Origin of the sequence: Lysinibacillus sp. FSL H8-0500, from assembly GCF_038051955.1 — a bacterium.
GTDB lineage: Bacteria > Bacillota > Bacilli > Bacillales_A > Planococcaceae > Lysinibacillus > Lysinibacillus macroides.
The window spans coordinates 2,847,374-3,308,746 of the sequence record NZ_CP150292.1 but is presented as its reverse complement, the minus strand read 5'-3'; the positions used below and the strand labels follow the sequence as shown (position 1 = coordinate 3,308,746).

General features: G+C 37.2%; 419 protein-coding genes, 1 other RNA gene, 10 pseudogenes, 4 riboswitches and 6 other annotated features (2 of these 440 only partly in view). Of the genes and pseudogenes, 330 read left to right on the top strand and 100 right to left on the bottom strand.

The genetic code is table 11. From position 1 onward, the window contains the following. Together MHB44_RS15780 and MHB44_RS15775 are read right to left on the bottom strand one after the other, a co-directional pair. Positions 1-761: the 5' portion of a DUF2785 domain-containing protein gene (locus MHB44_RS15780; protein ID WP_341299953.1), read on the bottom strand. It extends 82 nt beyond the left edge of the window; the window shows 761 of its 843 coding nt (coding positions 1-761); it begins with the start codon at positions 759-761; its stop codon lies off the left edge, out of view. A gap of 387 nt (positions 762-1,148) precedes the next feature. After that, complete coding sequence (locus MHB44_RS15775; RefSeq protein ID WP_341299952.1) at positions 1,149-1,613, bottom strand: hypothetical protein; 465 nt, start codon at positions 1,611-1,613, stop codon at positions 1,149-1,151. Between the two features lie 335 nt (positions 1,614-1,948). Here MHB44_RS15775 and MHB44_RS15770 point away from each other — a divergent pair, with 335 nt between their 5' ends. The 15 genes from MHB44_RS15770 to hemL all read left to right on the top strand — a co-directional run bounded on the left by MHB44_RS15770 (position 1,949) and on the right by hemL (position 22,789). Next, the gene (locus MHB44_RS15770; protein WP_341299951.1) at positions 1,949-2,938 is read left to right on the top strand and encodes a tetratricopeptide repeat protein; all 990 of its coding nucleotides are present in this window, start codon (positions 1,949-1,951) and stop codon (positions 2,936-2,938) included. Between the two features lie 112 nt (positions 2,939-3,050). Then, the gene (gene tig / locus MHB44_RS15765; protein WP_341299950.1) at positions 3,051-4,340 is read left to right on the top strand and encodes a trigger factor; all 1,290 of its coding nucleotides are present in this window, start codon (positions 3,051-3,053) and stop codon (positions 4,338-4,340) included. Positions 4,341-4,960: 620 nt separating this feature from the next. Further along, positions 4,961-6,232: an ATP-dependent protease ATP-binding subunit ClpX gene (gene clpX / locus MHB44_RS15760; protein ID WP_341299949.1), complete on the top strand. Its 1,272-nt coding sequence runs from the start codon at positions 4,961-4,963 to the stop codon at positions 6,230-6,232. Positions 6,233-6,462: 230 nt separating this feature from the next. Then, complete coding sequence (gene lon / locus MHB44_RS15755; RefSeq protein WP_341299948.1) at positions 6,463-8,787, top strand: endopeptidase La; 2,325 nt, start codon at positions 6,463-6,465, stop codon at positions 8,785-8,787. Positions 8,788-8,791: 4 nt separating this feature from the next. After that, positions 8,792-9,373, top strand: coding sequence for a ribosome biogenesis GTP-binding protein YihA/YsxC (gene yihA / locus MHB44_RS15750; protein WP_341299947.1), 582 nt, complete (start codon positions 8,792-8,794; stop codon positions 9,371-9,373). Positions 9,374-9,514: 141 nt separating this feature from the next. Beyond that, positions 9,515-9,688, top strand: coding sequence for a YjfB family protein (locus MHB44_RS15745; RefSeq protein WP_083448605.1), 174 nt, complete (start codon positions 9,515-9,517; stop codon positions 9,686-9,688). A gap of 243 nt (positions 9,689-9,931) precedes the next feature. Further along, on the top strand, positions 9,932-11,590 hold the full coding sequence (locus MHB44_RS15740) for a hypothetical protein (protein WP_341299946.1): 1,659 nt from the start codon (positions 9,932-9,934) through the stop codon (positions 11,588-11,590). A gap of 183 nt (positions 11,591-11,773) precedes the next feature. Next, positions 11,774-13,228 carry an S-layer homology domain-containing protein gene (locus MHB44_RS15735; RefSeq protein WP_341299945.1) on the top strand — a complete coding sequence of 485 codons (1,455 nt, stop codon included), beginning with the start codon at positions 11,774-11,776 and terminating at the stop codon, positions 13,226-13,228. A 17-nt stretch (positions 13,229-13,245) separates the two neighbouring features. Continuing rightward, positions 13,246-16,164 (top strand): VWA domain-containing protein, encoded by a 2,919-nt coding sequence (locus MHB44_RS15730; protein ID WP_341299944.1) that lies wholly within the window; start codon positions 13,246-13,248, stop codon positions 16,162-16,164. Positions 16,165-16,453: 289 nt separating this feature from the next. After that, positions 16,454-17,821 carry a glutamyl-tRNA reductase gene (gene hemA, locus MHB44_RS15725; protein WP_053996339.1) on the top strand — a complete coding sequence of 456 codons (1,368 nt, stop codon included), beginning with the start codon at positions 16,454-16,456 and terminating at the stop codon, positions 17,819-17,821. A gap of 168 nt (positions 17,822-17,989) precedes the next feature. Then, positions 17,990-18,817, top strand: a complete 828-nt coding sequence (ccsA, locus tag MHB44_RS15720; RefSeq protein WP_053996338.1) for a cytochrome c biogenesis protein CcsA — start codon at positions 17,990-17,992, stop codon at positions 18,815-18,817. 18 nt (positions 18,818-18,835) lie between these two features. Then, positions 18,836-19,768: a hydroxymethylbilane synthase gene (gene hemC, locus MHB44_RS15715; RefSeq protein WP_341299943.1), complete on the top strand. Its 933-nt coding sequence runs from the start codon at positions 18,836-18,838 to the stop codon at positions 19,766-19,768. Beyond that, positions 19,758-20,519, top strand: coding sequence for a uroporphyrinogen-III synthase (locus tag MHB44_RS15710; RefSeq protein ID WP_341299942.1), 762 nt, complete (start codon positions 19,758-19,760; stop codon positions 20,517-20,519). The genes hemC and MHB44_RS15710 overlap by 11 nt, the downstream gene beginning before the upstream one ends. Next, positions 20,516-21,496 carry a porphobilinogen synthase gene (gene hemB, locus MHB44_RS15705; protein WP_341299941.1) on the top strand — a complete coding sequence of 327 codons (981 nt, stop codon included), beginning with the start codon at positions 20,516-20,518 and terminating at the stop codon, positions 21,494-21,496. Before MHB44_RS15710 ends, hemB begins: the two co-directional genes overlap by 4 nt. Further along, on the top strand, positions 21,497-22,789 hold the full coding sequence (hemL, locus tag MHB44_RS15700; protein WP_341299940.1) for a glutamate-1-semialdehyde 2,1-aminomutase: 1,293 nt from the start codon (positions 21,497-21,499) through the stop codon (positions 22,787-22,789). It begins immediately after the preceding gene. 268 nt (positions 22,790-23,057) lie between these two features. Here hemL and MHB44_RS15695 read toward each other — a convergent pair whose 3' ends face one another. The 8 genes from MHB44_RS15695 to purB form a co-directional block, all read right to left on the bottom strand. Then, the gene (locus MHB44_RS15695) at positions 23,058-24,641 is read right to left on the bottom strand and encodes a copper amine oxidase N-terminal domain-containing protein (RefSeq protein WP_341299939.1); all 1,584 of its coding nucleotides are present in this window, start codon (positions 24,639-24,641) and stop codon (positions 23,058-23,060) included. 375 nt (positions 24,642-25,016) lie between these two features. Continuing rightward, positions 25,017-26,312: an MmgE/PrpD family protein gene (locus tag MHB44_RS15690; protein ID WP_341299938.1), complete on the bottom strand. Its 1,296-nt coding sequence runs from the start codon at positions 26,310-26,312 to the stop codon at positions 25,017-25,019. Then, complete coding sequence (locus MHB44_RS15685) at positions 26,303-27,454, bottom strand: amidohydrolase (protein ID WP_341299937.1); 1,152 nt, start codon at positions 27,452-27,454, stop codon at positions 26,303-26,305. Before MHB44_RS15685 ends, MHB44_RS15690 begins: the two co-directional genes overlap by 10 nt. Continuing rightward, positions 27,451-28,206: an amino acid ABC transporter ATP-binding protein gene (locus MHB44_RS15680; RefSeq protein ID WP_341299936.1), complete on the bottom strand. Its 756-nt coding sequence runs from the start codon at positions 28,204-28,206 to the stop codon at positions 27,451-27,453. Before MHB44_RS15680 ends, MHB44_RS15685 begins: the two co-directional genes overlap by 4 nt. A 12-nt stretch (positions 28,207-28,218) precedes the next feature. After that, the gene (locus MHB44_RS15675; protein ID WP_341302985.1) at positions 28,219-28,890 is read right to left on the bottom strand and encodes an amino acid ABC transporter permease; all 672 of its coding nucleotides are present in this window, start codon (positions 28,888-28,890) and stop codon (positions 28,219-28,221) included. 33 nt (positions 28,891-28,923) lie between these two features. Next, positions 28,924-29,733: an amino acid ABC transporter substrate-binding protein gene (locus MHB44_RS15670; RefSeq protein ID WP_341299935.1), complete on the bottom strand. Its 810-nt coding sequence runs from the start codon at positions 29,731-29,733 to the stop codon at positions 28,924-28,926. Between the two features lie 3 nt (positions 29,734-29,736). Next, entirely contained in the window at positions 29,737-30,231 is a 495-nt protein-coding gene (locus tag MHB44_RS15665; RefSeq protein ID WP_341299934.1) for a GNAT family N-acetyltransferase, read from the bottom strand. Further along, a complete protein-coding gene (gene purB / locus MHB44_RS15660) occupies positions 30,231-31,595 on the bottom strand; it encodes an adenylosuccinate lyase (protein ID WP_341299933.1) in 1,365 nt (454 codons plus the stop codon). The genes MHB44_RS15665 and purB overlap by 1 nt, the downstream gene beginning before the upstream one ends. Before the next feature lie 549 nt (positions 31,596-32,144). Between purB and MHB44_RS15655 the strand changes: the two genes are divergently transcribed. From MHB44_RS15655 to MHB44_RS15630, 6 genes are all read left to right on the top strand, one after another. Continuing rightward, positions 32,145-32,591: an SRPBCC family protein gene (locus MHB44_RS15655; protein ID WP_053996326.1), complete on the top strand. Its 447-nt coding sequence runs from the start codon at positions 32,145-32,147 to the stop codon at positions 32,589-32,591. A 161-nt stretch (positions 32,592-32,752) separates the two neighbouring features. After that, a complete protein-coding gene (locus MHB44_RS15650) occupies positions 32,753-33,379 on the top strand; it encodes a valyl-tRNA synthetase (protein ID WP_341299932.1) in 627 nt (208 codons plus the stop codon). 261 nt (positions 33,380-33,640) lie between these two features. Next, positions 33,641-33,882 (top strand) — a binding site (T-box leader). 81 nt (positions 33,883-33,963) lie between these two features. After that, positions 33,964-36,609, top strand: a complete 2,646-nt coding sequence (locus MHB44_RS15645) for a valine--tRNA ligase (RefSeq protein ID WP_341299931.1) — start codon at positions 33,964-33,966, stop codon at positions 36,607-36,609. 247 nt (positions 36,610-36,856) lie between these two features. Then, positions 36,857-37,258, top strand: a complete 402-nt coding sequence (locus MHB44_RS15640) for a hypothetical protein (protein ID WP_053996323.1) — start codon at positions 36,857-36,859, stop codon at positions 37,256-37,258. A 130-nt stretch (positions 37,259-37,388) separates the two neighbouring features. After that, on the top strand, positions 37,389-38,681 hold the full coding sequence (locus MHB44_RS15635; protein ID WP_341299930.1) for a folylpolyglutamate synthase/dihydrofolate synthase family protein: 1,293 nt from the start codon (positions 37,389-37,391) through the stop codon (positions 38,679-38,681). Beyond that, positions 38,678-39,937 (top strand): folylpolyglutamate synthase/dihydrofolate synthase family protein, encoded by a 1,260-nt coding sequence (locus MHB44_RS15630; protein WP_341299929.1) that lies wholly within the window; start codon positions 38,678-38,680, stop codon positions 39,935-39,937. The genes MHB44_RS15635 and MHB44_RS15630 overlap by 4 nt, the downstream gene beginning before the upstream one ends. A 646-nt stretch (positions 39,938-40,583) precedes the next feature. On the opposite strand, the gene MHB44_RS15625 is transcribed toward MHB44_RS15630, so the two are convergent. Then, positions 40,584-41,441: a hypothetical protein gene (locus tag MHB44_RS15625; protein WP_341299928.1), complete on the bottom strand. Its 858-nt coding sequence runs from the start codon at positions 41,439-41,441 to the stop codon at positions 40,584-40,586. Between the two features lie 344 nt (positions 41,442-41,785). Here MHB44_RS15625 and MHB44_RS15620 point away from each other — a divergent pair, with 344 nt between their 5' ends. The 16 genes and pseudogenes from MHB44_RS15620 (at position 41,786) to MHB44_RS15545 (ending at position 53,815) form a co-directional block, all read left to right on the top strand. Further along, a complete protein-coding gene (locus MHB44_RS15620) occupies positions 41,786-42,430 on the top strand; it encodes a hypothetical protein (protein WP_341299927.1) in 645 nt (214 codons plus the stop codon). Between the two features lie 87 nt (positions 42,431-42,517). Beyond that, positions 42,518-43,111, top strand: coding sequence for a Maf family protein (locus MHB44_RS15615; RefSeq protein WP_341299926.1), 594 nt, complete (start codon positions 42,518-42,520; stop codon positions 43,109-43,111). 33 nt (positions 43,112-43,144) lie between these two features. Next, positions 43,145-43,678, top strand: a pseudogene (radC, locus tag MHB44_RS15610) (DNA repair protein RadC); the annotation flags it as partial. 568 nt (positions 43,679-44,246) lie between these two features. Continuing rightward, on the top strand, positions 44,247-46,130 hold the full coding sequence (locus MHB44_RS15605; protein WP_341299925.1) for a reverse transcriptase domain-containing protein: 1,884 nt from the start codon (positions 44,247-44,249) through the stop codon (positions 46,128-46,130). Positions 46,131-46,212: 82 nt separating this feature from the next. Continuing rightward, positions 46,213-46,350, top strand: a pseudogene (locus tag MHB44_RS15600) (JAB domain-containing protein); the annotation flags it as partial. Positions 46,351-46,837: 487 nt separating this feature from the next. Next, the gene (locus MHB44_RS15595; RefSeq protein WP_053996316.1) at positions 46,838-47,857 is read left to right on the top strand and encodes a rod shape-determining protein; all 1,020 of its coding nucleotides are present in this window, start codon (positions 46,838-46,840) and stop codon (positions 47,855-47,857) included. A 13-nt stretch (positions 47,858-47,870) separates the two neighbouring features. Further along, positions 47,871-48,788, top strand: coding sequence for a rod shape-determining protein MreC (mreC, locus tag MHB44_RS15590; protein WP_341299924.1), 918 nt, complete (start codon positions 47,871-47,873; stop codon positions 48,786-48,788). Next, entirely contained in the window at positions 48,788-49,312 is a 525-nt protein-coding gene (gene mreD / locus MHB44_RS15585; RefSeq protein WP_053996314.1) for a rod shape-determining protein MreD, read from the top strand. The genes mreC and mreD overlap by 1 nt, the downstream gene beginning before the upstream one ends. Before the next feature lie 27 nt (positions 49,313-49,339). Continuing rightward, positions 49,340-50,008, top strand: coding sequence for a septum site-determining protein MinC (minC, locus tag MHB44_RS15580; RefSeq protein WP_341299923.1), 669 nt, complete (start codon positions 49,340-49,342; stop codon positions 50,006-50,008). A gap of 1 nt (position 50,009) precedes the next feature. Further along, complete coding sequence (gene minD / locus MHB44_RS15575; protein ID WP_341299922.1) at positions 50,010-50,807, top strand: septum site-determining protein MinD; 798 nt, start codon at positions 50,010-50,012, stop codon at positions 50,805-50,807. Positions 50,808-50,930: 123 nt separating this feature from the next. Beyond that, the gene (locus MHB44_RS15570) at positions 50,931-51,485 is read left to right on the top strand and encodes a peptidoglycan DD-metalloendopeptidase family protein (RefSeq protein ID WP_341299921.1); all 555 of its coding nucleotides are present in this window, start codon (positions 50,931-50,933) and stop codon (positions 51,483-51,485) included. Further along, on the top strand, positions 51,475-52,086 hold the full coding sequence (locus tag MHB44_RS15565) for a stage IV sporulation protein FB (protein ID WP_341299920.1): 612 nt from the start codon (positions 51,475-51,477) through the stop codon (positions 52,084-52,086). Before MHB44_RS15570 ends, MHB44_RS15565 begins: the two co-directional genes overlap by 11 nt. A gap of 45 nt (positions 52,087-52,131) precedes the next feature. After that, positions 52,132-52,209 (top strand) — a sequence feature (ribosomal protein L21 leader region). Positions 52,210-52,223: 14 nt separating this feature from the next. Then, a complete protein-coding gene (gene rplU, locus MHB44_RS15560) occupies positions 52,224-52,532 on the top strand; it encodes a 50S ribosomal protein L21 (protein WP_053996309.1) in 309 nt (102 codons plus the stop codon). A gap of 16 nt (positions 52,533-52,548) precedes the next feature. Continuing rightward, positions 52,549-52,887 (top strand): ribosomal-processing cysteine protease Prp, encoded by a 339-nt coding sequence (locus MHB44_RS15555; RefSeq protein WP_341299919.1) that lies wholly within the window; start codon positions 52,549-52,551, stop codon positions 52,885-52,887. Positions 52,888-52,900: 13 nt separating this feature from the next. Then, positions 52,901-53,200, top strand: coding sequence for a 50S ribosomal protein L27 (gene rpmA, locus MHB44_RS15550; protein WP_053996307.1), 300 nt, complete (start codon positions 52,901-52,903; stop codon positions 53,198-53,200). 93 nt (positions 53,201-53,293) lie between these two features. Beyond that, positions 53,294-53,815: a DUF4303 domain-containing protein gene (locus MHB44_RS15545; protein WP_341299918.1), complete on the top strand. Its 522-nt coding sequence runs from the start codon at positions 53,294-53,296 to the stop codon at positions 53,813-53,815. Positions 53,816-53,866: 51 nt separating this feature from the next. Here MHB44_RS15545 and MHB44_RS15540 read toward each other — a convergent pair whose 3' ends face one another. The 6 genes from MHB44_RS15540 to nikA form a co-directional block, all read right to left on the bottom strand. Continuing rightward, the gene (locus tag MHB44_RS15540; protein ID WP_341299917.1) at positions 53,867-55,168 is read right to left on the bottom strand and encodes an MATE family efflux transporter; all 1,302 of its coding nucleotides are present in this window, start codon (positions 55,166-55,168) and stop codon (positions 53,867-53,869) included. Between the two features lie 33 nt (positions 55,169-55,201). Beyond that, a complete protein-coding gene (locus tag MHB44_RS15535; protein WP_341299916.1) occupies positions 55,202-55,960 on the bottom strand; it encodes a dipeptide/oligopeptide/nickel ABC transporter ATP-binding protein in 759 nt (252 codons plus the stop codon). 6 nt (positions 55,961-55,966) lie between these two features. After that, positions 55,967-56,773, bottom strand: coding sequence for an ABC transporter ATP-binding protein (locus MHB44_RS15530; RefSeq protein WP_341299915.1), 807 nt, complete (start codon positions 56,771-56,773; stop codon positions 55,967-55,969). Between the two features lie 5 nt (positions 56,774-56,778). Next, on the bottom strand, positions 56,779-57,615 hold the full coding sequence (gene opp1C / locus MHB44_RS15525; RefSeq protein ID WP_341299914.1) for a nickel/cobalt ABC transporter permease: 837 nt from the start codon (positions 57,613-57,615) through the stop codon (positions 56,779-56,781). A gap of 2 nt (positions 57,616-57,617) precedes the next feature. Continuing rightward, entirely contained in the window at positions 57,618-58,547 is a 930-nt protein-coding gene (gene opp1B, locus MHB44_RS15520) for a nickel/cobalt ABC transporter permease (RefSeq protein ID WP_341299913.1), read from the bottom strand. 86 nt (positions 58,548-58,633) lie between these two features. Further along, positions 58,634-60,229, bottom strand: a complete 1,596-nt coding sequence (nikA, locus tag MHB44_RS15515; RefSeq protein ID WP_341299912.1) for a nickel ABC transporter substrate-binding protein — start codon at positions 60,227-60,229, stop codon at positions 58,634-58,636. A 148-nt stretch (positions 60,230-60,377) separates the two neighbouring features. Then, a riboswitch (cobalamin riboswitch) is annotated at positions 60,378-60,561 on the bottom strand. A gap of 176 nt (positions 60,562-60,737) precedes the next feature. Here nikA and MHB44_RS15510 point away from each other — a divergent pair. From MHB44_RS15510 to MHB44_RS15490, 5 genes are all read left to right on the top strand, one after another. Beyond that, positions 60,738-61,265 (top strand): Spo0B domain-containing protein, encoded by a 528-nt coding sequence (locus MHB44_RS15510; RefSeq protein ID WP_053996304.1) that lies wholly within the window; start codon positions 60,738-60,740, stop codon positions 61,263-61,265. A gap of 5 nt (positions 61,266-61,270) precedes the next feature. Then, entirely contained in the window at positions 61,271-62,560 is a 1,290-nt protein-coding gene (gene obgE / locus MHB44_RS15505; protein ID WP_053996303.1) for a GTPase ObgE, read from the top strand. A gap of 24 nt (positions 62,561-62,584) precedes the next feature. Then, positions 62,585-63,040 (top strand): ACT domain-containing protein, encoded by a 456-nt coding sequence (locus tag MHB44_RS15500; RefSeq protein ID WP_053996302.1) that lies wholly within the window; start codon positions 62,585-62,587, stop codon positions 63,038-63,040. Positions 63,041-63,224: 184 nt separating this feature from the next. Beyond that, the gene (pheA, locus tag MHB44_RS15495; RefSeq protein ID WP_053996301.1) at positions 63,225-64,103 is read left to right on the top strand and encodes a prephenate dehydratase; all 879 of its coding nucleotides are present in this window, start codon (positions 63,225-63,227) and stop codon (positions 64,101-64,103) included. Between the two features lie 21 nt (positions 64,104-64,124). Further along, positions 64,125-64,517, top strand: a complete 393-nt coding sequence (locus MHB44_RS15490) for a thiol-disulfide oxidoreductase DCC family protein (protein ID WP_053996300.1) — start codon at positions 64,125-64,127, stop codon at positions 64,515-64,517. A 98-nt stretch (positions 64,518-64,615) separates the two neighbouring features. On the opposite strand, the gene MHB44_RS15485 is transcribed toward MHB44_RS15490, so the two are convergent. Next, positions 64,616-65,155 carry a transcription repressor NadR gene (locus MHB44_RS15485; protein WP_053996299.1) on the bottom strand — a complete coding sequence of 180 codons (540 nt, stop codon included), beginning with the start codon at positions 65,153-65,155 and terminating at the stop codon, positions 64,616-64,618. A gap of 141 nt (positions 65,156-65,296) precedes the next feature. Here MHB44_RS15485 and MHB44_RS15480 point away from each other — a divergent pair, with 141 nt between their 5' ends. The 8 genes from MHB44_RS15480 (at position 65,297) to MHB44_RS15445 (ending at position 72,814) form a co-directional block, all read left to right on the top strand. Beyond that, a complete protein-coding gene (locus MHB44_RS15480; protein ID WP_337988274.1) occupies positions 65,297-66,439 on the top strand; it encodes a LysM domain-containing protein in 1,143 nt (380 codons plus the stop codon). Then, the gene (locus tag MHB44_RS15475; RefSeq protein WP_327037044.1) at positions 66,429-67,307 is read left to right on the top strand and encodes a phosphotransferase; all 879 of its coding nucleotides are present in this window, start codon (positions 66,429-66,431) and stop codon (positions 67,305-67,307) included. The genes MHB44_RS15480 and MHB44_RS15475 overlap by 11 nt, the downstream gene beginning before the upstream one ends. Before the next feature lie 107 nt (positions 67,308-67,414). Further along, positions 67,415-68,035, top strand: coding sequence for a Holliday junction branch migration protein RuvA (ruvA, locus tag MHB44_RS15470; RefSeq protein WP_341299911.1), 621 nt, complete (start codon positions 67,415-67,417; stop codon positions 68,033-68,035). An 18-nt stretch (positions 68,036-68,053) separates the two neighbouring features. Further along, the gene (ruvB, locus tag MHB44_RS15465; RefSeq protein ID WP_341299910.1) at positions 68,054-69,058 is read left to right on the top strand and encodes a Holliday junction branch migration DNA helicase RuvB; all 1,005 of its coding nucleotides are present in this window, start codon (positions 68,054-68,056) and stop codon (positions 69,056-69,058) included. A gap of 17 nt (positions 69,059-69,075) precedes the next feature. After that, complete coding sequence (gene queA / locus MHB44_RS15460; protein WP_341299909.1) at positions 69,076-70,116, top strand: tRNA preQ1(34) S-adenosylmethionine ribosyltransferase-isomerase QueA; 1,041 nt, start codon at positions 69,076-69,078, stop codon at positions 70,114-70,116. Positions 70,117-70,251: 135 nt separating this feature from the next. Beyond that, a complete protein-coding gene (gene tgt, locus MHB44_RS15455) occupies positions 70,252-71,397 on the top strand; it encodes a tRNA guanosine(34) transglycosylase Tgt (RefSeq protein WP_341299908.1) in 1,146 nt (381 codons plus the stop codon). A 330-nt stretch (positions 71,398-71,727) separates the two neighbouring features. Then, complete coding sequence (gene yajC / locus MHB44_RS15450; RefSeq protein ID WP_341299907.1) at positions 71,728-72,000, top strand: preprotein translocase subunit YajC; 273 nt, start codon at positions 71,728-71,730, stop codon at positions 71,998-72,000. A gap of 178 nt (positions 72,001-72,178) precedes the next feature. Then, positions 72,179-72,814: a DUF421 domain-containing protein gene (locus tag MHB44_RS15445; protein ID WP_341299906.1), complete on the top strand. Its 636-nt coding sequence runs from the start codon at positions 72,179-72,181 to the stop codon at positions 72,812-72,814. On the opposite strand, the gene MHB44_RS15440 is transcribed toward MHB44_RS15445, so the two are convergent. After that, positions 72,811-74,328 (bottom strand): oligosaccharide flippase family protein, encoded by a 1,518-nt coding sequence (locus MHB44_RS15440; protein WP_341299905.1) that lies wholly within the window; start codon positions 74,326-74,328, stop codon positions 72,811-72,813. The two genes, MHB44_RS15445 and MHB44_RS15440, sit on opposite strands and share 4 nt — an antisense overlap. Positions 74,329-74,421: 93 nt before the next feature. Here MHB44_RS15440 and MHB44_RS15435 point away from each other — a divergent pair, with 93 nt between their 5' ends. From MHB44_RS15435 to MHB44_RS15425, 3 genes are all read left to right on the top strand, one after another. Then, positions 74,422-74,733: a post-transcriptional regulator gene (locus MHB44_RS15435; protein ID WP_341299904.1), complete on the top strand. Its 312-nt coding sequence runs from the start codon at positions 74,422-74,424 to the stop codon at positions 74,731-74,733. A gap of 483 nt (positions 74,734-75,216) precedes the next feature. Then, on the top strand, positions 75,217-77,484 hold the full coding sequence (gene secDF, locus MHB44_RS15430) for a protein translocase subunit SecDF (RefSeq protein ID WP_341299903.1): 2,268 nt from the start codon (positions 75,217-75,219) through the stop codon (positions 77,482-77,484). 258 nt (positions 77,485-77,742) lie between these two features. Beyond that, the gene (locus tag MHB44_RS15425; protein WP_341299902.1) at positions 77,743-78,660 is read left to right on the top strand and encodes a DMT family transporter; all 918 of its coding nucleotides are present in this window, start codon (positions 77,743-77,745) and stop codon (positions 78,658-78,660) included. A gap of 57 nt (positions 78,661-78,717) precedes the next feature. On the opposite strand, the gene MHB44_RS15420 is transcribed toward MHB44_RS15425, so the two are convergent. After that, a complete protein-coding gene (locus MHB44_RS15420; RefSeq protein WP_341299901.1) occupies positions 78,718-80,406 on the bottom strand; it encodes a methyl-accepting chemotaxis protein in 1,689 nt (562 codons plus the stop codon). A gap of 347 nt (positions 80,407-80,753) precedes the next feature. Then, positions 80,754-80,994 (top strand) — a binding site (T-box leader). Positions 80,995-81,159: 165 nt separating this feature from the next. Between MHB44_RS15420 and MHB44_RS15415 the strand changes: the two genes are divergently transcribed. The 8 genes from MHB44_RS15415 (at position 81,160) to MHB44_RS15380 (ending at position 90,013) form a co-directional block, all read left to right on the top strand. Continuing rightward, positions 81,160-82,530 carry a chorismate-binding protein gene (locus MHB44_RS15415; RefSeq protein ID WP_341299900.1) on the top strand — a complete coding sequence of 457 codons (1,371 nt, stop codon included), beginning with the start codon at positions 81,160-81,162 and terminating at the stop codon, positions 82,528-82,530. Next, the gene (gene trpD, locus MHB44_RS15410) at positions 82,527-83,558 is read left to right on the top strand and encodes an anthranilate phosphoribosyltransferase (protein ID WP_341299899.1); all 1,032 of its coding nucleotides are present in this window, start codon (positions 82,527-82,529) and stop codon (positions 83,556-83,558) included. The genes MHB44_RS15415 and trpD overlap by 4 nt, the downstream gene beginning before the upstream one ends. Beyond that, positions 83,555-84,346: an indole-3-glycerol phosphate synthase TrpC gene (gene trpC / locus MHB44_RS15405; protein ID WP_341299898.1), complete on the top strand. Its 792-nt coding sequence runs from the start codon at positions 83,555-83,557 to the stop codon at positions 84,344-84,346. Before trpD ends, trpC begins: the two co-directional genes overlap by 4 nt. Continuing rightward, positions 84,343-84,972, top strand: a complete 630-nt coding sequence (locus tag MHB44_RS15400) for a phosphoribosylanthranilate isomerase (RefSeq protein ID WP_341299897.1) — start codon at positions 84,343-84,345, stop codon at positions 84,970-84,972. Before trpC ends, MHB44_RS15400 begins: the two co-directional genes overlap by 4 nt. Continuing rightward, entirely contained in the window at positions 84,956-86,161 is a 1,206-nt protein-coding gene (gene trpB / locus MHB44_RS15395; protein WP_341299896.1) for a tryptophan synthase subunit beta, read from the top strand. The genes MHB44_RS15400 and trpB overlap by 17 nt, the downstream gene beginning before the upstream one ends. Beyond that, complete coding sequence (trpA, locus tag MHB44_RS15390) at positions 86,158-86,949, top strand: tryptophan synthase subunit alpha (protein ID WP_341299895.1); 792 nt, start codon at positions 86,158-86,160, stop codon at positions 86,947-86,949. Before trpB ends, trpA begins: the two co-directional genes overlap by 4 nt. Before the next feature lie 198 nt (positions 86,950-87,147). Next, positions 87,148-89,469, top strand: a complete 2,322-nt coding sequence (gene recJ / locus MHB44_RS15385; RefSeq protein ID WP_341299894.1) for a single-stranded-DNA-specific exonuclease RecJ — start codon at positions 87,148-87,150, stop codon at positions 89,467-89,469. Between the two features lie 31 nt (positions 89,470-89,500). After that, positions 89,501-90,013, top strand: coding sequence for an adenine phosphoribosyltransferase (locus MHB44_RS15380; RefSeq protein ID WP_341299893.1), 513 nt, complete (start codon positions 89,501-89,503; stop codon positions 90,011-90,013). Between the two features lie 53 nt (positions 90,014-90,066). On the opposite strand, the gene MHB44_RS15375 is transcribed toward MHB44_RS15380, so the two are convergent. Continuing rightward, positions 90,067-90,522 (bottom strand): MarR family winged helix-turn-helix transcriptional regulator, encoded by a 456-nt coding sequence (locus tag MHB44_RS15375; protein ID WP_341299892.1) that lies wholly within the window; start codon positions 90,520-90,522, stop codon positions 90,067-90,069. Positions 90,523-90,668: 146 nt separating this feature from the next. Here MHB44_RS15375 and MHB44_RS15370 point away from each other — a divergent pair, with 146 nt between their 5' ends. From MHB44_RS15370 to MHB44_RS15340, 7 genes and pseudogenes are all read left to right on the top strand, one after another. Further along, positions 90,669-91,916: an MFS transporter gene (locus MHB44_RS15370; protein WP_341299891.1), complete on the top strand. Its 1,248-nt coding sequence runs from the start codon at positions 90,669-90,671 to the stop codon at positions 91,914-91,916. 102 nt (positions 91,917-92,018) lie between these two features. Then, the gene (locus MHB44_RS15365; protein WP_341299890.1) at positions 92,019-93,110 is read left to right on the top strand and encodes a carbohydrate kinase; all 1,092 of its coding nucleotides are present in this window, start codon (positions 92,019-92,021) and stop codon (positions 93,108-93,110) included. A gap of 4 nt (positions 93,111-93,114) precedes the next feature. After that, positions 93,115-94,029 carry a pseudouridine-5'-phosphate glycosidase gene (locus MHB44_RS15360; RefSeq protein ID WP_341299889.1) on the top strand — a complete coding sequence of 305 codons (915 nt, stop codon included), beginning with the start codon at positions 93,115-93,117 and terminating at the stop codon, positions 94,027-94,029. 205 nt (positions 94,030-94,234) lie between these two features. Then, positions 94,235-96,430, top strand: a complete 2,196-nt coding sequence (locus MHB44_RS15355) for a bifunctional (p)ppGpp synthetase/guanosine-3',5'-bis(diphosphate) 3'-pyrophosphohydrolase (RefSeq protein ID WP_341299888.1) — start codon at positions 94,235-94,237, stop codon at positions 96,428-96,430. A gap of 36 nt (positions 96,431-96,466) precedes the next feature. Beyond that, the gene (gene dtd / locus MHB44_RS15350; RefSeq protein WP_341299887.1) at positions 96,467-96,907 is read left to right on the top strand and encodes a D-aminoacyl-tRNA deacylase; all 441 of its coding nucleotides are present in this window, start codon (positions 96,467-96,469) and stop codon (positions 96,905-96,907) included. A 71-nt stretch (positions 96,908-96,978) separates the two neighbouring features. Beyond that, a complete protein-coding gene (locus MHB44_RS15345) occupies positions 96,979-97,194 on the top strand; it encodes a DUF2642 domain-containing protein (protein ID WP_341299886.1) in 216 nt (71 codons plus the stop codon). A 230-nt stretch (positions 97,195-97,424) separates the two neighbouring features. Next, a pseudogene (locus MHB44_RS15340) lies at positions 97,425-98,831 on the top strand (AbgT family transporter). Between the two features lie 137 nt (positions 98,832-98,968). Here MHB44_RS15340 and MHB44_RS15335 read toward each other — a convergent pair. Then, positions 98,969-100,546, bottom strand: a complete 1,578-nt coding sequence (locus MHB44_RS15335) for an N-acetylmuramoyl-L-alanine amidase (RefSeq protein WP_341299885.1) — start codon at positions 100,544-100,546, stop codon at positions 98,969-98,971. A 164-nt stretch (positions 100,547-100,710) separates the two neighbouring features. Continuing rightward, positions 100,711-100,954: a binding site (T-box leader), on the top strand. 52 nt (positions 100,955-101,006) lie between these two features. Here MHB44_RS15335 and MHB44_RS15330 point away from each other — a divergent pair. From MHB44_RS15330 to MHB44_RS15280, 11 genes are all read left to right on the top strand, one after another. Further along, positions 101,007-101,276, top strand: coding sequence for a hypothetical protein (locus MHB44_RS15330; protein WP_341299884.1), 270 nt, complete (start codon positions 101,007-101,009; stop codon positions 101,274-101,276). A 24-nt stretch (positions 101,277-101,300) separates the two neighbouring features. Further along, positions 101,301-102,563, top strand: coding sequence for a histidine--tRNA ligase (hisS, locus tag MHB44_RS15325; protein WP_341299883.1), 1,263 nt, complete (start codon positions 101,301-101,303; stop codon positions 102,561-102,563). A gap of 43 nt (positions 102,564-102,606) precedes the next feature. Continuing rightward, positions 102,607-104,376 carry an aspartate--tRNA ligase gene (aspS, locus tag MHB44_RS15320; protein WP_341299882.1) on the top strand — a complete coding sequence of 590 codons (1,770 nt, stop codon included), beginning with the start codon at positions 102,607-102,609 and terminating at the stop codon, positions 104,374-104,376. Positions 104,377-104,514: 138 nt separating this feature from the next. Next, positions 104,515-104,713: non-coding RNA, 6S RNA (gene ssrS, locus MHB44_RS15315), on the top strand. 291 nt (positions 104,714-105,004) lie between these two features. After that, entirely contained in the window at positions 105,005-105,727 is a 723-nt protein-coding gene (locus MHB44_RS15310) for a GntR family transcriptional regulator (protein WP_341299881.1), read from the top strand. 4 nt (positions 105,728-105,731) lie between these two features. Then, entirely contained in the window at positions 105,732-106,451 is a 720-nt protein-coding gene (locus MHB44_RS15305; RefSeq protein WP_341299880.1) for an SIS domain-containing protein, read from the top strand. Positions 106,452-106,468: 17 nt separating this feature from the next. Continuing rightward, on the top strand, positions 106,469-106,741 hold the full coding sequence (locus MHB44_RS15300; RefSeq protein ID WP_341299879.1) for an HPr family phosphocarrier protein: 273 nt from the start codon (positions 106,469-106,471) through the stop codon (positions 106,739-106,741). A 175-nt stretch (positions 106,742-106,916) separates the two neighbouring features. After that, entirely contained in the window at positions 106,917-107,678 is a 762-nt protein-coding gene (locus MHB44_RS15295) for a tRNA threonylcarbamoyladenosine dehydratase (protein ID WP_341299878.1), read from the top strand. 90 nt (positions 107,679-107,768) lie between these two features. Beyond that, on the top strand, positions 107,769-108,155 hold the full coding sequence (locus MHB44_RS15290; RefSeq protein ID WP_341299877.1) for a hypothetical protein: 387 nt from the start codon (positions 107,769-107,771) through the stop codon (positions 108,153-108,155). Between the two features lie 209 nt (positions 108,156-108,364). Continuing rightward, positions 108,365-108,883, top strand: a complete 519-nt coding sequence (locus MHB44_RS15285) for a hypothetical protein (RefSeq protein ID WP_341299876.1) — start codon at positions 108,365-108,367, stop codon at positions 108,881-108,883. A 232-nt stretch (positions 108,884-109,115) separates the two neighbouring features. Beyond that, on the top strand, positions 109,116-109,832 hold the full coding sequence (locus tag MHB44_RS15280) for a hypothetical protein (RefSeq protein WP_341299875.1): 717 nt from the start codon (positions 109,116-109,118) through the stop codon (positions 109,830-109,832). Between the two features lie 41 nt (positions 109,833-109,873). On the opposite strand, the gene MHB44_RS15275 is transcribed toward MHB44_RS15280, so the two are convergent. Continuing rightward, complete coding sequence (locus tag MHB44_RS15275) at positions 109,874-111,163, bottom strand: replication-associated recombination protein A (RefSeq protein ID WP_341299874.1); 1,290 nt, start codon at positions 111,161-111,163, stop codon at positions 109,874-109,876. A gap of 181 nt (positions 111,164-111,344) precedes the next feature. On the opposite strand from MHB44_RS15275, the gene MHB44_RS15270 reads away from it, so the two are divergent. From MHB44_RS15270 to MHB44_RS15250, 5 genes are all read left to right on the top strand, one after another. Further along, positions 111,345-111,764, top strand: coding sequence for an Rrf2 family transcriptional regulator (locus MHB44_RS15270; RefSeq protein WP_053996725.1), 420 nt, complete (start codon positions 111,345-111,347; stop codon positions 111,762-111,764). 94 nt (positions 111,765-111,858) lie between these two features. Continuing rightward, on the top strand, positions 111,859-113,007 hold the full coding sequence (locus MHB44_RS15265) for a cysteine desulfurase family protein (protein ID WP_341299873.1): 1,149 nt from the start codon (positions 111,859-111,861) through the stop codon (positions 113,005-113,007). A gap of 44 nt (positions 113,008-113,051) precedes the next feature. Further along, complete coding sequence (gene mnmA / locus MHB44_RS15260) at positions 113,052-114,176, top strand: tRNA 2-thiouridine(34) synthase MnmA (RefSeq protein ID WP_341299872.1); 1,125 nt, start codon at positions 113,052-113,054, stop codon at positions 114,174-114,176. A 73-nt stretch (positions 114,177-114,249) separates the two neighbouring features. Beyond that, the gene (locus tag MHB44_RS15255) at positions 114,250-114,909 is read left to right on the top strand and encodes a tetratricopeptide repeat protein (RefSeq protein ID WP_341299871.1); all 660 of its coding nucleotides are present in this window, start codon (positions 114,250-114,252) and stop codon (positions 114,907-114,909) included. Positions 114,910-115,098: 189 nt separating this feature from the next. Continuing rightward, entirely contained in the window at positions 115,099-116,541 is a 1,443-nt protein-coding gene (locus tag MHB44_RS15250; RefSeq protein ID WP_341299870.1) for a DHA2 family efflux MFS transporter permease subunit, read from the top strand. Between the two features lie 94 nt (positions 116,542-116,635). On the opposite strand, the gene MHB44_RS15245 is transcribed toward MHB44_RS15250, so the two are convergent. The 3 genes from MHB44_RS15245 to hisA form a co-directional block, all read right to left on the bottom strand. Continuing rightward, on the bottom strand, positions 116,636-117,355 hold the full coding sequence (locus MHB44_RS15245; RefSeq protein WP_341299869.1) for a GTP pyrophosphokinase family protein: 720 nt from the start codon (positions 117,353-117,355) through the stop codon (positions 116,636-116,638). A 193-nt stretch (positions 117,356-117,548) separates the two neighbouring features. Then, positions 117,549-117,836 (bottom strand): hypothetical protein, encoded by a 288-nt coding sequence (locus MHB44_RS15240; protein ID WP_053996252.1) that lies wholly within the window; start codon positions 117,834-117,836, stop codon positions 117,549-117,551. After that, positions 117,833-118,600: a phosphoribosylformimino-5-aminoimidazole carboxamide ribotide isomerase gene (gene hisA, locus MHB44_RS15235; protein ID WP_341299868.1), complete on the bottom strand. Its 768-nt coding sequence runs from the start codon at positions 118,598-118,600 to the stop codon at positions 117,833-117,835. The genes MHB44_RS15240 and hisA overlap by 4 nt, the downstream gene beginning before the upstream one ends. Positions 118,601-118,868: 268 nt before the next feature. Here hisA and MHB44_RS15230 point away from each other — a divergent pair, with 268 nt between their 5' ends. The 15 genes from MHB44_RS15230 to mtnN all read left to right on the top strand — a co-directional run bounded on the left by MHB44_RS15230 (position 118,869) and on the right by mtnN (position 135,462). Next, positions 118,869-121,301: an ATP-dependent RecD-like DNA helicase gene (locus MHB44_RS15230; RefSeq protein ID WP_341299867.1), complete on the top strand. Its 2,433-nt coding sequence runs from the start codon at positions 118,869-118,871 to the stop codon at positions 121,299-121,301. A gap of 131 nt (positions 121,302-121,432) precedes the next feature. Then, positions 121,433-122,869 (top strand): 4-hydroxyphenylacetate 3-monooxygenase, oxygenase component, encoded by a 1,437-nt coding sequence (gene hpaB, locus MHB44_RS15225; protein ID WP_341299866.1) that lies wholly within the window; start codon positions 121,433-121,435, stop codon positions 122,867-122,869. A 498-nt stretch (positions 122,870-123,367) separates the two neighbouring features. Beyond that, positions 123,368-123,583 (top strand) — a binding site (T-box leader). Positions 123,584-123,649: 66 nt separating this feature from the next. Continuing rightward, complete coding sequence (gene alaS, locus MHB44_RS15220; protein ID WP_341299865.1) at positions 123,650-126,310, top strand: alanine--tRNA ligase; 2,661 nt, start codon at positions 123,650-123,652, stop codon at positions 126,308-126,310. An 88-nt stretch (positions 126,311-126,398) separates the two neighbouring features. After that, positions 126,399-126,665, top strand: coding sequence for an IreB family regulatory phosphoprotein (locus MHB44_RS15215; protein WP_004226839.1), 267 nt, complete (start codon positions 126,399-126,401; stop codon positions 126,663-126,665). Positions 126,666-126,667: 2 nt separating this feature from the next. Continuing rightward, positions 126,668-127,084 (top strand): Holliday junction resolvase RuvX, encoded by a 417-nt coding sequence (ruvX, locus tag MHB44_RS15210; RefSeq protein WP_025114357.1) that lies wholly within the window; start codon positions 126,668-126,670, stop codon positions 127,082-127,084. 18 nt (positions 127,085-127,102) lie between these two features. After that, a complete protein-coding gene (locus MHB44_RS15205) occupies positions 127,103-127,411 on the top strand; it encodes a DUF1292 domain-containing protein (protein WP_341299864.1) in 309 nt (102 codons plus the stop codon). A 248-nt stretch (positions 127,412-127,659) separates the two neighbouring features. Then, entirely contained in the window at positions 127,660-128,187 is a 528-nt protein-coding gene (locus MHB44_RS15200; RefSeq protein ID WP_341299863.1) for a DUF1292 domain-containing protein, read from the top strand. A gap of 151 nt (positions 128,188-128,338) precedes the next feature. Next, a complete protein-coding gene (gene mltG / locus MHB44_RS15195; protein ID WP_341299862.1) occupies positions 128,339-129,466 on the top strand; it encodes an endolytic transglycosylase MltG in 1,128 nt (375 codons plus the stop codon). Positions 129,467-129,731: 265 nt separating this feature from the next. Further along, positions 129,732-130,364, top strand: a complete 633-nt coding sequence (locus tag MHB44_RS15190; RefSeq protein ID WP_341299861.1) for an O-methyltransferase — start codon at positions 129,732-129,734, stop codon at positions 130,362-130,364. A gap of 5 nt (positions 130,365-130,369) precedes the next feature. Further along, positions 130,370-131,302 (top strand): peptidase U32 family protein, encoded by a 933-nt coding sequence (locus MHB44_RS15185; RefSeq protein ID WP_341299860.1) that lies wholly within the window; start codon positions 130,370-130,372, stop codon positions 131,300-131,302. A 13-nt stretch (positions 131,303-131,315) separates the two neighbouring features. Then, positions 131,316-132,596, top strand: a complete 1,281-nt coding sequence (locus MHB44_RS15180) for a U32 family peptidase (protein WP_341299859.1) — start codon at positions 131,316-131,318, stop codon at positions 132,594-132,596. Beyond that, a complete protein-coding gene (gene udk / locus MHB44_RS15175; RefSeq protein WP_341299858.1) occupies positions 132,597-133,235 on the top strand; it encodes a uridine kinase in 639 nt (212 codons plus the stop codon). Positions 133,236-133,410: 175 nt separating this feature from the next. Next, positions 133,411-133,899 carry a transcription elongation factor GreA gene (greA, locus tag MHB44_RS15170; protein ID WP_053996239.1) on the top strand — a complete coding sequence of 163 codons (489 nt, stop codon included), beginning with the start codon at positions 133,411-133,413 and terminating at the stop codon, positions 133,897-133,899. A gap of 151 nt (positions 133,900-134,050) precedes the next feature. After that, positions 134,051-134,710, top strand: a complete 660-nt coding sequence (locus tag MHB44_RS15165) for a YrrS family protein (RefSeq protein ID WP_341299857.1) — start codon at positions 134,051-134,053, stop codon at positions 134,708-134,710. Positions 134,711-134,769: 59 nt separating this feature from the next. After that, entirely contained in the window at positions 134,770-135,462 is a 693-nt protein-coding gene (gene mtnN / locus MHB44_RS15160; RefSeq protein WP_341299856.1) for a 5'-methylthioadenosine/S-adenosylhomocysteine nucleosidase, read from the top strand. 254 nt (positions 135,463-135,716) lie between these two features. On the opposite strand, the gene sigK is transcribed toward mtnN, so the two are convergent. Both sigK and pssA read right to left on the bottom strand, forming a co-directional pair. Further along, positions 135,717-136,424 (bottom strand): RNA polymerase sporulation sigma factor SigK, encoded by a 708-nt coding sequence (gene sigK / locus MHB44_RS15155; RefSeq protein WP_341299855.1) that lies wholly within the window; start codon positions 136,422-136,424, stop codon positions 135,717-135,719. A gap of 86 nt (positions 136,425-136,510) precedes the next feature. Continuing rightward, on the bottom strand, positions 136,511-137,011 hold the full coding sequence (gene pssA / locus MHB44_RS15150) for a CDP-diacylglycerol--serine O-phosphatidyltransferase (RefSeq protein WP_341302984.1): 501 nt from the start codon (positions 137,009-137,011) through the stop codon (positions 136,511-136,513). A gap of 135 nt (positions 137,012-137,146) precedes the next feature. On the opposite strand from pssA, the gene MHB44_RS15145 reads away from it, so the two are divergent. From MHB44_RS15145 to MHB44_RS15090, 12 genes are all read left to right on the top strand, one after another. Then, entirely contained in the window at positions 137,147-137,929 is a 783-nt protein-coding gene (locus tag MHB44_RS15145; protein ID WP_341299854.1) for a phosphatidylserine decarboxylase, read from the top strand. A gap of 36 nt (positions 137,930-137,965) precedes the next feature. Next, positions 137,966-138,487 (top strand): YqeG family HAD IIIA-type phosphatase, encoded by a 522-nt coding sequence (locus tag MHB44_RS15140; RefSeq protein ID WP_341299853.1) that lies wholly within the window; start codon positions 137,966-137,968, stop codon positions 138,485-138,487. Continuing rightward, positions 138,484-139,587: a ribosome biogenesis GTPase YqeH gene (gene yqeH, locus MHB44_RS15135; protein WP_341299852.1), complete on the top strand. Its 1,104-nt coding sequence runs from the start codon at positions 138,484-138,486 to the stop codon at positions 139,585-139,587. Before MHB44_RS15140 ends, yqeH begins: the two co-directional genes overlap by 4 nt. Before the next feature lie 19 nt (positions 139,588-139,606). Continuing rightward, a complete protein-coding gene (gene aroE / locus MHB44_RS15130) occupies positions 139,607-140,437 on the top strand; it encodes a shikimate dehydrogenase (RefSeq protein ID WP_341299851.1) in 831 nt (276 codons plus the stop codon). A 5-nt stretch (positions 140,438-140,442) separates the two neighbouring features. Next, entirely contained in the window at positions 140,443-140,745 is a 303-nt protein-coding gene (gene yhbY / locus MHB44_RS15125) for a ribosome assembly RNA-binding protein YhbY (RefSeq protein WP_341299850.1), read from the top strand. Between the two features lie 9 nt (positions 140,746-140,754). Continuing rightward, positions 140,755-141,345 (top strand): nicotinate-nucleotide adenylyltransferase, encoded by a 591-nt coding sequence (locus MHB44_RS15120; protein WP_341299849.1) that lies wholly within the window; start codon positions 140,755-140,757, stop codon positions 141,343-141,345. After that, a complete protein-coding gene (gene yqeK / locus MHB44_RS15115; RefSeq protein WP_341299848.1) occupies positions 141,314-141,886 on the top strand; it encodes a bis(5'-nucleosyl)-tetraphosphatase (symmetrical) YqeK in 573 nt (190 codons plus the stop codon). The genes MHB44_RS15120 and yqeK overlap by 32 nt, the downstream gene beginning before the upstream one ends. Next, complete coding sequence (gene rsfS / locus MHB44_RS15110; RefSeq protein ID WP_053996228.1) at positions 141,883-142,227, top strand: ribosome silencing factor; 345 nt, start codon at positions 141,883-141,885, stop codon at positions 142,225-142,227. Before yqeK ends, rsfS begins: the two co-directional genes overlap by 4 nt. Further along, positions 142,228-142,968 carry a class I SAM-dependent methyltransferase gene (locus MHB44_RS15105; protein ID WP_341299847.1) on the top strand — a complete coding sequence of 247 codons (741 nt, stop codon included), beginning with the start codon at positions 142,228-142,230 and terminating at the stop codon, positions 142,966-142,968. Between the two features lie 251 nt (positions 142,969-143,219). Continuing rightward, complete coding sequence (locus tag MHB44_RS15100) at positions 143,220-143,867, top strand: helix-hairpin-helix domain-containing protein (RefSeq protein WP_341299846.1); 648 nt, start codon at positions 143,220-143,222, stop codon at positions 143,865-143,867. A gap of 100 nt (positions 143,868-143,967) precedes the next feature. Further along, positions 143,968-144,543, top strand: coding sequence for a ComE operon protein 2 (locus MHB44_RS15095; protein WP_053996225.1), 576 nt, complete (start codon positions 143,968-143,970; stop codon positions 144,541-144,543). Beyond that, positions 144,521-146,827, top strand: a complete 2,307-nt coding sequence (locus MHB44_RS15090; protein ID WP_341299845.1) for a DNA internalization-related competence protein ComEC/Rec2 — start codon at positions 144,521-144,523, stop codon at positions 146,825-146,827. Before MHB44_RS15095 ends, MHB44_RS15090 begins: the two co-directional genes overlap by 23 nt. A 32-nt stretch (positions 146,828-146,859) precedes the next feature. Here MHB44_RS15090 and MHB44_RS15085 read toward each other — a convergent pair whose 3' ends face one another. Next, a complete protein-coding gene (locus tag MHB44_RS15085) occupies positions 146,860-146,997 on the bottom strand; it encodes a YqzM family protein (RefSeq protein WP_341299844.1) in 138 nt (45 codons plus the stop codon). A gap of 165 nt (positions 146,998-147,162) precedes the next feature. On the opposite strand from MHB44_RS15085, the gene holA reads away from it, so the two are divergent. Further along, entirely contained in the window at positions 147,163-148,173 is a 1,011-nt protein-coding gene (gene holA / locus MHB44_RS15080) for a DNA polymerase III subunit delta (RefSeq protein WP_341299843.1), read from the top strand. Positions 148,174-148,230: 57 nt separating this feature from the next. Here the strand turns inward: holA and rpsT are convergent, their stop codons facing one another. Then, on the bottom strand, positions 148,231-148,479 hold the full coding sequence (gene rpsT, locus MHB44_RS15075) for a 30S ribosomal protein S20 (RefSeq protein WP_053996223.1): 249 nt from the start codon (positions 148,477-148,479) through the stop codon (positions 148,231-148,233). A 163-nt stretch (positions 148,480-148,642) separates the two neighbouring features. Here rpsT and gpr point away from each other — a divergent pair, with 163 nt between their 5' ends. The 10 genes from gpr to lepA all read left to right on the top strand — a co-directional run bounded on the left by gpr (position 148,643) and on the right by lepA (position 163,754). Further along, positions 148,643-149,659: a GPR endopeptidase gene (gene gpr, locus MHB44_RS15070; RefSeq protein WP_341299842.1), complete on the top strand. Its 1,017-nt coding sequence runs from the start codon at positions 148,643-148,645 to the stop codon at positions 149,657-149,659. 97 nt (positions 149,660-149,756) lie between these two features. Beyond that, the gene (spoIIP, locus tag MHB44_RS15065; protein ID WP_341299841.1) at positions 149,757-150,599 is read left to right on the top strand and encodes a stage II sporulation protein P; all 843 of its coding nucleotides are present in this window, start codon (positions 149,757-149,759) and stop codon (positions 150,597-150,599) included. A 272-nt stretch (positions 150,600-150,871) separates the two neighbouring features. Beyond that, positions 150,872-151,073: riboswitch (cobalamin riboswitch) on the top strand. A gap of 174 nt (positions 151,074-151,247) precedes the next feature. Beyond that, positions 151,248-151,973 carry a DUF4430 domain-containing protein gene (locus MHB44_RS15060; protein ID WP_341299840.1) on the top strand — a complete coding sequence of 242 codons (726 nt, stop codon included), beginning with the start codon at positions 151,248-151,250 and terminating at the stop codon, positions 151,971-151,973. A 77-nt stretch (positions 151,974-152,050) separates the two neighbouring features. Further along, entirely contained in the window at positions 152,051-156,010 is a 3,960-nt protein-coding gene (locus tag MHB44_RS15055; protein ID WP_341299839.1) for an S-layer homology domain-containing protein, read from the top strand. A gap of 66 nt (positions 156,011-156,076) precedes the next feature. Then, positions 156,077-157,609: an S-layer homology domain-containing protein gene (locus tag MHB44_RS15050; RefSeq protein ID WP_341299838.1), complete on the top strand. Its 1,533-nt coding sequence runs from the start codon at positions 156,077-156,079 to the stop codon at positions 157,607-157,609. Position 157,610: 1 nt separating this feature from the next. Continuing rightward, positions 157,611-158,459, top strand: coding sequence for a DUF4430 domain-containing protein (locus tag MHB44_RS15045; protein ID WP_341299837.1), 849 nt, complete (start codon positions 157,611-157,613; stop codon positions 158,457-158,459). Continuing rightward, positions 158,459-159,340, top strand: a complete 882-nt coding sequence (locus MHB44_RS15040) for an energy-coupling factor transporter transmembrane component T (protein ID WP_341299836.1) — start codon at positions 158,459-158,461, stop codon at positions 159,338-159,340. Before MHB44_RS15045 ends, MHB44_RS15040 begins: the two co-directional genes overlap by 1 nt. Further along, positions 159,313-160,959 (top strand): ABC transporter ATP-binding protein, encoded by a 1,647-nt coding sequence (locus MHB44_RS15035; protein ID WP_053996215.1) that lies wholly within the window; start codon positions 159,313-159,315, stop codon positions 160,957-160,959. The genes MHB44_RS15040 and MHB44_RS15035 overlap by 28 nt, the downstream gene beginning before the upstream one ends. Continuing rightward, on the top strand, positions 160,938-161,633 hold the full coding sequence (locus tag MHB44_RS15030) for an ECF transporter S component (protein WP_340806582.1): 696 nt from the start codon (positions 160,938-160,940) through the stop codon (positions 161,631-161,633). Before MHB44_RS15035 ends, MHB44_RS15030 begins: the two co-directional genes overlap by 22 nt. A gap of 294 nt (positions 161,634-161,927) precedes the next feature. Further along, positions 161,928-163,754 carry a translation elongation factor 4 gene (gene lepA / locus MHB44_RS15025; protein WP_341299835.1) on the top strand — a complete coding sequence of 609 codons (1,827 nt, stop codon included), beginning with the start codon at positions 161,928-161,930 and terminating at the stop codon, positions 163,752-163,754. 127 nt (positions 163,755-163,881) lie between these two features. Here lepA and MHB44_RS15020 read toward each other — a convergent pair whose 3' ends face one another. From MHB44_RS15020 to MHB44_RS15010, 3 genes are read right to left on the bottom strand one after another with little or no spacing between them, the layout of a single operon-like run. Beyond that, a complete protein-coding gene (locus MHB44_RS15020; RefSeq protein ID WP_341302983.1) occupies positions 163,882-164,226 on the bottom strand; it encodes a tyrosine-type recombinase/integrase in 345 nt (114 codons plus the stop codon). A 20-nt stretch (positions 164,227-164,246) separates the two neighbouring features. Continuing rightward, on the bottom strand, positions 164,247-164,915 hold the full coding sequence (locus MHB44_RS15015; protein WP_341299834.1) for a Fic family protein: 669 nt from the start codon (positions 164,913-164,915) through the stop codon (positions 164,247-164,249). A 44-nt stretch (positions 164,916-164,959) separates the two neighbouring features. Beyond that, positions 164,960-165,466: a helix-turn-helix transcriptional regulator gene (locus MHB44_RS15010; protein WP_341299833.1), complete on the bottom strand. Its 507-nt coding sequence runs from the start codon at positions 165,464-165,466 to the stop codon at positions 164,960-164,962. 804 nt (positions 165,467-166,270) lie between these two features. Here MHB44_RS15010 and MHB44_RS15005 point away from each other — a divergent pair. Then, positions 166,271-167,263 carry a hypothetical protein gene (locus MHB44_RS15005; protein ID WP_053996211.1) on the top strand — a complete coding sequence of 331 codons (993 nt, stop codon included), beginning with the start codon at positions 166,271-166,273 and terminating at the stop codon, positions 167,261-167,263. Between the two features lie 548 nt (positions 167,264-167,811). Here the strand turns inward: MHB44_RS15005 and MHB44_RS15000 are convergent. Next, positions 167,812-167,946 (bottom strand): hypothetical protein, encoded by a 135-nt coding sequence (locus MHB44_RS15000; protein WP_341299832.1) that lies wholly within the window; start codon positions 167,944-167,946, stop codon positions 167,812-167,814. Between the two features lie 518 nt (positions 167,947-168,464). After that, positions 168,465-169,007, bottom strand: a complete 543-nt coding sequence (locus MHB44_RS14995; RefSeq protein WP_341299831.1) for a GNAT family N-acetyltransferase — start codon at positions 169,005-169,007, stop codon at positions 168,465-168,467. 160 nt (positions 169,008-169,167) lie between these two features. Between MHB44_RS14995 and MHB44_RS14990 the strand changes: the two genes are divergently transcribed. From MHB44_RS14990 to MHB44_RS14975, 4 genes are all read left to right on the top strand, one after another. Next, on the top strand, positions 169,168-169,503 hold the full coding sequence (locus MHB44_RS14990; protein ID WP_341299830.1) for a GNAT family N-acetyltransferase: 336 nt from the start codon (positions 169,168-169,170) through the stop codon (positions 169,501-169,503). Between the two features lie 82 nt (positions 169,504-169,585). After that, positions 169,586-170,578: a zinc-dependent alcohol dehydrogenase family protein gene (locus MHB44_RS14985; protein ID WP_341299829.1), complete on the top strand. Its 993-nt coding sequence runs from the start codon at positions 169,586-169,588 to the stop codon at positions 170,576-170,578. Positions 170,579-170,590: 12 nt separating this feature from the next. Beyond that, positions 170,591-171,502 carry a DUF1835 domain-containing protein gene (locus tag MHB44_RS14980; RefSeq protein WP_341299828.1) on the top strand — a complete coding sequence of 304 codons (912 nt, stop codon included), beginning with the start codon at positions 170,591-170,593 and terminating at the stop codon, positions 171,500-171,502. A gap of 127 nt (positions 171,503-171,629) precedes the next feature. Further along, positions 171,630-172,055, top strand: coding sequence for a GatB/YqeY domain-containing protein (locus tag MHB44_RS14975; protein ID WP_341299827.1), 426 nt, complete (start codon positions 171,630-171,632; stop codon positions 172,053-172,055). Positions 172,056-172,161: 106 nt separating this feature from the next. Here the strand turns inward: MHB44_RS14975 and MHB44_RS14970 are convergent, their stop codons facing one another. From MHB44_RS14970 to MHB44_RS14960, 3 genes are all read right to left on the bottom strand, one after another. After that, entirely contained in the window at positions 172,162-173,859 is a 1,698-nt protein-coding gene (locus MHB44_RS14970; protein WP_341299826.1) for a HAMP domain-containing methyl-accepting chemotaxis protein, read from the bottom strand. Beyond that, positions 173,846-175,486 carry a pyridoxal-dependent decarboxylase gene (locus MHB44_RS14965; RefSeq protein ID WP_341299825.1) on the bottom strand — a complete coding sequence of 547 codons (1,641 nt, stop codon included), beginning with the start codon at positions 175,484-175,486 and terminating at the stop codon, positions 173,846-173,848. The genes MHB44_RS14970 and MHB44_RS14965 overlap by 14 nt, the downstream gene beginning before the upstream one ends. A gap of 299 nt (positions 175,487-175,785) precedes the next feature. Next, on the bottom strand, positions 175,786-176,490 hold the full coding sequence (locus MHB44_RS14960) for a polysaccharide deacetylase family protein (protein ID WP_341299824.1): 705 nt from the start codon (positions 176,488-176,490) through the stop codon (positions 175,786-175,788). A gap of 167 nt (positions 176,491-176,657) precedes the next feature. Here MHB44_RS14960 and MHB44_RS14955 point away from each other — a divergent pair, with 167 nt between their 5' ends. From MHB44_RS14955 to MHB44_RS14905, 11 genes are all read left to right on the top strand, one after another. Next, a complete protein-coding gene (locus MHB44_RS14955; protein ID WP_341299823.1) occupies positions 176,658-177,848 on the top strand; it encodes an oligoribonuclease in 1,191 nt (396 codons plus the stop codon). Between the two features lie 121 nt (positions 177,849-177,969). After that, the gene (locus MHB44_RS14950) at positions 177,970-178,821 is read left to right on the top strand and encodes a DUF4179 domain-containing protein (protein WP_341299822.1); all 852 of its coding nucleotides are present in this window, start codon (positions 177,970-177,972) and stop codon (positions 178,819-178,821) included. A 171-nt stretch (positions 178,822-178,992) separates the two neighbouring features. Then, a complete protein-coding gene (gene hemW, locus MHB44_RS14945) occupies positions 178,993-180,138 on the top strand; it encodes a radical SAM family heme chaperone HemW (RefSeq protein WP_341299821.1) in 1,146 nt (381 codons plus the stop codon). Between the two features lie 89 nt (positions 180,139-180,227). Next, positions 180,228-181,259, top strand: a complete 1,032-nt coding sequence (gene hrcA / locus MHB44_RS14940) for a heat-inducible transcriptional repressor HrcA (RefSeq protein ID WP_341299820.1) — start codon at positions 180,228-180,230, stop codon at positions 181,257-181,259. Positions 181,260-181,273: 14 nt separating this feature from the next. Further along, positions 181,274-181,855 (top strand): nucleotide exchange factor GrpE, encoded by a 582-nt coding sequence (grpE, locus tag MHB44_RS14935; RefSeq protein ID WP_341299819.1) that lies wholly within the window; start codon positions 181,274-181,276, stop codon positions 181,853-181,855. Between the two features lie 75 nt (positions 181,856-181,930). Continuing rightward, positions 181,931-183,766 carry a molecular chaperone DnaK gene (gene dnaK, locus MHB44_RS14930; RefSeq protein WP_341299818.1) on the top strand — a complete coding sequence of 612 codons (1,836 nt, stop codon included), beginning with the start codon at positions 181,931-181,933 and terminating at the stop codon, positions 183,764-183,766. Positions 183,767-183,980: 214 nt separating this feature from the next. Beyond that, positions 183,981-185,102 (top strand): molecular chaperone DnaJ, encoded by a 1,122-nt coding sequence (dnaJ, locus tag MHB44_RS14925; protein ID WP_053996197.1) that lies wholly within the window; start codon positions 183,981-183,983, stop codon positions 185,100-185,102. Positions 185,103-185,123: 21 nt separating this feature from the next. Beyond that, a complete protein-coding gene (prmA, locus tag MHB44_RS14920; RefSeq protein ID WP_341299817.1) occupies positions 185,124-186,065 on the top strand; it encodes a 50S ribosomal protein L11 methyltransferase in 942 nt (313 codons plus the stop codon). Positions 186,066-186,584: 519 nt separating this feature from the next. Next, complete coding sequence (locus tag MHB44_RS14915; protein ID WP_341299816.1) at positions 186,585-187,379, top strand: hypothetical protein; 795 nt, start codon at positions 186,585-186,587, stop codon at positions 187,377-187,379. A gap of 273 nt (positions 187,380-187,652) precedes the next feature. Then, positions 187,653-188,369, top strand: a complete 717-nt coding sequence (locus tag MHB44_RS14910) for a hypothetical protein (protein ID WP_341299815.1) — start codon at positions 187,653-187,655, stop codon at positions 188,367-188,369. 328 nt (positions 188,370-188,697) lie between these two features. Then, positions 188,698-189,435 carry a 16S rRNA (uracil(1498)-N(3))-methyltransferase gene (locus MHB44_RS14905; protein WP_341299814.1) on the top strand — a complete coding sequence of 246 codons (738 nt, stop codon included), beginning with the start codon at positions 188,698-188,700 and terminating at the stop codon, positions 189,433-189,435. A 90-nt stretch (positions 189,436-189,525) separates the two neighbouring features. Here the strand turns inward: MHB44_RS14905 and MHB44_RS14900 are convergent, their stop codons facing one another. The 5 genes from MHB44_RS14900 to mtaB form a co-directional block, all read right to left on the bottom strand. Then, positions 189,526-190,095: a manganese catalase family protein gene (locus tag MHB44_RS14900; RefSeq protein ID WP_341299813.1), complete on the bottom strand. Its 570-nt coding sequence runs from the start codon at positions 190,093-190,095 to the stop codon at positions 189,526-189,528. A gap of 24 nt (positions 190,096-190,119) precedes the next feature. After that, positions 190,120-190,386, bottom strand: a complete 267-nt coding sequence (locus MHB44_RS14895; RefSeq protein ID WP_053996190.1) for a spore coat protein CotJB — start codon at positions 190,384-190,386, stop codon at positions 190,120-190,122. Beyond that, the gene (locus MHB44_RS14890; protein ID WP_341299812.1) at positions 190,379-190,606 is read right to left on the bottom strand and encodes a spore coat associated protein CotJA; all 228 of its coding nucleotides are present in this window, start codon (positions 190,604-190,606) and stop codon (positions 190,379-190,381) included. The genes MHB44_RS14895 and MHB44_RS14890 overlap by 8 nt, the downstream gene beginning before the upstream one ends. A 142-nt stretch (positions 190,607-190,748) precedes the next feature. After that, complete coding sequence (gene deoC / locus MHB44_RS14885; protein WP_341299811.1) at positions 190,749-191,420, bottom strand: deoxyribose-phosphate aldolase; 672 nt, start codon at positions 191,418-191,420, stop codon at positions 190,749-190,751. 140 nt (positions 191,421-191,560) lie between these two features. Beyond that, positions 191,561-192,907: a tRNA (N(6)-L-threonylcarbamoyladenosine(37)-C(2))-methylthiotransferase MtaB gene (gene mtaB, locus MHB44_RS14880; protein WP_341299810.1), complete on the bottom strand. Its 1,347-nt coding sequence runs from the start codon at positions 192,905-192,907 to the stop codon at positions 191,561-191,563. 386 nt (positions 192,908-193,293) lie between these two features. Between mtaB and rpsU the strand changes: the two genes are divergently transcribed. From rpsU to MHB44_RS14810, 14 genes are all read left to right on the top strand, one after another. Beyond that, complete coding sequence (gene rpsU / locus MHB44_RS14875; RefSeq protein ID WP_004227078.1) at positions 193,294-193,467, top strand: 30S ribosomal protein S21; 174 nt, start codon at positions 193,294-193,296, stop codon at positions 193,465-193,467. A 290-nt stretch (positions 193,468-193,757) separates the two neighbouring features. After that, entirely contained in the window at positions 193,758-195,086 is a 1,329-nt protein-coding gene (locus MHB44_RS14870; protein WP_341299809.1) for a nodulation protein NfeD, read from the top strand. A gap of 3 nt (positions 195,087-195,089) precedes the next feature. Next, positions 195,090-196,094, top strand: coding sequence for a flotillin-like protein FloA (floA, locus tag MHB44_RS14865; protein WP_341299808.1), 1,005 nt, complete (start codon positions 195,090-195,092; stop codon positions 196,092-196,094). A gap of 25 nt (positions 196,095-196,119) precedes the next feature. After that, entirely contained in the window at positions 196,120-196,590 is a 471-nt protein-coding gene (locus MHB44_RS14860; protein WP_341299807.1) for a hypothetical protein, read from the top strand. A gap of 55 nt (positions 196,591-196,645) precedes the next feature. After that, the gene (locus tag MHB44_RS14855) at positions 196,646-196,894 is read left to right on the top strand and encodes a hypothetical protein (protein ID WP_341299806.1); all 249 of its coding nucleotides are present in this window, start codon (positions 196,646-196,648) and stop codon (positions 196,892-196,894) included. Between the two features lies 1 nt (position 196,895). Continuing rightward, on the top strand, positions 196,896-198,008 hold the full coding sequence (locus MHB44_RS14850) for a sporulation protein YqfD (RefSeq protein WP_341299805.1): 1,113 nt from the start codon (positions 196,896-196,898) through the stop codon (positions 198,006-198,008). A 2-nt stretch (positions 198,009-198,010) separates the two neighbouring features. Next, positions 198,011-198,967 (top strand): PhoH family protein, encoded by a 957-nt coding sequence (locus tag MHB44_RS14845; RefSeq protein ID WP_341299804.1) that lies wholly within the window; start codon positions 198,011-198,013, stop codon positions 198,965-198,967. A 383-nt stretch (positions 198,968-199,350) separates the two neighbouring features. Continuing rightward, positions 199,351-201,471: an HD family phosphohydrolase gene (locus tag MHB44_RS14840; RefSeq protein WP_341299803.1), complete on the top strand. Its 2,121-nt coding sequence runs from the start codon at positions 199,351-199,353 to the stop codon at positions 201,469-201,471. A gap of 8 nt (positions 201,472-201,479) precedes the next feature. Next, a complete protein-coding gene (gene ybeY / locus MHB44_RS14835) occupies positions 201,480-201,953 on the top strand; it encodes an rRNA maturation RNase YbeY (RefSeq protein WP_341299802.1) in 474 nt (157 codons plus the stop codon). Then, the gene (locus tag MHB44_RS14830) at positions 201,954-202,304 is read left to right on the top strand and encodes a diacylglycerol kinase family protein (protein ID WP_341299801.1); all 351 of its coding nucleotides are present in this window, start codon (positions 201,954-201,956) and stop codon (positions 202,302-202,304) included. A 47-nt stretch (positions 202,305-202,351) separates the two neighbouring features. Beyond that, on the top strand, positions 202,352-202,765 hold the full coding sequence (locus tag MHB44_RS14825) for a cytidine deaminase (protein ID WP_341299800.1): 414 nt from the start codon (positions 202,352-202,354) through the stop codon (positions 202,763-202,765). Next, positions 202,752-203,669 carry a GTPase Era gene (gene era, locus MHB44_RS14820; RefSeq protein ID WP_341299799.1) on the top strand — a complete coding sequence of 306 codons (918 nt, stop codon included), beginning with the start codon at positions 202,752-202,754 and terminating at the stop codon, positions 203,667-203,669. The genes MHB44_RS14825 and era overlap by 14 nt, the downstream gene beginning before the upstream one ends. A 78-nt stretch (positions 203,670-203,747) precedes the next feature. Next, positions 203,748-204,542 carry a DNA repair protein RecO gene (recO, locus tag MHB44_RS14815; RefSeq protein WP_341299798.1) on the top strand — a complete coding sequence of 265 codons (795 nt, stop codon included), beginning with the start codon at positions 203,748-203,750 and terminating at the stop codon, positions 204,540-204,542. Between the two features lie 712 nt (positions 204,543-205,254). Next, complete coding sequence (locus MHB44_RS14810) at positions 205,255-206,973, top strand: HD domain-containing phosphohydrolase (RefSeq protein ID WP_341299797.1); 1,719 nt, start codon at positions 205,255-205,257, stop codon at positions 206,971-206,973. Positions 206,974-207,027: 54 nt separating this feature from the next. Here MHB44_RS14810 and MHB44_RS14805 read toward each other — a convergent pair whose 3' ends face one another. Beyond that, the gene (locus MHB44_RS14805) at positions 207,028-208,413 is read right to left on the bottom strand and encodes a glycine--tRNA ligase (RefSeq protein ID WP_341299796.1); all 1,386 of its coding nucleotides are present in this window, start codon (positions 208,411-208,413) and stop codon (positions 207,028-207,030) included. A 377-nt stretch (positions 208,414-208,790) separates the two neighbouring features. On the opposite strand from MHB44_RS14805, the gene MHB44_RS14800 reads away from it, so the two are divergent. The 11 genes from MHB44_RS14800 to MHB44_RS14750 all read left to right on the top strand — a co-directional run bounded on the left by MHB44_RS14800 (position 208,791) and on the right by MHB44_RS14750 (position 218,219). Next, entirely contained in the window at positions 208,791-209,429 is a 639-nt protein-coding gene (locus MHB44_RS14800; RefSeq protein WP_053996173.1) for a helix-turn-helix transcriptional regulator, read from the top strand. Between the two features lie 11 nt (positions 209,430-209,440). Further along, the gene (locus tag MHB44_RS14795; RefSeq protein ID WP_341299795.1) at positions 209,441-210,253 is read left to right on the top strand and encodes a pyruvate, water dikinase regulatory protein; all 813 of its coding nucleotides are present in this window, start codon (positions 209,441-209,443) and stop codon (positions 210,251-210,253) included. Positions 210,254-210,461: 208 nt separating this feature from the next. Further along, complete coding sequence (gene dnaG, locus MHB44_RS14790) at positions 210,462-212,294, top strand: DNA primase (RefSeq protein ID WP_341299794.1); 1,833 nt, start codon at positions 210,462-210,464, stop codon at positions 212,292-212,294. A 32-nt stretch (positions 212,295-212,326) separates the two neighbouring features. Next, positions 212,327-213,454 carry an RNA polymerase sigma factor RpoD gene (gene rpoD / locus MHB44_RS14785; protein WP_341299793.1) on the top strand — a complete coding sequence of 376 codons (1,128 nt, stop codon included), beginning with the start codon at positions 212,327-212,329 and terminating at the stop codon, positions 213,452-213,454. A 236-nt stretch (positions 213,455-213,690) separates the two neighbouring features. Then, positions 213,691-214,257, top strand: a complete 567-nt coding sequence (locus tag MHB44_RS14780) for a hypothetical protein (protein WP_341299792.1) — start codon at positions 213,691-213,693, stop codon at positions 214,255-214,257. A gap of 246 nt (positions 214,258-214,503) precedes the next feature. Further along, entirely contained in the window at positions 214,504-214,860 is a 357-nt protein-coding gene (gene cccA / locus MHB44_RS14775) for a cytochrome c550 (RefSeq protein ID WP_341299791.1), read from the top strand. A gap of 170 nt (positions 214,861-215,030) precedes the next feature. Continuing rightward, positions 215,031-215,723, top strand: coding sequence for a tRNA (adenine(22)-N(1))-methyltransferase TrmK (locus tag MHB44_RS14770; protein ID WP_341299790.1), 693 nt, complete (start codon positions 215,031-215,033; stop codon positions 215,721-215,723). A gap of 1 nt (position 215,724) precedes the next feature. After that, complete coding sequence (locus tag MHB44_RS14765) at positions 215,725-216,846, top strand: Nif3-like dinuclear metal center hexameric protein (RefSeq protein WP_341299789.1); 1,122 nt, start codon at positions 215,725-215,727, stop codon at positions 216,844-216,846. A 15-nt stretch (positions 216,847-216,861) separates the two neighbouring features. Continuing rightward, positions 216,862-217,086, top strand: a complete 225-nt coding sequence (locus MHB44_RS14760; RefSeq protein ID WP_341299788.1) for a hypothetical protein — start codon at positions 216,862-216,864, stop codon at positions 217,084-217,086. A gap of 81 nt (positions 217,087-217,167) precedes the next feature. Continuing rightward, a complete protein-coding gene (locus MHB44_RS14755; RefSeq protein WP_341299787.1) occupies positions 217,168-217,416 on the top strand; it encodes a DUF2164 domain-containing protein in 249 nt (82 codons plus the stop codon). Between the two features lie 185 nt (positions 217,417-217,601). Continuing rightward, positions 217,602-218,219 (top strand): hypothetical protein, encoded by a 618-nt coding sequence (locus tag MHB44_RS14750; RefSeq protein WP_341299786.1) that lies wholly within the window; start codon positions 217,602-217,604, stop codon positions 218,217-218,219. Positions 218,220-218,460: 241 nt separating this feature from the next. On the opposite strand, the gene MHB44_RS14745 is transcribed toward MHB44_RS14750, so the two are convergent. Beyond that, positions 218,461-219,726, bottom strand: coding sequence for a dicarboxylate/amino acid:cation symporter (locus MHB44_RS14745; protein ID WP_341299785.1), 1,266 nt, complete (start codon positions 219,724-219,726; stop codon positions 218,461-218,463). A gap of 253 nt (positions 219,727-219,979) precedes the next feature. Further along, positions 219,980-221,035 (bottom strand): TRAP transporter substrate-binding protein, encoded by a 1,056-nt coding sequence (locus MHB44_RS14740; RefSeq protein WP_341299784.1) that lies wholly within the window; start codon positions 221,033-221,035, stop codon positions 219,980-219,982. 151 nt (positions 221,036-221,186) lie between these two features. Here MHB44_RS14740 and MHB44_RS14735 point away from each other — a divergent pair, with 151 nt between their 5' ends. Together MHB44_RS14735 and MHB44_RS14730 are read left to right on the top strand one after the other, a co-directional pair. Continuing rightward, positions 221,187-222,728 carry a sensor histidine kinase gene (locus MHB44_RS14735; protein ID WP_341302982.1) on the top strand — a complete coding sequence of 514 codons (1,542 nt, stop codon included), beginning with the start codon at positions 221,187-221,189 and terminating at the stop codon, positions 222,726-222,728. 18 nt (positions 222,729-222,746) lie between these two features. Then, entirely contained in the window at positions 222,747-223,448 is a 702-nt protein-coding gene (locus tag MHB44_RS14730; protein ID WP_341299783.1) for a response regulator, read from the top strand. Positions 223,449-223,493: 45 nt separating this feature from the next. Here the strand turns inward: MHB44_RS14730 and MHB44_RS14725 are convergent, their stop codons facing one another. The 3 genes from MHB44_RS14725 to MHB44_RS14715 form a co-directional block, all read right to left on the bottom strand. Further along, positions 223,494-224,462, bottom strand: coding sequence for a 4-hydroxy-3-methylbut-2-enyl diphosphate reductase (locus MHB44_RS14725; protein WP_341299782.1), 969 nt, complete (start codon positions 224,460-224,462; stop codon positions 223,494-223,496). Between the two features lie 73 nt (positions 224,463-224,535). Then, on the bottom strand, positions 224,536-225,039 hold the full coding sequence (gene vrrA, locus MHB44_RS14720) for a VrrA/YqfQ family protein (RefSeq protein ID WP_341299781.1): 504 nt from the start codon (positions 225,037-225,039) through the stop codon (positions 224,536-224,538). 154 nt (positions 225,040-225,193) lie between these two features. Further along, positions 225,194-226,249, bottom strand: a complete 1,056-nt coding sequence (locus MHB44_RS14715; RefSeq protein ID WP_341299780.1) for a 2,3-butanediol dehydrogenase — start codon at positions 226,247-226,249, stop codon at positions 225,194-225,196. Positions 226,250-226,527: 278 nt separating this feature from the next. Here MHB44_RS14715 and MHB44_RS14710 point away from each other — a divergent pair, with 278 nt between their 5' ends. Then, a complete protein-coding gene (locus MHB44_RS14710) occupies positions 226,528-227,829 on the top strand; it encodes a DEAD/DEAH box helicase (RefSeq protein ID WP_341299779.1) in 1,302 nt (433 codons plus the stop codon). Positions 227,830-227,841: 12 nt separating this feature from the next. Then, on the top strand, positions 227,842-228,735 hold the full coding sequence (locus MHB44_RS14705; RefSeq protein ID WP_341299778.1) for a deoxyribonuclease IV: 894 nt from the start codon (positions 227,842-227,844) through the stop codon (positions 228,733-228,735). 41 nt (positions 228,736-228,776) lie between these two features. Here the strand turns inward: MHB44_RS14705 and MHB44_RS14700 are convergent, their stop codons facing one another. After that, entirely contained in the window at positions 228,777-229,013 is a 237-nt protein-coding gene (locus MHB44_RS14700; RefSeq protein ID WP_341299777.1) for an endonuclease IV, read from the bottom strand. A 129-nt stretch (positions 229,014-229,142) separates the two neighbouring features. Here MHB44_RS14700 and MHB44_RS14695 point away from each other — a divergent pair, with 129 nt between their 5' ends. From MHB44_RS14695 to MHB44_RS14685, 3 genes are read left to right on the top strand one after another with little or no spacing between them, the layout of a single operon-like run. Continuing rightward, positions 229,143-229,889 (top strand): metal ABC transporter ATP-binding protein, encoded by a 747-nt coding sequence (locus MHB44_RS14695; RefSeq protein ID WP_341299776.1) that lies wholly within the window; start codon positions 229,143-229,145, stop codon positions 229,887-229,889. A gap of 14 nt (positions 229,890-229,903) precedes the next feature. Next, positions 229,904-230,767 carry a metal ABC transporter permease gene (locus tag MHB44_RS14690; protein WP_341299775.1) on the top strand — a complete coding sequence of 288 codons (864 nt, stop codon included), beginning with the start codon at positions 229,904-229,906 and terminating at the stop codon, positions 230,765-230,767. Beyond that, positions 230,764-231,192: a Fur family transcriptional regulator gene (locus MHB44_RS14685; protein WP_341299774.1), complete on the top strand. Its 429-nt coding sequence runs from the start codon at positions 230,764-230,766 to the stop codon at positions 231,190-231,192. The genes MHB44_RS14690 and MHB44_RS14685 overlap by 4 nt, the downstream gene beginning before the upstream one ends. 167 nt (positions 231,193-231,359) lie before the next feature. On the opposite strand, the gene MHB44_RS14680 is transcribed toward MHB44_RS14685, so the two are convergent. Continuing rightward, on the bottom strand, positions 231,360-231,704 hold the full coding sequence (locus tag MHB44_RS14680) for a hypothetical protein (RefSeq protein ID WP_341299773.1): 345 nt from the start codon (positions 231,702-231,704) through the stop codon (positions 231,360-231,362). A 237-nt stretch (positions 231,705-231,941) separates the two neighbouring features. Next, complete coding sequence (gene serC / locus MHB44_RS14675; RefSeq protein ID WP_341299772.1) at positions 231,942-233,033, bottom strand: 3-phosphoserine/phosphohydroxythreonine transaminase; 1,092 nt, start codon at positions 233,031-233,033, stop codon at positions 231,942-231,944. Between the two features lie 321 nt (positions 233,034-233,354). Between serC and MHB44_RS14670 the strand changes: the two genes are divergently transcribed. Further along, complete coding sequence (locus MHB44_RS14670; protein ID WP_341299771.1) at positions 233,355-233,891, top strand: isochorismatase family protein; 537 nt, start codon at positions 233,355-233,357, stop codon at positions 233,889-233,891. Between the two features lie 47 nt (positions 233,892-233,938). Here MHB44_RS14670 and MHB44_RS14665 read toward each other — a convergent pair whose 3' ends face one another. Beyond that, positions 233,939-234,472 carry a site-specific integrase gene (locus MHB44_RS14665; protein ID WP_341299770.1) on the bottom strand — a complete coding sequence of 178 codons (534 nt, stop codon included), beginning with the start codon at positions 234,470-234,472 and terminating at the stop codon, positions 233,939-233,941. A 128-nt stretch (positions 234,473-234,600) separates the two neighbouring features. Here MHB44_RS14665 and MHB44_RS14660 point away from each other — a divergent pair, with 128 nt between their 5' ends. Continuing rightward, positions 234,601-234,819, top strand: a complete 219-nt coding sequence (locus tag MHB44_RS14660) for a hypothetical protein (RefSeq protein ID WP_341299769.1) — start codon at positions 234,601-234,603, stop codon at positions 234,817-234,819. A 77-nt stretch (positions 234,820-234,896) separates the two neighbouring features. On the opposite strand, the pseudogene MHB44_RS14655 reads toward MHB44_RS14660, so the two are convergent. The 5 genes and pseudogenes from MHB44_RS14655 to MHB44_RS14635 form a co-directional block, all read right to left on the bottom strand. Then, positions 234,897-235,316: pseudogene (locus MHB44_RS14655) on the bottom strand (IS3 family transposase); the annotation flags it as partial. Between the two features lie 209 nt (positions 235,317-235,525). Next, complete coding sequence (locus MHB44_RS14650) at positions 235,526-235,735, bottom strand: transposase (RefSeq protein WP_341299768.1); 210 nt, start codon at positions 235,733-235,735, stop codon at positions 235,526-235,528. 112 nt (positions 235,736-235,847) lie between these two features. Beyond that, positions 235,848-236,288 (bottom strand): transposase, encoded by a 441-nt coding sequence (locus tag MHB44_RS14645; protein ID WP_341299767.1) that lies wholly within the window; start codon positions 236,286-236,288, stop codon positions 235,848-235,850. A gap of 292 nt (positions 236,289-236,580) precedes the next feature. Beyond that, entirely contained in the window at positions 236,581-237,156 is a 576-nt protein-coding gene (locus MHB44_RS14640) for a Uma2 family endonuclease (RefSeq protein WP_341299766.1), read from the bottom strand. A gap of 165 nt (positions 237,157-237,321) precedes the next feature. After that, positions 237,322-238,445: pseudogene (locus tag MHB44_RS14635) on the bottom strand (IS3 family transposase). A 385-nt stretch (positions 238,446-238,830) separates the two neighbouring features. On the opposite strand from MHB44_RS14635, the pseudogene MHB44_RS14630 reads away from it, so the two are divergent. Continuing rightward, positions 238,831-239,214 (top strand): annotated as a pseudogene (locus tag MHB44_RS14630) (transposase); the annotation flags it as partial. A gap of 195 nt (positions 239,215-239,409) precedes the next feature. On the opposite strand, the gene MHB44_RS14625 reads toward MHB44_RS14630, so the two are convergent. Beyond that, on the bottom strand, positions 239,410-239,967 hold the full coding sequence (locus MHB44_RS14625; RefSeq protein ID WP_341299765.1) for a hypothetical protein: 558 nt from the start codon (positions 239,965-239,967) through the stop codon (positions 239,410-239,412). 394 nt (positions 239,968-240,361) lie between these two features. Here MHB44_RS14625 and MHB44_RS14620 point away from each other — a divergent pair, with 394 nt between their 5' ends. The 3 genes and pseudogenes from MHB44_RS14620 to MHB44_RS14610 all read left to right on the top strand — a co-directional run. Further along, a complete protein-coding gene (locus MHB44_RS14620) occupies positions 240,362-240,568 on the top strand; it encodes a hypothetical protein (protein WP_341299764.1) in 207 nt (68 codons plus the stop codon). A 514-nt stretch (positions 240,569-241,082) separates the two neighbouring features. Further along, positions 241,083-241,457, top strand: a complete 375-nt coding sequence (locus tag MHB44_RS14615) for a kelch repeat-containing protein (protein WP_341299763.1) — start codon at positions 241,083-241,085, stop codon at positions 241,455-241,457. Between the two features lie 737 nt (positions 241,458-242,194). Further along, a pseudogene (locus tag MHB44_RS14610) lies at positions 242,195-242,402 on the top strand (transposase); the annotation flags it as partial. 136 nt (positions 242,403-242,538) lie between these two features. Here MHB44_RS14610 and MHB44_RS14605 read toward each other — a convergent pair. Next, a complete protein-coding gene (locus MHB44_RS14605; RefSeq protein ID WP_341299762.1) occupies positions 242,539-243,099 on the bottom strand; it encodes a hypothetical protein in 561 nt (186 codons plus the stop codon). A 1,931-nt stretch (positions 243,100-245,030) separates the two neighbouring features. Between MHB44_RS14605 and MHB44_RS14600 the strand changes: the two genes are divergently transcribed. The 5 genes from MHB44_RS14600 to MHB44_RS14580 are packed head-to-tail and all read left to right on the top strand — an operon-like array spanning position 245,031 to position 251,473. Next, complete coding sequence (locus tag MHB44_RS14600) at positions 245,031-245,912, top strand: hypothetical protein (protein WP_341299761.1); 882 nt, start codon at positions 245,031-245,033, stop codon at positions 245,910-245,912. Next, positions 245,887-246,744, top strand: coding sequence for a diguanylate cyclase (locus MHB44_RS14595; protein ID WP_341299760.1), 858 nt, complete (start codon positions 245,887-245,889; stop codon positions 246,742-246,744). Before MHB44_RS14600 ends, MHB44_RS14595 begins: the two co-directional genes overlap by 26 nt. Then, positions 246,734-248,167, top strand: coding sequence for a DUF2334 domain-containing protein (locus MHB44_RS14590; protein ID WP_341299759.1), 1,434 nt, complete (start codon positions 246,734-246,736; stop codon positions 248,165-248,167). The genes MHB44_RS14595 and MHB44_RS14590 overlap by 11 nt, the downstream gene beginning before the upstream one ends. Next, a complete protein-coding gene (locus tag MHB44_RS14585) occupies positions 248,160-249,434 on the top strand; it encodes a glycosyltransferase (protein WP_341299758.1) in 1,275 nt (424 codons plus the stop codon). Before MHB44_RS14590 ends, MHB44_RS14585 begins: the two co-directional genes overlap by 8 nt. Further along, positions 249,431-251,473, top strand: a complete 2,043-nt coding sequence (locus MHB44_RS14580; protein WP_341299757.1) for a cellulose biosynthesis cyclic di-GMP-binding regulatory protein BcsB — start codon at positions 249,431-249,433, stop codon at positions 251,471-251,473. Before MHB44_RS14585 ends, MHB44_RS14580 begins: the two co-directional genes overlap by 4 nt. A 36-nt stretch (positions 251,474-251,509) precedes the next feature. Here MHB44_RS14580 and MHB44_RS14575 read toward each other — a convergent pair whose 3' ends face one another. Together MHB44_RS14575 and MHB44_RS14570 are read right to left on the bottom strand one after the other, a co-directional pair. Next, a complete protein-coding gene (locus MHB44_RS14575; RefSeq protein WP_341299756.1) occupies positions 251,510-252,010 on the bottom strand; it encodes a PCYCGC motif-containing (lipo)protein in 501 nt (166 codons plus the stop codon). Positions 252,011-252,090: 80 nt separating this feature from the next. Next, positions 252,091-254,391, bottom strand: coding sequence for a YhgE/Pip domain-containing protein (locus MHB44_RS14570; protein WP_341299755.1), 2,301 nt, complete (start codon positions 254,389-254,391; stop codon positions 252,091-252,093). 195 nt (positions 254,392-254,586) lie between these two features. Here MHB44_RS14570 and MHB44_RS14565 point away from each other — a divergent pair, with 195 nt between their 5' ends. The 5 genes from MHB44_RS14565 to cyoE all read left to right on the top strand — a co-directional run bounded on the left by MHB44_RS14565 (position 254,587) and on the right by cyoE (position 258,486). Then, positions 254,587-255,066, top strand: coding sequence for a thioredoxin family protein (locus MHB44_RS14565; protein ID WP_341299754.1), 480 nt, complete (start codon positions 254,587-254,589; stop codon positions 255,064-255,066). A 101-nt stretch (positions 255,067-255,167) separates the two neighbouring features. Further along, on the top strand, positions 255,168-255,869 hold the full coding sequence (locus MHB44_RS14560; RefSeq protein ID WP_341299753.1) for an O-linked GlcNAc transferase: 702 nt from the start codon (positions 255,168-255,170) through the stop codon (positions 255,867-255,869). A gap of 130 nt (positions 255,870-255,999) precedes the next feature. Next, positions 256,000-256,557 carry a hypothetical protein gene (locus tag MHB44_RS14555; protein ID WP_341299752.1) on the top strand — a complete coding sequence of 186 codons (558 nt, stop codon included), beginning with the start codon at positions 256,000-256,002 and terminating at the stop codon, positions 256,555-256,557. A 29-nt stretch (positions 256,558-256,586) separates the two neighbouring features. Next, a complete protein-coding gene (locus tag MHB44_RS14550) occupies positions 256,587-257,240 on the top strand; it encodes an esterase (protein ID WP_341299751.1) in 654 nt (217 codons plus the stop codon). Between the two features lie 295 nt (positions 257,241-257,535). Continuing rightward, the gene (gene cyoE / locus MHB44_RS14545) at positions 257,536-258,486 is read left to right on the top strand and encodes a heme o synthase (protein ID WP_341299750.1); all 951 of its coding nucleotides are present in this window, start codon (positions 257,536-257,538) and stop codon (positions 258,484-258,486) included. Between the two features lie 20 nt (positions 258,487-258,506). Here the strand turns inward: cyoE and MHB44_RS14540 are convergent, their stop codons facing one another. The 6 genes from MHB44_RS14540 to MHB44_RS14515 form a co-directional block, all read right to left on the bottom strand. Then, entirely contained in the window at positions 258,507-259,241 is a 735-nt protein-coding gene (locus MHB44_RS14540) for a metallophosphoesterase (protein WP_341299749.1), read from the bottom strand. A gap of 178 nt (positions 259,242-259,419) precedes the next feature. Further along, positions 259,420-259,869, bottom strand: coding sequence for a helix-turn-helix domain-containing protein (locus MHB44_RS14535; RefSeq protein ID WP_341299748.1), 450 nt, complete (start codon positions 259,867-259,869; stop codon positions 259,420-259,422). Positions 259,870-260,006: 137 nt separating this feature from the next. Then, complete coding sequence (locus MHB44_RS14530) at positions 260,007-260,411, bottom strand: hypothetical protein (protein WP_053996125.1); 405 nt, start codon at positions 260,409-260,411, stop codon at positions 260,007-260,009. Positions 260,412-260,527: 116 nt separating this feature from the next. Continuing rightward, on the bottom strand, positions 260,528-261,862 hold the full coding sequence (locus MHB44_RS14525; protein ID WP_341299747.1) for a hemolysin family protein: 1,335 nt from the start codon (positions 261,860-261,862) through the stop codon (positions 260,528-260,530). A 32-nt stretch (positions 261,863-261,894) separates the two neighbouring features. Then, on the bottom strand, positions 261,895-262,278 hold the full coding sequence (locus MHB44_RS14520) for a MerR family transcriptional regulator (RefSeq protein ID WP_341302981.1): 384 nt from the start codon (positions 262,276-262,278) through the stop codon (positions 261,895-261,897). Positions 262,279-262,433: 155 nt separating this feature from the next. Next, a complete protein-coding gene (locus MHB44_RS14515) occupies positions 262,434-262,919 on the bottom strand; it encodes a hypothetical protein (RefSeq protein WP_341302980.1) in 486 nt (161 codons plus the stop codon). 199 nt (positions 262,920-263,118) lie between these two features. On the opposite strand from MHB44_RS14515, the gene MHB44_RS14510 reads away from it, so the two are divergent. The 3 genes from MHB44_RS14510 to MHB44_RS14500 all read left to right on the top strand — a co-directional run bounded on the left by MHB44_RS14510 (position 263,119) and on the right by MHB44_RS14500 (position 267,703). Beyond that, entirely contained in the window at positions 263,119-263,247 is a 129-nt protein-coding gene (locus MHB44_RS14510; protein WP_341299746.1) for a hypothetical protein, read from the top strand. Positions 263,248-263,403: 156 nt separating this feature from the next. After that, positions 263,404-265,491, top strand: coding sequence for a methyl-accepting chemotaxis protein (locus MHB44_RS14505; RefSeq protein ID WP_341299745.1), 2,088 nt, complete (start codon positions 263,404-263,406; stop codon positions 265,489-265,491). A gap of 124 nt (positions 265,492-265,615) precedes the next feature. Then, complete coding sequence (locus MHB44_RS14500; protein ID WP_341299744.1) at positions 265,616-267,703, top strand: methyl-accepting chemotaxis protein; 2,088 nt, start codon at positions 265,616-265,618, stop codon at positions 267,701-267,703. 139 nt (positions 267,704-267,842) lie between these two features. On the opposite strand, the gene MHB44_RS14495 is transcribed toward MHB44_RS14500, so the two are convergent. The 4 genes from MHB44_RS14495 to MHB44_RS14480 form a co-directional block, all read right to left on the bottom strand. Beyond that, positions 267,843-268,415, bottom strand: a complete 573-nt coding sequence (locus MHB44_RS14495; RefSeq protein WP_341299743.1) for a hypothetical protein — start codon at positions 268,413-268,415, stop codon at positions 267,843-267,845. A gap of 13 nt (positions 268,416-268,428) precedes the next feature. After that, on the bottom strand, positions 268,429-269,544 hold the full coding sequence (gene ispG, locus MHB44_RS14490; RefSeq protein ID WP_341299742.1) for a flavodoxin-dependent (E)-4-hydroxy-3-methylbut-2-enyl-diphosphate synthase: 1,116 nt from the start codon (positions 269,542-269,544) through the stop codon (positions 268,429-268,431). Positions 269,545-269,640: 96 nt separating this feature from the next. Continuing rightward, complete coding sequence (locus tag MHB44_RS14485) at positions 269,641-269,982, bottom strand: hypothetical protein (protein WP_053996117.1); 342 nt, start codon at positions 269,980-269,982, stop codon at positions 269,641-269,643. 52 nt (positions 269,983-270,034) lie between these two features. Then, positions 270,035-270,553, bottom strand: coding sequence for a DUF1189 family protein (locus MHB44_RS14480; protein ID WP_053996116.1), 519 nt, complete (start codon positions 270,551-270,553; stop codon positions 270,035-270,037). 173 nt (positions 270,554-270,726) lie between these two features. Here MHB44_RS14480 and MHB44_RS14475 point away from each other — a divergent pair, with 173 nt between their 5' ends. The 6 genes from MHB44_RS14475 (at position 270,727) to MHB44_RS14450 (ending at position 276,544) form a co-directional block, all read left to right on the top strand. After that, a complete protein-coding gene (locus tag MHB44_RS14475; RefSeq protein ID WP_341299741.1) occupies positions 270,727-272,358 on the top strand; it encodes a Na/Pi cotransporter family protein in 1,632 nt (543 codons plus the stop codon). A gap of 69 nt (positions 272,359-272,427) precedes the next feature. Then, the gene (locus MHB44_RS14470) at positions 272,428-272,907 is read left to right on the top strand and encodes a DUF456 domain-containing protein (RefSeq protein WP_053996115.1); all 480 of its coding nucleotides are present in this window, start codon (positions 272,428-272,430) and stop codon (positions 272,905-272,907) included. A gap of 161 nt (positions 272,908-273,068) precedes the next feature. Further along, positions 273,069-273,674 (top strand): superoxide dismutase, encoded by a 606-nt coding sequence (locus MHB44_RS14465; protein WP_053996114.1) that lies wholly within the window; start codon positions 273,069-273,071, stop codon positions 273,672-273,674. A gap of 725 nt (positions 273,675-274,399) precedes the next feature. After that, the gene (locus MHB44_RS14460; protein ID WP_341299740.1) at positions 274,400-275,002 is read left to right on the top strand and encodes a hypothetical protein; all 603 of its coding nucleotides are present in this window, start codon (positions 274,400-274,402) and stop codon (positions 275,000-275,002) included. A gap of 21 nt (positions 275,003-275,023) precedes the next feature. Further along, positions 275,024-276,184 carry a hypothetical protein gene (locus MHB44_RS14455; protein ID WP_341299739.1) on the top strand — a complete coding sequence of 387 codons (1,161 nt, stop codon included), beginning with the start codon at positions 275,024-275,026 and terminating at the stop codon, positions 276,182-276,184. A 9-nt stretch (positions 276,185-276,193) separates the two neighbouring features. Continuing rightward, positions 276,194-276,544 carry a hypothetical protein gene (locus tag MHB44_RS14450; RefSeq protein ID WP_341299738.1) on the top strand — a complete coding sequence of 117 codons (351 nt, stop codon included), beginning with the start codon at positions 276,194-276,196 and terminating at the stop codon, positions 276,542-276,544. Between the two features lie 90 nt (positions 276,545-276,634). On the opposite strand, the gene MHB44_RS14445 is transcribed toward MHB44_RS14450, so the two are convergent. From MHB44_RS14445 to MHB44_RS14435, 3 genes are all read right to left on the bottom strand, one after another. Beyond that, on the bottom strand, positions 276,635-277,327 hold the full coding sequence (locus tag MHB44_RS14445; RefSeq protein WP_341299737.1) for a hypothetical protein: 693 nt from the start codon (positions 277,325-277,327) through the stop codon (positions 276,635-276,637). Between the two features lie 112 nt (positions 277,328-277,439). Next, positions 277,440-278,039 (bottom strand): helix-turn-helix transcriptional regulator, encoded by a 600-nt coding sequence (locus tag MHB44_RS14440; RefSeq protein ID WP_341299736.1) that lies wholly within the window; start codon positions 278,037-278,039, stop codon positions 277,440-277,442. A gap of 131 nt (positions 278,040-278,170) precedes the next feature. Then, complete coding sequence (locus MHB44_RS14435) at positions 278,171-279,376, bottom strand: hypothetical protein (protein ID WP_341299735.1); 1,206 nt, start codon at positions 279,374-279,376, stop codon at positions 278,171-278,173. A 113-nt stretch (positions 279,377-279,489) separates the two neighbouring features. On the opposite strand from MHB44_RS14435, the gene MHB44_RS14430 reads away from it, so the two are divergent. The 3 genes from MHB44_RS14430 to MHB44_RS14420 are packed head-to-tail and all read left to right on the top strand — an operon-like array spanning position 279,490 to position 281,832. Then, positions 279,490-280,311: a hypothetical protein gene (locus MHB44_RS14430; protein ID WP_341299734.1), complete on the top strand. Its 822-nt coding sequence runs from the start codon at positions 279,490-279,492 to the stop codon at positions 280,309-280,311. Between the two features lie 14 nt (positions 280,312-280,325). Further along, positions 280,326-280,517, top strand: a complete 192-nt coding sequence (locus MHB44_RS14425) for a hypothetical protein (protein ID WP_341299733.1) — start codon at positions 280,326-280,328, stop codon at positions 280,515-280,517. Continuing rightward, positions 280,507-281,832: a hypothetical protein gene (locus MHB44_RS14420; RefSeq protein ID WP_341299732.1), complete on the top strand. Its 1,326-nt coding sequence runs from the start codon at positions 280,507-280,509 to the stop codon at positions 281,830-281,832. Before MHB44_RS14425 ends, MHB44_RS14420 begins: the two co-directional genes overlap by 11 nt. Before the next feature lie 235 nt (positions 281,833-282,067). Here the strand turns inward: MHB44_RS14420 and MHB44_RS14415 are convergent, their stop codons facing one another. Next, positions 282,068-282,619, bottom strand: coding sequence for a hypothetical protein (locus tag MHB44_RS14415; protein WP_341299731.1), 552 nt, complete (start codon positions 282,617-282,619; stop codon positions 282,068-282,070). 681 nt (positions 282,620-283,300) lie between these two features. On the opposite strand from MHB44_RS14415, the gene MHB44_RS14410 reads away from it, so the two are divergent. From MHB44_RS14410 to MHB44_RS14345, 14 genes are all read left to right on the top strand, one after another. Beyond that, positions 283,301-285,265, top strand: a complete 1,965-nt coding sequence (locus MHB44_RS14410; RefSeq protein ID WP_341299730.1) for a DEAD/DEAH box helicase — start codon at positions 283,301-283,303, stop codon at positions 285,263-285,265. A gap of 109 nt (positions 285,266-285,374) precedes the next feature. Then, positions 285,375-286,850 (top strand): hypothetical protein, encoded by a 1,476-nt coding sequence (locus tag MHB44_RS14405; RefSeq protein ID WP_341299729.1) that lies wholly within the window; start codon positions 285,375-285,377, stop codon positions 286,848-286,850. Between the two features lie 134 nt (positions 286,851-286,984). After that, positions 286,985-287,416: a helix-turn-helix transcriptional regulator gene (locus MHB44_RS14400; protein ID WP_341299728.1), complete on the top strand. Its 432-nt coding sequence runs from the start codon at positions 286,985-286,987 to the stop codon at positions 287,414-287,416. A gap of 356 nt (positions 287,417-287,772) precedes the next feature. Then, on the top strand, positions 287,773-288,861 hold the full coding sequence (locus tag MHB44_RS14395) for a hypothetical protein (protein ID WP_341299727.1): 1,089 nt from the start codon (positions 287,773-287,775) through the stop codon (positions 288,859-288,861). Positions 288,862-289,087: 226 nt separating this feature from the next. After that, the gene (locus tag MHB44_RS14390; protein WP_341302979.1) at positions 289,088-289,315 is read left to right on the top strand and encodes a TIGR04540 family protein; all 228 of its coding nucleotides are present in this window, start codon (positions 289,088-289,090) and stop codon (positions 289,313-289,315) included. A gap of 34 nt (positions 289,316-289,349) precedes the next feature. Continuing rightward, positions 289,350-289,946: a DUF1819 family protein gene (locus MHB44_RS14385; protein WP_341299726.1), complete on the top strand. Its 597-nt coding sequence runs from the start codon at positions 289,350-289,352 to the stop codon at positions 289,944-289,946. 4 nt (positions 289,947-289,950) lie between these two features. After that, positions 289,951-290,517 carry a DUF1788 domain-containing protein gene (locus MHB44_RS14380; RefSeq protein ID WP_341299725.1) on the top strand — a complete coding sequence of 189 codons (567 nt, stop codon included), beginning with the start codon at positions 289,951-289,953 and terminating at the stop codon, positions 290,515-290,517. A gap of 202 nt (positions 290,518-290,719) precedes the next feature. Then, the gene (gene brxC / locus MHB44_RS14375; protein ID WP_341299724.1) at positions 290,720-294,298 is read left to right on the top strand and encodes a BREX system P-loop protein BrxC; all 3,579 of its coding nucleotides are present in this window, start codon (positions 290,720-290,722) and stop codon (positions 294,296-294,298) included. An 11-nt stretch (positions 294,299-294,309) separates the two neighbouring features. Next, positions 294,310-297,843: a BREX-1 system adenine-specific DNA-methyltransferase PglX gene (pglX, locus tag MHB44_RS14370; RefSeq protein WP_341299723.1), complete on the top strand. Its 3,534-nt coding sequence runs from the start codon at positions 294,310-294,312 to the stop codon at positions 297,841-297,843. An 80-nt stretch (positions 297,844-297,923) separates the two neighbouring features. Further along, positions 297,924-298,424, top strand: coding sequence for a hypothetical protein (locus MHB44_RS14365; protein ID WP_341299722.1), 501 nt, complete (start codon positions 297,924-297,926; stop codon positions 298,422-298,424). Positions 298,425-298,946: 522 nt separating this feature from the next. After that, complete coding sequence (locus MHB44_RS14360) at positions 298,947-299,912, top strand: DUF3800 domain-containing protein (protein ID WP_341299721.1); 966 nt, start codon at positions 298,947-298,949, stop codon at positions 299,910-299,912. 22 nt (positions 299,913-299,934) lie between these two features. Next, positions 299,935-302,493, top strand: a complete 2,559-nt coding sequence (gene pglZ, locus MHB44_RS14355; protein ID WP_341299720.1) for a BREX-1 system phosphatase PglZ type A — start codon at positions 299,935-299,937, stop codon at positions 302,491-302,493. Positions 302,494-302,511: 18 nt separating this feature from the next. Beyond that, complete coding sequence (brxL, locus tag MHB44_RS14350) at positions 302,512-304,566, top strand: protease Lon-related BREX system protein BrxL (protein ID WP_341299719.1); 2,055 nt, start codon at positions 302,512-302,514, stop codon at positions 304,564-304,566. A gap of 70 nt (positions 304,567-304,636) precedes the next feature. Next, entirely contained in the window at positions 304,637-304,858 is a 222-nt protein-coding gene (locus tag MHB44_RS14345; protein ID WP_341299718.1) for a hypothetical protein, read from the top strand. Positions 304,859-305,300: 442 nt separating this feature from the next. Here the strand turns inward: MHB44_RS14345 and MHB44_RS14340 are convergent, their stop codons facing one another. Continuing rightward, positions 305,301-305,495 carry a hypothetical protein gene (locus MHB44_RS14340; protein ID WP_341299717.1) on the bottom strand — a complete coding sequence of 65 codons (195 nt, stop codon included), beginning with the start codon at positions 305,493-305,495 and terminating at the stop codon, positions 305,301-305,303. Positions 305,496-305,578: 83 nt separating this feature from the next. Further along, positions 305,579-306,559: a ParM/StbA family protein gene (locus tag MHB44_RS14335; protein ID WP_341299716.1), complete on the bottom strand. Its 981-nt coding sequence runs from the start codon at positions 306,557-306,559 to the stop codon at positions 305,579-305,581. Between the two features lie 331 nt (positions 306,560-306,890). Between MHB44_RS14335 and MHB44_RS14330 the strand changes: the two genes are divergently transcribed. The 6 genes from MHB44_RS14330 to MHB44_RS14305 all read left to right on the top strand — a co-directional run bounded on the left by MHB44_RS14330 (position 306,891) and on the right by MHB44_RS14305 (position 313,669). After that, the gene (locus MHB44_RS14330; RefSeq protein WP_341299715.1) at positions 306,891-308,750 is read left to right on the top strand and encodes a DEAD/DEAH box helicase family protein; all 1,860 of its coding nucleotides are present in this window, start codon (positions 306,891-306,893) and stop codon (positions 308,748-308,750) included. Between the two features lie 1,649 nt (positions 308,751-310,399). Beyond that, on the top strand, positions 310,400-311,248 hold the full coding sequence (locus MHB44_RS14325; protein ID WP_341299714.1) for a hypothetical protein: 849 nt from the start codon (positions 310,400-310,402) through the stop codon (positions 311,246-311,248). 19 nt (positions 311,249-311,267) lie between these two features. Then, positions 311,268-311,663 (top strand): four helix bundle protein, encoded by a 396-nt coding sequence (locus tag MHB44_RS14320; protein WP_341299713.1) that lies wholly within the window; start codon positions 311,268-311,270, stop codon positions 311,661-311,663. After that, complete coding sequence (locus MHB44_RS14315; protein WP_341299712.1) at positions 311,663-312,016, top strand: hypothetical protein; 354 nt, start codon at positions 311,663-311,665, stop codon at positions 312,014-312,016. The genes MHB44_RS14320 and MHB44_RS14315 overlap by 1 nt, the downstream gene beginning before the upstream one ends. Positions 312,017-312,097: 81 nt before the next feature. Next, the gene (locus MHB44_RS14310) at positions 312,098-312,922 is read left to right on the top strand and encodes a DUF5677 domain-containing protein (RefSeq protein ID WP_341299711.1); all 825 of its coding nucleotides are present in this window, start codon (positions 312,098-312,100) and stop codon (positions 312,920-312,922) included. A 174-nt stretch (positions 312,923-313,096) separates the two neighbouring features. Continuing rightward, positions 313,097-313,669, top strand: coding sequence for a recombinase family protein (locus MHB44_RS14305; protein ID WP_341299710.1), 573 nt, complete (start codon positions 313,097-313,099; stop codon positions 313,667-313,669). A 131-nt stretch (positions 313,670-313,800) separates the two neighbouring features. Here the strand turns inward: MHB44_RS14305 and MHB44_RS14300 are convergent, their stop codons facing one another. Further along, positions 313,801-314,469: a hypothetical protein gene (locus MHB44_RS14300; RefSeq protein ID WP_341299709.1), complete on the bottom strand. Its 669-nt coding sequence runs from the start codon at positions 314,467-314,469 to the stop codon at positions 313,801-313,803. Between the two features lie 100 nt (positions 314,470-314,569). Here MHB44_RS14300 and MHB44_RS14295 point away from each other — a divergent pair, with 100 nt between their 5' ends. The 10 genes from MHB44_RS14295 (at position 314,570) to MHB44_RS14250 (ending at position 329,205) form a co-directional block, all read left to right on the top strand. Further along, a complete protein-coding gene (locus MHB44_RS14295) occupies positions 314,570-315,409 on the top strand; it encodes a TnsA endonuclease C-terminal domain-containing protein (RefSeq protein WP_341299708.1) in 840 nt (279 codons plus the stop codon). Beyond that, complete coding sequence (locus MHB44_RS14290; protein WP_341299707.1) at positions 315,393-317,477, top strand: Mu transposase C-terminal domain-containing protein; 2,085 nt, start codon at positions 315,393-315,395, stop codon at positions 317,475-317,477. The genes MHB44_RS14295 and MHB44_RS14290 overlap by 17 nt, the downstream gene beginning before the upstream one ends. Beyond that, entirely contained in the window at positions 317,461-319,056 is a 1,596-nt protein-coding gene (locus MHB44_RS14285; protein ID WP_341299706.1) for an AAA family ATPase, read from the top strand. The genes MHB44_RS14290 and MHB44_RS14285 overlap by 17 nt, the downstream gene beginning before the upstream one ends. Further along, a complete protein-coding gene (locus tag MHB44_RS14280) occupies positions 319,053-320,579 on the top strand; it encodes a TnsD family Tn7-like transposition protein (RefSeq protein WP_341299705.1) in 1,527 nt (508 codons plus the stop codon). The genes MHB44_RS14285 and MHB44_RS14280 overlap by 4 nt, the downstream gene beginning before the upstream one ends. Positions 320,580-320,737: 158 nt before the next feature. Next, the gene (locus tag MHB44_RS14275) at positions 320,738-321,418 is read left to right on the top strand and encodes a hypothetical protein (RefSeq protein WP_341299704.1); all 681 of its coding nucleotides are present in this window, start codon (positions 320,738-320,740) and stop codon (positions 321,416-321,418) included. A 28-nt stretch (positions 321,419-321,446) separates the two neighbouring features. Then, positions 321,447-322,580 carry an XRE family transcriptional regulator gene (locus tag MHB44_RS14270; protein ID WP_341299703.1) on the top strand — a complete coding sequence of 378 codons (1,134 nt, stop codon included), beginning with the start codon at positions 321,447-321,449 and terminating at the stop codon, positions 322,578-322,580. A gap of 74 nt (positions 322,581-322,654) precedes the next feature. After that, positions 322,655-323,443 carry a nucleotidyltransferase domain-containing protein gene (locus MHB44_RS14265; protein WP_341299702.1) on the top strand — a complete coding sequence of 263 codons (789 nt, stop codon included), beginning with the start codon at positions 322,655-322,657 and terminating at the stop codon, positions 323,441-323,443. Between the two features lie 16 nt (positions 323,444-323,459). After that, the gene (locus tag MHB44_RS14260; RefSeq protein ID WP_341299701.1) at positions 323,460-324,227 is read left to right on the top strand and encodes a hypothetical protein; all 768 of its coding nucleotides are present in this window, start codon (positions 323,460-323,462) and stop codon (positions 324,225-324,227) included. Positions 324,228-325,051: 824 nt separating this feature from the next. Further along, positions 325,052-327,256: a penicillin-binding protein 2 gene (locus MHB44_RS14255; RefSeq protein WP_341299700.1), complete on the top strand. Its 2,205-nt coding sequence runs from the start codon at positions 325,052-325,054 to the stop codon at positions 327,254-327,256. A 215-nt stretch (positions 327,257-327,471) separates the two neighbouring features. Beyond that, positions 327,472-329,205, top strand: coding sequence for a methyl-accepting chemotaxis protein (locus tag MHB44_RS14250; RefSeq protein WP_341299699.1), 1,734 nt, complete (start codon positions 327,472-327,474; stop codon positions 329,203-329,205). Positions 329,206-329,291: 86 nt separating this feature from the next. On the opposite strand, the gene MHB44_RS14245 is transcribed toward MHB44_RS14250, so the two are convergent. Then, positions 329,292-329,483, bottom strand: coding sequence for a hypothetical protein (locus MHB44_RS14245; RefSeq protein WP_341302978.1), 192 nt, complete (start codon positions 329,481-329,483; stop codon positions 329,292-329,294). Between the two features lie 232 nt (positions 329,484-329,715). On the opposite strand from MHB44_RS14245, the gene MHB44_RS14240 reads away from it, so the two are divergent. From MHB44_RS14240 to MHB44_RS14200, 9 genes are all read left to right on the top strand, one after another. Further along, positions 329,716-330,690: a PstS family phosphate ABC transporter substrate-binding protein gene (locus MHB44_RS14240; RefSeq protein WP_341299698.1), complete on the top strand. Its 975-nt coding sequence runs from the start codon at positions 329,716-329,718 to the stop codon at positions 330,688-330,690. Between the two features lie 64 nt (positions 330,691-330,754). Then, entirely contained in the window at positions 330,755-331,702 is a 948-nt protein-coding gene (gene pstC, locus MHB44_RS14235) for a phosphate ABC transporter permease subunit PstC (protein ID WP_341299697.1), read from the top strand. A 1-nt stretch (position 331,703) separates the two neighbouring features. Beyond that, the gene (pstA, locus tag MHB44_RS14230; protein WP_341299696.1) at positions 331,704-332,582 is read left to right on the top strand and encodes a phosphate ABC transporter permease PstA; all 879 of its coding nucleotides are present in this window, start codon (positions 331,704-331,706) and stop codon (positions 332,580-332,582) included. A gap of 12 nt (positions 332,583-332,594) precedes the next feature. After that, positions 332,595-333,428: a phosphate ABC transporter ATP-binding protein PstB gene (gene pstB / locus MHB44_RS14225; protein WP_341299695.1), complete on the top strand. Its 834-nt coding sequence runs from the start codon at positions 332,595-332,597 to the stop codon at positions 333,426-333,428. A gap of 14 nt (positions 333,429-333,442) precedes the next feature. Beyond that, positions 333,443-334,102 carry a phosphate signaling complex protein PhoU gene (phoU, locus tag MHB44_RS14220; protein WP_341299694.1) on the top strand — a complete coding sequence of 220 codons (660 nt, stop codon included), beginning with the start codon at positions 333,443-333,445 and terminating at the stop codon, positions 334,100-334,102. A gap of 181 nt (positions 334,103-334,283) precedes the next feature. Beyond that, positions 334,284-335,156, top strand: coding sequence for a hypothetical protein (locus MHB44_RS14215; RefSeq protein ID WP_341299693.1), 873 nt, complete (start codon positions 334,284-334,286; stop codon positions 335,154-335,156). Positions 335,157-335,231: 75 nt separating this feature from the next. Next, positions 335,232-336,302 carry a mechanosensitive ion channel family protein gene (locus tag MHB44_RS14210; protein ID WP_341299692.1) on the top strand — a complete coding sequence of 357 codons (1,071 nt, stop codon included), beginning with the start codon at positions 335,232-335,234 and terminating at the stop codon, positions 336,300-336,302. A 39-nt stretch (positions 336,303-336,341) separates the two neighbouring features. After that, positions 336,342-336,552: a binding site (T-box leader), on the top strand. A gap of 63 nt (positions 336,553-336,615) precedes the next feature. Next, positions 336,616-338,001, top strand: coding sequence for an anthranilate synthase component I (gene trpE, locus MHB44_RS14205; protein ID WP_341299691.1), 1,386 nt, complete (start codon positions 336,616-336,618; stop codon positions 337,999-338,001). Further along, positions 337,998-338,570 (top strand): aminodeoxychorismate/anthranilate synthase component II, encoded by a 573-nt coding sequence (locus MHB44_RS14200; RefSeq protein WP_341299690.1) that lies wholly within the window; start codon positions 337,998-338,000, stop codon positions 338,568-338,570. The genes trpE and MHB44_RS14200 overlap by 4 nt, the downstream gene beginning before the upstream one ends. Positions 338,571-338,690: 120 nt before the next feature. Here the strand turns inward: MHB44_RS14200 and MHB44_RS14195 are convergent, their stop codons facing one another. Together MHB44_RS14195 and MHB44_RS14190 are read right to left on the bottom strand one after the other, a co-directional pair. Beyond that, positions 338,691-339,167, bottom strand: a complete 477-nt coding sequence (locus MHB44_RS14195) for a hypothetical protein (protein ID WP_341299689.1) — start codon at positions 339,165-339,167, stop codon at positions 338,691-338,693. A 3-nt stretch (positions 339,168-339,170) separates the two neighbouring features. Continuing rightward, a complete protein-coding gene (locus MHB44_RS14190) occupies positions 339,171-339,614 on the bottom strand; it encodes a hypothetical protein (RefSeq protein ID WP_341299688.1) in 444 nt (147 codons plus the stop codon). Between the two features lie 159 nt (positions 339,615-339,773). On the opposite strand from MHB44_RS14190, the gene rpmG reads away from it, so the two are divergent. From rpmG to MHB44_RS14170, 4 genes are all read left to right on the top strand, one after another. Beyond that, positions 339,774-339,923, top strand: coding sequence for a 50S ribosomal protein L33 (rpmG, locus tag MHB44_RS14185; protein WP_008408521.1), 150 nt, complete (start codon positions 339,774-339,776; stop codon positions 339,921-339,923). A gap of 108 nt (positions 339,924-340,031) precedes the next feature. Beyond that, entirely contained in the window at positions 340,032-340,625 is a 594-nt protein-coding gene (locus MHB44_RS14180) for a 5-formyltetrahydrofolate cyclo-ligase (RefSeq protein WP_341299687.1), read from the top strand. After that, positions 340,618-340,827 carry a YqgQ family protein gene (locus MHB44_RS14175; RefSeq protein ID WP_053994382.1) on the top strand — a complete coding sequence of 70 codons (210 nt, stop codon included), beginning with the start codon at positions 340,618-340,620 and terminating at the stop codon, positions 340,825-340,827. The genes MHB44_RS14180 and MHB44_RS14175 overlap by 8 nt, the downstream gene beginning before the upstream one ends. A 466-nt stretch (positions 340,828-341,293) precedes the next feature. After that, a complete protein-coding gene (locus MHB44_RS14170) occupies positions 341,294-343,192 on the top strand; it encodes an LTA synthase family protein (protein WP_341299686.1) in 1,899 nt (632 codons plus the stop codon). 168 nt (positions 343,193-343,360) lie between these two features. On the opposite strand, the gene MHB44_RS14165 is transcribed toward MHB44_RS14170, so the two are convergent. Next, the gene (locus tag MHB44_RS14165) at positions 343,361-343,540 is read right to left on the bottom strand and encodes a DUF2759 domain-containing protein (RefSeq protein WP_053994384.1); all 180 of its coding nucleotides are present in this window, start codon (positions 343,538-343,540) and stop codon (positions 343,361-343,363) included. A gap of 169 nt (positions 343,541-343,709) precedes the next feature. Between MHB44_RS14165 and MHB44_RS14160 the strand changes: the two genes are divergently transcribed. From MHB44_RS14160 to yidC, 3 genes are all read left to right on the top strand, one after another. Further along, positions 343,710-344,354, top strand: a complete 645-nt coding sequence (locus tag MHB44_RS14160) for an MBL fold metallo-hydrolase (protein ID WP_341299685.1) — start codon at positions 343,710-343,712, stop codon at positions 344,352-344,354. A 65-nt stretch (positions 344,355-344,419) separates the two neighbouring features. Next, the gene (locus tag MHB44_RS14155; RefSeq protein WP_341299684.1) at positions 344,420-344,680 is read left to right on the top strand and encodes a hypothetical protein; all 261 of its coding nucleotides are present in this window, start codon (positions 344,420-344,422) and stop codon (positions 344,678-344,680) included. A 30-nt stretch (positions 344,681-344,710) separates the two neighbouring features. After that, entirely contained in the window at positions 344,711-345,361 is a 651-nt protein-coding gene (gene yidC, locus MHB44_RS14150) for a membrane protein insertase YidC (protein WP_341299683.1), read from the top strand. A 107-nt stretch (positions 345,362-345,468) separates the two neighbouring features. Here yidC and MHB44_RS14145 read toward each other — a convergent pair whose 3' ends face one another. Next, positions 345,469-345,711, bottom strand: a complete 243-nt coding sequence (locus tag MHB44_RS14145) for a DUF2626 family protein (RefSeq protein WP_024361272.1) — start codon at positions 345,709-345,711, stop codon at positions 345,469-345,471. Between the two features lie 118 nt (positions 345,712-345,829). Further along, the gene (locus MHB44_RS14140) at positions 345,830-346,540 is read right to left on the bottom strand and encodes a helix-turn-helix domain-containing protein (protein WP_341299682.1); all 711 of its coding nucleotides are present in this window, start codon (positions 346,538-346,540) and stop codon (positions 345,830-345,832) included. Positions 346,541-346,600: 60 nt separating this feature from the next. On the opposite strand from MHB44_RS14140, the gene MHB44_RS14135 reads away from it, so the two are divergent. The 5 genes from MHB44_RS14135 (at position 346,601) to MHB44_RS14115 (ending at position 352,161) form a co-directional block, all read left to right on the top strand. Next, entirely contained in the window at positions 346,601-346,864 is a 264-nt protein-coding gene (locus MHB44_RS14135) for a hypothetical protein (RefSeq protein ID WP_341299681.1), read from the top strand. Between the two features lie 120 nt (positions 346,865-346,984). Beyond that, positions 346,985-347,683: a response regulator transcription factor gene (locus tag MHB44_RS14130; protein ID WP_341299680.1), complete on the top strand. Its 699-nt coding sequence runs from the start codon at positions 346,985-346,987 to the stop codon at positions 347,681-347,683. Then, a complete protein-coding gene (locus MHB44_RS14125) occupies positions 347,674-348,939 on the top strand; it encodes a HAMP domain-containing sensor histidine kinase (RefSeq protein WP_341299679.1) in 1,266 nt (421 codons plus the stop codon). Before MHB44_RS14130 ends, MHB44_RS14125 begins: the two co-directional genes overlap by 10 nt. 119 nt (positions 348,940-349,058) lie before the next feature. Continuing rightward, positions 349,059-349,820 carry an ABC transporter ATP-binding protein gene (locus MHB44_RS14120; RefSeq protein WP_341299678.1) on the top strand — a complete coding sequence of 254 codons (762 nt, stop codon included), beginning with the start codon at positions 349,059-349,061 and terminating at the stop codon, positions 349,818-349,820. A 1-nt stretch (position 349,821) separates the two neighbouring features. Further along, on the top strand, positions 349,822-352,161 hold the full coding sequence (locus MHB44_RS14115; protein ID WP_341299677.1) for an FtsX-like permease family protein: 2,340 nt from the start codon (positions 349,822-349,824) through the stop codon (positions 352,159-352,161). Between the two features lie 206 nt (positions 352,162-352,367). Here the strand turns inward: MHB44_RS14115 and MHB44_RS14110 are convergent, their stop codons facing one another. Beyond that, complete coding sequence (locus MHB44_RS14110) at positions 352,368-352,838, bottom strand: peptide-methionine (S)-S-oxide reductase (RefSeq protein ID WP_341299676.1); 471 nt, start codon at positions 352,836-352,838, stop codon at positions 352,368-352,370. A 339-nt stretch (positions 352,839-353,177) separates the two neighbouring features. On the opposite strand from MHB44_RS14110, the gene MHB44_RS14105 reads away from it, so the two are divergent. The 16 genes from MHB44_RS14105 (at position 353,178) to MHB44_RS14030 (ending at position 369,868) form a co-directional block, all read left to right on the top strand. Next, positions 353,178-353,630, top strand: a complete 453-nt coding sequence (locus MHB44_RS14105; RefSeq protein WP_341299675.1) for a VOC family protein — start codon at positions 353,178-353,180, stop codon at positions 353,628-353,630. 368 nt (positions 353,631-353,998) lie between these two features. Beyond that, positions 353,999-355,018 (top strand): competence type IV pilus ATPase ComGA, encoded by a 1,020-nt coding sequence (gene comGA, locus MHB44_RS14100; RefSeq protein WP_341299674.1) that lies wholly within the window; start codon positions 353,999-354,001, stop codon positions 355,016-355,018. Further along, positions 354,996-356,069, top strand: coding sequence for a competence type IV pilus assembly protein ComGB (comGB, locus tag MHB44_RS14095; protein WP_341299673.1), 1,074 nt, complete (start codon positions 354,996-354,998; stop codon positions 356,067-356,069). Before comGA ends, comGB begins: the two co-directional genes overlap by 23 nt. Before the next feature lie 9 nt (positions 356,070-356,078). Next, positions 356,079-356,417 (top strand): competence type IV pilus major pilin ComGC, encoded by a 339-nt coding sequence (gene comGC, locus MHB44_RS14090; protein ID WP_341299672.1) that lies wholly within the window; start codon positions 356,079-356,081, stop codon positions 356,415-356,417. Next, positions 356,417-356,857, top strand: coding sequence for a competence type IV pilus minor pilin ComGD (gene comGD / locus MHB44_RS14085; protein WP_341299671.1), 441 nt, complete (start codon positions 356,417-356,419; stop codon positions 356,855-356,857). The genes comGC and comGD overlap by 1 nt, the downstream gene beginning before the upstream one ends. Further along, positions 356,850-357,170: a type II secretion system protein gene (locus tag MHB44_RS14080; RefSeq protein WP_341299670.1), complete on the top strand. Its 321-nt coding sequence runs from the start codon at positions 356,850-356,852 to the stop codon at positions 357,168-357,170. Before comGD ends, MHB44_RS14080 begins: the two co-directional genes overlap by 8 nt. After that, positions 357,163-357,588 (top strand): competence type IV pilus minor pilin ComGF, encoded by a 426-nt coding sequence (gene comGF, locus MHB44_RS14075; RefSeq protein WP_341299669.1) that lies wholly within the window; start codon positions 357,163-357,165, stop codon positions 357,586-357,588. Before MHB44_RS14080 ends, comGF begins: the two co-directional genes overlap by 8 nt. Continuing rightward, complete coding sequence (locus MHB44_RS14070; RefSeq protein ID WP_341299668.1) at positions 357,566-357,766, top strand: hypothetical protein; 201 nt, start codon at positions 357,566-357,568, stop codon at positions 357,764-357,766. The genes comGF and MHB44_RS14070 overlap by 23 nt, the downstream gene beginning before the upstream one ends. A 20-nt stretch (positions 357,767-357,786) precedes the next feature. Further along, positions 357,787-358,302 (top strand): shikimate kinase, encoded by a 516-nt coding sequence (locus tag MHB44_RS14065; protein WP_053994402.1) that lies wholly within the window; start codon positions 357,787-357,789, stop codon positions 358,300-358,302. 145 nt (positions 358,303-358,447) lie between these two features. Continuing rightward, a riboswitch (glycine riboswitch) is annotated at positions 358,448-358,540 on the top strand. A 222-nt stretch (positions 358,541-358,762) separates the two neighbouring features. Continuing rightward, positions 358,763-359,866 carry a glycine cleavage system aminomethyltransferase GcvT gene (gcvT, locus tag MHB44_RS14060; RefSeq protein ID WP_341299667.1) on the top strand — a complete coding sequence of 368 codons (1,104 nt, stop codon included), beginning with the start codon at positions 358,763-358,765 and terminating at the stop codon, positions 359,864-359,866. 25 nt (positions 359,867-359,891) lie between these two features. Continuing rightward, the gene (gene gcvPA / locus MHB44_RS14055; RefSeq protein ID WP_341299666.1) at positions 359,892-361,238 is read left to right on the top strand and encodes an aminomethyl-transferring glycine dehydrogenase subunit GcvPA; all 1,347 of its coding nucleotides are present in this window, start codon (positions 359,892-359,894) and stop codon (positions 361,236-361,238) included. Continuing rightward, complete coding sequence (gene gcvPB / locus MHB44_RS14050) at positions 361,231-362,694, top strand: aminomethyl-transferring glycine dehydrogenase subunit GcvPB (RefSeq protein ID WP_341299665.1); 1,464 nt, start codon at positions 361,231-361,233, stop codon at positions 362,692-362,694. The genes gcvPA and gcvPB overlap by 8 nt, the downstream gene beginning before the upstream one ends. A 215-nt stretch (positions 362,695-362,909) precedes the next feature. After that, positions 362,910-363,866 carry an ADP-ribosylglycohydrolase family protein gene (locus MHB44_RS14045; protein ID WP_341299664.1) on the top strand — a complete coding sequence of 319 codons (957 nt, stop codon included), beginning with the start codon at positions 362,910-362,912 and terminating at the stop codon, positions 363,864-363,866. 407 nt (positions 363,867-364,273) lie between these two features. Continuing rightward, positions 364,274-364,432 (top strand): competence pheromone ComX, encoded by a 159-nt coding sequence (comX, locus tag MHB44_RS14040; RefSeq protein ID WP_053994407.1) that lies wholly within the window; start codon positions 364,274-364,276, stop codon positions 364,430-364,432. Continuing rightward, on the top strand, positions 364,419-366,758 hold the full coding sequence (locus MHB44_RS14035; RefSeq protein WP_341302977.1) for an ATP-binding protein: 2,340 nt from the start codon (positions 364,419-364,421) through the stop codon (positions 366,756-366,758). Before comX ends, MHB44_RS14035 begins: the two co-directional genes overlap by 14 nt. Positions 366,759-366,994: 236 nt before the next feature. Beyond that, a complete protein-coding gene (locus tag MHB44_RS14030; protein WP_341299663.1) occupies positions 366,995-369,868 on the top strand; it encodes a hypothetical protein in 2,874 nt (957 codons plus the stop codon). Between the two features lie 62 nt (positions 369,869-369,930). Here MHB44_RS14030 and MHB44_RS14025 read toward each other — a convergent pair whose 3' ends face one another. Both MHB44_RS14025 and MHB44_RS14020 read right to left on the bottom strand, forming a co-directional pair. Further along, the gene (locus MHB44_RS14025) at positions 369,931-370,656 is read right to left on the bottom strand and encodes a MerR family transcriptional regulator (RefSeq protein WP_341299662.1); all 726 of its coding nucleotides are present in this window, start codon (positions 370,654-370,656) and stop codon (positions 369,931-369,933) included. A gap of 116 nt (positions 370,657-370,772) precedes the next feature. Continuing rightward, positions 370,773-372,110 (bottom strand): amino acid permease, encoded by a 1,338-nt coding sequence (locus MHB44_RS14020; RefSeq protein ID WP_341299661.1) that lies wholly within the window; start codon positions 372,108-372,110, stop codon positions 370,773-370,775. A gap of 153 nt (positions 372,111-372,263) precedes the next feature. Next, a riboswitch (glycine riboswitch) is annotated at positions 372,264-372,340 on the bottom strand. Positions 372,341-372,613: 273 nt separating this feature from the next. Between MHB44_RS14020 and MHB44_RS14015 the strand changes: the two genes are divergently transcribed. Continuing rightward, positions 372,614-373,528, top strand: a complete 915-nt coding sequence (locus tag MHB44_RS14015) for a tetratricopeptide repeat protein (protein ID WP_341299660.1) — start codon at positions 372,614-372,616, stop codon at positions 373,526-373,528. Positions 373,529-373,624: 96 nt separating this feature from the next. Here MHB44_RS14015 and MHB44_RS14010 read toward each other — a convergent pair whose 3' ends face one another. Continuing rightward, positions 373,625-374,011 (bottom strand): rhodanese-like domain-containing protein, encoded by a 387-nt coding sequence (locus tag MHB44_RS14010; protein ID WP_341299659.1) that lies wholly within the window; start codon positions 374,009-374,011, stop codon positions 373,625-373,627. Positions 374,012-374,181: 170 nt separating this feature from the next. On the opposite strand from MHB44_RS14010, the gene MHB44_RS14005 reads away from it, so the two are divergent. From MHB44_RS14005 to MHB44_RS13945, 13 genes and pseudogenes are all read left to right on the top strand, one after another. Beyond that, positions 374,182-375,012: a biotin/lipoate A/B protein ligase family protein gene (locus MHB44_RS14005; protein ID WP_341299658.1), complete on the top strand. Its 831-nt coding sequence runs from the start codon at positions 374,182-374,184 to the stop codon at positions 375,010-375,012. 186 nt (positions 375,013-375,198) lie between these two features. After that, positions 375,199-375,996, top strand: a pseudogene (locus tag MHB44_RS14000) (ribonucleotide reductase N-terminal alpha domain-containing protein); the annotation flags it as partial. Between the two features lie 92 nt (positions 375,997-376,088). Beyond that, positions 376,089-376,970 carry a DUF559 domain-containing protein gene (locus MHB44_RS13995; protein ID WP_053994414.1) on the top strand — a complete coding sequence of 294 codons (882 nt, stop codon included), beginning with the start codon at positions 376,089-376,091 and terminating at the stop codon, positions 376,968-376,970. A gap of 229 nt (positions 376,971-377,199) precedes the next feature. Beyond that, positions 377,200-377,853: pseudogene (locus MHB44_RS13990) on the top strand (hypothetical protein); the annotation flags it as partial. A gap of 244 nt (positions 377,854-378,097) precedes the next feature. Further along, a pseudogene (locus tag MHB44_RS13985) lies at positions 378,098-379,225 on the top strand (ribonucleotide-diphosphate reductase subunit alpha); the annotation flags it as partial. Positions 379,226-379,373: 148 nt separating this feature from the next. Continuing rightward, positions 379,374-380,213, top strand: a complete 840-nt coding sequence (locus MHB44_RS13980) for a TnsA endonuclease N-terminal domain-containing protein (RefSeq protein ID WP_341299657.1) — start codon at positions 379,374-379,376, stop codon at positions 380,211-380,213. After that, positions 380,210-382,366, top strand: coding sequence for a Mu transposase C-terminal domain-containing protein (locus tag MHB44_RS13975; RefSeq protein WP_341299656.1), 2,157 nt, complete (start codon positions 380,210-380,212; stop codon positions 382,364-382,366). The genes MHB44_RS13980 and MHB44_RS13975 overlap by 4 nt, the downstream gene beginning before the upstream one ends. Continuing rightward, positions 382,341-384,032 carry an ATP-binding protein gene (locus MHB44_RS13970; protein WP_341299655.1) on the top strand — a complete coding sequence of 564 codons (1,692 nt, stop codon included), beginning with the start codon at positions 382,341-382,343 and terminating at the stop codon, positions 384,030-384,032. Before MHB44_RS13975 ends, MHB44_RS13970 begins: the two co-directional genes overlap by 26 nt. A gap of 24 nt (positions 384,033-384,056) precedes the next feature. Beyond that, entirely contained in the window at positions 384,057-386,075 is a 2,019-nt protein-coding gene (locus tag MHB44_RS13965) for a TnsD family Tn7-like transposition protein (protein WP_341299654.1), read from the top strand. A gap of 384 nt (positions 386,076-386,459) precedes the next feature. After that, the gene (locus tag MHB44_RS13960) at positions 386,460-387,563 is read left to right on the top strand and encodes an IS110 family transposase (RefSeq protein WP_341299653.1); all 1,104 of its coding nucleotides are present in this window, start codon (positions 386,460-386,462) and stop codon (positions 387,561-387,563) included. A gap of 610 nt (positions 387,564-388,173) precedes the next feature. After that, positions 388,174-389,694, top strand: a complete 1,521-nt coding sequence (locus MHB44_RS13955) for a hypothetical protein (RefSeq protein ID WP_341299652.1) — start codon at positions 388,174-388,176, stop codon at positions 389,692-389,694. Further along, the gene (locus tag MHB44_RS13950) at positions 389,684-390,973 is read left to right on the top strand and encodes a DUF262 domain-containing protein (RefSeq protein ID WP_341299651.1); all 1,290 of its coding nucleotides are present in this window, start codon (positions 389,684-389,686) and stop codon (positions 390,971-390,973) included. The genes MHB44_RS13955 and MHB44_RS13950 overlap by 11 nt, the downstream gene beginning before the upstream one ends. Further along, complete coding sequence (locus MHB44_RS13945) at positions 390,973-392,952, top strand: DUF262 domain-containing protein (protein WP_341299650.1); 1,980 nt, start codon at positions 390,973-390,975, stop codon at positions 392,950-392,952. Before MHB44_RS13950 ends, MHB44_RS13945 begins: the two co-directional genes overlap by 1 nt. Positions 392,953-393,052: 100 nt before the next feature. Here the strand turns inward: MHB44_RS13945 and MHB44_RS13940 are convergent, their stop codons facing one another. Next, on the bottom strand, positions 393,053-393,403 hold the full coding sequence (locus MHB44_RS13940) for a helix-turn-helix transcriptional regulator (protein ID WP_333719900.1): 351 nt from the start codon (positions 393,401-393,403) through the stop codon (positions 393,053-393,055). A gap of 150 nt (positions 393,404-393,553) precedes the next feature. Between MHB44_RS13940 and MHB44_RS13935 the strand changes: the two genes are divergently transcribed. The 11 genes from MHB44_RS13935 (at position 393,554) to MHB44_RS13885 (ending at position 411,175) form a co-directional block, all read left to right on the top strand. Beyond that, on the top strand, positions 393,554-394,549 hold the full coding sequence (locus MHB44_RS13935) for a DGQHR domain-containing protein (RefSeq protein ID WP_341299649.1): 996 nt from the start codon (positions 393,554-393,556) through the stop codon (positions 394,547-394,549). 60 nt (positions 394,550-394,609) lie between these two features. Beyond that, positions 394,610-396,610 carry a TnsD family Tn7-like transposition protein gene (locus tag MHB44_RS13930; RefSeq protein WP_341299648.1) on the top strand — a complete coding sequence of 667 codons (2,001 nt, stop codon included), beginning with the start codon at positions 394,610-394,612 and terminating at the stop codon, positions 396,608-396,610. Positions 396,611-396,822: 212 nt separating this feature from the next. Further along, positions 396,823-397,680 carry a DUF4238 domain-containing protein gene (locus MHB44_RS13925; RefSeq protein ID WP_341299647.1) on the top strand — a complete coding sequence of 286 codons (858 nt, stop codon included), beginning with the start codon at positions 396,823-396,825 and terminating at the stop codon, positions 397,678-397,680. A gap of 324 nt (positions 397,681-398,004) precedes the next feature. Next, the gene (locus MHB44_RS13920; protein ID WP_341299646.1) at positions 398,005-399,324 is read left to right on the top strand and encodes an SIR2 family protein; all 1,320 of its coding nucleotides are present in this window, start codon (positions 398,005-398,007) and stop codon (positions 399,322-399,324) included. Beyond that, positions 399,305-399,799: a hypothetical protein gene (locus tag MHB44_RS13915; RefSeq protein WP_341299645.1), complete on the top strand. Its 495-nt coding sequence runs from the start codon at positions 399,305-399,307 to the stop codon at positions 399,797-399,799. Before MHB44_RS13920 ends, MHB44_RS13915 begins: the two co-directional genes overlap by 20 nt. Before the next feature lies 1 nt (position 399,800). After that, the gene (locus MHB44_RS13910; protein WP_341299644.1) at positions 399,801-401,738 is read left to right on the top strand and encodes a hypothetical protein; all 1,938 of its coding nucleotides are present in this window, start codon (positions 399,801-399,803) and stop codon (positions 401,736-401,738) included. A gap of 191 nt (positions 401,739-401,929) precedes the next feature. Next, the gene (locus tag MHB44_RS13905; RefSeq protein WP_229387042.1) at positions 401,930-402,538 is read left to right on the top strand and encodes a hypothetical protein; all 609 of its coding nucleotides are present in this window, start codon (positions 401,930-401,932) and stop codon (positions 402,536-402,538) included. Positions 402,539-403,159: 621 nt separating this feature from the next. Continuing rightward, positions 403,160-404,704: an LA2681 family HEPN domain-containing protein gene (locus MHB44_RS13900; RefSeq protein WP_341299643.1), complete on the top strand. Its 1,545-nt coding sequence runs from the start codon at positions 403,160-403,162 to the stop codon at positions 404,702-404,704. A gap of 52 nt (positions 404,705-404,756) precedes the next feature. Then, the gene (locus MHB44_RS13895) at positions 404,757-408,896 is read left to right on the top strand and encodes a hypothetical protein (RefSeq protein WP_341299642.1); all 4,140 of its coding nucleotides are present in this window, start codon (positions 404,757-404,759) and stop codon (positions 408,894-408,896) included. Between the two features lie 425 nt (positions 408,897-409,321). Next, positions 409,322-410,692 carry a hypothetical protein gene (locus MHB44_RS13890; protein ID WP_341299641.1) on the top strand — a complete coding sequence of 457 codons (1,371 nt, stop codon included), beginning with the start codon at positions 409,322-409,324 and terminating at the stop codon, positions 410,690-410,692. Between the two features lie 111 nt (positions 410,693-410,803). Next, positions 410,804-411,175, top strand: coding sequence for a hypothetical protein (locus MHB44_RS13885; RefSeq protein WP_341299640.1), 372 nt, complete (start codon positions 410,804-410,806; stop codon positions 411,173-411,175). Positions 411,176-411,934: 759 nt separating this feature from the next. On the opposite strand, the gene MHB44_RS13880 is transcribed toward MHB44_RS13885, so the two are convergent. The 3 genes from MHB44_RS13880 to MHB44_RS13870 form a co-directional block, all read right to left on the bottom strand. After that, complete coding sequence (locus tag MHB44_RS13880) at positions 411,935-412,582, bottom strand: M23 family peptidase (RefSeq protein ID WP_341299639.1); 648 nt, start codon at positions 412,580-412,582, stop codon at positions 411,935-411,937. Positions 412,583-412,709: 127 nt separating this feature from the next. After that, on the bottom strand, positions 412,710-413,027 hold the full coding sequence (locus tag MHB44_RS13875; protein WP_341299638.1) for a CopG family transcriptional regulator: 318 nt from the start codon (positions 413,025-413,027) through the stop codon (positions 412,710-412,712). A gap of 100 nt (positions 413,028-413,127) precedes the next feature. Continuing rightward, the gene (locus MHB44_RS13870) at positions 413,128-414,036 is read right to left on the bottom strand and encodes a YafY family protein (protein WP_341299637.1); all 909 of its coding nucleotides are present in this window, start codon (positions 414,034-414,036) and stop codon (positions 413,128-413,130) included. A 76-nt stretch (positions 414,037-414,112) separates the two neighbouring features. Here MHB44_RS13870 and MHB44_RS13865 point away from each other — a divergent pair, with 76 nt between their 5' ends. The 3 genes from MHB44_RS13865 to MHB44_RS13855 all read left to right on the top strand — a co-directional run bounded on the left by MHB44_RS13865 (position 414,113) and on the right by MHB44_RS13855 (position 416,921). Next, positions 414,113-414,568, top strand: a complete 456-nt coding sequence (locus MHB44_RS13865; protein WP_341299636.1) for a VOC family protein — start codon at positions 414,113-414,115, stop codon at positions 414,566-414,568. Positions 414,569-415,251: 683 nt separating this feature from the next. Then, complete coding sequence (locus MHB44_RS13860; RefSeq protein WP_341299635.1) at positions 415,252-415,923, top strand: serine/threonine protein kinase; 672 nt, start codon at positions 415,252-415,254, stop codon at positions 415,921-415,923. Between the two features lie 542 nt (positions 415,924-416,465). Continuing rightward, positions 416,466-416,921 carry a DUF4362 domain-containing protein gene (locus MHB44_RS13855; RefSeq protein WP_341299634.1) on the top strand — a complete coding sequence of 152 codons (456 nt, stop codon included), beginning with the start codon at positions 416,466-416,468 and terminating at the stop codon, positions 416,919-416,921. 270 nt (positions 416,922-417,191) lie between these two features. Here the strand turns inward: MHB44_RS13855 and MHB44_RS13850 are convergent, their stop codons facing one another. From MHB44_RS13850 to MHB44_RS13840, 3 genes are all read right to left on the bottom strand, one after another. After that, the gene (locus MHB44_RS13850; protein ID WP_341299633.1) at positions 417,192-418,370 is read right to left on the bottom strand and encodes an iron-containing alcohol dehydrogenase; all 1,179 of its coding nucleotides are present in this window, start codon (positions 418,368-418,370) and stop codon (positions 417,192-417,194) included. A gap of 13 nt (positions 418,371-418,383) precedes the next feature. After that, positions 418,384-419,805 carry an aldehyde dehydrogenase family protein gene (locus tag MHB44_RS13845; protein WP_341299632.1) on the bottom strand — a complete coding sequence of 474 codons (1,422 nt, stop codon included), beginning with the start codon at positions 419,803-419,805 and terminating at the stop codon, positions 418,384-418,386. Positions 419,806-419,928: 123 nt separating this feature from the next. Further along, entirely contained in the window at positions 419,929-420,936 is a 1,008-nt protein-coding gene (locus MHB44_RS13840) for a LacI family DNA-binding transcriptional regulator (protein ID WP_053994421.1), read from the bottom strand. A 273-nt stretch (positions 420,937-421,209) separates the two neighbouring features. Here MHB44_RS13840 and MHB44_RS13835 point away from each other — a divergent pair, with 273 nt between their 5' ends. Genes MHB44_RS13835 through MHB44_RS13805 form a run of 7 tightly spaced genes read left to right on the top strand, consistent with a single transcriptional unit; the run spans position 421,210 to position 428,598 of the window. After that, on the top strand, positions 421,210-422,844 hold the full coding sequence (locus MHB44_RS13835) for an AMP-binding protein (RefSeq protein ID WP_341302976.1): 1,635 nt from the start codon (positions 421,210-421,212) through the stop codon (positions 422,842-422,844). Then, complete coding sequence (locus tag MHB44_RS13830) at positions 422,837-423,631, top strand: enoyl-CoA hydratase (protein ID WP_341302975.1); 795 nt, start codon at positions 422,837-422,839, stop codon at positions 423,629-423,631. Before MHB44_RS13835 ends, MHB44_RS13830 begins: the two co-directional genes overlap by 8 nt. Before the next feature lie 43 nt (positions 423,632-423,674). After that, positions 423,675-424,973, top strand: coding sequence for a GntP family permease (locus MHB44_RS13825; RefSeq protein ID WP_341299631.1), 1,299 nt, complete (start codon positions 423,675-423,677; stop codon positions 424,971-424,973). Positions 424,974-425,018: 45 nt separating this feature from the next. Next, positions 425,019-425,429: a thioesterase family protein gene (locus MHB44_RS13820; RefSeq protein WP_341299630.1), complete on the top strand. Its 411-nt coding sequence runs from the start codon at positions 425,019-425,021 to the stop codon at positions 425,427-425,429. After that, positions 425,426-426,619, top strand: a complete 1,194-nt coding sequence (locus MHB44_RS13815) for an acetyl-CoA C-acetyltransferase (RefSeq protein ID WP_341299629.1) — start codon at positions 425,426-425,428, stop codon at positions 426,617-426,619. Before MHB44_RS13820 ends, MHB44_RS13815 begins: the two co-directional genes overlap by 4 nt. Positions 426,620-426,630: 11 nt before the next feature. Next, on the top strand, positions 426,631-427,473 hold the full coding sequence (locus MHB44_RS13810) for a 3-hydroxyacyl-CoA dehydrogenase NAD-binding domain-containing protein (RefSeq protein WP_341299628.1): 843 nt from the start codon (positions 426,631-426,633) through the stop codon (positions 427,471-427,473). 27 nt (positions 427,474-427,500) lie between these two features. Continuing rightward, a complete protein-coding gene (locus MHB44_RS13805) occupies positions 427,501-428,598 on the top strand; it encodes an acyl-CoA dehydrogenase family protein (protein ID WP_341299627.1) in 1,098 nt (365 codons plus the stop codon). A 59-nt stretch (positions 428,599-428,657) separates the two neighbouring features. Here MHB44_RS13805 and MHB44_RS13800 read toward each other — a convergent pair whose 3' ends face one another. Further along, positions 428,658-429,629: a DUF1385 domain-containing protein gene (locus MHB44_RS13800; RefSeq protein WP_341299626.1), complete on the bottom strand. Its 972-nt coding sequence runs from the start codon at positions 429,627-429,629 to the stop codon at positions 428,658-428,660. A 112-nt stretch (positions 429,630-429,741) separates the two neighbouring features. Between MHB44_RS13800 and MHB44_RS13795 the strand changes: the two genes are divergently transcribed. The 18 genes from MHB44_RS13795 to MHB44_RS13710 all read left to right on the top strand — a co-directional run bounded on the left by MHB44_RS13795 (position 429,742) and on the right by MHB44_RS13710 (position 444,955). Then, positions 429,742-430,158 (top strand): hypothetical protein, encoded by a 417-nt coding sequence (locus MHB44_RS13795; protein WP_341299625.1) that lies wholly within the window; start codon positions 429,742-429,744, stop codon positions 430,156-430,158. 73 nt (positions 430,159-430,231) lie between these two features. Next, positions 430,232-430,666 (top strand): type II 3-dehydroquinate dehydratase, encoded by a 435-nt coding sequence (gene aroQ / locus MHB44_RS13790; RefSeq protein WP_341299624.1) that lies wholly within the window; start codon positions 430,232-430,234, stop codon positions 430,664-430,666. 2 nt (positions 430,667-430,668) lie between these two features. Further along, a complete protein-coding gene (locus tag MHB44_RS13785) occupies positions 430,669-431,730 on the top strand; it encodes a Xaa-Pro peptidase family protein (protein WP_341299623.1) in 1,062 nt (353 codons plus the stop codon). A 17-nt stretch (positions 431,731-431,747) separates the two neighbouring features. Then, on the top strand, positions 431,748-432,305 hold the full coding sequence (efp, locus tag MHB44_RS13780; protein WP_341299622.1) for an elongation factor P: 558 nt from the start codon (positions 431,748-431,750) through the stop codon (positions 432,303-432,305). A gap of 205 nt (positions 432,306-432,510) precedes the next feature. Further along, positions 432,511-433,518 (top strand): nitronate monooxygenase, encoded by a 1,008-nt coding sequence (locus MHB44_RS13775; protein ID WP_341299621.1) that lies wholly within the window; start codon positions 432,511-432,513, stop codon positions 433,516-433,518. Between the two features lie 236 nt (positions 433,519-433,754). Beyond that, on the top strand, positions 433,755-433,964 hold the full coding sequence (locus tag MHB44_RS13770) for a hypothetical protein (protein ID WP_012295089.1): 210 nt from the start codon (positions 433,755-433,757) through the stop codon (positions 433,962-433,964). Between the two features lie 5 nt (positions 433,965-433,969). Then, positions 433,970-434,347: a hypothetical protein gene (locus MHB44_RS13765; protein WP_341299620.1), complete on the top strand. Its 378-nt coding sequence runs from the start codon at positions 433,970-433,972 to the stop codon at positions 434,345-434,347. A gap of 12 nt (positions 434,348-434,359) precedes the next feature. Then, a complete protein-coding gene (locus tag MHB44_RS13760) occupies positions 434,360-435,271 on the top strand; it encodes a stage III sporulation protein AE (protein WP_341299619.1) in 912 nt (303 codons plus the stop codon). A gap of 1 nt (position 435,272) precedes the next feature. Continuing rightward, positions 435,273-435,416, top strand: a complete 144-nt coding sequence (locus MHB44_RS13755; protein WP_341299618.1) for a hypothetical protein — start codon at positions 435,273-435,275, stop codon at positions 435,414-435,416. Positions 435,417-435,538: 122 nt separating this feature from the next. Then, positions 435,539-435,898: a hypothetical protein gene (locus MHB44_RS13750; RefSeq protein WP_341299617.1), complete on the top strand. Its 360-nt coding sequence runs from the start codon at positions 435,539-435,541 to the stop codon at positions 435,896-435,898. Further along, a complete protein-coding gene (locus MHB44_RS13745) occupies positions 435,899-436,453 on the top strand; it encodes a SpoIIIAH-like family protein (protein ID WP_053994436.1) in 555 nt (184 codons plus the stop codon). A 207-nt stretch (positions 436,454-436,660) separates the two neighbouring features. Next, positions 436,661-437,155 carry an acetyl-CoA carboxylase biotin carboxyl carrier protein gene (gene accB, locus MHB44_RS13740; RefSeq protein ID WP_341299616.1) on the top strand — a complete coding sequence of 165 codons (495 nt, stop codon included), beginning with the start codon at positions 436,661-436,663 and terminating at the stop codon, positions 437,153-437,155. 14 nt (positions 437,156-437,169) lie between these two features. Beyond that, the gene (gene accC / locus MHB44_RS13735) at positions 437,170-438,537 is read left to right on the top strand and encodes an acetyl-CoA carboxylase biotin carboxylase subunit (protein WP_341299615.1); all 1,368 of its coding nucleotides are present in this window, start codon (positions 437,170-437,172) and stop codon (positions 438,535-438,537) included. Positions 438,538-438,616: 79 nt separating this feature from the next. Continuing rightward, positions 438,617-439,306 (top strand): hypothetical protein, encoded by a 690-nt coding sequence (locus tag MHB44_RS13730; protein WP_341299614.1) that lies wholly within the window; start codon positions 438,617-438,619, stop codon positions 439,304-439,306. A gap of 157 nt (positions 439,307-439,463) precedes the next feature. Beyond that, positions 439,464-440,966, top strand: a complete 1,503-nt coding sequence (locus MHB44_RS13725) for an SH3 domain-containing protein (RefSeq protein WP_341299613.1) — start codon at positions 439,464-439,466, stop codon at positions 440,964-440,966. Positions 440,967-441,554: 588 nt separating this feature from the next. Next, positions 441,555-441,686, top strand: a complete 132-nt coding sequence (locus tag MHB44_RS13720; protein ID WP_341299612.1) for a hypothetical protein — start codon at positions 441,555-441,557, stop codon at positions 441,684-441,686. A gap of 630 nt (positions 441,687-442,316) precedes the next feature. Continuing rightward, complete coding sequence (locus MHB44_RS13715; RefSeq protein WP_341299611.1) at positions 442,317-443,555, top strand: flagellin; 1,239 nt, start codon at positions 442,317-442,319, stop codon at positions 443,553-443,555. Positions 443,556-444,151: 596 nt separating this feature from the next. Continuing rightward, entirely contained in the window at positions 444,152-444,955 is an 804-nt protein-coding gene (locus MHB44_RS13710) for a nucleotidyltransferase (RefSeq protein ID WP_341299610.1), read from the top strand. Between the two features lie 198 nt (positions 444,956-445,153). Here the strand turns inward: MHB44_RS13710 and MHB44_RS13705 are convergent, their stop codons facing one another. Together MHB44_RS13705 and MHB44_RS13700 are read right to left on the bottom strand one after the other, a co-directional pair. Further along, entirely contained in the window at positions 445,154-445,768 is a 615-nt protein-coding gene (locus tag MHB44_RS13705; RefSeq protein ID WP_341299609.1) for a hypothetical protein, read from the bottom strand. Between the two features lie 11 nt (positions 445,769-445,779). Next, the gene (locus MHB44_RS13700) at positions 445,780-447,984 is read right to left on the bottom strand and encodes a hypothetical protein (RefSeq protein WP_341299608.1); all 2,205 of its coding nucleotides are present in this window, start codon (positions 447,982-447,984) and stop codon (positions 445,780-445,782) included. A 278-nt stretch (positions 447,985-448,262) separates the two neighbouring features. Between MHB44_RS13700 and MHB44_RS13695 the strand changes: the two genes are divergently transcribed. Continuing rightward, on the top strand, positions 448,263-448,676 hold the full coding sequence (locus MHB44_RS13695; RefSeq protein WP_053994443.1) for an Asp23/Gls24 family envelope stress response protein: 414 nt from the start codon (positions 448,263-448,265) through the stop codon (positions 448,674-448,676). Between the two features lie 49 nt (positions 448,677-448,725). Here MHB44_RS13695 and MHB44_RS13690 read toward each other — a convergent pair whose 3' ends face one another. Continuing rightward, positions 448,726-449,895: an MFS transporter gene (locus MHB44_RS13690; RefSeq protein WP_341299607.1), complete on the bottom strand. Its 1,170-nt coding sequence runs from the start codon at positions 449,893-449,895 to the stop codon at positions 448,726-448,728. 512 nt (positions 449,896-450,407) lie between these two features. On the opposite strand from MHB44_RS13690, the gene nusB reads away from it, so the two are divergent. The 11 genes from nusB to MHB44_RS13635 form a co-directional block, all read left to right on the top strand. Next, positions 450,408-450,791 (top strand): transcription antitermination factor NusB, encoded by a 384-nt coding sequence (nusB, locus tag MHB44_RS13685; RefSeq protein ID WP_053994444.1) that lies wholly within the window; start codon positions 450,408-450,410, stop codon positions 450,789-450,791. 31 nt (positions 450,792-450,822) lie between these two features. Then, positions 450,823-451,677 carry a bifunctional methylenetetrahydrofolate dehydrogenase/methenyltetrahydrofolate cyclohydrolase FolD gene (gene folD, locus MHB44_RS13680; RefSeq protein ID WP_341299606.1) on the top strand — a complete coding sequence of 285 codons (855 nt, stop codon included), beginning with the start codon at positions 450,823-450,825 and terminating at the stop codon, positions 451,675-451,677. A 126-nt stretch (positions 451,678-451,803) separates the two neighbouring features. Beyond that, complete coding sequence (locus tag MHB44_RS13675; RefSeq protein ID WP_341299605.1) at positions 451,804-452,619, top strand: undecaprenyl-diphosphate phosphatase; 816 nt, start codon at positions 451,804-451,806, stop codon at positions 452,617-452,619. Positions 452,620-452,832: 213 nt separating this feature from the next. After that, positions 452,833-454,191 carry an exodeoxyribonuclease VII large subunit gene (gene xseA / locus MHB44_RS13670; RefSeq protein WP_341299604.1) on the top strand — a complete coding sequence of 453 codons (1,359 nt, stop codon included), beginning with the start codon at positions 452,833-452,835 and terminating at the stop codon, positions 454,189-454,191. Beyond that, positions 454,188-454,421, top strand: coding sequence for an exodeoxyribonuclease VII small subunit (locus MHB44_RS13665; protein ID WP_341299603.1), 234 nt, complete (start codon positions 454,188-454,190; stop codon positions 454,419-454,421). Before xseA ends, MHB44_RS13665 begins: the two co-directional genes overlap by 4 nt. 3 nt (positions 454,422-454,424) lie before the next feature. Next, positions 454,425-455,306, top strand: coding sequence for a polyprenyl synthetase family protein (locus MHB44_RS13660; RefSeq protein ID WP_341299602.1), 882 nt, complete (start codon positions 454,425-454,427; stop codon positions 455,304-455,306). 164 nt (positions 455,307-455,470) lie between these two features. Continuing rightward, positions 455,471-457,372: a 1-deoxy-D-xylulose-5-phosphate synthase gene (dxs, locus tag MHB44_RS13655; RefSeq protein ID WP_341299601.1), complete on the top strand. Its 1,902-nt coding sequence runs from the start codon at positions 455,471-455,473 to the stop codon at positions 457,370-457,372. Continuing rightward, positions 457,372-458,190, top strand: coding sequence for a TlyA family RNA methyltransferase (locus MHB44_RS13650; RefSeq protein WP_341299600.1), 819 nt, complete (start codon positions 457,372-457,374; stop codon positions 458,188-458,190). Before dxs ends, MHB44_RS13650 begins: the two co-directional genes overlap by 1 nt. Before the next feature lie 100 nt (positions 458,191-458,290). Further along, positions 458,291-458,740, top strand: coding sequence for a transcriptional regulator ArgR (gene argR, locus MHB44_RS13645; protein ID WP_053994451.1), 450 nt, complete (start codon positions 458,291-458,293; stop codon positions 458,738-458,740). A gap of 34 nt (positions 458,741-458,774) precedes the next feature. Beyond that, a complete protein-coding gene (gene recN / locus MHB44_RS13640; RefSeq protein WP_341299599.1) occupies positions 458,775-460,466 on the top strand; it encodes a DNA repair protein RecN in 1,692 nt (563 codons plus the stop codon). Positions 460,467-460,588: 122 nt separating this feature from the next. Next, positions 460,589-461,373 carry the 5' portion of a SpoIVB peptidase S55 domain-containing protein gene (locus tag MHB44_RS13635; RefSeq protein WP_341299598.1) on the top strand. 163 nt of this gene lie beyond the right edge of the window, so 785 of the gene's 948 nt are visible here — the first part of the coding sequence; it begins with the start codon at positions 460,589-460,591; its stop codon lies beyond the right edge, outside the window.

Sequence of the window (461,373 nt, the reverse complement as noted above, 5' to 3'; positions counted from 1 at the left end):
GAAAAATACAAGGTTTTCATAAAATTTAATGTACAAGTACGTCCGCTAAAAAAGCTTTCATTATAGCCTTGTGTCATTAAGTGTATTTCAAATTTATCAAAAGCCTGTTCAACAAATTCAATAAGGGCTTCCTCAGAATAATGTTGATCCAATAATGCCTCCACGATATTGACAAAACGTTCCTCTTCATCATTGGTATAAACAATGTCTTTCCAAGTGACAAGCTTTAATGCATGTAAGATGGAGGGGGCGTATTGTAAGTCGAATTTAGGATGTTTAATCATTGTTGCTGCTAAATCTGCACCATGTGCAATGCTATGAGCCCATCCTTTGTTCTGTACATAACCTCTTGTATCTTGCTCTAATAGTAAATAGCGCCCAATTTTTTTAAAGAAAGTTTGCAAGTCATCATCATGTAAAACAAGCAATTCAGTATCCTTTGCAAGAAGACCAGCAGCCAGAAGAGCAGAGAAGGAACGAGTAAAAACGCTATCTGTGCCGTTTTCACCTATTTGTAAATACAAGAAATTCTCGCTTGTTGCTGTTTGAAATAAATATTGCAGCTGCTGTGTGCTTAATAAATTATCACTTAGTAAATCAATAAATGAACGATAAATAGAATGATCACGTAATTCAGCATCGACAGAGCCAATATGCGCCAGCATTTCTTGTAATAGCCATTCACCCTGCTGTAGCATAAAGGTTTGCCGTTCAGAGAGTGTCATGGTAGAAAAGTTTTGTAATGCTTCTTGAATATTCATGTTTTGATAAGCCCCTATCTTTTAATTTGTACGATCCCTATTATAGCTTGATTTGATGCTGCAAACATGCTAGAGATTCATACAGTGTAATGACTTGCTTTCCAGAAACGTTAGAAAGTTGCTATGATAGAAACGCAATAAAATGGCAAGGCTTAAAATAAATAATAAAAAGACATACCTATTTAAAAGTATGTCTCAGCGTAGCGATAAACTAAATTTTTATCATCTTTTACATTTAACGTTAGTTTCTCGCGATTAAATATTCTTCTTAATCCTTGAAACCTTAAAAAAAGATTGTGTGGAGAGCAATGTAAAATAATAGACAAAGTTGAAACATTGGCTTTGTCTACAGCCTGAAACATACCCATTTAAAAGTATGACTTCATCTTATAATAGGGATGCTGATTTTATACCGATTGGCCATTCCGTATAGGTGTGTTGGTTTGTCTTTAATTCAACAAGAATATTGGCATTTTTTATAGCATCAATTAGCCACTCGCCATAGTGCTGATCTGGCTGGGGGTGCTGTAAAATTTGTTGCATATCTTTTTTATCGAGATGTAGCAGCTTGTAGTTACATTCGATGCTTACTTTTTGAGGAATAATTGACAGTGATTCATAGGGATGCCCAAGTGAAATGGCATCAGGGATAAATCCTTGGATACGTAAAATATGGGTGTAGGCTTCTCTGGTGTGTACATCAACTTTTGTGCGTGTTAAAAATTCAAACTCTAACGGACTATCTTGAAGAGGTCCGTTTGCTGTAGCAAATGACATGACTTTGATTGATCGTTCTTGAAATGCAGATGAGATACAATGATCAAATTCAGTGATTGTATCCAGTAATCGCATGTAGTCCACTCCTTGTGATAAACTTGATTTTCTTGTTGCAGAGAGTTTGTGAATGATGAAAAAATTTAGACTATTCTAAGTATAATACAATTTATGACAAAATATGAATACAAAAGCAATGTTTTTTTAGTGAATAACTTTAAAATGATGACTATTATATTTTATGTGATAAGAAAGAGCTACAATACTTCGCTAGAGAAGGAGCCCACACATAGTGTAGGAAAAGGGATTGAAGTTAAGCTTGTGGAAGGCCCTTACGTATTAATAGAAATCATTGTTTCAAAATTTGCTTATGGCGAGTAAATAATAAAAATAGTGGTAAAGAGGTGAGCGACATGACAAAACGGAAGCATGACGTCATTAAACATAACAATATTGTTGTTTTTCCAGGCACTGTTCAAGCTTTACTACGTGAAGGACATAAATTTGCTGAGAATCATCAATATGACAAGGCGATCGCAAATTTTGAAAGGGCATTTATGTATGAAATGGGTGATGAGTTTGCTCTTAGTGCCTATGCCTTTGCTCTATATGAATTAAAAGACTATGATAAAGCTAAAAATGTGTGTGAACAGTTGCTTGCTATGGGCACGACTCTGTATGTAGAAGTGATGGAATTATATATTACCGTATGTATGCAGTTAAAGGAATACAATCAAGTGGAAACATTGATTACAACGCTTCTCGAAGAAAATGTGTTGCCAAATGATCAGATCGAGAAATTTGAACGCTTGAAAAATTTAAATAGGGAAGTGTCTAACAATCTTGCAAAAAAGGAGGAGGCACAATATTTGATAGAGACCCAAGAATATGAACTATCACAATTTTGTGCACTTACACCAAATGAGCAATCCATGCGTTTACAACGTTTGATGGATACAAATGTAAGGCAATTGAAGGTAGCATTAAAGGCTATTATTGAGTGTTCCACAGTTCATCCCTTTGTGCAGAGTCTAGCTGTAATTTTACTAGTGGAACAAGAAGTAGCAATTGATGTGACTGTATCAAAATTTAATCAAACAAAAACCGTTAATCCTGCTCATCTCGCATTACCTAATCAGCTACCACAGTATAAAAAAATAAAAAATATTGTTGAAAATAAATTAGAACAAGACCCATCGACCCTGGAAATGGTACAATATTTAATGGCGAAGCATGCTATTGTGACATATCCGTTTGAATGGCAGCCATTTGAAGCCGAGGATGTTGCCTACAGCTATATTGATTTTGTCTTGTCGATGTTAGGAAATGTGCAAGAAATGGACGATGAAATTAGCGGATTTTTACAAATGTTAGAAAAGCTAACAGAACTACATTCGCTATGAAAAAAGTTGAAACTACACACATCTATGTTATACTAAAATGGTTGTCAAAATCGTAGTTACGAATGAATTGTCTAACATTTAAACTTGATTATTTATTTGGAGGTATTTATACATGTCAGCAAAATGGGAAAAACAAGAAGGTAATATTGGTACTCTTACAGTTGAAGTACCTGCTGCAGAAGTAGACGCAGCAATGGACCAAGCGTTCAAAAAAGTTGTAAAACAAATTAATGTACCAGGTTTCCGTAAAGGTAAAATGCCTCGTAAAATGTTTGAACAACGCTTTGGTATTGAATCTCTATACCAAGATGCACTAGAAATCATCGTTCCTGATTCTTATGCAAAAGCAATTGATGAAGCAGGAATTATGCCAGTTGATTATCCAGAAATCGCTGGTACAGAAAACTTTGTGCATGGTCAAGATTTCACATTTACTGCACAAGTAACAGTAAAACCAGAACCAAAACTTGGTGAATACAAAGGTTTAGAAGTGGCAAAGCTTCCAGTAGAAACAACAGATGAAGAAGTAGAAGCGCAAATTCAAGAGCAATTAGCTCGTAAGGCAGAGCTTGAAATTAAAGAAGACGAAGCAATCGTAGAAGGCGATACAGCAGTAATCGACTTTGAAGGTTTCGTAGGTGAAGAAGCTTTTGAAGGTGGCAAAGGTGAAGACTACCCACTAGAAATCGGTTCAGGTTCTTTCATCCCTGGCTTTGAAGAGCAACTTGTAGGCGTGAAAGCTGGCGAGTCTAAAGATGTTGTTGTCACATTCCCAGAAGAATACCATGCAGCTGAATTAGCTGGTAAAGAAGCTACTTTCAAAGTAACAGTGAAAGAAGTTAAAACAAAAGTTCTTCCCGAATTAGATGATGAATTTGCAAAAGAATTAGACCCAGAAGTTGAAAGCGTTGAAGCTTTACGCGCTAAAATTAAAGAACAAACTGCTGCTCAAAAAGCAACAGAATCAGATGCAGCTCTTCGCGATGAGCTAGTAGAAAAGGCAGCAGATAATGCTGAATTTGACGTACCAGCAGGTATGATTAACTCAGAAACAGACCGCATGCTACAAGAATTTGCTCAACGTCTACAAATGCAAGGTATGAATTTAGATCTTTACTATCAATTCTCAGGTCAATCTGAGGAAGATTTACGTGGCCAAATGAAAGAAGAAGCTGAAAGTCGTGTACGTGTATCGTTAACACTTGAAGCGATTGCAGAGGCTGAAAAAATTGAAGCAACTGAAGCTGATATTGAAGCGGAATTAGAAAAAATGACTGCTCAATTTAATATGACAAAAGAGCAAATTACTGATGCTTTAGGTGGTACAGCTGTATTAGAAAATGACATTAAAATTCAAAAAACAGTTGAATTTTTAGTAGAAAACGCTAAAATTACTGAATAAGATTTTATGGAACTTGATAGTTAATAGAAGACAAGGTACGGCATTTAACCGTGCCTTGTTTTATCACATAGACTGATCAATCAGTCCCCATCTATTTACTTTACACTTCACTTTATACATAGTATTGTTAATTTTTACACGATGTGAAATTTAGCTTCATTCAACAAAATTTTTCTCTAAATGCAATAAGCCTAGGCGAATAAATGTAGTAGATTTTAAAGGAAAGCTATGTAGCTGAACGAGATGTCAGTCGTTTTAAGCCATCTTGTCTCATAAGTGTCAGTAGTGAAGAGCCGTAACATTTGAACATAGTAAAGTCGCGAAGCAAACGGATTCCGAAAAAAACATACTGCAAATAGTAAAGGAATGCTAAATGAGTAAATGAATTGCTCATATTTCCAGAAAGAGCTTGTTATGCTAGTGTGAGACTCTTTCAGAAAAACTTCATTCATTTGGTGAGAATAGATATATTGTTCAAAATTTGTTCATCGTGAGATAATGGAAGTAAAAAACATGATCAATTACCTGCATAAATGCAATGACATAAATCATGTAGACAATTTATTTGATAAAGGTTCAATAATCTTGTAAGATTGTTGCTTGAATAGGGGTGAAACATATTGTTCAAATTTAATGATGAAAAAGGCAATTTAAAATGTTCATTCTGTGGAAAGCCACAGGAACAAGTACGCAAATTAGTGGCAGGTCCTGGTGTTTATATTTGTGATGAATGTATCGAGCTTTGTTCAGAAATCGTTGTAGAGGAACTAGGTGTGGAGGAGGAAATTGAATTCCAAGATATTCCAAAACCGAAAGAGATTCTAACGATTTTAGATGAATATGTTATTGGACAGGAGCGCGCTAAAAAGGCATTAGCTGTAGCGGTGTACAATCACTACAAGCGCATCAATACAAATAGTAAAATTGATGATGTAGAACTGGCAAAATCGAACATTGTGTTAATCGGCCCAACTGGTAGCGGTAAAACTTTATTAGCTCAAACATTAGCACGTATATTAAATGTTCCATTTGCCATTGCAGATGCTACTTCTCTAACTGAAGCTGGTTATGTTGGTGAGGACGTTGAAAATATTTTATTAAAATTAATTCAATCAGCCGATTATGATATCGAGCGTGCTGAAAAGGGCATTATCTATATTGATGAAATCGATAAGGTTGCTCGTAAATCAGAAAATCCATCAATTACACGGGATGTTTCTGGTGAAGGTGTGCAACAAGCCCTTCTTAAAATTCTTGAAGGAACAGTAGCAAGTGTTCCACCACAGGGAGGACGTAAACATCCTCATCAAGAGTTTTTACAAATCGATACAACCAATATTCTATTTATTGTTGGTGGAGCGTTTGATGGTATTGAATCGATTATTAAACGTCGCCAAGGTGAAAAAGTAATTGGTTTCGGTTCAGATCCAAGTAAAGCAAATATTGAAGAAGGTTCTATCATGGCCAAGCTGATTCCTGAGGATTTATTGAAATTTGGTTTAATTCCAGAGTTCATTGGTCGATTACCTGTACTTGCTAGCCTTGAACAATTAAATGAATCAGCACTTGTACAAATTTTAACAGAGCCAAAAAATGCATTGGCTAAGCAATATCAAAAAATGCTTGAACTAGATGGTGTTGAGCTTGAGTTTGATGAAGATGCACTTGTTGCTATTGCAAAGGAAGCAATTGAACGTAAAACAGGTGCGCGTGGTCTTCGTTCAATTATTGAGTCAACAATGCTTGATGTAATGTATGAATTGCCTTCTCGTGAAGACGTAAAAAGATGTATCATTACAGCAAAAACAATTACGGATAAAGAAAAACCGAAATTGCTTCTTGAAGATGGCACTGTGCTCGATGAAGATAGCGACACAAAAACTTCAGCATAACGAACAGACGTAACTGTCTATGGTTATAAGATAGAGAGTAATTAGCTGACTTCGGTTGTGCAATGTTCGCACATATCGACGGTCAGCTTTTTATTCATTCTTACATAATGCCAATTGTAAAGAGAAGAAATTTTTGGCTCGTTTGATTAACTAGTGTGAATCAGTTTTTTAGACACATACTAGTAGCGCGGGATATGAACATAAAAATTTTGACGGAGGTGAATGCCCGCATGGTAACTATACAAAAAACAACAAATGTACCATTATTGCCTTTACGTGGGCTTTTAGTATACCCATCGATGGTGTTACATATTGATGTGGGTAGAAATCGGTCTGTAGCAGCGCTAGAGCAGGCCATGTTAGAGGACCAAATGATTTTATTGGTGACACAAAAAGAAATGCATGATGAACAGCCAGAAGAGCAGGATTTATATTCAATTGGGACAATGGCCTATGTAAAGCAAATGCTAAAATTACCAAATGGTACGTTGCGGATTTTAGTAGAGGGACTTGCGCGTGCAACATGGACAAATTATCGTGTACTTGAGAAGTATACCGTTGTGGATGTTGATATTAAAGAAGAGTCAACGAACAAAGACGTAGAAACACAAGCCTTAATGCGTACATTGTTAACATATTTTGAAAAGTATGCAAAGTCCTCCAATAAAATTACAAATGAAACGATCAGTACGGTAGTAGATATTGAGGAGCCAGGGCGTTTAGCAGATATTATTGCCTCTCATTTGCCTTTTAAGATTGCGGATAAGCAAGAGGTACTGGAAATGCTTAGCGTAAAAAAGCGACTTGATCATTTAATTATTCGTTTACATGATGAACAAGAAGTATTGGATCTTGAAAAAAAGATTAGTTCCAAAGTCAAGCAATCGATGGAGCGTACACAGAAGGAATATTATTTACGCGAACAAATGAAGGCCATTCAAACAGAGCTTGGAGACCGTGAAGGGAAAACAGGTGAGGTAGCAGAATTACGACAACGCATCGATGAAGTTGGCATGCCTGATTCCATAAAAGAAGTGGCTCTTAAAGAATTGGATAGATATGAAAAAATACCAGCTGCTAGTGCCGAGAGCGGGGTTATTCGAAATTATATTGATTGGCTAATCTCCCTCCCATGGACAAAGGCAACAGAGGATCGTATGAATATCGCTTATGCGGAGAAGATTTTGGACCGCGATCATGATGGTTTAGAGAAAGTAAAAGAGCGTGTTCTTGAATATTTAGCGGTGCGTCAGCTTAAAAATTCACTAAGAGGACCTATACTATGCTTAGCGGGACCGCCTGGAGTAGGTAAAACCTCATTAGCTCGCTCGATTGCAGAGAGCTTAGATCGGAATTTTGTCCGCATTTCATTAGGCGGTGTACGTGATGAATCAGAAATTCGCGGCCATCGTCGCACCTATGTAGGAGCAATGCCAGGACGTATTATTCAAGGTATGAAAAAAGCAGGCACGATTAATCCTGTATTTTTATTAGATGAAATTGATAAAATGTCTAATGACTTTAGAGGGGACCCTGCAGCAGCAATGCTGGAAGTTTTAGACCCTGCACAAAACAATACATTTAGCGATCATTATATTGAGGAGTCCTATGATTTATCCAATGTCTTGTTTATAGCAACTGCGAATGATTTAAGCACAATTCCAGGACCATTATTAGACCGTATGGAAGTAATTTCAATTGCGGGTTATACAGAAATTGAAAAAGCGCAAATTACAAATAATCATTTAATACCGAAGCAGTTGAAAGAGCATGGCTTGAAAAAAACGCAAGTGATCATTAAGGACGAAGCAGTGATTGATATTATACGCTATTATACACGTGAGGCTGGGGTTCGAAGTTTAGAACGTCAAGTTGCTACACTTTGCCGTAAAATTGCTAAAATTATTGTCTCAGGTGAAAAAAAACGTGTAACGGTTAACTCCAAGTCCTTACAACAGCTACTTGGCAAGCACCGTTTCCGTTATGGGCAGGCAGAGAAGGAAAATCAAGTAGGGGTTGCTACTGGGCTGGCTTATACAACAGTTGGCGGAGACACATTACAAATTGAAGTATCCTTAACCCCAGGGAAAGGCAAATTACAGCTTACTGGTAAGCTTGGTGAAGTGATGAAGGAATCTGCTCAAACGGCTTTATCCTATGTGCGTACCAAAATGGATAAGCTAAATGTCGATGCAGAATACTTCGAAACGCATGATATCCATATTCACGTGCCAGAAGGGGCTGTACCAAAAGATGGACCTTCTGCTGGCATTACAATGGCGACAGCAATTACTTCAGCCATTTTACATCGCCCCATTCGTCGTGAAGTTGGGATGACTGGTGAAATTACATTACGTGGCCGAGTATTACCAATTGGAGGCTTGAAAGAAAAAACATTGAGTGCTCATCGTGCAGGCTTAACGACAATTATTTGTCCAAAGGATAATGAACGGGATTTAGAAGATATTCCGGATAGCGTACGTGAGCAGCTTACATTTAAACTAGTGTCATCGGCTGATGAAGTGTTAGCCTATGCACTGGATGGAGGTTTTTAGAAAAATGAAAGTCCATAATGTCGAAATGGTCATTAGTGCAGTAAGACCAGACCAATACCCAGAAGATGGACTGCCAGAATTTGCATTAGCAGGTCGTTCAAATGTAGGAAAATCCTCCTTTATTAATCGAATGATCGGACGTAAAGCGTTAGCACGTATTTCTTCTAAGCCTGGCAAAACACAAACGCTTAATTTTTATAAAATCGAAGAGCAATTGTTTTTTGTCGATGTTCCAGGCTATGGCTATGCCAAGGTTTCAAAGTCTGAGCGTGAGGCGTGGGGGAAAATGATTGAGCGCTATTTAACAGGTCGCCATGAATTAAAGGCGGTTGTACAAATTATTGATTTACGTCATCCCCCTACAGCAGATGACCGCATGATGTATGATTTTTTAAAGCATTACAATATTCCTTGCATTGTTATTGCAACAAAGGCAGATAAAATCCCAAAAGGTAAATGGGATAAACATAAAAAAATTATCAAGGAAACATTAGATATGGCAAAAGGTGATCCACTTATCGTGTTTTCTTCAGAAACAGGTCTTGGCTTTGAAGAAGCTTGGCGAATCATTGAAAATAAAATGTAACAGATAAACATCTATTGCGTCTAAATAATTAGGACAGTAGATGTTTTTTTCTGTTTTCCCACGATTCAGAGTAGAAAATCCGGAAAAGTGCTTGATGAATAAAGGATTTGTCCGATAAATTACATAGGAGGTGGACTATAAATGGATATCGCAGCTTTATCAATGGCAATGAATCAAGCAACACTTATGCAAAATGTTTCGTTAGCGGTTACAAAACAGGTGATGGAAACGCAGCAGCAGACAACGGAACAGCTTGTTGAAATGCTAGATGCTCCACATCCAACAGCTGGACATACAATTGATATTCAAGTATAAAGCTCTCTAACTTTATAGAGTGGTATGTAGGCTATTGGCAATCTATAGAGGCGTAAGTTTTAGGGTTGACTAGCGCGTGTCAGTGTGACTTTTAACTTATTTAGCCATATTCAGAGAAGCCCACTGACAGAGCGGAAGTCAATCTCTTCTGACGATGACCATGCTACTCGAAATGAGATCTTTTCCAATGAAAAAAATACCAATGATACGATATAATAATAATTTATAAGGAGGCATGATTCTTTGAAAAAATACTCATACATAGTCATGATAATGTTATTGTTAATGATAGGCTTTTCCTTTAGCCAACCTGCAAAGGCTGCCCAATTGGTGACGGGAACCTTTGTAGATGTAACCTATACAGAACAGACAAATCCAGATGGTACAGTAGAACAAATACTGAGTAAGGTAACGTTACAAAATGCAAGTGGGCGAACAGTGACGTTCAATATTAATAAAAACACTCGCTTATTTATTAATAATACGTCCACAACAATTGAAGGCTTTAAAATGGGTATGGCGATTGAGGCAGAGGTATCTTTAAGAACGGTGGTTGAACTGCGTGGTACGTCCAGTGCTACAACTGAACCACGTCTTCCATCTGTTGAGAGCAATGCTAAAAAAATGACGGGTGTTGTAACAAGTATTGACCCAAATGGCTTATTTATTATGGTAAAGCCCGATATTGGGGATGAAACAAGCTATTATCTAAACAAAGATACAAACTTTCAAAAGGGCTCTTCAGCAACAGATATAAGTGCTCTTTATGTTGGGGACCGAGTGAAATTAAACTTTAAAAATAGTAATACCTCTGTTGTGACAAAGGTAGAGATTAGTGAGACAGGGACACTCGTAGAAAACTTATATAAAGGTGAAATCCAATCGGTTAATCCTAATACCAATAAATTAACTGTGAAAAACCAACATGCCTTTGTGAACTGGCAATTTGGCTCACAGGTAACTGCTGATCTTTCTACAATGACTTTTGCATCAAAAGCACCAATATATGTGGGCAATACAAAGGTCGATAAAGGGAATCTTAAAAATTATGTTGGTAGTGAAGTTTACTATGCTACTGTCAAACAATTTGGAAAAGAAGTAATTGAAAAAATTGTTGTCTTAAAAAATAGTGAACGCTCCTATTATGAGCCGATGCTAGCTGTAGATACAGAGTATCAACTATTGAAGCTAAAATCCGCAGGCACAATGTACTTCCATGATGGCACAATTTTAATTCGTAATGGACGTTTAATTGAGCCTACAGGGTTGATGGCGTATGGTACGGCTTTTGTTATTACAGATGGTGCCGCTCGTGATCATTATGCACAGGTGGTACAAGTAACAAGTGACAGCTTTATGTCACCCAACCTTGCTGGCCATGACTTGTATTATGGACGCCTATCACAGGCTGATGGCTACTTAATTGAAATTGATGATGCAATGAAAATTGAATCGAATGTTTTCAAGAAAACAGAGACTACTATCCTATCAGTAAGCAATACGACAAAGGCAAAGGTTGATGATGGTAATAAAACATATACGGTTATGCCAGATATTGAGCTTTATTTATCAGAAGGAGACTATGGTTACTTTTATGTGAAGGATGGCCATGTACAAGCGCTTCATATTTTAGATAATGCGAAGCCTGTTGCACCATTAATGCTAGCAGGTAAGCTGCAATCCGTGAAATCTACTTATCCTGCTGTGATTAATGTGAAGAGTGTAAGCCAATGGCAAGATGGCCGCTGGTATGAAGCTGGTGAAATGATTGATATGAATATTGATCAGGCAACACTCATAAAGGCAGGTAAAGTTATTCAGCCATCTGACTTACAGCCATCTGATCGATTAGTTGTATTATCAGATCGCTTTGTAAAAGGTCATGTTATTTTAGTCGACTAAGGAAAGAAGATATAAAAATCTGCGAGTCCAGTGCGAATAGTATAGATAAAGAAGCAATGTATTTATGAGTCAAGCAAATGTTAGATGAAATAACTACATGGCAATTACTTTCGAGGGACGAGCAGATTTTTTTATGACCAAACTTTATGATGCACTCATGCATAGTGAAAGAAGGAGAAGAGAATGCAAAAAAAATTATCCAAAATACTGCTAGTAGCGCTTGCATTTTTTGTTATAGGCGCCACTATTCCATTTCATATATCTGCCGCTTCATTAGAGACAACAGGTGCTGTAAAAAATGAATATACATATGAGGAAGCTGTTTTCCTATCAGGGAAGCCCGTCATTTTTAAAGGTACTAGTAAGGAACTTAAAATTTCTCAAAAGGAGTCAAAGGGGAAATTAACGGAAACTTACAATATGAAATTAACAGGCAGCAATGGTGCGTCATTAACTCGAAATATTGCTTATGAGTCCGATATTGTTGATTATGCAGTGCTTGGTCAAAAAACATCGAATGGCGAAGTAAAAAAATATACAGAAAAAATTACGATTGATGGTGTTACTTATACATTAGTGGATTATCAATTCTCTCAAGGAACGGTAACAGACAATCGCGCAGCCTCTGATTATTACTCAGGAAATGTTATTTCGAGAAAGACATATACCTATGAGACAGGAAGAGGAAGAGATGCTGCACAACATACAGTGACGATCGAAACAGATAGTCGTCATGCAGGTTACGAAAATTTTTGGGGTGCTACAGAAACACAAATTACAGAATCTGTTTACTCCTATAGTGATGGTAAGACAAGCCATGTTAAAAATCGCTTATCCACAAGTAAATCTCGTGTCTTAAATTACGAGGAAAATCTCGGTAGTTTAGGCAGCTTTGAAGGTGGATATGCAGTTATCAGTGACAAGGATGTTATTTCCGAATACACATATGATTTGGCTTCAGGTCAAAAAGGAACACTTGATTTAGAGACAGAATATATGCCGAAGCTTGAACGTCTTATTATTCCGAAATTCCGTGATTTAAATAATCATTATGCCAAGGACGCCATTGAAAAGCTTTATTCATTAGGTATTTACGAGGATGCCAGTAACTTCTTCTCACCGAATACACCAATGAAACGTGTTGATTTTACAGTGGCAATTGGGAAAGCGGTTGATTTACGTGTGGTGATAGAAGAGACAAAGAAATCTAAAAAAGCACCAGCTACAAGTGTCTTTAAAGACTTGAAGCGTTCGATGAAAGATTATGGCTATATTGAATCAGCTTTGAACAAAGGTGTAATTAAAGGCGTATCGGCTGATTACTTTATGCCCGATGCTGCCATTACAAGAGCGCAGGCTGCTACTATTTTTGTACGTGCTTTAGGGCTTGAAAATCGAGCGCCAGAGCCAGGCTATTTAACGAAGTTTGTAGATAATACTCAAATTCCAAACTATGCGAGAGACGGTATTTATATCGCAAATGAGCTTGGTTTAATGATTGGTGATGCTACGGGTCGTTTTAATCCAAGTAAACCACTAACACGTGCAGAGGCGTCAGCTGTTCTTGAGCGATTCTTAAAATATTTAGAAGATGATTTAAAACAAAACTATCGTGATGACATATTATTCTTTAACTAAGGAAAGGACTGAACTGAATGGTATATGTAAAAAAAGCACTGTTCTCTTTGTTGTGCTTGTTACTCATTTTAACAGTTGCAACACCTACTATTACGCAAGCGGCGACAACCATTAGAGATGTGCCGACAAGCAATACGAATTATAAGGCAATTTCATGGGCGGTAGATAATGATTTGATGTCCTTAAATAGTGCCAATAACTTTTTACCAGATGAACAAGTAACAGATCGTGAGCTTGTTCTTATGTTTGCAAAGCTAGATCGTAATTATGCATTATCTTATCTCGATAGCGTGGCTTATAATTTTTATAGTGATTTTTATGTACCATTTAACGGTACACATGTAAATGCTAATCGTACAAAAGCTGTCACACGTGGTCAATTTGCACGTATTTACGCAGCCTTTAAAGGATTAGATTTAGATGAACCACAGGCTGTACAATATTTATATACGAATGATTTATCGATAAATCCTACAAAAACATTTGCTAGTTTTAACCCATCTACAGCATTAACACGCAGTGATGTTGCTATGTTTTTATATCGAGCTGTTCAAAATGGCTCCTTTGCTTTACAAGGGCTAAAGCAAAGTGTTGCTGGTCGTGATAATGCTAGTATTACATTGCCACATGGTTTCATGGGTTCAAGCAGTACTGATTTTGAGGAGCCAACGAATAATACGAATGATTTTACAGGACCAGAATATGTTAATAATGCCTTACAAAGTATTGTCGTTGAAAAACCTGATTTAATTGCGAACGATGTTGATTCAACGCTTATTACAGTTTCTTTAAAGGCTTGTAATGGTGATCCAATTACGGACGATAAATCTTATACATTCCGTGTTACATCCTCTTATGGGGCAAAAATCGTGGATACTTCAGGGGAAGCTGTTCGAAATGTACAATCGGATGGTTCAACAGTTTCAGCCATTGTAATTGCACCTGCTTTAACAAAATCAGTACGTGATACTATTTCTTTTGAGCTAGTTAATAATACAGAACCTGCTTTAAAATGTCTTGTTGGCGAGAAATTAAACGCACAAGTTCGTTATTCACCGCAACCAGAATTGCGCATTGATTATCAAGTATACGATCCTGCTAATACGGACGATGATAATGGCAGTGTGACGCCTCCGTATACACCGTACGAAGATTTACCAGAGTTCTTTACAGAAAATATAATTGATGTCTATGGACCAGTACCGTTAGATCCTGATGAGGACGAAAAGCGATTTAGTATTGGGCAACAAACAAATGTGACAGATGCTTTAGGAAATGTTCAAAATATGTATTTACGTTATGGTGGAACAGATCCGAAGTATCCAGCATTAGGGTATGAGGATGCAATTTTGCAATTTGAAAACTATGATATTTCTGTGTATTTATTTGAAAAAATCTTGAATCATCGTATAGACGAATCTGTTACAACGCCTGCGAAGACAGAAATTATGTATATGATTTCTGATGATGGCCGTCCTATTTATCGTATTCAAGGAATCGATGATGCGATTGCTTCACAGGTTGAAAATATCAATCCCGTTGGTTCGATTATTCAACTAATGAGCCATATGCCTGAGGAAAAAGATTTAACACTTGAGCACTATGATAGTGTTATAAAAATTTATGCAATCCTCACAAATCTAAGTAATTATGATCGTACTGTGCTACTAAAATATCAGGGCGGGAAGTTACTTGGACAAGTAGAAGCCTATAAAAAGCGTGTAGATGCGCTGAAGGAAAGTGCGGATGCTGCATCGAGGCCGTCTGGTAAAGATCGTTATACAAAAGTAATGGTGACGCTAGTACGTCCAGGTGGAGAGCCAGTTACAGATTATCAAGGAACAGTTAAAATTAAATTTGATGGTGTAGAGAAAACAGCGTCATTTGTGACAAATACATCTGACCCATTAAATCATACAGGCAATCCAGGTACGGCTGTAGCATACTTTGACTCTGTAATTTATGGAAAATCTAAGGTAGAGGCTGTGCTTGTTAATCCAATAGACCCTCGCTATACAACCATATTAGAGGGTTTAAAGGATAAAAAAGTATCAAAGGAAATATTTACAAATCCATACTTTAGTAAAAATTCTTGTACGTTAACAACAGAAGTGGCTTATGTAGTGGATTACTCCTCCTCTATGAAAGCAGCTGATCCAGCAAACTACCGTGGAAAGAAAATGATTGAATTTATTAATCAGTTAAAGGCTAAACATAATATTGTAGTCGAAACCAATACAACAGCTACTGTACTTGGAGAAGGTACAACAGAAGATGTACTGAAAAAAGATCTTTATCAAGCATCGAAAGAAAAAGGTGCAACTGATATTTTATCAGGCATCGACATAGCACTGACAAAATTCTCCAATGACACGAGAACATCCAAGGCTATTGTTGTTGTTTCTGATGGTAAGACAAGTAAATCAAAAATGACGAAGATTATCAATGAAGCGAAAAAGCAAAATGTAAAAATTTACACAGTAAGTATGGGGAAAAAATCGCAAGTCAATGATGCTACATTAATACAGTTAGCAACAGCAACAGATGGTGCTTACTTCCATGCGCTTGATAATTTACAATTGCATCAGGTGTTCCAAAAGTTAATTGATGTGATTTTATGTAAAACATCATCATCAAGTTGTATTAATCCTGAAGATTTATTTGAAGAAGCTGTCGTGTCATTGCGTAAAGGCTATATTACAATGAGTGCTCGTATTGATGGGAATTGCGCAAATGTTGATAAAATGAATGTACGCTTTAAATCGGTTAGTGGTGATGTACAATTTGATCTGCAAAAACGTAGTGATAATGTTTATATGTTAACGAAAACTGTTCAAACAATGCAGGACTTTAAAGTCAATAATGAAATAGAGTTTGTAGCATACGATAAAGCTGGCAATATTATTGCACTAAAAACAGTAACAATTACAAATTAATCGAGAAAAACTGCCTCCTTTGATGGGGCAGTTTTTTATTGCTAAAAAGAGTGCATTAGCAGCAAATAGTGGGGAAATTTCTATTATGCTAATAGTTGGGATGCGCCGAAATTTTTGAAAAATTTTTTCATTTGAAACGGGATGTATAATTTGCTACACTTAGTTTATAATAATTCTAATGTAGATAATAAAGAGTAGTTCTTCATGACATGTTCACAAATTGTAGGTGAACTCTTGTCGAACTATGTTATAATGAGACTTATGAATTAGAACGTGTGAGGTGTTATTCATGCATACCATTGTAGTAGGCTTGAATTATAAAACAGCGCCTGTTGAAATACGTGAGAAGCTATCGTTCATCGAGAGTGAGCTACCACAGGCAATGGAAGCGCTGCAAAAGCAAAAAAGTATTTTAGAAAATGTGATTGTTTCGACATGTAATCGTACAGAAATATATGCTGTTGTAGACCAATTGCATACTGGACGTCATTTTGTGAAACAATTTTTAGCCAACTGGTTTGATTTGCCTGTGGAGACATTTTCTTCATATTTAACGATTCGTGAAGAAGATGAGGCAATCGAACATTTATTTAAAGTGACAGCTGGAATCGATTCAATGGTTCTTGGGGAAACACAGATTTTAGGGCAAGTAAAAAAAAGTTTTTTAAATGGACAAGAGATTGGCACAACAGGAACGGTATACAATCAGCTATTTAAACAAGCCGTAACATTTGCTAAGCGTGCACATAATGAAACGGCTATTGGCGAGAATGCGGTATCCGTTTCCTATGCTGCTGTAGAATTAGCAAAGAAAATTTTTGGCTCATTGCAACGCAAGCATGTAGCGATTTTAGGTGCAGGGAAAATGGGGGAGCTTGCGATCGAGAACCTTTATGGTAGTGGTGTAGGGAAAGTTACTGTCATTAACCGTACATTTGAAAAAGCAGAAAGCTTAGCGGCTAAATTCCATGGTGAAGCTAAATCCATGAAGGAATTGCAATGCTCTTTGTTAGAAGCAGATATTTTAATTACCTCTACAGGTGCTACAGATTATGTGATTGATTATGAGCTGATGCAATTTGTAGAACGCTTACGAAAAGGCAGACCATTATTTATGGTGGATATTGCTGTTCCGCGTGATATTGATCCACGGGTAGGCGACCTAGCAAATGTTTTCTTATATGATATCGATGATTTGCAAGGAATTGTTGAAGCAAATTTAGCGGAGCGTGAACGTGCTGCTGCTGATATTACAGAGATGATTGGCAAAGAAGTTATACAATTTAAAGATTGGATAGCTACTCTTGGTGTTGTGCCAGTGATCTCAGCTTTACGTAAAAAAGCAAGTCGTATCCAAGAAGAAACGATGATGAGTATTGAAAATAAAATGCCAGATTTAACGGAACGTGAACGTAAAATTTTAAGTAAACACACAAAATCAATTATTAACCAATTGTTAAAAGAGCCGATCCTCCAAGCGAAGGAAATGGCCAATGCACCAAAAGCAAATGAACAGTTACGTTTATTCCAGCAAATTTTTGGTATAGAAGCTGCTGTGGAAGCTGAAGTTCAAGAGATGACAAAGCAAGAGCTTGAGCGTAAAGAACGACGCTCGCAAGCAACTCAAGCCTCTGCTGAACCAAAATATTCTTTCTAATATGTGTAAATAGAGGTTGCTTTACGTGGATATTTTGCGCGATTAGATTCTCTACTGATATTACATGAGGCGTTTTCGTATCTGTATGGTAAACTAAAGATACGAAAACGTTTTTTACTGTCTAAACTATTGTAGCTTCACAATTTCACAATAAAGAAGGGATGTCTATTGGCTGATTTGACCATGACGAGGCTTTATGAAGTGATGATCGTCCTGTATGCGATCAGTCTAGTTTTTTACTTTACTGATTACTTTTATAAACAAGTGCGAGCAAGGCGTATCGCTTTTTGGCTTGTTTCATTCGTATGGATGATTCAAAGCGCCATTATTATTTTAACGTCTGTGGAAACAAAGCGTTTTCCGATTTTATCTTTATCCGAGGGGATTCTCTTCTATTCCTGGCTGCTTGTAACGTTATCCATTATCCTTCATTGTATTGCAAGAGTGGATTTACCAGTGTTTATTATTAATATACTAGGCTTTTTATTTGCTAGTATTTTTACATTTATGCCTAAACGCCCTACAGGAGCTGTCGGAGAGACACTTATTTCGGAACTGCTTTTTATTCATATATCATTTGCGATCCTATCGTATGCAGCATTTACATTAACATTTGTTTTTGCTATTTTGTATCTTATTTTGTATCGTTTGCTGAAAAAGAAAAAGTGGTCACATTTATGGACAAGGCTGCCATCCTTACAGCAGACGAGTAGCTGGATGAATATTTCATTTTTCATTGGGATTCCGATGTTATTTATAAGTTTAATATTAGGGTTTGAATGGGCATTATTAACATTAGAGAGTCTTTCGATTTTCGATGCGAAGATCATAGGGTCTTTCATTATCTTAATGTTGTATTGCTTTATCTTATATGTGAATCGCAAAAACAAGCTAACAGGCACGACGTATGCGTGGGTACATATTTACGCTTATTTATTAGTCGTTACGAATTTTTTCCTTGGAAGCAGTTTATCGCGATTCCATTTATGGTATTAAAAGAAAGGTTGGAGACTGTTGAGAAAAATTATTGTAGGTTCTAGGAGAAGTAAGTTAGCACTAACGCAAACAAATTGGTTTATTAATGAATTAAAGGCAGCGGGTGCCCCATTTGAATTTGAAGTGAAAGAAATTGTCACAAAAGGCGATCAAATTTTAGATGTACAGCTATCGAAAGTAGGCGGAAAAGGGCTGTTTGTGAAAGAAATTGAACAAGCACTTTATAATAAAGAAATTGATTTTGCTGTTCACTCTATGAAGGACATGCCTGCTGTCTTGCCAGATGGGTTAGTGATTGGCTGTATTCCTCCTCGTGAAGATGCGCGTGATGCATTTATTTCGAATGGTCATGTGAAATTTGCTGATTTACCTGCTGGTGCGGTTGTGGGAACAAGCTCATTACGTCGTAGTGCCCAGCTATTAACGGTGCGTCCTGACCTTGAAATTAAGTGGATTCGTGGAAATGTTGATACACGTTTAGCGAAGCTTAAAACAGAAGAATATGATGCGATTATTTTAGCGGCAGCAGGGTTAAAACGACTTGGCTGGAGTGAGGATGTCGTGACTGAGTTTTTACCTGTGGAAGATTGTTTACCAGCAGTAGCGCAAGGCTCTCTTGGCATTGAGTGCCGCGCCGATGATGCGGAGCTATTAGCCGAATTAGCAAAGCTTACAGATGCAGCAACATGGCAAGAGGCACATGCGGAACGTGCATTTTTAGCAGCAATGGATGGTGGCTGCCAAGTACCGATTGCTGGTTATGCCACTACAAATAATGAAGAAATTACACTTACTGGCCTTGTTGCCGCACCTGATGCCTCTGTGGTGTATAAGGAAACAGTTGTAGGAACAGATGCACAAAAGATTGGAGAGGAGCTTGCTGCTATTTTAACAGAGCAAGGTGCTTTCGATTTAATTCAACGTGTAAAGGCAGAGCAAGATGCACAGTAATTTACCGTTAAAGGGTAAAACATTACTTTTAACAGGTACAGCTAAGACAGCGTCCATTATAGACGATATCACAGCGTTAGGTGGCTATGCAGTTATGGCTCCTTTAATTGAAACTTGTGAGCGCATAAATAGCGATGATACTGAGTATATAAGGCTTGCACGTCAAATGGATTGGTTGATTTTTACGAGTCAAAATGCTGTGGATGCCTTTGCTAGTAAGATGCAGCAACATCAAGTAAGTGTGCAAGATTTTCAAGGGAACATTGCTTCTATTGGAACGAAAACGACGACAGCATTAGAACAGCTAGGGTTTCAAGTAAGCTTTATGCCCTCCATATTTAGTGCTGATATTTTCGTCAAAGAATTTCCAAGTATAGCAGGCCATCAGCCAAGATGTCTGTTTATTCGAGGGGAAAAGGCGAAAAGTACGCTGAAGGATGGTCTGCCCTTTGAATTAAAGGAGTGGACAGTTTATGAAACGGTGGAACGACATGATCAAACATCGATCATTGTCAATTGCATTCAGCAACATCAGGATGTCACAGTGATTTTTGCTAGTCCTTCAGCTGTTGATGTGTACGCAAAGGATGTAGTGCCATATGTTAGCTGGCAAGCAACTCGTATTGCAGCCATTGGTCATATTACCGAGGCAGCTCTTCAACAATATGGTGCAACTGTGGAAATTATGCCAAGTGTTTATACAATGCAGGCAGTCATCGAGGAAATTATGAAAGTAGGGGACAAATCATGACAAAACTACAATTTCAAAGACATCGTCGTTTGCGTGTCAATGCAACGATGCGATCAATGGTAAAGGAAACATACTTACATAAAGAGGACCTGATCTATCCTATTTTTGTAATTGAAGGCGACAATATTAAAAATGAAGTACAGTCAATGCCTGGCGTTTTTCAATTTTCATTGGATAAACTAGAAACAGAGATTGATGAGGTTGTAGCTTTAGGTATTCCAGCGGTTATTTTATTTGGCTTACCTGCTGAAAAAGATGCAGTGGGAACTGGTGCGTTTCATGATCATGGCATTGTGCAAGAAGCCACTCGACTTATCAAGGCACGTCATCCTGAGTTATTAGTTATCGCGGATACATGTCTATGTGAATTTACAGATCATGGACATTGCGGCTTAATTGAGGGTGATCAAATTTTAAATGACCCTTCATTGGATGTTTTAGCCCATACAGCGATATCACAAGCAAAGGCTGGCGCAGATATTATTGCCCCATCTAATATGATGGATGGCTTTGTGACAGCAATCCGTGCTGGCCTAGATGAAGCAGGCTTTGAACATATTCCTATCATGTCTTATGCAGTCAAATATGCTTCTAGTTACTATGGTCCATTCCGAGATGCTGCGGATGGCGCACCGCAATTTGGTGATCGTAAATCCTATCAAATGGACCCATCGAACCGTTTAGAAGCATTCCGTGAGGCGGAATCAGATATTGAAGAGGGCGCGGATTTCTTAATTGTTAAGCCTGCTCTTAGCTATTTAGATATTATTCGGGATATGAAAAATAACTATCCATTACCGCTTGTTGCGTATAATGTTTCAGGTGAATATGCAATGATTAAAGCGGCTGCTATCAACGGTTGGATTGAAGAGAAAAAAGTTGTGCTTGAAACATTATTAGGCATGAAACGCGCAGGCGCTGATTTAATCATTACGTATCATGCAAAAGATGTTGCACGCTGGTTGGAGGAGAAATAAATGACGCGATCTTACGAAAAATCAAAACAAGCCTATGCTGAAGCTGTGCAGTTAATGCCAGGTGGTGTTAATAGTCCAGTACGTGCATTCAAATCAGTTAATATGGACCCGATTTTTATGGAATCTGGCCATGGTGCGATTATTAAAGATATTGATGGCAATGAATATATTGATTATGTATTGTCTTGGGGTCCATTGATTTTAGGACATACACATCCAGAGGTAGTGAAAGCCATTGCTGACACAGCTGCGAAGGGCTCTTCCTTTGGTGCTCCAAGCTATACAGAAAATCGTTTAGCCCAATTAGTATTAGAGCGTCTACCAGGTATGGAAATGATTCGCTTTGTCTCCTCAGGAACAGAGGCTACGATGTCTGCATTGCGTGTAGCTCGTGGGGTTACAGGGCGTGATAAGATTTTAAAGTTCGAAGGGTCTTATCATGGTCATGGTGACTCATTATTAATTAAAGCAGGTTCTGGTGTTGCCACATTAGGTCTACCTGATAGCCCTGGTGTGCCAGCAGATATCGCTCGCAATACATTGACAGTTGCCTATAATGATTTAGAAGGGGCAAAAGTGATTTTCGAAAAATTTGGCGCAGAGCTAGCAGCAGTCATTGTGGAGCCAGTTGCAGGAAATATGGGCGTTGTACCACCACAGCCAGGTTTCCTAGAAGGCTTACGTGCCCTTACATCTGAGCACGGTGCGTTATTAATCTTTGATGAGGTCATGACAGGCTTCCGCGTAGATTATGGCTGTGCACAACAGTATTTTGGCGTAACACCTGATATGACAACGTTAGGAAAAGTGATTGGCGGCGGTCTTCCTGTAGGGGCGTTTGCCGGAACAAAAGAAATTATGGAGCAGGTCGCACCAGCAGGCCCTATTTATCAAGCAGGCACATTATCAGGTAATCCATTAGCGATGACAGCAGGCTATGAAACGTTATCACGCTTAGATCATAGCACATATGACTACTTTAAAAAGCTAGGCGATCAGCTAGAAACAGGTTTCCGTGAAGCGGCAACGAAATATAATATCCCACATACGGTTAATCGTGCAGGCTCAATGATTGGCTTCTTCTTCACAAACGAGGATGTCGTGGATTTTGCATCAGCCAAAACATCTGATTTACAATTATTCGCGGAATACTTCCGTTTGATGGCAGAGGAAGGTATATTCCTACCTCCATCTCAATTTGAAGGTTTATTTATTTCAACAGCCCATACAGAAGAGCATATTGCCCGAACGGTAGAGGCGTTCCATAAGGTGTTTGCGCAATTAGCGAGATAAAAGGATAAGGAAATATGTTCTTTTAATGAAGTAATATATTTCACAATGAAAATGTAAACTGATTATCACTTCTTATCAGCCGATCAGAAGAGAAATAGGGGTTGTGCAAAAAGTAAAGACCTTTTTGCACAACCTTCCTTTTAGTAGTAAGAATATGCTAAGTATACTTGTTCCTGCTGTGATCACAATAAATGGACATCCATCCTTAACAATAAAAAAGCCACCTAAGATAAGGTGACTTAATTAAGCTATCTCGCCATTTTATTTCTTATTCCTCAAGAAAATAAAATCCCATTGTATAGTTAAAATTGTATCCATCCCAATCAGCAAATTTATAATTCTGCCATTCATAATTTGAACGTGTAACTAGGTCCATTCTGAGATTTGGATATCTGTACCAACTATCGTGAAAGCTACCCTGTATTTTTTTATTCGGGTATACATATTCCATTACAGCGTATATTTCCTTTTGAAAATTCTTTAATATGGATATTGTCTCCATTAATTTATTCTCATCTATATAGAGATCTTTAGTGTCACCACGTTGATATCTGTCAATCGTGTATAAGAAACTTCGTACATAATCTCCATATTTAGTATAGACTGTATACATATCCAATGAACCATCAAAATACATTAAATGATAGGAAAGATTTAAGCTTCCCATAGGAGTAGTGATACTACTATAGTATTGTGTTAAAAAGTTTTCAACTTCAGCTAAACTAGCACCTTGCTGTATAGGGTAAGTTTTATCTTCAGCACTATTCCAAAATTGCGTATTTCCTGGTTTAGGTTCAATGCTATGCTCAAATTGTGTATTCTCTGGTTTAGGTCCAATGTTAGGCTCAAATTGCGTATTTTCTGGTTTAGGCCCAATGTTAGGCTCAAATTGAATATTTTCTGGTTTAGCTTCAATGTTATTGTCAACTTTTTCATTTTCTAATTTGTGCTCGTTTGTTACTTCACCTTGCCACTTCGCTTTAAATTGCTTCAAAAAGCCATTTTCCATCATATAAAATTCTATTTCTTCAATTTTTACATCTTTATCAAAAAGCCACTGGTAATAGCCATCTCTTGTTTCACCTGGATAAATATAGCCGTTTGATTCAAAATGATGGCTATATCCAGACATATTTACTTCATCCTCATACAGAGCATTATTCAATTTAAACTGTAAACCACCAGGTTGTTGTAATGGCTTTGTAGATTTATTTGTGACAGAGAGATAAACTTTAAATCCCTTATTTATGCGGTGTACATATTCTATATCCTTAACTGTCACCTCGATTTGTTCATCTGCAAACGTTTCCCCTAGACTTAAAATAGGCTGTTCTTTTTTCTCTGTTTTTGGTGATTTAGGCTTTTGGGTTTCCTTATTACTTGACTGTTCTGTGATTATATATGAATCTTCTGTAACTATGTTTAAGTCTTCTGTAATTGTTATCCTTTGACTTATTGGATCCCATTGAACATTTGCCCCTAATGATTCACTAATAAATCTTAAAGGTACAAGTGTTTGTCCGCTATTGGCTTGGGCTGGAACTGATAATGTTACTGTATTGCCATTGATCTTTGCATTTGTCGACCCTATTTTTAGTGCTATACTTACATTCCCTTTTGAAGCATAAACAGTTTTATTTTCTCGATTCCATGTGACTTCTGCGCCAAGTTCCTCAAAAATCCCTCTTAACGGTACAAGTGTAACACCATGTTCAATGAGTGCTTGATGACTAAACCATTGTTTCTCATCGTTTATGTAAATTGATATACCTGAGGATGCATTAACACTGTTATTTCCTGATCCGATTAATAAACAAAACAACAATAGAATGATAATTCTTAGTTTTCCCAATCGATTCCCTCCTAGTAAAATAGTAATATGTTATTATTTTACTAGAAATATATTGCTTTGTAATTAAAATATGCTTAAAAAAATGAAAAAAGCGTATTATTTTTTAAATAATGGAATGCTGCATTTTATATGTTGTGAAACAATGAACTTTGCGTTCGGTCTCGTTGATGCTTTAGAGTAAATAATAAAGGATTTGATTTATATGAAGGAGGAAGTGGCTTGAAAAGAGACATGGTAAAAGTGATAGCTATTTTTGGCGTAGGCACACTTGCAATTTTATCGGTTTCTTTTTTCTGTCATTATTTTTATAAATAAACAAGAAAGAGCTGGGCAAAAATTTTTTCTGCCTAGCCCTTATTCTAGCCTGTTAAATGATTAAATAAGTTGTAAGAGTGAAGAAACCTTTGAGCTATTTAATGCCCGGATAGTGGCAATAATAGTATCAGCTTGCTCTGTGGCTGAAGTGAGCTTGTTCTCTAATTCTATTGTTGTTAATGGATTAGAGGGGGCTCCCTTTGGATTGATTCCTCTAGCAGATAATTGTGTGCCATTTTTTAAGCGAATATCTATTTGTGTATACTTCGATACGGCTTCAAGGTCATTTGAGCGTCTTACTTTTTTCATATATTGTTGCACTGTGTCATCAATCGGCTCTGGTAGGAAGGAAGCTAGATGTAAAGGTCTGTTTGCTAAAATTAATGACACGATATATTCAATGCTAAAACGACCTTCTTCCCCCGTTTTGGGTTCGCGAATAACAAGTGCTGCATCGCTATAATGAGAGAAGGTAATATGAATGTCTTCAATTTCCTCGACAGCAAGTGGGCCAATTTGTTGTGCTGCATCAATGCCAAAATAAGACCCTGAGCAGCAAGGATAAAGCTTAAACCATAGTCCTGGTGACGAAATGCGCCAAGTTGCAGATGTTACATCCAGTAATAATGCCTCTGCTTTTTTCGGTGTATTTTCACCATATAAAGATAAAAAGCCAATATATCCTTCTAAGCTATTGTCATTGACATGCATACCTACTTGTGCAAAGCGAATTGCTTCAATGGCATGTTTGGCGGCAATACCTGCATGTAAAGGTTTTGTTTCTGTACCAAAATGAATTCGCATTCCGCTCGCCATAGTTGTGGCAAAGCCGATTGTACGACATGTGTCATGCACTGTTAAGCCGATTAAATAAGCGCCTGCAATAGCTGCACCAACAATACCAATCGTTGAGGTATTATGCCAGCCCTTTTCGTAGTGAACATTGGAGAGGGAGAGGGCAAGCTTGGCCATCGCCTCTACACCAATGGCATAGGCTTGGATAAAGCGTATACCTGTTGTATCTTCATCACATAAAGCAAATAATGTCGGTAGTAAAACTGCACTTGGATGCCCTCGTAATTCATGATGTACATCATCAAAGTCTAGTACATGTGCCATAAAGCCGTTAATTAAAGCAGCCAGCTCGGGTGTTGTATAAATCGGGTGTCCAATGACCTTGCTTGTCCCTCCACAGGCGAGCTGTAATAATTTATGTACGCCTGCATCCTCTTTGCCACAGTGTGTAACAGCGACAAAATCAATGAGTCCACGCTTGGCATCTTCAATTGCCGCAATATCTAAAGGCTTTAAAAATAGTTGGTGAACAAAGCGCCTTGTAATATGGTTTACTGCCATTGATCTAACACGCTCACCGCAAGATTTGCAAAATAAGTGGCAGCCACAGGTATCGCATCTTCGTTTAAGCGATATTGTGGATGATGCCAGCCGAACGGTCCATCTACACCTACCCATACAAAATATCCGGGAATACGCTCTTGATAAAAAGCGAAATCTTCACCAGCAGGCACCATATCAGCTTCAACTGCTTGATGACCACTGATGCGAGCAGCCTCCTGTAATACTTCTGTAAAACGTGCATCATTATAGACAGTTGGTAAATAAGGGAACCATCTGAAATCAGCTGTTGCGCCATAGCTTGCAGCGATGCCTTCTGCCAATGCTTTCATACGCTGTGGAATAGTAGCGCGTGATGTGGCTTGGAATGTACGTACAGTACCCTCTAGCTCCGCTTTTTCTGGAATCACATTCCATGTATTGCCTGCTTGTAATTTTGTTACAGATAAAACGGAATTATCGAAGGAAGAGATATTACGGCTAACAATGGATTGGAATGCGGTAACAATTTGACTGCTAATGACGATAGGGTCTACCGTGCTTTCAGGAATACCTGCATGTCCGCCAGTACCGATAATATCTAATTCAAAACGATCAACACTTGCCATTAATGGACCTGCTTTAATACCAATTGTACCAACCGGTAAATCAGGCTTGTTATGCATGCCAAAAATAGCTTCCACACCTTCTAAGACGCCCGCCTTTGCTACATACTCTGCGCCTTGTGCAGTTTCTTCAGAGGGCTGGAAAATAAAGCGTACAGTGCCTTTTAATAAATGGCGCTGTTGTTGTAATAAAATAGCTGTTCCTATAATAGAGGACGTATGAAAATCATGACCACAGGCATGCATGACACCTGCATTTTTTGAACGAAATGGCTCATCTGTTTGTTCTTCAATTGGCAGGGCGTCAATATCTGCACGGATTGCAATCGTTGGCCCTTGCTGCTCGCCACGCACTTCTGCAATTACACCAACGCTAAGCGGATACGTCAAAATTGTGATACCGTGTTGCTGTAACCAATTGGTAATGCGTTTTGTTGTTTCAAATTCTTGCATGGAGAGTTCAGGATACGCATGTAATTCGCGTCGATAGGCAATTAACTGTTGCTGTAAGGCATCTGTTATCGTAATAGATGTCATAAAATGTTATCCTCACTTTCTGAAGTAATTTGTCGAATAAATTTTTTCGTGCGCTCCTGCTGTGCATTTGTAAAAAACTCCTTGGCAGGTCCTTGTTCCACGATATGACCATCCGCCATAAAAATGATATGATCGGCGACTTCTCGTGCAAAATCCATCTCATGTGTCACAATAATCATTGTTATCTTTTGCTCTGCTAATTTTTTAATGACATGTAATACTTCTTGCACTAGCTCTGGGTCAAGGGAAGAAGTGGGCTCATCAAATAAAATAACATGTGGCTTTTGTGCAAGTGCGCGTGCAATACTAACACGCTGCTGTTGCCCACCGGACATTGTGACAGGGTAATTATCACGCTTTGCCTCTAAGCCGACCTCGCTTAAAAGCTGCATACCAATTTTATTGGCTTCCGCTTTCGGGGTTTTTTTCACCACAATTAATGATTCTGTAACATTTTCTAATGCTGTTTTATTTTTATATAAATTATAGTTTTGGAACACCATAGCTGTTTTGGAACGTAGGTGTTGAATATCCTTTTTCGCTGGCTTTGCGGCATCTAAACGTGCATCATCAATTTCGATGATGCCTTGTTGGGGCTGCTCTAAATAATTTAAGCAGCGGATCAGTGTCGATTTTCCAGAGCCAGAAGGACCGATAATTGCTAACACTTCGCCTTGCTTAATTTCAAAGCTAATGCCTTTTAAGACATCTAATGCACCAAAGCTTTTTACTAAATTTGTTACTTTTAACATCAATCGTCACCTCTATGTTTTATATGGGCGATCTAAATATTTCTCGATCAGCTTTTGCACATAGGTATAGACAACGATAATTGCCCAATACACTAATGCTACGGTTAAATAGGCTTCAAAATAACGGAAGGAGTTAGAGGCTTGCATTTTTGCCTCTGCAAAAATTTCGACTACACCAAGTGTAAAAGCAAGGGATGTTTCTTTAATTAAGCTAATAAACGTATTACCCGTACCTGGTAGAGCGTTGCGCAAAGCTTGTGGCAAAATAATACGACGATACGCTTGGAATTTTGTCATACCTCCTGCAAGACAGGCTTCTAGCTGTCCTTTTTCAACAGAAGCGAAGGCTGCACGGAAAATTTCAGCTAAAAAGGCAGCCTGCTTAAAGCCTAAACCGATAATAGCGGCAGTAACAGCATCTAGCTTTGTAAAAACAGGAAACAGTTGCGGTAAACCATAGTAAATTAAAAATAGTTGGACGAGCATTGGAATTGCTCGGAAGAAAGAAATATAGACATTCGCTGCGTAAATTAAAATTTTGAAGTTTGTTTTATATACCAGAGCTAAAGCTAAACCAATAGCTACGGCAATAATCATTGCGATTATTGCCATAAATAATGTGATTGGAATGTACTTTAAAATGGCAGGGAGAACTTCAATCATATAAGAAAAATCTAAGTTCATATCCATCTGACGCCTTTCTGTACAAAATAATGATTATTCAACTTTAACAGTGATATCTTCGCCACCGTAATATTTTTCAGATAGCTTTTTTAATGTACCATCTTCACGTAATTTTTGAATTTCTGTATTAATGGCTGCAATCAATTCCTCATTATCAGCTGTTTTACGGAATGGGAAGGCAACATCCTCATAGACAAATGGTTCGCCAACGAATTTTAATGGTAAATCACTTTTTTGAATTTCTGCCAATAAAGAAGCTTTAGCATTGACATAGCCATCTACACGTTTATTAATTGCTTCTAATTGTGCACCATCGCGATTTTCATATGTGCGAATCGTAATTTCTCCATTTTTATCGAAATTCTCTAAGTTTTTCACATTGTTTGAGCCAAGTACACCTGATACTGTTTTGCCTTTTAAATCATCCAGTGTGTTAATATCTGCATTATCTTTATGTGTAACAATTGTCACCCCTGCATAAGAATAAGCGTCAGAGAAAGCATATTTTTCTTTACGTTCATCCGTTACAGCAACAGCATTGGCAATTGTATCGATTTTATCAGCCTCTAATTGTCCCATAAGGCCACTAAAATCCGAGTTCACCCATTCTACAGAGTAGTCTAGGTTTTTGGCAATTGCTTCAATTACTTCAACATCAAAGCCTACTAATTTATCCCCATCTTTATAGCCGTTTGGATAAGATTGACCAGTTGAACCAACACGTAATACATTTTTTTCATCAGAAGAGCCTTTGTCTGCTCCATCTTCCTTTGTGCCACCACATGCTGCTAATACAAGTGCGAATACAGCAATAAATGCTGTCAGTAAAATTTTCTTTTTCATCTGTTATGCCTCCAAAATGTTCTTTTTGTAATAGTTTGTAAGATGTCCCTTACCTAAATCTTTTTGACCGAATTTCACATAGCCTTTTTTTTCATACATACTACCAAGCCATGGGTGAGAGTCGGCTGTACCTAATGTTACATAGGGTACTTTTAACTGCTCTTTCAATATGGTTGTTTCCAGCCAGTACAACAAGGCAGAGCCAATACCTTTTTTTCCGTTATTTGGGAGGCTAGCAAACCAGCCAATATGTGGAACAGGGCAGGGACCGGGATTTGGCCCCCATGGCATACGAAGCGATACAGTGGATAGCACCGCCCCGTCGTCCTCTAAAAAATAGCAAAGATTATAGCTTAAATGCGATTGTACTTGCTGTAATGTGACGGTTGTTGCATCAAAATGTACACCATATTGTAAATTTTCCGCATAAGAAGCATGGAGTAAATCGCGCAATATTTCTGCATCATCCAGTGTTGCTGCACGATAAGTATAGGTCATTAGCGATCCTCCTTTTTTATTTGTTCATAATGTGCTAAAACTTCTTCTACTTTTACTGGTGCAAGGCCAGTATAAGAGGCATAATCAAAAATGCTTGCTAATTGTTCTGCTGAGAAAGTGCCCATAATTCGTTTATCCTTCGCTAATAGCTCTTTAAAGGGTACATCATTTTCAAGTGCTTCCATTGAAATTTCGTAGATGATATGGTGAGCGGTTTGCTTACCAAATTGGCTAGAAAGCTCAAACATTATTTTTTCAGATAAAAGTAAACCACCTAATTTATCTAAGTTTTTCAACATATTTTGCGGCTTGACCACTAAGCCTCGTAATGCAGCAATAGTGGAAGCTAATTGAGATGACAAATAAATTGTAATTTCAGGTAAAGCAATCCATTCTGCACGCCATGACATCGCATCACGCTCATGTTCAACAATTAAGGAATGTTGCATGAGCGATACATTTTGCAAAATAGGGCGGGTTAAACTCGCAATACCCTCAAACATGGCAGGGTTGCGTTTATGTGGCATTGTGGATGAACCGACATTTCCTTTAGAGAAAGGCTCCTCTACCTCATCAATTTCTGTGCGCATTAAGTTGTAAAATTCATTGGCTAATTTGCCAAGTGTTCCGCTAATGAGACCAAGTACACTTGCATATTCTGCTAAACGATCACGTGAGGAATGCCAGCAAATTTCAGGTGCTTGAAGTGCCAATATTTCCATAGCACGTTGCTCAATAGCGATGCCTTGCTCTCCAAATGACGCATATGTACCGACACCACCGCTAATATTGCCAACAAAAACGCGTTCATCAATTTGTTGTAGTCGCTCAATATGGCGTAATATTTCGCTCAATACGACAGCCATTTTAAAGCCGAATGTTGTTGGAAGGCCTTGCATACCATGCGAACGCCCAGCTATTAATGTAAGTTTATGTTCTTTGGCAAGTATGGCTAGGGCATCTGCTACTTGTCGTAAATCACGCTGAATAATTTGATGGGCCTCTTTAAGCTGTAAAATAGTACCTGTATCAACGATATCTTGTGTTGTAGCACCATAGTGAACAAATTCACCATGCTCACCACTAATTTCTTGGATGGCATTAATGGTTGGCATCAGTGAGTGTTTGAGTTTGGCCATATTTGCAGCAAGCTGTTCGAGATCGAAGTGAGCTTGGCTTGCTTGTTTCACGATCTCCTTTGCTGCTTCCACAGGGATCACGCCAAGCTCACCTTCTGCCTGTGTTAAAGCAATTTCTACGTTTATATGCTTTTGCAGTCTATTTTCATCAGACCATACATTGCGCATTTCTTCTGTACCAAAATTATTTTTCAACATTATCATATCAATTACATGTGACGGCATGGTATTGTCTCCTTTTTAAAACCAACTATTTCACTAAACTTTATTATGAAACAAAGTATACTGGTTTACTTTGTTTTTTTCAAGCGGAAATTTATAATTTTAAAAGTTTTCTTTTAATTTTAAATAAAAGATTTGTATAATTTTGAATTATGATAAATAATAGGGAAAAATCTGTTTGTGACAGATTAAGTGAAAATAAAAACACTATTTATAGCAACGAATAATGGCAGTTGAGGGGGTAGTAGCACACCTTTTTCACCGATAAAAAGGAAAAAATCTGTGTTTCTACTATTCTTTCTGTATGAGACATTATTTGTCTCTCGAGTATATTGCCAAAACGATGGCTACTTTTTATAAAGTATTTGTACAATTAGGGCGATAAATGATGTAAATCATCCTTGAATTTCTCTGGTATGTTTTTTTAGTTTTCTTACCAGATTGATGGGGAACGGACTGTTTTTTGTCAAAATTATATCTTTCAGCATAGTCAAAATGTAGACAAAATCGTTTATAATAAAGCTATTCATATATAGAAAGTAGTGGTTTGATATGGCAACTGGCACACATACAGTCGATGTACCTGTAGGAATTGAACATGTATGGGATTTTGTAAGCGATATGGAGAAATGGGCAAAGCTTGTCCCAGGCTATAATGCACATAAAATGATTGACGACAAACATTCTACATGGACTTTTAAAGGGAATGTGGGTGTTTTGAAAAAAACAGTAGAAGTAGAGATTACAATTTTAGAATGGGCGGCACCCTCGAAAGTAACATTTGAACTCAAAGGGCTTTCTGATAATTTCTCAGGGAATGGCTATTTTCTTGCGGAAAGCATTGATGCTGAAAACACAAAAATGACAGGCTTTTTAGAAGTAACAGCTGGCGGATTAGCAGGCCCAGTTTTAAATCCAATTTTCAAGCCTATCGTACCAAAGGCCACACAAATGCTAACAGATCGTGTAGCCAATAAAATTAAATTAGTAAATGTTTAATGAATGTAACTAACAATAAAAATGGCATACTAGAAGATCACCTCTAGTATGCCGTTTTTTCGTAGTAACTTGTATATCAGTGTAAGCGTTCTAGCATACTAGCCTGCGAGTGGTCATATGATGCAAGGGGAGGGATTATTATCGAACACAAAACTTGGAAGATGTGTGAAACATTTTGTTTTCCTGGCTATGGCTGCCCAACAGAAATAGCGGCTGTGCAAATTAAACCACAGTGGCAGACAAAGCAATTAGAGGACTCACTGCGACTCATGGGTATTTACCATATTACTGCACATGTACGTTTTGATTTTCAGGATATGCAGATTCATATGGGGCAAGAGGATATTATCGCCATTGATGCACTGGATATTCAAGGAGACACAGGCTATTTCGAGTATGCAGTACCTTTACATGTTGATTTACCAAAAGAGTCGGATGTGAAAGATTTAATGATCAAGGATATTCGTCCTAGTCTCACAAATCAAATGTGTCAGTTAGAATGGACAGTCACAAGTGTCTTTAATGAACTTGAACCTGTTATGGAAAAAGCGCAGATGAATGCTACGAAGGAAGAACAATTAACGGTTATGGAAGAAGAAAGTGTGCCTGTGAAGCAGCCTACTACCATAGCAGCAGCTTCACACCAAGAGCCCGTTACAGCAACTGATAGTCATATTGTTGTACGTGAATCAAGCTCTTGGCATGAAGTACCTTCAATGATTTGGGATTTAACGGAAGACTATACACCGTTAAAAGTCCGTGTTTCAAATGATGTCTTTCAAAAGTAAGTAGCAGAGAAGCAACAAGACCAATAAGAAAATAAGGTCGCCAGATGTTGGCACAATAATGACACGGATAAACTGAAAAGCACAAAGAGGTATAATGATCGTTCGACAATAGAAACGAATTTGTCGTAGCCATGGTGGTAAAAGCCATGGATTATATTTACGTCGACGCATTGATGATTCACTTCCTTTTCACAGTTCCTAAAAACAATGAAATCACTTGAAAGATAACACGATTTTGCGGTACAATAAGAAAAATTCAATATAGATGCGATGATAGGGAAGAGTAAATTTTTGTACATTTTATAGAGAGGAAATGGTAGCTGGAAAATTTCTATTTGTACGAAATTGAAGGTAGCCCTTGAGCAGCTTTAGTGAACTAATAGTAGTTAAAGCCGGTTAAACACCGTTACCGAATTGAGAGCCAGAAGGTAGGCTAAGAAAAATTCTTAACTACTGCTGGAATTAAAGGTGGTACCGCGAACTAAAACTCCTTCGTCCTTTTAGACGACAGGAGTTTTTTTGTTGGTTAAAAAAATGAACAGCATTACATTACCAACAGTCTACAGATAATAGGAGGAGTCAATATGACAGAAAACATTTCAATGCCAACTAAGTATGATCCACAGTCCATTGAGGCTGGTCGCTATGAATGGTGGTTACAGGGGAAATTTTTTGAAGCACAGCCTGAAAGCGGGAAAAAGCCCTACTCCATCGTTATTCCACCACCGAACGTAACAGGTAAATTACATCTTGGTCATGCGTGGGATACAACATTACAAGATATTATTATCCGTATGAAGCGTATGCAAGGATACGATGCATTATGGTTACCAGGAATGGACCATGCAGGTATCGCAACACAAGCAAAAGTAGAAGCAAAGCTGCGTGAGGATAATAGTACACGTTATGATTTAGGACGTGAAAAATTCCTTGAAAAAACATGGGAATGGAAAGAAGAATATGCTGGACATATTCGCGATCAATGGGCAAAGCTTGGCCTTGGCCTAGACTATACACGTGAGCGTTTTACACTAGATAAAGGACTGTCAGATGCAGTAAAAACGGTTTTTGTTCAGTTATATGAAAAAGGTTTAATTTACCGTGGTGAACGTATTATCAACTGGGACCCAGCGGCGAAAACAGCATTATCGGATATTGAGGTAATTTATCAGGATGTGCAAGGGGCCTTCTATCATATGAAATATCCATTAGCTGATGGCTCAGGCTATGTAGAAGTTGCCACAACGCGTCCTGAAACAATGCTTGGTGACTCAGGGGTAGCTGTTCACCCGAACGATGAACGCTACCAGCATTTAATTGGAAAAACGGTTATTTTACCGATTGTAGAGCGTGAGATTCCAATTGTAGCAGACGATTATGTTGATATGGAATTTGGTACGGGAGTTGTAAAAATGACACCAGCCCATGATCCAAATGACTTTGAAGTAGGTAATCGTCACAACCTTGAGCGTATTCTTGTGATGAATGAAGATGGCACAATGAATGAGCTTGCTGGCAAATATCAAGGGCTAGATCGTTTTGAGTGCCGCAAGCAAATCGTAGCAGATTTACAAGAGGCAGGCGTGCTATTTAAAATTGAGGAGCATATGCACTCTGTAGGTCATTCTGAGCGTTCAGGCGCTGTTGTAGAGCCTTATTTATCTGCACAATGGTTTGTGAAAATGCAGCCGCTTGCAGATGCTTCCTTAGAGCTACAAAAGGATGAATCAGGGAAAGTACACTTTGTGCCGGCTCGTTTTGAAAACACTTATTCTCGCTGGATGGAAAATATTCGCGATTGGTGTATCTCTCGCCAATTATGGTGGGGCCATCAAATTCCAGCATGGTATCATAACGAAACAGGCGAAGTTTACGTAGGAAAAGAAGCACCAGCGGATAGTGAAAATTGGACGCAAGATGAAGATGTCCTGGATACATGGTTTTCCTCTGCACTATGGCCGTTTTCTACAATGGGCTGGCCAGACGAGGCAAATGAAGAATATAAACGTTACTATCCAACAAATACACTCGTAACTGGCTATGATATTATTTTCTTCTGGGTGTCCCGCATGATTTTCCAAGGCATTGAATTTACTGAGCAACGTCCATTTAAAGATGTGTTAATTCACGGCTTAGTACGTGATGGCGAGGGACGTAAAATGAGTAAATCACTTGGTAATGGTGTTGATCCAATGGACGTGATTGAACAATATGGTGCAGACTCATTACGTTATTTCCTCGCGACGGGCTCCTCACCAGGTCAAGATTTACGCTATACAACGGAAAAAGTAGAGGCGGTATGGAATTTTGCCAATAAAATTTGGAATGCATCACGTTTTGCGCTAATGAATATGGATGGTATGACATATGATGAAATTGACTTAACAGATGAAAAATCAGTTGCTGACAAATGGATTTTAACACGTTTAAACGAGACAATTGAACGTGTAACCTCTCTTGCAGAACGTTATGAATTCGGTGAAGTTGGTCGTGAATTATACAATTTCATTTGGGATGATTTCTGTTCTTGGTATATTGAAATGGCAAAATTACCACTTTACGGTGAGAGTGAAGCAGCGAAAAAAACAACGCGTTCTATTTTAGCTTACGTACTAGATCAAACAATGCGCCTATTACATCCATTTATGCCATTTATTACAGAAGAAATCTGGCAGCACTTACCACATGAAGGTGAATCTATTACAGTGGCAGCATGGCCAACAGTGCGCACGGATCTTCATTTTGCCAATGAAGCAGACAATATGAAGCTCCTAATGGATATTATACGTTCAGTACGTAATATTCGTGCGGAAGTGAATACACCAATGAGCAAAAAAGTGCCATTGTTTATTTCAGCGAAAGATGCTGCAACGGTAACCGTGCTTGAAGCAAATAAAGCCTATTTAGAAAAATTCTGTAACCCTGAAACACTAACAATTGGTGAAGACTTAGAGGCCCCTGGTCAATCAATGACAGCCGTTGTGACAGGCGCACAAGTTTTCCTACCACTTGTTGGGCTGATTAACCTAGAGGAAGAAATTGCTCGTCTCGAAAAAGAGCTAGAGAAATGGGCAAAAGAGGTAAAGCTTGTAACAGGTAAGCTATCCAATGAGAAATTTGTAGCAAAAGCACCAGAAGCACTAGTCAATGCAGAGCGTGAAAAATTAGCAGATTATGAAAGCAAGCACACGGTTGTCTTAAAACGTTTAGAAGAATTGAAAAATATGTAAAAAATGGTGGGTGGCGATAAAGTCATCCATCTTTTTTTATTTTATATATCAAAAGATATATATTGTGTTAGGTAAAAGTGTATAGTAAAATCAAAAATAATTAGTCGAATGGGTGAATTTCGCTTCTGTATAATATAGGAAACAAAGCCTAGCGTGTTGCAATCGTGGCAAAGAAGGACAAAGAGATTTATAGCTGTTCGATATAAATATTTTAGAGCATACATTTTGCCGAATGGAGGTGTTAGAGATGACAGGAAATATTGCTACAATCATTTCAAAAATTAATAGAGCCTGTGATGATCTTGATTTTGTAAGTGCAAGGGTATTAATCCAAACAAATCTTTTAAAATTATCAGAAGCAAAATATTACCGTTTATTAAATACTAGTAGTCGTGTATTGATTAAACATATACTAGCCAGCAATAACGAACAAAAAGAAGAGGCGAAATTATCGCGTGCCGATTTATTAACCATCAATAAAATTAATGAGTATTGTTCGAACTTTGATATTTCTATGTTAAAAAGAACATTAAAAAATTCTTTTGAATTAGTGCAACGTCCAGATGTAATGCCGCTTTTAAATAATGATGCCAAAATTATTTTAGATAATATGGGTGCTTTATTAGGCACTCGTCAGATAATGAATTAAATAAGCCGCTCAAACACGCAGAATGGTCAGCCCCCTCTGTGTGTTTTTTATACTGCTTATAAAGAAACCGCTGTTATTCAACGCCACTTGTACTAAAATAGAGATATTGCATGAAAAGGAAGTGTTGTTGTTGTTTAACACAATGAAGGAATGTACAGAATTTATTTTTACATTAAAAGCAGTTGACCATAAACGTGCGCCACTTGTCTTTATGCGAGAGGTGCTGGCACTTTTAGATAATCCTCACAATAAACTCCGTGTTATCCATATCGCTGGCTCTAATGGAAAGGGTTCAACCGTCAATGCATTAAGAGAAATATTACAACAGGCTGATTATAGAGTGGGCGCTTTTACCTCTCCCCATTTAGAGCGAGTGCATGAACGTATAACGATTAATGGTGTCCAAATTTCTGATAAGCAATTTTTAGCTTATTTCAACAAGCTAGCACAGATAGTAGAAGAACACTATAATGGAGATTTTCCAAGTTTTTTTGAGGTGGTTACCCTTATTATGTTCCAATACTTTGCAGATCAAGAAATTGATATAGCATTAATTGAAACAGGGCTTGGAGGGCGTCTCGATGCCACAAATGTTGTTACACCACTACTAACGATTATTACAACGATCTCTCTGGAACATACAGCATTTTTAGGAGATACTTTTACAAAGGTAGCAACTGAAAAAGCGGGAATTATTAAAGAGGGTGTTCCTGTTATTGTAGGTGTTCGCAATAAGGAAGCATTAGCTGTTATAACAAAAGCAGCAGCTAGTCAACAAGCTCCATGCTTTGTTTTAGGACAAGACTTTATAGTGACCAATTATTTACAAACCCCAGATCATCAGCAATTTACCTATAAAATGGGCAGTGTCTTAATGACTGATATTGTTTTAAAAATGGCTGGCTCCCATCAAATTAATAATGCAAGTCTTGCGATTACAGCAATGGTGGTACTACGTGACAAGGGCACTCTTGCGATTGATGACCAAGCAATTCGCCGAGCTTTACAAGGTGCACAATGGGCAGGACGTTTTGAACAATGGTCAAATTATATTGTGCTGGATGGCGCCCATAATTCAGAGGGAACGGCTGCACTTATTCAAACACTTAGAGAGGTGTTCCCAAATCATCGGTACCACTTTGTGTATGCAGCGTTAGCAGATAAGGATCATGCCAACAGCCTTGCATTTATGGATGCTATTGCGTCCTCCATGACATTTACACAAATTGCGCTACCAAATGCTATGCCTGCCAAAAGCTTGGCACAGCTATCAACGAATGCAAAAAAAGCCGATTATAACAAATGGCAGGATGCGATTCAAGCCGTGCTTTCTGGAAGAAATGCTGAGGATATTGTCGTTGTTACAGGTTCTTTATACTTTATCGCAGAAGTTCGCAAGTGGCTACAGGAGGCAAAACGATGATCCCTAAATTAAATCACTATAAAGAAAAATGGCATGTTCACAGCGATGATATGATTAAGCCTGGGTTGACGGCAATTGAGGAGGCATTGGCTCTCGTCGGCAATCCAGAGCGTAGGCTACCAACTGTCCATATAGCGGGTACAAATGGCAAAGGGTCAACGGTTACATTTCTTGAAGCGATAGCAAAAGAACATGGCTTGCGCGTAGGGAAATTTATGTCCCCATGTATTGTTGATGTGCATGACCAAATCCAGGTGGATGGCAAAGCGATTTCATCACCTGCAATGGATGCCGTGTTTCAGCATATGCAAGCAGCAGGGCTAAGCGGAAAGCTAACAAATTTTGAGCTGTTGACAGTTGCTGCATTTTTACACTTTGCCAATTGCCAGGTTGATCTTGCGTTAATTGAGGCAGGAATGGGTGGCTTATTGGATAGCACAAATGTGGTGATGCCGTTGGTTTCAATTATTCCAAGTATAGCGCTAGAGCACACACAATTTTTAGGGGATACGCTAACAAGTATAGCGCATCATAAGGCAGGCATTATTAAAGAGCAGCGACCAGTGATTATTGGTGATTTACCAGAGGAAGCAAAGCATGTTGTATTGCAGGAGGCTGCACAAAAAAATGCTGCAATCTTGGAGCTAGAGCATCATTTTTCTGTTGCATCAACAAGTGATGGAGAATGTTACATTAATAAGAAGCATGCATGTCAAATAACAGGTTTGCTACGCACGATGAAGGGGACACATCAGGCGCATAATATGGCATTAGCACTGACGGCATTTTTAGAAATAGCGAGCATTTTAGACGTGGAGCCAAGCACAGTAGCAATTCGCCAGGCCATCAAAAATGCCACGATTTTAGGGCGCTTTGAAGAAATTATGCCTTTTGTCTTTTTAGATGGTGCACATAATCCAGCAAGTGTAGCGCAATTAGTAGAAACAATTCAGCAGGAGTTTCCAAATAAAGCGATAACCTTTGTTGTTGGCATCCTTGCCGACAAAGATGTTCAACAAATTTTGAGATTGTTAGAGCAGGTGAGTGATCATTTTTATTTCGTCGATTTCGACAATCCTCGTGCAATGGCTGCCGAACAACTGATGGCGCTTTCCAATGCGACAAAGAAAGCTGTTTTGCTAGACTATGTCTCCTTTTTACAGCAACAATCCGCAAAGAAAGAGCGCACAGTTGTAGCAGGCTCCTTATATTTATTAACAGCGGTACGTAATCGTTTATTGAACGAGGATGCTTAAGAGTAGTTTACAAGCAAAAACACAGCGTCTATTGTGAGTAGAGGCTGTGTTTTTTTTTGCGAAAATTTGAGGTTGAATATTGTCAATAATGGTTTTAACGCCTAGTTCGATGCCTATTGATCCAATGCATCTAAATCTGTATATGTCTTTGGCTATGCCGCTTCTTTTGGCTGTGTATAATCTGAAGTGTTACTATTATGGCTTGAAGATGTTTATGATGAGTACCCTATTAGTAATACTTCTGTTAAGAGTACGGTTGATAGTATGAGTACTAAATATTTTATTCTTATAGATTAATACCTATCATCTTGTTTAAAAAATTTTTTTGAGATGAAGATACTAATAAATGCAGAAAAAACTATAACTGGAGCCATAAATAGTAGTTTATATTGATTCCAAGGTGTTGTGATAGCGATAATGATAGATATTATAAGAACAATAAAAGTAGCCAATAATTGCTGTTTTACATTTAATTTTAGCAATACACATAATCCTCCCAATCCTATAGCTATGTTGGTTAAAGAAATTCGATAAAGAGAATATCTAATCCTTTCTTAAGCAGTAAAAGATTAATATAAAGTACCATTTGGATATATAGAGAAAAAGTAGCGACTCGATTTGAGAGCTACTTTTTTGTTTTATTCTTTTAATATGAAACTATACCTATATCTAATACCGCATCCTCTGATATCCAACTTGCACTTTGTGAAGTTCTTGTACTCTGTTTACCATTTGTTGTGTTATAGTAATAGACAACATACTTCTCTTGGTTGTGTTTAAAAGTTTCCTTTTGTTTAACCACAACATAATAAGAATATTGTGTACGTGTAGAATCATAATACCCATTTAAAGAAGTTGTTAGTAGTGCATTGACAACCCCCACACCTAAAGAAGCCAATAATACACCAACTGCAACAATAGGCGCCCCCCATACCATAGTAATTGCAGCGGCAACTACAGAAATAGCAGCATCTTTTTTAAAGTCAAACATAAACTTTTTAATTTGATCTACTTTACTTTTTCCATATAAAGTACCACATTGATTTAATGTCCAATTACACTTTGATGCAATAAATGCATAAGGTCTAGGGAGAGTAGTATTATAAAGTGAAATTTCCCCTGATTCTACGGTAATAAAATCATTAACGTTATATGTTTCTTCAACATCGCTTTCAATATATACAATTTCTTCAGATTCAGATTCTTTAACATCGAATAATTGATTGTAAATAATCTCATCAGAATATTCCCCGTTTTTCTCCATCTCCCTGCTGGAATAATCAATAAGTTTTCCATTTATATAAGTATTAACTCTAAATTCCTTTTCATTGATAAGATATTCTAATTTAGTTGTATGTCCAGACTCATCTATAAAAGTTTCAATATACCCATCACTAATAGTTTTAGAAGCTGGTATCTCTTCGGCCTGAGATTGTATAGGTTGCAATAATACTGATACTAATAAAAAGCTGGTTAAAAAAATAGTGAAAATTTTACGACTCATAAAAAACTTCTCTTTCTCATTTTTTCCATTTTATATCAAATTTAATGATTTTACAAATATTTAAATTTTTGGGATGTTAGTTTTCATTTATTTGCGTATAGTATTCCCTAAAAAAACGAATGATGTAAAAATAATTAAGTAAGGGTAGGATTATTACCATAAGTTACAGAAATGAGTCTGTTTCTCAACTAGTAAAATTTGTCCCTATATTAAAAAGCTATCCAGTAGCAGGATAGTATCGTTTTCAATAACAACTCCGCATGTACACTTCTTATTTTACATATACTGATACCATATGAAGGCCATAATGGTATAGCTATGTGGAAGGATGAGGTGATGAAGCAATGAAAATTGTTAGTCGTGTGATGAAAAAACAAATCGTTCGAGCCATGGTGATTGGTGGATTTGTCGGTCTATTAGGTGTGGCGATTTTTTTAGGTATGCTACAAGCAAGCACACAAATTCCTTTACCGAAAAATAATGGTGGGGTAGCCAATCAACAATCGCAGGAAGAAACGGTTCCAACAGCTAGTGGGACAACCAATCCAGCAAATGCAACGATGTTTTTTGCCAGTCAAGCAGGTGTTTATTCAAATTATGAAAGTGCTAGTGCGTTTATGGCTGAATATCCTTCTTTAAAAGAGAGTGCGATTGTTCAGGTTGAGGATAAATATTATATATGGACAGGTATTGCGACAGAGGAAAATCAGCTTGAGCTTTTACAGGACCCTGCAACATTTAAAAAAGCATTTTATATGAGCAGTGAAAGCTGTAAGGAACCAACACTTGCAGAAATACCAACTGCTTTAGCAGATAAAGAAGGTAAAAAATTAAATTTTAAGGAAAATGCCAAGGACTCAACATTGCCTGAGGATTGGTCAACAATTGGCAAGGCAGCCTCAACAATTTCCAATGATCTTAACATTATTCGTCTGCATGTTTTTGCGCATTATCAATCAAAAAATACTTGCCTCCAAGTAACATTTTAGGCTGAAATCTCCGTTATCACGTTTTTTTAAAAATTTTCAAATCACCTCTTCTCCAGTATGATAGAAGGAAGGAGGAATGGTCAGATAATGTTAAAAACAACTCAGCAGCTTGTGCTTGCTTCTGCATCACCAAGACGAAAAGAATTGCTGGACATGCTAGCACTGCCCTTTACAGTAATAACAAGTGACGTGGAAGAAACAAGCATACAAGCGACAACTATGCAGACGTATGTAAAAGAGGTAGCTCTGTTAAAAACGCGAGATGTTGCTAAAAAAGCAGCCAATGCCACAGTTATTGGTGCTGATACAATCGTAGTTGACAATCATGAGCTGCTACATAAACCGAAGTCCCGTGAGGAAGCCATTGCGCACTTATTACGCTTATCAGGCAACCAGCATGTCGTTATGACAGCAGTTGCGATTATTCAACCTGATGGCAAGGAAACGGTTTTTGTGGAGGAGACGATAGTTGTCTTTCATCAACTATCACAAAAACTCATTGAAGCCTATGTAGATTCAGGAGATCCATTTGATAAAGCAGGCGGTTATGGCATCCAAACAATAGGCACACTATTAGTAAAACGAATTGAAGGAGACTATAACAATGTTGTAGGTTTACCATTAGCAGCGTTGTTTTCACAATTGGTAGAACTCCAGATTATCCAATTTGCGAAGGAGTGAGCATTTTTGCAAAATAATGTTGTTCCATCATTGATGATACGTGATGTCAATATGGAAGACCGCCCCCGTGAGCGGCTGCTACGACAAGGAGCGGAAAGCTTATCAAATCAAGAGCTGCTTGCTATTTTATTACGGACAGGCACGAAGGAAGAATCGGTGCTGGTGCTTGCTAATAGGGTATTAAATGTTTTTGAACGACTCCATCATTTAAAGCATGCCACCATCGAAGAAATGATAGCTATTAAAGGAATTGGTGAGGTAAAAGCGATTCAATTATTAGCGGCTATTGAGCTTGGAAGGCGACTCGCTCAGAAAAACAATGGTGAAAAATTCACCATACGTTCCCCAGAAGATGCCGCTACTTATTTAATGCCTGATATGAGCTCGTTGAATCAGGAGCATTTTGTTGTCCTTTTTTTAAATATTAAAAATCAGGTGATTCATAAGCAGACCATTTTTATTGGCTCACTTAATGCCTCGATCGTACATCCAAGGGAGATATTTCGAGAAGCTGTCAAAAGGTCTGCAGCTTCTATTCTTTGCGCGCATAATCACCCTAGTGGTGTGCGCCTGTAATGTGCGTAAACTTAGTGTTTCCTAAGGGAAATTAGAACTTCTCACAACGTTCTATGGTCAGCGTCTTACCTTGAGAGGAAACTCACAGAGGGAACATAGCATGACGTGAAAAGGGGGAAAGACGACAAAGCTATCAGAGTCGAGTCAGTCCTTCAGACCAAGTGATGTATGGTAAAAGCTATACTGCCTGAATCCTAGACAGATGAGCGATGGGTGCGCCGTTACCTACGATAGTTATTAGGTAATGAGGATAAAATGGGAGACACAGAGGCAGAGTGTCTATTAGAATACGCCACTTTCTTGTCCATAGTGAGATTTGTCCTTCAATCCTTTATAAAAGGAAAATGTCGAAAGGGATACCTAACCATCACGTATCTAAGTTTATGTGTAATGCAGGGATTACCTAAGTGTGAATGCCTTCGTGGCTATAACGTGTAGAAGTTTGAAAATCACATATGGTAACGGAGTCTTCATAGTACCCAACGTTTGCTTGTAATGAGTTTAGCATGGGAAAGGAAGACAGGTTGTTTTAACGCTAACAAAGAAAGGAGTCATGAATATGGCAAAAAATCCATTTCAGCAGTTAGACGTTATAAGGAATGCTTCATATCATAATCGAAAAATAAAAGACTGCTACCGATTACTATACCATAAAGATTTATGGATAAAAGCATATGCAAAGTTATACCCAAATGCGGGCAATCTAACGAAAGGCACGACAGAGGAAACAATTGATGGCTTCAGTCTTGGGAAAATTGAACAGATAATTGAAGAATTAAAAGAAGGTACATTTCGCTTTTCTCCTGTGCGTAGGGTTTACATTCCCAAAGCAAATGGAAAGAAACGTCCTTTGGGTGTACCAAATTTTAAAGATAAATTAGTTCAAGAAGTAATGCGAATGATTTTAGAACAAGTTTATGAACCGATTTTTAGTAAACATTCGCATGGATTCCGACCAAACTATAGTTGTCATACAGCTTTATCTGAAATTAAAAACACGTGGAAAGGTTTGACATGGTGTGTTGAAGGTGATATTAAAGGGTTTTTCGATAATATTAATCACAATACGCTGTTAAAACTAATTGCTCAAAAAATTGATGACCATAGATTTCTATTACTTATACACAATGCGCTAAAATGTGGTGTAATGGAAAACTGGCGTTATGAAAAGACCTTTAGTGGAACACCACAAGGAGGAATCATTTCCCCCTTACTTGCAAATATATACCTTCATGAACTAGATATATTCATGGAAAAAGAAATGCAAGCATTTGAAAAAGGTAAACTTCGTGAACGTAATAAAGAATGGAATGCAATCCGTGGACGCATCCGAACAATTCAAAATAAAGTTAAACGTTTAGATTTAAGATACGAGCATAAGGATTGGCTAGAAAGAAACGACCTAGTTGAAGAATTGCGTATTCTAAAAGCTAAACAATTAACAATTTCATCAGTTGATCCAATGGATGAAAATTATCGAAGAATGAAATATGTTCGTTATGCAGATGACTTCGTTATTGGAATTGCTAGTTCTAAAAATGATGCAAAACAAATAAAACAAATCGTCACAGATTTTTTATTAGATAAGCTTCAATTAGAATTAAGTGAGGAAAAAACGGTTATAACACACCTTGAAAAAGGTGTACCATTTCTAGGTTACGAGTTCAAAACATGGAATCAAGAAAAAATTACCCGTGTTCAATACAAAAATCACAAACATCCTATAAAGAAACGTACACTCTCTGGTGCAATTAAGTTAGAAATACCAACGAAAAAGATATATGCATACGCAATAAAAAATGGATATGGTAATTTAGAAAATTTTAAAATTACTCACCGAAACAAACTGCTTAACAATTCGGAATTAGAAATATTAATGACCTACAATGCAGAATTACGAGGCATAGCAAATTACTACAAGCTAGCGAATAATTATCATCACTTAGATAAGCTATTCTATCTAGCTGAAAGTAGTTTTATTAAGACGTTAGCTGTTAAAAGAAGAAGCACATCAAAAAAAGTCGCAACTAGTATGAGAAAGCATGAACAAGGAAGGCTTTCAATCGTTTCAAAGAACAAAAAGGGCGAAGAAGTTGCTTATATGTTTGTGAAGCTAAAAGATATGCCTAAACCAAAGGGAGCTATACGTACTAGTAATAGCGAGATGGATAATATCCCAAACACGCTAAAATACTCAGCGAGGACAGAATTTGAAAAACGCTTACTTGCAAATAAATGCGAAGCGTGTGGAAAAACAGAAGGGCAAATGGAAGTACATCATGTACGGAAATTAAAAGACCTTAAAAACAAGAAAAACTTAAAGTATTTAGACAAGATTATGATAGAAAGAAATAGGAAGACAATTGTACTCTGTTATGATTGTCATCACATGCATCATGAAAAACGCATTCCGATTGAACAACTGGCGAGCCGTATACATTGAAAAGTGTACGTACGGTTCTGTGGGGGGGATTGTGAAATCGACTATGGCAACATAGTACGGCGCATTTTCTCTACCCAACGTGCCAACACCAAGTACAGAGGATATTGAGGTAACAAAGCGAATAGTCGAAGCAGGCTATATTATAGGCATTGAAGTGGTCGATCATCTTATCATTGGTGATCATCAATTTGTAAGTTTAAAGGAAAAAGGATATTTTTAAGCTCTGCATACGATGTGCAGAGCTTTTTCTGTAATATTGGCGAACCTTTTTGTTTATAAAACGTTAATGTATTCAGGAAAACTCTATTATCTTCACAAAAATTGGTAGCCTTATATACATTGTCTTATAAGAAGAAAAATTATATGCTAATCTATACGTACTATATTTAGTTTAAGAGGGAATTAAAATAGTATCTTTTCTACAAGATCATGCATGTGATACTACAAATTTTTGCGCTTTTCCGTTATAATGAAGGGTATGAATTTTATCTTTACTCAGGAAAGATCCCCATCACAATTGTGGTGAGGTAAATGCGTATGTAGTTTTTTATGATATGGGACATCGACTGATGAAGATAAGTACTTTGGCGAATGCTATGAAGATTGAGAGGAGTCAATTGTGTTCGGCACAATTCAATTTTCTAACATGATCGTTAAAGTCATGAATGTTAATGAAAGTATGGCTTAAATAGAAAGGGAGTACAAAATTGTTTGGATTTGGAAGCAAAGATGTCGGGATTGACCTCGGCACAGCGAATACATTAGTGTTTATTAAAGGAAAGGGCATCGTGTTACGCGAACCCTCAGTAGTAGCAAAAAATACAAAAACAGGAGATATTGTTGCAGTTGGTAATGATGCCAAAAATATGATTGGTCGTACACCAGGGTCAATCGTAGCCATTCGCCCAATGAAGGATGGCGTGATCGCTGATTTTGATATTACAACAGCTATGATTGAGTATTATTTAAAAGAAGCTTCTAAAAATTCAGGAAGCAATTGGAAAAAGCCGAATGTCATGATTTGTGTGCCTTTTGGTATTACTTCTGTTGAACAACGTGCAGTGATTGATGCCGCACGACAAGCAGGTGCAAAAGAGGCTTTCACAATCGAGGAGCCTTTTGCAGCAGCGATTGGGTCTAATCTACCAGTATGGGATCCCACAGGGTCTATGGTTGTTGATATTGGTGGAGGGACAACGGAGGTTGCTGTTATTTCATTAGGTGGTATTGTTACGAGTGAATCCGTACGTGTTGGTGGGGATGCAATGGATCAGTCCATCATTTCATATATTCGTAAAACGTATAATTTAACGATTGGTGAGCGTACAGCAGAGGCTGTTAAAATGGAAATTGGTACAGCACTAGCTGAAGGACCAGAGGAAACAATGGAGATTAGAGGTCGTGACTTGCTAACAGGTTTACCAAAAACGATCGAGATTTCTTCAAAGGAAATTTCTGAATCTTTACGTGAAGCCGTTGCTTCTATTATTGACGGTGTTCGCAAAACATTGGAACAGACACCTCCTGAATTATCTGCAGATGTCATGGAACGCGGTATTGTGTTAACTGGTGGTGGTGCATTATTAACAAACTTGGATAAAGTCATTAGCCAAGAAACAAATATGCCCGTATTTATCGCAGAAGACCCTTTAGACTGTGTAGCAATTGGTACAGGTAAGGCATTAGATAATATTGACTTAATTCGCCAACAACAAGTGAAAGGGTAAGGAGGTTTAGGCAATGCCACACTTTTTTTTCAATAAGAAAGTAATTTTGCTGCTCGTAGGCATGGTTTTTCTTGTGGCATTGATTAGCTTCTCATTACGTGATCGGACGAATGCAACTTTACCAGAGCAAATTATTAAAGATACAGTCGGCGTCGCACAATCACTTGTTGCGAAGCCGGCGAATTATATCAATGGTGTCTTTAATAATATTGACTCCCTCTTAAACACGTACGAAGAAAATAAACGTTTAAAAGCGCGCTTAGAAGATTTTGCAGTTGTACAAGCTGAGGCTACGGATTTAAAATCAGAGAATAACAAGCTTCGAGAGCTATTGGATAAAACCGAGAGCTTAAAGGCATTTAATCCAATTCAGGCAACAGTGATTGCTAGAAATCCTGACCAATGGGAAGAAAAAATTATTTTGGACAAAGGTTCTTCTCATGGTGTCCAAAAAAATATGGCAGTTATGACGGCGAAAGGTTTAGTTGGCAAAGTTATACTAGTGACACCTTTCACATCTGAAGTAGAGCTTTTATATACAAATAATCCAAACTATCGTGTTTCTGCGATGGTGTTAGGAGAAAAAGAAGCATACGGTTTAATCGAGGGCTTTGATGAAGAACGTAATGAACTCATTATGAAGCGAATCGATTCTAGCTTGACGGTTAAAGAAGGCGAGCAGGTAATTTCCTCAGGTCTTGGTGGTATCTTCCCAAAAGGTGTACCAATTGGAGAAATTACGGAGGTAAGTACAGATGATTTCGGTTTAACAAAAATGGCTTATGTTAAACCATCTGCTGATTTTTCAATTTTAGAGCATGTTGTCATTGCTAAACGTACATCAACTGTTATTGATGGTTCAGATGGCAATACAACAAACGAAGATTTATCGAATCCGCAAAAAAAGGAAAGTGAAGAGGAGGCGGAGTGATGGTTCGATTTCTCATCCCCTCTGTGGCGGTTCTACTATTTTTACTAGAACCAGAATTTGCGATGCTTTCCCCGATTGAAATCAAAGGGGATATCTACTATCTAGTACCACGTTTTTTAATCTTATATTTAATTTTTATCTCCATCTATTATAGCCGTCAACGAGCGGTAATGTATGGTCTTTTTTTTGGTGTCTTGTATGATGTGTTTTACATTGATATTATTGGATTATATTCAGTACTTTATCCACTTATTTGTTTTTTAGCAGGGTCTATCGTGAAAGTGATCCATCAACACTTAGTTGTCACAACAACAATTTCAGTTATTTTAGTAGCAATTTTAGAATTTATACTCTACCAATTCTTCTACCTAATTGATTTTACAGCAATTCCGTTAGCAGATTTCTTACGTTCACGACTATTACCAACAATCATTGCGAATGCCTTATTTTTAATGATTCTTGGCTGGGCCTTCAAGTATCTAATTAATGCGCGTGTCTTACAGAGAGCACGTGAGGTTTCTTAACAAAGAACAACGTGAGGTGAGGCATTCATGAAAAAACAGCTAGTTCATATGAAGGGGACGAAAGACGGCTTTGTATTACGACTAGACGACCAATGTGCATATGGCGATTTGGTGGAAGAATTAAAGAAAAAGGTGTTAGAGGGCGGTATCGAGGGCAAAGTAGATGTACAATTATATTTAGGCTATCGCTACTGTACGGAAAAACAAATGAATGAGCTGATTAATATTGTGCAAGAAACCGAGCAGCTTATTGTATCCAAGGTGCAAAGTGAAGTACTGACTGTCCATGAAAGCAACCAGAAAATGATTGAAAGCCAACAAGATACATATGTAGGTGTGGTCAGATCAGGACAAGTTCTGCGCTCGTCAGGAGATATTATCATTATTGGTAATGTCAATCCCAATGGTCGTGTAGAGGCTGGAGGTAATGTCTATGTTCTTGGTAGGCTAAAAGGCATTGCACATGCAGGTGTGCTAGGCAATAAAGAGGCGATTATTGCGGCATCACGTTTTGAGGCTACACATATTATGATTGCCGATCAGGTTCAGGCAATGTCAGACGAGCATGTCAAAGCAATTAATCAAGCAGAAATGACTTGTGCATTTATTGGCTACGATGGACGCATTACGTACGATCAAATTCATGCCTTAAAAAATATTCGACCATTGTTAAATGTGTCTAAGGGAGGAAGCTAGTGTGGGAGAAGCGATCGTCATAACTTCAGGTAAAGGCGGTGTCGGTAAAACAACGACAGCGGCTAACCTTGGGACTGCATTGGCTCTACAAGGTAAAAAAATATGTTTAGTGGATACAGATATTGGCCTACGTAATTTAGATGTAATTTTAGGCTTAGAAAACCGTATTATTTATGACCTCGTTGATGTTGTAGAGGGGCGTTGTAAAATTCATCAAGCGTTGATTAAAGATAAGCGTGTAGATGAGAAACTATTTTTATTACCTGCTGCTCAAACAACAGATAAAAACGCTGTTACCCCTGAGCAAATGAAGAGCTTAGTAGAGGAATTGAAAAGAGACTATGATTATGTATTAATCGATTGCCCTGCTGGTATTGAGCAAGGCTATCGTAATGCTGTTGCTGGTGCAGATCATGCGATTGTTGTTACAACACCTGAAATTTCTGCTGTCCGTGATGCTGATCGTATTATTGGCTTGCTTGAGCAGGAAGAAATTACAGCACCTAAATTGATTATTAATCGTATACGTCAGCATATGATGAAAAACGGTGATACACTGGATGTCAATGAAATTACAACACATTTGGCGATCGATCTATTAGGCATTATTATCGATAACGAAGATGTCATTGTATCCTCCAATAAAGGTGAGCCTGTAGTGATGGACCCTTCCAATAAAGCATCATTAGGCTATCGCAATATTGCACGCCGTATTCTTGGTGAGTCTGTGCCATTAATGGCTATTCAAGACGAGCAAAGAGGGATGTTTTCAAAACTGAAAGCGCTGTTTTCAAAATAAAGTCAGTGATAGACAGGCTATTCTTATAGGATAAAGTAAAACCTTTTCGTGCATATGTGCGAGAAGGTTTTTTTGCATGTTTGGACATGCAATCTCATATAGTGTGGAAAAAAGGATGAGGGCTTGTTTAAAAAATGGAAATGGTTTATCACGATACTGCTAGTGGCGGCAGTAATTCTTGTAATTCGCTTAGAAGATCAAGGTGTTGTAGATACACCTGTTCGTAAGCTAGTGACCACTTCAGCCGATTTAACGTATTTAAGTGAGCTTGGGCAAAGCTGGCTCAATCAAGAAAAAGAAACGATTATGGTCTCAAGTGATATAGGGCAAACAGAGCTTTTAACCTTTGCGAATGCAAAACCTTTTAAAGAAGGGTTTTTATTGCAGTATGATATAGGCTTACCTGTATATGCTGGGCAGAATGGATTAGTTGTTTTTACAGGCCATACGAAATATACAGGTAAAACAATGACGATTAACTATGAGGATGGCACAACGGTATCATATGGTATGCTGGATAGTTTAGCGCAGTTGCCATATACACCCATTCAGACCAATGATTTAATCGGCATGAAAGAAGCGGGGCAACTTTATTTAGCGATTAAAAAGGGAGATACGCACTATGATTTAGAGCAAATAGTACAATGGCTTGAGATGACGGAGACCAATGAAAATTAAATTGCACCTTCTTTGTATTCCTCTTGTACTTGTGATGATTTTTAGTGGGCAATTTGCTTATTATGCTATTATCTTATTATCGCTCTTGTGGCATGAAGCAGGTCATCTAATAGCAGCATTGCTTTGCAAGGTCAAGGTGAAATCGTGTGTGATTACACCCTATGGAGGAGAAATTCAATTTGAAAATCCAGCGGTTGTGCAAGCTTCGTCACTCCTATGGATTGCATTAGGAGGACCAATCGCGACAATTATTGGGATTGGCCTCGCTTTTTTTATGCCTGAGCTGCTTGCTGCTAAGCTGATGAGTGTACAACTGGTCTTATTAGCTATCAATATTATGCCGATTATCCCGTTAGATGGTGGGAGAATATTTTTAGCATGGTTGTTTTTACATTATCCAAGCGCTGTTATTGTGGAAAGCTATTATTGGTTATCTTTTATGGTGGCAACCATATTATTTCTAGTTACTTTATGTTTTCTCCCACAAGCTATTTTTTTAGCAATTATTATGTTATTTATTTGGCTTCAAGCATTGAAGGAATGGCATTATCGAAAATATCGTTTAGCCTTTGAAAAATATGTGACGAAGCGATTGACTTGAAAGTTTTTGTATGGTAATATTTTAATGTTATTGTTTGTAGCACCTGTGCTACTACAACCGCACTGGAAAGGTTTAAGTATCTTTAGGGATCACCTTTATAAACAGGCGAGTCTGAGTCTATGAGGAGGTGCAGTAAAATGTACGCAATTATTGAAACTGGTGGTAAACAAGTCAAAGTAGAAGCTGGTCAAGAAATCTATGTTGAAAAACTAGGTAAAGAAGCTGACGAAGTTGTTACTTTTGATAAAGTATTATTCGTAGGTGGCGAAAACGTGAAAGTTGGCGCTCCATTCGTAGAAGGCGCTACTGTAACAGCGAAAGTTGTGAAAGAAGGCCGTGCGAAAAAAATCGTTGTTTTCAAATTGAAAGCTAAAAAGAACTACCGTCGCAAACAAGGTCACCGTCAACCTTACACAAAATTAGTTGTTGAAGCGATCAACGCTTAATTGTGAGGTGAACAATATGATTACTGTTACAATTCATAGTGATGAAAACAGAAAGTCATACGGCTTTGAAATTTCAGGTCATGCTTACTCAGATGAATATGGTCGTGATTTAGTATGTGCAGGTGCATCTGCTATCGCTTTTGGTACGGTAAATGCAATTGGTCATATTTTACAATTACAGCCAACAATTGAGCAGGACGAGCAAGGTGGCTTTTTATCCTGTATCGTTTCAAAAGATATAGACCCTGAAATAGACGCAAAATTACAAGTTATTCTTCAAACAATGGTGACACAGTATTATACGATGGTCGCAAGTTATGGAGAATTTATCGAACTAAAGTATAAAATGCTGTAGGAGGTGGAACACGATGAAATTATTATTAGCATTAGACCTTCAATTTTTCGCATCGAAAAAAGGGGTAGGTTCTACTAAAAACGGACGTGACTCTGAGTCTAAACGACTTGGTGCTAAACGTGCTGATGGCCAATTTGTAACTGGTGGTTCAATTCTTTACCGTCAACGCGGTACAAAAATTTACCCAGGTACAAACGTAGGTCGTGGCGGTGACGATACACTATTTGCTAAAGTTGATGGCGTTGTTAAATTTGAACGTTTAGGTCGCGATCGCAAACAAGTATCTGTATACCCAGAAACACAAGAAGCTTAATATGAAAGGGCTGCTATTGAGGCAGTCCTTTTTTGTTTATAGAGGTATGATAATTAGGTAGAAAGGTGAACGCATATGCAGGAGGCACAGGCTTTGTTTGATTATGAAAAACTGGAAGCTGCTATTGTACTTGCGATGGAACAAGCATTGAAAACATATAGAGCTATGTATGCAGATTTGTACATTGTATCATTGGATTGTAGCAGCGATCTGTGGTCAATTGGCTTAGTGGCAAATACAAAGGCTTATTTGGCAGAGCAAGCTGATAGGAATGCAGAAGATTATTGGTACTATAAATATTGTGAAGAAGAATGGTGCATTTTTGAAACGTTTGACAAGCTGTCAGCAGAGATGTATCAGTATATGAAAAAGCTCCATGATACTACTGATGATACAGAGCGCTTTGAGCATCATCGGGCTGCCATTATCGATACCTGTAAAAAAGTGCTTTGTCGGCTTGTTATATCACCTTTCTATCAGGCATATACAGATATTTTATTAACCTTCAATGTAAGGGAATATTTAGAGCAAGAAGAGCGAATCGCTGTATTTGAGCAATTAAACGGAGCAGTAAAAGCACAAGAATATGCGGAACATATTAAGGAGTTTGTATAAAATAAAGCAGCATTCAGCGTGTTATAGCTATAACATACTGAATGCTTTGTGTTAGACAAAAAGCTTTTTTAGCCGAGGCTGATAAATGGCTAAAAAGAGACTTCTCCCTAATGTAAATAGGATGAATGCAAACCATAATCCATGATTGCCCCAGAGAGGCAGGCAAATTGCCAGTGCTAGCAGATAGCTTATTAATGACCAAATATGCGAATTCCGAATGGGAGCAATCATCGTTGCACCTGAGAAAATCCCACTTAGCATTAATGCCCAAAAGCCCACAAGTGGGAATAGTACAAGCCACATCTGATATTGCAATGTTAGCTGGTAGATGACCTCAATATTTGTAAAGCTTGCTAAAATAACAGGCCCTAAGAAATAAAATAGGACGGATAGAACAATGGCAAGTCCAAATGACCACCAGAATGAAATACGAATCGTTTGTTCGTAGAGCTTTTTATTATTACTGCCCACTGCATTGCCAATATAGATACTGGATGCATTGGCAAGCCCATCAAAAAAGTAAGCAAAAACAAAATGAAGCTGAAATAGAATTGTATTTGCTGCTAAAATATCCACACTCATTGAGGAGCCGATGGATGTAAAAAGAGTGAAGGCTGTGAGTAAACAAGCTGTACGAATAAAAAAGTCACTATTGAGACGCAACATCGTTTGCACAACCTGTCTATCAAATACCTCTGCTCGCAGCTTTTGCCAGCCTGTAAGAAGTTGCTGTGACTTTAAAAGGTAAAGCCCGATCAATGGCGCTGTTATTTCCGCGACAACTGTAGCCAAAGCTACGCCACGTATTTCCATGTGGCATATGATAACAAATACAATACAGAGAATAATATTTAAAATATTCATATATAATTGAAGCAATAGTGTTGCCCTTACCTGCTTTGCACCGATCAGCCAACCAATAATTACATACATCGCTAAGGCAAATGGCGCTCCCCATATACGAATTGAAAAATATTGCTTAGCATATAACCAAACCGTGTCATCTGCCTTCATGATCATGGTCGCTATCATCAATATTACTTGCTGTAAAATAATAAAAATAAAGCCCATCGCAATAGCAAGTAGCAATGGTCGCCAAAAGGCTAGTTTTTGTTCATGTAAATTGTCTCGACCAAATGCTTGTGCTACCATCCCCGTTGTACTAACACGTAAAAAACCAAACAACCAATACAATGTATTGAAAATCGTTACACTAATGGCTACACCGCCAATAAAAGCGGGATTTGATAAATGCCCAATAACCATCGTATCAACAACTCCCAGTATAGGTGTTGTAATGGTTGATAATATTAACGGAATGGCAATTAAAATATAGGTTTTCCAAGTAATCATGATTGTCGAAATGTCCTTTATTATTATAAATATTTATACAGAAAAAGGTATAACAGATTGTAAAAGCTTTTGTGCATAGTTATTTTGTACATGTGCCAGGTCTTTACATGCTACCTGCTCAACAATTTGTCCTTTATATAAAAATAATAGACGATCACATAAATAAGTAACAGCCTGTAAATCATGCGCAATAAACAAATAGGTCATCTGCATTTCTTTTTTTAACTGTTTTAGTAAATCGAGCACCTGTGCTTGTACAGAAACATCTAAAGAACTAATTGCCTCATCTAATACAAGGATTTTAGGATGCGAGCTAATGGCGCGAGCAATACAAACTCTTTGTAACTGCCCACCGCTTAATTCATGTGGATAACGATTAATCAGTGTATCGGATAATCCAACCTTTTCTAATAACTGTCTCACTGTTTGTTCCAAATTGTGAGTTTGTCCTAGCAGCTTTAGGGGCTCACAAATCACATCATAAACCGTAAAGTTAGGGTTGGCAGATGATGTATAATCCTGAAAGACGACACTCATTTGTCCTCGATTTTCTTTAATCCATACTGTTACAGGTTTACCTTCTATTTCTATGTTTCCTTTATCGGGCTTTTCTAGTCCTAAAATTAGACGACTTAATGTACTTTTTCCACTTCCACTTTCGCCAATTAATCCTACACAGGTTCCTTCTGGAATAGAAAAAGAGATATCTTTTAATACTTGAATTCTATTTTGTTTACTAAACCACCTACTAGATTGCTTATAGCTTTTATAGACATGATTGATAATAAGCATCTTATTTCACCCCTTGTCCATAGCATAAGCAAAAGTCTCTGCTAATTGTAATCTTGTGTTTACTAAATGCTTTGTATAATCATGCTGCGGCTTCGAAAATACATCTTCTATAGTGCCAGCCTCCACACATCGTCCATTGCGCATTATCAATACTCGCTGGGCTAACTGTTTAACAATGCTAAGGTCATGTGAAATAAAAATAATTGTTGTGCCAAACTCTTTACGAATTTGTTGAAATTGTGTGACGACCTCTTGCTGGTTAATGGAATCCAATGCTGTTGTAGGCTCATCAGCAATAATAATGGCTGGCTGCATCGCTAATGCAATTGCAATCATACAGCGTTGTAGCATTCCACCTGAAAGCTGATGTGGATATTTATCAAATACTTGTGCTGATTCACGAATGAGCATACGCTCTAATTTTGCAATGGAGCGTTCCTTTGCTTCCTTTTTAGAGACTTGTAGATTTTCACATAAGGTTTCTACCATTTGTGCCCCGATTTTACTAAGTGGACTAAAAGAGGACATTGCATCTTGAGGAATCATACAAATGTAACGCCCTCTTATTTTACGTAATGTCTCCTTGTTCGCTTGCAGTAAATCCAGATTGTCAAAAAGGGCAGTTCCTGTTCGTTGTAGCTTTGGGTGAATTAGCCCTAAAATTGCCTTCATTGTCATTGATTTTCCGCTCCCACTTTCGCCAACAATACCCAGACAGCTATTAGCTTCAACTGTAAAGCTAATATCGTCAACAATGGTCGCTTTTGTGGTTGGATCTATAACAGTTAAATGTTGAATGTCTAATAAATGCACGTGATTCACCTCATTTTTTGTTCTTTTTTCATATTAAAAGCATCCTGTAGACTATCACCTAAAAAATTAAAGGCTAGAACAACTAAAAGGATAGCAATTCCTGGCGCTAGCATTTGCTGAGGATAGAACGTCATAACGTTTTTAGCTTCATTTAACATCATTCCCCATTCAGGTGTTGGGGCTTGTACGCCTAAGCCTAAAAAGGAGAGCGCAGAAATGCTCAGAATAATAGCTCCTGAATCAAGCGTTGCTAAAACAGATATTTCACCAATAGTTCTTGGTAGGATATGCTTACGGATAATATGACTTGTGCTACATCCTGCTACTTTGGCAAATCGAATATAGTTCGTATCTGTATATTTAATTACAATCGAACGAATCATACGTGTATACCAAGCCCAGCCCGCGATAATACAGGCAATCACGATATTTGATAGACTTGGTCCCAGCATTGCGATAATCGCCAGTATCATCACTTCACTTGGAAAGGATAGGAAAACATCACATAAGCGCATAATCACTTCATCTACTTTATTGCGGAAAATACCGGCAATAAAGCCTAATATTGTGCCGATTAAAATGGTGCCCGCCATAGATATTAAAGCAAAAATAACGGTTGTTCGAATACCAAATAATAATCTCGATAAAATATCACGACCAAGATAATCTGTACCAAGTAAATGTTCCTTACTAAAGCCCATTAATTTACTTTTTACATTAATTTCAACAGGATCATAGGGTGCAAGTAATGGCGCAAATAAGCCAGCTACTAACACAGTACTAAGAAAAACAATACATACCACAGCAAGGCGATCTTGCCTTAATCTTTTGATAACCTTCATTATTACGCCTCTTTTCTTACTCGTGGATCTAATGCAGTAGTAGTAATATCTACCAGTAAATTAAATAGTACAAATAACACAGCCATTAATAAAATATAGGCTTGAATAACAGGGTAATCATTATTAAAAATAGCCGTTACGCAAAGCCGTCCAATACCTGGCCAAGCAAAAATATTTTCAACCACGACAGTACCTGCAATTAATTTGGGAATGGACATGCCAAGTGCTGTGATAGAGGATTGTAGGGAGTTTTTGAAAATATGCTTAGTGACCGTTGACTCCTTTAATCCTCGTATTCTGGCATATTGTACATATTGCTCTACCTTATTTTGCACCATATTATTACGGATAAGTCTTACATATGTAGCGATATAGGCGAACGATAATGTGAGTGCTGGTAAGATAACAGAGCTTGCTGTTTCCATACCGCTTGTTGGGAGCAGGTTTAATTGCACAGCCAACAGCCACATTAATAATAAGCCTAGCCAAAAGCTTGGCATAGCTGCACCAATAAAGATAATGCCCCTAATTAAACGGTCAAACCAGCTTCCCTCAAATAGGGCACAAAGTACACCTGCTGTGATACTTATTGTTAAAATAATAGTTAATGTTATAGCGACAAGCCGCAAAGTAGCTGGCAGTGCTACTTTCAATTCCTCTAAGACTGGCTTTTTGGTCACAAAGCTGTCACCAAAGTCACCCTGGATGCTACTGGCAATCCATCGCACATATCTTTCGAAAAACGGCTTATCTAAATGTAATTCCTGCTGTGCGGTAGCTAATGCCTCCTCTGTTACAGTGATATTATTGACACGAAGGGATATCTCTGCTGGATCGCTTTGATTAAGGTTAATTAGTAAAAAAGATAAAAAGGATATACCGATGAGTATTGGTATGGTGCTGATTAATCGTTTGATAAAATAGCTTTTCATAGGACTCCTCTATTCTAGTAAATCGTTAAGCTGAAAAAGTCAAAAAGGTAAAACGCTAATGTTTACCTTTTTGATAGTTTTAGCATTTAATTGTCAAAATACATTTTTTCAAATGGAATTTCATATTGGGATGGATTAAAGGTTACACCTTGCAACTCTGGAATATGCACAGCCTTTGTACGTGAATACGTTAATGGAATATAAACAGCCTCCTCATGGATATATGTCAAAATGTCCTTGTACATCTCCTGACGTTTTTCTTCATCAGCTTCAATCATCAGGGCTGTAATATAGTTATCCAACCATTCTTTTTTCGCTAGTCCTGCTTGGGCCTGGTAATCGCCATGTGCAGGCTGTCGCCAAGAAGATAGATAGGATTGCGGGTCATATGGTGTGCCCCATGATAATGAATATTGTAAATCAAACTCACCAGATTTTTGTCGATCTAAAAAGGCTTGTTTTTCCTCACCAATTACCTTTAAGTCAACACCGATTTGTTTAAAATCACTTTGCATATATTCACTAATTGCTCGCTCTTGTGCATTATCAGAATTAAAATAAATGGTTAAGGCTAATTTTTTACCATCCTTGTAGCGATAGCCATCTTTTTCAACCTTCCAACCAGTCTCCTCTAATAAGCTTTGTGCCTTTTCAGGATCAAACGAACGCTTTCTTAGGTCAACATTACTATAAGGAACCGTAGTAGCAATTAATGTATCCGCTACTACCTCAGAGCCATTTAAAATACCTTCTGCAATGGACTCTTTATCAACCGCATATTGCAATGCTTCACGTACTTTTTGATTATTTGTAATAGGCTGCTTAGAATTAAGTAAAATAGCACGTGATGCAATGGGCTCGCTTAGTTGTGTTACATATGTGCCTTGTTCTTCCAATGCTTTAAAGGAATCGAGGTCAATCATATCCCCATCAGAGCCGAACAGAAGATCAATTTCACCTTTCTCAAGTGCTAGCAGAATTGTTTGATGATCCGGCATGACCTTCCATTTAACTGCTTTTACCTTTGGCTTTTCTCCCCAATAGTTTTCATTGGCTGTAAAGATAGCATATTGGTTATCCTTGTGCTCTGTTAATACCCATGGACCTGTACCTACATAGCCATTGACGCCATCCTTTGTTTGTCCATCAATAAAGCTTTTTGGAGAAGCAAAACGGAAGGGACGTGTTAAGCCCAGCTCCTCTAATGTTGGGTAGTAGGGATGTGTTAAAACAAGCTTGTATGTATACTCATCTACCACAATATTTTCCTTTATTTCATTCACCATATCTAGCCAACCATGACGTTCTTTATTATTCAAAATAGCGTCCATATTTAATTTAACTGCTTCAGCATTGAATGGCTCACCATCAGAAAAGACAACATCTTTTCTTAAATAAAAGGTATATTCTAAGCCATCTGGTGACACCTCCCATTTTTCAGCTAAATGAGGTTTTACACCCTCGTCTGTATTGATAACAAGCGATTCATACACCATGTTTTGCGCAGCCATTTCTCCTGTATATAAATGTGGATTAATATCACGAATATCTTTTGTGCTAGCAAAATTAATTTCCTCACGTTGTTCTTTTTGTACATTTTTTGTATTGTTATTGCCACAGCCAGCCAATGCAAGCAAGAGCAGCGAGAACAATACGAAAAAAATATGTTTCATCTTAGTCATTCAAAAATCTCCTTTTGTCTTAAAGTACTAGTTACTCATTTAGCGCATAAAAAAGCCTATATCCTTTGCAAAGAATATAGGCTACTTTATATAAGCATAATGATTCCCAAAAAATTAAGCTTCACCTAAACTCCTCCCTCCGAAAAGTTTGCATTAGTTGTATATAAGCAGGTTTCCTGGCTATCGAATCATTTTACTCCTACGCCTTCCCGATTGAATCAGTGGCTTGGTAGTTTCATCCTCGTATACAGTAGCGGGGGCTGCACTAGCTTTGCACTAGTTTCCCTTTTACCTCATCCATGATGATGAGCACTTATATAAATTAATATCAAATTTGGTAACATACTATCATAAGGTGTAAGGAGCTGTCGACAGATGAATGAGAAAAATTTAGAAAATTTTGTGAAACTTTTTGAGAAAACATTCGTAAAAATCAAAGAAGAATTAAGGGGAAAAATACAATAAAACTTGTTATACTAGTAAGGATAACTTTATTGGAGTGAATGGGATGGACAATCAATCACTAACCATTAGTGAAGTATTACGTTTTGCAAATCATGACTATGTGAATCAACTACAACTGATTCGCATGAATTTAGATTTAGGTAAAATTGATGAATCAAAGAAGCTTATCCAGCGCTATTCGGAGCAATTACGCATGCTCTCTATCCTGAATCGACTACAAATGCCACAAACAATTGAATGGTTACAAACAGCAGGATGGCGTTATCCTTCATTAGCCTGGCAGCTAAATGGGGAGATCAATAAGCCAGTAACCAATGATATTGATCAGGCTGTAGTAGATTATTTAAACAAAACAGTTATGCATATTTATGATACATTAGATCCATTTACAGAGCAGGTCTTAACGCTTGATGTACGTGTTGACGATCATACATTTGCCGTGACATTCACGCTAAATGGGTTATGGAGTGCTGATGCCTTCACCGAAAAAGGTTTGACACAATTCGATATTCAAACAGTTGAACAGACAAATAGACGCTGGCAATATGTCTTGAGTGCAAATAGGGAGTGAAATAAATGTTTGTCGATCACGTAAAGATTTATGTAAAAGGTGGCGACGGCGGAGATGGTATGGTAGCCTTTCGCCGTGAAAAATATGTACCAAATGGTGGTCCAGCTGGTGGCGATGGTGGACACGGTGGGAATGTCGTATTTGAGGTAGATGAGGGTTTACGTACATTAATGGACTTCCGCTACAAGCGTCATTTCAAGGCACCACGTGGTGAGCATGGTATGAGTAAAGGGATGCATGGTAAAAATGCGGATGATTTAATTATAAAAGTGCCACCTGGAACAGTTGTGATTAATGAAGAAACAGAAGCCGTTATTGCTGACTTAGTCGAGCATGGGCAAAGAGCTGTCATTGCAAAAGCAGGACGCGGTGGACGGGGAAATTCAAGATTTGCAACACCTGCCAATCCAGCGCCAGAACTTTCTGAAAAAGGTGAGCCAGGACAAGAATTAAATGTTATATTAGAGTTAAAAGTTTTAGCAGATGTAGGGTTAGTTGGTTTCCCAAGTGTTGGTAAATCAACGCTTTTATCTGTTGTTTCTGCTGCTAAGCCAAAAATTGGTGCTTATCATTTTACGACAATTGTACCGAACTTAGGCATGATTGAAACGGATGATCATCGAAGCTTTGCGATGGCAGATTTACCTGGGCTTATTGAGGGAGCACATGAAGGGGTTGGATTAGGTCATCAATTTTTACGACATATTGAACGTACACGTGTTATTGTCCATGTTATTGATATGTCAGGAATGGAAGGCCGCGATCCATATGAAGACTATTTAACGATCAATGCAGAGCTTAAACAATATAATCTTCGTTTAACAGAGCGTCCACAAATCATTGTAGCCAATAAAATGGATATGCCAGATGCAGAGGAAAATTTAGTAACATTCCGCCAAAAGGTTGGAGAGGATGTTCAAATTTTCCCGATCTCTGCTATTTCACGCCAAGGGTTAAAAGAGCTATTGTTTGCGATTGCAGATTTACTTGAGGTAACGCCTGAATTCCCACTATATGATGATATAGAGGAGCAATCAGACGCAACCGTAATGTACAAGCATGAGGCAAAAGGTGAAGCATTCGAAATCACGCGTGATGATGATGGGGCATTTATTATTAGTGGTTATGCTATTGAACGTCTATTTAAAATGACAGACTTTAGCCGTGAGGATGGTGTTCGCCGCTTTGCTCGTCAATTGCGTGCAATGGGCGTGGACGAGGCTCTGCGTGAACGTGGCGCTCAGGATGGCGATACTGTACGTTTACAAGAGTTTGAATTTGAATTTGTCGATTAAGACAGTAGTTTTAGGGGGAAGCGTATGAAGAATGTTGCGAATCAGCGATATTATTTAGTTCGTGAAGATGTTTTAACGGATGCAATGCAAAAAACATTGGAGGCGAAGCACTTATTATCAAGTGGTTCAGTATCCTCCATTTGGGATGCGGTAAAGCAGGTGGATTTATCGCGAAGTGCGTTTTACAAATATCGTGATGCTGTATTTCCGTTTCATTCAATTGTCCAGGAACGCATTTTAACAGTCTTTTTACAGCTTCAAGACAGAAAAGGAACACTTGCCAAGCTTTTAGAAACGGTGACTATGACACATTGTAATGTATTAACCATCCACCAAACAATCCCTATTCAAGGACGTGCCAATGTGACATTGTCACTGGATGTTACAAGCATGACATGTGAGCTGGATGACTTGATTCAACAGTTAAAGCGCTTAGATTTTGTCGAATCAGCGGAAGTCATTAGCTCTGGTGCATTATAATAATTAAAGCATAGTGTTCAGTTCTGTAATGTTTGACAAAAATGACAATGATCGTGTTTATTAATCCAAATGCCTAGGGTGCATTGGAGCAACAATACGATACTAAAGCTCACATAAGGAGCTGTCCCGTAGTGATCACTCATAAGGGACTGCTCCTTATTGTGCCATAAAGGAGGTATTTGCAATGACAAAGCAACAATGGGAAAATCGAATCGCCTATTTAGGACCAGAGGCATCATTTACATACTTAGCAACAAAGGCTACTTTTCCAAATGAATGGCTTGTACCATGTGCAACAATTCCAGAATGTATTGAGGCGGTAGCAGAGGGCAAGGTAGATTTGGCAGTTGTGCCGTTAGAAAATGCTTTAGAAGGCTCTGTACCGCTTACACTAGATTATTTATTCCACGAGGCGACACTGTATGTAACAGGCGAGCTCCTGCTAAAAATCCAGCAGCATTTAATGGTCAATAAAGCACAAAAGGATCATTGGCAGTCCATAAAAGGCGTTTATTCGCATCCACATGCCTTGGCACAATGTCATAAATATTTATTTTACCGTTTTAGCCATGTGCCCTTACACCAAACGACCTCAACAGCAGCCGCAGCAAAATTTGTATCAGAAAATCCACAAGAGTGTATAGCGGCAGTGGGCAATGCAGCAGCAGCCGAAAAATATGGTCTTGAAATCGTAGAGTCTAATATCCATGATTTTCATTTTAACCATACACGTTTCTTTGTACTATCCAAGCAAAATAAGCGATTGCCCCAAGAATTATCGGATGGACAAGCGAAAACAACATGTATGATTACCTTGCCGACGGATCGCTCAGGAGCTTTACATCAGGTATTATCAGTTTTTGCATGGCGTCAGCTGAATTTAAGTAAAATTGAATCACGTCCGTTGAAAACAGGGCTAGGTGACTATTTCTTTATGGTTGATGTATTAGCAGATGAAAAAGAGCCAATGATGCGCGGTGCCATGGAGGAGTTAGCGGCACTAGGCTGTAAGGTCAAGTCGCTCGGTACATATTTTACGTATGTCACTTCAGATAAGGTATAATAACGATAAGGAGGGTTTAGAATGGGCGGGATTATTTTATTTGATGGCGTTTGTAATTTTTGTGATAGCACTGTTCAATTTATTATGAAGCATGATCAAGCTGGCTATTTTCAGTTTGCAGCGTTACAAAGTGATGTCGGCCAAGCACTTCTTACACAGTTCAATATATCCAAAAATATAGATAGCGTTGTACTCATTGAGCATGGCAAAGTGTATATGGAATCTACAGCAGCCTTAAAAATATGTAAAAAATTAGATAAAGTATGGCCGTTCTATTATCTTTTTACTCCTATACCGAGCCGAATGCGTAATGCATTATATAAACTATTCGCTAAACACCGTTATCGTTTATTTGGAAGAAAGCAAGCATGTCTGCTGCCTACACCTGCACAGCGACAACGATTTCTCTCCTAAATATCCATCCGCGTATGAGAAAGTACGATCTGCGGAGAAAGATAAAATACTCACGCTTAAGAACATAAGATTAGCAAAAACACAGTATGACGATATACTCATACTGTGTTTTCTGTTATTAAATACCCTTTTTTTTGTAAAGTTTGCTCAATTAATGTTAACACTTCCACAGAAGGGGCAGCAATTACATGCAGATGAATGCCACCTGTGAGAGCGGACAAGTAATTCGCCTGTGTTGCATTAATGCGCTCGATAAATTGTTTTACCTCATGCCGATTAGAGACCATAATGGAAGCTGTTAGTTCGCCATAGATGGGATGTTCAACAATAACATTTTTAACCGTTCCTCCACAATCAACAATCGTTAGTAATTCATCCTCTGCTTGTTCGGAAGTATGTGAACATGCAAGTGTACGCTCAACTGTATGCTGAAGCTGTTCCTGCTGCATATAAAGATAGCCTTGACTTGTAGCAATAATGGGCTCATTTCTAGCTTTTAATAAAGTCATATCATTGACGATAACTTGTCTCGAAACATTTGCGAATTTAGCCAAATCAGTTCCTGTAATCGGTGTTTTACTTTTTTTTAATTGCGCTAGTAGTTGCAGTCGGCGTTCTTCGCCTAACATTTTTTTCACAAGAGGTCACCTCTGCTCGTAATATAGGAAACTGTATTCCTTAAGCAATAGTGTACCATGAAGCATTTCGAACTTGCTGAAATTTTTGTATCCAAATGCAACATTGAACATATGATACGTAGAGAGGAAGGGAGGAAAAAATTGCGTATTCATATTGTTCAAAAGGGAGACACACTGTGGAAGATTGCGAAAGAGTACGGCATTTCGTTTGAAGATTTGAAGCGGCTCAATGTCCATCTTGCCAACCCAGATTATATTGTCCCAGGTATGGAAATTATTTTGCCTGAAAAAATAAATAAAGAGCAGCCGCATCGAGATGCCCATAAAGAAATGCCAAGAAAGGAAACACATGTGCCGAAGGAGACACCTATTACGAAGGAAGCTCCTAAAAAAGAGGTGCAGAAACCGATGCCACCACCGCCACCAATTGTACCACCGCCACCAGCACCGATGCCGATGCCAGAGCCACATATGATACCGATACCCATACCAATGCCAATGCCGATGCCTCAACAGCCGATGTGGGTACCGCAGCCTGTTGAAATGAATTGGCATCAACAGGTAGTGATGCCGCAAATGGAGCAAAATGTCATGCCGCCTCCTGTGCAAATACAGCCAGCACCGAAGCCAACACCGCCACCACCTGTACCTAAACCACAGCCTACACCACCGCCACCACCAAAGCCACAGCCAGCACCGCCGCCACCGCCTGTGCAGATGATGCCACAAATGCCAGCTGTTCCACATTGTCCGAGCTGCCATCAGCCTGTATATCATCAAATGTGGTGGCCGATGCCGATGCAACCACATGTTGAGCCTTATATGATGCAACAACAGCCAATGCCCTGTGATATGCCAAAGCATAAGATAGGGGGGATGGATGATTTCTTAGAATCTACACCATTTTTCCCGAAACATGAGCCACAAATGCAACCACAATTTGATATGAACATGGGTCAATCCTGTAGCTGCGGTCCACAGTCACCACCAATGATGATGCCTGATATGAATATGGGTCAATCTTGTGGCTGCGGTCCACAGTCACCACCAATGATGATGCCTGATATGAATATGGGTCAATCTTGTGGCTGCGGTCCACAATCACCACCAATGATGATGCCTGATATGAATATGGGTCAATCTTGTGGCTGTGGTTCACAACCAGCAATGATGCCTACTTGGTATATGGATCCTAGTCACTGTCCGCCGCCTCCATGCCCGTCAGGTGGCCCTTGGATGCCACCGCATTATTTCCCAGGCGGGATGACGCCTTATCGATGGTAAAAAAGCGTATATTGTTGAAGAGGTAAAGCCGAATATTTGGAAATATAAATATCAATCAAAGACTTATTTTGTTAAACGGGCAAAGCAAGTAGAAATTGCGGAGAAGGTCAGGTCTATTCATCGCCAGCTAGGATGTATGGAGCCTTCTCTTATTTTACCAATCGTGCAAAGCGATGATGAGCAATTAATTGTGCAAGCATGGCAAGAGGGAAGTCATGGTGCAAACTTTGCTTATGCAAAAGATCGTAAGGAATCTTTAAAGCTCTTAATAGCTTTACATGATACACATAAAAAAATTGCCTGGCAACGTGTGCCTGGCTTGCATACCTACTCGCAGCTTTTAAAATGGCAAATGCGTTATATGCGTTTTAAAAGTAGGAGAAATGACTTTCGTGCTTTTTTAACAGGAGAAGAAATCGATCAAATTTTACATTATAGTGATCAGTCGCTACAGCTAATATCGATGGAGGATACACCTGAAAAAGACATTACGCTTTTACATGGAGATGTTGTTCATCATAATTTTCTATGGTGCTCTGATGGACAATTACGCTTAATTGATTTTGATTTAGCACATCTTGGAGAAGCGGATGATGAGTATATTTTATGGCTACATCGTGTATTGCCAGCTGTTGACTATGACCTTGGCAAGATATTTGCAGAGTTGCCTGAGCTGAAGCGCTTAGATAAAAGAAAGCTTCATCGCTTGAAATATCCAAATGAGCTTTTGCGTGAGTGGCTGTTTGCGGTGGACTTACCGCTGGAGCAGCAGCTAGTATTTTTAGATTATTTAGTGCCATTTACAAAACGAGCCCTCACCTATTGGCCAAAATTGTGGTACGATATTGATAGATTTGTGAAAAAATGACCGTCATTTGGCGGTCATTTTTGTCTGTGCACAGCACTTTTTACTTTTTGTCGAGCATTCGTTCGCTCTATGCTATAATCGAAGACGATGATTGTGAGGGATTGTAGATGTATGATTATTTAAAAGGACAAATTACTCGTGTTACACCTGAATATATTGTACTTGAACAACAGGGCATTGGCTGGCAACTTAATACGCCCAATCCATTTGCCTTTCGGCTATCGGCACTTGAACAACAAATTTATGTCCATTTGCATGTACGTGAGGATGCACAAGTATTATATGGTTTTCCAAATTTAGATCAACGTGAGCTCTTCCGTAAGCTTATTTTAGTATCAGGTATAGGGCCAAAGGGGGCGCTAGCTATTTTAGCTACTGGCAATCCGCAGCAGGTGATTAGTGCCATTGAGCGTGAGGATGAAACGTTTTTAGTGAAGTTTCCAGGCGTCGGGAAAAAAACAGCGCGCCAAATGATCCTCGATTTAAAAGGCAAGCTAGGCGCTTTATTAGAAACATTAGAGTTGCCAAGTACGGAAGAGGAGCTGCCATTGTTTGGTGTCCATCCGAATAAACATGAGCTAGAGGAAGCAATACTGGCATTAATGGCACTTGGGTATTCTGAAAAAGAGCTTGAAAAAATTCGTCCGCAGCTTGAGGATAATGATAAGCTTGACACAACCGATGCGTATATGAAACAGGCGTTACAGCTACTATTAAAATTAAAGTAAGGAAAGGAGAGGAGAGGCATGTCTGAACGGATAATGGCTGGTGAAGCAGGAAGCTATGATGAGCAGTTCGAATTATCATTACGTCCACAACGGCTATCACAATATATTGGGCAGCATAAAGTAAAGGAAAATTTGCAGATATTTATTGAAGCCGCAAAGCTTCGTCAGGAAAGTTTAGATCATGTGCTGCTATATGGACCTCCAGGGCTTGGTAAAACAACGTTAGCTGCTGTTATTGCAAATGAGATGAATGTTAATGTCCGTATGACAAGTGGACCTGCGATTGAGCGTCCAGGAGATTTAGCAGCTATTTTAAGTTCACTAGAGCCTGGGGACGTTTTATTTATTGATGAAATTCATCGACTCCCTCGTGCTATTGAAGAAGTTTTATATCCAGCAATGGAAGACTTCTGTTTAGATATTGTCGTGGGCAAGGGGCCTGAAGCACGTTCTGTTCGCCTTGATTTACCTCCCTTTACCCTTGTAGGTGCTACAACCAGAGCTGGTGCCTTATCAGCTCCTTTACGGGATCGTTTCGGTGTATTGCTACGCCTCGAATATTACGATGATCGTTCACTAGCTGAAATTGTTGTACGTAGTGCGCATTTATTTGATGTGGAAATTGAACCAGTTGCGGCAATGGAAATGGCAAGACGCTCGCGTGGCACACCGCGCATTGCTAATCGTCTATTAAAGCGAGTGCGAGATTATGCACAAGTGCTTGGAGATGGTATGATAACGGAGGGTCTTGCGAAGCAGGCATTAGAGCTATTACAAGTCGATCCTAGAGGGCTTGATCATATTGACCATAAGCTTGTATCCAATATGATTGAACGCTTTCGAGGAGGTCCTGTGGGCTTAGATACGCTTGCTGCATCAATTGGTGAGGAGCGAGTGACGATAGAGGATGTATACGAGCCTTATTTAATGCAAATAGGCCTTATCCAGCGTACACCAAGAGGAAGAGTAGCAACGCAGTTAGCCTACGAACATTTTGGATACGAATATCCCCAACAAACATAAAAAAGGAAGTTTTTTTCATGCGTGTAGAAGATTTTGATTTTGCATTACCAGAGGAACTTATTGCCCAAACGCCATTAGTGGATCGTACAGCGAGTCGATTAATGGTTGTAACACCTAACTCCCATAAAGTAGAGCATCACCACTTTACTCATATTGTAGAGGAGCTACAGGCTGGTGATTGTCTTGTATTAAACGATACAAAAGTATTACCAGCACGTTTAATGGGTGTGAAAGAGGAGACAGGGGCCCATATAGAAGTATTACTATTAAAGCAATTAGCTGGTACAGATGAATGGGAAACACTTGTTAAACCAGCAAAGCGCGTTAAAGTAGGAACCGTTATTACATTTGGTGATGGTTTATTAACGGCTACATGTACAGGTGAGCTTGAGCATGGTGGACGTACATTTGAATTTCATTACGATGGCATCTTTTATGAAATATTAGAGCAGCTTGGTGAAATGCCCTTGCCTCCGTATATTCGTGAAAAACTAGAGGATAAGGATCGCTATCAAACAGTCTATGCCAAAGAGCGTGGCTCAGCCGCAGCACCAACAGCAGGCTTGCATTTTACAGAGCAATTGCTAGCGCAAGCAAAGGCAAAAGGAGTAGAAGTTGTCTTTATTACATTACATGTGGGGCTGGGCACTTTCCGTCCTGTTAGTGTTGATTCGATTGAAAATCATGAAATGCATGCCGAATTTTATAGTGTAACGGAGGAAGCTGCAGCTACAATTAATCGAGTAAAACGAGATGGTGGCAAGGTGATTGCTGTTGGGACAACCTCTACACGGACATTAGAAACCATTGGCTCTAAATATAATGGTGAGGTACGAGCAGAGCAGGGCTGGACATCTATTTTTATTTATCCAGGCTATCACTTTACGGTAGTGGATGGTCTAATTACAAACTTCCATCTACCAAAATCAACTCTTGTGATGCTTGTTAGTACATTAGCTACAAGAGAAACAATTTTAAGTGCCTATCAGCAAGCGGTAGAGGAAAAATATCGCTTCTTTAGCTTTGGGGATGCCATGTTTATTCGTCCAAAGCGTTAATGTAGGTGCATTTTCCAGGCTGCCTGTCCCTCACTTAAACATCTTAGCTTTTGAAGTGAGGTTCTTACAGCCTTTTAATACGGAATAAAATCGGAGTACTGTTTTTACTTTAGATAAGAGAGGATTTTTTAGTTTATGACACAACCAGCAATTCGATATGAGCTACTTCATACTTGTAAACAAACAGGAGCGCGTCTTGGCATCGTGCATACACCACATGGCTCCTTTGAAACACCTGCGTTTATGCCAGTAGGTACACAGGCCACGGTGAAAACAATGTCACCAGAGGAATTAAAGGAAATGAATGCAGGTATTATTTTATCCAATACGTACCATTTATGGCTTCGACCAGGTAATGATATTGTCAAGGAAGCAGGTGGACTGCATAAATTTATGAATTGGGATCGCCCAATTTTAACCGATTCAGGTGGTTTCCAGGTGTTCTCGCTTAGTCAATTCCGTAAAATTGAAGAAGAAGGCGTTCACTTCCGCAATCATCTAAACGGTGATAAATTATTTTTAAGCCCAGAAAAGGCCATGGAAATTCAAAATGATTTAGGCTCTGATATTATGATGGCTTTTGATGAATGCCCACCCTATCCTGCAACATATGACTATATGCTGCAATCCGTAGATCGTACAACACGCTGGGCAAAACGCTGTAAGGAAGCACATCAGCGACCAGAGGAGCAAGGCCTATTTGGGATTATCCAAGGCGGTGAATATGAGGACTTACGTCGTCGTTCTGCTGAAGCATTAGTAGAGTTAGATTTCCCAGGGTATGCAATTGGCGGGCTATCAGTTGGTGAGCCTAAAGATGTGATGAATCGTGTGTTAGAATTTACAACACCAATGATGCCTGTGAATAAACCTCGCTATTTAATGGGGGTTGGCTCACCGGATTCATTAATTGATGGGGCTATTCGTGGGATTGATATGTTTGACTGTGTTCTACCAACACGTATTGCACGCAACGGTACATTAATGACATCAGAAGGACGCCTTGTGGTGAAAAATGCTAAATATGCACGTGATTTTGGGCCACTTGATCCAAATTGTGATTGTTATACATGTAAAAACTATTCACGCGCCTATATTCGTCATTTAATTCGCACAGAAGAAACATTTGGTATTCGTTTAACAACGTATCACAATCTCCATTTCCTATTAAAGCTAATGGAGCAAGTGCGGGAGGCAATACGCCAGGATCGTCTTGGTGATTTCCGCGAAGAATTTTTCGAGAAATATGGCTTTAATGGACCAAATGCGAAAAACTTTTAATATGATGATCGATGAATAAAACGATTATTATTATATTTTCTGTAAGAAGTAAGCGTTTGGAGCAGTAATAGGGAATTTTGCTAGAGGCTAAAGCTATAAAAGACTCTGTTAGTTAATGGAATGAAAATAAAAGTTTGAGTGTTGGCGTAGTGTGAGATTTTAGGTAGAAACATACAAAACTTTGTAAAAAGTGAATATTTCTAGCAAAATATTGTCAATCATAGAAAAAATATTAGTAATAGAGAAAATTTTTGGACTTGTCCATCGCTTTTTATCAGTGGAATAGTCTATACTAAAAAAGTGATATTTGGAAAGGGGGCAAGAAGTATTATGGATCAACTATTAGGGCTAGCACCAATACTATTAATGTTCGTTGCTATGTGGTTTATCTTAATTCGTCCAGCTAAAAAAAGACAGCAGGAAACGCAAAATATGCAAAGTAGTTTGCAGCGTGGAGATAAGGTCATTACAATCGGTGGTCTACATGGTGTGATTGATGCAATTGAGGACACGGCAGTGACATTAAAAATCGCTGAAAATGTGCGTGTGAAGTTTGATCGTCAAGCAATTGGACGTATAGTAAACGATGATAGCGTGAAGTAAATAAAGAAAAAGACTTACAGTGGGCAAACGCTTGATTGTAAGTCTTTTTTTACGTGTTAATAGTATCCCTACAAGTAGTGTACGTAGCTAGTGTATGCGAACAATACTTATATTTTGTGATGCCGTTTTGTATAAAAAACAATTAGGAAGGTCACCTTGATAATATGGGGGTGTTTAAATGGAAGAATATTTCCATATTATTTTTAGAACATGTTTTTTATACGTTTTTATTATCATTGTTTTTCGCTTAATGGGTAAACGAGAAGTAGGTGAATTATCTGTTATTGATTTGGTTGTCTTTGTATTAATTGCAGAAGTAGCTGCATTTGCCCTAGATGATTATAAAAATCCTTTGTTGAATGCTATATTACCCATTATTATTTTGTTAGTGATTCAAATAATAAGTGCCTATTTATCCTTAAAGTTCAAGAAAGTCCGTGATTTAGTGGATGGTGATCCAGCATTATTAGTAAAAGACGGTGTGATTTTAGAGAGTGAAATGCGTAAGCATCGCTATAATTTAGACGATTTATGTCAGCAACTACGGGAAAATGGTATTGCATCTGTCACAGATGTTGCATTTGCTTATTTAGAGCCTTCTGGTAATCTTTCTGTTTATAAAAATGATGAAAAATCTTTTATTTACCCATTAATTATTGATGGTGATATTCAAGAAAGGCACTTAGCTACTATGCATAAGGATGTGGAATGGTTAATGGCTGAGCTGGCTAAAAATAATATTACAGATAGCAATACTGTATTTTTTTGTATTTGGGAGGACAATCGACTGCATATTCAATTGAAAGAAACTTAAACTTTTTTTGCTAATTTACGGATATAGCGGAAATCTTTTATACGTAGCTGATTGGTAAATAATAAAAATGTAAATAGTAAAAATAATGTCACACTGCTACTTAATATAAAGGGTAGTGATAGCATTGGGAGTAAAAAATACTGAGCTACACAAACGGCAATAAAGCAACTATAAGGGACAACAAACATTCGAAAGCCTGCTCGTAAATTTTTTCGTTGTCTTACAGTGGCGATATGCAAGAAGGATGTAAGCAAGACACCAAAGCCAATTGCTACAACAGCCCCTTTTTCCTGTATACCAGGCTGAGAGGCTAGTACAAACATCACAAATAATTTACCTAGTCCGCCATAGATAGAATTCATCATAGCTGCCCGTGCCTCCCCTATCGCTTGTAAGATAGAGTGCAATGGACTTTGAATATAATAAAAATAAAAAATAGGTGCTAAAATTTTCACATAGCCGCGATTTTCTTCTAAATGGAAAAGCTTCATGGCTAATTCATCACCATGCACAAAAAAGTATGTAGCGGCGACGCAGCCCACTAAAGAAGATAAGCGTAGGGAAACAGAGATGCGCTCCTGTAACAATGGTGTGTGCTGGCGAGCAACCGCATCACTAACAGCTGGAATAAGCACAATAGACAGAGCTGTCGATACAAACGCAGGAAATAATAGCAATGGCACTAAAACACCTGAAATAACACCATATAAGATGGTAGCAGCAGATGCTGTTAAGCCAGCCATTGTTAAGGCTTTTAAAAAGATAATTGGCTCTAAAAACCAAGTGAACGATCCAAATAGTTTACTACCTGCTGATGGCAGGGCAATACGTAACATAGGTGATGATGGATAACCTTCAACCTTCGTTTTACGTGCTAGTAATTTCTTCTTTGAGATAATATAATGCAGCCCTAAATAGAGGAATGCAACGACTTCTGCAAGAAGCGTAATACCCATTGCAGCCGCAGCAGTTACAGCCGCATTATTATAATTTGCCACATAAGGAAGCATCAGTGTAATAAAGCTAATACGCACCACTTGCTCAATCATTTGTGCCCAAGCTGTTGGTGTAATTTTCGCTACACCTTGTAAATAAGCGCGTAATAAACCCGAGCCAACAGACACAGGTACAGCAAAAAGGGCAATCCATAGTGTAAATGTGGTATGTTCATTATGTAAAAGTGTTGTTGAAATATATGGTATTGTTAGTGCTACAAGGGGCATAAAAATGACCATGCCAATCAATGACCAAACAATGGCTGTACGCATAACCCCAAAGATGCTATCACGTTTATTTTTTGCTAGTAACTCAGCAACAATTTTTGCCACAGCAATTGGTAGCCCTAGTTGAATAAGGGAAATAAAGAAAATAAATGCTGGATAGACGGTCATATAAATGCCGACAGCTTCCTCACCAGCGATCCGCATAAACTGCATTCTATAAAAGAAGCCAAAAAGTTTCGATAAAAAAATAACAAACATTAAAAATAACGTACCTCGTACAAAAGAACTCATGCCATCCGTCCCTTCTCAAGCCGCAAAAATTCATTTACACTATTTGTATGCAAGCATGTCTTACGTTACGACTTTGATTGGAGATGATTCAAAATGAGTGTGCAGCATCAGCAACTATTTGAAAAAATTCGTCCGGCAATTGATAGTAAGATAGCAGAGTTCAAGTATTATCAATATGATGCGATTACGGCTGAAGAGCTTTGGCGCTATTGTGTGGAGAAAAAATGGCGTAAAAAAAATGTAGAGCAGCTACGTTTACACGAGGTCATCGCTACCGTTTTTGCGGTCTCACCATCGGATATTGTATCATTTAATCAAGTAGAATTTTTACAAAGTGATAACTGGTTTGAAGAAGTGAATACAGAAGAATTAAAAATGCTGCTTGGTCCAGTCAAAATATTATAACGAAAGTGTTAAATTTTTCAAAAAGTTAAAGAATCCTAATGTGTTGAATTGACACCAAGCGCAACCTGTTTCATAATAAGTGTGTTGCGCTTTTTTTATCCCGTATTACCAGACTGAAAGACCCCACTACAAAATGTTTAAATAGGGGACAGGCAGCCAGTAAAAAAACTGATTGATGAAACTATCGATTGGGAGGGATGAAGAAAACTCCCACTGATTGAAGGTTCACTTTATTTTGCATAAGTTTTTACTTACATAAATCTTCTGCATACTTAATGATTTGAATGTAGAAGGTGAGTACCTAATAATACAAAGATAAACTTGCGCGTTATGAACGATTGAAATAAGTAAAGCAACCTTTTTGAAGCACAGGTAACATGATTCTAAAGGAAAAGGAGGATAAGGTGTTTCGAAAGGTATTGCTAGTTACTTGTTTGGCGTGTAAGGGGATTGCCCTTACACCAATTCGAGGAGGATTTATTGATGAAACTAAAAAGTCGTATAGTGGCATTCGTACTGATTTTGGTGCTTTTTGCAGCAGGAATTGGCACGACTGTAAACGGCGTCTTAAAGGACATTAAGCTTGGTCTTGACTTACAAGGCGGCTTTGAAGTGCTTTATGAGGTAAAAGAATTAAAAGAAGGACAAAAAATTACACCAGAAATTGTCACAGCCACGGCAACAGCTCTTGGCAACCGTGTTAATGCGATTGGGGTAAGTGAACCAAGCATTCAGGTTGAGGGAGAAAACCGAATTCGGGTGCAATTAGCAGGTGTTGAGGATCAGGAATCGGCACGTAAATTATTATCTACTTCTGCAAATTTAACATTCCGTGATGTGGATGATAATTTACTATTAGATGGAGATGATCTAAAGGAAAATGGAGCAACTGACTCCTTTGACCAACAAAATCGTCCAATTGTATCACTAAAATTAAAAGATGCGGAAAAATTTGCTGATATAACAAGTAAAATTGCAGCGAAACCCGCTGGCCAAAATTTAATGGTTGTCTGGTTAGACTTTGAGGAAGGTGTGGATTCCTATAAAGCAGAATCCCAAAAAGCGAAGCCTCGCTATGCATCGGCAGCAACGGTTAACCAAACATTAAATACAACAGATGTAATGATTAGTGGTAGCTTTACTGTTGAAGAAACAAAAAATTTAGCAGGTATTTTAAATGCAGGAGCATTACCTGTTAAATTGGATGAAATTTATTCAACGTCTGTAGGTGCACAGTTTGGTACAGATGCCTTAAATGATACAATCTTTGCAGGTATTGTGGGCGTAGTGATTATTTTCTTATTTATGCTCTTCTACTACCGCTTACCGGGCTTTGTTTCAATTATTACACTCGTTATTTTCACATTCCTAGTATTGGTTATTTTCGATTGGATTAATGCGGTATTAACGCTTCCTGGTATCGCAGCCATTGTACTTGGTATTGGGATGGCAGTTGACGCAAATATTTTAGCGGCAGAGCGTATTCGAGAGGAATTGCGTGTAGGGCATCCTGTTAAAAAAGCCTTCCAGCTTGGCTCTAAGCAATCCTTATCCGCGATTGTTGATGCACAGCTAACAACGTTATTAGCAGCAGCAGTGCTATTTTACTTTGGGACAAGCTCTGTAAAAGGCTTTGCTACAACATTAATTATTAGTATTTTGCTAAGCTTCCTAACAGCGGTATGGGGTTCACGTGTCCTATTAGGGTTGCTTGTAAATAGTGGTTATTTCAATAATCCGGCATGGTTTGGTATTGCTAAATCGAAGCAACATAGCTTGGATGAAAATATTGGTGCACTAGATTTATCAACGAAATTTGATCGATTTGATTTTGTTCACAATCGCAAGAAATTTTATACATTCTCTTTAGCCATTTTAGTGGCTGGTTTAGTTGTTCTTGGTATTTTCCGTCTAAACCTTGGTATTGATTTCTCTAGCGGTACACGTGTTCAAATTGAAGCTGATCAAACGTTAACAAAAGAAGAAGTGGAAAAATATGTGGATAGCATCGATTTCCCTTCTGACGATATTGTACTGTCGGGAGAAAAGAGTAACTCAGCAGTTATACGCTATAAAACCGATTTATCACAAGCTGATATTTTAAAATTCCAAAAAGAAACAACGGAGAAATATGGTCATAACCCTACTATAAGTACTGTATCACCTACAGTTGGTAAGGAACTTGTGAAAAATGCTATTAAAGCATTGTCTCTTGCAGCACTAGGGATCATTATTTATGTGGCGATTCGTTTTGAATGGCGCATGGGGATCGGAGCGATTGTATCGCTTCTGCATGACGTATTCTTAATTGTCGCAGTCTTTAGCTTTATGCGCCTAGAGGTGGATATAACGTTTATTGCGGCTGTGTTAACGATTGTTGGTTACTCCATCAATGATACTATCGTTACATTTGACCGTATGCGTGAAAACCTAGAGCGCTATGATACAATTAATGACCGAGAAGTATTGGCTAATATTGTCAATAAATCATTGCGCCAAACAATGGGACGTTCTGTCAATACAGTATTAACTGTTATTATTGTAGTGGTAGCGTTATTAATTTTTGGCGCACCATCTATTCAAAACTTCTCCATCGCTTTATTGATTGGTTTAATTACAGGTATGTATTCTTCAATCTGTATTGCAGCTCAAATTTGGTATTCATTAAAAATACGTGAAATGAAAAAATCAAATGGACAGCTACAGAAAAAAGAGAAAAAACAATGGGGTACAGATGAGCCTGTTGTGTAAAGAATGTTAAAAAGGGTTTGTCCAAAAGGTTGCTTCTATGATCATCACTATAGAAGCAAGCTTGTCTAGTATATTCCCATTAATAATAGAAGAAGGCTGTGCAAAAGTGAAAATCTTTTTGCACAGCCCTTTTTCATTTTAATGGGTGAGTGTAATGATTGTATTTCCTATTTCAATGAGTAAAAGCAGGAATATTGTATTTCATAAATTCTTTATTTAAAATAAAAATCATTACGTTTTGTAGAAAGAAGGGTTTTTTTGTACATATTAATTGTTCTAGGGATAATCGCGGGCATGATGATTCCGATGCAGACAGCCGTGAACAATCGTTTAAATTTGTTTACGAAGTCTGTATTTACGACGTCATTTTATTCTTTTTTAACGGGAGCTATCTTGCTGTTGATAGCTAATCTCCTAATAGATCCTAGTAAGTTTACATTATCTTTCTTTGCAACTCAATCCTTCTCGTATGTGTGGGTGACGGGTGGTGCACTAGGGGTTATTTTTCTTACGGGGAATATTATTTTATTACCAAAACTCGGTGCAGCCCTAACGGTAATTATTACCGTCACTGGACAGATGGTGATTGGTATAATGATTGATACATTTGGATGGTTTGGTGTAGAAGCAAAACCATTACATGTTTTACATATCGTTGGGGTTCTCCTTTTGATAAGCGGGATTATTTATATGAATGCGAAGAAAAATCCAAGTGTTTCTCAAAGTTCTTCTCGATTATGGCTATTATTTGGGTTATGTACAGGTATGATGCCTCCCGTGCAAACAGCGATCAACAGTGCGCTTCGATATAAGGTAGATTCTTTTTTATATGCTGCCTTTATTTCATTTACAGTCGGTACGATTATTTTATTGATTCTAGCAATGATCATTAATAAGGGAATCAAGTTGCTATTTTATACCGATAACTTGCAATTAAAGCCTTGGCATTTTATAGGTGGTTTATTAGGCGCTATTTATATTGCAACAAATATCATTTTAATGCCTCATTTAGGTGTGACATTGACGTTGATGACTGCTATGTTGGGGCAAATTTTAATGGGACTTTTCATTGATCACTTCGGCATGATGGGCTTGCCTAAATATCCAATTGATCAGAGGAGAGTAATTGCTGTCATTATAATAATTTGTGGCATTGCGTTGTTAAAATTCTTTTAGCCATTTCCACTTAGCAAAAAATCTGCTAGCTTTTAAAAAACTAGCAGATTTTTTTATCTATAACTTAAATTGCTGTAGTAAAGCTTGTAGCTGTTGGGCATTTCTGCTTAATTCCTCAGCAACCGTATTCACTTGTTGCATGGTGGCAACCTGCTCGTCCACAGCGTCTACAATGATTTGTGAGTTACTGGCTGAGTGATTGGAGACATTGGCGATTTCTGTGACAGAGGCTGCAACTTGTTCGGCGCTTGCAGAGATTTCCTCAGATATGGCAGAGATTTCTTCAATTTGCTCGGTAAATGTTGTGACCGCCGATGTAATTGCATAGAACGCATCGCCTGCTTCATGAATTTTGGCAACACCATCCTGTACAGAAGCTAAGCCATTATCCACAGCGGTTGCTACATTTTCTGTATCTACAAGAATTTCCTTTGTAATCGCAACTATTTGACTAGCTGATTGATTGGATTCCTCAGCAAGTTTACGTACTTCATCAGCCACCACCGCAAAGCCTTTACCATGCTCTCCCGCTCTTGCTGCTTCAATTGCTGCATTAAGCGCGAGTAAGTTTGTTTGTGCTGAAATGGCTGTGATCACGGCTGTAATTTGTTCAATTTCTTTTGATTGCTTCGTTAACTTATGGGTTAATGTAGCAACTTCAGAGGTAGCCGTTGAGATCGTATCCATTTGTTGTTGTGCTGTTAAAATAGTTGTGCCACCTGTCTGGGCAAGCTGTGTCATACTCGTAGCGTTATGGTGTAAGCTTTGTGTAGCTTCAGCTATACGTTGGACACCAGTGGCTGTTTCATCCATTGCGATAGCACTTTGTTGTGAGCTACTAGCAGATGAAGTAATATAGGTAACATTCTCTTGAATTCGCTGTGCAATATCATCGGAAGCCGTTGTTACCTCTTCTGTACTGGCAGAAAGTTCCTCTGAAACCGCTGATAGATGTGAGGCACTATCTTGAATATTGGTGATTAATCCTGCTAAATTTTGTTTTAATGTATTGATGGCACCTGCTAGTGTACCAATTTCATCCTTTGAGTGATGATCAAGCTGGGCAATGGATAAATCCCCTTGCGCTAAAGTATCCGCTGCACCTATCACCTGGCGTAATGGCTGAACAATGGATTTTCTCACAAATCGTATAAAATACAGCCCAATAACAATGCTGGCAATCAGTAAACTAATAGAAATTATAAGAGCGCGTGAAACGGTTTGATTTACTTTCTGATCTGTTTTTTGAAGTGCCTCCTGCTGATAATTTAATAAATCAGCTGTTAACGCAAAAATTTCTTTATTATAATGTGTTACATCTTCATTAATGTGGGTGAGGGCTAAATCTGTCTGACCATTCTCAAATGCTTGGCGTGCTTTTGTTGAATGAGTGAGCAGCTCGTTTTGCAGCTCTGTTATTTGCTGCATAATATTTTTTGTATAATCAGAGCGTACAATCGCAGAAAGCTCCTCAACTGTTTCGGGTAACTGCTTTTCATAACGCTCTAAATTTTCTTTAGCGGTTGCATCCTTTCTATTTAAAATGTAGGATCGTAAAAATAGACCTTGAGAGGCAAGCTGCTGTCGTATTTTCTCTGTTAATTCGATTTGAACGATGCGATGATTAAGTACTTCCTCTAAATCATTTTGTGTAGCTTTGAATTGAAGAAAGGACACAATACTGGCAATAAACAAGAGACCTATTAAGAAAATAAAACCTAGATTTAGTTTTTTACGAATGGACATATTGACTCCCACTTTCTTTGATTGTATGGAAAATTTGATGATGTTTGCCAGAGGTTTGATTGTTGTTCGACAGACATATATAACTACTGAATAGAGCATTTCGCCATAAACCAACATACATATTCTGAGGTTACTATAACTTGATATTTTTACTTGGTCAATACTGTAGAAACAAGGCGTTTATTTTCTTTTTGGACCTATAGATTTTAACTTTTTCTTCAGAATTTATTGACAATTATAAAGGTTTGACATAGAATTAAGGCTAACTTTTTGTTCGGTCAAGGTAGAAGGCCTCGGGAGCGAGGTCAGCCTAAGAACAGATGAGCTGAGTTTAGATGAGAATAGCTAAAAAATTGTTGAATAAGAATAGTAACGTAAGTGTACAATTTAGAGAGTCAGTGGTTGGTGTGAACTGATTTGTAGCTTATGTGAATGGACTTATGAGAGTCGCTCCTAAAAAGCGAACGGGATTTCCTACGTTATAGGGAAGCTTGATTTATATGGCTAAAGGTCATTATAGAGCAGGCATAAAGGTGGGAGCATTATGCTCTAACATGAGGTGGCAACGCGGTCATAATCGTCCTCTGCAATTAGGAACAGTCCTTTTTGCAGGGGCTTTTTTTATCTTGGAAAGCAGGTACAGAAGACTTCCACCTCGGCAGAGCGATACTATTCAGCGGGAGTCCATGCACCTGCTGAAGCAATAGAAAGCCTCAGCAGATGTCACAGATTTTGAAAAGGAGTTTGATGGTTATGCAAACAACGAGTCCAAGAACAAAAATGAAAAGACTAAATGGTGATTCTTTAACACCTATTTTAATTTTTAGACGTTTACAGGGGAAACATAAATTTTTGCTTGAGAGTTCAGCACAGCACGAGGAAGCAGGAAGATTTTCGTTTATTGGAGCAAATCCAAGAAAAACATATAAAGGAACTGGTCAGCAAATTCAGGAGTATTCTCATAAAACAGGAGCAACGTATACACATAGCGGCGATCTTTTTGTTCTCCTTAAGCGACTAATGCCACGTATATCCAATACAACACAATTTCCATTCTCGGGAGGGGCTGTTGGTTATATCGGGCATGGTAGTACAACAATGTTGGTGGATGATACATTAGCACTTCCTGATGCGTATTTTCATGTCTATGAAACGATTATTGTTTTTGATCATGTAACAGATGAAGTGACATTGATTTATACAAATATTGATGCAGAAAAACAAGAGCCTGATTTAGAGGCATTGGCACAACAATTAGTAAATGGAGATGCCTGTGATGAAGTAGATTGCCATTATCAATTACTTGATACGCCAGTCCATCAGCAATTTACAACAGCTTTTCAAACGATCCAATCTTCATTAAATGAAGAAATAACGAGAATTGTGCTACCAAAGCATTATGTAGCAAATCTTCAAGGAGGTGCTTTTTCTTTATATAGACAGCTACGTAAGAAAAAACCTGCTGCCTATATGTATTATGTTGAATTTGATGATCATATTGTCTTAGGAACTTCCCCTGAAAGCTTTATACAGGTAAAAGGTGAGCGAGTGATTGCTACCCCTACAGAGGGCACATATCCAAGAGGTGCTACCAAAGGTGAAGATTTGGCAAATGAACGGAAATTATCTGAGCATACAGAGGTTAGAAAGTCGCATGCTGTGCTTGTTAGTGCAATGCAGCAAGAGTTGCAGTCTGTTTGTTTCCGAGATTCTGTGCAGGTGATGGATGCGATGCGCATTGTACGGTCCAAGCATGCATTACATATGACAACAAGGATAGAAGGACAGCTTTTACCCATGCTTCATGCTCTTGATGTCCTAGCGGTAACAATGCCACCATTTTCTGTTACAGGAATACCGAAGGAGCAGGCGGCACAGTATTTAGAAAAATGGCCTTATACTGCTGGCATTTTTGGCGGTGCACTCGGCTTTATTGGTTTTAATGGACATTTGGATTTTGCTTTAACAGGGCAGTCCATTGTTGTTAAAAATGAAACGATGCATATGCAGTCAATGATCACAGTAACAAAATATACAGATGTAATCACTGCTTTACAACAAGTGCAAGAGGAAGAACAGACATTTTTGCAGTTGCTTGCTCGTAATGGAGGTCAAAATAAATGAAACATTACCAACAAAAAGTTTTACAAGGTGAACACTTAATGTATGAGGAAATGTTAGAGGCTGCACAATGGATATTTCAAGACGATACTCCAAAAGATGAGATTGCTAGCTTTTTAACGGCTTTATCCAGTAAGGGAGAGACTGCCCATGAAGTAGCAGCATTAGCAGCAATTATGCGCTCATTTGCACGGAAGGTACCTGTTCAAGAAAATGGCTATATGGATAATTGCGGTACGGGTGGGGATGGGCTTCATACATTTAATATCAGCACAGCCTCTGCTTTTGTTTTAGCAGGTGCAGGGGTCAAAATAGCCAAGCATGGGAATCGAAAAATTTCCTCCTCGTCTGGCAGTTCTGATGTTTTAGAAGCGTTAGGGATTCATACGGATATTACAATTGCTCAGACAGTGGAGCTATTGGAAAAGGAAGGAATTGCATTTTTATATGCGCCCAATGTTCATCCCAAATTAAAGCGAATTGGTGAGGTTCGCCGTGCACTTGGCAAACCAACCATTTTTAATCTTGTGGGACCCTTAACAAATCCAGTGCCGTTATCCACACAATTTACAGGGATTAACCGACCGAATTTTGTGATGGAATATGCGTCTGTGCTACAAATGCTTGGACGGGAGCGCGCGATTGTTGTGTCAGGCGCACAAGGGCTGGATGAAGCTTCCTTAGCGGGGCAAAATATATTCGTTTTAGTCGATAAAGGCGATTTAATTCCTTTTTCATTAACAGCAGAGGATATTGGTCTTCCTGTTACGCCATTAGAGGCAATTCGTGGAGGCAATGCAGATGAAAATGCCGTGATTATGAAAAAATTATTAGCTGGTGAGCAAAGTGCTTACTTAGATACAGTGTTATTAAATGCTGGTATTGGATTGTTTGGCTATGGTCAAGCAGAAACTGTTAAAGAAGGCGTTGAGATGGCAAAAGATAGTATTTTTAGTGGGCGAGCATTGCAAAAGCTAGAAGCAGTCGTTACCTACAGCCAGCAAATTAAAGAAGTGGAGGTCAGACAATGAATATCTTAACTAAAATTCTTCAGCAAAAAAAGGTGGAGGTAGGTGCTTTATTGGAGCAACCTGATCCGTTAGCCGATTTTATAGCAAAACCACGTCCCTCCTTATTTGAATCATTGTACAAGACAAATAAACTACAGGTCATTGCAGAAATGAAGCGCGCCTCTCCTTCTAAAGGCTTAATTGCAGAGGGGGCGAATCCAGTTGCGCAAGCACAAATTTATGCACAGGCAGGCGCTGCGGCTATCTCTGTTTTAACAGATAAAGAATTTTTTAAAGGCTCTTTTCAGGATTTAACTGACGTTGCCAACGTCGTAGATACACCGCTATTGTGCAAGGATTTTATGGTAGATAGAGTGCAGATTCGATTTGCCAAGGCAGCAGGTGCATCTATTATTCTCTTAATTGTAGCTGCATTAACGGATGAAGCATTACGTGACTTATATAGCTATGCTACAAGCTTAGGCTTGGAGGTACTTGTAGAAGTGCATGATAAAGAAGAGCTTCAACGTGCGCTTGCAGTAGATGCCAGGTTAATTGGTATCAATAATCGTGATTTACGCACCTTTGAGGTTAGTCTAGCACATACACAAGAAATTGCAGAGATCTTCCCATTTGGTGAGGAGCGTGTGTTAATTAGTGAAAGTGGTATTTGGTCGCAGGAGGATGCGCAGCAGGTGGCAGCGATGGGCGCAAGTGGTGTGCTTGTCGGTGAGGCTTTAATGCGTAGTGGAGATGCAGGCACAGCATTACAGCAATTACAGGTGCTAAAAGAGGAGGCATCTGTATGACAAAGGTGAAAATTTGCGGCTTGCGTGAACCAGAGCATGTTGTGACGGCTATTCAGGCAGGCGCAGATGCCATTGGTTTTGTCTTTGCACCAAGCAAACGCCGTGTATCGATTGAGCAGGCACAGCAGTTGGCGCAGCAAATACCAGAGGGTGTTTTGAAAATTGGTGTATTTGTGAATCCAACGCCCGCTGAATTAAAGGAAGCGGTGGAGCGTGTGCCCTTAGATTATGTGCAATACCACGGGGAGGAAACGCCAGCATTTATTCAGGAGCAGGGCCATCCAGCCATTAAGGCATTGTCAGTACGTGGAAAAGAGGATGTGCAAGCTGCTGCCGCTTATCAGGTGGACTACTATTTATTTGATGCACCTGGTACTGCTTTTAAAGGAGGCAGCGGTCATACCTTTGACTGGACGTTGTTAGAGGAAGTTGGTATTCCACGAGAGAAATTAATATTAGCGGGTGGACTTCATGCTGATAATATTCACGAAGCCATCGCAGGCGTTACACCCTGTATGCTAGATGTATCAAGTGGTGTGGAAACAGATGGGGTAAAGGACTCTACAAAAATACAAGCATTTTTACAAGCAGTAAAGGGGGAGGCACAGCATGTCAATCGCAAATAGTGTACCAACAAAGGAAGGGCGCTTCGGGCAATTTGGCGGGCAGTTTGTACCAGAAACATTAATGACGGCCTTAGTAGAGCTAGAGGCAGCCTACGATGAAGCATTAAATGATCCAGCATTTACAGAGGAGCTTTCCTATTATTTACAGGATTACGTTGGACGAGAAACACCTCTTTATTATGCAGCCAACCTGACAAAGGAGCTTGGCGGTGCAAAAATCTATTTAAAGCGCGAAGATTTAAACCATACAGGTGCGCATAAAATTAACAATGCTATCGGGCAGGCATTGTTGGCAAAACGTATGGGTAAAAAGAAAATTGTGGCTGAAACAGGTGCAGGGCAACACGGTGTGGCAACAGCTACAGCCTGTGCATTACTAAATCTTGAGTGTGTAGTGTTTATGGGCGCAGAAGATATTAAACGCCAGCAGCTAAATGTTTTTCGAATGGAACTGCTTGGCACAAAGGTTCAATCTGTAGAGAGTGGTTCTAAAACATTAAAGGATGCTGTTAATGCGGCGCTACGCTATTGGGTAACAAATGTGGAGGATACTCACTATATTTTAGGCTCTGCATTAGGTCCACATCCATTCCCGAAAATTGTCCGAGATTTTCAGCGCGTTATTGGTGTTGAAACAAGAAAGCAAATTTTAGAGAAGGAAGGACGCCTACCAAATGCAGTTGTTGCCTGTATAGGGGGCGGCAGTAATGCAATTGGTATGTTCCATCCATTTGTTGATGATGAGGAAGTAGCTTTATATGGCGTGGAAGCAGCAGGCGCAGGGCTTGAAACAGGTAAGCATGCGGCAGCGATTGCAGGCGGACAATTAGGCGTGTTACATGGTGCTTATATGTATTTATTGCAGGACGACAATGGCTTTGTCCAGGAGGCGCACTCTATTTCAGCTGGATTAGATTATCCAGGAAAAGGCCCAGAGCATTGTTATTTACACGATATCGGTCGTGCCCAATTTGATGCGATAACAGATGATGAAGCATTAGAGGGCTTGCAATTATTATGTCGAACAGAGGGCATTCTTCCAGCGCTTGAAAGCTCCCATGCCATTGCTTATACAGCAAAGCTGGCGAAAACAATGCCGCAAGATCAGGTAATTGTCGTGTGTTTATCAGGCCGAGGCGATAAGGATGTACATACGGTGCGAGCGGCATTAGGAGGGGATGACAAATGACAACTTTACAACAGGCAATTGAGCAGGCGCAAATCGCAGGACATAAAGCTTTTATACCCTATATTATGGCTGGTGATGGAGGGCTCGAAACTATTCAACCAACGATTTTAAACTTGCAGCAGCTAGGTGTTACAGCTATTGAAGTGGGGATTCCTTTCACAGACCCTGTTGCGGATGGTCCAACGATTGAGCAGGCAGGAGAACGCGCTCTTGCAGCAGGTGTGACCTTGAGAAGGGTGCTGCAAACATTAGCTTCCTTTCGCGAAGATATCAAGGTTCCTCTAGTAGTGATGACCTATTTTAATCCTGTGTTAGCTTATGGCTTAGATAATTTTGCCCAAGCCTGTGTAGCAGCGGGCGTTAAAGGATTAATTGTACCTGATGTGCCTTTAGAGGAAAGCGAGATTTTGCGTGAAGCTTTAAATCCATACGCCATTGACATTGTACAATTGGTATCATTAACAAGCCCGCCAGACCGTATCGCTCGTATCGCGGCTGCCAGCCAAGGCTTTGTCTATGCCGTAACGGTAAACGGCATTACAGGGGCACGTGCTAATTTTGCGGATAATTTAGAGCATCACTTTGCACAGCTGCGTCAGGCAAGTCCAATTCCTGTGCTTGCAGGATTTGGCATCTCTACACCAGAGCAAGTCAAAAGCATGGGCGCATTAGGAGATGGCGTCATCGTCGGCAGTGCCATTGTAACGGCTCTGCATAAAGGGGATATCGCCACAGTGGAAGCACTGATAGCTGCCTCAAAAGATATACGAACAAAGTCTACTCAATAGGAGAGTAGGCTTTTTTTGATGGGGAGGGGGCGTCTTATTAAGGGAGATGGTGGATAGAGAGGGGTGCGATAAAACGAATCTGCCCTATTAAGAGAAACAACCATCCACGCTTTATGAAGAGCATAGATCTATTAATCTAACGAATAGTGCGGATCCTGTAGAATTTCGGTATAATAGCCTTCGTAAGGAAGTGAGAAGATGATTTTATCGAAAAAAAAATGGCAGGTGGAGCGCCCAGATGCCACACTTGTACAAGCATTGCAAAATGACTTACAACTTTCTTCGATTGCAGCAAAAATTTTAGCAGCAAGAGGCTGTGAAACACCAGCAGAGGCAGAAAGCTTATTAAATATGACTGAAGCAAGTATCCATGATCCATTTCTAATGCCCGGCATGACTGAAGCTGTCGCACGAATTGAGCAAGCATTAGAGAAGGGTGAGAAAATCTTGATTTATGGTGATTATGACGCCGATGGAATCACAAGCACAGCCGTTATACTCAATGTTTTGCTGGATCTTGGAGCAGATGTATCGTTTAAGATCCCGAATCGGTTTATCCATGGTTATGGTCCGCACGAAGCGCTATTTCGTGAAGCCTATGAAGAGAATGTACAATTAATCATTACAGTAGATAATGGGATATCTGGTATTGAGCCTATTCGAGTGGCGAAGGAGCTGGGCATGGATGTCATCGTTACAGACCACCATGAGCCAGGTGATGAGCTACCGCCAGCAGATATTATTTTACATCCACGTTTGCCAGAGGGAGATTATCCATTTGGTGAGCTTGCGGGAGTTGGGGTAGCTTTTAAGCTGGCACATGCCCTTTATGGGGAATTGCCAACACATTTGCTGGAATTTGTGGCGATTGGTACAGTAGCGGATTTAGTACCATTAGTGGATGAAAATCGTTATCTTGTGAAGCGTGGGATACAGGAAATGCAGCGCTCTCTTAGTCCTTGGGTACAAGCGCTGTGTGATGTAGCGAGCACTGAGCAGGCGAAAATTAATGAAGAAACGATTGGCTTTTATTTTGGCCCACGCTTGAATGCAGTTGGTCGACTTGGGGAGGCGGCTCCTGGCGTTCACTTATTAATGGCTGAGGATAGCACAAAAGCAACGGCCTTAGCAAAGCAGCTCAATGCCTGCAATGTAGAACGCAAAAATCTTGTTAAAAATATTACAGATGAAGCTATTGCACTGATTGAAGCAGATAAAAAAATTGGGGATTCCTTCGTGCTTGTTGTAGCGGGGGAAGGCTGGAATGCAGGAGTTGTTGGAATTGTTGCCTCGCGTTTAGTGGAGCTATATTATCGCCCAACTATTGTGTTATCACTTGATGCGGACAAAGGGACAGCAAAGGGCTCTGCTCGTAGTATTGCGGGCTTTCATTTATATAATGAGCTTGCGAAAAATCGAGATATTTTACCGCATTTCGGTGGGCATCCTATGGCAGCAGGTATGACCTTACCAATGGAGCATGTGGACGAATTACGCACACGTTTGGATGCTCAAGCAAGGGCTTGTTTAACAGAGGAGCAATTAACACCTGTTGTCCATATTGATATTCCGCTACGTCTCGATGAAATTTCAGCAGAAGCCATTGAGGAAATCGCCACACTTGGTCCGTTTGGTACGGATTTTCCAAAGCCTGTTTATGTGCTAGAGAATGTAGAAATTGCATCAATGCGTAAAATTGGAGCGGCTGAAAATCATATAAAAATGGAATTAACAGATGGCTATGAAAAATTAGACAGTGTGGGCTTTAATAAAGGGCATTTACAGGATGAGCTAACATACGGTACTAAAGTGTCCTTTATAGGTGATTTACAAATTAATGAATGGCAAGGACGCAAAAAGGCTCAATTTATGATTGAGGATGTGCAAACAACAGAATGGCAACTATTTGATATTCGTGGTATTCGTCAAACCGCTCGGTGGCTCCATACGATACCGAAGGACGAGGCATTGTTTATTGCCTTTCGCCCTGAAACGATGACCTATTATCAGTCATTAATTGGTGTATCAATTATGGTGGTTGATCCAACCCTATCCAATATTGACCAAAGTGATTATATTGTGCTGTTAGATTTGCCACAAAGCATTGAAAGGCTAGAAGCAATTTTACAACAAACAGCACCTTCACGTATTTATGCGCATTTTTATATGCCTGACTCCCAATACTTTAATGGCTTACCGACAAGGGAGCAATTTGCGTGGTATTATAAATTTTTGAAAAATCGACCAGCATTTCCACTCAACATGCATATTGCAGATTTAGCTAAGCATACAGGATGGCCCTTAGAAGTATTAAAGTTTATGACACAGGTGTTTTTTGAGCTTGGTTTTGTTAAAATGGAGAATGGACTGACGACTGTCAACGAGAATGCTCCAAAACAAGCACTAACAGAGGCACCGTCTTACAAACAACGTTCACAGCAGATTGAAATGGAGCAAAAGCTTGTTTATGCTCCTTATATTGAATTAAAGCAATGGTTTGATGAACGATTACAGAACTAGACGAAAAACGTTTCGTAGGAGGAACAATTACATGGATTTAAAGCAATATGTTACAACGGTTGAAAACTGGCCGAAAGAGGGCATTACCTTCAGAGATATCACAACAATTATGGATAATGGTCCTGCCTATAAATATGCAACAGATCAAATTGTCGAATATGCCAAAGAATTAGGTGCTGAAATTATCGTAGGTCCTGAAGCTCGCGGCTTTATTATTGGTTGCCCTGTAGCCTATGCGTTGCAAATTGGTTTTGCCCCTGTTCGTAAACCTGGTAAATTACCACGAGAAGTGATTAGTGTGGATTATGGTCTTGAATATGGTAAAGATACATTAACAATGCATAAAGATGCTATTAGACCAGGACAAAAGGTATTAATTTGTGACGATTTATTAGCAACTGGCGGTACAGTGGAGGCAACTGTTCGTTTAGTAGAGCAATTAGGTGGACAAGTAGTAGGCTGTGCATTTCTAATTGAGCTTGTAGAATTAAATGGTCGTGAGAAGTTGGGCGACTTAGCTATTAAAGCGCTTATTCAATATTAGGCAAGTTTCGCCTAGCATCAAGGCTTTGTCACTTGATGTTAGGCGTTTTTTTATTAGGTATTATCTTCCTCATCATAGGATTTTATGATTTTTTGTATTGTTCGCAAAGTATCATAGAAATCTGCGTATTTTTCGGTGCCAATATCATCAATTACTCTCTTTTGAATAGTTTGCCAAATAGGTCTTGCTTCATTGAGCTTTGCTATGCCCTTATCAGTAAGAGTAATATTTTTGCTACGAGCATCTTGGGCATCTTTCGTTAATTCCACATAACCTTGCTCCTTTAATAGACGAATATTGCGTGTGATCGTCGTTTGATCAAGCAACAAAATGTCGCCTAAGCGGCTAATGGAGACAGCTTGCTGATGAGCGATGTTGGCAAGCATAGAGTATTGCGTAATTTTTAAACCTGTGGGCTGAAGCAACTTATCATATAATTGTGTGACCACTCTCGTTTTTTTGCGAAGGTTTGCACAAACACATATTTGTGTATAATCTATGTCTTTCACAGCTTTACACTCCTTTAAAAAATTCAACCTATGTCAAGTATACACCGAAGAGTTGGAAATTCCTTCTTGACAGCTATTAGCATTACAATCATTATATATGTATATACATGCTTTTAACAACAGATAGAGAGAAAGTAGGTGTTTGTATGAAACGTATTCATTATAGCTGGTTTATTTTGGTGGTGACATTTTTTTCGATTATTGTAGCAGGGATTACCATCTCTTCCTCCGGTGTTTTTATTGCTCCTCTCGAAGAAGAGTTTCAATGGGAGCGTTCAACAATTGCCTTAGCATTTGCCATCAGCTTATTTTTATATGGTATATCAGGACCGTTTATGGCAGCACTACTTGAAATTATAGGCTTAAAGAAAATGATGTTAAGCGCAATGGCCACTTTAGCTGTAGGGCTGACCTTGACGTTTTTTATAAGTCAATCATGGCAATTAATCATTATTTGGGGAGGCATTATAGGCCTTGGTGCAAGTCTCTTTTTAACAGTACTTAGTCCTTATGTAGCCAATCATTGGTTTGTGAAACGAAGAGGGTTAGCGGTTGGTATTCTAACGGCTAGTACGGCGACAGGTCAATTAATTTTACTACCAGTTCTAGCTATGATGATTGAACACTATTCTTGGAGAGGTGCCATCAGTTTAATTCTTATTCTTAGTGTCGTAATGTTTATATTGATTGCTATCGTCATTAAAAATAAACCTCAGGATATCGGTACCACGCCTTATGGGCAGGAAGATGTGGTAGAGGAGCAAGCAATTCAACTAAATAAAAATCCAATTACGATTGCCTTTAATGGTTTGTTAGTGGCAGTTAAAGTAAAAGCGTTTTGGCTATTAGCAGGTAGCTTTTTTATTTGCGGGCTATCGACAAGTGGATTAATTGGTACGCATTTTGTTTCCTATTGTATTAGCTTTGGTATTCCTTTAGTGACTGCTGCGTCATTGCTGTCATTTATGGGTGTCTTTAATTTACTTGGTACAACGATCTCAGGCTGGTTATCTGATCGTTTTGATAATCGTTGGCTATTGTTTTGGTATTATTTATTAAGAGGGGCTTCTTTATTATTACTGCCTTATGCACTTGTACAAGGATCACTTGTGTTATTAACAATTTTTACAATTTTTTATGGCTTGGATTGGATTGCCACAGTGCCGCCAACCATTAGCATTACTCGCCAAACATTTGGTATGCAGCAAAGTAGTGTCATCTATGGCTGGATATTTGCAGCACATCAGATAGGGGCCGCCGTTGCTGCATATGGGGGAGGACTTATCTATAAGTTTTTCAATGCCTACACATGGGCTTTTTTCCTAGCAGGTCTATTTTGTGCCATGGCGAGTTTATTTGTGATTATCATTAAAAAGCAACCTAAAGCGTATTAAATAATGAAAAGGTTGGACATCAATAAATGGGTTCAACTTTTTTTTGACTTATATCAAACAAAAGTTTATAATGTAAACAAATATAATAAAAGGTGATGCTATGTGAATGAAAGAGAACAGGCGGTGCTTGCTTTAATTCGCCAGAATCCGTTTATGTCTCAGCAAGAGATGGCAGATGCTATGAATCTGTCTCGTCCCGTACTTGCGAATTTAGTGTCTAATTTAATGAAGCAAGGAAAAATTGTAGGCCGTGCTTATATTTTACCCGAGGAAAATGAAATTATTTGCATCGGTGGCGCTAATTTAGACCGCAAATTCCATGTAAAGGGCAATGTTCAATTTGGAACATCTAATCCTGCCAGTTCTTCCTTTAGTGTAGGTGGCGTTGGTCGAAATATTGCTGAAAACTTAGGCAGATTAAACCACCAAGTGACGTTACTGACAACGGCAGGTAAGGATGCTGATTGGCAAGTGATCCAAGAGGCTTCGGAATCCTTTATGAATCTACGTTATGTAGAGCAGCTTGCAGAGGCTTCTACAGGCTCTTATACTGCCATAATGGATGAACAAGGGGAGCTAGCACTAGCTGTAGCGAATATGGAGGTTTATGACCTTCTGTTACCTAGCTTGTTGAAAAAGCATGAAACAATGCTTGTCAACGCAGGCTGTTTTATTTTGGATTTAAACTGTCCAAAGGAAACAGTGGCGTATATCCAGCAAGTAGCTATTGCGCGTGCTATTCCACTTGTTATTGTGCCCGTATCCTCGCCAAAAATGAATCGACTACCTGAAACATTACAAGGCGTAACTTGGTTTATTTGTAACACGGATGAAGCGGAAACGATTGTTGGACATAAAATTGAAAACGCTACCCATTATGAAAAAGCATTACAACAGCTCCTACAATTAGGTGCTGAGCATGTTATTATCACGGCTGGCAGCAAGGGTGTTTATGCAGCGTCTACAACGATTGCACCTCGTCATTTTGCTGCAAAAGTGATTAACAAAATTGAAGATGTGACAGGAGCAGGAGATGCCTTTGTCAGCGCTGTTATTCATAGTTGGCTGACCGGACAATCCTTTGCGACATGTATTGATGCTGGATTAACCAATGCAAAAAATACATTGGCCTCTCCTTATACAGTAAGACCTGAATTATCAGTAGATTTGTTGAAAAATGAAATGGAGGAATAACAACATGAAAGAATTCATCGTATTATCAGAAGAAGTAAAAGCAGGACAAGCAAAAGGTCTACCAATCGTTGCATTAGAATCAACAATTATTTCACACGGTATGCCATATCCACAAAACGTGCAAACTGCGCGTGAAGTTGAGCAAATTATTCGCGATAATGGTGCAGTCCCAGCAACCATTGCATTAATTGATGGCAAAATTAAAATTGGTTTATCAGATGAAGAGCTTGAAATGTTTGGAAATGCGGAGGATGTAGCAAAAGCTTCACGTCGTGACTTAGGCTACTTACTAGCAACGAAAAAATTAGGTGCTACAACTGTTGCAGCGACAATGATCTGTGCAGAGCTTGCAGGTATTGAAATCTTTGTCACAGGTGGTATTGGCGGTGTACACCGCGGTGCAGAAACAACAATGGACGTCTCTGCTGACTTAGAAGAATTAGCACAAACAAATGTTGCGGTTATTTGTGCGGGTGCAAAATCTATTTTAGACATCGGTCTTACACTAGAATACCTTGAAACAAAAGGTGTGCCAGTGGCTGGCTATGGTACGGCTGAATTACCAGCATTCTATACACGTCAAAGTGGCTTCGATGTCAACTTCCAGCTTGATACACCAGAGGAAGTGGCGGAAATGCTGCGTGCGAAATGGCAATTAGGTTTAAAAGGTGGCGCTGTGATCGCAAACCCAATTCCAGAAGCGGATGCACTAGAACATGCCTTTATTACAAACATTATTGAAAAAGCTTTAACAGAAGCTGAAGAAAATGGTATTCAAGGTAAAAATGTTACACCATTCTTACTTGGCAAAGTTAAAGAATTAACAGAAGGTAAAAGTCTTGATGCCAACATTGCATTAGTGAAAAACAATGCAGTAGTCGGCGCGAAAATTGCTGTAGCTTACAATCAATTAAATTAATCAATTTGTCGAAACAAGGACTCTTTGTGACGTGAAGTCGCAGAGGGTCTTTTTTATTAAAAAGAAGAATATTTTTTCCATTTTTCGTACTGTTCACGAGATTAACTAAACTAAATGATACAGTCTCTTTACAATAGACCACAATATTTTATACAATTAAGTTTATATCTAATCTGAAAAATTTGACGAGCAAGGTGGACATGTTATGGCGAAAGAGCAAATTTTGACTCCTGAGGACGTTTTTGAGTTAGTCAAATCCTACATGAATGATGAAAATGTCGCATTCGTGAAAAAAGCATATGAAGTAGCAAGGGATGCCCATATTGAGCAATTCCGTAGCTCTGGTGAACCGTATATTATTCACCCGGTACAAGTAGCAGGTATTCTCGCTGAATTACAAATGGACCCAGCAACTGTGGCAGCAGGTTTTTTACATGATGTTGTCGAAGATACAGATGTTACGCGGGATGATTTGGTACGGGAATTTGGTGAAGAAGTAGCAGTACTTGTTGATGGTGTAACAAAATTAGGGAAAATTAAATATTTATCAAAAGAGGCGCAGCAGGCGGAAAATCATCGAAAAATGTTTGTAGCGATGGCACAGGACATCCGTGTTATTTTAATTAAGCTAGCAGACCGTCTCCATAATATGCGTACATTAAAGCATTTACCTGCTGAAAAACAACGACGCATTTCGAAAGAAACACTAGAAATTTTTGCACCACTTGCGCATCGTCTTGGAATTTCAGCTGTCAAATGGGAGCTTGAAGATACAGCACTTCGCTATTTAAATCCACAGCAATATTATCGTATTGTTAGTTTGATGAAGAAAAAGCGGGAAGAACGTGAAGCTTATTTAGAAAATGTTATGGCTGAGATGAAGTCACAACTGACAGATGTAGAAATTGATGCAGATGTGTACGGTCGCCCTAAACATATTTATAGTATTTATCGCAAAATGGTTCTGCAAAAAAAGCAGTTTAATGAGATTTATGATTTATTAGCCATTCGTGTTCTTGTCGATAGTATTAAAGATTGCTATGCCGTTTTAGGGATTGTTCATACATTGTGGAAGCCAATGCCAGGTCGCTTTAAAGACTATATAGCGATGCCTAAGCAAAACCTGTACCAATCCTTGCATACAACTGTTATTGGACCTTATGGAGATCCATTAGAGGTACAGATTCGTACGAAGGAAATGCATAAAATTGCTGAGTACGGGATTGCAGCGCATTGGGCCTATAAAGAGGGTAGAAAGGTTGATCAGCAGAAGCAAAATGTCGATCAAAAATTAACATGGTTCCGAGAAATTTTAGAATTTCAAAATGAATCATCCAATGCTGAAGAATTTATGGAATCTTTAAAATTTGATTTATTCTCTGATATGGTTTATGTCTTTACACCTGAAGGAGATGTCATTGAGCTACCAGCAGGCTCTGTTCCGATTGATTTTGCCTATCGTGTCCATTCAGAAGTCGGCAATCGTACAATTGGTGCGAAGGTCAACAGTAAAATGGTACCACTTGATACGCCATTAAAAACGGGCGATATTATTGAGATTTTAACATCTAAGCAATCCTTTGGACCGAGCCGTGATTGGTTGAAAATCGCCCAATCCTCCCAGGCAAAAAATAAAATAAAGCAATTCTTTAAACGTCATCTGCGCGAAGAAAATATTGTCAAAGGAAAAGACATGATTGAAAAAGAAATTCGTGCACAAGATTTCGATGTAAAAGAAACGATGTCCGCAGATAATTTAAAACGTGTTTGTGATAAATTTAACTATACAAATGAAGAAGATTTATATGCGGCAGTTGGTATGAATGGCATTACGGCGCAGCAAGTTGTGAATCGTTTAGCAGAAAAACGTCGTAAAGAGCGGGAACAGGAAGAAGCCCTAGAGAAAATCGAACAAAAAATGAAAAATCCGATTCCACAAAAACGTACAGAAACAGGTGTGATTGTCAAGGGCATCGATAATATGTTGATTCGCCTTTCACGCTGTTGTACGCCTGTGCCTGGCGATGAAATTGTTGGCTTTATTACAAAGGGGAGAGGTGTCTCTGTGCACCGTGCCGACTGTCCAAATATTCAAGTCGAGGATGAGCAGGAGCGTTTAATCACAGTGGAATGGGAGCATGGCGTGACGCCTGAGAAAAAAGAATACCCTGTTGATATTGAAGTGTCAGCGTTTGATCGACCAGGCATTTTGAACGAGGTCATGCAAATTGTCAGTGAAACGAAAACAAATATTTTGGCGGTAAGTGGGCGTGCCGACCATGATAAGATCGCTACAATTCATTTAACAATATCTATTTCAAATATTTCACATTTGCATAAAGTTGTTGAACGGATTAAGCAAACACCCGATATTTATTCGGTACAGCGGGTGATTAATTAATCGTAAGCAGCAAGGATAGGATTGGAGCTTGAATGCATGAAAATAGTATTACAGCGTAGTAAGGCTGCCTCTGTAACAGTGGATGGAGCTGTGACAGGAGCGATTGATCAAGGCTATGTACTTTTAGTGGGCATTACACAAGAGGATACACAGGAGGATATCGCCTATTTAGCCAGAAAAATAGCAAATTTACGTCTTTGGGAAGATGCTGAAGGGAAAATGAATCATTCTATTTTAGAGCATGGAGGCGCTATTTTATCTGTTTCACAATTTACGTTATATGGGGATGTAAAAAAGGGGAATCGACCAAGCTTTACAGGTGCAGCAAGACCAGAAGTGGCAGAACCACTATGGGAAGCCCTTAATCAAGCATTACGTGAGCATGGTTTACAGGTGGAGACAGGTATTTTTGGTGCAATGATGGATGTTGCACTCATCAATGATGGTCCGGTGACAATATTATTAGAATCAAAATAATGGTACATTTCCTATCATTCCTTCATATACTAAAGAGTATGGTTAGTTTTGTAGGAAGGGGTGTCTTAAATATGACGCAGATGGAAAGTATATCAAATCCATATTTATACGAAACGCTTAAAATGATGGTTGGTCAGGCGATTGTTGTGCAAACAGAGAAAAATATTCAGCAAGGTGTTTTAATATCTATATTACCTGACCATATTGTCCTAGCCATAAGTCGAACACCATTCTTTATTTCCATTGAGGAAATTGTCTGGGTGACATTGGCTGCAAGCAAAAAATAAATGGCTATGAACCTTTTAATCCTTAGTGATCGAAGGTTCTTTTTTTATGGATGCAGCGAAAAACCTTCTAAAGCAGGATTTTCGAAATAATAGAAAATTAATACTTTACAATAAATTTAAACTACTGTATATTTATTTTCTATTAACGACATATAGCGACATAAGGAAGAGGAGGAACAATCATAAATTACTAGGTGCTAGTGTCTATATCAAGTAAAGTTGGTGAAAGAATGGAAGAAAAACAAGTGGTAAAGAAGAAAAGCTGGTTGAAGGTACCGCATACCTATACGATTATTTTTGCTATTATTTTTCTAGCAGGTATTGCGAGCTATATTATTCCAGCAGGTGAGTTTGACCGTGTAGAGGATGAAGAAGGACGCATGCTTGTTGTCGATGGTAGCTACCATCGAATTGAAAGTGATCCTGTATCATTTTTCGAAATGTTTACAGCGATTCCAATGGGGCTTGAAAAAGGAGCTCAAATTATTTTCTATATTTTCTTAGTAAGTGGTGTATTTGGGATTATTCGTTCCACAGGTGCCATCGAAGCGGGTGTCTATAAAGGCGTAAAAGCTTTAGAAGGTAGAGAAAAATTATTAATACCTTTATCGATGATTCTATTCTCTGTTGGCGGTTTTACAATGGGAATGGCTGAGGAAACGATTATTTTCGTACCAATTGGTGTCGCAATTGCTCGCGCTATGGGCTTTGATGCTGTCACAGGGACTGCCATGATCACACTTGGTGCTGCCAGTGGGTTCTTTGGCTGAATGTTAAATCCCTTTACAGTTGGTGTGGCGCAATCATTAGCAGATGTACCGTTATTTTCAGGAATTGGCTTCCGTGCCGTTGTGTATATTTTTGTACTAGGCTTTGCTATTTTCTATGTATCTCGCTATGCCTTTAAAGTAAAAAAGAACCCACAGACTAGTGTTATTTATGATATCGAACAAAAGGCTAAATCGAATGTAACTGAGATTGAAATTCCTTTATTAACAGGAAAACATAAACTAGTATTTCTTGTAATGGCTTGTGGGATCGGCTTTAATATTTATGGTGTATTTAATTGGGGCTGGTTTTTAACACAATTAACAGCATCATTTTTAATAATGGGATTAATTGCTGGTCTGATTGGCGGTTTAAAGCCTGGAACTATTTTTGATTCCTTTATTGAGGGGGCAAAGGCTGTTACATTTGGCGCGTTAATTGTTGGATTTGCACGTGCTATTACGGTTGTATTAGAGCAAGGAAAAATTATTGATACAATCGTCTATGCGGCATCAGAAACAATCGGTCATTTACCACATGCAATTAGCGCAATTGGTATGTTATTTATTCAAGCAATCTTAAATTTATTTATTTCATCGGGTAGTGGACAAGCAGCGGCGACAATGCCGATTATGATTCCGATTACGGATCTATTAGGTTTAGAGCGACAAGTGGCTGTCCTAGCCTTTCAATATGGAGATTCGTTAACAAACTCTATTATTCCTACTTCATCAGCATTGATGGCCTATTTAGCTGTCGCAGGTATTCCTTATGAAAAGTGGATAAAATTTATTTGGAAAATGATTTTGGGCTGGGCCATTATCGCATGTATTGCGTTAGTTGCTGCAGTAGCATTAGGAATTTCATAGAAAAAGGGGCATTCAAATAGCTTTTGAACGCCCCTTTTCTGTGTGAAAGCCACAAAGAAGTATGGAAATTTCTCTTTTTCAGAGAATATCACTATCTAAAATTTTTGCTTTTTAAGTAATCAGCTATTCTCTTTTGTTTATTCTTCATGATCAAAGTAGTTTAGAATCCCCTGATAAATGCCTAGTGTCGCCTGCTCACGGAATTTAGCAGTTGTAATCACTCGTTCCTCACTCGAATTGCTTAAAAAGCCTAACTCAACAAGTACAGCTTTTTGTCGATTTTCACGTAGCACTAAAAAATTACCTTGCTGTGTGCCACGATCCCTTAAATCAAGCTTACTAGCAAGTCCACCTTGAATCGCCTCTGCAAGTCCCTTTTGGTTGCTATTCATATAATAGGAGGTAAAGCCATTAATAGAGCTATCGTCAGTTGCATCATAATGAAGGCTAATAAAGGCATCTGCCTCATATTGATGGGCTATGGATACACGCTTTCGCAGTGCCACATATTCGTCAGATTCCCTTGTCATTACAACATTGGCACCAGCAGCACTTAACTTGGAAGCAAGAAGTGTAGCTGTTTTTAAGGTAATGTCCTTTTCATCTGTGCCACGTTGACCAGTTGTACCGTGGTCATTTCCACCATGACCAGCATCCACTACAATGGTTAGCCCATTAAGTGTGCCATTTTTACGAGGCTCCATCTGTTCCTTTTGGGAGACGGCTGCTTTATTCGCACTTGTTGTCACAACCCAATTGGCGACAAAGGCTGTGCCATTGTCCAATTGTATTTCGTAAAACTCATTTTTAACACCTACAATTGGATACGTTTTACCCGCATCTACACGTTCTACCACATCGGCTGCTGTTGAGGCGTCCGTTCGTAAGTTTGTCCCATTGTAGATGATTGTGACTGACTCTAAGTCTTTGGAAGAAGAAGTTTTAGATGTACTCTTGACCTTATTTGAAAATGTGCCATAAAAACTATAGACCCATCCTGTTTTTTTATTGTTGTACTGAATTTGTACCCAATTATGCTCGTGTGCCAGCACTTTAAAGGCTTGGCCTTTTGTCGCAGTGCCAACTTTTTTTGCATTTAAGTCTGGTTTTTTACGCACATTCAGCGTGTCCACTAAAATCGTAAAGGTGGTATCTTTGTCAACAGCTGGTGTCGATACTTCCACAGTACCTTCTTTCGATTCGGGCTCTTGCTCTTTTTCAGGACTGTCATTAATGGTTACATAATCTTTGGAAACCCAGCCTGTTAGCCCATTCCAATCAATTTTAGCCCATGCGTCATTTTCTTTTAGAAGGCTTGCTTGATTTCCTATAGAAAGCTGACCAAGAACAGCTGAAGAGATATCTGGCTCTGTTCGAATATTTAAACGATCAACCTGAGAGATCACCGTTTTAGCAATGCGTTGTGTAGCATTTGTAGAAGTTGTGAGCCAAGAGGCAACCCAGCCCTCATAATTACCAGCCTTTACTTGAATCCAATCACCTTCACGACCAATCGAGGTTAAGGGGTCACCTTCTTCCAATGTCGTAATAATGGGGTAGGACAATCCAGGTCCCTCACGTAAATGAAGAATCGTACCAGCTACTTTCAGATCGCTAGTATCAGCAAATGCATGTTGCATATAGCTCTTATTTGGAAACACAATCGTTACCATTAGTATGAAAATAATAATACTATGTAAAATTTTTTTCCTCATCAGATTCCTCCTATTCCTAGTGTTATTTTATCATGCTTGAGTAAGAGAATTCGTGGTAAAAAGGTAATGGAAATTGTTATTTTCGTAGCTGTTTTATGAAAAATACAAAAATGGTTGACATTGTCCTGCCTAGTGACTAACATAAAGGGTAATCGAAAAATGATTAATCGCTTATGACCAAGCAAGTAGCGTATACCTCTATTGGAAAAGAGAAGGAAAGACTTAGGCTGCAATCTTTCCTACAAAAATGTATCATGCGAACAACACTTGAGAGGCTTTTTTCTGAAAAGTACGGCTTAGTAGGAAAAAACGGAATCGGCCGTTATCCGATTACGAGGAGGACACATGTTTATTATTTGTGTCAACTAGGGTGGAACCGCGGAAGCTAATATAGCTCTCGTCCCTTGCAATAGTGCAAGGTGACGGGAGCTTTTTTGATTCGCTCAATTTGGAGAAGAGATTGCTCAAAAACAGTGGAGAACCGCTCAAAGCAAGGGAGGATTCGCTCAAAAACAGTGGAGAACCGCTCAAAGCAAGGGAGAATTCGCTCAAAAACAGTGGAGAACCGCTCAAAGCAAGGGAGGATTCGCTCAAAAACAGTGGAGAACCGCTCAAAGCAAGGGAGAATTCGCTCAAGAATAGTGGAGAACCGCTCAAAGCAAGGGAGAATTCGCTCAAAAGCAGTAGTGAAGAGTCGCTTAATTCCAAGGAACCCCCTGCTGCATCATAAGCAATCTATACAGGAGGGAATTACATGAGTTTTAAAGTGCCACGAGGGACACAGGATATTTTACCAGGTCAATCAGAGAAATGGCAAAAAGTTGAAGCGGTTATTCGTGATATTTGTCGTGTTTATCGCTATAACGAAATCCGTACACCAATTTTTGAACAAACAGAGTTATTTGCACGTGGTGTTGGTGAAACAACAGATGTTGTGCAAAAAGAAATGTATACGTTTGAGGATCGTGGCGGTCGTTCATTAACATTACGTCCCGAAAATACAGCTGGTGTTGTACGTGCCTATGTCGAACATAAAATGTTTGGTGCGCCAGATCAACCAGTAAAACTTTCTTATTTAGGACCAATGTTCCGCTATGAACGACAACAAACCGGGCGTTATCGTCAGTTTGTCCAATTTGGTGTAGAAGCCATTGGTTCAGCAGACCCTGCAATCGATGCAGAAGTTATTGCTCTTGCAATGGATATTTATGAATCAGTAGGCTTAAAGGATTTAAAATTAGTAATCAATTCACTTGGTGATAAGGTGACGCGTGATACACACCGCACAGCTTTATTACAACATTTTGAGCCACATATCCATGAGTTCTGCACAGATTGCCAAAATCGTTTGCAAAAAAATCCATTACGTATTTTAGATTGTAAGGTGGACCGTGAGCATCCATTAATGCAAACAGCTCCAGCATTAACCGATTTCCTTACTGAAGAATCAGCTACGTATTTTGCTCAAGTGAAAACGTATTTAGATACACTTGGCATTACATATGAGGTTGATCCAAATCTTGTAAGAGGTCTTGATTATTATAATCATACGACATTTGAAATTATGTCTACAGCGTCTGGCTTCGGTGCGATTACAACGCTTTGTGGTGGGGGACGCTATAATGGTTTAGTGCAAGAAATTGGCGGTCCAGATGTACCAGGGATTGGTTTTGCCTTAAGCATCGAACGTCTGCTATTAGCACTTGAAGCAGAGGGTGTTGAATTAGATACAGCGTCAGGACTAGATGTTTATCTTATTGCAATGGGTGATGAAGCGAAGCAGAAGGCTGTAGAATTGACAAGCACATTCCGTGCAAAGGGTCTGGCAACAGAGATGGATTATTTAGACCGTAAAATGAAGGCACAAATGAAATCAGCGGATCGTCTGGGAGCAAAATATACAATTGTTCTTGGTGAAACGGAGCTTGAAGAGCAAGCAGCAGCAGTGAAGCATATGGAATCTGGAGAACAGCACAAAGTGGTGTTTTCAGAATTAGTGAACTATTTATTGCAATAATCATAAAAAAACAGAATGAAAGATATTTTGGAGGAATATAAACATGGCTACAAGAACACATGCTAGTAACGAGCTATCAGAAGCGTTACAAGGTGAAAAAGTCGTATTAAAAGGATGGGTACAACGTCGTCGTGACCTTGGTGGTTTAATTTTTATTGATTTACGCGATCGTACGGGTATTACACAGGTCGTTTTTAGTCCTGATGTTGCAGAAGCCCATGCATTAGCAGATAAGGTGCGTAATGAATATGTGATTGAAGTCGAGGGAACAGTGCTCCTTCGTGCTGAGGACCAAATTAATCCAAATGTTCCAAACGGAAAAATTGAGGTTGAGGCAACAAAATTAGTTGTGATTAATACAGCAAAAACAACGCCATTCCAAATTGAGGATCGTACGGATGTATCAGAAGATCTACGTTTAAAATATCGTTATCTTGATCTGCGTCGTCCAGTGATGTTTGATACATTTAAAATGCGTTCAGACGTTACACGCACAATTCGTAACTTCCTGCAAAATGAGGGCTTTTTAGAAGTAGAAACGCCAATTTTAACAAAATCAACACCAGAAGGCGCACGTGACTATTTAGTGCCATCACGTGTTCATGAGGGTGAATTTTATGCATTGCCACAATCACCTCAGTTATTTAAACAATTATTGATGGTTGCTGGCTTTGAAAAGTACTTCCAAATTGCGCGTTGCTTCCGTGATGAGGACTTACGTGCAGATCGTCAGCCAGAGTTTACACAGGTTGATATTGAAACAAGCTTCTTAACACAAGAAGAAGTATTAGAAATGAACGAACGCTTAATCCAAGCAGTTATGAAAGAAGTAAAAGGCATCGATATCCCTGCACCATTCCAACGCATGAAGTACCAAGAAGCAATGGATCGTTATGGTTCAGACAAGCCAGACGTACGCTTTGGCTTAGAATTAGTGGCATTAAATGATATTTTTGACGGTTGTAGCTTCAAAGTATTTGCCGATACAGTTGCCCAAGGCAAACAAGTGAAAAGTATCAATATTAAAGGAGCAGCTGACAACTATTCTCGTAAAGATATGGACGAGCTAACTAAATTTGTAGGTATTTACGGAGCAAAAGGTCTTGCTTGGTTAAAGGTTACAGAAGAAGGCTTAAATGGTCCAATCGCGAAATTCTTTGACGAGGCCTTAACAGCAGCCTTAGTCGAGCGTATGGGAGCGGAAGTTGGCGATATTCTTGTATTTGTAGCGGATAAAGCGTCCGTTGTAGCAGCTTCTCTAGGTGCTCTACGTACAAAATTAGGACAAGATTTAAACCTGATTGACGAATCACAATTTGCCTTCCTTTGGATTACTGACTGGCCATTATTCGAATACTCTGAGGAAGATGGACGTTACTATGCAGCACATCATCCATTCACACGTCCGTTTGATGAGGATATAGCGTTAATGGATACAGACCCTGCAGCAGTTCGTGCGCAAGCCTATGATATCGTCTTAAATGGCTACGAGCTTGGTGGTGGTTCATTACGTATTTACGAACGTGACCTACAAGAAAAAATGTTTGAATTACTTGGTTTCTCAGAGGAAGAGGCACAAGCACAATTCGGCTTCTTATTAGAAGCATTTGAATATGGCGTGCCACCACATGCAGGTCTTGCTTTTGGTCTTGATCGCTTCGTTATGCTATTAGCAGGTCGCACGAATTTACGTGATACGATTGCCTTCCCGAAAACAGCAAGTGCAAGCTGCTTACTGACAGAGGCGCCAAGTGAAGTATCACTTGACCAATTAAGCGAATTAAGCTTAGCCATCAAATCATTTAAAAAATAATCGATAATACAAAATACCTGGATTTTCTAGCAAAAACTGTTGGGAATCTAGGTATTTTTTGTGTTTTTTGAAAAAAGAGAGCTTATTAGAGAAAATAGTTTGAATTATCAGAAAAGAGATGTTATGATAACTGTAATACGAATCCTGATGTGTTTGTCTAACTGCTAACACTACTTCACAGTTTTGACCGAACATTATTAAATTGGGAGCCTATATTTTATGGTGGCAAACATGCCCCGATACATGGGGACGTTTAAGACGATAAAGCGGGCACCCCCCTGCAAATTGCGGGTTCAAAACAAATGTTTCTTGGCATTACGGCACAATCGGGATTCGTCCTATACATACAATGTAAAAGGGGGGCTATGTTTAAGCTCCTTTTTTATGTTTCTTTGAAAAATCATTCACTCCCCTAACAGAAAAATGTTGAGAATATCTCGTGATTCCTTTTTATTTTTATGAAAGTAGCCTATAATTGGAATAGCGTGAAAATACGTGTTTCATAGTGTTTTAGCGTGCTAAATATAAACTGTTAAACTTAAAATTAAAAGAACGATTGATCGACATATTCCGTAAAAATAACCAGATAACAGATATGACATACAAGGTAATAAGGATGGTGCAAGTGTTGGTAGAGAAGAATTCTCCTATACCTATTTATATACAAATAGAAGAGATTATTAAACAACGAATTGATTTAGAAGAATACAGAATTGGTGAAACTATCCCTTCAGAACGTGAACTATCCCTACAATTTAATGTAAGTAGAATGACCGTTCGCCAAGCCATTACGAATCTTGTGAATAGTGGTTTATTGTACCGTGAAAAAGGAAAGGGTACCTATGTAGCCAATCCTAAATTAGAGCAACCATTACAGGGGTTAACAAGCTTTACAGAGGATATGCGTGCAAGAGGGCTAGAGCCAAGTAGCAAAGTATTGCGTTTTGAAAAAATAACGCCACCCATGGATATCGCAAGAGACTTAATGATATCACCTGAGGAAGAGGTGTTTTTTGTTGTACGAATTAGAAATGCTGATGCACAACCAATGGCTATTGAAAGAACTTATATTCCTGTCAAAATATATCCACAGCTAGATGAGCAGCAATTGATGGGTTCCCTTTATGCATTAATTGAAACAACCTCTCATCAAAAAATTGGCAATGCCATTCAACAAATGGAGGCAGCGATTGTCTCTAAAGAGGATAGTAAGCTATTACAGATTCATCAAACAGCGCCTGTGTTAATTATTAAGCGTACAAGCTATTTATCGGATGGTAAGCCTTTTGAGCTTGTGCGTAGTACGTATCGAGCAGATCGCTATAAATTTACAAGTGAAATTAAAAGGTGATAAGATGCATGCATATTTTTCTGAAATTGAAAAGTTAATCCAGGTTGTCAAGAAGCAGGAGGCAGCTTGTCTTCATGAAGCGGCTCAAATTATTGCACACCGTCTTCAAAAGGGAGGCATTCTTCAATTATTTGGCTGTGGGCATTCTTATCTTTTAGCACAGGAGGCATTTTATCGTGCAGGAGGTTTAGTGCCTGTACGTCCGATTTTTATTGAACCTTTAACATTGCAAGCGGGAGCATTAACCTCATCTAAAAATGAACAGGACCCAACCATTATTGAACGATATAGGGAACAATTTGACTTTCATGAAAATGATGTGTGTTTAGTGATTTCAACCTCTGGCAGAAATGCAGCCCCCATTGATGCAGCGCTGCTTGCAAAGGATGCAGGGGTATTTGTCCTATCACTCCAATCGTTAGACTATAGAGAGCAGCCAACACGTCATCATAGCAGACAACGACTAGAAGAGGTTGTCGATCTTGTGATCAATACACATATCCCAATTGGTGATGGTATATTACATAGACATAATATGCAATATGCACCAGCTTCAACGGTGATTGGCTCGCTCCTATTAAATGTACTGTTTAGTGAAATTATTGAGGAAATCGCGAAAACTTCAACAACATTACCGATTTTTATTAGTAATAATGTTGATACAGATGACTCCCATAATAAGACGATAATGGCGAATTATCAGCATCGCATCAATTTCATATGACACTGGAGGCATTATGAATGAAAAGAATGTACAAAATTACTACAACAGAGGGAATTCATGCAAGACCAGCAGCACTACTTGTGGCGGCTGTAACCCCGTTTGAAAGTAATGTTGAATTAACGCATAATAATAGAACGGTCAATCTAAAGTCCATTATGGGTGTAATGTCATTAGGGGTAACACCAGGTAGCATAGTAGAGATTACTGCGGATGGAGCAGATGCTGCAACATTATTGCAAACTGTGACAGAGCTAATCGTTTCTAAGAAAATAGGGGAAGAATCCCTTTAAATAGAGTGATAGTGTACAATACGGAAGGGGATAGATGGATTTAAACACACATCCATTTATCTCCTTTTAAATTTTTACTTGATAAATAACATGATAAAATGTAAGATAGGCTTGCTTTATCTTAGTGCCTAACTAGGTTTAATAATAACATTTCATAGATGGAGAGTGTGTCAGAATGTTACATCAGTTTTCACGTAACGAGCTCGCTATAGGAACAGAGGGTCTCGAGAAATTAAAAAATACTACAGTAGCCGTTCTTGGTGTAGGGGGTGTGGGCTCATTTGCTGCAGAAGCATGCGCAAGAAGTGGCATTGGTCGCATTATTTTAGTGGATAAGGATAATGTAGATATTACGAATGTTAATAGACAATTAGTAGCGTATCTTTCTACAATCGGCCAATCTAAATCAGCGATTATGAAAGAACGTATTGCTGATATTAACCCAGCATGTGAAGTCATTGATATGCATATGTTTTATACAGAGGAAACATACGAGGAATTTTTTGCACAGGGCATTGATTATGTCATTGATGCTAGTGACACAGTGATGTATAAAATTCATATTATGAAGGAATGTTTAAAGCGTAATATTCCCATTATCTCTAGTATGGGTGCTGCGAATAAAATGGATCCTACACGCTTCCAAATTGCTGATATATCGAAAACCCATACAGATCCTTTAGCGAAAATTATCCGCACAAAGCTACGCAAAGAAGGGATTCATAAGGGTGTAACAGTTGTCTTTTCAGATGAAAGTCCAATTGTTGTGCGTCCAGATGTTGTTGAGCATGTAGGGAAGCCTGATGCAGCGATTCGTAAAGCAAAAATGCCGCCTTCTTCCAACGCCTTTGTGCCATCAGTGGCAGGTTTAATCGCTGCTAGCTGGGTTGTAAACACGATTTTAAAAGAGATAAAAATTACACGTGTACAAGGTTAATCGTGTCGAAAAATAGCTGCCTTTCTTACCTTTAGGCAGCTATTTTTTGTATGCTACAATAAAAGCATTGCAAAAAGGGGGCATTTGTAAATGGAGAAAATTTATCAAATGGAATATAAAGGATTAAATCTTTTCGATGAGATTAGTACAGTAGAATTGGCGATAGATGAAGCGCAGCAAACGATACATATTTTCGATGTTGGGCAGGTTGTTAGCCCTATTTTTAACTTTGATGTATCTGCCTATGAATTATCCGATGGCTTTTATCAAATGGCGGATATACTTCGACATAAACGAATATTAACAAATCAACAAACAGCTAGTGATATAACACTTAGTGAATGGCTCATCCAGAATTGTGCATATTTTTATAGTCCAAAGCAACGTATAAAAAAATATGCACAGGGGAGCATTTTAGAAATAATTGATCGAACAAAGGATTTAGGTCTTTTTGATGGTTATGTACAAAAAATATAATTCTATCAAAATAGTTCGTCTCATGTATATAAAATGCTATTAATTCACGAAATTGTCTTATTTTTTTCATGTCCACCCTTCTTTATTTGGTTTATTGCTATAATTTGAGTGATGCCGATGGATAATCAATCAATTTGTTTTGGATGCGCAAAGCTACTCAGTGAATAGCCATGACGTTAAATAACAAATATTCTAGGGAGAGTGGAAAAATGGAAATTCAAGTAATTCGTGACCATTTAGATATTGTGAAACTTCAAGAGAAAATGAATACCATTGTATTTGATTATTTGGATACCTCTAATAATTATCCAAAAGCGATGAGAGAATTAAATCCTTTATATAAACAAGCAACAACTTTTTATAAGGACTATGTTGAGAAGCAGGCAGGAGAGTTACCAAGTGCGAATACGTATTGGCATTTGTTTATCGATTGCTATGCAAAGCTATGCTATTTTTTAGCTATATCAATGTATTATTCATCCAATGCCCTGCAAAAAACGCCTGAACAAGTGGAGCAATTATTGAAAGTAGCAGCCTATTCGCTCCCAAATATTGATCAGGAAGAGAATGATCAATTAGTAACAACTATTTTTGCTCTGTTGAAGGAAGTTATGGAGGATGAAGAAAAAGTAGCAACAATACGCAATGAAGTTTTGGCACAAAAGGGTGACACGAAGCAATGTCTCCTTCAGCTAAAAGTGTTTGTTGACCATGAATTAATTGCTTAAGCAATAAAGAACGATTTATTTTTTGGCCGTAGCCTATAAGAATCTATGTGACTTCTGGAATTAAATTTTATTTTTCTACACGATTGGCTGTTGAAAAATTTGATTGATGAAGTTTCATAGATTCTTTTTTTATGGCGTTGAAAGTAAAAAGCCAAAAGGTATTTATGATTTTTTGTCGAATTATAGTTAAAAACAGGTAATTTATAGGATTAAGGGTGAAGGAGGCTAGACAATGATTGTAAACGGTATAGAAATAGATATAGCAAATTTGGAAAAACCACTATTACTTGTGAGTGAGGAAGAAGAGCTTTTATTTCAAAGACTACTACAACCGACGATTGAGCATCAGCTTATTCAATGTCAATTAGCACTCTCTACAAGAAAATCCATTTCATTAGTCAAGGATATTTGGCTGGCTATGTACAGAGATCGAGAAAATTTATATATTAATAGCGGTCATGCCATGTTGTATCCGATTCGTTTAATTTTATTTGAACTAGTGACGCAAGCTAAGTATTTCCAACGTTTAGCAAAAAAATCACGTGGAGATGAATGCCTTTCCTTTATGTATGCAGTCATTCTTTTACAATTTGTGTTGCAGTGGCTGAAGGAGCGTTTTCGTGATAATCAAGAGGTCTATAGCACATTAAGATTGCTGTATCGAGTGAGCGATGATGAAGTACGTCAGGAGCCTTGTTTTGAAACAAGAGAGCAAAAAGTGGCTCAGGCTGTGGCAGTTAAAGCTATTCGCTTTGAAGTACGGGAACATACACAAGAATTTACAAGTCTATTGTCCCAATCGTATAAATTGATTGCATTTTTGCATAGTAAGCTACATGACGAAGATGGAGAAGCAACGATTTTGCCATCACTTCGCAATATAGCAGAAACATTAAATCAGTTTTATAAGGAACGCTACACAACAAATAACCCAAGCTTTACAGGATAAACTGCTTCTTTGATAAAAAGTAACATCCCTTGATAGTGATGTTACTTTTTATGTTGATGAAAGGACTTAAGCTTTTCGTAGATACCTGCCATACGTTTTTCCTCACCGGCAATAACAGGTTTATAAAATTCTGTCCCTATAAGTTCGTCTGGTAAGTATTGCTGGTCTACCCACCCCCCAAAAGTGCCAATCGGTGTATTATGTGGATACTGATAGCCAACATGTCCTAAATCTTTTGCACCCTCGTAATGTGCATCTCGCAAATGATGAGGAATATCACCTGTTTTGCCTTCATGAATCGCTGCAATCGCTGCATCCATTGCCACAATCGCTGAATTTGATTTTGAGGCTAGACACATCTCAATAACAGCATTGGCAAGCGGTATACGTGCCTCTGGTAATCCTAAGCGTTCGGCTGCTTGTACCGCAGCTAACACATGAGGACCAGTAGCAGGGTTGGCAAGACCAATATCCTCGTATGCCATTACAAGTAAACGTCTGCTAACAGCGACTAAGTCACCTATTTCTAATAAATGTGCTAAATAATATAGGGCAGCATTGGTATCACTGCCACGTACAGATTTTTGCAATGCAGATAGTAAGTTATAAAAATGCGAGCCTTTCTTATCACCATAAACCCCAATCCGACTACTAAGGTGTTCGATAATATGATCTGCTGCAACGGTTTGACCATCCACTTCGTCACTTGCATAATAAATGGATTCTAGTAAAGTCAAAGCCTTTCGTGCATCTCCATTCGCAGCTCCAGCAATCAGCTCCATTTGCTTCTCTGTTAATGTAAAATGATATTTACCTAACCCACGTTTGTCATCAGCAAGGGCCTTTTGAATAAGCTCTATGATATTTTCCGTTGTTAATCGTTTAAGTTGATAGATTTCTCCACAGCGTGAACGAATAGCTGGGTTCACATCATGATAAGGATTTTCTGTTGTGGCACCAATCAACACAATCGAACCATTTTCAACATGGGGTAATAAAGTATCCTGCTGTAATTTATTGAAGCGGTGAATTTCATCTAAAAAAAGAAGGACTTTCCCTGAGATTCTAGCTTCCTGTACAATATCTTCAACATCTTTTTTACCAGCCCGCGTTGCATTCAGAGCAAAGAAGGGGAGCTTTGAGCTGCCTGCGATCGCATTGGCAATTGATGTTTTACCGATACCTGGTTCCCCGTAAAGGAGCATAGAGGGTACATGTCCATTATGAATCATTTTATAAAGCGCTGTATTGGGTCCAATAAAATCCTGATGACCTACTACCTCATCAAGGGTTAAAGGACGCATGCGAAAAGCGAGTGGTTCATTGTGCACAATCATTCCTCCTTTTAGCCGATTATAAAATGCTTCTGTACGAAAATAAAGCATTCGGGTGGATAGCTAAACGGCATTTATTAGTATATCATATCCTTCGGGGTGTATTTCCGAGTTATTCAAGAGGAGATTATGATATACTGTTGGTAGTATTTTGACTAGACTAATTGAGGGTGATAAAATGAAGATTTCAACAAAGGGCCGTTATGGGCTAACAATTATGATTGAATTAGCAAAGCATTACGGGGAAGGTCCTATTCCTTTGCGCAAAATTGCGGCTGAAAAGGAGCTTTCTGAGGCATATTTAGAGCAATTGGTATCACCGCTTCGTAATTCGGGCTTAGTAAAAAGCGTACGTGGTGCTTATGGCGGCTATATGCTCGCGAATCCACCTAGCGAAATTTCTGCTGCACATGTGATTAGCGTATTAGAGGGACCAATTCAACCAGTAGAAGGTATTGAAAATGAGGAAGCGCCACAACGAGAACTATGGCTACGCATTCGTGATGCTGTAAAAAATGTGTTAGATACAACAACGATTGAAGATTTAGCACAATACACAGAAGAGAATGTTGTGGACGGCTATATGTTCTATATTTAAAATGTTCAAGGCGCTGCTCATAGCATTATTCTTTATTTTAAATTTACAATGAGCACAATAGTTTCGGCGTTTTTTATCAAAAGGAGTTTTCAATATGAATTCACATATTTATCTCGATCATGCAGCTACATCCCCAATGAATGACCAAGCAATAGAAGCAATGGCAACAGCTATGAAGCAAGTATTTGGCAATGCATCAAGTATTCATGGGGCTGGTCGAGAGGCACGTAAATATTTAGATGATGCTCGCGAAGTATTAGCTCAGTCTATTGGAGCCAAATCAGGAGAAATCATTTTCACAAGTGGTGGCACAGAGGCTGATAATACAGCGATTATAGGAACTGCCTATGCTCGGGCTACAGAAGGCAAGCATATCATTACAACACAAATCGAGCATCATGCTGTATTGCATACTTGTGAAAAGCTTGAGCGTGATGGCTTTGAGGTAACCTATTTACCAGTAGATCAAACGGGACGTGTAGCAGTTGAGGAAGTGCAAAAAGCGCTACGCGAAGATACGATCTTAGTGACAATTATGTATGGAAATAATGAGGTTGGCACCCTTCAGCCTATTGCTGAAATTGGGGAGCTATTGCGTGAGCATACAGCCACATTCCATACAGATGCAGTGCAGGCTTATGGTTTAGAGGCGATTGATGTAGCCACATTACAGGTGGATTTATTAAGTGTGACTGCTCATAAAATGAATGGTCCTAAAGGCATTGGCTTCCTTTATCAAAAGGCAGGAACACCTCTGGCAAGCTATGCATTAGGGGGCGCACAAGAGAAGAAACGTCGTGCAGGTACTGAAAATATCCCTGCCATTATTGGCTTTGCGACTGCTGTACAAGTTGCAAATAAGTTGCGTGAAGAAAAGCGTTCACTATACAATCATTTTAAGCACATGATGCTTGATATTTTTGCACAGGAAAAGTTAGCGTTCCATCTAAATGGGAATAAGGAGCATTCATTGCCTCATATTTTAAATATTAGCTTTGAAGGGATAGAAGTGGAGTCCTTTTTAGTCAATCTTGATATGGCTGGTATTCATGCATCCAGTGGCTCAGCATGTACAGCAGGTTCCATTGATCCATCACATGTGCTTGTTGCGATGTTTGGCCAGGGGGCAGAGGAGCTACGCAATTCCATTCGCTTTAGCTTTGGACAGGATTTAACGGAAAAAGATGTTCAAGATGCAGCTAAAAAAACAGCTAACATTGTGCAAAGACTAGCGAAAAAATAATCGTAAAGTATTATAGCAATTAGATAAAAGAAAAGGTGACCACAATGAAAGAAACACGTGACCCCTCACAAATTCGTGTTGTCGTTGGCATGTCAGGTGGAGTAGACTCTTCGGTGGCTGCATATCTCTTAAAACAGCAAGGGTATGAAGTCATCGGGATTTTTATGAAAAACTGGGATGATACAGACGAAAATGGGGTTTGTACAGCAACAGAAGATTATGACGATGTGATAAAAGTATGTAATCAAATCGGTATTCCATACTATGCGGTTAACTTTGAAAAGCAATATTGGGATAAAGTATTCTCATACTTTTTAGAGGAATATAAGGCAGGACGTACACCAAATCCTGATGTTATGTGCAATAAAGAAATTAAATTTAAAGCCTTTTTGGAGCATGCGATGAGCCTTGGTGCAGATTATTTAGCAACAGGTCACTATGCACGCATTGATCGTAGTGGTGATGGTGAGGTAAAAATGTTACGTGGTGTTGATGATAACAAAGATCAAACATACTTTTTAAACCAACTATCGCAGGAGCAATTAACACATGTGATGTTCCCAATCGGCGATATTGAGAAAAAAGAAGTGCGTAAAATTGCTGAAGCAGCAGGTCTTGCAACAGCTAAGAAAAAGGATTCAACAGGTATTTGCTTTATTGGCGAACGAAATTTCAAGGAGTTCTTAAGTCAATATCTACCTGCACAGCCTGGTAAAATGGAGACAATGGATGGGGTTGAAATGGGTCAACACGATGGTTTAATGTACTATACACTTGGACAACGACATGGTCTTGGTATTGGTGGAGACGGCGAGCCATGGTTTGTGCTAGGGAAAGATTTAGCCCGTAATGTGCTACTTGTTGGCCAAGGTTTTGACAATCAGTATTCGTATTCTACCTCATTAACGGCTGTGAAAATGAACTATACTTCGACAAAAAAATTGCCTGGGAAATTTTCTTGCACAGCAAAATTCCGTTATCGTCAAACAGATACGCCAGTAGAAGTTGAAATTTTACCAGATGGTCGAGCACATATTACATTTGCAGAGCCTGTTCGTGCCATTACACCAGGACAAGCTGTTGTGCTCTATAATGGAGAAGAGTGTATGGGTGGCGGAACAATTGATGAAGTGTTTAAAAGTAATGAAAAACTAACATATGTTGGATAATTTGCGTTTAGACTGCTTTTACTGCCTTTTGGCTTTATAAGAGCAGTCTTTCGCTACATAGAGGTGAAGATTAATGAATTATAATGAACAGGGTATTCAAGCATTTCAAGACAAGCGCTATGAGGATGCTGCCCAACTATTTACAAAAGCGATAGAAGCAGAGCCTAATAATGCGATTGGCTATATTAATTTTGGAAATTTATTAGCTGTATTAGAGGATACTGAGCGTGCAGAGCGTTTCTTCCAAAAGGCGATTACAGTTGATGCAACAGCAGCTACTGCTTATTATGGCTTAGCTAATCTGTACTATAATGCGGAGCGCTATGCTGAGGCTGCAAAGCTTTATGAACAAGCATTAACACATCAAATTGAGGGTGCAGATGTCTATTACATGATGGGAAAATGCTTTGAGCGCATGGAAAATCCGAAATTAGCACTGCCCTATTTACAACGTGCAGTAGAGCTTGCTCCTGAGGATACACAAATTCGTTTAGCCTACGCCATTGTGCTATGTGCACTTGAAATGTTTCAGGAAGGGAAGAGGGAGCTGGATTTATTAATTGAGCAGGATTGGAATAATGCAGATGCACACTATAATTTAGGTGTTCTTTATGCAGTATCCACAGAGCAAACAGAGGACGCAATGTATCATTTAAAACAAGCCTTTACACTACAACCTGAATACGACCAAGCACGTTATATTTACGATATGATTGCCCAGCGTTTTAACTAATACATGCTTATAAAAGTAGCAAGTGTTATAAACTTGCTGCTTTTTGTTTATATATTAAAAAAGTAGAAGGCTAACTCTGATGATGGTGAAGGGCCACGATTTTTTATAAAATTTATTCTTTCCTCTTTTATTTTTGATTCAAACTTGTTAAGGTATGTCATGCAGGAAAGGAAAAGAAAAGGTGACAACATGAATAAAGTATTTATTGCTCTATTACTTGTAACAGCATTAGCAGCAATTGAAGGAACGATTGTGAGTACCGCTATTCCAAGTATTACGGCTGACTTATTAGGCGTGGACTTAATAAGCTGGATTTATTCTGCTTATTTATTAGCTTCTGCGATTGCAGCGATTATTTTTGGTAAGCTAGCCGATTTATTTGGACGTAAGCGGATGATTATTATTGGTATTATTATTTTTTTAATTGGCTCTATGTTATGTGGTTTAGCCCAATCAATGGAGCAATTAATTGTCTTTCGTGCGATTCAAGGGATTGGGGCAGGCTCTATTTTACCGATTACATTAACGATGGTTGGTGAGCTATTTAAGACTGAAAAAGCACGAGCTAAAGGACAAAGCTATTTAAGTATGGTATGGGGTGTATCGGGCGTTGTCGGTCCATTATTTGGTGGCTTTATTGTTGACCAAGTGTCATGGCACTTTATCTTCTTTATTAATGTACCCTTTGGCTTAGCCTCTATTTATTTAATTGTCAAGCATTACCAGGAGCAGTTAGAGGCAGTGAAGCGTAAAATTGATTATTTAGGTGCGACATTATTCACAATTGGCATGGTGGCACTCCTATACGTCATTATTGATAACAGTAAAACACAGGCTTGGTTATCGAGCCAGTCCCTACTTATGTTTGGCATGGCAGCTATCTTTTTAGGTATTTTTATTTGGGTGGAGCTACGAGCAGAGGAACCCATTATTCCATTAACATTGTTTAAAAATGGTCGTCTTATGGTGATTAATGCGTTAACCTTAAGTGCCATGTCTATTGTGATTGGCGTGACGGTGTATATTCCAATATTTGCCCAAAGTGTTCTTGGCAAAAACGCTACACAGGCAGGCTTATTATTAACACCTATGTCTGTTTTTTGGACGGTAAACTCCATTACAGCAGGTTATTTAATCGGACGTTTAACGAATAAACGCATTATTCAAATAGGAACGATTTTACTAAGCATTGGGGCAATTTTGTTGGCAAGATTAACGTCAGACTCTAGCGATTTTAACGTTTATATTGGGTCCTCCTTAATTGGGCTTGGCATGGGCTTTATTATGCCAATGTTAATGATTTCCATACAAAAGGTGGCTCATCCAAAGCAGCTTGGTATATCCATTGGCTTAAATTCCTTTACCAATACATTTAGTCAAGCCATTGGTGCGGCGTTATTCGGTATGATTTTTAACTTAGCAACGAGTGAAAAGATGGCATCACTAGGAAAAGGTGAAATTCAATTAAATGGTGAATTTGCAAAAGGTGGCTTTAATTTAGAAGAAGTAAGCTTTTTAAAGGACACTATTGCGAGTGGTGTAAGCTATGTTTATATCACAGCCTTTGCCTTTGCCATCTGTGCCCTGATTTTCTCCTTCTTTATCGCCACAAAATCTAAAGAAAGTAGATAAAGGCAAAATCCGTGTAGCTTCTGCAGGAAAAGCAAGAGCACAAGGCCTCGCTTTGGCTCGTGCTCTCTTTGCAGAAAGTAAAGCGGATTTTTAATTATTGATGAGGCGGAAGCTGTGTTAAATATTTAGCTAGATGTGCTATGGGGCTATCTAGCATTGGAGGTTCAGCCTCATTTTCCTTTAAAATATTAATTTCTTTATTTAGTCGCTCCATTTTACGGTCTAATTCAGCAGCCTGGAGAGCGGCTTCTTTTAATTCTATACGAATATGCTCAGGCACTTCCTTGTTATATTTATAATAAATTTTATGCTCAAGGCTTGCCCAAAAATCCATAGCAATTGTGCGAATTTGAATTTCTGTGTAAACCTTAGCCATACGATCAGACATAAAAATTGGTACTTTTATAATAAGATGAAGACTTTGATAACCATTATCCTTGGGGTTGGCAATATAGTCTTTAATCTCTACAATCTCAATATCATGTTGTGCCTGTAGCATAGCACTAACTTTATAAATATCCTCTACAAAGGAACATGTAATACGAGCACCTGCTATATCACGAATATTTTCACGAATAGCTTCAAGTGATGGATGAATGCCTCTTTTCATGATTTTGGCTAAAATACTTTTGGGCGATTTCATACGTGTTGAAACATGCTCGATTGGATTATATTCATGAATAAGCTTAAATTCTTCTTGTAAAATATTAATTTTTGTTTCTACTTCCTGTAAAGCCGATTTATAGGCTAAAAAGAAGCGAGTTAGCTCTGTTTGAAATGATGCGAAAGATGCTATCTCATATTCAGTTTTCATTTATTATCCATCCTTTCTTCTAAGTTTATTCCTTTTTAATTTTATTTTATGCAGAGAAGTTATGAATCGCAATGAATTAGCTAACTATTGGAGATTTTTGTATTCTTCTATAAGAAGAGACCTACTATATAACCGTTATAAAGGGAAAAAGGTTTCATTAAATAAAAAGAAAGCAAAGGGGAGCCCCTTTGCTTTAAGCAATAATTTTAGCATTTAAGTTATAACGTTTATTAAATTCATCGACAAATACTTGCAAATCAATAGATGTTTCAATATAAGGTTCTGTTTCTTGGTCACGCAGGAAACCACACGTTGCCTTTAAGGATTTAGAAAACTCAAGCAGCATTTGCTCATTATCAAGCTGAATCTGTATAGCAAGAGAGTGATCTCTTTTATTGACCTTGAAATATTTGCCATCAATAATACGCTCTAAATTTGTTTCTTGAAAAGGAAAAACATATTCTTTGTAGATAAGATTCACAGTATCCCGCCTTCTTTACAATATTTTACTACATCTGTATACGGTAGATCTCCACCAAAAATAGAGAGGGCACTACCAATTGTGACATGAAGCCTTCCTTTGGCTAAATCATTGAACTTTGCTAAATCCTCCAATGAACGAACACCGCCTGCATAGGTAGTTGGAATAGATGTCCAGGCAGCTAAATCCCGTACTAAACTTTCCTGCATGCCACCCTTTTTTCCTTCCACATCCACCGCATGAATCAACAATTCATCACAGAAGCCTTCGATATAAGCAATGGATTTGGCATTGACTTCAAAATCACTGAATTTTGTCCATTTATCAGTCATTACAAACCACTTACCATCTCGCATTTTACAGCTTAGATCAATCACAAGATGCTCCTTGCCAATTTGCTGACAAAGTTGCTGTAAACGCGCTACATCTAGTTGTCCATCATGAAAGATAAAGGAAGTCACAATAATATGTGAAGCACCTGCCTCAATAAAGCGCTGTGCATTTTCAGTTGTAATACCACCGCCAATCTGTAAGCCTTGCGGATAGGCAGCTAAAGCAGAGAGGGCTGCTTCTTCATTTCCTGAACCAAGCATAATAACATGTCCACCTGTTAAATGATCGTTTGCAAACATTTGGGCATAGTAGCTTGCATCATAACTAGAAATAAAATTTTCAACGACTGTTTGATCTGCATGCCCCAGCGTACTCCCCACAATTTGTTTTACTTTGCCATCGTGTAAATCGATGCAAGGTCTAAATTCCAATCCTTCCACAATCCTTCCGTACAAAATCTTATTTATCTTGATCCAGTAGAAGTGCAAGTCCCTGCTGTATTAAGATAAGGTCTTAGTGAGTGTCCCACAAGATGTAATTGATTCTATCATAGCATGGAAAGAATCATAAAAGCAGAGAATTGTCATTTATCGAAATAATATGAGAATAAGAGAGCGAAAATATTTTTGACAACGCTATTTTGCACAGGCTATGGTAAAATAAAGGGATTGACAATGATACGAAAGGACGAACCCGAACATGACAGACCAATTCGATTTATTTGAGCTTAATAAGTTTTTTATACTCGGACGTCCAATCGTCTCTATTTTTCATAATGCCCAAAATATGTATTCCATTGTGCGCGTGAAAATTCAAGAGACAAACTTGCAATATGAAGATAAAGAAATTATTGTGGTTGGCTATTTTCCCCCGCTACAAATGGATGAGCAATATCGTTTTACAGGTAACTTAAAACAGCATCCAAAGTATGGTGTGCAATTTCAAATTGAGACATTTGCGAAGGAAGTACCAGCAACTGAACAAGGAATTATCCATTATTTATCGAGCGATTTATTTGTGGGCATTGGTAAAAAAACAGCCGAAACGATTGTTGATAAGCTTGGAGCGAATGCACTGAGACTGATTTTAGAGGATGCTGGTGCACTAGATATTGTGCCGCGCCTATCCGCAGATAAAAAAGAGATTATTCGTAGCACCATCGAACAAAATCTCGGCTTAGAGCGTGTAATGATTCAGCTTAATGAGTGGGGATTTGGCCCACAGCTTGGTATGAAAATTTATCAAACCTATCGTACAGAGGCGATAGAGCTGCTAATGGCAAATCCATACCGTCTTATTGAAGATATCGAAGGAATTGGTTTCTTTCGAGCAGATGAGTTAGGTGCCAAGTTAGGGATTACAGGTAATCATCCTGACCGTGTCAAGGCAGCTATTTTGCATATATTAAATACAGCGGCTTTATCGGATGGTCATGTGTATTTGGATGCAGAACATGTTTTACCACTTGTCAAGGATATGCTGGAGCAGAGTCAACAGCAGGAAATTCCGTTTGAGGCTATTTCACAGGCATGTATAGAGCTGCGAGAAGAAAGCAAGATTTGTGGTGAGGAAACAAGATTATATTTGCCTTCTCTGTATTTTTCAGAGATAGGTATTGCCTCTAAAATCGTAACCCTTATTGAACGGAATCGGGAGGCAGAGCATTTTAGTAAGGATGAAATTCGCAAAGCAATTGGTGAGACAGAGGAGCGACTGCATGTCACCTATGCAGAGACACAAGCGAATGCCATTGAGCAGGCTCTAAATTCAGCGGTCATGATTTTAACAGGTGGACCTGGTACTGGGAAAACAACGGTTGTACGTGGGATCGTTGAAGTCTATGCACAGCTTCATGGGTTATCATTAAATCCAAAAGAATATGCACAAAAAGAACAGCCTTTTCCCATTATTCTTTGTGCACCAACAGGGCGTGCTGCTAAACGCTTGGCTGAATCAACAGAGCTTCCTGCAATGACCATCCATCGTTTACTGGGCTTTACAGGACAAGAAAAAGAGGAAGAAACAGAGCGAGAAGTGACAGGGAAGCTCATTATTGTGGATGAGATGTCAATGGTTGATACATGGCTTGCCCATCAACTATTAAAGTCTTTACATGAGGATGTACAGGTAGTCTTTGTTGGCGACCAAGATCAGCTTCCTCCAGTAGGTCCAGGACAGGTACTAAAGGATTTATTGGCATCAAAACAGTTGCCAACTGTTGAATTAACGGATGTTTATAGACAAGCGGAAGGTTCAACGATTATCGAACTAGCCCATCAAATAAAAAAAGGAACGATTCCTAATAATTTAACGATGAAAACAACTGATCGTTCATTTATCAAAGCATCAGCCGATCAAGTGGCAAATGTAGTTACACAGGTGGTCAAGAGTGCTGTTGCAAAAGGACAAGAGATTCGCAATATCCAAGTGCTTGCGCCTATGTATAAAGGGCCGGCTGGTATTGACAATTTAAATAAAATGATTCAAGAGCTGATTAACCCTAATGATACAGGCACACGCAAAGAGCTTGTTTTTGGTGATACCACCTATCGCATCAAAGACAAAGTGCTACAACTTGTCAACCAGCCTGAAAGCAATGTTTTTAATGGGGACATGGGAGAAGTTGTTAGTATTATTAAGGCGAAGGAAACAATCGAAAAGCAGGATTTACTAGTTGTATCCTTCGATGGCATTGAGGTAACGTATCAACGTGGTGATCTCAATCAGCTAACACTTGCCTACTGCTGCTCTATTCATAAATCGCAGGGCTCTGAGTTTCAGACCGTGATTATGCCTGTTGTAAGAGGCTACTCGAAAATGCTACGACGCAATCTTTTATATACAGGCATTACACGAGCAAAAAATTTCTTGATTTTATGTGGCGAGGCAGATGTGTTGGCAGATGGCCTACAGCGTACAGATGATCTTCAACGTTTTACCTCCTTACGTGCACGACTAAATCCAATGGAGGTGGCTGAAGAGCTAGTAGAGGTAGAGGCAGTTTCTGTAGCAGATGGAGATCGTCAGGAGTCATTATCCACTGACTATAAGCTTACCGTAGAAACCGCACCTACTATTCATCCACTGATTGGTATGGATCATGTATCACCTTATGATTTTTTAGAAAACTAAAGCATTTTAAATGTGAACCCGATTAGGCCGTAGCTGATCGGGTTTTTGTCATAAGCCAGATGTCACCTACTATTTAGATATTTCATATACTACATGAGTACAAAAACATAGAGGTATTTAGGGGTGATAGCGTGCCAATTCGAACGGGACAGCAATATATTGATCGTATTGATGCTTTAAACACGTATATTTCGTTGGACGGGGAAGTCGTGAGAGGTAAGGTGTCAGAGCATCCTGCATTTAAGGGGGTTATGCAGAGTCAAGCAAAGCTCTTTGATTTACAGCATCACCAGGAGCTTCTTGAAACAATGACCTATGAATCGCCAACTAGTAAAGAGAGGGTGGGGGTATCCTTTCTTCAAGTGATAACGTCAGAGGACCTTGTGAAAAGGCGTTATGCTGCGCAAGAATGGGCTTTATCCTCTCATGGCTTTATGGGAAGAAGTCCTGATTATATGAATACAACATTAATGGCCTTAGCTTCAGCATCGGACTTTTTAAAAGATAAGCCAAACTGTTTTCCAGAGCATTTACTACAGTTTTATGATTATGCCCGTGAGCATGATTTAACAATGACACATACCTTTATAGAGCCTCAAGTAAATCGCAAGCGCTACTATATTGAGGATGAGGAAGTGACCATTGCTGCAAAAATTGTGGGAAAAACAAGTAAAGGGTTAATAATAAAAGGGGCAAGATTGCTTGCTACACAAGGAGGTATCACAGACGAGCTACTTGTGTTATCAACCAATGGCTATGATGAATGGAAGGCTTTTGGCTTTTCTATACCGAGTAATACAGCAGGTTTAAAGTTTTTGTGTCGACAATCCTTTGTTGGAGGAGATTCGACCTTTGATCATCCATTAAGTGCTCGTTTTGAAGAGATGGATACTATTGTTGTTTTTGACGATGTGATTGTCCCATGGGAACGCGTTTTTTATTATGAAAATGTGGATGTCGCGAATGATTTTATGAATGTTAGCGGCTTTCAGGCGTACACACTACACCAAGTGCTTTCTCGCCAAATTGCGAAAACAGAATTTGTGCTAGGAGTTGTACAGTCGATCGTTGACACCATTAATATTGGTGATTACCAGCATGTACAACAAAAAGTGGTTGATATTATCGTAACATTAGAAACAATGAAAGCATTGCTCTTAAAATCAGAAATCGAGGCACAGCGAGATCAATTTGGCTTTGTGAGACCAGATCTTTCCACATTACAGGTCGCTATTCAAATTTTTCCGAAAGTCTATCCGACCTTTACCGAAATTATTCAATTGCTTGGCGCGAGTGGCTTAATGTCCATCCCAAGTGCACAAGCCTTTGCTAAGGATGAGGGTGACCTTGCATACTACTTACAATCATTTCAAGATGGTGGGGAGGAACGTGTTCAAAAATTCCGCTTAGCTTGGGATTTAACAATGAGTAGCTTTGGTACAAGGCAAACATTGTATGAACGCTTTTTCTTTGGTGATCCTATTCGTTTATCGAGCATCCTGTACAAAAATTACGACAGAGGGCATTTAGTGAAGCGAGTAGAAAATTTTTTAGCGGATAATATGTAAGAGACGAATACGGACCATCCTCGATGAAGGGGATGGTTCGTGATTTAGCGAAAGGTGAAAGTACCATACAACAGCAGATGACAGCCAAAATAAACAATAGTCAGAAGTAGATAATAATTGATCCCTCTAATCTTTTGAGACTTTATTAAAACTGATTTTCTTCAGAGGGAATCCAGATATTAAGCTATTCTTATTGGCATATGTATGTTTAAGTAATATTATAATTTGTCGGTAAAAAAGATATTACTTTTAAATACTTATTATTATAAGGTAAAGGAATATAAACTGCAATGTTTTGACTGTTTAGATTTTTAAGAATATAATAAATTAGGACGGGCTTCTCAGTTATTAGTAGGATATTCAAAGTTGGTAGTTAAAATCTATGTAAAATGATTTTAATATTTTTAACGTAAGCGCTGTAGAAGAAAAATACTTCTTTCTATATAGCATCAAGCGTTGACACAATTCTCGTTCTTTTTTATAATGCACTGTAGAATAGTAAAAACGATGATGGAACAAGTACGTTTTTGTGCGTGTAGAAGAAAGGGATTTCTAGGCTGAAAAAATCCTCACAATCGCAACTACGGAAAGCTACTCCAGAGTGCAGCTAATCCCTGCCGTTCACTGACGTTACAAGTGCTAGAGAGGTAAGTGTTTTTACATGCTTACAACTAGGGTGGTACCGCGAGATTGTTACAAGTCCTCGTCCCTTTATTGGGATGAGGGCTTTTTTGCATGGCTATCGTATTTTTACAACACATTTTAGGAGGAATTTTTTACATGAAAGCAGCAGATATTCGTCGTATGTATTTAGAGTTCTTTAAAGAAAAAGGGCATCATCATGAGCCATCAGCACCACTTGTGCCTATTAATGATCCATCATTACTGTGGATTAATTCAGGTGTTGCTACATTAAAGCCGTATTTTGATGGACGTGTAATTCCTGATAATCCACGTATTACGAATGCACAAAAATCAATTCGTACCAATGACATTGAAAATGTAGGGAAAACAGCACGTCATCATACATTTTTTGAAATGCTAGGGAACTTTTCGATTGGTGATTACTTCAAAAAAGAAGCCATTCACTACGCTTGGGAGTTTTTAACGGATAAAAAATGGATGGGCTTTGATCCAGAGCTATTATCTATTACAATTCATCCTGAGGATCAGGAAGCCTATGATGTTTGGCATCAGGAAATTGGACTTCCAGAAGAGCGTTTAATTCGTTTGGAAGGGAATTTCTGGGATATAGGTGAGGGCCCATCTGGTCCAAACTCGGAGATTTTTTATGATCGTGGCGAAGAATATGGTTCGGATGAAAATGATCCAGAAATGTATCCTGGAGGAGAAAATGAACGTTATCTTGAGGTTTGGAACTTAGTGTTCTCGCAATTTAACCACAATCCTGATGGTACGTATACACCACTACCAAAGCAAAATATTGATACAGGTATGGGCTTAGAGCGTATCGTATCCGTTGTGCAAAATGTACCAACAAATTTTGATACTGATTTATTTATGCCGATTATTGAAAAAATCGAGGAATTTGCTAACCGCAAATATAAACGTCCTGGTGAGGTAGATTTACATGAAATCTTCGGCTCAGAGGAAGATATTAATACACCATTTAAAGTCATTGCAGACCATATTCGTACAGTAGCATTTGCGATTGGGGATGGCGCACTTCCATCAAATGAAGGCCGTGGCTATGTATTGCGCCGCTTACTACGTCGTGCTGTTCGTTATGCGAAGCAAATTGGTATCGAGAAACCATTTATGTTTGAACTAGTACCAACTGTGGGTAAAATTATGGAAGACTTCTATCCAGAGGTAACGGAAAAATGCGAATTTATTCAACGTGTCATTAAAAATGAAGAAATTCGCTTCCATGAAACATTAGACGGTGGTCTGGCTATCTTTAACGAGGTAGTTGAATCACAAAAAGAGGCTGATCATGATTATATTCCAGGGGCAGATGCCTTCCGTTTATACGATACGTACGGCTTCCCAATCGAATTAACAGAGGAATATGCAGAAGAAGTAGGCATGAAGGTTGACCATGAAGGCTTTGAGGCAGCGATGGAGGAACAACGTGAACGTGCGCGTGCAGCTCGTCAAGATGTGGATTCGATGCAAGTACAAAATGAAGTATTAGCGAATTTAACGGTTGCCAGTGAATTTGTTGGCTTTGATACATTAACAGCAGACACGGAAATTGTAGCGTTGATTGTGGAGGGTCAAGTAGCAAAAGTTGCTGCAGAAGGTCAAGAAGCGCTTGTCATGTTAGCAACAACACCATTTTACGCTGAAATGGGTGGACAAATTGCTGATAGTGGTACTATTTCGAATGATAGCTTTACAGCAGTTGTCAAAGATGTACAAAAAGCACCAAATGGACAACCGCTTCATACTGTAGTTGTTGAATCTGGTGAAATGCATGTGGAAGATGCAGTCACAGCCGTTGTCAATCGTGATGACCGCAATTTAGTTATTAAAAACCATACAGCGACACATATTATGCAACGCGCATTAAAAGATGTGCTAGGTGACCACGTTAACCAAGCTGGTTCATATGTAGGACCTGATCGTTTACGTTTTGACTTCTCCCATTTTGGGCAAGTAACAAAAGAGGAATTACAGCAAATTGAACGTATTGTCAATGAAAAAGTGTGGGATGATATAGAGGTCGTAATTGAAGAAATGGGTATTGATGAAGCAAAAGCGAAGGGTGCAATGGCATTATTCGGTGAAAAATATGGCGATATTGTACGCGTTGTGTCCGTTGGAGAGTATTCAATCGAACTATGTGGTGGTATTCATGTCAAACGTTCTTCTGAAATTGGCTTTTTTAAAATTGTGTCAGAGGGTGGCATTGGTGCAGGTACACGCCGTATCGAAGCGGTAACTGGTAAGGTGGCTTATGAAACAATAAAAGAGGAGGAGGCTTTACTAAATGATGCCGCAGCATTATTAAAAGCAAATCCGAAAGATATTGTGACGAAAGTACAGGCATTACAAACTGACTATAAAGATTTACAACGTGAAAATGAAGCACTATCTCAAAAAATTGCCAATGCTCAAGCTGGCGCAATTATTGATGCAGCCCAAACATTTGGTGATGTGACAGTGCTCGCTACAAAGGTAGAAGCGAAGGATAATAATCAATTGCGTCAAATGATGGATGATTTAAAAGCAAAAATGCCAAAGGCTGTGATTGTTCTTGGTGCGGTTGATAGTGACAAAGTGATGCTATGTGCAGGAGTGTCAAAAGATTTAGTTGGTGGCAATTATCATGCAGGAAATATTGTGAAAATGGTGGCTGAAAGCTGTGGTGGTAAAGGCGGTGGTCGTCCAGATATGGCGATGGCAGGCGCTAAAGATGCATCAAAACTTGATGAAGCATTACTTTCTGTGTATGATTATGTTAAATCCATTTAATTAATTCACCAAAACATGTTATAATAAAGAGAAATTGGAGATGAGCTTGTTCGCACATCTCCTTATTTCTGAAAGCGAGGTGCTGGTCATGAGTTCATTTGATCAAACGATGAAATTTAATTTTCCAGAAGAATCAATGGAACAGGAAGTCAAGCAGGTAATGTTGAAAGTACATTCTTCATTAGAGGAAAAGGGATATAACCCTATCAATCAGATTGTTGGTTACTTACTTTCTGGTGATCCGGCGTATATTCCTCGCCATCAGGATGCTCGTAACTTAATTCGCAAGCTTGAACGTGACGAAATTCTTGAAGAGCTTGTTAAATTTTATATTAAAAAGAATAACGAGGACTAGAAATGAGAATTATGGGATTAGACGTTGGGTCAAAAACCGTTGGCGTTGCTGTAAGTGATGCGCTTGGTTGGACTGCTCAAGGTATTGAAACCGTAAAAATTGATGAAGCTAACGGAGAGTTCGGCATTGACCGCATCGCCGAGCTAGTAAAGGAATATGCTATAACAGAATTTGTTGTAGGATTCCCAAAAAACATGAATAATACGGTAGGACCGCGTGGTGAAGCATCCGAGAACTATAAAAAGTTGTTGGAAGAAACATTTTCACTACCGGTTAAGCTATGGGATGAACGTTTAACAACGATGGCAGCAGAACGTATGCTGATCGAGGCGGACGTGAGTCGCAAAAAGCGCAAGCAGGTTATTGATAAAATGGCAGCTGTGATGATTTTACAAGGCTACTTAGATAGCAAAAATTAATTGATGAGGTGACAATACATGGCGCACGAGCATAACCATGAAGAAGAATTACATGTTCAACACATTACAGTGATTGACGAGAACGGAAACGAGCAGCTTTGTGAAGTGATTCACGTTCATGAATCCCCAGAGTTTAGTAAATCATATGTATTTTACTCAATGGTAGGCGCAGAAGAAGATGAGGATGGCTCAGTTGAAATTTTTGTTTCTTCATTTGTACCATCTGAAAATGGTGAAGATGGTGAATTAACACCAATCGAAACTGAAGCAGAGTGGGATATGGTAGAGGACGTTTTAAACGCTTTAGAGGATGAATACGAAGACTAATCTTCTAACTCAAAGCTTGGAACAAGGATCGCAGCTTGCAGTCCTTGTTCCTTTTTTAGTTTCTGCTCAATGCTGGTATAAGAGTGATCAAAAAAAGAAGAGTTCGCTCAATGATGGTATAAGAGTGATCAAAAAAAGAAGAAATCGCTCAATAATGGTGTAAGAGTGATCAAAAAAAGAGAATCTGCTCAATAATAGCATAAAAGAGACGTAGCGGCTCAATAATTATTATAGAAGGAGAAATTTATATGAATGAAGAAATACAAGAATTTATAATGGTTGGAGAAGATGGTCTGGAGCAACATTGTCGTGTGGTGCTGACATTTGATGCTGAGGAAAAATCATATGTCTTATTCTCAATTTTGGATGAACATGGTGAAGAAATTCCAGGAGATCTTTCCGCTATGACATTTGAGTATGATGACAATAGTGGGGAAATGATAAATTTACAGCCTGTTGAAACAGACTTAGAGTGGGAAATGATTAATGAGGTAGTGTTAGCACTTCTCGATGAATTTGAGGAAGAGCCCCAGTTAATTACTGTGATAGATGAAGAGGGCAGAGATCAAATTTGTGAGGTGATTCATACGTTTTCATCTGAACAATTTGGCAAATCGTATGTTTTATATGTGCCTGCAACGGATGAGCCGATGGAAGAACGTGAGATCTTTGCTGCACAATATATCGCTGGCACGAATGGGCATATTGAAGAGCTATTGCCGATTGAGTCGGATGAAGAGTGGGAATTTGTTGCAGAAGTAGTAAACACTTTATAGCTTGAACAATTTCTATAGAAATTAAAAAATCTGCTAACGAAAGTTGTTGGCAGATTTTTTTACATATGTAATTTCTCCTGAATTGTCGATTTCTGTTTGTCGTGAAAGTTGATTTCTAGTATGATATTGGATAGTGATAGGGGGGAAACCCGTGGATAACGGTTCAAAAAAACAAGAAATGTTTGCAAAAATGCAAGAAAAAAAATCTGAGGTAAAAATTGTGAGAAAAATCGTTGCAATTACTGCTATTGTCTTTGTGCTGATTATAGGAATCGGTGGCTTAATTGGCTACAATTATGTCAAAGGTGCATTAAAGCCGCTAGATCCTGATGCCACAAAAACAATTGCAGTTGAAGTACCAATCGGTTCTGGTTTAAGCTCTATTTCCACGCTATTAGAGGAAAAAGGTGTTATTAAGGATGCGCGTGTCTTTAAATATTATGCAAAATTTAAAAATGAATCACAATTCCAAGCAGGGAATTATGATTTAACACAAGCAATGACATTTGATGAGCTCATTGAAAGTCTGAAAACAGGGAAGGTATATCGTAAGCCTGTCTTTACGATGACAATTCCTGAAGGCTTAACACTTGAACAAATTGGACAAATTATTGAAAAGAAAACGCCATATACACAGCAGGAATTTATGGATTTAGTGACAAGTGATACATTTGTTCAACAAATGATGGCCAATTACCCTGAACTTGTGACCGAGGCTGTGTTAGCTGACAACATTCGCTATGATTTAGAGGGCTATTTATACCCAGCAACCTACCCCTATTATGAAGAAAAGCCATCTTTAGAGGGGATTGTAGAGGAAATGATAGCGGCTATGAATAATGTGGTGAAAAATTACAGTGATGTTTTAGCAGAAAAACAAATGTCTGTGCATCAGCTATTAACATTTGCTTCATTACTGGAAGAAGAGGCGACTGCTCAAACAGATCGAGAAACAATCGCGAGCGTCTTCTATAACCGAATAAATACAGATATGCCATTACAAACAGATCCTACGGTTTTATATGCACTTGGTGATCATAAAGACCGCGTCCTATATGAAGATTTAGAAGTGGATAATGCCTACAACACTTATAAAAATAAAGGCTTACCACCCGGTCCTATAGCAGGCGCTGGTAAAACGTCGATCGAGGCAACATTAAACCCAAGCGAAACAGAGTACTTCTACTTCTTGGCAGATAAAGAGGGTGTCAACCACTTCTCCAAAACTTATGATGAGCATTTACAGAAGGTCGAAAAATATTTACGTCAGGCAGAGTAAGCATAAACGTATAGCACGAAAATAGAAGGAAAGAAAAATAGCTTTCCTTCTATTTTCGTGCTATTATAAAGTGTGATTTTTGGTCAATCCGCATTCTATGTGAAATAAATATGCGTGGTGGCAATTGTTTAAGCACATTTAAAACAATTGCTTATTTTTGTATGAGTAAGTACCAAGACTTTATGTTTGGTCTTTTTCTTTTTGTTAAATGATGAAGCACAGACAACGGCAAAGCGCACGTTGCCTTTTAAATGAGGGTGAAACAATGGAATTATCAGATGAATATATACAATCATTTATACAGCCACGTAATGCATTGCTTTTAGAAATGGAAGCATATGCGGAAGAGAATCATGTACCAATTATGCAGCTAGCAGCGATTGATGCATTAAATCAGCTACTACGTATTCAAAATCCGTCAAAAATTTTAGAGATCGGCACGGCAATTGGATATTCAGCGATCAGAATGGCAGAGGCATTGCCACATGTACAAATTGTTACAATTGAGCGTGATACAGAGCGTGTAACAGCAGCAAAGGCTTATATTGAACGTTCAACTGTAGCAGATCGCATTACGGTCATTGAAGGAGACGCGTTAGAGGTGGATGATCAAGTCATTCACACAACATTTGATGCTGTTTTTATTGATGCCGCAAAGGGACAATATCAGCGCTTTTTTGAAAAATATGCGCCTCTCGTAGCATCAGGTGGTGTGCTGTATATTGATAATATGTATATGCATGGCTTGTCAGATTTAGATTTAAAGGATGTGCCACGTCGTAAGCGTACAATGATTCGCAATTTAAAAAACTTCACGGATTGGATTATGCAGCACCCCGATTATACAAGTGCTTTTTTACCAGTCGGTGATGGTTTATTACTATGTTTGAAGAGGTGACTACTATGAAAAAACCAGAATTGCTTGTGACACCACAATCAATAAAACATATAAAAGCACTTTTAAATGCTGGAGCAGATGCTTTTGTTATTGGTGAACAACAATTTGGTCTACGTCTAGCAGGAGAATTCTCTGTTGATGAAGTGGAAGAAGCAACAAAGCTTATTCACGCAGCAGGTAAAAAAGTGTATGTGGCAGTCAATGCCCTATTCCATAATGAGAAACTAGAAGCACTTGCTAACTATTTACAAGAAATGCAGCGTATTGGTGTGGATCGTTTAATTTACGGTGATCCAGCCGTCCTCATACTTCGTCGTGAGCAAGGTGTTACCATTCCATTGCATTGGAATCCAGAGACAATTGCTACAAACTGGTTTACAGCTAATTATTGGGGTAAACGTGGTGCTACGCGTGCCATCTTAGCTCGTGAGCTTTCACTGGAGGAAGTATTAGAAATTAAGGAAAATGCGGAAGTTGAAATTGAAGTACAAGTACATGGGATGACATGTATGTTCCAATCAAAACGTCCATTACTAGGTCATTATTTCTTATACCGAGATAAAGTCATGGAAATTGAGAATCGCCAGGAACATCGCAATATGTTCCTGCATGATGATGAGCGCAATAATAAATATCCAATCTATGAGGATGCCAATGGTACACATATTTTTAGCCCAAATGATATGTGCGTGATTGATGAGCTTGGCGAATTATTTGAGGGTGGCATTGATGCGCTAAAAATCGAAGGCGTTTTACAAACACCAGAATATGTGGTCACAGTAACAGAAGCTTATCGTCAAGCTATTGATACTTATTTTGATGAGTCAGAAGAAGCCTATGAAGACATAAAAGATGATTTATTAGCTAAAATTGAAGCGATTCAGCCAGCGATTAGACCATTAGATACAGGCTTTATTTTTAAGGAAACAGTTTACTAGGAGGGGCAATACCATGGCATTAGCATTAGCACAAAATGACAAAATCCGTGACATTGTCGACGGTAAACGTGTCATTACAAAAAAACCAGAGCTACTTGCCCCAGCAGGTAGCTTAGAAAAATTAAAAATAGCAGTTCATTATGGAGCAGATGCCGTTTTTATTGGTGGACAAGAGTTTGGTTTACGCTCTAACGCAGATAATTTTACGATTGAAGAGATGCGTGAAGGTGTGGAATTTGCCAATCGATATGGTGCAAAAATTTATGTCACAACAAATATTTTTGCTCATAATGAGAATATGGCGGGCTTAGAGGATTACTTAAAGGACATTGAATCTGCAGGTGTAACAGGTATTATTGTAGCAGACCCATTAATTATCGAAACATGCCGTACAGCAGCACCTAAGCTTGAAATTCACCTTTCCACACAGCAATCACTATCCAACTGGAAGGCTGTGCAGTATTGGAAGGAAGAAGGCTTACATCGTGTTGTATTAGCACGTGAGGTAGGCGGCGAAGAAATGAAGCTAATGAAGGAAAAGGTTGATATTGAAATCGAGGCCTTCGTTCATGGCGCTATGTGTATCGCCTATTCTGGTCGCTGTGTATTGTCTAATCATATGACGGCTCGTGACTCTAATCGTGGTGGATGCTGCCAATCATGTCGTTGGGACTATGATTTATATGAGCTGGAAGATGGCGAAGAAAAAGCACTGTTTGATGATCATCATGCACCTTTTGCAATGAGTCCAAAAGATTTAAAATTAATTGAAGCGATTCCTCATATGATTGAGCTTGGCATTGATTCGTTAAAAATTGAAGGTCGCATGAAATCGATTCACTATGTCGCAACAGTGGTTTCTGTCTATCGTAAAGTGATTGATGCCTATTGTGCTGATCCTGATCATTTTAAAATCAAACGCGAATGGCTGGAGGAGCTAGATAAATGTGCTAACCGTGATACAGCGGAAGCATTCTTCCATGATGCCCCTGGCGTTGAGGAGCAAATGTTTGGGGTACATGGCCGTAAAACAACCTATGAATTTGCGGGTCTTATTTTAGAGCATGATCCAGAAACAAAAATAGTGACGATGCAACAACGTAATTATTTTAAACCTGGTGACGAAGTAGAGTTCTTTGGTCCTGAAATTGAGAATTTCCGTTTAACAATGGGCGAAATTTGGGACGAGGATGGCAATAGCCTAGATGCAGCTCGCCACCCATTACAAATTGTTAAATTTAAATGTGATACCCCATTAAAGCCGCATAACATGATGCGAAAGGAGAATAACTAAATGGCAGTGAAGCGTCCTGTTGTTATTGGTATTGCAGGTGGTTCATGCTCAGGTAAAACGAGTGTGACACATGCCATTTACGATGTTTTCCGTAAGCATTCAGTGGTTGTCATTGAACAAGATTTTTATTATAAAGATCAGAGTCATTTAACATTTGAAGAGCGTTTAGGCACAAACTATGATCATCCATTAGCGTTTGATAATGATTTATTAATTGACCATATAAAAAAATTATTAGCGCGTCAGTCAATAGAGAAGCCTGTCTATGACTATGTACAGCATACAAGAGCGCAGGAAGTTATTCATGTTGAGCCAGTAGATGTTATTATTCTGGAAGGTATTCTTGTGCTGGAGGATGCAGGTTTACGAGATTTAATGGATATTAAATTATTCGTGGATACGGATGCGGATTTACGTATTATTCGTCGACTGCTACGTGATATTAAAGAGCGTGGCCGTACAACAGATTCAGTGATTGAGCAGTATTTATCGGCAGTACGACCTATGCATAATTTATTTATTGAACCAACGAAACGTTATGCTGATATTATTATTCCTGAAGGCGGGGATAATGAGGTTGCGATTGATTTAATGGTAACGAAAATTAAAACTATTCTTGAAACCAGCAACGTATTGTAATAAGATAGAGTGGTATTGACAATATTTTCATGCATATTTGAAAAAACGATGCATACTATTAGGTCAAAGCGTAATTTGAAAACGTTTAAAAATAATAAAATTCGATTAAATGCTTCTTTCCAACATTTAGTCGAGTTTTATGTTTTTATATTGAAGAAATAAGGAGTGAAGGACTTTGGCAAACGAAAAACAGTACCCGATGACAGCTGAGGGGAAACGTAAATTAGAAGAAGAATTAGTGAAATTAGAAACAGAAACACGTAAAGAGATCGTGGAACGCATTAAAATAGCACGTGATTTTGGTGATCTTTCGGAAAACGCTGAGTATGATTCAGCAAAAGAAGAACAGGCTTTTTTAGAAGGACGTATCTCTACGCTAAAATCAATGATTCGTAATGCGGTTATTATTTCTGAGGATGAAACAGATAATAGTGTTGTATCATTAGGGAAAACGGTTACATTTGTTGAAATTATTAATGGTAAACCATCTACAGAGGAAGAATCGTATACAATTGTAGGCTCAGCTGAGGCAGACCCTATGGAATTCCGTATTTCAAATGAATCACCAATTGCTAAAGGTCTACTTGGCCGTGGTGAAGGTGAAGAAGTAGCGATCCAAACACCTGGTGGCGAAATGAAAGTGAAAATTCTTTCTATTAAATAACAGATAGGTGTACAAGCAGCTGGTCTTTCTATCAAAAAAAGACCAGCTGCTTTTTATTTGCTTAAATTTGGCAGAATAGAAATTATGGGTATAATTATTTTGCAAGTGCTGTCGAACTTGATAGAATATTGGCTAGAGAGGGGGAGAGTTTATGAGTGAACGACAAACTCGCAGTAGTCGTCATTTGCAGCCATCTCGTAATAAAAAGCTAGATAAACTATTGAATGTTTTAATTGGTATTGTGGTCGTACTGATTATACTAACAGCAACTTATGTGTTTAAATGGCAAGATGATGCAGAGCAAGCAGTGAAAGACGAACCAGTCCAAGAGGAAAAGAACGATGACAAAGAGGCTGACAAAGACAGTGAGAAAGAGCCTATTCAAGAGGATGAGCAAGAACATGCGATAGATGAGGAAGCCCCAGAAGAAGCAGAACCAGAAGTATCGCAGGAGGAGCAAAATACCCTAGAAGAATCAACATCCAACGATCCAATCGTTGATAAGGTAATTACAAGCAAAAATTGGCAGCCAACACCGACAACACAAACAGGGCAACATGTGTCTTCTTATGATGATAAATCTGTAGACTGGGCTGAAAAGGTAGCCACTGTAACAAATGCTACGGGAATTGATGAAAGCAATATGACTATTTGGCGTATGCAAAATAACGGTAGCTCTAATTCAACGCTCGCTGTTGTTTCAACGAATGATAAATCTCAAATGTATCGTGTCAGCATGGAATGGGTGGATAATGAAGGCTGGATACCTGTAAAGCTCGAGCAACTCAATACATTAGAAGGCTCCTATTGACGAAAATCACTCTTTTGATTATTTTTAATAGAGTTGATAAAGAAGGGAAGTAACAAGACATGAAAATAGCAGTCATTGGTGCAATGGAAGAAGAAGTGGAGCTACTACGTGCAGCATTAAACGATGCGCAAAGTACAACAATTGCAGGTAGCGAATATACAACAGGCACATATGAGGGTAAGGAAATCGTCTTATTAAAAAGCGGTATTGGTAAAGTGAATGCTGCTATGTCCACAACGATTCTTTTACATGAATTTCAGCCTGATGTTGTGATCAATACAGGCTCTGCGGGCGGATATGATGAACATCTCGAGGTTGGTGCAGTTGTTATTTCTGATGAAGTACGACACCATGATGTAGATGTCACAATATTTGGCTATGAAATCGGTCAAATGGCAGGTATGCCAGCAGCCTATAAATCAGATGAGAGATTAATGAAGGTAGCTGAGGAGGCTGTTAAGGCTGTAGGCGAGCATCAGTATGGGATTGGCTTAATTTGCTCAGGGGATACGTTTATGAATGATCCTGTGCATGTAGAAACTGTACGTCATCATTTCCCTCAAATGAAGGCTGTTGAGATGGAAGCGGCTGCGGTTGCACAAGTATGCTATCAATTTGCCACACCCTTTGTTGTGATTCGTGCGTTATCGGATATTGCAGGGAAGGAATCCAATATTAGCTTTGATGAGTTTTTACCAATTGCCGCCAAGCATTCAACACAGGTCGTATTAAAGGCGATTACTTCTTTATAAATAAACTACACAAAATAGTCAAAATGTGTTGTTCTCGATGTGAGAAAAATCACAGTTCAGCTGAGCTATACATGCTACACTAATAGCAATGAATCTCTTTCTTTATGGGAGGTAGTTATTATGCTATTTTTAACAGCAGGTGTTGTGATTATCACCACTTTAATTGGTTCGCTAATTTCAGTAGAATTATTAGAATCATAGCAGGAAAAGCTCCCTTGTGACACGTTGGAATGTCGCAGGGGGCTTTTTTATGACTATTCAATCGCTTTTTGGTCTCGTTTGTATAATTGATAGAGTTTAATAAGCGCACGTTTTTCAATACGAGATACATAACTGCGGGAAATATTTAAACGGGCTGCAATTTCCTTTTGTGTGAGCGCATCCTGCTGATTTAAACCATAACGAAGTGTGACAATTTCGAGTTCACGTTCATCAAGCATATGCAAATAGTGATAAAGCTGTGCAACGTGTTCTTTATGCTCTAGCTTCTCTGTTGCACTTTCTTCATCACATTGTAGTAAATCCCGAATTTGCAGTGCATTGCCATCTTTATCTGTGCCGATTGGCTCAAACAGCGAAACATCTTTTTGTACTTTTTTCTGTGTTCGCAGATGCATTAATATTTCATTTTCAATACAGCGTGCAGCGTATGTGGCAAGCCTTGTTTTTTTGTCAGGCGTATAGCTTTCTACAGCTTTCATAAGCCCAATTGTACCAATCGAAATATAGTCATCCAGCTGCTCATGCTTTGGATGGAATTTTTTTACGACATGTGCAACAAGCCTCATATTACGTTCTATTAGGTCAAGCCGCGCCTGCTCATCGCCCCCTAAAAATCGCTCAATACAAGCAGCTTCCTCTTCTTTTGAAAAGGGTTTATGAAATGTTTGCCCCTTTAAATAGCCAAGTAATACAGGAAGCTCAAACCATAACTGCAACATAGATGAAAAAATTCCGCTCATTGAATGATGTCATCCTTTCCCCATTTTTCGACAGTATATGTTTAAAAGCTGTGGGAAATGAAAAAAGTGCAACAGCAAATGTGCTGTTACACTTTTTTTAGTGTAAATGTACTGATCATCAGTAAAGCTAAAATGGGAAAAAGGAAAAGATAAAATGCCGGATGGAACGTATTAGTCGCAAAATACGTTAAAGTTAAGAACGTACCTGCAGCGGTAATTGGTAAGCCTGTGAAATAGCCATTCGCTTCACTAATATTAAAGCGAGCTAAACGCATCGCACCACAAACAATAAATAATACGGTCATCATCATGCCGACAAAACCAAAATCAACTAGAACAACTTCATACATTAATAATGCAGGCGCCACACCAAATGATATAATATCACTCATAGAATCTAATTGTTTACCTAACTCAGACACTTGTCCGAGCGCTCTCGCTACCTTACCATCGTAGCGATCAAGAAGAGCTGCTATAAAGATAAACAAGGCACTATAGCTATAATATTCATGTAGAGTGGCCATAATAGCCGCGCCTCCAAAGGACATATTACTAATTGTGATGAAGTTAGCTGCGTGCGATTTCATTTTCTTAACCGTGGTATCCACCAACTTGTGATAAAAAAACAAGGGGGATCACTCCTTTGACTTAAGATATTATACCATTATACTTCGAATGCAAAAAAATTGACAGTCTAAATTAATGGATAGGGGTTTTACTGTATGAAAGAAAAATTATACCAAAGCTTAATAGAACTAACGAATGGTAAGCAATCCTCTCATCTTTTGCAAACTATTGCAAAAGCGAAGTGGAGTAAACGTATTATACCAAGCTATATGAAACTATACGATATTAACCTTGAAGAAGTTTCAAAAAAACCACAGCAATTTTCATGTTTACATGATTTTTTTACAAGGGAGCTACTGGAGGATGCTCGGCCGATTGAAAAAAATCCTCTGACTTATGCCAGTCCTGTCGATGCCAAAGTAGAATCCTTTGGACGAATTGAGTGGGATATGACATTTCTTGTGAAAGGTAAGCCTTATGCCCTGCAAGATTTACTTGGCAATCCAGAGCGAGCTACACAATATATAGATGGTCATTTTATTGTGTTTTATTTAAGTCCTGCCGATTATCATCGCATTCACAGCCCAATTGATGGAGAGGTTGTACGTCAATATACACTAGGCCAAAAATCTTATCCTGTGAATCAATTAGGTCTTACATACGGTAAAAAACCAATTTCTCATAATTACCGTTTAGTAACAGAGTTGAAGGCTGCGAATAATCAGCAGGTTGCATTTATAAAAGTAGGTGCAACCTTTGTCAACTCTATAGTTCTTACCAATACAACATCCAAATGGCAGAAGGGGCAGGAGGTTGGTTATTTTTCATTTGGCTCAACAGTTGTGATGCTATTTGAAAAAGATGCGATTGAGTTTACAGACAATGTTGTGCAAGGAAGCCCAATTCGAATGGGTGAAGCCTTTGCAAATATGCTATAATGGTCGAATAATACGTTAAGATTAGGGGTCGCTATTTTGTACAATTTTTTATTACCAAATGAATTTGTCACAAACATTTTTGAAATTACACCAGAAAAGCTTCAAGAATTAGGGATTAGGGGCATCATTACGGACTTAGACAATACGCTTGTAGAATGGGATCGTGCAGATGCAACAGAAGAGCTGACGATCTGGTTACGCATTATGAAAGAATCAGGTATTCGTGTTATTATTGCATCAAATAATAATGAAGCACGTGTGAAACATTTTGCTGAGCCCTTAGGCATCCCATATATTCATAAAGCAAAAAAGCCGCTTCGCAATGCTTTTTATAGCGCACTGATTCAATTAGGCTTGCGTCCTAAGGAAGTCGTGATGGTAGGCGATCAGCTTCTAACAGATGTCATGGGCGCTAATCGCTTAGGACTATATACCGTGTTAGTGAAGCCTGTTGCCCAATCAGATGGGCTTGTGACAAAATTTAACCGTTTCATTGAACGTCGCGTGTTTAATGATTTAAAACGAAAAGGAATAATAACTTGGGAGGAACAAGAATGATTGAAATGCCAAATTGTATTGGCTGTGGTACAACAATTCAAACAGAGGATCAAACAGCAGTTGGGTATGCACCCCCATCATCATTAGAAAAGGATGTGGTCATTTGCCAGCGCTGCTTCCGTTTGAAAAATTATAATGAAATTCAACCAGTATCATTAACAGATGATGACTTTTTACGTATTTTAAATGGTCTTGGTACACAGCAAGGCTTAATCGTAAAAATTGTTGATATTTTTGATTTTAATGGAAGCTGGCTACCTGGACTTCACCGTTTTGTCGGTAAAAATCCTGTTTTATTAATTGCCAATAAAGCCGATTTATTGCCAAAGTCAGTAAAGCCGAAAAAGGTGATTAATTGGCTGAAGCGTGAAGCAAAGGCGCTAGGGCTCCAACCAGTAGATGTCCTCTTAGTCAGTGCCCATAAAGGCAAAGGAATGGCTGAAGCAATGGAAGCCATTGACGAATACCGCCAAGGACACAATGTCTATGTGGTTGGCTGTACAAATGTTGGGAAATCCACATTTATTAATCGCATTATTAAGCAGGCTACAGGTGAGGGTGAAGTGATTACAACATCGCATTTTCCAGGCACAACTTTAGATATGATTGAGATCCCATTGGATGATGGTAGTGCATTATATGACACACCTGGTATTATTAATCACCATCAAATGGCCCATCATATTGATGCTAGTGAATTAAAATATATTATGCCGAAAAAAGAGATCAAGCCAAAGGTCTACCAGCAAAATGCAGGACAAACCTTATTTATTGGTGCATTGGCGAGATTTGATTTTATTCAGGGGGACCGTTCTGCCTTTACGATTCATGTGGCAAACGACCTACCCATTCATCGTACAAAGCTTGAGAAAGCAGATACATTGTATGTAGAGCATAAAGGAGAGTTGCTAGCACCGCCAACAGCGGACTTTATCGACCAGCTACCACCATTGGTTCGTCATGAGTTCTCTATAAAAGAGGCTAAAACAGATGTTGTATTCTCTGGGCTAGGCTGGATTACTATTCAGCATGCCAATGTTGTTGTGGCGGCATATGCGCCAAAGGGTGTCCAGGTGTCCATTCGTCCTTCACTTATTTAGAGAGAAAAGGGGCTAGAACATGAAGAAATGGTTTGCGGTTATTGGTGATCCGATTGAACATTCTAAATCACCAGCTATGCACAATGCTTGGTTTGAGGAGATGGGTATTGACGCAACATATATTCCTATCCATGTAACTTCTCACCAGCTAGCATCAGCCGTTGCGGGTTTAAAAACATTAGGAGCAAACGGCTGGAATGTAACAATCCCTCATAAAACAGCGATTATTCCCTATTTAGATGAGCTGGATGAGCTGGCTCAAAAAATGGGTGCTGTTAATACAGTAGTGCGTACACAAGAGGGCAAGCTGAAAGGCTATAATACAGATGGTATAGGCTTTGTACGTTCATTGGAGGACGCTGTTGGCACAGACCATAAAAATAGGTCAGTGCTGCTTGTTGGTGCTGGTGGTGCTGCGCGTGGCATTGCCTTTGCGATGCAGCAGCAAGGCTATTGCGATTTAACGATTGCCAATCGTACGGTGGCAAATGCCCAAGCGATTGTGGACGAGATGGGGATGGGGCGCGCAATGTCATTGCAAGAGGCGGAAGAAACATTAGCTGATTTCAGCATTATTGTGCAAATGACATCGGCTGGTCTTGCTACGGGCAATTTTTCAATGCCATTTTCATTAGATCGGCTTACATCAGAAGCAATTGTTGCAGATATTGTGTATAATCCATTAATGACGCCTTTTTTACAGGCTGCTGAAGAACAAGGAGCAACGATTGTCACAGGCTTAGGGATGTTTGTGCATCAAGGAGCGATTGCTTTTGAGCATTGGCTAGGAAGCTATCCAAATACAAATTCAATGATTGCGCAGCTAAAGGCGCAATTGGGAGGAAACTAATTTTTATGTTAACAGGTAAACAAAAACGTTTTTTACGTGCAGAGGCACACCATTTAGCACCTATTTTCCAAGTGGGAAAAGGTGGCGTTAATGAAGAAATGACAAAGCAAATTCGTGAGGCATTAGAAGCACGAGAACTGATTAAAGTGCGTATTTTAGATAACTGTGAAGAGGATAAACATGATGTTGCACAAGCACTGGCAAAAGGCGCACATGCAGAGCTTGTACAACTCATTGGTCTAACAGTTGTTTTATATAAAGAATCACGCAATCATAAAAAGATTGTCTTACCAAAAACAGCGAAGTAAGGTGAAACGATGAAACGAGTCGGTTTATTAGGGGGCACATTTAATCCACCACATATAGGGCATTTAATAATGGCAAATGAAGTTTATCATGCACTAGCGCTTGATGAAATCCGCTTTATGCCTAATGCCATACCACCTCATAAGCATGCGCGTTTTGATGCCAGCAATGCCGAACGACTTGAAATGGTGAGGCGTGCGATTCATCCATTTCCTCATTTTTCAATAGAGTCGTATGAGGTGGAGAAGGGTGGCGTATCCTATTCTTATGAGACGCTTTCAGCATTGTGCAGCCGAGAACCAAATGTGCAGTTTTACTTTATTATCGGTGGCGATATGATTGATTCGCTACATACATGGCATTGTATTGATGATTTAGTAAAACTTGTACAGTTTGTCGGAGTAAAGCGTCCAGGAACAGCGGCGACAACAGAGTACCCTATAAATATGGTGGAAGTACCTCAAATCGATTTATCATCCACACTGATTCGTCAACGTCTTGCAACTGGAGGAACGGTGACATTTTTACTACCAGAGGCGGTAGAGACGTTCATACGAGAGGAAGGTCTTTATGGAACGCGAGCAGTATTTAGCGGCGATTAAGCCACGAATGCCTGAAAAACGTTATATTCATACAATCGGTGTAATGGAAACAGCCATCGTCTTAGCACAAAAGTATGGCGAGGATATGAAAAAGGCTGAAACAGCAGCAATCCTCCATGATATTGCGAAATATGCAGACATTGAATGGATGGAGCGTATCGTTCGTAATGAAAATTTAGATTCAAGACTCATTGGTTGGGGTAGTGAATTACTACATGGTCCAGTCGGTGCCTATATAGCACAAAGTGAGTTTGGCATCACAGATGTGGAACTCTTGAATGCTATTCGTTTCCATACAACAGGACGCGCTGGTATGAGCCGTTTAGAAAAAATTGTTTTTGTCGCAGATATGATTGAACCGAATCGTCGATTTGATGGTGTGGATCGCCTGCGAAAAAAGGCGCAAAAAAATTTGGATAAGGCGATGAGTGCATGTGTGCGCCATACATTGGCATTTTTAATTGACACAAAGCAGCCAATTTATCCTTTATCAATAGAATGTTATAACGATATGATGAACAGAGAGGATAGTGAAGGATGACTTCAACTTTATTACAAGCAGCGTACAAAGCAATCGACGACAAACATGGTGAGGATATCGTCGTATTAAATATGCAAGGAATTTCTCTTTTAGCGGATTATTTTATCATTGCACATGGTAATTCAGATCGCCAAGTGCAAGCAATTGCTCGCGAGTTACAGGATGTAGCCGAACAACAGGGCTATGAAATTCGTCGTGTAGAGGGCTTTGATGCAGCTAGATGGGTTCTTGTAGACTTAGGTGATGTAGTGGCACATATATTCCATAAGGATGAGCGTGCTTATTATAATTTAGAGCGTCTTTGGGGCGATGCACCACAACTAGACGTACCAGAGGCTTAAGTGAGTAGCTATGAACGCTTTGCCTATGTCTATGATGAGCTACAAGTAGATATTCCTTACGATCGTTATGTAGATTGGGTTGTACAAAATGCACCAAGCAACCAATATCCAACATTATTAGATATTGGTTGTGGTACAGGTGTACTGAGCATGCTACTTGCACAGGCTGGCTATCAGGTTAGCGGTATTGATTTATCAGAGGAGATGTTGTCCATTGCAGCAGAGCGCTTTGCTGATGCAGGATACCCTGCGCCATTGTATTGTATGTCAATGGATGAGCTAGAGGGCTTTGAGGCATTGGATGTTGTGACAATTGCGATTGACTCTCTGAACTATATTGTGGAGGAGCAAGCGGTTTATGCAACCCTCGAACGTATTTACCATGCTTTACGAGATGGTGGTCAGCTATTTTTTGATGTTCATTCATTATTTAAAATGTCTGCGATTTTTTTAGAGGGGCCATTTACGTATGATGATGGTGATATTAGCTACATATGGCATACAGAGCCTGGTGACTACGAGCATTCTATTATCCATCAAATGACCTTTTATGTGCGCGAGTCTACCAGCGATTTGTATGAGCGCTTTGATGAAGAGCATATGCAACGTACATTCTCCATCGAACAATATATGACCTGGCTTCGTGCAATCGGCTTTAGCGATGTGGAAGTAACAGCCGATTTCCATGAGGAAGCCCCTAAGGATAATAGCGAGCGCATTTTTATTCACGCAGTAAAATAATGAGAGAAGCAGCCACACTGGTGATGGGACAGTGTGGTTTTTTGCTTTGTTGGTGAATAGAGAATTCCACGTGACGGATAGCACATTTAAACTGATGCATCAACAAGCAAAAGTTGCGGAAAGCATGGCAAAAATAAAAGATAGCAAATTCGCTCAACAAATACTATCATGACATCTTTTCAACAAACACATGATCGTGTATGATGGAGATAACTCCATATGATTACCTTTTGCAATGAAAGGATGGTACTGTGTTCCAAACCTTATGGCAAAAGTATAGAAAAAGTATGCTATTCCCCAGCATACTGGTAGTCAGTGGCATTTTTTACTTCTATTTTTCGAATGTTAACTCTTCATCTCCCCAGGAAGAGCTTATCGAACCAATCCCACCTATTGAAGAAAACAACCCTATTGAACCTGCTGAGGAAGCGGTTGAACAGCAGGTATTTGTAGATATAAAGGGTGCTGTGATGCATCCAGGAGTTTATGAGCTACAGGCAGATCAGCGCATTATTGATGCTGTACAGCTTGCAGGTGGCTATACACAGGATGCCGACACACAGCTAATTAATCATGCGCAAAAAGTGCAGGATGAAATGGTCATTTATATACCAATAAAGGGCGAGCAACTAGACGAGATAGCCTCCACCATTTTAACAATGCCTGTACACGGAGCAGCACAAGCTGAGAGCAATAGTCAGGAGCAAAAAATCAATATCAATAAAGCAGATGCAGCAACCCTGACAACACTGCCTGGTATTGGTCCCTCGAAAGCTCAAAGTATTCTGACCTATCGAGAGGAAAATGGTCACTTTCAAACCATTGAGGATGTAAGGAAAATTAGTGGCATTGGTGATAAAACCTTTGAAAAGCTAAAGGACTTGATTACTGTAAAGTAGGTATTGTGATATTGACGCGTCTTTTCCAAAAGGGCTACACTAGAATAGGAAAACAACAAGAAAACTAGCACTTATTATGGATATTTTTGGAGGTAGTCATATGGAGCGAATTACTTGGGATCAATTTTTTATGGCACAAAGCCATTTACTCGCATTGCGTAGCACATGTACAAGATTAGCGGTAGGAGCAACCGTTGTGCGTGATAAACGCATTATCGCAGGGGGCTATAATGGCTCTATTACAGGTGATGAGCATTGCATTGAAAAGGGCTGCTATGTGGTGGACAACCACTGTGTGCGTACGGTGCATGCTGAAATGAATGCATTGTTGCAATGCGCTAAATACGGTACACCTACAAGAGGAGCAGACTTATATGTCACGCATTTTCCTTGTCTCCCATGTACAAAATCAATTATTCAAGCAGGTATTGAGCGTATCTATTATGCAACAGACTATAAAAATAATCCCTATGCTCAGGAATTATTTGCAAAAGCGGGGGTAGAGGTTGTGCACGTCCCGTTTGACGAACGTAAAATTGATTTTTTAAGCGATGAAAAACTAGCTCTATACACAGATATGCTGCAAGAGCTTCGCGAGAGTGGCGTGTCAGCTGAAAAATTGCTGCCCTATGAGCAAAGGGTGAGTGCATTATTTGGCAAAAGCATTAAAGCATAGATGGATATTTGTAGCGCTTGCTGTACTTGTAGCGTCCTTGGCGGCACACAAGACAGCAGGGTTACTCCTATGTTTACTTCTTTTAGCGCTATGGCTGCTATTAAAAGGAGAGACCCGTTTTCCTGCGCTATTAGTAATAATTAGTGGTTTACTATCTTATTTGTTTTTAATAACCTATCAGCTAGAAGAACCTTCCCCCTTACCAGCAACCTTCCCTTTAACGTGGACAGAAGACTATAAAATAAATGGCCAAAAGCTACGCGGCTTTGCTACAACCCCACATGGCGATAAGCTTTATATTGTTTATACATTTACATCCGCGCAGGAGAAAGCCTTTTATGAACAACAATCATTAGCAGGTATGACCTTTCTGGCAAAGGGTGAGCTGTCTGAGCCTAACCCTCCCGCACATGCCTATGCATTTTCAATGGCACACTATTTAACGAGTAAAGGAGCTACGAGCATTGTTGACATTAACGAGTGGACGTATGTCAAGAAGCAGCGTTCCATTCGTACTTCCCTTGCCACGCTTAGACATAGTATCAAAATGCATATTGAGAGAACCTTTCCTGTATCACTTGTCGCAGAGGCACAGGCATTGCTGATTGGCTTGCAGGATCACGTGGAGGAGGACTTGCAACGTGCCTATCAAAAACTTGGTATCACCCATTTATTTGCGATTTCAGGTTTACATGTAGCCTTGATATCTTGGCTGTTTTTTGAAGGCTGCCTGCGCCTAGGTGTTCGCAGGGAAATAGCGACAGTCGCACTAATAGTGTTACTACCTATTTATGGTGTTATTGCAGGTGGTGCGCCCTCTGTATGGCGAGCAGTTTCTGTTGTCGAATTAATCCTGCTACTGCGCTATCTAAAATGGGCAATTGCTATTGATGATGCGCTAGCAATAAGTTTTATAGGCTTTGTTTTACTTGAACCAGGTGTTATTTTTCAAATTGGTTTTCAATTATCTTATTTAGCAACAGCCAGTCTTATTTATTCAGGTGCGATATTGAAACGTACAAGGAACTGGCTGACACGTTCTTTCTTTATTACATTTGTCTGCCAGCTTCTTGTTTATCCATTATTACTCTATCATTTTTACGAACTCTCCATTTCCTCATTTTTAGTAAATATTTTCTTTGTTCCGTTGTTTTCCTTTGTAATATTACCTTTTAATATTGTGGCATTAGGTATCACTTATTTATCGTTGCCACTAGCCAATAAGCTATTTGCTGTCTATGAGCCACTACGTACATGGCTAACCAAGATGATTTTTGCTATCCAGGAGCTACCATTCCAGCTCTGGTCGCCAGGTAAACCATCTATTTGGCTAATGGTTCTAGCTATGCTAAGTGTACTGGTGGGCTTTTATTTTTTAGAAATAAAGCAGTATAAAAAATTAATGGCTGTATTGGTGATTCCTGCTATAGCCATTCATATGTCACCTATGCTGTTTCATGACACGAAAATTACCTTTTTAAATGTTGGGCAGGGAGATAGTATTGTAATTGAATTACCTTTTCGCCAAGCAGTTTATGTCATTGATTCTGGTGGTTTGCTACGCTTTGAGCAGGAGCAGTGGAAACAAGTAGATCAGCCCTATAAGATAGGTAAACAGATTGTTGTACCGTTTTTAAAGGGGAAAGGTATTCGAACGATTGATACCTTTATCGTGACACATGCAGATGCAGATCATGTAGAAGGGGCAGAGGAAATATTACAGGAGATTGCGATGAAGGAAATCCATGTGACGCCTGGCTCCTTGGATCAGGCTGCTATGACAGACTTACGAACAGAAGCTAAAAAGCAGCGTGTTCCTGTGAAAGAGAGGATGCAGGGCATGGGGTGGCATAAAGGGGGAACCGAGTTTTATTATTTATGGCCGCGTGATACTTTATACGAGGGAAATGATGATTCCCTTGTGTTATTGATGCGGCACAACAACTTTACAGCGCTATTAACAGGCGATCTGGAGGCAGAGGGCGAGCAGCAGCTTATTCAACAATATGGTCAGCAAATCAGCCATATAACATTGTTAAAGGCAGGTCATCATGGTAGTAAAACCTCAAGCACCGAGTCTTTTATTGAGCTACTACAGCCTCAACTAACAATTTTCAGTGCAGGGCTTAATAATCGTTATGGTCATCCTCATAAGGACGTAGTAGAGCGCTTTGTTCGTCGAAATTTAGCTACATTAACAACGGGTATTGATGGCACAATTGAAGTGCGTATTCGTGGGAGGCATTGGGCTGTTAGAGCTACAGAAAAAGACCTTGTCCAATAACCAAGGTCTTTTTCTTCATGCAATAAGTCCAGTTATTTTGCTACGAAATCTACGATAACTGCGATGATAAACATAATTGTAAAAACGCCAAATGATACGCCGAAGCCAACACCAGAATCAATTGCATCGTTACGTCGACATTGAATGTTTTTTCCTTCAAATGGATTCATTGATATCCCTCCAATTCTGTTATTTATTATAAGACAACATGATCATAAAAGCTATATCGAAAAGGCGATTTCCCCGTCTGGCAAGGAATCGACACAATTCAGTCAAAGACACAAAAACGGTAAAAATCATGTATACTGATAGTATTGCTAGATGGAGGGGAAATTATGATTTCAACGGCTTGGAATACAATTAAAAAAGGTGAGCTGGCACCAGTATATTTACTTGTTGGTGAAGAAAGCTATTTTATAGATGAGACCATTAAACGTTTAAAAGAGGCAATGGGCCCAGAGGAAGAGCTAGAGCTGACGGCATTCGATTTAGATGAGGAGCCAGTGGATGCGGTTATGGATGAGGCAGATACCATCCCCTTTTTCTCAGAACGTAAGCTTATTATTGCTAAAAATGCCTCGTTTTTAAAGGCAGCAGAGAAGGGGAAGGAAAAAATCGACCATGATGTGAAGCGACTGGAGGCATGGCTCGCCAATCCATCTGATTTTTCTGTCACAGTTTTTATTGCCCCTTATGAAAAATTGGATGAACGTAAAAAAGTAACAAAAATCATGAAGAAGCATGCTTTATACATTCAAGCAGAAACACCAAAGGAGCAAGATTTAACTGTTTGGCTTCAAGGTATTGTGAAGGCAGCAGGTAATTCGATTACACAAGATGCGATTGAACAACTTGTTGCAATGGTTGGAGCAAATATGCTGCAATTACAAATGGAAATAGACAAGCTAACTCTCTATTTAGGAGAGGGTGGTGAAATTACGGCCTCATTGGTAGAAGAGTTAGTGGCAAAAACTTTGGAAGAGGATGCCTTTAAAATGCTGAATGCTTATTTGGCGAATGATGCTGTTGGCGCTTTGACGATTTATCATGATTTACTGCGCCAAAAACAGGAGCCTATTATGCTTGTAGGTCTACTTGCCTCCAATGTTCGTACAATGTCGAATGTTTTTTATTTATTAAAAAAGGGCTATCATCCACAGCAAATTGCAAAAAATTTAAAAATCCATCCGTATCGTGTAAAGCTAATGGTTGAGCAACGCCACCGCCCTTCAGAGGAAAGTCTACTGCGGGCATTATACCAATTGGCTGAGGTTGATTTACAGTTAAAATCGACAGGTGGTAATCGTGAGCGCTATTTAGAACTTTTTTTATTACGACAGCTTTAACTTAGGAAAATCAAAAAGACCAGCTACCTTTAAAAGAGTAGTTGGTCTTTTACATCATTACGCTTTTTTAGCAAGGCGAGACTTTTTACGAGCCGCCGCATTTTTGTGGATAAGTCCTTTTGAAGCTGCTTTATCTAAAGATTTATAAGCCGCTTGTAAAAGCTCTTGTTTGTTATCAGCGTTAGCAGCAACAGCGTTTTCAGCTTTTTTAACTGTAGTACGCATTGCAGATTTAGCTTGAGAATTAGCAAGGTTTGCTTTTTCGTTTACTTTTACGCGTTTAATGGCAGATTTAATGTTTGGCATCTATTTCACCTCCTAAATTAGGTACGAGATGATAACTTCTCATTGATTTCTTGTGTCAATACAACAAAAATCATTTTAACAAACGCTTGGACAAATTGCAATAGATAAATGCAAAGAATATTTACTTGACAGTTTGAACAAACTATAGCTTGAGGTGAGCTGTATGCAAAATTTTAATTGGCAACGAACAGATTTAATCGATGAATCAGAAGAGGTAGTTGTCCATCAGACGAAAGAACAAAAAGAAAAGCTAGAACAGGCGAGCGGCATTCAAATAGAAGATCGGAATGCGGGTCGAGTAAAAATTACAGATGTTCTTGTAGACGCTGAAGGGGAAAAGCAAATTGGTAAAAAGGAAGGGCAGTATATTACACTTTCTGTCCCGACACTGACATTAGAAGATCGAGATGGCTTTGCACAACTAGAGCAGGAATTGCTTGTGAATTTCAAAAAAATGCATGATTCACTTTCTTGGCAAGAAGACGATAAAATTTTAATAGTTGGTTTGGGAAATCGTACCATTACACCAGATGCAATAGGTCCCTATTTAATTGATCATTTGCATAGTTTAGATGTCATTGATGAAAAATTTGTCATGTATGCTCCAGGTGTAACAGGACAAACGGGCTATGAAACAGGCGAGTTTGTAGCTGCCATTGCTAAGCGTCTACAGCCGAAATTAATCATTGTAGTGGATGCGCTTGCTACAAGAGCGAGTAATCGACTATGCAAAACAATTCAATTAACCGATACAGGCATCCATCCAGGCTCAGGGGTAGGCAATCAACGGCAAGAAATTTCCTATGAAATGCTTGGTATCCCTGTGACAGCTATTGGTATACCAACAGTGGTTGATGCGCCTGTATTAATTGCGGATGCGGTAGAAACAATGCTTCGCTCAATAGCTGCTCGTGTGGCTGAGCGTCATAAACCATCATCAAAGCTGTCTCTCTCCTCCTGGCAACCAGATATTCAGCAGGAGCTTGATATGTCTTTAGTACAGCCTATTTTTGGAGAATGGGCAACATGGTCGAGGGAGGAACGCCAGCAATTATTTGAAGAAACCTTGACAGGTGCACATACACAGCTAATGGTGACGCCAAAAGAAGCGGATTATTGGGTGGACCGCTATGCAAAATTAGTTGCCTCTATGTTAATGAATTGGGCAAGCGCTCTATAAAAACAGCTGTCTAAAATACTACAATTTATGCGAAAAACGAGAAAAATTTTTTCGTTCTAAATGCCATACCCCCTCCATACGATAAGGGGAGGAGGGTGTGACTTTGCTAAAAAAACTACAATGGTCATTTGGTCTATTATTGTTCTTTTTCGTATTACCTGTCATTGCTGGGCAACTTCCGTTCAACAAGCAAGCATCGACTCCGACGCAACAACCAGAAGATAAACAAGTCGTGTTTGCCGCTACTAATTTAGCTGAACAAAATGCACTTGAACAAACGAAAGAGCCTGAAGTAGCTGCTGATCCTTTTAAAGTGTTAGTGTTGTTTACACATTCACATGAAGCATATGAGCCAATGGTGAAAGCTGTAAGTGGTAAGGTAGCGACCTCTCATGAAACGGTCAATATTATGGGTTTTAAGGATAAGATTGTAAACCATTTTAATGTCAATGGCTTAACAACGAATGTATTGGATGTAGATGTGATGAAAGAATTAAAGCTAGAGGGCAAGGGCTATCATGAATCCTATAATGTGATGAGACCGCATCTAAGCAAGCATTTAGAAACAAATAATTATGATTTAATATTAGATTTACATCGTGATGCATTAAAGCATGAGTTAACAACTGTGGGGTATAATGGTGAGAATTATGCAAAAATTGCAATCGTTGTTGGTGCAGAGCATGCAAATTTCCGCTGGAATACTGCCTATGCTGAAAGTTTATCATCCACATTAAATGCAATTGTGCCTAAAATATCAAAAGGGGTTATTTCTAAAAGTGGTGATGGCGTTGATGGGCGCTACAATCAAGATTTAGCAAAGCAAATGATGATTGTGGAAATTGGTGGCATCGGCAATACTGAGGAAGAAGTCAATCGTACAATTGCCGTTTTAGGAAAAGCAATTGCCAAAGCATTTGTTAATGATACAAAAAAATAACTATATAGTAAAGGGAATATTAAGTCAGTGCCGCGCTGTTAACTGCGCCACTGGCTTTTTTCGGTTAATTACTTAGTGTAAGCCATTTTTTATAGGTGTATTAAAAAAACAACTATGTACGTTTCTACTAATCAAAAAGATTATTATACTGTCACTAATGAATAGAATCGCTACAAAAGGGTGAAATATAAGTAAACTTTTCCAACATTTTTTCTTTTTTATTATAATATTTTGAAAATAAGGAATTTGTGCTATACTTTCTAATAAGTGAATAGCAATTGCAGAATAAAGGTGCTCTTTTATAGAGCTTAATAGGGAATTCGGTGCAAAACCGAAGCTGTTTCCGCAACTGTAAGTGTAGATGACTACAGCGTAATACCACTGTCGAACGAGGAAAAATGCCTCCAGTAGATGGGAAGGTGCTGATTTTAGGATACACAAGCCAGGAGACCTGCCTTTATTTCATCGTATTAACTCTCTTCGGAAGCTAGGAGAACTTACGGCAAATAGACGGACAGGCAAACTGTATTTTACGCCTTTTTTCTGTTTTCCATTAGATGCTTCCCCCCTTTTTGGGAGAAGCATCTTTTTCTTTTTCGAGTTAATAGCAAGAACATTCACGAAATAATAAAATAGGAGGTTTTGCAAATGAAGATTTTCAAGAAATGGTGGCAATTAGCGTTTGCCCTGCTTTTAGCAGTTTCGCTTGTATCACCAACAGCAAGTGCCGCAGTATTACAGCCTGTAAACCAAGAACAACAAGCAACAACATTTGATGTTACATTATCTATTGATGGTTTATACGGTACAACTATTGTGCCAGAAACAATTGAGGATGTTGAAGCAGGGACAACGGCGCTAGAGCTTTTAGAACAAGTACTACAAGACAATAACAAACCCTATGTAGTAACTGTTCATCCTGTGTATGGGCCATACCTTGAATCAATTGATGGACTGGCTGCAGGGAGCTTAAATGGCTGGGATGGCTGGGTATATACAGTAAATGATATTAGCCCAACAGTTGGCTTAGGTGCTTACGTATTAGCTCCGAATGATGAAGTTCATGTGTATTACACTACATGGGCTCAGCTAAACACGCCAAGCACAGTTGCTGTAGATGATATAAATCCATCTGTTACGGTAAATTTAACTGGTGATTTATTGAATACGGGGACTGCTTCGAATTTAGCAAATTGGACAATTGACACAGGGACAACAGCATTAACAGCTCAGTCTGTTACTGTGAATACAAGCCAACAAGCTGTTATTACATTTGCAGGTCAAGCGGAAGAAGGCACTATTACGATTACAGCCTCTGCCAACGCATTACTTGGTAATTCAGCAAGCGAGCCACTTGAAGTGGACGTCCAATAGTTGGGTAAATTCATACTGACAAGGTGAAAGAATTCACCTTGTCAGTATTTAACTATTTATAGGGGAGTGAATTTTATATGGCTATATGGAAAAAGCAGCTACATATAGCGGTTATCTTTATTTTAATATTGTCGCTATTTTCTCCATCCATTACTGTAAAAGCACAGCATTTTGAAGGGGAAATATTCGATTCAATTATAGAAGATACTAGCGATATTGAACTTAATGATTCACCAGAGCAAGGCAATGCGAAAGAATCCAATAATGAACCAGAACTAGACAATTCAGCAGAACGGGATAATGTACTAAAATCTGAGAATGAAGTAGAGCATCTTATGCCACTACAGGATGCAATAGAATTTGCGCCCTTTTCAGGTAGTGAGATTCAGCTAAATACAGAGAAGCCTTTATTATTATTAGAAGGAGAAACATATCCACTTACTGTAACTGACGCAACAACAGAGGATAGTGCTATAGTTGTATGGTCTTCAAGCAAACCTAACATTGCGACAGTTGATGTCAATGGGCTCGTAACAGGCATTGCTATTGGAGATGCAGAAATTACTATTGCGATAGGTGCAGTATCTAAAACAATTAAAGTTCATGTTATTCCAGAGGCAGTAAAAGAAACAATAGATTTAATTATCGCACTGCCTGATGAATTAGAACCAACTGAAACGATCTATCAGCAATTACTTACGATCCGAGAAAAAGAAACTAATTTATCTAAGCTAAAAATACGAGATCTATTCGATAATACGTCTTATGACAAATTGCTACGTCAAAGAGAAGTTGAATTTACCATTAAATATATGGAGGATCCAGCTAACGCTACACCCGCAGTTGAGGAGATCACGACGTTAGATGAAAATCTTAGTGATCAACTAGAAAAAATACGTAAAGTATATACATCCTTTTTCTCAATTAGTGGTCGTTATCAGCCAACTGATTTGACATTAGAAGCACTTAATTATGCGTTAGCCAATAAAGAAGTTAAATATGCAATTCTTGCTATTGATACACTTCCTAAAATAGGGGATTTAACACCAGATCCAACTATAAAAGTGTTGCTTGACTATGCTAGAAAAAAATATGAGAGTATAACCAGCGTTCGACCAACACCTCCTTTATTTCCTGGTTTGCCTCCTGGAAATGAATCATTTAAAGTTGATGTAACAAATAGACAGGAACTTTTTGATAAAGAAGTTAAATATGTTGAACTATTAATTGATGCAATTGATACAAATAGCCCATTAGTAAAAAATCAATTAAAGGCAGCAAACGATGCATATAGTAACTTGAAGAAGCTCAAAGATGCTAGTAATAAGGCACAGCACACTAAAGTATCAAACTATAATGATCTCCTTGAAAAGGAGAAAATAATTAATGCAGAGGGCGATATTAACCAAGTTATTGCCAAAATTGATGCACTTCCTTCTGTAGAAGAACTTGTTTGGGCTGATTATCTAAAAATATTTGAAGCTCAACAAGCCTATGACCAATTATTAGCGATTCATAAAGAGCTAGTAACAAATTATGCTAAGCTAGGGGTTTTACAAAAGCGTCTTATACAATTACAGCCGCCAACAGTTGATACATATACTACTGTTGCCGAATATTTAACCAAAAATTTAAATAGTCCTGGTTATGGGTACGAATGGACGATGATAACATTAGCCCGCGGTGATCATTCTGCGAAGTATGCAACTTACTATGATCAATATTATCGTAATATTGTAAACCATGTAAAAGCCACGAATGGTGAAATAGATAAGCAAGCAACAGACTGGGCTCGCGTTATTATAGCTCTTACAGCAATTGGAAAAGACCCGACGGATGTTGCTGGCTATAATTTAGTTGATAGATTAGCAGATCTAAGCTTTATTACAGGGCAAGGAATAAACGCAACCATTTATTCATTAATTGCACTGGATACATGGGGGTTTGAACTACCTGCAACTGCAACAACAACACGGGATAAATTAATTCAGCATATTTTATCTAAGGAAATTCAAAATAGCGGAGGATTTGCATGGAGTGGAAGTGTAGCTGACCCAGATATGATAGGCATGGTGCTTCAGGCATTAGCACCCTATCAAAACAGATCGGATGTGGCAGCTGTCACGAATCGAGCAATAGCTAAATTGGCAGCTATCCAAACAGCGAATGGTGGCTATATATCGACGGCAGGCAGTTCTGAAGCTGCTGAAAGTGCTGCTCAAGTTGTCACCGCCCTTGCTAGCTTGGGCATTGATGCCAACAAAGACCCTCGCTTTAATAAAGTTATTGCTAATATGATGACATTTAGCGCTGGTGATGGTGGCTTTAAGCATATCCATAGCCAATCGAAAGCAGATGGCATGGGAACCGTGCAAGTTGGTTATACATTAGCAGCCTACAATCGTTTACTAAGTGGACAAACGGCGCTTTATGATATGTCAGATACGAAAGATCGACCATCAACTCCAGGGGATAAGGACGGAGATGGTGATGATGACGAGGAGCCTTCCCCTCCTGATAACAATGGCAATCAGCCATCTGTTCCTTCTGAAGAAATTGGTTATGCAACGGTTTCCATTCGAATTTCGTCATCTGAAGTTCCATTAAAACCGACAGCAACTAAGTTATTTGCTGGTGAAACTGCTTTTGATGTTTTACAACGAGCAGCAGAAGAAAACGGGGTTGCCCTAAGCTATCGTCAAACAGAATATGGCATATATGTTGATGGAATTGCGGGGCTTTATGAATTCGATCGAGGTCCTTTAAGTGGTTGGATGTACCGAGTCAATGGCAAATATCCTTCATATTCAGCAGCCAATTACACACTCTCTCCAAATGACGCTGTTGAATGGCTATACACAACTGATTTAGGAAAAGATATTGGTGGCTATGTGGAAGGAATAGAGGATAAACTCGCTGTTGAAGAAGAGAAAAAACAATGTGCTGAGGAAGCAACAGAAAATTGTCTGGAGTTAGAAGAAAAGCCATGTACAGATGAAGAGTGTATAGAAGAATCCAAGAATGAAAATAACAAAGAGGAAAAAGATAGCTTAGTAGTTGAAATTACGATTGAAGAAAACGCTAATAAAGTCGTACTTACACCTCAAAATATTCAAGAATACATGGATAAAAATATTCAAAAACTTGTGATTCAGAAGGAAAACCAATTCAAATTCGAGGTGGCTACCTCTGTATTTGCTGGAATTAAACTTGCTGAATCTGAGAACATCATGGCTGCTGTAACGAAAGAGACAGGACAACAACAATTTACAGTGACATTTGGTATTGAAACAAAGCAAGGAAATCTAAAGCCCATTTCTTTAGGAAAGGAGTATTTAAAAGTAACGCTACCAGCCAACGATCTAAAGCCAAACAGCGTTGTTTTACAGCTTGTAGGTGACGAATATAAACCTGTTCCACATAAAATTGTGGATGGCGAAATTGTTTTATTTACAAAAGCAGGTGGTACATTTGTGATCATAGAGAATGCAGTAACCTTTAAAGATATCGCGCATTTAGCAAATAAAGAGGAAATTGAGTTTTTAGCGAATCGTCTTGTTATTAAAGGTGTTACATCAGACACGTTTGGCCCAACTCAACCAATTACACGTGCACAGTTAGCAGCATTAGTAAGCCGTGCCCTTGGTTTACAAGCAACTGGTACAAATCCTTTCCGTGATACGGCTGGTAAATGGTATGAGGCAGATATTCAAGCGCTATATGAGGCGGGGATTACAAACGGAGTAACAGCTACAACCTTTAATCCACAGGCCCATATTACACGTGAACAGGCTGCTGCATTTATGGCACGTGTTTTAGAATATTTAGATGCTGATATGAAGAATAACAATGGAGAAATTCATTTCAAGGACATTCACAATATTAGTGCTGAATATCTACCATATATCGAGCTATTAAATAGCCTTGATATTATGACGGGTAAGACAAATGGCTCTTTTGATCCAAAAACATCATTAACACGTGAACAAACAGCAAAAATTTTAAAACGTACGTTAAATACTGCAGGTATGATGTAATTTTCTAGGCTAACCCAATTGCAGAAAGCTTTTGGGTTAGTACTTTTTAGAATGGAGGTTATCCAAATGAAGCAAAGATTATTCATGCTTATCATGATGCTATTGGCATTCGTGTTAATTGTAACGCCAGTTTCCGCTCAAAATATTTCTACTGTAGATGCTTACAAAACGACTGGGCAATTTATGGTGACAAAAGCACCAAATCCTGCTTTTGGTGATGAATGGTTTATTATTGCACTTGCCCGTGGCGAATACAATGTTCCTGATGGCTATTACGATCAATACTATGCAAATGTTGTAAAACATATACAGGCAGTAAAAGGTGAATTACACAATCGTAAATATACGGAATATTCACGTTTAATTATTGCCCTTACTGCTATCGGAAAAGATCCTACGAATGTGGGTGGCTATAATTTAGTCGAAAAATTAAGTGATTTTGATAAAGTTGTATGGCAAGGTCCCAATGGTGCTTATTTTGCTTTAATTGCTTTAGATACATGGGACTTTGAGCTTTCTAAAACAGCTACAACTACTCGCGAGAAATTGATTCAACATATACTAGCAAAGCAATTGCCTGATGGGGGCTGGGATTTATCGGGGACGAAGGCAGACCCAGATATGACTGCAATGGCTATTCAAGCCCTTTCCACGTATAAGGATCAACCAGATGTGAAGACATCCATTGATAAGGCACTTCATACATTAACAAGTTTACAAGGAGCTGATGGCAGTTACAAAAGCTGGGGCACAACCAACTTAGAAAGCACAGCACAGGTTATTACAGCACTTGCCAGTTTAAATATTGATGCCAACAAAGATGAGCGCTTCCATAAGCTATTTGCAAGCTTTTTCACCTTCTACCATGCAAAAGACGGTGGCTTCAAGCATGTATTAACTGAGGGAGCGGCTAATGGCATGGCAACAGAGCAGGCTTCTTATACACTAGCAGCCTATAATCGATTACTTGCAGGCAAAACAAAGCTTTATGATACATCCGATAAAAAGCCTAATAGCTCATCTACCCCGACTCAGCCTACAGCTCCTCCTGTGAAAGTGAGCTTTAAAGATACACAATCTCACTGGGCAAAGTCTGATATCGAAGCGGCTGTGGCGAAAGGGCTGTTAAAGGGCTATGAAGACAATACATTTAAGCCGAATAATAATTTAACACGGGTACAGGCTATATCGATTTTAGTGCGTGCTCTTCATTTAACAGGCTCTGGCAATGCACCTTTCACAGATATTAATGCCTATCCAAATGACATAAAACAAGAAATTGGAGCTGCCTATGAGGCAAAGTTATTAGGGGTAAAGTCCAATAAGCTTTCACCATCTTCTCCAATCTCACGTGAAGAGCTGGCAGTTATGCTGGCAAGAGCCTATGCATTTAAAACAGATAAACCATATGTACCGAAAAATAATGCACCTTTCAACGATATTGCAAAATTATCACAGGAATCGCAGCAAGCCATTACATTTTTATATGATTTTAACATTGCCCAGGGAGCGAATGGATCATTTAGCCCTACGGATGTTCTTACGCGTGCACAAGCAGCTAAAATGTATGTTAATTTCTTAAAGGTAGTTGAAGATTAGTATGAAAAGATTTCTACATTTTTTCTTTATCTCGTTGCTTGTTGTTTTTTTAACAGCATGTAATATTCAAACCGTAGAGAAATTTGAGCAAATGCAGGATGAGGAACGGAGCATGGAAACCCGACCGTCTCCTGGGCAGCCTGAAGTCGAAGAACAGACTCCCTTAGTAGAAAATAAGATGGTTGTGGAAGAACAAGAAGAGCAGGAGCCTGAGGTAGATGAAAAGGTTCAATTAGAGGAGCGGGAGAAAGCCCCTCAGCAACGGGTAGAAAAGCAAGAAGTACCACCACCAGCACCAAATATAAAAACAGAGCAGCCTATGGTTCAAAAAGGCGATCATCAGCCAACAACAAATACAGCTACTCCCTCAGCAGAAGAACCTAAGCCACAAGTAACCGAAAAGCAGCAACAGCCAGCACCTAAAAAACGCGCTGTAACCATTGCAATCCGTGTTGATACATTGCTAAAGCATTGGGATAAGCTAGACCCTGCACTACAAAGTGAGAAATATGTCCCGAAAAATGGCGTTATCCTGAAACCAACAACCTATGAACTATTATCAGAGCATGATACTGTTTGGGATGTGCTGCAACGCGCAACAAAGGAGCATAAAATTCAAATGGAGTATCAAGGGGCCAATGAAAATATGTATAACAGTGTCTATGTAGAAGGGATTAACCATTTATATGAATTTAGTGCAGGTGAATTAAGTGGCTGGATGTACAAAGTGAATGGGGTCTATCCAAATTACGGTTGTAGTCAATACGTTTTAAAGGATGGCGATGTCATTGAATGGAACTACACAGTCGATTTAGGTCGCGACTTAGGACATTATTGGGATGGTGAATAATGAAGGCATTTGAAACATTTCATCCTATCGTACTTTTTGCTTTTTTTGTAGCAGCTGTTGGCTTATCGATGTTTTTTATGCATCCAGTCTATTTGGCAATTACTTTTTTTTCGGCTATTAGCTTAAATATTGCTTTACGTAGACAGCTATTTTTTAAGGACTGGAAGCTATATGTACCACTGTTTTTCTTAATGGCGATTATTAACCCACTGATTAGCCATAATGGTCAGCTCGTATTACTTTATATCAATGGCAATGCCCTTACTGTGGAGGCAATTATGTATGGACTTGCCATTGCCACGATGATTGTCGCTGTGATGCTCTGGTTTAGCTGCTACAATGTGGTGATGACATCGGATAAATTTATTTATTTATTTGGCAAAGTATCACCAGCCTTGTCACTAACCTTATCTATTTCATTGCGCTTAGTTCCACGCTTTCGGCATCAGCTAACGCAAATCATACAGGCACAAAAGGTTATTGGCATGGATTATACTGCTGGCTCATTATGGCATCGCATCAAATGCATCGTGCGCATTTTATCTATTTTAATTACGTGGGCATTAGAGAATGCAATTGATACGGCAGATTCGATGAAAGCTCGCGGCTATGGTGTGAAAAAGAGAACAGCCTTTTCGCTTTTTATTTTTGAGCGTCGCGATGGCATTGCTCTAACGATAATTATGCTACTTTTTGTTACGAACCTCGCTGCGAGTTTTCTTGGTACAACAACCTTTTATTTCTATCCAACATTTGGAACTATTAAATGGGACATTGATAGTCTATTGTTTTATAGCAGCTATTTCCTGCTGCTGTCTATCCCATTAGCAATTGAAATCAGGGAGGCGTTCAAATGGCGCTCGTTAAAATCGACAATGTAAGTTTTACTTATCCTAATGAGACAAGCCCTGTATTAAAAAATATTCATGTAACAATTCAGCAAGGTGAGTTTATCGTGCTGATAGGGCAATCGGGCTGTGGAAAAAGCACGTTGCTACGGCATTTCAAGCGTGAGCTACAACCACATGGAGAAATGGCGGGGCAAATTTTTTATAAAGGCTGCGATTTACAACAATTAAATGCTGAAGTTGCAGCAGCAGATATTGGCTATGTTTTTCAAAATCCTGATAATCAAATTGTTACAGATAAAGTATGGCATGAGCTCGCTTTTGGGTTAGAAAGCTTGGGGCTTGATTCAGTAACAATTCGCCGAAGAGTAGCTGAAATGGCAAATTTTTTCGGCATTCAAAAATGGTTTCATCAAAAAACAACGGCGCTTTCCGGTGGACAAAAGCAGCTATTAAATTTAGCCTCTATTATGGTGATGCAGCCAAAGTTATTGCTATTAGATGAACCGACATCGCAATTAGACCCAATCGCTGCGTTGGAATTTATTCAAACATTGCATCGCTTAAATAAGGAACTGGGTATTACCATTATTTTAATTGAGCATCGCCTTGAGGAGGTGTTGCCTCTCGCAGATCGCGTATTGATTATGGACAGTGGAGAAATTTTATTCGATGGTTTACCAAGGGACATTTTAATGACATTGCCAAAAGAGCATGCGATGATTACTGCATTGCCGGCAGCGACAAAAATTTTCCACCGGCTTAATGGTGTCGGATCTATTCCGCTGACGATTCGTGAAGGGCAGCGCTGGCTTCATAATCAACAAGTGACGCCAGCAGATATGTCACCTACAATATCGTACAATGACACAGCTATTGCAGTAGAAGCAAAGGATGTTGCCTTTCGTTATGAAAAAAATGGTCAGGATATTGTCTATCATTTTAACTTACAAGTGAAGGAGCAGGAATTTTTAACGATCATCGGCGGTAATGGTACAGGCAAGTCTACGGTGCTTGCTATTTTGGCAGGGCTTCAAAAGCCTTATCGTGGCAAAGTGACTTTATTCAATAAAGCCTTAAAAAGCTATAGCAATAAACAATTGTATCAACAATTTTTAACGTTATTACCGCAAGATCCAAAAACATTATTTGTGCAAAAAACAGTGCGCCAAGAGCTAGAGGATATGGCTCGTTTACATAAAGTAACAGAAGCAAATATGCAAAAAACGATTCAGTTATTTCATTTAACGCATTTATTAAATCGTCATCCCTATGATTTAAGTGGTGGGGAACAGCAAAAATTAGCACTCGCTAAGCTTTTATTAATAGAGCCGAAAATTTTGTTACTAGATGAGCCAACAAAGGGGCTTGATGCACATGCAAAGGAAGAACTAGCCGAAATATTAAAGGATTTACAAGCTAAAGGAATGACAATTATTATGGTGACACATGATATTGAATTTTCAGCACAGTACAGCAGCAGATGTGCCTTATTTTTCGATGGTAGTATCGTATCTGAGGATGAGCCGCGCGCATTTTATAGCGGCAATAATTTTTATACAACTGCCGCACATCGCATATCCCGAGAGCTACTAAGCAATGCCATTACATGTGAGGATGTTGTTACGTTATGTCAAAAAACATTCGTCTAATGATCTCATTCCTTGTTATTTTTGTGCTAATACCACTTACTTTATATGCGGGTATTACCCTATTTGCTGATCGAAAATATTATTTTATTTCGATTGCCATTATTATTTTAGCATGTGTTCCTTTCTTTCTATCTTTTGAACGTCGCAAGCCACAGCCACGTGAAATTTTAGTCATTGCTGTGATGGCTGCTATTTCTGTGGCAGGTCGTGCCTTATTTGTTATTACCCCTGGCTTTAAGCCTGTTGCAGCCATTACAGCCATTACAGGTTTTTCACTTGGAGCAGAGGCAGGCTTTTTAACAGGCGCTCTTTCCGCATTGGTGTCGAATATGTTTTTTGGGCAAGGGCCATGGACACCCTTTCAAATGTTTATGTGGGGGATGATTGGCTTTATAGCAGGCTTATTAGGGAAAACGGGGCTGATGCATAAAAAAATTTCTCTTATCTTATTCGGTATTTTCGCAGGCGTATTCTTTTCCTTTGGTATGGATATTTGGGGAACAATATCTATGTACGGTGTGTTTAGCTGGCAGGCTTATACACTGGCATTAACTTCAGCAGTGCCGTTTATGATGGTTTATGCGGTTTCAAATGTTATCTTTTTATTATTATTAGAAAAGCCAATAAGAGAAAAGCTAGAGCGTATTAAAAATAAATATGGCATATTACAGTAAATAATCCGTCATATGTTCCTTTATAAAGCAAGCTAAAAGTGCTCATTTCAAACAGTGGGCACTTTTTATTAGCCACAAACGAATGAACCCTAATCTGTTATTGCTCATATATTCTTATATATTAGCTCCGAATACTGCTCTATTTAACTCCAAATCCGACCGTGTTTCGCAAAACCTAAAAATGTTCTAGTATACGTCAAGCATTGATAGTATAGGCTTTTGCATGGAGTTGCTGTTGTACTTTGCCTAACGTTCATAGTATAATTCAGTATAGTTTAATTAGGAGTGGAAAAGATGAACCGAGAAGCACGTTTAAAACGACAAGAGAATATACGAAATTTCTCTATTATTGCACATATTGACCATGGGAAATCGACGCTTGCTGACCGTATTTTAGAGCAAACGAAATCATTGACATCCCGTGAAATGAAAGCCCAGCTCCTTGACTCAATGGATTTAGAGCGTGAGCGAGGCATTACAATCAAATTAAATGCAGTTCAATTAAAGTACGAAGCAAAAGACGGCGAAGTGTATACATTCCATTTAATCGACACACCAGGTCACGTCGATTTCACATATGAGGTATCCCGAAGTTTAGCTGCTTGTGAAGGGGCTATCTTAGTAGTAGATGCAGCACAAGGCATTGAAGCACAAACATTAGCAAATGTTTACTTAGCACTTGATAATGACTTAGAAATTTTACCTGTTATTAATAAAATTGATTTGCCAGCCGCTGATCCTGAACGTGTGCGACAAGAAGTAGAGGATGTGATCGGGTTAGATGCTTCTGAGGCAGTATTAGCTTCTGCCAAAGCTGGTATTGGGATTGAGGATATTTTAGAGCAAATTGTGGAGAAGGTTCCAGCGCCAACGGGTGATCCTGAAGCACCTCTACAAGCTTTAATATTTGACTCTATCTATGATGCCTATAAAGGTGTTATTATTTCAATCCGTATTGTCAATGGGACCGTAAAGCCCGGTGATAAAATTCGTATGATGGCAACTGGTGCGGAGTTTGAGGTGATTGAGGTTGGGGTACATACACCAAAGGCTGTGCCACAGACTGAATTAACAGTAGGGGATGTAGGCTATTTAACAGCATCCATTAAAAATGTAGGCGACACACGTGTAGGAGATACGGTAACATTTGCGAATCGTCCAGCAACAGAGCCATTAGCAGGATACCGACGCTTAAATCCAATGGTATACTGTGGTTTATATCCAATTGATACAGCAAGATATAATGATCTACGTGAGGCATTAGAAAAGCTAGAACTCAATGATTCGGCTTTACAATATGAGCCAGAGACTTCTCAAGCACTTGGCTTTGGTTTCCGCTGTGGCTTCTTAGGGCTACTCCATATGGAAATTATTCAAGAGCGTATTGAGCGAGAGTTTAATATTGATTTAATTACAACAGCACCTTCCGTAATCTATGATGTCTATATGACAGATGGCTCTTCCATCAAAGTAGATAATCCATCCTTTATGCCAGATCCGCAAAAAATTGATCGTGTGGAGGAGCCCTATGTAAAGGCTACTATTATGGTGCCAAATGATTATGTAGGCGCTGTCATGGAGCTTTGTCAAATGAAGCGTGGTAATTTTATGACAATGGATTATATTGATACATCACGTGTAAGTATCATTTATGAAATGCCGTTATCTGAGATTGTTTATGATTTCTTTGACTATTTAAAATCTAATACAAAGGGCTATGCATCATTTGACTATGAGCTTATTGGTTACCAGCCATCAAAACTAGTGAAAATGGATATTTTACTAAACGGTGAGCAAGTCGATGCATTAAGCTTTATCGTACACCGCGACTTTGCCTATGAACGTGGTAAAGTGATTGTTGAAAAATTAAAGGAATTAATTCCACGTCAACAATTTGAAGTACCGATCCAAGCAGCTATCGGTCAAAAAATTGTTGCCCGCTCTACAATTAAGGCTATCCGTAAAAACGTTTTAGCTAAATGTTATGGTGGCGATATTTCACGTAAACGAAAACTACTTGATAAACAAAAAGAAGGTAAAAAACGTATGAAGCAAGTAGGCTCCGTTGAGGTTCCTCAGGAAGCCTTCATGGCGGTATTGAAGATGGACGATAGCAAATAGTAGACGTATCAAGGGGTTGCGAAGTTGGGTAAAAAAACCCATAACGAAATTGCCTACATTTTGCCAACATCGTAACTTTTGCCAACTTAAAAAACTTGCCGACCAGCGGCCGCTGATCGGCAAGTTTTTATTTAATATCATCCAGTGTTCGTTCAAAAATATCGACGGATTCCTTTTGCATCTTTTCCGTAAGATGTGAATAGGTGTCGATTGTAATAGCTGATCTACTATGACTAAGACGAGCTTGGATGTCTTTGATTTTTGCACCGTTTTCCATTAACATTGTGGCATGAGTATGTCGTAATGAATGGAAGTTAAACGGAATTTCGAGTGTTTCTTGTAATTTTCTTGTGTTATATTTCATACTACTAGGCGTAAGGGGTTCGCCACTTTCTTTTACACCGGACGTTTGCCCATATAATTCTCCTTTCCGGAAAGAAAGAGCAAGACAGCAATCTTGCTTTTTTTTAATTAATTTGCAAATTAAACAGTTTATTGATAGTTGATACCGAAAATACAGTTATTGTATGTCCAGTTGATGATTTTTTCATCATTGTTTGTTTCGTAAAATTCGGATAATAATTCATTCCACTTTTCAAGCTGACTTTCCTCGATATGCAAAATGCCATTACCATTTAGTAGCATGATATAGTTTGCCGAAATAAGCGCCGTGCGTTTGTTGCCATCCCAGAAAATTTGTGTACGCATAGCATAATACATGTATTTCAATGCGCGGTAAGTAGTTGAAACGCTATCGTCTGCTAAAAGAGATTGAATATATGCTGCTACTTCATCCTCTACAGGAATACTAGGCTGATAATTAACCCGATGAATACCAACATTCCCGTTTCGCACAACACCCCATGCAAGTGATTCATTATAGGAAACAAAAGAATTAATTTTCTTTGCCACCTCTAATGTAAATGGAACAGATTCTTTTAAAATATAGCTATAGGCATTTTTCAAATTTAAAATAATTTGAATATCGTCCATGCTTACACCACTAACACTCATACCCTCAACAATTGTCTTTGTTTGAGGGAATGTTGTATTTACCTTTTCAAGTCGTGAATTGGCGTGTATGAGTTCGACCAACGATTTTTTTAATAGAAATCTGGATTCACGTTCGTTTAGATTATATTTGTTAACTATTTCATTCACAGCTTCTCATTCAACTCCTGTCTACTTCTTATATTTAGATTTTCTTAACCTGTTTCGTTGTGCTTTTGTGAAGCTGATAACATTTTCGCTTTTTTCTCGTCTAACAACTCTTGTCGAATAATATTCAACTCTTTTTCTACTTCCGCCTCAATTGCCTCTTCTGCAGTAGTAGCGGCAATTTCGGAAGCATTACCAATTTCAGTAGTAAGCGAAAGAACATAATTTTTGATGGCCTCACGATGTCCACTATCTAATTTGACGAAATGTTCAACGATTTTCTTTTCTAAATCATCAAGTTTATATTCCTTTGCTAATTCCTCAATGATTGTGGTATTCGTTTCAATAAACATTGGTTCTTCCCCTGTGCGTAGCCAGTGTTCGTTGACATTGAAATTTTCACATATTAGAAGAATGTTTCTATCCGTAACATTTCTGATGCCTTTTTCTAAAGCAGATAAGGCTGCTTGACCTATACCAATACGCTCGGCAAATTCGGATTGATTTAAGTTTTTATCAGTCCGAATTTTTTTTATTCTTTCTCCGATTTCCAAATAATCACCTCCTAATGCGTTTAATATAACACCTTAAATACAACTTAGCAATATTTTTGGTGGATAAATGTTGATATTTTCACAATTTAATTTTATCTTGTTATTACAAAGTTGTGAAACGAATTTGAAAGTGAGGTGAAAAGAGGGGCGGGTAGCACAGCAAATAAAAGAGTAGCTTTATTAGCGGGTTTGGCTAATAAAACTGCTAATGAACTTCTGAGATTAAAGCCGATAGAGGAAAAGATGTAATCATTTACCACTGGGCTTCAGGCTGTTGATAAGTACCCAGCAAAAATTTAAGTTTGTGAATCGATAAGCAGTGACTGGATAAATTTGCTCAAAGAAATCTCACAGGTAAGAGCTAAAGATCCTCGTTTCACAGGGGACTAACGAGTGTTTGTTTCCGTAAAATCACTAAGACCATCAGAGCTAATTATTTAGCCGAGCTGGTTACTTTTTATTTCATACATAATAAATGTGACAATTTTGTGACAATTATTATTTCATAAAAACAATTATATGAGAATAAGGTTTTAATAATTTGGTATAAAATTCACTAAAACAATTACTTTAGAATTATAAGAAAATAAAGGTAACGCCAAAAAATGGCGGAATACGTGGCGTGAATTGGCGTATAGTGTGAGAATGGACCTTTAATCCGCCAAAAAATGGCGGGGGAACCGCAAAATATTGGCGTGAATTAACCGTTGTATGGTTATTTTAGGAGTGATAGGATATAAATAACTCGAGGGAAACTATTAGCTATAGCTAATACAGATTATAATTAATGGAGGTTAGTAATATATGCATACTACACTTGATATTGATTTTAAATTAAAAGAAGGATTTCGTTCTTTATTCCCTGATTATGCAACAAAACTAGAGAAAGCAACTTCACAAGAAGAAATTAATAGATTTCAGGCTGAATTTATAGAGGAAAGAAAACAAATTTTGGCGGAAGCGCTAGGCAAGGATATATCCGAGCTAGAGGCAAGCGATCAGACTGCACCAATTCCACTGAAACAAGATATGTATAAAATTCTTATAAATGCTACTGGTGATGATATTAAAAAACAACTCCATGTGCTGATTGATGGTTTAAATCGATTGCAAGGAATGGAAGATGATGATGCTGGTCTTGTTACTGCACAAATTCTTGTTTCAGGTGCATTAGGAATTGGTCTATTATCAACCTCTACTGTTATTGCAAAATTGGCAGTTGGAGCAGCCGAAGCAGTCGCAGCTTTTGCTGGTGTTACAGTTGCTTCAGTTGGTGCAGTTGTAGCCATTGCTGCTCTAGTAATTGTGGCTATTATCATCCCAATTATTTATTTTATGGCAAAACCAGCAAATGCGATTGTGTTGTTAATTAATGAATTGGACAAGCCTCTTACTTTTGTATCAGATCATAATGTTCATGGTAAACCAATGTTAATGACAACGCCAATTCCTGAAGCTGTTGTGATTCCTGAAGTGGGTACATATCCAGTATCAGGATTGATTGCAACAGAAAAGAGAGAAAACGCTTTAGTAGGAACACAATACGGATTTACCATGCAGTATGGAGGCACAGACACTAAGCTTTCTTTCGGTGTAGAATGTCCTTTAACGGGTATCTATACAGATAATAATTGTTATTGTGCTATAGATGAAAGTGCGAGTACAGTTGCCGAAATGACTACAAAACAGAATAAACAGTTTTGGGAAGATGAGAAAAATGGTATCAAATTAAGCATTCGTTGCAACTCTGGAAGCGGATCAATAGCTTATTATGTAGCGCGAGCGTATAGAGGATAAACAGCAGAACACATCTTAACTAAAATTTTAGCTATATAGAAAGACGTATCGCTTTTAGGATATGTACACAAAAATCCAGGCACTCAATTAAAGTGAGTACCTGGTTTTTTAGCTTTTACCCTAATGGTAGGGTATCTAATTTGTAACATAAAACCTCGTATACATTGGTAAAGGAAATCAGACGAATGGAATTTCTACTGAGTGATTCCTTAGCTTTCGGGAGACCACAGGCAATGAGGTAATAATTATTAAAATGTATCTTATTTAAGTTGAGAGGATTGTAATCTTTTCTTAGATATAGATTTAAATAAATACGACTGACTAGAATGTTTTGGTAAGGTACTTTTATGGCGATGCAAAAGAGGGGTGCTTCTAAGTTGAGGTTATATGCCAAGTGAAATTTAAGTGAAATAAAAAATGGCGGGCTTCCTTACCATTATCACTACTAACACTTAAATTAATATGATCAGTTCATCATTATGAATGTTCAATAAATCAAGTGGAATCACGGCTAGACTGTGGTTCCTTTTTGAGTGTTATCTTCAGTTTTAATAAAATAATAAGAAAAATTTAGCTAATAGAAAAAGAGGAACTCCTACAATGATGACGCCTGCCAAGAAATAGCAAAATAACATAAAAACATCGAAAACCGCACCTGCTAAATCATCCATGAATTTAAACATTTTACTTCCCTCCAAACATAAAAATATAGATCTCAATCAAAACTTCAACTGATTTTTAGAAACGTTTTTTACTAATGGCTAAAGTACTATAGAGCATCCCTACCTTGAGAAAAAAGTAGAACATATTATAGTGACTATTTAGATAAATAGCAGGGCTAAAAAAGGAGAAATTGCCCACTCCAATATAGCGGATCGAGGGAATTGATTTACCAAAAGTTGAATAGTGATCGGTGAAAAAATATAGAAATACAAGTAAGAAAGATACTTGCTTATAATAATCTTTTATTGGCAGTGTTTACTTCATTAATTTATAAAATAATGGTAAGGCTTAAAGGTTAAATATGTCAACTTTATTAAAATATTCATTATACTAACCCTTTGACAATATTCTATTCATAAAGTGGAGGATTGACATTGTAATGATATACTTGCACATTTAGCCTGTAAAAATAAAGGTGGGTGAAACGTTCAATCAGTGGAGGATATGCGAAAACTACACTGATTGAAGATTCACTTTATCAAAATGGTATTGAACGTTTCCAAATCATATGATGAGTATTTGGTCCCCAATAATGCTCCAGACAAAAATCTGGCTTGCCCAATTTTTTCTGCCAAACTATTTGAGCCTGTCGATAGCCGCTATCCAAGCAAAAGCTCGGTATTTGCTGTGTTTCAAGTGTGGTAAGCATATGTTGAAGTAGCATCGTGCCAATACCCCGCTGTTGATAGTTTGGATGAACATAAACGGTTCCGATTTCTGGACAGTTTGCTAAATCCTCTTGTATCGTTTGCTGAATCAGTACATTTGCCTCGCCATATTCAATTGTGCCAATTATTTCTTCTGTTTTTGGCTCTACAGCTACCCAAAAAAATCGCTGCTGACCTTGGCTTGCTAAGTCCATTGCTAAATAATGTTTTTTCATTGCCCATTCATTCTGTTGATCTTCTACTAGCTCTGAAAGCCCTTCTTTGGCAAACGTATCCTGAATAACAAGGAAAAAGAATTGATGTAGTGCCTGAACATCTGTTGATTTAGGGCGTCTTATTAAAATATTTTTCACCTATATCCCCTCCTCTGCCCGTGTTCGTATCCCATGATTATAGCATGTTCTTCTTAGTTAGTTATGAATGATATATAATTAATCATATCCTAAAATTATGATTGATTAAATATTTGTTATTTTGTATATTTATACAATCAATAATAGGAGGGGATATGCTATGTATATAATTAGTACGTTAAATCCTACGATGGAGGCGTATAAAGCATTGCATCAAACAACTGGCTGGAATGCAAAGGGGCTTTATACATATGATCAACTGTATCGTGCTATTTGTAATAGCTGGTTTAGTCTATCCATCTATAATGGTGAACAGTTAATTGGCTATGGACGAATTATTTCGGATGGAATCTATCAAACATTTATTTGTGATGTAATGGTGCATCCCGATTATCAGCGCAAGGGCATTGGTACAATGGTGATGGAAGGCTTGTTAGAGCATTGTCAAAAGGAAAATATTAAATGGATTCAGTTATTTTGTGCAAAAGGCAAGTAGCCTTTTTATCAAAGACTTGGATTTTGTGAGCGTGAAGCAGATGCGCCTGGTATGATGTTATTTTATGAAGGAGGTTAAATAGTTGAAAGCAAAATGTCTGAAAATCTATGAATTTGGTAATCCAACGGAGGTATTACGCCTTGAAAATAAAACGATTACACCTCCACAGCAACAAGAGATTGTGGTTCGTATGCTAGCAAGACCGATTAATCCTTCTGATTTAATACCAATATGCGGAAAATATGCACATCGCATTCCTTTACCAACGATTCCAGGCTATGAGGGGGTTGGCATTGTTGAACAAGTGGGGCCACTTGTGTCACCACAGCTTATTGGTCAGCGGGTATTGCCATTACGTGGAGAGGGAACATGGCAAGAAATGGTGAAAACACAGGCTGAATTTGCTGTAGCTATTCCTACTGAGATGGATGATTTTACAGCGGCACAAATGTATATTAACCCAATAACGGCTTTTGTCACATGTACAGAGGTTTTAAAATTGCAGCCAAATCATACTTTACTTGTAAATGCATGTGGTTCTGCTATCGGTCATATTTTTGCGCAATTGGCAAAGCTACTCGGTTTTCAGCTTATTGCAGTGGTGCGCAATAGTCAACATAAAGAAACATTGCAGCAGCTTGGCGCTAGCTATGTGATTGACACATCACAAATGTCATTAAAGGAAACAGTTATGGCCCTTACAAATGGTAGGGGGGCAGAGGCAGCGATTGATTCCATTGGTGGGGAAGCAGGCACAGAGCTAGCTTTCTGTGTGAAGCCTAGTGGCAATTTTTTAGCGATTGGTCTTCTATCAGGTGTGCAGGTGGATTGGACAAGTATTGTGAATGAAGCACGTGTACAGGCTAATTTATTTCATTTACGACATTGGCAGCGCCAGACATCCGTTGAGCAGTGGCAGCAAACGATGCAGCAGCTTATTAACCTTGTACAATGTGGTTTATTAACAATGATGAAGGTTAACGCCCACTATCCATTGCTAGATATTCATAAGGCTATCCAAGCGGTTGAAACCTCTGATGCTAATAAAGGGAAAGTTTTTATTACAAGCCATTAAGGAGGATAGTGAATGACAGAGATAAAGCAATTAAAAAAGGCTATTAAACAATTAAGCGAAGATGAGGCAAAGTCTATGCTCCTTTTGGCTCTTTTAAATGAGCACTCAAGGGATAACATACAGCAGTTTTTATTACAGCAAACAGAGGAGCCTTCTGTTTCAACTAAGCAAACTGTCCATATTGTTTTTGGTGATTCACCAGGAGGCAGTTTAAAAGCAGCATTTCGCAACACGAGCTATAATAAGACAGATGAAGTGATTGTAATACCGGGTAATTTTTCTATCGGTCCCTTAAAGGATATACATACAGCTGCAGGGATTGAGGCTCGTTTTCAATGGCTTCGAGAGCGCTCTATCATGAATAACGATGACTTAGAGCTATTGCAGCGTCAAACAATGGAAGCGATAGAGCACATTAAAAATAGCCCACCACATCTCGATATTATTATTTGGACTTGTCAAAATGCCCATGAACAAATAGGGCTTCGGCTTATATTGGCGATATTAGAAGATAACATCAATGATATTTACGTATTAGATACCTTTCAATTATTCCATGAAATGTATACATATCCCCAGCTAGCAGAGGAGCATTATCCACGATCATCAGGAGAAGTCAGAGCAGAGGATTTATTATATTTTTATGAGCATTCTCAGGGACGCCCTTTAAAAACAACATTACGACAGACTTTGTGTCAGGGAGGTTTAAATATGTTAGTTGACGATTTTCACTCTATTCGTACATGGGAGTTTCATGAGCTTTGGCATAGTAGTGACGAAACAAAAGATGATGACTTGATTATTGCCTGTGCTAAGCGCCTCCATCATGAGCAAGGGAAGCATGATTATCAAAACACAGCTAGAATTGTTGGAGAAGTGCTGGGACATATGGAGCAATATAGGGAAGCGGAATGGATTGAATAGCGTATTCGACAACTGATTCGGCAAGGCGTTTTTTCTTATCAGGGCGAGCTAAAAGGGATGCTATTGTATCAAGTAAAATTATCCGATGCTTATATGGTATAATCGTTGACAAAAAGGAGTGAACACATTGTTAAAAACAAAGGTATTTGAACAATTAAAAACAGCTATGAAAGAGAAGGATGCTTTAGCGAAAGGCGTATTATCGCTATTAAAATCGGCTTTAGATGCGGCTGAAAAGGACAAAGGCGAGGCGCTAACGGCTGCGGAAGAAATGGCGGTTATTAATCGTGAAGTAAAGCAAACCAATCAGGCTTTAGAGGGTGCTCAAACGGCTGGCCGAGCAGATTTAATTGAAAAAGAAGAGGCGAAATTGATCCTCTTAAAATCCTTCTTACCAAAGCAATTATCGGAAGAGGAGATAGCTGAGAAATTAACTGAGGCTGGTATTAGCAAGGGCATGAATATGGGTGAGGCAATGAAAATTGCTAAACCGTTATTAACAGGACAGGCGGATGGGGCTGTTATTTCAAAAGTGGTGAAAAGCCTCATATAAATCAATTTTTCTTAAGGTAGTGGATAGAATAACAAAATTGACGGATAGCATAACACAACTAATGGATAGAAAAATCCGCTATGCAAAAAAGCATAGCGGATTTCATTTATAGCTTAAATTTGTGAATAATATGTCGAAGCTGCTGTGCCATTTCTGCTAAATTATTAGAGGAGGCTGTAATTTCTTCAATACTTGCAGACTGTTCCTCTGAGGCGGCAGCTATATTTTGAATATTGCCAGAAGCTTGTGCTGCGACAATACCAACCTGCTCTACGGAAGTTGTGATACCGCCAACGCCTTCATTCATAGTGGCCATAATTGTATTGACATGATCCATTTCCTCTGTAAGAGCTGTAATTTGAGCATAAATATTACTAAATGCTTCGCCTGATGCATGAAATGTTGCTGAGCTTTCAGCAAGATTACTACTACTAATAGCCATTGATTTGACGGCTTGTGTAGATTCCTCTTTAATGGTTTCAATACGTGTGCGAATACTATTGGTTGCCTCTAACGATTGATCTGCCAGCTTGCGAACCTCTTCAGCAACAACAGCAAAGCCTTTACCATGTTCACCTGCACGGGCTGCCTCAATGGAAGCATTTAAAGCAAGTAAATTTGTTTGATCTGTAATTTGCGCAATTAATGTTACAATATCACCGATTTCATTTGTATAGGTGCTTAAGCGTTCTACAACCGAACTCGATTCTTGAATCGCTTGAGAGGTGATGGACATTTTTTCTGTTGCTTCTTGGATCGTTGCATTGCCTTTCTCTGAAATAGCCGATGTTTGGAAGGCTTTATCTGTCACATCATTGACGCTTGTCACAACCTCTGTCATTTTGCTTGAAATCTCTGTAATATGGCTTTCCACATCCTCAATAGAAGCAGTTTGCTTTTCTGACCCTGCTGCCACCTCTTGCATGGAGGAGGTAATTTGTTGAATGGATGCACTTGTTTGCTCCGAGCTTGCTGTTAATTCTTCGGACATAGCAGCTACTTGCTCAGCATTGTGTGCTATTTGTTCAATAAGCGTGCGTAAATCTTGTGTCATCTTTTCAATGCCTGTTGCTAGCTGAGCAATTTCATTGTCCCCTTGTATCTGAAGCGGCTCCTCAATTAAATCTCCCTGTGCCACCTTTTCCACATAATGCGTCATTTTTTTAATTGGCTTTGTAATACCGAGGCTAATAAAATAAGCGACAATAACCCCAAAAATAATAAAGATAATGGTCATCACAATACAAATCCACAACGTTTCTGTTTGTAGCTTAGAGATAAATGATGCATCCATATCTAAGCCAAAAATAATATCTGTATTATTAAATGGAATAAAGATCGATTTATGAGTGCCATATTCATCTTTATAAATATCACTTACCTGTGGAGAGCCATTATCGAGGGCTACATGCATTTTTTCATCAAATATATAGTCCTGATGATGATTGTCAGTGTTACTTAAAGCAACAATATGCTCCTTGCCATTTGCCCTTGAAAGAATATAGGCATTTTCAATATCATATTTTTTAACGGCTGTATTTAATTGCTCCAATATTTTTTTATATTTGTCAGGATTGCTATTATCCGCTGCGATCGCATCATTTTTTTCAATGTTTTCAAAAATAGCGTTTGATGTTGTTTCAAGGGAAGCTTCAAATTGTGTTAAAACAAAATTATCAATAATACGGTAGGAAACAACAAACAACACAACGCTAAATAATACTGAAATAATCGCTATTGGTATGGTAAAGCTAGCTATATATTTATAGAGTAATGAACTTTTTAATTTATTAACTATACGCATGATGAGCTGCCTCCAATACGTTAAGCTTTTCCTGTAAGAAATCAATCATATTTGGGATATGTGCTGTTTCTGTATAAGGTGAAATCGAGAAGAATTTTGCCGCAGCAATAGGAACAGATTGTGCTGTATCGCTTGCTTTCACCGTGCAGACACGTGTTGTATCACCGAAAAATACTTCCTCTCGACCTTCACCGATAATTTCAAAGAAAGAGGCATTCATCGCATTAATATGCTCAATTTGATCTTGCGTATAATGACCAGCTTGTTCAGACTGCCAATTCAAGCCGTCTGGATATAAACGAAAGGCTGTAACTGGTCCGATAGTTGTTGCATTGACGACTTGTAGCAGAGGTATTTTTGCCGTTAATTGTGCACGGAAAACTAAATTTACTTGTACATAATTGGCTAATAATTGCTGGTAGCCCTCCTTACCAAATGCCTGTAATGCAGCAAAAATGGCGATAGAACTGCCCATACGAGAGCATTCCAATGTATAACCTGTATGGTAAGAGCCATAGCCACGATTGCCAACATAGGGTGTATCAAAGTCTTCGATATCTAATAGCTCTAAATGCTTGCCCTCTTTTAGTAAAAATAAGCTTGTTAAATAAGGCGTTTGTCCGAGTTTTTGGAAATCAAAGCACAAGCTATCTGCAATGGCTAGGTGCTGCATACGAGCCTGTATTTGTAATAGCCCTTGTAAAACAGATTGCTCAAATTGAAGAGGGTTATTTTTGAAATCATAGTCATTAAAGAACGCATAAAAGCCACCTAAAGCTGAATCTGCATGAATATGTATTGGTTTTAGACTGTACTTTTTCTCAAGGCTTGTTGTGACTTCTTTAATTGCTTGTACATCATCAATACCAAATTGATCAGTTGCACCTGTTGTTGCGACAACATAAATCGGGATACCCCCATTTTCTATCACTTCCGTCATACGAATATGTAAATCTGCCACATCCATTGAGTGATCCCTGCCTGCCTTCACACGTACTAAGTGCTTACTGCCAATACCTACTGCTTCTATAGATTTTAATAGGCTGTAATGTGCATTTTCTGAAGCAAAGCAATATAAATTATTTGGTACACCATCCTCTTTTGCATGTGGGAATTGTTTTGCAATGGCAAGACGTAGCCCGCTAAAAACAGCACCTTGTCCACCCCAGGTTGTATAGCCAAAGCTTTTTGTATAATCATAGCCAACTAATTTAGACATCATTGCGACTACCTTTACTTCACATTCCGCAGCAGCTGGTCCATAAACGTCCCATAAATTATTGCCATTTAGTAGCGCATTGGTAAATTGGCCCAATATGCCAGGAATGCTTGCCATTGGTAACACATTTGTCACAAAGTTATGTGTGTGGTAAGGATGTCCTTGCATGAGTTGGGTTAATTGTTCTACTACTTCCTCAAGCCCAATGCCTGTTGTGGGCACTTGATGCTCCTGCATAAGCTCTCGATAAAAATTAGCAGGGCGTTCCTTCAATGGGCCAAGTGTTGTGATGTCTGGATCTTTTAATGCATCTAAAGAAGAAACAATTTTCTCTAATAATACTAATAATTGCTCTCTTTGATGGATATTCCCATCTTCGCTCTGAAATAATTGCCGGATATTTTTCATAGTCATCATCCTTTTATAGTTCTTATTTCCTCTATTTTTCGTTTAAGAAAAATAGGACCTTATACTAAAATTATAATAGCATATTTTAGTATAAATGGAGCTTATATTTTATTAAGAAAATATTTATTAATAGTTCCAAAAATTCTAACTTCTATATCATACTATTAAGAAGATGGTGGAAAGCCTTGAATACTATACATATATTATAATGTTAGAGGGAAATATTTTTTAGCAGCCCCATATTAAAAAAAATCTGCACCATGATAAGGGCAGATTCTTAATATAAGGAGTAAAAGAAATTATTTTTGTAATTTTTGTAATTCCTCAATCGTTACAAAAGTATAGCCATCGTCCATAAGTGCTTGTAAAACGCCCTCAATTGCCTGTAATTCATTGCCTGTCGCATCATACATCGGGTGCATTAATAGAATGGAACCTGGTTGAACATTTTCTTTGACATATACTACTTTATCCTTCGCCTCTGTATAGTAAGTATCAGGCTCTAAATTCCAAGTAATCGTCTCACGATGATGTTTCTTTAAATAATAGGGTAAGCCTATTAATTTTTTGCCATATGGTGGTCTGATAACGGGTACCTTTGAATAGCCAAGATTAGCAATTAAGGCATCTGTTTTTTCAATTTCATTCTTGATAAAGGAAGGGCCTTTTAACACCATACGTTTATGCGAATAGGTATGATTGCCGATTTGATGTCCTGCCGCAGCAATTTTCTTCGCTTCTTCAGGGTTTGCTTCAATATCCTTACCGATGAGAAAAAAGGTTGCTTTTACGTTATAGTTGTCTAAAAGTGATAAAATGGCATCTGTCTGGTGAGTAGGCCCATCATCGAAGGTTAAGGCAATGACTTTTTCATGGGTTTCAATATGAGAGGTAATATTACCAAACAATTGATAGTCTCGGGCATTCATTAATTTATATGCTGAAAAGGCGAAAGCAAAGATAAATAAAATGCCAATTCCGATATACGTTATTTTTCGTTTCATTGACAGTTTCCTTCCTTCTTGTAGTCATGGTTATTTTTATTCAATTATAAATCTTTTCATGATAGATCGAAGCGTGGTCATTTCAGCAATGGTTCGTTACAAATTTATAGAACGCCCTTTTGTTTGAATTTCGAAAAAACACCCATACTACTTTTTGAGGTGAAGACATGTATAAATTATTATCACATAATGATTTAGATGGTGTAGGGTGTGGCATTTTAGCAAAGCTCGCCTTTCAGGATAAGGTAAAGATACGCTACAATTCCATTTCCTCATTGGATCGAGAGATTGAATTCTTTTTGGAGAATGACCAGCAGAATACTTTTTTGTTTATTACAGATCTTTCGCCAAATGAAACGAATGAACAACATTTAAATGATTATTATCAGGCGACTGGTAATGTACAATTGCTGGACCATCATAAAACAGCGCTTCATTTCAATCATTATGAATGGGGAAGAGTATTAATTGAAGATGAGCAAGGTTTATTAACGTCAGCCACATCTTTATTTTATCAATACCTTATAACACAGGGCTTATTAGAAAAAACAGAGGCTCTAACAGAATTTGTAGAGTTAGTGAGACAGTACGATACATGGGAATGGGAAAAGAACGGAAATTTTCAAGCACAGCGGCTTAATGCCCTCTTTTTCTTAGTATCCATTGATGAATTTGAAGAAAAAATGCTGAATCGCTTAAAAACAAGTGAGCATTTTGATTTTGATGACTTCGAAAAGAAAATTTTAAGTATGGAAGAGGACAAAATAGAGCGTTATATTCGACGAAAAAAACGAGAGCTTGTCCAAACGAATATGGGAGATCTCTATGTAGGTGTTGTCTATGCAGAGTCCTATCTTTCTGAGCTGGGCAATGAATTAGGCAATGAAAATGTACATCTTGACTATATAGCCATGGTTAATATGGGCAGTAAAAAAATGTCCTTGCGTACAATTCATGATCATATAGATGTTTCATCTATTGCTACAACTTTCGGTGGAGGGGGGCATCAAAAAGCGGCTGGTTGCTCTTTAACTGGGGAGGCTTACAAGCAGTTTGTGTTAGCGACATTTCATATTGAGCCCATACCAGAGGATGCCAAACGAAATCGCTATAACTTAAAGGGCTCTACATTTGGTACTTTTTATAAAAATCAGCACGATGAATTATTTATTCTCTATTTAAAGGACGACATTGACTGGCTAATTGAAAAAGATAAAACCCCTTTAGCGCATACCTTTACAAGCTTTCATGAAGCGGAGTGGTTTTTAAAAAGAAACTTTCAAGCATGGCTAGTAAGAGACGATGTATTTGTGGATTATTTAATGCAGGAAGCAAATAAAGCTCGTCACCAACCATAAAGGAATTTTATGATTCCTTTTATACATAGCGAATTTACTCCAGCCTTCCATTCAATACAGGTTATATAATGCTTCATTACTAACTACAATAAATCATAACTATTTTTAAAAAGAGGTGTACATGTTGGCTGATGATATGCTTCGAGTTGTCGATCTGGCTAAGGAAAATCGAGGACGCAAAAAATGGATGGCGGCTGTATTCCTTTTATTGATAGTTGCTAGTGGCGCTTTGCTGTATTTGTGGTGGGATAAGGAAATAGCGTTTGAAGCCTACAAAACGGAAGTAGAGAAAACCTCTAAAAATAGCTTAGGACGTTTAACATTACATGAAGTAATTATTGATGACAATCAAATTTTACTAAATGCAACGTTCGAACCGATGAAGACATTTGCTACAGATCATCAGATATTTTTCTTTCCACAAATTCTGATCAATGGGAAAGATTATATGGTTCGCAATGGCGGTCAGTCTATTGCTCAATCTACTAAAGCATATACCATTTATAGTAGTGTAAAGATGGACAATTTACCGAAAGATGATCATTTAAAATTGGACATTCGTTATAAAGATTGGAACGTAGAAACACCGATTGAAGAGCCTTGGGAATTTCAAGTAGAGGCTTCACAAGAGCAATTACAAGAAGATCGCCATGTTTTTACGGTAGAAAAAAAAGTCAAGCATGTGGATCAACAGGAAATAACGATTGACAGAGTGGTGTCAACACCCATTTCGACAACGATTTATTTTTATGCAGAGCAACGTCTTGTCAATGATGCAATTCCATTTAAAATTCAATCAAAGGAAGGGAAAACATGGCATTTTAAAGAGCCTTATTCATTAAATGACGAAGGAACGAAGTGGGGTAGTCGCGTGGATGCACTTTATTTAACAGAGAAAAATTATAAGCTTTTCCTTGTTGATACGGATGGGAACAAGCTTGGTCCCGCTCTTACAATAAAGACAGATGAATAGTAAAACCTTTCAAAAAGTATGCTAGAGTGATAGATTTTAGCATGCTTTTTTGATTGGAATAAAAAAGGGATGTAGACGTGTAAAGCTTACTAGATGGATTCATAGCGTTCCTTGTATGGATTGGTTATAATGTAGAAATGGAAAAGACTTAACAAGAAAGAAGGGATTGCTATGGCACGAGGTGTTTACATTCACATTCCTTTCTGTCATCAAATCTGTAATTATTGTGATTTCAATAAATTTTATTTTAAACATCAACCTGTCGATGAATATATAGAGGCATTAGGGCAAGAGATGGCGCTTGCTACAGCAAAATATCCTGAACATTTTCGTCATATTGACACAATTTTTCTTGGCGGAGGTACACCAACTGCTTTATCACCCAAGCAATTGGACAAGCTGCTAACACTTATTCAGACGTATATTCCGATGAAGAGTGTGACAGAATTTACATCAGAGGCTAACCCAGATGAACTGTCAGCAGATAAGTTACAAGTATTGCTTGACGGTGGTGTGAATCGTTTAAGCATGGGTGTACAATCCTTTGACCAAGAGCTATTACAAAAAATTGGCCGTACCCATAGTAATGAGCATGTCTATGAAACAATCGCCTTGGCTAAAAAAATTGGCTTCCAAAATATTAGCATTGATTTAATGTATGGTTTACCAGGACAAACGATGGCGCAATGGAAGGATTCATTAGAGAAAGGGTTGGCACTTGATTTGCCACATTTTTCAGCTTATTCCCTTATTGTGGAGCCGAAAACGATTTTCTATAATCAGTATGCAAAGGGTAAGCTGCATTTACCAACGGAAGATTTAGAGGCAGATATGTATGATGTGTTAATGCAGCAGATGGAGCTACATGGACTTCAGCAATATGAAATCAGTAATTTTGCAAAGTCTGGTTTTGAGTCAGGCCACAATAAAATTTACTGGGATAATGATGAATATGCAGGCTTTGGTGCTGGCGCTCATGGTTATCTAGCAGGTGTACGCTATTCGAATCATGGTCCATTAAAAAAATATATGGATGCTGTTTTAACAGGAGAGCTGCCAATTGTACAGCAGCATACTGTAACGCAAACTGAGAAACGGGAAGAGCAAATGTTTTTAGGGCTGCGTAAAACAGAAGGTGTTGTGCACAAAATATATGAAGAAAAATTTCAAGCACCCATGACGGTACATTATCCTACGGTTATTGAAAATTTAGTAGCAAAAGGTCTTTTAGAACACGATCATAAAGGAATTCGTCTTACAAGAAAAGGGCGTTTTGTAGGTAATGAAGTATTTCAACAATTTTTATTAGAAGATTGAGCGATTTCATTGACATAAAAAGTGGGATTTGATAACTTAATAATAGTATTAGCACTCCTCTTAGTTGAGTGCTAACAGAGGTGATAATCATGCTAACAAATCGGCAGTTACAAATATTGCAAGTAATTGTAGATGACTTTATTTTGTCTGCACAGCCGGTAGGTTCTCGCCAGATCTCCAAAAAACAAGGGATTACATTTAGTCCAGCCACTATACGAAATGAAATGGCGGATTTAGAGGAACTAGGATTTTTAGAAAAAACCCACACATCCTCTGGTCGAGTGCCTTCGGAAAAGGGTTACAGATTTTATGTAGATCATTTGTTGCGTCCCCAAGGCATTAACTCAAGGGACATTCAACAAATCCAATCAATTTTTAATGACCGTCTTGTAGAAGTAGAGCATATTATCCGAAAGTCAGCCAATATTTTATCAGAGCTGACATCATATACGTCTATACTTTTAGGGCCTGATGTTCAACGACATCGTGTCAAACGATTTTCCATTGTACCTCTTTCTAGCGATACAGCAGTAGCCATTATCGTAACAAATAGAGGTCATGTTGAGAATCGTATGTTTACTTTACCGCCTGATGTTACCGCTGCTGATTTAGAAAAAATGGTCAATATTTTAAATGAGCGATTAATTGGTGTGTCCTTAGAGGATATCCATAAAATGCTTGAGGCCGAAGTGCTAGCCGTTTTACAGCAGCATGTTCGATCAGCGGATGATTTTATTCATACGCTTGTGACAGCAACGTTGCATAATTCAGAAAGTAAAATTTTCTATGGTGGTAAAACAAATATGTTTAATCAGCCAGAATTCCATGATTTGAATAAAGTCCGTATGATTTTGGACTTAATGGAGACGACTAGCCAGGTGCAGTCCCTTTTCCATCCAAATGAATCAGGTATTCATATTCGGATAGGCTCAGAAAATAAACAATTAGAAATGGAAAATTGCAGTGTCATTACCACTACGTACTCGATTGGTGATGATCAGCAGGGAGCGATTGCTATTATCGGTCCAACACGCATGGATTATAAGCGTGTCGTGGCTTTATTAGATGTAATGCGCCTAGATCTAACACAGGCCTTTACAAAAAATTTGAATGAGGAATAATGAGGAGGATTCAAGTGACGGAAACAACTGAAAACAAAGATCTAGTACAAGAACAACAAGATGTACAGGCTGATACTACTGAAGAAAATGTAGAACAAGCAGAGGTACAAGAAGAAACAGCAGAATTATCAATAGAAGAGCAGTATGAGGCCAAGCTTGCTGAACTACAAGCTAAGCTGGAGGATGAGGAAAATCGTCATTTACGCTTACGTGCTGACTTTGATAATATGCGTCGTCGCCAGCAACTAGATCGTGAGGCTGCTGAAAAATATCGAGCACAGAGCTTACTCTCTGATTTATTGCCAGTCCTTGATAATTTTGAGCGTGCTTTACAGGTGGAAACAACTTCTGAAGAGGCTGCGTCTATTATCAAAGGCATTGATATGGTCTATCGCTCTTTATTAGAAGCGACAGAAAAAGAAGGTCTGCAAGTGATTAAAGCAGAAGGTGAGCCATTTGATCCAAATGTACACCAAGCTGTTATGCAGGAACAGGATAGTGAAAAAGAAACAGGAATTGTTTTACGCGAGCTACAAAAAGGCTATCTATTAAAAGATCGTGTATTACGCCCAACAATGGTATCTGTGAACGAATAGTCATTGCACTATTTTATCAATTATAGGTAGTAAGAAAACGCATCCTTTGCGTTGAAATAATAGGAGGAAATTTTAATGAGCAAAATTATTGGTATTGACTTAGGAACAACAAACTCTTGCGTTTCTGTACTTGAAGGTGGAGAACCAAAAGTAATTCCAAACCCAGAAGGTAACCGTACGACACCATCCGTTGTGGCGTTTAAAAATGGTGAGCGTCAAGTTGGAGAAGTGGCGAAACGTCAATCAGTAACAAATCCAAACACAATTATTTCGATTAAATCAAAAATGGGTACAGCTGACAAAGTAAAAGTGGAAGATAAAGAATACACACCACAAGAAGTATCGGCTATGATTCTTCAATACTTAAAAGGCTATGCAGAAGATTACTTAGGTGAAAAAGTAACAAAAGCAGTTATTACAGTACCTGCTTACTTTAACGATGCACAGCGCCAAGCGACAAAAGATGCTGGTAAAATCGCTGGTCTTGAAGTAGAGCGTATTATCAATGAGCCAACAGCAGCGGCACTTGCATATGGCTTAGACAAGCAAGATCAAGATCAAAAAGTACTTGTATTTGACCTTGGTGGTGGTACATTTGACGTATCTATCCTTGAGCTAGGTGATGGTGTCTTTGAAGTATTAGCAACTGCTGGTGACAACAAACTAGGTGGCGATGATTTCGATGATGCAGTAATCGAATATCTTGTTGCTGAATTCAAAAAAGAAAATGGCATTGACTTATCAAAAGATAAAATGGCGATGCAACGTTTAAAAGATGCAGCTGAAAAAGCGAAAAAAGATTTATCTGGTGTCACATCTACACAAATCTCTTTACCATTTATTACAGCTGGTGAAGCAGGTCCATTACACTTAGAGATTTCTTTAACACGTGCGAAATTTGACGAAATTACATTACCATTAGTAAATCGTACAGTAGGTCCAGTACGTCAAGCATTATCAGATGCAGGTCTTTCTACTTCTGAAATTGACCAAGTTATTTTAGTTGGTGGTTCTACACGTATTCCAGCAGTACAAGAAGCGGTACGTAAAGAAACAGCTAAAGAGCCACACCGTGGTGTAAACCCTGATGAGGTTGTTGCAATGGGTGCTGCAGTACAAGGTGGTGTCTTAACAGGTGATGTAAAAGATGTTGTATTACTTGACGTAACACCACTTTCACTTGGTATTGAAACAATGGGTGGCGTGTTCACAAAATTAATCGACCGTAACACGACAATTCCTACTTCAAAATCACAAGTATTCTCTACAGCAGCTGATAACCAACCAGCAGTAGATATTCATGTATTACAAGGTGAACGCTCAATGGCTGCGGACAATAAAACATTAGGTCGCTTCCAATTAGCAGATATTCCACCAGCACCACGTGGTGTACCACAAATCGAAGTAACATTCGATATTGATAAAAATGGTATCGTATCTGTAAAGGCAAAAGACCTTGGTACAAACAAAGAACAAACAATTGTGATTCAATCTGATTCAGGCTTATCAGAAGAAGATATTGAACGCATGGTGAAAGACGCAGAAGCGAATGCTGAAGTGGATGCGAAACGTAAGGAAGAAGCAGACCTTCGCAACGAAGCAGATCAACTTGTCTTCCAAGTGGATAAAACAATTGCCGATTTAGGTGAGCAAATTACAGAAGACGAGAAAAAGTCTGTAGAAGATGCTCGTGATGAATTGAAAAAAGCGCTTGAAGCTGGTGAATTAGAAGGCATTAAAGCAGCAAAAGAAAAATTAGAAGGCGTATTACAACCATTAGTAATGAAAGTGTATGAGCAAGCGGCAGCAGCAGCTCAGGCTGCACAAGGTGGCGAAGCAGGTGCAGACACTGACAAAAAAGATGATGGTGTTGTAGATGCTGACTTTGAAGAAGTAAAAGACGATAAATAAGAAACAATAACACAGCTAAGTGAAAAAGCCAAAGACCGCTTGCGGCTTTGGCTTTTCTTATTGTAAGGTTACGATGAGTAAATAACACCATTGGCAAAATCATTGTGTATGCTAACAAAATTTTATGCTTATCAATGATTCATTGAAAAAATAAGACAGTTTTATCGACTGCATGGTACAATAGATTTTATGCAAATAGAGCGGAGTGTGAATAATGGAAAAACGCGATTATTACGAGGTGCTGGGCTTAACAAAATCGGCTTCAAAAGATGACATTAAAAAAGCATATCGTAAATTATCAAAGCAATACCATCCTGACCTTAATAAAGAGCCAGGTGCAGATGAAAAATTCAAAGAAATCGCTGAAGCATATGAAGTATTAAGTGATGATGAGAAAAAAGCGCGCTACGACCAATTTGGTCATGAGGACCCAAATGCAGGCTTTGGTGGCGGCTTCGGAGGTGGCGGCTTTGGCGGCTTCGAGGATATTTTCAGCTCATTCTTTGGCGGTGGCGGTGGTCGCCGACAAGATCCTAATGCACCACGTAAAGGCGATGACCTGCAATATCGTATGAACATCAAATTTGAGGAAGCTGTTTTTGGAAAAGAGACAGAAATTGAAATTCCAAAGGATGAAACATGTGATACATGTCATGGCTCAGGTGCAAAGCCAGGTACCCAGCCTGAAACATGTTCGACATGTAAGGGTGCTGGTCAGATCAATCAGGCGGTCGATACACCATTTGGGCGTATGATGAACCGCCGTACATGTTCAACATGTCATGGTACAGGTAAAATTATTAAAGAAAAATGTTCAACATGCCATGGAGAGGGAAAAGTTCAAAAGCGCAAGAAAATTAAAGTAACCATCCCAGCAGGTGTTGACGATGGTCAACAAATTCGCGTATCTGGTCAAGGTGAACCAGGTATAAACGGTGGTCCAGCAGGCGATTTATATATTATGTTCCGTGTACAAGGGCATAAAGATTTTGAGCGTGATGGCGACGATATTTACTTTGAGCTAAAACTGACATTCCCACAAGCATCTCTTGGTGATGAGATTGAAGTACCAACTGTTCATGGGAAAGTAAAATTACGTATTCCAGCAGGTACACAATCAGGCGCTCAATTCCGTCTAAAAGATAAGGGAATTAAAAATGTTCATGGCTATGGCATGGGTAATCAATATGTAATTGTAAAAGTAGTAACACCTGAAAAGTTAACAGAAAGACAAAAACAATTACTACGTGAATTTGCGGAAATTAGTGGCGATATTCCTGAAGAGCAAGGTAGTTCACTATTCGATAAAATTAAGAAAAAATTCCAAGGCGAATAATTAGAGGAGCTGAAGAGCTACGTGAAGTGGTCAGAGTTATCCATTCATACAAAAAATGAAGCGGTAGAAGCAATTTCAAATATTTTGCATGAAGCAGGTGCAAGTGGCGTAGTTATTGAAGATTCTGCAGAATTTGCGAAGCCACGTGAAGATCAGTATGGTGAAATTTATGCGCTAAATGAAGAGGATTTCCCAAAAGACGGTGTAATTGTCAAAGCCTATTTACCAGAGTCTAGTTTTTTAAATGAAACAGTCGAAGAAATAAAAGCAGCCGTTACAAATCTGACCAACTTTAATATTGATATTGGTGAAAATATTGTTTCGATTGTTGAGGTCAATGAGGAGGATTGGGCAACTGCTTGGAAGCAATACTATCATCCTGTTAAAATTTCTGAGCGCTTTACCATTGTACCAACATGGGAGGACTATACACCTGTGTCAACAGATGAGCTAATTATTGAATTAGACCCGGGAATGGCATTTGGTACGGGTACACACCCCACAACGGTGATGTGCTTACAAGGGCTGGAGAAAGTGATCCGAGAGGGCGATACAGTGATTGATATCGGCACAGGATCAGGTGTATTGTCAATCGGTGCAGCATTGCTTGGTGCTAAAAGCGTGCATGCCCTCGATTTAGACGAGGTAGCTGTACGTGCAGCACAAGAAAATATTGCGTTGAATAAAGTTGAAGATCAGGTAGCAGTATTCCATGGCAACCTATTAGATACTGTCAAAGAACCAGCAGACGTGGTAGTGGCTAATATTTTGGCAGAAATCATTATATCCTTCACTGACGACGCCTATACAATTGTGAAACCAGGTGGATTATATGTCACTTCAGGTATCATTGGTGCAAAGCGTGATGATGTCAAGGCTGCCCTAGAAGCATCGGGCTTTGTCATTGAAGAAGTATTACTAATGGAGGACTGGGTCGCAATCATCGCCCGTCGTCCACAATAAATTAATGGGGAAAACGCCAAAGGTAAGAAATCTTAATTTCTTATAGTTGGCGTTTTTTATATTCCTTTAAAAAATAAAACACTAATTGAAACTAATAGCGTCTAATCCTTTATAAGCCGCTGTTTTTGCCAGTTGTATTTAGAGAAAGAACGTGTATTTTCTCAAGATCATAAAGATTACATAGTGATGTACTATTGTCGAAATAGAACGAAATTTGATGTACGAAAGAATATTTTCTTTTTTAAGTAAAGATATAATAAAGATTAGATAAGTATACCTTTTATATTACATTTTAGGGAATATTTATCGCGTGCATTTTGTTTCTTTTTCACACATTGCTTTGAGGTAATAAAAAATTTTATAATTGAGGAGGAATAAAATGAAAAAATGTTTTATTAAACCATTCTTATTTTCACAATCTTTATTATAACGATGCCTTTTATCTCATTAAAAGTGCAAGCAAATGAACAAAACGAAGAAAAAGAAGAGATTTTTTACACAAATTTAAATGGGGTGGAGTTGACTAAAAAGCAATATAATAATCTTTTGAGAGGATTCGATGAGGATACAATAGCAACAATGGAAATAGAAATGTCTGATAATTTCAAAAATAATGATAGTTTATTGAGAGATGACACTATCATCTATGTTAAAGTTGAAAGAACATATTTAAATGGTATGGTCATAGATTCAACAGAAACAACTGTTTCAGAGGAAGAGTATTTAAATTCTGACTTAAGTAAAGAAGTTTTAGCAAATGATGTAATTCTTAGCTTAATGTCTAGTGGCAATCCAGGTCAACCAGCCCATGAAACAACTTATAAAAAGATTAAAATTTCTGTAGTCCACAGTAGTTTAAGTGATAAAGCTGTAACTTTGACTAATGAATGGAAACAACTTCCTGCTATTAGATCATATGATGTATTAGCTATTATTCCTTATAATAATTCTGGAGGAACTATGGTATCTACTAAAAGTGGTTATCAAAAGTGGGACGGTAACACGATAAATTATTCTTCAAGCTCTGGAAATTTTAAAACTAGTAATGGAGGGGTAGGTTTATCACAAAAATTAGAATCTGGAGCGTCAACTTCTATTACAAATTCACTAACAGTGTATTTTTTGAATTCAGGCAATCCATTTACTGCAAGAGGAAGTTATCAACATGCTACATCTAACGTTACTTTATCGCAGTCTCAGAATTACACTTTAAGTTCAAGTGGCATGGGAGGAGTAATTTCTTTTAGTTCATCAGTTGCTTCTTATTTTGATGATACCCAAGGTGCTCAAATTACTAGTTACCGACCTTTTTAGCAAAGAATTAAAACAACGAGTTAATGCATGAGAATACAAATTCTGAATAAATGACAGTAAACTTTATAGGATAAATTTAATCTGAAATATCTAGCGAGAGTGTTGCCGTACATGCATTTCATAATAAAATTATTTATTGTCATAACTAAATTGTGAAATGGATTTATGAAAAATGGAGTATTTTTACTATTAAAATTTTTTGTGGATCAAGGTTAATATTTATATATTATCATGAAGTAGTAAAATGATTGAAGAAAGGATGGAGATAAAGATATGCAGAAAAAACTGAAGCGACAATCCACTTCACTCATTCTACTTCTAATTTTTCTCTTAATCATTGTAACTGTTATCTTTGTTTTAGTGTACAGAGTAAAGTTATACAATCAATATGAAGCTTCTTTGACAGGAACAGAGGTTTTTCAGTACGAAGTTCGTGAGTATCATAATGAGCCACGCAATAGTATGTTGACAATAGATCAGCAGTTATTCTTTACAGTAGATAAAGGCTATTATTTATTAGATAATAGTGACTATGGTACTAGTTACCAATTTCAGGATGAACAGAAATATATCACAATAAATTTTATAAAATATGATGCTGATAATCCAGTTATTGGAGGTATGACTGGTATTAAGGGAAGTGAGGTACTAAGTGAACAAACTATCCATGCAATTTTGAAAGACAGACAAATTTACAATAGTACGGATCTGTTGTTACATGCAATTGAGTATTTTGAAAAAGAGAAGGTAACTTTTTTTTCTCCTAAGAAAAAGTTAGAAGAAAGTATTTTTTTTAATAGCTTGATACAAGATCTAGTGCGTTTAGGAAACGTTGAAAAAATAGCAGGAAATATACAGGGGCTTAGCTATTCAGAAGATAATAGCTTTTTGATTGCTAATGGCAATAAATCGTATTATATAAGCTTTATAGGAAATCATAGTGCAGAGGAAATAGATAGATTTTTAAATAATATAGTAATCAAAAATTAGAAAAAATATCTATTTTATATTGATAGTATTGATGAAAAATTTCACTCCTTTCTGTGAGATACGATTTTTATGTCAAGATCATTGCATTGGAATAATTTTATTAGTATATGAGTGATTTCGTTGACGAAAAATGTGGGATTTGATAATTTTATACTAGAGTTAGCACTTACTCAAAAAGCAATTGTAGTGTTATTGAAGCATTTAGTTGAAAGACTGGGTCGCCATCATCGCCCGTCATCCACAATAAATTGACTGAGAAAGCGCCAAATCATGAGCCGAGTGCTTGTGATTTGGTGTTTTCTCTTCTTTATGGAAAGGAATGTGTATTATGCAGCGTTATTTTATTGAAACCTCTATTGAAGACGCACGAATCAGTGGAGAAGACGCACGTCATATTGAACGAGTCATGCGAATGAAAGAAGGTGACAAAATAGTAGTAGTGGCACAAGAAAATGCTTATATTTGTACAATTACAGCCTTTGCTGGAGATGAGGTAGTTGTACAGCCTACAGGGGAGATTATCGCCTCTCCAGAGCTACCTGTTCTTGTTACAGTTGCCTGTGGTTTACCAAAGGGAGATAAGCTAGAACTCATTACACAAAAGGCAACCGAGCTTGGCATGTTTGCCTTACAACCCTTTGAGGCTGAGCGTTCGATTGTCAAATGGGATAAAAAAAAGGGAGCAAATAAGCAAGAGCGATTACAAAAAATTGCAAAAGAAGCAGCAGAGCAAGCCCATCGTACAGTTATTCCAGAAGTATATGAGCCGATTGCCTTCCAACAATTGGTACAGCAAGCTCCAAATTTTGATGTAGTTTTTATTGCCGATGAGGAGGATGCCAAGGCTGACAAACGCACAAGCTTTGCGCACAAGCTACAGCAAATAAAAGCACAACAGGCGAAATCCATACTGATTATTTTTGGTCCAGAGGGGGGCATTGCGCGTAAAGAAGTGGAGGCTCTACTACAGGTAGGTGCTCAACCGATGTCATTAGGGCCAAGAATTTTACGAGCAGAAACAGCACCCCTTTATGCACTATCTGCTATTTCGTATGAATTTGAATAGGAAAAAACCTTGCCATTAACTTATCTACGGGTTAATCAAATAAAAAAGGCTGTTTCAAGTTTTTCTTGATACAGCCAAGTACTTATTTCACTAGAAAACCTTCTTCTTATCTCGATCATCCTTTAAAATTTCAACAGCCTCTCTAAAGCGTTGAGAATGGACAATTTCCCGTTCACGTAAAAACTTCAAGCTATCATTTAAATCAGTGTCATCCGATAGATCTATAATCCATTGATAGGTAGCACGTGCTTTTTCTTCAGCCGCAATATCCTCATATAAATCAGCAATTGGATCACCTTTCGCCTGAATATAGGTTGCCGTGAATGGTACACCAGAGGCATTTTGATAAAACAATGCTCGATCATGATTAACATAATGATCTCCTAATCCTGCTTCCTTGAGCATGTCAGGTGTAGCATCTTTTGTTAGCTTATAAATCATCGTTGCAATCATTTCCAAATGCGAAAATTCCTCTGTTGCAATATCGGTTAATAGTCCTACCACTTTATCGGGAATCGTATAGCGCTGATTCATATAGCGCAGTGCAGCCGCCAGCTCCCCATCTGCACCCCCATATTGTTCAATTAAAAACTTAGCAAGCATAGGGTTACAGGTACTCACTTTTACAGGATATTGGAGCTTTTTTTCATAATACCACACAGCTTATTCCTCCTAGTCATATGTTTAGACCTGCCATGGCCATGGTGTATCAATCCAATTAAAAGGATAATTCGAATAGCTTCTCCCAAAATTCATCAGCGGACCATATTTTTGTTCAAAGTCAATTTTCAGCTTCATGCTTTTCTCTGTATATTCATTAAATTGCTGAATAGCATCATAATCGTGGGGGTGGGTATCTAAATAAAGATTTAATTCAACAATTACGAAGTCAATAGCCTGTATTTCCTCTAATTGTTTATAAAATTCGGGCGGCATCTTCTTATTAGTCATGCTTTGTCCCTCCTTTTATCGGAAATGGATAAGGGCTAAATAGTTGCGGCCATAATGTTCCAGCCCTTAGAGCCTCTTGAGGTGTTTGAAATTGTGGCAATCCATATGGCTGAAATCCCATATATAATTGTGGGGGTGTTGCAAAATACTTTACTTCAATGGGTTTACAGGGGTCGAAAGGGCTAATATAAGGCTTCCAATACTTATATTGCGTAAACAATTGCATCCTCCCTTCTGTTATTCAATTCGTCTGTGGAGTATATGAGTCTAAAAAAATGTTTATTCATCCAGCCCCAACAAAATAAGCCCTAAGCTCCTGAAAAAGACAGCAGGAGCTTAGGGCTTACAACAGTAAAATATAATTAATAATTGGAATCTGCAATTAAGCCATTCATAATGGCTACACCTGAGCTTGCGCCAATTCGAGTGGCACCAGCTTCTACCATTTTTTTCATATCCTCTAAGCTACGAACACCCCCTGAAGCTTTTACACCAAGCTCAGGACCTACTGTTTTACGCATAAGGGCAATATCCGCTACTGTTGCACCACCAGTAGAAAAACCAGTCGATGTTTTTACATAATCAGCGCCTGCCGCTACTGCTAATTCACACGCTTTTACTTTTTCTTCATCTGTTAATAAGCATGTTTCGATAATCACTTTGACAAGTGCGTTACCTTTAGCTGCTTCTACGACTGTTGCGATATCAGCTTGTACAAGGTCATAGTTTTTATCTTTTAATGCGCCAATATTAATGACCATATCTACCTCCTGTGCACCGTTAGCGATAGCATCCTTTGCCTCCAATGCTTTGACAGCTGGTGTATTAGCGCCAAGTGGGAATCCAATAACCGTACACACTAAAACGTCTGAGCCGTGTAAAAGCTCACTGCTATGCTTTACCCATGTTGGATTGACACAGACAGAGGCGAAGTTAAATTGTTTTGCTTCTGCGCAAAGCTTATCAATTTGTTCCTTTGTAGTCTCAGCTTTTAATAGTGTGTGGTCAATCATACGTGCAAAATTTTGTTCCATTTTAAGACACTCCCTTATAACTCAAGATGTACGTACCTCTTCGCATCATACCATTTTTCAACGCCTACGTCTAATTTCTTGGTGAATAGTGGATCAATCGTAAAAAAGGATTACCTAGAAAACAGGCAATCCTTCATTCTTTAATGAACTGTTTCTAACAGACGAACAAATTGGCCTTTAGAATGTGGATAGCCTGCCTGTGTAATTTTTACCTTTACAAGCTGGCCAATCAAGTCTTCAGAACCTTTAAACACTACTTTTAAGTAATTATCTGTATAGCCTGTTAAAAGCCCCTCTGCGCTGCCATCATGCACAAATTCTTCAGGGATTATTTCTAACACCTGATCTTCGAAACGACAAGCATACTCTTTTGCTAATTGGTCATTTAAAGCAATTAAACGATGGACACGTTCATTTTTAATATCTTCATTAATTTGGTCTTCCATACGTGCAGCTGGTGTTCCTGTACGTGGAGAGAATGGGAAGACATGTAGCTCAGAAAATTTATGGTCACGAATAAAGTTGTATGTTTCCATAAATTCTTCTTCTGTCTCCCCTGGGAAACCAACAATAACATCAGATGTAACAGCTAAATCAGGCAGTGCCTCATGTAGCTTCGTTAAACGTTCACCGAAAAATGCCATTGTATATTTGCGACGCATACGCTTTAACACGGTATCAGAGCCAGATTGGATTGGAATGTGTAAATGATTAACAACAATGTTGGATTCACGTAGCACATCAATCACTTCATCTGTTAATTGACTTGCTTCAATAGATGAGATACGCAGACGCTTTAAACCTTTTACATTTGCCTCTAAATCGCGCAATAATTGTGCTAGATTATAATCCTTTAAGTCTTGTCCATAGCCACCTGTATGAATTCCTGTTAAAACAATTTCGAGATAGCCAGCATCTACTAATTGCTGTGCTTGATGGACTACTTCTTGTGGGTCACGAGAGCGCATTAAGCCGCGTGCCCATGGAATAATACAAAATGTACAGAAGTTATTGCAGCCTTCCTGTATTTTTAATGAAGCTCGTGTACGGTCCGTAAATGCTGGTACATCTAATTCCTCATAGACACGATTTTTCATAATATTACGCACAGCATTAATCGGTTGGCGTTCATGGCGATACTGATCAATATAGCCTAGTAATTTTGTACGATCCTGTGTGCCTACTACAATATCAACACCAGGAATTGCCATAATTTCTGCAGGGGATGTTTGTGCATAGCAGCCTGTGACACATATCACAGCATCAGGGTTTTGACGAATAGCTCGACGAATAACCTGCCGTGACTTTTTATCTCCAGTATTTGTCACTGTGCATGTATTAATGACATAAACGTCTGCTTGTTGATCAAATTCTGTACGTTTATAGCCTTCCTCTTTAAACAGCTGCCAAATCGCCTCTGTCTCATAATGATTTACCTTACAACCTAGAGTATGGAAACTCACGATTTTTGATCGCTCGTTACTCATAATATATATCATCCTTTCAATTACACGTTGTACCTTTATGCTTTAGCCAGCCTTTGATTTTTATTTGATACATGTTTTATAATAACACTGATTTATGATAACATATTTGTTTTAAAATCAATACTTTAATGAATGATTTCAATATGTCTATCAGCAAAGAATTCTTTTAACAGTGGGAATAACATAGACATAGAATAAAATGGACACTGTAGTGAGGAAGTGAAGATGAAAATTAAGCAAAGGACATAACACCAAAAATTCCTTTGATAATTTCGTACACTTTCTATTGACCATTATTAGACAATACGATATAATTTTTTAGTACACAACAGAAGGTAATTTGCCTAATTGTGTATTGACGTGTGTTCGGAGGGAGGGAAAGAGAGATGTCAAAAACTGTCGTTCGCAAAAACGAATCGCTTGAAGATGCTCTTCGCCGCTTCAAACGTACTGTATCAAAAAGTGGTACAATTCAGGAAGTTAGAAAGCGCGAGTTCTACGAAAAACCTAGCGTAAAACGTAAAAAGAAATCAGAAGCTGCACGTAAACGTAAGTGGTAATTTAATTTCCCATTAAAAATCCCTACGTTCATAACACGCAATTGTATGATTCATTGAGCAGACAACGTTATACCTGAAATTAATCATGCTTGTGATTAGTTTCAGGTATTTTACATTGCTCTGTTTTACGTACATATGAAAAAAGCCGAATGCACTTTTGTTGGTGCATTCGGCTTTTTTGTGTCACACTATAGGTAGATCGCATATTAAAAAATTTTAAGATTTGTGAAACTTTTTACATGACCAGCCGTATATAGAGTAGAGAAGCATGTTAGAAGGGAGGGAAAAAGGTGCGGAAAGGGAGAATCCTCAGTTATTTACTGGTGATTTGGATGGCTCTTTTGTTAGCGTTTCCATTAACTTCAGCGTTTGCCAGCAACAAAGTTTATCACATTCCTATTCATAATGAAGTGGAGCGCGGACTTCATGCATTTTTAGAACGAGCTTTTAAAGAGGCAGAAGAAAACTATGCAAAGGCGATTATCTTAGATATACATACGCCTGGCGGTTTTGTCAATGCAGCAGGTGAGATCGCCAAGCTTATGGATGCTACAGAGGTACACACAATTGCGTATATTAATAAGGATGCCCATTCAGCAGGTGCTTTTTTAGCCTTACATGCGGATGAAATCTATATGGTTCCCAATGGAACAATTGGTGCAGCAGCAGTCATTGACTCAGCAGGGAATGCAGCCGATTTAAAAGCGAATAGTGCGTGGCTTGCACAAATGCAGGCAGCAGCGGAAACGTCAGGTCGTGATCCCAAATATGCATTGGCAATGGCAGATTCTACTTACGATCTTCCTAAATATCGTGCAGGTGGAGAGAATTTATTAACGCTATCAGCCTCAGAGGCATTGGAAGTCAAATACTCTGAGGGAACCGTTCATAATTTTCAGGAGCTTTTAGAGGTAACAAAGCTAGATGGTAGTGATATTGTGTCAATTGAACCGACGTTTACAGAAAAGCTTGCTCGTTTTATTACAAATCCAATTATCGTACCAATTTTATTGTCTGTCGCAAGTTTGGGGCTTGTAATGGAGTTATATTCGCCAGGCTTCGGAGTGCCAGGTACAATGGGGCTATCAGCTTTAGGGTTATTTTTCTTTGGACATATGGTTGCAGGCTTTGCTGGCTATGAAACCTTATTATTATTTATTATTGGTTTGGCGCTGATCATTGCGGAGTTTTTTGTCCCCGGTGGTATTGTTGGTATTTTAGGTGGCGTCTTTATAGTGCTCAGTCTTATACTGGCAGGTGCCAATATGATGCAAATGGTAACAGCAATTTTCATTGCGCTTGTCATCGCAATGATAGGAATGGTGATCCTGATGAAATTTTTCGGTAAAAAATTACATGTGTTGAATAAGCTTGTATTAATGGACGCAACAACGACTGAAGAAGGGTATGTGTCCAATGTTAATCGCACCGAATTGTTAGGGCAAGTGGGCAAAACACTGACACCACTACGTCCCTCAGGCACGATGGTCTTTGGTAATGAACGCATTGACGTCGTCTCAGAAGGTGGCTATATTGATGCCCATAAACATGTAGAAATTGTTAAAGTCGAAGGCTCACGTATTGTTGTGAGACCAACGGAAAAAGAGATGGAGGAATAGAAAATGGGTTTTGACTTAGCTTTAATAGGTCCAATTGTCGGGCTAGTTCTTTTATTTATTGTGCTTGCGGTATTCTTTACCTTTGTACCAGTGGCACTGTGGATTTCTGCATTAGCTGCAGGTGTTCGCGTTAGTATTTTCACATTAGTTGGGATGCGCTTACGTCGCGTAATTCCTTCTCGAATTGTTAATCCGTTGATTAAAGCACATAAAGCAGGTTTACCTGTAACGATTAATCAGTTAGAGAGTCACTATTTAGCTGGTGGTAATGTTGACCGTGTAGTGAATGCCTTAATTGCGGCTCACCGTGCCAATATTGAGTTATCATTTGAACGTTGTGCAGCAATTGATTTAGCTGGACGTGATGTATTAGAAGCTGTTCAAATGTCTGTTAATCCAAAAGTTATTGAAACACCATTTATTGCAGGGGTAGCGATGAACGGGATTGAAGTAAAGGCAAAGGCACGTATTACAGTGCGTGCTAATATTGAACGTTTAGTTGGTGGTGCAGGTGAAGAAACGGTTATTGCCCGTGTCGGAGAAGGGATTGTTTCGACAATCGGTTCTGCCAATCTGCATACAGAGGTATTAGAAAATCCTGATATGATTTCACAAACAGTATTATCGAAAGGGTTAGATTCAGGAACTGCCTTTGAAATCTTATCCATTGATATTGCCGACGTAGATATTGGTAAAAACATTGGTGCGGAATTACAAATTGAACAAGCGCAGGCAGATAAAAATATTGCTCAAGCGAAAGCGGAAGAACGTCGTGCAATGGCTGTAGCAAATGAGCAGGAAATGATTGCTCGTGTGCAAGAGATGAAGGCGAAGGTAGTCGAGGCTGAAGCGGAAGTACCACAAGCAATGGCAGAGGCACTACGATCAGGTAATTTGGGTATTATGGATTACATGAACTATCGTAATATTCAAGCTGATACAGCAATGCGTGACTCCATTTCAAAGGTGGGCACTGATAAATCAGAAACAAATGAACCAAATGCCTAAAAACGGAAAGGGGCGGAACTAGCATATGGAACAATTAATTATCTTTGCAATAATTGCCATAGTTAGCTCTATTTTCGGGAAAGCCAAAAATAAAAAACCAGAAAAGCAGAGAGCTCCTCAGCAAAATACGTATACAGAGCCTCCTGCTTCAGAGAAGACGTTGCATCGAACGGAGAAAACGCAAAGCTTTGAGGATTTTGCCCGTGAGTTTATAGGCGATTGGATTCCATCAGCTGAAAGTGCGGAAGAGTCTAAAAAAAATGTTGAAGAACAGGAAAACAAGGCTGTACCAAGCTATGTAGCACCATCAATTACGCCAGATGAAGCGCCAAGCCGTTCTACGCGGCGAGATAATATAGGGCGTTTGGCAGCGGGGAAAAAAGAAACAACAACGGCAACTCATTCGACTCTCCAAATACCGAGATCTAAAAATGCACTGATGCAAGCGGTTGTAATGGCTGAAGTCCTAGGACCTCCAAAAGCAAAAAGAAAATAACAAGTATGTCCTCCTTTTTCGCTGCATATATTGCCGAAGAAGGAGGCATTTTTTTATGAGAAAATTATTTCAATTAACGCCACTACTTGAATTGTTAGAATACGAATCCTTAAAAATTATTGGACCTTATCGTTTTATCCATGCAGATGCTACGACCTGTTCGTTTGTGTATGCAGATTATCATATCACGGTAAATGCAGATTCAGTGACGATTAACGCTCTTAAAGAAGAAATGCTTCATCTCTCTGTTGACAATTTACAGGAGCTTCATATGAAAAAGACAAAGAATATGGGTGTGAGCTAATATGTGGAATAATCGGCCAATTATTATACGTATAAAACGCCATGAAAATGTTCATCCTTTTATTCAAACATTGCACGCTCAGCATATACCTTTAAAGCGTGTAGTCTTTCGTGAACAGGAAGTTTCCTTTGAAACAACGATGCATTATTTACCGAAAATCCGCCGAGTTCGGAGCCGTTTTCGCTTAAAAATGACCGTTTTTTATGCTGATGAGCTCCAAGTCGTTCGTACCCAGCTTTGGACGTTACTTGGCATAGCTTTGATGATGATTATTCCGTTATTATGTGCGCAAGTTATTTGGCGAGTTGATATTGAAGCAGCAACACCAGAAATAGAGGAGCGTCTTGGTAAGACCTTTCAAGATACCTTTCATATAACAACACCATTATCTAAAAAAAATATACCGTCCAATACGGTGATACGGCAAAGGCTATTGGAGCAGCATCGAGAGCTTTCATGGGTGCATATTGATAAACATGGTGGACGTATAATTCTTAGACCACAGGAATCACCCAAACAGACAGAGCAATCACGTGACAAGCTAGCCTCGCATTTACTAGCAACGAAAAGCGGTGTAATTACGCATTTTAATATCCAAAATGGCGAGCGTAAAATTTCTGTTAATGATACAGCTTATGAGGGGGATGTTCTTGTTAGTGGTGTGATTGACAGTGGCACAGAGCAAGTTTTTGTAGGGGCAAAGGGAGAGGTTTTTGCGGATTATTGGCTTGAATGCTCATTTAAAATACCGACAAAAATTACACTGGAAACCTTACAGCAAAAGCAGTGGCGCGTATTGATAAAGGGGATTCATCAAGAGCAGGTGGAGTATGTGCAAAAAAAGGATTTACCGAATTGGCTAGACCCATATGTTTCAATTGTGGAGGAGCAAAAAACGAAAACCATGCAAGTAGAGCTTGATGAATCGAAAATAGAGTCCTTGCTAATCCCGCTACTTCATGAAAAAGTATTGCGTTCATTACCTGAAAAAACGATGATCAAAAAAGAAAACCTTTTACAGGCAAAGTGGGGGAATGGTACAGTTGAAGGGAAAGTTCTATTTTTAATCAATGAGAACATTGCAAATCCAATACAAGGCCTACAAGGAGAATGATTATGTCAGAACAGTTAACTGTATTACAGGTAGATAATCCAAACGAAGCGGTGATGCTACTTGGTATTTCCGATGCCAATATGAAATTAATTGAAGAGGCACTTCATGTTCACATTATTACACGTGGTGAACAAATTCAACTTACAGGTGAGGAGAATGCTAAGGAACAGGCAACACTTCTTCTGCATGCATTATTAAAAGTTATTCGCAAAGGCATCAACATCGATCAACGCGATGTTACTACAGCGATCGAAATGACACAAAAAGGAACAATTGAATATTTCGCAGAACTATATGATGAAGAAATAGCACGCACGACAAAGGGAAAATCAATTCGTGCAAAAACAATTGGTCAACGAGAATACATACAAGCAATCCGTCATAAAGACGTTGTTTTCGGTATTGGTCCAGCAGGTACTGGAAAAACGTATTTAGCAGTAGTGATGGCAACACAAGCGCTAAAAAATGGACATGTAAAACGCATTATTTTAACGCGTCCAGCCGTGGAAGCAGGAGAGTCTCTAGGCTTTCTTCCAGGCGATTTAAAGGAAAAGGTAGATCCTTATCTAAGACCTCTCTACGATGCTTTAAATGACATTTACGGGGCAGAACAGACACAGCGGCTGATTGAGCGAGGCACAATTGAAATCGCCCCATTAGCCTATATGCGTGGTCGTACACTAGACGATGCCTTTGTAATTTTAGATGAAGCACAAAATACCACCCATCAACAAATGAAGATGTTTTTAACACGTCTAGGCTTTGGCTCAAAAATGGTGATTACAGGTGATAAAACACAAATTGACCTGCCAAAAAATACAGAATCAGGGTTAATTGTTGCTGAGCGTACATTAAAATATGTAAAATCCATCCATTTCCAAGTATTAGAACAAGGCGATGTCGTACGTCACCCAATCGTCGCTAAAATCATCCAAGCTTACGAAGAGCAGCAATTGTAAAATTGCGCAAAAGCGCAATTTTACAATCTGCCCCGAAAGCGCTAGCGGCAGGGACAACAAGGTGTTAACCTGCCCCGAAAGCGAGGTTCACTCAAAAATAGATGAAAGCGCTCAAAAATAGATTGAAACCGCTCAAATCTATAAAGAGAGCGCTCAATAATGAGTGAAAACCGCTCGAACCAGCAAAGAAACCGCTCAAAACTAACATAAAAGCGCAAACTTCGTCAATGGTGGAGAGTAGAATAAAACAACATTTACCAAAATACGGCAAAAGATGTGACAGCTATGCGAAATTGTATAGCTGTTTTTTGCTTTCTTATACATTTTTCGAGAAAAATGTATGTCGAATTGGTATGATAGTAGGTAGATAGAGGAGGTGCCAAATGGAGAAACAACTTCGAAAATTTACAGAGCTTATTGGTTTTCGCTACTTTATCATCATCATTCTCATTTTAACAGGCGCTCTACAGTTTGCATTTATGTATGGCAATGTTAAAGGAGTTACATATGATTTCAAACCACTACAGCTTGCGCCTGAAACAGTACGATCTACTAAAACAATTGAAGACACCTATAAGACACAGCAAGAGCGGGAAAAAGCTGCAAATGCAGTAGAGCCTGTCTATCAATTTTCGGAGGATGTCGCCAAGCAAAGGGCCGCGATCATTACATCATTATTTGACTATGTTCTTGAAGTGAAAAAGAATGTAGCTGATAGTAAAGAGCCGATTCCAGTTGACGATCAAGTTACACAGCTCCGTAAAAAATTTGAATCCATTGATGAAGGTCAAATGCCCTTAAACTTTACAGATTCACAACTAGAGAGTCTTCTTGCGCAAAGTGAGGCGGATCTGACTCGGACAAGTACACAACTATCTAAATCTATAGAAGAATATTTACAAAAATCCATACGACCAGAAAATGTCTTTGTGGCACAAAATGATTTTGAAGCGACAATTCGAGGACAGCGTGGCTATCCTGATAGAATATTTAATACAGTTGTGTTAATAGCACGCACTAGTATTATTGAGAACGAAACGATCAGTGAGGAACAAACAAAAGCTAGAAAAGAGCAGGCAAAAGAAAGTGTTGAGCCTACACGTATTTTGCAAGGACAGATTATTGTGCAGGAAGGACAAATAATTGATAATGAGGCTTACCGACAATTAGAGTTACTGGGGATGATTAGTAATAAGCCATCCTTAAAGCCAATTGCAGGACTTATTATTTTAACCCTGTTGCAGATGGTGTTTATGTTTATTTTATTTGAGCGTTGGCAGGCTGACGAACGAAAAAAACGTAATGCACTGTTAGTAACAGTGATCGTTTATAGTTTATCTATTTTGCTGATGAAGTTTATTAGCTTAGTGGCAGGAGGCTTTGATGTAACGATTGCGTTTTTATTCCCAACAGCATTGGCGACGATGCTTGTGCGCTTGTTAGCAGATGAGCGTACTGCTGTCCTTGTCACTGCGCTAACAGCTGCTTCTGCGGGTGTTATTTTCCAAGAGGGCTATTCATCCGTGATGCAAATGGAAATCACGCTTTATATTATTTTTGGCGGATTTGCAAGTTTATTCTTTTTGCGTAATGTGGAAAAACGTTCACATATTTTACAGGCAGTTGCTGTGATTTCCTTTGTGAATCTGGCTTTTATAGCTTTTTACTTACTAATGACACAATCGTCCTATGACTTAAAAGAATTGATCTTTTACTTGGTTGCAGCCCTGCTATCGGCTTTGCTTTCAGGAGCGTTAACAATGGGGCTTTTACCATTCTTTGAATCAGCATTTGGTTTATTATCGTCATTACGTTTAATCGAGCTATCGAATCCAAACCATCCATTATTAAAAAAATTACTGATGGAAGCGCCAGGAACCTATCATCATAGTGTGATGGTGGCAAACTTAGCGGAGGCTGCCTGTGAAGAGATAGGGGCAGATGGTTTATTAGCGCGTGTTGGTTGCTATTATCATGATATTGGGAAAACTAAGCGTCCTGCCTTTTTTATTGAAAATCAAATGTCGGGCATTAATCCCCACGATTCATTGCCACCTGAAACAAGCGCTGAAATTATTATTGCGCATACAACCGATGGAGCGGATATGCTTAAGCACTATAAAATGCCACAGGAAATTATTGATATCGCCTTACAGCATCATGGGACAAGCTTGTTAAAATTCTTCTGGTATAAAGCGAAGGAAGAAGGAGAAAGTATGGATGAGACGAAGTTCCGCTATCCAGGGCCTAAACCACAAACAAAGGAAGCAGCAGTTATTAGTGTTGCGGATAGTGTGGAGGCGGCAGTGCGTTCCATGAAAGAGCCAAATGCTGAGAAAATTCGTAAGCTAGTCCGAGCTATTATTGATGATCGTGTACAGGATAATCAGTTTGATGAATGCGATATTTCTATAAAAGAGTTAAAATGTATAGAGCGGGTACTTTGTGAAACGATGAATGGTATTTTCCATTCACGTATTGAATATCCAAAGGGAGATAAGTAGGAGGATCTATGATTTTAACAATTGATTTTACAGATGAAACAAATGAAGTCGCAGCCCAGCATATAGAGCTTGTGGAAAAGCTTTTACAACATGCAGCAAGCGTCGAAAGTATTGAGCCTGAAACAGAGGTTTCTATTACCTTTGTGACCAACGAGGCGATTCAAGACATAAATCGTGAATACCGAGGTAAGGATCAACCAACAGATGTCATTTCCTTTGCACTAGAGGAACTAGGTGAAGGTGAAATGGAGGTCACATTTGAAGGGATGCCACGTGTACTGGGGGATATTATTATTTCAACGGATCGTGCCAAGGAGCAGGCAGAGGATTACAATCATTCCTTTGAAAGAGAGCTAGGCTTTTTAGCGGTACATGGTTTTTTACATTTACTAGGTTATGATCATATGGAGCCAGCAGAAGAGCGAGTGATGTTTACCAAGCAGGATGAAATCTTACAAACGTTTGGTTTAGGAAGAAACTAAATGAATATGCGTAAATACTTGCGATCTTTTGGCTATGCATTTGAAGGCATTATTACAGCAAGTAAAGAGCAAAATATGAAATCACATGTACTAAGTGCAATCATTGTTATACTGGCTGGTTATTTTACAGGTTTATCTCGTATAGAATGGTATATTGTGCTACTATTAATAGCACTAATGTTAGCACTAGAAATGATCAATACGGCGATCGAGCGGGTCGTTGATTTGGCTTCACCAGATATACATCCACTCGCAAAGCAGGCAAAAGATATTGCAGCAGGGGCAGTGCTAGTATTTGCGCTATTTAGTGCGATCATCGGGTTACTTATCTTTCTACCAAAATGGTTTTAACAGAAATAAAATAGCTTAAATATGATATAAGGGAGAATTCATGATAGATGACAATTGATATGCAAGCATTGTTAGAGGAATCAAAAAAAGCGCGTGAAAAAGCCTATGTACCCTATTCTAAATTTAAAGTAGGTGCAGCGCTGTTAACGAAAGGCGGAAAGGTTATTCATGGTTGTAACATTGAAAATGCTGGCTATAGTATGACAAATTGTGCTGAGCGTACGGCATTTTTTAAGGCTGTATCAGAAGGTATTTATGATTTTGAAGCGATTGCAATTGTTGCGGATACAGATGGTCCGTGTGCACCATGTGGAGCGTGTCGTCAGGTGATGATGGAATTCTGTGCTCCAACGATGCCTGTTTATTTAACGAATTTAAAAGGTGATGTAACGGTAACTTCAGTTGGCGAATTATTGCCGTTTGCATTTACAACGGAGGATTTAGAGAATGCTGGAAACTAAAGATGGCTATAAATCAGGCTTTATCTCCATTATTGGCCGTCCCAATGTAGGGAAATCAACATTTTTAAATCGTGTGATTGGTCAAAAAATTGCGATTATGAGTGATAAGCCACAAACAACAAGAAATAAAGTACAAGGCGTACTAACAACAGATGATAGCCAAATGGTTTTTATTGATACACCGGGTATCCATAAACCTAAGCATAAGCTAGGTGACTTTATGCTAAAGGTTGCTAAAAACACATTGCGTGAAGTGGATATTATTATGTTTATGGTCAATGCAGAGCAAAAGCTTGGTAAGGGTGATGAATTTATTCTCGATATGTTGGCAGGCAATTCAACACCTGTGTTCCTTGTTATTAATAAAATTGATCAAATTCATCCAGATGAATTAATCGGTATCATTGAGAGCTATAAAGAACGCTATGAATTTGCAGAGATTGTGCCAATTTCTGCGCTGCAAGGTAATAATGTTGAGAATTTATTGGCCACACTATCAAAATATTTACCAGAGGGTCCACAATATTATCCTGCTGACCAAGTGACAGACCATCCCGAGCGATTTATTATTTCAGAGCTTATTCGTGAAAAGGTGTTACATTTAACACGTGAGGAAATTCCTCATTCTATAGCAGTAGTTATTGATAAAATTCGCCGTGATGAAGAAAATGAAGGCAAAATCCATGTAGCAGCAACGATTATTGTGGAACGCGACTCTCAAAAGGGCATTGTCATTGGGAAGCGTGGTGCACTATTAAAGGAAGTAGGAATACGTGCGCGCAAAGATATCGAAATGCTTTTAGGCTCTAAAGTATATTTAGAGCTATGGGTGAAGGTGCAAAAAGATTGGCGCAATAAATCAACACATTTACGTGATTTTGGATTCCGTGATGATGAATATTAAAATGCTGTTATAGTTTTGTATGTGGAGCTGTCCAAAAATTTTGGAGAGCTCTATTTTTTGAAGAAAGGAGGAGAGACGATGCTTTATAAATGGGAGGGGATTGTATTAAAGGTACGTGCTTATGGGGAATCCAATAAAATTGTAACGTTATTAACACGAGAGGCTGGAAAGGTTGCTACGATGGCAAGAGGAGCGAAAAAACCCTCTAGTAGACTGGCATCTGTGACACAGCCCTTTACCTATGGCATGTTTATGGTCCAGCATCATACAGGCATGGGGACCTTGCAGCAAGGGGAGCACCTTAATTCAATGCGTCATATTCGTGAAGATATTGTAGCGACAGCCTATGCTAGTTATATTATGGAGCTAGTGGAGCGCGTTGTAGAAGAAGGGAAGCCTGAGCCCTTTGCATTTGATGTGCTACTCCAAGCATTACAAGCAATAGAGGAAGGCTATGATCCTGAAGCTATTACATTATTTGTAGAATGGAAAATGCTTCCTTACACAGGTGTCCAGCCTATTTTGCATGCTTGTGCAGTGTGTGGTGCTGTCGATGGTGAATTTGCTTTTTCCTTTGCACAAGGAGGATTTTTATGCCACCGCTGCTATCAGCATGACCCCTACATTATTCGCTTAACACCGACACAGCTGAAGCTGATTCGTATGTTTTACACGGTACCAATTGATCAAATAGGAAAAATAGAGTTGAAAAAGGAAACCAAATATTTTATAAAAAAAATTATTACCACCATCTATGAGGAGCAAACAGGAATTCGCTTTAAAACAAGGAAATTTATTGACCAGCTAGAGCGTACCCCTGAATTGCAAATTCGCTCCATTACTGCGAAGGAAGAAATGCCAGAAGACCATTAAACCACTTCTGGCATTTTGCGTTGAGTGTAAATGAGAACGATGAAGCGTAATACGTGAAAAGAACTATATAATTGGTAATTTGGGTGCAATTTAACCAGCGTTTATTTAAAGCTTAAATTGCATAGATAAATAAAATTTTAATTTTATAAAAATAAAATAAACCCATAAAATTATTTTAATTAGATATATATTTGCTTTTTATAAATAAAATATAGAACTATTTATTTAAGTTAAAATATTCCTTTGTTTTATCAAAAAAATGTATAGATCTAAAGTAATTTATTTTTACATAGTTTTCAACTTGTTTATAGTAAAAATTAATCATATAATCGTCATATACTAGTTGAAAAGGTATTTTAACCTATGATATTGTAATGGATATAGCTCATCCTGTTTATATTTTGCGATTATTAAAGCCTTTCATACAATATTGAAACAAATAAACTTTATATAGCTTAAACATGCCTCTATCAGCAAAACGTACTTTTATTTTGGCTGGCCAGATGTTTCTATATCTTAGAACTAGATGTACAAACGGCTGTTGAACCAAAATAGAGCCTCTAACAGATATCACAGATTTTCCTGTGCGAACGTAAAAAGTCTTAACGAGAGTTAGCGGAGGTGTCATGGATACGTTTATCAGAACTATGCATTCCTATGGAAAAAGGAGGGAGTCACATTATGCATGCGATATGCATATGTGGCATAAAATATGCTACGAAAAGTAACCTTAAGCATTGATGAAGTTGAAGCAAAGGATATATTAGCGGAAGATATTTTTTCAGAATATCGTTTCTTAGCTAAAAAAGATTTGGTGTTAACAGAGCGCATTATTGAATTATTGAAGCTTCGAAAAGTTGATGAGTTGGCTGTCTTTATACCTGCTGATTCGGCTCGCGTTGCCTATGATTTAAGTATGCAACGAACAAGAGAATATGAGGAATTATTCGAACCATTACTAGATGAAAAAGAACCAGTAGACGACTATCAAGAAATGGTTAGTCAGCTTTTTAGGACAACGTTGGAGAATGTTGTGCATGAATTACGATATGGACAAATATTGAAAAGCTTACAGGATACGGCCTATGTGCAAGGTGTTTTTGAAAAAATTTTGGAAAAAAAGCATCGCTATGATTTACTAATACGTTTAAAGGAATGGGATGAATATTCGTTTGTACATTCATTCGATGTATTTGTCTTAGGCACTATTTTTGCCCGATATCTTGGTTTAGCAGATATCGAAACATTGGCAAGGGGTTATTTGTTTCATGATATTGGGAAAGTATTTATCCCACAAGAAATATTAAATTTAAAACGGAAGTTATCTGAAGATGAGTTTGATATTGTAAAAACGCACACAACAAAGGGTTATGAGCTGTTGGTGGAAAATAATGAAGAAGATATTGCTTATTTAGCACGAGATCACCATGAGCGGTTTGCGGGTAAGGGGTATCCAAATCAATTATGTGCAGATGAAATGAGTGAAGGAGTACAATTACTACAGATTATTGATGGCTATTCAGCGATGACATCAAAGCGCGTGTACCATACTGGTTATGGCGCTACAGATGCTTTAGCAGTATTATACAGAGATCGACAATTGTATAATGAAAGCTTTATGCATAAATTTGTAGAATGTTTAGGAATTTATCCTGTCAACTCGGTTGTGCTATTATCAGACAATCGAAGTGCGCAGGTGGAGCTTGTCTACGATTTATTTCCTACATTACCAAAAGTAAAGTTGCTAGATGAACAAACATCCATGAATTTACCTTTAAATTATAGTGTGAAAATTATAAAAATGATTGATTATCGTGCAGATAGCTTTGAGGAGATTTTTAATCTATTCGTAGAACAATTAATCCGTTGCGATGAACCAAATTTAAGAATGCACTACAGTAAATTGATTGATCATCTACATCCAAAAGAGATTGTTTTGAAAATTTTCTTACCAGCCTTTCGAATACTACGCTTGTTGACACGAGAAATACAAACGGATAGAACAAAATACCAAAATTCTATTCTTATATTAAAGAAGTTACTGGAAGAGCAATTAAATGTTTTATATATGGATTACCAGCATGAACAAACCACTATTTTAGTGGTAGAAACTTCCCTGCGTGAAAACTTCTTCATCAAACTTTTACAAAGTATTTTATATATTGATAAAATTGTTCCATTCTTTATAAATCCAGACGATGAGCAACGTATTACCCAATTAATGAATCATTGTCAGGTGAATGTTGCGTACTTTATTGAAGATGAACTAACCGTAGAAAAACGGGTTCGCCCAATGCGAGAAGGAACATTCCTTTATTACTCGCTGGCAGATATTGAGGAGATACTCGTAAGTCTAATCGGCATGAGCATGAAAAAGTTTTCATTTGAGGAAAAAATGCAGGAACGCTTATTTTCAACATATAAAGCATAAAGAGAGAGTCAGCCATTTCTAGGCGACTCTCTCTTTTTTGTACTATTAAAGTGTTTAGAATTGAAGATGTTTTTCAATATAGGCTTTAACTTCTGCAATTGGCATACGAACTTGTGTCATGGAATCACGATGACGCACAGTAACTTGGCCGTCCTCTTTAGAATCGAAGTCATAAGTGATACAGAATGGTGTACCAATTTCATCTTGGCGACGGTAACGTTTACCGATGGATTGTGATTCATCAAAATCAACAGGGAAGGCTTTACGAAGCTCAGCCCACACATCTGTTGCCTCATCTGATAATTTTTTAGAAAGGGGTAGAACCGCCGCTTTAAATGGTGCTAATGCAGGATGGAAACGTAAAACTGTACGTTTATCATCACCTTCTAGCTCTTCTTCATCATAGGCATCACATAGGAATGCTAATGTTACACGATCAGCCCCTAATGATGGCTCGATACAATAAGGCACATAGCGTTCATTTGAGACAGGGTCGATATATGTGAAATCTTCGCCTGAATGCTCCATATGTTGCTTTAAGTCGTAATCTGTACGATCTGCCACGCCCCAAAGCTCTCCCCAGCCAAATGGGAATTTGAATTCGATATCTGTTGTAGCATTAGAGTAGTGAGATAGCTCATCATCCTCATGGTCACGAAGGCGCATAGATTCTTCTTTCATACCTAGGTTTAGTAGCCAATTTTTACAGAATTCTTTCCAGTAGGCATGCCATTCAAGGTCTTCACCTGGTTTACAGAAAAATTCAAGCTCCATTTGTTCGAATTCACGTGTGCGGAATGTGAAGTTACCTGGTGTGATTTCATTACGGAATGATTTCCCGATTTGTGCGATACCAAATGGTGTACGTTTACGCATTGAGCGTTGAACATTTTTAAAGTTGACGAAAATGCCTTGTGCCGTTTCGGGGCGTAGGTAAATTTCATTTGTAGAAGATTCTGTTACCCCTTGGAATGTTTTAAACATCAGGTTAAATTGGCGAATATCTGTGAAATCGGCTTTTCCACAATCAGGACATACAACATTATATTTAACCATTATTTCTTTCATTTGATCGAATGTCATACCATCTACAATAATTTCATCGCCCTGTGCTAGTGCAGCATCCTCAATAATTTTATCTGCACGATGGCGAGCCTTACAGGATTTACAGTCAATCATTGGGTCATTAAAGTTACCAACATGCCCTGATGCGACCCAAGCCTTTGGATTCATTAAAATCGCCGCATCGAGCCCTACATTGTGCTCTGATTCTTGGACAAATTTTTGCCACCAAGCCTTTTTAATATTATTTTTTAATTCCACACCAAGTGGACCGTAATCCCAAGTGTTTGCAAGACCTCCATAAATTTCAGAACCTGGGAAGACAAAGCCACGATGCTTTGCTAATGATACGATTGTTTCCATTGATTTGTTTGTCATGTAAATAGCCTCCTTTAAATTACACTACATGAAAATAGCACCCGTCGCCGGGCACAATGTATGCCCAGGGACGAGTGCTAATACCCGCGGTTCCACCCTGATTGTTTTAAACGATGTGTTTAAAACCTCTTTTTTAAAGGTTAGCTCAGGGAGTGCCTTTTCTCTGTTACTGTGTAGACTTTCACCATCTCTACTCGCTTGTAAATGGAACAGATACTTTTTTCCCATCATCGCCTGTATAACGCAATCCTGCTCAAACGTGTATTGAGCATAAGCGTATGTGTTGATATTGTAGCATGTAGTTCTTTAATTCGCAATAATTATTAAAATAGTATATAATAATCGAGCATAAGTATAACACTATTAGATTTGAGGCGGTGAGTCCAATCGAACTCAATAAACGTCAGGAAGACATTTTACAAATTGTGAAAGAAAATGGCCCTATTACCGGGGAGCATATTGCAGAACGTCTCCATCTGACAAGGGCAACTTTAAGACCAGATTTAGCGATTCTAACAATGGCAGGTTTTTTAGATGCAAGACCAAGAGTTGGCTATTTTTATTCAGGTAAAAAGGCATCTGTTACATTACTGGATAGCATTCATACGTTAAAAGTGAAGGATTTTCATTCGGGGCCTGTCGTTGTGCCAGAGACGATGACGGTTTATGAGGCAATTTGCTTTATGTTTGCAGAGGATGTTGGTACACTCTTTGTCGTAGATAAGAATGAGTTTTTGACAGGCGTCCTATCTCGCAAAGATTTGTTGCGTACAAGTATCGGCTCACAGGATTTAAACAAAATTCCTGTACACATTATTATGACGCGTATGCCAAATATTTCGTATTGTGAAAGATCAGATTCTTTAGTTGTTGCAGCGAATAAGCTTATTGAACGGGAAGTTGATTCACTACCAGTTGTTGAACCACAGGAGGGTGGCTTAATAATTGTAGGTCGTTTGACAAAAACAACGATTACACGAGCTTTCTTATCACTCGCACAAAATATCGAAGTTTGAAGGGGAGCTATATGAAAAGACCACGCGTATTTGTTGTCTCTGATTCTGTCGGTGAAACTGGTGATCAAGTGGCGAAAGCTGTTATTAGCCAGTTCCGACCAGGCTTAGAAAATACGATAATTCGGCGTTTTCCTCATATTCAATCAGAGGACCTTATCCGAAAAATTGTTCGTCTTGCAGCGCAGCAACAAGCATTTATCGTTTATACACTGGCGCGCCAAGATATGCGCTCATTATTACAGGCGTTATGTGAACAAGAAAACGTACAGGCTGTTGATATTTTAGGGCCAGCTTTACAGTCTATGGCAGCTTTTATGGAAGAACTACCATTAGAAGCGCCAGGCATCGTTCATATACTAGATGATGACTATTTCAAAAAAATTGAAGCGATAGAATTTGCCGTAAAATATGATGATGGTAGAGATCCACGTGGATTATTACAAGCAGATATTGTGCTTGTAGGCGTATCGCGTACTTCAAAAACCCCACTGTCGCAATATTTAGCCCATAAAAAATATAAAGTTGCGAATGTTCCTTTAGTACCAGAGGTGGAACCGCCAGAAGAGCTTTTACAGCTAGATCCTAAAAAGTGCTTTGGGTTAATTATCTCGCCTGAAAAATTAAATTTTATTAGAAAAGAAAGATTGCTATCTCTTGGCTTAAATGATGATGCGATCTATGCACAACATGATCGTATATTAAAAGAAATTCAACATTTTGAGAAAATTGTCGATAAAATAGGCTGTCGGGTCATCGATGTTACTAATAAGGCAGTAGAAGAGACCGCAAATACGATTATTGAATATATTTTAGCTTGTAAATAAAGATGGGTTAACCATAAACCACCTCGGTTCATAGAGGCGGTTTTTTTGAGTGGATTTTGAAAATAGTATAGATAAATACTGATTTTTGTTTTATAATAATAAAATTGTGGTAAAAATATTAAAAGAGAAAAATCCTATTTTTTTGTCGAGAAATAAAGGAATTTTAAAACGGATAGCGAATTGTGTTTTTAGAACGTAAATATTAAAGATGGTGATGGAGTTGGCAGGGAAGATTCCAGAAGAAGTAATTGAGCAAATTCGCACACAATCAGATATTGTCGATGTGATTAGTGAATATATGCAGCTGACGAAACGTGGGCGAAATTGGTTTGGTCTCTGTCCATTTCACGGAGAACAAACCCCGTCTTTTTCTGTATCATCCGACAAGCAGATTTTTCATTGCTTTGGTTGTGGTGCAGGGGGTAATGCTATTACTTTTGTAATGGATATAGAGGGCATTTCTTTTCCTGATGCAGTTGTGAAACTTGGGGAGCGTGTTGGCATACATTTAGATGTTGAGCCAAGTTTTCCAGGAGTTACAAAAAAGGTTTCAAAAGCCGAAGAAAGGATGAAGGAAGCACACGCCTTTGCAGCAGATTTTTTTCACCATTTACTGCTAAACACTGAGGATGGTGAAGAACCTTTAAATTATTTGCTAGAAAGAGGATTTACAAGGGAACTTATCGAATCTAATAACATCGGTTGGTCACTCCCAAGCTTTGATGCCTTAACAATATTGCTTGAAAGAAAAGGTTATAACTTACAAGAAATTGCAGAAAGTGGTTTAATCATTAAGCGAGAAGGGGAAGAACGTTATTTTGATCGTTTTAGAGGACGTATTATGTTTCCGATTCGTGATGAGAATGGAAAGATAATTGCCTTCTCAGGACGAATACTTTCCTCCACGGGTGAAGAGGCGAAATACCTAAATAGTCCAGAATCACCAATATTCCAAAAAAGTGAAGTGCTTTATAACCTAGACCAAGCACGAACTTCAATCAGGAAAAATCGTCAAGTAATATTGATGGAAGGTTTTATGGATGTGTTAGCAGCCAGCTCAGTAGGTGTTAGTAATGCGGTTGCCACCATGGGAACTTCGCTAACAAATCAGCATATCACAAAGCTCAAGCGCTTAGTAGAGCAAGTTACGATTTGCTATGATGGTGATAATGCTGGTTTTGATGCAGCGAAGAGGGCAGCGCAATTGCTGCATACGGAGCGCATGAGCATTCGTATTGCCGTGTTGCCAGAAAAATTAGATCCCGATGAATATATTCGTACTTTTGGGGGACAAGCCTTTAAAGAACAAATTTTGGAAAACCCTCATGCGTATATTGCTTTTATGATGATGCATGCTAGACGCAATAAGAACTTTCAATTTGAAAATGATACGCTGCAATATATTCAAGAAGTCCTAGAGCAGCTAGTAGGTAGATCCTCACCAGTCGAACGAGATTTGTATATTCGCCAACTAGCACATGAAACCAATATCTCAGAGGAAGCCATTTATGCCCAATTCCGAAAGCTAGAGGCAAATCAGGTACGTTCTACGAAAGCAGAAGTACCTAAACATCTGCCTTCAATGCCAGTCACGCAACAGCAAAAGCCTATGAATGCAGCCGAACGTGCCGAACGTTTATTACTTGCACATATGCTTCATAATATAGATGTAGTGGACAAGGTATTACGTAGTGAACAAAAAGAACCATTTGTGCGAGATGCTTATATGGCAGCATTTGTTCGCTTAGTAGGGTTTTATGAGGAATATGGCCATCCTGATTATCAGCGCTTTGTGGAAATCTTGGATGATGCCGAATTGCGAAAAATTGTGATGGAAGCGGCTTTAGTTGAGCGAGATCCTGACCAAGCAGAGGCGGAGGTCATTGACTCTATACGTCAGCTTCAAAAATACAGAATTGAGCAAGAAATTGATCAAAAGATGCATGAGTCAAAGGAAGCGGAGAAGATGCATGAGGATGCACGTGCACTTGAAATCGCCCAACAGATTATTCATTTAAGAAAATCGTTATCGGCGATTTAACCCGATTCGGTTGTTTAGAAGGAGGAAGGTTTATGGCGGATAAGTCAGAACGTTCAAAAGAGATAGAAGTAGAAATTACATTAGATGATGCAAAAAAAATCCTACAAGAAAAAGCAAAAACAGAGGGTGAAATTTCAATGAAAGAAATTTCAGAGAAACTTGCTCCTTATGAATTGGAAAATGAAGAAGTTTTCCATTTTGCTGAAGATCTTGAAAAGCATAAAGATATTCAAATCATCGGAAAAGAAGAATTTGAAGAAGAAAGCTTAATGAAAGAAGAAGCAAATGAAGAAACTTTTGACTTAAATGATTTAAGTGTACCACCAGGTGTTAAAATTAACGATCCTGTACGCATGTATTTAAAGGAAATTGGTCGGGTAGATCTACTCTCTGCTGACCAAGAAATAGCGTTAGCAGAACGTATTGAGCAAGGAGACGAGGAAGCCCGTAAACGTTTGGCAGAAGCAAATTTACGTCTTGTTGTATCGATTGCGAAGCGTTATGTGGGTCGTGGGATGCTGTTCCTTGATTTAATTCAAGAGGGAAATATGGGGCTTATTAAAGCTGTTGAAAAATTCGATTACCGTAAAGGCTTTAAATTTTCTACGTATGCCACATGGTGGATTCGTCAGGCGATTACGCGTGCAATTGCTGACCAAGCACGTACAATTCGTATCCCTGTTCATATGGTCGAAACCATTAATAAATTGATACGTGTACAACGTCAACTTTTACAGGATTTAGGTCGTGAGCCTTCTCCAGAGGAAATTGGTGAAGAAATGGATTTAACACCTGAAAAAGTACGTGAAATTTTAAAAATTGCACAAGAACCTGTATCTCTTGAAACACCAATTGGAGAAGAGGATGACTCCCATTTAGGAGACTTTATCGAAGACTCTGAAGCACAATCTCCATCTGACCATGCAGCGTATGAATTGTTAAAAGAGCAATTAGAAGATGTACTTGATACATTAACAGATCGTGAAGAAAACGTACTTCGTTTACGTTTTGGCTTGGATGATGGTCGCACACGCACATTAGAAGAAGTAGGGAAAGTTTTTGGTGTGACACGTGAACGTATTCGTCAAATTGAAGCGAAAGCACTTAGAAAATTACGCCATCCTTCTCGCAGTAAACGCCTAAAAGATTTCTTAGAATAAAATTGAATAGAGCTGGAGCTATCCATATAATGAGCAAATAGCTCGTTGGGATAGCTCCTTTTTAATAGCTGGAAGCAGCAAAAACAAAAGCTATTCACCTATAGCGTGAAGGGTGATAATAGATAATTAGAAGGAACAAAATAATAGATTTGCTACTTTATACAGATGTGTTTTTTTATAGTGTGAGATAAAATTGTAATAACAACCATTATTAAGCAATGTTTGGAGCTAACACTATGACAAATCCCCGAAAAAAAATAATTCTGAATGAGATTTTGTTTTGGAAGCAAAATAAACTTTTGCCTGAGCATTATTGTGACTTTTTAGCGGCTCTTTATACAGAGGGAGCAGACCTAGAAGAACTAGAACCCGTACAACATCCCAAGCAGGCTGTTTTACCAACAGAAAAACGAAAAATGATCCTGTTAGTAGTTGGGCTATGTATGGCTATTATAGCGATACTGGCAGTGTATTTTACCATCACTTCATTGACATTGATGTTAACCATTGTAGTGGGGATAAGTGCATGTATATTATTTATTATCGCATTGAGAATGGCACACAAACAACATCTATTAGCACCTGCTTTTCATTTACTTGCGGCAATTTTATTTTTTAGTATGTCTATTCGTATTTGTACAACCTATTTTAGCGGAAATAATATTGTCTTATTTTGTTTAATTGCTGCCAACTGTGTGATTTGGCTTTGGTCAGGTATTAAAATGAAGCTGCTCTATTTCACTGTTTCAGGTGTACTAGGCTTACTAGCACTGATTGGGTATTATATCATAAATTTAATGTAAGCTATAGTATTTATCATAAATAGCAAAAGGCCGTTTTGATTTTTAGTGGAGCATATAATTAGCCGCCATTTTTGGAATGGCAAGACATATTTTAGCCAATAGATACAGAAATGTCGAATTTGTTACAAACAAAGGAAAACTTAGCGAATAGGGCTTTTCGTTTCTGGAGGAATGAAGTACAATATTAGATGTTGACTGATTCTATATTATAGATAGAAGTAGACTTAAAATGAGGAGGGGTAACATATGAAAAACAATCCAGTCGTTCCTTACATCTTAATTCTTGCATTTGGTATTGGTCTTATTTTCTTTATGTCTTTACAAGGTGCAGATAACAAGAAAGAAATTGCTGCTGAACATGAAGGTGGCGAAACTACAGAAACTACAGACGCGACTGATGATGGCGCAGCACTAGTACAATCTTGTATCGGTTGTCATGGCGGTGACTTAACAGGTAGTATGGGTCCAAATCTACATGGTTTAGAGGAAGATCATATTGTTGATGTTTTGGTAAACGGTATTGAAGGTACACCAATGCAACCAAACATGAAAACAGAGGCTGAAGCAAAAGCAATTGCTGAATACATCTCTACTTTAGAATAGGATGAATGATAAGTAGCTGTACTAAAATAGTGCAGCTACTTTTTAATGTTAAAAATTATACATATGGGGTTGTTCACTTAGCTTATCAATATGGGGACAACGCCATTTGTTTTTTTTCACCATATCCTTCATACTAAGAGTGGACTCTATTTAAGGTAGGCGGTATTAAAATGAACGCACAAAAACTGTCAAAGCGATTAGAAGCAGTCGCAAAATTTATTCCCTCAGGAGCTACTATAGCTGATATTGGGAGTGATCATGCATACTTACCATGTTATTTGGTACATAAGGGCATTGCCTTATATGCTGTAGCAGGAGAGGTTGTCAAAGGACCTTATGAATCAGCCGTAAAACAGGTACAAAAGGAAGGCTTAGCCGAAAAAATTACAGTACGTCTTGCTGATGGATTAGCAGCGATTGAGCCAACTGACCATGTAGATACGGTAACAATCGCTGGGATGGGTGGACCCTTGATTGTTGCTATTTTAGAGAAGCATCCAGAAAAGTTACAAGGTGTGACACGTCTTATTTTACAGCCCAATATTCATGCCAAAGTAATTCGTGAATGGGCCTTAGCACATAATTGGGCAATTCTCGAGGAAGAGATTTTAGAGGAAGACGATAAAATCTATGAAATTGTTGTGTTGCAACGCGGACAAATGGAGCTGTCAGATGTAGAAATTTTAGTTGGTCCTCGATTAAGCCAACGACAATCACCAGTATTTATCAAAAAATGGAAGCGCGAAAAGGAAAATTGGCAACGTGTCTTGCATGCCATTGAAGATGCAGCACAAACACCTGAAATTGAAGAAAAACGCACAGAGTTAACAGCTCTCATTCATTTAGTGGAAGGAGTTTTGTGAAATGAAGGCAGTAAATGGTCAAGAAATTATTAAAGTGTTTGAGTCATGGTCACCAAAAAAACTGGCTTGTATGGACAATGATCCAATCGGTCTAGCAATTGGTACCTTGAACAAGCCTGTTCATAAAGTATTGGTCACATTGGATGTCAATGAGGCTGTAGCAAATGAGGCGATTGACCAAGGCTGTGAGCTGATTATTGCACACCATCCTCCTATCTTCAGACGTCTTGCGAATATCCGTACAGACAATCCAGCAGGGCGTTTATATGAAAAGCTTATTAAGCATGATATCGCCGTTTATGCGGCTCATACAAATTTAGATGTAGCTGAAGGTGGGGTCAATGATTTACTAGCAGATGCGTTGCAGCTTGAGAGTCGCACAATTTTAGAAGAAACCTATTCAGAAAATCTATTAAAGCTTGTTGTCTTTATTCCAACGGCACAGGCTGAACATTTACGTGCAGCATTGGCAAAGGCTGGAGCAGGACGACTTGGTGACTATGACGCATGTAGCTATACAACCATTGGTGAAGGACGTTTTCGTGCATTAGCAGGCGCAAATCCTTTTGTTGGAGCTGTTGACGAATTACATGTAGAAGAGGAAGTAAAGGTAGAGGTTGTATTTCCTGAAGCCATTAAAAACCGCGTATTAAAAGCAATGCTTCACAGTCATCCATATGAAGAGCCTGCCTATGATATTATTCGTCTCGAGCAGCAAACAAATATAATGGGCTTAGGACGAGTAGGTGATCTAACAGAGGAAATGACCTTACAGCAATTTGCTAACTATGTCAAGCAGCAGCTAGATGTACCAGCAGTGCGTGTAGTGGGTGATTTACAGTCAACGGTGCGCAAAGTGGCACTAGTCGGTGGCGATGGCAATAAATATATTTATGCGGCAAAGCGTGCAGGGGCAGATGTTTTTTTAACAGGAGATATGTATTTCCACACAGCACAGGATGCACAGGCCATTGGTTTACAAATTGTCGACCCAGGCCATCATGTGGAGAAGGTCATGATTGCAGGAGTAGCAAAGAAAATGGCTACGATGTGTGAGGAGAAAAAATACCTTGTTGAATTTGTTCAATCAGCCATCCACACAGAGCCATTTTTATTTGTATAAGTGAGGGGAACAAATGTGGTAAATGAACGACCTACTGGCAATAAAGCTGGTAAGCTATGGATCATCATTGGTTTATTCATCGCTGTATTTGGCATTGGTATGACCCTAATGACCAATATGCTCAATGACAAAAAAATTGATGCCATGATACAGCAATGTGAAAGTGATGGTGGGCAGGCCATTGTTGCAAAGGAAAAAAGCTTTCTATCTACGAAATATGCATTTGAATGTAAACAATAATCGAAAAGCTGAGTACTAGGTAAGCTAGTATTCGGCTTTTAAAATACTATGATAGGATAGGGAGAAAGGGGAGGGATAAGTGTGTTTATTCGTTTAACAAAGGAGCAACAAGAAATGATTATTGCGGATATTCAACGATTTTTCTATAATCAACGAGATGAGGATATTAGTGAATTTGAAGCAGAGCGTATGTTAGACTTTATCAAAGAAAATATTGCACCCTATATTTACAATGCAGCGTTATCTGATGCAAAGTATGTTGTAGAAAGCCAATATGCTTCGATTGAAGAAGAGCTAATGGCATTAGAGCGACCCATTCATATAAAATAATAATTTGATGACCACTTACTTAGATGAAGGTGGTCATTTTTTTAATGTGATCAATCATGTATACCAACTAACATAATTTGTGCCTTTCTCTTAAAAAAGCAGAGAAAATATAAGCAAGACAAGGATGCACGTAACGGTGAATATTGTAATTCTAGTGGTCATACCCTCCTATCAGGAGGGGTGTAATGCATAGAAGACGACAAATCATTATAGGGCTGCTTCTAGCGCTTATGGTGGTAGGGATACTGTTCGCTAAAGATAAGACGTCAAAAGTCAATCGAGAGGAGCAGTCATTGCTCATGCAGGAAGAAGTAAGTCAGTCTGCATTGCAAGAAAAGCTGCTGGAAACCTATGTAGGGATTGATGTGAAAAGAACGGAGGAAAAAGAACTAGTGATACAAGTTGTGGGTGACGAAGAATATTTTCTTGCCATTAAAAACGACTTAGAATCCATTGCGAAAAAAGCAATAAAGGATTCTGTATTAGAGGACTATACAATTGTTTTTGAAAGATGGGAACTCACATCATTACTGGATCCTAATAAAAAAATGGATGATGATACAAACTTTTTAATAGAGGCGTTGATTGAAGGATTACAAGCTTTCGATGTATACGAATATTTAACACTTCAGAATCGAACTACGATTATTATTCAAACAACGATAAAAGACGTCAACCAGGATGCACGTCAGTTAATAACGAAAATGGAAGACACTATCAATAAAATTATCCAAGCAAATGCATCTCACAATGATGCATACACCATTCATATAGTAGATGCTCAGCAAAAGAAAATAAATTAGCTCTATCTACAAGAAAGGGACGGTTAGAAAAGACTTTTTCCCTCGCTTTTATATTAATTAAATAGTAGCTAAAAACATGATGTATCTCTTTTAAAGGTTTTTGAATAGGTAAGTGTAAATGTTGTCATCAAAAAAACTCTTGTTCTTAACTATACCTGTAAGCAGTTAAGGAAGTTTCGCGAAAAGAGAAGAGAAAAGACTGCTAAAAGGTAGGAATCGCTTTCAGCAGTCTTTTGACGAATTATGGAGCTGTTGATGTCACTTGTCCTGTAAGCGCACGTTGTTCCTGCTCAGGATCAAATTCTTTTTCTACTTTTGATACAACAACTGTTGCCACACCGTTACCAATCAGGTTTGTCACAGCACGTGCCTCTGACATAAAGCGGTCTACGCCGATTAATAGGGCAATTCCCTCTACTGGTATCATTGGGAATGCAGCAAGTGTTGCGGCAAGTGTAATAAAGCCAGAGCCTGTTACACCCGCAGCCCCCTTCGATGTAAGCATTAAAATCGCAAGCAATGTAAGCTGCTGCCAAATATCTAAATCTATACCATAGGCTTGGGCAATAAACAATGCTGCCATAGATAGATAAATAGATGTTCCATCGAGATTAAAGGAATAGCCTGTTGGTAATACGAGTCCAACTACTTGCTTTGAACAGCCGTAATTTTCTAGCTTACGCATCATTGAAGGCAAAGCCGACTCTGACGAGGACGTACCAATAACAATAAATATCTCATCCTTAATATATTTAATAAATTTAAAAATATTAAATTTAAAGTAGTATGCAATAATACCGATAACAACAACGATAAAAATAAACATTGTTATATAGACGGATAGCATTAAAAATCCTAAATTTTGCAGCGATTTTAGTCCAAAGTTACCAATTGTATAACTCATTGCCCCAAATGCCCCAATTGGAGAGATTTTCATTACCATATTGACAATTTTAAAGAAAATATCTGCTACCTGTTCGAAAAATTTAATAACAGGCTTTGCTGGTTCCCCAATAGCGGCAGCAGCTAGGCCAAATAAAACGGCAGAGAATAAAACAGGTAACAATTCACCATTTGCTAAAGCTCCTACTACATTATCTGGGATAATTTGCATAATAAATGCCCCAAAGCCATGATCCTCAGCCGCAGCATTTGTATATTGAGAAATATCCGCTTTACTGGCTGCATCTGTATTAAAGCCTTTACCAGGCTGAACAAGATTGACAACGATTAAGCCAATTGCCAGCGCAAATGTAGAAACAACTTCAAAGTAAATTAACGCCTTTCCGCCAATTTTCCCAACCTTTTTCACATCTCCCATACTGCCAATACCAATAACAACCGTTAAGAAGATAATTGGTGCAATTAACATTTTAATTAGCTTAATAAAAATATCTGCTAATATTTTTAATTTTGCGCCAAACTCTGGGAATACTGCCCCAACAATAATACCTAGTATAATTGCGATGATCACTTGCACGGTTAAATTTTTAAAATTTATACGCATCTTTTTTCCTCCTATCACTAGTGTGAACGCTTTCAGTGAGGTAATCATAGCTGAAATTTTCCGACAATAGTTTTTATGACCGTAATGTTTTTATTGTTCATTTTGTTCATTTTTTAGTCGGATACGAGAGAAAGCTAGTAATAGCAAGGTTTTTAAGCTGTTTTATAGTAGTTTAGAAAATAGCGATTCTATTATAATACAAAAGAAAAAACCCTCACAATTTGTCAGGGTTTATGATTAATGACCAAAAGTATTAGGGCGTCACAACTTTTTCAATCTCTGTTAAAATATTATTCGTTTGTATATGGCTTCTATAAAAATCATAGACAGGTGTAAGCTGTTGTTTAAAGCGCTGTCTTTCTTGGTCACTCATTGTGTAAACATCGAAATGATCTTGCTGCATCAGCTTTTGCATATCTTTTTCATTCATCAGTATGGCTTGTTCGAATTGCCACTCTGTTGTTTCTTTCATCGCTGCGAGCATTTGCTTTTGGATTTTTTCAGGCAAGGAATCCCAGAAGTTTTCGTTGATTAAAACAGCGTATCCTAAAATCCCGTGCTCTGTAGTCGTCATATGTTGCTGCACTTTGTAAAAGCCTTTGGAGTAAATATTGGAGGCTGTATTTTCTTGTGCATCAATCGTATGTGTCTCTAAATCTGTAAAAAGTTCACTAAAGGAGACGGGTATTGGTGTTGCTTTCACGGCTTCAAATTGTTTTTCTAATATTTTACTTGGCATTGTGCGAACACGTAAGCCCTGTAAATCCTCAAAGGTATGAATAGGTTGTTCGGCAGAGGTTATGTGCTTAAAGCCATTGTACCAAAAGCCTAACCCTTTCACATGGAGGTGAAGCGGTTCTAGTTCATCTAATAATTGCCTACCGATTGATCCTGTTAGCACTTCATGTACTTCCTCTTCTGTATGAAACAGATAGGGTAAATCAAGCACCTGCCAACTAGGTATATATGTTGTCATTTTCGAAAATGTAGGGATGATCATTTCGACATCGCCCTTTTGCAAAGCACGAAATTCATTTTCATCATTAAATAAAGAGGCATTTGAATAAACATGTACTTTTACCATGCCATCAGTTTTTTCCTCGACTAATTCAGCAAATTTATTGGCAGCCTGCCCCTTTGGTGTATTTTCGGCTACGACATGGCTTAAATGTATAGTAATCTGTGTGCTTAAGCCTTTTTGTTCATCATCATAGGGAAGTGGTTTGGCTAACAGTAAACCTTGTTGCACGCTAATAACAATCATTAACAATAAGACAGTGAAAATAGTTCCTACAATAAATTTTTTCATGAATTACACCCAATTAATTCGTATTTTCTGATGTTTTTGTTATTTTAACATATGAGGTAAGCTAAAATATAGTCGAAGGGAGGCGTTTCGCTTGAAATTCCAAAGGTTGTCGATGGAGCGAAAAATTATGTTTCTGACATTTTTTATTCTGATGCTTTCCTTTAGTATAGGTGGTACTTTTTTATTAGGATTTGTGATGAATGGGCAAAAGACTGATCTTCGTGATCAAGCTTTACTTGTGGCCAAAACCGTCTCACAGCTTCCTGAAATAAAAACCTATATTTCACAGTCAAATTTTCGCGATGCAACTGACCATATTCATCCGGTAGTAGAGGAAATTCGTGATATCAATGAGGCACAGTATATTGTTGTTCTCGATATGCAAAGACGCAAGTATTCTCATCCAAATCCACAGGAAATTGGGCAAATTTCGCAATCTAGTGATCTCAATGCCGCGTTCACAGAGCATTATTATACGTCCATTGCACATGGTGAGCATGGCAATATGATGCGTGCCTTTGTACCAATTATGAGTAATGAGGGCCAGCAAATTGGTGTTGTCGTCGTAGGCTATAGTGTGCTAACAGTATTGGAATTACTCCAATCTATGGAGACGGAGCTGCTCATAACGGTAGTCTTATCCCTCTTCTTTAGTGCATGGGGCGCACATACATTAGGACTTCACATAAAAAGGCAAATGTTTGGGCTAGAGCCACATGAAATTGCCAAGATGTATGTAGAACGAACGGAGACCTTTAATGCCATGCATGAAGGAATTATTGCCATTGATAATGAACTGACTATTACCATTTTTAATGAAAGGGCATGTGATATACTAGGTGTTCATGAACGCCCTTCCACATTGATTGGGCAGAAAATATTTCAAGTATTGCCCGATACACGGCTTCCTGAAATTTTAGAGCTTGATCAGCCTATCTTTAATCGTGAGTTATATATTAATAATCATAGTATTATGAGTAATCGTATTCCTATACAAGTGAATGGCAAAACTGTTGGAGCAGTCGCGATGTTTAAGGATCGTACAGAAGTAAAAAAGCTCGCTGAAGAATTAACAGGCGTCAGGGCATTTGTCCAAGCGCTACGTGTACAAACCCATGAGCATAAAAATAAACTGCATACAATAGCAGGTTTATTGCAGCTTGGCCATTATGACCAGGCATTATCCTATTTAACGCAGGTGAAGGAAGAACACGATGAAATTACTAATTTTTTAAATGAACGTATCAAAAATGAAAATATTTCAGGCTTATTGCTGAGTAAAATTTCTTATGCTAAAGAACAAGGCATTCGCTTGGACATTGATCGTGAAAGTCGATTCACAACCTTCCCACCGAATTTAGATCATCATGATTTTGTCATTTTATTTGGAAATTTAATTGAAAATGCCTTTGATGCGTTGACGAACGTGCAGGTTGAAGACAAAATTATTCATGTTTCAGTGGATGAGGACGATGATGTACTAGCCATCCTTGTGACTGATAATGGTGTTGGTATGACAGATGAGGTCAAGAGGCATATTTTTGACAATGGCTTTTCAACAAAGGCAAAAAATTATCGTGGTATAGGACTTTATTTAATAAAAGAAATTATTGATAAAGGACAAGGAGATATCGAAGTTATAAGTGAACAAAATAAAGGTACTAGTTTTTTAATAACCTTTTATTATTCTTGATAGAATGGGGGGCTGACAGTGGCACAAATCAATGTATTATTAATTGAAGATGATCCAATGGTGCGAGAGGTGAATCGTCAATTTATTGAAAAGGTAGAGCATTTTCAAGTTATTGGACAGGCATCAAATGGCTTAGATGGTATTGCACAAATTCGTAAGCATCAACCTGATTTAGTATTTATGGATATTTTTATGCCAGAGCAAGATGGCATTACGAGCTTACGCAAAATACGTGAGCTTGATTTATCAGTAGATGTGATCACGGTAACAGCTGCTAATGATATGGAAACGGTAAGGCAGGTGCTGCATTTAGGTGTCTTTGATTATATTATGAAGCCATTTTCATTTGAACGGGTCCAAGGAACACTTGAAAATTATCTTCGCTTTAAGCAGCAAACACAAACAGAACGTGAACTTACTCAAGGAGAGCTCGACCAGCTATTCCATTATCAAGGTGGGCACAGTCGGGAAAAGCAGCCTGATATGTTACAGTCAGAGCATAATCTGCCAAAAGGCTTTAATCGTGCAACACTTGACAAGGTTGTCCAATTTTTGCAATCAGTGGATGGTGCATCTGCAGAAGAAGTAGCAACTGGCATCGGCATTGCTAGAGTCACGGCAAGAAGATATTTGGATTACTTGGAGAAGCAAGGGGCTATTACCATGGATGTTCATTATGGAGGGATTGGCCGCCCTATTAACTATTATTTTAGTAAATAAAGAAAATCCTGATTGTCATAAGGCAATCAGGATTTTTTCCATATATTAATAAGGCATAATTTTTTCAACAGGTGCTGGCGTTTTAATTTTTGGTAAAATTTTATCTAATGTGACAGTACGGTTGATAATGTGTGTCGATGCATCCTGTTCATCGAATTGATCAAGAAAGGCAATCACCTCTTTGACAATCGGTGTTGGTGTTGAAGCGCCCGCTGTGACAGCAACCGTCTTAATGCCTTTTAACCACTCTATTTTTAGCTCTGACACATCTGCAATACGATAGGATGGTGTGCCAGCGATTTCAACAGAAACCTGTGTTAAACGATTGGAGTTATTGGATTTTGGGTCACCCACAACAATTAGTAAATCCGCTTCACCTGCCTGTTTTGCAACAGCTTCTTGGCGAACTTGCGTAGCTAAACAAATTTCTTTGTGTACTTCAATATGTGGGAATTTTTCCTTTAAGCTATCCATTAAATGGGCGACATCCCATTGACTCATTGTTGTTTGATTTGTGACAAGCAATTTATCATTTGTTAAATCTAATGTATCAATGTCATTAGATGACTGTACTAAATGGACATGGTCAGGTGCAACACCAATAGCTCCCTCCGGCTCAGGATGTCCTTTTTTACCAATATAAATAATATCATAGCCTTCTGCAGATTTTTCACGAATTAAATCGTGTGTAACTGTTACATCAGGGCATGTAGCATCAATGGACACGAGGCCTTTGCGCTTCGCAATCTCACGAATTTCAGGTGAAACACCATGGGCTGTGAAAATCACAGTACCTGTTTCAACCTGTTCAATAATTTCTAAACGGTTATCGCCATCTAATGTGATGATACCATCTTCTTCAAATGCATCTGTGACATGTTTATTATGCACAATCATCCCTAAAATGTAGATAGGTCTTGGTAATGTTTTATCGAGTGCGGCGTTTCGTGCAATGACCATCGCATCAACAACACCATAGCAATAGCCACGTGGATTAATTTTTAATACTTGCATGGTTGTGACTCCTTTCAAGCTTACCTATCTACATTATAACGGACAGGGGCAATGAATACAAAGAAACGTTCATTTACATAGGTGGTTGGAAAATTCGTGGCGTAGATGGCAGTGGTTCAGGAGGCGTATAGGATGTACTTTGCCTAGATGATCGTCTGCCTTCACTAGAGGCTCTTCGTTCACTGCCTGCCGCTTCAGCAGCTACTGCCCCAGCACCAGCAGCAGGAAGTCCCTGGAAGCCCTTGTATAATTTCAATAGTGAGGGGATATTTTTGACCATTGGCATTGCTTGCTGGATATAAGGTGTATAGGTTTTAGCCGTATTAAATAGACTGTTGGCTTGTTGTAGAAATGAACCGATTTTAGACGGTTCCTGTACAGGTGGCACTGGCATCTGTCCTCCAAAGGAGCCTATTCCATTTGCCATTGGAAAGCCGCCTGGAATTCGTGGTTGAGCAGGGAAGCCTCCAGGTGGGAAAAAAGACTGTGGTGACATCTGTGGAGGTGTTGGCATAGGCATAGGCATTCTCATGCCACTGGGATACATAGGGTATGGATAAGGTTGTCGAAATACCATAATGATCTCCTTTCTAGTTGTTTATCATTGATGACATACCTGATTATAGCTATGATATGCAGCAATTGACGAGAGGGTTCAATCAGTTGAGGAATTGAGTACTTCTAAATTAAAAACGCCAAGAATGAGCTTCTTGACGTTTTCTTATCTATTATTAGGCTTGAGAGTTTACAAGAATTTTAATATGATTACGTTCCTTCATTAATGTTTCAAAGCCTTCTGTCACGACTTCATTCAAGGCAATGCGCTTTGTCACAAGCTTATCGGCAGGGAAATAGCCTTGTGTCATCAGCTCCATAACCGCTGGGAAAATATCGCGGTAAGCAATAATTCCTTTTACCGTACGCTCTGATAGCACAAGATTATTCGGCTGAATAGCGGCTGTAGTTTCCCAAATGGAGACGATAATTGTTTCACCCTCAAATGTTGTGGAATCAATGGCTTGTGATAATACTACTGGAACACCTGTTACTTCAAAGGCAACGTCTACGCCACCATTTGTTAATTCAAGTAAGCGCGCAACGGCATCTTCTTCTTTAGGATTAATAACGGCTGTTGCGCCAAGCTCTAAGGCTTTTGCAGCACGCTCTTCTGAAAGCTCTACGGCGTAAATTTCTGCTGCACCTGCTGCACGTAATGCCTCAATCACCAATAGCCCAATGGGACCTGTGCCAAAAACAGCGGCTTTATCGCCAGCTTTTAGCTTACTTTGACGCACAGAATGTAAGGCAACGGCTGCTGGTTCTACAAGCGCTCCTTGTTCATAGGAAAGACCCTCTGGCATTTTGTGTACCATTTTTTCGTCGACCATTGTATATTCAGAAAAACCTCCGCCACCACCTGAAAGACCATGGAAGCCTAGGTGTTTACAAATATTATACTTCCCTTTTTTGCAGGCAGCACATTCGCCACATGCAAGGATTGGTTCTACTACAACAGGATCTCCTACTTTAACAGATGTGACACCATCGCCAATTTCAACAACTTCTCCTGAAAATTCATGTCCCATCACAATTGGCGCAATGTCTTTACTTACATAATGAGGTTGCTCCACTGGAATAAAGATTGGTCCAGCTGCGTATTCATGCAAATCACTGCCGCAAATACCCGTCCAATGTACTTTGATTTTTACTTTTCCAGGTGCGATGACTGGTTCTTCAATGTTTTCTACGCGAATATCATGTGCTTTATACCATCTTGCTGCCTTCATAAGTTATCAACCTCCTGTAATAAAATACATCCCTATCATAACATGCCAGGGAGCGATTCATCATTAGTTTACTATAAATTGACATGGAAATTACATAGTATGAATATTTCTGAACATTCCTATAGTGCTTTTTTTGATTGCATATTGTTAGCATTTCAAGTACCTTTGATAAGGTAATAAAATGATGCAAACATGTGGAAGCTGTTAAGAATAGGACGCCAATACGCCTTCAAGTGCGAATCATGATACAATAAGAAAGATGTTAGGAGGAACGCATTATGTCAAAATATACAGATTATAATTTTCAGCCATTTTTGCAGGACGCTATTGCAAAACTTGGCTTTACAGAACCAACACCTATTCAAAAGGAAATTATTCCTCTTGTCTTAAAAGGGAAGAGTGCTATTGGACAGGCACATACAGGAACAGGGAAAACACATAGCTTTTTAATTCCGATTGTACAACGCATTGATGCAGACAAGCAGGAAGTACAGGCTGTGATTACTTCTCCTACACGTGAGCTTGCACAACAAATTTTTGATGCATTACAGCAATTAATAGAAGGAACAGCGATTCAAGCAAAGCTATTTATTGGGGGTACGGACAAACAACGCTCCATTGATAAGCTAAAAACACAGCCGCAAATTGTTGTTGGCACACCAGGACGTATTCGCGACCTTGTTACAGCACAAGCGTTATTTGTGCATACGGCTCCAACTTTAGTGGTCGATGAAGCTGATTTAGCCTTTGATATGGGCTTTATCGAGGATATTGATGGCTTTGCGGCTCAAATGCCTGAGAAGCTTGAGATGTTTGTATTTTCAGCAACCATTCCAGAAAAGCTACAGCCCTTCCTAAAAAAATATATGGAAGCACCTGTGCATATTCATATGAATGATAAGCGACCAGTCGCAGAGGGGATTGACTTTGTGCTTGTCCCTGTCCGTTCTAAATCTCGCAACAAACGTCTGTTGGAAGTAATTGAAGGCATTAATCCATTTTTGGCGGTTATTTTTACCAATACACGTAAGACAGCAGAGCATGTGGCCGGCTATTTAAATGAACAGGGCATCCGCTGTGGACAAATTCATGGTGATTTAAGTCCACGAGATCGTAAAAAGATGATGAAGCAAATACGCGACCTCGACTATCAATATATTGTCGCAACAGATTTAGCTGCACGTGGTATTGATATTCAAGGAATTTCACATGTTATTAACTATGAAATCCCTGAGGACCTAGAATTCTTTATACACCGTGTTGGACGTACAGCACGTGCAGGCAATAAAGGGACAGCCATTACCTTATTTGAGCCATCAGATGAGGATGCAGTGGCTCGTGTAGAAAAAATGGGGATTCCATTTGTTCAAAAGGATGTAAAAGATGGTGAATGGTCGGAATTAAAGGATCGTCATGCCCGTAAAAATCGTTTGAAGCAAGAGAATGAAATTGATGTGAAAGCAAAAGCATTGGTACGTAAGCCTAAAAAAGTTAAACCAGGCTATAAACGTAATATGAAATGGGAAATGGAAAAAATTAAAAAACGTGAGCGTCGCTTAAAAGCACGTGGTAAAAAATAAGGAGGCTTTAACATGCTACTTGGCTCACATGTTTCGATGAGTGGGAAAGAAATGCTACTTGGCTCTAGTAAAGAGGCACTGTCATACGGAGCCAATACATTTATGATTTATACAGGGGCACCGCAAAACACACGTCGTAAAGCGATTGCTGACCTTAATATTGAACAAGGGCTGCTTCATATGAAGGAGCATGGTATGACAAATATTGTAGTTCATGCACCCTATATTATTAATATTGCGAATACAACAAAGCCTGAAACATTTCGTCTTGGCGTAGATTTTTTACAATCAGAAATTGAACGTACAGCGGCACTTGAGGCAACTCAAATTGTCCTGCATCCTGGTGCGCATGTTGGAGCTGGTGCTGATATGGGGGTGGCAAAAATTATTGAAGGCTTAAATGAAGTATTAGCACAAGATTATCCCGTTCAAATCGCCTTAGAAACAATGGCAGGGAAGGGGACAGAATGTGGCCGTTCCTTTGAAGAGCTAGCAAAAATTATTGACGGTGTCACACATAATGAGCGTCTTTCCGTATGCTTTGATACTTGTCATACACATGATGCAGGCTATAATATTGTGGAGGATTTTGATGGCGTCTTAAATGAATTTGATAAAATCATTGGTGTAGATCGCATTAAGGTGTTGCATATTAATGATTCCAAAAATGTGCGAGGCGCTGGTAAAGATCGCCATGAAAATATCGGCTTTGGTCATATTGGCTTTGATGCATTAAACTATGTGGTACATCATCCACAATTAATGGATATTCCTAAAATTTTAGAAACACCATTTGTCCCACTAAATAGTGATGCAAAATCTAAAGTTGCCCCGTATCAAGTTGAAATTGAGATGCTGCGAAACAGTACATTTAAGCCTGAGCTTATTGAAGCATTAAAAGGCTAAGAAAAGGCCCCGAAATCAATGGTACTGATTTCGGGCTTTCGTTATTTTGTAAACAATGCGATGAGTTGACGAGAGCGCTTTCTCCCTAAAATCGCCTCAACCTCTACAAGAATATCTTTAGGAACACCTAAAAAAAGCCAAGAAAATGAGAATTGTTCCAAATAAGGTCGAAGTTTCTTTACTTCAGACGTTGTAATCGTAAACCCTTCATTGCGGGCAATTGCAACAATTTCCTTATCAGTGCTTTCTAGCAATTGCTGTAAAAATTGTATACTCAAAGCCCATCCTCCTTTATGCAAAATTATGAGCAAAGCATCTATCTTCTTTTCTTTACAAAAACTGCACTTTCATTTATACTTACATTTTGTAAATCGTAATGATTTTGACTTAGAAAGAAGCGATCATGTATGAAATCAACACTTATCGACATTCAAAATGTGTCATTTCAATATGACTATACACAGGTTTTAAAAAATATTTCCCTTCGTGTAGAACAAGGTGATTTTTTAGCCCTTCTCGGTCCTAACGGCTCAGGAAAATCAACATTATTAAAAATTATTTTAGGCTTATTAAAGCCACTATCAGGTGAGGTACAACTTTTTGGTGAATCAAGTGCAACCTTTAAACACCGTGAATGGATTGGCTATGTCTCGCAAAAATCCAATGCCTTTAACTCTGGCTTTCCAGCAACTGTGCAAGAGGTTGTGAAAAGTGGATTAACCAAAAAATTAGGGCTTTTTAAAAGACCTGGACGCAATGCCAAGGAGCAAGTGGAGGAAGCGCTAAAGGCAGTTGGCATGGATGCTTTTATGCATCGCAATATTGGTGAACTGTCTGGTGGACAACAGCAACGCGTTTTTATTGCACGAGCTTTAGTCAGTGATCCAAAACTACTTATTTTAGATGAACCGACTGTTGGCATTGACCACGAGAATGTGCAGTCATTTTATGATATGCTGGCGACATTAAATCGGGAACAGGGAATTACGATGATTCTGGTGACACACGATGTTGACACTGTGTCCAATCGTATTAGCCATGTGGCATGCTTAAATCAAACGATTCACTTCCATGGCTATAAAAATGACTTTGATAATATTTCTCAGGATGCACTGGACAAGTGGTATGGTCATTCTGTAAGAAAGATTCATTAGAAGGAGAAGGCACAATGATTGAAGCAATTTTACATTATGAATTTTTACAAAATGCCTTTTTCTCGGGGTTATTGATTGGCATATTAGCACCTCTTTTAGGCGTGTTTATTGTTGTGCGCAGACTATCTTTAATTGCAGATGCTCTGTCGCATGTAACGCTGGCAGGAATAGCGGGCAGTCTATATATCAGCCAATCTGTAGCAGCTTTAGCAATGCTGAATCCAATCTATTTAGGAATATTAGCCTCTGTTAGTGGCTCTGTTTTAATTGAACGTTTGAGACGTCTATATAAGCACTATGAGGAGCTAGCGATTCCAATTATTATGTCGGGGGGAATTGGCATTAGTGCCATCTTTATCTCACTCGCCAGCGGCTTTAGCACAGATTTAATGAGCTATTTATTTGGCTCTGTATCTGCTGTCTCACGCCAAGATTTATGGGTAGTAATAGGCATTGCTGTGGTTGTCATTCTCTTTTTATCTTTATTTTTTAAAGAGTTATTTGTGTTATCATTTGATGAGGAATATGCAAAAGCAAGTGGTCTTCCTGCACGCTGGATTCATCTTTTGTTTATGGTTATCACGGCCCTTGTGATTGCGGCAAGTATGCGTATCGTTGGGATTTTATTGGTATCGTCCCTGATGACATTGCCTGTAGCGGCTGCCATGCGACTAGCAAAGGGCTTTAAGCAAACGATTATTTATGCGATTGTTTTTGGTGAGGCTGCTGTATTGATTGGGTTAGTGAGTGCCTTTTATTTGGATTTAGCACCAGGAGGCACGATTGTTGTCACTTCTATTTTGATATTGCTATTGGTGATTTTAGGTAAGAGAGTAGCATTTAAAATGGCTGCAAAGCAGGAGGAGGTAGCACCATGAACGTTTCGAGAGCGTGGGAAATTTTAAAAGAAAATGGCTATAAAAAAACAGATAAGCGAGAGTTAATATTAGATATGTTTGCGGCGACGGATAAATATCTAACAGCGCGTGATTTATTAGATGTTTTGAAAAAAGATTTTCCAGGGATGAGCTTTGATACGATTTATCGCAACCTTGCTACATTTGTGAAGCTTGGAATTTTAGAGGAAACTGAGCTATCAGGAGAGCGTAATTTTCGTATGCACTGTGAATCCGCACATCATCACCATCATTTTATTTGTATGGACTGTGGCAATGTTAAAGAACTCAACCTTTGTCCAATGGAAATGCTGGGCGAAAAACTGCCAGACTACGAAATTGAAAATCATAAATTTGAAATATATGGGAAATGTCCTGATTGTAAGCAAGAAACACTGCCAACGTAAATGTGGCAGTGTTTTTTTGTTGGAGGTGGCAGAGTTAGGGGGATAGAGTAAGGAAAGTGATGAAATAGAATAATAAAAGTGGTGGATAGAACATCAAAAGTAGCTGAATAAGAATGTTAAAATCAAAAAAGAGGGTAGCCTCATGCGAGAAGCCCCCTCTCAAATCATTAAGCTGCTACTCTACGAAGTGCAACAATTTTATTGCAATCCACAATTAATGGAGAAGTAGCTGCAGCACCTGCCTCAAGGAAGTATGCACAGCAAGTACGTGGATCAAAAGAAATAAATGTTAAACCTAAGAAGCTAACACCGCCCTCTAAGAAAATATCTACTGTTGTTGCAAGCTCTAATTTTCTTAATTGGTGACAAGCACAGCCTCTACAGTTGCTGCTCATTCTTGGTGTATTTTGACAAGGACATTTTTCTGGTTTACGTGGACAGCGTTGTTCCTCTTTTTTAGGACATTTGCAGCCTTGCCAGTTCATATGTGTCATATAGCGTTTGTCTTCCATTCTCAAGACCTCCCTTCAACTAGATTCGTAAGAGTAACCCTTACAGTAATAATCTATGTTCAAGGAAGCACTAAAGGTTGGTAATATGTCCGCTAGGCAATTGAAAAAACTATATTTTTCTCAAATTCTTTTGCGCTGTGTAAAGTCCTAAGCGTTAAATTTGCTATAAATCATATAGTTTTCCAATAAAAAACGACGAATCATTACAGAAGCGTAATTTATCGTCGTTTTTCATGATTATGCTTGATGCTTTTGTTGGAAATCTACCATAAAGTCTCGTAAAGCCTCACATGCCTCTAATGGTACAGCATTGTAAGTGGAAGCACGGCAGCCCCCGACAGAACGATGTCCATTTAGCCCTACAAAGCCCGCTGCTTTTGCCTCAGTAAGGAATTGCTTTTCAAGCTCCTCATCAGTAACGCGGAATGTAATATTCATGAGTGAACGGCTTTCTGGTACTGCATGTCCTTTATAGAAACCATTGCTATTATCAATGGCATCATAGATAACCTTTGCCTTTAATTCATTATGCTTCTCAATTTCAGCAACACCACCTTTAGCTTCTACCCATTTTAATACCTCTCCTAGCATATAAATACCAAATGTTGGCGGTGTATTATAAAGAGAATTACTATCCGCATGCGTTGTGTATTTTAACATTGTAGGAATATTTTTATTTGCCTTTTCGAGAAGGTCTTTACGAATAATGACAACTGTTACACCTGAAGGCCCAAGATTTTTTTGAGCGCCTGCATAGATCAGTCCAAATTTTTGAATATCAATAGGCTTTGATAAAATATCACTAGACATATCAGCGATTAATGGGATATTTTCTGTTTCAGGAAACTCTCTCCATTGTGTACCGTAAATTGTATTATTGGAAGTAATATGCACATAGGCATCTTCTTCATTAAAATGAATATCCTCTAATGCAGGGATATTACGGTATTGATTGTCTTTTGTGCTCGCAACTTCAACTGGTGTACCAAATAATTTTGCTTCCTTGAATGCTTTTTCAGACCACGAGCCTGATAAGATATAGCTAGCTTTCTGATCAGCTGCTAAAAAGTTCATAGGCACCATTGTAAATTGAAGGCTTGCGCCACCTTGTAGGAATAGCACCTCATAGTTTTCAGGGATCGCATAAAGCTTCTTTAGTAAAGCAATAGCTTCATTATGTACTTCATCAAAAATAGCACTACGGTGACTCATTTCCATAATAGACATACCAGAATCACGGAAGTTTACTAATTGTTGCTGGGCTTTTTCTAATACTTCTTGTGGTAATGCAGATGGACCTGCGTTAAAATTGTATGCACGTTGTGTCAAGGTGATACACTCCTTATTTTTGTTATAAGATAACAGAACTTTACTGAATTATACCGTACTTTTCAAGAGAAAAAATAAAATTCTTAATATTTGAGCAAAATATCGACAGGCTCGCAATAAAATCTACATATTTTAGGTAGTCTAATCATAAAACACGAATGAAATAGAAAATAATACTTTTGTTTATATATAATTTTCGTTATTGATGCTTTTAAATAGTTTTTTAGTTTGGAAATGTTCGGTTTTAACGATTGTTTATGAGGAACAGCATAGCAGAGAAGTTTTTTGTATAATAAAAAGAAAAAGGGAAGTGTGCGATAAATGTTTACAGTAGAAAAAGCATGTTTAGTAATTGTGGATGTCCAAGGGAAGCTAGCAACAATTGTTGATGAGAGTGAAACGGTAATTGCCAATGTGTCAAAGCTAGTACAAGCAATGCAAGCACTTGAAGTACCTATTTTATGGCTGGAACAAAATCCAAGCCGATTAGGAGGCACAGCATTGGAGATTGCCCAGCATTTACAAGGGCAGGCGATAGCAAAAATGGCCTTTAGTGCTTGTCAGGAAGAAACATTTGTCGAAGCAATGAAAGCAAGTGGGCGCTCGCAATTTATTGTTACGGGTATTGAAACACATATTTGCGTCTATCAAACAGCTAGACAGCTAAAGGAGCAGGGAGGTGAAGTGGAGGTTGTGGTAGATGCGGTGTCCTCTCGTACAAAGGCTAATAAAGAGGTAGGGCTAGCAAAAATGCAAGCACTTGGTATTGCTCCAACAAGTACGGAAATGATTTTATATGAGCTGTTACAGGGTGCCGATCATCCACAATTTAAAACTATTTTACAGCTTGTAAAATAATCGGTAGTACAAAAATATTAGTATGAAGCGGTTTAAGAGGGGGGTAGCTAGATGCTAGCCCCACTTTTAGCCCCAATTGCGTTTAAACTTTCACTAAATACGGATACTGCTTGTGCTTCCATTTCCTTTAACACATGTCCATACGTTGTATGGATCATTTCGGGTGTATTCCCTAAACGTTCAGCAATAGCCTTGACGGGTATACCATTATTCATAAGGATCGTAGCGTGTGTATGCCGTAATCCATGAATGGTTGTAGCTGGTAGTTTAGCCGCTTCTACAAGGCGATTAAATATTGCGTTTAAACCTGTGGGGTCAAAGGGCTCTGCTGTATGTGGCGAAAGGAAAATGAACGAATCATCCTTCATTAGATCGCTATGCAGCTTTCTACCATGTGAAAGTAAAAGAGCTTTAACCGTTGTTCGGTAGCTGTGTAGCTGTTCTATTACAATGTTATCCACTTTGATAGTACGCTCACTATTTAGGGTTTTTGTAGAGTCTACACCGTTACATCCTCTAGTTCGATCAATAGTAATCGTTTGATTGGCAAAGTCGATATTCCGCATTGGGAATTGTAGCATTCATTTGGGATACTATTGGAACTTTTTCTAAAGAAGGCGATTCCTGATGATTCTTTTTGATTCATATTTCTTATAATGACAAACTATTCCATTTATCCTATGATATAGGTAGAGGGGAGGTGTTTAATGTGGCTAAAATAAATAAAGTCAAAATTCTAAATATTATTAGTGTAATTATGTCCATAGTATCAACTCTCTGTTTTATAAGACTTGTTCAAAAAGAAGGAATAGAACAAGTATCTTTTTCATTAACAATAATGTATGCATTAGCTATAGTGTTGTTAATTGTAAATATTGGAATGTATCAGATAAATAAACGAAATGAAGATAGCAACTTGCAACAATAAGAAATTAACTCAAGTCTGTAGTAAACTCCAAAAGTTAGACTTTAACCGGAATGGATTTCTTCATTCTGGTTTTTCTTTTATGCAGCCAATCTTTTACGATAGGTGACTGGACTACATCCAAGTTTACTTTTTATTCGCTTGTGATTGTAGTCGTAGATATACTTATCCATTGCTTGTTTTATTTCTTCAAAACTAGTATAGATAGTTCCATAATACATTTCTTGTTTCAGTAGGCCAAAGAAGTTTTCTATTGGCGAATTGTCTAAGCAGTTTCCTTTTCGAGACATGCTTTGGAATATTTTATTGTTTTTCAATAGATTTGCGTATTGTTTCATCTGATATGCCCATCTCTGATCTGAATGAAAGGTTCGTCGAAAAGGGCAAGCTGATGTCCCTTTAATTGCCTTTAGTTGAGCGTCGTGAATTGCTTGTGTGTTCGGTCGTTCAGATAATCGATAGGAAATTATTTCACCATTAAACATATCTAGGAATGTCTCTAAATAAGCCTTTTAATGGTTACTTTTCCGTCTTCTCCAGTAACGAAATACTTGAATTCAGAGGTATCCGTTGTCAATTTTTGATGGGGATGGTTGTATGGAAACGGCGATGAATACGATTCTTCTCAACCGTTTCCACATTGCTTCTGTATGTACGATATTTGCGGGATTTTCTCGTGAATTTCACGCTTTGTAGACCCAGTTTCTGTTTAATACGCTGTATTTTTATAATTCACAACGATTCCGCGGTTACGCAATTCATCATCTATTCTGTGATAACCGTAATTACCATGATTCTCTTCAAAAATTTCACTAATAACACGCTCAATTTCTTCATCTGGATTTTCTCTATCAAATCGCTTTTGCCAATACATATAAGTCGCTTTAGGGAACTTCGTCGCTTCGAGAAGAATACTCAATTTGAACTCTGCTCGGATGTCATGGATAATTCTGGTATCTACTTCTTGAGACGATCTGGACGGGTAACCCTAAAGCTTGAAGCTTTTTTATGAACGTAAGCTCCGCACGTAATCATTCATTTTCTTGTTCTAATTCCTGTTCACGTGATGGTTTCTTTTCTTCCTTCGTTTTCTTCGGTTTGTCTGACATGGATGGACGTCCTTTCGTTTTTGGAGAAATTCCCCCGAGACTATGTTTTCTAAATGCCGTCGTCCACCATGAAACCATCGAGTCATTTGGCAAATTAAATTTATGTGCGACATTTCGGATAGATTCTTCACTATTTAAATAATAGTTTATGACATTAAGTTTAAATTGAAGAATGTAATCCGAACGTCTTTTCTGTTTCCTAAGAGAATCAAATCCTAGGGCAGTTATTTGTTTCACCCATCTACTCACTATTCCATAGCATGAGGAAATACCAAATTGAAGAGCTATTTGTCTATAACCCCCATGCCCTTGAAAGTAGGCTTCAACGACTTTTTTCTTAAACTCATAATCATATTTTGCCAAAATAAATATACCCTAAAAGTTAGATTTTTGGTCTAACTTTTAGGGTGCAGTACACTTTTACTATTTCCACGTCATTTGTAACTGTTTTTGGTGAACTGCACAATCAGCAAGGTACAGATTGATAAGCGTTTGATACGGTATTCCTGTATTTTCTGATTGCTCTTTAAAGTAATCCACAACATCTCTGTCAAGATTTATCGTGATTTGCTTTTGGCTTTCTTCACATATGGATTTTTTCTTGCATTTGTAAAATCATATTCTTCACGCATTGTTTTCATCTCTCCGTATAGAGTTAATAAGCAATAACGTTTTTAAATATATCGTTAATGTGGATAACGAAATCGTCATAAAGCGATACTTTTAATGTGAGCGCGGCTTCTGCTTTTTCTTCATCCGTCATGTCTGCCCAATCGTCCTTATGAATCACTGTATACACATTATCTAATTCATACTTACCATCTTTCAGCAAATAGACTTCAACGGATTTTTCAACAGGGCTGATAATCCAATATTCTTTAACTCCAAACTGTTCATACAAATTTTTCTTTCTTCCTTTGTCATGATGGGCTGTGGACGGTGAAAGCACTTCAACCATTAAGTCAGGTGTACCATATATGCCATTACGTTTGATAATATTAGTATTACAAATAATCATGCTATCAGGAATCACCCTATTTTTTTCGTCAAAGAATACGTCTACCCCATCCGTAAAATATTCGCATTTTTTACTGTCTAAATACTTATCGAATAATACGGCTAAATTGGTAATGATTCGATTATGGTTCACTGTCGGACGTGGGGACATCATCATGATTTTCCCGTCAATCATTTCTGTGCGTGGCTCGTCAAGTCGTTCATTTATCGCCATTTCCTTCATCTCCTTATTTTTATTTGTGCTTTCAGTATAGCGTATATGTGATACACATTTCTATTGATAGGGAGAGTCAAATTTAGCCTCCCCATTTCCAAAGCAAACAAAAAGCATCCGCTCTAGTGACTGACCCCTATATATAAGATAGGGATCAAAAAAGCATTATCCAACCAGTTGGCGGCACTGAACTGGCGACTGGTTGTTTAGTTTCGTTTGTATTCGGATATAGTTATAATAATTTATATAGTCTTTGACAGTTTGCTCTACGATGGCCGTCGTAGTACGCTTCAAATTGTCTAAGTAGAACGTTTCAGACGTTAATACTGAATGGAACGATTCAATAGGGGCATTATCAACGGGTGTACCTTTACGGGACATACTCAAGGTAATGCCTTTTCCTTTTATGGCTTGTTGATAACGATAAGATGTGTATACCGAGCCTTGGTCACTATGCAACGTACAACCTTCAGGCACATGGTTTAGTTGGGCTAATGTATGCAACACAAAATCCGTATCTTGACACTCACTAATTGAATAAGCGATAATTTCGCCATTATATAAATCTTGAATACTTGAAAGATACAACTGTTTCTGACCAAAAGGCAAGTAAGTAATATCGGTAACGAGCTTTTGTAAAGGTGCGGTTGCCATAAAATCGCGATCGAATACATTAGGGGCGATATAGCAGGGTTGTCCAGTTTGTTTACGTTTTTTCACTTTCACGCGACATGGCCAACCATATTTTTGCATGATGCGTTGTACACTCTTATGATTCACGTCTATTTCTTGGCGTAAGAGTGCCGTAATTTTTCGATAACCATATCGAAATTTATGTGCACGGCAGAGATGACCAATCCATCGCTCTATGGCCTGACGATACCCGCCCTCAGTAGATGCCTGTTTCCAACGATAGTAGGTAGATCGTGCAAGTACATATATCCTTTACGCACATCCTTTCTCGGAGCGTCTCGACTAACTGTACAGCTACTTCTCCAAATCTGCGTACTTTTTAAGACCTAAATCTGTTGTTTTAAATAACGGTTTTCAGCTTCTAATTTTGCTTGTTCACTCGCATACTCAGGACCTTTATGAAATATATATCGTTTACCGACAGGTTGTTCAAATCGATGCGTTTCTCCATTTTTATACCAACGCATTCATGTTTCCACCCGTGTTCGATGCCGTATATTTCATTCATTTAAAACCTGTTTCATTGGTATACCTGCTAGTCGCATCTCAATGGCTTTCATTTTTATTTCATATGGATAACTCACTCTTGTACTCATAGAAAAGCACCTCCTAATTGAAGTTTAGGTTTCTAAACCCGAATTCAATCGAAGATGCTTTTTTGATCCCTGTCTTATATATAGGGGTCAGTCCCTTATTGGGTGCCTCTGCTCACACATTCCTACACACACGCCCACCTAATTTTAATAGCCCCAAACTAGCCCCACTTAGCCCCAAAACCATACTATTATATGCACTAATTTGCATGATACAAAATGGAGCGAAATTATTAAACTACTGATATATCAACGGTTTATCAGTCTATTAAACTTACCTTGTAACCTTCCCATATTACGGCTTGTAAAATAACGGATAATACAAAAACATTGGTATGAAGCGGTTCAAGAGGGGGGGGTAGCGATGCTAGTCCTACTTGTTAGAGCGGATGTGGAAGTAAAAGACTTTGCTATCCTTTCCATTGGTCAAGTTGTTGGCAATCCTAAATGGTTTCGTGCATGGGAAAAGAAGGCTGATGTACAACGTGTTCTAGCCAGACGATAGGAATTAGCCTTGAAACGAACATGCCAATGGGATGAAGCGAAGAACTATCAGAAACAAAAACGTAAAGTAGCATGACTACATGAGGAAATCATCCATACAAGAACAAATTACTTGCATAAAATCTCTACTGACATCATCAAAAAACACGCTGTGATTGGTATTGAAGATTTGCAGGTGTCACCTAAGCTCAAGAGCCACAAGTTAGCTAAAGCAATCAGCGAAGCATCATGGTTACACTTTAGAACCATATTAGCGTACAAAGCGAAATGATATGGTAAAGAAGTAGTAGCTGTGTCGAAAATATACGCTTCCAGTCAGTTGTGTTCAAACGGGGTTTAATAAACGTGTCTTCCATACCTGTTGAAAAATATGTTGGAAAAAAATTGAATGAGCTATTAAATAGGGGAAATAAACAAGACTGTCCGTAAACAGCCTTGCTTTCAGTCATTTATTTATTATTGTTTAAAATAACTCAGCAAAGAAATTTTTCGTTGAATCAACAATTGAATTGAAGGTAGAAGAAATGAACTCAACAGCTACACTAATTGCCTTTTTTACAGCGTCTACTATACCAACAAAAATATCTACAACTTTATTCATAATATCTTGCATAAAAGCTCCAACTTTATCAGCAAGGGTAAGGATTATTATTTGTGATGCAGGATGTGTTTCACCAAAATCTGTCATTGAATCATAGAGTTTATTAATCATGTCTTCAGACTTTTTTAATGCTTCTTCTTTTCTCTTACGCATCTTCTCAATAAAATCTGATTTACTTACATCATTATTTTCTAATTGTTTAACATTTCCTTTTAAGCCTAATTCTTCTTGTTCAAAAAAATTATTCACATCCTGCTGATAGTCTCGTGTTAACGTTTGCAATTCATCAGGTGTATCGGATACTGAAGCGGCGCGAAGTCCGATGTGTTGTGCTAAAGAAAATTCATTAGTTGACTCTCCAACGTAAGCATCTCTAATTTGATTCATAATGCTACTAAAATTTTTTACTGCAACTGTCATAATAATTCCTCCCTAGTAATTTATTGTGAAACAAATATAGCCGCCTACCTTTACAAATACTATTTATACTCTATTAAAATACACCTTTTCCTTTTTATTGTAAAAGTATTTGCTATATATTGTATATTAAGGTACAATAATCTATCAGTCAACATTATTTTACATTTTCCAACGTTAAGAATTTTTAACATAAAAATAAAGCCTTTTATATGAAAATAGCCATTTTTATATGTTGTCTACATACCCTTTACACAAAAATAACATAGCCAACATTCAAACTCTATCTGTCTCCATCGTCTGCAAATAGTAGATTCTGAAACCTTGTGAATTTGTGCAGTTTCTCCACTCCTCCTTAAATGCAACCCTTATCTTTTATGGTGTGAAGGCAATTAGCATGTATCCAACATTAAAAAGGTATGAAGAAACCGTTACATGCTTTGATTTTGGGATTATAAGTTTACTTACGCTGCACGAAATCATGATTGAAAAAACATTTGATGACCCTAAATACGAAATAAAGACTCTTATTCAACTACGGAAGCTATTAACACATTGGGGCTACAACTACACAAAAAAATGGGTGAAAGTATTGTGGAGCTAAACACAGAATATATGAACAATGACATCATATATTTTAAGTGCTCCAACTGTATGTGCAATACAGCGCTTTGAAGGGCATTTAGATTTGATGGAGGAGGACACGCCTACCACATTCAAAATGGCAAAAGCGAGGTTATGTATATAAGGCATGGCAAGACTGTAAAATTGAAGTTCAATAAGAAAAGCAACAATTGCAGATTATTAAATAGATCAGGAGAGCATCCATTAATAGAATAGGGTGGATGCTTTTTACTTTGATCAGAGAGGATTTATGAGTTCTCTTTCACGCTTTGCCAGTCAAATCTTGCTGCTGAGTGAATGAATTTAGGTAAATGTAAGATTATTAAATGAAAATCATTAAAGAGTAGATTAAGCATTTTTCTATCAGATTGTTATTACATATTTTGTATATCTTAACTTATAATTGTGAAAGTGAAGGTAATCTTAGGAGGAGAAATACACCTCGTAAATACTAATTATTGTGAAGATTTTAGCATTAAGGGGTAAATGTTTCATTGGAATGGGAGCAAATAGAATCTTTACTAATTGAACTATACACTCATAGTGCAAATGCTGTTAGTGATAAAATATGTATTCTAGGCGGGAAAACTGTAAATGAACCAATAGTCAACAATTTATTTGAGTTTGATCCAGTGACTAATAAATACCCACTAAAGAGAAGCATGAAGGTTGCCAAATGTAATCTAAGTAAGATTCAATTGGACAACGATAATACTTTAAACTGGGAGTCAGTAAAAGGAACAACTAGTTACAATGTTTATAGGAGAGTTAAGGATGGCATTTGTGAATTAATCGTTGTAAATTTCAGCGTTACAACGTACATAGACAAAAATCAAGAGCCAGGAAATACTTACTACTATGTAGTTTGAAGTGTGAATGAAAACGGTATAAGCGGGCATTCAAATGAAGTTTCAGTTGAAGTCCCAAATCCTCCTGTCTATAAACGGGCGTTGTTAGTAATTCGCATGGTCAGTCATGATTGGTTTGAGTATGATTTAACAGAAAATGAGATTAAGGACTTTATGCATTGATATGATAATATTACAGCTGAAGACTTAAAAGCATACTATGTATTTAATAAAGACTTTAACATGGACTCTTTACAATCTTACAAAGACCATATCGTTTACAATAAAATTGTATTCTTTGAAATTAAAGAACATTAAAAATATAAAAGCATCCATTTTATTTTGGGTGCTTTTATATTTTATTCTACTCACACGCCAGCCTAATTTTAATAGTTCCCATCTTGCCCCACAACAATGCTACTATATGCATTATCTTGCAAGCTACCATAATTGATAGAATTTCATCAAATCATTGATATATCGACGATTTACTAGCTTACCATGTCTACCTTGCAACCCAACCATATCACAGCTTATGAAATAACAGATAGTTCAAAAGCATTGATATGAAGCGGTTTAAGTGGAATGGATATAGATGCCTTCCTTTCCACTAGTTATAGTAGTTGACAGATGTAGAATTGTTCTATTCAGACGACAGGAATTAGCGCTGAAATGAACATACCAACTGGATGAAGCGAAGAACTATCAGAAACAAAAACGTAAAGTAGCACAACTACATAATCACCACTGGAAGAACAGAAATCTCTACTGATATCATCAAAAACCACGATGTGATTGGTATTGAAGATTTGCAAATGTCAACGATGCTTAAGAACCTCAAGTTAGCTAAAGTAAGCAACGCAGCATCATGGTCGTACTTTAGAATCATGTTAGCGTACAAAGCGAAATGTATGGAAAAAAGTAGTTGCTACATCGAAAACATACACTTCCAGTCAGTTGTGTTCAAACGGGGCTTCATAAAGGTGATAGTCTTTCATACTGTTAAAAAATATGTTGGCGAAAATTGAATGAGCAATTAAATAGGAAAATAAACAAGGCTGTCCGTAAACAGCCTTGCTTCCAGTCATTTATTCATTATTGTTTAAAATAACTCAGCAAAGAAGTTTTTCGTTGAATTAGTAATTGAATTGAACGTAGAAGAAATGAACTTAACAGCTTCATTAGCTGCCTTTTTTACAGCGTCTACTACACCAATAAAAACATTTGCAATTTTCTTCATAATATCTTGTATAAAAGCTCCAACCGCATCAGCAACAGTGATGATTGCTAATTGTGATGAAGGATGTTTTACTCCATAATCTGTTAATTTATCATAGAGTTTATTAATCGTGTCTTCAGCCTTTTTTAATGCTTCTTCTTTTCTCTTACTCATTTTCTCCATAAACGCTGCTTGATTCATCTCCTTATTTTCTAATTGTTTCACATTTTCTTTTAAGGAAGTCTCTTCTTGTTCATAAAAATTATTCACATCTTGCTCGTATTCTTGTGTTATTTTTTTCACTTCATCAGGTGTATTGGATGTAGAAGGAGCTTGAAGCCCGATATGCTCTAGTATAGAAAATTCAGTAGTAGATTCTCCTACATAAGCATCTCTAATTTGATCCATAATACTGCTAAAATTTTTTACTGCAACTGTCATCATAATTCCTCCCTGGTAATTTATTATGAAAAATGTAATTTTCTAACTTAACAAATACTTTTTAAGCTCTATCTATAAAATACACCTCTTCCTTTTTATTGTAAAAGCATTTGTTATATATTGTATTTTAAGGTATAAAAATATATTATTCAATAGTAGTTTATTGAAAAAATATAGTTATCTAACTTAACAAATACTTTTTATAATATCTCTATAAAATCCATATAACCCTTTTGTTGGAAAAATATTTGCTATATATTTCATGTTAAGGTGTAAAATATATGAGTAAATATTTTTTTATTTTTAACATTAAGAATAAAACCTTTAATATGAAATTGGTTATTTTTATATGTTGTCTACATATCTTCTACACAAAAAGGATATAGACAATATTCAAATTCTCTCTCTCAATCGTTTGTGAATGGTAGTTTCTGAAACCTTGAACATTCGCGCAATTTCTTAATTGCTCCTTCCAATATCTTTTAAATGTTACTCTTTCTTTTATGGTAGCAATTTTCAATTCATTTACTTTCATACGACATCTCTAACAAAAAGCGCTCTAGGAGAGTAGATGCTTTTTGTATGGTTATTCGGTTCCAGTCAATATCTGCGTAGTTAGTTACTTTACCATGATTTAAATCTTGAGTTGATTTTTCAAGAAGTACACGTTCTACAGCCGTTAGCTTGGTATAATCGCTATCCCAAGCAAGTATAAGACGTTTTACCCTTTCAGTGGATGCTTTTTACTTTGATCAGAGAGGATTTATGAGTTTTCTTTCACGCTTTGCCAGTCAAATCTTGCTGCTGAGTGAATGAATTTAGGTAAATGTAAGATTATTAAATGAAAATCATTAAAGAGTAGATTAAGCATTTTTCTATCAGATTGTTATTACATATTTTATGTATCTTAACTTATAATTGGGAAAGAGAAGGTAATCTTAGGAGGAGAAATATACCGTATAGATACTAATTATTGTGAAGATTTTATCATTAATGGAGTAAATATTTTATATATGGAAATAAATTGATACATTACTAAAAGAAATACATCATTCTAGCACAATTACAATTGAAGGAGTAAGATTTAACAGAAAATGAGATTAATGACTTTGTACATTGGTATGACAATGTGCTATCAGAAGATTTAAAGCCATACTATATATTTAATAAAGACTTTAACATAGGCCTTTCCCAATCTCGCAAAGACCATATCATTCACAATAAAATTGTGTTCTTTGAAATTAAAGAATATTAAAACGTATAATAACATCCAGTTTTTTGAGGTGCTTTTATACCTGAATGTATTCACATATTTCTATGCCACGCTGCCTAATTTTTAATAGTCCCAACCTTGCCTCACTTGGTCTAAAATAACGATATTTAATACAATATTATGCATGATACAAAATAGGACAAGATTTTCAAAGTATTAATAGATTAATCGTTTAAGACCTTCATGTATTCCTTTGCAATTAGAGTATTTTACAGCTTGTAGGATAGCCATAAAGCAGCAATTTATAGCTGTACTTCGAGAAAATTATGCTAGAGAAAGCATTGTAATTTTTAAATATATCAAAAAAATATAGAAATAAAGGATGTTGTATATGTCTTTATGACTATTTAGACATCCTTTATTTGCATTAACTTATATATAATGTGGCTTTTTTCATAGAAATGTTTATTATTTGTAGAGGATAGTATATTATAAAAGAAAATATAGGTGATAAGTACATGTTTTTTATACTTGAGGTGATTCTATTAAGAAAAAAGTTGTTTTTATCATATGTGTAGTTTTTGTTTTAATAAGCTGTACTAAAAAAGAGATTGCGTTACCAAAAGAACCCCTTTCACCGACAGAGCAATTTGTTCTTCAAAGGCTAATGACAGATAAAGGGCTATTACGGACAGATTTAACAGATCAGAAGGAGCTGTTTTTGTCCGAGTCGGTTGGATTATGGCTTGATTATTTGCTAGAAAAAGATGATCGAATCCGCTTTGATGAACAGGTTCAAGTCATAAAATCATTCTTTTTAACAAATAATTTTATGGTATGGCGTATAGAGGGCACAAAGAAAGCCTCTGTGACTGCATTGATTGATGATTTACGGGTCATTCATGTGTTATTGGAAGCAGGTGAAAAATGGGATAATGCTTCCTATATACAACTAGGGAAGGAAATTGGTGAAAATTTAAAACGGTTTGGTATGGTAGATGGATTGTTTGTTGATTTTGTGGATGTTCACTCCCATGACAAAGCGAATACATTAACAATGTGCTATATTATGCCAGCCGCTTTTCAGCAAATGGCAGAACACGATCTACTCTCACAGCAACAGATGGAGCAACAAATCATTATTTTACAAAATACACCATTATCGAAGGAAGGGTTCTTTCCAAAATATTATGATCTTTCTTCTAAAAGCTATGTATTTGATGAAGAACTGCATATGATTGAACAATTATATACAGCTTATCATCTAGCTTCTATAAAAAAAGACACAACGCCTTTTAAAAATTGGCTATTCGATTTACTAGCAAGGGACGATAAACTATATGGCCGTTATTATGCAGAGACGAATAAACCAGCCGTAAAATATGAATCCCCAGCCGTTTATGCGATGGCTGCACGTTATATGCTTGAGCTGGACGAACAACAAATGGCTCAGCAGTTCCTTAATAAAATGACAGCCTTGAAAAATGATCCAAGGACAGGCTATGTCGATCACTATACAAAGTCAACGCATATTTTTGATAATTTACTACCACTATTGGCAGAAAGGGAGGTAGACAATGCGCACAATGATGAACTGGAATAGAGCCATTTTTCTGTATGGAGCACTGCTAATTTTATTGTTGCAAATACCTTCTTATTTTTTATTACGGCTGAGTGCTGAAGGTTTATTATTGTACGGCCTTTTACTCGTACTACTATTAGTCACACTTTGGAAAGGAACTGTTCTGGGACTGATTAGTAGCCTTGTTTTTATTTTTATTACAGGTTCCACCTTGCTTTATATGGGCTTATCAGGAACGACGATATTTTTAAATGCTTCCTTTTCCATGCAGATGTTTTTCGCCTATGGGATTATGCTATTGCTGCTGATTCTTTGTGCAGGAAAGGTGCATGAATTGATGAAGGAGCAGGAAAACTATTTAAAAAAACTACAAGAAGATGTAAGAAATTATGTAGCGATTGATGTGGAAACAGGCTTTGAAAATGAAACACGTATGCGTATAAGTGTAAATGAGGAAATGCGACGATCTGACCGACATAAGCATACATTTGTCTTTATAGTGTTAATGCTGGAGAATTATGACCAATTCCAGCAACTTTATGGTGCTAAAGAAGTTCAACATTTATGGCAGCAGCTTTCTCACAAGATTCAGCAGACAGTTAGAACAACCGATAAAAAATTTCGATTTCGTGAAAATTATATTGGGCTATTGCTGATTGATACAAGCGACCAGCATATGGAAGTTATTTATGATAAATTGGACCAAGCTTTGAAAAATCACCAATTGTTCAATGGAAAATGGGTGACATTAAGCTATAAAACAAGCTTTTTTACCTATTATCCATTGATGGATGCCACATTTGATGTATTACTGGCAGAGCTGGAAAGAGAGTTGAAAACAAATGCGCTCTAAATATTGCCTTTGGCTTATAATGGGATGGCTTTGTTTTTATACATTCAACACAGCTACTACCGTATTGGCAGCGGATCCAGATAAGGATGTAGCATTAATTTATATGACTAGCAATAAACAGCCTAACGATGATATACAAGCCTTACAGCATATACTACAAGCTTATACATTTGTAGATACGGTTGCTATAGAGGATGTTCATCCGCAGATGCTTCAGCATTATCAACGAGTCGTTGTGATCAATACCTACTCATCAGCAATGCCAGCAAAGGCACTTAATGCACTGAATCAATTTCAAGGACCAGCTCTACTGATTGGGAATAATGCCTTGCAGTTAGCTCCGTTTGCGAAATGGCAGGAAAAACAGGTAGTGGAACTTCGAGCCATAGGGGAGGAAGGATTAGTTAGCCCTATTCAGTGGAAAAGCGTACAACCAACTGCTAATACTCGAATCATCGAGTCGGCATCAACGATCAATCAGTCGTATCCTTTTATTATCCAGCAGCATAATTGGTCATTTATTGGGGCTTTTATCAATGAAGGAGCTTTACAGTACGAGTGGCCAGCAATCATTGGTGAGCTACTACAATTGCCAAAGCCATCAACACATGCAGCATTTATAGTTTTAACGGATATTAATATGAAAACTAATGTTCAAAAGCTAGAAGAGGTAGTGGCGGCATTTGCGGATCGAGATATCCCGATTGCCCTTGAAGTAACACCCATTATGATGGATGAAAAAATAGATTACTTACAGGACAATAAGAAATTAGTGAGTTATTTACAACAACTGCAAAAAGAAGGTTATGCATTTATCCTTTCTGCATCTAACTCGATGGAACAAAGTCTCCATTATTTAGCGCTTCGTAAAATCTATCCTACGATAAGTGTGGGTGACAGTGCACTATTTACAAGTATTATTCAACGAGAAAATAAGCAATTATATATGTCGCAAATAAATCAACGCATTATCTACCCTTTTACAGCAGGGACGATAGCACATACAACGACCAATCCTTTCTATCCTGTGAAACAGCAGATTGATCTTTTATTAAAAGTTCCTGGCTCTGTTATTGGTATTCAATATCCTGCTTATAGCGATGCATCTTATGTCCAGGAGCTTGCCGATTATTTAAATAGGCATCCACAGATTGAGCTCATTAATTTTCGACAAACGAAACAGCAAGTAAAATCGGGAAATATTGCCATTGTTCAGCATGAAAACGGCAAACAAACGGTTCATCTATCATTTACAAATTTTCAGCGTTTAAAAATTTTATTCGATGAACGACCGTTTGAAGTCATGTTATGGGCGCTTGTACTGATTGTTTCGTTATTTGTGACATTATTTTTTATCAATACCTTACGTTTGCGTATAACTTTGCGTAAAAGGTTATTTGAGGAGAGGAAATCCAATGGCTAATACATTATTTTTTATTTCACTTTTCCTCATTTGGGTGATGCTGCTCTACCATATGTTTTTAATGGAAGGTGGTTATTTACATTTTCGTTCATTTGAAAAGCCTATCAATCAATGGTCTAAAAAAATGGACAATGTACCCTCCGTTAGTGTCTTTATTCCTGCGCATAATGAAGCGCTTGTTATTGAGCAGACACTGCGGGCCATGTCTCGTTTATACTATCCAAAAGATAAGCTAGAGGTAATTGTTATTAATGATAATTCCTCTGATGACACAGGTGCAATCGCCTCAAAATTCGCTGAAAAGTTTCCATTTATTCGTGTGATTGAAACCGTAGAGCCGAACAAAGGAAAGGGAAAATCCTCTGCATTAAATTCGGCGTTGGCTGATTCTACAGGGGAGATAGTCGTGGTTTATGATGCGGATAATACGCCTGAGAGGATGGCAGTTTGGTATTTAGTGATGGGCCTTATTAATGATCCAAAGGCAGCTGCAACTGTAGGGAAGTTTCGTGTTATTAATGCGGCTGAAACATGGCTGACACGCTTTATTAATATTGAAACGATTTGTTTTCAATGGATGGCTCAAGGTGGTCGTTGGAAATGGTTTAAGGTGGCAACCATCCCAGGTACAAATTTTGCCATTCGTCGTTCCATTTTAGAGCAGCTTGGCGGATGGGATGTAAAGGCCTTAGCAGAAGATACAGAGCTAACCATTCGAGTGTACAATCTAGGCTACCATATTCGCTTTTTCCCAAAAGCAATTACATGGGAGCAAGAGCCCGAAACACTTAAAGTATGGTGGAAGCAACGCACAAGATGGGCAAGAGGTAATCAGTATGTCGTTCTTAAATTTTTAAGTCAATTTTTTACATTAAAAAGAAAAAGTATTATATTTGATTTATTTTACTTTTTCTTCACGTATTTTCTATTTTTCTTTGGCGTTATTTTATCCAATGGCTTATTTATTATCAATTTATTTTATGATATTGGATTGACCGTTGGCGATATTGCCATTGTTTTATGGGTATTAGCTTTTTTACTCTTCTTAGGTGAAGTCATGATTACATTAAGTATTGAAAAAACAGAAATGAATCGAAAAAATTTCTTTTATGTTATACTCATGTATTTTACGTATTCTCAAATGTGGATCGTGCTTGTTGTTTGGTCATTACTGTTAGAAATAAAGCGCATGTTTACTGGACAAGAAGTGCAATGGTATAAAACAGAACGATTTGCTAAGCAATCAGATAAAGGGGCAGACGAATGAAAGCCAAATTTTATTTACTTCTATTTGTTATTTATTTTTTAATATTTACGAATGATGCAACTGCGGCTACCATTACGGTGGACCAACAAACCATTGCAATCGAAGGCAATCAACATCAGAAAAAACCATTAGTATCTCAGCCAATTGAATTGCAGGGGCCCTCTTCATCGAGAGACTTTTATTACAGTCTTACCGAAGATGCGCAGCTTAATAATCAGCAAGTAACATTCCATATCCAATATTCAGAGCTATTAATTGCACCCTCATCCTTTACAGTAAAGGTGGATGATGTGGCGATCAAAACGGTACCGTTAACAACCGATTTACGAAAGCAAACCGTTACCGTAAATCTGCCAGAGGAAGCCCTATTAAAAGGGTCTCATAAAATAACAGCTAGCTTTTATGGAATTTTAAAGGAAGGAATTTGTGTGGCGCCTGGCAATGTAGGGAATTGGTTGCGTATTGATATTTTATCCTCTATATCAGCTTTTGTGGAGGAAGGTGAAATATGGTCATTAAATAGTTATCCTTCAGCATTTTTGGGCTATGAGGGCTATACGACAACGCTTATCTTACCAGAGGAAGCTTCTACGGCGACATTAAATAGTGGTTATCAGCTAGCTGCCTATTTATCAGAGCATGGCCAAACAGATGTACAAATCCAACGTGAAGATGCTGTTCAGAAGGTGACAGGGCCTGTTGTATTGCTTGGTGCAAAAAATGAATTTAGGACAGCTTTCTTTAAAAATATAGTAGCAAATATTGAGACAACTGAGAATGCGATGACACTGATGATGCATGAATTACAAAATATCGATACCAATCAAAAAGTACCTTTTTTCATTGTCACTTCTTCAAAGGCAGAGGCTATTGCGGAACGTTTATTATCTTTAACAGAACCAAGGCTTTTGGAGCAATTAGCAGGTCAAACATTAACAATTAACGAATTACCAAAGCTTGAAAGTTTATCAGAAACAGCAATACCGTTCAAGCAATTTGGCTTTGAGGATCAAATATTATCAAGCCAAGGGTCAATCACACCACATTATTATGTATCCTTACCACAGTTAGAGGCAAACAAAGAAGCAGTCATGCGATTGGTTTTGAAAAAATCTGCAACGATGCCAGGCAGTAAAGAGGAGGACGATCGCAAACTAGAGTTGATTGTTTATATTAATAATGTCCCACATGCGGTAGATCTACGAAAGCTAGAGCAAACAGCAACAGATATGTATGAGGCATCCATACCGATTCAAACAAATGTGTTAAATAAAAAATCGATAACAGATGTGCAATTTGAGGTAACAGGCTTTCAGTTAGAGGAGCCGTGTGAAACGACGAATGAACGCTATTGGCTATATATTGATAGCGCTAGCTCCTTATCTATTACCAAAGATGCAAGTGAGCCATCCTTTACATTGCGTGATTTTCCAAATGCTTTTCATGACAATGTATTAATGGTGATCCCTGATGATGGGAATCTGGATGATACAGAAATGAGTGAGCTATATAAAGCATTAATGATGAATGGCACAATGGCACAAATTACGCTTGTAAGGGATAAGGATGTGACAGAGACAGCTTTACAACAGCATGCAGTAATTTTTATTGGAGCTATGAATCAGTTAACATGGCTATCCAAAAATGCTGAGAATATTCCCTATACAGCAGAGCAGCTAATTCAACAAGGATTTTTACCTGAAGTTATGGCGAAGCATGCCTATATTACTAAAAATTTCTGGCAAACAAAACAGCCCTTGTTATGGCTACATGCATTCGATGCTACTTCTATAGACAATGACTTTTATGCGCATTTAAAGGAGACAGATACCCAAGTTGCGGCTGCAATCGAAACAAAAGAAGGGCAGTTTGTTGTGGCGGTGGGTAATAAGGTAAGTGAGCATGATACAAAAGAGAAAAGGGGCTTTGAAATATCCTTTATCTTAGTTGCAGAGTTTGTAGGGCTTATCATTGTTATTGCTGTAATTTTATACTTTATTTTACGCAAAAGAAAGAAAAATCAATTAAAGGAACAATAAGTAAAAGCAAAGTCGCCTAACACGACTTTGCTTTTATTATGCAGGCATATCCGTAGGTGTTGGTTTGGCATAGCCCTCTTTATACGTATCATCAATCACCTGGCGAATTTCTTTTAGGCTCATCCCATCTTGATGCATCTTAGCCGATTGAACAGCAATTTCTAAGCAAACTAAACAACGTGTGCCATGGTCATCCCAGACAATTGTTCCATCCTCACGCTTTTCCTCGATAAAACAGTTTAAATTATTTTTATGACCAGCAGATTCACCACAGCCACAATAGCATGGCATCCATTCTAAAACTTCTGTCGATTGCCCTGCGATTTGATAGACCATACGAATATTTTCCTGCTTATCATCTAAAAAAGAAGGGAGAATAGTAGCCGAAGCGGTTTCTTCCTGTACATCACCTGAAGCATAACGATGATCTTCATGTGAATCATTATTTTGATGGTCATCCACAGCTTGCTTCTCTTCTCCACATGCACTTACTAGTAATAGCATGAAAACAACAAAAAGGGACATGATTTTCTTCAAAAATAGCGCCTCCTACCATTTTACATTGCCTTTATTATACCATCGCTTTTTGTTATAGGGACAGCTAGCATCGCTGAAAATCAATGAAAGATATCCGAACCTTGTGTTTTGTTCATAAAACGTTCCATTTTCTCGCTGAGTAATTTTTTTAAGAAAAATCCAAATAAAATAAAGACTAACCAGCAGCAGGCTAAGAAAATAAGATCCATCCAGACAGTCGACCATATAATACCACCAACAGCTTCACGCATCAGCTCAATCGCATACGTAAACGGTAAATAAGGGTTGATGATTTGGAAGAACCTTGGTAACAATTCAATGGGGTATGTGCCACCAGAGCCTGCAATTTGTAACACCAGCATAACAATTGCTAATGCTTTTCCTACATTGCCAAAGACAGAGACAAAGGTATAGACAACTGTGACAAACACAAGGCTAATAAAGAGACCAAATAGTACAAGGTAAAGAGGTGCTTGGATCGTGCCATCCATAAGGAAAACATCTCCAATTGTAATAATTAATGTTTGCAAAAATGAAAATGTTGCAAAGGTTAATAATCGACCAAAGTAAATTTCACGAATACGGTATGGTGCTCCGCTATGGAGGTTGACAGCTAATAATGAAATTAACAGTAAACAGCCAACCCAAATCGAAAGCACTGTATAAAATGGTGTCATCGCTGTACCATAGTTGGCAATTGGGAAGAGACGATGCTCATTCAGATGAATGGGCTCCTCGAAGAACTCTCGTTCAGCATTGACATCATTTTTTAATAATTGCACAATCTCAGAAATATCAGCTTCATTCTCTAATGTACGAAGCTTATTTGCTAATTCCTGAATTTTTGAGCTTAAGGTTGGGAATTCTGTTTGTATTTTCTGAATCGCATGATTAGCTGTTCCTAGGGTATCCTGTGCCTGTGTTAATTTATTGGCTGCCTGTGGAATAAATTGTTTGAGATCCGTTAACATCGTTGAGGCACTTGTTAATGTTGTTTTAGCATTCGATAGGGTTGAGCGAATTTGTGGCTCTAAGCTATCGTTATAGTAGATCAAAAATTCCTGCAAATGGGTGGTTGCATTGTGAACGATTTCTTGAATAGCCATGATCTTTTGTTGAATGGCTTCTTGGTCAACAGCCTGTAATTGCTCGACTTTAGTCAAAATATTAGCATGTAATGTGTTGAGTTGCTCTAAGTTAGCAAGCGCATTAACTGTCGAGTCTGTAAAGCTTGGACCATTTTGTAATGCTTCACGAATGGCGATAAGTTGCTCAAGGCTTGGCTGATTTTGAGCCTCCTCCGCCTCACTTTGCTGTAAGGAGTTAATCATCTTGTCCAAGGCATCCACTAGCTGCTTACGAGTAGTGGCATCTGCTTGTGTTAGTTGTTGCAGTGCCTCAAGTGTTTGAATATTACTTGTAATATGCTCCTTGGACTGTGCCAATTGCCTTTGAAGGGCTTCCTTTGTTTGTGTAAAAGAAGCTGGGTCCACATTCATGGCATTTAGTTTATTGATGATGTCAGTAAAATGCTCCGCGATTGATTGAACGGTTTGTACATCCTTTTGAATACGGGGCGATAGCTCATTAAACAGCGCTTCTGCTTCATTGACAAGCTGTAAACCTTGTTGAATGGTTGTAAGTCCATTATTTGTCAGCCGTTCAATTTCAGGCACTTGTGCAAGGGCTTGGTTAAGCAATTGTGCTGCATCCTTGCCTTGGCTAGAAGCTTGCGTTAAAAAGGATTGGATATCAGGTAAATGCTGTTCGATTGTAAAGACATAGTTTTCAAATTTTCGAAAATCGGGAATTTCATGCTCCATTTCAACACCAATGGTATTAAAAATCGAAAATAGTGTGCCATTAACTGTGGACACAAACTCATTTGAGACTTGCTGAGTAAGAACACTTGCTCCTTTGCTTGTAATTTTAGGGGCAATCGGATTCTTTTTTTCATTCACATAATAATCAATATGTGCTTTTGTCGGCTGATCCGTTAAAATGGAGGTAAGCTTTTGCGAAAAATCCTTTGGAATTACAATCATCGCAAAATAATCGCCATTTTTTAACTGGTCAATGCCCTTTTGCTCCGTCTCAAATACCCATGTAAAGCTTTCATTGGTATTTAATTGCTGGATGACGTCATCTCCAACATTTATTGCCTTATCTCTCACCGTTGTCCCTGTATCTTCATTGACAACGGCAATTTTCATATTTGCTGTGTGGGCATATGGGTCCATGGAGGCATAAATATTAAGCCAAGCATAAAGAGAGGGGAGAAAAATAAGTCCACCTATAATAACGGCCATTACCCAGTTTGTAAAAATATTACGAATATCTGTTGTGTAAATTTGAAAAACATGCTGCAAAAAGTTTTTCATATGACCACCTCATGTTGAATTTCTAAAATAGCTTCTACTCTGTAGGTTCCCAAGTATAGATAAAATTATGTTGTAAATGTGAAATAACTTGGAAAAAGGACAAATTAGTTTACTAGGTTTTCAAAACAATTTATAATCAATCGCGAATACACTGAAATTAGGGCTTTTAGTGTAAAAAAGGAGGTCACTACTCTAGTGAAAAAATTATTAATTATTGGCTCAGTGATTGTTGTATTATTTGCAGCAATTATTGTACTAACAAATGTTTCAAACAAAAGTAAATTAGAAAGCGTAAACAATCCTTATGGTGATAAAGAGCTTAAACAAGAAACAATTGATCAACTGGATGATAAAAACTACCAAAATATTATGCTCCCAGATAAGCTTGAAGAAAAAATCGAAGCTGGCGAACCCGTCAATGCCTACTTCTTCAGTCCAATTTGTGTCCACTGTCAAGCACTTACACCTGTATTAATGCCAATGGCAGATGACATGGGTATTGATATTGCACAATTGAATGTTTATGAATATGATGATTTATGGGAGAAGTATAATCTTAAAGCAACACCGACATTTATTCGCTTTGAAGATGGAAAAGAAGTGAATCGTTTTGTAGGCGCTTTAAAGGAAGAGGATTTACGAACATTTTTAGAGACGGTGGTATTAAAGAAATAGAAAATAGGGGGACTGTATCAAAAGTTAATTTTGAGCAGTCTCTTTTTTTGCGATGGTGTATACTTAATATAGTGATAAGTTGTGCAATGGAGGAATGAATAATGTCAATGGATGATTATTTTTATAATGGTGAAGTAATGAAATGCTATGAATTAGCAAAGGCAGTGACAAATGAAGCAGACAAGGCACGCGCACAAAAATATATAGCGTTATTGCAGGAATATGAACTGGATCATTATCCAAAGCCAGCAGCTACTATAGAAGCGCAACCTATTGAACGTGCTGATGAAACCTACCCTGAGTTTGATCCTGTAACTGATATTCGTGCCATCAAGGATGAAGCAGCATTTACTAAGCGAATTCAGGAACTAGAGGAGGTTGCGAAAACAGGTACACCGAATGACAAGGCACAATCCTTTTTTACACAAGGGCAGCTATTTTTATTTGCGCATCATTATAATGAAAGTGTTCATTGCTTTAAGCAAGCCGTCAGCGAGCAGCCAACTAAAGCGGTCTATTGGGGCATTACAGGTCAAACGATGCATCGCTTTGGCTGGATGCCCTTTGATGCACTTGGCTATTTAGAGCAGGCTATTGATCTTGACCCGACAAACCCACGCTGGAAATGGAATAGGGCATTGGTGCTCATTCAATTAGCGAAGGATTTGCAGCTAGCCCCCTTTATGGCAAATGCCGCACTAGCCTTGGAGGAGGCACTAGCTTCTTGTGGCGAACATCAGCAATCATTGCGAGCCGCTATTCAAAATACAATCGATAATATGGATAGTTATGTTTTTTCATAGTTGAAACAGGATGCCTCTATTTGCATATGGAGGTATCTTTTTTAGTAGGAGAGGTGGGTTGATTGCCATCTTTCACAATCATGGTATGATAAGAAGGAAATGATTTAGAGATATAAAGGACGGATTTTGGATGACACAAGAAGCGGCAAATACATTTATTGAAAATGTATGTAATCATTTAGTACGCAATATGAATATAACAAAGGTGGAACAACACTTTAACGAAACTATTGCTATGCAACGAGCATCAGCAGCAACACAGCATGATTTTTTTGATATGCTGATGGTTAATATGCTGTACTTTACGGAAAATGAGCAGGCTTGGGAGCAAGTGTTTCTCAATATGCTTCAGACGACACAATGGCTAACACCAGCCGCTCTCGAAGAAGAATTATTGATGCATCAAATGCGTATTCGTCAACAGGTTGCAACGCAAATGGAGACAGCCAAGGAATTATTCCATCAGCAATATGTGTCAGAGGCAATGACAGAAGAAGCCATTATTTATGATTATGCCTATAGTGCTGCTGGACATTCCATGCGGATGGATTTGTTAACCGTGCTTGCTTCAATGCCCGAGCAATCTAAAATACTGTTTGATGCAGACCCACAAGAAACGATTCGCATTGTCAATGGCTATATTGCTTACCATACAGATGGGCTTATTAATAAAACAAACTTACAATAATTTGAGAAATATGAAAGGAATTAAATTGCATGAATACACCATTTACGTTTAAACATACACAGCCTACACAGATGGATGCTACGAAAAAATATCCCGCTCTTTTTTTATTGCATGGCATGGGCAGTAATGAGGATGATTTACCGCAATTAGTGCAGGGCTTTCAGGAGCAATGTCATATATTTAGCCTACGAGGTCCTATTGCACAAAAACCTGGGTATGCATTCTTTACAATTCAAGAGATGGATCAACCTGATCGTGCGGTTTTCGATAAGGTGTTAGTGGCACTGCAATGCTTTCTACTAGAGGCAATTGACGAATATCAAATTGATCCTCATCAAGTATTTGTGCTAGGTTTTAACCAAGGGGCTGTATTAGCGCAATCTCTGGCCTTTGTCATGGGGAATCTAGTGACAGGCATCGTGGCATTAAGCGGCTATACACCAAAGTTTGTGACAGAGGAATATGCCATTCGTTCAATAGAGCATCTACAGGCTTTTATTTCTCATGGAGATTATGATTATATTATTCCTTCACAATTAGGTATAGAAAGCAAAGAGATTTTCGAGCAATTTGGTGCAACCGTTACCTTTAAAAAATATCCAGATGGACATGGTGTGACAGCTGATAATTTGCGTGACCTTGTTGCCTTTTTAGCCCAACAGCTCCAGCAAGATTTACAATAGCTCTAAAACCAAGGCAAAGGAACTGTCTTGGTTTTTTTGTACAAATAATTACTTTTCTTAAATAGTAATAACAAGAATCAAGCCAAGAAGGTTCAAATTCATGTCAGTCGATGGTATCATAGAAGATGTTGTGAATGGGGATGCTTTGTTAGATGGAAACATGTATTTTATGTGAACATAGAGACAGAACAAGGCAAAAAGGGGTAAAATCATTAGTTGATGTGCTAGATGCAAATTTTGTCGCTTTCTATCAAAGAGAGTGGATAGAAATTATGGAGAAAAGGAATTAAGATGAATGGAACAGAACCTGAAAACGGAGCATAAGCTACAATCCTCCGAAAAAATACAAGAGAAGTCATCACGTTCTACAATTTTAGCGCAAACAGTCAAAACAGGCATTATCAAATCTAATTTAATACCAATGTGGGCTGGTTTAACGCTAGGCATGTACAAAAATAAGATGACATTTGTAGATAATATACCTGAAATTATTTTTTCAACAATTGGTTCTGCTCTTGTGATTGGGGCAGCGGGGGCCTTTAATAATGTCTATGATCGTGATATAGATGCCATTATGCCTCGAACGCAAAGTCGACCAACTGTAACAGGCGAAATGTCTGCTAAATCGACGTTAACATTAGCGATTGCGATGTTAGTTGTGGGGGTAGCAGTGTTGGCACTTGCTTCGCCATTAGCAGCTGCCTTTGGTTTATTAGGTGTATTTTTATATGTTGTACCGTATACAATGTGGACAAAGCGTCGGACGATTTATAATACGGAAATTGGGAGTATTAGTGGAGCTGTACCCCCGTTAATTGGCTGGTCTGCTGTCTCGACAGATATTACACATCCTGCAATTCTTGGCCTATTTTTAGTGATGGTTATCTGGCAAATGCCGCATTTTTATGCCATTGCTATTCGTAAACATGCGGACTATGAAGCGGCTGGGGTGCCAATGCTTCCTGTTGTAAAAGGTATGCGTCGCACCTATTATCAAACGAACTTCTATTTAATTTTATTGATTCTATCAAGCTTCTTATTTGGCTCATTAAGTGTAGGCATTATGCTTGTGGCATTATTATTAAGTATTGCATGGCTAATTATGAGTATTTATGGCTATCATCGTCATACAAATCAAGAGAAATGGGCGACAAAAATGTTTGTCTTTTCCCTGTTCCATATGACAATATTATTCGCAACCGTAATTGTCTACTCGTTAGTAGGCGTTATCTTCAAATTATATTAGTATAATAAAAAACCAACAAGTTAATCGGCACTTGTTGGTTTTTTATTTTCCACTGAAAGGATTTTGCGACTTGGCCACTCAAAAGCATGTAGTTGTCCGCCAAAAACAGCACCACCATCGATGCCAATAATATTATTTTCTCCAAAATAGACATGGTAATCAGTTGGATTATGATGCAGTCGATAGGTAGGAGTATGTCCAAAAATAACTGTTTTTTCTCCTTGATAGCCTGCATGAAATTCCTCACGAATCCATAGAAATTGCATAGGGTCTGTTTCTGCCAGTGCTACACCTGGCACAACCCCCCCATGTACAAAAATAACATCTTCTAATTCAATATATGTTTCAAAAGTTTCAATTAACTTTAAATGCTCTTCAAGCTTTGGCAATGTTTGAATAAAGCTAGGCAATGTCTGGTTTTGAATAGCTTCATCAAAATCAGTCAATTGATAGCCATAGCTTGCCAGTGTTGCCTCTCCACCGCAAAGCCCAACCCAATGGTTCCAAGGTTTAGTATGCCCAGAACGACAGGCATGGAGCATAATCGCTTCATGATTGCCCAGCAGCACACGTGCCCCCTGTGCCTGTAATTCGCCAACTAAATTTAATACACCACTAGAGGCGGGACCTCTATCAATATAATCACCAAGTAAAAAAAGTTGGTCTTTCATTGGATGATAGTTTGCTTTTAGGAGTAATTCTTCAAACATCGCTAATTCTCCATGTATATCACTAATTGCTAATATTCGATTCATGAACAAGCATCCTTTCCAATTGCAGAGCGGTACCAATAAGTATAAAGGGAATTTCTACAAATTTCGACTGTTCTAGCTTCCCTTGCCTTTGCATCATAGAATATTGAAAGAAACCATTCTCTTATAACATTATATGATAGATAATAATGAGGCACGATTAATTTGTCTCGTAGAATGGTTAATCCTTTAGTTTTTCCCAAGCCTGCGTAGCTATTTGTTCATCAAATGTTGAAAGAAGACGAAAATGATGCTGATCTAAAATACGATAATGCTGGCTAATCATATTTTGCTGAAGTCGAAAACCTTTATACTCACTAATATTTTTCCACCATATGTATCCACCCATTGTTCTTTCCTTTGGCTGCAATGTACCATGATTCGCAATTAAATCGACAACTTCAAGAGGGTCGCCACCAAGTTCATGCTGTAAAATAGTGCTTTCTCGACACAATGTACAAACAGCAACAGTGGTTGTCCAGCCAGCTAAAATACGGCCTTTTTCAATTTGAACAAGTGTTTTTTTTGATAGCCCTAGTAGATCACTCATTTGATCCTGAGTAAACGCTTTTTCTGTACGGATTAATTTCAGTTTTTCTGAAATAAGTGTGATTAATTGTTCACGATTCATCCTAACACTCCTTACTTTCAGATTGTTATGTTCCATTATACATGAAAGTAAAAGATCCATGTTTTTTGTTTCGACAGAGAGAGGAATGATAAGGAAAGATAAAACAGACTGTCTACAAGAGAACAGTCTGTTGGATGTTAAATTTCATATTTATTTGTATCGGAGATAACACGGAAATGAATGCCTGTAATTTGCGCACTTACTTTATGGCGGAGTGTATCAATATCCACAAGCTCTTCTCTATTTTTCACACACTCACCAATTTCCTGTAAAAGCTTTGTAAAGGCATCCTTAAACAAAGCACGCATATTATCGAAATCTAAGCTGCGAAAACTACCATCAATATCAAAGGCTTCCACGGAATTTAATTGCTTAGAAGCACCTGCAAAACGATCATCATATACAGTGTAGTTTTCATCAGTAACCACAATAATATATAACACTTCCCCTGTAATGGTTTTTAGTTCGATATTTGTTTTATGTTTTTTCACATCAGTAATAATATGAATGCCATCTGAATGGTAAAGTTTAAACAAAGTCATTTGTATAGCCCCCTGAAACTATAATAGTATTATTAACATTTATTATACCTCAAAATGGCTAATAATGGAACGGAAGGAGTAAGATTAGCTCTGCTCAAAGGCCAGTAAAAAATGGGTTATGTTTGTGCTTTTGTGACGATTGAAGCACTTTTTCGTAAAGGTTTTACCTCAATATAATGAATTTGATGTCCTTGCTGCTCATAGATACTAAAAATATAAGTGTCAAGTTCAATATTTTTGGATGCTTTAATTCCATTATTTACAGTTAAGAACCAACCGCCTAATGTTTCCACTTCTTCTGCATCCAATGTAATATTTAATAGCTTTTCCACATCTTCCACAAGCATTTTGGCATTTAATATATAATGATGATCTGTAATTTTGCGAACATCCGCAATTTCATCGTCATCAAATTCATCGCGAATTTCACCAACAATTTCCTCTAAAATATCTTCAACGGTGACAAGACCAGATGTACCTCCATATTCATCCATTAAAATAGCCATATGAATACGCTCTTTTTGCATACGTACAAGCAACTCCTTAATAGGAATTGTTTCAATGACGCGAATAACGGGATTGATAAAATCCTCCAATACTAACGTATCATCTGTGAGCTGATCAAGTAAGCCGTGGGTGAATAATTCTTTGGCATTAATAAAGCCTAAAATATTATCGCGGTCTCCATCATAAACAGGGTAGCGCGTGTATTGTTCAGCAGCAATATGCTGAATAATATTAGTAAAGGATTCATTTTGCTCAATCCCAATGATTTCAGTACGAGGAACCATAATTTCACGGGCAATACGTTCATCAAATTCAAAGACATTATTGACATACTTCAGCTCAGATTTATTGATTTCACCGCTTTTAAAGCTTTCAGATAACAGTAATCGCAATTCTTCCTCTGTATGTGAAAGCTCGTGTTCACTTGCAGGCTTCATGCCGAATAGACCTACCAACACACGGGCAGAGCCGTTCAAGAACCAAATAAAAGGATACATTACTTTATAGAAAAATAATATTGGTTTAGCAAAAAGAAGTGTAATCGTTTCTGCCTTTTGAATAGCGGCAGTTTTAGGCGCTAATTCACCAACAACTACATGTAAAAATGTTGCAATGGCAAAGGCTGAACCAATCGTAAAGATCGTCATATACTTATCTGAAATGCCAATAATATCAAATAGTGGATGAAGCATAAACTCAAAGGTTTTTTCACCAACCATCCCAATACCAAGAGCTGTCACTGTAATTCCTAATTGACAGGCCGATAAATATTCGTCTAAATGATCGACAACATGCTTAGCAGTATGTGCTTTTTTATTTCCTTCGACAATTAGTTGATCAAGCCTTGAAGAGCGTACCTTGACAATGGCAAATTCAGTGGCTACGAAAAAGCCTGTTAATGCTAATAAGATAATAAAAATGGTTAAGTTGATAATGGTCTCCAAATAGTCGTTCTGTAAAAACAGAACGTCACCTCCTAATGTTGAATAAGTAAAAGTAAGGACTGCATTAATGCAATACTTGAGGGTGAAACGTTTTTCTTAATTATTTCAATTTTTTGATCGTCTTGGTCGTTCATTTGTTCTAGCAAGGAAGCTACATCATGCTCTAGGTCTTGCATTTTTAAGCGAAGCGTATGGACATCGATTTCTTCATATGGTGTGATATTTAATTCCTGTTGAATTTCTATAAGTGAACACCCTTGTTGTTTGCGCTGTTCTATAAATTGAAGGCGTTCAATCATTGCTGGGTCATAATAACGATAGTTTGTGGCAGAACGTTCTGCATCCAATAAGCCCATATTTGTATAGTAATCAATTGTTCGTTTTGTAATGCCTGTTTTTTCTGCAAGTTCCCCAATTTTTAATTTCTCTGTCCCAAAGCGATCACCTCCAAACCATCACGTGATACTTTTATTATAATGTGATGGTTTTTATTTATTCAAATATTAGACATTGGTATTTATCAAAAAAAATAACGATTCTGCTATGGTTTCTAGCAGAATCGCAGTAAAACTTACGGCTGTAAGAAAGTGTCATATAGCTGATAAAGAGCCTCCTCGCCCCTTTGTTCTAAAATAATTTCATCGTTATAGCTTAGTGTAATTGTGGTGTGCGTGGGATCAAGCGTATCATCAGCAATTTTACAAATAACATCGACAATTCCAGTCTCAGCAAGCTTTTTTGTCATCTGCTGATCCCATGCTTGATCAGAAAATAGCGGGGGTTGCCATGTGCCTCTCACATGTAGCTCATCTTTTTCGAGGTCATAATCCCAGCGGATGTCACGTAAAATAGTTTTAAATAGGTCATTAACTGTAAAAGTTGTGTCTTGATAGTTAATAGCCATAGCACGTATAGCATGAACGTCTTGACTAACTGCACTGGCTGCGGAGTTAGCTGCTGCATTGATGCCTGAAGCGGCATCTTTAATTTCAGCGAATCGCTCACCACAGCCTGACAGTAGTGCACAAATACATGTTATATAGGCTAACTTTGTCATCCATTTCACAAGTAGTCCCTCCAGTCTAGCAAGTTGTTACTACTATCTTAGCGAAAAGAAAAATACGAAGAAAGGGCATGAAAGCGGTAGATTGTGACGGTTTTGCAACGATGCGACCTCCACTCGATTGTTCAGTATTTGAGCAGTATTAAAAACTGAAAATTCGGTAAAAAAAACAATGGGAAAGGGTGCGGTTTGTGTGAAAATTAATGATGAAATTCTTGAACGATTGGGAACATATTTTGTTTATCATGCTGTTTATGAAAATTATGGGATTACCTTTGAAAATTTTGTAGAACGATGGCTAAGAGGGATACTAGAATGTTAGCCATTTTTGCTTTTGAACCTCTTTATAACAGGTTTATTTATCTATAAAAAAGTCATAACTCCCCCTCTACTAGATGCTATTCTTACCATAGATAATGTTATAATCAACTTAATTAGTTACTTGGTTATTGCTTTAGATCTAGGAGGGGACATACATATGAAGTTATTAGGGAAAATTCTCACAACTGTTATTGGAACAGTATTTGTTGTATTTGCTGTGATAACAGCTGTGAATATTTATCAAACGAACGATTTAACGAATGAGACAGCACAAAAAATGGCACAGGCAGAAGCATCTGATAATGCCTACCAGATTCAAATTCAGCTTGATTATGCGATGGATACAGCGCGCACATTAGCAGCCAATTTAACGACAATGGTAGAGGAGCAAAAAGCTGACCGTGCTTTAACGGATGCTATGTTCCAGCGCATTTTGGCGGATAATGAGCAGTTTATGGGCGTTTGGGCCGTATGGGAGCCGAATGCCTTTGATGGACAAGATGAAAATTACATAAATACAGAGAGACATGACGCAACAGGGCGCTACCTGCCATTTTGGACACGTGATGGCAATCGTATTGTTCATTCTCCTATTATGGATTATGATAGTTCTGATTTTTATTTACTGCCTAAACAAAAAGGACAAGAAATGATCTTGGAACCGTTCGTTTATCCTGTAGCCGGCAAGGATGTCTTGTTAACATCTATCATTGTACCTGTGACGATTAATAATGATTTTAAAGGTATTGTTGCTGTGGACCTGAGCCTAGAAACATTAGCTGAATTAAGCCAACAAGTAAAGCTATTTGATAGTGGCTTTGGCTCCATTATCTCGAATGCTGGTATGCTCGTGACACATCCCAACAATGACTACGTGACAACGCCGTTAGCTGAGCATGAGGATTATACCTATATGAAAGATATACAGGCTGCCATTCAACAGGGAAAAGCTTCTATCGTCCAAGATTTTTCTAGCTATTTACAAGCGGATAGCTATATTGTCACTGCGCCCATTCATATTGGGAAAGCCGCGACACCTTGGTCCTTACTGGTGACAGTGCCAACCCATGAAGTATTAGCACAAACAACAAAGCTAACATGGACAATGGTCATCATAGGCGGTGCTGGGATGATTTATCTTTTAATTGTGTTAACCTGGCTTATTCGCCGTATTGTTCGGCCTATTACACTGACAGTGACACAGGTGCAGGCGATTGCAGATGGCAACTTAGCGGTAGAGCCATTAGCAGAGGAAAGCAAGGACGAGCTGGGTCAATTAGCACGAGCTGTCAATATTATGACAAGTAATACACGCACATTGATTCAAGAAGCAACACAAATTTCCGATCAAGCGAGAGAATATAGTGATCGACTTATGTCCTCCACCAATAATATGAGTGTTAGTATCGACCAAGTGCTAACAACAACAGGCGAGCTGGCAACGGGCGCCACCGTCCAAGCGGAGCAAGCAGCCTCCACGTTGGAAGTGACGCAAGAGGTGGATCAGAAATTACAAGCTATTCAAACAGCAATTAAGGAAATGACGCATCGCTCTCAGCAGACCACAGAGGCATCTAAGCAAGGGCTAGTTCATGCAGAGCAATCTATTCAAGGCATGGAAGCTATGTCTGAGCAAGTAACATTAACAGCAAATGTGGTCCAGCAGCTTAGTGATCAGTCGTCAGAAATTAATCGGATTTTACAAGTTATCGATGCTATAGCAGGTCAAACCAATTTGCTAGCACTTAATGCAGCAATTGAGGCGGCTCGTGCAGGTGAGCATGGGAAAGGATTTTCTGTTGTAGCAGAGGAGGTACGCAAACTTGCCGAGGAATCGGCTAAATCGACGAGTCAAATTGCAGCGATTATTGATACAGTGGTGAAGGAGGCTGTGAAAGCAAGCGATGCCATGCAACATGTCGTGACTGCTGTGCAAACCAACACCCACTATATCGATGCCAATAAACAGGCACTCGATGATATTTTACAACATATCGTTGATACGGTAGCACAAATTGATGAGGTGACAACTGCCTCTCATTTAATTCAAAAGGAAACAGTAGAGGTAGTGCGAGCAGTGGAAAATATGACAGCTGTTAGTGAGCAATCTTCAGCAGGAACGGAGGAGCTATTAGCAACAATGGAGCAGCAAAATATAGCGGTTCATGAGCTACAAAGCATGGCGGAAAGCTTAACAACTATGACAAACTCCTTACAACAAACATTAGCGAAATTCCACTATTAAGAGAAAATAGTAACCGCCTATCATCTTGTACACTATAAGATGATAGGCGGCTTTATAAAAGAATAAATATCTGAAAATTCAATCTCTGTAGTATGATGATAGTATAGACAAGGAGTTGGTGCGTATGAAATTATTGCACAAAATTTTACTGGCAACATTATCAACAATGATCATTGTTTTCGTCATTATTTTAAGTGTCAACATTGTGAAAACCAATACATTAGCAGTGGAAGATGCACGACAGCTTGCACAATCACGCGCCTCTGAAAGTGCATACAAAATGCAGATTGAGCTTGATTATGCGATGGATACAGCAAGAACATTAGCCTCTAATCTCGAAACGATGGTAGCAAATCAGAAGGGAGATCGTGACTTAGCAAACGATATGCTCCGACAATTACTTGAACAAAATAATACATTTCTTGGCGTTTGGGTTGTTTGGGAGCCAAATGCCTTCGATGGACAAGATGATCACTTTGTCAATCAGCAGGGGTATGATGCAACAGGGCGTTTTCGTCCTTATTGGGCCCGTAGCAGTAATGGGGTGACAGTTACCCCGCTTGAAGACAGTGACACAAGTGATTACTATGTACTGCCTAAAACATTGAAGCAAGAGGTTATTTTAGAGCCGCTTACTTACCCAATTGATGGACAAGAGGTGCTGATGACTTCAACAGCTATTCCAATTCAAATGGATGGACAGGTCGTTGGCGTTGTTGGAATTGATATCAGTTTAGAAACATTAATGGCTATTAACAGTGAAATAGTATTATATGATACAGGCTATAGTGCAATTGTGTCCCATACAGGGATGTTTGTGGCCCATCCTTCTTCTGATTATGTCAATAAGTCAATTGCTGAAATGACAAAATACAAACAATTAGATAAAATTTTAGCGGCTATTGAACAGGGGGAGCCATATATAGTAGAGGATTATTCATCTTATTTACAGGAATCTTCCTTTATTGCTATTTCTCCAATTCAAATTGGCCAAACAGCTACTCCATGGGCATTGCAGGTTACTATCCCATCTGATGAAGTCAAAGCAGAGGCAAATGAAGCGATGTGGCTATCTATTATATTGTCAATTATTGGTGTTATTATATTAATAGTGGTAATTATTTGGATTGCTCGGCGTATTGTTAAGCCCGTGATTCAGACAGTGGAGCAAGTCAAAACGATTGCCGCTGGAAACTTAGCTGTGGAACCATTGCAGGTGCAGACAAAGGATGAAATAGGCGAGCTTGCCGAGGCCATGAATCATATGACAGATAATATGCGTGAGCTGATTCAAGCGGCTACTAATATTTCTAGTCAGGTTCATGTATATAGTGGTGAGCTCCAATCTTCTACCAATGACATGAGCATTAGTATTGACCAAGTTTTAACGACAACTAGCGAGCTGGCGACAGGAGCTACCATCCAAGCGGAGCAAGCCTCAACAACATTGGGGGTTACACAGGAGGTGGAGCAAAAATTACAAACGATTCAAACGGCAATTGAGGAAATGCTAGCGTATTCCCAGCAAACAACCGAGTCTTCCAAGCAAGGATTGATTCATGCAGAACAATCTATTCACGGCATGGGGGAGATGTCAGAGCAGGTGACATTAACAGCTGGGGTGGTCCAGCATCTTAGTGAACAGTCAACAGAAATTAATCGTATTTTGCATGTTATTCATGCGATTGCTAGTCAAACTGATTTACTGGCACTTAATGCAGCGATTGAAGCGGCTCGTGCGGGTGAGCATGGCAAGGGCTTTTCGATTGTGGCAGAGGAAGTACGTAAACTTGCCGAAGAGTCAGCCAAATCCACCAATCAAATTGCAGCAATTATTGATAGGGTTGTAAAGGAAGCAGAAAAGGCGAGTGACGCAATGCAAAATGTTGTACTCACTGTGCAAACCAACACCCACTATATTGATGCCAATAAACAGGCACTTGATGGAATTTTACAGCATATTGTGGATACAGTGGCACAAATTAATCATGTAACAGCCGCCTCTGGTATCATTCAAAAGGAAACACAGGAGGTTGTGCGTGCAGTCGAAAATATGACAGCCGTGAGTCAACAGTCCTCAGCAGGCACAGAGGAATTACTGGCAACAATGGAACAACAAAATTTAGCAGTTCATGCCATTAATAGTAAGGCACAGCAATTGGCATCTATGGCCGATTCTTTGCATCTAGCACTCGCTAAATTTCAATATTAAACATAAATAAAGAGCGATTGGCAAAGGGCTGTGCAAAAAGATTTTCACTTTCTGCACAGCCCTTCTTCTCTATAGGAATTCGCTTAAGAAGTGGTCACACTTAGAGGCTCAGCTCCCCCCTCGTTAACCGCTCTGTTCTTTATTTAAAGTAATTTGTAATAAATTGATTGGCCTCCTGCCAGTTATAGACACGTACAACATTATCAGGCACAGTAAGACGATTATAAGGCGTATCAAATAACACCACAGGTATTTGGAGCTCCTCTGCCAGCATAACGGCATTGTCATGTTTATCCTCAAAGAAGGCCTCAACGTCATATTTTTTGGCAGCTGCTAGTTTATCATGACTGCCTAGCAGCTCGATATGATCATAGGGAATCGCTTGTGTTTGAAACCAATTCACCGTAATATCGGCTACATTTTCGCCTCGTGCTGAAATATAGTAAAGCTCAAAATTATTTTTCCAAGCCGTTAAAATATTTTTAGCATCCTTTGCTACCTCAGATACTTTATACATATAAGGCTCATTTTCCTTAAACCATGTATTAAATGCACCGCGATCGACAGGATGTGGGAATGCAGATAAAAAATCATATTCACATACATCATCGAGTGTAATATTGACATTATATTGTTTATTAATATGTGGAATCAGTGTGCTTGGACATGTAACAGTTCCATCAATATCAATCCCAAAGCGGGGCTTTTGCATACTTAGCACCTCCTTAGGCATTTGCTTGTTGTGCCTCTTCAGCTGCTCGTTTTTCTTCCATTTCTGCTGCTAATTTGTCAATTTCTTTTTTCAGCTCTTCCACCATTGTTTCCTCAGGAACCTTACGAACTGTTTTCCCTTTCATGAATAGTAAGCCTTCACCACGAGCACCAGCGATACCGATATCGGCTTCTCGTGCTTCACCAGGACCGTTTACAGCACAGCCAAGCACAGCAACTTTTAATGGCACATTTAACTTCGAAATATATTCTTCGACTTCATTTGCAATCGAAATTAAGTCAATTTCAATACGTCCACATGTTGGGCAGGAAATTAACGTTGCCATATTAGAAGCTAGACCAAAAGATTTTAATAGCTCACGCGCTACCTTTACCTCTTCAACAGGGTCAGCCGAAAGAGAGATACGCAATGTATTCCCAATACCTTTTGATAGGATCGCTCCAAGTCCCGCTGCTGATTTTACTGTACCAGCAAATAGCGTACCTGATTCAGTAATCCCTAAATGAAGCGGATAATTAAAGGCCTTAGAGGCTTTTTCGTAGGCTTCAATCGCAAGGTTTACGTCAGATGCCTTCATCGATACGATAATATCGTGGAAGCCCAAGTCTTCTAAAATTTTAATATGATGAAGGGCAGATTCCACCATGCCATCCGCTGTTGGGTAACCATACTTTTCTAAAATATGACGCTCTAATGAACCGGCATTTACACCAATACGAATGGGTATTCCCTTTGCTTTGGCTGCATTGACAACAGCTTCCACTTTTTCTTTACGACCAATATTACCTGGATTAATACGCACTTTATCAATACCATTTTCAATGGCTTTTAATGCTAATCTATAGTCAAAATGAATATCAGCTACTAATGGAATATGAATACGTTTTTTGATGTCTGCAATGGCATCTGCTGCACGCTCATCTGGCACTGCAACACGAACAATTTGACAGCCTGCTTCCTCAAGGCGCAGAATTTCTGCAACCGTTGCCTCTACATCATGTGTTTTTGTTGTACACATGCTTTGAATGAATAATTCATTACTACCACCAATTGTTAAGTTACCGACACGTACGGGACGTGTATTTGAACGGTGACAAATTTCACTCATTAACTTTCTCTCCTTTTCGGGCCTCTATTTTCAGCCGTCACTGTCATTTATTTTAGCAGTGTAAGAAAATAAGGACAAGGAAGAAACGCTAACTTTTCATTTTCCGCAGTTATTAGCCAATTCAAACGAGAGAGGAAGCTTAATATGTTCACCAGGACTGATTTCCTGTAATTGTAAATGTGGATTTAATTGATAAAAAAGCTGTAAACGCTCAGGGAAGGTCATGGGCACTTTTGCGGGATGTAGGGCAAATAAGCTATGGATCGTGTCGCCTTCAATCGTTTGTACCGTAATATAATGTGGCTCTTTTTCACAAAGTGATGTTGTTGCTGTATTTTTTGTTTGTAAGGCTGTTAGTGGTATGGACCCTTCTGTTAAATCTACTTTTACTACAAAGGCAATCACAATAATAATGGCTGTTAAGATAAGCGCTCGCAAAAAATCCCCTCCTTTTCTACACTATATTGAGCAGAGAGGGGATTCATGCACATTATTTTGCGATTGGTTGTTTTGGATATTTTGTAAAGGCTACAATTAATAGAATAATTGTTAAAAATAAAGAAATCACAGAGATAATGGCATTATGAATGGGTAAATAGTCAGCTAGCATGGACAATAAAGTTGCCCATGTTATGGCAAAGGTTGTTGTTCGCCATATATGACGATATTCGCCGCGACGCTTCATGATTTTTAAGATAAATAAACCTGCTAGCGCATAGATCGCAATTTGTGCAAAAATGAGCAGCGTTGTCACAACAAAAAGCATAAGGAAGGTAAATGGATATAAGAGCCACTTAATGCCTTCTATGTATTCAGTTAAGCCATTGAAACTGCTCATATCAAAAGTATCCACAGACATTCCTGCCGCAAACCGGCCTAAAGAAAATACGGTTACAATGGTAATGAGTAGAAAGGTATATTGAATAACTTTTCCAATAGGTAGTAAACGATAGGCTGCTAGTTTTTTAGGATGAATAAGACTATCAATAAAAAGCTGTGAGTGTTTCATACTATATCTCCTCCAATCGATATTTTAACATGTTCAAGGGGGACAAGGTATGAAAGAAAGATATTCATGATAAAATGTTAACATTATGTAAAGAAATAAGGAGATTTCTTTACTTTTTGTTTGTCATCCTTTAATGATTACAAATAGAGATGTAGGAATTGGAGCGAAAACAATTGATAATAGATTGGCAAAGTTTATTTTTTCAGTTTTTAGGCGGGCTAGGAGTCTTTTTATTTTCCATTAAATTTATGGGGGATGGACTGCAAAAGTCAGCAGATGATCGCTTACGTGAATGGTTAAATCGCTTTACAACTAATCCGTTTATGGGCGTTTTAGTTGGCATATTTGTGACGGTTTGTATTCAATCAAGCTCTGCTACAACGGTTATTACAGTAGGCTTGGTTAGTGCAGGCTTTTTAACATTGCGTCAAGCAATCGGTGTTATAATGGGCGCCAATATCGGTACAACAATTACAGCCTTTATTATCGGCATTGATATTGGCATTTATTTTTATCCTTTATTAGCAATTGGGGCAGGCTGTTTATTCTTCTTCAAAAAAGCTGCTTATCAACATATGGGACAAATCGTATTTGGCTTTGGGGGCTTATTTTTAGGATTAGAGTTGATGAGTACGAGTATGCAATCCCTTCATAAGCTTGCCAATTTTACGTCACTAACACTTCATTTAAGTGAACAACCAATAATTGGTATATTTTTAGGAACATTATTGACATTGCTTGTGCAAAGCTCTACCGCAACAGTAGGAGTACTGCAAGGTTTATATGCCGAGCATCTAATTGACTTAGATAGTGCATTACCGATTTTATTTGGTGAAAATATTGGCACGACTGTGACAGCTGTTTTAGCGTCACTTGGTGCTTCCATCTATGCAAAACGAGCAGCCGCGGTACATGTTCTGTTTAATGTGATTGGGACGATGATTTTTATGATACTTTTCACACCTTTTCTCCACTATGTCCAGTGGGTTAGTGAATTGTTCCATTTAGAGCCTCGCATGCAAATTGCGATGGCACACGGCTCATTTAATGTATTTAACATGATGATACAGCTTCCCTTTATCACGGGACTGGCCGCCTTGGTCACGAAATTGCTGCCAGGACATGATGGCAATATTAATGTGACCACAAAGCATTTAGACCCCGCCTTTATTGATTCATCCCCAGCGATTGCACTTGGTCAAGCAAAAGAGGAAGTGTTACGCATGGGTGAGCATGCCCTACGTGGGTTAGAAGAAACCTTTCTCTATATGAAGACAGGAGAAGCGGAGCATATTCCAAATGTTGTCCAATTAGAGGCAGGCTTAAATCATTTAGACGATGAAATTACAAACTATTTAGTGATGGTGTCTAAACAGCCGCTTTCTCGTGCAGACTCAGTAAGGCATCATACATTATTAACGAATGTCCGAGACTTTGAACGAATTGGGGATCATTTTGAAAATATTTTAGAGCTATTACAATACAAGGCACATCACGAGGTCAGCTTAAGCAAATCAGCACGACAGGATTTAATTGGTATGTTTAGCTTAGCTATTGAGGCTGTCCGAAAAAGTGTGGAGGCATTGGATACTGCAAGCTTAAGCTTAGCACAAGAGGTAACGGAGCTGGAAAGCTTGATTGATGATATGGAGGATAAATTGCGCCAAAAGCATATTGCTAGGTTAAATACCAATGAATGCAGTGGAGCGGCAGGAATGGTTTATATGGATATTGTTAGCAATTTGGAGCGTATTGGGGATCATGCGGTAAATATTGCAGATTCTATTTTGGGCATTCGTCATTAGCAGGTTGAAACTTTTGGCTTTATGATTGCGTATAAAAGACAATACACAATCAAAAGGGAGAGAATCTTGATGGAAGTGATTGGCTGGATTTTAGTAATTGCCTGCTTTATGATTTCGTTTATTGGCTTAGTATATCCCATTATTCCAGGTGTACTGTTTTTACTTGGTGGATTTTTAGTATATGGCTTATTTTTCTCATTTGCTGAGCTAAGCTGGTGGTTCTGGGTAATTGAAATTCTATTTGTGGTGCTATTATTTGGCGCTGATACGGTGGCAAATGCATTTGGTATTAAAAAATTTGGCGGCTCCAATGCAGGTATGTGGGGCAGCACCATTGGTTTATTAATCGGTCCTTTTGTGATCCCCGTGGCAGGGATTTTAATCGGTCCCTTTTTAGGGGCAGTCATTGCAGAACTGATTGTGGAGAAACGCACATTTAGTGAGGCTGTTAAAAGTGGTGTGGGCTCCTTAATTGGGTTTTTAACATCCACAGTTGCGAAGGCAGTTATTCAAATTGTAATGATTATTCTATTTTTTATTGTGATTTAAGGTTTTGTGAAAAAGCAAAAAGGGTAGAATAGTAAACGTATCGGTTTTTCAGTCAAAAGGCTGAAATCGACAAATTGAAGGTTTTTTCGTTGAATGGTTTGACCAATTTTGATAATCTAAGAATGTACTAATTATTTCTTATTTTAGGGAGGAACTTAACAATGGCTTATGAATTACCACAATTAACTTACGCTTATGACGCATTAGAACCACATATCGATGCAAAAACAATGGAAATCCACCACACAAAACACCACCAAACGTATATCACAAACGTGAATGCTGCACTAGAAGGTACAGAATTTGCAGATAAAGATGTAAATGAATTAATTGCAAACCTTGATGCACTTCCAGCCGACAAACAAACAGCAGTACGTAACAATGGTGGCGGACATGCTAACCATACATTATTCTGGGAAGTAATCGCACCAGGTGGTTCAAATACACCAGTTGGTGAAGTAGCAAAAGCAATCGATGCTAAATTCGGTTCTTTCGATGCTTTCAAAGAAGAATTTGCAAAAGCTGCTACAACTCGCTTTGGTTCAGGTTGGGCTTGGTTAATCGTTGATGGTGACTCAGTTGCTGTTACGTCTACTCCAAACCAAGACTCTCCAGTAATGGAAGGCAAAACACCAATTTTAGGCTTAGATGTTTGGGAGCATGCTTACTACTTAAACTACCAAAACCGTCGTCCAGACTATATCGGTGCATTCTGGAACGTGGTAAACTGGGATGTAGTAGAAGAGAAATTCCAAGCAGCAAAATAATGACTATCTTCCTGTAACTATCTCTTTCCCCATCTTCTAAAGTTGGTACCTGCTGATATTAAGTTGGTACCCAGAGTAGGGGTAAGAGTTTAGAAATGAAGATGATAGGGGACCGCGCTCGTACAATTTTTGTACGCGTCGCGGTCCTTTTTTGTTCAAAAAATAACTCCAACAAAGCCCCGAACTTTCAATCACGTTGCCTTCCAAACGGAGTAAGGTTAAGGACATAGAGCGAAGCGGTTAGCTTCCAAACCCCATCAAATCAACATTCCTGTGCACTTCCTAACAACATCAAGCTAATCCAGTTGCGTCCCAAACGGAGTACGATTTAAGCGTGAAGCATGTAGAGATTAGCGCTGGTCTTCGACGAATTCCCTCGCTAAAATCTGTCCGCTTACTCTTACTTCGGGGAAGAACTTAATATCATTTTTGCGCCTAAAAATGCCTTCGCTAACCTCTAAAATCTACCCGCTTAAGCTTAATTCGGGGAAGAACTTAATTACAGATTAAATGTAAGAAAAATAGCGATAAAGCCAGTAGTGGTGTGGTTTGGTGGGGATGAGAGGGAGGGAAGAACTTAGTTACAGGAATACATAGTAGAGTTAAGAAAAAAGTTTATTAGTAGTGCTTTAGAAGGGTATCAAAATCCTTGAAAATGGAAATTTCCTGAATATAATATTTCTTAAAGAATTATATTCATTCTATTAGTAGAGGAGTTGTATATCATGGCAAAATTTGAAGAAGTTCGATACATATACAATATTCCGAGTATCGGAATTTATGAATCTACTTATTTGATTGAAGGTATTGAACTTGCAAGTATTGAGGAAGTTAAGAAAGAACTATTTGATCAGGGAACCTTGATTCATTTTATTCCCAATAGATTTGAGATAGATGAAGATAGTCCGTTACAAAATTTTGTCGGGCGAGGGGACGATTTTTATTACATCGTTTGTAAAGAAGGCGTTTATTCATATGAATTTAATGAATACGAATTTGTAGGCGAATTTAGAAAAGATAAGATTGAGCGGACAAAATATGTATCAATTCCGAATGATATTTTTGTCAGAAAAAATGAGGATCTTATCTTAGTGAAAGAAGGCATATATGAAATGTCGCATTGGGATGTAATTGAACTTGATAATGGTGAAAAACATGAAATATTTGAAATATATGTAGAAACAGAAGAGTATGCACCAGGAGAATTTTCAGTTATGAAAGTGAAGGTGCCAAACCATCCAGGTGTATTTTTGATTTATGAGTGTGATAACTTGGATACAGATTATTTAGTCGGTAGTGAAAATGAAAGTAGTGTATATCAATTATAGTTTGCGATAGAGGTGTTTTAAGTGAATTTAACACAGCCGAGTTATTATGATATAGCGTTATTACACACATACTTTTTAATTGCTATTAATGAAGAAGCTTATCAAGAAATAATGATCCTATATGAACAAAACGAAGCTACTTATAAAAAGCGTATTCAAGAATTGGAGAGTGTGACTAAAAGCTCCTTTATAACAGGTCTTCCTATAGATTTAAAGTGGAAAACATTAAAAACAATGGCCGTTTTGGAACGTCCTACACTCGAAGATGAAAGAAAGGTAGCACTATCGTATATTAAAAAAGGTTATAAACGAATTTACGATTTTGCTCAAATGAATCCACAACTAAATGTTGAATTAGCTGTAGATTTTATTAATGAACGATATGGTAATTATCCAGATGCTATTGTAAATTATTTGTTTTCAGCTTATTTTATATCTTTACCCACAACACCACAGCTATTAGGTAGGAGTGCATTAGAAAAGCATTTTATTGGAATTTATAAAGTAGATATAACTCCAATAGCACGTGAAAATCTTCCGATAACTGATGAAATAAAGATCGAAGCGCTTAACCTTTTTACCAAGCTTACAAAGAAAAAATGGCGGGGTTCTGAAACATTTTATTTAGATAAAATCTTTTCTGAAATAGAAGCTAAAGTTATACTTGAAAATCCTAAGGTACAAAGAGAAGTAAGGAAGACAGGCTCTGTTACTTCTGCTTATAGTATTGAACCATTAAAATATGTGCGTTTCGGGCAAAGTATATTCCAAATGCTTGGATTAGATAATTTATTAATGTACACAAATATTAAGATCACTAAGGACGAATGGTACCATTTATACAATTCGGTTCAGCTTAACCAAGAGTTAAAAGGGTTTGCTAAAGAAGATATTCCGATGATGATGTGTTATGCTCTATTATTCTTTGGACAACATAAATTGTATCAAGATTTAGCAAAGCAGTACAAAGAGCAACTGTATAGCATAAATGTCAATGAAATCAATCAAGCGCGTACAATGTTTGAAGAAGAACAGAAATTAGCTCAAAAAGAGCAGGAAGCACGAATCGCTATGTACACAGCGCAAATAAATCAGCTAACTGAAAATGAGATGACATTAAAACAGGAAAAGGAATTACTTGAAAAACAGTTGAAGCGACTTCAGCTGGAACTTGAAAAGTAAGAAAGTAAAGTGGTACTAAGTGAGCGACTACTTGAAACGGTCTTTAATGAAACTTCACAAGAGATTTTAGAAGAAAATGAGATAACCTTACCTGAAAAAGTGGTTTATGTAGGTGGATATCCTGCGCTACAGAACCAGTTGAAGGAGCGATATTCAAATTGGTATTTCATCGCAGTGGATGACTTGCAACGTGGTGAACAACAAGTGAAGCAAGCGGATTTAGTTATTTTTAACTTACATTATAATAACCATGCTCAATTTGAACGCTTAAAGGATTTATTGCGTCCTCAGCGTGTCTTATTTGCAAAGTATGGCTCAAATATTCAGTTGCATGTGCAAGACATTCAAATGCAATATTAACAATTACAACAAAGCTGGGCGTTTAATGCCCAGCTTTTCAAATAATTCAATTTAGCTGTCAGATTAGTGGTTTTGCATCTATTATCCAAATTAAAATAAATCTTTTAAAAAATCTATAAATGGTTTATATCCCGTAATTATAGTGATAATAGAACTTACTAAAGCAATTAAACCTACTATAAATGAAATGAATTTTATAATGAAATTATTATTCAATTTGTAGTAAGTAGTATATTTCATAATTCCTGACCAATATGCTAATGATAAAGGTAACGTAATAATAAATTGTACGCCCTCTCTGAACCAAATTAAAGGATTCTTAAGTTCACTAATTATATTGTTTGATATATTTTCAAGATGGCCTGAGTAAGTTAAGAGTACATCATCTTGAAGCATTATTAATTCTCTTAAATTAGTTACTTCTAAACTTGAATAACCGAACCCTCTGTCCATCCTTAAGTAGGAAGATCGAATTTCGGAAATGCCATTTACAATAATTTGATAGTTGGTATATTGATAGTCTGCGAAAGCAGGTTTATATGCTTGTGCTATTCCAAATGAACCTGCCAATGTTTGCATTTTATAGGAATGGCGTTTTAGCCATTCATAGCTCTCATTATCATAATTATCATTCATTATTTCTTGTCCGAATTTTCTAAATGTATTGATGAAGTCAACTGTAAAATTTAACTTCTTTTGATTTTTTATAAGTTTCAGTAAAATCTTTAGAAATCCAAAAATAAATATAGCTACAATAAATAATACAGCAATCCATTTATCCATAAGCGTCACCTCTATTAATTGGCAAATAGTTCTATTTCATTATAATTCGAAGTGGTATTTAGAGCTATATTAATTAAAGAGTCAGCAAACGCATACTGACTCTTTTTTGTATTTATTTAGATATCATGCTTGCATCTAAATGTGTTTTTTGAATTAATGGATTATCTTTAGAATAGACTTCGATGATTGTAGTAGCCCAATTATCTTTATTAACTTTTCTACTTCCGAATACCCAAAGGTCTAATTTCTCCAAGTCAGCCATTAAATCACCTAAAAGATTTTCAAGGTTGAATCGCTCTGCTAATTCAAGCATACTCCAAATATCGATTGCATCTCCAACAGACGTTAGAAAATTTTGCGCTACTTCAACTTGTTCTTCTGTGTTGCAGTCATGATAATCATATCCATACATATGCGTATCAGGTATAAGGCGCATTAGCTCTCTTGCATTATTTATACGGTAAGAAATATTTACTTCAGCTGAAATAGTAGGTTGATCGTTCTGTTTCTCATTTTCATAGGTCATTTCTTCAAGTGCTTCTAATGATGTATTTAAAGCATCCATTATTTTTTGAAGATTGAACTTGCCAATCTTTTCGCCATTTTCCAGTCTACTAATTGTACGTTCGCTAACGCCAGCCATTTCTGCTAATTGTTCTTGAGTCCAAAGTTTAGAATTTCTCAATGATTGAATTTTTTTACCAATATTCATTTTTGATTTCCTCCTAACGTATTTGATGATTTCATTGTAGGAAAATATCGTATTTAAGTTAAGGACAAAAAGGTGACATAAATAAGACAGATACCCGACAACTCCCAGCCAATTTTATTCAAGCGACAATTTTATTTTTGTCCGCCGTTAAAAAACAATTTAATTAACATAGATTTATCCTCTTCCTTAAGAATTGGATCAGGTTGTTCAAGTGAGTTTTTAATCCAATTTGCTTTATTAGTTGCCCAATCGTATTCCTCAGAATTAGTATCTAATTCGGCATTGATATAATTTTGAACCAAATTGAACAAAAAGTAATTTATGCTATTGGAAATTAGCGATTCTGTTTTAGTTAATTCATTGGCGTGAATTGCCTTAATACGTGCCCTCTCTTCTAATCTCTTTTGCTCTTCAGCTTCTTCAATCAATCGTAATCGTCGTACTTCATCATCAATAGGCGCAAGAGAGAAGATTTTAACAAACAATCTTTTTAATAGGTCATCGAAAGACTCGTTCGTTTTTTGTGTAACGGTGGTTGTCCGAGGGTAGTTGGTATGCCAGCGTTCACCTCGAACAATTTCGATGCTTAAGATACCTTTTACGACATATTTAAAAGTTCTGCGAGATTCATATTCTTTGTCATGAGGTGTTAGATTTACTTTTGTAGAAGGCGCTCTAAATTTTAATGTAAATAAATAGTGTTTATAGTGAACCATTGTTTCGTCCCTATTTACAGTAATCGTTGCATTTGCTTTTTCAAGTGCTTTTAATAAACTATCGATAAAAATCAAGGCTTCTGGAAATATATCGTCAGCACCAGATTGGATTATTGCTTTAAATGATTGACGGTTATAAAACTTACCTCTATTTTTAATCAAGGTTTTATACTTAATGATTTCGTTATGAGGCTTTGCGGATAGCGACTTTGTCATTTTTAATGAATTGTATGCTTTTAGTAAATCAGCTTGTTCTTCGGCTGTAAAATATTCAAATGCAGTTGGTATTGAGCGTTTATTATCTGCTTTAGGTTCTTTTGACGGAGTTTGTACAGCTATTGGGTTTTCATCGGTAACTGGGACGATTAATTCCTTTGGTGGGGCGTTTCTGACTGTTTCTATATAGATGACACAATCATCTTCTGGATTCGGTAAAGGCGTTCTATCAGGCTTCTCGTTGCCCATGTACAGTAATCCCCAATAGGCTTTCGGGGGAAGGGGAATATTGTTATCTACACATGCGATTTTTAGTTTGATATAAGGTACCCGTAGTTCATTAGCTGTTTTAGTAACGCCAATAGTCCAGATTTTTTCATAAAGTGTAATGCGAGAAATTTTCAAGTGCATCAATACCTTTCGCGTTTATAAATTGCTTTAGAATTATTTTACCTTATTTTGTGATTTTTGGTGAGGAGAGCTACAATGGATTTATTATAGAAATTGAGGTGTTGTTAATGCTGAAGCTGGAAGAGTATATTGCAAGAAGAAAAGCAGAGGATAAATTAAATGAGTTTGATTTAAATGCTAAAGATGACAATTTGAAAATTTGTGTAAATTATATGTTCGAATATTTCAATCAGTATTTGGATCCCGCACAATTAAACGAAAAAACAATTTTAGCTAATGAAAAAATCGATAAGTTTCGTAAACAATTAGATAAATTCGAAACAGAGATCCAGGATTGGTTAGTTCAAATTTATGAGAAGTATGACAAACAAATTCATAAATCGATTAATCATGTATTAAAAAAGAATGAGGCATTTTATTTATTCCATACTGAAAGTGAATTTCGAAGCTGTTCCTATGAGTGCTATGCTCAATTAATCAAGAAAAATCCATTTTTAAAAGACTATCCAGAAGAATTATTTAAGTATATTAAAGAATATCATCGCATGAAGAGTAGAGAGTTGAAAGAGTGGCAAAATCCCACTATTTCAGAAGAGATTGATAAATGGATTGAGGATACTTGGATTAAATACAATGTAAGTATATGGGCATTTGTCGATCATTATATTATGCGTTTTTCGGATAGCGAGGAGATGTGGCCTGCAAAACATAAAGTCAAACTGCAAGGTGTTCCGTATAACTCATATGATTATAGACAGAAAACTAATCTGTTTAATTTAAACTCGCTGTACCCAAAGATTTCAAATAAGCCTTTCATAAAAGGAAAAAAGCAGTTTCTTGAGATTTTGATGATGTATACCTGGTTGCATTCTATAGAGGGGGATGATGAAGGTTATTGGAACGAATATTTAAACAAAATTTTAAAGTAAAGGAAAATGTAATAATGGGAGAAAATTTAGTAATAGGTATTTTAGGAAGTATAATTGCAACGGTTTTAGTTGGTGGGGCAATCTATAAATTTATTATAAAAAACAGAGGTATTATCCAGAAAGAAGGAAACAATCAGGTAGCTTTGCAAAAATCAAAAAATAATTCAATTAATATCGGAGTTGAATCAAAGAAGAATGAAAAGTAAGATAACTCAAACTGATGCCGTAAATCAAATCGGATTATATAAATCACATAATAATGAAATCACTATTGTAACGGATCCAAGAGAAATTATGGAGAAAAGTATCAGAGAAGGAGATTTAGAGAAAGCAGTAGATATTTTAAGTGATATTTATAAATTAGCAGAATCGATGCATCCATTGTATCCACTATATAGTTATAAGCCAATTAAAATCGGTGGCGGATTCCACTTTGAGCATATTCCAGCAAATGATGCTATCGCCAAATCTAATCCAATTTCATATAAGGGGAGTTTAACTCTAAAATCAAACGATTTTTTAGAAGGTGAAACTGTTTCTGAATATATGTGGAGAAAATACTATTCACAAGAAACAATAGATATAGATGTTAAATATCTTGAAACGTGGATTGGTGAAACCTTGATTGAAAATTCTCTCGGTATAGAGCAAACTGCGGTGAAAGATGGTAAGTGGTCGATAGTGCCATCCAATTTACCTGATCCGATAAAATCAAAATTAGTTTTCATAGAGGATGGTAATGAAATAGTAGTTTTAGATTATTTAGAAATAGGTGTTGTAGGAACAGATAGTACAACGGGAGATATTATTATTGGCAATTTAAATCAGTTGAAATGTCCAATTAATATTAGTTTTGTCATCCCTAAAAGTTTTTCTGTAGAAGATATTTTGAAAACACCAACAAAATTTAAATTTAAAATTAGGGAAGAGTTTTTAGGTAAAGTATTTGCAGAAAAGACTTTGCAATTATTTATCTATTCAATATTGAAAAATTTAAGAATGGAACTTATTGATATTGAAAGACAAAAAATGCTTTTTTCGGCGTCGCAGATTACATTTGAAGATTTAGGTGAACTTGAAATAGTAGAAGAGAGATTGAATTTTCTGGACATCTTACAACGTATTGAAAAACATTTTAATGTTGAACTAACATTACCAGAGAGAATTACTGATGAAGATAATGAAAATATAGAAATTTTATTATCAGTAATTGAAGAAAAGGAAGTAATCAGGACATTTAAAGATTTATCTTTAAACATTAATGATAAACAAGCCTTGGAATTGTTAGTGAATGATATTAAAGAAAGTGCGTTCATGTTGACGGCAAATATTAGTAAAGAAATCGAGCTATTTGGTGTGAAGTTTCCAAAGTTGAACGGTGATTATAAAATAGAAAATATAGCTACTAAATTCCCAGGTAAAGTAAAAAAGAAGTTGGAAGCCTTTGATGAAGGGGATATTGTAAAAGTACAATTTAAACCAGGCACAAGAAATGAAATAATCACCAGATATTATTTGTAGATAGAAAACAAAGTAGGTTAAAATCACCTACTTTGTTATTTTTTTTACAATATTCCAAAGAAGTTTTACAAGTTTACGATCATCTGAAAAGTTAATTATATTTATTTAATTCGTGTAAATCAGTAAGCAAAACGACACCATACTTTACAGGCAGTTCACATTGTATTTTTTTAAAATAAACATAAAAGTAACCCCTGATATTTGGCAGAAAAGGGTTATGCATTTAAAGCTTCAATCACCAACACTCTGGCACCTCAATAGACGTATCAAAATAAACACTATGATCATTATCTTTCTCATATAATGTCGTTTGTTGGTAAAATAAATCCTTTTGAATATCACGGTATGCGTTTGCTCGTGTTTCAACGAAAGCATTTGGCGCGCTGTCTGTATTAATCCACTTTAAACTTGTCCATTTCTCTAACGAGTTAGACACAGCATATATGTAAGGTTGGAAATCTGGCTCTGTTACAAACCCGTTGTGGAAATAAATTGGATGCAAATATAGTGTTTCATCAATGAAAAATAGCATGTAAGCTTCGACAATCGCTTTTGCATCAAAATAACGATAGTAATTAATATTCAGTTCAATGCCTAACCCGTCAGCGTCGTTTTCTTTGAATGTATAATTATCAACCATACTCTTAGTGATGGTTTCGGTGTTGTGGTGCGATGTTTTGGTGAATTCATGGGTAGTCCCATTGATGGTTTTCGCAATATTGGATGGGATTGTTTGTTGCTGATTGTAATAATTAATAAACTCAGTAATAGACGTAAATGGTTTCATTTAAGCTACCTCCAAGAAATTAAATTATTAAATAGTAAAGGGTTTTGGTAAAATATAATTTACAATATAAGGATAATAATATCAAGAGTATGGCGCGGGTAAAATGAGCCGTTTAAAAGACGGGAATATGCGCTATTACACCAATATTTAATAAATGTATTGGTGAATGAAATAAAGCTTTCATTTAGTGAGATAGAATCGGTTTTAAAAGAAACTTTGCCAGCATCAGCGAGTATGTATAAAGCGTGGTGGGACATTAATGAGCGCCTATATAAACATTCAGTTACATAATTAAATGTTGGCTATAAAGCTGGGGAATTTATTGTATAATTTTATTCCCTATACCAGAAATTTGATATTTTATATTTTTTAAAAAAAGTATTGACAATAGGCAAAAAATATTTTAATTTATAGTTGTATTTTATATATGGTTTTTTGTATATATTATTTTTTCGTTTTGTTAATGACTTTGCATACTTATATAGATACTTAGACTGGTTTTTATATACATGTTTTTATTCCAAATGAATACTTGAGTGGTTTTGTAAATGGGATTATTGTGCCCTTTTATGGATCTATGATAGTTGTTTTAGGGATATTTGCATGTATGTAAACCAGTCTTTTTTGTGTTTTCACCAGTTTATTTATCGATTATTAAGTGATACAAGGAGAGGATATTCTATGAAATCAGCTTCAAAGAAGAAAAATTTAGCGGTGCTTAAAGTGAAGGATGTAAAAGATGACAAGGAACTTTACCTGCACCAAAAAGAAGCGATGATGGCATTGGATCATTCAATTATGAATAAGGATAGCAAACGATTTGCGGGCTTAGTTGTTTTACCAACAGGTGGAGGTAAAACTGAAACAGCAGTGCGCTGGGTATTAAAAAATGTCATTAATCAGAACAGGAAAGTAATTTGGCTTGCACACCGTCGCGAGTTGATTGAACAAGCTTTTGCCTCAGTTGAGAAAAATGCGATTACAGCATTGATCGATAAGCGTAAGTATTTTAACTGCCGTATTATTTCGGGCGAACATGGAAGTGCATCAACGATTGAGTGCAATGATGATTTTATTATCGCAAGTAAGGACAGTTTGTATAGAGGATTGTATCATTTTGAAGAAAAGTGGCTGAAATATCATAAAGAAGTGTTTTTGATTATTGACGAAGCACATCGAGCTACTGCAAAAACGTATCGCAAAATAATGGAGAGCATAGATAAGCATGCAAAGAAGTTTCAAATAGTTGGATTAACGGCGACACCATTTCGTTCAGCACAACACGAAAAAGGACTGCTAAAAAAAGTGTTCAAAAATGATATTGTGTACCAAGTATCTTTACGAACATTAATTAGCAGAGGAATCCTGGCTCAACCAATTCTTAAAACGTTACAGACGCATATTAATGTTGCAGAAGATGTTTCAGAGGAAGAAGCGCAACTAATTGAGAAAAATGATACTATTCCTTCTGATATTGCGAAGTTCATTTCGAAAAATAAAGTTCGAAATAACCGTATTGTTCAGGAGTATATTGATCACAAAGACGAATATGGGAAAACGCTCATTTTTGCAGTAAGTCAGACGCACGCAGTGGTATTAAATACACTGTTCCAGGAGCGGGGGATCCGTTCAGAATATGTTATTTCAAATGGTACAGATATATTTGGTAAAAGCATTATAGCAGATTCTAATAAGGAAAAAATTAAACGTTTTAAGGAAAATGAGTTAGATGTTCTGATCAATGTAAATATTTTAACAGAAGGAACAGATATACCAGATACGCAAACGGTGTTTTTAACGCGGCCGACAACTTCTGAAATTTTAATGACACAAATGGTTGGACGAGCGTTGCGCGGCGAGCTGGCTGGCGGAACAAAAAATGCGTATATCGTAAGTTTTGTAGATGATTGGCAAAATAAAATTGCATGGGTTACGCCAGAAAAACTGTATGTAGGACAAGGTGTCTGGCAAGATTGTGAGAATAACCCTGCGAACGTCCAAAAGTTATTACCATTAAAGCAAATTGAACAATTGGCAAAGCTTGCAGATGACACAGTTGATACAACAGCATTAGAAAAAGTGGAGTTCATTAAAACCGTTCCATTAGGGTTTTACTCATTTTCTTTGGAGAGAATTAATGAAGACGACTCTATTTTCAATAAAAGCTGTGAAGTATTAGTTTATGAGGATAATAAAACATCGTTCGAAAAGCTTATGCACCAGTTAACCGCGTATTACAGTATTCCAGATGCAAAAGGTGCCAAAAAATTAAAGGAAATCTTTGCTGATGCAGAAGATCTTTCAATCATTTCATTCTTGGCATCGTTTGGCTTTTATAGTTCAAATGATTCTCCAACAATCAACTTAATCGATGATGTAAAAGATATAGTAAGTTATTTTGAAGTAAGTCGTACTGCTCCGCCATATATCGAGTTTAAAGAACGTGAACAAGTCGATATTTGCGGTATAGCGCAGAAAGTCTATGATCTTGAATTAGGCGGGAAGAAAAAGAAAGAATATATCGATGAAGTATGGGGGAGTAATAGCTTCCTGCAAGCATATTTCAATCATAATAAGCTTTATTTTAGAAAGGCGATTGACACTGAATTACTAAAGTTAGAAGAGCCAGAGCTTTACTCAGCATAATTAATCTCATTGAAAGGGGGTGTTCGACCATGTAAGGACAAATTTTAGTAGTATTTTTGTGATGGATGCTTAAAATGTATTAAAAATTAAAAGAAAGGACTGGTTACGTATGTACCAAACTGAACTATTATCTATTGTATCTACTTTACTACAAGAAAATGCAATTTCTTGCGAAGATTACAGACCAAATGAGGTTCTTATTAAATTAGAAGACATCGATCAAGAAATTAATGGGAAAGATGTGTGCATTTATCTTAGAGAAGGATTGTTAATGCACGGATATGAAGAGATTGAATTTGATTTTGATGACGATGATGACAATGTATTAATCGTAAGCGCTATTCAATCTCGTAATGACGAAGAAGAACGAACAAGATTGGTAACTACTGTATTAACGCTTTTAGGAGAGAATGTAATCGAACACGAGAGATTCCAACCCGATTCGATTACGATGAATTTAGTGAATATAAATAAAAAATACGAAGGAAAAAGTATTGATGATTTCCTTGTAGAAGCATTAACATTCCACGGATTTGAAGATATTCATTTTAATTACGGGGATCGTAATTGGCTGACTGTTTACGCAAAAGACCCTCAAGATTCCTTAGTAGAACAATCCAGATTAATGACAACAGTGCTGACTTTATTAGGCTCTCAAGTGCTTGAATTTGAAGAGTATCATCCAAACTCAATCACGGTAAATTTAGTAAATGTAAACAAAATAATTAAAGAGAAAGATCTTTTTGAATATCTAAAAGAAGCATTAGAGTTCCACGGATTTGAAAAAGTTCGCTTTAATGCTGGTGCTGGCAATTGGATTACAGTGCTGGCTAAAGATGGACGAGATATGTACGCTAAAAAATCTAAACTTACAATGGTGGTTTTAACTTTATTACGAGGTGCTGTAGTCGAATATGAAGAAGTAGAGCAAGATAAGATTAATGTAAATTTAATCGACTGCAATATGAAAATTCAAAACAAAGATGTGGAAGTCTATTTAGAAGAAGGGCTATTGCTACAGGGATTTGAAAATATTCAATTCACATTTGGTGATGGTCACTGGTTGTTTGTAGAGGCACAAGAGCCACAAAATGACGATGTGGAATTGTCAAAGTTAGCTACTACCGTATTAAGCTTATTAGGAAACACCGTTTATGAGTATAGCGTGTACTGCCCTGATTCTATTTCAATCAATTCATTCAATTGCAATAAAAAATTTAACGGAAAAGGAGCGTATGAATTCCTTAAAGATGCATTAGAGCTTCAAGGCTATAAAGACATTCAATACTATGGAGGTAACGGGCATTGGTGGACGATATTCGCGACTGAACCTGAATGTTTTGAAACTGTAGACTTAGTTATGGTTGTAGATGCACTTATTGGAAACGATGTTTTGAAATACGAAGAACTTGATTCTGATACCCTTGCCATTAACTTGGTGGACTGTAATAAGAAATACGGTAGAAAAGATGTCCACGCGTATTTAGATGAAGCTCTAAAAATATTTGGCTTTAAAGAACTTCAATTAAGCTACGGTGACGATAATTGGTTGACTATCATCGCTAAACAACCTCAGACCATTTAACCTTCAAACAAAATTTAATTAAAAATATCTATTAAATAGTTATAATTCTCTCCTTCAAATCTATCATATAAAGATCATCTGATCAGAAAAATGGCATTCCATTATGGAATAATGCGAGAAGGAGAGGATTTAGTATGGAAAGAGATGAAATGCTAATTTCGGATGAATTCGGCAAAATGCTGAAAACGTTGCGCAAGAAGAGAGGGCTAACGTTAGCAGATTTAAGTGATATGAGTGGCATATCGATTTCGTACTTGAATCGACTCGAAAAGGGTGAGCGTAAAAGTCCTGGATTCACTAAAATATTAAAGCTGGCAAAAGTGTTGAACGTTGACCCGAGTTCATTAGTAGGGTCAGATCTTAATATGACAGATAAGCCAGTAAGCATTAGTGAACTTCTTTTCAGCGCACAAATCGAACACAACGGTGAAATCTTAACGGCCAGCGAAAAGGAGCTGTTAGTAGAAATCATCGAAACGGTGTTGCTTGTGAAATTTGAAGGAACAAGTATTCTAAGCGACTTACAACAAATTGCCGAACTAATTAGCGAATTAAAAGAGCTTTAATTGCTCAGCGGTAACAGGTTTCTGTTGCCGTGCTACATAACAATTAGGCAATAGTTATGTAATCATTGCTTCGTTGCACAACGGCAAATAATACGATTATCTAAAAGTTATAGAACTTTTGTACAACAATTAGATAACTATTATGTAATATAGAACGCATGCTCCTTTTTAATTGACTATAGCCAAATAAGTAACTATAATTTGCATTAAAATAATCGAGAGGTGATTCATATGTTTAACCGACGTAATTTAATATCTGAATACTATTAGCACTTACCCGTATCTGAGGTGAGTGCTTTTTTTGTGTAATTATGATTTACCAAAAATTAAATTGCTGATGTAATGGAGGATGAAAAATGAGTAAGAATCATTCGATGAAAGAAGCAATCTTAGGGTTGTATTTGAAGGAAAGACCAAAGATTATTAGCGAGGCACTGGGTTTTGAAGTGCATTATATCGCGTTAGAGCAGAAGCACGGAGCACACCACGTCGATATAAAGGCTGTTGATAATAGAAGGCGTATCCCTGTTTTATTTGAACTTCAGATTACCAAAGCCAATAAATCCTACCTGAAACGTGTACAGAAAATGCTTGTTACTGTATCCGAGGCTGTAGTCGTTTGGGTAGCGCATTCATTCGATAAAGAGATACTTAATGAATTACAACTATGGCTTAATCAAAATCAGCCAGCGTACGTAGATTTTTATGCTATTTCATTAAATGATGCTACAGTACCGATTTTACAACAGCTTAATGATATGTATAAATTGGACATATTTGATAATCTGCATCTTTTGGATGAAATAGAGCCAATGCTTTCAATAGAGTTACAAAGTAAACGAATTCCAAAGAGCCATTGCGGTCATTTAAACATTGAGCCAGCTCCATTGAATTATGAAATCGACCAAGACATAAAGCGTGGCTTACTTTTACATTTAAGAAAGGCAATTCCACAATTTTTAAACTTCCATTATGACAAGAAGATGAATCAATTTGACAAGGTAATAAATGTAGGAGCAGGGAAATATGGTATAGCTTACAGATGTTCAGTAATCGATCGCAGGGGAAAAGCATTTGTTGAGTTGTATTTTGACCAGTTCTTAAAAGATGAATACGAGGCATTTAAGTTGCAACAGGAACTGCTTCGAGAAATGATACATCCAGATTTAATCTTTGCTAAACGTCGTATTGGCGTTTACTTTACGCCATTAGAAACGCATGAGCAGACGTTTGTGCAAATTGCAGAAATTTTCCGCAACATGATTAGATTCTTTTCGCCGTATTTTTACGGAGGGAAGCCAATAGAATTATTGGATCCGCCAAATATTCGAGAGGAATTGATAAGTCACCAGCTTGTACTTTTTGAAGAACGCGATTTTGAAACAGAAGATAGTTATCGAATACGGGTGGAGGACTTAGAAGAACGCTTTAGTACAAATTATTGAAATGCTCAAACAGCGTTAGATAGTTGCTATATTGAAAACCAATCTGCTTGTAAATATTCTAAAGAGGCGATGCTAACAAAAGCACGCCTTTTTTGTTTGGAAAAGAAGCATAATATCAAATTGCCACCGCTATCAAATAAGGATAGAATAATAAATGAATAAGAATTATGTAATAAATTAGTTTGAATTGAATAATATTTTTTGTCAATGAGGTGAGAACTTGGAAGTGAAGCGCTTTTATCGTACGCAAAGAGAGTTAGCGATAGCACTAAATCAGCTCATTGATTGTTATTGGGCTAATGAAGTCGAAGAACAAGAACTAATTGAACACATTAAAGTATTATATGAGAACAATAGTGACAAGCTTTTAAAGGATAATGAATATACAAAAGTCGTTTTACAGCAGTGTGGAAAACGTAGATTATCAATTGTTAGTAAAATTTTGGATATTTAGAGGGAAAACAGTATTGTCTGAAAGTGAGGAATGTATGACAATGGAATTAGAGTATTCTTCTGTCTTAACAGGTGCTGGGTTTATGCTTTATGAAGTAAAGCAAGTAGCAAAATTGAAAGAGCAAGGTTTTTCGGATAAAGAGATTCGGCATAAAGTTTTAGAGGAGAATATTTTTCAATACGATAAATTATCAAGTGTTAAAAGAGCAATGCCGTACATTTTAAAGCGTGTCGATTTGTTAGACGACACATTACGTCAGCTTCTCATTGAGGAGTCATTTGAAGTAGGCAAAGTGATTAACTTATACGCCATTATGAAGTTTGATCGTTTGTTTTTTGAATTTATGCAAGAGGTCATCGGGGAAAAGTTTTCAACTAACAATTACTACTTAGATAAAGTGGATGTGAACTCATTTTTTGAGCAAAAAATGGAGCAGAGTGCATTTGTGGGCTCTTGGTCAGAAACGACTGTAGCGAAGCTGAAGCAAGTATTTAAGAAGGTGTTACTGGAAGTAGGTATGCTAAAAGATTTAAAGTCAGGCGAATTAAATCGCATGCTGATTGATGATCGAATTAGTGAACACCTCCACCTAATAGGCGATAAAAATTATGTAAGAGCGATGGGGGAGTGAGGATATGGCAACTTTAAATGATCGATTGCGCTTAATTAGCGAACGTATTAAAGAGGATAAATTTATCGAAGGGCGAGGTTTAGGCAATGAAATAAGCTTCTATATTTTCGATTATGATCCTAAAGATGAATTAGCAGTACGTGATCATGTAACGAGTCTGCATAAAGAATTTCAAGGCGGGCTGTATAATCGAAGAATTATTGAATTTGATTTATACAAAATGCTCATTGAGATTACGAAAGAAAAACGAATTTTTGATCGCATTCCAGAAATGGAAACAAAACAGGGGAAAGATGCTTTATTCAAGGCAATGACAACCTTCGCAAAACCTGACATGTTTTTAGCAAAAATTAAAGAGCAAATAGGCGACCATAACGTCGTATTATTGACGGGCGTAGGCAAAGTATATCCATTCGTCCGCTCACACAACATTTTAAACAATTTACAAGGAGTGTTAGATAAAACGCCCGTCATAATGTTTTTCCCAGGTGAATACGATGGCCAATCATTACAGCTATTCAGTAAATTTAAGGACGATAATTATTACCGTGCGTTTCGTTTAGTCGACTAACTAAATTCACCAAAGATCTAATTTTCATATGAAAGATCGAGTATAAATAATTAACTATTCATTTACAATTCAAATATTAAGTGAATTTAGTTAATGCCCCTGGCGGATGTCACAGATTTTTTAGTGGAGTTTTTCGATCAAGCTCGAAAAAAATCTGGACGCAATTTCGCCGAGCCGAAATTGATTAATTGGAGGGATACAAATGCAGTTAAAGCAAATGTTTTTAAAAGATATTGAACGTGATATTCGTGGCGTTATTAAAGTCGGTCAAAAAAATGAAGAAGACATTTATCAAGAATTAGACGAGTACGTTGTAACAAAAGAATTACATAACCACTTTTCTAAGTTTTATGAAAACTATTTAAAAGGTATTCATGGCAATACAGATAAAATGGGTGTATGGATCTCAGGTTTCTTCGGATCGGGTAAATCGCATTTTTTAAAGATTCTTGCTTACCTTTTAGAAAATAGTCCAGTACAAGGGAAAAAGCCTGTCGATTTCTTTGAAGATAAAATTAAAGATTCGGTTACTTATGCAAACATGGAGCGCACGGCAGATGTTGAAACAGAAGTTATTTTATTTAACATCGACTCGAAAAGTGCATTAGATAATAAGTCAAAAGAAGATGCTATTTTACGTGTGTTTATGAAGGTGTTTTATGAGCACAGAGGCTATTACGGCGACATTCCTGGCGTTGCAGAGATGGAGAAGTATTTAGACGAACAAGGCGTGTACGATACATTTAAGGCGGAATTTGAGGCACTTGCAGGCGAATCTTGGGAAGAGCGTCGTAACAGCTTCTACTTCGACCGCGACTATGTCATCGGTGCGTTAGTGAAAGCAAACAACATGACAGAGGAATCAGCTGGAAACTGGTTCGACAATGGTGTGAACAACTTTGAAATTAGCATTGAGAAGTTTGCGAAGGATGTTAAAGCATATGTTGATTCTAAAGGTTTTAACTTCCATTTAGTCTTTCTCGTAGACGAGATTGGGCAATACATTGGCGACAACCGTAACCTAATGCTTAATTTACAAACGCTTACAGAAGATTTAGGTACGCATGCACAAGGAAAAGTTTGGGTCATGGTTACTTCTCAGGAAAGCATCGATTCAATTATTAAAGTAAAAGGGGACGACTTCTCACGTATTCAAGGACGTTTCGATACGCGTCTGTCGTTATCATCGATTTCAGTAGACGAGGTTATTAAAAAGCGTATTTTAGAAAAGCAACCGCATATTCATGACCGTTTACGCGCTGATTTCCCGAATAAAAGTGCTGTTTTGAAAAACTTAATTAGCTTCAAAGAAAGCACAGCCGACTTACGTGGGTTTGCTGATGATGTGGAATTTGCAGAAGTGTACCCGTTTGTACCTTATCAGTTTAAATTGTTGCAAAACGTATTTGAGCAAGTTCGTAAGCACGGTTCATCTGGTAAGCATTTATCAGAAGGTGAGCGTTCGATGCTATCAGCGTTTAAAGAAGCTGGCTTGCAGTTTAAAGATGCTGAGGAAGGAGCTTTAATTCCATTCTATGCCTTTTACGATACGATTAAAGAGTTTTTAAATCCATCGATTACACGTGTAATTGAAGGGGCGAGAGTAAATCCAGCACTGGCTGATGATGCATTTAATACAGACCTTTTAAAAGTGCTGTTCATGATTAAGTACATTAAAGAGCTTCCAGCAAACATTGATAATATTGCGACGTTAATGGTGACGCATATCGATGAAGATAAGCTGGAGCTAAAAGAAAAAATTCAACGTGCATTAAGAAAGCTAATTGGTCAAACGCTCATTGGACAAAATGGCGATCATTTCATTTTCTTAACAGATGACGAACAAGATATTAACCGTGAAATTAAACAAGTTCAAATCGATGAAGAAGTTGTGAAGCGCGAATTAGCAAAATATATTTTCCAAGATATTTATGAAGAAAAGCGTTTTGCATACTCAAAAGACTATATGTTTACCTACAACCAAATGATGGATGAAAAAGCTTATGGTTCACAATCTGCATCAATAGGCTTGCAAGTTTTATCACTGCTTTCAGATTACTATCAACATAGCGATCAAGAGCTGATGATGATGTCTTCTCGTCACGATGAATTAATTATCAAGCTTGGTGGCAATGTGGCCTATGTTGAGGAGATGGTGGATGCATTGCGTATTGAAGAGTATCGTAAGAAAAAGAACATTACGCAACTACCAGAAAATATCCAAAATATTTTAAATAACAAGCAAGCAGAAGTACGTGAAAGAAGACGCCGTGTACGCGAACTATTAGAGGATGCGATAAAAGATGGCGCATTTTATGTGAACGGTGAGAAGTTAGATGTGAAAGGCTCTACAGTTAAAGAAAAAATTAACACAGGCTTTAAGCATTTAGTGGATAACACGTATACGAAGCTGGGGTACATTAAAGATTTTGTTGAGAACGAACGTGAGCTCATTTCTATTCTATCAACAGATGATCAACAAGTTACATTTGATGAACAACTAAGTAGTCCAAACGCTTTAGCAAAAAGCGAAGTGATGGAATATATCGATTTACAAGAGCAATTGCAAAAGCAAATTCGTGTCAAATTAATTTACGACCGCTTTGCAGACAAGCCTTTTGGTTGGAAACAGCTTGATATTGCCAGTATCATTGCACAGCTGTTAAAAGAACAACGCATTCGTATTCGCTACAACTCTGAATATTTAGAGCCAGGGCAAGATACGAATAAGTTAGTGACAGTTTTCGGTAAAACAACTGAAGCGGATAAAGGCATCATTACAAAGCGTGTAAAAGTGGATGAAGCTTTACTACGCAGAGCGAAAACGATTTGTCGTGACCTGTTCCCACCGATGGATTTAGCAGATGATGAAGATGGTCTAATCCAAGCAATTCGTACAGCAATCCGTGACCAAATTGCTGAAATCAAACAGTACGAAGCGAAATATTCGGCGAATGTAAAATATCCTGGACGAAGCTTGTTAGATAAAGGATTAGAATATTTCGAGCAGTTTACACCGCAATTGGATAATGTTTCGTTCCTAACGAAATTAAAAAATATGGAAGACGATTTAGCCGATTGGAAAGATGATGTAAGCCTTGTAAAAAGCTTCTTCAGTACAAACCAAAAAGATTTATTTGAACAAGGCGTAAATGCACTTGCCAAATATGAAGAAAATAAACCTTATTTAGCAAACGCTGAAGTAGAGGAAGCGATGAATACACTTCGTAACATCGTACAAGATCCAATCCCTTACAAAAAAATTAAAGATATTTCAACTTATGTACATGTGCTGAACAACGAAATGTCAGCTGTATTAGCTGATAAAAAAGCATTAGCACAACAGAAATTAAAAGTAGATTTTGACGAATGCACGCTTCACGCAAAGCAGTACGGTGTATCGCAGGAAACGAAGCAACGAATCGAAGGCTACTATGATGGTTTACATGCAAACCTTGTTCAATTTGAGGACATTTTCAAAGTAGATGCAACTATTTCACAAAGCGCGAACTTTAAAGAGCAGACGCTAAAGGCGATTCACCGTGAAATCGAGGAATGGAAACGTCAACAAGCATTGAAGCAAGTTGTTGCAGGCGATACAGGTGTAGAATCACCGCCTGTCATTGAAGATGAAATTCAAAAAGAAGTAGTGGATGTGAAGCGTTTAGTAGCGATTAAAACATTAGCTACAGAAGAAGACGTGGATGCGTACATTAGTACGTTATCATCTAAGTTAAAAGCAATTATTAAGCAAAATAAGCAAATCGAGTTCGAAGATTAGGAGTGAGTGAAGTGAATAAAAGCGCACTAAAAAAGTTCGCAACAGAAGCACGTAAAGAGCTATTAGAACGTGTCGAGCTTCAAGCGAGAAAAATTGGTATAACTGCTGACTCCATTCAAAAAGCAACAGTTGAAAGTTCGGATGCCGTCTTCATTGACGGCAAACAGCTTTCAGATGTTGAACGTCGCCAACGTAACAAATTAATTAAACGCATTGAAGAAATCGGTTTTGACCGTGTAATGGAAGAAACAGCATACACATGGTTCAACCGCTTCATAGCACTACGCTTCATGGAAGTAAATGATTACTTACCAACGAAAGTACGTGTTTTATCATCATACAATGCGGACAGTGCAGAGCCAGATATGATGAAAGAAGCACTATCGCTTGATTTAGAATTAGACAAAGAACTTGTTTATGAACTGAAAATGGCGAACAAAACGGACGAACTGTTTAAGTATTTAATTAAAGTGCATTGTAATGACTTAAATCGTTATATGCCGTTTATGTTTGAAACAATCGAGGATTATAAGGAAATCTTATTCCCAGAAGGTTTACTTGCAAAGGATTCATTTGTTCGTAAATTAACGGATACTGAATTTATCCCAGAAGATAATTGGGAGCAGATTGAGGTTATTGGTTGGCTTTATCAGTATTACATTGCTGATGAAAAAGATCGTGTATTCAAAGCGAAATCGAAATACAAAGCAGAAGAAATTCCATATGCAACACAACTCTTTACACCTGATTGGATTGTACAATATATGGTTCAAAACTCACTTGGACGTTATTGGACGGAAGCACATCCAGAGCATAAAGAAATAATTGGAAAATGGGAGTTTTTCTTAAAACATCACCAAGACGACCTCCATGAAAAAATTGCTCCATATGTGAATAAAGAATTGAATGTAGAGGATATTAAATGCTTTGACCCCGCAATGGGAAGTGGGCATATTTTAGTCTATATGTTTGATGTGCTCTTTGAAATTTACAGCAAATGTGGCTATATGGAAAGAGAAATTCCACGCCTAATCATTGAGAAAAACTTATACGGTTTAGACATTGATGACAGAGCATATCAATTAGCGAGTTTTTCAATTGTAATGAAAGCACTTCAATACAATAAAAGATTCCTTAGAAGCATTGAACGAGATGGATTGACTATGAACTTAGCTTCAATCCAGGAAACAAATGATTGGACAGATGAAGTAATTGCGTATATTGCTAATGAAGAAAGTGGAGAAACCTTTGAGGCAGTAAACGATTTTTGTGAACAATATAAAAATGCAAAAACATTCGGATCATTAATTAAAGTTACAGAAGCAAATACAACTTTTCTTGAAAATCGTCTAAAAGACATTAAAGAAAATCCAGTAACTGATATTTTCCATGAAGACACTCGTGAGCTGTCGCTAAAAGTCCTGCCATTATTAATAAAGCAAACTAAAATTATGGCACAACAATACGATATTGTAGTCATGAATCCGCCTTACATGGGCGCAGGTAGTATGAGCAAAGAATTGTCGGAGTTCTTAAAGAAAAATTATCCTGATTCTAAATCGGATTTATTTGCTTCATTCATGGAAGTAGACCATTATCTGAAAGCGAATGGTTTCTATGCGGCCATTAACCAGCATTCTTGGATGTTCTTATCAAGTTTTGAGAAATTACGTGAAAAAGTAATTAGCAATAAATTTATTGATTCCATGTTGCACTTAGGTCCAAGAGCATTTGAGGAAATTGGCGGAGAAGTAGTTCAGTCTACTGCTTTTGTTATGAGAATGTATTCAGTATATAATCTCAAAGGAGATTATATAAGATTAATTAAACAAAGGTCTGCAATTGAAAAAAGATTAAAAACAATAGAAATAGTAAGAAATATAGATAGTTCATTTGTTTATTCAACCAATCAAAAAGATTTTGAAAATATACCTGGTTCTCCTATAGCTTATTGGATTAGCAATCAGATGATAGAAATTTTTAATAATCAAAAACCACTTAGTGAGTACGCAGATTCTTGTATAGGAATGAGAACAGGTGACAATAATAGATTTTTGAGATTTTGGTTTGAAATAAATAAATCTAAGATGGGAATTTGTTTGAATTCTGCTCAAGAAGCAATTGAGAAAAGTAAGAAATGGATTCCATATAATAAGGGGGGTACATTCAGGAAATGGTTTGGTAATAATGAATATGTAGTGAATTGGGAAAATAATGGTTACGAAATTAAAGAGAATACGAAATTAGTATATCCTCAATTGGGTGATAATTTAAGTTGGAAGATTAGCAATGAGCATCAGTATTTTAAAAAAGGAATAACATGGTCTGGTGTTACAATGAATACTTTTGGAGTTAGATGTTATGATAAAGGTATGATTTTTGACTCGGGAGCAAACGGATTATTTGTTCACGACAATGATGATTATTATTATTTTGCAGGATTACTTAATTCTAATCTTGTAGATACGATTATAAAAATTATTAATCCTACAATAAATACAGGCTCAGGTGTATTAGCGAAAGTACCTATTGTGACTTCCAATAAATATAAAGGGGAAATTGAAAATTTAGTAATAGAAGCTATTGCTATTTCAAAAAAAGATTGGGATTCTTTTGAAACTTCATGGGATTTCGATAAACATCCACTTTTAGAGGATAAGACTGTTCAATTATCATATGAATTTTGGAAGAATAAGTGTGAGGAACGATTTAATCGGCTAAAGGAAAATGAAGAAGACTTAAATCAATTTTTTATTGAAATCTATGGCTTACAAAACGAATTAATTCCAGATGTTACTGATGAAAATGTTACAGTACGTAAAGCGGATTTAGAACGTGATATTAAATCATTTATATCCTATGCAATCGGTTGCTCATTCGGTCGTTATTCATTGGACGAAGGAGGTATTATTTACGCAGGAGGTGAATTTGACGCTTCTCGTTATAATAAATTCCCTGTTGATCAAGACAATATTATACCGATTATAGATGGCGCATATTTCGAAGATGACATCGTAACAAAATTCGTTAATTTTGTCCGCATAACATTCAGTGAAGAAACGCTCGAAGAAAACCTTGATTTCATTGCAGATGCGATTGGTCGCAAGAAAACCGAAACAGCGAGAGAAGCGATTCGTCGTTATTTCTTAAATGATTTCTTTAAAGACCATGTTCAAACGTATAAGAAACGTCCGATTTATTGGCTATTTACTTCTGGTAAAGAGAAGGCATTTAACTGCTTAATATACATGCATCGTTATGATGAAACAACGCTTTCTCGTATTCGTACAGATTATTTACATGAAGTGCAAATTCGTATGGATGCGGAGAAGAAGGATTTACTGTCAATTATAGATGGTGATTATACAACGAAAGAAATTAGCGATGCGAAAAAGGCACTGAAGTCGCTTGATAAGAAGATTGATGAATTAAAAGCGTATGATGAATTACTACATCATATGGCGGATAAGAAAATTCCAATCGATTTAGACGACGGTGTGAAGCATAACTATGATTTATTTAAAGGATTAGTGGCGAAGATATAGTTTTTTTCTCAAGTATAGATTACTCTTTTTGTTTTATGGAATTTCTGCGATAATTTATTGCCAATGGAGAGTTGAGCATAATGAACATCAAACAAGATCAAGTCGCTTTATTATTGAAAGAAGCACATATTGCCTCTTCATCAATACGGTATGGATTAAATGCACTTTGTAGAGCAAATATTTATGCAAAAGGTGATTATTATCAAGCTTTTTTTCAGCTTTCTATAGGTTTAGAACGACTAATGAAGCTTATAATCATCGAGAATTATAGAGGTGCGAATAACTCGTTTCCAAATAATAAAGTGTTAAAAGATTATGGGCATGATCTAATTGAAATGTTTGAAAGAATCAATGAAATAGAGCTGTTTCGTCACTCGGACGCGGATATGAATGATATTTCATTTAGTATTTTGAAATGCTTATCACAATTTGCGAAAACAACAAGATATTATAATTTAGACGCTTTAACTGGAAAACAGCAAAATATTGATCCTCTTGTTCAATGGGCAAGTATTCAAAAAAGATTTTACAACATAATCCAAAGCGTAAAACTTCAAGTGATAATAGAATCCAGGAATTAAAAGGCTATATTAATGAAAACAGCGTAGCTATGATATTTACTGAAAAAAATAATATTATCGATAATACTGCTGATTTAATTGATAGAGTTGAAATGGATGCATATGTTCAAGAATATGCGGTTTATTATACTTATTTGTTAATTAGCGAACTTGTAAATAAGCTTCTTAAAATAGAATCTAATTTCGAGTTATATCCTTATTTAAGTGAATTTTTCATGGGTTTTTATGGAGGATATACGAAGTACGAAATAAGAAAAAAGAGAAATTGGTTGAAGTGAGGGGATTTGGTAGAAGGTGTAGCGTTTATTGCTATGCTTTCTACCTTCTTCATTATTTAAGAAAAAACAAAAAACCCCAGCCCTGCAAAATGGTAGCGGGGAAAGGGTTTTAAAGGAGCTATTCCAGCCCTGCAAATGATAGCGGGGAAAGAAGTCGCTCATAAATTATTATATGATGTCACCATTATATTATGCATGATGTTGAAATGTCAACATTCGCTAATCGGAAATGGAGGGGAAATGAATGAACTACAAAATATTTTTTGACGAATCGAACAAATTAGATCAACCTAATGGGCTTTATTCGTATTATGGTGCATTAGGAATCACAACGGCTACAATGTATAATATTAATAATGCAGTAGATGAAATCAATACCCAATTGAAAACAAAAAGTGAAATTCATTTTGTTGATTATACAAGTGATACACATTTCGGTAAATACTTCAAAGCGTTAGATTATGTCTTAAATCAAGATATTAAAGTAAATCTAATGATTGTTAATAAGAAAGATGCTGAAAAGATTGCGAAGGAAATGGACTTAACAATGACGCAGTTACGCGAATTGTTTTATGTGAAGCTTCCTGAAAGACTATTTTATGGTCTGACTCGTGATATAGAGGTAGGTAAGCGAGTTCAAATTATTATTGATGAAAATAGCGAGTATGAGAAAATTGAATTAGAACGTAAATTAGAAGAACAAATGAATGCGCATTCTGCCTATAGAAATAAAGGCTACAAAGTAAGTGATGTAGTTCAAGCGTCCTCTGAAAAAAGTACATTGTTACAAATAATTGATGTTTTCATGGGAATTATCATTTTTCTTTTTGAATCTCAATATAAGAGTGACACTGTTGATGATGACAGTGTTTCAAAGTTAGTTAAAAGTGATTTAATATACCGTACGCTCATTCATAATAATAACTTAGAAAAATTCCATCAAAAAATAAGCTTGTATAAATGGGATGGCGAAGACGATAAAATTAAGAAAATCCATATAAGCGATTATACGGGGGCATTTTTAATTTACAAAACTCGTTATGACATACAGGAAATGAGTAAGCTTGAAAAAATAAGATTACAACATCCAGAGCAAGACACGAGATTTTATAGAGAACAGATGGGTTATAAAACACGTCAGTTGAAAACATTGCAGGGCTACATAGACGAATTGAATGGTCTGGGCAGAAATCATTTCTTCAGTAGTTAGATAAAGAAAGTAGTGATATGTATTGAATATCGAGCAAATAGCATCAACGTTACAAGACATTTTTAACGAGCCATTAAAAGACGGGGAACAGCGTAAAATTGTTTTTTGGGTAGACAAGGATCAGGAATTTATAGAGGAAATCGGGCAATTTGTATTGGATGGTGTTAAAGTCCAAACATTATTGGATAATAATCAGTTTTACATGAAGTATTTATTAGAGGAAGAAGACCCGACTTCGAATTATTTAATTTATACAAACCTTGAATTAGGTTTAGAAAATAACTGGTTAGCAGATACCGTATTTTATTCGAAAACATTTTATGCGGATCGTGTTTCGCTTATTTTAAATGACCTTCAAATCGATCCAGCATTACGTGGTGTGGTAAAGAAATATGAGCGTTTCTTCCAAAATAAAGAGCGTTACCGTAAATTCCAAGCAATTGGTATAGAAGCTTACAGTGAAGAGTCTATCGAGCTGGCCATTATGAGCGTATTATGCAATGTGAAGGTACCAGACTTTGAAGAAATTTTAAAAACGCTATTAACGGACACGCTGGAAGATGAAAATAATAAATACTTACAGCAAATGGACAAGTTTTTTGACACAGTTGTATTTTGGCGCTATGTGGCGAATATGTATGGCTATGAGCGTGAACAGCCAACATTAAAAACATTGCTTATTCATTTAGCAGTGACAGCGTTCAGTCATAGTGTGCCAGAGCAATATTTATCGGCTGTTAAGGACTTTGTGGCGACACGTAGTAAAACGAATGCGCTTGTCTTTATGGACCACTGGATGCATCATAAAACTGATTTTGAAATGTACGATCAATATGTTGAAATCGTTGAGCAGGAAATTCAAATTTCGAAATTGTTGCAACCAATTCCTGTTGACGAGTTTAAGCAGGCAGATACATTCCCTTATATCGATAAAGCAATCATTATTTATATTGCAAACAGCCTTTTAGAAGGGCGAGAAGACTTTGAGGAATATATTAAGCTCATTAAGCTAAGACGAGCAAAGCATTTTTATGAGAAATATGCATCAATCTATGAAGCGTTACTTTATAGCGTGAAAATGCAGGCATTTTACGTGGAGTACCGTCACGGAATTCCTTCAGGTCAAGCGGTGGATATGTTTAAGGCTTATGAAAGTAAGTATTATGTGATGGATACATATTACCGTAAGTTTTATGTAGCATACGATGCAGAGAGCAATAACGAAATGCTGAAAAAGCTAAAGGACCTCGTTGAGCATTTATATACACATTGGTTTATGAGCGAGCTAAGTGTTAATTGGTCAAAAGCGGTGAAAGACGAAATGGCATCGGATTGGTCGTTGCCAGGCGTTGTTAATCAGCAATCATTTTATACGTCAACTGTTGCACCACATATTCGTCATGATGAACGCGTATTTGTTATTATTTCAGATGCATTCCGCTATGAAGTAGGGGTGGAATTAGCCGAGCGCTTAAATTCAGAAACAATTGGCGCATGTACAATTCAATCGATGCTAAGTGTTCTTCCTTCTGTTACAAAGCTTGGAATGGCATCATTGCTACCGCATAAAACATTGGATTTCAATGAGTCCATGAAAGTATTAGTGGATGGTAAAAGCACTGCTGGTATTGAAAATCGCCGAGCAATTATTGAAAATGCAGTTGCCGATAGTATGACCGTACATTATCAGGACATGATGAACATGAATAAGGCGGGCAGACGTGAAACCTTTAAAGGTAAAAAGCTGATTTATATTTATCACGATACAATTGATGGAACAGGTGATAATGCATCGACAGAAATTTATACGTTTGATGCAGTAGATCGAACATTGAACCAGCTGTATGATGTAGTGAAAATCATTCGTGACGATTTAAGTGGGACAAATGTATATATTACTGCAGATCATGGCTTCTTATATCAGCGTGAACCTTTAGAAGAAAGTGACAAAATCGAAAAGGTAAAAATCGATACAGTTGAATTATCACGACGCTACACGTTGTCGAAAGAAAACGAAGAAATTGATGGGCAAATTAAAATAGATTTGTCATCTGTTGTGCAAAATGAACAACAGCTTTATGCGTATGTACCGATGGGGACAATTCGAAATCGCAAGCAGGGACAAGGGGTAAACTTTGTACATGGCGGAGCGAGCCTTCAAGAAATTATGATTCCGTTACTGTCGTTTAAGAACAAACGAGCAGGACAAAAAGGCGTACAAAAGTTAGATAAGGTAGAAATTAAATTAACAAGTACAATGCGTAAAGTGACGAATCGTATTTTCAATTTAAACTTCTTCCAAACAGAAAAAGTTGGGGAAAAACTGAAGCCTCAAACTGTACTAATTTATATGGTAGATGACGAAAATAATGTTTTATCAAATGAAGAAACAATTATCGGTGACCGTACATCTTCAAACCCAGCAGAGCGTGAATATAAAATACGATTTGCGTTGAAAAATATACCGTATGATCGCAGTAAATCGTACTATTTAATTATTAAAGATGTTGAAACTGGTATTGAAAAGGATAAAATTCCGTTTGAAATCAATTTAAGTATCGTAAGTGATTTTGATTTTTAATTGCTGGGAGGGGTAGCTTTGGAAGAGTTGCATGAGGCGAATACATTAGAATTAGATAAAAAATTGAACGATGTTTTTGCGGGGCGTGTTGTTCGCAAGGATTTAACAAAGCTCATTAAGGAAGGCGCAAATGTGCCAATCTATGTACTTGAGTATTTATTGGGCATGTATTGTGCAACGGATGATGAAGATAGCATTAAAGAAGGTATAGACCGCGTTAAAAAAATCCTTGCAGATAACTTTGTTCGTCCTGATGAAGCGGAAAAAATTAAAAGTAAAATTCGTGAGCTTGGTCAATATTCCATCATTGATAAAATTACAGTGCGCCTAAACCCGAAGAAAGATATGTACGAGGCGGAATTTTCGAATTTAGGGCTAAAAGAGGTCCCTGTGTCGGCATCTTATGTGAAAGAGTTCGATAAGCTATTGGCTGGTGGTATTTGGTGCATGCTCAAAATCGATTACTTCTTTGATGAAGAACAGCGCAATATGAGCCCATTTAGCGTAGCGAATTTAAAGCCAATACAAATGCCGAACATGGATTTGAATGAAATCGTTGAAGGACGTAGACATTTTACGAAATTAGAGTGGATGGACATTTTAATTCGTTCAACAGGAATGGAGCCGACGCAATTAACAGAGCGTGCTAAGTGGCATCTGTTACTACGTTTAGTGCCACTTGTAGAAAATAATTATAATATGTGTGAACTTGGACCTCGTGGGACAGGGAAATCGCATGTTTACAAGGAAATTTCGCCGAACTCGATTTTAGTATCGGGCGGACAGTCCACAGTAGCGAATTTATTTTATAATATGTCAACACGCTCAGTCGGACTTGTCGGAATGTGGGATGTCGTTGCCTTTGACGAAGTGGCAGGCATTAAGTTTAAAGATAAAGACGGCATTCAAATTATGAAGGACTATATGGCAAGTGGATCCTTTGCACGTGGTAAAGAAGAGAAAACAGCGTCTGCTTCAATGGTCTTTGTGGGGAATATTAATCAAAGTGTCGATTCTCTCATTAAAACATCGCATTTATTCGCGCCATTTCCAGAAGGTATGAATAACGATTCGGCGTTCTTTGATCGTATGCATTATTACTTGCCAGGATGGGAAATTCCAAAAATGCGTCCTGATTTCTTTACTGACAGATATGGTTTCATCGTTGATTATTTAGCGGAATATTTCCGAGAAATGCGCAAACGCTCATTTGGCGATGCGATTGACCAATATTTCAAGTTAGGAAATAATCTGAACCAGCGTGACGTCATCGGTGTACGGAAAACGGTATCAGGTTTATTAAAATTGCTTTATCCGCACGGTGAGTTTTCTAAGGAAGCGGTTGAACAAGTGCTTCAGTATGCATTGGAAGGACGTAGACGCGTGAAAGAACAGCTGAAAAAAATCGGCGGTATGGAATTTTACGATGTCATGTTTTCGTATATTGATAAAGAATCGTTAGATGAACAGTACGTTTCGGTACCAGAACAAGGTGGAGGCAAGCTAATTCCTGAAGGACTAAGTAAAGCTGGCCATGTATACACAGTAGGCGTGAGTGAGTCAGGAATGATCGGTGTGTACAAATTAGAAAATCAAATTGTATCGGGATCAGGAAAGTTTGAAAAGTCGGGTATTGGAGCAAACCGTGCTGTTAAGGAAAGTTTGGATACAGCATTTCGTTACTTTACAGCAAATAGTAAAAGTATTAGTAGTTCTATAACGATTAAAACGAAGGATTATTTAATGCATATTGCAGATTTACAAGGGATTGGATTATCACCTCAAATATCCGTAGCTGAATTAGTTGGATTGTGTTCGGGCGCATTAGACAGACCTGTCCAAGAAAGTATGGTTATTTTAGGAAATATGACTGTAGGTGGAACTATTGAAAGAATTGAAGAACTGGCAAATGTATTACAAGTTTGTGTTGATGCAGGCGCGAAAAAAGTATTACTGCCTTCTATGTCGATTGTAGATCTTTCTTCAGTTCCTTCAGATTTAGTAACGGCTCTTGATCCTATGTTTTATAAAGATGCAAATGATGCAATATTCAAGGCGTTGGGTGTGAATTAGGTCATATACGTTAAAAGGGGCGAATACAATGACAGTAATAGCGCCTCAAAAAGTTCGGGGAGGTCTTTCTATGCCAAAAGAACATACAATATTAAAGGATGTGACATGGGAGATTGACCAGCAGTTATACGTCATTCATAACGTTCCTGTAAATGCGTATGAGGGCGACGTAAATGACCGCACATATAGTTCAGAAACAGCTTTAAAGTTACTATTGCTAAAAGATTTAATGGAATCAGCAGAAATCCCAAGTGAGATTGATTATTCAATAGCGAGCGCACTAACATTATAAAACAAGAGCCAATTACTATTCGAGTGTAAAAATAGTAATTGGCTTTTTTGTGCATAAAGCAACAGTTCAATAGGTTATTTTTCAAAATCTATTGATGGTTCGTCATCAGTTGGCTTTTCTACATTTACAACAAGTAACACTGCCTGAATTTATCTGCAATCGCCAGCGCCTCATGATAAAGTTTGCAAGCATCTGGATTTATGTTCAAGAAGGAGAGAGGCAAATAGAGCTGTGAGTAGATTATCAATTATGGTTTTAATGTAATTGCAATACGAATATATTTTGGTTTCAATTTGAATTTGTAATAATAATCGCAATATATTTAGACATCTATTTGGATTAGATTATCGATTATAATTGCGATTAGAGTTGGATTATATTGTTGAATACATATGTACAAGCGCGGGAAAAATCCCGCTATATTGTTAAGAAACTAACTCGATTAAAACAATTGATCGATAATCATTTTTTCTTCAAAGTCTACGGATTCATTATGGTCAGTAGGCTTTTCTACGTTTTCAATTACTTGTACAGCACCTAACTTATCAGCAATTGCCTGCGCTAATGCATCTATCGAGTTATTGGGAATAGTCCTGTTCATATCATTACGAATTAAGTTGCGGATATAGCAACTCAAGTTTTGTCCCTGCTCTCGAATTGATTGTAGATGCTCTATTATATCGTGGTCCTCCGCTAAAAAACTTATCGTTATTCGATTTCTCATACATTGTTCTTGATTTTTAAGATTTGAAGAAATGATTTGACGTTGGTGAATTGCGGATTGACCTCAGTGTGCGCATGAGGAAAATATTTTTTAATGCAGTTGTGCAATAGTAAAGCGCCACCGCCACAGAAGCTAATATTAGTGTTGTTAAACGTATAGCCACGACTTTTCGCAAATGAAATAATCTCTTGGAAATGTGCATCTTTTATTTGTTCAATTAAATGATAGCTATCAGTGACGATAGCTCCCTCAGACATTAAATATCCATCGTGAATGATTCGTTCGAGATCGTTCTGTGCGACAGCGATACCAAACCGTTCATTGATCATTCGTCCGATTTTACCTTTCAATATATTACAGCCGTCATTAGAAACGACCATACTACTGAAATTTGGAGTCACTGTGTCAAAAATGCAATAGCTCACATTTAAACCGCCAATGTCCACTACTGTAGTATTAATATTTTTAGCTGACTTCACATCATGAAAAACGGCTCCCACACCTTCAAATACAGCGATTGTGTTCCGAAGTTCGAACATAAAAGGAACACCGTTAACTTCGATTACAATCGGGTTATTTAAGTTTTCAATGAATTCGAGGTAACGCTTTTTGGAAGTAGCGTCTTTATAAGTTGAGATAGGGATATTTACTGCGACTTTCAAATCGACAGTTGAGGGATTAATATTTGCTTGCTTTAATAATTCTGCAATCGCAACGTAAATGCACAGCTTATGAATTTCCTTCTCTTTTGATAGATCGTAACTGGAGTAGCTTTCATCAACCATATTGCCGATGATATAAGTTTTACCGTTATGCTTGATTACATATGAGCCAGCTGTAACATCGATGTCTAATGATGTTGTCACTTCCTGCATTTTGGTTCGGAAGTAGACGTAATGTTCCTTGTTGTTGTGGTAAAGGATTGCTTTCGTTCCATATTTTCCGCTATCAACAGCGATAAGTGCTTTTGGTTTCATTGTATAAATCAGCTCCTTAAAAGTTTTGATATATACTATGCACTTAATGGAAAAATATAAGACATTTCATAAAAAAATTGTCGAAGTAGGTTTGTTGAATATGAAATGTCATAAATGCTTATAATATAGTGCAACGAATATATTGAAGCGTAAATAGATGAATGCGCTTTGCTAAACAGATAGCTTTTTGGTTCTGTGCTAATAGTTGTATATCGATAGAGTTATGATGTTAACAGTATGCAATAATTTATAAAATTATCGTATATTATGATTGACAATAAAATGGGAATATTTTATTCTATACTCAAAAATTATGAAAGGAAGTAGTGCTATGTCTACTAACAGAAAAGACTTCGTAAACAATATGCAATTACACCACAACAAATTGATTACTTCGCCTCAGGCAGATGAAGATATTAAGCCTGCAACCAATCATGATCAACTTTCCACCGATACTCTCCAAAAAACTTGTGCCTCAGAATCATATTTCCACCAATTGAAAGAACACATCTTTAATCAGTCGTTATGGGATTCCAACCGCTTTCATGTATTCAATCACGAGGCTGGGACAGGGAAGACGAGATGGACGCTTGCTTATATTGCTGAATTAGTTATGACAACGGATGCAAGAGTAGTATTCGTTCAAAAATTTGCGAAAGATGCAGATGATGAATGCGGTGCGTTAAAGCAAACAGTACAAGAAATTAATAGCCATTCAAAAAAAGAAGTTGCTGGCTTTATTAACAGCAAAATGCACAAAAAAAGTTTTAAAGAAATCGATGAAATATTAAAACTCCCAGTGCTTGTTATCACGCACAAAATGTATCAGCAAATTTGTCGCGGGCTTCACAGCAATTATATGAAAGATCGCGATGTCCTCATAATTGATGAATTTCCACACTTAGTTGAAAGGGTGTCCATATCTCGCAAAGATATAGGTGACATTTGGATAAATGCAGATATGTTTGAGCAATCCAATAAGATTTTGAGCATGGCAGATGATTTAAGGCTCTTCTTGCTATCCCTTAAAGAAGATTCATTCTATAAAACAACTATCCCCACAATCCGTTTTGATGACGAAAAATTTAACGGCTATCAAACCCTCCTTAAGCAGTGCCTTCAAGTGAAATTGAATAACCCACATTTGAAATCCTCTTTAGAAAATCTACTTCATATATTGAAACATGGTTGCATTTATTATCAAACTGGCTTTCATACGTTCAATCACGACATTGAATTTAAACTGTTAAAAAATAACATCATCTTAGATGCAAATGCTGAGTTTGAAAAGCGTTATGAACTATCTCCTCTATTTCATGTAGTTCCACAAAATAAGTATTATGACTACGCAAATTCCACGCTATATTCTTTCAATGAAAATACGAGTAAATCAGCCCTCTCTAAAAAGAATCAATTTTTCCAAACGGTTTTAGATCGACTGGATCTCGCTGATGACGAGAAAACATTGTTCGTTACAGATAAAGAACGAAAAGGTGAATATGAAAGTCAACTTGTTGGAGAATTTTCAGAGGAGCCAGTTCAAGTAAACCAGCAATTGCTATCAGGATTTGCTGAGGTTAAAAGCTATTCATCTGTTGATTATTTTGGCAATCTTATTGGAGTCAACGCATATAAGGACTATCAACATGCTATTATTTTGAAAACACCGTATTTTGATTTTCCAAGTTATGTGCTTGATTATCTATTTTATAGAAAAGAAGAGATTAAGGATGCGGAGCTATTTTCTGCAAATGATTTCGATGATGTTCGCAACGCAATTGTTGCAGGTGAAATATATCAAGCATTAAAAAGGGTTAATCGAAATAATGCATTAAGTTCAAAATTCATTGTCTTTATGAATAATAAGGAAGTAATGCAATTGTTATTGAGCCAATTCCCAAATATTCAATTTGTGGAAGATGAAATTCACGTGCGACGAGTAAAGAAGCACAGAGTCAACACGAACAAAGAAAAAGCGAAAGCAATTTTAATGCAAATGAAAAACGAAGGCAAAGCAAAAGTGAGGAAGAAGGAACTTAGGGACAAATTAGAAATAGCTTCCCCAGGTAACTTTAAGAAAATTCTCAATGAACTGGAGCGAGAAGGATTTTTTAAAGCGAACAAAATCAACTGCCCAGATAGAGGACAAGTCATATATTTTGCTGGGGAGCTATTACAGCAATCATCATAACGTAAAGAATGAAGCTGACGGATTTATAAGCCGTTAGCTTTTTCTTTTGCCTCGTGCGCTGTACTTTTATAAGTTGTAAAAACCCGTTCGATGTGGACCTTTACGGTATAACATCGATCCCAGCAAATGAATATGCAATGGATTTAGGCATTAAAAAAAGTTGTATAAAAATAACGCTTATATAAAAGAGCGGTACGTAAACATACAACTTTTTTATGTGTCACCATTGAACACTATTGTTATTGAAAATACACATCATAAAGGAAGCACAATGAATATAAAAGCTTTGACAAATTGAACATTGCTACATTAGAACAAAGCAACATTAAAAGCGGTTTTGCCAATAGATTTGTATTACCTATAATGCTGTAGAATCATTTAACCATATTACATGATTAGGTTGCTTTGTTCACATGGGGAGTACGTCAAATAGAAGTAGCCTAACTAATAGGTAATCGTTTCAATAATAAATGGGGAAGTAGCTACTTCTATTGGATGCAATGCAATAATGCAAATGGACATTGAGGTATATCTCCTCCAGCTGTGCAAGGAATTGAAAATACAATACAAAGTATAAGTTGCTATATTATTTTATGGAATGCAATGTATTCATAGTTCCATGATTTATACAGCTTACGAAAGTAGCCATATGCCTTTATATGCAATGCGAAATTGCAATTGTAGTATATTCTTCATCAATTAATGGGAGGGTTTATTCAATGTGAAAGAGTCATACATTGCTGTATTTGTCATTCTGCCAGGGGAAAGAAAAACTACTCAATGCAAAAGGACCAATGTACACAAATGCTGTTGTATTAGTTCAATCCACTTGTTATGAGCATTTAATGCAATTGGGCAATGCAAATCATGGTGTTGTATTACACAATTGTATGTAACGCCACAATTGGTATATGAAGCTCATGGCATAATTGATGCAGTGAATTCTATAAAGTAGTATGATCATTTACCAATGAACTCAATGCAACGGAAGCACATTTTGGCAGTGTAAAATTACCTTTTAAACAAGAATTAATGTGCTTTCATAATATTGAACCTACCTTATAAAGTGTTATGAACCGCTTATTTGAAACATTATTCACAATGAATGCAGAGCAAACAGATGGTGTTGAATCTCCTATATGGGATGGCGGTACATTTCAACTTCTGTTTGCGTGAAGCCAATGTTATATAAACCCGTTGCAGGAGTAATCCAATCTGCTGAAGTTTTTTCAGCAAAAGTTGTATTTACGGTATATGTCTATATAAAGAGGTTAATAAACATACAACTTTTGTGATCATTAAGGAGTGTTTCCTTTATTATGCGCATGAACGGGTTTTTACAATTTTTGTGAGTAGCATTACATGTTGCACTACTAAACGCTGGACAGGCATTTTGTTGAAAAAAATATACATGAACCTCAAACATGGTAGAACCAAAATGACCTTTGCAATTATTGACTTCATTGGTATAACAATGGTGTAGACATAAAAAGCTACAACTAATGTTACTGTTGCAAAGGTGTGCTGTGTTCCAAATCATTTAAAATAGTAAGACATCATAGAACACAAAACGTATTGTAGTACGTTGCAATTTAAATTATTTTATAAATGAAGATGCCCCAAACACTTATTGAAAGGAATGAATTCTATTGAAGGAAGAAACACTTTGGACAGAACCAATGCAATCAAATCCAAATTGTAGTGGATGGACATCATTAGCTGACTATTATGTATTCGACGGTTTAAATGAAAAATTGCCTACGAATTTATGCAATTTAGATGTGGCTCTTCTTGGTGGTATAGCGCCCGAAGTATATGCATTAGTAGGAAGAAACTTCGACGAACGCCACGCATTGCTCATTCATTTGGCGGAGCAATTTGCACACAATGACTACCATGTAATCTATCTCACCAGCAATGATTCACCGCAAAATATAATGAATAAACTTCTTTTACGATGTGACTACAAGCTATATCGTAATGAATCTTCCACAGTGCCGATGATTCTTCAGCAGTTACAATCCTCTCCTGAAAAACAATCACTATTCCTGAAACAGCTGTATAAAATATCTCAGAATATCATAGTGGAAAACCAGCCTTCTAAAAGCCTATTAGAAGAAAGAATCTCTAAACTATGTGAAACCAGCAAAGTTGTGCTTCTGTTAGATGAACAACCGTGTTTTCCAATTGAACCGATTGATTATGAATATTACAGCAATAAATTCAACAGCTTGAGCATAATTGCACAACAATTCAAAGTGCCTGTCCTATCAACTGTAACATTGCCAAAAGAAGAGTATGGGACCTTAAAAGAAGGCTTTCCCACAAAAGTAGGCATAGAAAATTATGCTGATACGATTTTCCTCTTTGAAAAATCTAAACCAATAAACACCCCGTATGTATTAAATGTAAAAATCCTCAGCAAAACCCTTTCTATTAAGGAGCAATTCGTTTCTCTAACTTATCATCCAACACATTGTTATTTTCAAGACGCGTAAATGAAAGGAGCAAATTTAAATGGCAGTAAAAAAAGAATCTATAGGAGATTTCCGCAAATTAGACGTTTACCGAAAAGCATTAGTATTCAATAAAAAGATGAATAATCTTATTGAAACTTTTCCAGCTTACGAAAAGAATAATCTTTCTGATCAATTGCGACGCGCGAGTACAAGTGTTTGTGCCAATATTGCGGAAGGAGTATCTAACTTTTACTATGGCAAAGAATATGACCGCCTAAATAGCGCAATTGGTAGCCTTAGTGAATGCCGATGCTTTTTAGATATATCTCGAATGTTAGAATATATCACTGAGGATCAATATCATACGCTTGATAAACTTGCTGAAGAGGTGTTGAAAATGTTAATCGCATTAGCTAATAGAACAGAAAAGCTAATGAAGGAGGACGCCTCATAATGCATGTGCCAAATTTTAAAACGAATGTGATGTATGACAGAGCCACCGATCTATTATTTGAAGTATATTGTGACACTGAAAACTTAGCAGAGGCGCAAGCGATGCCGTTACGACAATCGGCGCTGTATATCGTAAGAAAAATAACGCGCGCGATTGTTGAACGCAATCATAAGATGAAGATGAAATTGCTGAATCAGGCAAAGGAGAAAATTGTAACATTGCGTGATGAATCATATAAGATGTATGAAGAAGGATTGATTGATGGCTATATGATTGATAATTTTGCGGAACAGCTGTTGAAATTGATTAATTATCAGTTTGGGAAGATGAAGAAATTTGAGGAGGGGCATTAACTTGCTCAGCGAGTTAATGCTCTTTATTGTAATTAGGTATATAATATTAAATACCAATAAATGTATTTAAGGTGGGGTTAGATGGATAACAATGGGATACTAAAAAATCTGTTAGTTAAATTGGATTGTTTGAACAAGGATATTGTTGATCAACAATCCATTGTAGTTGTACCAGCAAGAAGACAAGCTAATTTACCAGTTAGCGACCTGGATATTGAAGAAGATTATATATTTTTTTGTTTTGCAAAGTTCACTAAAACATTAATTTCGATTCAAAAATTAATAGAATCTGGATTGTTTGAAGATGCATTGATTTTGACAAGGAGCAATTATGAGTGCTTCATTCATGCGAAATCAATAATAAAGCAAAATGACATGATTAATCATTTGGTGGAATATAAGTTAGGTTTAATTGATGAAAAGAGATATAAATATGCAAGCAAAAATGTCATTGATATTCATACTTCTGAGGTACATCCTTACATTAGTCAGGTGAAAGATATTGCACAAAAAGCTAATGAGTATATTACATATAAACATGTATATTCGTATTTATGTGATATAACTCACTGCAATTTAATCACTTCGTCATACTATAGAGATGGTGTCCATTACAGCTATAAATTAGTGAATAAGGAAGCTGAATTTAATGCACTACTTTGGAATGTATATTTTAACCTGAAATTTTATAATACCTTGATTGAAGCTGAAATTTTTGAAATTGAAGAATTGGAAGAAAGAGTATTAGATGTTTTATCATCAGATTCACTGAAACTGATGACAGTTTTTGAAGCCGAGGAAAAAAGAATCATTCAAGAATTAAAAGATTTGAATGATGAAAATCAAATCGTGGAATTAAAAAAATATCTTAATGTAGTAGGTAAATTAAAGCGAAATTTGGGATGAATTTTAAAACATCTTTAAATCGTTGTCCCAAAATCATACTTTTTGGGAGTTTGAAAAAATGTGTTCCTAAAACTCCCTTTCATACATTTGGAACATTTCATCTACTTCACATACATTTTGAAACATTTTATAATGGATGCAAACGCATATTCGTATTGAAAGGAGTGTTTCAATTTGAGAATTGGATACTGCAGGGTGTCATCTCAAAGCCAAAATATTGATCGGCAAATGATTGCGTTGAAGGAGCAAAAGGTTGAGAAAGTTTTTGTCGAAAAGATTAGCGGGAAAGATAAAAACAGACCTCAGCTCCAAGAGATGATGAATTTCATACGCGAAGGCGATACGCTAATAATCGAATCGATTTCACGACTTGCGCGCAATACACGTGACTTCCTTGAAATTGTGGCTACTTTATCCGAACGTGGGGTTGAAGTAATCAGTTTAAAGGAAAGTATTGATACAGCTACGCCTCAGGGAAAGTTTGTATTGACGATTTTCGGAGCACTTTATGAACTTGAACGAGAAAGTATTAAGCAACGTCAAATGGAAGGGATTGCAGTTGCTAAAGCAAAAGGTGTTGTATTTGGACGCCCAGCAATTAAGGTCGATGACAAATTTATAAAGGAATATAACCGCTGGAAAGAAGGTAAACAAACCGCGACGGAAACATTTAAAAAGTTGGATATTTCACGCACGTCGTTCTATCGGAAAGTTAAAGAACTTGAAAATAACAGCACTATTAATTGAAAGGAGTTAGCAAAATTGAACAACCAACTTAATAATGTAAAGAAGCCATGATTCTTTAGGTAACCTCAAAAAAAAGCGAGGTATTTGCCTAAAGGGAACATGGCTTCATTTTTTGTCCAAAGTCAGCACAATTATTGTTTTCCAACGAGTGGATGTAATTTATCTCTTAATTTTTTTTCGATTTCTTCAACAATCATATAGCGACTTTTTGATCCAAGTTTAGGAAACGCCGAAATTGATACTCTGATAGGAATTTCTTTAAAATCTGTTGCTGAGAGTTGAGAAAGTTTCATGCTAAATGTACTTGAATCGCATTTAATATGTTGAAAAACTCTCTTCTGAATATTGTTGTTAATTCCTAAATAAAGTGGTACCCAGTCCATATTTATAAAGTCGTTTGTTTTTGATTTTAGATTGTAATGCTTTAATAGCCTTTTCTTAATTAATTTGGGAAAAGTAGAATTTGCTCTTTCGTCACTTTCTGACCAAAGAACTTCTAAACGATAAAAAAAATGCTCTCGTATAGCACTTTCTTTAGACTTTTCCCATACTTGGTTAGATTCGAATTGATTTTTATAAAACTTTCTCAAATCAACTTCAAATAGGTAAAGACCAACTGTATCAGGAAGAGCGTATGTTTTTTTCTGTATGTCGTCCAATTTATCAGACATAGAAAAGGTAATTTGGTTTTCTTTATTTGTGAAATTATTTTGGGCTTCTGTTGTAAATGCCTCAACTAAATAGTCTAAAGTGGTATCGAATTTTTCTAATTGCTTGTCAATGTTTTGATTATTGGTCATATATTTATCCCTCAATCCTCTTAGTTAAATGCTCTAACTATTATAAGTTTTCTATTATATGAAAAAAAGTATTTCTGTAAAAACAAGTGAGGTGTTATGAATGATTAAAGAATGGAAGGATTCAACCTTAAAGCGTTTTATCCAAGAAGGACGCGGTGCAGGTGATGGCAAGGAGTATAAGCCTTGGCTTCAAGTGCAGGATGTGAAATCACGTGGTCGTTCTACTCGCATTTTTAGTCAGAAGACGCAACGTGTGATGCATCTGCTGAGCGATTTGCAATTGCATTATTACTATTTATTAGAGTTTGATGAAGCAGTGATCGATATTCGTGAGCATTATCCATTGCTCGATTTGCATGAACAGAATTTGCTATTTGATGCGAAGCTACAGAAGAAGTTATTTAACGCTAAAACGAACATGCCCCATATTTTCACGACAACTTTTTATGTAACGAAAGTTAATGCTAAAGGTGAGCCATATTACGAAGCCCGTGTTATTAAAAGTTCATCTGAGTTGGATAAGCCAGCAACAATTGAAAGGTTGCAAATCATGTACAGCTATTTTAATAAGAAGGAAATCGATTTTGGCATCGTGACTGAGAAGGATATTAATAAACAAAAGGCTCTAAATATTGGATGGTTCATGACGACATTCGATCTTACTGACTTTCCAGAGATTGAAGCGATACAGCATTACTTGCGAGCAGATTTATTCAAGCTTTTTAAAGTGCAAGGAATGACTTTTACTCGCGCATTTACGCGATTAGAAAAAACATATCAGCTGATTGATGGTTCAGGACTTACATTGTTTAAGCATTTGCTCGCTACAAAGCAGTTGGTGATGAATTTAAATAATCCAATCGAATTAACGGATTGCGTATCAGTATATGACATTCGCATAAACGAAACGGACGGTGGTCGCGATGCAATTAGCGGTTAATCAACTTTTAAAAAGTTTAGAAAGCAACTCAATTGAACGAATCGTATGGCTGGATGATCAATACTGTTATGTTGTGAACGTAAATGAAGAAACGTTTCCTTATCAATTAGCGATGGAGGAAGTAATCGAAAGCTTGCAAAATGAAGCAAAGGTTATTGTTGAGCATGATCCCTATGCAACGACTGTTGAAAATGACGAACTAACAGAGGCGGAATTATCGAAACGTGAATTTGCATGGGCTATTATTCAAGCAATCTACTCGGTTCCTGCTATTTTTGATTCAAAGCTAAGGGCGCAATTGATAAAAGAAGCAAGTGAGGACTTTGGCGTTACAAAGAAAACGGTTCGGCAATATTTAAAGCGATTTTGGGCAAGGGGGATGACGAAAAATAGTCTGCTACCCGATTATACGAACTGTGGCAAAGTTGTAAGCCGAGAGAAATCATTTGATAAGAAGCCTGGAAGACCAACTGTGTATGATTCAGCAATTAAACGAGCACCTGTAACTGAGGAGTGGAAGAAAATTTTTCGCGGTGCATTAGAAAAGCATTATTTCATTAAAACGAAGCCTTCATTGAAATATGCCTATCAACAAATGGTGAAAGAATCGTTTTCTAAAAAGGATGCACATTCGGGTGTTAAAGTGCTTGATTTGGATAATGCGATTCCATCATTTGATCAGTTTTATTATTGGTATCGCAAGTGGTACAAAGCGGATTACGCAGTACGAAGACGCGAAGGGCAAAGAGAATATTTAAAGAACTATCGAGCGATTATTGGGAGTGCTACACAGGATGCAAAAGGGATTGGCGTATTCGCGATTGACGCTACTATTGGCGATATTTATTTAGTATCAACATTAGATAAAAACAAGATAGTTGGGCGACCGACGATTTATTTAATAGTAGATATTTTTAGCCGAGCGATTGTTGGTGTAAGTGTTACGTTGATGAATATGTCGGGAGAATCTGTAAGGGTAGCATTAGCAAATTGTTTTGATAATAAGCAAGCTTTTTGTAAGCGCGTTTTAAATATGGATATTGGTGAGGAAGATTGGCCGATGCATTATATACCTCATACCATCTTAGCAGATCGGGGAAGCGAATTAATATCTGACACTTTAACAAGCCTTACTGAAAACTTAAATATTAAGCTAAGTAATGTAGGTCCGTATCGTCCAGAACTTAAAGGTATTTGTGAGTCGTACTTTGGGATTTTACAGCAACATTTAGCACCGTTTTTACCAGGAGCTGTTCAAAAGGATTTCAATAAACGCGGTGGAAAAGATTATCGCAAACTTGCGGTACTGAACATCCAGCAATATACGCAAATATTAGTTCGGTGCATCATTTATTACAATCATCGTTATTTGAAAGATTACCCGTTAACCCAATCGATGCTTGAACAACATGTGCTACCCATTCCTGTTGAAATTTTTAAATGGGGATTGAGTAGAGGGAATGGACGTTTAATGCAGTTATCTTCTGAACAAATTCGGAGCAATGTTTTTCCGACTGCTAATGCAATGATTACAGCAAAAGGGATTCGTTTTAATGGATTGTATTATAGTTCAAAGCAGGCGCTAAAGGAAAACTGGTTTTCTCAAGCACGTATAAAGGGGAGTTATCAAATTTCTATTCAATATGACCCCCAAGATATGTCTTGCCTGTATATTCGCCATGATCGTAGAAACTACGAAGTGTGCCACTTAGTAGAGTATCAATCGATGTATATAAATACAACGCTTGAGGAAGTACGACTGCTACAATCGGAGCGCCGTCAACAACATGCGGATTTCGAGCAAATTGAATTGAACCATCAAATACAGCTGGCACAGGAAATTGAAGCTATTGTACAGCAGGCGAAAGCAGAAGATGATTCAAGCTTACAGAAAGACGTTAAAGGAATTCGTCATAATAGAAAGCTTGAGCAGAAGCTTTTTGCTCGTTCAAGGTCTGAACAAAATGATCAACCACCAGTTGCGCACATCACACCAATTCAGAAAAATAAACTATCTCTATTTCAAGCTAAACAAAAGGAGGTATTGGAGGATGACTATTCAACTTAAAAACGGAACAGTTGCACACTTGGCTAATTATCAAGCTGATGCAGATTTAATTGAATTTCGAAATAATCCATTAATTGAAGCACTACCACCGATTTATTCACATGAGCAGTTAGTTGAGTTGCTCATGCTATATCCACCTTTTCATGAAAGTGAACGTTTATTAGATGAATATAAACGTGTGCATTGTATTCAACGGCTTTTTCAATATTTTCAACCGTTTCCTTTGACGTTGCAAATTTACGTATCAATCGACCGTGCTTTGCGTACAGGCTATTTGTCACGAAATCCATTGTCACAGGAATATGCGTCAAGCTTCTATAATAATCGGAATCTAAAAATGAAGAGTTTCGATAATGTTGCCAACCAAACAGGACAGACAATCAGTATTATTGGTACATCTGGGGTAGGAAAAACACGCACACTGCAACGGATTTTAAACCTTTATCCGCAAGTCATATCGCATGTGGAATATAATGAACAGCCATTAAATATGTACCAAGTCACGTACTTATTTATACAAACACCATTTGATGGTTCAGTTAAAACACTGATTTACGATTTCTTTTATCAGTTCGATCAATTAATGGGGACGAAATATTTTGATCGATATGCGAATAGCCGACTTTCTACATCTCAATTGATGCCGATTGTTGCAAGTCTTTCAAAAAACATCGGGATCCTTATAATTGATGAAATCCAACATTTAAAATCGATGAAACAGAAAAATTACACTGAAGTATTGAATTTCATGACGACATTAATTAATCAGGTTAATATCCCCATCGTAATGGTAGGTACACCAAAGGCGATGGAAGTGCTCCAGTTACAATTTAGACAAGCAAGGAGAAGCTTTAATCCTGGCAATATTATATGGGACCGTCTGCAACAGGATGAAATATGGGATTTGTTAATTGCAGGTCTGTTTAAATACCAATGGACACGCTTGGAAACGCCACTAACACCAGAGTTATCCGCATTGTTTTATGAGCATACGCAAGGAATATGCGACATATTAATCAAGCTGTTCATGATGGTACAGCTCCGAGCCATTAGTAGCGGTGAGGAAAGGATAACACCAGAGCTTGTTAACAAAGTAGCAAATGAAGAATTGAAAATGGTCCAACCGATGCTTAAGGCATTAAAAGAAGGCAATGTTAAACGCTTAGTAGAGTATGATGATTTGTTCATGCCAAATATCGAAAACTTTATGCAACGTGAGAAGATTCAATTGGATAAAAAGCAGGTGATGCAGTCGCTAAAAGATGGCGTGGACAAGCATCAAAAACAAGAACAATTGGTTAGTGAAGCTATTGTTCGACTACAAGTATTAGGTATCGACGAAGCTGATGCGAAACCACTTATTATGAATGTTTTGAAAGATGAATCGATTGCAGATGTCGCAATAGTTGTTAAAAAAGCTTATTTAGCGTCAACTAATTTTGTATCAAGGCCAGCTGTGGAAACGATAGATTTGCGAGAGATTGTGAAGCAAGGAAAACAAGCGGAACAGACGGCTTATGAAGCTTTACTCGAGAGTGGACTGATTCGCCGAGAATACATGGAGTGTGATGCTTCGTGATTATCGAATTCCCAACGCCATATAAAGATGAATTATTGTATAGCACAATTGCTCGTTATCATCTACGATCAGGCAATCTGTCATATTTGCATACATTGGAGGACCTGTTTGGCAAGCGCACGACAACCGCTACGCCAATTTTACCGTGTGGCATCAAAAAGCTAATTAACGAATTGCCAAAGCATACAACTTTAACGGAAAAGATGCTGATTGAACAGCATACTTTGTATCCATTTTACACAGCATTTTTGCCAGCGGAAAAAGCGGTATCCATTTACAATCAAATGATTGGCGATGACGGCAAAACTTTATATACAACAGCAGGCATTATGTCGAGTGCGATTTCAAAAAATAAGTATTTTCACTTTTGCCCACTGTGCTTTGAGGAATCTGAACATGGCGAACGATATTGGCATCGATTGCATCAGCTTCCTGGGCAATTGATTTGTAAAAAACATCATGTGTTGTTAGAGAAAAGCACCGTTCGATTAATACAGCCTGATCGATGTAGTTTCGTTTCGCCAACTGCTGAAAACTGCAAGTACAATAAGATTCGCTATGTGACTGAGCCATTGAAAAGGCAATATATGCGACTGTTAGAGCTAATCGATGAACTGTTGTCGAATCCGATAAATCATTATTCGTTTGGAGAGTGGACGAAGTTTTATCACATGCTTTTATTTCAAAAGGGATACGGTAAAGGGAAATCAAAACTACTTATCGATCAGTTGCAATTGCAGGAGGACTTTTTGCATTTTTATTCGGAAGAGTTTTTAAACAGTTTAGGTATTACATCAACAGCGTGGGTGCGCTTATTGACTCAAAAGCATAGGAAGTCGTTTCATCCGTACCACCATTTATTGATGTGCGAATTTTTAGGGGTAAAGGTTACCGATATACCAGCGATTATGAATTCAATTAGCGGTATAAGTATAAAGAAACCTGTTGCAACACCAGCAATCAAACCAACAAATCCGAAAATCCTTGAACGTATAGAAGATAGGAGGCAAGTGTGGTTACAATTGCAAGAGCTGTATCCGAATCACAGTAAAACTGAGCTACGAAAAATGCACCCAGCTGTCTACACATATCTATACCGTTATGACCGTAACTGGTTAGAAATGAACTCGCCTAAGCCCGCATCCCGTAAAGCTATTAATAAACGAGTCGATTGGGAACAACGTGATGAAGAATTACTTGAAAAAGTTAAGAAGGCAACAGCTAATTTACTTGCACGAACGGAAAATTTAAGGCGCATTACAATTAAAGCGTTGGGGGATGAAATAGGCGAATCGGCATTATTAGAACAGCAACTTCACAAACTGCATAAAACTAAAATCTATATCGAAAATGTAAAAGAATCAGAAGCTGAATTTCGTATGCGAAGAATTCGGTGTGTAATAGAGCAAATGAGGGAGAATGGAGAATCGTTTCAGTATTGGAAGGTAATCAAGAGAGCGGGAATTAAACCAATATTTTTTAATGAGGTAAAAGAATATTTTAGATTAAGTAAGTTATTCTAAATGCAATGGATTTCTTCTCAGATAAAAGATAAATCAATTGACATTTAATTTTAAAAAAGTATAAAAACTTTACTTTTTTCGATAAAATACATTTAAACTTGACAAAAAATAAAGAAAAGTAAATAATGTTGGTATATTATGGTTTTAGGGGTGATTAGATGAATCCTATTATAGAAAAATGCATGCTTACAAATGAACAGAAATCTATAATTCTAAAAGGAATAAACCAAGGAATAACAGAGTATCAAGAACTTAATGATTTGCTTCCAGAAACTATCACCAAGAAATATTCTCCATTTTTGCTTTCGGATTTAGTAAATACTCATGTAGCAAAAGAGATTGAAAATAATCCACATACATTAATGAAAGTTATAAAACGGAAGGCAGGATTCCATCCATATATTGTAATTCAAGATCCTGTTAGAAACATCTTTATATTGTTATCTAAATTATATGAGAATCAGTATATTTTAACTCCAAGTGGATATAGAGGAGATTTTGCGTCATCTAATGGTGAACGTCTTCACGAAATGGGAATGAGTTTAGAAGAAATATACGGGGAATCACCTTATCAGTTTTCATTACCTATAGGAATTGAAAATCAACCATTTGGCATAATAATATGTTATGACGGTAGGAGTGGGAAGGTTTATGATGGAGCTTTAAGACCAGATCAAGAAGATTGGATTTATAAAGAAGATATTACGGATTCCATTTCAATTAATACTGAAACTCTTATACCATTAAATAATTATCAATCATCAGATATTCAATTATCACTTAAACCATCTGTAGAAGATGATATAGTAGTAAAACTGAAAAGTAAAACAACATCTTAGAGATACTAAAAGTTAGGAGCATTTAAATATGAATGTAAGGAAGGAACCGATATTTAACCCAAGAAGATTAAAAGAGGCGCGATTAATAAGAGGTTTAACAATAAGAGAGCTTGCTGAAAAAATAGGGGTTACGAAACAAGCTATTTCTCAATATGAGTTGGGAGAACATATTCCAAAATCTGAAACTATGATGGCTATTATTAATACATTACAATTTCCTAAGAACTTTTTTTACAAGGAGTTTAAAGAACAGTATTTAGGGAATACATTTTTCCGTGCAAATGCAACAGCAACTAAAAAGAGTAAAGAAATGCAACTCAATAAGTCGATGTTAGCGGGATATATCTACGATTATCTATCACAATATATTGATTTTCCAGATTTAAATCTCCCTGATACATCATTATATAATTCAGACTGGGATAATAGTTTAATTGAAGATTTAGCTTTAAAGGTTCGAGAGCATTGGGGTATCAGCGATAATCCTATTGGAAATATTGTCCGTTTATTAGAGAAAAATGGAATAATGGTCTTTTCTGTCGATACGGATAGTCAAAAAGTTGATGCATTTTGTCAACATCGAACAGGAAGACCGTTTATCTTTCTTGGAAACGATAAACAGTCAGCGTTTAGAAGGCAATTTGATGCTGGACATGAATTGGGGCACATATTAATGCATTCAGACATCGATGATCAAGAAGTTTTAAGTAGAGAAGAAAACAAACTCTTAGAGAAACAAGCTAACTATTTTGCTTCCGCATTATTACTTCCAGCAGATGCCTTTGCTAAGACTGTAACTTCAACTTCTTTATTACACTTTGTTGAATTAAAAAAGTATTGGCAAGTTTCTATAGGTGCTATGATATATCGATGTAAAGAATTGAATTTAATTGATGAAAGTAAATATACTTCACTTCAAAAACAGATGTCTATGAAAAAAATGAGAACGAAAGAACCATTGGATGATGTATATCCATTACAAGAGCCGATTGTTTTAAAAAAGAGTATTCTCATGTTACTGGAAAACAAAGTGAAAAATGAATTACAACTTATTCAAGAAATATCAGTTCCTCAAGAGTATATTGAAATGTTATGTAATTTGGAGGTAGGTACTTTAAATTTTAAAGAATCAGAGCCTACTATTAAACTGGTTAAGAAGTAAAGTTTTTTCAAACACCCTATAAGTCAAAATTTTGTATTTGATCAAAGTCTTTATGTTAGGAAGGAATAAATTCAATGAGTGTACAATCCTACTTGGAAAACCTATCGAATAAATTAAATTTAAAGCAAGATGAAAAAGAAAAGGTAAAAAAATCGATTGATACATTATCTGATAGATTGAATCGATATTTTGATGATCAACTAAAAGAACACTTTAAATTTGGTTCTTATACCAGGGGGACTATTTTGCCAAGGAAGGCTGATCCTAAATCTGATGTTGATTATATGGTCATTTTCAAGAATCCAAATAATTATAAGCCAAATACTTTACTAAATTATCTGAGAAACTTCGTAAATTATTATTATAAAAGTTCAGAAATTTATCGGTCGCATCCAACTATTGTCTTGGAACTTAATCACATTAAGTTTGAATTAGTTCCTGCAAAGAAAGATGATTGGGGTACAATTTATATACCTTCACCTTCTTCTTCATATGAAGATTGGATGACAACCGATCCAAATGCCTTTAATCAAAAGCTCACTAATGCAAATGTAAATAATTCGAATAAAATAAAGCCCCTGGTACGTTTGATGAAATATTGGAACCGAGAAAATGGTAGTTATTTGTCCTCTTACCAGTTGGAGAATTGGATCGTGGAGAACTATTATTGGGGATGTAATAATTTAAAAGATTATCTGTATAGTACCTTTGAGAAACTCACTTACAATTATAATGATCCACAAGGATATAAAGATAAAGTAGATAGAGCAAAAAAGATTATTAAGAAAACAAAAGAGTACGAAGCCGATAATATGCCGTATTCAGCAGAATCAGAAATAAAAAAACTATTTCCTGATTTCTAAAGGGGAAAATTAATTAATGGTAGAGCAACGAGTAGACACATTAGAAATTTATTTTAAAAGAGTTAATTTGGTTAGTAATGTTAGTAATGTATTATTTTGGATGTCTTTATTTTTTTCTTATGTAATTTTTTTCGCAGATAAGAATTCTCAGATAAATACTATCATAACTATTATTTTTATTATTTTGACAATTTTATACTTTATATTTAGTAATTTGTTAAGCATCTTCTTACTTAAAGAGGCACAAAATAAACGAAGAGTGCATTTAATATCAGATTCTCTTGGTACAAAGCTTGATGATGAAGAAACGAACTTATATTACAATAATTCTCAAACACCTTCTATAATTCGTTTAGGAATGAATGTGTTTGAAAATACATTATTTACTTGGCGAGTAACAGAACAAATGGTTAAAGCTGAGCGATTAAAGGTATTGATATATATTATTATTTGGTTGTCGTTAATTTTAATACGCGATATAAATTTGAACTTGATTTCCACTATTGCTCAGACAATTTTCACAACAGGATTACTTGTTTCTTGGGTGAAATTAGAGGTTCTGCGGTGTTCTTGTGATAAGTTATTTGGAGAGTTCAGACAGTTATTTTTAATAAACGGTATAAAAAATAACAAGAAAGTGAATGCACTAATTCTTAACTTAGTTATACGCTATGAAACAACAGTAGCGAGTATGGGGATAAACTTATCAACTAAAACATTCAAAAAAATAAATCCAATTGTAACAGCAGAATGGGAAAAAATAAAAAGTAATATTAATTTATAGCATATCTTCCTGTAACTAAGTCTTTCCCCATCTTCTAAAGTTGGTTCCTGCTGATATTAAGTTGGTACCCGAAGTAGAGGTAAGAGGTTAGATTGGAAGCAAATAGAGGACCGCGCTCGTACAATTTTTGTACGTGGTGCGGTCCTTTTTTGTTCAGAAAATAACTCCATCCAGCCCCGAATCTTCGATCGAGTTGCTTTCCAAACGAAGTAAATTTAAGCGCGTAGAGCTTAGTATTATCAAGTGTTTAGCGCATTTCCCCAAAACTCATTTCAGTTATTTTCCTAACCGTAATATCGTTAAGCGTCATAGTAAATCAGCCGTGGTCTGCGACCACCCGCGCTCGCTAAAATCTACTCTCTTATTCATACTCAGGGAAGAACTTAATATCATTTTTCCGCCCAAAAACAAGTTAAAAATCATGCTAAAATCTAAATTCTTACCCCTATTCTGGGAAGAACTTAATTACAGATTAAATGTAAGAAAAATAGCGATAAAGTCAGTGGTGGTAAGGGTTTGGTGGGGGGGAGGGGGAGGGAAGAACTTAATTACAGGAAGACAAATGACAATCAAGCAAAGGACTATGCCAACAGTTTTGGCATAGTTTTTTTGTTGTGGCGGATAAAAGGGCAAAAATGACAGATAGAATAAAGAATCGGACGGATAGAGAAACAAAAGTGACGGATAGAATCCCAAAAGGCACTATAAGAGCAACCTTTCGTTAGGAAGCACCGTCAAATAAATGATGTTTTCAATCATTGCCTACGAATGATATACTAGGTATCGTGTATTGAAACGATTACAAGATAAGGAGGGGAATACATATGCGCAAAGCACCAGGAAAAAATCGCGCGGCGAGTGTTAAAGCAAAACATCATTCTAATTTAACATTTCGTATGAATATCCTTTTCTTTGCAATATTTATTGTATTTTCAATGTTAATTTTTAGACTCGGTTATATGCAAATCGTGAAAGGGGAAGAGTACGTACGGTTTTTAGAGAGTAAAGAGGAAGTTCCTGTAAATACAAGTGTGCCAAGGGGCCGTATGTACGATCGTTACGGGCGTATTTTAGTCGATAATCACCCTGAAAATGCCATTACCTATACGAAAATGCAAACAACGACAACAGAGGAAGTGCTGAAAATCGCTGAGAAGCTAGCCCAATTAATGGAGCAGCCGACAAACCGTGTGACGTTGCGTGATAAACAGGATTTCTGGATACTTAAAAACCATGATGCTGCCTACGAAAAAGTGACAAAGGCTGAAGAAGACAAGATTCGACAAAAAGAAGATATAACAACAAGTCAAATCAATGCAGAGATTGATAAACTTGTACGTGAGCGTATTACAAATGAAGAGCTTTTACAATTGACAGCGGAAGATTTAGAAGTATTAGCTATCTATCGAGAGATGGCATCTGGTTATAATTTATCACCTCAAATTATTAAAAGTGAAAATGTGTCGGCAGATGAATTTGCACGTGTATCAGAGCGTTTAACAGAGCTACCAGGCGTCAACACAACAACAGATTGGAAGCGTGTAAAATTATCGTCTTTGTCTGTTCTTGGTCGTACAACTGTCCCAATAAAGGGGATTCCAAAGGAAAAGTTAAATTATTATTTAGCGCGGGACTATTCACGCAATGACCGTGTTGGGGAAAGTTATATTGAAGCGCAATACGAGGAATTATTACAAGGCCAAAAAACAGTGGTAAAAAATATTACCAATAAAAAGGGGCAGGTAGTCGATACGGTTACAACCTATGAAGGAGAGCCTGGCAAAGATTTAATCTTAACATTTGATAGTGAGCTTCTGGCTGAAACCGACAAAATTGTGGAAGAGGAACTGCTAAACTTAAAAGCCATGAGCGGCTCCTATTTATTAGATCGTGCCTTTCTAGTGATGATGGACCCGAATACAGGAGATATTTTATCGATGGTCGGTAAGAAAATCGAAAAAGACCCTGAAACAGGAAAAAATGTGGTGCTGGATTACGCCTATGGCACATTTACAACGGCTTATGAGGCAGGTTCAACTGTTAAGGCTGCCACCGTTCTAACAGGCTATAATCAAGGCGTTATTTCGATGGGTACTTCTATGGGAGATGAACCGATTGTATTAGCTAGAACATCCCCTAAAACATCGATTTTTAATCGATCAGGCTATATTACAATGAATGATTTAATGGCTTTAGAGCGTTCTTCAAACGTTTATATGTTTAAAATTGCCCTGCTTATTAATGGTACACCATATAGCTACGGCATGCCATTGCGTGCAAATGATGGTACATTCCAAAAAATGCGGAATAATTATGCGCAATTTGGTTTAGGAGTGAAAACAGGTATTGATTTGCCAAATGAATTTAGTGGGGTACAAGGTCCAACGGGTCCTACAAGGGGTGGTAAAACCTTGGACTTAGCAATTGGACAGTATGATACCTATACACCACTGCAGCTTGCACAATATATTTCAACAATCGCCAATGGGGGCTATCGTATTCAGCCACATGTGGTGAAGGAGGTACGTGATCCAGCACAGGATGGCAAACAGTTAGGGCAATTAGTAACAGAAATCGGACCAACGATTTTAAATCAACTGGATAATCCGAAAGAACAAATTGACTATGTAAAACAAGGACTGCGTCGAGTTTATACAGGTACACAGGGGACAGCTAGAACTCAATTTGGGGATGCACCATATACAGCGGCAGGGAAAACGGGAACTGCCGAGGTGGTATATTATGGGCCATTAACAGAGTATTATGGAACAAATACCATTAACTTAACGCATGTCGGCTTTGCGCCCTATGAAAATCCTGAAATTGCCTATGCTGTTGTCATCCCTTGGGCAACAACCAACTTGATTCAACATTTATCGAATAATAATGTAATTGCAAGACGTTCTCTCGATAAATACTATGAATTAAAAGCAAAATATCAAGCTGAAAACCTAACAGACAGTAATGTACAGCAGCCCATTTTACCAGCCATTACAGAAGAAAAAATTGGTGAAGATGAGCAGGAATAAACCTTATATGAAAGTGGATTTGGAAAATAAACTTTTCCGAATCCACTTTTATTTTTTTATGCTTTTCAAGACTAGTTATAAAATTTATTTGGTGTTACGCTTTAAAATGAAATGTTTAGTAGTAGATAACAATGTCGTATAATTTATTAAATAAGTTGTCATAAATAGACTTTAAGGCATTCGTAGGGTATTTAGAAATAACAGGGGGAATGAGGATGTGGGGGAGTATTCAGAAAAAGATGACACTCTATTTTTCAATTGTAGTGTTCATTACGTCTGTGTTGATTGCATGGTCTACCTACCATTCTTCAATTCGACTAATTGAAGAATCGTTAAGCAATGTAGCGGGCACGATCGCTATGCAGTCACTCAATAAGATTGATATAGAAAGATATGAGCAAGAGATTACATTACAAGCAGCGGATCATGATCTAGCATACTATTCTGAGTTGCGCGAAACGCTAAATGAATATCGCGAGTCAACAGGTCTTGTCTATTTATATACAATGGGGCGTGCACAAACAGACAAAGGCTATGATTATTTTTATTTGGTAGATGGATTACCAGTCGGGGATGAGGATGAATCCCTTTTGGGCGAAAAAGAAGATAGCCCTGAGATTCTTCCGAGAATCGAAAAAACCTTTCAAACAGGCAAGATGCAAATTGAAATGACAAATGAAGAGTCGTATGGGGCACTAGTTTCAGCATATATTCCCATCAAAGCAAGCTCAGGAGCAGTAATCGGAGTGATTGGCGCTGATTTAGACGCGACAGCCATTTATACAGATATGGCAAAACAAAAAAGAAATTTAATGTTCTTTATTGGTGGTGCATTTTTAGTCAGCATGATTGTAGTTTATAGCTTAAGCTACTATCTTGTGGCTCCATTAAAAAAGCTTGCCCAACAGGTTCACAAAATGGGGGAAGGTGATTTATCAATAGCTATTCAAACAGATAGGTCTGATGAAATTGGTACGTTAACCATCGCCTTTCAAAAAATGACACATCATTTGAAGCAGGTGATTCAAGGCATTCATCAGCATTCCTCCAACCTTTCTGCGATGTCTGGTCATCAATTTGGCCAGATGGAGAAAATCAAACAGGGGAATGATATTGTAGAGAAAACAATGACGGACTTGGCTTTAGGCTCGGAGGAGCAGGCTGCAACAACGGTTGACCTTTCTGAAATGATGAAGGATTTTACAACGCAAATAGATGATGCCAATCAAAAGGGGACTATGCTACATACAGAGTCTGTAGATGTGCTTGCATTAACAGAACAAGGCTTTACACATATCATAGAGGCAGAAAAGCAGATTACGATTCTTTATAAGAGTGTTGAGGAGTCAGTAGAACAAGTGAAGACATTGGATCATCAATCAAAGGATATTTCTAGCTTGGTGCAGGTGATTGAAGGCATTGCAGAGCAAACAAATTTATTGGCATTAAATGCTGCCATTGAAGCGGCCCGTGCAGGACAGCATGGTAAAGGCTTTGCCATTGTAGCCGATGAGGTACGAAAGCTAGCAGAAGAGGTAAAGAGCTCCATTGGGGACATTACTGCTATTGTTTCAGGTATTCAAAAGAAGTCCAGCGAGGTGGTTAAAACACTTGAGCTAGGTTACGAGCAGGCAGATAAAGGGACGAATACATTAAAGGAAACAGGTGAAACCTTCCAACGTATTTATAAAGCGGTGGAACAAATGCAGCAGCAAATTCAAGGGATTGCTTATGATGTACGAAGTATTTCAGAGCGTGGTAGTCATATGAATGATGCCATTGAAAATGTAGCTGCGGTGACAGAAGAGGCACAGGCAGGAGTGGAAAATACCTCTGCATTGATTCAAAAATCCAATATAGCCATGGCTGATATTGTGCATAATTCGCAGGAGCTTGTAAAGATTGCTGATGAGCTCAATCAATCTGTCGCAAAATTTAAATTACAATAGAAGTAAAGAGGGCGTTTGCTAAAGCTTTAGCAGAACGCCCTTTTATCATAATGAAGAAGTACAACAATTTAGTTTATAGACAAGCTTTACGCAGACAACTGCTGAATAGCTAATTCAAATTGCTCCTTTGGCTTTACCCCATAAAGCTCTAGATTATGATAGAAATAAGACACCATCATAAAATCAATAGCCTCCTGTAACGTGAGCTCTCGACGCTCCATTACGAGTGATAAATATGTTTTAAAATAATCGGCATTTTGTACGTTTGCATGTTTCATCACAAAGTTCAAACTCCTCATAAAATATTTCTGACACAATTGCTTATTATAACACCTTTCCTATAGGAAGCAAGTTTCTTTCATTGTAAACACGCCTTTACAATCGTTTACAAAGCATTACATGCCTTTACACTTCTTTTACAAACCCTTTATACGACTTCAACAATTAGTCATTATAGTAAAGACTGTAAGATAAATAACTATAAAACAGTTAGTGACGGAGGCAAATGAAATGAAAAAGTGGAAGTACTTAACAATGACAGCGGTAATGGGTTCTGCATTAATGCTTGGTGCATGTGGTGGCGAGTCTGCCCAAAATGGTAATGGCACAGAAACAAATGCATCAACAGACGCAGGGCAAGAGGCATCTGATGAAAAGCTACAAGGCTCTGTGGCTGGAGATGGTTCTTCAACAGTAGCACCAATTATTGAAGCAGTCGTTGAAGAGTATGCAGGTACACAACCAGATGTCAAGGTATCAGTGGGAGTTTCTGGTACTGGTGGTGGTTTTGAAAAATTCATCGCAGGGGAGACAGACTTTTCAAATGCATCTCGTAATATAAAAGATGAAGAGAAAGCTAAACTAGAAGAGGCAGGCATTGATTTTACAGAGCTAGCTTTAGCATATGATGGATTATCGGTTGTAGTGAACCCAGAAAATGACTGGGCACAAGATTTAACAGTCGAACAACTACAAAAAATTTGGATTGAAGATGGTACAGAGAAAAAATGGTCTGATATTGATCCATCCTGGCCAGCTGAAAAAATCGTTTTCTACTCTCCTGGTACGGATTCAGGCACATACGATTACTTTGACGAAGTGATTTTAGATGGGGCTGATCTAGTAAATGCAGCGACATTATCAGAGGATGATAATATGCTTGTGCAAGGTGTTGCAGGTGACAAAAATGCGATCGGCTTCTTTGGCTATGCTTACTACCTAGAAAATAAAGATAAATTAAATATTGTGAAAGTAAATGGTGTAGAGCCAACAAATGAAACAATTGAAGCAGGTGAATACACACCACTTTCACGTCCACTATTCACATATGTAAAAAATAGTGCCATGAAAGATAATGAGGCGGCATATGATTTCATTCAATTTACACTAGAAAATGCAGGCGATATGGCTGAGGCAGTTGGTTATGTTCGCTTACCTGAAGAGCAATATGCTGAGGGCTTAAAAACTTTAGAAGGCTTAAAATAAGAAGACATGCATAGAGGGAAAGAGGTGTATGCTCTTTCCCTCTCTTATTTGAAAGGAGTTCCCAATGGTTTCTCAAAAGGAAAATAAGACATCATCTGTGCAGCAATTAATTGCAAATTCGCGCAACCATAAAACAAAGAAAATAGTGGAAAAAGCAATGCCAACTCTATTATTTTCTGCAGCTATACTTTCAATTTTAACGACATTTGGTATTGTTTTCACCCTTATTTTTGAAACGTTTGAATTTTTTAAACGTGTGTCGATTACAGATTTCCTTTTTGGTACACAATGGCTTCCGTTTTCAGGGAATGAACCACTCTTTGGGATTCTACCACTGATCGCTGGTACCTTGAAAGTCACGCTCATTGCGGTTGTAGTAGCTGTACCATTTGGTATTGGGTCAGCTATTTATTTAAGTGAATACGCAAGCGAAAAAACAAGACGTACAGTAAAGCCTATTTTAGAGGTATTAGCAGGTGTACCAACAATTGTGTATGGCTTTTTCGCTTTAACATTTGTTACACCATTATTACAAGGAATTGTCCCTGAACTTAAATTATTTAATGCTCTTAGTCCTGGAATTGTTGTAGGGATTATGATTTTACCAATGATTACCTCTCTGTCTGAGGATGCTATGTCATCTGTACCAAATAGTATGCGTGAGGGGGCTTTAGCACTAGGTGCAACAAAGTTTGAAGTAGCCATTAAGGTTGTATTACCGGCTGCCTTATCAGGTATTGTGGCCTCTGTTGTACTAGCTATTTCCCGGGCAATTGGTGAAACAATGATCGTGTCACTTGCAGGGGGCTCTACACCGAAATTTGATTTGAATGTCACAGATTCCATTCAAACAATGACAGCCTATATTGTACAAGTTTCAACAGGTGATGCAGGCTATGGTACAACGATTTATTACTCCATCTACTCTGTTGGCTTTACATTATTCATCTTTACGTTAGCAATGAATCTACTTGCTCACTATATCTCGAAACGCTTCAGGGAGGTTTACTAGTATGCGCTATTTAGATGATACGGTCGTCATGAAACGAATGACAAAGCGTATTACATCCAATAAAGTTTGGAAAGCCCTATTTTTTCTAGCAACGACCTTTGCACTTGTGACATTGGCGATTTTACTGTATCGCATTATTACTCAGGGAATTGATTATTTAAATATCGATTTCTTAACAAACTTTGCATCACGCTTTGCCGATAAAGCAGGGATTAAAGCTGCATTAGTAGGCTCGCTCTGGTTAATGGCAGTTGTTGCGCCTGTATCCATTATTTTAGGCGTAGGTACAGCGATTTATTTAGAGGAATATGCCAAGAAAAATAAAATCAACGACTTTATTCGCATGAATATCTCTAACTTAGCAGGTGTCCCTTCCATCGTTTTTGGTTTACTTGGATTAACAATTTTTGTCCGTATGTTAGGGCTAGGTAAAAGTGTTTTAGCTGCTGGCTTTACAATGAGTTTATTAATTCTACCTGTTATTATTGTGGCTGCACAGGAGGCTATTCGTGCCGTGCCAAATGAGCAGCGTGAAGCCTCGTATGGCATGGGCGCAACAAAATGGCAAACGATTTTACGTGTAGTGCTACCAGCCGCAATTCCAGGGATTTTAACAGGCAGTATTTTAGCACTCTCTCGTGCCATTGGTGAAACAGCACCGCTTGTTGTTTTAGGGATTCCAGTTATTTTACAGTTTTTACCGAACAGCTTCTTAAGTCAATTTACAGCATTACCAATGCAAATCTATGACTGGGCAAAACGTCCACAGGAAGCCTTTCAGTATGTTGCAGCAGCAGGTATTTTAGTGCTAATGACTGTGCTTTTATTAATGAACTCGATTGCTATCTTTATTCGTAATAAATTCCAAAAACGATATTAATGAGGTGACCTTATGGTACTTGAGGTAAAAAAGGAAACAACAAATATACAATCCATTCATAAGACAACGAAATCTTCTGCAGCTGTGGCAAAAAATATTGTCTATGATACACGCAACTTAAACTTATGGTATGGTGACCATCACGGCTTAAAGGATATTAATTTAAGCATCTATGAAAATGAAGTAACAGCAATTATTGGGCCTTCTGGCTGTGGTAAATCGACCTATTTAAAAACATTAAATAGAATGGTAGAGCTTGTACCGAGCGTGCGAACATCAGGTGAAATTGTCTATCGTGAGCGTAATATTTTAGATAAAAGCTATACAGTAGAGGAATTAAGAACACGTGTAGGCATGGTGTTTCAAAAGCCAAATCCATTTCCAAAATCAATTTATGATAATATTGCCTATGGACCGAGAATTCATGGTATTAAAAATAAAAAAATTTTGGATGAAATTGTTGAGAAATCATTACGAGGCGCAGCGATTTGGGATGAAGTAAAGGATCGTTTAAATCAAAATGCTTATGGTTTATCAGGTGGGCAGCAGCAACGTATTTGTATTGCACGTTGTTTAGCGATTGAGCCAGATGTCATTTTAATGGATGAGCCAACATCTGCCTTAGATCCTATTTCTACTTTAAAGGTGGAGGAGCTTGTGCAGGAGCTAAAGAAAGACTATTCGATTATTATCGTGACACATAATATGCAACAAGCCGCACGTATTTCTGATCGCACAGCCTTTTTCCTCAGCGGAGAGGTTGTGGAATATGATAAAACAGATATTATCTTCCAAACACCAGCAGATCAGCGTACAGAAGACTATATTTCGGGACGTTTCGGCTAAGGAGGAGTGAATAGATGATCGTGCGTGAGCGTTTTGAGCAAGAATTAAAAGATGTACAGGCGCAATTTATTACGATTGCGAATCGAAGTATTGATGCATTAAAAATAGCTTTTACAGCATTGATAGAGCAGGATTTAGAAAAAGCCTTAAAAATTCTTGAGGATGATTTAGATATTAATCGCCTTGAGGAGGAAATCAATGACCAAGTGATTTTAATGATTGCAAAGCAGCAGCCAGTTGCTACGGATTTACGCCGTCTTATGGTGCTTGTAAAGGCCGCATCGGATATGGAACGAGTAGGCGACTATGCGGTTAATATTGCCAAGGAAGCGATACGGATTGGTAAAGAGCCTATTGTTTTTCCCCTAACAAATTTACAAACAATGTGTGATAAAACAGTAGAAATGTTAGAAAACATTATTAAGGCTTTTACGGAGGAAAATACAGTACGAGCGAAAGAAATTGCTGAGCTTGATGACTATGTCGATGATTTATATGGGGCAACCATTGTACTGTTGCTACGCGCAGGCATTGACAATCCAGCACACATTTCACAAATTACGCATTTAACATTTATTTGCCGTTATTTAGAGCGTTCGGCTGATCATGCTACAAATATCGCTGAACATCTATTTTACCTAATAAAAGGCAAACATTATGAATTAAATAATTAATTGGAGAAGAGCTGATAGAGCAGCTCTTCTTTTTCTATGGCTAAATATAAAATTTTCTGGAACGGGCAACATTGTCTGGTAGATGGCGTCAATATAGCGAGTAGATTTGTATTGTCAAAAAAATTTTTTGGTTATACTATAGACATTATTCAAAACTGTAGTGTTTAGGAGGTGCTCGTGTATGCAAGATGCGATACAAGCACTGATTGGAAAATTAGATGAAGCCATGACACTTGACCAACGTCACTATTTATGCTTTTTATATGAGTATTTACATCTCGAAGAATTAAACAATCAAGAACAACAAAATTTTATCGACTATTTTTTCGAGAGTGAACCATTACAAAATATGGCGGCCTTTGCGCTCGAATTGGCAGAGAGTATACAGGAAATGCAAGAAAATATCCCTGCGATTGAGCAAGCAGAGCGACTAGCAAACAGCCAAGAGCAACGTCTATATTATGAACGAAAATGGTCAGCACAAAGACGTCAGCAGCTAAAACAGCAAACCACCAAGCAGGATAATGTGTTGTATGTGCCATTCCATCACACTAAAAAAGAGTGTGGTCCTATGATTATTTGCTTAGAGCAAACGACAGGGATGGCAGTTTATTCTGAGCTTTGCAAAAGCATGATTTTACCATTATTTATGCATGCACATGAGGAGGGGCGTGATTTGTATATTGTCCCTTATGATCGTCAAATACATGTACACTATCGCTTTGAAAATGGTCATATGAATATAGCGGATTTTCAAAGCTTTATCGACTATAGGGCAAGTGGAGAAGCAGCTATGTTACCTGTCTTACAGTTTGTTCATACGTTGCTACAGGAAAATCAACAAGGTGCTGAGGCAGATGTTATTGTGTTTACAGAAGGCACACCGATTGATGGGCAACAGCTTATGAACCAACAGGCAACAGCGATGCTGGAGGATATGACACGAAAACATCATGCTGAATTTTCAGTGGTCGCCATGCGGGAAGAGCATTTTAATCCGCAGCAATTTTGGTTTGCCAATAAGGCTTTTTTTGCGGATCATGGGATACAATAACAACAAGAGGGGTGGCTGTTATAAAGGTCAGCTCCTTTTTGTTGGCGATACATAGGTACTTTAAAGGAGAAAGACATGGAGTCATTAAAATGGTTTTTACCTAAATTTACAGCTCCCACTTGGCTAGATGTTGTCATTGCTATTGCACTTTGCCTTGTTGGCTGGCTTATTCAACGATTTGTTATTCAAAAAATTATTAATCAAATTGTGCTGTTTTTTAAAAATCGTCACCGTCATTTTCAAGCTAATGTGCTTGCCCAATTTAACAAAGCAATTGGCTATGCTTTTTTAACAGCAGTGATTGTGTTAAGTCTTTCCTATTTAATAGATGTTCCTTTATTTACACATCCATCAACAAAAAACTTTGTATTATCCATTATGGTGTTTTTTGCTTTTAAAGGTGTCTATGATGTTTTGCATTTTTATACAAAACAGCCGTTACAATTATCAGATGAAGAGGACCAAAATGTTTTATTGCCGTTTTTTCTACGAATCAGTAAAGTACTGATTATGATTTTTGCCATGTTTACCATTGCTTCCTTTTGGAATTTTAATCTCAATGGCTTTTTAACAGGAATTGGCCTAACAGGTGTAGCAATTGCCTTTGGGATTCGTGATACCCTAGGTCATGTCTTCGGTGGTATGTCCGTTGCGCTAGATAATCCATTTCAAATTGGAGACTGGATAGCGACGGAGGACCAAAAGATCGAAGGAACGATTGAGGATATCAACCTCCGGAGCACATTAATTCAAACAGGGGATAAAGGTCTTGTTTATGTGCCGAACGCCTATTTAGTGAATCGTCCGATCTATAATTTATCACGACGCGAAAAACGAAAATGCGAGCAATTTTTATATGTCGCTATCGACAATAGTGAGGAAACATTGCGTAGCACGCTCACGGCTATTCATAAGGAAATCTATTTACACGATCAAACGGAGAAAGAAATGATTCATGTTTATATTGATGAGTTGCATCATGATTATTATCGTCTGCTTGTCCGTTTCTTTGTTACCACAAATGATACTGCTGTTATGCTGGGAGTGCGGCAAGATATTTTATTTGCTATTCGTCAAATAATGGATGATTTTGCGATTACATTGGTGAGTCCAGTGGAGGATGAACAATCGCGTTATAAAAAATAAATTGAATTGTAAGATAATTTGCTTTACAATAGTATCAAGCAATCAGCTTTGATGAAGAGTAGTAGCTATTATTATTTGTAATAGAGAGCTAGTGGTTGGTGGAAACTAGTACAAATGAATGGCGAATGGACTTCGGAGCTCTAATCCAGAACAACAGAGTATGGGTTAGCGTATGCCTACGTTATAAGGCTTAGAGTGGGTCTTGCGATAAGACCAATAAAGGTGGCACCACGGCTTTTCCGTCCTTTTGTGATGGAAAGGCCTTTTTCTATGGTGTAAAAGACGAGCAGAGTTTAGAGAAGGAGAGAAATGTATGACAGTTGAGCTTAGCAAGTATGCGATGAAAGTGTTACAGGGGGATATGATGACCCCGATCTCGGTGTATCAAGCATTAACAGGGCAATATAAAATGTTATTCGAATCGTCAGCCAAGCATGAGGAAAGCGGACGATATTCGTTTATCGCTGTGAACCCCGTTGCAGAATTAACAGGAAATCAGGAAGAATATACATTTTCTAAAGGGGAAGAACAAGAGAAAACAAGCGGAAATGTACTTGACAAATTAAAGCAGGTTATGCCTTTTCATCGAGAATCCTATCCATTTGCCTTTTTTGGTGGTGCAATTGGCTTCTTCGGTTATGAGACAGCTTTTTATACGGAAAAAATCGGTGAATATTTGCAGGATGATTTAGCCATGCCAGATGTCCATGTTTTTTTCTATGATACTTTTATTGTTTTTGATCATTTAAAGCAGGAAATTACACTAGCCTCTATTGATTTATTTCAGGAAGGGCGTACGTTAGAGGAGATGGAGACAGCTGTTTTGGCGATGGAGCAACAGCTTTATGCAGGGGCAACATTTGACGCTGCAAAGGTAGATACATTGGCATTTAAGCCAATGATTTCAAAGGAGCAGTTTGTAACGCTGGTGGAGCGTGCCAAGCAGCATATTTTAAAAGGGGATATCTTCCAAATTGTGCTGTCACAACGTTTTTCAGCACCATTTACAGGCTCACCCTTTGCATTGTATCGACAATTGCGTACAACAAACCCTTCGCCCTATATGTTTTATATGGATTATGGCACATATGTTATTTTAGGAACCTCTCCTGAAAGTCTTGTAAAAGTAAAAAATCGACAGGTTACAACGAATCCAATTGCTGGTACAAAGCCGCGCGGTGCAACAGCCGAGCAGGATGAGGCAATTGCGAATGCTTTACTACAGGATGACAAGGAAATCGCTGAGCATCGTATGTTAGTGGATTTAGGACGTAATGATCTTGGCCGTATTGCTAAAGTTGGTTCTGTTCAGCTAATGAAATATATGACGATTGAGCGTTATAAATATGTGATGCATATTGTATCAGAGGTGATTGCAGACTTACGAGATGACCTTCATGTGCTAGACGTACTTCGAGCTTGTTTACCTGCTGGTACGGTATCAGGTGCGCCCAAAATTCGAGCTATGCAGCTAATTAATGAATTAGAGCCAGTGAAGCGTGGTGTTTATGCTGGAGCAGTCGGCTATATTTCAACGACAGGTGATATGGATTTAGCACTTGCCATTCGCACAATGATTATTAAGGATCAGCAAGCCCATGTGCAGGCAGGGGCAGGCATCGTCTACGATTCTGTACCATTATCTGAATATGAGGAAACGCTTAATAAAGCTCGGGCGCTATTGGAGGTAAAACAATGATTTTATTAATTGATAACTATGATTCCTTTACCTATAATCTTTTTCAACAAATTAGCATGCTAGGGAAAGATGTAGAAGTGGTGCGAAATGATGCCATTACAATAGAAGAAATTCAAGCAATGTCACCGGAGGCTATTATTTTATCGCCGGGACCAGGAACACCGACAGAAGCGGGCATTACGGTAGAGGTTATTCGAGAGCTGTATCAGCAATTTCCGATATTAGGTATTTGTCTTGGGCATCAATCTATTGGGCAGGCTTTTGGAGCAAATATTGTGCAAGCACAACAGATTATGCATGGGAAGCTGTCGTCCTTACAATATGAAAAAACAGGCCTTTTTGCACAATTAGCTGGTGAAATTCAAGTGATGCGCTACCATTCCCTTATTATTGAACAGCCTACATTACACAAGGATTTTAACATTATTGCTACATCTTGTGATGATGGAGAGATTATGGCGATTCAACATAAACAATACCCTCTTTTTGGCCTACAATTTCATCCTGAGTCCATTGGCACAAAAGAAGGCAGTGTGATAATGCAAGCCTTCTTAGAAAGCATCGCCTAATCTATTTAAAAAGCTGTCACCTAATTTGAGGAGGTGACAGCTTTTGATGTATCTCGTAATAATAATCTTTTCTTAGTGTTAGGTACAGGCTGTAAGACCTCCACAGATTGAAGATTCACTTTATTGCTTTTTACCCGTAATTAAATTAGCAATTTCCTCTAAGGACATGGAAGAATTAATTTCATAGGAGCCAATTTGCAGGCTACGTGCATATTTAGCATTGGCCAGTAATAGCTCCATTTCCACACTATTTGTAATAATCCCACCGTCTTCAAGCTTCTGTGCAACAATATAAGGTGTAATGCCACTATAAATTTGGAGTGTCATGGTTGTCGCCTCAGGAGTTGGCTTGTCAGCTTGCCCAGTCGTATCTGTAGCAGATGTTTCAACTGGCTGTGCTTTTTTTAGCTGTTCTTTTAAGGACGCAATTTCTTCATCGGCTTGATGCAGCTTAGTTTGTAATTCCTTAACATCCTGCTTTGTAGAGGAAGTCACTGTCGGAAGCCCGATATTTAGGTCAAAGCGATCAGCAAGCGCGAGCAATGCACCGACAAGAAAAATAGCAATACCAAAGGCACGAATGGCAGATTGATTCATTGATTATCGACCTCCGCTTGCAATTACTTGACGAACTTGTTCCTCTGTTAAATTAGAACGAATACTAATATCTGCAACAGAAAGTCCTTGTCTGTTTAATTCAAGCACCTGACTAACGATAATTTGATGAATCGGTTTTGCCTGTGCTGTTGTTTGCGTGGCTTTTGCAGTTTGAGCTGCTTGTTGTACAGCCTGCATCATTTGCTGTACCTTAGGGCTGTGCGCTGTATGATGAGAAGCTGATTTCGATTTTACTTGGAATTCAGGCTCTAATAATAATTCTTCCTCCACAACTTTTAGGCGACGTTTTAACTGATTTGTTTCTTGAAAAATAGCGATGGATAATTCTTCGACATCTTTTTCGACTTTTTTCGCGCTATTTTTGAAAAAGAAGGATACAATGATCAGAAAAATTCCAATGCTCATTAATAGGATCGATAAATCCACTAGCTTCACCTCATTATAGTATGTAATTATAAGGTATTTTACCATATGCAAACTTAATATGAAATGAAGGTAGATTTTTTTTCAGTTTATGTTATAATAGGTTAGTCGTATAAATCATGCTCAAATTTTAATTCTTGATATAGAGTGGGAGGGTTAATGATGCGCGTAAACATTACTTTAGCTTGCACAGATTGTGGCGAACGTAACTACATTTCTAAAAAGAACAAACGCAACAATCCAGAGCGTCTTGAACTTAAAAAATATTGCTCTCGTGAGAAGAAATATACTCTTCACCGTGAAACAAAGTAATTGCTCATTAAGCCAAAACCACAAGTGGTTTTGGCTTTCTACATTTTATCGTAGAATGTTTAAAGGCACTCGTTTATAGATATTCGCCTTTAAGGGAGGTTGGCCCAGATGGATAAAACAACATTACGAAACAAGGTACGACAAGCGCTTGCAGCCATGACTGAGCAAGCCCATTGTCATCAATCATTAGCTGTAGTAAAAAAAGTGCTACAGGAGCCATATATAATAGAAGCAAAGACAATCGGTATAACCATTTCACATAAGCCAGAAGTCGACACAATCTCTTTTATTGAAGAGCTTTGGCAGCTTGGTAAAAAGGTTGCTGTGCCAAAATGTAATCCGAAAACAAGAGAAATGTCTTTTTATGTTATTGAAACGTTTGCCCAGCTTGAAACTGTATATATGCATTTGCGTGAGCCTATTCCCGAAAGATGTGAATTTGTTGACGCAAATGATATGGATGTAATCCTTGTACCAGGTGTTGTTTTTGACGAGGCTGGTTATCGAATTGGCTATGGTGGTGGTTATTATGATCGCTATGTATTAAACTATAAAAAAGGAAAATTGATCTCTTTGCTATTTGACGAGCAGATTGTTCATCATGTTCCTACCGAAGCGCATGATTGCCCAGTAGATATCATTGTTACACCAACAAAGCGCATTGATTGTCAACTACACCGAGGAGCGAAAGAAAATGGATAAAATGTTAGATATTTATGAACTTTTGAAAACATATGGCACTTATATTTATACACGTGATCCGATTGGCGATTTGGTGTTAATGGAGGATGAAATACGTGAGCTCTATAAAGCGAATGTCCTAGATATTAAAGATTACCAAATGGCATTATTACTCATTCGACAGGAAGCGACAAGACTTCATATAGAAGCACAGCAAAAGTAATGTTTGAAAGAAAATAAAATTGGGTAGTGTAAAGTGGAAGTAATATAGATGTAATATGTATGTAATATTCTAAAGACAGTGGATTTCCGCTGTTTTTATGTTTTTAAGAAACTTTTTACATTGTAAAACGTATATATAGATATCTGGCGCATAGCAGAACGTTAAGAAATAAATTCCAAAAGATATATGTTGCGAATCTGTAAAAAAAGGATTAAGATATATTTTGTTTCAGTAACAAAATGTAAAAAATTATTTTTTGTAAGAAACTCTAAATGAGCAAAAATGATTACAAATATTTCGTTGTGATAAACAAGAGCTTGTAGCAGTGATGTAAGACTCCAATAAGAAAAGCCTGAGTTAAAGCTAAGTCTGGGGAAAGTGAAAAGTTCGTTTAGTGTAACCAAAATAGAAATAATTATTTTAGAATTTGCTCATTGTGAGTAAGGAAATAGGGAGGATGTTAGGAATGAAATCAATAAAGTGGCCTAAACATTCATTTATGATACTAGCAATTATAACAACATGGATTAAAACGGTCATTGTGTATCACACAAGCTTTGAGATGAAAATTGAAAATGCCATGCAACAATTTATTTTATTTATTAATCCATTAAGCTTCTTGCTATTTACGTATGGTTTGTCATTATTCTTTAAATCTGCAAAAGCCAGAAACCGTTATTTAATTACAGTCAGCATTATTTTGTCCATTGTTTTATACGGAAATGTAGCGTTCTATCGATTCTACAATGACTTTATTACGCTACCAGTATTGTTCCAAACAAGTAACTTTAGTGACTTAGGCACGTCAGTAGCAGCAATTGTTGAGCCTTGGGATGTATTATATTTTGTGGACGTACTTATTTTAATTTTAGCGAATAAGTTTTTACCAAGAATGAAAGAAACATTCAAAATCAATGTTGAATTTCGCCGTGCATTCTTCGTATTAGCGGTTGCGATGTCATTCTTAAACTTAGGATTAGCAGAAACAGAGCGTCCACAACTTTTAACACGTAGTTTTGACCGCGAATTATTAGTAAAAAACATCGGTACGTACAACTATCATTTGTATGATATTTATATTCAATCGAAATCATCTGCGCAACGTGCATTGGCGGATGGTAGTGAGCTGGTAGAAGTGAATAACTATATTCGCTCAAACCAAGCGGCTGTCAACCCCGAGATGTTTGGGAAATATAAAGATCGTAATTTAATCGTGGTATCAATGGAATCATTACAAAATTTTGTCATTAATAATGATATGAATGGTCAAGAGGTTACACCATTCTTAAATTCTTTAACGAAAGATAAAGATACGTATTATTTTAGTAATTTCTATCACCAAACAGGCTTAGGAAAAACATCTGATTCAGAGTTTATTGTGGAAAACTCATTGTTTGGTTTAGGCCGTGGTGCAGTATTCTTTACACATGGTGGTAATACGTATAATTCAATGGCTGAACGTCTTGGAGAAAATGGTTACTTTACAAATGTCATGCACCCAAATAATAAATCATTCTGGAACCGTGATATGATGTATCAATCACTAAAGATTAATAAGTTTTATGATATAGATTCATATACAGTGGAAGAAGGGCAAGCTGTTAACTGGGGTATGAAAGATACTCCATTCTTAGAGCAATCAGCGGCTTTAATGAAGGAGATGCCACAGCCATTCTATTCGAGATTGATTACATTAACGAACCATTATCCATTTACATTGGACCCTGAGGATATTATGATTCCTGAATATGATTCAAACTCAGGTACATTAAATCGTTACTTCCAAACAGTGCGTTATATGGATGAAGCATTAAAAGATTTCTTCCAAGCCTTAAAGGATCAAGGTGTTTATGAGAACTCGATTATTGTGATGTATGGTGACCATTATGGTATCTCAGAAAACCACAATAAAGCGATGGCACAATATTTAGGGAAAGATCAAATCACACCATTTGATAATGCAGAGCTACAAGAAGTGCCTTTATTTATCCATATTCCAGGAGCTGGTGATGGTCAGGAAATGACAGAGATATCTGGACAAATGGATTTACGCCCAACGATTTTACATCTTCTTGGTGTTGAAACATCAAAAGATATGCAAATGGGTGCAGACCTATTCTCTCCAGAGCATGAGGACTTTGTTGTATTCCGTGATGGACGCTTTATCACTGATAAATACGTCTATGCAGGCGAAGTTTGCTATGACAAAGCGACTGGTGAAGAAATAGAGGACGGCGAGCCATGTCAGCCATATGCTGATCGTGCCACAACAGAGCTAGAAAACTCGGATGCCATTATTAATGGTGACCTGCTACGCTTCTATGATGAAAAGACAGGTAATTTAAAGCAAGATTCCGTTAAATAATTAAAGCGATTCGTCCACTCCAAAAGGCCGAATCATCGAGAAAAACCAAACGATTGAGAAACACTTTAATGGGCGTTTCACACAATCGTTTGGTTTTTTCTTTGGGTGAAAGCCCAAGAAAAAAGAGCAATCTCTAAATTAAGAGATCGCTCTTTTTCTGTCTAAATTTTAGTGTAATTTTGGTGGGTAACCGCTATGAATGATTGTCATGATGACAAACCAACCGAATACGGCAGCACTTAATAAGTTGAAAACAACGCTTAATAGGTTCTTTTCTTTAATTGCTTGGAATGTACCAACTACAGCTAAAATCGCTACTAGACCAAAAATAACCATTAATAAGTTCATAAAAAATAGACACTCCTTTCGACATCAGAAAATGAATGTCGCAAACAATATTCCTCCTTAATTGTAAACGTTCTACTTGTTTTTGTCGAGAACTAAAATAGCGTAAACTATGAACATTTATCGTCAAATTGTGGCAAAGCCTGTATAATAAAAAGTTGAGGTGATTACTATGATGAATGTACGAAGCTACGCACTTGGACCAGTCCAAACAAATTGCTATATCGTATCGAATAAAGAGAAGGAATGTCTAATATTTGACCCAGGTGAGGAAGCGGAGCGTTTAATGAAAACGATTCGTGGCAATGGTTTAAAGCCGTTAGCGATCTTTTTAACACATGCACACTTTGACCATATAGGCGCTGTAGAGGCTGTACGTGAGGCTTTTCATGTGCCTGTCTGGATTCATGAGAAGGAAGTAAGTTGGCTTGGAGATCCCGCGAAAAATGGCTCTAGCAAATATGCGGCATTACCAGATTATATTGTTGCTCCACCAGCCGAAGAAAATATCATTAAAGAGGAACAATCATTTGAAATAAGCAATTTTAGCTTTAAAGCGATTTTTACGCCAGGCCATTCGCCAGGCAGTATTTCCTATATCTTCGACAACGATGGCTTTGCGATTGTAGGTGATACATTATTTGAGCAGGGAATAGGGCGTACAGATTTATTAGGCGGCTCGACCAAAGTATTATTGGCCTCTATTCATGAGAAAATACTAACGCTACCAGAGGATACTATTATTTATCCTGGGCATGGTAGCTATACAACGGTTGGCGCAGAAATGGAAACCAATCCATTTTTAAATGGTTTTTAGGGAGTATTGATAGAAAAATTAAACAATTCCATTTATTTATGCTAGAATATAAATAGGTGATGTAAATGGAATTAATTTTACTATTATCGCTGATTACTGATGTGAATTATTTAATTCAACATAGTCCGTTTATTAAAGTATACATTTATACTATATTTGATAAAATTTCTGTTTTTGACACGAGTTTTGATGTAACGATGGATTTAACAGTCAATGTAAATTTTGAAACAAAGATTTATTTATCGCATATTATACTAAATAAATGGCTGAGAAAAGTAATTTACAGTAAATCCGATAAAGATGAGAAATTAGCGGCCCTTTTATAAGATTAATTATAAAAGGGGAGATACGCATTCATGCTTGAACAATTAATACAACCATTGACAAATTTATTAGAGGTGTTTTTTCATTTTACAGGAAGCTATGTTTCGGCAATCGTATTGCTTACAGTGCTTATACGTTTAATTCTCATGTATCCAAATTTCAAGTCTTATAAATCTCAACAAGTGGTTACGCAAACTACTCAAGGGAATAAGGAGCAATTAGCTGCATTACAATCAAAGTTAAACCAAGCGACAACACACGAAGAACGTAAAGCGTATCAACTGCAAATATCGCAAATAATGATGGAGAACTTTTCAGGAATGAAAACGGGCTGTCTAACAGCGCTTATACAATTTCCGATTCTAACGGGCTTGTATTTGACCATTTCTAAAAACAATGCGATTATGCATGAGAGCTTATTATGGTTTAACCTCGGCTCTACAGATATCTTTATGGCCATTATTGCAGGTTTAGCGATGATGGTTCACATGTATTTATCGTTTAAATTAGCAGAAAATAGTCAACCACAAATGACAATGATAATGTGGATCATGCCGATGATGATTGTCCTTTCATCATTATTCATGCCATCAGCTATCCCGTTTTATTGGACGGTATCCTCTATATGGATGATTGTCCAAACCATTGTCTTTCATCAATATAAACCTAAGCTAGCTTCATAAACGATCAGTCCCCCTCGCCTAAAGGGGGATTTTATTATGCTTCTAAATCTAAAGAGAGCAACAAAAAAGCGTGCCTCATATTTAATATGAGACACGCGATTTTTTGATTAATGACCGCCACCAGGTACGTGAATGAATGTTGTATAGTATGTGAAGCCAGCGAAGAATACAGTTAAATATGCTCCGAAAATGTACATGTACATACGTTCTGAAAGGTTTAAGAAGCCTAATAATAAGAATAAACCTGTATTACCTACGAATAATAGCGATACCTCGTTCATACCACCAAGGTAGAACATAACGGCAAAAATACCTGTCCAGAAAGCCATAACTTTATACATATTATCCATGAAGATTTCCCCTCCTTTTGCCCACGACACAATAATCTCTTACTCATTATAAATGATATGAAAGGTGTCTGTAAACTGGAACTTCTGCTTCTTTGTGACAAACAAATGGATTTTTTAACTAGCGATCGATTTCTGTCACGTTTATTTCATATTTACATAAATCACAATTATGTACCATACTTTCCATTTGCACAAATTCATTGTTTGAAAATAATGCATCTAGTTGTCCCTTTAAATAGGATTCGTGTAATGAACAGACAATTTCGGAATGAGCAGACAACTGCTCCTGGAATGGACAATTAAAAATGGAGAATATTACTTTTTTTCCTTGCTCTGTTTGCTGAACTTGCGGAATATAGCCAATTAATGCAGCATTATCTGTTAATAGCTGAAGCTTATCTTCGAAGGAAAGGGAATTACTTAATGTTAATTCAGCATTTATATAGTTTTTCATTTGCTGATAGCCGTCTTGGTAGCTAATTTCCTGACATTTTGTTAATGCTGATGGACCAATGTCCTGTACTAATTGAATTGTCCATTTCAATAAACGATCCTCATCACGTCTTGGAAACGAGAGGGATACACCTTTTTCGGAAGCTTTATAAACGCGTCCTGGTCTACCGCCCTTGCCTGTTTTCACAAAGTCAGCAGAGATAATATTGATTTCGGCAAGCTTCGTCAAATGAAGCCTGGCAACATTTGGATGAATGCCAAATTTATCTGCAATATGCTGGACTGTAACCGTTTTCTTTTCTTTTAGAATATACTCATAAATTGAGTATCTCGTTTCATCAGCTAGTGTACTCGTAATTTTTAATGGATGGATCATATGCTTCACCTCTTTAAATTTTTGAATGTTATTCGTCTACCAGGTGCTAGGAAAATAATCATGATATTTCTATTATATTGTATTATTGAAAAAGATACAGTTCATTTCTGTATAAATATTAATTTTTTCATGTATTTATTTTTTACCATATCAACCATTTGTGATGGGGATGCACTGGAAAATAGTAAAGCTTCAGAGAAGGCACTTAGTTTTGTAGATGTAAGGAATAATGAAAAATCACATAAGTTACAACCTTTCATAAATGGTTTAGCTATAAAAAATGGAAAATCTAATAGTGGAGTAATGCTTATTGATCATCAATAAAATACTTTAGATAAGTATGGTGCAATACCATTAAAGTATGCTATAACTTTATCGAAGAGAGGAAAGAGCCTAGTTCAAATGATCCATTAAATGGTTTTTGAAAGTGTACAAGGGAGGTTTATGATGAAATTAGATTGTTTAGTCGTTGATGATGAAATGGCTTTAGCTGAAACAACCTGTGAATATTTTAATATGTTTGAGGTCAAAACGGCATTTGTGACAAGTGCAACGGAGTGTGAGCGTTTTTTGGAGGAACACGAACCATCATTAATTCTTCTCGATATCAATCTCGGGCATGAGTCGGGGTTTGATTTGTGTAAAAAATTGCGTAAAACAACGCAAATTCCAATTCTATTTATTAGTGCTCGTTCCAGCGATGATGACGTTTTAATTGCACTTAACATAGGCGGCGATGATTACATACAAAAGCCTTATACTTTAAGCATTTTACTAGCAAAGGTCAAAGCTGTACTTAAAAGATATGGGAAAGGTTCTAGCAACCAACAAGAAACTTTGACATTTGGACAAATCCAAATGGATACAAAACTTCATCGTATGCGGGTAAAGGGAGTTGATATTCAACTAAAAACGATGGAATATAAATTGCTGCATTATTTGGCAAAAAATAAAAATCGTATTATTACAAAAGATGAATTATTTCAAAATGTCTGGGGCGATTCCTTTGTAGGCGATGGCACGCTTAATGTACATATTCGGCATTTACGTGAGAAAATTGAAGAGGATCCCAAGAACCCACAATTGATTAAAACTGTATGGGGAACAGGCTATATTTTAGAGGACACAAGCCAATGCGAATAACATGGCTCATTATAATGATTGTAGCGGTTTTTGCTGTTGGCATTACTGGCTCAACCATCATTATTAACAATAAGAATACTGAAGAAGTGGATCTTATTGCTATAAATGATCTGGTCAAAACGGTTGAAAAAAATTGGGGACAAATACAGGAAAAAACTTTTTACAGCAGTAGCGTATCACAGCCATTTTCTATTATAGATGCCTCTGAAAATGTGATTTACCAGACATCGGATAGTCATTTTCATCATATATATGAGGCCATAAAAAATAGAGATATAGTGATGGATGTAAAGAAAGATAACGAAATAGTAGGAAAAATCATTATCCATAATAACGAACAAGGCATAGTGGAACAAATGAAAAGTGAACTAGTCGAATCCATTCGTGTAATTTTTGCTTTATTAATGATCATTAGTATTCTTTATATTACCTATATTCATAGAGCATTATTAAAGCCATTTCAGCAGCTTCAGGCTTTTGCTGCAAATGTGGCGAGGGGGCATTTCGATATACCTTTAAATATGGGCAAGAACAATTACTTTGGCGCATTTACAGAAAGCTTTGATCTATTGCGGGAAGAGCTGGATGCTGCTCGTCAGAGAGAGTATGAATCTAATCGCAGTAAGAAGGAGCTAGTCGCCACATTAAGTCATGATATTAAGACACCTGTTGCCTCCATTAAGGCAGTTAGTGAATTGATGCTGATGCAGGCAAAGGATGACAAGGTCATAAAGCAAGTGCAGACGATCTCCTCAAAAGCAGAGCAAATTAATTTACTTGTGACGGATATGTTCCACGCTACATTGGAAGAACTACAGCAATTAAAGTTAACGGTAACTGAGCAATCGAGCGAAATCCTTGTAGAGATGATTGAAAATGTTAATTATGATCATCAAATCGTCTATGATGCTATGCCACCATGCATTATTTTAACAGACCCCTTACGCATGCAGCAGGTAATAGACAATATTATTAGTAATTCCTATAAATATGCAGGCACAAAGGTCATCGTTAAGTCGCAAATTAATAACGGTTATCTCGAACTCCATATGATAGATTTCGGATGTGGCATTAGTGAAGAAGAATTGCCCCTATTGTTTAATAAATATTATCGCGGAAAAAATGTTGAAGGGAAGAATGGTTCAGGGCTTGGTCTCTATATCTCAAAATATTTTATGGAAAATATGCAGGGCCATATTCACTGTTACAACCGCCAAGATGGCTTTACAGTTGTCTTAAAAGTTAAACTGGCATAAGAATTAAGGATTAGTTAAGAATTGCCTAAAGATTGACTAAGAATTTATTTTGTATGATAAGGCTGTAATCTTCATTACAGTCTTTTTTGAATTGAAAATAAAGGGGCGTACAAAACAATATGACAAAGGCAATTATTAAAACAGAGAAGCTATGTAAAACCTTCTCAAGCGCTGGGATTCAACAGCATGTCTTAAAAAATTTAGATATTCATTTACTGGAAGGGGATTTTACCATCATTATGGGGAGTTCAGGCTCTGGGAAATCTACGCTGCTTTATGCTCTGAGTGGTATGGATAAGCCTACATTAGGCACAATTGATTTTGCAGGCGAAAATTTAGCGAAATTAAACAACGACCAGCTGGCGGTATTTAGAAGGAATCATTGTGGCTTTGTCTTTCAGCAAATTTATTTACTAGACAATATGAGTGTACTCGATAATGTTCTGGCAAGCGGTCTGTTAGTGAATAAAAATAAACGTGAAGTTGAAAAAAAAGCGAAAGAATTATTAAATCAAGTAGGAATCGGCGAAAATGCATGGTCTAAGTTCCCAACACAGCTTTCTGGCGGGGAGGCGCAACGAGTTGGAATTGTTAGAGCATTAATAAACAGCCCGAAATTATTGTTTGCGGATGAACCAACCGGTGCGTTAAATTCAGCAGCTAGTACTAGTGTTCTGGATGTATTTACCGATGTAAATCGTAACGGGCAAAGTATCGTGATGGTCACGCATGATATGAAAACCGCATTGCGCGGAAATCGGATTCTCTATTTGCGGGATGGTGTTATTTACGGTGATTTGCAGTTAGGTACATACAGTGATAAAGACAATATCGAGCGCCATAAAAAGCTCAAAAATTTCCTTGCAGAAATGGGGTGGTAAGGTGAACATTATCAACCTAGCGCTGGCGAATATTCGAAAAAGCAAATCTGCGACCTTTTCTTTATTTATCTTTATTTTGGTCGCTGCTTTACTTTTGAATATTGGTTTAATGGTTATTACACAAATCAATCCATTTTTTGAAAGTAAAGCTGAACAATTAAAAGATCCTCACGCAATAATAATGATGGATTATGCAAATTATCATCTAAGTTATGGAGAATTTATAACGAAATATCCTGGGGTGACAGAGTCAGAAACAGAAGAAATGATCAGAATGAACATGGCTAAATTTAACTTTGGCAATAGTGAATTATCGACTAATGTCATTATTTTCAATGCGGATACAAAACGTAGTATTGGCCCGTTAAATTTGATAGAAAAACTGAATACATATAGTTCCCATGATATTTTTGTGCCGTATAGTTTTAAAACAAATGGTGGCTATCAATTAGGTGATCACTTTACCATCACCTATCAAGACAAGGAATATGAGTATCGAATTGGAGGATTTTTTGAAACAACGATGATGGGTACGAATAACATGGGCGTTATGAAATTTATGTTGCCGGAACCTTCCTATTTAAAATTGGCAGACGAATTAAGTACCCAATCAGAAGGCTTGGTTATATCTGCAATATTGGACGATCAAATACAATCATCGACGTTAAAAAACAACTTTTTTAAAGAATTCCACCAATCAATAGAAGTGAATGCTAATATTTGGGGATTAGATATTGAACTAGTGAAAAGTGTAACTACATTAACGATTAATCTTCTAGCGACAATACTAGTAGCATTTGCAATAATAATTGTACTTGTTTCACTGATTGTAATTAAATTCCAAATTGCAAATAGTATTGAAGATGGTGTGGAAAATATTGGGGTACTTAAAGCGATTGGTTACACAAGTAGGCAAATTCTTTCATCGATGATTCTACAATTTATCTTCATTGCTCTTTGTGGAAGTGTGATAGGAATTGCGCTGTCATATGTTCTTATGTCTTTCTTCGGAAGTATTATTTCAACGTTATCTGGTTTAATATGGACGCAAACATTTGGTCTTATGGCTAATTTGCTCAGTATTTTCTTTGTTACACTTGCTGTTTTAATCGTTACACTACTATCTGCCTTTCGTGTTAAGAAAATTCTTCCTGTTGCAGCACTTCGTGGAGGCATTCAAACACATAACTTTAGAAAAAATCGTGTTCCATTGGAAAAAGCGAGAGGTGGACTTCATTTCTTACTTGCGATTAAATCAACGCTTGCAAATGCAAAACAAAATATGATGATTCTTTTCATCATTATTGCACTAACTTTTGCCTCTGTCTTTTCAGCAGTGTCCTATTATAACATCGCGTCAGATAAGACGGCATTTGTGGACTTATTCGGTGTAGAACCTGCAAATGTGTATGTAATTATCAAACCAGATGTAGATATAAGAGAACTTTTGAGTCATATTGAACAAATGGAATATGTACGGAAAGTGAATCTATTGGATAAAATTCAAACGAAAATTGATGGTCAAATCGTGTATACAAATGTTACGAATCATTATGACCAGTTAGAAAACAATATCGTCTACGAAGGTCGCCAGCCAAAATATGAAAATGAAATATCCATCTCTTGGGTTGTATCAAGCCAAATCAATAAAGGAATTGGGGATACAGTTGAAGTAGAATTTGAGAATGAAACAGCTAGTTTTCTAGTAACTGGAATCAGTCAATTAATTCATCATTCAGGCCAGGTAGCCGCATTGACATTAGAAGGAATTCAACAATTACAAACAAACTATAAAGGATCTACCCTGAATGTTTATTTAGATGGTATATCGAACAAAGATTTTATCAAAAATGTCCAAGAGCAATATGGGGATTATCTAGTTGGAACAGTAGATATCGATGAAAATATAGAGAGCGAAACAGGTATGTATACAGATGCAGTGTTTGCCATTTTGCTGACGGTTCTAGTCATCACCGTGCTAGTTGTTGTCATGATTCTATACCTGGTCATTAAAACAATGATTATTAAGCGTAAAAAGGAATTTGGTGTGATGAAAGCTATCGGCTATTCAACAATGCAACTAATGCATCAAATCGCCATCAGCTTTCTACCAGTCATCATTACGGGCGTTACAATAGGTGGCGCGCTTGGTTACTTTTTCACCAATCCAATGCTTGCTGTATTATTGTCAGGTGCAGGCGTCAAACGTTTAGATTTTACTATCCATTTACCAACTATCCTAATGCTATGTATCGGAATCTTTCTATTAGCCTATATAGTCTCGATGGTAGTAGCCGCAAAAATCAAGAAAATTACGGTTTATAGTTTAATGACAGAATAATAGCAGTCGCTCATCTCTGATAGGAGCTAGCTGTAGAGCGATAATAAAGTGGTTTAATTACAAGAGCCTTACTACATTAGATATGTAATAAGGCTTTTAAAAATTGTTTAATTCTTGTTAAACGAACATACCCGATTCAACCAGTTCTATTCCCCTTATTATATGATCAAGCATGTCTGAAAGCTATAGATCCCATCAATCATCTTTTACTTATACTTATTCAATAGTTCTTCTGGAATATGACAATAATCCTCTGGACATCTAGCTAACCTATCTTGATGTTCTTCTGCACTTCTTATGTAGTTTGTAAGTGGCAATACTTCAACAACAATAAGTTCGCAATCATTTCTCTCACCAATAAACACCTTCGCCTCTTGTAAGTGTTCAGGCTTTTCACTATAGACGCCTGTTCTGTATTTCTCGCCAACATCCTGTCCTTGTTTATTCAAACTGTAGGGATCAATGATTTCAAAGAAATACCCCATTAATTCCCTGATTGTGACAATGGTCGGATCAAATTCTGTTTTTACACATTCAGCATACCCATCATAATCACCCTCAAGTGTATGACCTGTTCCATTAGCTCTTCCTGCTTCCGTAAATGTAACGCCAGGCAAAGTTTTTATAAAAGCTTGTACGCCCCATAAACATCCACCTGCAAAATATACTACTTCCATATTGACTCTCCTCTTTGTTTAAAAAATAAAAAATTCATTCCAAGTAAATGGGAGGAAAAATGCGGTTACTAAGTCTATTCCTCATTAAAATAATGATAGATTTAATTATTCTTCATTATGCCCCGATTATTGAATGCTAGTCAAACAACGCTCTTCAACTAATCTGCACCGTTCATTGAGTAAGGCTTTTTAAACAGCTATATTATAATTATCAAAATAATTTATATTTTCTATATTATGACAAGGTATTTTTGTTTGGAAGGAATTTGTAACTTGTTAATAGAATAATGTTATGTAGATAATCAGTTAATAGACTTTTACACATAAGGAGATAAGAGGATGACAAAAAACAAATTACTAAGAATGGACAATGTCGGCATTGTTGTAGAATCCCTTGATGACGCAATCTCTTTCTTTGAGGAGATTGGCTTAAACCTCGAAGGGCGAGCCACTGTCGAAGGTGAATGGGCTGGTCGCGTAACTGGATTGGGTTCTCAGAGCGTAGAGATTGCTATGATGGTTACCCCTGATGGCCACAGTCGACTTGAACTTTCGCGATTTCTCACTCCACCTACCACAGCAGATCATCGGACTGCTCCTGTAAACGCCCTCGGTTATCTACGCGTCATGTTCACCGTTGAAGACATTGACGAAATGGTATCGAGACTCACTAAGTATGGTGCTCAGCTCGTTGGTGAAGTGGTTCAGTATGAGGACTCGTATCGGCTGTGCTACATTCGTGGAATCGAAGGACTGCTAATCGGTTTGGCGGAGCAACTCGGTAACAAATAAGTAAGCGGCTAGTACGTATCACTCCTTATTTTTTGATTTAGGTATTGATAAAGCAACTTAAACAACTTTTTTATCTATGCATACCAACCTACATGAATTGCTATTATTTTAAACAAGAGAGGATGAAAACAGTCAGCTGATAATTGTTTATGCTGGCTGCTTTGATCTTGCTTCAGCAGATGTCCAAATGTCTGCTGAAGGAAAATACAAGAATTTTGATGAAAAGGCTGAAAACTCTACTTTCTCACGTATTTTTAGCGCAAATTTTTATTTTCAGCAAAGGGCTTTTCTACTGCCAACTTTCTATTTATACTAGGGATAACGAATAGGGCGGTCATATTCGCATGAACTAAAAGAGAGGTGCATGTATGCAAAGTTTTGAAACGGTTGTTGAACAGAAATGCGAGCAGCTTTTACTAAAGGCCTATCATTTTGGTGCATCCGATTTATTGCTGGTGCCGGGCACTATAAAATACCAACTCTATTTTCGAAAATATGATAAGCTCCTGCAAGCAGGTGAGCTACCAAATGATCTAGCTGAAAGAATGATCTCGTATTATAAATTTCTAGCAGAGTTAGATATTAGTGAGCGCCGTAAACCCCAAAGCGGCTCCTTTCAAAAAGCGATGGAGCAAAATCCATACGCCTTTCGCGTATCAACACTTCCCTCGGTATTCTTAAAAGAAAGCTTAATTATCCGTTTACTTCTTCAAAATCATACATTCCCACTAACTTCCCTTTGTTTTTCTGAAAGTGCAGCACACCAATTAATGGCACTTGTGCAAAGTAAGCAAGGCATTTTGTTTTTTACAGGTGCAACAGGCTCTGGCAAGTCTACCTCGCTGTATTCTTTAATTCATTATTGTTCTACAGAATTACAGCGACATGTTATTTCCTTAGAAGACCCTGTAGAAAATAGCCAAGCAAATTTACTGCAAATTCAAGTAAATGAGCGAGCAGGCGTTACATATGCTACAGGGCTAAAAGCGATTTTACGGCACTCTCCAGACGTCATTATGATTGGTGAAATTCGAGATAAGGAAACGGCAAAAATTGCAATCGAGGCAAGCTTAACTGGTCACCTAGTCCTTGCAACGATTCATGCAAAAGATTCCATCAACTGTCTTTACCGTTTAATGGACTTAGGTGTATCCATTGAGGAGCTGCGGCAAACAGTGATTGGCATTGTTGCTCAGCTACTTTTCCAAGCACCGACTATACACGAGGAACGTCGTGCCATTTATGAAATTTTAGATGATGGCTATTTAAGTAAGGCCATTGCTGCTATAGCAACAAAGACACATTATGAGCTTCCTTATGAACGAACATTAATGGGGCAAAAAGAATTATTGGAGAATCAGCAATATGCGGTTACAAACATATATTGACCGGCTGCTTCTTCAGTATAAAAAGGCAACAAAATGGCGGATAAAGGAGCAGGCTCAATTTTTCAACCGCTTATATGTGCTAATGCAAGAGGGCTATTTATTTCCACAGGCGATTGCTATGCTGTTACCTCATCATATTGAGTCGTATCAGGATATACAACAGCAAATTGATGACAAGCTGAGGCAGGGAGTAGGGGTAACAGGCATACTTGAAACATTGCAGCTAAGCAAGCAGCATTTAGTGGCAATTACGGTAGCCGAAAATAATGGCCATATGATGGAAGCATTACAGGGTGTTGCCAGACAGCTAGCGATAAGTGAGCAAACCAAGAAAAAATTGATCAAGCTGCTTGCCTATCCTGCTACATTGATTTTCTTTTTATTAGTACTGTTCTTCGTCTTCCGCACCGTCTTCCTACCGAATATTGAAAGAATAACAGCAAGTCGTACAGTTGAAACAGAGGCAGGGTCCCTAGCCTTATCAAATATGTTATTGCATATACCAGATGCGGTGATTATCGTTACACTTGTAACACTTTGTCTAGCATGGCTTTGTCGCTTCTTGCTTAAACGACAAGCTATTACTACGCAGCTTACCATCCTCTTAAAGATTCCATTCCTACAAAGCTATTTTAGGCTAACGCTAACAAGACAATTTGCTGCCTATTTAGGAAGCTTGCTTCAAAGCGGTTTTTCATTACAGGCGAGCCTTCAAATTTTAGAGGAACAGCAGCTTCAGCCTTTTCTGCAAAATCTTTCACAGCGTCTAAAAGAAAGGGTTATTTTCGGAGAATCCTTAGCACAGGCAGTCAAGATGCTCGCTGTGTTTCAGCAGGACTTTCCCATTTTTATAGCGCATGGTGAGCAAAGTGGTTATTTAGGAAAAGAGCTAGTATTGTACGGTGATTTATTAATGGACAAGCAGGAGCAGCTTTTCCAGAAAGTGCTCGCACTTGTACAGCCTACCTTCTTTATTTTAATTGCCATATGCATCATAGCAGCTTATATGAGTTTATTACTGCCAATCTATCAGATGATTGAAATCGTATAGGAGGAAATAATGAAGTATATAAAACAGCAAAAAGGTTTTACTTTAATTGAAATGTTAATCGTATTGTTAATTATATCTATTTTAATTCTAATTACTATCCCAAATGTTACCAAACACTTTGCCACGATTGATGAGAAGGGATGTACTGCTTATATTAGCATGGTGCAAGGTCAGGTTGAGGCTTATCGCGTGGATTTGATGACGTATCCAACATTGGATGATTTGGTGAAGGAGGGCTATCTGAAAGAAAATGAAACGTCATGTCCAAACAAAGAAGAAATTGTGATTACCAACGAAGGTGAGGTACGTTTAGCGAATGCTGACTCAGAGGCGGGTTCAGGTGGCTAATGAGGCAACGTCAACATGAAGCAGGCTTTACGCTGCTTGAAATACTAATTGTTCTCGTAATTGCGATGAGCCTCACGGCAATTGTTCTTAAATTTTCCTGGAAAATAGCTGAAGCAAAGGAATTAGAGCGTTTTTTTACACAAATTGAATTAGATATTCACTATATTCAAACCTACAGCATGGATCAACGCCAATATATAGCGATGACATTTGAAAGTGGAGCCAATCGCTATGTCATTCAAAAAGGTGTTTTTGCGAATTTATATGTACGCCCCTTTCCAAAAGGAGTTAAATTTTTACCTGATGAAAGTTCTATATATAGGCTTATTTATAATTACAGTGGCAATGTGATGACAGCTGGCACACTGACATTTAAAACGCCAGAAGGGTATAAAAGAGTGATTATTACACTAGGACGAGGGAGAGCTAGAGTTGAATGAGTTAGGATATTCATTTGTAGAAACAATTGTAGCCATAGTTATTTTCATGTTGCTTTGCACATCTTTATTGCCAATTAGCTATACCATGAAAACCAATCTTACCAATAAAAAGATGGAGGTGATAGCGGCTGAAACGGCTTATGAGGGGCTAAAGCAATATCAAGCCTACCAGCAAACAGCAGGCTCCAGAACAGTTGAACAGGCTACTTATCAATGGCAATATAACGATGGACAAGGCATTTGCGTAAGCTTTCATAATATGCGTGAGCCTCGTCAAAAATGTATTCAGCTAACAGGTGAAGTTTATGAATGAGAATGGCTATACATTATTAGAAGCTTTGTTTCAGTTAATGGTATTTGTCTTGGTCTCTCATCTTTTTGTACTAATAATGGTATGGTTTGCTGACATGACCTCAACCATGCTAACAGATGAACAGTCAGAATGGGAGCTTTTTGTGTATGACTTAAATAGATATCTACATGAAGTTTCGACGTTTTCCATTCGTGATGATCATAAAAGAATCACCTTTCAACGAGGAGAAATTGTTTATCATATTGATTGTTATCGCAATCTTATTCGAGAGCAAGTAAACGGTGGACATGTGCCAATGTTAAATGGCGTTGATGCTTGTCAATTTCGCTATATAGACAATATGCTGACAGTTGCTGTCAAATTTCCTAGCGGTATGCAAAAGGAGCGAACCTTCTATGTGGCAATTATTGAAAAATGACAGAGGGGCTATTTTTTTAATCGCAATTGCATTATTATTTTTTGTAACTACTTTTGTTCTTGCGTATTGTATGTCTTATGAAATGCAGTTTCGAACTTATGATGGGCTAGAAAAATTGAATGTTCGAGCTACGATAAATTTATTAGGACAAATTTTGTCAGACAGTGTAGAATCGTAGTTATAAGAAGGTGATCCGAATTGCGAAAAATATATTTAGTTGGCTTTATGGGCAGCGGAAAAAGTGCGTTAGGAAGACGTTTAAGCTATTTGTTAAAGATGCCATATTATGATATGGATCATGAGATTGTGCGACAGCAGGGGATGACCATTCCAGAAATCTTTGAAAAATACGGGGAGGCACGCTTTCGAGAAATAGAAACAGCCTTTTTGAAAAATTTTCGAGACGAGGCTTGTATTATTTCTACAGGTGGTGGGGTTGCCATGAACGCTGAGAATCGAAAAATTATGAGACGCAGTGGATTGGTATTTTTTCTGGATGCGTCGTTTGAAGATATTTATAAACGTATTCAGCATGACCTAAATAGACCAATTGTCCAAAGCTCTACAAAGGAGGAACTCGAAAAACTGTATCATTACAGAAGAAAATTTTATCGTGATGCAGGGCATATTCAGGTGCTAACAGAAGGCAGAACCATTCGCCAAATTTTAGAGTATTTAGTATTTCAAGTGAAAAGGTTGAAAGGCGAACGATAATTACTTATTATTTTATTATCGTTCGTGTTTTGCTATCTTTTTAAAAAATGATTGCCTTTCCAATGCATTTAATGTTAGGATATAGACAAATAAGTAACTAAATGTTCATTGAATACTAAATAGTACCAAGATTTATCTTGGGCGGATGATTGTGCGGGGAGAGCGCGTGTAGACGTCACCGAAGGAGCAAGTAGCAATGGGCTATGAATCTCTCAGGTAAAAGGACTCGTACAAGACGCAACTCTGGAGAGAGCTGTAGTATAACAAGCACAGCCACCAAAGGGGAAAGCCGACTAATTGGCAATGTTAAAGCGTGCGAGTCAGTTTGGTGTAACTTTCAGGTGCAAGGACAGAGAATCCCGAAAAGGGGTTCGTCTGTCTTTTTTTATGTCTTTTAAGTCAAAATACAGACGAACTACTACCAGTAAACATGTAACAAACAATAAGGGGGCAAAAATGAATGACAAATGAATTAAAACGTACACCTCTATTTGAAGAATATGCAAAATATGGTGCAAAGACAGTTGATTTCGGTGGATGGGAGTTGCCTGTTCAATTTTCTTCTATTAAAGAGGAACATGATGCGGTGCGACATCGTGCAGGCTTATTTGATGTATCCCATATGGGTGAAATTTTAGTAACGGGTCCTGATGCACTCAACTTTTTACAAAATCTTTTATCCAATGATGTATCAAAAATTGTTGATGGCCAAGCGCAGTATACGGCAATGTGCTATGAAGATGGTGGCGTTGTGGATGATTTATTAACATATAAATTAGCTGACAATCACTATTTATTATGTGTTAATGCAGCCAACATTGAAAAAGACTATGATTGGATGATGGAAAATCAACACCAATATGATGTGATGATTGATAATCAATCTGATGCCTATGCACAAATTGCTCTTCAAGGACCATTAGCAGAAGAAGTTCTTCAATCCCTTACTTCGACCGATGTAAGTGCTATTAAATTTTTCCGCTTCCAAGAGAATGTTGAGGTTGCAGGACATAAAGTATTAGTTTCTCGCAGTGGCTACACAGGTGAAGATGGCTTTGAATTATATGGCACTCCAGAAGACATCAAAGCGCTTTGGGGTAAAATTTTAGAGGCAGGTCAAGAAAAAGGTATTGTTCCAGCTGGACTTGGATGTCGTGATACACTGCGCTTTGAAGCAGGGCTACCACTATATGGTCAAGAACTATCAGCAACAATTTCTCCACTAGAGGCTGGTATTGGCTTTGCTGTGAAATTAAATAAAGAAGGCTTCATTGGTCATGAAGCATTAGTAGCTCAAAAGGAAAATGGTCTACCACGCAAACTTGTAGGCATTGAAATGATTGATAAAGGCATTCCACGCCATGGCTATAAAGTGTTTAAGGATGGTCAAGAAATCGGTGAAGTGACAACTGGTACACAGCTTCCTTCCTCAAAACGTAATGTTGGTCACGCATTAATTGACAGTCAATTCGCAACAATCGGAACTGAACTAGAAATTGAAATTCGCGGTAAACACTTAAAGGTAATAACAGTAGAAACACCGTTTTACAAGCGTTCAAAATAATAGTTGAAAAGAGGGACCTACATTTATGAAACATCGTTATTTACCTATGACGGAGCAAGATCAAAAAGAAATGTTAGACGTAATCGGTGTATCCTCAGTTGATGAATTATTCGAGGATATTCCTGAGAAAGTCCGTTTTAAAGGTCTTTATGATATTAAAGAAGCAAAATCAGAATCTGCTTTATTAAAAGAATTAACGGCACTTGCTGCAAAAAATAAGGACACAAATGCCAATGTATCATTTTTAGGTGCAGGCGTTTATAACCACTATAAACCAGTAATTGTAGACCATGTCATTTCTCGTTCAGAATTTTATACAGCTTACACACCATATCAGCCAGAGATTTCACAAGGTGAGCTACAAGCTATCTTTGAGTTCCAAACAATGATTGCCGAACTAACGGGTATGGATCTTGCTAACTCCTCTATGTATGACGGTGGTACAGCTTTAGCAGAAGCAGGTATGCTGGCAGCTGGTCATACGCGTCGCAAGAAAATTTTAGTATCAGAAGCAGTACATCCAGAATACCGTGATGTTGTAGCTACATATGCCTATGGTCAATCTATTGAAGTGGTAACAATTCCACAAAAAGATGGTGTGACAGATGTAGATGCATTAAAAGAGCTTATCGACGACAATACGGCAGCAGTTATTGCTCAATATCCAAATTTCTTTGGCCAAGTGGAGGATATTCAAGTGCTCGGGGATATTGCCCATGCAGCGAAAAGCTTATTCGTTGTATCTTCTAACCCACTGGCATTAGGCATTTTAACGCCTCCTGGTCAGCTAGGCGCTGATATCTGTGTAGGGGATGCGCAAGTATTCGGCATTTCTGAAGCATTTGGTGGCCCGCACTGTGGTTTCTTTGCGGTGACAACGAAATTAATGCGTAAGGTGCCAGGTCGTCTTGTTGGTGAAACAGTGGATGGTGAAGGTCGTCGTGGCTATGTATTAACACTACAAGCGCGTGAACAACATATCCGTCGTGATAAAGCAACTTCAAATATTTGTTCGAACCAAGCACTTCTTGCACTTGCAGCTTCTGTGGCAATGACTGCTCTAGGTAAACAGGGCATTCGCGAAATGGCTACGCAAAATATTGCGAAAACACGTTATGCGAAAAATGCCTTTGAAGCAGCAGGCTTTACAGTAGCATTCCAAGGCGCACACTTTAACGAAATCGTTGTGAAAACGAATAAATGTGTTAAGGAAATCAATAAAGGCTTAATTGAAAAAGGGATTATCGGTGGCTATCCATTAGGTCAAAATTATGACTCTCTTAAAAATCATGTGCTAATCGCAGTTACTGAATTACGCACAAAAGAAGAAATTGATGCACTTGTTGCAGAAATGGGGGCTCTTCATGCATAACGAAAATCAATCACTCATTTTTGAAATTTCAAAAGAAGGTCGCGTTGGCTATAGCTTAGAGGCACTTGATGTACCTGAAGTAGACCTAGCAGAGTTATTACCTACAAACCTAGTACGTGCTGAAGCGGCAGAATTACCTGAAGTGTCTGAGCTTGATATTATGCGTCATTATACAGCACTTTCTCGTCGAAACCATGGGGTAGACTCTGGCTTCTATCCGCTTGGCTCTTGTACGATGAAATATAATCCAAAAATTAACGAAGCCGTTGCACGTCTTTCAGGCTTTGCTAATATTCACCCATTACAGGATGAATCGACAGTACAGGGTGCAATGGAGCTTCTCTATGATTTGCAAACTTCTTTAGTAGAAATTACAGGCATGGATGAGGTCACATTACAGCCAGCAGCAGGGGCTCATGGTGAGTGGACAGCATTAATGATGATTCGTGCATTCCATGAAGCAAATGGCGAAGGTCACCGTAACAAGGTTATCGTGCCTGACTCAGCTCACGGTACAAACCCAGCATCCGCAACAGTTGCAGGCTTTGAAACAGTTACAGTTAAATCGGATGAAAATGGCTTAGTGGATATTGAAGATCTACGCAAAGTGGTAGGGCCTGATACGGCTGCATTGATGCTCACAAATCCGAATACATTAGGCTTATTTGAAGAAAACATTATCGAAATGGCAGAGCTTATTCATGAGGTTGGCGGGAAGGTCTACTATGATGGGGCGAACCTAAATGCTGTTATGAGTAAAGCACGTCCTGGCGATATGGGCTTCGACTGTGTGCATTTAAATCTGCATAAAACATTTACAGGTCCACACGGTGGCGGTGGTCCAGGTTCTGGTCCAGTAGGCGTAAAAGCAGATTTAATTCCATTCCTACCAAAGCCAGTATTAGTAAAAACAGAAGAGGGCACATACCACTTTGACTATGAGCGTCCACAATCAATTGGTCGTGTTAAACCGTACTACGGTAACTTTGGTATTAATGTACGTGCTTACACATATATTCGTACAATGGGTCCAGATGGCTTAAAAGCTGTGACAGAGTATGCTGTATTAAATGCTAACTATATGATGCGCCGCTTAGAGCCATTCTTTGATCTACCATATAACCGTCATTGTAAGCATGAATTTGTATTATCTGGTCGCCGTCAGAAGAAACTGGGCGTTCGTACATTAGATATTGCTAAACGTCTATTAGACTTTGGCTACCATCCACCAACAACATACTTCCCATTAAATGTGGAAGAGGCATTAATGATTGAGCCAACAGAAACGGAATCCAAAGAAACATTGGATGCATTCTGTGATGTGATGATCCAAATTGCGAAGGAAGCGGAAGAAAATCCATCCATCGTACAAGAAGCACCACATACAACAGTTGTCTCTCGTTTAGACGAAACACGCGCTGCTCGTACACCAGTGCTACGTTATCAACAAGCATAAAAATAGCAAAACCATCCAATAATTAGCATTTTGCTTATTGGATGGTTTTTCATATGGCTAAAGATAGGTTTTTATAAAAGAAAATATGTTTTTGTAAGAAGATAATGAGGTAACTAGTATAGAAAAGGTTGTATGCAGATGTTTCTTACATAATAGAATAGCGGAGGACAGTGCTCAACCTAGTAAAATGCTATATAGAAGGGGAGTGAAATTCTATGAGAAATAGCAGCCTAAAGGAACGCATGTTGTCAACGTTATATGGGGGCATCATTGGGGATATGATGGGCGTACCCGTTGAATTTAAGGCGAGAGGCACATTTTATGTAGAGGATGTAATGGGCTATGGCACGTATAATCAGCCGCCTGGTACTTGGTCGGATGATACCTCGTTAACGTTATGTTTAGTAGAAAATTTAATCGAGCAGGGCGATACAGCAAGCTTAATGGACAAGTTTGTGCAATATATGGAGCAGGGCTATTGGACACCCTTTGGAGAAATGTTTGATATAGGGATTACAACGGCTGAAGCGGTTTCCAACTATAAAAAGGGGATTTTGCCAGAGAGCTGTGGAAAAACGGGAGAGTTTGATAATGGCAATGGGGCGTTGATGAGGATCGCTCCCCTCGTATTTGTGATGAGGGATGAGTTGGATTTTTCTAAACGAGCAGCGCTTATTCAACAATATACCGAGATTACACATGCCCACCCGCGTTCCATTGTCGGATCTATGGTTTATAGTGAGGTATTATTAAGCTTATATCGAAATAATTCATTAAAAGCAGCATTGCAGGAAGTATATGTATTGCTACACTACCATTTACAGGAGAACTTAAAGGCAGAGCTTGCCTCATACGATAGAATTTTTCAAGAAAGCTTTTTAAGTATTGCTGAGGGTGATATCCAATCAACTGGCTATATTGTCCATTCACTGGAGGCAGCTTTATGGTGTGTGGGCACAACGACAACATTTAAGGAAGCCATTTTAAAGGCTGTTAATTTAGGAGAGGATACAGACACGGTGGCAACAATTGCTGGAACCTTGGCAGGAATGCATTATCCACTAGAGGACATTCCCACTGACTGGCTAAATAAAATGATTCAAAAGCAAAAGATTGATCAATTAATCACAACATTTTATCAAGCTTGTGTAGAGCCAGAGCGTGAACAATAATTAACAATAACAGAAGGGGTGTGACCAATTCGTCCTTTACATAATAATTTTACAGCTCCTCTTCCCCTATAGAAAAAAGAGGTGCATGTCTAGTAAGGCAAAGCGGTGATATAAATCTACAACATACTATAAGATGCTATCCATAAATGCTTATACTCAGCAAATAAGCTTATAAATTTAGAGGTTTATGTAAATTATTCGGGCAGAAATATTGAATAAACAAGGAATAACATGTCATTCCTTATATAATTTTTGCATTTTTTAGAAAATTATGTTGAATTATTGGGAACCGGTAGTATAATAAGGTTATAGTTGCAAATATGGTTAATAATCCCTTTATTTGAAAAGAGAGTAGTTAATTAAATAGATGTAACTATAATAAAAAATTAGGGAAATGGGGAGATTTTATGATGAACACAATTCAATATTTAGAACAAAATCCTGCATTAGTGACATTGTTAAAAGAAAAAAAAGCTTCTCTAATTGGTATGACAGAACTAGAGCAAAGGGCAATCTTGGATTCGTTTGATGAAGAGGTAAAATTAGAATTTGGTGTTTGGTATTAATTTTTTTGAAAATAAAAGGATTTGGCTTGCTATAAGTATCTATTTAACAGTAGGGATTTATTTACTTTATGTTACTTATAGTACGCCTTTTTTAAGGATTAAGTTACAAGAGGAGCACAAACAGTGGATAATCATTGATCCATATTATAAGGAATGGGCAGAAAAACAAAGAATTGCTTCTGGTGATATTGTACTAGATATCGATGGCAAAAATGTTAATGAATTAATCAATATCACGTATGACCCTGTTATTAGAGCAGCTAATGAATTAACATTGTTAAAGGATAATGGAGAGATTATTCATATACATATTACGCCCTTTGATATCCCTGGACAACTATTGTATATACTAATTTTACCAGGATGTTACTATTTATTAAGTTTAATTATCTCATTCTTTCTATATAGGAAACAGAGAGAGTCTAGCTTAATAAATTTACTTATTTTGTTTATACTCACAGTAGCTCTAGCATATGTCAGTATTGGTGCATCTAGCAGACTGGATAATGTAGGAACTATTGTCAATCGAAGTAGCATGCTCTTTTGTCTTGTAATATTGATTCATTTTCTAAGAGATTACTTTTTATTTTTAAATATAAAATGGCTATTTACTAAAAATATTAAAATCTTATATATAATACCTTTTATTACATTTGTTCTTAGTATATTAAGTATTGTTTATCCATTTACAAATCCTTTATTTTCACAAATTACTCTAGGCTTATTTTTGATTTTACTGATTGGTATTCTTGGGATTTTAGGCATTGGCTATACTAGGTATAAAACGCCTCAATTAAAGATTTTTTTATTAAGTATTATTATTCCTTTTCTACCATTTCTTTTTTTATTTGCAGTGCCAGAGGTTTTCTTTCATAAGTCTATTCTTTCTGCTGAAATTTGCTCCTTATTTTTAATGCTTATTCCTTTTAGCTTTATTTTCACACAGCTGACTGAGCGTATTTTTGATATGGAGTATTTTATTTCGAGGCTGCGTTATTACTTTAATTTTTCCTTTGTCTTTGCCCTTTGGCTATTACTAGGACTCTATTTTTTAACAGATTTATCGGTGACTCGCCTAACAGAGATTTTCTTTTTTGCTTTTCTTTCATTAATGGCGTTGTTTTACATAAAGGAACGGGTCGATTACCGCAAGCGAAAGATTCTTTTTTCTACAAAAGGTGACTATATTCACCGCCTGTATACGACTGTTGATAGTATTGGGCGTGTTGTCAAAATTGAGGACTTATTGGGGCGATTTGTGCAGGAAGTAGGGCTTCAGCTTGAAATGGAAAATGTTTCTACGCTTACCTACAATTTTCAGACACATTGCGTTACCTTCATCAATAAATCAAAGGACTATACGCAGCAGCAAATTGATGAGGTATTGTTTGAGCGGCTAAGCTTAGGGGATATTAAGAAAACTGAGCATTTTTATATAGCTTTTATTCATCAAGATGCCCAGTATAAACGCATTCTTGTTATCGATCATAAACAATCCATTTATCTCAAGGATGAAGAATTGCTATGGCTTGAATTGTTGCTGCTATACTTAAATAATTTTATTGAAAACACTAAAATGGTAAAGGAGCTATTAGATCAGCTTAAGCATATGAAAGAGGCTGATAATCAGCCATTACCTTGGCTCAATAAATTGCTATGGCTACGTTTTGAGGAAGAAAAATATCAATTGGCACAGGAGCTCCATGATACGATTTTACAAGAGCAGCTTCATATTGCGAGAGAAATGGATATGCTGATGCATATGAAGGATATCAGCGTCCTACCATCCCAGCTTGTAAAGGTGCATGAGCAGATGGTTACTTCCTTAAGTGATTTAAGGGGGTACTGTGAAAGTTTAAAGCCACCACTTCTCGATACCTTGGGTTTAAATGCGGCCCTTGAGAAGCTTCTTCAAAAAATTCATAAACGTGCTGATTTTCTGTTGATTTATACTGTTGATCGTCTTTATTTAGAGGACGAGCGTTTAAATTTAATGGTTTATCGACTTTTCCAAGAGCTTTTAAACAATGCCTTAAAGCATTCCGAGGCCGATACCGTTGAAATCCATTTGCTGGGTACGGAAGAGGGCTTTGAAATAATATATATAGATAACGGTGTAGGCTGTAATATTGATGACATTATACTGGCTGATTCTATGGGCATTCGTGGTATGCAGGAGCGAGTGCAGTCCTTTAATGGGAAATTTATCATAGAGACAGAGGTAGGGGAGGGGATGACGATTCGCATTCAAGTAAGTGAAACTCATTATAGTCAATCTTCTGCGTATAGTATACTGCATCGCCCCACTTATACAATTCGAGGATAATGAAATCAATTAGGTCTAGCTTTTTACCTTTTAATCACATCATAGTTTCTATGCATGTAGATTAGAAGGCTTTTATTTTTTATTTAGTCTAGTATTTATTCAATGAGGCAAAATATTACTATATTTCCAGTAGTGATTCAGGAAGAATTACACCTTTTTAAAATCTTTCCTCTAAACAAAGGAAATTATGGAAATATGACCGATACAATTCAGTAGATAGAGGAGGTCATGTAAAAATGAATAAGAAATTATTTTTAACGGTAGCTACTATTCCTATAGCACTCGTTGCACCAACTGTAGCAGGCGCAACTGAAACGGTTTCGGTCACGGGGCAAAATATTGTCAATGAAATAGTAAAGGTGGATCAATTGCCAGCAAATGCGGTTGTCAATGGCTATCAATGGTATTATGTTGAGCAAATTGATAGCGAAGATGGCACGGATACGACAACGAATAAGCCTATTGCTGGGGCAACCTCGGCAGTCCTAACAGTACCTGTAGAGGCTGCTGGCAAAACGATTTTTGTTGAAGCTACTACAACAGAAGGTAAAAAATATCAAAGTGCTCCACGAACAATTCAGCAGTTAAATCTTACAATCTCTCCACCAACATTGGAGGGCTATGCAACGTCTGATTTTGTAGCACCTGGGGAAACGATAAAAGTAACGGGTGCAAATGTAACGGATATAGCAGGCGCAAAATTACAAAGTAGTCAAATTACATACAGCTATCAATGGTTTTACAAGCTTGGTGATGATGCCTTTACCATTATTGAGGGAGCCACTGGCAGCACCTATACAATACCAAAGAATGCCATTGATCAAGGTATCAAAGATATTATTGTCAGAGTGAAGGCAAAGGTTGGCGCATCTTTTGTGGAATCCGATTTTTCGGCTGAAATTACAGTATCAAAAGAGCCGATTGATACATTAACAAATGCTATTAAGGCACTGTTTGCAAATGATCATCAATACAATGTGTCAAACTTAGAGGCATTTAAAGCGCAGGTGACTGCATTAGAGGGTAAATATCAAGCCTTATCACCCGCAGCGAAAGGAAATGTGCTCAATTATGATGTACTGAAGCGGGCGCTTGCTGATGTGGAGCTTGTAGGTAAGTTAAATGAAAAGATGGACAAGCTAGGAGAGGTGCAAGAGAAGAATCTGTCTAAATATATCAAGGAAATGGAGGAGGCTTATGGACAGTTAGATTTATTGCAGCGTAGCTTAGATGTCAATGATGCGTTTTATACTAGCCTTAAAAACCTCCAAAACGAGCCAAATGATTTAGAAGAAGTGAAGGAGGTCAGAAGGCTTAATCAGGCAATTGTACAATTGCTAGCCTATGAAAATGCACGTGTGCAGTATGTACCTGCGGATAAAGATGCCTTGTCCAAGCTTGTGACAGCCATTGAAGAGGATATTGCCAAGCTTTCGCCAAATTACCGTGTGGCTGTGCAAAATCAGACAATTTTAAAGGAAGTCCAAACAGATATTAAAAAGGTAGAGCAATTTATCAAATTATTTGATAAGTTATCTTCAAATAGTACGCCTAATAAGCAGGTAACAGCGGCAAAATCCATTCGTTCTGCCTATGAAAAATTAACCTATAAGCAGTTGCAATTAGTGGCAGATACGTATATCCAGCAGCTAGTTGTGGCAGAAGGCGCAGAAGAAAGCCAAATCGACGCATTAAATCGTGATATCGAAAGCTATATGGGAAAAGATACTTATCCTATTCAGCCATCTGCTAGTTCATGGCAAAGTCATGTCAATAATGTAGGTCGCATGGTCAAGGAGTATAAAGGCTTAACAAAAGTCTCAGCTGCTCAAATTACAGACTATAATAGACTGGTAACCCTACAAAAGGATTTAAAGATAGCTGAAAAGGTGATTAAGAGTATAGATGCTTATCAAAAGCTAACTGAAGTAGCAGGTGTGAAGGAAAGTAAGCTTCAATCAAGCTATACTAGTACATTGAAGGCTTATCAAAAACTAACCACTTTGCAGCAATCACTTGTCTATAATGCAGATGATTTTTTACTCAATACGCCAAAGATTTCTGTTGATGGCAATGGGAAAGTCCCGGCAGATTTAGCGGCTGCAGAGGCACTAAAGACAGAGATTGCTAAATTTGCAGATGTTACAAGCTATACCTTCCCACAATTAGAGTTGGCTGTTGATGCAGCCTCAGCATCTTATAAGAATCTATCCTCTGCGGCACGAAAATATGTTACGAATTATCATTTATTGACAGCGGCAAAGAAGGATATTTCAGGCGTGCAATCATTCCATAAAAAAGTACAGGCTGCTAGAGAAGAAACAGATGCGGCGAAACAGGCGAAAAAAATTCAAACAGTCACGCAAGCATATGCTAAATTACCTGCCAATCAACAGCATTTAGCAAAAGCGCATTATGAGGCTTTATTAAACAATCAAATTATTAATGAAAATGCTCCAAGTATCTCACAGCTTAATGACAATATTGCTCAAATGGTGGTAGGCGAGCAATATCTAGTAACAATGGACCGAATTAAGCAGCTTTCTACGCAATATAATAGCCTGAGTGCAAGTGATAAAAAGCTAATTACACATTACGCGATTTTAAAGACAGCGCTTGCTGATGTAAAAAAGGTAGAATCCTTTATCAAGCAATATGATAAATCTTTTCAAAATAATCCAAGCACCGTGATCAAGGCATTTGAAAAGCTAACCTCTAAACAAATAAGCTTGATTGAGCCAAGTATGAGACAGGCGATTATTGACAAGCAAAAAGGTTTACAGCAAACCAATGACACTGCTCTGTCATTAATTGAAGCTATTAATGGGCTGCTTATCAAAGGGGAATATATTGCTCATTTACAGGAGGAAGTACAAAAAATTCGTACAGCCTATGATGCCCTAAGCGATGCAGAGAAAAAGGTAATTAAAAATTATACAAAGCTCACACAGGCAGAAAGTGATTTAAAAAAGGTAGCAGAAGTACACGCCTTATATGTACCAGCAACCGAGGACAATGACAAGGCGCGCAAGGCTTGGCAAACTGCCTATGGGAAGCTGTCTAAAAAATTAGAGCTTCTTTATAATAGTATGTATGCAACGGATGTCTAAATAGTTTTGGATGAAAAAAGAATGCCATGTGTTGGATTATGCACATGGCATTCTTGTGTTAGTTAGATATGTGACATGGCTTCTTGAATATACAAATAAAGCTCTTTATCTACGTCGTGTTGCAATGGACTGTTTGGATTTTCTGCATAGAAACGCTCAGCAGATTCGATAATGGCTTGATCCCCCGCCACAAATTGATTGGTTAGCGCTTGCCATTGGCTCGCTAATTGTAGGACCTTTTGATTATTTGTCGGTGTATTTTTGGCTAACTCTGCTCGTATATTCGTAATTAATTGTAGCCATTCGCTATCAATTTGTTGCTTTTCCTCGTCACTAAATTGCTGTGTTTGCTGCTTCATCTTTTCTAACTGCTCTTTTGTAAAATATTTTTCAATCATATTCGTCACCTCGATGATTTTCATAAATTGATTTACACAGACATCTTTTTGCGCCTGGAGTAATTCCTGGATTGTTTCTAGTTTTAGAAACAATTCTTCTTGTAGCGCCATTTGCTTTTTTACACTCGCTAATTGCATATTGATAATTTGCAGATGGTTCAGACTCTTATTTTCAAGCAGCTCCTTAATTTCCTCTAACGAAAATCCTAGCTGTTTTAGTGAGATAATTTGTTGAAGCCTTACGATATCTTTTGCTGTATACAATCTATGATCTTTAGCGGAAAGCTGTGATGGCGATAAGAGTCCTATTTGATCGTAATGATGCAATGCCCTTACGGTAAGGCCTGTGAGCTTAGCTAATTCTCCTATTTTCCATGTTTGTTGTTCCATAATCCTCCCTTATTTCGTACGAAGTTTTTTGTCGACATCATTAGTGTAATTCATAACGTAACGTTAGGTGCAAGCCTGTTTTTTTCGATTTTGAGTAAGTGCAAGTCTGCATTACGTTAAAGTCCTCTTTTTGTTCGATAAACAATAAATAGGATGAGAAACCATATAGGTGTTAATAATAACGCTGTACGTGTTGCTTCAGAAATCAACATTATTATTAATAGAAATGCAAAGAATGCAAGAATGACATAGTTGATAAAGGGTGTGAATGGTGCTTTAAAGCTGGATGCTTTATGGAGGGCACGATTTTTTCGTTGATAAATAAGATGACAAATAATAATGATGCTCCATACCCAGATAAAGCAGATGGCACTAATGGTTGTGACAAGGTTAAAAGCATTTTCGGGCATCAGCTTACTTAAGAGCGCACCGACTGAAACAACAATGGCTGAAACAACCAGTGCATGACTTGGTACGCTACTTTTATTGAGCTTTGCAAATGCTGGAGCGGCTTGTTGATTGCGGCCAAGATTGTAAAGCATACGACTAGTAGAAAATAAACCGCTATTTCCTGCTGAAGCTGCAGATGTTAGCACAACAAAATTAATAATGCCCGCAGCAATTGGAATACCCGCTAATGTAAATACTTGGACAAAGGGACTGCTTGCGGCAGACATTTCATACCATGGATTAATACATAAAATGACAAATAGTGCTCCTACATAAAAGAGCAAAATACGAAATGGAATTTTATTAATGGCAGATGGAATATTTTTTTGAGGATTGGCTGTTTCCGCAGCTGAAACACCCACTAATTCCACACCCACAAAGGCAAAAACGACCATTTGAAAGGCCATTAAAAAACCATATATCCCATTTGGGAACATGCCGTTATGTATCCAAAGATTTTCGATGGAAACAGGTCCAGCACTTGTTTGAAAGCCTGCTACGAGCATGATAAGTCCAATAATAATGAGGGCAACAATAGTTATTACCTTAATAAGGGCAAACCAAAATTCCAACTCCCCAAAAAGCTTTACCGTTAATAAATTCAGGGCTAATAATAATACTAAACACCCAATAGCTGGCACCCACTGTGGAATAGCAAACCAATACTTTGTGTAAACGCCCACCGCTATAATATCCGCCATAGCTGTCATAATCCAGCAGAACCAGTATGTCCAGCCTGTGATATATCCCGCCCAAGGTCCTATGTATTCAGCAGCAAAATCTGTAAAGGATGTATAGCCTGTATTGGATAATAGCAGCTCTCCTAATGCCCGCATGACAAAAAATAATGCTGTGCCGACGATTAAATAGGCAAGGATGATTGATGGGCCTGCGAGAGCAATAGCCTTTCCAGCGCCTAAAAATAGGCCTGTGCCAATAGTTCCACCAATAGCAATAAGCTGTACATGGCGATTTTTTAAATCTCGTTTTAATTGTTGTTCCACATAAATCCTCCTCAAAACTATAGCTGAAAAATAAAAAGAGACTAGTAGGACACTAGTCTCGAAAAAAACATTAGAATTATAAATACCATTTTTTCTTGGATATTCCATCAAATAATTGCTTTATATTTGTATGACATCACTGTAAAAAGTGGATATTACTCCTCTGTCCTTTTGCCTGAGATAGTGAACCCTTCGGCGACGCAAACTGCGCTCTCTCCAGAACTGCTCCTGCTATAGTTTGATCCATAGCATTCCTCGCTTATTATTTTAAGATATTATCCATCCTAGCAGTGTGATGAATTTTATTCAAGGCTCAATTTTGGCTACGTGCAGGAATTAAGAAAAATATGCGTCATGCTGGTAAATCTCTAACGAAAAATAGTATTTTTAGACATACAAAAAATTACCCATACGACGATCAATGCTAAGATAGAATGTAAATAATCTTGCATGCACAATAAAGCTCCTTTTGGAATTGGTATAATATGTAATGGGGTGACGAGTTGAAGAAAATCAGGGAAGCAGCAAAGCGATTAGCAATAGATGGGGAGCATGAGCAAGTCCAGTCCATACTATTGGCGAGTTTGTCTCAAGAAAAAACGATTATAGCCTATCATAATTTGGCTGATTTATTGAAAGAAGATGAGCGATTTAACGAGGCGCTCTATTATGCGAGGAAGGCGGTGGCTATGCAACCTCAGACCTATTATCCTTATGCACTACTTGGTGAATTATATATGCAAGCAGGACAAATTGAAGAGGCACAGCAATGGTTAGAATATGCCTATACGTTATATGAGTCCCCAGTGGTAGCGCATAATTTAGCCTATATTTATAAGAGGCAGCGAAGGTTGAGTGAAGCCGCCTCCTATTTTATTCGTTCTTATGAAACGGAAGATTATGGACTCCAGTATGCTGTGGAATGCTTTATTTTAGCAGATGATCTTGCCAATGCTCAGCAATGGGTGGAGGTGATCAAGCATGATAAGGAGCGGTTTATCGGTGCAGTTGAACTTGCAGAATTATACGCACGACTAGGTCAATATGCCGAGGCTGCAAAATGGTATCGAGAAGGCTATGACTCTTATGCACATTGTGGTGAGTGGATAGAGGATTATGTCTGGGTTCTGCATCAGCTTGAGGATAAAGAACAAATAAATGCGGTTCGCACGGCTTTTATAGAGGAGATGAATGCTGAATTAGCCAACCTTTCTGAAGAAGCGCAGGCATATGAATGGACAGCAGAGGAGATTCAAGAAGAGGAATGTAGACTAAAGGCAAGCATCGAGCGAGTGAAAGTGGCTCATTTGCAGGTGGGGATTGTGAGTGAGAGTAGACCATATATTGCCTCGCGTTGCTTTACCTTTTTCTGTCCCATGCATGATCAGGGTTTTGGTGAACAGGAAGTAGATGTGTAGGAATTTGCAATAGATATAATATAGTAGAAACACTAAAAAATTTTATAAAAGAAGCCGTCTCATAGTTCTTTGAGACGACTTTTTTTCATGAGAGCATTAATATTTTTTTGCTTTTATTTTACCTGTCCAAGTTTTGAAGCCACCTTGAAGTTGGTAAATTTGGTTGTACCCACGTTTTTTAAGAAATAGTGCAGCACGTGAGCTACGGCCTGTATTTTGACAGTATAGATATACTGGTAAATCTGGGCGAATTTCTCTATAACGTTGACGTAGTGCTGTGGAAGGAACATTGCGTGCGCCAAGAATATGACCAGCATCAAATTCTTTTTGTTCACGCACATCGATGAGCTGTGCTTTCCGATAGCCTTCTATAAATTGTTCTTGTGTGAGGTTGGTTACGGCTTTTTTGAGTCGTAGTGCATTAATACCGATATATGCAATTAAGACTACTAAAACGACACCAACTGTGATCAGTATGTCCAAGATTTTCTTACCCCTTTCTATCTTCTTTATTATTATAAAAGATGCGCTAGCGATAGTCCAATGAGTTTGATAAAATTAACTAGGTTGTGGCAGATTTAGTAGCGCTACAAAAAGTATATACGTAAGATAAATGCCTAAAGTATTATTTTATATTTGTAGGAGATGAAAAGATGACAACTTGGTATTTTTTAAATTCAGGGAAATGTAGTCCTTCTTTTAATATGGCCCTAGATGAGGCACTGCTTGATTGGCATAGTGAGGGATTAATTCCACCAGTGATTCGTTTTTATGAGTGGGAGCCTGCAACATTGTCCATTGGTTATTTTCAACAAGCCAAAAGAGATATTAATTTAGAGGCTGTTCGTGAGCAAGGCTTAGGCTTTGTACGACGTCCAACAGGTGGACGTGCTGTTTTACATGAACATGAGCTTACATACAGCGTTATTGTGACGGAAAGCTATCCGAATATGCCAGAGTCTGTCACAGAGGCATATCGTGTGCTAAGTGAGGGAATCTTGCAAGGTTTTCATAACTTAGGGATGGATGCCTATTTTAGTGTACCCGATACAGAGGAACAAAGAGCCGACTTAAAGAGTCCAAAAAGCGCAGTATGTTTTGATGCACCAAGCTGGTATGAATTAGTGGTTGAAGGGAAAAAAGTAGCAGGAAGTGCACAAACACGTCAAAAAGGTGTTATTTTGCAGCATGGTGCTATTTTATTAGATCTCGATCAAGAGAAACTATTATCGGTCTTTAATTTTTCAAGTGAGCAAGCGAAGGATCGTATGCGTAGAAAGCTACCTGAAAAGGCAGTGGCGATTAATAGTCTTGTCAAAGAGCCTGTAATGATTGAACAATGTGTCACAGCTTTTCGGGATGGCTTTGCAAAATCGTTGCAAATTGACTTAAAACCATATACACTTTCTGAGGAGCAATTAGCCTATGTGCGTGCATTAGAAGAAAAAAAATATGCATGTGATGAGTGGAATTTTAAGAAGTAAAAAATATTTTTTCGCACGTAAGTCTAGTTGTAACAAGTAGTTCTAAGTCTATGAAAAAAAGCAAGAGTTGAATTAAAAAACTATATATAGTATCTTTTTTAAGAACAAATACACAATATGTAGTGTTTAGAAACACACAATATTGTGTATTTATTTTGTAACAAAGAAAACAAGGGAGGCAAAACGATGGTACTCATAAATCATCACCCCGAAGTAAACAATCCATTTGAACAGTTAAACAAAGATATTGAACAATTCCCGCAGGTGCACCCAGTAACGCCCGACATGCAGATTACGCATAAAGGTGTATCGAGACTTGTGATGATTGATCGCTATTCATTTAAAGACACGGAAAAGAAAACACTCAAAGCTGGTGATTTTGTTGTTTTAACAGTCAAAGCTGATCCAAAATTCCCTGCACGTGGTTTAGGGACAATTCAAAAGCTGGACATGTCTACAAAGACGGCAGAAATTTTGATCGAGGAAGATTATCGTAGCGCTTTAGATGATCCAAAAGAGCAAGAAACGGGTATGATTACGCGTTCAATTGACGTGATAGAAAAGCCTCTTGAAATTTTTTATGAGCAAATTGCTAAACGAAATGCAACAGGGCTTGCTGCTGTTGAAAAAACACCAGAAAAACGCCAAGAATGGTTTGAAAAATTTTATAAGCAATTAGTATCCTTAAAATTTGTTCCCGCAGGACGTGTTATTTATGGAGCGGGCTCTGAGACAGAAGTAACTTTCTTCAACTGTTACGTAATGCCGTTTGTGGCTGACTCACGTGAAGGCATTAGTGATCACCGCAAGCAAGTAATGGAAATTATGAGCCGTGGTGGTGGTGTTGGCACAAATGGTTCAACATTGCGCCCACGCAACACATTAGCACGCGGTGTCAACGGCAAATCCTCTGGCTCTGTTTCATGGCTGGATGATATTGCTAAACTAACACATCTTGTCGAACAAGGAGGTTCGCGCAGAGGTATCATTATCTGAGTGCTTCTGCGTAAACAAACCTCGTGAATTGCTGGAAACTCTTTAACGGAAATATTGTCACTTTGAATGAGGTGGGAAATATGGAAGTTTATAATGCAAAACAACCGCAAACTTGTTTACTATGTGGATTTACAATTGTTCATAATAAACAAGGTTGGTTTACGATTCATTTGAAAAAAGAACATAATTTAACATTAGACAATTATTTATTATCTTATTTTTATCCAATAGAAATGATTACATGCCAATATCCCCTATGCAATAAAGTAGTGAAGCTAAGACGTGGGATTCCTAATCAATTTTGTAGTAAAAGTTGTGGAGGAAAGGGAGACCCATTGAAATGTGCAATTTGCGGTAAGCTATTTGATGCAAAACATCGCCAAACAAAAACTTGTAGTAAAAAATGTGCAAGCAAGCTTAGATCTAACAATACAAGTAAGTGGCATCAAGAAATGCCTAATGAATTGAAAAAGTTCCATTTTGAAAAAATCATTTCAAAAACAGCGAAAACTCGAAAATTAAATAGAACACCTTCATGGAATAGTGGTAAGACAGGGATTTATAGTAAAGAAACAATTGAGAAAATTCGACAAGCGGCTTTAAAACAATTGGAAAGAGAAACATTTAGGAAGACGAGCATTGAAAAAATTGTCGAAGATTTCTTAGTTGGAGAAGTAATTCCTTATCAATATTCATTTATATTGGCAGGCGCCCAATTTGATTTTCGATTAGTGGGAACAAATATTTTAATTGAATGTGATGGAGATTTTTGGCATGGGAATCCCAAGTTTTATTCCACTTTCTATGATGTTCAAAAGAGGATTATGGCAAGGGATATTGAGAAAAATCAAATTGCGGAAAGACATGGTTTTATATTACTCCGTTTCTGGGAAGATGAGATAAAAAATAATTTTGAAAATGTTAAACAACGCATTATAAATGCACTGCTAGCTACAACGTAACTGGAAACGGTAAGCGTGAATGCTTGAAAATAGCAGTGGGATAAAGACAATCAGCAGCCAAGTCTCTTTCTATAGAGAAAGGTTCAACGACCATCGAAAACACGCCATATAAGCGGAAGTGAGTAGAGTAGGGGTGAAGCCACTCCGAAGTGCGAGGGCACCTATAAAGGTGTAAGATATGGTCTCAGCTTCTATGGTGACATAGAGAGTGGGTGTAGCGAACCCGCGTAAGAAATTGGCACAAATGATAATGTTGGCAGATTGGCATCCTGATATAGTGGAATTTATTATTTCAAAAATGCAAAATCCACGTATTCTGCGATACCTGATTGAAAATACAACAGACGAAACGATTATTCGTCTAGCGAAAGAAAAATTAAACTTTAAGCCATTAACAACGCAAGAGGAAGCGATGTATCAAGGCATTGTGAACTATAAAAATATTGAAGGCTTAGGTGGATTTGATACAGCGATTATTCGCGAAGCTGAAAATAAATTGCGTGATGGCGGAACATATATGGTTCATAATCCAGAGTTTTTAACAGGCGCAAATATCTCTGTAACGTTAACAAAAGAGTTTATGGAGGCTGTTGAGAATGATGCTGACTTTGAACTCCGTTTCCCAGCAGTTGAAGAATATACAAAAGAAGAAATGGATCGTTATAATACAGAATGGCATAAAATTGGCGATGTGCGTGAATGGGAGAAAATGGGCTATAAGGTACGCACATACCGTACAATTAAAGCACAAGAGTTATGGAATTTAATTAATGTTTGTGCAACATACTCTGCAGAGCCAGGCATTTTCTTCATTGATAATGCGAACGATATGACCAATGCGAAAGCCTATGGCCAAAGTGTAGTAGCGACAAATCCGTGTGGTGGACTTCGCCTCACGTTAAAAATTGCGGGATAAAGCGGGAAGGCTGTGATGCTAATCCGAACCGAAGGCTAATGGTAAAACGTTAGTCAGGGGCAACGCATACCCAGTGATCCTACAATGTAGACTATAATTTGGGCACGAGACCGCAACATTACAAAAATAGGTAATGAAAATGTATGCTGAACTTACAGGAACTGAACTGTAAGAACTAAAGGATAAAAAGCCTTTAGGATAACAATATTTGGAACAACCACTTGCACCATATTCCGTGTGTAATTTAGCGGCAGTCAATCTTGCACAGTTTGCTAATAAAGACAATCAAACAGTTGATTATGAAGCGTTACGTGAAACAGTTCGCGTGGGTGTTCGTATGCAAGACAATGTAATTGATGCAACACCTTATTTCTTAGAAGAAAATCGTGTACAAGCGCTTGGTGAGCGTCGTGTTGGCTTAGGGGTAATGGGCTTGGCAGATTTACTTATTTATTGTGAACAAGAATATGGCTCAGAGGAAGGCAATGCATTAGTAGATGACATCTTTAAAACCATTGCTGAAACGGCGTATGAGGCGTCTACAGAGCTTGCCAAGGAACGCGGCAGCTTCCCATTCCTAGTTGGTGCGACAGACGAAGAAACGGCTCGTTTACGCAAAGCCTTTACAGAAACAGGCTTTATGCAAAAAATGCCTGCTCACATCAAAGAGCAAATTTTAGCCACAGGTATTCGTAATTCACATCTATTAACGGTTGCGCCAACCGGTTCAACAGGCACTATGGTAGGTGTAGCAACAGGACTTGAGCCATACTTCTCCTTCACGTACTACCGTTCTGGTCGTCTAGGGAAATTTATTGAAGTAAAAGCTGAAATTGTCCAAGAATATTTAGACCGTCATCCAGAAGCAAACGAGCAGGAGCTTCCTGAATGGTTTGTGACTGCGATGGACCTAAAACCAGAGGCACATGCGGATGTACAATGTATTATTCAAAAATGGATTGATTCCTCTATTTCAAAAACAGTAAACGCACCAAAAGGTTATACCGTACAACAGGTTGAAAAGGTTTATGAGCGACTCTATAAAGGTGGCGCTAAAGGTGGCACGGTTTATGTAGATGGTAGCCGTGATTCACAAGTCCTTACCCTAAAGGCAGAAGAAAATGATATGGATCAGCTATCGTTTGAAGAGGAATTAGTGGAGGAGCATACAAAACGTCCAGTTGTATTAGTCGATACGATTCAAGCCTTAGCATCTACGACAGTTATTGGCTCAGATGTAGGAAATACATGTCCAGTATGTCGTAAAGGAACGGTTGAAGAAATGGGCGGCTGTAATACATGTACAAACTGTGGTGCACAGTTAAAATGCGGCCTGTAAAATAAGATTGTAGATTTGAAATGTAGAATTGAAATAAAGTCGTACCGTTTATAAAAAAGATGTACCGTTTAAAATAAAGTTATACTGTTTGTAAAAAAGTTGCACCGTTTTACCCCTTTAGATTATAGTTGTCTAAAGGGGTGTTTTTATGTCAAAAAGAACGAGAACATCTAAAGTTGAAAAGTGGATTAAGGAAGGTCGAGGTTCGGGTATTGGAGAAGACTATAAGCCATGGCTAAACATTCAGGACGTCTCCTCATTAGGAAGATCCACCCGTCTTAGAGGAATTAAAACAAAACGACAGCATGAATTTTTATCAGATTTGGAACGAAACTACTTTTATTTAACTGAATATTCGGATTTTGTTGTTGATATTCGAGAACAATTTCCCTTATTGCCGTTGGAAGAAACGATTGTCATTGCAGATGAATTAGGTCTTAAACATCCTATAGACCCTAAAACGAATGAGCCAGTTGTGATGACAACGGATTTTTTATTAACAGTGGATAAAGGAGAAGGGTTAGTAGAGCTTGCTCGGACTATAAAAATGAAGGACGAGCTTTTAAAAGAGCGAGTTATTGAGAAGTTTGAAGTTGAGCGAGTGTATTGGGAGCGACGCAACATTGATTGGGGTATTGTGACAGAACTTGAGATTCCTAAAGAGATGGCTAGAAACATTAGTTATATTCATGACTATTACGATATTCAACAATATGATGCCTTCCAAAAATTAAGTTCTCAGCATATGGAGGATTTAGCAATGGCATTGTTACAGAGAATATTAAGTAAAGGTGAAAGCATTCGAGAAGTGACAAATCTATTTGCTAAAGAAACACATATGCCATTAGGGAGTGGTATGACGCTATTTTATTACTTATTGGCGCAGAAAATTATTCGGGTAGATATGCTAGAGCCATTAAATGTGGAACAACCTATTGTTATCCAGTCAATTGATGAAAGCAAATTGAAGAAGGTGAATTATGGATGATTTATATTAATCAAGTGCTTCAATCTGTAAAAGATTCAAAACGTATTCGTATTATTGAAATTGAGGAATCTTATGTCTATATCGTCAATATTGATTCCAATACATCTATGCCTAAAAAAGAACTCTATTCATCGTTAGTAATGGATATAGAGCAAAAAGAATGCCTTATAATTGCTGATCCGTTTGCACGTGCTGTCGCTGAAGATGAATTGAGTGAGGTCCAGATTCAGAAGAGAGATGCAGATTGGGAAATCATTCAAACATATTGTCTAGAGCATATGAACAGTTTATTGAAGAAGAACGGTAGAGAAATACAAATAAAAGAGATAGCTGAAGCATTGAATGTTACCCCAACAAAGGTCAAAAAATTACTTAGTCGCTATTGGCAACGTGGGATGAACAAAAATGCTATGTTACCCGATTATGCAAATTCAGGTGGTCGTGGAAAGACGAAAACACTAAGAGATGATAAAGTAGGTCGTCCACGTAGAGTAACAGTAAATGGTGAATATCGAAGTGGCATCAATATAACCGATGAAGTTAAGACACAATTTGAACATGCAATTAATAAATACTACCGAAAGACAAATAACTATTCACTAAAAGATGTCTATCACTTTATTCTTCGAGATTTTTACTCAGATCGTTATAAAGAAAATGGAAAGGTTCAATATCGTATATGGGAATCAAATCGTATTCCCTCTTACCATCAGTTTTATTACTGGTTCAAGAAATTAGAGGACCCAAAGAAGGATATTGAATTCCGTAAAAGTGCGAAAGAATATGAATTAAAGCATCGTCCAATTTTAAGTAACTCAAAAGTAGAAACGAACGGACCTGGAACACGCTTTCAAGTTGATGCGACAATCGCAGATATTTATTTAGTTAGCTCTTTTGATGTGAATCTAATTTTTGGTAGACCTGTCATTTATGCAATTGTTGATGTGTATTCACGTATCGTTACAGGGATTTATGTAGGCTTAGAAGGTCCTTCATGGCTCGGGGCGATGATGGCTTTAGATAATATGGTTGCCAATAAAGTTGAATTTTGTAAGGAATATGATATCGACATTACAGAAGAACAATGGCCGACACATCATTTGCCTGAGATCATTATCGCAGACCGAGGCGAGTTTGAAGGCTATGCAGTAGAAGGACTTATTAATAATTTAAATATCAAGATTGAAAATACAACAGCGTACCGAGGCGATTTAAAAGGTATTGTAGAGCGTAAATTCCGCACAATTAATGGCAAAGTAAAGCAAAAAGCCCCTGGAGCCATTCAAAAAGAATATCGAGAGCGTGGGGACAGAGATTACAGGCTAGATGCAACACTTAATTTAAAAGAATTTACAGCATTAATTCTTACAATGGTGCTACATCATAATAATAAAATCATTGATAAATATCCAATGGAAAAAGAAATGATTGCAGAAAGTGTAATACCAACACCTATTAATCTATGGAACTGGGGTATTCAAAATCGCAAAGGTCGCCTGCGCACAGTAGATAGAAATATCTTTCGTTTAAATGTGTTACCACGTGGCAAAGCGACGATTTCAAGAGCAGGCATTATATTCGAAAATTTACCGTATGGCTCAAAGCGAGCGATTGAAGAACAATGGTATGCCAAGCTGAAAAATAAAAGTATTGACATCGTTTATGATCCTCGCCATGTAGATAAAATTTATATCCCAAATGATAACGGGACTGATTTTGAATCGTGTATTTTGTTAGAGTCAAGTCAGCAATACAAAATGGACTTTTTAGAAGAAGTTATTTTTCTACATCAACTAAGAAAAGAGTTAGAGGAAGAAGAACGTTCAAAGCAAGTACAATTTATGATTAATACAGATACGATGATGGATCAAATTATTAAGGCAGCAGAGCAAAAAAAGAAAAACGCAATACATCAACCAACGAGCAAAAAGGAAAAATTAGCTGCAATTAGAGAAAATAAAGCGAATGAAAAACAAATGAATCGCGAGAAAGAGAAGTTTGATTTATCACCTTCTATAACTGAACAAGACGCAGAGATTATAGATTTTACATCTAAAAAAAAATCAGAAGAACAACCAGAAAAAAAATCGTCTTCAAGCCTTATGGAAAAATTAAAGCAAAAGCGAGATGAGAAATATGGTAAAAACAAATGATGAGATTGTTCTAAAAGGAGAAATAGAGCAAGCAGTTTATAAAACACAACCTCTTGTTGAGTATGAAAATAATCCATTTATTGAAGCTTTGCCCACCATTTTTACCGAAGATGATATATTAGAGCATTTTATGGTTACTCCTAGAATTAGTCAGCAAGATAAACAAAGTGAAGCGAATATTCGTTATCATGTCTTGAAACGAATAAAAAACTTTATTCAGCCATTACCCGTACATTTTGAGCTTGAACGTCGATTATCAACTTTGATTAGAAGAGGTTATTTGGCTCGTAATCCCTTAGATAAAACATTTTTACAACGAATACGATTACTTCATGAATTAAGAGAAGATGAGAAACAAGCTCATAAATATATAGATGACCGTTTAAATTATATTCGTTCAACAGCTGACAGCCTTTCAATCATTGGAATATCTGGAATTGGAAAAACGACTGCAATAGAAAGATTGTTACTAATGTATCCTCAAGTAATAAAACATGAATCTTATAAAGCACAAATGTTTAACCGAACTCAAATTACGTGGCTTAAAATAGATTGTCCCTATGATGGTAGTTTATCAACATTGTGCAAAAGTTTTTTTAAAGCTATTGATGATTTGTTAGGTACACATTATTTAGAGAAATTTGGATATTTTAATAGGATTACATCTACAATGCTATTGTATATGACTTCTTTGGCAAGTTTATACGGGATTGGTATTTTAGTAATTGATGAAATTCAGCACCTTGCAAATTCTAAAAATGAACATGAAGAAATGTTAAACTTTTTTGTCACTTTATCAAACACAGTAGGAATACCTACCGTATTGATAGGAACATCAAAAGCCCAACAACTTTTTAAGGGGAATTTTAGACAAGCACGCAGAGCAGCTAGTGATGGTTCAATTTTTTGGGATCGAATGGCTGAAGATAGTGAAGAGTGGGAGTTTTTCTTGGAGACACTTTGGAATATACAGTGTTTAAAAGAGTATACAGAGTTAACTGATGAACTTAAAAAGACATTTTATGAGGAATGTCAAGGTATTACGGCAGTAGCAGTAAATTTATTTATACTTACCCAAGAACGTATTTTATTCGGTGATGATAATTCACAGGAAAAAATTACTTCTAAAGTTTTGAAACAAACTGCGAAAGAAGATTTAAAAATAATTCAACCAATGTTAACAGCAATACGTAAGAATGACTTTAAAGCTATGTACAAGTATGAAGATTTAATGATTAATCTTGATGATCTTATGATAAATCATAAGAAAGGAGCTGAATATGAAGGAAATATCAAAAGTGCAATGAGAGACCGCTTAAATTCCATAGAATATTTGCGTAAAGACAAAATTGAAAGTATAAGAATCGAATTAACGGCATTAGGAATATTTAATGCACTAAATATCAAAGAGATTAAAAAAATTGTTGAAAATGTAGTAAATGAAAATCCTATTGACTTAATTGAAAGTGAATTAAAAAGAATTGCAATACAAAAAGCTATGGACATGAATCAAATAAGACTTAATAAAGAAGAGGTAAAGGAAAAAAATATAAGTGATATGTCGTTAGTAAATATTCGATTAAAGGCGTTAAAAAATAAAATTCATCCTTATGAAGAATTAAAAAAGAACGCATTTATCTGTAGTCCTTTGAATGAATTTTATTGATTTTTGATAAAGGAGAGGGAAATATTGCTACCATTTTTTACAGATCCATATCCTAATGAATTGTTGTATTCTGCAATTGGACGGTATCATTTTTATAGTGGAAATATAAGTTTTAATGAAACTCTTACGGAATTATTTAATGGTAGAAATTTACTACCAAGCATTGGATTTGGAAGTAATATGGAATCCTTAGTGAAAACCTTAGGGAATAAATACTCTGTGGAAAAATTAATATTTGATAATACAATATTTCCATTTTTTTCTCCTTTTATTACAAAAGAAAAACAAATGAAGGCATATGAAGATATGAATGGGAACGGTAGAGGATTGAATGGGAGATTGGGAATCGTTTCAAGTAAAATAGGAGTGAAAAGTGAAGTGTTTTTCTGTTCTAATTGTGTAGAAGATGATATAGAAAGGTACGGAGAGCCTTATATTCACAGAGAACATCAATTACCTGGGATTAATTATTGTCCGCATCATGAAAAAATTTTGATGAAATATCCTATTGACTATAAAATATATAGTCGTCTGGGTTATATCAGGTTCGACAAAAGAGAAATGGATATATTTGTTCCGAAGTCTATTGAAGATGACACTAATGAATTCAAAGAAATTGAAGTAAAACTTTCCAAAATGGCTTATAAGTTATTTTCTATACCTATCGGTTCTATTGCATTAGATGATGTATTTAAACGCTATAGAACACTCCTAAGACAAGATAATTGGATAGTTAATAATACAAATGTTAGAAGTAAAGATTTTTTAAAGGCTTTTAATTCAAAGTTTCCTAAAGGATTTTTAGAAAAATTTAATTCATATTCTAAAGGTAATCAAGTTAATTACTGGTTACAAGCTATAACTATTGATCCGAATCGTAAGGGAGTTCATCCATTTAGACATTTGTTATTTCTATATTTTTTTGATCAAGATATAGAAACTCTTATAAAATTGAAAGAAGATGTTGGTCCTTTTGGAAATGGCCCTTGGCCATGTCTAAATGTTGCAGCAACCCATTATAAAGAATTAGTTGTTACAGATTTAGAAGTTGCTAAAAGAAAAAGCACGGGTGCTTTGGTAGGGAAATTTAAATGTTCATGTGGCTTTATTTATACTAGAACTGGCCCGGAAAAAGATGAAAGTGAGAAATGGATAAGGGATCGAGTTAATGCTTATGGAGAAGAATGGGAATCGAAATTTGATGAATTACGAAACATGAATTTAAGCTCAGAAGAAATTTCGAGAATTTTGAAAATTGCTGAGCCTACTGTTAGACAGAAATTACTGATTAAAGAAAAATCTACTGAAAGAACTCAATCTTATAGGGAAACATTGCTGTTGTGGAAGGATGAAAATCCTCAATATGGAAGAAAAGAGTTTAGATCCGCTCATCGTAAAATTTCGATCTATCTGTATCACAATGATAGAGAGTGGCTCGAAGCAAACTTACCAATGAAAAGAGAAAATTTATTAATCAGTCATGAAGAAAAAATAAAAAAATATAGATCAATTATTTTAAAAGTAATAAATAAAAATTCGGATGTATCTAGATCATTTCTATGGGAAAAATACGGTGTAGCTTGTAAGTATCTTTATGAAAATGATTTGGAATGGTATAACTTGAATTTCCCAGAATTTATTAAGTATACGCCTAAAACTTCCTTTGTAGATTGGGAGAGTAGGGATATCGAATACCATGATAAAGTAAAAGAAATCTACCCGCAGTTATTAAAAGAGGAAAAACCTATTAGAATTACAAGAGGCTTATTTAGCAAACGTTTAAATATTTTTATATTATCTACAAAAAGAGATGTGGATAAATTACCCAAAACAGACGCACTATTAAATGAAATTACAGAGACTATTAGAGAGTTTCAAGTGCGAAGATGTTGTCTTAAAATTGATGAAATGATAGAAAGGGAAGGGAAAGTAGGGTTTGAAAAATTAAGAGAAGCTTGTGCAGTAAATCTTAGAGATTTTAAAATAATTAAGCCAACATTAGAAGATTATATTAATCAGAAGTATAAGAATCAACGCACCTGATGGAACGCACGACGAATGGTTAGATTTCTGAAGTTTTTTAAGAAAGCTGGCTTTTGGTCGTAATGTTAGGTGCGCTATTTTTATATTTCGAGCAAAAATTTTAATCCTAATATAAAAAATCTAAAAATTCAAAAATAATACATAAAAAATCACAATTTTTACTTGTAATACATGTAAAATATTGTTGATTATAATTCTGAATATAGTTTTATAATTTAATTGGAGTGTTGAGTAAGTTTAATTTTAAAATTTATTTACAGAAAGGTAGAAAGGAGCATTCCTGTTAGAAAGATTTTCAGGGGCTTGAAAAAGAAAAAGCCCTCTTGTATGATGCATGAGTGTCAACGCCAAATTGACCCATCATCACACAGGAGGACTCCATTTATGCATTCTAATACGAACTATAAAATTAATCAAGTCACTGAAAACACTTTAGTCATCGGGATCGATATTGCCAAGAAAAAGCACTATGCTTGTGCCATCGATGAACGAGGACGTGTGCTTCAAAAATCATTTCCTTTCTCTCAATCTAGAGAAGGTTTTAACGCTTTCTATGAAAAAATACTCGCTTTACGTGCTATACATGAAAAAAGCGAAATTCTTGTTGGATTTGAACCCACTGGACACTATTGGATGAATCTCGCTGCTTATCTTAGTGAACATGGGATTCCGTTTGTCATGGTAAATCCTCATCATGTTAATCGTTCAAAGGAATTGGATGACAATCTTCAAACGAAGAATGATCAAAAGGATGCCCTTGTCATTGCACGATTAATGCGTGATGGACGTTTCAGTTATCCACGTATTTTAGAGGGCGTAGAAGCTGAATTACGAAATGGTGCAACGCTACGCTCCAAAATTCAAGAAGATCTGAATGCCTTACAAAATCGCATCATTCGTTGGATTGATCGTTTCTTTCCGGAATTTATGACGGTGTTCAAAGACTTCGGAAAAATGGCTTATGCGGCGCTTGAAATGACGCCACTACCAAGCGATATCCAAGGGAAGGCACCCGAGGAACTATTATTTTTATATCGCCAAGTCGAAGGTATGAAATCGCCTCAGCTACCAAAAGCGAAACAATTAGTTGAGGTAGCACAGCATTCCATTGGACTGACAGAGGGACTCGCGATGGCACGAATAGAAATTGCCACACTTCTCACACAGTACAAATTGATGCAAAGCCAACTAGTGACCTTAACAGAACAGCTAAGTAAGCTAGCAAAAGAAATGACGGACTATGAGTACTTAAATTCCGTCCCAGGCATCAGCGACGTAACGATTGTCGAGCTACTTTCAGAAGTCGGTTCACTCACACATTATGAACATCCACGCCAATTAATCAAACTAGCGGGGCTCACATTGCGTGAAAACTCTTCTGGGCAGCACAAAGGGACAAAAGCGAATATCCAAGCGAGGAAGAAGAAAGTTACGGGCTCTGTTATTTCGAGTCATGATGCCGTTACTTCGTCACAACAAAGCTTTTAAGAAATTACATGAATATTACACCACACGCACGATTAATCCCCTTCGGAAAAAGCAATCGATTGTCGTACTGTGTGGAAAGTTACTGAAGATTTTACACACTTTGTGCAAGAAGCGAGTGTATTTTGATATGAATCACATGGTGAAAGACATTTATTGTCTCGTAGAGGCAGCCTAGCAACATCAAAGCTCGACCTACAACAAAAGGATGACACGGAGAAGCCGGCATTATTTATTCCATCCGACTTTGAGTCCCTAAAGGAGCATCGCCAGCCTCTGCCTTATGAATAGACCGAACGAAGGAATGTATGCGCAAGGACGCCAAGAGACATGGGAGGGTACGTCATCATAAGCATCGCGGAGATCCATTAGTGCATCAAATAGTGGAATTTAAAGTTAATTTTAACTAATTGGCTATAGCGAAGCGTACTCACTTAATGGCGATTAATTGAAGAACTAGAAAAGACTATATAAAATCAGAGATAAAAAAATTTTTTATCACTATTAATAACGGGTCAAACCGTTGATATAACAACATTTATAGAGGGAGGATTTTCGATAGCAGCTATAATCATTTATATTGATACGAAAGATTGATTGGGAGGTAAGAAATATGACGATTACTAGTCAACAGTTAAATGAACGGTATAAAGTATTTGAAAATAAAATTAGCGATGCCACATACAAAGCTTTAGAGTGTTTAAATGACATTATTTCAGGTGAAAAGCAAAGGTCAGTTCAAGTATATATATTAGGAAATTCAATTGAGTACAATCAAACGCCTAAAAGTAAAATGAAAATAGCCTTATATTACACGAGATTATGTACCATAATTGAAAACTTACTTTCAGAATATAAAAATTATGATGAGGAACAAGTAAAGGTTATTATTGATTATTATATTGAATCAAATGCTATGAAAGAAATGAATTTAATAGGTCTGGGTTATTATTATGATGTGAAATTTAAAAAAGATAGAACAACTTTATATAGCGTTAGTTATGGTAGTAAAAGTAATTGGCATACATGGCTTTTAGACAATAATGTAGAAGAAAATCATTTGAAGGAAAATGGAGTTCAATTAATATTTAAAGCATGTAAGGAACATATTAATCCTGGGGGGAATATAAATCTAAAATCTTTATCTAAAGGTTTTGGGATAGATTTATTCAAATACATGCGACTGGATGAAAGTTCTAGTGCGCATTTTTATATTATTAAAGATGCACCTATCAATTTTATTGAGATAAATAATAATCAGATATCTTTACAAGAGTATTTGAAATCTGAACATGTTTTTAGTTTGGATAATGCACCTCATTTTTGTATAGATTTTAGCCATCCGAGAAACAAAAAAACTAGTAACTACAATAAATGGTCAAAGAAGTTTCTGAAAGATGAAGTGTATATTTCCCAAGCAGAATTTCAAAAAAGGAAAGAATCATATAATATGCAAGATGACTTCTACGACATAATTATTTTAAATTGGATAAAACAAGAGCGCAAACAAGATGGAGAGGCAGCAATTTCATCAAGGGTAAGTCCAGTTGCAGATAAAGAAATAATTGTTAGTGATACCTTATGGGAAATTGAAGATTATGATATAGAATTGAATGAAGAAATGATTGAACAAGAGAAATGTTATCATTTTGTATTTGATAAAATTGAATATTATCACCTTATTTACAATTATTTTAAAATTTATGCTGAAAAGAAAAAAAATTATAGGTTTATCGAAAATTATGATAAACGTATGAAAAGAGAAATAGATTTTATAACGCAAGAGTTAAATAAATTTAATAAAGAACAGGAAATATTTGAAAGCTTAAATAAAAATCAAATAGAAGTTAAGGAGTTTATTCAAAAGGAAAAAACTTATAACGACAATAAGTTATTAATTGAAATTTATTCTATTTATGAGGAATTCTTGAAATCTATTTTTATAGATAAAATTTCTCCTAAAATACAGTTAGCACTATCATTTATAGATTGGCAAACAGAAGAATTAGAACGAGAATGGTCATTAGAAAATATATATAATTCGAGAAATATTAGTAGGGAGAATGTATTGTTAAATTTATATAAAATTATTTGCAAAGATGCAGCGATGAAAGGAGCAGAGTATGGAGAATAATAAAATGGTTTCATTTAATGTGATAATGAATGACTATTTTAAACGATACGATGTCTATATCCCACTTATTCAACGAAATTATAAATGGGATGCCACAACAGCTTCAAGGTTAGCAACAGATTTGTGGAGCGCATATAAACGAAAACGTTTAAATTATACTTTAGGCATGATTACCTTATATAAGGTAAAAGAAGCATATCAAATGCAATTAATAGATGGACAACAGCGAATGGTGACTTTACTGATGTTGTTAAAGTATATACAACCAAAGGCAGAGCATTTTACATTTAGATTTGAACGAGATGAAGGTATAGATAAAAAAAGACAAATGTATTTAAGTAATATTACAAGCGAAAATAAATGGGCAAAAAGTGATATGTATACGGATGTAGAACGATTCGAAGACAATTATTGTGCGATAAAGAAAGGACTAGAAGAGGTAGGGTATACAGAGGAATGTGGAGAAGGTTTTTTTAATTTTATAATTAATAATGTATATGTGTTATTGCATGTTACTGGAAATGAACCATTTGATGAGTTTGTTAATTTAAATAAAAATAAAACACGATTTGTTATTTCAGATAGAATAAAAGCACATTTAATTATAGATTCTGAAAAACATGAAAAAGAGGCTATCTTGCACCTTTTTCAAGATTTGTCGAAATTATTATTTAATAAGCTAGATGTTTGGGAGCTAGTACAACAAGGATATATAGAGGGAAATATACCTGAAAGTGATCAAAAAAGATATAAGAATAAACATTATCCAGATGAAAATCGATTAAAGCTTTTATGCTGTGAGCGTTACGGAAGTGATGAGTTTGATAGTAATAGCATATTAGAATATGATTACAACGTTGAGTTAACACATTTAAAACAATATAAAAAAATATTATTGGCATTATCGAATGATTTAGAAATGGAAAATTGGAATAGTTATAATGCCTATAATTGTTTATTTGAATTCAATAAGAAACTACGCTTTTTTAGTATGCTAAATAATAATTTAGATTATAAGTTAGAAGAAGTATTATTAAAAGAATTTGAAAACTTGGGTAAAGCATTTCAAAAAGCATGTTTTATCGAATCGCAATTGCAAGAAGGTAAAAAGTCTATTAAATATATTGAAGAACATAAAAATATTGAAAATGAATTTGATAATGTTAATGGAAATCAAAAATTTTGGATTCATAATGGTGCTGCAGAATTTGAAATGTTTAAATCGATATACTTGAATTATATTAAGGGAAAATATAAAAGCGATATAGAGGTGATGTAATGGTAATAGCAGCAGTTCATCAAAATCAAGTATCATTGAGAGATGTTCTTCAAGCATATAATCAAATTATTATTCCAGACGTTCAACGAGATTACGTAATGGGGAGCGGGAATAAGAAACTTTTAAAGCTTTTACATGCAATTGCAGAGAGCAATGAAAAAATAGAGAACTTTAATTTTAGTTGTCTTGTTGGTTATAAAGATGAAAACAATAATTTGTATATTTATGATGGTCAGCAGCGTTTAGCAACTTTAGTTGCTCTTTGTTCATATTTGTTGGATAAAACAAATGCAGAAAATAAAAAAATGCTGGAGAAATTTTCTTTTACAAATAGAGAAACGGCTAATAAATGGTTAAGTGATCCCACAATGATTAATGAGTTGGATGCAGTTGACTTCACTACATACTCATTAGCGCAATTAATTAAAGTTTTTAAAAGCCAGTCTTTTTATCAAAATTATAAGTATATAAAATTTTTGGAAAAAATTAATTTTGATTTTTTATTTAATAAGGTAATGTTTAACATAATTCTTGTTAATGAAATAAATGATGCAGAGCAATTCTTTTTAGATATAAATGATGGATTAGATCTAAAATCTTACGAATTATATAAAGCAGAATTATTTCATCATGCTTCTACAATAATTTGGAAGAGTGATAAAGATAAAGAATTTAAAAGATTTGCATTGAAGTTAGAAAATAAATGGTTGAAATTTTTTATGAATTTTAAGTATAAAAAAAATAATGAAATTCATTGTGAAGAGGAAATGCTGATTTGTTTTTTGAAATATTGTTTTCATATGTTGTGGATCGAAGAAAATGAGAATGACGAAATGGACGATTTCAATACTATCTCCTGGTTAACACGAGAGCATCTACAACGTGTTGACAAAATCATTGATAGTATTATTGCTGAACTTGATGGTAAAAATGCAGGAGATATTACTTGTATTGATTATTCAACATCTAATCAAGATTTCACTACGAGAGGTCAACATTGGTCTATTAGTGATTTAAATTATAATGCGATGCTGAAAACTTTTTTGTCAAATGTTCATAATGAAGATACACATAAAGACGTGATTATCTGGTCTTACATTTCTAATTTATCGACTGCTGGACAAAATAAAGATACTTTATATAAGTATCTAAGATTTTTGAAGAAATTATTAAATAATAATAGAGCAGAAAATCTGTATGCGAAAATATTGTTTTGCGACTGGGGAGTTGACAGTAAAGAAATTATTTATTCTAGATATTATGTGAAAGGTATTCCTGAATATTACACTGGACATAAAGTGGCCTGTGATGAGGGAACCTTAAATTTTATTAATTCATTAATAGTTTTAAATTATAAGTACATGTGTAGTCCAGATAAAAAGTTTTTAAATATATATCTTCAAGAATCAAAATCAAGTTTTTTAAATGACATTTTAAAGAGAGAACAGAAAAAACATAATTCTGTACAAAAAGAATTGATAGAAAAATACGAAAACTTAAAATTCTTGAATGGGTTAGTAGACAATATTTTAATTTATAGTGAAGAAAGCTGTTATTTAAAGAGTTTATTTAACGAAAACTTTTACAACGAGGTTATAAATAATGGAATTTGGAAAATAAATCTTCAATATAAAGCCATATTATATTTTATTTCAATGAGTAATATTAATCTTATTATTTTTGAAGATGTTACTATATTGTGGAATAATTACAATCCGAATGGGGCTGTACATAAGTCTGAAGGCTCACTGATTCCACATAACTGGTGTGATTTGTTCACATCTGAACAAGGTTTAGAAAAAAGCTTAGAGTATAAATATTTGGACAGTTTTAAACGTTTACCTGATGGATGGATAAGTGAACGAAAAGTTTTTCAACCTAAGGATAATATATATACTGAAAATGAAAAACGTGGGTTTGCAGCTCGCGGTTATATGCATAGCGTTGGAGATATGGAGAATTTTATGGGGAATTTTTAAAATTCAAAATTTGTTGATGGGAATGGAGTACGTAGAGCTTTAGACTGATACTATTTGAAAAATAAAAAACAGCTTGTGATTTTATTTCACAAGCTGCTTTTTAATTTGTTTTAAACCGACCGAAGATCTCATTAGCGATATTTAATAACATTCGAATATCATCTTCATTCTTATCCTCAAGTGTATTAAATAAAATGTTTAAAAGTTCTTCTCTAATATTTTCAGGCTTTTCATTAGTTCTGCTTTCAGGAATTAATACACTTCCTGGATCTACTTCAAGCGCATCTAATATTTTATTTAAAGTTTGTAACGTAATATTTCTCTCTCCGCGTTCAACATCCGACAGATAAGGGGATTGAAAGTCACATTTTTCAGCTAGTTCATCGATTGTTAATTTCTGTGCCTTTCTAATTGCTCTGATGTTCATTCCTACTCTTTTATTTAAGTCCATTTTGTATCACCCCATTTAAGCGTATGTGAGGTGAAACAAGCATTACATACCATTAAATCATAAAAAAAATAACTTATAAGTTTATTTTAATTGATTTATATTATCTTTTGGTATTAAAATGATATAGATTAAATGTAAAGGAGAAAAAATATGAGTAATAATTTACCTTCAAATATAGCGATTGAGAATGTAATTCAATCTAAAATGCGTGGTCGAGTAGCTTATCAAGGTTTTGTGTCTTCGCAAGTTGCAGTTAATTTTTCATATTCAAAGTTATATAATGACTCGTCAGGGAAAGGATATCAGCGGCTGATCAACCGTAAGCGTTGTGAAGATTTTGCAGATTATTTATCTCAGGGAGAGGATTCCTTATATACACCGATTTTATTAAATGCAGCTGGTAACTGGGAGTTTCATGCGTATGATAAGCATCGACCAAATGTTGGGCGTCTTATTTGTAAAAAGAAAGGTACTTTAATGGATGGTCAACATCGTCTTGGGGGAATTGAAAAGTATATTAATGATACAGCGAGTACGTTAATCATCCCATTTTTAGCATTTCATTATTTGGATGAAGATGAGGAAATTAAGCTTTTTGATGTGATTAATACAAAGGCTAAGGGCATTGGAACATCATTAAGTCGATATTTAAATCGAAATAATGATGATTTAAGTTGGATCGCAACGAATTTAATCTTGAAACCAGAAAGTCCATTTTTTAGTAAAGGAACATTAACTGGAAATCGTAGTAAAGAAAAGAATATTACGCTCCAAAATCTATATAACATGGTGAAATTGTTAACTAAGAAATCAAATCTTGAGAAACTTCCTAAGGAGAAGAAATTAAACCTGTGCCTATTTTATTTCAATACAATTAAGGAACTATTTCCAGAGCAGTGGGCGGATAACAAATTGTATCGAATGACTCATATAACTGGCTTAAATGCTTTAGCTATAGCTGGAAATCAAGTCATTAATGAAAATTATCTTACAAAATCACAACAGCCAGACTCTTCAAAAATTGCTAAAACATTATTGAATCTAAAAGAGATTGACTGGTTAGCTAGTGGAGATTTGAAATATTTGAAGGGAGCTGCTGGATCGAAAATTTTGGCAAAAGACATTATAAACTGCTTAAAAAGTTAAGGTAAGTAGCATATACCAATTAAATTTTAATAAATTCCTTGTGAAATGGGAGGGGGGATAGTGTTACCGTTTTTTACGGATCCATATCCAAATGAATTGCTGTATTCAGCCATTAGCCGGTATCATTTTTATAATGGCAATGTTAGTTTTGTAGATACTCTTGAAGAATTATTTGGTAGTAGAACAGTTGTACCAATCATTGAATTTGGTAGTCATTTATCTAACTTTGTGCAAAATTTAGGTTCAGGATATTCCGTAGAAAAAATTCTTTCAAAAAATACTATATATCCCTTCTTTGCACCCTTTATAACCAAAGCAAAGCAACGGAAAGTTTCTGAAGACGTTGAGAATGATGCAAGAGGATTGCGAGGGAGACTAGGTACTCTTCCAACTAAAATCGATAGTAAAAAAGAGATTTTCTTCTGTAAGGAATGCGTCAGCGAAGATATTGCTCGCTACGGAGAGCCTTATATACATCGAGAACACCATCTCCCCGCAATTTATTATTGCCCGCATCATGAGCAGCGTTTAATAAAATATCCTGTTGATTATAAAAATCATAGTAGATACGGATATATACGACTAGATAAGCGTGTACTAGACACACTAAAATTTCAAGATACCGTCGATGAGATAAAAGAGCATAGAGAAGTTGAAATAAAGCTTTCACAAATGGCTTTTAAGCTATTAAATACATCTATTCAAAACATATCTTTTGAAGTGACATTTAATAAATATCGAGCCTTACTTAGAGAAAATAATTGGATTATGAAAAATTCAGCAGTAAAACAAGCTGAGTTATTAAAAGCATTTAATGCTAAATTTCCAAAGGGTTTTTTAGAAAGATTTAATTCGCACCTAAGAGGAATGGGAACCAACAATTGGTTGCAAAGTACGGTGACTAATTATAAAAGACAAGGGATTCATCCATTTCGTCATCTTTTATTGCTATATTTTTTTAATCAAGATATAGATTCATTCTTGAAAGTAAAAGAGGATGAGGGACCTTTTGGAAAAGGACCATGGCCGTGTTTAAATATTGCGGCAAGCCATTACAAAGAGCTTGTTATTCCTAAAGTATCTATTACTAAAAGAGAGAAAACAGACGTTATAATTGGCAAATTTAAGTGTTGCTGCGGTTTTGAATACACAAGAACTGGTCCAGAGAAGGCAGAAAGTGAAAAGTGGATTAGAAGTCGTATAACAGCGTATGGAGACGTATGGGAATCAAAATTCAATGAATTAGTAAATTTAAATATGCGTCCCGAAGATATTGCGTTAGCCCTTGGGATAAGTGAAAGTACGGTTAGAAATAAACTATCAGTTAATAATAAGTCACCTGAACGGACTGAAGCATATCGTGCCAAGTTATCAGAATGGTTGGATAAAAATCCTACTGGCAGTAGAAAGCAGTTTCAAACAGAATTTAAAAAATTATTTACGTACCTTTATAAAAATGATACTGACTGGTTAGATAGAAACTTACCTTCAAAACGAGATGACCTTTCACGGAACATAGAAGAACGTCTTGCACAATATCGAACACAAATTTTAAAAGAAATAGAGAGTAGACCAACGATTACAAGGACTGACTTGTGGAAGCAATTTCACCGAGCCTGTAAATGGTTGCATGAAAATGATCTTGAATGGTTTGAGACTAATATGCCAAGCCCTGTTCAAAATAACAAGAATGTTCCGGCTGTTGATTGGGAAGCTCGGGACGAAGAATATTATAATAGAATCCAACAAATTTATCCTAAGCTACTAAAGCTAGAAAAGCCGGTTAGAATTACAAAGAAATTATTTAGCAAGCATTTAGAAATTGAAGCACTTTCAAATAATAGGCATACTGCTAAGCTACCCAAAACAACCGCTTTATTAAGCGAAATTACTGAATCAGTACAGGATTTTAGGATTAGACGCTGCTGTTTAATAATTGACAAAATGTTAGAGAAAAACGGGATTGTTTATTTTGAAAAGGTTAGAGAGGTATGTGCAATAGAAAGTAAAAATTTCAAAAAAATAAGATATTACTTAGAAGAATATATAAGTAAAAAGTAAAAGAACATTTAAAATGTGTTAACTAGGGTTCAATGGATTTCCTCACTAAATATTTAATTCTTAAGCGATAAAGGATAGTAGTGAATTTGAAGGATTTCTTATAGGAATATATGTCCGTAAGATTTATATAGTTTTTTTATTGGTGACGTATCCTGTTATAATTACTTAGATAATTTGGATATATTTAGTTTTATAATAGGGAGGAATAATCTATGAATGAGACGCAAGCAAAATACCATCACCTTGTTCCCCAAACGTATATGTCAGCATGGGCGCATGGAAATGGGACACTCAACATAGAATTTCTAAGGTCACCTGGTGAAATTGTTGAACGTAATAAAGAGAGAATAGCGGGAATAACAGATTTTCATTCAATCAAAGCTGGAATGCCTATATGCACAGAAAGTGATGCGAATATAATTTTTGAGCCAATTTTGTCGTATATTGTTGAATATGAAGATAATGTGCTTGAATCCCCTCTCGAGAATAATTGGGCTTTACAAGTTGCGAAGATCGAATCAACTTTGTTAAATGCTTCTAATGATAGTATTGCTATGTTTGACCGAGAATATCTAATGAAATTTTTTATTGCTTTGGATTGGAGAGGTTTTAGTTCAAATCAGTTTTTTGAAAAAATGTATAAAAATTTAACAAGTAATTTGTTAGGCAATATTGAAATACCACTAAATGAAAGGATATTGCCATCATTAGAAACTGCACTCGATGAAATTCGACATTTTTTATTATTAAATTTTTATAGGCAGTATTTAAACGATACAGGTGTGATTTTTAAAGAGATGATTGCTAATTTAAAACATACAAATTTTCATTTTTTCATAGCTGATGGTCCTACGAAATTTATTACGAGCGACAGTCCAGCATTCACGTATATGAGGGAAGATAAGAATTTAGTTGGTCTACTTCCAATAACTCCTAGAATTTTAATGGCAAAGGGTAAGTGTAAAAAAGATGATAATATATACTATGTCACGCATATCACCGATAAAGCCGTAAAAAATTATAACGATATTATTCGTTCTAATGCACAGGAATTTATAATTCATAGTTGAATGAGAATTTTAATGATAGTTCACAATGTAAATTTTAACAACTAGGTTATAGAAACAAATATATTATTGAATAAATAAAGTAAAAGAAATAAGGATTTTGGGAATTTTAAATCCTCTTTAAAAGGAACTTGTGAAATACTGATTCACAAGTTCCTTTTCTTATAAACTTAGGTATATAATAATCGATTTATTTAAAGTATGTATCGTGTATTTATAAAACTTAAGTAAATAAAAATAACCAAATAACTATCATAACAGTATTTAATCATACATCAATAAATGGTATATTATAGTAAAAAATACATTGAATTCGAGGAGTAGCGTATGAATCCTAATTTAATTTCTCTAAAACAGGCTTATGATGAAGATAAAATCGTACCCTTTATTGGTGCTGGATTATCAATACCTTTTGAAATTCCATCTTGGAATGATTTGATAAAAGAAATTTGTGCTACATATTCTACTGGAAATTTAGAAATCTTATTACCTACTGCGGTCCAATGGCATCTTAACGAAAATGATTATTGGGGAGCTATTGATGAAATAAAAAAATATACGTTTTTAACAGATCAAGATTTACAAAAACAAATTGTTAGGCTAATTAATGAAAGAAAGAAACATTTATCTGATGATACAGAACATAATTATAGTGATTTGGCGAAACTTAATTGTAAATTATTTTTAACAACAAATTATGAAAATTTACTTTATGAACATCTTGATTGTGATACGGTACCAATTCTACTTAAAGAGCTAGATTTTAGTTCACAAGACATATTTGATACTAGACGTATTTGTCATTTACACGGCTATACTTCAAATCCAGGTTCGATTGTAATAAGTAAAAGTAGTTACGATTCACTTTATACTGACGAAAAGTATGGCGATATTTTAAAAGTAATAACGAGTAACAAACATGTATTATTTTTAGGCTTTTCTTTTGATGATAAATTTGTAAGTAATTTAATTTTAGATTATAAAAAACATTTACAAGGTATTCACTATATTTTGTTAAATAATCCTAGTCAAGAGCGTATACGCGAACTTCGAGAAAAATATGGGTTAATAACAATTCCATATGATTCAACAAGTTCATCACATACTACTGAAATCAGAAAAATATTAGATGTTTTAACCAATAATGAACCGAGTTTAAAAATTGAATTTCCAAAGGGAACAGAAAAATCTACAGCAAAAGAAACAACATTTCTTGGAGCGGGATTATCTGACCTGAAAGAAAACTTATCAGATCATTTATTTTACAAAAAATTGAAATTGGAGAGTATTGATGAAGATAATATTGAATTAAGTACTCTTTTCTATATTGCTTCTGAAAAATATATACGATTTTTAAGGAATGAGGGAATTTCTTTAGATGTTATAGATATGTTATTAGGAAAAGTATTTATAAAATATAGAGAGAAATATGTTGTAGTTTATAAAAAATATGGTAATAGTGAGGAGTTTTTAAATGTTGTACATGAAAGTCTAGAGGCATTAGATTTAGGTAGATACACCGACCTCTTAAAAGATAAAGAGTCAGATGAAAATGAAAGTAGAGGATTAATACACCTTTTAGCAGAAGATGATTCTCTAGATGTTTGGTGGGGAAAGGGGCGTTTTAATGAGCAGATTAGTAAATGATTTCAGTATTGTTCCGCCATCAATAGAGTTATTATTTAATAATGAAAAATTAGACACAATCAAATTTTTATGTTTACTTTATGCTTTTTCATTAATAACCAAACGTCATGTTAAGATTGCTGAACTTTTATTTTATTATGGTATAGTAAATTTCAATTTATATAAATTATTTGATGAAAACATTCAGAATTCTAATAGCGTATCCGATCCATCAATTAATCTTTATTTTAGATTTCAAAGCAAGCTTCCTAAGATAATAATTAATCTAACCAATTTAAATTTAATAGATTTTAAAGGAGATTTTTCCAAGAAAAAAGAGGAACTTACTTTAAAAATTTCATCTGAAGGACAAGTACTTATTAAAGAAATGGACTCTGAATTTTTTTTAGAATTAATCGATAAATATAATTATGTAATTAATTCTATTAAATATACAACACATAATTTGAAAATTCTTACCGAAGGGAAAGAATAAAATGATAATAAATAAGCTAGTAATACAAGGCGTTGATTATAAGAGGACTCTTAATTTTAATAAAGGTCTCACTATAATTAGTGGTGATAAAACTTCTGGAAAATCTTTAGTATTAAGTTTAATAGATTACGTTCTTGGTAAGGGGGCTAAGATTGATTTAAAAGTTCAAAAGGAATTGAATGCTCATTGTGATAATGTATTTTTAGAAATCAATATAAATGGTACTATATTCACTTTTAATAGACATCTTAAAACAAAGACTAGCAATATTAAAATTTATTATTGCCATTATGACGCAATTGAGGGCTATACACCCAAGACTTTGAGTATTGATGAAACTATGAAATTTCTAATGAATGAATTAAATATTAATGAATATAAAATTATTAAACATAAAAATCATAGTACTCAAAAAACATTGGAAACAGTATCATTTAGAGATATTTTTAGATATGTATATACAAATCAACATGCTCTAGGTACACATGATTTTTTAGGCAATAAAACTCCATTTAAAAAGAATAAAAATCCTCATGCATTTAAGATAATGTTTAATTTAGTAGAACAAGATGCCACAGCTTTAAAACAAGAAATAGTAGAAACTCAAAATGCTCTTTTAGAAGATCAAAAAATGATTTTTGGCCTTGGTGCATATCTAAAAGATAAAAATGCAGAAGATTTTAACTACCTAAGCTCTAGAGCAAAAAGTATTACAAAAGATATCACAAAGCAAAAGAAATCAAAAGAAACTATAATCAAAAATAATAAATCAAATAATGATAATGAAAATAAGATGTACATAAAATTAAAAAAAGATTTAGAAGGAATTGCTAATGCTCTTTCTGATTTTCGAAATAGTAGAAGAAAACTTGAAGTTTCAATAAAGTCTAAACAAATTTTAATAGAAGAATATCAAGCAGAAATTATTGAGATAAATGCAACTTTAGAAGTGAATTATAAACTAATTATCCCAGAACAAAGTTTAGAATGTCCATTATGCAGTTCGCTTGTAAATCTTGAATCAGAACGTAAGCAACCTGAACAAAACGCTGAAAAAACTTTGTTAAAAATAAGAAAAGATTTAGAGTCAAAAATAAAAATCGTAACAAATTTAATCGATAAGGATATGCAGCAAATTCAAGAAATTGACTATAATATGAATCGATTAACTCAAAAGGAAAGCATATTGAAAAATGCAATCGCTGAATTTGCTAAAGATACTGATGTTCCTTTTCTTTCAGAATTAAACAGTATCAATATTTTAATCAATCAAATGACTAAGGAACTTGAAACAATTAAAGAGAGTATGAGAATTCATAGAAAAATCGATGAGAAGCATAAGAATATCGAAAAATTAACTGCAAAAATTGAAAGGTTAGAGGGTGAATTAAAAAAACTAAATGTGAATGAAGACATTAAAAAAGATATTTTTGATTATTTAGATAAAGAATATAAAAAATTTATGAAACGATTTAAGTACTCTACAAAAAATGACATATTTATACATCGAGACTCTTTTATCCCATATTATGATGGTTCTGGTGTATATTCTCATGAAAGTGGCGGTTTATTAGAGTGTATGCAACTTTCGTATTTAGCTGCAATTTTAAAAAGTAAAGAAAAGGGATACGCTGAAGGGCATCCAGGACTACTGTTATTAGATTCATTAAGTAAATATGTAGGTACTCTAAGAGTTGATTTAAATCCATCAGATAATGATCCACAACTTGATATAGATAATAACAGTGAAGAAAGGATAAATGATCCGGAAGTTTATGATGAATTCTATAAAATATTGATTGAGCTAAGTTCATCACATCAAATTATTCTTGTCGAAAATACCCCTCCACAGATATCGAAGGATTATGTAAAGTATACATTTTTATTTGGTGAAAAAGGTCTAATAAATTTGGAAGTAAATGAATTTGCCGACCAATAAAAATTAAGTGTAATAGTAACACTTTTGCACAACTTTTTTTGACTTTTAAAGTAGAATGTGCGGACATGGAGCCACTATGAATGTGATGACTTATTGTGTCAAAAAGCCACTTAGAGTCATAATGAATACTTTTATAAATATCTTTGGAGTAACGTTAAATTTAAATAGAATAATTCTAAGGAGATGAATGAATGAGTAGAATTGAAAGACCGAATTTAGAAGAATTATTGAAAGTATGGAAACATATGTGTAACCGCATAAATCCGTTACTATTTAAATCACTTGAAATTACAGAACTAGAGGTTGAAAAACCAGGATGGGATTGGTATGAAAATGAATATATAGATTGGTGGTCAAATGAAGAACTAATTTCAAAAAAGAAAATAATAGAAGAACAAAGTATACAAGGATATTATAAGTTAAATAAAACCAAAGTAGGAACTCGCACTACAGCGGAATTACTATGGGAACTTAGAAATGATCCAGAAGGGATGGCATTAGTTTGGATAGGAGCATCAATGTGGGATAAATTAAATTCATTGCCTAGACATTGGCGTGGTGAAATATTTGGAAGAGTAAATACTTTGTATACAGAGGTGACAAGTCAGCTAGAAGATAAAAACTTATATACCTGGCATCACTCTTCAAAAGATGCTTTACCAATAACATTACATGACAATGTATATACATATGAAGCATTGACTCCTTCGAGTTATGAACATCTTGTGGGAATTTCAGCAATAGAGAGTATGTTAACTTATTCAAACTGGAATATAGTTCGTTTGATTTCTAAGAAATAAATTATTTAGTATATATTTTGAACAAACATCTATGAATAAAGATATTCAACAGTTTGGTGCTTTTCTTGAAAATAAGGAAAGCGTTTAATTGTATTGGTTCCATATTGTTATTATTCCTTAATATAAGAGGGATACTAAAAGATGCTTTGGCTGCATTCTTTATTCAATTAACTGGCAAAATATTTTTAATATCCCATCTCTTTTAACGACAAAGGGTTATTTTCGTATTCAGATAAGATATTATTCGTGGAGGGGGTTTCATACAGATTCAATTTGAAATTCGTGATAAGAAATTACCTTTATAAAGTTTTATGTTATAAATTAAGATTTTGGAACCAAAAAGGCACTAACGATATCAATTCGTTTAGTGCCTTCATTGCTATTTTATTGAAGCCGATAGTGCAGTAAATGTTTTTCAGAATTACTGTTAGTCGACTGCAAAACTTGTTTAACTGATGACCGTACGTTGGATAGAAATAGCTTTTGGACATACAAAAAAGACAGTTAATATGTTAAGGTAGCTAACAATGGACTAGGCGTCTTATAATCAAAGATTTATAAGAGATGTTTGATATATAATTAATCTAACATTACTATGATTTATTTAAGGGGGGAGTATACTTGATTTGTGAAGAAATCCATGAGATAGCTTTTTTTGCAGATAAAGCATTTGAAGAAAAAGATGAAAAGACTCTAAGAGATATTTCTAGAGATTGTTTAGAATGGTCACGAAGCGATAAATATACTCTCTTAGAAAAAGGTATCTTATCATATCATGGTGCAACGGCGACCAGTGATTATATTGAATTGAAATCTATACGGATAGAGATTTATGAAGAGAATGAGAAAGATATTGAATTTTGTTTGTTATTATTTAGAAACTGTATCAATTTTTTCGAAGATTTTAAAAAAGATTTTATAGAAACTTGTTCTAAACAAGAATATTTTTATCTTGCAGAATATGAAAGTAGAGCAATAACTAATTATTCAATTCTTTTAAACAGAATAGGAAGATTTATTAAATCTATTCATTCTATCGAAGAATTATTAGATAAAAACTTTTCAATGGCTAAAGGTAACCATGCTACAACAATAATTAACTATGGCTTATATGATTATGATGACGGACATACAGATTATTTTCATCATTATGCATATAAACAATTAAAAAGTTTAACTAAAGACCTTGAAAATGAACAAGCGTTTTATTTTTGGCAAGGCATTTTAGAAAATATCGAAAAAAGGTATGATAAAAGTTTTCTATTAGAAGACTATGACTTTGGAGAGATTGATTTAGGTGGCGATTTGGAAGAACTCTATCGAAGGTGGTGTTTAGAAAGAAAACTGTTTCTTAATACCATGAATGACGTAACTCTGCATCCAGTAGCAGCCTATGATATTTTACATTTGCCGGATATAGTAACGGGTATTAATGAAGGACCTAAATATCATGGCCTATTCAATCAAATTAAACAAGAATATGTATCAGCAAGGTATATGTTATTCGAAGGAATTAACCAAAATGATCCACATTTTTCAGATAAGGAAGTTCATTTAGTAAATACATTAGACTATCCTGTATACGGCTTGGGGATTGAAAAAATAAAATTTGCATATAGAAGTTTATATTCAATTTTTGACAGAATAGCCTTCTTAATAAATGAGTATTTTGAGTTAGGTATAGAAGAAAAGGATGTATCCTATAAGTCCATTTGGAGAAACAGACAGGGACGTGGAAAAAAATCTTATGAAACAAGAATTCATTTAAAAGCGAACATGGTAAATCTTCAAACTTATAACCAACCGTTATTAGGTTTATATTGGTTGTGCAAAGATATTAGTAAACAAAAAGTAGAGCATCATTATCTAGATCCTAACATAGAAATGCTAGCAACAATTCGTAATCATTTAGAACATAAATATTTAAAAATTCATGACAGTTGGTTATTTCCTTTAGCTAGTGATAGAAAAGAAAAATATGATCCTATCGCATTTTCGATTAGTTATGAAGAGTTTGTTGAGGCTGCAATGATTTTAATTTCTTATGTAAGGGAAGCCATAATTTTAACCTCTTTAGCAATACATCAAGAAGAAGTGAGAGAAAGAAAAGATGCTAAAACTTTGCCAATGTTTTTAGATAGTTATAGAGATGAGTGGAAATATTAAGTTTTAGAAGAATAAATCATACAAAAATTTTAAAGGAAGGAGATTGAATGTTTTGATTAATTGGAGAAGCATACGTGTACACAATCAGTCACAAAATAATGCATTTGAAGAATTGGTGTGTCAATTTGCTAGACATAATCCTCCTCCTAATAATAAACAGTTTTATAGGCTAGGTACACCAGATGGGGGAGTTGAATGTTATTGGAGCTTAAATAATGGCAAAGAAGTAGGATGGCAAGCTAAATATGTTTTTAACGTGGAAGACCTAATTTCCCAAATAGATAAATCTATTAAGACGGCAATTAAAAACCATCCAGATATAGATAAATATATTGTTGCTGCACCATTTAATCTTCCTGATCCACAATATACTAATAAAGCTGGAAGACCAATTAAGAGTGCAAAGACAAAGTGGGAAGAGAAAGTAGCATATTGGAAAGAAGAATTATCAACTGAAGGGAATACAGTCGAAATAGAATTGTGGGACGAATCATATCTTAACGATTTACTAATTAAGCCGATAAATGAGGGTTTAAGATATTATTGGTTTAATGGAAGTGAATTTACAATTGATAGGTTTAAAGATAATCTAGAAGCTACTATAGCGGATTTAGGTCCACGTTATACACCGGAATTAAATGTCGAATTGAATGTTTCTTTCTTTTTTGATTGTCTGTTACGCAATGATCGTACTCTCAAAATGATTCAAAAATATCATTTTGATTTGAAATCTTGTGTAAAAAATGTGGTTGAATTATTTGAACATACACAACGTATTACAGATTTAGCTTTAGAGCGTAGTGAGTTTTTTAAAATATTAGCAGAAATTTATGGGATATTAAAAGTACCCGGCTATTCTGAAATGCAGGAAATTAAATTCCCTGAACTACTAGTACATTTAAAGGTTTTTGAGAAGAATATTTCTTCAATATGGGACAAACTTAATAACTCAGAGAAATTGAAATTTAAGAATTCATCTCATGAACAGACGCTTAACCAGATATTTGAATTGATTTATGAAGGCAAAGACCTTTTTTATCAACAGGGTGAGCTTATAAATAATCCATTTATGATTTTGCACGGTGAGCCGGGTATAGGTAAATCACATTTATTAGCTGATATTTGTCTTAAACAAGTTCAAAGAGGAATACCATCTTTATTATTTCTTGGGGATCAATTTTCAAAGTCATTCGATCCCCGAGAGAGTATTAAACAAAGACTACAATATGCAGGTAGTTTTAATTCATTATTACAGCTACTCGATTCTATAGGACAAATACATAACCAACGGATACTTATAGCTATTGATGCTCTTAATGAAGGGGAAGGTACAGATATTTGGTTTAAATATTTGGCTGGATTAGAAACGGATATTAAAAGATATCGTTGGATTGCATTAGTAGTAAGTGTAAGAAAGGACTATATTGAAGATATCGTCCCTGAAAAATGTCGTGAGCGAATGAATTTAATTGAACATCAAGGATTTGACGAAGCTTATGATTTTGCATGTGAACATTTTTTTGAACATTTTGGTTTAGATATTCGAGTACCTATATTTAATAATGAATTTAATAATCCCTTATTTCTAAAATTATTTTGTGAATCTTGTCAAAATATAAGATTTACAGGTGAACTCCCTTCATTACCAAAAATTTTTGAAGAATATATGAATTATATAAATGAAAAACTATATCGGAAGTTTAAATATGAAAAATCTTTAGGATTAATAAAAGTTGCTGTGAATCAATTAGCTGAAGAACTAGTTTTGTCAGAGACCTTTTCTATTCCTTACAATGAATTACAAGCGAAATTTGTAACTACTATAAATATCAGTTTAGGTAATATTTCCCCACCCGAATATTTTGGTTTTGTAGATGCTCTTATTAAAGAAGGGATTTTTAGAACATTTACTCAATATAGTAGTAAGCAGAAAAGGATTGGTTTTGCATACGATAAAATGAAGGATTATAGCACGTTGCTTTATAGATTAAACCAGAAACCTTTAGAGGTCGATATTAATATGTATATTAAATCCTCATCTTATTTCGTAAAATTACTAGAGGGTAATACATATGGAAATAATACAATGCTTGAACTACTAGCAATAATGTTGCCTGAAAAATATAAAACAGAGTTGTTTGAATGTACTCCTAATGGAAAAATCACTAAAGTAATATTAACTGCTTTTTTTAAAAGTTTACAGTGGAGAACTACAATCTATAATGCTAAAAAAATTGGTGAATGGTTAGTAAATATTTCAAACAATGATGTTGAATTAAAGAAAAATATAATTGATAATTTACTTCCTATTGCTGCAGTTTCAAAGCATCCTTTTAATATTGAATTTATTTCTTCAAACTTTTTAAGTAATTTAAGTATGTCAGAATTAGACACTTGGTGGACGCCACATATAAACAATAAGTATGAGAGCTATGAAAATAATATATATATACGTATCGTGAAATGGTGTTGGAGGATAGATAGGAAACAGCCAATTGATGCTGACACTAGGTTTTTATTTGGATTAACTTTGAGTTGGCTATGCTCTTCTTCGAATAGAGCATTAAGAGACAGTGCAACTAAAGGTTTAACCTGTATATATTTAAATCATGTTGATCAATTTAAGACGCTCTTTTCTGCCTTAGAAGATGTAAATGACATATATATTAAAGAAAGAATATATGCGGCAGCTTATGGAGCAATAGTTCATACTAAGGAAAATGATAAGGTAAAAGCTATCAGTGACTATATTGTAGATGCTTTTTTTAATGCAACACAGATTTATCCGAATATTTTAATAAGAGATTATGCAAGAGGAATTGTTGAATATAGTATTTATTGTGGAAATTACAATGAAAAGGAATTAGCTTATATTAAAGCTAAGATTAGACCACCTTATGGAAGTAGATTACCAAAGATTTTTCCTTCTAATGAAGATATTCAAACCTTGAAAGAAGCATATACTGGTACCTTTGGACTTTCAAGTATAATTAATTCAATGAAGACAGGACAAAATTATGGGGATTTTGGTAGGTATACATTCGCATCAACTTTAGAAAATTTTATAGATGTTGATATTAATAAGTTTGAGAAATGGTGTGTAGCTCGAATAATAGAACTGGGCTATAATCCAAATCTTCATGACAAAGTAAGTCCTCGTTATGATAATAGAGGAAACACACGGGTTGAAAGAATAGGGAAAAAATATCAGTGGATTGTATTTCATGAAATACTTGCCTTAATCGCTGATAACTATGAATTAAAGGGAGATAATTGGTGGGAAGACAAAGCAAGTATGTCATATAACGGTCCTTGGTATCCGAATATAAGAGACATAGACCCTACATTATTAATAGCGGAAACGAAAGGGTTGAAATATAATCAACCTCCAAAATCATGGTTTAGCAATTTTAATTATTTGCCTATTGATAATGATGGAATTGACTGGATTAAAGAAGAATTAGAAATTGGTAATAGTCTTATATCAATGATTGATCCTGAGGGTGTTGAATGGATAACACTATGCTACTATCCTTTTTGGAATGAATATCCTGCTGATTTTAACGTAAATGATAAATCAGAGAAGAAGTCTATGCGTGCTTATATTTTTTCCTATATTACTGATTATAAAACGCCCCATGAATTTGACGTATCTAAAATTAATGAATGGAATTGGACTAATATTTATGCTAGTGAATATTATTGGTCCCCAGCATATAAAAAAAGTAAGAAAGATTATGGTGATACACCAAATTGGGAAAAAGTAAAACTGAGTAATGGTAAAACAATAGATATTATGCAAACAACACAGCGTTATATTTGGGAGAAAGAAACGGATTTTTCGAAAAGTGATGTTCTAGCTTTCGATATTCCAACTGAGTTTTTATTCAAAAGTATGGGATTAAAGAGTTATTCTAAACCAGGTTATTATTATTTAGATGACAAGCTTGTTTGTATAAATCCGAGTATTGACTATGAAGCCAATCACCAATTACTGATTAGAAAAGATGTCTTGTATAATTGGCTGGAAGAAAAAAAATTAAAAATATATTGGCGTATAAAAATAGAGAAATATTTATCTGAAGCACATACTAATAATACTAAAAAATGGTCTGATTATGAAGGGTGGTACTCTCTTGAAAATCAAAGGACTATGGGGAAAACAAAGCGGATTAGTGGCAGTGATTATTAAATATTAATGGATTATTATTTAGTTCTAATATATAACTTTTGTATTATGTTTAGTTGGACATAAGGTATAAGGGGCAATTCTTAGTCCTATCAATTAAGAAGATTTTTACTTGGAGCGCAATGGGCATGTTGACCTCGTTTGGCTAAGCCAGCCTGATATAGCTGGCTTTCTGGCACAGTGGGTCAAAAGCCCATAGAGGCTCCATGTCAAGCAACTTGTTCGTTCCTAATGCGCTTAAGAGTATCCTTATAAAAGTTGTCAAAAATCTTGCCATACCAGTTTTGAGGCAATGGTATTAATAATTTTTACATGATATGAATAGCAAATATGTAAGTAATAAAGATGATAAAGCCCAAAATTGATGATATTTTTGATTTCTAAAGCTTAAATTAAAAGTGGTTAAAAATGAAAAAAGTGGTGATTTATTGGATAAGGAATTACTTGATTACTATATTGAACGATTCATGCCTAACTGTAAGGAAGCAGAATTAAAAAAGGGACAAGAGAATAGACTAAAGCCCTTGATAAAAAAATTAACAGATAAACAGAGTGTATTTAAAGACTTTCCTTATGAATTGTTAGATACGAAGCAAAAAGCTGAACTGCTGAATTTTTGGCTAAATATTTCACCAGAAAGGCAAATTATCTCTAACATAGGGAAAGATGATGTTGATAGGGAATTTGATAATTTTCTTTTTAATGATGATGTAACTGAAAGATTCACTAAAGAATTTATGAGTGAACATCCTAATTACGAACCTTGGGATTTGTCATCGGAACGAGTAAAGAATCGGAAAATCATAAGAGATCATTCATTTTCAACTCGAAATGTCTTAAAAGAACTAAGTAGATTAAATGAAGTGATTATAAGAACAATTTTTGATGAAGTAAATCAATTTAAAGTATTGGGAATAGGCTACAGAAATCTCGGCTATGTAAGGGATTATATTGATTATATATCTGATGGAGTCCTTCAATTTTTGGTGTATCGAGTTATAGTAAATGAGAATATTAGAGATAAACAAAAAATCATCAATAGTCTATCTGAAAAACTGAAGATGTTGCTTTCTCTAATGAATAAACAATTGGAAAGAAAAAGGACAGAACAGCAAAATCAAAATAGACTGACATCCAATATACTTACAGAGTATTTTACAGCATATAGAACTCACTACAATAGATATTTCAAGGAGTTACATATACTAAATACTTTGAAGTTAGAAATAGAGGAAGATACTGATTTATTCAGCCCGTTAAATGAAAAGTATAAAGCAGAAAAGATTCTTTTATCAGAGGAAGAAATAAAATCTTCAAAAAGTATTATCACTGAAGGACATCCAATATACGATTATGAAAAGAAATTAGAAGAAACTCGTAAAATCATAAAGATTATGTGTTTTTATGGTGGAAGACAATGCTCCCCAAATTGTTTGCAGGATATCAAGGTATATTTCCGAGAGATTTATATGAGTAAGGTAAAATATAAGGAAAAGGAAAAAGATAAAGGAAAGCAGACATTAGCAATTGTGCGGGATTATCTAAAACTTATTGAAAGTGGAGGTATTCAACCATTTGAAAAAACTGCTCAATACATGTTTTTTAGAGAGAAAATTAGTAGAGGCTATTTCATAGAAATGGGATTGTTAGACCTTTATGTTGCTAAAGCAGACATTCATGAGAAATTATATAATCTTCTCCTTAAACTCTACTTGTTCTACGATTTCTTGGATAGTGTAGAGTTTATTTATTCAGTAAATCATCAAATTATCCAAACATTAAAGGATGAGATGGACTAAGAGAATGATATTGAGGAAATTTCTAAAACTGTTTCCAAGATAAGCGACTTAACCTTCCGTATATTAAGAGTATGAGCTATCTCATATAAAATATTTGAAGGAGTTGTCGTTATGTTAGCAACATGTTTAGATGTACGGTATGAAGAAGGAGATTTTTACCTAAGTCAACGAGTCAAAAGTGGAACAAGAACCACCTACAAAAATGGATACACACACTCACCGAGGGGGTGGGGGTGGGGTAATAATTATAAACCATCTCGGCTTATCCTGTATATTGAGATAAATGGGTATAAGGGATACTCTTGGATTGACGGCTATTTCAAGGATGCAGTGGGGCGTTTGACAGAAAAACGCAGAAAAAAAATAATCTCTACGATGCCTACAAATGTAGAAGTTGAGGAGTATTATAATTCAAAAGGTGAGAAGTACTATGTGGTTTCTGATGCGGACATGGATAATTGGTTAGGGAGAACAGGTTTCTAAGAGGAATGATTTTTATGAAAGGTAAAGTTTTTTTAGAGGCTTACGAGAAATGGTATGGCAACACTTTTGGACAACTTTTATAAGGGCGCTCTTAATGCATAAGGAGCCTCTATGGGGAAGACACGTTGCTCCAGAAAGCCAGTTACACAATCAGGTTGGCTTAACAAAAATGGAGCCTATCCAGATTAAATTAGAAGATTGAAGTGCTAAGTACAATTTAAAAAATTATTTGCACTAAGAGTTATCCTATTGCATTGTATCTAGTTTTGATTAAACTTTTTTACAAACAAATGTGAAGTATTTCACAAACTTAAACCCGTTTTGATTAAACTTTTTTCAAAACGGGTTTTAAATATGCCTAATAAAATTGGGCTTTGTGGCATCATTTTGATCAAACTTTATTTCAAACCTACATGAAATAAAGTCGTACCGTTTTTAATAAAATTACATCGTTATACCCCTTTGGATAATCAAATCCAAAGGGGTATTTTAAAATCTATTTCATTAAGGGGGGCCATCAGTAAAACGCAGCGTAGATTTACAACGTTAAAGAAATACAAATTTAAATCAAATCACCTTGAATGGGTTCAATATTATCTTTAAACCGGATACGGATTGATTTTCCATTCAAATAATTTGGTGAATCCATTACTTGAAAATGTAGATGGGTTTCTGTTGAATTACCGGAGTTTCCACATAATCCAACAACTTGACCTTGGCTTACTCTTTCTCCTTCTTTAACAATGATAGAATGACATTTTAAATGATGTACTCATTATTTAGGTGTTCAATGATAACGCAATTTCCTTCAGGCTGTTCTGGATTCATTTCTCCTGGCTGATTATCTTTGATTCCATCTCTTACTTTTATCACTTTCCCGTTTGCTGGAGCTACTATTTCTTTATTAAAAGCGAAATAGTTTTCATTGTTATCAGGGGAATCTTTGTACGCACTGCCATCTTTTAAAATGATCAGATCATAAGCATATTTTTGATCTTCGTAGACATAGTGATAATTAATAAACTGATTTATTCTACCCCAGAAAACAAACCATTCCTCTTTGATTGGCATAATGTAAGTATTCTTTGTATAGGTTCGGTCACTTTCAGGATAGGTAACAAAAGGAGCAAGATTTACACCATAAATGATTCCATTTCCATCAAAAAACACACTCATTGCCTTTTGTCTATTGTTATCTAACCAAAAGTATAGACTTATATCTTCTTTTAAGCCTGTAATCATTTCTAAGCTATACTTTTTAACTTCAGTATTAAAATCCTTAGCATAATCAATAAATTGCTTCAAAGTTACTGTATTTTTAAATTCATCAGTTGATTGATGATAAATATCAGAAAATTGTCCATTTAGAAAACAGTCCCCAAATTCTTCGGCTAAAATTTTATTCATAAGTGTTTTCTCCTCCAAAAATTTACTCGAATGTAACAAAGAAAGCTATGTAACCTAGGTGTAGAGTTTACTAGTTTAATGCTTTTTTTAATTCAGGGCTCGCTTTGAATACTCCAAAAACCTTTATTTATAGTATCGTTTTCTTTGCCAATTCTACATCTATATTTTCTTTTAAAACCAACATGCCCACTACTTTAATAGCCACTACTTTATTGTTTTCAGCTACTTGCTCTAGTGTTTTACGATCATAATACGTTATTCTTATTAGATATGCTTTATCCGTAATCACTTTTTCAATAACTTTAGAGTGTGAAGTTAATTGATTACGTATCGCTGTTTTAATAAAGTCAGTTCGGTTTGAATAAAAACTTTGTTCTACTAATAAATCCACTTGTCTTAGGTCTACTACATTCATATTAATTGTGATTTTCTCCGTTTCTGCCATCTAAAAACCATTTCTTTACTATATAATTAATTATTATAAATATTTGTTATAAAATGTAAAAAAATATCTATATAGATGTTTTTTGTTGCATATGAACACTTTATTTGTATAGTTTCACTGCTTCCTCCAAATAGTTTACATATTTCGCAATAAAGCTCTTTGGCTTTATAATCTTCACTTTATTACCAAACCCCGCTAAAAATTGATAGGCATATGGATTCTCAGGTAATTCAATTGTTGCAAGGTAGCTGCTTGCAGTTTCTTTTTTCACAGCATCTTTCCCGTATCTTTCGATAAACTGATCCATTACAGCAATATCGACTGATAAATGGACGATAACCAGCTTTTCTTGTTTAGTGTATTGTTTTTCATGTTGAAGTGCCTGATCAGTCCTTGGTACAAATAAACCGTCCTTTTGGCTATTTAATATCCTCGTTAACTTAAATGTTCGATAGTCTTTCCGCTCTAAACAATAACCAAAAAGATACCAATGCATCTCCCTAAAATGTAGCTTATAGGGTTCTACGATTCTGTAAGTTTTATTTCCTGTTTGATCGACATATTCAAATTTTAATAACCAATTGTTCTCAATCGCTTGTCTGATAAATAAATTTTCTTCATTGATTTGGTTTCGTCCTGGCCAATCATAGAATGTTAAATCAAGTATTGGAGAAATATTTGCGCTAGTCATTCCTTTGATTTTTTGGATAGTCGTTTGAATCTCTTGATTGGTAATGAGTTCCTCAAAACCAGTTAAAGCTACAAGTATATTTTCAATATCCTGATGAATGAGTAATCGTTTATCGAATTTATACTCTTCCATTAGCGCATAGCCCCCTTCAGCACCATAGACCGCATAAATAGGGATATTTGCATAACTTAGTGTCTCCATATCACGTTGAATCGTTCGTTTCGTGACATGAAAAAGTCGGCTGAATTCCGATGCTGAAACAACTTCCTTTTGTAATAAAATCATCACGATCGAGATAAGTCGCTCAATTTTTTTCATATTTCCCTCCCATATACGACATACATATGTCATATATGCCCTATTATACTTCAACTATGAAAAGGAGGAGTAACATATGAAAGCAATAACTTATCTACAATTTGATGGAAGAGCAGAAGAAGCGTTAGCCTTTTATGAGAAGGTATTATCAGCAACGAGTATAAAAATGGTGAGATTTGGTGATTTTGGTCAAGATCCAAATGCTCCATTAAGGGAAGAAGAACAAAACATGATTATGGAATCTCGTATAGAATTTTCTGGGAATTGTTTAATGATTTCTGATGTTCCGCCCTTTATGCAAGCGATGACAGGCGAAATCACAAATGGGAATGCCATCCTTATCAGTATGATTGATGGTAATCCAGAAATGAATCAGCAATATTTTGATGGGCTTTCAGAAGGTGGTACTGTGATCATGCCGATATCTTCTACACCATGGTCAGCAAGTTTTGGAATGTTAGTCGATAAATTTGGGGTAATGTGGAAATTTAATAGTCAGGCAAGTGAATTTTTAGATGATTATGGAAAATAATCTTGTATGATTAGGGGTTTCTCCAACATTTTGACATAACACTCAGACTCTGAGATTCCTATATGGTTGAGGGAATTTCAGGGCTTGTTTTATTTCTACGATTGTATGGGATATTCATTTAGCGATAGTGATATAAATTGATAAAGGATATTTATTTATTATTTTCCGACAGAAGACGCCCACTTTAAGGAACGTGAAGGGATAGTCCTGTGAGTAAGGGGGAGATGAATGTCGATAGGTGTTCGTCTAAATTGTCGCACAATTAGAACGTATGTGCTATAATGAACCTGTACAGATTGCTCTTTGAAAACTGAAGATCGGAGGTTGTAACAGGAAAGTTCGTCTGTTATGTAAAATCTTCAACGTTCTGTCTAGCCGAAAAGCGAAAACCAAGCAGTACGCTAGACAGCGGAGTCCAACGTACAATCATTGCAAGTTTTTCACCGTAGGGCAGCCTGCTCCTATAACTAGACGTTGGTCTGGTGTTCGCAGGAATCCCACACTTCTATAAGTGGGGATAGTTCAAAAGAATAAACAAAATTCGATGCGCAAGAGGTATTCAAAATAATACTCCTATGAGTGTATTAGTTTATCATCTGAGTTTTGTTAGGGCTAATATAGAATCTCTATTAAAGTAATTGGATAGTGTAGTTTTCTTCTACTCTAATGAAGGGTGAGATTATATGGAAAACGACTGGGGCAAAGCTATAGGTTCTCTTTCTAAAATTAACGTTTTTTCAAATCCTAATAACGAGCCAGTAACCATAAATGGCGAAACTGATGATCTGAAGTGTATTGGTGTCGGGACAGATGCAGCTGTTTTTCAATGTCTTTCCGCTCCAGCTTATGCATTTAAAGTATATGCCAAGGATAAAGTACACAAAGTAAAGGTGGAAGCAAGAGTTTATCAAATATTAGAGGGCTCACCTTTCTTCCCAACCTGTTTTGCTTCATACGATGAATACCTTGTTTTAAGTTACGAAGAAGGAAAAACGCTCTTTGACTGCATTCTACAAGGCATTCACATTCCAGAACAGGTTGTCAATGAAGTGGAGGATGCAAGAGAATATATACGGAATAAGGGGCTTAACCCTCGGGATATTCACTTAAAGAATATTTTACTACAAAATGGCAGGGCAAAAATAATTGATGTTTCTGAATACACACTACAGGATAATGATTTTCGATGGGAGCATTTAAAAAAGGGCTATGAACAATACTATCATTTAATAGATGGAAATTCTGTGCCGTTTTGGTTAGTAGAAACGATTCGAAAGTGGTATAATCAGCGGGGAAAAAATTCTTCATATGAAGAGTTTACAAAAAATATGTTAAAACTTTTGTATAAAAAATAATTGATTAGTGAAATAAGGAGATAATCTTTTTTATACAAAACCCGTTATCAAAATGACAGCTTTTTGTAGGGTATTGATAATCAAATTTTATCCTTATTATTAATAGTTATTTTTGGTGCGAGGTGACAGCTCCAAGTTGTAAGACCCACTTCGAAATGTAAGATAAACCCAAAGCATTTAAATGAAGGGAACGAAAGCCTGTAAAAGCCTGATTAGTGAAACGTCCATTCAATGGGAGATATGCGAAAGCTCCTACTGATGGAAGGCTCACTTTATCGTAAAATATGGGTTGCCAGATATTCTTGATTGAACCTTATTCCAAAGCACCAAAGATTGATTATTTATCATAAAGTATATTCACTTATAATAAAAATTGATAGTTGTATAAAAGTTTGATTAAAACCATCTCAGCTCTAAAATTTTATAGGGGTGGGATGTTTTTTTTGGAATTTTTTATAGTGAACTACTAGCGGAAAGATTAAAGTATAAAGTTTGAAACGAAGACAGTAGAAATACGACTAACTTTATAGGGAGGGATATATTTGAAAAAGTTTAGTTTAATACTGTTCTTAATATTTTTATCAATAGTTTTACTTGGTTGCCAACAGGAAGCTGAAATGAACGATCTGAAACAATCGCATTCTTTAGAAGAAGCATTGGAAAGCGGAGATGTAGTCAACCTTCACGGAAAAATTAGTAACTTAGATAAATTTGTGAATTTTATAGAAAATGTTGAAAAGGGTGTTAAGGATGCTATTCGTATCACAACCTATACCATTGAAGGGGACCCCATTTTTTATCATTTAGATTATGATGGTAACAAAATTCAATATACTTATGATAATTCACAAGATGAATATGCGGGTTCTGGAAAAGGAAGCCAAAGTACAACTTGTTCTACTATAGAATCAAGAAATGATAATGAAGACATTGAATACTATTTAGATGAGTGCTCTTCAGAAGTTGGAAATTCCTTTTACTTTCAATATTCCGAATAGGAAAAAGTAGACGCTTTATGAAATAGTGCACTTATAGCTATAGTGGCTTAAGGAGATTTAAGTGAACTTTATGATAAATCTATAAAATTAGTGCATTTTGCCCCCTTTAGATTATTTTTGTCTAAAGGGGGAGGTTAATTTTTAGCAAACATTTATTATTCTTTTACCTTTGACATATGGGCAAAGTACTTTTAAGAAAGAGATTTCAATAGGACTGCTCCAATCATCATTGGGGTGGTGTCTAGGAAAAAGTAATACATTATAAAATAACTATTTATTTTCTGTAATGATACCGTTGAAGGCGGATTGATAGATGGTAAAGATATCCTTTGTTAATAAGGCCATAGGGCTACGTGCTAAAATCCGTTTTTGCTCCAATGCTGCTGCTGTTAGCTGCTTTAATGCTTCTTCAGGAATATTAAATTCCCTTAAGGTAGACGGAATATTAACGTCTTTGACGATTTTTTGTAATTCCTCCACGCAACGGTAAGAGGCTTCCTCCTGCGATAAATAGGCTGTATGAAAGCCCATTATTTCATAAATATCCTTCATGCGTTTTTCACAGCTTTGGCGAATATAGCCCATCACATAAGGCAGAAGTACAGCATTTGATTCTCCATGCGGCACATGGAATTGCCCTCCAAGTGGATAGGCAAGAGCATGAACGCCAGCAACGCCAGCATTAAAGAAGGCAAGCCCAGCAAGATAGCTGCCATAACTCATATTCGTTCTAGCTTCTTGATTGCTGCCATCTGCAACTGCGGTACGAATGGATTGTGTAATTAAACGAATAGCCTGTATTGCTAATGCATCCGAAATAGGGCTTGCATTTCTGGAAATATAAGCTTCAATGGCATGGGTAAGTGCATCAATTCCTGTTGCAGCAGTAATATTAGGCGGAAGTGAAACAGTTAGTGCTGGGTCTATAATAGCAACATCTGGTAATAAATAGTCATGCGTTACCACATCTTTTGTATTCTCTAATGTCAGTACAGCGATATTTGTTACTTCAGAGCCTGTACCAGACGTTGTTGGGATGAGAATAGTCGGAATCCCTTTGTGTAAGATTTTTTTTGTGCCAGTTAAATTTAAATAATCTGCAACAAATCCTTCATGCACAGCAAGTACGCCTGCTAGCTTAGATAAATCTAATGCACTACCTCCTCCAATACCAATAATCATGTCAAATTTATGTTGTCGAGTGTAGGCCACTAATTTTTCTGCAAGTGCTAGTGAAGGCTCGGCTGCTACTTCACTATATAGTTCAATGCTATAATTCGCATCGAGTAATGGTTGAATGGCTTGAGTAGTTAAGCCAATTTTTATTAAAGTTGGATCAGTGACAACGAGTATTTTCTTTGCCTGTAATCGTTTTACCTCTGCCGATAAGTGAGATAATGAATTCCAGCCTGTATAGTTAAGAGGTGTGAAAGTAATTTTATATACCATATACCAATTCTCCTTACGATTGATTCCAAACAATCAGTTTTGTTTCTGTCATTTCATGGATAGCGTATTTAATACCTTCTTTTCCTGTGCCACTTTCTTTTACCCCTCCATAAGGCATTTGATCAACACGATAAGTTGGAATATCGTTAATGATGACACCACCCACTTCTAATGCCTTCGAGGTCATAAAAGCAGTTTGAATATCATTGGTAAAGATTCCAGCCTGTAAGCCATATTGTGATTGATTGATGGCTTCAATTCCCTCTTGTATGCTCGTTATTCGATTAACAATAACGATAGGGGCAAATACTTCCTGACAGGATACTTTTAGATGATCTGCAACATTCGTTAAAATAGTAGGTAGCAATATACGATTTTGCAGCTTTCCGCCTGTAGCTAATTCGGCTCCGTTTGCCAATGCTTCATTAATCCAATCAAGCGCACGAAGTTCTTCATTTGCATGAATTAATGCAGAAATATCTGTAGTCATTTCTAAAGGATCGCCTAGTACAAGCCTCTCAGTTTGGGCAACGAATTTAGCAAGAAATTCATCATACAGTGTATCCATTACGTAGATACGTTGAAGTGAAATACATACCTGCCCCTGGTTAGAAAAAGCGCCCACGACACATTTTGAAACAATTTCATCAAGATTTACTTGCTTATCAATAAGTAAGCCTGCATTGGAACCAAGCTCCAAAGTAACTTTTTTCAAGCCTGCTCGGTTTCGAATATCCATACCTACCGCAGGGCTCCCAATAAAGGTAATCATATTGATTTGGTCACTTTCAACAAGCACGTCACCTACCAGTTTGCCACCGCCTGTAATGACATTGAAAGCCCCCTTTGGTAAAGAGGTTTGTTCCATTAGCTCTGCTAAAAATAAAGCAGATAAAGGGGTTTGTGATGCTGGCTTAAGAATAATCGTATTTCCAGCAGCAATTGCCGGCCCTATTTTATGAGCAACCAAGTTTTGAGGAAAGTTAAATGGTGTAATGGCAGCGACAACACCAATAGGCTGTTCAAGTGTATAGCCAAATCGATTATGCCCATTTTTGGCAGCATCCATTGGGATTATTTCGCCCACTAAACGCTTGGCTTCCTCTGCGGCAAATTTATAGGTTTCGATTGTGCGCTCTATTTCTAGTAGGGCATATTTGAGTGGTTTCCCTGCTTCTAAGGCAATGATTCTGGCTGCTTTTTCTTTATGTTGTACAAAAAGTTGCACTAACTGCTCTAAGACCTGTGCCCGTTCATAGGCTGTTGTATTTGCAGCTGTCTCCTTGGCTTTATAAGCAGCGTGAATGGCTTTTTGCACAACCTCCTGGCTAGCCTGAGGAATTTCAGCAATTTTCTGTTGGGAATAGGGAGCATATAAAGAAGCATAGTTAGCAGTAGATTCCCATTGCCCGTTTATATATAAATGTTTTTTCATCTTTATAAACCTCCTAGAATTTTTTATTAATGGTTACGTATTCATTTTTAGGGACGTTAAAAAACTGTACAAGAGAGAAAATAAAAATGGTTACGTATTCATTTTGTTGTAAAAAGAAACAAACTATTTAATAGTTTGTTTTGGAGCACTAGTTGTGCGCCTATTAAATACTTTAACAGGCTTTGTAATACGAACGCAACTATTTTTTTTATTTTCAATCATTTCAAACAATTCTTTAATAGCTAAAAAGCCTAAATTTTCTTCTAATATACTACCAACTGTTGTTAATTGAATCATTCCATGCTTACTTAAATCTACATTATCAATGCCTATGATACTGATATCATCTGGGACTTTTAAGTTTTTAGTGATAAAACAATCGAGTAAATGAAGAGCGATAGAATCTGTTGCTGCACAGATGCCTGTCGGCTGCTTATCTAGTGAAGTGATATGTTGAAAGAGGTCTTGAATGGACTGTTTCGATGTGTCGACTGTAAAAATATAATCATCATTTTTGGCGATATTATAATCCTCAAGTGCCTTTATAAAACCTGCATATCGCTCCTTGAATGTGCTGCGATTTTGTGGACCACCAACCCAAGAAATCGCCGTATGACCAAGCTCAAGTAAATGTTGAGCAGATAAGTAACCAGCATAAAAATTATCAATTTCTACAAAAAATTCATTATTTTTATGTTTACGATTGTACGTAATAAAAGGGATATCCAGTTGTTTTAATTTAAAAAACATTGGGTCTTCCCAAAAAATGCATGAGAGGATAACACCATCTACTTTATTTTCAAGAATAGATGTATATGCTTCTTGCAAGCGTTCATCATCTACATATTGGACATGTACCCGGTAGCCCTTCTCATTTGCATAATTGATAATAGCTGTTGTTGTATCGACAAAAAATGGGTTATGGATAGGGCCTGACAAAAGGGCTATCGTTTTCGTTTTATTTTGTACAAGAGAGCGAGCATTTGCATTTGGAATATAATTCAATTCCTCAATAGCACGCATCACTTTATCTACTGTAGGTTTTTTAACTAGTTCCGGTGTATTGAGTACACGTGAAACAGTTGTCTGCGATACACCTGCTTTCTTTGCTACATCTTTAGATGACACCATGGTAAATTCCTCCTTCTCATAATTTTAATATAGTTGAATTAGCGTAAATATACAACAGTTGCCTGCTGATAGGCCCTAGAATTAGAGGGGGGAATAAAAAAATATTCAATATAGAAAGCAGAGTTTTAGCTAGAAAATATATAGAAAGAAGATATTGAAAAATATTTAATTTTCAAAAAACTGTTGACTTTTTTCTGAACGGAAACATATATTAATAGTTGTACAGAGCAGAAATTAAAATGAATACGTAGTCATAAGGAGGAGTTTTATTTGATGAATCAATATAAAGAACAACCTTTACATGAAAAATTACGTCAACATGCAAGAATTCGTCCGCATCAAGACGCCCTTATTTATTATGGGAAGCGTATTTCATACAAAGAGTTAGACGAGTTATCGGATCGATTTGCTGTATTTCTACAAAAACAAGGGATTAAAAAGGGCGATAAAGTAGCTTTGTTTATGCAGAACTGTCCACAATATATTATTTGTAGTCTCGGGATACAAAAAATTGGAGCAATTGAAGGCCCGTGTAGTCCTATGTTTAAAGAGTGGGAGCTGGAATATGAGGTAAAAGATTTAGGGGCAAAGGCTATTGTTACACTAGATCATTTATATGGTGTCGTTGGAAATATAAAAGATCAGACAGAGTTAGACCATATTATTGTTACGAATTACACAGATTTTTTACCAGAAAAGCCAGTTCCTTTTTTTCCAGAACCAATTATTTCAAAGGAAAAAATTGAAGGCACCTATGATTTAATGAGTATTTTACAGCAAGAAATTGACAAAATACCTGTTGTAGATATTGATATGGACAAGGATATTTGTCTAATTGTCTATACTTCAGGCTCAACTGGATTACCAAAAGGAGCTATGCTTTCTTATGGTAACGCTTTCTATAAAACAAAAGGTGTAGCAACGTGCTATGGCTACCAACATGATGATATTCATTTAAGTGTAATGCCAATGTGTCATATTGCGGGCAAGCTCTTTAGCGTAAATGTACCTATTTTTACAGGTGGTACGATTGTTATTTTAACACGGTACTCTGCAGAAGCTTTAGTAGAAGCAATTGAAACATATAAAATTTCTGTTACATATACTGTAACGCCAATGAATGTAGATATGATGAACCTGCCAAATGCTCAAGATATCGATTTTTCAACATTAAAAATTTGTCAATGTACAAGTTTTGGTATTCCATTAACAGAAGATATTATGCGTGCTTGGACGGCATTAACAGCTGCTACGATTTTTGAAATCTCCTATGGTTCAAGTGAAACACATACAGCAGATACTGTTATGCCCCTTGATGATATTGTAGCTGGTGGACATGGTAAACCATTGCCAGGTTCAGAGGTTCGTATTGTTAATCCTGAAAATACGGATGAAGATATGGCAGTCGGACAGTTGGGGGAAATCCTTATTAAAAGTCCTGCTGTATTTAAAGGCTATCTAAATAAGCCTGAGGCGACACGAACAGCGATACAAAATGATTGGTTGCATACAGGGGATATTGGCTTTATGGATGAACGTGGCCATCTATTTTTCCAAGGGCGTAGAAAAGAGCTTATTAAATGTTCAGGCTATAGTGTATTCCCAGAAGATGTAGAGGTCATGCTCGTAAGACACCCAGCGGTAAACGCTGCGGCAGTAATTGGTGTTCCCGATGCAAAACGAGGAGAAAGTGTAAAGGCCTTTATTGTATTGAAAGATGAGTATGCTGGTACCATCACAGAAGAGGATATTATTGCATGGAGTAAAGAGAAGATGGCGAGTTATAAATATCCTCGGAGCATTGAATTTAGAGAGAGCCTACCTCAAACGGCTACTGGAAAGCTACTTCGTCGAGTGCTAGTAGATGAAGAATTACAACAAAGAGGGGTGAATGAAACAAATGACTAATTATTCAAATATAGTAGAGGTCACGATAGAGCATCATATAGCAACTGTTCAAATCAATCATCCACCATTAAATGTTTTAGGTAAAAGGGTTGTAGAAGGTTTATTGGTTGCTTTCCAGCAAATTGAAAAAAATGACACGATCAGAGTTGTGATTTTAACAAGCGCTGGACAAAAGGCGTTTATGGCTGGTGCTGATATAAAAGAATTCCCAACATGGCTAGGGGACAAACATATGGATAGACATATTCATAGAAATCATCAGCTCTATAATTATATTGATCAATTTCCTAAGCCTACAATCGCTGTATTAAATGGTTTGACGCTTGGGGGAGGGTGTGAATTAGCATTATGCTGTGATTTTAGAATTGCTGAGCAGCATGTGAAAATAGGGCTGCCTGAAATTAATTTAGGTATTTTCCCAGGAGGGGGAGGAACACAGCGATTACCACGATTGATTGGCATGTCAAAAGCAAAGGAGCTTATATTTTTCGGGGGAAGTATTGACGCGCAGGACGCCCTTACACTTGGCTTAGTGAATAAAGTAACCGCTTCCAGTGAAGGTCTTACTTATGCTAAGGAGTGGGCAGAGCAGTTGGCGACAAAGTCAAGCTATACGCTTAGCAAAATAAAGGAGGCTATGATGTATGGTGCTGACCATTCTATAGAGGAAGGGATTCAGCGTGAGGCAGAACTATTCTATGATGTCTTCCAACATCCAGATGCTTTTGAGGGGGTTGGAGCATTTATCGAAAAAAGAGAGCCGAGCTTTAATCAGCATAAAAGGTAGAAGAATAGAAAATACAATAGGAAAAAACAAAGGGAGGTAACCTATGAGCGTAATTATGTTAATGATTGGCTTAGCCATTTTGATTTATATGACCGTTCGAGGCATCAACATTATTATTAGTGCGATTATAGCAAGTGTATTTGTAGCCATAACATCGGGTCAAGATGTCGTGGAAGCCATGACGGGCACATATATGACTGGTTTTACAGGCTATTTTGCATCCTATTTCTTACTTTTCTTACTAGGCGCCGTTTTTGGTAAAGTGATGGGAGAAACAGGTGCTGCAGAATCCATTGCAACTTGGGTTATGAAAGTGATTGGACCGAAAGGCGCTGTGATGGCTGTTGTGTTAGCCTGTGCCATTATGACCTATGGTGGCGTATCATTATTTGTGGTTGGTTTTGCAGTGTATCCACTAGCAGTTTCGTTATTTAGAACAGCCGATTTGCCAAGACGGTTTATACCGGCAGCTTTGGTATTTGGTTCGGTAACGTTTACGATGTTTTTACCAGGTTCACCTGAAATTCAAAATATTATGCCAACAGAATTTTTTGGAACAACACCATATTCAGGCTTTTGGATTGGCATGCTTGTCTCTATCTTTAATTTTGCAGTAGGGTCTTTATGGTTACATTTTGCAATTAGTCGTTCCGTTAAAAGAGGCGAAAAGTTTGAAGCACATGCGAGTGATGCAGAATTAACGGAAAAAGAGAAAGAAAAATTACCAAGCATCTTCTTAGCAATACTACCAATTATCGTCGTAGTGGCTGGAATGGTTACGTATTCACAAATGTTTTCTGCAACCTCCGCAGCTATTTTTGCTTTATTAGGAGCAATTGTTGTTGCTTGTATCACGATGTTTAGATATATTACAGATTTTTGGCGAGTTTTAGAGCGTGGAGCAAATGATGCGATTTTAGCAGCATGTAATACGAGTGCGGTTATTGCCTTTGGAAAGGTAGCTGCTGTTACATCTGGATTTACACAAATCGTAGATGCTGTATTACAAATTCCAGGACCGCCATTATTAAGTCTAGCAATTTGTATTAATTTAATTGCAGGTTTAACAGGTTCCGCATCAGGTGGTTTAGGCATTGCGCTGCCAATTTTATCGCCGATTTATTTAAATATGGGCGTTGATCCAGGGGCATTACACCGTGTTTCTGTTATGGCGTCAGACGGCTTGGCATCGCTTCCCCACAATGGCTATATTGTCACAACGATTAAAAATATTTGTCATGACACCTTTAAACGAGCCTACTTACCAGTTGCGATGATGGCTGTAGTTTTGACAATGTGTGCCACAGCTCTTGCGATTATTTTATTTACACTATTCACATAATATTTATACTATTTTATCCAGATTTTTTAAATAAGGAAGGTGCTTATGTTTACAACAGTTATTACACCGCGAGTATCTGAGACAGATGGAATGGGTCATATTAATAACACCGTTATACCTATTTGGTTTGAAGCTGGTCGAAAGGGTATTTTTGAAATTTTTACCCCTACGCTATCTTTTGACAATTGGAGGTGTGTTGTCGTTAATTTAAACGTTGATTACCTCAATGAAATTCACTATGGACAAGATGTTACGATCCATACGTATATCAAAGAAATTGGAAACTCCAGCTATATCATTGAGGAAGAAATGTATCAAAACAATCAATTATGTAGTAAAGGAACAGCTACCTATGTAAATTTTAACAAGAAAACGAGAAAATCAGAGTTTATTCCAGAGGAGCTACGTCAGCAATTAGAAAAGCATAAAAAGAATAATGAGGAAGTAGGTGGATGAAATTGAATAAGGTATATATTGTATCAGCTTTAAGAACAGCAGTTGGTAGATTTGGCGGGAGCTTAAAACATTTCAATTCCTCTGATTTATCGGCTGCTACGATAAAAGCACTTATAGCAAATGTAGAAATACCGTTGGCGCAAATTGACGAGGTTATTATTGGCAATGTCTATCAAGCAGGAGGAAAAGGAAATCCCGCTCGGCAAGCTGCGATAAAGGCAGGTCTTCCAAAATCCATCCCTGCCATGACGATTAATAAACAATGTGCATCAGGTATGCGTTCAGTGTCATTAGCCTATCAACAAATCAAGGCTGGTGAAGCGGAAATGATACTCGCAGGTGGTACAGAAAGCATGAGTAATGTCCCACATATTTTATTGAACGGTCGCGATGGTAAAAAAATGGGGTCTATGCAACTAGAAGATAGTTTATTATATGATGGCCTGATTTGTGCAATGGAAGACTATCATATGGGCATTACGGCAGAAAATTTAGCACAGCAATACAAAATTTCAAGAGAAGAACAAGACCAGTTTTCCGTAAATAGCCAAAATAAAGCATTATATGCTATTCAGCAAGGTTTATTTAAAAAGGAAATTGTGCCAATTGAAGTGAGTTCCTCTAAATGGTTTACAGAGGACGAGCATCCGCGTAAAACGACAGTCGAGGCTTTGAAAAATTTAAAACCTGCCTTTTTGAAAGAGGGAGGCACTGTAACGGCTGGAAATTCCTCTGGCTTGAATGATGGAGCTTCTATTTTGTTAATCGTTTCAGAGCGTGCACTAAAGAAATATAATTTGCAGCCACTTGCAGAAATTATTTCAGTAGCCTCGGCAGGTGTTGAGCCACGTGTGATGGGCATTGGTCCTGTACCTGCTACACGGAAAGCTTTAGAAAAGGCAAATTTAACAATAGAGGAAATAGATTTAATTGAATTAAATGAAGCTTTTGCAGTACAGGCTCTAGCTGTGATGAAAGAGTTAGACATGAATCCTGATATTGTCAATGTCAATGGTGGTGCTGTGGCATTAGGGCATCCTGTTGGTAGTTCAGGTTCTCGTATTATCGTGTCCTTAGTTCATGAATTACAAAAACGAAATTTATCATACGGACTGGCAACGTTATGTATTGGGGGCGGACAAGGAGCCGCTGTTATTATAAAAAATGTACAGGATAACTTAACAGAATAGGAGATGAACACATGGAGCAACAAGTAATGGTCGTTGGTGCGGGTTTAATGGGAAGTGGGATTGCGCAAGTATTTGCTTTAGCTGGTTTTCAGGTAATTTTAACGGATCGAACAGAAGCTGATTTGGATAAAGGAAGGAATTATATTACGAAAAGTATTCAATCCATGCTAAAAAAAGAAAAATACACCTTAGAAGATGAGCAGAAAATTCATGCAAATATTCACTATGCATCAGATATACAGCTTGGGAAAAATGTTGATTTAGTCATTGAAGCCGTTCCAGAAAAATTAGCTCTTAAACAAGAAGTGTTTAAAATGCTAGATGAAATTGTTCAACCGAACGCTGTCTTAGCAAGTAATACTTCCTCCTTGTCTATCGCAGCTATTGGCTCTGTGACAAAAAGGCCTGAGAAAGTAATTGGTCTACATTTCTTTAGTCCCGTGCCAATTATGAGGTTGTTGGAAATTGTCACGTCCATTGAAACATCTGAAGAAACATTGAAGCGTGCGCAGCAGTACGGCAAGGAAATTCATAAAGAAACCGTTATTGCACAGGATTATCCAGGCTTTATTGTGAATCGTATTTTATTGCCAATGATGAATGAAGCTGCATACCTTGTAATGGAAGGAACTGCCCCAGAGGAGGTAGATCGAGGCTTGATGCTTGGTGCGAATCATCCAATTGGCCCGTTACGCCTAGCGGATCAGTGTGGCTTAGATACGACTTTATATGCACTAGAAAGCTTGTACGATGGATTTAGCGATTCGAAATATCGACCATGTCCCCTATTAAAGAGAATGGTAGAGGCCGGACATTTAGGACGTAAATCAGGTAAAGGCTTTTATGAGTATTAACGGATAAGAAGGAGGATGTTATTCTGTATGTTAGCAATAGGACATGTTATTGAAAAAATACAAGCTCATGCACAGCAAGTGGATGAAATGCAAAGCTTTCCTCATGAAAACTTTCGTTTATTAGCGGATGAAGGATTATTTGGTTTACATATTGCCAAAAGATATGGTGGTTCCGAACAATCCTTTTATGTAAGTGCTCAAGCAGTGGAAGAAGTAGCAAAAGTATGTGCCTCAACTTCTGTTTTATTATGCACACAGGCGTTAACAACTTGTTTACTAGATTTAGGAGGCAATGAGGAGCAAAAAACTAATTATTTACGTGCATTAGCAGCGGGCAAGTATCCGGGAGCGTTTTGTGTAACGGAGGAACAGGCTGGCTCAGATGTTTCGAATATTCAAACGCAAGCAGTGTATGACGACGGTAGCTATATTCTCACAGGAGAAAAACGTTTTATTACAAATGCTGGGGAAGCAGGTGCTTATTTAGTGTTAGCACGGACAGGGGAGCATCCTACTAGAGGGCTGAGCTTCTTTATTGTAGAAGCCGCTGCTCCAGGCGTAGAATTCGGTGAATGTATAGAGACACTTGGGGTAAGAGGGTCAAGTGTAGGTGCTGTTATTTTCAATAAGGTGCGTGTGCCAAAAGAAAATCTGCTTGGGATTGAGGGATCTGGCTTTAAGCTATTAATGAAGACATTCAATAGAAGTAGAACATTGGTAGGCGCACAAGGGGTTGGCATTGCGAAGGGTGCCTTTCAAATTGCACTTGATTATTTAAAAGCACGAAACCAATTTGGAAAACCATTAAGTGAACAGCCGATGATTCAAGGTATGCTAGCAGAGTTAGGCACGAAAATTGTTGCGGCAGAGCTGTTAGTAAAAACGGCTACTGAGCATATTGATGAGCAGACGAATGAGATGGAGAAACATGCATCAATGGCAAAATACTATGCTACAGATGTGGCAATGCAAGTGACGACGGATGCCATACAGCTTTTGGGAGGAATCGGATTTACAACATTGTATCCGCTTGAAAGAATGATGCGTGATGCAAAGGTAACGCAAATCTATGATGGAACCAATCAAATTCAACGTGTCATTATTGCTAGACAATTATTAAAATAAGAAAGAAAACCCCGAATAGGAAACGTTGTAATTAACGTTTTCACTATTCGAGGTTTTTTTTAATCATGATGCAATGTTGCAGCAATTTCTGGCTGTTGTTCTACTTGACGTAGCATATTAAAGGAAGCGATAGCTACTTCTACTTGATCGTCTTTTGGCTCGCGTGTTGTTAGTAATTGTAACCATAGACCTGGGTAGCCGAGGAAGCGTAACACGGGTACATTGCGGCAAGCATTTGTTGCTTGTAATACCTCAAATGAAACGCCTAGTACAACAGGAATTAATAAAATACGGTCTACAATACGTAGCCATAATGGATCAGTGGGCACGAAGAAATATAAAAGCATGCCGACAAAGACTGTGAAAAGAATAAAGCTACTACCACAACGATAGTGTAGGCGTGATTGTGCTTGGACATTTTTTACTGTAATCTCTAAGCCTGCCTCATAGCAGTTGATGACTTTATGCTCAGCACCATGGTATTGGAATACACGTTTGATCAATGGCGTTAAGGAGATAAAGTATAAATAGATTAATAGTAATAGAAGTTTAAAACCACTTTCGAGTAAAATTTGTCCTGTTTTGCTGTCAATCCATTTGGAAAAAAAGTCAGCGATAAAAACAGGAATCAAGGTAAAGGCAAATTTTCCAAATAAAAAGGATAGTATACCGACTACAGCTACTCCTAGTATCATCTGAAGCTTTGAGCCTTCTTCTTTATGCTCTTCTTCCTCACCAGGTGCCACATCATAACGATCTCCTGCAAATTGCATATGACGAGAGCCTAAGCCAGCAGATTCAATAAGTGCAACAACTCCTCGCACAAATGGAATTTTTTTGAGCTTTTGTAACATAGGCTTTTGTACTTTTCTAAAATGATAATAATCAATGGAATCATCGTTACGACGAATAGCAGTAACAGTATGTTCCTTTCCTCCGAACATCACACCCTCTAATTGTGCTTGTCCCCCGTATACAGGTGAATTGCTCAAGGCTAACACCACTCTCTTTATATATTTCAACTGTACCATTGTACTAAATTTAGTGAAAAACCTCTAGGGTTACGCATAGTAAATTTTCAATATGGCTACACTAATCGTACATTTTAGGAAATGATTTGTATGCAAAAAGGAGGAAAGATAGTTGAGAGTAGCCGTGATTACATCTCTCGTTAGTGCTTGTGCTTTGACGCTATGCTTAAAGGGGCTCCATTATTTTCATCTCATTAAATGGCATCCAATTGGCTTTTATAAAAAGTGGAACTGGTTTGCAGAAAGCTCTAAATTATTTCAGTGGACTCTTTTTATTTTTCTGCTATTTATTATTGGCTTATGCTTATATTTAACAATGCGCTATGTTTATGTAATTCCAGCCGTGTTTTCTTCGCTTTTACTAGGACTTTTAGTGACCATCTCCATTGAGTGGATTGCGTTAGATTTACCATTACAGCTTTCATCCTTTAAAAAGCTGTCAATTCCATTTATCGTGACGGTTATTTGTTTATTGCGTTTTTTGTTGGAAACTGCCAATTTTCATCAGCAGGAGCATACAGCACAATAAGGAAATTAGTTGCTGTATGCGCTGTCTATGATAAAATATAGTGACTAGTACATAGAAAAGAGGGAATCAAAGCGTGAAGTTATTATGTTTGAATGGACCTAACTTAAATCGACTGGGCAAAAGAGAACCGCATATTTATGGCTATGAAACATTAGAGGATGTTCGGGAGAATCTTCAACATCTTTCGGCTTCTTTAGGAGCTACGGTGGAATTTCGTCAATCCAATCACGAAGGGGTACTTGTTGATTGGGTGCATGAGGCAGAGGATGAAAAGTATGATGGTATTATCTTTAACCCTGGTGCATATACCCATACAAGCATCGCGTTGCATGATGCGATTGCAGGGATTGCAGTGCCAGTTATCGAAGTACATATTTCTAATATCCACAAACGTGAGGCTTTCCGACATCATTCCTATCTTGCTCCAGCCTGCCTTGGTCAAATTTGTGGACTAGGTACGAAAGGCTATGAGCTGGCACTACGTACATTTATCGAGAGGGAGAATTGATTATGTTGAAATTACAAAAGCTACGTAAAGCACTTCAAGAACAAAGCATCGATGGTATTTTAATTACGAATGGGTACAACCGTCGCTATATGACAGGTTTTACAGGGACAGCAGGCGTAGCAATTGTGTCTCAAAATGATGCTGTATTTATTACAGATTTCCGTTATACAGAGCAGGCTGCTGCACAAATTCAGGACTTCCGTATTGTCAAGCATGAAGCCACAATTATTGAAGAAATTGCTACTCAAGTAAACAATATGGGCATCAAATTATTGGGCTTTGAGAAAGATACTGTCAGCTATGGCACATATGAGCTGTATAAATCACATATTCAAGCAGATTTAGTGCCGATTTCTGGGCTAATTGAAAAAATTCGCTTGATTAAGACGGAACAAGAGATTAATATTATTAAGGCTGCGTGTGAAATTGCAGATCACGCATTTACACATATTTTAGGCTTCATCAAGCCCGGTAAAACTGAGCTTGAGGTTTCGAATGAATTAGAATTTTTCATGCGTAAACAAGGAGCAACACAGTCTTCGTTTGACACAATTGTTGCGTCTGGTCTTCGTTCAGCATTACCGCATGGTGTGGCAACGAATAAAGTGATTGAAAAAGGCGACTTTGTGACATTAGACTTTGGTGCGCTATACAATGGCTATATTTCGGATATTACACGTACTGTGGCTGTTGGAGAGCCATCCGAAAAATTAGTAGATATGTACAATGCAGTCCTTGCTTCACAGCTACTGGCACTTGAAAAAGTAGGTCCTGGCTTAACAGGCATTCAAGCGGACGCAATTGCACGTGACTATTTAAAAGAACAAGGATATGGCGAAGCATTTGGTCATTCTTTAGGACATGGTATTGGTCTTGAAGTACATGAAGGCCCTGGCTTATCGATGCGTTCTGATACAGTGCTAGAGCCAGGTATGGCCGTGACGATTGAACCAGGTGTTTACTTACCAGGAATTGGTGGCGTTCGTATCGAGGATGATATTTTAATCACAGAAACGGGTAATGAACGACTGACACATTCGTCAAAAGAACTTATTATTTTATAAACTTTGGAGGAACATAAATGATTTCAGTAAACGATTTCCGTACAGGTCTAACAATTATTGTGGATGGTCAATTATACCGCGTATTAGATTTCCAACACGTAAAACCAGGGAAAGGTGCTGCATTTGTGCGTTCGAAATTACGTAATCTACGTAATGGCTCTGTGAATGAAAAAACATTCCGTGCTGGTGAAAAAGTTGAAAAGGCACAAATCGATAATCGTAAAATGCAATACCTATATGCACAAGGTGACGAGCATGTATTCATGGACTTGGAATCATATGAGCAAACAGAATTAGCTTCATCTGCTATTGAGTATGAATTAAAATTCCTAAAAGAAAACATGGAAGTGCATATTCAATCTTACCAAGGTGAAATGCTCGGTGTTGAGTTACCAAATACTGTTAAGTTAGAAGTAACTGAAACAGAACCAGGAATCAAAGGTGATACAGCATCAGGCGGTACAAAGCCTGCAACACTTGAAACAGGTCTGATCGTACAAGTACCATTCTTTGTGAACCAAGGTGATGTTTTGATTATTAACACAGAAGAAGGCTCTTACGTTTCTCGCGCATAATCGCTCGTCCTACTTAGCCTGCTCTTTTTGATAAAGGGGCAGGTTTTTATTTTTTTCTTATATATATCAAGTGAAAAAAAGCGGATATTGGGAGAATAGATGGAGAAGCTATCCTTTTTCTTCTTTTCATACGCAGTGTTTCTATCATCAGATAGATGGTCATCGTTGGAAAAAATGTTTACAATAGTAGTAAGGAGTGAGAAAAATGGTACATACAATATTTGATATTCCATATCCAATTATTCAAGCACCAATGGCAGGCATAACATCACCAAAGTTCGTGGCGGCTTGTGCTGAGGCAGGACTATTAGGCTCAATTGGTGCAGGTTACTTAAATGGTGAACAAACCAAGCATTTTATTCAGGAAGTGAAGAAGTTAACAACCAAGCCTTTTGCGGTTAATTTATTTATCCAAGAGGAGCCAAAAATTGATGTTGAGACTTTACAGCAAGCACGCATGGCATTACAACCTTTTTATGATGAGCTAGGACTATCCCCTGTACAAAGCGTTGTATCCAAGGAAGTGTTTGCAGGACAAATTCAAGCGATTATTGAGGAAAAGGTAGCAATTTGCTCGTTTACCTTTGGAATTCCATCAGACGAGATCCTCAAACAGTTGAAAGACAATGGCGTCTATACAATTGGTACAGCAACGACAGTAGAGGAAGCTCAACAAGTGGAGCAGGCAGGAGTAGATGCTGTTGTTCTACAAGGTGGGGAGGCTGGCGGTCATCGTGGCTCCTTTTCTGCGCCTATGCAGTTGATTCCCTTAAATGATTTACTCCAGCAGGTAGCAGGACAAATTGCCATTCCTATTATCGCAGCGGGTGGACTTGTGACAAAAGAAGATATTCAGAGAGCCCTAGCAAATGGGGCACAGGCTGTTCAAATTGGCACAGTATTATTAGTAGCAGATGAATGTGAAATTTCGCCATTGTATAAAAATGCGGTATTGACATCGAAAGAGCAGCAAACAACAGTGACAAGTGCATTTACTGGTAAACCTGCAAGAGGCTTAGACAATGATTTTATAAAACGAATGCAAGGTGCAACAGTAGCCCCTTATCCATTACAGCATTATCTAACGACAGCGATTCGCAAGGAAAGTGAAGAGCAGGGCAATGCTGAGTATTTATCCATGTGGATGGGAGAAAATAGCTATCTTGTCCAGCAGACAGGCACGATTAAAAGCATCATTGACAAGCTACTATAAATCCGTAAGTGGTTTTTTCAGCACTCGTGAATTTTCTTCACATAAAAAATATCTGGTCGTTTCACCAGACGGGAGGCAGCGCTACTTGAAGTGAGGGTCTTACAGGCTGTACCAGATGCTACAACAAGATTGTTAAGACGGGATAAAAATTTTACAAGAAAGATCTCTATACATCCGTATGGAGGTCTTTTTTTTTGCAGAGCGACATATATTGCTGTACACGAGGGGGCGTAGGAATGGAATTACAAGACGTATTAAGAGTTGCTGGAGTGGGACTAGTCGTTGCGCTTCTTCATGTTTTCTTTGATCAAACAGGGAAGAAGGAGTTCTCATTTTTCCTATTTTTTATTGCCTACTTATATATGACAGCAGAATTGCTCCGTTTTTTACGTCTATTTTTCAATGAAATTCTCACATTCTTCCAATGGCTAACATCATCTGGGTAGTGTAGATGGAAATTGTTCTAGTTGCTGTTGTCATGCTGCTTTTATTACTGCTGATAAAAGAAGTTATACAGCCACTCCATGCGCTAATTAGTGTTATGTTTTCATTTTTGCTTTTTAGTATGTTGTTCTCGACACTTTTATTGCCATTTATTAAGCAACTTTTGGAAACATTAGCGTTTTTACCCTATGCGAAAGCAATTTTAATTAGTGCAAGCTTGTTCTATGTAGGGCAATGGGTGTCATTGCTGCTTGTAGAACATAACTATAAGGTGCTCGGGAACATCGTTTTTTCTGCAGTAAAGCTTGTGATTATCATGTATTGGTTGAAAGAATTTTTGGCTGTTTTACAGGAGGTGTCATCTATTTTACAAAGGCTAAACTAAGGAGCGAGGCCATTGCAGGAGCAAATACTAGCATTTTTAGTGGACCCATTCTTTCTGTTGCTCAAGATGACACTGATACTATGTAGCTACGTCATTATTATTTTAATTGTTAATATGATACTACCAGGGTTTGAAAAAGGGACAAGGATCCTCTTTTTTCTGATTGTTTTAGCCACCATAGGTCCTGTTGTTGTAAATGCCTTTACATTAATTGATGAAATTGCACAAGGACTAGCCCATCTATTTACAGCATTTTATCCGATTCTTACTTCAAGCTTTCTGCTATCAAGTAGTATTACAGCCATTGCCTCCTGGCAGCCCTTTTTACTCTTTTTTGTACAAGTCCTTACGATTATTAGTAGTAAGTGGCTTATACCAGGCGTGCTTTTAGCCATTGTCTTTGATGTATGCAGTGTCATTGTCAAGGAAATATCTTTTACACGAATCGCTGAATTAATTCGTTTTACGATTATGAGCATCGTTTCTGCCTCGGTTATTTGCTATGTGCTACTCATGACAGCAAGCGGTGTAGCCGCATTTAGTGTCAATGCTGCTGTAGCGGAGCCTGTTAAAAAATTAATTGAAGAAAATATTCCAGTTGTCGGTTCATTTATTGTTGATAGCTTTTCGATGTTTCAGCATATGACACAATTTACATCCTCCTTAACAAGCATCAGTGCTTTTATTGCTGTTATTACGGTGTCCTTTATTCCAACTGTTCAACTAATTGTTAGTGCCTATTCATTAAAAATGCTAGCTGCCATTTTAGAACCTATTGCTTTTGATGATATTTGTCGTTTGCTGGATCAAGTAAGTAAATCGCTCTTTACCCTATGTGCTGTATCATTTTTGATTGCTTTTTCATTTATGTTTTCTTGTTTTTTCCTGATTGTGTTTGTACAAGTGATGGCAGGAGGGAGATAGATTGATTCTTTTATTGGCATTGCTTTTTATCTGTCAGCTATTTGTGTTTCTAACGGATGATAAGGACGTTATTTCACTCACCAAATTGGTCATTACGTTAATATTTTTGCAATTGCTATTAAAGATTCCGTTTATCAATTCATAGGAAGAAACAAGCGTACATACACTTGAAAAAGAGAAGGTGAAAGGAGGCTATGTACAAGTGATGTGGAAAAGACACGCAAAAAAACAACGTCATTGATGGTTTTCATACTTATAGCTGCCTCCGTGGGAATTTTCATCATTTTACCGATGTATCAAACAAACTCAACAAATGACAACCATTCGGCACTTACGAATGAAGAAAAGCTGGAACAAACATTGAAGGCGATGGAAGGCGTTGGGGAGGTAAAAGTCTACTTTTATTATGGAGAGATAACAGATGAACAAGATGAACATAAACTATTTAGCCAATATTTTCGGGGGACTGAGCAAGGCACAAAAAACGTAACAGGAATGCTCGTTGTGTCAGAGGGTGCATCCGATATTTTTGTGAAAAATGAAATTCGAGCAGTTGTGAGTCAGGTGATGCAGCTGCCCATTCATCGAATTATTATTGTTCCAATGGAAAATAAGGAGGAAAAGTAAATGCGCGTACGTAGAAGAACAGTTTGGTTTATGACATTATTAAGTTTAGTAGCAGTCATTTCAGTGTATTATTTGGTTGATCCAGCAAAGCAATTTAATGGTCTTACTATTTTTACGGATGATACATTACAACAAACAGCCGTAACAGGTGTAACAGATCAGGAAGCAACCAATGATATCACACAGGAGGTCTCTTCACCAAGTCACCTATTTGAAGAAATGCGTATGCAGGTTAGTGATGAAAGAAGTCAGCTTCGTGAGCAATTAACTCAAAAAATTGCTTCAGAAGAATATTCAGCTGAAGAAAAAAATGAGGCATATAATGAAATGGATAGTCTGATTAAGCGTGAATCAGCGGAGGCGATGCTCGAAATGCTCATTAAATCCTTAGGCTATTCAGATGCGTTTGTTCGTGCTGAAGGCGAAAAAATTTCGGTCACGGTAATGGCAGAGGAATTATCCAAAGCACAAGCAAATGAAATTATTTACCTTGTGAGAACAGAGATGGAGGGCGCAAGTGATGTGCAGGTAAAGTTTAGTGCCAATAATTATTAAAAAATAGAGAAAAAACCAAATATTTTGTCTATTTATAAATTATTGTTATATAGCAGGATTATGAAAAGGCTTTCGTTTAGTAAAGGAAAGCCTTTTTTTTTGTCCATATTTACTAAATTTTCATTTAACTATTTCAAATTGATTCGAAAAAATATAGAATGGTTATTGGTAGTAGATTTTATTTTTATTTCAGAAGGAGAGTTAGAAATGTTCAAAGTTCAAGAAATCCGTGAAATCATTAAGTTAGTAGATGCATCTTCCATTGACGAGTTTGTGTATGAAGTAGATGGCGCAAAAGTAAAATTAAAGAAAAATAATGTTGTTGTTACTGAAACTGTAGCACCTAAAAAAGAGGTAGTAGCCCCTGTTGTACAACAAACTGCACCAGTGGAAGCACCAGCAGCACCTGCACCAGCGAAAGTGGAGGAAGCACCAGCAGCACCAGCAACAAACGACCCATCGTTACATAAAGTTGTATCTCCAATGGTTGGTACTTTCTATCAAGCACCAAACCCAGATTCACCAGCTTATGTTAAAGTGGGTGACAAAGTAGGCAACGAAACAATCGTTTGTATCGTAGAAGCTATGAAGCTATTCAACGAAATTGAAGCAGAAGTTCAAGGGGAAATCGTTGAGGTACTTGTTAAAGATGGCGAATTAGTAGAATACGGCCAACCATTATTCCTTGTAAAAGCTGAGTAAGGAGTGCAAAACAAATGAAAAAAGTTTTAATTGCAAACCGCGGCGAAATTGCTGTGCGCATTATTCGTGCTTGTAAAGAGTTAGATATTCAATCTGTTGCTGTATACTCAGAGGCAGATGCAGACGCATTACATGTAAAATTAGCAGATGAAGCGTATTGTATTGGACCAAAGCTATCAAAGGATTCATACCTAAGCTTCCCTGCACTACTAAGTGTAGCTGAAAAAACAGGTGCAGATGGCATCCATCCAGGATATGGCTTTGTAGCTGAAAATGCTGATTTTGCAGAGGCGTGTGAAAACGCTGGCATTAAATTTATCGGTCCATCCTCTGACTCTATTAAAATTATGGGGATTAAGGACGTTGCACGTACAACAATGGAAGCAGCGGGTGTTCCGCTTGTACCAGGTACAGGCATCGTGCCAGATATTGAAACAGGTAAAGAATGGGCTGCGAACATTGGCTATCCTGTCATTATCAAAGCGACTGCTGGCGGTGGCGGTAAAGGAATCCGCGTAGCTCGTACAGAAGAAGATCTTGTCAAAGGGATTGAAATTACGCAAAAAGAGGCAGCGGCTGCATTCGGCAACCCTGGCGTTTATTTAGAGAAATTTATCGAATATTTCCGCCACTGTGAAATCCAAGTGTTAGCAGATGGTCATGGCAATGTTGTGCATTTAGGCGAGCGTGATTGTACGGTTCAACGCCGTATGCAAAAGCTTGTTGAGGAAGCACCATCCCCAGCATTATCGGCTGAGCGTCGTGCTGAAATGGGCGAAGCAGCGGTGAAAGCGGCACAAGCATGTAACTATGAAGGTGCAGGAACGATTGAATTTATTTACGATTATCAAGAAGATCGTTTCTACTTTATGGAAATGAATACACGTATCCAAGTAGAGCACCCAGTAACAGAAATGATTACAGGTGTTGACCTTGTACAGCAGCAATTAAAAATTGCATCGGGTGAGAAGTTGCCATTTGCACAAGAAGATATTCAATTAAATGGCTGGGCGATTGAATGCCGTATTAACGCAGAAAATGCCTATAAAAACTTTATGCCATCAGCAGGAACAGTTGAGACTTATGTAACACCAGGTGGCTATGGTGTCCGTATTGATTCTGCTGTTTATGCAGGCTATACAATCCCACCATACTACGATTCAATGGTAGCAAAACTAATTGTTCATGCGGATACACGTGAAGAGGCAATTGCAAAAATGAACCGCGCCCTAAGCGAATTCGAAGTAGCGGGCCCTGGTATTAACACAACAATTCCATTCCACCAAGCGTTGATGAACAACGATGTCTTTAAATCAGCGAAGTTCAACACGAAGTTCTTGGAAGAGAATGATGTGTTAGGTGTAGCAGAAACAGTAAAGTAAGCTTTTAGGGAATAAAACAAATAGGAATATCCGAAATTTTTTACCTCTAACTAAATTTATTTAGGTTGGAGGTTTTTTTATGTCCAAAAATAAGCAAAGAACAGGGATATTTGATTTGGAGCATATGAGTCCCATTGAGCTGAAAAAAGTAAATCCTAACAATGAGCATGACGAGCCACTTATTATAGCACCGTCCATTGTGGTAGATGTTAATTCTGTTCGATTAAAGGGGAATCGTATTAGCGCGCATTCAGCTTTAATGGTTGTCAAAGAGCAAATGCGATTGTCAGGTATTCGGAAACGGACAATTGGCGAATACGATTATATTTTTAATCGCATGTTGAAAACCATGAATGTTGAATATGTAGACGAAATTTCTTTGGAAACATTATTTGGTTTTATTGCTTCTTTAGGGGACGTCAAAGATACTACAAAGCAAAGTAAACTACGTGTTGTAAGGGCAATACTAAACCGCATATTTGATAATGGATGGATAGAGAAACGATTTTGGAAGGATGTAAAAATAAAGGTAGATGGAAGAATCAAGCCCCCTGCTAATGAAAATAATTTAGCTAGTTTATTGTCTACTTTTGATATGAGTAATTTCATTCATTTTCGTGATGCAGTAGCAGTTTTAACGATTTATAAATGTGGCTTGAGGGTGAATGCGTTCGTGCGATTAGAGGAGAACCATTCGTATGATATTTTTGTTGCTGAAGGCAATTATTTGTATAAGCAATCACTATTTACAACCTTTTCACCGAATTAAAATTAAACAATATATGTTAGAGCTATCATTTATCACTCTATCCTGTTAAATAAAAGAAATATTGACTATTACCCCTGTCTCAAATATTGGGTTTATGATAACATGTATCTGAACCTTTTAACTTAAAAAAATATGAAAGGAAGTGTATTAATCACATATGAAAAAGATATTGAAACCATTGATTAGCGTTATTGCCATTGGTACCCTCTCTCTATCTATAAACATAGATAAAAATGTATTAGCTAATAATATTGCAAATACATGTGAGTATGATTCGGCATCGAAAGTAAACCCTGATTATTCCACAATGAACTGTTTGTTAACCGAAACAGCACTGATTTATGATGTGCCTCCTGAAATTGTGAAGGCAATAGCGGAAGGTGAAAGTGGAAATTGGCGTCATTTTGATATGAATGGTGAAGCGATTGTGACAGCTGATAATGGAATTGGCATTATGCAAATTACAAATCAAGCAGGCTACAATCAAGATAGACTAAAAAGCGATATTGTCTATAATATTCAAGCTGGTGTAGAGACTTTAGATGATATGTTTAAGCGAAAGGATTTACCTAGCATCAACGGTGGGGAAAGAGATGTACTGGAACATTGGTACTTCGCTATCATGGCTTATAACGGTACTAAGCCAGTAAATAGTCCAATTGTTCAAGCAACTGGTGAAAGAAATACCAATGCCTATCAAGAGAAAATTCTCCAAATTATTAATAAATTGGAATTAATAGACTTAACAGAGCTACCTTTTTCACGTGAACATTTTCAATATAACTCTAACAGCAGGGAAAATATTAAATTTTCAACAATGAACTATGATTTTGATTTACCATTAACAAAATCTAAGTATTTTTTTGAAATAAATCAAAAAGTTAGTGCAATAACTAATGTAACATTTAGGACAAGACCTACTACGGATAGTCCTTCTTTGGGTACTTTACGTAAAGGTGAAATTGTTACCATTACGGGTCCTTTTGAATATGAAAAAGTATCAACGAAGAAAAACCATTTTGTTTGGTATCCTGTGAAAAGAAGTGATGGGACAGAGGGGTATGTAGCATCAAGTTATTTAAACTACTCAGCTTCAACATCAACGCCAACACCGCCCACAACGGGCAATGTTGATGTATCAAAGTTTGCTGATTACAATGCAAACCAATACTGGGCGGAGGATTTTAAGTGGGCAGTCAATATCGGTATCATCAGTGGATACCCAAACGTGAAAAACCCATCAACAGGTAAGTACGAAAACTTACTTAAACCGTACACTAACTTAACGGAAAACCAAATGTTATCTATCCTATTCCGTTACTTCAAACCAACAGAACTAGCTTCAACGATAGCTAATACTTCATGGTATGGAGACGTAAACTACCAACTGGCTACAAAATACTCTCTACCAGTGCTAGGTGCAAACACAGCATCCAAACAAGCCATTGCAGGTAAGGATATCACACGGGGGAACTTCGCTCGTATCTTAGCTTCAATGCATTATGGTAAGACTGTATCTCAGTCAGAAGCTATTAAATTTCTTCGTGATAATGGTTTAACAACTACTAAAACAAATGAAGAGTTTAAACCAAATGATTCTCTAGCAAGAGCGCACACAGTGGCATTCTTCCACCGTTACGAACAAATATTCAATAACTAAATTGTTACTTACAAGTGAAAAGGTGACTAATAAAAGTCATCTTTTCTTTTTTATGTTTAATAGATCCTTTCTTGACACTCCTCGAACCTTTCATAACTAAATTCATTAACACAGATTGTTTGAGGGGAGCTACAAAGTTTTGTGTTAAGCTACTGAAGAGGTTGAGAAAGCATAAGAAAAGGACTTGTGTGCCTACTTCTCATTCACACAAACCCTCAGGTTGACATAGGATTAGATTTTCATGAAATCAACTTCATATCCTGAACTTACTATTTCTTTAGCGATTTCATATTTCCATGCACTGCTTTCATATTTAACATAGACAACACCTGAAATATCATTAGGTAAGGTAATATGATGCCTTTAGTATTTTTTTATGGAAAATCCAAATAAATAACTTGGGAGGGATTGTTATTTTTAAAGAACTTAGCAAATTTCAAACGGTATACTTGGATTCGATTTCATTAAAGCGTTTTTTATTAAGAGTAAAGGATACTAGAGTCTTTAATTCGGTAATTACTTATACACTAATGAGAGATAGTTGTTTGATTATTTACCAAGTGAATAACGATATACTAGGTACAACTGATGGATTATTTTTCCCTAAAACAACCATTCCACCAAGCACTAATGAACAATGGTGTTTTCAAATCAGCACAATTCAATACAAAATTCTTTGAAGAGAATGGTGTGTTAGGTGTAGCAGAAACAGTAAAGTAAGCGTTCGCATTTAAAAACCTTCTAACTTTAGTAGTTAGGAGGTTTTTGTATGGTTAGAAAGGACAACGAACAGGGATATTTAATTTAGGTGATATTACAGATGGAATGCAGTGTTCGAACTTTAATGAAACATTTCAACAGGATAAGACAGAGTGATAACGCCACCAAGGATTTTAGTGGATGTAACTAGGGTGAAAGAAAAGGGCATCGAAGTCGCCAAAGCAGTGATAATTGTTAAAGAACAAATGCGATTGTTAGATAGGAGGAAAGTGACTATTAAAGAAACAAATACTACTTCTTTATTGTTAAAATCAAAATAGCCTATTTTCGCTCACAAATGAAAGGGATTGAAATAAAAATAGAGTTGAATTACTCATTGTGTAAATATATAATAATTTCATAGAGAATTCTAATGTAGGTTTTTTATGGAAAAATACTGATGTAAGCAACTAGAGATTGGTTCTAAGAAACAAAATGATGAAAGTAAGCATTACATACTTGGAATTTTACAGATGCTTGAGTTTGCTCAGTCCCACCAAGTAGTTAATGTAATAAAGTCTAAGGAAGATGGGGGAGACAACATTGAAAAATAATTTTTTGATACATATTAAAATTTAAAGGAAGTTCTATATGCGAATTAAACATAATATTTCAGCATTGAATACTAATAATAAAGTAAGATTTCATAGAGAAAATATAGCAAAAACATTCGAAAAACTATCCTTAGGCTATAAAATCAATCGTGCTGGTGATGATGCTGCTGGTTTAGCTATCTCCGAAAAAATGAGAGGACAAATAAGAGGGCTAAATATGGCCTCAAAAAATATTCAAGATGGTATTTCACTCATACAAACTGCTGAAGGTGCATTGAATGAGATACATTCACTTCTTCAACGTGGGAGAGAATTAAGCATTCAAGCATCTAATGACACGCATACAAGAAGCGATAGGGAAGCAATTCAAATGGAAATAGACCAGATAAAAAAGGAAATAACGTCTATAGGAAACAACACAGAATTTAATACTAAAAAGTTGCTTGATGGCTCTCTTTCTTATACTGATATCCCCCCTCCAACTATGCCTCAATCGAAATTAATGGCTACAGGTACAGGTGTAACGCAATTCACAGTAGACGATGGGTGGATTGATTTCGGTCAAGATTCAGACCGTCCACATAAAGTTAAGCTGAATGCAGGAGAGAAAGTTGTTGATGACCCTTCGAATTGGCTTTTTACAAAATTATCAGTGAGTGTATATTATGATTGGGATGGAGCCCCTCTATCTGTGAATATTCATTCTATACCAGATGGTTATATCATAGTAAGTAATAATACAAGCTTAACTTACTCTTATAATGGAATGACAGTGGATGTTAGTAAGAAGAGATTAACTACTGGTGGTGGAGGTACTCAAGACCAAGGCAATATTATTTTGACAGCGGGAAAAAACGATGCTGAATTATCAAATGACGTAGATAATAGTTTGAAGTTACAAATTGGTGCAAATTCCAACCAAAACCTAAGTTTAACAATTTCAGATATTCGTTCTCAAGCAATTGGAATAGAAGGAGCTTTTGTTTTGGACTATTCTTTAGCACAAAATGCTATAAATCTATTTGATTATGCAATTAATACTATTTCTAGTACCCGTTCTAATTTAGGAGCCTATCAAAATAGACTTGAACATGCTTATAATTCGGTTGTAAACACATCTGAAAATCTTCAATCTGCTGAATCGCGTATTCGTGACACGGATATGGCAAAAGAAATGATGGACTATACAAAAGGTAATATATTACTACAAGCTGCACAAGCGATGTTATCACAATCAAATAAACAATCTGAAGGAATTTTACAATTACTTCAATAAGAATAGAAGGCTTCATACTTAACAGCCTTCTTTTTTTAGTTATTAATAAAAAATGGATTTTAATCAACTATTTCAATAGAATATTGTCAAAATCGGACAAAATGGCTAGAAGATTTATTGAAAACAATTCGCTATTATAATCAATAACTGGAGCTAGACAACTTCAATTTTGAGTTAGTTTGTGTTAATAATTAGTTACTATAAGTATTTCCTAAGTCAATGAATGTTAAAAATAGTAATAGTACAAAGTATTAAATACTTCATGTAGTCATAGTAGAAAGAGATTGTATGCTATAACGTGTACAGTTCTATTATTCTCAAACGGTATAATATAGATGTAGCTTCTCCGTCAAGTGGTTGTTGTCAGCCAACCTATAAAAATTACATTAAATCAAAAGAGAAATAAAACCAATATACTTCTTTCATTAGATATCCAAAGAAAGGAGGGTAACTGAAATCACAACCTAATAATACATTCTGTTATACTTATATAGATTAAAAAATGGAAGGAGCATTATATATGTGTTGCGCATGCTGTCCAGTAGTGGATACATCCCTTATCTAAAAAGGAAATTATTAGATAAGGAGATTGAGCTATGGTCATTCAACATAAAATTATTCAAGGGGTTAGCGATAAATGTAGTCAAGATGAAGTGGTTTCAGCGTGTATGATGTATGGATCTTTCACGAAAGGTGAAGGGGATCAATATTCAGATGTTGAATTTTATATTTTCATAAAAGATAAGAAGATGGAGAATTTTAGCTCGAAAAATTGGGTTTCCGAAATATACCCAGTTGACTTGATGTTTTACAATGAGTATGGAACAGAGGTAGTGATTTTTTCAAATATGATTCGTGGGGAATTTCATTTTCTCCCTGAAACTGAAATGGCAATCATAAAAAGCTTTAAGCCTACGGGTGTTTTTCCAGATCCTGAGGCTATGTATATTTACGATTCTACAGAGCAATTAAAGCCTTTACTTGACGATTTAGGGGGAGTTGGACCAGATCGAATGACTGATGACAATGTTAATTTCGCTTTTAATAATTTCGTGAACGCTTGGTTGATGGGTGTTAACGTGATGAGAAGAGGGGAATTAGCACGTTCGCTGGAGACTTTAACTCATGTGCAAAAGTATATATTACAATTACTAAGAGTAAAGGAACAGACAGTTGAACGATGGTTAAATAGTACAAAAAATTTAGAAAAAGATATAAGTAGAGAATCGTATAAAGACTATGTAGCCATAACTTCCAAATTAAAAGAACATGAGATAAAAGCCGCTTATAAGAATGCGTTGCATATAGCTGAAGCATTGCATGAGCTACTGGGTTCTCTCTATACGATTGATATAGACAAAGATCTAATGAATAAGCTTTACAGCTACTTTAATCAATAAATCCAAAGTCCACTGTGTAAGGAGCAGTGGACTTTATTAAATTTTCAAGGATTTAGCAGATTAGTCAATAATAAAAGACTAAAATTAACTGTCAATAAGGATAGACATGGTGCTAATTGCGAAGCCCTTATTTTAGGGGATGTGAAATAGTTGCCCCTTCTTTTTTATGAATGGAGAAGTCGCGTCTCTTGACAGCGATTAGCCCTCTGCTATTGCCGATAGTTGAAAATACTCTTTTAATTTTACTGCGCTTATTTGGCGTCCTAATTTCATATAATAGCCTTTGCCAGTACCTTCATAGTAAAAAGTATTATGTTTACCGCAAATAGGCAGTAAATGGACATTTTTACCTGTTTCAACCTTACTAGAATTGGTTGCATATAAAATTACATGCCCACCTACAAGTGAGGTACTACAAGTAAATTCTGCTGTTCGTTCATCGCCTTCATCCTGTGAACTACCTACATAAATTGTATTAGGTTCCGCACAGCATGAGCCAGCCGGGTCTTTCCCAATGGATTTTATTATCAATTGAATCCAAGATGCCTCACCATGCTTTGGATCATGAGTACTACCCTCCACATTGGCAAAGTTTGTGCCAATAGCTAAAGGCTCTGTTATACCGTCATATACCGATCTTAAAGGGACAATGATAAATTCATCTGTATAGTCTGATTCTGGGTTCCATAAATCAGCAAAATAAGCGCCTTGTTCATCCTTTGTTTTACGATAAACTACTCGGTAGCGCGTCTCTTGCTCCTGTGTTAATTGCAATTTAGCACCTTCTACTGTAGCTGGCATATTAACAAACATTCTCGTTCCTCCTATAAGTTTAAAGTTTGTTTATTATATTTTTTATTGTAATCATCTAGCATTTCTTGGAATTTTGTAACAAACTCAAAAATAGAGATGAAATCTTTATCGCCACTAGCCTCTGCATTGTTTATGCTGACACTTTTGTCTGCGGCTGTAGCTTCGAGATAATAGCCTAAAATTTGTGGATTTGTAAAGCGCACCGTCACGCTATTCGCTGAGGATTGTACACTAGAATTATTTTGCGCTGAGGAAGAGGAAGAAGACCTACTTCCACCGAAAATAAAGAACCCTCCGCCTCTCGATGAATGCTCTTCAATACTTTGGGCAAATGAATTTGACATGGCTGTTGCGGTCGTAAATTTTATAGTAACATCTCGCGCAATAACAAACGCAGTAGGGAAGCATGGGAAAACACATTGATTCATTTCTTTAAAGCGTTCATTTGAAAAGTCCTGATAATCTTTTGCTGGAGCAATGGATTTGCTGGATGTATTATACATATCCTCTGTTAGTAAAAAGACGCCAGGGTTAAACCATTCTCGCCCAATTTGCACCTTGGCCACAGACAGCCCAATTTGGATGGACATCTCTGAGCTACTCGCGAATGCTTGGTTGACGGCTTCCTTATGACTAGAGCTACTGGAATAGCCTCCAAAGAAAAAGGAGACACCGTAGTTAGAGGAAGAAGCAGACGTATAGGAGGAGGAGGCTTGATTCGCTTCCTTTAAACTAGATGTAAGGATAATTTGTGTAAAGTTCTCTGGTACATGATTGGGTGCAACCTCATTTTCCTCTGCCTTCTCAGCAGTTTCTTTTGAAGCTTGTAAAACGGTGGCAAGCCTTATTTTTTCTTTTAATGCTTCAATATCCTGATTGGTATTTTCAAGTTGCTGTTGCAAAGGAGACAGCATGGATTTAAATTGGAGCTTATTCTTTTCTTCGAAATAACGCATGGCAGCGTCTGTTGCCTTTTGTGCCTTGTCAATTAAATTATTTTGTGCCACTAAACACTTCTTACCGTTTTCACCGAGTGCAGTAAGCAAATCTTTGACCTTGGTAACCTCCACACCAAAAATGCGTGCAGCCGTTGAGGGTAAGACTTTTGTTACATCGTCTAATCCTTGGGAAGCCATCACATCAACCAATGTTTTTAACATATCAATTGTTGTATTGGCATATGTTTCTTGCAATGCACTAAGGGCTGTTTTAAATGCTATCTCACTCTCATCGTAAGCCTTTTTTAATGCTTGTACGTCTTTTTCATCTGGAATAATCGCTAAAAACGAATTGATATTACTTGTAATATTGCTACGCTGAGCTACTAATATAGCGAGCTGTTGTGCCAATGCCGCTGGACTTTCAAGTAGGTCCACAGGTGTAAAGGAGGTATTCAATAGAGTAAACCAATTTTCTGGATAAAGCTGTACGGGATAGACATGCCCACCGTCTGGATTCATTTTTCCAACATTGGAAATCGTAGAACGCGCCTCAGCAATTTCACGCCCAACACCACTATCTAAAATACCATTAATAATTTCCATATCGCCTGGCGAAAACACGCTCAATACTTTGCCGAGCTTTTCATCGACACCCAGCACTTCTGCCTCAGCCGTTATTTCATACCAATCTAAAAATTCATTATTACGTTGCTTATAGGCTTCGGCTGTATGCTCAGGGTACTTTTTCTCAAGCGCATTTTTCTTGGCTACTTGTTTTTCTGCCCATTGCTGCTTTGCCTCTACATAATCGCTATACAGTCGGTAGAAAACTTGCTCAAGCGTTAGGACATCCTGCTTACCATCACCAAAATTATAAGGATATGGCGTCATTAATACTTCGCGCAGCTTGTTTTTAGCCTCAAAAAGCTTACTATTTAATTTAGGTGTGAGCATATCCAGTGCCGTTTTATACTGTGTTGATAAGTGTCGTCCATTATCAGAGGCTGTCATTTGACAAGCATCAAATAATTTATTGACAAGCTTTGATTCATTAGCACGTACATAAGCAGGCTTCGGTTCGTTATTGCCAATGTCATAGGCATATTGCGAGGCATCAATTAACGTCCCAGGAAGGCTCATACAAAAAAATTGATTTGCATTACTGCCACCAATAACTGAAGTAATTTGTTCATAGAGCTGGTCTGCAAAGCTTTGAGTAGATGCATTATCTTGTAAATTCTTTGCTGTTCGTAACTGATTTTGTTCGTATTCCATTGTACTTCCCCCTAAATCTAATTGTGATAGCAAAACTTTTCACCAAACCACTATATGAAGGGACCCTCTACGATATAACGTTCAACATAAAAAACTTTCGTTTGTTAAATTTAATGATCAGATTATTAACATGATTGAATAAAAATTAAACTTTGTCGTCCAACCTTTTAAATTTATCGGATAAAATGGCTTTCGACAGCCAAACGTTCTTTTTTATAGTATAATAAACGTAAGTATAGCATTTGTTTGTGATGTGCAAGGGAAAGGATGATATTTGTATGGCAGAGAAAGTAGGACAATCTTTCGTACAACCAACACCTTCTGGAAAAGAAGAGCTAGGAAAAATAGAGGTAGCGGCTGAGGTAATCGAGATTGTGGCAGGAATCGCAGTAAATGAGATTGAAGGTATTGCTGCAACACGGGGCAATATTGCTACAGGTGTTGTTGAACGTTTCGGTAAAAAAGTACACAATAAAGGCATAAAATCAGGGGTAACGGAAACTGGTGACATTGCAATCGATGTATTTTGCTCTGTGAAATATGGATATACCATCCCGAAGGTTGCAAAGGAAGTACAAACGCAAATACGCCAAGCGATTTTTAATATGACGGCACTGGAAACAGCGGAAGTGAATGTACATATTACAGGCATTCATTTTGAAAAAGAAGAACCGACAGCACATGAATCATAAATAAAAGGATTGTCCTTCATGGGAAGGGCAATCCTTTGTTATTGAATTGTTATATTTCAATATGTTTGGGTTTTCTCCAAAACATCGCTAGTATTACGCCAAGCACTAAAACGACTGTTGCAAAGTAGTATGGATAGTTTAAATCAATGTCAAATAATTTACCGCCTAAAATTGGTCCAAATATATTGCCAAGACTTGTAAACATGGAGTTCATACCTCCCACAAAGCCTTGCTCATTGCCTGCAATTTTGGATAAGTAGGACGTGATGGCAGGGCGTATTAAATCGAAGCCTACAAAAATAAAGAATGTCACCAGTAAGATGGCAAAATAATGGCTGACAGCTGTCATTGCGAATGTTAAAACAGCCGATAAAATAAGCGAGTAGCGAATAACATTAATTTCTCCCATTTTCTTTGTAAGCCAATCAAATAACATTAATTGTGCCAAGGCCCCTATAATGCCGCTTCCTGTAATAATAATGGCAATATCTTTTGGTGTAAAAGCAAATTTGTGATCAACAAATAAGCTAAAAAGGGACTCAAAGGCTGCAAGGCCAAAGGATAAAACAAAAATAAGAATAAATGGAATAAAATAAAGCGGGCTAAAAACACGCTTTATACTACCAAGCATAGAAGGGGAAGCCTCTCCCTCATTTATTATACGTGTTGGCTCTTTTAATAATGACAAGGATAGAAGAGCTGCTATAAAGCCTAGTATCCCAGCAGCATAAAATGGTATACGTGTACCATATTCAGCTAAAAATCCACCAAGCCCAGGACCAATAATAAAGCCTGTACTAATGGCAGCACTCATATAGCCAAGCGCCTTTGGACGTTGCTGTAGTGTGGTAATGTCTGCAATATAGGCAGTAACAGCGGGCATAATAAAGGCTGCACTAACGCCACCCAGCATACGGGAGATAAATAAAATCTCAACTGTACGACCCAGTCCAAATAATAACTCCGAAAGACCAAAAATAAAAAGACCTGCTACAATCATCACTTTACGGCCAATGCGATCAACCAATTTACCAGCGATAGGTGATACAATCAGTTGCGTAATGGCAAAGGCAGCGACCATAAAGCCAACAACAGAGCCTGAAATATTCAGCTCATTCATAAGTGTTGGGAGTACAGGGATGACTAAACCGATACCTAAAAAGGCAATAAATAGATTGGATAATAAAATTGCTAATGTTACATTTTGTTGCTTGCTCATAACTTTCTCCTTTAATCATTTACAATATATGAGAACTATAACTACTAAAATAGGTCCATACCATACAATAAACCCTATAGTAACTATAGGGTCAAAAGATTTGTTTGTATTTTGTGTTTTAAAAAATTTTTGGCAGAGCGCCTCTAGTGGCTAGGAATAACAAAAGAAATTTTGAATAGCATCAAAGCGAATTTTATGTTTGCCGTTCTTACCATAAAATAGGTGAGATATGCGCTCCTTCTGTTATTTATATTACTCTTCTCTCGTAAGCAGCTTGAAAGGTTTCTGTACAGCTTGTACAAATTTTCTCAAAGGGCACAATGGACACCTTGAAAAATTATTTTAACAGCCTTTATTATAACATTTTAGAAGAAGATTGATTGAACTGCTAACTTAAGTAAAAAGTTGCTTGAAAAAGGTTTCAGATTATTGAAAACTTGCTTGAAATCGTGTTTCTCCTAGGATTTTATGCTATTATAAACCTTAATGCCACTTAAGAAGGAGAGCTTTACATGAAACGACATGAGGCACGCGAAAAAGCGTTGCAAGTTTTGTTTCAGCTAGACAATACAGATCTAACAGTTGAAGAAGCAATGGCCCATATTAAAGGTCAACCGACAAATGCCTTCTATGAAAAGATTGTTACTGGAACAGCTGAACAATTGGAGGAAATTGATGCTACTTTAGAGCAGCATCTCGAAAAGTGGTCACTTGCCCGTTTACCAAAAATTGAAAGAACTGTTTTACGCCTAGCTGTATACGAGCTGCTATATATGCCTGAAACACCAAAAAGAGTAGTACTGAATGAAGCAATTGAGTTATGTAAAACATTTGGCGATGAAGGGTCATCTAAATTCGTCAATGGCGTACTTTCTAAATTTACAGAACAAGAATAATGTGTTGAATTGGAAGGAGTAACGAGGGTTTATGTCGAGTACAATTATTAATGGTAAAGAAATTGGTCAAGAAATTCGTCATGCTGTAGCGGAGCGCGTTAAGCGTTTAAAGGAACAAGGGGTAACACCTGGCTTAGCGGTTGTCTTAGTTGGAGATAACCAAGCCTCGGCTACATATGTGAGAAATAAACAGAAATCTTGTGAAGCGATTGGTATGTTTTCCGAGCTTGTGAAACTACCAGAGGCAACGACACAAGAAGAATTGTTAACACAAATTCAATTACTCAATCAACGTGAAGATATTCATGGTATTTTAGTACAATTGCCGCTTCCAAAACATATTGATGAGGACACAGTGATTGCAACGATTGCTGTTGAGAAGGATGTTGATGGCTTCTCCCCTGTTAGTGTCGGGAAAATGATGCTTGGCCAAGAAACATTTTTACCTTGTACACCATTTGGCGTGATGAAGCTTCTTGAGTATTCAGGAATTGAAATTGCAGGGAAGCATGCGGTGATCGTAGGGCGCAGTCATATCGTTGGTAAGCCAATGGGACAACTCTTATTACAAAAAGATGCAACGGTTACGTATACGCATTCTAAAACGCCAGATTTACCTTCCTTTACAAAGCAAGCGGATATATTAATTGCCGCTGTGGGACGTGCTAACTTTATTACAAAAGAGCATATCAAAGAAGGGGCGGTTGTCATTGATGTGGGCATTAATCGCGATGATAATAATAAGCTTTGTGGTGATGTAAACTTTGCAGAAGTAGAGGATATTGCCTCTGCTATCACTCCTGTACCAGGCGGTGTTGGCCCAATGACCATCACCATGTTACTATTCAATACCGTGCAAGCTGCTGAAAATACGCTTGCTAATTAAATGGAAAAGGCCATCTCCACATCAATGTGAGATGGCTTTTTTTAAAGGAATCTCTTTCAGAACTTTTATGCTACTTTTGACGTCTAATGTAACGTTTGGCACATACATAGTTAGAAGGAGGTTTTTATGGAAAACATTGATATTGTGTTAATTATGAAGCATATCATTATTGGTCTTGTCCAGGGCTTTACAGAGCCAATTCCTGTATCATCGAGTGGGCATGTGATGATTGCCAGCGAAATACTTGGACTTGGTGAGCAAGGCTTTACCTTTGCCATTTTAACCAATACAGCATCATTATTCGCTATTATTTATATTTATCGTGAGGATATTATGCGTCTTCTCACACATTTTTTCCTTTATCTAAAGACGCGGGAAAAGCGTTATCTTGCTGATTTTCGTTTTGCTTTGTATATCATCATTGGCTCGATTCCAGCAGGCGTTTTAGGCGTGTTATTAAGCGATGTTATTGCGGATAATGTCAGTATGACAACCATTGCTTTTATGTTATTTGTCACAGGAATTGCATTATGGTTAATTCGTAATAGGCATGGCAAGAAAAAAGATGCGGATTTACGTGTCAAGGATGCCATTATTGTAGGACTGGGGCAAGCGGTTGCTTTAACACCGGGTATTAGCCGATCAGGCGCCACGATTATTTCAGCTATTGCAGTAGGGATGAAGCAGGATACAGCCTTGCGTTTCTCCTTTATGCTTTATATTCCTGTGAGTTTAGGTGGAGTTGTGCTTGGCATTACAGATTTTTTAGAGGAGCCTAATAAAGGTGCATTAGCGCTTCCGTATACAGCTACTTTTATTGCCACACTGCTGATGACGTATTTTGCCATGCGCTGGTTTATGGGGATTATGAAAAGTGGCAAACTTAGCTACTTTACCTATTATTGTTTTATTATAGGCACGCTTATATTATTATTTTATTGAAAGATAAAGCCTCATAACCAATGTTGTTATGAGGCTTTCTTATGTATTATAACCATTAGAATATGTACGAATATGCTATAGTTGTTTTTTATTCATATATAAGATCGCCATTTTTTCTAGCAAAACTGTATTTTGACACGTCAACAACCATAAAAAATGGTATGATAGGTGTAGTTTTGCGAAAAACTTGATTTTAGTAAAGGAGCCGAAAATATGTCCTCTGCTTCTTATTTAACAGTAAAAGCATTAACAAAATATATTAAACGAAAATTTGATGCGGACCCACATTTACGTGAAGTGTATGTGAAGGGAGAGCTATCAAATGTTAAGCTTCATCAATCCGGCCATATTTACTTTACATTAAAGGATGATGGGGCACGGATTGCGGCTACAATGTTTAAAACGGCGGCTGCCAAATTAGCGTTTGAACCAAAGGAAGGCATGCAAGTATTTATTCGTGGGGATGTAAACGTTTACGAAAGCTATGGAACCTATCAGCTCTACGTACAGGAAATGCAGCCTGATGGCATTGGGAGCTTATTTGTTGCCTTCAATCAATTAAAAGAGCAATTACAAAAAGAAGGGCTGTTCAAACCGGAGTGGAAGCAACCGATACCAACGTTTCCAGAAACAATTGGTGTGTTAACATCGACAACAGGAGCGGCGATTCGAGATATTTGTACAACGCTAAAAAGACGTTATCCGCTTGCTAATGTGTTGATTTATCCGACACTTGTGCAAGGAGCGCAAGCGGCACCAAATATTGTGCAAAATATTAGACGTGCCAATCGAGAGGCAAACTGTGACGTGTTGATTGTAGGCCGTGGTGGAGGTTCGATTGAGGACTTATGGGCTTTTAATGAAGAGATGGTGGCACGCGCTATTTTTGAAAGTCAAATTCCTATTATTAGCGCAGTCGGTCATGAAACAGATACGACGATTGCCGATTATGTAGCTGATTTACGTGCGCCTACACCAACGGCAGCCGCTGAGATGACTGTACCAGATCAAGCAGAACTATACCAGCGTGTGCTTGCGCAAAAATCACAGCTTCATCAACTAATGAGGTCGCAACTTATGGCTGAACGACAGCGTCTAAATAAGCTCCAACAGTCCTATCCATTATCAATGCCAGAAAGACTTTATCGACCATTCACGGAAAGATTGGCACAGCTTGAGTCTGGATTACAAACAGCCATGCAGGTGGATTTAATGAAGAAAGCCGGACAGCTCCAACAGTTGTATAGTACGGTGGAGCAGCATTCACCCAAAAAAGCACTTGCTTTCCATCAACGGGAGCTTGAGGCGCGTATCCAACAATTAACACGTGCTACAACATACTATGTGGCGAAGCAGCAGCAACAGTTTGAGGCAACGGTTAGAACACTGGAAGCTTTGAATCCACTATCTATTTTAACACGAGGCTTTACAGTAGCTTCTAAAGACCAACAGGTGATTAAATCAGCTACTGAGGTGCAAAAGCAGGATCAATTGACACTGACCTTCCATGATGGAAAGGTTATAGCTAAAGTGACGAATATCTTACCAAAGAATGAGGGGGAATCGTTGTGACAGAAAAACAACAAACGTTTGCCGAAGCGATGACAGCACTAGAAGAAATTGTTCGTCAGCTAGAACAAGGTGATGTGCCATTGGAAAATGCAATTGATTTATATAAGCAGGGAATGGAACTATCGAAGTTTTGTCATCATAAGCTGCAACATGCAGAGGAGCAATTAGTATCCATTGTGCAAGAAAATGGTGAGACAACAGCATTTGATCCAGCAAAGGGAGAGAGCTAGCGAATGAATGAATCATTAAAATATTTTATTGAAAGCAATACACCACAAATTGAAGAAACAATGTTTGCACTGGTTGAAAAAATAGAGGCTCCAGCTAATTTAAAGGAATCAATGCTGTATTCTTTAAAGGCTGGTGGCAAGCGAATTCGTCCACTTTTTGTAGTGGCTGTACTGGAATTGTATCGTAAAAATTTGCAGGATGGCTTAATAGCAGGCGCTGTGATTGAAATTATTCATACGTATTCTTTAATTCATGATGATTTACCAAGCATGGATAATGACGATTTTAGAAGAGGGAAGCCAACGAATCACAAAATATATGGAGAGGCGCTGGCTACGCTTGCTGGTGATGCATTAAATACGCTGGCATTTGGTATTTTAGCACGTATGGATATTTCTGCTAAAAAGCGTATTGAACTTGTCGAACTATTAAGCGTTGCGGCAGGAGGAGAAGGTATGGTTGGCGGGCAGGTGCTTGATATGGGTGGTGAGCAGCGCCAGCTTACCTTAGCAGAGCTTGAGCAGGTGCATGTCAATAAAACAGGCGCGCTATTGCGATTTAGTATTGAAGCAGGTGCAGTACTAGCGGATGCCTCAGCACAAGATCGGGCAACATTAAAAGAATATGCCCATCATATCGGGCTAGCTTTCCAAATTCAAGATGATATTTTAGATATTGAGGGGACAACAGAAGAACTTGGTAAGACAGCTGGAAAGGATGTGGCGAGTGATAAAAGCACATATCCAGCTCTTTTAACGTTGGAGGGAGCAAAAGAAAAGCTGGCGGAGCATTATCACCATGCCATTCATGCGCTTGACCAATTACCGATCAATACAAGCTTATTGCGTGATTTTGCATCCTATATTGTTCATCGTAAAAACTAAGAGAAAATCAAGGCGTTGAGGGAAAAGAATGTGCTAGAATAGGTGAGAACGTTTGCAAAAAGCTAAACAATAAAGTGCTCGGACTTTTAGCATATTGATAACACTGTTATAATGGTGGAAACACAATTACGGTGAATATTTTATTGAAAAGGTGTGTGAGAAAGGTGGATTTAAATAAAATAACTAGTCCATCCTTTTTAAAAAACTTAGATAAGAAGGAGCTTGAGCAGCTTGCCCAAGATATACGTACCTTCTTAATCGAAAAATGTTCTGTCACAGGTGGGCATATCGGGCCGAATTTAGGCGTAGTTGAATTAACGATCATGCTGCATAAAATGTTTGACAGTCCAAAGGATAAGTTTTTGTGGGATGTGGGCCACCAAGCTTACGTGCATAAAATTTTAACAGGCCGTGCGAGTCAATTTGACACACTACGTCAGTTCAAAGGGCTTTGTGGATTTCCAAAGCGCGTGGAGAGTGAACATGATGAGTGGGAAACAGGTCATAGCTCGACGTCCTTATCAGCAGCCATGGGTATGGCGGCAGCACGTGATATTAAGCAAGACAAAAACTTTGTTATTCCCATTATTGGAGATGGTGCATTAACAGGGGGGATGGCGCTGGAGGCTTTAAATCATATTGGCCATGCGAAAACGAATATGATTGTGATCTTGAATGATAATGAAATGTCGATTGCGCCAAATGTTGGTGCATTACACAATGTATTAGGTCGTTTACGTACAGCGAAGGAATACTCCAAAGCGAAGGAAGAGCTAGAATCATTAATTAATAAAATTCCTGTGCTTGGTGGCAAGCTTGCATCAACAGCGGAGCGTTTAAAGGATAGCCTGAAATATTTAGTAGTGTCAGGTGTATTTTTTGAGGAGTTAGGCTTTAAATATTTAGGACCTATTGATGGGCATGATTTTGAGGCACTGGAAATGACTTTATCACATGCGAAAAAAGTGAGAGGGCCAGTCCTTGTGCATGTTATTACGAAAAAAGGTAAGGGCTATAAACCTGCTGAAGATGATACAATTGGTAACTGGCATGGGACAGGACCATATAAAATTGACAATGGGGCGTTTGTAAAATCAACGACAAAAGGACCAGCATGGAGTAGCTTAATCGCAGAGACAGTTCGTAAAATTGCCCATGAGGATGAACGAATTGTAACGATTACGCCTGCTATGCCTGTTGGATCGAAATTGCAGGGTATTCAACAGGATTTTCCAAATCGTTTCTTTGATGTAGGAATTGCTGAACAACATGCGGCAACAATGGCAGCAGGGCTCGCTACGCAAAAAATGAAGCCATTTTTAGCGATTTACTCAACATTCCTACAACGTGCATATGACCAAGTGCTCCACGATATTGCTCGTCCAAACTTAAATGTATTTATCGGCATTGATCGAGCGGGCTTGGTTGGAGCAGATGGTGAAACACATCAAGGTGTCTTTGATATTGCTTTTCTACGCCATATTCCAAACATGACCATTATGATGCCAAAGGATGAAAACGAAGGCCAGCATATGGTGAAAACGGCGATTGATTACGATGGTGGTCCAATTGCGCTCAGATATCCACGTGGTAATGGCATTGGTGTGCCATTGGATGAGGAGCTTGTTGCTTTACCAATCGGTAGCTGGGAAGTATTACGTGAGGGGAAAGACGGTGCTATTTTAACCTTTGGTACAACAATTCCAATGGCAATAGCCGCTGCGGATATGTTAGCGCAACAAGGTATTGATATTGAAGTCGTGAATGCGCGCTTTATCAAGCCGATGGATGAGGAGATGCTACACCGCATTTTATCCAGCCGTAAACCGATTTTAACGATTGAAGAAGCTGTTTTACAAGGCGGATTTGGTAGCGGGGTATTAGAGTTTGCTCACGACCATGGCTATCTCCATGCATTAATTGATCGTATGGGTATTCCAGATCAATATATTGAGCATGGCGATGTCAACCAGCTGCTTGCGGAAATTCATATGACAGCAGAGGATACAGTGGCACGTATGCACGTATTACTTCAACAAAAACAGCAAGTAGGTTTGAATAAATAATGACAAAACAACCAAAAGAACGCGTAGACCTTTTACTGGTAGAGCGTGGATTGTGTGAAACGAGAGAGAAAGCAAAGCGCTCCATTATGGCAGGACTTGTTTTTTCAAATGAAATTCGCATCGATAAGGCAGGCGAAAAAATTGCTATTGATGCCCCGTTACAAGTAAAGGGTTCTGATTTAAAATATGTAAGTCGTGGTGGCCTAAAGCTGGAAAAGGCACTACAAATTTTTGATATGTCTGTTGAAGGGAAGCTAATGCTCGATATTGGCTCCTCAACAGGCGGCTTTACGGATTGTGCCTTACAGCATGGTGCAAGACATTGCTATGCTCTTGATGTGGGTTCTAACCAATTAGCATGGAAAATTCGATCCGATGAACGCGTTACTGTTATGGAGAAGACGAATTTCCGCTATACAACTGCCGCAGATTTAACAGAGGGTTTACCCGATTTTGCAACAATAGATGTTAGCTTTATTTCATTATCGTTAATTTTACCTGTGTTAAAAACATTGCTGCTGCCAGGGGGCGATGTGATGGCATTGGTGAAGCCTCAATTTGAAGCAGGCAAAGAGAACGTTGGTAAAAAAGGGATTGTCCGCGATAAAAAGGTGCATCTTGAAGTGCTTGAAAAGACGGCTGCTATGGCAACAGCACTTGGCTTTGTGGTGAAAGATGCTTCTTTTTCTCCCATAACAGGTGGGGAAGGAAATATTGAATTTTTATTCCATTTAGTGAATCCAGGTGATGCAGAGGATACTCCAGCATATACAACTTTTAATGCACTTGTCGAAGAAGCGCATAATACCTTGAAATAACACGTGCTCACACAAAGAGCCGTGTTTTTTCTTGTGCTTTTTTGTTGAAAATGGTAGTGTAAATATACATATACTTAATTATTTATAAGAGGTGACGGCCATGAATAAAAGCCAAAGACATATACGAATTCGGGATATTATTGCCAATCATGAGATTGAAACACAGGATGATTTAGTCGATTTTTTAAAGGAAGCAGGCTATAATGTGACACAGGCAACCGTATCACGCGATATTAAAGAGCTGCATTTGGTGAAAGTGCCATTACAGGATGGACGTTATAAATATAGCTTGCCCGCTGACCAACGATTCAATCCTATGCAAAAATTACATCGTGCATTGGCAGATGCCTTTGTCAGCATTGATGGGGCATCGCATTTTTTAGTGATGAAGGCTCTTCCGGGGAATGCCAATGCCATCGCATCATTGCTTGACCATTTAGATTGGCCAGAAATTTTAGGCACAATTTCTGGGGACGATACGATTTTAATTATTTGTCGAGATGAAAATGAACGTGAAAATACAAAAAAACGTTTATTAGATATGCTGTAAAATAGCGGGGAATTTAATTCAGAGGTGACATTTTGTGTTAAGAGAGCTTAGTATTCGAAACTTTGCCATCATTGAGGATTTGACCGTTAGTTTTTCAGAAGGTTTAACTGTATTAACAGGTGAAACGGGTGCGGGGAAATCCATTATTATAGATGCTGTCCATTTACTTGCTGGTGGACGTGGCAATTCTGAATTTATTCGTCATGGCGCAAGAAAAGCAGAATTAGGTGGCTTATTTCAAATTTCAAGTACAGATCATCCTGTTCTTAGAAAACTAGAGGAGGCTGGTATTGAAATAGAGGAGGACACCATTATTTTACGTCGTGATCTCAATGATTCAGGTAAAAGTATTTGCCGTGTCAATGGTAAGCTTGTACCATTATCGGTACTAAGGGAGATTGGAGCCAGCTTAATTGATATTCATGGTCAGCATGAAAATCAAGAGCTAATGGATGAGAAGCAACATATTCACTTACTTGATCATTTTGCAGAGGAGCAACTTGCGTCCGTTCAAATAGTGTATAGTGCACAGTATGAGGAATACCGTCTGCTTAAAAAGGAATTAGCTTCCATTTCAATCGATGAGCAATTAATGGCACAGCGGATTGATTTGTATCAATTTCAAATAAAGGAGCTAGAGGAAGCCAATTTAAAGCTTGGCGAGGAAGACGAGCTTCTGGATGAGCGTCGCCGTCTCATGAATTTTAATAAAATTTTTGAACGCTCTAGTGCAGCCTATGAAGCCATCCAAGGGGAGTCAAAGGGTCTTGATTGGATTGGCAATGCCATGGGTGCATTAGAAGACGCAGCCACTGTTGATGAGCAATTTAAAGAGGCCTCTGAAGCCGTGACAACTGCCTTTTATGCTTTACAGGATGCCGCTTATCAGGTTAAAAATGCTTTAGATGAATTAGAGTTTGATCCTGCTCGTTTAAATGATGTAGAGCAACGTCTAGCCTTACTGCAAAATTTAAAGCGCAAGTATGGTTCAACGGTGGCAGAGATTTTAGCCTATTATGAAAAAATTAAAACAGAGTTAAATAAGCTGCTGAATCGTGATGAAATTTTGCAGGTAAAAGAGCGTAGAGTAGTGGAAATGGAAGCGGTATTAAATGAGCTAGCCACACAGCTTTCAACAGTACGGAAAGCAGCTGCCCAACAGTTAAGTGAGGCAATTATGGCAGAGCTACGTGAATTACATATGGAAAAGGCAAAATTTATTGTTAATTTCGAGGAATTATCCTATTTCGATGCCAATGGTAGGGATCTAATTGTTTTCTATATCTCTACAAATGTGGGAGAACCACCAAAATCCTTACCGAAAATTGCATCGGGAGGAGAATTATCACGAATGATGCTGGCACTAAAAACAATTTTTTCTTCTTCTAATGGTATTACCTCCATTATTTTTGATGAAGTGGACACAGGTGTTAGCGGTCGAGTGGCGCAAGCAATTGCTGAAAAAATTGCGGCAATTTCCATTAATTCGCAAGTTTTATGTATTTCCCATTTACCACAAGTCGCTGCAATGGCGGATCATCATTATTTTATTAAAAAAGAAGTCGAACATGATCGAACATTTACATCTTTAGCGGAAATTGATCAACATGCACGAATTGAAGAGGTCAGTCGTATGATGTCTGGGGCAGAAATTACCGATCTAACCCTACAACATGCTACAGAGCTTTTAACAATGGCGGAAGAACGCAAAAAACAATTACGTTAATATGAATCCCAAAAGCAGTGGAAGCTGTTTTTGGGTTTTTTCATTTTGCGCAAATATTTACCGCTTATAAGAATGACACAACAACACATAGTAAAAAGACAAAAATGAAAAGGAGGTGTCGTATGAATCGTCGTTGGCGTCAATTAGTCATTTTGCCTATGCTCATCTTTTTATTTATGACGCCCATTCAAGCTTCTGCGGCTAAAAAGCTCATTCCGATGGGGGAAGCAATTGGCATTCAGCTTCAATTATCACATGTATTTGTCGCACATGATGTACTACTGGCTTCCAATCAGTGGATGAAGGGAGGCGCTGTTATTGAAAAAATCAATAATATACCTGTAAAAACATTGGCTGATGCCAAACAAGCTATTGCGCAACAAGGACAGCAGCAATGGACGATTAATAGTGAAGGCAAACAAATTACACTGGCATTACAAAACCAAGAAGCAGAGCATGTCATTTCCTTTTTAAAAGATGAAACAGATGGAGTAGGGACATTGACGTATATTGATCCAGAGACAAAAAATTATGGTGCACTTGGTCATCAAATTATCGATTCAACCCTACAAGAGGCCCCGGTATTTAAAGCAGGTTCCATTTTTTTAGCTTCGATTCAACAAATTCGTAAAAGCACACCAGGTCAACCTGGCTATAAAATATCCTCCATTGAAAAACATCAAGAGCGGCTAGGCAGCATCGATAAAAATACGGTTTATGGTATTTTTGGCCGCTGGGAAGAGAGCTATCAACAAAGATTACCCAAAGCCATTGAAATTATGCATGAAAAAGATATAAAACTTGGAAAAGCAGAAATTTACACAGCCATAGAAGGCAGTAAGGTAGAAACCTTTTCCATTGAAATTACAAAACTTGACAATGAACGCCTTGAATTTATCGTATCTGA

Excerpts from the sequence above, each read along its gene's own strand:
- MHB44_RS15775 (WP_341299952.1), bottom strand. The coding sequence starts at position 1,613 with ATGCGATTACTGGATACAATCACTGAATTTGATCATTGTATCTCATCT.
- MHB44_RS15770 (WP_341299951.1), top strand. The coding sequence starts at position 1,949 with ATGACAAAACGGAAGCATGACGTCATTAAACATAACAATATTGTTGTT.
- tig (WP_341299950.1), top strand. The coding sequence starts at position 3,051 with ATGTCAGCAAAATGGGAAAAACAAGAAGGTAATATTGGTACTCTTACA.
- lon (WP_341299948.1), top strand. The coding sequence starts at position 6,463 with ATGGTAACTATACAAAAAACAACAAATGTACCATTATTGCCTTTACGT.
- yihA (WP_341299947.1), top strand. The coding sequence starts at position 8,792 with ATGAAAGTCCATAATGTCGAAATGGTCATTAGTGCAGTAAGACCAGAC.
- MHB44_RS15745 (WP_083448605.1), top strand. The coding sequence starts at position 9,515 with ATGGATATCGCAGCTTTATCAATGGCAATGAATCAAGCAACACTTATG.
- MHB44_RS15735 (WP_341299945.1), top strand. The coding sequence starts at position 11,774 with ATGCAAAAAAAATTATCCAAAATACTGCTAGTAGCGCTTGCATTTTTT.
- MHB44_RS15730 (WP_341299944.1), top strand. The coding sequence starts at position 13,246 with ATGGTATATGTAAAAAAAGCACTGTTCTCTTTGTTGTGCTTGTTACTC.
- hemA (WP_053996339.1), top strand. The coding sequence starts at position 16,454 with ATGCATACCATTGTAGTAGGCTTGAATTATAAAACAGCGCCTGTTGAA.
- MHB44_RS15710 (WP_341299942.1), top strand. The coding sequence starts at position 19,758 with ATGCACAGTAATTTACCGTTAAAGGGTAAAACATTACTTTTAACAGGT.
- hemB (WP_341299941.1), top strand. The coding sequence starts at position 20,516 with ATGACAAAACTACAATTTCAAAGACATCGTCGTTTGCGTGTCAATGCA.
- hemL (WP_341299940.1), top strand. The coding sequence starts at position 21,497 with ATGACGCGATCTTACGAAAAATCAAAACAAGCCTATGCTGAAGCTGTG.
- MHB44_RS15690 (WP_341299938.1), bottom strand. The coding sequence starts at position 26,312 with ATGGCAGTAAACCATATTACAAGGCGCTTTGTTCACCAACTATTTTTA.
- MHB44_RS15685 (WP_341299937.1), bottom strand. The coding sequence starts at position 27,454 with ATGACATCTATTACGATAACAGATGCCTTACAGCAACAGTTAATTGCC.
- MHB44_RS15680 (WP_341299936.1), bottom strand. The coding sequence starts at position 28,206 with ATGTTAAAAGTAACAAATTTAGTAAAAAGCTTTGGTGCATTAGATGTC.
- MHB44_RS15675 (WP_341302985.1), bottom strand. The coding sequence starts at position 28,890 with ATGAACTTAGATTTTTCTTATATGATTGAAGTTCTCCCTGCCATTTTA.
- MHB44_RS15670 (WP_341299935.1), bottom strand. The coding sequence starts at position 29,733 with ATGAAAAAGAAAATTTTACTGACAGCATTTATTGCTGTATTCGCACTT.
- MHB44_RS15665 (WP_341299934.1), bottom strand. The coding sequence starts at position 30,231 with ATGACCTATACTTATCGTGCAGCAACACTGGATGATGCAGAAATATTG.
- purB (WP_341299933.1), bottom strand. The coding sequence starts at position 31,595 with ATGCCGTCACATGTAATTGATATGATAATGTTGAAAAATAATTTTGGT.
- MHB44_RS15655 (WP_053996326.1), top strand. The coding sequence starts at position 32,145 with ATGGCAACTGGCACACATACAGTCGATGTACCTGTAGGAATTGAACAT.
- MHB44_RS15650 (WP_341299932.1), top strand. The coding sequence starts at position 32,753 with ATGTGTGAAACATTTTGTTTTCCTGGCTATGGCTGCCCAACAGAAATA.
- MHB44_RS15645 (WP_341299931.1), top strand. The coding sequence starts at position 33,964 with ATGACAGAAAACATTTCAATGCCAACTAAGTATGATCCACAGTCCATT.
- MHB44_RS15640 (WP_053996323.1), top strand. The coding sequence starts at position 36,857 with ATGACAGGAAATATTGCTACAATCATTTCAAAAATTAATAGAGCCTGT.
- MHB44_RS15630 (WP_341299929.1), top strand. The coding sequence starts at position 38,678 with ATGATCCCTAAATTAAATCACTATAAAGAAAAATGGCATGTTCACAGC.
- MHB44_RS15625 (WP_341299928.1), bottom strand. The coding sequence starts at position 41,441 with ATGAGTCGTAAAATTTTCACTATTTTTTTAACCAGCTTTTTATTAGTA.
- MHB44_RS15620 (WP_341299927.1), top strand. The coding sequence starts at position 41,786 with ATGAAAATTGTTAGTCGTGTGATGAAAAAACAAATCGTTCGAGCCATG.
- MHB44_RS15615 (WP_341299926.1), top strand. The coding sequence starts at position 42,518 with ATGTTAAAAACAACTCAGCAGCTTGTGCTTGCTTCTGCATCACCAAGA.
- MHB44_RS15605 (WP_341299925.1), top strand. The coding sequence starts at position 44,247 with ATGGCAAAAAATCCATTTCAGCAGTTAGACGTTATAAGGAATGCTTCA.
- mreC (WP_341299924.1), top strand. The coding sequence starts at position 47,871 with ATGCCACACTTTTTTTTCAATAAGAAAGTAATTTTGCTGCTCGTAGGC.
- mreD (WP_053996314.1), top strand. The coding sequence starts at position 48,788 with ATGGTTCGATTTCTCATCCCCTCTGTGGCGGTTCTACTATTTTTACTA.
- minC (WP_341299923.1), top strand. The coding sequence starts at position 49,340 with ATGAAAAAACAGCTAGTTCATATGAAGGGGACGAAAGACGGCTTTGTA.
- MHB44_RS15565 (WP_341299920.1), top strand. The coding sequence starts at position 51,475 with ATGAAAATTAAATTGCACCTTCTTTGTATTCCTCTTGTACTTGTGATG.
- rplU (WP_053996309.1), top strand. The coding sequence starts at position 52,224 with ATGTACGCAATTATTGAAACTGGTGGTAAACAAGTCAAAGTAGAAGCT.
- MHB44_RS15555 (WP_341299919.1), top strand. The coding sequence starts at position 52,549 with ATGATTACTGTTACAATTCATAGTGATGAAAACAGAAAGTCATACGGC.
- rpmA (WP_053996307.1), top strand. The coding sequence starts at position 52,901 with ATGAAATTATTATTAGCATTAGACCTTCAATTTTTCGCATCGAAAAAA.
- MHB44_RS15540 (WP_341299917.1), bottom strand. The coding sequence starts at position 55,168 with ATGATTACTTGGAAAACCTATATTTTAATTGCCATTCCGTTAATATTA.
- MHB44_RS15535 (WP_341299916.1), bottom strand. The coding sequence starts at position 55,960 with ATGCTTATTATCAATCATGTCTATAAAAGCTATAAGCAATCTAGTAGG.
- opp1C (WP_341299914.1), bottom strand. The coding sequence starts at position 57,615 with ATGAAGGTTATCAAAAGATTAAGGCAAGATCGCCTTGCTGTGGTATGT.
- opp1B (WP_341299913.1), bottom strand. The coding sequence starts at position 58,547 with ATGAAAAGCTATTTTATCAAACGATTAATCAGCACCATACCAATACTC.
- nikA (WP_341299912.1), bottom strand. The coding sequence starts at position 60,229 with ATGACTAAGATGAAACATATTTTTTTCGTATTGTTCTCGCTGCTCTTG.
- MHB44_RS15510 (WP_053996304.1), top strand. The coding sequence starts at position 60,738 with ATGGACAATCAATCACTAACCATTAGTGAAGTATTACGTTTTGCAAAT.
- obgE (WP_053996303.1), top strand. The coding sequence starts at position 61,271 with ATGTTTGTCGATCACGTAAAGATTTATGTAAAAGGTGGCGACGGCGGA.
- MHB44_RS15500 (WP_053996302.1), top strand. The coding sequence starts at position 62,585 with ATGAAGAATGTTGCGAATCAGCGATATTATTTAGTTCGTGAAGATGTT.
- pheA (WP_053996301.1), top strand. The coding sequence starts at position 63,225 with ATGACAAAGCAACAATGGGAAAATCGAATCGCCTATTTAGGACCAGAG.
- MHB44_RS15490 (WP_053996300.1), top strand. The coding sequence starts at position 64,125 with ATGGGCGGGATTATTTTATTTGATGGCGTTTGTAATTTTTGTGATAGC.
- ruvA (WP_341299911.1), top strand. The coding sequence starts at position 67,415 with ATGTATGATTATTTAAAAGGACAAATTACTCGTGTTACACCTGAATAT.
- ruvB (WP_341299910.1), top strand. The coding sequence starts at position 68,054 with ATGTCTGAACGGATAATGGCTGGTGAAGCAGGAAGCTATGATGAGCAG.
- queA (WP_341299909.1), top strand. The coding sequence starts at position 69,076 with ATGCGTGTAGAAGATTTTGATTTTGCATTACCAGAGGAACTTATTGCC.
- tgt (WP_341299908.1), top strand. The coding sequence starts at position 70,252 with ATGACACAACCAGCAATTCGATATGAGCTACTTCATACTTGTAAACAA.
- yajC (WP_341299907.1), top strand. The coding sequence starts at position 71,728 with ATGGATCAACTATTAGGGCTAGCACCAATACTATTAATGTTCGTTGCT.
- MHB44_RS15445 (WP_341299906.1), top strand. The coding sequence starts at position 72,179 with ATGGAAGAATATTTCCATATTATTTTTAGAACATGTTTTTTATACGTT.
- MHB44_RS15440 (WP_341299905.1), bottom strand. The coding sequence starts at position 74,328 with ATGAGTTCTTTTGTACGAGGTACGTTATTTTTAATGTTTGTTATTTTT.
- MHB44_RS15435 (WP_341299904.1), top strand. The coding sequence starts at position 74,422 with ATGAGTGTGCAGCATCAGCAACTATTTGAAAAAATTCGTCCGGCAATT.
- secDF (WP_341299903.1), top strand. The coding sequence starts at position 75,217 with ATGAAACTAAAAAGTCGTATAGTGGCATTCGTACTGATTTTGGTGCTT.
- MHB44_RS15420 (WP_341299901.1), bottom strand. The coding sequence starts at position 80,406 with ATGTCCATTCGTAAAAAACTAAATCTAGGTTTTATTTTCTTAATAGGT.
- MHB44_RS15415 (WP_341299900.1), top strand. The coding sequence starts at position 81,160 with ATGCAAACAACGAGTCCAAGAACAAAAATGAAAAGACTAAATGGTGAT.
- trpD (WP_341299899.1), top strand. The coding sequence starts at position 82,527 with ATGAAACATTACCAACAAAAAGTTTTACAAGGTGAACACTTAATGTAT.
- trpC (WP_341299898.1), top strand. The coding sequence starts at position 83,555 with ATGAATATCTTAACTAAAATTCTTCAGCAAAAAAAGGTGGAGGTAGGT.
- MHB44_RS15400 (WP_341299897.1), top strand. The coding sequence starts at position 84,343 with ATGACAAAGGTGAAAATTTGCGGCTTGCGTGAACCAGAGCATGTTGTG.
- trpB (WP_341299896.1), top strand. The coding sequence starts at position 84,956 with ATGTCAATCGCAAATAGTGTACCAACAAAGGAAGGGCGCTTCGGGCAA.
- trpA (WP_341299895.1), top strand. The coding sequence starts at position 86,158 with ATGACAACTTTACAACAGGCAATTGAGCAGGCGCAAATCGCAGGACAT.
- recJ (WP_341299894.1), top strand. The coding sequence starts at position 87,148 with ATGATTTTATCGAAAAAAAAATGGCAGGTGGAGCGCCCAGATGCCACA.
- MHB44_RS15380 (WP_341299893.1), top strand. The coding sequence starts at position 89,501 with ATGGATTTAAAGCAATATGTTACAACGGTTGAAAACTGGCCGAAAGAG.
- MHB44_RS15370 (WP_341299891.1), top strand. The coding sequence starts at position 90,669 with ATGAAACGTATTCATTATAGCTGGTTTATTTTGGTGGTGACATTTTTT.
- MHB44_RS15360 (WP_341299889.1), top strand. The coding sequence starts at position 93,115 with ATGAAAGAATTCATCGTATTATCAGAAGAAGTAAAAGCAGGACAAGCA.
- MHB44_RS15355 (WP_341299888.1), top strand. The coding sequence starts at position 94,235 with ATGGCGAAAGAGCAAATTTTGACTCCTGAGGACGTTTTTGAGTTAGTC.
- dtd (WP_341299887.1), top strand. The coding sequence starts at position 96,467 with ATGAAAATAGTATTACAGCGTAGTAAGGCTGCCTCTGTAACAGTGGAT.
- MHB44_RS15345 (WP_341299886.1), top strand. The coding sequence starts at position 96,979 with ATGACGCAGATGGAAAGTATATCAAATCCATATTTATACGAAACGCTT.
- MHB44_RS15335 (WP_341299885.1), bottom strand. The coding sequence starts at position 100,546 with ATGAGGAAAAAAATTTTACATAGTATTATTATTTTCATACTAATGGTA.
- hisS (WP_341299883.1), top strand. The coding sequence starts at position 101,301 with ATGAGTTTTAAAGTGCCACGAGGGACACAGGATATTTTACCAGGTCAA.
- aspS (WP_341299882.1), top strand. The coding sequence starts at position 102,607 with ATGGCTACAAGAACACATGCTAGTAACGAGCTATCAGAAGCGTTACAA.
- MHB44_RS15305 (WP_341299880.1), top strand. The coding sequence starts at position 105,732 with ATGCATGCATATTTTTCTGAAATTGAAAAGTTAATCCAGGTTGTCAAG.
- MHB44_RS15300 (WP_341299879.1), top strand. The coding sequence starts at position 106,469 with ATGAAAAGAATGTACAAAATTACTACAACAGAGGGAATTCATGCAAGA.
- MHB44_RS15295 (WP_341299878.1), top strand. The coding sequence starts at position 106,917 with ATGTTACATCAGTTTTCACGTAACGAGCTCGCTATAGGAACAGAGGGT.
- MHB44_RS15290 (WP_341299877.1), top strand. The coding sequence starts at position 107,769 with ATGGAGAAAATTTATCAAATGGAATATAAAGGATTAAATCTTTTCGAT.
- MHB44_RS15285 (WP_341299876.1), top strand. The coding sequence starts at position 108,365 with ATGGAAATTCAAGTAATTCGTGACCATTTAGATATTGTGAAACTTCAA.
- MHB44_RS15280 (WP_341299875.1), top strand. The coding sequence starts at position 109,116 with ATGATTGTAAACGGTATAGAAATAGATATAGCAAATTTGGAAAAACCA.
- MHB44_RS15270 (WP_053996725.1), top strand. The coding sequence starts at position 111,345 with ATGAAGATTTCAACAAAGGGCCGTTATGGGCTAACAATTATGATTGAA.
- MHB44_RS15265 (WP_341299873.1), top strand. The coding sequence starts at position 111,859 with ATGAATTCACATATTTATCTCGATCATGCAGCTACATCCCCAATGAAT.
- mnmA (WP_341299872.1), top strand. The coding sequence starts at position 113,052 with ATGAAAGAAACACGTGACCCCTCACAAATTCGTGTTGTCGTTGGCATG.
- MHB44_RS15255 (WP_341299871.1), top strand. The coding sequence starts at position 114,250 with ATGAATTATAATGAACAGGGTATTCAAGCATTTCAAGACAAGCGCTAT.
- MHB44_RS15250 (WP_341299870.1), top strand. The coding sequence starts at position 115,099 with ATGAATAAAGTATTTATTGCTCTATTACTTGTAACAGCATTAGCAGCA.
- MHB44_RS15245 (WP_341299869.1), bottom strand. The coding sequence starts at position 117,355 with ATGAAAACTGAATATGAGATAGCATCTTTCGCATCATTTCAAACAGAG.
- MHB44_RS15230 (WP_341299867.1), top strand. The coding sequence starts at position 118,869 with ATGACAGACCAATTCGATTTATTTGAGCTTAATAAGTTTTTTATACTC.
- alaS (WP_341299865.1), top strand. The coding sequence starts at position 123,650 with ATGAAAGCAGCAGATATTCGTCGTATGTATTTAGAGTTCTTTAAAGAA.
- MHB44_RS15215 (WP_004226839.1), top strand. The coding sequence starts at position 126,399 with ATGAGTTCATTTGATCAAACGATGAAATTTAATTTTCCAGAAGAATCA.
- ruvX (WP_025114357.1), top strand. The coding sequence starts at position 126,668 with ATGAGAATTATGGGATTAGACGTTGGGTCAAAAACCGTTGGCGTTGCT.
- MHB44_RS15205 (WP_341299864.1), top strand. The coding sequence starts at position 127,103 with ATGGCGCACGAGCATAACCATGAAGAAGAATTACATGTTCAACACATT.
- MHB44_RS15200 (WP_341299863.1), top strand. The coding sequence starts at position 127,660 with ATGAATGAAGAAATACAAGAATTTATAATGGTTGGAGAAGATGGTCTG.
- MHB44_RS15190 (WP_341299861.1), top strand. The coding sequence starts at position 129,732 with ATGGAATTATCAGATGAATATATACAATCATTTATACAGCCACGTAAT.
- MHB44_RS15185 (WP_341299860.1), top strand. The coding sequence starts at position 130,370 with ATGAAAAAACCAGAATTGCTTGTGACACCACAATCAATAAAACATATA.
- MHB44_RS15180 (WP_341299859.1), top strand. The coding sequence starts at position 131,316 with ATGGCATTAGCATTAGCACAAAATGACAAAATCCGTGACATTGTCGAC.
- udk (WP_341299858.1), top strand. The coding sequence starts at position 132,597 with ATGGCAGTGAAGCGTCCTGTTGTTATTGGTATTGCAGGTGGTTCATGC.
- MHB44_RS15165 (WP_341299857.1), top strand. The coding sequence starts at position 134,051 with ATGAGTGAACGACAAACTCGCAGTAGTCGTCATTTGCAGCCATCTCGT.
- mtnN (WP_341299856.1), top strand. The coding sequence starts at position 134,770 with ATGAAAATAGCAGTCATTGGTGCAATGGAAGAAGAAGTGGAGCTACTA.
- sigK (WP_341299855.1), bottom strand. The coding sequence starts at position 136,424 with ATGAGCGGAATTTTTTCATCTATGTTGCAGTTATGGTTTGAGCTTCCT.
- pssA (WP_341302984.1), bottom strand. The coding sequence starts at position 137,011 with ATGAAATCGCACGCAGCTAACTTCATCACAATTAGTAATATGTCCTTT.
- MHB44_RS15145 (WP_341299854.1), top strand. The coding sequence starts at position 137,147 with ATGAAAGAAAAATTATACCAAAGCTTAATAGAACTAACGAATGGTAAG.
- yqeH (WP_341299852.1), top strand. The coding sequence starts at position 138,484 with ATGATTGAAATGCCAAATTGTATTGGCTGTGGTACAACAATTCAAACA.
- aroE (WP_341299851.1), top strand. The coding sequence starts at position 139,607 with ATGAAGAAATGGTTTGCGGTTATTGGTGATCCGATTGAACATTCTAAA.
- yhbY (WP_341299850.1), top strand. The coding sequence starts at position 140,443 with ATGTTAACAGGTAAACAAAAACGTTTTTTACGTGCAGAGGCACACCAT.
- MHB44_RS15120 (WP_341299849.1), top strand. The coding sequence starts at position 140,755 with ATGAAACGAGTCGGTTTATTAGGGGGCACATTTAATCCACCACATATA.
- yqeK (WP_341299848.1), top strand. The coding sequence starts at position 141,314 with ATGGAACGCGAGCAGTATTTAGCGGCGATTAAGCCACGAATGCCTGAA.
- rsfS (WP_053996228.1), top strand. The coding sequence starts at position 141,883 with ATGACTTCAACTTTATTACAAGCAGCGTACAAAGCAATCGACGACAAA.
- MHB44_RS15095 (WP_053996225.1), top strand. The coding sequence starts at position 143,968 with ATGGAGCGAATTACTTGGGATCAATTTTTTATGGCACAAAGCCATTTA.
- MHB44_RS15085 (WP_341299844.1), bottom strand. The coding sequence starts at position 146,997 with ATGAATCCATTTGAAGGAAAAAACATTCAATGTCGACGTAACGATGCA.
- holA (WP_341299843.1), top strand. The coding sequence starts at position 147,163 with ATGATTTCAACGGCTTGGAATACAATTAAAAAAGGTGAGCTGGCACCA.
- rpsT (WP_053996223.1), bottom strand. The coding sequence starts at position 148,479 with ATGCCAAACATTAAATCTGCCATTAAACGCGTAAAAGTAAACGAAAAA.
- gpr (WP_341299842.1), top strand. The coding sequence starts at position 148,643 with ATGCAAAATTTTAATTGGCAACGAACAGATTTAATCGATGAATCAGAA.
- MHB44_RS15060 (WP_341299840.1), top strand. The coding sequence starts at position 151,248 with ATGAAGATTTTCAAGAAATGGTGGCAATTAGCGTTTGCCCTGCTTTTA.
- MHB44_RS15055 (WP_341299839.1), top strand. The coding sequence starts at position 152,051 with ATGGCTATATGGAAAAAGCAGCTACATATAGCGGTTATCTTTATTTTA.
- MHB44_RS15050 (WP_341299838.1), top strand. The coding sequence starts at position 156,077 with ATGAAGCAAAGATTATTCATGCTTATCATGATGCTATTGGCATTCGTG.
- MHB44_RS15045 (WP_341299837.1), top strand. The coding sequence starts at position 157,611 with ATGAAAAGATTTCTACATTTTTTCTTTATCTCGTTGCTTGTTGTTTTT.
- MHB44_RS15040 (WP_341299836.1), top strand. The coding sequence starts at position 158,459 with ATGAAGGCATTTGAAACATTTCATCCTATCGTACTTTTTGCTTTTTTT.
- MHB44_RS15035 (WP_053996215.1), top strand. The coding sequence starts at position 159,313 with ATGGCGCTCGTTAAAATCGACAATGTAAGTTTTACTTATCCTAATGAG.
- MHB44_RS15030 (WP_340806582.1), top strand. The coding sequence starts at position 160,938 with ATGTCAAAAAACATTCGTCTAATGATCTCATTCCTTGTTATTTTTGTG.
- lepA (WP_341299835.1), top strand. The coding sequence starts at position 161,928 with ATGAACCGAGAAGCACGTTTAAAACGACAAGAGAATATACGAAATTTC.
- MHB44_RS15005 (WP_053996211.1), top strand. The coding sequence starts at position 166,271 with ATGCATACTACACTTGATATTGATTTTAAATTAAAAGAAGGATTTCGT.
- MHB44_RS15000 (WP_341299832.1), bottom strand. The coding sequence starts at position 167,946 with ATGTTTAAATTCATGGATGATTTAGCAGGTGCGGTTTTCGATGTTTTT.
- MHB44_RS14990 (WP_341299830.1), top strand. The coding sequence starts at position 169,168 with ATGTATATAATTAGTACGTTAAATCCTACGATGGAGGCGTATAAAGCA.
- MHB44_RS14980 (WP_341299828.1), top strand. The coding sequence starts at position 170,591 with ATGACAGAGATAAAGCAATTAAAAAAGGCTATTAAACAATTAAGCGAA.
- MHB44_RS14970 (WP_341299826.1), bottom strand. The coding sequence starts at position 173,859 with ATGCGTATAGTTAATAAATTAAAAAGTTCATTACTCTATAAATATATA.
- MHB44_RS14965 (WP_341299825.1), bottom strand. The coding sequence starts at position 175,486 with ATGAAAAATATCCGGCAATTATTTCAGAGCGAAGATGGGAATATCCAT.
- MHB44_RS14960 (WP_341299824.1), bottom strand. The coding sequence starts at position 176,490 with ATGAAACGAAAAATAACGTATATCGGAATTGGCATTTTATTTATCTTT.
- MHB44_RS14955 (WP_341299823.1), top strand. The coding sequence starts at position 176,658 with ATGTATAAATTATTATCACATAATGATTTAGATGGTGTAGGGTGTGGC.
- MHB44_RS14950 (WP_341299822.1), top strand. The coding sequence starts at position 177,970 with ATGTTGGCTGATGATATGCTTCGAGTTGTCGATCTGGCTAAGGAAAAT.
- hemW (WP_341299821.1), top strand. The coding sequence starts at position 178,993 with ATGGCACGAGGTGTTTACATTCACATTCCTTTCTGTCATCAAATCTGT.
- hrcA (WP_341299820.1), top strand. The coding sequence starts at position 180,228 with ATGCTAACAAATCGGCAGTTACAAATATTGCAAGTAATTGTAGATGAC.
- dnaK (WP_341299818.1), top strand. The coding sequence starts at position 181,931 with ATGAGCAAAATTATTGGTATTGACTTAGGAACAACAAACTCTTGCGTT.
- dnaJ (WP_053996197.1), top strand. The coding sequence starts at position 183,981 with ATGGAAAAACGCGATTATTACGAGGTGCTGGGCTTAACAAAATCGGCT.
- MHB44_RS14910 (WP_341299815.1), top strand. The coding sequence starts at position 187,653 with ATGCAGAAAAAACTGAAGCGACAATCCACTTCACTCATTCTACTTCTA.
- MHB44_RS14905 (WP_341299814.1), top strand. The coding sequence starts at position 188,698 with ATGCAGCGTTATTTTATTGAAACCTCTATTGAAGACGCACGAATCAGT.
- MHB44_RS14895 (WP_053996190.1), bottom strand. The coding sequence starts at position 190,386 with ATGACTAATAAGAAGATGCCGCCCGAATTTTATAAACAATTAGAGGAA.
- deoC (WP_341299811.1), bottom strand. The coding sequence starts at position 191,420 with ATGGAACAAAATTTTGCACGTATGATTGACCACACACTATTAAAAGCT.
- mtaB (WP_341299810.1), bottom strand. The coding sequence starts at position 192,907 with ATGAGTAACGAGCGATCAAAAATCGTGAGTTTCCATACTCTAGGTTGT.
- rpsU (WP_004227078.1), top strand. The coding sequence starts at position 193,294 with ATGTCAAAAACTGTCGTTCGCAAAAACGAATCGCTTGAAGATGCTCTT.
- floA (WP_341299808.1), top strand. The coding sequence starts at position 195,090 with ATGGGTTTTGACTTAGCTTTAATAGGTCCAATTGTCGGGCTAGTTCTT.
- MHB44_RS14860 (WP_341299807.1), top strand. The coding sequence starts at position 196,120 with ATGGAACAATTAATTATCTTTGCAATAATTGCCATAGTTAGCTCTATT.
- MHB44_RS14855 (WP_341299806.1), top strand. The coding sequence starts at position 196,646 with ATGAGAAAATTATTTCAATTAACGCCACTACTTGAATTGTTAGAATAC.
- MHB44_RS14850 (WP_341299805.1), top strand. The coding sequence starts at position 196,896 with ATGTGGAATAATCGGCCAATTATTATACGTATAAAACGCCATGAAAAT.
- MHB44_RS14845 (WP_341299804.1), top strand. The coding sequence starts at position 198,011 with ATGTCAGAACAGTTAACTGTATTACAGGTAGATAATCCAAACGAAGCG.
- MHB44_RS14840 (WP_341299803.1), top strand. The coding sequence starts at position 199,351 with ATGGAGAAACAACTTCGAAAATTTACAGAGCTTATTGGTTTTCGCTAC.
- ybeY (WP_341299802.1), top strand. The coding sequence starts at position 201,480 with ATGATTTTAACAATTGATTTTACAGATGAAACAAATGAAGTCGCAGCC.
- MHB44_RS14830 (WP_341299801.1), top strand. The coding sequence starts at position 201,954 with ATGAATATGCGTAAATACTTGCGATCTTTTGGCTATGCATTTGAAGGC.
- MHB44_RS14825 (WP_341299800.1), top strand. The coding sequence starts at position 202,352 with ATGACAATTGATATGCAAGCATTGTTAGAGGAATCAAAAAAAGCGCGT.
- era (WP_341299799.1), top strand. The coding sequence starts at position 202,752 with ATGCTGGAAACTAAAGATGGCTATAAATCAGGCTTTATCTCCATTATT.
- recO (WP_341299798.1), top strand. The coding sequence starts at position 203,748 with ATGCTTTATAAATGGGAGGGGATTGTATTAAAGGTACGTGCTTATGGG.
- MHB44_RS14810 (WP_341299797.1), top strand. The coding sequence starts at position 205,255 with ATGCTACGAAAAGTAACCTTAAGCATTGATGAAGTTGAAGCAAAGGAT.
- MHB44_RS14805 (WP_341299796.1), bottom strand. The coding sequence starts at position 208,413 with ATGACAAACAAATCAATGGAAACAATCGTATCATTAGCAAAGCATCGT.
- MHB44_RS14795 (WP_341299795.1), top strand. The coding sequence starts at position 209,441 with ATGAAAAGACCACGCGTATTTGTTGTCTCTGATTCTGTCGGTGAAACT.
- dnaG (WP_341299794.1), top strand. The coding sequence starts at position 210,462 with ATGGTGATGGAGTTGGCAGGGAAGATTCCAGAAGAAGTAATTGAGCAA.
- rpoD (WP_341299793.1), top strand. The coding sequence starts at position 212,327 with ATGGCGGATAAGTCAGAACGTTCAAAAGAGATAGAAGTAGAAATTACA.
- MHB44_RS14780 (WP_341299792.1), top strand. The coding sequence starts at position 213,691 with ATGACAAATCCCCGAAAAAAAATAATTCTGAATGAGATTTTGTTTTGG.
- cccA (WP_341299791.1), top strand. The coding sequence starts at position 214,504 with ATGAAAAACAATCCAGTCGTTCCTTACATCTTAATTCTTGCATTTGGT.
- MHB44_RS14770 (WP_341299790.1), top strand. The coding sequence starts at position 215,031 with ATGAACGCACAAAAACTGTCAAAGCGATTAGAAGCAGTCGCAAAATTT.
- MHB44_RS14765 (WP_341299789.1), top strand. The coding sequence starts at position 215,725 with ATGAAGGCAGTAAATGGTCAAGAAATTATTAAAGTGTTTGAGTCATGG.
- MHB44_RS14750 (WP_341299786.1), top strand. The coding sequence starts at position 217,602 with ATGCATAGAAGACGACAAATCATTATAGGGCTGCTTCTAGCGCTTATG.
- MHB44_RS14745 (WP_341299785.1), bottom strand. The coding sequence starts at position 219,726 with ATGCGTATAAATTTTAAAAATTTAACCGTGCAAGTGATCATCGCAATT.
- MHB44_RS14740 (WP_341299784.1), bottom strand. The coding sequence starts at position 221,035 with ATGAAAAAATTTATTGTAGGAACTATTTTCACTGTCTTATTGTTAATG.
- MHB44_RS14735 (WP_341302982.1), top strand. The coding sequence starts at position 221,187 with ATGCTTTCCTTTAGTATAGGTGGTACTTTTTTATTAGGATTTGTGATG.
- MHB44_RS14725 (WP_341299782.1), bottom strand. The coding sequence starts at position 224,462 with ATGCAAGTATTAAAAATTAATCCACGTGGCTATTGCTATGGTGTTGTT.
- vrrA (WP_341299781.1), bottom strand. The coding sequence starts at position 225,039 with ATGGTATTTCGACAACCTTATCCATACCCTATGTATCCCAGTGGCATG.
- MHB44_RS14715 (WP_341299780.1), bottom strand. The coding sequence starts at position 226,249 with ATGAAGGCAGCAAGATGGTATAAAGCACATGATATTCGCGTAGAAAAC.
- MHB44_RS14710 (WP_341299779.1), top strand. The coding sequence starts at position 226,528 with ATGTCAAAATATACAGATTATAATTTTCAGCCATTTTTGCAGGACGCT.
- MHB44_RS14705 (WP_341299778.1), top strand. The coding sequence starts at position 227,842 with ATGCTACTTGGCTCACATGTTTCGATGAGTGGGAAAGAAATGCTACTT.
- MHB44_RS14695 (WP_341299776.1), top strand. The coding sequence starts at position 229,143 with ATGAAATCAACACTTATCGACATTCAAAATGTGTCATTTCAATATGAC.
- MHB44_RS14690 (WP_341299775.1), top strand. The coding sequence starts at position 229,904 with ATGATTGAAGCAATTTTACATTATGAATTTTTACAAAATGCCTTTTTC.
- MHB44_RS14685 (WP_341299774.1), top strand. The coding sequence starts at position 230,764 with ATGAACGTTTCGAGAGCGTGGGAAATTTTAAAAGAAAATGGCTATAAA.
- MHB44_RS14680 (WP_341299773.1), bottom strand. The coding sequence starts at position 231,704 with ATGGAAGACAAACGCTATATGACACATATGAACTGGCAAGGCTGCAAA.
- MHB44_RS14670 (WP_341299771.1), top strand. The coding sequence starts at position 233,355 with ATGTTTACAGTAGAAAAAGCATGTTTAGTAATTGTGGATGTCCAAGGG.
- MHB44_RS14665 (WP_341299770.1), bottom strand. The coding sequence starts at position 234,472 with ATGCTACAATTCCCAATGCGGAATATCGACTTTGCCAATCAAACGATT.
- MHB44_RS14640 (WP_341299766.1), bottom strand. The coding sequence starts at position 237,156 with ATGGCGATAAATGAACGACTTGACGAGCCACGCACAGAAATGATTGAC.
- MHB44_RS14625 (WP_341299765.1), bottom strand. The coding sequence starts at position 239,967 with ATGACAGTTGCAGTAAAAAATTTTAGTAGCATTATGAATCAAATTAGA.
- MHB44_RS14620 (WP_341299764.1), top strand. The coding sequence starts at position 240,362 with ATGTATCCAACATTAAAAAGGTATGAAGAAACCGTTACATGCTTTGAT.
- MHB44_RS14605 (WP_341299762.1), bottom strand. The coding sequence starts at position 243,099 with ATGATGACAGTTGCAGTAAAAAATTTTAGCAGTATTATGGATCAAATT.
- MHB44_RS14595 (WP_341299760.1), top strand. The coding sequence starts at position 245,887 with ATGCGCACAATGATGAACTGGAATAGAGCCATTTTTCTGTATGGAGCA.
- MHB44_RS14590 (WP_341299759.1), top strand. The coding sequence starts at position 246,734 with ATGCGCTCTAAATATTGCCTTTGGCTTATAATGGGATGGCTTTGTTTT.
- MHB44_RS14585 (WP_341299758.1), top strand. The coding sequence starts at position 248,160 with ATGGCTAATACATTATTTTTTATTTCACTTTTCCTCATTTGGGTGATG.
- MHB44_RS14580 (WP_341299757.1), top strand. The coding sequence starts at position 249,431 with ATGAAAGCCAAATTTTATTTACTTCTATTTGTTATTTATTTTTTAATA.
- MHB44_RS14570 (WP_341299755.1), bottom strand. The coding sequence starts at position 254,391 with ATGAAAAACTTTTTGCAGCATGTTTTTCAAATTTACACAACAGATATT.
- MHB44_RS14560 (WP_341299753.1), top strand. The coding sequence starts at position 255,168 with ATGTCAATGGATGATTATTTTTATAATGGTGAAGTAATGAAATGCTAT.
- MHB44_RS14555 (WP_341299752.1), top strand. The coding sequence starts at position 256,000 with ATGACACAAGAAGCGGCAAATACATTTATTGAAAATGTATGTAATCAT.
- MHB44_RS14550 (WP_341299751.1), top strand. The coding sequence starts at position 256,587 with ATGAATACACCATTTACGTTTAAACATACACAGCCTACACAGATGGAT.
- cyoE (WP_341299750.1), top strand. The coding sequence starts at position 257,536 with ATGGAACAGAACCTGAAAACGGAGCATAAGCTACAATCCTCCGAAAAA.
- MHB44_RS14540 (WP_341299749.1), bottom strand. The coding sequence starts at position 259,241 with ATGAATCGAATATTAGCAATTAGTGATATACATGGAGAATTAGCGATG.
- MHB44_RS14535 (WP_341299748.1), bottom strand. The coding sequence starts at position 259,869 with ATGAATCGTGAACAATTAATCACACTTATTTCAGAAAAACTGAAATTA.
- MHB44_RS14530 (WP_053996125.1), bottom strand. The coding sequence starts at position 260,411 with ATGACTTTGTTTAAACTTTACCATTCAGATGGCATTCATATTATTACT.
- MHB44_RS14515 (WP_341302980.1), bottom strand. The coding sequence starts at position 262,919 with ATGACAAAGTTAGCCTATATAACATGTATTTGTGCACTACTGTCAGGC.
- MHB44_RS14505 (WP_341299745.1), top strand. The coding sequence starts at position 263,404 with ATGAAGTTATTAGGGAAAATTCTCACAACTGTTATTGGAACAGTATTT.
- MHB44_RS14500 (WP_341299744.1), top strand. The coding sequence starts at position 265,616 with ATGAAATTATTGCACAAAATTTTACTGGCAACATTATCAACAATGATC.
- MHB44_RS14495 (WP_341299743.1), bottom strand. The coding sequence starts at position 268,415 with ATGCAAAAGCCCCGCTTTGGGATTGATATTGATGGAACTGTTACATGT.
- ispG (WP_341299742.1), bottom strand. The coding sequence starts at position 269,544 with ATGAGTGAAATTTGTCACCGTTCAAATACACGTCCCGTACGTGTCGGT.
- MHB44_RS14480 (WP_053996116.1), bottom strand. The coding sequence starts at position 270,553 with ATGAAACACTCACAGCTTTTTATTGATAGTCTTATTCATCCTAAAAAA.
- MHB44_RS14470 (WP_053996115.1), top strand. The coding sequence starts at position 272,428 with ATGGAAGTGATTGGCTGGATTTTAGTAATTGCCTGCTTTATGATTTCG.
- MHB44_RS14465 (WP_053996114.1), top strand. The coding sequence starts at position 273,069 with ATGGCTTATGAATTACCACAATTAACTTACGCTTATGACGCATTAGAA.
- MHB44_RS14460 (WP_341299740.1), top strand. The coding sequence starts at position 274,400 with ATGGCAAAATTTGAAGAAGTTCGATACATATACAATATTCCGAGTATC.
- MHB44_RS14445 (WP_341299737.1), bottom strand. The coding sequence starts at position 277,327 with ATGGATAAATGGATTGCTGTATTATTTATTGTAGCTATATTTATTTTT.
- MHB44_RS14440 (WP_341299736.1), bottom strand. The coding sequence starts at position 278,039 with ATGAATATTGGTAAAAAAATTCAATCATTGAGAAATTCTAAACTTTGG.
- MHB44_RS14430 (WP_341299734.1), top strand. The coding sequence starts at position 279,490 with ATGCTGAAGCTGGAAGAGTATATTGCAAGAAGAAAAGCAGAGGATAAA.
- MHB44_RS14425 (WP_341299733.1), top strand. The coding sequence starts at position 280,326 with ATGGGAGAAAATTTAGTAATAGGTATTTTAGGAAGTATAATTGCAACG.
- MHB44_RS14420 (WP_341299732.1), top strand. The coding sequence starts at position 280,507 with ATGAAAAGTAAGATAACTCAAACTGATGCCGTAAATCAAATCGGATTA.
- MHB44_RS14415 (WP_341299731.1), bottom strand. The coding sequence starts at position 282,619 with ATGAAACCATTTACGTCTATTACTGAGTTTATTAATTATTACAATCAG.
- MHB44_RS14410 (WP_341299730.1), top strand. The coding sequence starts at position 283,301 with ATGAAATCAGCTTCAAAGAAGAAAAATTTAGCGGTGCTTAAAGTGAAG.
- MHB44_RS14405 (WP_341299729.1), top strand. The coding sequence starts at position 285,375 with ATGTACCAAACTGAACTATTATCTATTGTATCTACTTTACTACAAGAA.
- MHB44_RS14400 (WP_341299728.1), top strand. The coding sequence starts at position 286,985 with ATGGAAAGAGATGAAATGCTAATTTCGGATGAATTCGGCAAAATGCTG.
- MHB44_RS14395 (WP_341299727.1), top strand. The coding sequence starts at position 287,773 with ATGAGTAAGAATCATTCGATGAAAGAAGCAATCTTAGGGTTGTATTTG.
- MHB44_RS14385 (WP_341299726.1), top strand. The coding sequence starts at position 289,350 with ATGACAATGGAATTAGAGTATTCTTCTGTCTTAACAGGTGCTGGGTTT.
- MHB44_RS14380 (WP_341299725.1), top strand. The coding sequence starts at position 289,951 with ATGGCAACTTTAAATGATCGATTGCGCTTAATTAGCGAACGTATTAAA.
- brxC (WP_341299724.1), top strand. The coding sequence starts at position 290,720 with ATGCAGTTAAAGCAAATGTTTTTAAAAGATATTGAACGTGATATTCGT.
- MHB44_RS14365 (WP_341299722.1), top strand. The coding sequence starts at position 297,924 with ATGAACATCAAACAAGATCAAGTCGCTTTATTATTGAAAGAAGCACAT.
- MHB44_RS14360 (WP_341299721.1), top strand. The coding sequence starts at position 298,947 with ATGAACTACAAAATATTTTTTGACGAATCGAACAAATTAGATCAACCT.
- MHB44_RS14345 (WP_341299718.1), top strand. The coding sequence starts at position 304,637 with ATGCCAAAAGAACATACAATATTAAAGGATGTGACATGGGAGATTGAC.
- MHB44_RS14335 (WP_341299716.1), bottom strand. The coding sequence starts at position 306,559 with ATGAAACCAAAAGCACTTATCGCTGTTGATAGCGGAAAATATGGAACG.
- MHB44_RS14330 (WP_341299715.1), top strand. The coding sequence starts at position 306,891 with ATGTCTACTAACAGAAAAGACTTCGTAAACAATATGCAATTACACCAC.
- MHB44_RS14320 (WP_341299713.1), top strand. The coding sequence starts at position 311,268 with ATGGCAGTAAAAAAAGAATCTATAGGAGATTTCCGCAAATTAGACGTT.
- MHB44_RS14315 (WP_341299712.1), top strand. The coding sequence starts at position 311,663 with ATGCATGTGCCAAATTTTAAAACGAATGTGATGTATGACAGAGCCACC.
- MHB44_RS14310 (WP_341299711.1), top strand. The coding sequence starts at position 312,098 with ATGGATAACAATGGGATACTAAAAAATCTGTTAGTTAAATTGGATTGT.
- MHB44_RS14300 (WP_341299709.1), bottom strand. The coding sequence starts at position 314,469 with ATGACCAATAATCAAAACATTGACAAGCAATTAGAAAAATTCGATACC.
- MHB44_RS14295 (WP_341299708.1), top strand. The coding sequence starts at position 314,570 with ATGATTAAAGAATGGAAGGATTCAACCTTAAAGCGTTTTATCCAAGAA.
- MHB44_RS14290 (WP_341299707.1), top strand. The coding sequence starts at position 315,393 with ATGCAATTAGCGGTTAATCAACTTTTAAAAAGTTTAGAAAGCAACTCA.
- MHB44_RS14285 (WP_341299706.1), top strand. The coding sequence starts at position 317,461 with ATGACTATTCAACTTAAAAACGGAACAGTTGCACACTTGGCTAATTAT.
- MHB44_RS14275 (WP_341299704.1), top strand. The coding sequence starts at position 320,738 with ATGAATCCTATTATAGAAAAATGCATGCTTACAAATGAACAGAAATCT.
- MHB44_RS14270 (WP_341299703.1), top strand. The coding sequence starts at position 321,447 with ATGAATGTAAGGAAGGAACCGATATTTAACCCAAGAAGATTAAAAGAG.
- MHB44_RS14265 (WP_341299702.1), top strand. The coding sequence starts at position 322,655 with ATGAGTGTACAATCCTACTTGGAAAACCTATCGAATAAATTAAATTTA.
- MHB44_RS14260 (WP_341299701.1), top strand. The coding sequence starts at position 323,460 with ATGGTAGAGCAACGAGTAGACACATTAGAAATTTATTTTAAAAGAGTT.
- MHB44_RS14255 (WP_341299700.1), top strand. The coding sequence starts at position 325,052 with ATGCGCAAAGCACCAGGAAAAAATCGCGCGGCGAGTGTTAAAGCAAAA.
- MHB44_RS14250 (WP_341299699.1), top strand. The coding sequence starts at position 327,472 with ATGTGGGGGAGTATTCAGAAAAAGATGACACTCTATTTTTCAATTGTA.
- MHB44_RS14245 (WP_341302978.1), bottom strand. The coding sequence starts at position 329,483 with ATGAAACATGCAAACGTACAAAATGCCGATTATTTTAAAACATATTTA.
- MHB44_RS14240 (WP_341299698.1), top strand. The coding sequence starts at position 329,716 with ATGAAAAAGTGGAAGTACTTAACAATGACAGCGGTAATGGGTTCTGCA.
- pstC (WP_341299697.1), top strand. The coding sequence starts at position 330,755 with ATGGTTTCTCAAAAGGAAAATAAGACATCATCTGTGCAGCAATTAATT.
- pstA (WP_341299696.1), top strand. The coding sequence starts at position 331,704 with ATGCGCTATTTAGATGATACGGTCGTCATGAAACGAATGACAAAGCGT.
- pstB (WP_341299695.1), top strand. The coding sequence starts at position 332,595 with ATGGTACTTGAGGTAAAAAAGGAAACAACAAATATACAATCCATTCAT.
- phoU (WP_341299694.1), top strand. The coding sequence starts at position 333,443 with ATGATCGTGCGTGAGCGTTTTGAGCAAGAATTAAAAGATGTACAGGCG.
- MHB44_RS14215 (WP_341299693.1), top strand. The coding sequence starts at position 334,284 with ATGCAAGATGCGATACAAGCACTGATTGGAAAATTAGATGAAGCCATG.
- MHB44_RS14210 (WP_341299692.1), top strand. The coding sequence starts at position 335,232 with ATGGAGTCATTAAAATGGTTTTTACCTAAATTTACAGCTCCCACTTGG.
- trpE (WP_341299691.1), top strand. The coding sequence starts at position 336,616 with ATGACAGTTGAGCTTAGCAAGTATGCGATGAAAGTGTTACAGGGGGAT.
- MHB44_RS14200 (WP_341299690.1), top strand. The coding sequence starts at position 337,998 with ATGATTTTATTAATTGATAACTATGATTCCTTTACCTATAATCTTTTT.
- MHB44_RS14195 (WP_341299689.1), bottom strand. The coding sequence starts at position 339,167 with ATGAATCAATCTGCCATTCGTGCCTTTGGTATTGCTATTTTTCTTGTC.
- rpmG (WP_008408521.1), top strand. The coding sequence starts at position 339,774 with ATGCGCGTAAACATTACTTTAGCTTGCACAGATTGTGGCGAACGTAAC.
- MHB44_RS14180 (WP_341299687.1), top strand. The coding sequence starts at position 340,032 with ATGGATAAAACAACATTACGAAACAAGGTACGACAAGCGCTTGCAGCC.
- MHB44_RS14175 (WP_053994382.1), top strand. The coding sequence starts at position 340,618 with ATGGATAAAATGTTAGATATTTATGAACTTTTGAAAACATATGGCACT.
- MHB44_RS14170 (WP_341299686.1), top strand. The coding sequence starts at position 341,294 with ATGAAATCAATAAAGTGGCCTAAACATTCATTTATGATACTAGCAATT.
- MHB44_RS14165 (WP_053994384.1), bottom strand. The coding sequence starts at position 343,540 with ATGAACTTATTAATGGTTATTTTTGGTCTAGTAGCGATTTTAGCTGTA.
- MHB44_RS14160 (WP_341299685.1), top strand. The coding sequence starts at position 343,710 with ATGATGAATGTACGAAGCTACGCACTTGGACCAGTCCAAACAAATTGC.
- MHB44_RS14155 (WP_341299684.1), top strand. The coding sequence starts at position 344,420 with ATGGAATTAATTTTACTATTATCGCTGATTACTGATGTGAATTATTTA.
- yidC (WP_341299683.1), top strand. The coding sequence starts at position 344,711 with ATGCTTGAACAATTAATACAACCATTGACAAATTTATTAGAGGTGTTT.
- MHB44_RS14145 (WP_024361272.1), bottom strand. The coding sequence starts at position 345,711 with ATGGATAATATGTATAAAGTTATGGCTTTCTGGACAGGTATTTTTGCC.
- MHB44_RS14140 (WP_341299682.1), bottom strand. The coding sequence starts at position 346,540 with ATGATCCATCCATTAAAAATTACGAGTACACTAGCTGATGAAACGAGA.
- MHB44_RS14135 (WP_341299681.1), top strand. The coding sequence starts at position 346,601 with ATGATATTTCTATTATATTGTATTATTGAAAAAGATACAGTTCATTTC.
- MHB44_RS14130 (WP_341299680.1), top strand. The coding sequence starts at position 346,985 with ATGATGAAATTAGATTGTTTAGTCGTTGATGATGAAATGGCTTTAGCT.
- MHB44_RS14125 (WP_341299679.1), top strand. The coding sequence starts at position 347,674 with ATGCGAATAACATGGCTCATTATAATGATTGTAGCGGTTTTTGCTGTT.
- MHB44_RS14120 (WP_341299678.1), top strand. The coding sequence starts at position 349,059 with ATGACAAAGGCAATTATTAAAACAGAGAAGCTATGTAAAACCTTCTCA.
- MHB44_RS14110 (WP_341299676.1), bottom strand. The coding sequence starts at position 352,838 with ATGGAAGTAGTATATTTTGCAGGTGGATGTTTATGGGGCGTACAAGCT.
- MHB44_RS14105 (WP_341299675.1), top strand. The coding sequence starts at position 353,178 with ATGACAAAAAACAAATTACTAAGAATGGACAATGTCGGCATTGTTGTA.
- comGA (WP_341299674.1), top strand. The coding sequence starts at position 353,999 with ATGCAAAGTTTTGAAACGGTTGTTGAACAGAAATGCGAGCAGCTTTTA.
- comGB (WP_341299673.1), top strand. The coding sequence starts at position 354,996 with ATGCGGTTACAAACATATATTGACCGGCTGCTTCTTCAGTATAAAAAG.
- comGC (WP_341299672.1), top strand. The coding sequence starts at position 356,079 with ATGAAGTATATAAAACAGCAAAAAGGTTTTACTTTAATTGAAATGTTA.
- comGD (WP_341299671.1), top strand. The coding sequence starts at position 356,417 with ATGAGGCAACGTCAACATGAAGCAGGCTTTACGCTGCTTGAAATACTA.
- comGF (WP_341299669.1), top strand. The coding sequence starts at position 357,163 with ATGAATGAGAATGGCTATACATTATTAGAAGCTTTGTTTCAGTTAATG.
- MHB44_RS14070 (WP_341299668.1), top strand. The coding sequence starts at position 357,566 with ATGTGGCAATTATTGAAAAATGACAGAGGGGCTATTTTTTTAATCGCA.
- gcvT (WP_341299667.1), top strand. The coding sequence starts at position 358,763 with ATGACAAATGAATTAAAACGTACACCTCTATTTGAAGAATATGCAAAA.
- gcvPA (WP_341299666.1), top strand. The coding sequence starts at position 359,892 with ATGAAACATCGTTATTTACCTATGACGGAGCAAGATCAAAAAGAAATG.
- gcvPB (WP_341299665.1), top strand. The coding sequence starts at position 361,231 with ATGCATAACGAAAATCAATCACTCATTTTTGAAATTTCAAAAGAAGGT.
- MHB44_RS14045 (WP_341299664.1), top strand. The coding sequence starts at position 362,910 with ATGAGAAATAGCAGCCTAAAGGAACGCATGTTGTCAACGTTATATGGG.
- comX (WP_053994407.1), top strand. The coding sequence starts at position 364,274 with ATGATGAACACAATTCAATATTTAGAACAAAATCCTGCATTAGTGACA.
- MHB44_RS14030 (WP_341299663.1), top strand. The coding sequence starts at position 366,995 with ATGAATAAGAAATTATTTTTAACGGTAGCTACTATTCCTATAGCACTC.
- MHB44_RS14025 (WP_341299662.1), bottom strand. The coding sequence starts at position 370,656 with ATGGAACAACAAACATGGAAAATAGGAGAATTAGCTAAGCTCACAGGC.
- MHB44_RS14005 (WP_341299658.1), top strand. The coding sequence starts at position 374,182 with ATGACAACTTGGTATTTTTTAAATTCAGGGAAATGTAGTCCTTCTTTT.
- MHB44_RS13995 (WP_053994414.1), top strand. The coding sequence starts at position 376,089 with ATGGAAGTTTATAATGCAAAACAACCGCAAACTTGTTTACTATGTGGA.
- MHB44_RS13980 (WP_341299657.1), top strand. The coding sequence starts at position 379,374 with ATGTCAAAAAGAACGAGAACATCTAAAGTTGAAAAGTGGATTAAGGAA.
- MHB44_RS13975 (WP_341299656.1), top strand. The coding sequence starts at position 380,210 with ATGATTTATATTAATCAAGTGCTTCAATCTGTAAAAGATTCAAAACGT.
- MHB44_RS13970 (WP_341299655.1), top strand. The coding sequence starts at position 382,341 with ATGAGAAATATGGTAAAAACAAATGATGAGATTGTTCTAAAAGGAGAA.
- MHB44_RS13960 (WP_341299653.1), top strand. The coding sequence starts at position 386,460 with ATGCATTCTAATACGAACTATAAAATTAATCAAGTCACTGAAAACACT.
- MHB44_RS13955 (WP_341299652.1), top strand. The coding sequence starts at position 388,174 with ATGACGATTACTAGTCAACAGTTAAATGAACGGTATAAAGTATTTGAA.
- MHB44_RS13950 (WP_341299651.1), top strand. The coding sequence starts at position 389,684 with ATGGAGAATAATAAAATGGTTTCATTTAATGTGATAATGAATGACTAT.
- MHB44_RS13945 (WP_341299650.1), top strand. The coding sequence starts at position 390,973 with ATGGTAATAGCAGCAGTTCATCAAAATCAAGTATCATTGAGAGATGTT.
- MHB44_RS13940 (WP_333719900.1), bottom strand. The coding sequence starts at position 393,403 with ATGGACTTAAATAAAAGAGTAGGAATGAACATCAGAGCAATTAGAAAG.
- MHB44_RS13935 (WP_341299649.1), top strand. The coding sequence starts at position 393,554 with ATGAGTAATAATTTACCTTCAAATATAGCGATTGAGAATGTAATTCAA.
- MHB44_RS13925 (WP_341299647.1), top strand. The coding sequence starts at position 396,823 with ATGAATGAGACGCAAGCAAAATACCATCACCTTGTTCCCCAAACGTAT.
- MHB44_RS13920 (WP_341299646.1), top strand. The coding sequence starts at position 398,005 with ATGAATCCTAATTTAATTTCTCTAAAACAGGCTTATGATGAAGATAAA.
- MHB44_RS13915 (WP_341299645.1), top strand. The coding sequence starts at position 399,305 with ATGAGCAGATTAGTAAATGATTTCAGTATTGTTCCGCCATCAATAGAG.
- MHB44_RS13910 (WP_341299644.1), top strand. The coding sequence starts at position 399,801 with ATGATAATAAATAAGCTAGTAATACAAGGCGTTGATTATAAGAGGACT.
- MHB44_RS13905 (WP_229387042.1), top strand. The coding sequence starts at position 401,930 with ATGAGTAGAATTGAAAGACCGAATTTAGAAGAATTATTGAAAGTATGG.
- MHB44_RS13885 (WP_341299640.1), top strand. The coding sequence starts at position 410,804 with ATGTTAGCAACATGTTTAGATGTACGGTATGAAGAAGGAGATTTTTAC.
- MHB44_RS13880 (WP_341299639.1), bottom strand. The coding sequence starts at position 412,582 with ATGAATAAAATTTTAGCCGAAGAATTTGGGGACTGTTTTCTAAATGGA.
- MHB44_RS13875 (WP_341299638.1), bottom strand. The coding sequence starts at position 413,027 with ATGGCAGAAACGGAGAAAATCACAATTAATATGAATGTAGTAGACCTA.
- MHB44_RS13870 (WP_341299637.1), bottom strand. The coding sequence starts at position 414,036 with ATGAAAAAAATTGAGCGACTTATCTCGATCGTGATGATTTTATTACAA.
- MHB44_RS13865 (WP_341299636.1), top strand. The coding sequence starts at position 414,113 with ATGAAAGCAATAACTTATCTACAATTTGATGGAAGAGCAGAAGAAGCG.
- MHB44_RS13860 (WP_341299635.1), top strand. The coding sequence starts at position 415,252 with ATGGAAAACGACTGGGGCAAAGCTATAGGTTCTCTTTCTAAAATTAAC.
- MHB44_RS13850 (WP_341299633.1), bottom strand. The coding sequence starts at position 418,370 with ATGGTATATAAAATTACTTTCACACCTCTTAACTATACAGGCTGGAAT.
- MHB44_RS13845 (WP_341299632.1), bottom strand. The coding sequence starts at position 419,805 with ATGAAAAAACATTTATATATAAACGGGCAATGGGAATCTACTGCTAAC.
- MHB44_RS13840 (WP_053994421.1), bottom strand. The coding sequence starts at position 420,936 with ATGGTGTCATCTAAAGATGTAGCAAAGAAAGCAGGTGTATCGCAGACA.
- MHB44_RS13835 (WP_341302976.1), top strand. The coding sequence starts at position 421,210 with ATGAATCAATATAAAGAACAACCTTTACATGAAAAATTACGTCAACAT.
- MHB44_RS13830 (WP_341302975.1), top strand. The coding sequence starts at position 422,837 with ATGACTAATTATTCAAATATAGTAGAGGTCACGATAGAGCATCATATA.
- MHB44_RS13825 (WP_341299631.1), top strand. The coding sequence starts at position 423,675 with ATGAGCGTAATTATGTTAATGATTGGCTTAGCCATTTTGATTTATATG.
- MHB44_RS13820 (WP_341299630.1), top strand. The coding sequence starts at position 425,019 with ATGTTTACAACAGTTATTACACCGCGAGTATCTGAGACAGATGGAATG.
- MHB44_RS13815 (WP_341299629.1), top strand. The coding sequence starts at position 425,426 with ATGAAATTGAATAAGGTATATATTGTATCAGCTTTAAGAACAGCAGTT.
- MHB44_RS13810 (WP_341299628.1), top strand. The coding sequence starts at position 426,631 with ATGGAGCAACAAGTAATGGTCGTTGGTGCGGGTTTAATGGGAAGTGGG.
- MHB44_RS13805 (WP_341299627.1), top strand. The coding sequence starts at position 427,501 with ATGTTAGCAATAGGACATGTTATTGAAAAAATACAAGCTCATGCACAG.
- MHB44_RS13800 (WP_341299626.1), bottom strand. The coding sequence starts at position 429,629 with ATGGTACAGTTGAAATATATAAAGAGAGTGGTGTTAGCCTTGAGCAAT.
- MHB44_RS13785 (WP_341299623.1), top strand. The coding sequence starts at position 430,669 with ATGTTGAAATTACAAAAGCTACGTAAAGCACTTCAAGAACAAAGCATC.
- efp (WP_341299622.1), top strand. The coding sequence starts at position 431,748 with ATGATTTCAGTAAACGATTTCCGTACAGGTCTAACAATTATTGTGGAT.
- MHB44_RS13775 (WP_341299621.1), top strand. The coding sequence starts at position 432,511 with ATGGTACATACAATATTTGATATTCCATATCCAATTATTCAAGCACCA.
- MHB44_RS13770 (WP_012295089.1), top strand. The coding sequence starts at position 433,755 with ATGGAATTACAAGACGTATTAAGAGTTGCTGGAGTGGGACTAGTCGTT.
- MHB44_RS13765 (WP_341299620.1), top strand. The coding sequence starts at position 433,970 with ATGGAAATTGTTCTAGTTGCTGTTGTCATGCTGCTTTTATTACTGCTG.
- MHB44_RS13745 (WP_053994436.1), top strand. The coding sequence starts at position 435,899 with ATGCGCGTACGTAGAAGAACAGTTTGGTTTATGACATTATTAAGTTTA.
- accB (WP_341299616.1), top strand. The coding sequence starts at position 436,661 with ATGTTCAAAGTTCAAGAAATCCGTGAAATCATTAAGTTAGTAGATGCA.
- accC (WP_341299615.1), top strand. The coding sequence starts at position 437,170 with ATGAAAAAAGTTTTAATTGCAAACCGCGGCGAAATTGCTGTGCGCATT.
- MHB44_RS13730 (WP_341299614.1), top strand. The coding sequence starts at position 438,617 with ATGTCCAAAAATAAGCAAAGAACAGGGATATTTGATTTGGAGCATATG.
- MHB44_RS13725 (WP_341299613.1), top strand. The coding sequence starts at position 439,464 with ATGAAAAAGATATTGAAACCATTGATTAGCGTTATTGCCATTGGTACC.
- MHB44_RS13720 (WP_341299612.1), top strand. The coding sequence starts at position 441,555 with ATGGATTATTTTTCCCTAAAACAACCATTCCACCAAGCACTAATGAAC.
- MHB44_RS13715 (WP_341299611.1), top strand. The coding sequence starts at position 442,317 with ATGCGAATTAAACATAATATTTCAGCATTGAATACTAATAATAAAGTA.
- MHB44_RS13710 (WP_341299610.1), top strand. The coding sequence starts at position 444,152 with ATGGTCATTCAACATAAAATTATTCAAGGGGTTAGCGATAAATGTAGT.
- MHB44_RS13705 (WP_341299609.1), bottom strand. The coding sequence starts at position 445,768 with ATGTTTGTTAATATGCCAGCTACAGTAGAAGGTGCTAAATTGCAATTA.
- MHB44_RS13700 (WP_341299608.1), bottom strand. The coding sequence starts at position 447,984 with ATGGAATACGAACAAAATCAGTTACGAACAGCAAAGAATTTACAAGAT.
- MHB44_RS13695 (WP_053994443.1), top strand. The coding sequence starts at position 448,263 with ATGGCAGAGAAAGTAGGACAATCTTTCGTACAACCAACACCTTCTGGA.
- MHB44_RS13690 (WP_341299607.1), bottom strand. The coding sequence starts at position 449,895 with ATGAGCAAGCAACAAAATGTAACATTAGCAATTTTATTATCCAATCTA.
- nusB (WP_053994444.1), top strand. The coding sequence starts at position 450,408 with ATGAAACGACATGAGGCACGCGAAAAAGCGTTGCAAGTTTTGTTTCAG.
- folD (WP_341299606.1), top strand. The coding sequence starts at position 450,823 with ATGTCGAGTACAATTATTAATGGTAAAGAAATTGGTCAAGAAATTCGT.
- MHB44_RS13675 (WP_341299605.1), top strand. The coding sequence starts at position 451,804 with ATGGAAAACATTGATATTGTGTTAATTATGAAGCATATCATTATTGGT.
- xseA (WP_341299604.1), top strand. The coding sequence starts at position 452,833 with ATGTCCTCTGCTTCTTATTTAACAGTAAAAGCATTAACAAAATATATT.
- MHB44_RS13660 (WP_341299602.1), top strand. The coding sequence starts at position 454,425 with ATGAATGAATCATTAAAATATTTTATTGAAAGCAATACACCACAAATT.
- MHB44_RS13650 (WP_341299600.1), top strand. The coding sequence starts at position 457,372 with ATGACAAAACAACCAAAAGAACGCGTAGACCTTTTACTGGTAGAGCGT.
- argR (WP_053994451.1), top strand. The coding sequence starts at position 458,291 with ATGAATAAAAGCCAAAGACATATACGAATTCGGGATATTATTGCCAAT.